Annotated in this window: 279 protein-coding genes, 1 other RNA gene and 1 pseudogene (1 of these 281 running past the window's edge); 163 read left to right on the forward strand and 118 right to left on the reverse strand. The window is 56.2% G+C overall.

The window, feature by feature from the left end; translation table 11 throughout:
- Nucleotides 1–1,236 carry the 3' portion of a glutamate--cysteine ligase gene (gshA, locus tag ACXADJ_RS15390; protein ID WP_475067517.1) on the forward strand. Its footprint begins 375 nt before the window's first position, so only the last 1,236 of its 1,611 coding nucleotides appear in the window; its start codon lies off the left edge, out of view; its stop codon occupies nucleotides 1,234–1,236.
- A gap of 77 nt (nucleotides 1,237–1,313) precedes the next feature.
- Here the strand turns inward: gshA and ACXADJ_RS15395 are convergent, their stop codons facing one another.
- A complete protein-coding gene (locus ACXADJ_RS15395) occupies nucleotides 1,314–1,721 on the reverse strand; it encodes a flagellar basal body-associated FliL family protein (protein ID WP_051218831.1) in 408 nt (135 codons plus the stop codon).
- A 156-nt stretch (nucleotides 1,722–1,877) separates the two neighbouring features.
- Between ACXADJ_RS15395 and ACXADJ_RS15400 the strand changes: the two genes are divergently transcribed.
- The 3 genes from ACXADJ_RS15400 to ACXADJ_RS15410 all read left to right on the forward strand — a co-directional run bounded on the left by ACXADJ_RS15400 (nucleotide 1,878) and on the right by ACXADJ_RS15410 (nucleotide 4,246).
- The gene (locus tag ACXADJ_RS15400; protein WP_475067519.1) at nucleotides 1,878–2,396 is read left to right on the forward strand and encodes a disulfide bond formation protein B; all 519 of its coding nucleotides are present in this window, start codon (nucleotides 1,878–1,880) and stop codon (nucleotides 2,394–2,396) included.
- A gap of 179 nt (nucleotides 2,397–2,575) precedes the next feature.
- Nucleotides 2,576–3,052, forward strand: a complete 477-nt coding sequence (locus ACXADJ_RS15405) for an Rsd/AlgQ family anti-sigma factor (RefSeq protein ID WP_028292177.1) — start codon at nucleotides 2,576–2,578, stop codon at nucleotides 3,050–3,052.
- Nucleotides 3,053–3,277: 225 nt separating this feature from the next.
- Nucleotides 3,278–4,246 (forward strand): WD40 repeat domain-containing protein, encoded by a 969-nt coding sequence (locus tag ACXADJ_RS15410; RefSeq protein WP_475067522.1) that lies wholly within the window; start codon nucleotides 3,278–3,280, stop codon nucleotides 4,244–4,246.
- 7 nt (nucleotides 4,247–4,253) lie between these two features.
- Here ACXADJ_RS15410 and ACXADJ_RS15415 read toward each other — a convergent pair whose 3' ends face one another.
- Together ACXADJ_RS15415 and ACXADJ_RS15420 are read right to left on the reverse strand one after the other, a co-directional pair.
- Complete coding sequence (locus ACXADJ_RS15415) at nucleotides 4,254–4,688, reverse strand: DUF4124 domain-containing protein (protein WP_475067524.1); 435 nt, start codon at nucleotides 4,686–4,688, stop codon at nucleotides 4,254–4,256.
- A 137-nt stretch (nucleotides 4,689–4,825) separates the two neighbouring features.
- Nucleotides 4,826–6,934: a TonB-dependent siderophore receptor gene (locus ACXADJ_RS15420; RefSeq protein WP_475067526.1), complete on the reverse strand. Its 2,109-nt coding sequence runs from the start codon at nucleotides 6,932–6,934 to the stop codon at nucleotides 4,826–4,828.
- 369 nt (nucleotides 6,935–7,303) lie between these two features.
- On the opposite strand from ACXADJ_RS15420, the gene ACXADJ_RS15425 reads away from it, so the two are divergent.
- The gene (locus ACXADJ_RS15425) at nucleotides 7,304–8,041 is read left to right on the forward strand and encodes a ParA family protein (RefSeq protein WP_051218829.1); all 738 of its coding nucleotides are present in this window, start codon (nucleotides 7,304–7,306) and stop codon (nucleotides 8,039–8,041) included.
- A 38-nt stretch (nucleotides 8,042–8,079) separates the two neighbouring features.
- On the opposite strand, the gene ACXADJ_RS15430 is transcribed toward ACXADJ_RS15425, so the two are convergent.
- Nucleotides 8,080–8,664: a TIGR02444 family protein gene (locus ACXADJ_RS15430; RefSeq protein WP_475067527.1), complete on the reverse strand. Its 585-nt coding sequence runs from the start codon at nucleotides 8,662–8,664 to the stop codon at nucleotides 8,080–8,082.
- Between the two features lie 27 nt (nucleotides 8,665–8,691).
- Between ACXADJ_RS15430 and ACXADJ_RS15435 the strand changes: the two genes are divergently transcribed.
- Together ACXADJ_RS15435 and ACXADJ_RS15440 are read left to right on the forward strand one after the other, a co-directional pair.
- Nucleotides 8,692–10,605 carry an ATP-binding cassette domain-containing protein gene (locus ACXADJ_RS15435; RefSeq protein WP_475067529.1) on the forward strand — a complete coding sequence of 638 codons (1,914 nt, stop codon included), beginning with the start codon at nucleotides 8,692–8,694 and terminating at the stop codon, nucleotides 10,603–10,605.
- A gap of 142 nt (nucleotides 10,606–10,747) precedes the next feature.
- Nucleotides 10,748–11,962, forward strand: a complete 1,215-nt coding sequence (locus ACXADJ_RS15440; protein WP_475067531.1) for a PepSY-associated TM helix domain-containing protein — start codon at nucleotides 10,748–10,750, stop codon at nucleotides 11,960–11,962.
- Between the two features lie 45 nt (nucleotides 11,963–12,007).
- Here the strand turns inward: ACXADJ_RS15440 and ACXADJ_RS15445 are convergent, their stop codons facing one another.
- The 4 genes from ACXADJ_RS15445 to ACXADJ_RS15460 all read right to left on the reverse strand — a co-directional run bounded on the left by ACXADJ_RS15445 (nucleotide 12,008) and on the right by ACXADJ_RS15460 (nucleotide 17,014).
- A complete protein-coding gene (locus ACXADJ_RS15445; protein ID WP_475067533.1) occupies nucleotides 12,008–12,799 on the reverse strand; it encodes a substrate-binding periplasmic protein in 792 nt (263 codons plus the stop codon).
- 88 nt (nucleotides 12,800–12,887) lie between these two features.
- The gene (locus tag ACXADJ_RS15450; RefSeq protein ID WP_475067535.1) at nucleotides 12,888–14,204 is read right to left on the reverse strand and encodes a Na+/H+ antiporter NhaC family protein; all 1,317 of its coding nucleotides are present in this window, start codon (nucleotides 14,202–14,204) and stop codon (nucleotides 12,888–12,890) included.
- Between the two features lie 151 nt (nucleotides 14,205–14,355).
- Complete coding sequence (gene glmU / locus ACXADJ_RS15455) at nucleotides 14,356–15,834, reverse strand: bifunctional UDP-N-acetylglucosamine diphosphorylase/glucosamine-1-phosphate N-acetyltransferase GlmU (RefSeq protein WP_475067538.1); 1,479 nt, start codon at nucleotides 15,832–15,834, stop codon at nucleotides 14,356–14,358.
- A 103-nt stretch (nucleotides 15,835–15,937) separates the two neighbouring features.
- On the reverse strand, nucleotides 15,938–17,014 hold the full coding sequence (locus tag ACXADJ_RS15460) for a zinc ABC transporter substrate-binding protein (protein WP_475067540.1): 1,077 nt from the start codon (nucleotides 17,012–17,014) through the stop codon (nucleotides 15,938–15,940).
- Nucleotides 17,015–17,072: 58 nt separating this feature from the next.
- Between ACXADJ_RS15460 and ACXADJ_RS15465 the strand changes: the two genes are divergently transcribed.
- Genes ACXADJ_RS15465 through znuB form a run of 3 tightly spaced genes read left to right on the forward strand, consistent with a single transcriptional unit; the run spans nucleotide 17,073 to nucleotide 19,167 of the window.
- Nucleotides 17,073–17,555: a Fur family transcriptional regulator gene (locus ACXADJ_RS15465; RefSeq protein ID WP_028292166.1), complete on the forward strand. Its 483-nt coding sequence runs from the start codon at nucleotides 17,073–17,075 to the stop codon at nucleotides 17,553–17,555.
- 2 nt (nucleotides 17,556–17,557) lie between these two features.
- Entirely contained in the window at nucleotides 17,558–18,373 is an 816-nt protein-coding gene (gene znuC / locus ACXADJ_RS15470) for a zinc ABC transporter ATP-binding protein ZnuC (RefSeq protein ID WP_475067542.1), read from the forward strand.
- Nucleotides 18,370–19,167 carry a zinc ABC transporter permease subunit ZnuB gene (gene znuB / locus ACXADJ_RS15475; RefSeq protein ID WP_475067544.1) on the forward strand — a complete coding sequence of 266 codons (798 nt, stop codon included), beginning with the start codon at nucleotides 18,370–18,372 and terminating at the stop codon, nucleotides 19,165–19,167. Before znuC ends, znuB begins: the two co-directional genes overlap by 4 nt.
- Nucleotides 19,168–19,187: 20 nt before the next feature.
- Here the strand turns inward: znuB and ACXADJ_RS15480 are convergent, their stop codons facing one another.
- From ACXADJ_RS15480 to ACXADJ_RS15490, 3 genes are all read right to left on the reverse strand, one after another.
- Nucleotides 19,188–19,994, reverse strand: coding sequence for a hypothetical protein (locus tag ACXADJ_RS15480; RefSeq protein WP_475067545.1), 807 nt, complete (start codon nucleotides 19,992–19,994; stop codon nucleotides 19,188–19,190).
- The gene (locus ACXADJ_RS15485) at nucleotides 19,994–21,034 is read right to left on the reverse strand and encodes a hypothetical protein (protein WP_475067548.1); all 1,041 of its coding nucleotides are present in this window, start codon (nucleotides 21,032–21,034) and stop codon (nucleotides 19,994–19,996) included. The genes ACXADJ_RS15480 and ACXADJ_RS15485 overlap by 1 nt, the downstream gene beginning before the upstream one ends.
- Before the next feature lie 75 nt (nucleotides 21,035–21,109).
- Complete coding sequence (locus ACXADJ_RS15490) at nucleotides 21,110–21,733, reverse strand: SCO family protein (protein WP_051218824.1); 624 nt, start codon at nucleotides 21,731–21,733, stop codon at nucleotides 21,110–21,112.
- Between the two features lie 38 nt (nucleotides 21,734–21,771).
- On the opposite strand from ACXADJ_RS15490, the gene ACXADJ_RS15495 reads away from it, so the two are divergent.
- Together ACXADJ_RS15495 and ACXADJ_RS15500 are read left to right on the forward strand one after the other, a co-directional pair.
- A complete protein-coding gene (locus ACXADJ_RS15495) occupies nucleotides 21,772–23,205 on the forward strand; it encodes an MATE family efflux transporter (RefSeq protein WP_475067551.1) in 1,434 nt (477 codons plus the stop codon).
- A gap of 103 nt (nucleotides 23,206–23,308) precedes the next feature.
- Nucleotides 23,309–23,902 (forward strand): hypothetical protein, encoded by a 594-nt coding sequence (locus ACXADJ_RS15500; RefSeq protein WP_475067554.1) that lies wholly within the window; start codon nucleotides 23,309–23,311, stop codon nucleotides 23,900–23,902.
- A 60-nt stretch (nucleotides 23,903–23,962) separates the two neighbouring features.
- On the opposite strand, the gene ACXADJ_RS15505 is transcribed toward ACXADJ_RS15500, so the two are convergent.
- Nucleotides 23,963–24,892: a LysR family transcriptional regulator gene (locus tag ACXADJ_RS15505; protein ID WP_475067556.1), complete on the reverse strand. Its 930-nt coding sequence runs from the start codon at nucleotides 24,890–24,892 to the stop codon at nucleotides 23,963–23,965.
- A gap of 88 nt (nucleotides 24,893–24,980) precedes the next feature.
- Here ACXADJ_RS15505 and ACXADJ_RS15510 point away from each other — a divergent pair, with 88 nt between their 5' ends.
- Both ACXADJ_RS15510 and ACXADJ_RS15515 read left to right on the forward strand, forming a co-directional pair.
- On the forward strand, nucleotides 24,981–25,562 hold the full coding sequence (locus ACXADJ_RS15510) for a cytochrome b (RefSeq protein ID WP_475067559.1): 582 nt from the start codon (nucleotides 24,981–24,983) through the stop codon (nucleotides 25,560–25,562).
- 84 nt (nucleotides 25,563–25,646) lie between these two features.
- Nucleotides 25,647–26,216: a YceI family protein gene (locus ACXADJ_RS15515; protein ID WP_028292158.1), complete on the forward strand. Its 570-nt coding sequence runs from the start codon at nucleotides 25,647–25,649 to the stop codon at nucleotides 26,214–26,216.
- A 107-nt stretch (nucleotides 26,217–26,323) separates the two neighbouring features.
- Here the strand turns inward: ACXADJ_RS15515 and ACXADJ_RS15520 are convergent, their stop codons facing one another.
- From ACXADJ_RS15520 to ACXADJ_RS15545, 6 genes are all read right to left on the reverse strand, one after another.
- Nucleotides 26,324–27,382: a hypothetical protein gene (locus tag ACXADJ_RS15520; RefSeq protein ID WP_475067564.1), complete on the reverse strand. Its 1,059-nt coding sequence runs from the start codon at nucleotides 27,380–27,382 to the stop codon at nucleotides 26,324–26,326.
- Nucleotides 27,383–27,410: 28 nt separating this feature from the next.
- Nucleotides 27,411–28,028, reverse strand: a complete 618-nt coding sequence (locus tag ACXADJ_RS15525; RefSeq protein ID WP_475067566.1) for a penicillin-binding protein activator LpoB — start codon at nucleotides 28,026–28,028, stop codon at nucleotides 27,411–27,413.
- A 64-nt stretch (nucleotides 28,029–28,092) separates the two neighbouring features.
- The gene (locus tag ACXADJ_RS15530; RefSeq protein ID WP_475067568.1) at nucleotides 28,093–29,826 is read right to left on the reverse strand and encodes a COG3014 family protein; all 1,734 of its coding nucleotides are present in this window, start codon (nucleotides 29,824–29,826) and stop codon (nucleotides 28,093–28,095) included.
- Nucleotides 29,827–30,105: 279 nt separating this feature from the next.
- Nucleotides 30,106–30,381, reverse strand: a complete 276-nt coding sequence (locus ACXADJ_RS15535; protein ID WP_028292154.1) for a YheV family putative zinc ribbon protein — start codon at nucleotides 30,379–30,381, stop codon at nucleotides 30,106–30,108.
- A complete protein-coding gene (prlC, locus tag ACXADJ_RS15540; protein WP_475067571.1) occupies nucleotides 30,381–32,459 on the reverse strand; it encodes an oligopeptidase A in 2,079 nt (692 codons plus the stop codon). The genes ACXADJ_RS15535 and prlC overlap by 1 nt, the downstream gene beginning before the upstream one ends.
- 377 nt (nucleotides 32,460–32,836) lie before the next feature.
- Nucleotides 32,837–34,387: a hypothetical protein gene (locus ACXADJ_RS15545; protein WP_475067573.1), complete on the reverse strand. Its 1,551-nt coding sequence runs from the start codon at nucleotides 34,385–34,387 to the stop codon at nucleotides 32,837–32,839.
- 282 nt (nucleotides 34,388–34,669) lie between these two features.
- On the opposite strand from ACXADJ_RS15545, the gene ACXADJ_RS15550 reads away from it, so the two are divergent.
- Nucleotides 34,670–36,655, forward strand: a complete 1,986-nt coding sequence (locus ACXADJ_RS15550) for a monovalent cation:proton antiporter-2 (CPA2) family protein (RefSeq protein WP_475067575.1) — start codon at nucleotides 34,670–34,672, stop codon at nucleotides 36,653–36,655.
- A 294-nt stretch (nucleotides 36,656–36,949) separates the two neighbouring features.
- Here the strand turns inward: ACXADJ_RS15550 and ACXADJ_RS15555 are convergent, their stop codons facing one another.
- A complete protein-coding gene (locus ACXADJ_RS15555) occupies nucleotides 36,950–37,801 on the reverse strand; it encodes a pirin family protein (protein WP_475067577.1) in 852 nt (283 codons plus the stop codon).
- Between the two features lie 347 nt (nucleotides 37,802–38,148).
- Between ACXADJ_RS15555 and ACXADJ_RS15560 the strand changes: the two genes are divergently transcribed.
- The 6 genes from ACXADJ_RS15560 to ACXADJ_RS15585 are packed head-to-tail and all read left to right on the forward strand — an operon-like array spanning nucleotide 38,149 to nucleotide 45,438.
- Nucleotides 38,149–40,257, forward strand: coding sequence for a TonB-dependent receptor plug domain-containing protein (locus ACXADJ_RS15560; protein ID WP_475067579.1), 2,109 nt, complete (start codon nucleotides 38,149–38,151; stop codon nucleotides 40,255–40,257).
- Between the two features lie 54 nt (nucleotides 40,258–40,311).
- Nucleotides 40,312–41,463: an HmuY family protein gene (locus ACXADJ_RS15565; RefSeq protein ID WP_475067581.1), complete on the forward strand. Its 1,152-nt coding sequence runs from the start codon at nucleotides 40,312–40,314 to the stop codon at nucleotides 41,461–41,463.
- A gap of 2 nt (nucleotides 41,464–41,465) precedes the next feature.
- The gene (locus ACXADJ_RS15570) at nucleotides 41,466–42,578 is read left to right on the forward strand and encodes a hemin-degrading factor (protein ID WP_475067583.1); all 1,113 of its coding nucleotides are present in this window, start codon (nucleotides 41,466–41,468) and stop codon (nucleotides 42,576–42,578) included.
- A complete protein-coding gene (locus ACXADJ_RS15575; protein WP_475067584.1) occupies nucleotides 42,575–43,471 on the forward strand; it encodes a heme/hemin ABC transporter substrate-binding protein in 897 nt (298 codons plus the stop codon). Before ACXADJ_RS15570 ends, ACXADJ_RS15575 begins: the two co-directional genes overlap by 4 nt.
- 8 nt (nucleotides 43,472–43,479) lie before the next feature.
- The gene (locus tag ACXADJ_RS15580) at nucleotides 43,480–44,601 is read left to right on the forward strand and encodes a FecCD family ABC transporter permease (RefSeq protein WP_475067585.1); all 1,122 of its coding nucleotides are present in this window, start codon (nucleotides 43,480–43,482) and stop codon (nucleotides 44,599–44,601) included.
- Between the two features lie 12 nt (nucleotides 44,602–44,613).
- Entirely contained in the window at nucleotides 44,614–45,438 is an 825-nt protein-coding gene (locus tag ACXADJ_RS15585; RefSeq protein ID WP_475067589.1) for a heme ABC transporter ATP-binding protein, read from the forward strand.
- A gap of 84 nt (nucleotides 45,439–45,522) precedes the next feature.
- On the opposite strand, the gene ACXADJ_RS15590 is transcribed toward ACXADJ_RS15585, so the two are convergent.
- Complete coding sequence (locus tag ACXADJ_RS15590) at nucleotides 45,523–46,596, reverse strand: alkene reductase (protein ID WP_475067592.1); 1,074 nt, start codon at nucleotides 46,594–46,596, stop codon at nucleotides 45,523–45,525.
- Between the two features lie 203 nt (nucleotides 46,597–46,799).
- On the opposite strand from ACXADJ_RS15590, the gene ACXADJ_RS15595 reads away from it, so the two are divergent.
- Together ACXADJ_RS15595 and ACXADJ_RS15600 are read left to right on the forward strand one after the other, a co-directional pair.
- Entirely contained in the window at nucleotides 46,800–47,354 is a 555-nt protein-coding gene (locus ACXADJ_RS15595; RefSeq protein WP_475067594.1) for a gamma carbonic anhydrase family protein, read from the forward strand.
- Nucleotides 47,355–47,515: 161 nt separating this feature from the next.
- The gene (locus tag ACXADJ_RS15600; RefSeq protein ID WP_475067597.1) at nucleotides 47,516–48,160 is read left to right on the forward strand and encodes an LON peptidase substrate-binding domain-containing protein; all 645 of its coding nucleotides are present in this window, start codon (nucleotides 47,516–47,518) and stop codon (nucleotides 48,158–48,160) included.
- Nucleotides 48,161–48,257: 97 nt separating this feature from the next.
- Here the strand turns inward: ACXADJ_RS15600 and ACXADJ_RS15605 are convergent, their stop codons facing one another.
- Together ACXADJ_RS15605 and ACXADJ_RS15610 are read right to left on the reverse strand one after the other, a co-directional pair.
- Nucleotides 48,258–48,983: a cation efflux transmembrane domain-containing protein gene (locus tag ACXADJ_RS15605; protein ID WP_475067599.1), complete on the reverse strand. Its 726-nt coding sequence runs from the start codon at nucleotides 48,981–48,983 to the stop codon at nucleotides 48,258–48,260.
- Nucleotides 48,984–49,092: 109 nt separating this feature from the next.
- The gene (locus ACXADJ_RS15610; protein WP_475067600.1) at nucleotides 49,093–49,872 is read right to left on the reverse strand and encodes a type IV pili methyl-accepting chemotaxis transducer N-terminal domain-containing protein; all 780 of its coding nucleotides are present in this window, start codon (nucleotides 49,870–49,872) and stop codon (nucleotides 49,093–49,095) included.
- A 224-nt stretch (nucleotides 49,873–50,096) separates the two neighbouring features.
- Between ACXADJ_RS15610 and ACXADJ_RS15615 the strand changes: the two genes are divergently transcribed.
- A complete protein-coding gene (locus tag ACXADJ_RS15615) occupies nucleotides 50,097–50,498 on the forward strand; it encodes a Cd(II)/Pb(II)-responsive transcriptional regulator (protein ID WP_475067601.1) in 402 nt (133 codons plus the stop codon).
- Between the two features lie 104 nt (nucleotides 50,499–50,602).
- On the opposite strand, the gene ACXADJ_RS15620 is transcribed toward ACXADJ_RS15615, so the two are convergent.
- Entirely contained in the window at nucleotides 50,603–51,595 is a 993-nt protein-coding gene (locus ACXADJ_RS15620; protein ID WP_475067604.1) for a hypothetical protein, read from the reverse strand.
- Nucleotides 51,596–51,829: 234 nt separating this feature from the next.
- Here ACXADJ_RS15620 and ACXADJ_RS15625 point away from each other — a divergent pair, with 234 nt between their 5' ends.
- Together ACXADJ_RS15625 and ACXADJ_RS15630 are read left to right on the forward strand one after the other, a co-directional pair.
- Nucleotides 51,830–52,954 (forward strand): Fic family protein, encoded by a 1,125-nt coding sequence (locus ACXADJ_RS15625; protein WP_475067607.1) that lies wholly within the window; start codon nucleotides 51,830–51,832, stop codon nucleotides 52,952–52,954.
- Between the two features lie 131 nt (nucleotides 52,955–53,085).
- Nucleotides 53,086–54,471 carry a DNA cytosine methyltransferase gene (locus ACXADJ_RS15630; protein ID WP_475067610.1) on the forward strand — a complete coding sequence of 462 codons (1,386 nt, stop codon included), beginning with the start codon at nucleotides 53,086–53,088 and terminating at the stop codon, nucleotides 54,469–54,471.
- A gap of 33 nt (nucleotides 54,472–54,504) precedes the next feature.
- On the opposite strand, the gene ACXADJ_RS15635 is transcribed toward ACXADJ_RS15630, so the two are convergent.
- The 6 genes from ACXADJ_RS15635 to ACXADJ_RS15660 form a co-directional block, all read right to left on the reverse strand.
- On the reverse strand, nucleotides 54,505–56,133 hold the full coding sequence (locus ACXADJ_RS15635) for a nuclease-related domain-containing DEAD/DEAH box helicase (RefSeq protein WP_475067613.1): 1,629 nt from the start codon (nucleotides 56,131–56,133) through the stop codon (nucleotides 54,505–54,507).
- Nucleotides 56,126–62,539, reverse strand: a complete 6,414-nt coding sequence (locus ACXADJ_RS15640; protein ID WP_475067615.1) for a DEAD/DEAH box helicase — start codon at nucleotides 62,537–62,539, stop codon at nucleotides 56,126–56,128. Before ACXADJ_RS15640 ends, ACXADJ_RS15635 begins: the two co-directional genes overlap by 8 nt.
- A gap of 27 nt (nucleotides 62,540–62,566) precedes the next feature.
- Nucleotides 62,567–65,650, reverse strand: coding sequence for a hypothetical protein (locus ACXADJ_RS15645; RefSeq protein WP_475067617.1), 3,084 nt, complete (start codon nucleotides 65,648–65,650; stop codon nucleotides 62,567–62,569).
- Between the two features lie 137 nt (nucleotides 65,651–65,787).
- Nucleotides 65,788–66,564 (reverse strand): HNH endonuclease, encoded by a 777-nt coding sequence (locus tag ACXADJ_RS15650; RefSeq protein WP_475067619.1) that lies wholly within the window; start codon nucleotides 66,562–66,564, stop codon nucleotides 65,788–65,790.
- Nucleotides 66,565–66,628: 64 nt separating this feature from the next.
- Nucleotides 66,629–66,913: a hypothetical protein gene (locus ACXADJ_RS15655; RefSeq protein ID WP_475067621.1), complete on the reverse strand. Its 285-nt coding sequence runs from the start codon at nucleotides 66,911–66,913 to the stop codon at nucleotides 66,629–66,631.
- Between the two features lie 50 nt (nucleotides 66,914–66,963).
- A complete protein-coding gene (locus tag ACXADJ_RS15660; protein ID WP_028292137.1) occupies nucleotides 66,964–67,242 on the reverse strand; it encodes a hypothetical protein in 279 nt (92 codons plus the stop codon).
- 489 nt (nucleotides 67,243–67,731) lie between these two features.
- Between ACXADJ_RS15660 and ACXADJ_RS15665 the strand changes: the two genes are divergently transcribed.
- Nucleotides 67,732–68,973, forward strand: a complete 1,242-nt coding sequence (locus ACXADJ_RS15665) for a DUF917 domain-containing protein (RefSeq protein ID WP_475067624.1) — start codon at nucleotides 67,732–67,734, stop codon at nucleotides 68,971–68,973.
- A gap of 14 nt (nucleotides 68,974–68,987) precedes the next feature.
- A complete protein-coding gene (locus ACXADJ_RS15670; RefSeq protein ID WP_475067626.1) occupies nucleotides 68,988–70,559 on the forward strand; it encodes a response regulator in 1,572 nt (523 codons plus the stop codon).
- Here ACXADJ_RS15670 and ACXADJ_RS15675 read toward each other — a convergent pair.
- Complete coding sequence (locus ACXADJ_RS15675; protein WP_475067629.1) at nucleotides 70,556–71,875, reverse strand: S8 family peptidase; 1,320 nt, start codon at nucleotides 71,873–71,875, stop codon at nucleotides 70,556–70,558. The genes ACXADJ_RS15670 and ACXADJ_RS15675 overlap by 4 nt on opposite strands.
- A gap of 241 nt (nucleotides 71,876–72,116) precedes the next feature.
- On the opposite strand from ACXADJ_RS15675, the gene ACXADJ_RS15680 reads away from it, so the two are divergent.
- Complete coding sequence (locus ACXADJ_RS15680; protein ID WP_475067630.1) at nucleotides 72,117–72,824, forward strand: tRNA-uridine aminocarboxypropyltransferase; 708 nt, start codon at nucleotides 72,117–72,119, stop codon at nucleotides 72,822–72,824.
- 127 nt (nucleotides 72,825–72,951) lie between these two features.
- Nucleotides 72,952–73,674, forward strand: a complete 723-nt coding sequence (locus tag ACXADJ_RS15685) for a YebC/PmpR family DNA-binding transcriptional regulator (protein WP_475067632.1) — start codon at nucleotides 72,952–72,954, stop codon at nucleotides 73,672–73,674.
- A gap of 126 nt (nucleotides 73,675–73,800) precedes the next feature.
- Here ACXADJ_RS15685 and ACXADJ_RS15690 read toward each other — a convergent pair whose 3' ends face one another.
- The gene (locus tag ACXADJ_RS15690) at nucleotides 73,801–74,142 is read right to left on the reverse strand and encodes a J domain-containing protein (RefSeq protein WP_475067636.1); all 342 of its coding nucleotides are present in this window, start codon (nucleotides 74,140–74,142) and stop codon (nucleotides 73,801–73,803) included.
- Nucleotides 74,143–74,645: 503 nt separating this feature from the next.
- Between ACXADJ_RS15690 and ACXADJ_RS15695 the strand changes: the two genes are divergently transcribed.
- On the forward strand, nucleotides 74,646–76,424 hold the full coding sequence (locus ACXADJ_RS15695; RefSeq protein WP_475067638.1) for a choice-of-anchor I family protein: 1,779 nt from the start codon (nucleotides 74,646–74,648) through the stop codon (nucleotides 76,422–76,424).
- Nucleotides 76,425–76,527: 103 nt separating this feature from the next.
- Here ACXADJ_RS15695 and aroE read toward each other — a convergent pair whose 3' ends face one another.
- The 5 genes from aroE to ACXADJ_RS15720 form a co-directional block, all read right to left on the reverse strand.
- A complete protein-coding gene (gene aroE / locus ACXADJ_RS15700; protein ID WP_475067639.1) occupies nucleotides 76,528–77,352 on the reverse strand; it encodes a shikimate dehydrogenase in 825 nt (274 codons plus the stop codon).
- Between the two features lie 49 nt (nucleotides 77,353–77,401).
- Nucleotides 77,402–78,352, reverse strand: a complete 951-nt coding sequence (gene hemF, locus ACXADJ_RS15705; protein ID WP_475067642.1) for an oxygen-dependent coproporphyrinogen oxidase — start codon at nucleotides 78,350–78,352, stop codon at nucleotides 77,402–77,404.
- A gap of 21 nt (nucleotides 78,353–78,373) precedes the next feature.
- Nucleotides 78,374–78,931, reverse strand: a complete 558-nt coding sequence (gene tsaC / locus ACXADJ_RS15710) for an L-threonylcarbamoyladenylate synthase type 1 TsaC (protein WP_475067646.1) — start codon at nucleotides 78,929–78,931, stop codon at nucleotides 78,374–78,376.
- A 133-nt stretch (nucleotides 78,932–79,064) separates the two neighbouring features.
- A complete protein-coding gene (gene dprA / locus ACXADJ_RS15715; RefSeq protein ID WP_475067649.1) occupies nucleotides 79,065–80,207 on the reverse strand; it encodes a DNA-processing protein DprA in 1,143 nt (380 codons plus the stop codon).
- A 64-nt stretch (nucleotides 80,208–80,271) separates the two neighbouring features.
- Complete coding sequence (locus ACXADJ_RS15720; RefSeq protein ID WP_028292126.1) at nucleotides 80,272–81,306, reverse strand: LysM peptidoglycan-binding domain-containing protein; 1,035 nt, start codon at nucleotides 81,304–81,306, stop codon at nucleotides 80,272–80,274.
- 156 nt (nucleotides 81,307–81,462) lie between these two features.
- On the opposite strand from ACXADJ_RS15720, the gene def reads away from it, so the two are divergent.
- From def to ACXADJ_RS15745, 5 genes are read left to right on the forward strand one after another with little or no spacing between them, the layout of a single operon-like run.
- Nucleotides 81,463–81,981 (forward strand): peptide deformylase, encoded by a 519-nt coding sequence (def, locus tag ACXADJ_RS15725; RefSeq protein WP_028292125.1) that lies wholly within the window; start codon nucleotides 81,463–81,465, stop codon nucleotides 81,979–81,981.
- A gap of 24 nt (nucleotides 81,982–82,005) precedes the next feature.
- The gene (gene fmt / locus ACXADJ_RS15730; protein ID WP_475067654.1) at nucleotides 82,006–82,962 is read left to right on the forward strand and encodes a methionyl-tRNA formyltransferase; all 957 of its coding nucleotides are present in this window, start codon (nucleotides 82,006–82,008) and stop codon (nucleotides 82,960–82,962) included.
- On the forward strand, nucleotides 82,959–84,401 hold the full coding sequence (rsmB, locus tag ACXADJ_RS15735; RefSeq protein ID WP_475067657.1) for a 16S rRNA (cytosine(967)-C(5))-methyltransferase RsmB: 1,443 nt from the start codon (nucleotides 82,959–82,961) through the stop codon (nucleotides 84,399–84,401). The genes fmt and rsmB overlap by 4 nt, the downstream gene beginning before the upstream one ends.
- Nucleotides 84,398–85,771, forward strand: coding sequence for a Trk system potassium transporter TrkA (trkA, locus tag ACXADJ_RS15740; protein ID WP_028292123.1), 1,374 nt, complete (start codon nucleotides 84,398–84,400; stop codon nucleotides 85,769–85,771). Before rsmB ends, trkA begins: the two co-directional genes overlap by 4 nt.
- An 18-nt stretch (nucleotides 85,772–85,789) precedes the next feature.
- Nucleotides 85,790–87,238, forward strand: a complete 1,449-nt coding sequence (locus ACXADJ_RS15745; protein ID WP_475067661.1) for a TrkH family potassium uptake protein — start codon at nucleotides 85,790–85,792, stop codon at nucleotides 87,236–87,238.
- 80 nt (nucleotides 87,239–87,318) lie between these two features.
- On the opposite strand, the gene ACXADJ_RS15750 is transcribed toward ACXADJ_RS15745, so the two are convergent.
- A complete protein-coding gene (locus tag ACXADJ_RS15750; protein WP_475067664.1) occupies nucleotides 87,319–88,230 on the reverse strand; it encodes a lysophospholipid acyltransferase family protein in 912 nt (303 codons plus the stop codon).
- 161 nt (nucleotides 88,231–88,391) lie between these two features.
- Here ACXADJ_RS15750 and ACXADJ_RS15755 point away from each other — a divergent pair, with 161 nt between their 5' ends.
- Both ACXADJ_RS15755 and ACXADJ_RS15760 read left to right on the forward strand, forming a co-directional pair.
- Nucleotides 88,392–90,038, forward strand: coding sequence for a response regulator (locus ACXADJ_RS15755; protein WP_475067666.1), 1,647 nt, complete (start codon nucleotides 88,392–88,394; stop codon nucleotides 90,036–90,038).
- A complete protein-coding gene (locus ACXADJ_RS15760) occupies nucleotides 90,035–90,676 on the forward strand; it encodes a sensor histidine kinase (RefSeq protein WP_028292120.1) in 642 nt (213 codons plus the stop codon). The genes ACXADJ_RS15755 and ACXADJ_RS15760 overlap by 4 nt, the downstream gene beginning before the upstream one ends.
- 198 nt (nucleotides 90,677–90,874) lie before the next feature.
- Here ACXADJ_RS15760 and hmpA read toward each other — a convergent pair whose 3' ends face one another.
- Both hmpA and ACXADJ_RS15770 read right to left on the reverse strand, forming a co-directional pair.
- Nucleotides 90,875–92,062: an NO-inducible flavohemoprotein gene (gene hmpA / locus ACXADJ_RS15765; protein WP_475067669.1), complete on the reverse strand. Its 1,188-nt coding sequence runs from the start codon at nucleotides 92,060–92,062 to the stop codon at nucleotides 90,875–90,877.
- 81 nt (nucleotides 92,063–92,143) lie between these two features.
- Nucleotides 92,144–92,440: a hypothetical protein gene (locus tag ACXADJ_RS15770; protein WP_475067671.1), complete on the reverse strand. Its 297-nt coding sequence runs from the start codon at nucleotides 92,438–92,440 to the stop codon at nucleotides 92,144–92,146.
- A gap of 153 nt (nucleotides 92,441–92,593) precedes the next feature.
- Between ACXADJ_RS15770 and norR the strand changes: the two genes are divergently transcribed.
- From norR to ACXADJ_RS15795, 5 genes are all read left to right on the forward strand, one after another.
- Complete coding sequence (norR, locus tag ACXADJ_RS15775; protein ID WP_475067673.1) at nucleotides 92,594–94,246, forward strand: nitric oxide reductase transcriptional regulator NorR; 1,653 nt, start codon at nucleotides 92,594–92,596, stop codon at nucleotides 94,244–94,246.
- A 174-nt stretch (nucleotides 94,247–94,420) separates the two neighbouring features.
- Nucleotides 94,421–95,395 (forward strand): glycine--tRNA ligase subunit alpha, encoded by a 975-nt coding sequence (glyQ, locus tag ACXADJ_RS15780; protein WP_475068211.1) that lies wholly within the window; start codon nucleotides 94,421–94,423, stop codon nucleotides 95,393–95,395.
- Nucleotides 95,395–97,473, forward strand: coding sequence for a glycine--tRNA ligase subunit beta (gene glyS, locus ACXADJ_RS15785; RefSeq protein WP_475067675.1), 2,079 nt, complete (start codon nucleotides 95,395–95,397; stop codon nucleotides 97,471–97,473). The genes glyQ and glyS overlap by 1 nt, the downstream gene beginning before the upstream one ends.
- 72 nt (nucleotides 97,474–97,545) lie before the next feature.
- Nucleotides 97,546–98,100: a D-glycero-beta-D-manno-heptose 1,7-bisphosphate 7-phosphatase gene (gmhB, locus tag ACXADJ_RS15790; protein WP_475067677.1), complete on the forward strand. Its 555-nt coding sequence runs from the start codon at nucleotides 97,546–97,548 to the stop codon at nucleotides 98,098–98,100.
- A 156-nt stretch (nucleotides 98,101–98,256) separates the two neighbouring features.
- Nucleotides 98,257–99,078: a lysophospholipid acyltransferase family protein gene (locus ACXADJ_RS15795; protein ID WP_475067680.1), complete on the forward strand. Its 822-nt coding sequence runs from the start codon at nucleotides 98,257–98,259 to the stop codon at nucleotides 99,076–99,078.
- A gap of 77 nt (nucleotides 99,079–99,155) precedes the next feature.
- On the opposite strand, the gene ACXADJ_RS15800 is transcribed toward ACXADJ_RS15795, so the two are convergent.
- Nucleotides 99,156–99,437, reverse strand: a complete 282-nt coding sequence (locus ACXADJ_RS15800) for a hypothetical protein (RefSeq protein WP_475067683.1) — start codon at nucleotides 99,435–99,437, stop codon at nucleotides 99,156–99,158.
- Between the two features lie 305 nt (nucleotides 99,438–99,742).
- On the reverse strand, nucleotides 99,743–101,062 hold the full coding sequence (locus ACXADJ_RS15805; protein WP_028292097.1) for a Na+/H+ antiporter family protein: 1,320 nt from the start codon (nucleotides 101,060–101,062) through the stop codon (nucleotides 99,743–99,745).
- A 166-nt stretch (nucleotides 101,063–101,228) separates the two neighbouring features.
- Between ACXADJ_RS15805 and ACXADJ_RS15810 the strand changes: the two genes are divergently transcribed.
- Nucleotides 101,229–101,753 (forward strand): MOSC domain-containing protein, encoded by a 525-nt coding sequence (locus ACXADJ_RS15810; RefSeq protein ID WP_475067688.1) that lies wholly within the window; start codon nucleotides 101,229–101,231, stop codon nucleotides 101,751–101,753.
- 603 nt (nucleotides 101,754–102,356) lie between these two features.
- Here the strand turns inward: ACXADJ_RS15810 and fabV are convergent.
- From fabV to dnaA, 5 genes are all read right to left on the reverse strand, one after another.
- Nucleotides 102,357–103,547 (reverse strand): enoyl-ACP reductase FabV, encoded by a 1,191-nt coding sequence (fabV, locus tag ACXADJ_RS15815; protein ID WP_475067691.1) that lies wholly within the window; start codon nucleotides 103,545–103,547, stop codon nucleotides 102,357–102,359.
- A gap of 298 nt (nucleotides 103,548–103,845) precedes the next feature.
- On the reverse strand, nucleotides 103,846–106,263 hold the full coding sequence (gene gyrB / locus ACXADJ_RS15820) for a DNA topoisomerase (ATP-hydrolyzing) subunit B (protein ID WP_475067693.1): 2,418 nt from the start codon (nucleotides 106,261–106,263) through the stop codon (nucleotides 103,846–103,848).
- A gap of 74 nt (nucleotides 106,264–106,337) precedes the next feature.
- The gene (gene recF, locus ACXADJ_RS15825; RefSeq protein ID WP_475067696.1) at nucleotides 106,338–107,489 is read right to left on the reverse strand and encodes a DNA replication/repair protein RecF; all 1,152 of its coding nucleotides are present in this window, start codon (nucleotides 107,487–107,489) and stop codon (nucleotides 106,338–106,340) included.
- Nucleotides 107,490–107,506: 17 nt separating this feature from the next.
- The gene (dnaN, locus tag ACXADJ_RS15830; RefSeq protein ID WP_475067701.1) at nucleotides 107,507–108,607 is read right to left on the reverse strand and encodes a DNA polymerase III subunit beta; all 1,101 of its coding nucleotides are present in this window, start codon (nucleotides 108,605–108,607) and stop codon (nucleotides 107,507–107,509) included.
- Between the two features lie 17 nt (nucleotides 108,608–108,624).
- Nucleotides 108,625–110,136: a chromosomal replication initiator protein DnaA gene (gene dnaA / locus ACXADJ_RS15835; protein ID WP_475067702.1), complete on the reverse strand. Its 1,512-nt coding sequence runs from the start codon at nucleotides 110,134–110,136 to the stop codon at nucleotides 108,625–108,627.
- A gap of 521 nt (nucleotides 110,137–110,657) precedes the next feature.
- Between dnaA and rpmH the strand changes: the two genes are divergently transcribed.
- The 5 genes from rpmH to mnmE all read left to right on the forward strand — a co-directional run bounded on the left by rpmH (nucleotide 110,658) and on the right by mnmE (nucleotide 114,622).
- Complete coding sequence (rpmH, locus tag ACXADJ_RS15840) at nucleotides 110,658–110,792, forward strand: 50S ribosomal protein L34 (protein WP_028292091.1); 135 nt, start codon at nucleotides 110,658–110,660, stop codon at nucleotides 110,790–110,792.
- Between the two features lie 33 nt (nucleotides 110,793–110,825).
- Nucleotides 110,826–111,215 carry a ribonuclease P protein component gene (gene rnpA, locus ACXADJ_RS15845; protein ID WP_028292090.1) on the forward strand — a complete coding sequence of 130 codons (390 nt, stop codon included), beginning with the start codon at nucleotides 110,826–110,828 and terminating at the stop codon, nucleotides 111,213–111,215.
- A complete protein-coding gene (yidD, locus tag ACXADJ_RS15850; RefSeq protein ID WP_475067706.1) occupies nucleotides 111,178–111,471 on the forward strand; it encodes a membrane protein insertion efficiency factor YidD in 294 nt (97 codons plus the stop codon). The genes rnpA and yidD overlap by 38 nt, the downstream gene beginning before the upstream one ends.
- Nucleotides 111,472–111,473: 2 nt before the next feature.
- A complete protein-coding gene (gene yidC, locus ACXADJ_RS15855; RefSeq protein ID WP_475067708.1) occupies nucleotides 111,474–113,123 on the forward strand; it encodes a membrane protein insertase YidC in 1,650 nt (549 codons plus the stop codon).
- A 104-nt stretch (nucleotides 113,124–113,227) separates the two neighbouring features.
- The gene (mnmE, locus tag ACXADJ_RS15860) at nucleotides 113,228–114,622 is read left to right on the forward strand and encodes a tRNA uridine-5-carboxymethylaminomethyl(34) synthesis GTPase MnmE (protein ID WP_475067710.1); all 1,395 of its coding nucleotides are present in this window, start codon (nucleotides 113,228–113,230) and stop codon (nucleotides 114,620–114,622) included.
- 355 nt (nucleotides 114,623–114,977) lie between these two features.
- Here the strand turns inward: mnmE and ACXADJ_RS15865 are convergent, their stop codons facing one another.
- Nucleotides 114,978–115,514 carry a TetR/AcrR family transcriptional regulator gene (locus tag ACXADJ_RS15865; protein WP_475067712.1) on the reverse strand — a complete coding sequence of 179 codons (537 nt, stop codon included), beginning with the start codon at nucleotides 115,512–115,514 and terminating at the stop codon, nucleotides 114,978–114,980.
- A gap of 245 nt (nucleotides 115,515–115,759) precedes the next feature.
- On the opposite strand from ACXADJ_RS15865, the gene ACXADJ_RS15870 reads away from it, so the two are divergent.
- The 15 genes from ACXADJ_RS15870 to ACXADJ_RS15940 all read left to right on the forward strand — a co-directional run bounded on the left by ACXADJ_RS15870 (nucleotide 115,760) and on the right by ACXADJ_RS15940 (nucleotide 129,043).
- Nucleotides 115,760–116,551, forward strand: coding sequence for a hypothetical protein (locus tag ACXADJ_RS15870; RefSeq protein ID WP_475067714.1), 792 nt, complete (start codon nucleotides 115,760–115,762; stop codon nucleotides 116,549–116,551).
- A gap of 449 nt (nucleotides 116,552–117,000) precedes the next feature.
- Nucleotides 117,001–118,902: a tRNA uridine-5-carboxymethylaminomethyl(34) synthesis enzyme MnmG gene (gene mnmG / locus ACXADJ_RS15875; RefSeq protein ID WP_475067717.1), complete on the forward strand. Its 1,902-nt coding sequence runs from the start codon at nucleotides 117,001–117,003 to the stop codon at nucleotides 118,900–118,902.
- 234 nt (nucleotides 118,903–119,136) lie between these two features.
- A complete protein-coding gene (rsmG, locus tag ACXADJ_RS15880) occupies nucleotides 119,137–119,796 on the forward strand; it encodes a 16S rRNA (guanine(527)-N(7))-methyltransferase RsmG (protein ID WP_051218809.1) in 660 nt (219 codons plus the stop codon).
- A gap of 22 nt (nucleotides 119,797–119,818) precedes the next feature.
- On the forward strand, nucleotides 119,819–120,598 hold the full coding sequence (locus ACXADJ_RS15885; protein WP_036533744.1) for a ParA family protein: 780 nt from the start codon (nucleotides 119,819–119,821) through the stop codon (nucleotides 120,596–120,598).
- A 16-nt stretch (nucleotides 120,599–120,614) separates the two neighbouring features.
- The gene (locus ACXADJ_RS15890) at nucleotides 120,615–121,535 is read left to right on the forward strand and encodes a ParB/RepB/Spo0J family partition protein (protein WP_028292082.1); all 921 of its coding nucleotides are present in this window, start codon (nucleotides 120,615–120,617) and stop codon (nucleotides 121,533–121,535) included.
- A 279-nt stretch (nucleotides 121,536–121,814) separates the two neighbouring features.
- The gene (locus ACXADJ_RS15895) at nucleotides 121,815–122,174 is read left to right on the forward strand and encodes an ATP synthase subunit I (RefSeq protein WP_245582591.1); all 360 of its coding nucleotides are present in this window, start codon (nucleotides 121,815–121,817) and stop codon (nucleotides 122,172–122,174) included.
- A 22-nt stretch (nucleotides 122,175–122,196) separates the two neighbouring features.
- Nucleotides 122,197–123,060 carry a F0F1 ATP synthase subunit A gene (atpB, locus tag ACXADJ_RS15900; RefSeq protein ID WP_028292080.1) on the forward strand — a complete coding sequence of 288 codons (864 nt, stop codon included), beginning with the start codon at nucleotides 122,197–122,199 and terminating at the stop codon, nucleotides 123,058–123,060.
- A 63-nt stretch (nucleotides 123,061–123,123) separates the two neighbouring features.
- Nucleotides 123,124–123,351 carry a F0F1 ATP synthase subunit C gene (atpE, locus tag ACXADJ_RS15905; RefSeq protein ID WP_028292079.1) on the forward strand — a complete coding sequence of 76 codons (228 nt, stop codon included), beginning with the start codon at nucleotides 123,124–123,126 and terminating at the stop codon, nucleotides 123,349–123,351.
- Between the two features lie 71 nt (nucleotides 123,352–123,422).
- Nucleotides 123,423–123,893, forward strand: coding sequence for a F0F1 ATP synthase subunit B (locus tag ACXADJ_RS15910; RefSeq protein ID WP_028292078.1), 471 nt, complete (start codon nucleotides 123,423–123,425; stop codon nucleotides 123,891–123,893).
- 11 nt (nucleotides 123,894–123,904) lie between these two features.
- Entirely contained in the window at nucleotides 123,905–124,441 is a 537-nt protein-coding gene (locus ACXADJ_RS15915; RefSeq protein WP_028292077.1) for a F0F1 ATP synthase subunit delta, read from the forward strand.
- A 15-nt stretch (nucleotides 124,442–124,456) separates the two neighbouring features.
- A complete protein-coding gene (gene atpA / locus ACXADJ_RS15920) occupies nucleotides 124,457–125,995 on the forward strand; it encodes a F0F1 ATP synthase subunit alpha (protein ID WP_475067724.1) in 1,539 nt (512 codons plus the stop codon).
- A 67-nt stretch (nucleotides 125,996–126,062) separates the two neighbouring features.
- Nucleotides 126,063–126,923: a F0F1 ATP synthase subunit gamma gene (atpG, locus tag ACXADJ_RS15925; RefSeq protein WP_028292075.1), complete on the forward strand. Its 861-nt coding sequence runs from the start codon at nucleotides 126,063–126,065 to the stop codon at nucleotides 126,921–126,923.
- 37 nt (nucleotides 126,924–126,960) lie between these two features.
- Entirely contained in the window at nucleotides 126,961–128,355 is a 1,395-nt protein-coding gene (gene atpD, locus ACXADJ_RS15930; RefSeq protein WP_475067726.1) for a F0F1 ATP synthase subunit beta, read from the forward strand.
- 58 nt (nucleotides 128,356–128,413) lie between these two features.
- Nucleotides 128,414–128,842 (forward strand): F0F1 ATP synthase subunit epsilon, encoded by a 429-nt coding sequence (locus ACXADJ_RS15935; protein WP_475067728.1) that lies wholly within the window; start codon nucleotides 128,414–128,416, stop codon nucleotides 128,840–128,842.
- A gap of 66 nt (nucleotides 128,843–128,908) precedes the next feature.
- Entirely contained in the window at nucleotides 128,909–129,043 is a 135-nt protein-coding gene (locus ACXADJ_RS15940) for a hypothetical protein (RefSeq protein WP_475067730.1), read from the forward strand.
- A 27-nt stretch (nucleotides 129,044–129,070) separates the two neighbouring features.
- Here ACXADJ_RS15940 and ACXADJ_RS15945 read toward each other — a convergent pair whose 3' ends face one another.
- The 3 genes from ACXADJ_RS15945 to ACXADJ_RS15955 are packed head-to-tail and all read right to left on the reverse strand — an operon-like array spanning nucleotide 129,071 to nucleotide 133,415.
- On the reverse strand, nucleotides 129,071–130,003 hold the full coding sequence (locus tag ACXADJ_RS15945; RefSeq protein WP_475067732.1) for a histone deacetylase family protein: 933 nt from the start codon (nucleotides 130,001–130,003) through the stop codon (nucleotides 129,071–129,073).
- Nucleotides 130,000–132,456, reverse strand: a complete 2,457-nt coding sequence (locus tag ACXADJ_RS15950) for a putative bifunctional diguanylate cyclase/phosphodiesterase (protein WP_475067734.1) — start codon at nucleotides 132,454–132,456, stop codon at nucleotides 130,000–130,002. Before ACXADJ_RS15950 ends, ACXADJ_RS15945 begins: the two co-directional genes overlap by 4 nt.
- Nucleotides 132,453–133,415, reverse strand: coding sequence for an ABC transporter substrate-binding protein (locus ACXADJ_RS15955; RefSeq protein ID WP_475067737.1), 963 nt, complete (start codon nucleotides 133,413–133,415; stop codon nucleotides 132,453–132,455). Before ACXADJ_RS15955 ends, ACXADJ_RS15950 begins: the two co-directional genes overlap by 4 nt.
- A gap of 42 nt (nucleotides 133,416–133,457) precedes the next feature.
- Here ACXADJ_RS15955 and ACXADJ_RS15960 point away from each other — a divergent pair, with 42 nt between their 5' ends.
- Nucleotides 133,458–133,811 carry a hypothetical protein gene (locus ACXADJ_RS15960; protein ID WP_475067740.1) on the forward strand — a complete coding sequence of 118 codons (354 nt, stop codon included), beginning with the start codon at nucleotides 133,458–133,460 and terminating at the stop codon, nucleotides 133,809–133,811.
- 160 nt (nucleotides 133,812–133,971) lie between these two features.
- Here ACXADJ_RS15960 and argH read toward each other — a convergent pair whose 3' ends face one another.
- Nucleotides 133,972–135,366 (reverse strand): argininosuccinate lyase, encoded by a 1,395-nt coding sequence (gene argH, locus ACXADJ_RS15965; RefSeq protein WP_028292070.1) that lies wholly within the window; start codon nucleotides 135,364–135,366, stop codon nucleotides 133,972–133,974.
- A gap of 196 nt (nucleotides 135,367–135,562) precedes the next feature.
- On the opposite strand from argH, the gene ACXADJ_RS15970 reads away from it, so the two are divergent.
- Nucleotides 135,563–136,615 carry a sensor histidine kinase gene (locus tag ACXADJ_RS15970; protein WP_475067746.1) on the forward strand — a complete coding sequence of 351 codons (1,053 nt, stop codon included), beginning with the start codon at nucleotides 135,563–135,565 and terminating at the stop codon, nucleotides 136,613–136,615.
- 10 nt (nucleotides 136,616–136,625) lie between these two features.
- Nucleotides 136,626–137,396 (forward strand): LytR/AlgR family response regulator transcription factor, encoded by a 771-nt coding sequence (locus tag ACXADJ_RS15975; RefSeq protein ID WP_475067748.1) that lies wholly within the window; start codon nucleotides 136,626–136,628, stop codon nucleotides 137,394–137,396.
- A gap of 7 nt (nucleotides 137,397–137,403) precedes the next feature.
- Here ACXADJ_RS15975 and ACXADJ_RS15980 read toward each other — a convergent pair whose 3' ends face one another.
- Complete coding sequence (locus ACXADJ_RS15980) at nucleotides 137,404–138,276, reverse strand: sulfotransferase family protein (protein WP_475067750.1); 873 nt, start codon at nucleotides 138,274–138,276, stop codon at nucleotides 137,404–137,406.
- 165 nt (nucleotides 138,277–138,441) lie between these two features.
- Here ACXADJ_RS15980 and hemC point away from each other — a divergent pair, with 165 nt between their 5' ends.
- The 4 genes from hemC (at nucleotide 138,442) to ACXADJ_RS16000 (ending at nucleotide 142,751) form a co-directional block, all read left to right on the forward strand.
- Nucleotides 138,442–139,383, forward strand: coding sequence for a hydroxymethylbilane synthase (gene hemC, locus ACXADJ_RS15985; protein WP_475067752.1), 942 nt, complete (start codon nucleotides 138,442–138,444; stop codon nucleotides 139,381–139,383).
- A gap of 3 nt (nucleotides 139,384–139,386) precedes the next feature.
- Entirely contained in the window at nucleotides 139,387–140,142 is a 756-nt protein-coding gene (locus tag ACXADJ_RS15990; RefSeq protein WP_475067754.1) for a uroporphyrinogen-III synthase, read from the forward strand.
- Between the two features lie 129 nt (nucleotides 140,143–140,271).
- Nucleotides 140,272–141,561, forward strand: coding sequence for a uroporphyrinogen-III C-methyltransferase (locus ACXADJ_RS15995; RefSeq protein ID WP_475067756.1), 1,290 nt, complete (start codon nucleotides 140,272–140,274; stop codon nucleotides 141,559–141,561).
- On the forward strand, nucleotides 141,558–142,751 hold the full coding sequence (locus ACXADJ_RS16000) for a heme biosynthesis HemY N-terminal domain-containing protein (RefSeq protein ID WP_475067758.1): 1,194 nt from the start codon (nucleotides 141,558–141,560) through the stop codon (nucleotides 142,749–142,751). The genes ACXADJ_RS15995 and ACXADJ_RS16000 overlap by 4 nt, the downstream gene beginning before the upstream one ends.
- A 51-nt stretch (nucleotides 142,752–142,802) precedes the next feature.
- Here the strand turns inward: ACXADJ_RS16000 and ACXADJ_RS16005 are convergent.
- From ACXADJ_RS16005 to ACXADJ_RS16045, 9 genes and pseudogenes are all read right to left on the reverse strand, one after another.
- A pseudogene (locus tag ACXADJ_RS16005) lies at nucleotides 142,803–144,088 on the reverse strand (ABC transporter substrate-binding protein).
- Between the two features lie 201 nt (nucleotides 144,089–144,289).
- Nucleotides 144,290–145,135, reverse strand: coding sequence for a mechanosensitive ion channel family protein (locus tag ACXADJ_RS16010; RefSeq protein ID WP_475067760.1), 846 nt, complete (start codon nucleotides 145,133–145,135; stop codon nucleotides 144,290–144,292).
- A gap of 722 nt (nucleotides 145,136–145,857) precedes the next feature.
- Nucleotides 145,858–147,099 (reverse strand): ABC transporter substrate-binding protein, encoded by a 1,242-nt coding sequence (locus ACXADJ_RS16015; protein WP_475067762.1) that lies wholly within the window; start codon nucleotides 147,097–147,099, stop codon nucleotides 145,858–145,860.
- Nucleotides 147,100–147,455: 356 nt separating this feature from the next.
- A complete protein-coding gene (locus ACXADJ_RS16020; RefSeq protein ID WP_475067764.1) occupies nucleotides 147,456–148,496 on the reverse strand; it encodes a 2Fe-2S iron-sulfur cluster-binding protein in 1,041 nt (346 codons plus the stop codon).
- Between the two features lie 238 nt (nucleotides 148,497–148,734).
- Entirely contained in the window at nucleotides 148,735–150,240 is a 1,506-nt protein-coding gene (gene ubiD / locus ACXADJ_RS16025) for a 4-hydroxy-3-polyprenylbenzoate decarboxylase (protein ID WP_475067768.1), read from the reverse strand.
- A gap of 78 nt (nucleotides 150,241–150,318) precedes the next feature.
- A complete protein-coding gene (locus ACXADJ_RS16030; protein WP_475067772.1) occupies nucleotides 150,319–151,746 on the reverse strand; it encodes an ABC transporter ATP-binding protein in 1,428 nt (475 codons plus the stop codon).
- Nucleotides 151,743–152,537, reverse strand: a complete 795-nt coding sequence (locus tag ACXADJ_RS16035) for an ABC transporter permease (RefSeq protein ID WP_475067774.1) — start codon at nucleotides 152,535–152,537, stop codon at nucleotides 151,743–151,745. The genes ACXADJ_RS16030 and ACXADJ_RS16035 overlap by 4 nt, the downstream gene beginning before the upstream one ends.
- Entirely contained in the window at nucleotides 152,534–153,556 is a 1,023-nt protein-coding gene (locus ACXADJ_RS16040; protein WP_475067776.1) for an ABC transporter permease, read from the reverse strand. The genes ACXADJ_RS16035 and ACXADJ_RS16040 overlap by 4 nt, the downstream gene beginning before the upstream one ends.
- A complete protein-coding gene (locus ACXADJ_RS16045; RefSeq protein ID WP_475067778.1) occupies nucleotides 153,553–155,130 on the reverse strand; it encodes an ABC transporter substrate-binding protein in 1,578 nt (525 codons plus the stop codon). Before ACXADJ_RS16045 ends, ACXADJ_RS16040 begins: the two co-directional genes overlap by 4 nt.
- Nucleotides 155,131–155,277: 147 nt before the next feature.
- Here ACXADJ_RS16045 and ACXADJ_RS16050 point away from each other — a divergent pair, with 147 nt between their 5' ends.
- The 9 genes from ACXADJ_RS16050 to ACXADJ_RS16090 all read left to right on the forward strand — a co-directional run bounded on the left by ACXADJ_RS16050 (nucleotide 155,278) and on the right by ACXADJ_RS16090 (nucleotide 159,583).
- Nucleotides 155,278–155,679 (forward strand): DUF423 domain-containing protein, encoded by a 402-nt coding sequence (locus ACXADJ_RS16050; protein ID WP_475067779.1) that lies wholly within the window; start codon nucleotides 155,278–155,280, stop codon nucleotides 155,677–155,679.
- A gap of 89 nt (nucleotides 155,680–155,768) precedes the next feature.
- The gene (trmB, locus tag ACXADJ_RS16055) at nucleotides 155,769–156,491 is read left to right on the forward strand and encodes a tRNA (guanosine(46)-N7)-methyltransferase TrmB (protein ID WP_475068214.1); all 723 of its coding nucleotides are present in this window, start codon (nucleotides 155,769–155,771) and stop codon (nucleotides 156,489–156,491) included.
- 61 nt (nucleotides 156,492–156,552) lie between these two features.
- The gene (locus tag ACXADJ_RS16060; RefSeq protein WP_475067782.1) at nucleotides 156,553–156,849 is read left to right on the forward strand and encodes a PA4642 family protein; all 297 of its coding nucleotides are present in this window, start codon (nucleotides 156,553–156,555) and stop codon (nucleotides 156,847–156,849) included.
- 86 nt (nucleotides 156,850–156,935) lie between these two features.
- Nucleotides 156,936–157,187 (forward strand): DUF2164 domain-containing protein, encoded by a 252-nt coding sequence (locus tag ACXADJ_RS16065; protein WP_028292052.1) that lies wholly within the window; start codon nucleotides 156,936–156,938, stop codon nucleotides 157,185–157,187.
- A 24-nt stretch (nucleotides 157,188–157,211) separates the two neighbouring features.
- Complete coding sequence (locus ACXADJ_RS16070) at nucleotides 157,212–158,174, forward strand: DUF1444 domain-containing protein (RefSeq protein ID WP_475067784.1); 963 nt, start codon at nucleotides 157,212–157,214, stop codon at nucleotides 158,172–158,174.
- 142 nt (nucleotides 158,175–158,316) lie between these two features.
- Nucleotides 158,317–158,583 (forward strand): hypothetical protein, encoded by a 267-nt coding sequence (locus tag ACXADJ_RS16075; protein WP_475067788.1) that lies wholly within the window; start codon nucleotides 158,317–158,319, stop codon nucleotides 158,581–158,583.
- A complete protein-coding gene (locus tag ACXADJ_RS16080; protein WP_036533733.1) occupies nucleotides 158,583–158,777 on the forward strand; it encodes a hypothetical protein in 195 nt (64 codons plus the stop codon). Before ACXADJ_RS16075 ends, ACXADJ_RS16080 begins: the two co-directional genes overlap by 1 nt.
- A gap of 3 nt (nucleotides 158,778–158,780) precedes the next feature.
- Entirely contained in the window at nucleotides 158,781–159,287 is a 507-nt protein-coding gene (gene sodN / locus ACXADJ_RS16085) for a superoxide dismutase, Ni (protein WP_475067792.1), read from the forward strand.
- A complete protein-coding gene (locus ACXADJ_RS16090) occupies nucleotides 159,287–159,583 on the forward strand; it encodes a S24/S26 family peptidase (protein ID WP_475067794.1) in 297 nt (98 codons plus the stop codon). Before sodN ends, ACXADJ_RS16090 begins: the two co-directional genes overlap by 1 nt.
- A 62-nt stretch (nucleotides 159,584–159,645) precedes the next feature.
- Here the strand turns inward: ACXADJ_RS16090 and ACXADJ_RS16095 are convergent, their stop codons facing one another.
- The 5 genes from ACXADJ_RS16095 to typA all read right to left on the reverse strand — a co-directional run bounded on the left by ACXADJ_RS16095 (nucleotide 159,646) and on the right by typA (nucleotide 164,065).
- The gene (locus tag ACXADJ_RS16095) at nucleotides 159,646–160,005 is read right to left on the reverse strand and encodes a roadblock/LC7 domain-containing protein (protein ID WP_028292046.1); all 360 of its coding nucleotides are present in this window, start codon (nucleotides 160,003–160,005) and stop codon (nucleotides 159,646–159,648) included.
- A gap of 20 nt (nucleotides 160,006–160,025) precedes the next feature.
- Nucleotides 160,026–160,448, reverse strand: coding sequence for a roadblock/LC7 domain-containing protein (locus ACXADJ_RS16100; protein WP_028292045.1), 423 nt, complete (start codon nucleotides 160,446–160,448; stop codon nucleotides 160,026–160,028).
- The gene (locus ACXADJ_RS16105) at nucleotides 160,441–160,977 is read right to left on the reverse strand and encodes a GTP-binding protein (RefSeq protein ID WP_028292044.1); all 537 of its coding nucleotides are present in this window, start codon (nucleotides 160,975–160,977) and stop codon (nucleotides 160,441–160,443) included. Before ACXADJ_RS16105 ends, ACXADJ_RS16100 begins: the two co-directional genes overlap by 8 nt.
- Nucleotides 160,977–161,918, reverse strand: a complete 942-nt coding sequence (locus tag ACXADJ_RS16110) for a hypothetical protein (RefSeq protein WP_028292043.1) — start codon at nucleotides 161,916–161,918, stop codon at nucleotides 160,977–160,979. Before ACXADJ_RS16110 ends, ACXADJ_RS16105 begins: the two co-directional genes overlap by 1 nt.
- A gap of 332 nt (nucleotides 161,919–162,250) precedes the next feature.
- A complete protein-coding gene (gene typA, locus ACXADJ_RS16115) occupies nucleotides 162,251–164,065 on the reverse strand; it encodes a translational GTPase TypA (protein WP_475067800.1) in 1,815 nt (604 codons plus the stop codon).
- Nucleotides 164,066–164,444: 379 nt separating this feature from the next.
- On the opposite strand from typA, the gene glnA reads away from it, so the two are divergent.
- From glnA to ACXADJ_RS16130, 3 genes are all read left to right on the forward strand, one after another.
- Entirely contained in the window at nucleotides 164,445–165,851 is a 1,407-nt protein-coding gene (gene glnA / locus ACXADJ_RS16120) for a glutamate--ammonia ligase (protein ID WP_028292041.1), read from the forward strand.
- Between the two features lie 239 nt (nucleotides 165,852–166,090).
- Entirely contained in the window at nucleotides 166,091–167,056 is a 966-nt protein-coding gene (locus tag ACXADJ_RS16125; RefSeq protein WP_475067802.1) for an alpha/beta hydrolase, read from the forward strand.
- Nucleotides 167,057–167,544: 488 nt separating this feature from the next.
- Nucleotides 167,545–167,673, forward strand: coding sequence for a hypothetical protein (locus ACXADJ_RS16130; protein WP_281168000.1), 129 nt, complete (start codon nucleotides 167,545–167,547; stop codon nucleotides 167,671–167,673).
- Nucleotides 167,674–167,680: 7 nt separating this feature from the next.
- Here ACXADJ_RS16130 and ACXADJ_RS16135 read toward each other — a convergent pair whose 3' ends face one another.
- From ACXADJ_RS16135 to ACXADJ_RS16150, 4 genes are all read right to left on the reverse strand, one after another.
- Complete coding sequence (locus ACXADJ_RS16135; protein ID WP_475067805.1) at nucleotides 167,681–168,274, reverse strand: 5-formyltetrahydrofolate cyclo-ligase; 594 nt, start codon at nucleotides 168,272–168,274, stop codon at nucleotides 167,681–167,683.
- 30 nt (nucleotides 168,275–168,304) lie between these two features.
- A non-coding RNA gene (gene ssrS, locus ACXADJ_RS16140) (6S RNA) lies at nucleotides 168,305–168,483 on the reverse strand.
- Nucleotides 168,484–168,521: 38 nt separating this feature from the next.
- Nucleotides 168,522–168,836 (reverse strand): cell division protein ZapA, encoded by a 315-nt coding sequence (locus tag ACXADJ_RS16145; protein WP_036533726.1) that lies wholly within the window; start codon nucleotides 168,834–168,836, stop codon nucleotides 168,522–168,524.
- Nucleotides 168,826–169,059, reverse strand: coding sequence for a DUF904 domain-containing protein (locus ACXADJ_RS16150; RefSeq protein WP_156878911.1), 234 nt, complete (start codon nucleotides 169,057–169,059; stop codon nucleotides 168,826–168,828). Before ACXADJ_RS16150 ends, ACXADJ_RS16145 begins: the two co-directional genes overlap by 11 nt.
- 154 nt (nucleotides 169,060–169,213) lie before the next feature.
- Here ACXADJ_RS16150 and ACXADJ_RS16155 point away from each other — a divergent pair, with 154 nt between their 5' ends.
- From ACXADJ_RS16155 to ACXADJ_RS16170, 4 genes are all read left to right on the forward strand, one after another.
- Nucleotides 169,214–169,768 (forward strand): UPF0149 family protein, encoded by a 555-nt coding sequence (locus ACXADJ_RS16155; RefSeq protein ID WP_028292038.1) that lies wholly within the window; start codon nucleotides 169,214–169,216, stop codon nucleotides 169,766–169,768.
- 22 nt (nucleotides 169,769–169,790) lie between these two features.
- Nucleotides 169,791–171,113, forward strand: coding sequence for a Xaa-Pro aminopeptidase (gene pepP, locus ACXADJ_RS16160; protein ID WP_475067808.1), 1,323 nt, complete (start codon nucleotides 169,791–169,793; stop codon nucleotides 171,111–171,113).
- A gap of 110 nt (nucleotides 171,114–171,223) precedes the next feature.
- Nucleotides 171,224–172,513, forward strand: a complete 1,290-nt coding sequence (gene ubiH / locus ACXADJ_RS16165; RefSeq protein WP_475067810.1) for a 2-octaprenyl-6-methoxyphenyl hydroxylase — start codon at nucleotides 171,224–171,226, stop codon at nucleotides 172,511–172,513.
- Nucleotides 172,504–173,712: a UbiH/UbiF/VisC/COQ6 family ubiquinone biosynthesis hydroxylase gene (locus ACXADJ_RS16170; RefSeq protein ID WP_475067812.1), complete on the forward strand. Its 1,209-nt coding sequence runs from the start codon at nucleotides 172,504–172,506 to the stop codon at nucleotides 173,710–173,712. The genes ubiH and ACXADJ_RS16170 overlap by 10 nt, the downstream gene beginning before the upstream one ends.
- Before the next feature lie 20 nt (nucleotides 173,713–173,732).
- Here the strand turns inward: ACXADJ_RS16170 and ACXADJ_RS16175 are convergent, their stop codons facing one another.
- Complete coding sequence (locus tag ACXADJ_RS16175) at nucleotides 173,733–174,611, reverse strand: HDOD domain-containing protein (RefSeq protein WP_475067814.1); 879 nt, start codon at nucleotides 174,609–174,611, stop codon at nucleotides 173,733–173,735.
- Between the two features lie 167 nt (nucleotides 174,612–174,778).
- On the opposite strand from ACXADJ_RS16175, the gene ACXADJ_RS16180 reads away from it, so the two are divergent.
- Nucleotides 174,779–175,984 carry a class I SAM-dependent rRNA methyltransferase gene (locus ACXADJ_RS16180; RefSeq protein ID WP_475067817.1) on the forward strand — a complete coding sequence of 402 codons (1,206 nt, stop codon included), beginning with the start codon at nucleotides 174,779–174,781 and terminating at the stop codon, nucleotides 175,982–175,984.
- A 59-nt stretch (nucleotides 175,985–176,043) separates the two neighbouring features.
- On the opposite strand, the gene ACXADJ_RS16185 is transcribed toward ACXADJ_RS16180, so the two are convergent.
- Nucleotides 176,044–177,207, reverse strand: coding sequence for an imelysin family protein (locus tag ACXADJ_RS16185; protein WP_475067821.1), 1,164 nt, complete (start codon nucleotides 177,205–177,207; stop codon nucleotides 176,044–176,046).
- 26 nt (nucleotides 177,208–177,233) lie between these two features.
- On the reverse strand, nucleotides 177,234–177,890 hold the full coding sequence (locus ACXADJ_RS16190; protein ID WP_475067824.1) for a histidinol-phosphatase: 657 nt from the start codon (nucleotides 177,888–177,890) through the stop codon (nucleotides 177,234–177,236).
- 212 nt (nucleotides 177,891–178,102) lie between these two features.
- On the opposite strand from ACXADJ_RS16190, the gene rppH reads away from it, so the two are divergent.
- A complete protein-coding gene (gene rppH, locus ACXADJ_RS16195; RefSeq protein WP_028292031.1) occupies nucleotides 178,103–178,597 on the forward strand; it encodes an RNA pyrophosphohydrolase in 495 nt (164 codons plus the stop codon).
- 6 nt (nucleotides 178,598–178,603) lie between these two features.
- Nucleotides 178,604–180,889, forward strand: a complete 2,286-nt coding sequence (ptsP, locus tag ACXADJ_RS16200) for a phosphoenolpyruvate--protein phosphotransferase (protein WP_475067827.1) — start codon at nucleotides 178,604–178,606, stop codon at nucleotides 180,887–180,889.
- 87 nt (nucleotides 180,890–180,976) lie between these two features.
- Here the strand turns inward: ptsP and mepK are convergent, their stop codons facing one another.
- The 3 genes from mepK to ACXADJ_RS16215 all read right to left on the reverse strand — a co-directional run bounded on the left by mepK (nucleotide 180,977) and on the right by ACXADJ_RS16215 (nucleotide 184,881).
- Nucleotides 180,977–181,528 (reverse strand): peptidoglycan L,D-endopeptidase MepK, encoded by a 552-nt coding sequence (mepK, locus tag ACXADJ_RS16205; RefSeq protein WP_028292029.1) that lies wholly within the window; start codon nucleotides 181,526–181,528, stop codon nucleotides 180,977–180,979.
- A gap of 491 nt (nucleotides 181,529–182,019) precedes the next feature.
- On the reverse strand, nucleotides 182,020–183,849 hold the full coding sequence (locus ACXADJ_RS16210) for a L,D-transpeptidase family protein (protein WP_475067830.1): 1,830 nt from the start codon (nucleotides 183,847–183,849) through the stop codon (nucleotides 182,020–182,022).
- A gap of 207 nt (nucleotides 183,850–184,056) precedes the next feature.
- Nucleotides 184,057–184,881, reverse strand: coding sequence for an NRDE family protein (locus ACXADJ_RS16215; protein ID WP_475067832.1), 825 nt, complete (start codon nucleotides 184,879–184,881; stop codon nucleotides 184,057–184,059).
- A gap of 217 nt (nucleotides 184,882–185,098) precedes the next feature.
- Here ACXADJ_RS16215 and ACXADJ_RS16220 point away from each other — a divergent pair, with 217 nt between their 5' ends.
- The 7 genes from ACXADJ_RS16220 (at nucleotide 185,099) to chrA (ending at nucleotide 192,935) form a co-directional block, all read left to right on the forward strand.
- Nucleotides 185,099–185,887: a sulfite exporter TauE/SafE family protein gene (locus ACXADJ_RS16220; protein WP_475067836.1), complete on the forward strand. Its 789-nt coding sequence runs from the start codon at nucleotides 185,099–185,101 to the stop codon at nucleotides 185,885–185,887.
- Nucleotides 185,888–186,053: 166 nt separating this feature from the next.
- On the forward strand, nucleotides 186,054–186,869 hold the full coding sequence (gene lgt, locus ACXADJ_RS16225) for a prolipoprotein diacylglyceryl transferase (protein ID WP_028292027.1): 816 nt from the start codon (nucleotides 186,054–186,056) through the stop codon (nucleotides 186,867–186,869).
- Between the two features lie 41 nt (nucleotides 186,870–186,910).
- A complete protein-coding gene (gene thyA, locus ACXADJ_RS16230) occupies nucleotides 186,911–187,705 on the forward strand; it encodes a thymidylate synthase (protein ID WP_475067841.1) in 795 nt (264 codons plus the stop codon).
- A 343-nt stretch (nucleotides 187,706–188,048) separates the two neighbouring features.
- On the forward strand, nucleotides 188,049–189,728 hold the full coding sequence (locus tag ACXADJ_RS16235; RefSeq protein ID WP_475067843.1) for a putative bifunctional diguanylate cyclase/phosphodiesterase: 1,680 nt from the start codon (nucleotides 188,049–188,051) through the stop codon (nucleotides 189,726–189,728).
- Nucleotides 189,729–189,815: 87 nt separating this feature from the next.
- Complete coding sequence (locus ACXADJ_RS16240) at nucleotides 189,816–190,325, forward strand: dihydrofolate reductase (RefSeq protein ID WP_475067845.1); 510 nt, start codon at nucleotides 189,816–189,818, stop codon at nucleotides 190,323–190,325.
- Between the two features lie 129 nt (nucleotides 190,326–190,454).
- On the forward strand, nucleotides 190,455–191,525 hold the full coding sequence (locus ACXADJ_RS16245; RefSeq protein ID WP_475067847.1) for a patatin-like phospholipase family protein: 1,071 nt from the start codon (nucleotides 190,455–190,457) through the stop codon (nucleotides 191,523–191,525).
- A 216-nt stretch (nucleotides 191,526–191,741) separates the two neighbouring features.
- Nucleotides 191,742–192,935 (forward strand): chromate efflux transporter, encoded by a 1,194-nt coding sequence (gene chrA / locus ACXADJ_RS16250; protein ID WP_475067848.1) that lies wholly within the window; start codon nucleotides 191,742–191,744, stop codon nucleotides 192,933–192,935.
- Between the two features lie 297 nt (nucleotides 192,936–193,232).
- Here chrA and ACXADJ_RS16255 read toward each other — a convergent pair whose 3' ends face one another.
- The 7 genes from ACXADJ_RS16255 to argE form a co-directional block, all read right to left on the reverse strand.
- A complete protein-coding gene (locus ACXADJ_RS16255; RefSeq protein WP_475067850.1) occupies nucleotides 193,233–194,693 on the reverse strand; it encodes an efflux transporter outer membrane subunit in 1,461 nt (486 codons plus the stop codon).
- Nucleotides 194,690–194,914: a hypothetical protein gene (locus tag ACXADJ_RS16260; RefSeq protein WP_475067853.1), complete on the reverse strand. Its 225-nt coding sequence runs from the start codon at nucleotides 194,912–194,914 to the stop codon at nucleotides 194,690–194,692. The genes ACXADJ_RS16255 and ACXADJ_RS16260 overlap by 4 nt, the downstream gene beginning before the upstream one ends.
- Nucleotides 194,915–194,931: 17 nt before the next feature.
- The gene (locus ACXADJ_RS16265; protein WP_475067856.1) at nucleotides 194,932–198,093 is read right to left on the reverse strand and encodes an efflux RND transporter permease subunit; all 3,162 of its coding nucleotides are present in this window, start codon (nucleotides 198,091–198,093) and stop codon (nucleotides 194,932–194,934) included.
- Between the two features lie 3 nt (nucleotides 198,094–198,096).
- Entirely contained in the window at nucleotides 198,097–199,335 is a 1,239-nt protein-coding gene (locus ACXADJ_RS16270; RefSeq protein WP_475067858.1) for an efflux RND transporter periplasmic adaptor subunit, read from the reverse strand.
- A 369-nt stretch (nucleotides 199,336–199,704) separates the two neighbouring features.
- Complete coding sequence (locus ACXADJ_RS16275; protein WP_475067860.1) at nucleotides 199,705–200,523, reverse strand: spermidine synthase; 819 nt, start codon at nucleotides 200,521–200,523, stop codon at nucleotides 199,705–199,707.
- Nucleotides 200,524–200,802: 279 nt separating this feature from the next.
- Entirely contained in the window at nucleotides 200,803–202,107 is a 1,305-nt protein-coding gene (gene argA / locus ACXADJ_RS16280) for an amino-acid N-acetyltransferase (RefSeq protein WP_475067862.1), read from the reverse strand.
- 118 nt (nucleotides 202,108–202,225) lie between these two features.
- Nucleotides 202,226–203,395 carry an acetylornithine deacetylase gene (gene argE / locus ACXADJ_RS16285; protein WP_475067864.1) on the reverse strand — a complete coding sequence of 390 codons (1,170 nt, stop codon included), beginning with the start codon at nucleotides 203,393–203,395 and terminating at the stop codon, nucleotides 202,226–202,228.
- Between the two features lie 53 nt (nucleotides 203,396–203,448).
- Between argE and ACXADJ_RS16290 the strand changes: the two genes are divergently transcribed.
- From ACXADJ_RS16290 to ACXADJ_RS16305, 4 genes are all read left to right on the forward strand, one after another.
- Nucleotides 203,449–204,708 (forward strand): CYTH domain-containing protein, encoded by a 1,260-nt coding sequence (locus ACXADJ_RS16290; protein WP_475067866.1) that lies wholly within the window; start codon nucleotides 203,449–203,451, stop codon nucleotides 204,706–204,708.
- Nucleotides 204,709–204,751: 43 nt separating this feature from the next.
- Nucleotides 204,752–206,524, forward strand: a complete 1,773-nt coding sequence (gene tfpB / locus ACXADJ_RS16295) for a type IV pilus assembly ATPase TfpB (protein ID WP_475067868.1) — start codon at nucleotides 204,752–204,754, stop codon at nucleotides 206,522–206,524.
- 116 nt (nucleotides 206,525–206,640) lie between these two features.
- Nucleotides 206,641–207,156: a hypothetical protein gene (locus ACXADJ_RS16300; RefSeq protein WP_051218794.1), complete on the forward strand. Its 516-nt coding sequence runs from the start codon at nucleotides 206,641–206,643 to the stop codon at nucleotides 207,154–207,156.
- Nucleotides 207,157–207,357: 201 nt separating this feature from the next.
- A complete protein-coding gene (locus ACXADJ_RS16305; RefSeq protein WP_475067870.1) occupies nucleotides 207,358–209,004 on the forward strand; it encodes a hypothetical protein in 1,647 nt (548 codons plus the stop codon).
- A gap of 491 nt (nucleotides 209,005–209,495) precedes the next feature.
- On the opposite strand, the gene lpxL is transcribed toward ACXADJ_RS16305, so the two are convergent.
- Genes lpxL through hldE form a run of 3 tightly spaced genes read right to left on the reverse strand, consistent with a single transcriptional unit; the run spans nucleotide 209,496 to nucleotide 212,868 of the window.
- Nucleotides 209,496–210,425 (reverse strand): LpxL/LpxP family Kdo(2)-lipid IV(A) lauroyl/palmitoleoyl acyltransferase, encoded by a 930-nt coding sequence (gene lpxL, locus ACXADJ_RS16310; protein ID WP_475067872.1) that lies wholly within the window; start codon nucleotides 210,423–210,425, stop codon nucleotides 209,496–209,498.
- Nucleotides 210,426–210,465: 40 nt separating this feature from the next.
- Complete coding sequence (gene rfaD / locus ACXADJ_RS16315; protein ID WP_475067874.1) at nucleotides 210,466–211,434, reverse strand: ADP-glyceromanno-heptose 6-epimerase; 969 nt, start codon at nucleotides 211,432–211,434, stop codon at nucleotides 210,466–210,468.
- A gap of 3 nt (nucleotides 211,435–211,437) precedes the next feature.
- On the reverse strand, nucleotides 211,438–212,868 hold the full coding sequence (gene hldE / locus ACXADJ_RS16320) for a bifunctional D-glycero-beta-D-manno-heptose-7-phosphate kinase/D-glycero-beta-D-manno-heptose 1-phosphate adenylyltransferase HldE (protein WP_475067875.1): 1,431 nt from the start codon (nucleotides 212,866–212,868) through the stop codon (nucleotides 211,438–211,440).
- Nucleotides 212,869–212,960: 92 nt separating this feature from the next.
- Here hldE and waaA point away from each other — a divergent pair, with 92 nt between their 5' ends.
- A complete protein-coding gene (gene waaA, locus ACXADJ_RS16325) occupies nucleotides 212,961–214,244 on the forward strand; it encodes a lipid IV(A) 3-deoxy-D-manno-octulosonic acid transferase (RefSeq protein ID WP_475067877.1) in 1,284 nt (427 codons plus the stop codon).
- Between the two features lie 89 nt (nucleotides 214,245–214,333).
- On the opposite strand, the gene ACXADJ_RS16330 is transcribed toward waaA, so the two are convergent.
- Nucleotides 214,334–215,680, reverse strand: a complete 1,347-nt coding sequence (locus tag ACXADJ_RS16330; protein ID WP_036533716.1) for a TolC family outer membrane protein — start codon at nucleotides 215,678–215,680, stop codon at nucleotides 214,334–214,336.
- A 153-nt stretch (nucleotides 215,681–215,833) separates the two neighbouring features.
- Here ACXADJ_RS16330 and ACXADJ_RS16335 point away from each other — a divergent pair, with 153 nt between their 5' ends.
- The 6 genes from ACXADJ_RS16335 (at nucleotide 215,834) to parC (ending at nucleotide 223,347) form a co-directional block, all read left to right on the forward strand.
- Complete coding sequence (locus ACXADJ_RS16335) at nucleotides 215,834–216,457, forward strand: NUDIX domain-containing protein (protein ID WP_475067880.1); 624 nt, start codon at nucleotides 215,834–215,836, stop codon at nucleotides 216,455–216,457.
- Between the two features lie 29 nt (nucleotides 216,458–216,486).
- Nucleotides 216,487–216,978, forward strand: a complete 492-nt coding sequence (locus ACXADJ_RS16340) for a DUF1249 domain-containing protein (protein ID WP_051218793.1) — start codon at nucleotides 216,487–216,489, stop codon at nucleotides 216,976–216,978.
- 70 nt (nucleotides 216,979–217,048) lie between these two features.
- Nucleotides 217,049–217,855, forward strand: a complete 807-nt coding sequence (cpdA, locus tag ACXADJ_RS16345; RefSeq protein ID WP_475067884.1) for a 3',5'-cyclic-AMP phosphodiesterase — start codon at nucleotides 217,049–217,051, stop codon at nucleotides 217,853–217,855.
- 24 nt (nucleotides 217,856–217,879) lie between these two features.
- Nucleotides 217,880–218,506 carry a YqiA/YcfP family alpha/beta fold hydrolase gene (locus ACXADJ_RS16350; protein WP_475067887.1) on the forward strand — a complete coding sequence of 209 codons (627 nt, stop codon included), beginning with the start codon at nucleotides 217,880–217,882 and terminating at the stop codon, nucleotides 218,504–218,506.
- A gap of 441 nt (nucleotides 218,507–218,947) precedes the next feature.
- Complete coding sequence (gene parE, locus ACXADJ_RS16355; protein WP_475067890.1) at nucleotides 218,948–220,957, forward strand: DNA topoisomerase IV subunit B; 2,010 nt, start codon at nucleotides 218,948–218,950, stop codon at nucleotides 220,955–220,957.
- A 110-nt stretch (nucleotides 220,958–221,067) separates the two neighbouring features.
- Nucleotides 221,068–223,347, forward strand: coding sequence for a DNA topoisomerase IV subunit A (gene parC, locus ACXADJ_RS16360; RefSeq protein WP_475067893.1), 2,280 nt, complete (start codon nucleotides 221,068–221,070; stop codon nucleotides 223,345–223,347).
- Here the strand turns inward: parC and ACXADJ_RS16365 are convergent.
- Nucleotides 223,341–225,272 (reverse strand): sensor domain-containing diguanylate cyclase, encoded by a 1,932-nt coding sequence (locus ACXADJ_RS16365; protein ID WP_475067898.1) that lies wholly within the window; start codon nucleotides 225,270–225,272, stop codon nucleotides 223,341–223,343. The two genes, parC and ACXADJ_RS16365, sit on opposite strands and share 7 nt — an antisense overlap.
- 124 nt (nucleotides 225,273–225,396) lie before the next feature.
- Nucleotides 225,397–225,960, reverse strand: a complete 564-nt coding sequence (rsmD, locus tag ACXADJ_RS16370) for a 16S rRNA (guanine(966)-N(2))-methyltransferase RsmD (protein WP_028291997.1) — start codon at nucleotides 225,958–225,960, stop codon at nucleotides 225,397–225,399.
- Between the two features lie 162 nt (nucleotides 225,961–226,122).
- Between rsmD and ftsY the strand changes: the two genes are divergently transcribed.
- The 4 genes from ftsY to rpoH all read left to right on the forward strand — a co-directional run bounded on the left by ftsY (nucleotide 226,123) and on the right by rpoH (nucleotide 230,389).
- Nucleotides 226,123–227,586, forward strand: coding sequence for a signal recognition particle-docking protein FtsY (gene ftsY / locus ACXADJ_RS16375; protein WP_475067902.1), 1,464 nt, complete (start codon nucleotides 226,123–226,125; stop codon nucleotides 227,584–227,586).
- Nucleotides 227,587–227,605: 19 nt separating this feature from the next.
- Nucleotides 227,606–228,280 carry a cell division ATP-binding protein FtsE gene (ftsE, locus tag ACXADJ_RS16380; RefSeq protein ID WP_475068216.1) on the forward strand — a complete coding sequence of 225 codons (675 nt, stop codon included), beginning with the start codon at nucleotides 227,606–227,608 and terminating at the stop codon, nucleotides 228,278–228,280.
- On the forward strand, nucleotides 228,267–229,307 hold the full coding sequence (ftsX, locus tag ACXADJ_RS16385; protein WP_475067904.1) for a permease-like cell division protein FtsX: 1,041 nt from the start codon (nucleotides 228,267–228,269) through the stop codon (nucleotides 229,305–229,307). Before ftsE ends, ftsX begins: the two co-directional genes overlap by 14 nt.
- Before the next feature lie 212 nt (nucleotides 229,308–229,519).
- The gene (rpoH, locus tag ACXADJ_RS16390; protein WP_028291993.1) at nucleotides 229,520–230,389 is read left to right on the forward strand and encodes an RNA polymerase sigma factor RpoH; all 870 of its coding nucleotides are present in this window, start codon (nucleotides 229,520–229,522) and stop codon (nucleotides 230,387–230,389) included.
- Nucleotides 230,390–230,638: 249 nt separating this feature from the next.
- Here the strand turns inward: rpoH and rho are convergent, their stop codons facing one another.
- Both rho and trxA read right to left on the reverse strand, forming a co-directional pair.
- Nucleotides 230,639–231,901, reverse strand: a complete 1,263-nt coding sequence (gene rho, locus ACXADJ_RS16395) for a transcription termination factor Rho (RefSeq protein ID WP_475067906.1) — start codon at nucleotides 231,899–231,901, stop codon at nucleotides 230,639–230,641.
- A gap of 182 nt (nucleotides 231,902–232,083) precedes the next feature.
- Nucleotides 232,084–232,410: a thioredoxin TrxA gene (gene trxA / locus ACXADJ_RS16400; protein WP_028291991.1), complete on the reverse strand. Its 327-nt coding sequence runs from the start codon at nucleotides 232,408–232,410 to the stop codon at nucleotides 232,084–232,086.
- A 157-nt stretch (nucleotides 232,411–232,567) separates the two neighbouring features.
- Between trxA and ppx the strand changes: the two genes are divergently transcribed.
- Entirely contained in the window at nucleotides 232,568–234,070 is a 1,503-nt protein-coding gene (gene ppx, locus ACXADJ_RS16405; protein WP_475067908.1) for an exopolyphosphatase, read from the forward strand.
- Between the two features lie 75 nt (nucleotides 234,071–234,145).
- On the opposite strand, the gene ppk1 is transcribed toward ppx, so the two are convergent.
- The 4 genes from ppk1 to rpiA form a co-directional block, all read right to left on the reverse strand.
- Entirely contained in the window at nucleotides 234,146–236,245 is a 2,100-nt protein-coding gene (ppk1, locus tag ACXADJ_RS16410; RefSeq protein WP_475067910.1) for a polyphosphate kinase 1, read from the reverse strand.
- A gap of 14 nt (nucleotides 236,246–236,259) precedes the next feature.
- A complete protein-coding gene (hemB, locus tag ACXADJ_RS16415) occupies nucleotides 236,260–237,273 on the reverse strand; it encodes a porphobilinogen synthase (protein WP_475067913.1) in 1,014 nt (337 codons plus the stop codon).
- 189 nt (nucleotides 237,274–237,462) lie between these two features.
- Nucleotides 237,463–240,501: an intermembrane phospholipid transport protein YdbH family protein gene (locus ACXADJ_RS16420; protein WP_475067916.1), complete on the reverse strand. Its 3,039-nt coding sequence runs from the start codon at nucleotides 240,499–240,501 to the stop codon at nucleotides 237,463–237,465.
- A 54-nt stretch (nucleotides 240,502–240,555) separates the two neighbouring features.
- The gene (gene rpiA / locus ACXADJ_RS16425; RefSeq protein ID WP_028291986.1) at nucleotides 240,556–241,230 is read right to left on the reverse strand and encodes a ribose-5-phosphate isomerase RpiA; all 675 of its coding nucleotides are present in this window, start codon (nucleotides 241,228–241,230) and stop codon (nucleotides 240,556–240,558) included.
- Nucleotides 241,231–241,411: 181 nt separating this feature from the next.
- Between rpiA and ilvA the strand changes: the two genes are divergently transcribed.
- Nucleotides 241,412–242,929: a threonine ammonia-lyase, biosynthetic gene (ilvA, locus tag ACXADJ_RS16430; RefSeq protein WP_475067919.1), complete on the forward strand. Its 1,518-nt coding sequence runs from the start codon at nucleotides 241,412–241,414 to the stop codon at nucleotides 242,927–242,929.
- Nucleotides 242,930–243,025: 96 nt separating this feature from the next.
- Here ilvA and smrA read toward each other — a convergent pair whose 3' ends face one another.
- Nucleotides 243,026–243,610: a DNA endonuclease SmrA gene (smrA, locus tag ACXADJ_RS16435; RefSeq protein ID WP_475067921.1), complete on the reverse strand. Its 585-nt coding sequence runs from the start codon at nucleotides 243,608–243,610 to the stop codon at nucleotides 243,026–243,028.
- Nucleotides 243,611–243,916: 306 nt separating this feature from the next.
- Here smrA and ACXADJ_RS16440 point away from each other — a divergent pair, with 306 nt between their 5' ends.
- Nucleotides 243,917–244,978, forward strand: coding sequence for a hypothetical protein (locus ACXADJ_RS16440; protein ID WP_475067923.1), 1,062 nt, complete (start codon nucleotides 243,917–243,919; stop codon nucleotides 244,976–244,978).
- A gap of 71 nt (nucleotides 244,979–245,049) precedes the next feature.
- Here ACXADJ_RS16440 and ACXADJ_RS16445 read toward each other — a convergent pair whose 3' ends face one another.
- Both ACXADJ_RS16445 and ACXADJ_RS16450 read right to left on the reverse strand, forming a co-directional pair.
- Nucleotides 245,050–245,769, reverse strand: a complete 720-nt coding sequence (locus ACXADJ_RS16445) for a DUF481 domain-containing protein (RefSeq protein ID WP_475067925.1) — start codon at nucleotides 245,767–245,769, stop codon at nucleotides 245,050–245,052.
- A gap of 135 nt (nucleotides 245,770–245,904) precedes the next feature.
- Nucleotides 245,905–246,162 (reverse strand): DUF2798 domain-containing protein, encoded by a 258-nt coding sequence (locus ACXADJ_RS16450; RefSeq protein ID WP_475067927.1) that lies wholly within the window; start codon nucleotides 246,160–246,162, stop codon nucleotides 245,905–245,907.
- A 250-nt stretch (nucleotides 246,163–246,412) separates the two neighbouring features.
- Here ACXADJ_RS16450 and ACXADJ_RS16455 point away from each other — a divergent pair, with 250 nt between their 5' ends.
- A complete protein-coding gene (locus tag ACXADJ_RS16455) occupies nucleotides 246,413–248,050 on the forward strand; it encodes a polyhydroxyalkanoate depolymerase (RefSeq protein WP_475067929.1) in 1,638 nt (545 codons plus the stop codon).
- Between the two features lie 117 nt (nucleotides 248,051–248,167).
- The gene (locus tag ACXADJ_RS16460; protein ID WP_475067931.1) at nucleotides 248,168–249,496 is read left to right on the forward strand and encodes an MFS transporter; all 1,329 of its coding nucleotides are present in this window, start codon (nucleotides 248,168–248,170) and stop codon (nucleotides 249,494–249,496) included.
- Nucleotides 249,497–249,589: 93 nt separating this feature from the next.
- Here the strand turns inward: ACXADJ_RS16460 and ACXADJ_RS16465 are convergent, their stop codons facing one another.
- Both ACXADJ_RS16465 and ACXADJ_RS16470 read right to left on the reverse strand, forming a co-directional pair.
- Entirely contained in the window at nucleotides 249,590–250,771 is a 1,182-nt protein-coding gene (locus ACXADJ_RS16465) for an acetyl-CoA C-acetyltransferase (RefSeq protein WP_475067934.1), read from the reverse strand.
- 214 nt (nucleotides 250,772–250,985) lie between these two features.
- The gene (locus ACXADJ_RS16470; RefSeq protein WP_036533708.1) at nucleotides 250,986–251,495 is read right to left on the reverse strand and encodes a MarR family winged helix-turn-helix transcriptional regulator; all 510 of its coding nucleotides are present in this window, start codon (nucleotides 251,493–251,495) and stop codon (nucleotides 250,986–250,988) included.
- A gap of 310 nt (nucleotides 251,496–251,805) precedes the next feature.
- Between ACXADJ_RS16470 and ectA the strand changes: the two genes are divergently transcribed.
- The 7 genes from ectA to ACXADJ_RS16505 all read left to right on the forward strand — a co-directional run bounded on the left by ectA (nucleotide 251,806) and on the right by ACXADJ_RS16505 (nucleotide 261,858).
- Nucleotides 251,806–252,360, forward strand: a complete 555-nt coding sequence (gene ectA, locus ACXADJ_RS16475; RefSeq protein WP_475067936.1) for a diaminobutyrate acetyltransferase — start codon at nucleotides 251,806–251,808, stop codon at nucleotides 252,358–252,360.
- 89 nt (nucleotides 252,361–252,449) lie between these two features.
- On the forward strand, nucleotides 252,450–253,715 hold the full coding sequence (gene ectB, locus ACXADJ_RS16480; protein ID WP_475067939.1) for a diaminobutyrate--2-oxoglutarate transaminase: 1,266 nt from the start codon (nucleotides 252,450–252,452) through the stop codon (nucleotides 253,713–253,715).
- Between the two features lie 153 nt (nucleotides 253,716–253,868).
- On the forward strand, nucleotides 253,869–254,267 hold the full coding sequence (locus ACXADJ_RS16485) for an ectoine synthase (protein WP_475067941.1): 399 nt from the start codon (nucleotides 253,869–253,871) through the stop codon (nucleotides 254,265–254,267).
- A gap of 61 nt (nucleotides 254,268–254,328) precedes the next feature.
- On the forward strand, nucleotides 254,329–255,786 hold the full coding sequence (locus ACXADJ_RS16490) for an aspartate kinase (RefSeq protein WP_475067943.1): 1,458 nt from the start codon (nucleotides 254,329–254,331) through the stop codon (nucleotides 255,784–255,786).
- Nucleotides 255,765–256,709 (forward strand): tetratricopeptide repeat protein, encoded by a 945-nt coding sequence (locus tag ACXADJ_RS16495; protein WP_475067945.1) that lies wholly within the window; start codon nucleotides 255,765–255,767, stop codon nucleotides 256,707–256,709. Before ACXADJ_RS16490 ends, ACXADJ_RS16495 begins: the two co-directional genes overlap by 22 nt.
- A 433-nt stretch (nucleotides 256,710–257,142) precedes the next feature.
- Nucleotides 257,143–260,649, forward strand: a complete 3,507-nt coding sequence (locus tag ACXADJ_RS16500; RefSeq protein WP_475067947.1) for a hypothetical protein — start codon at nucleotides 257,143–257,145, stop codon at nucleotides 260,647–260,649.
- A gap of 93 nt (nucleotides 260,650–260,742) precedes the next feature.
- Nucleotides 260,743–261,858 carry a hypothetical protein gene (locus ACXADJ_RS16505; protein ID WP_475067949.1) on the forward strand — a complete coding sequence of 372 codons (1,116 nt, stop codon included), beginning with the start codon at nucleotides 260,743–260,745 and terminating at the stop codon, nucleotides 261,856–261,858.
- A gap of 77 nt (nucleotides 261,859–261,935) precedes the next feature.
- Here the strand turns inward: ACXADJ_RS16505 and ACXADJ_RS16510 are convergent, their stop codons facing one another.
- Nucleotides 261,936–262,925, reverse strand: a complete 990-nt coding sequence (locus ACXADJ_RS16510; RefSeq protein ID WP_475067951.1) for a carbohydrate kinase family protein — start codon at nucleotides 262,923–262,925, stop codon at nucleotides 261,936–261,938.
- A 310-nt stretch (nucleotides 262,926–263,235) separates the two neighbouring features.
- Between ACXADJ_RS16510 and ACXADJ_RS16515 the strand changes: the two genes are divergently transcribed.
- The 3 genes from ACXADJ_RS16515 (at nucleotide 263,236) to ACXADJ_RS16525 (ending at nucleotide 266,265) form a co-directional block, all read left to right on the forward strand.
- Nucleotides 263,236–264,258 carry a substrate-binding domain-containing protein gene (locus tag ACXADJ_RS16515; RefSeq protein ID WP_475067953.1) on the forward strand — a complete coding sequence of 341 codons (1,023 nt, stop codon included), beginning with the start codon at nucleotides 263,236–263,238 and terminating at the stop codon, nucleotides 264,256–264,258.
- A gap of 124 nt (nucleotides 264,259–264,382) precedes the next feature.
- The gene (locus ACXADJ_RS16520) at nucleotides 264,383–265,459 is read left to right on the forward strand and encodes an ABC transporter permease (protein ID WP_475067955.1); all 1,077 of its coding nucleotides are present in this window, start codon (nucleotides 264,383–264,385) and stop codon (nucleotides 265,457–265,459) included.
- Between the two features lie 11 nt (nucleotides 265,460–265,470).
- Nucleotides 265,471–266,265, forward strand: coding sequence for an ATP-binding cassette domain-containing protein (locus ACXADJ_RS16525; protein WP_028291967.1), 795 nt, complete (start codon nucleotides 265,471–265,473; stop codon nucleotides 266,263–266,265).
- A 300-nt stretch (nucleotides 266,266–266,565) separates the two neighbouring features.
- On the opposite strand, the gene ACXADJ_RS16530 is transcribed toward ACXADJ_RS16525, so the two are convergent.
- From ACXADJ_RS16530 to xylB, 5 genes are all read right to left on the reverse strand, one after another.
- Entirely contained in the window at nucleotides 266,566–267,528 is a 963-nt protein-coding gene (locus tag ACXADJ_RS16530; RefSeq protein WP_475067958.1) for a substrate-binding domain-containing protein, read from the reverse strand.
- Nucleotides 267,529–267,538: 10 nt separating this feature from the next.
- Entirely contained in the window at nucleotides 267,539–270,346 is a 2,808-nt protein-coding gene (locus tag ACXADJ_RS16535) for a PAS-domain containing protein (RefSeq protein ID WP_475067960.1), read from the reverse strand.
- Complete coding sequence (locus tag ACXADJ_RS16540) at nucleotides 270,340–271,074, reverse strand: response regulator (RefSeq protein ID WP_028291965.1); 735 nt, start codon at nucleotides 271,072–271,074, stop codon at nucleotides 270,340–270,342. The genes ACXADJ_RS16535 and ACXADJ_RS16540 overlap by 7 nt, the downstream gene beginning before the upstream one ends.
- Nucleotides 271,075–271,454: 380 nt before the next feature.
- Nucleotides 271,455–272,051 carry an acetate uptake transporter gene (locus ACXADJ_RS16545; protein WP_475067962.1) on the reverse strand — a complete coding sequence of 199 codons (597 nt, stop codon included), beginning with the start codon at nucleotides 272,049–272,051 and terminating at the stop codon, nucleotides 271,455–271,457.
- 400 nt (nucleotides 272,052–272,451) lie between these two features.
- Nucleotides 272,452–273,924 carry a xylulokinase gene (gene xylB / locus ACXADJ_RS16550; protein ID WP_475067964.1) on the reverse strand — a complete coding sequence of 491 codons (1,473 nt, stop codon included), beginning with the start codon at nucleotides 273,922–273,924 and terminating at the stop codon, nucleotides 272,452–272,454.
- Nucleotides 273,925–274,286: 362 nt separating this feature from the next.
- Between xylB and ACXADJ_RS16555 the strand changes: the two genes are divergently transcribed.
- From ACXADJ_RS16555 to ACXADJ_RS16605, 11 genes are all read left to right on the forward strand, one after another.
- On the forward strand, nucleotides 274,287–275,594 hold the full coding sequence (locus ACXADJ_RS16555) for an ABC transporter substrate-binding protein (protein ID WP_475067966.1): 1,308 nt from the start codon (nucleotides 274,287–274,289) through the stop codon (nucleotides 275,592–275,594).
- 290 nt (nucleotides 275,595–275,884) lie between these two features.
- Nucleotides 275,885–276,763 carry a carbohydrate ABC transporter permease gene (locus ACXADJ_RS16560; RefSeq protein ID WP_475067968.1) on the forward strand — a complete coding sequence of 293 codons (879 nt, stop codon included), beginning with the start codon at nucleotides 275,885–275,887 and terminating at the stop codon, nucleotides 276,761–276,763.
- Nucleotide 276,764: 1 nt separating this feature from the next.
- The gene (locus tag ACXADJ_RS16565; protein ID WP_475067970.1) at nucleotides 276,765–277,598 is read left to right on the forward strand and encodes a carbohydrate ABC transporter permease; all 834 of its coding nucleotides are present in this window, start codon (nucleotides 276,765–276,767) and stop codon (nucleotides 277,596–277,598) included.
- A 105-nt stretch (nucleotides 277,599–277,703) separates the two neighbouring features.
- Entirely contained in the window at nucleotides 277,704–278,726 is a 1,023-nt protein-coding gene (locus ACXADJ_RS16570) for an ABC transporter ATP-binding protein (protein WP_475067972.1), read from the forward strand.
- Nucleotides 278,727–280,103 carry a D-arabinitol 4-dehydrogenase gene (dalD, locus tag ACXADJ_RS16575; RefSeq protein WP_475067974.1) on the forward strand — a complete coding sequence of 459 codons (1,377 nt, stop codon included), beginning with the start codon at nucleotides 278,727–278,729 and terminating at the stop codon, nucleotides 280,101–280,103. It begins immediately after the preceding gene.
- Between the two features lie 209 nt (nucleotides 280,104–280,312).
- Entirely contained in the window at nucleotides 280,313–281,227 is a 915-nt protein-coding gene (locus ACXADJ_RS16580; protein WP_475067976.1) for an AraC family transcriptional regulator, read from the forward strand.
- 172 nt (nucleotides 281,228–281,399) lie between these two features.
- On the forward strand, nucleotides 281,400–282,350 hold the full coding sequence (tal, locus tag ACXADJ_RS16585) for a transaldolase (protein WP_475067977.1): 951 nt from the start codon (nucleotides 281,400–281,402) through the stop codon (nucleotides 282,348–282,350).
- Between the two features lie 73 nt (nucleotides 282,351–282,423).
- Complete coding sequence (locus ACXADJ_RS16590; RefSeq protein WP_475067979.1) at nucleotides 282,424–282,735, forward strand: hypothetical protein; 312 nt, start codon at nucleotides 282,424–282,426, stop codon at nucleotides 282,733–282,735.
- Nucleotides 282,736–282,852: 117 nt separating this feature from the next.
- Nucleotides 282,853–284,202 carry an omega-aminotransferase AptA gene (aptA, locus tag ACXADJ_RS16595; protein WP_475067981.1) on the forward strand — a complete coding sequence of 450 codons (1,350 nt, stop codon included), beginning with the start codon at nucleotides 282,853–282,855 and terminating at the stop codon, nucleotides 284,200–284,202.
- 98 nt (nucleotides 284,203–284,300) lie between these two features.
- Complete coding sequence (locus ACXADJ_RS16600) at nucleotides 284,301–285,791, forward strand: CoA-acylating methylmalonate-semialdehyde dehydrogenase (protein ID WP_475067984.1); 1,491 nt, start codon at nucleotides 284,301–284,303, stop codon at nucleotides 285,789–285,791.
- Nucleotides 285,792–285,944: 153 nt separating this feature from the next.
- The gene (locus ACXADJ_RS16605; RefSeq protein ID WP_475067986.1) at nucleotides 285,945–286,418 is read left to right on the forward strand and encodes a transposase; all 474 of its coding nucleotides are present in this window, start codon (nucleotides 285,945–285,947) and stop codon (nucleotides 286,416–286,418) included.
- Nucleotides 286,419–286,766: 348 nt separating this feature from the next.
- On the opposite strand, the gene ACXADJ_RS16610 is transcribed toward ACXADJ_RS16605, so the two are convergent.
- On the reverse strand, nucleotides 286,767–287,480 hold the full coding sequence (locus ACXADJ_RS16610) for an SDR family oxidoreductase (protein ID WP_475067988.1): 714 nt from the start codon (nucleotides 287,478–287,480) through the stop codon (nucleotides 286,767–286,769).
- 162 nt (nucleotides 287,481–287,642) lie between these two features.
- On the opposite strand from ACXADJ_RS16610, the gene ACXADJ_RS16615 reads away from it, so the two are divergent.
- The 15 genes from ACXADJ_RS16615 (at nucleotide 287,643) to ACXADJ_RS16685 (ending at nucleotide 301,500) form a co-directional block, all read left to right on the forward strand.
- A complete protein-coding gene (locus ACXADJ_RS16615) occupies nucleotides 287,643–288,542 on the forward strand; it encodes a LysR family transcriptional regulator (RefSeq protein ID WP_475067990.1) in 900 nt (299 codons plus the stop codon).
- A 256-nt stretch (nucleotides 288,543–288,798) separates the two neighbouring features.
- Complete coding sequence (locus ACXADJ_RS16620) at nucleotides 288,799–289,641, forward strand: transporter substrate-binding domain-containing protein (RefSeq protein ID WP_475067993.1); 843 nt, start codon at nucleotides 288,799–288,801, stop codon at nucleotides 289,639–289,641.
- A gap of 129 nt (nucleotides 289,642–289,770) precedes the next feature.
- The gene (locus ACXADJ_RS16625) at nucleotides 289,771–290,580 is read left to right on the forward strand and encodes an amino acid ABC transporter ATP-binding protein (protein WP_475067995.1); all 810 of its coding nucleotides are present in this window, start codon (nucleotides 289,771–289,773) and stop codon (nucleotides 290,578–290,580) included.
- Between the two features lie 10 nt (nucleotides 290,581–290,590).
- Entirely contained in the window at nucleotides 290,591–291,262 is a 672-nt protein-coding gene (locus tag ACXADJ_RS16630) for an amino acid ABC transporter permease (RefSeq protein WP_475067997.1), read from the forward strand.
- 13 nt (nucleotides 291,263–291,275) lie between these two features.
- Entirely contained in the window at nucleotides 291,276–291,941 is a 666-nt protein-coding gene (locus ACXADJ_RS16635) for an amino acid ABC transporter permease (RefSeq protein ID WP_475067999.1), read from the forward strand.
- Nucleotides 291,942–292,028: 87 nt separating this feature from the next.
- Entirely contained in the window at nucleotides 292,029–292,907 is an 879-nt protein-coding gene (locus tag ACXADJ_RS16640) for a dihydrodipicolinate synthase family protein (protein WP_475068001.1), read from the forward strand.
- Nucleotides 292,908–292,973: 66 nt separating this feature from the next.
- A complete protein-coding gene (locus ACXADJ_RS16645; RefSeq protein ID WP_475068003.1) occupies nucleotides 292,974–294,230 on the forward strand; it encodes an NAD(P)/FAD-dependent oxidoreductase in 1,257 nt (418 codons plus the stop codon).
- A gap of 27 nt (nucleotides 294,231–294,257) precedes the next feature.
- A complete protein-coding gene (locus ACXADJ_RS16650; protein WP_475068005.1) occupies nucleotides 294,258–295,739 on the forward strand; it encodes an aldehyde dehydrogenase family protein in 1,482 nt (493 codons plus the stop codon).
- 186 nt (nucleotides 295,740–295,925) lie between these two features.
- Nucleotides 295,926–296,945 (forward strand): proline racemase family protein, encoded by a 1,020-nt coding sequence (locus ACXADJ_RS16655; protein WP_475068008.1) that lies wholly within the window; start codon nucleotides 295,926–295,928, stop codon nucleotides 296,943–296,945.
- Between the two features lie 38 nt (nucleotides 296,946–296,983).
- Entirely contained in the window at nucleotides 296,984–298,033 is a 1,050-nt protein-coding gene (locus ACXADJ_RS16660; protein WP_475068011.1) for a proline racemase family protein, read from the forward strand.
- 52 nt (nucleotides 298,034–298,085) lie between these two features.
- The gene (locus tag ACXADJ_RS16665; protein ID WP_475068013.1) at nucleotides 298,086–298,781 is read left to right on the forward strand and encodes a GntR family transcriptional regulator; all 696 of its coding nucleotides are present in this window, start codon (nucleotides 298,086–298,088) and stop codon (nucleotides 298,779–298,781) included.
- Nucleotides 298,782–298,819: 38 nt separating this feature from the next.
- Entirely contained in the window at nucleotides 298,820–299,722 is a 903-nt protein-coding gene (locus ACXADJ_RS16670; RefSeq protein ID WP_475068016.1) for a DMT family transporter, read from the forward strand.
- Nucleotides 299,719–299,862 carry a hypothetical protein gene (locus ACXADJ_RS16675; protein WP_475068019.1) on the forward strand — a complete coding sequence of 48 codons (144 nt, stop codon included), beginning with the start codon at nucleotides 299,719–299,721 and terminating at the stop codon, nucleotides 299,860–299,862. Before ACXADJ_RS16670 ends, ACXADJ_RS16675 begins: the two co-directional genes overlap by 4 nt.
- A 36-nt stretch (nucleotides 299,863–299,898) precedes the next feature.
- Entirely contained in the window at nucleotides 299,899–300,516 is a 618-nt protein-coding gene (locus ACXADJ_RS16680; RefSeq protein WP_475068022.1) for a LysE family translocator, read from the forward strand.
- A 234-nt stretch (nucleotides 300,517–300,750) separates the two neighbouring features.
- Nucleotides 300,751–301,500, forward strand: a complete 750-nt coding sequence (locus tag ACXADJ_RS16685; protein ID WP_475068024.1) for a substrate-binding periplasmic protein — start codon at nucleotides 300,751–300,753, stop codon at nucleotides 301,498–301,500.
- 47 nt (nucleotides 301,501–301,547) lie between these two features.
- Here ACXADJ_RS16685 and ACXADJ_RS16690 read toward each other — a convergent pair whose 3' ends face one another.
- The gene (locus ACXADJ_RS16690; protein WP_475068026.1) at nucleotides 301,548–302,357 is read right to left on the reverse strand and encodes a class II glutamine amidotransferase; all 810 of its coding nucleotides are present in this window, start codon (nucleotides 302,355–302,357) and stop codon (nucleotides 301,548–301,550) included.
- A 198-nt stretch (nucleotides 302,358–302,555) separates the two neighbouring features.
- Here ACXADJ_RS16690 and sbmA point away from each other — a divergent pair, with 198 nt between their 5' ends.
- Nucleotides 302,556–303,785, forward strand: a complete 1,230-nt coding sequence (gene sbmA, locus ACXADJ_RS16695) for a peptide antibiotic transporter SbmA (RefSeq protein WP_475068028.1) — start codon at nucleotides 302,556–302,558, stop codon at nucleotides 303,783–303,785.
- 57 nt (nucleotides 303,786–303,842) lie between these two features.
- Here the strand turns inward: sbmA and ACXADJ_RS16700 are convergent, their stop codons facing one another.
- A complete protein-coding gene (locus tag ACXADJ_RS16700) occupies nucleotides 303,843–304,727 on the reverse strand; it encodes a LysR family transcriptional regulator (protein WP_475068030.1) in 885 nt (294 codons plus the stop codon).
- Between the two features lie 96 nt (nucleotides 304,728–304,823).
- Here ACXADJ_RS16700 and ACXADJ_RS16705 point away from each other — a divergent pair, with 96 nt between their 5' ends.
- Entirely contained in the window at nucleotides 304,824–305,759 is a 936-nt protein-coding gene (locus tag ACXADJ_RS16705) for a DMT family transporter (protein WP_475068032.1), read from the forward strand.
- Nucleotides 305,760–306,057: 298 nt separating this feature from the next.
- Nucleotides 306,058–307,386, forward strand: a complete 1,329-nt coding sequence (locus ACXADJ_RS16710) for a peptidoglycan DD-metalloendopeptidase family protein (protein WP_475068034.1) — start codon at nucleotides 306,058–306,060, stop codon at nucleotides 307,384–307,386.
- 25 nt (nucleotides 307,387–307,411) lie between these two features.
- On the opposite strand, the gene glnE is transcribed toward ACXADJ_RS16710, so the two are convergent.
- Nucleotides 307,412–310,357, reverse strand: coding sequence for a bifunctional [glutamate--ammonia ligase]-adenylyl-L-tyrosine phosphorylase/[glutamate--ammonia-ligase] adenylyltransferase (gene glnE / locus ACXADJ_RS16715; RefSeq protein WP_475068037.1), 2,946 nt, complete (start codon nucleotides 310,355–310,357; stop codon nucleotides 307,412–307,414).
- A 155-nt stretch (nucleotides 310,358–310,512) separates the two neighbouring features.
- Nucleotides 310,513–311,088, reverse strand: coding sequence for a hypothetical protein (locus tag ACXADJ_RS16720; protein ID WP_475068222.1), 576 nt, complete (start codon nucleotides 311,086–311,088; stop codon nucleotides 310,513–310,515).
- 73 nt (nucleotides 311,089–311,161) lie between these two features.
- Here ACXADJ_RS16720 and mrcB point away from each other — a divergent pair, with 73 nt between their 5' ends.
- Both mrcB and ACXADJ_RS16730 read left to right on the forward strand, forming a co-directional pair.
- Nucleotides 311,162–313,381 carry a penicillin-binding protein 1B gene (mrcB, locus tag ACXADJ_RS16725; protein WP_475068218.1) on the forward strand — a complete coding sequence of 740 codons (2,220 nt, stop codon included), beginning with the start codon at nucleotides 311,162–311,164 and terminating at the stop codon, nucleotides 313,379–313,381.
- On the forward strand, nucleotides 313,369–313,842 hold the full coding sequence (locus ACXADJ_RS16730) for a tetratricopeptide repeat protein (protein ID WP_475068039.1): 474 nt from the start codon (nucleotides 313,369–313,371) through the stop codon (nucleotides 313,840–313,842). Before mrcB ends, ACXADJ_RS16730 begins: the two co-directional genes overlap by 13 nt.
- 11 nt (nucleotides 313,843–313,853) lie before the next feature.
- Here ACXADJ_RS16730 and ACXADJ_RS16735 read toward each other — a convergent pair whose 3' ends face one another.
- From ACXADJ_RS16735 to ACXADJ_RS16755, 5 genes are all read right to left on the reverse strand, one after another.
- Complete coding sequence (locus ACXADJ_RS16735) at nucleotides 313,854–315,359, reverse strand: methyl-accepting chemotaxis protein (RefSeq protein ID WP_475068041.1); 1,506 nt, start codon at nucleotides 315,357–315,359, stop codon at nucleotides 313,854–313,856.
- A 45-nt stretch (nucleotides 315,360–315,404) separates the two neighbouring features.
- Nucleotides 315,405–316,028 (reverse strand): hypothetical protein, encoded by a 624-nt coding sequence (locus ACXADJ_RS16740; RefSeq protein ID WP_475068044.1) that lies wholly within the window; start codon nucleotides 316,026–316,028, stop codon nucleotides 315,405–315,407.
- A 28-nt stretch (nucleotides 316,029–316,056) separates the two neighbouring features.
- Nucleotides 316,057–317,352 (reverse strand): glutamate-1-semialdehyde 2,1-aminomutase, encoded by a 1,296-nt coding sequence (gene hemL / locus ACXADJ_RS16745; RefSeq protein WP_475068046.1) that lies wholly within the window; start codon nucleotides 317,350–317,352, stop codon nucleotides 316,057–316,059.
- An 88-nt stretch (nucleotides 317,353–317,440) separates the two neighbouring features.
- Nucleotides 317,441–317,866, reverse strand: a complete 426-nt coding sequence (gene hemJ / locus ACXADJ_RS16750; RefSeq protein WP_475068049.1) for a protoporphyrinogen oxidase HemJ — start codon at nucleotides 317,864–317,866, stop codon at nucleotides 317,441–317,443.
- A gap of 362 nt (nucleotides 317,867–318,228) precedes the next feature.
- Nucleotides 318,229–319,959: a chloride channel protein gene (locus ACXADJ_RS16755; RefSeq protein ID WP_475068220.1), complete on the reverse strand. Its 1,731-nt coding sequence runs from the start codon at nucleotides 319,957–319,959 to the stop codon at nucleotides 318,229–318,231.
- Between the two features lie 294 nt (nucleotides 319,960–320,253).
- Here ACXADJ_RS16755 and argC point away from each other — a divergent pair, with 294 nt between their 5' ends.
- Genes argC through ACXADJ_RS16780 form a run of 5 tightly spaced genes read left to right on the forward strand, consistent with a single transcriptional unit; the run spans nucleotide 320,254 to nucleotide 323,434 of the window.
- Nucleotides 320,254–321,291, forward strand: a complete 1,038-nt coding sequence (gene argC, locus ACXADJ_RS16760) for an N-acetyl-gamma-glutamyl-phosphate reductase (protein ID WP_475068053.1) — start codon at nucleotides 320,254–320,256, stop codon at nucleotides 321,289–321,291.
- Nucleotides 321,292–321,318: 27 nt separating this feature from the next.
- Nucleotides 321,319–322,065 (forward strand): DUF6776 family protein, encoded by a 747-nt coding sequence (locus ACXADJ_RS16765; protein ID WP_475068054.1) that lies wholly within the window; start codon nucleotides 321,319–321,321, stop codon nucleotides 322,063–322,065.
- 9 nt (nucleotides 322,066–322,074) lie between these two features.
- On the forward strand, nucleotides 322,075–322,491 hold the full coding sequence (locus tag ACXADJ_RS16770) for a bactofilin family protein (RefSeq protein WP_036533676.1): 417 nt from the start codon (nucleotides 322,075–322,077) through the stop codon (nucleotides 322,489–322,491).
- Nucleotides 322,492–322,546: 55 nt separating this feature from the next.
- A complete protein-coding gene (erpA, locus tag ACXADJ_RS16775) occupies nucleotides 322,547–322,891 on the forward strand; it encodes an iron-sulfur cluster insertion protein ErpA (protein ID WP_475068056.1) in 345 nt (114 codons plus the stop codon).
- Between the two features lie 18 nt (nucleotides 322,892–322,909).
- Nucleotides 322,910–323,434, forward strand: a complete 525-nt coding sequence (locus ACXADJ_RS16780; RefSeq protein ID WP_475068060.1) for a DsrE family protein — start codon at nucleotides 322,910–322,912, stop codon at nucleotides 323,432–323,434.
- A gap of 60 nt (nucleotides 323,435–323,494) precedes the next feature.
- Here ACXADJ_RS16780 and ACXADJ_RS16785 read toward each other — a convergent pair whose 3' ends face one another.
- Together ACXADJ_RS16785 and ACXADJ_RS16790 are read right to left on the reverse strand one after the other, a co-directional pair.
- A complete protein-coding gene (locus ACXADJ_RS16785; protein ID WP_475068064.1) occupies nucleotides 323,495–324,607 on the reverse strand; it encodes an anhydro-N-acetylmuramic acid kinase in 1,113 nt (370 codons plus the stop codon).
- The gene (locus ACXADJ_RS16790; RefSeq protein ID WP_475068067.1) at nucleotides 324,604–325,869 is read right to left on the reverse strand and encodes a peptidoglycan DD-metalloendopeptidase family protein; all 1,266 of its coding nucleotides are present in this window, start codon (nucleotides 325,867–325,869) and stop codon (nucleotides 324,604–324,606) included. Before ACXADJ_RS16790 ends, ACXADJ_RS16785 begins: the two co-directional genes overlap by 4 nt.
- Nucleotides 325,870–325,890 lie beyond the last annotated feature (21 nt).

Here is a 325,890-nt window from a genome sequence, read left to right on the forward strand (position 1 = left end):
GTTCCTATTGCCGACTATGGCAGCAGCAATATTGGTCGTCTGAAGCACGTTTACCGTCATGGTTTGTGGCACCGTTATGGCCGCATCATGCAGTGCATTGCCGGTATTCATTACAACTTCTCGGTGCCGGATAGCCTGTGGGAGGCGTTGAAGCAGCAGGATGACGTGGCTGGCGAATCCATGCAGGATTTTGTCTCGCGCCGTTATTTTGGTCTGGTCCGTAACTTCCGCCGTTATTCCTGGCTGTTGTTGTACCTGTTTGGTGCTTCCCCAGCGGTGTGTCGCACCTTCCTCGAAGGCAAACAGCACAACCTCGATACCCTGCACAAACACACCTTGTACGCCCCATACGCCACCTCCCTGCGTATGAGTGATCTGGGTTATACCAACAACGCCCAAGCCGGTTTAAGAGTGTGTTACAACAGCGTTGATGACTATGTCCGCACCCTTGGTGCCGCCATGGAAATCAAGGAGCCGCGTTATCAGGAGATGGGGGTTCAGAACGACGCTGGCGACTACATGCAGCTGAACACCAACCTGCTGCAAATTGAAAACGAGTTCTACAGCGACATTCGCCCTAAACGGGTGGCCAAACACGGCGAAAAACCGTTGCAGTCGCTGGACCGCTACGGCGTTGAATACATCGAAGTGCGCTGTACCGACCTGAACCCGTATCTGCCTGTTGGCATCGACGTACCGCAAGCAGCCTTTATGGATACCTTCCTGATGTACTGTCTGCTGAAAGACAGTGCGCCGATTGACGATGTTGAGTTCAACTGTCTGCGTCAGAACCTGGAAAAAACCGTGATGCGCGGCCGTGAGCCGGGACTGATGCTGAGCCGCTGCCGCGAATGTGGCGGCGACGATATTTCCCTGCAAGACTGGGGACTGGAGTTGCTCGACGACATGGCCGATCTGGCCCAACGCATGGACCAGGCCAACCACCACAGCTTCCATCAGGACTCACTCCAGCAGCAGCGCCTGAAGGTGATCGATGCCAACCTGACGCCGTCTGCCATGGTACTGAATACGCTGAAAGAAACCGGTATGGAATTCGCTGAATTTACACTGGATCAGGCCCGCCAACACCGCAAGGCAATGTCCGAGCCTCTGACTGGCGCCACCGCCCAGCACTGGAAAGACAAGGCCAAACGGTCGCTCGAAGAGCAGGCCGCACTGGAAGCCGGCGACAACATGCCCTTCGAGCAGTTTCTGCATCAATACCTGAATCGCTGAGCGGCAGTATCAGCGCCCGTCAGTCAAACTAAAACAGGCCAGCATTGCTGGCCTGTTCAGGTTTGACACCAGGGTCCCTAGTTCTGTACCACAAAGGTATTGAAGAACAGGTCATCCACGTAGGGCATGCCTTCCAGCCGTTGCATGGTGCGACGCATCTCTTCCAGCGCCAGCCCGCGTATCGACTCCCGTCCCTGCGAGGAATTGATCACCTTGGGTTCCTGGGCACTCAACAGGAACACCAGCGCGTTGCGCAACGACGGCTTGTGCTGGGTGACCTTACCCGCCGCTTCCGAGGACGATACCTTGAGGGCAATCTCCGTACGCAAGTAACGCATGCGGCCAGTGCTGCCAAAGTTGATCACCAGCGCGGGCTCAAAATAGATGTACTGCACGCTGGAAACGCCCCCGGCTTCCTCCTCGGCACGCGCCTCTGTGCCCAGCAGTGCCAGCAGCACCACAAAAACTCCCATGAAGCGGAACATAATCAACTCCCGATGGCCTTACTTTGCTGATTTACCATCAAGCTTAGCAGGGGATCGGCGCTTGTCCGGTCACTGCGCAAAAGGAATGACACAGGGCCGTGATATATTCAGGCCACTGTCGATATCAACCGAACCATTTGACTTCAGGGAAGCACAATGAGCCCCACCCCTCTTCGTTTTCTGTACCTCGCCGGATTCTTTATTTGCGCCGCCTTGCTGGGCACCGCCTACTACTTCGAAATTGTCGAGTTTATGGAGCCCTGTCCGCTGTGTATGGCCCAGCGTTTCTTTGTGCTGATGGTGGGTATTTTCTGTTTGCTGGCATTCCTGTTGGATAACTTCCGGATTCCCTCGCGGCTGTCGCTGGGGCTTGGCAGCGCCTTTGCCATTGGTGGTGCCTTCGTCGCCGACCACCACGTCTATATCCAGAATCTGCCACCGGAAGATGTACCGGCCTGTGGCCCCAGCTTTGAGTACCTGATGGACACCCTGCCACTGGATGCCTTGCTGAACATCATGCTGGAAGGCAACGGCAACTGTGCCGATATTTCGTGGATGTACATGGACATGAGCATGCCGGAATGGATGCGTTTGATTTTCATCGTGTTTGCAGTGGTTGGTGTGATCAGCCTGATCATCAGCTGGCGTCGTGGCAACCATCTGCAAGCGGCCTGAACAAGCACAGACACCCGAAAACGCAAGCGCAAAAAGGCAAAAAAGCTGCTTGATTGCGCCTCTGGCCCGGGCCTATATTGGTCGACAGGGCCGGAAGAACTACCGTAAGAATCACTCCAGGCCTATGGCAAACCCTTGCGACACAGCAAGGTTTCCAGAGACCGCAACAGGAGCCCGCTATGCTCGAAAAAGTCAACAATGCCAAGGAACGCTGGGGTGGAGTACACACCGTCGTTGATACCTGGCTGAACAGCCGCCAGGCGCTGATCGTTCAATTTTATAATCTGTCTGCCGCCAAGCCGCTGTGCCCGGAACAGCCGCCGTTGGCTGAATTGGTTCAAGGCTTCTGCCAAACCATGATGGACTACTGCTCGGCAGGCCATTTCGATATTTACGAACGCCTGATGACGGAAGCTCGTGAGTTTGACGATGGCGGTGTCGAGTTTGCCGAAACCATCGTGCCACGTCTGGATGAACTGACTGGCGTGTGCGTCGATTTCAACGACAACTACGACCGCTACTGCGATATGGAACAACTGGGCAAGCTGCCTGCGGCGCTGTCGCTGTTGGGTGAAGTGCTGGAAGAGCGCTTTGCACTGGAAGACCAGCTGATCGAGCGTTTGCACACTGCCCACGCCGAAGCCGTTGCCGACTGATCCATCGGCCTGATCTCCGTTGGTCTGTCACTCGACAGACCAACACTATTATTTCCAACGTTATCCCTCGCTTGCCCTTCTCGCTTTATCCTTTTTGCTTTCTCTTTCTTGCTTATTCACTGTTACCAGCGATTTGCCCGACACTGCCCGCAACATGCCCTCTGGTGGTCTAGACTTAATGGACTTATCCATCCGTCGTGTCTGAACAGACAGGAGAGTCCCACGATGACGAAAGGCATCGTCAGCCAGCTACTGGGCCTGATTCTGGCTATTGCCGCACTCAGCGGCTGTATGCCACAGGGTGAAAGCCCACAGGATCAACGTGAAGTCGCCCGTCAGGGGCTCTACTCTGCCCGCTTCAGCCACGACGGCAGCTGGCTGTTTGTGGGCAGCTTGCATCATGGCGGCAGCCTTTGGTCCAGCTGGCCACCAGAGCGGCACTTCGACTGGAATCACGCCGAAGGCGCGCAAACCGAAATTCTGGCCAGCGCCTTTTCCAACGACAAACGCTTCGTCGCCACCGCTTCCAATCGCACCATTGTGCTGTGGATTCGCCAAACCGGCGAAGCCTTCAGCTTCTGGAACGCCCCCGGCGATATTCTCGACATTGCCCTGACAGGCACTGGCCGTTACGCCGCGCTGGCCATGCAGGATTATTCCGCCACCATTTTTGATATTCAGAACGGCGGTATTTATCACCGTTTGCAGCATCAGGGGACGGTCTTTGATGTCTCGATTGATGGCAGCGATCGTCTGATCGCCAGTGGCAGCGACGACCTCACGGCACGGGTCTGGCAGCTGGAAAGTGGCAAGGAGTTACTGCGGCTGCAGCACGGTAATCAGGTCAGAACAGTGGAGTTAAGCCGCGATGGCCGATGGCTGTTTACCTCGGCCATGCGGGAACCCGGCGTCATCTGGGACAGCGGCAGCGGCCGCAAACTGGTCGAAATTGCCAAACCCGCGGGTCACTATTCCGCCGTGAAGTTTTCCCACGATGGCCGTTATCTGCTGACGGGCAGCAGCGATGGCCTGGTCGCCGTCTGGAAAACCAGCGATGGCAGTCTGGTAAAACAATGGAAGCTGGGCAGCACGTTCAGCTGGAACCAACCCCGGGTACTGGTGGAAGACGTGGCCTTTGCGGGCTCGTATTACTACGCGGTGACCACCGACGGCCAGCTATTCCGAATGAAATAGCGTTGGATCAGTTCTGCATCAGCGCGTCCATGTCCTTGGTGCGCTGGTTCAGCATCTCTTGCAGTTGCTTGGCATCTTCCATCGCCTGCTTGGCCGCAGCAGGGTTCATAAAGGCGTCTTGCGGGGCGATTTTGTCTTCCTTGGGCTCGGCCTTGGCCAGCGTTGCCTTCGGTTCCGGGGCTTTGACCGGAGCCAGAATATTAGCCGCGGTATCAATGCTGACGGCAATCGCATTGGCACCCGCCGGTGGCTTTTCACCAAAGTGCCAGCTGCCATTGGCATCCTGCCATTTGTAGTAGGTTTGGCGGGTTTGCTCCGTCGACAGCGTGGTGTCGATCATGGCTTCCATCTGCTCGCCCATCTGGCTCTTCATCACATAAGGGAAGGCAAAGGCACCTCCCACAACAATTGCCAGTACGATCCATGTTTTTGTCGATAACATCGGCCTGTTCCCTTGGGCATGTATTTGAGATGGCGTTTTACAGTTCTATACACGCACCAGTGTATCCCAAACCTCAAATACGACAAAGCAGAGCGGCTGCTCTGCTTTGTTGTTCAGGCCAACGTACAACCTGGATATCAGAAGTCGAACTGAGCCGACAGGGTGACCTTGGTCGGCGCACCCGGCCACAGTTTCAGGGCATTACGGCCACCGCTGTAGTACACCTCGTTGGTCAGGTTGGCGACGGTCAGCGAGTACTTGCTGCTCATGCGTTCGTAATACAACGCCATGTCCATCACTGTGTAGCCCGGCAAGCGTACGCGACTGCCGGATGCCGTACCCGTGTATCGCTCAGACTGGTATTTGGCACCGAAGCTGCCACCAACGAAGCCGCCAGCCACCATCTGCGGGTAGTTGTAACGGGTCCATACCGAGCCAGAATGTACCGGTGCAAAGGCCGGTGCGTTGTAGCGGGTGTCAGCGTCGGTGGTATCGGTGATGCGAGCATTGACCCAGGCGTAGTTGGCTTGCAGCTGCCACACGTCCGACAGCTGGTACTGACCGTTGAACTCGGCACCACGGCTGTGCACGCTGCCCAGCAGCTCGTTGTCACCGGCTTCGTTTTCTTCAACGATGTTGTGTTTGTTGATATCAAAGTACGCCAGTTGCAGGTTCAGGCGCTGATCTTCAGAGGCGTACTTGGCACCCACTTCGTATTGCTCGGCCTGCTCCGGGTCCAGCTGCTCGCCATCGGCGTCCAGCGTGCCGACGGTTTGTGGATCGAAGGACTCAGCGTAGCTGGCGTATACAGAGGTCGTCAGGGTTGGCTGATACACCACACCGGCGTTGTAGTTGGTGCTGCTGGTGCGAGTAGCGTCACCGCTGTCGTTATCGATACGGCGGTAATCACCCTGCTGCTGGTCGTAGCGGGCACCGGCGACCAGCGTCCAGGCGTCGCTCAGGTATACACGGTCAAAGGCGTACACACCGGCGTTGTAGAGCTTCCAACGACGCATGCTGCCCGGAACATCCGCAATCGACTCGTCTTCCTGATAATAAACCGGGTCGGCAATGGATATCGGAGTGCTCGACGTACGCCAGTCCAGACGGTCGTACTGACGGTATTCGTAACCGCCGTTAATGCCCACCAGCAAATCGTGACGCACGGCGCCATCGAACGACCAGACCACGCTGGTATCGAGGAAGTGGTAGGCACGACGGTTGAGCTGATGACGGTCACGACGACGCAGGGTGCCATCGCTGTTGACCCGGTTGTTCTCGTAGCGCTGGTTTTCGTCTTCATGCAGCACGCTGCGCCATTTCATATTCAGGGTGGCGTCACGGTTCAGCTGTTGAACGTAGGAAACGCCCAGTGCGTAGCCTTCATCGCGTTCAAAGTCGCCCGGTTCCTGATAGTAGGTTTCGATCGATTCAACCGAATCCAGGTCCGTGCCGTCGGCCAATGCCAGCCCTTGGTCTGCACCGCGTTTCTCGTAGGTGTATTCCAGTTGCACGTCCAGACGGCTGTCGGCCCATACCCGAGAGAAACTCGGGTACAGGTAACGGGTGTTGGTGTCGACGTAGTCGCGGAAGCTGTTGCTGTGCTCGGCACCACCGATCAGGCGATAGAGGTATTCGCTGTCGTCATCCATGGCACCCGTAACGTCAAACGAGCCGTTGTAACCGCCCTTGTTCTGATTGACGTAGTTCTGGTACGAGACATCCGCTTGTCCGTGAAATTCTGCTTCCGGCTTTTTGGTCACCATGTTGACCATACCGCCTGGCTCCATCAGGCCGTACAGCACCGATGCCGGGCCTTTCAGCACATCGACACGTTCCAGGTTGGCCGTTACCGGCGCGCCAAAGCGAGACACCAGACCCGGCAAACCATCCACCTGCACATTCTGCAAGTCGGCCGACATGCCACGAATGGTGAAGGAGTTGGCTGCCTCACCCGAGCGCGATACCCCGGCCAGATAGCCGTAGGCCGCTTCCAGCGTACTGGCTTTCAGGTCTTCCAGCATGGCGTCGTTGATGGTGTTCTGGCTGAACGGCGTCTCCAGCTGGGCAGCTTCCATCTTCAAGGCGGTGCTGGACGATTGTTCGAACCAGGATTGCTGCTTGGCAGTCACCACCAGGGTGTCGACCACGGCGTCAGAATCCGCAGTGGCAGCGTTGTCATCGGCATACGCCAACGATACAGAAGCACTGGCAACAGCCAGCACCAGAAGATGTTTTGAAGTCATAGATACAACCAGAGGAGCAAAAGCGAGCGGGCAGACGCCCTTGAAAACGCGGCAGTTTATACAAATGACAATAATTATCAATTATGTATGGGATTTGATCTTTTTGTCTTGTTTTGAAACATTTGAACAGCGTGCTTGCTTCATGCTCATCGCTCACTGCCGTTCAATCTTGCCGATTCCAACAGAATGTCGGTATTTCCAGGGGCCAGAGGGCAATTTAACGGGAATTTCTCGCGTCAACTTCTAGACTGTTAAAGAGATTCCGGATGCAGGTGGTTGCAATACAAGGCCATTACTGGTTAAAACATAGCCAGTAGAGCACTCGCCATCGCTCATTTTGATCCGGAACGGAACCATCGGTAGACGAGCATGTTGCAAACAGCGGAAGCACAACCAGACGTGCGTGTGATTCAGCACGAACAACCCTTTCGGGTGTTGGTTGCCAACGCCAAGGGTGGCTGTGGCAAAACCACCCTGGCCACCAATCTTGCCAGCCTGTACGCCAGTCAACACCTCAATACGGCGTTGATCGACTACGACCCACAGTCATCCGCCACCGAATGGCTGCAAGCCCGCGACCACCTGCTGCCCGCCATTCACGGTGTGGTGGCCTGCAAGGCGGCACCGGGGCAGGTTACCCGCTCGTTTGATGTGCGAGTGCCCAGTGATACCCAGCGCATCATTATTGATACTCCGGCAGGTCTTACCGGCAACGCCCTCAGCGACCGTATTCGCCAGTGCGATGCCGTGATTATCCCGGTGCTGCCTTCAGCCATTGATATTCGTGCTGCCACAACCTTTATTCGCGACATTATGCTGAGCCACAGTTTTCGCCAAACCAGCCGCTCCATTGCCGTTGTTGCCAACCGCACCCGCAAAAACACCCTGGTGTACAACAAGCTGGCGCTGTTTCTGCGCAGTCTGAAGATTCCCTTTATTACGTCGCTACGTGATACCCAAGGCTATGTTCGCACCAGTGAGTTGGGACAAGGCATGATTGATGATCCCGGCCGGGACCCAAAAGACGAGGCCCACTGGGAGCCTCTGCTGGAATGGCTGGACGATGTCCACGCCAGTATTGAATTCAAGCGCAAGCTTGGGCGTTAATTGCCTTCAGCAGACCGCGATGCATCGTCCTCGTCGTCTTACTCAACGGCGTCGTCAATAATGTCGTCAGCAGCCTCAAGCTCATCGTGATGATCAGCGGCCTTCGCCACCACAAACGCCAGCAAGTTATCCACAAGGGCGTTCATGCACGCCGGTGACACATCGGCACCGTCCAGCTTCAGCACCTGACGCAGGTTTTCCGTCACACTGTCGCGCAACGGCTCGTCTTCCGGGCATTCATCGGCAAATTCATCCAGCACCACATGTAGCCCGGCCATCGCCAGATGCTCGGCTTCCAACTCAAGGTCCTTGATGCGTTCACGGAACTGGCCACGGACGTCGTCCCGACCGGCCTTCGGCAGGGTTTGTCGTACTCCGCGCAATGGCTCCACCACCGAGCTGCGCCAGCTCAAATAGCCTTCCAGCGCCAGATCGAAATCCTCGTCATCCGGCCAGGCACCGTTGTCGGTGGCCAGCCACAAGGCACCCAGCAGCAACAGCACGTCGGCACCCTGCTGTTGGCATTCCAACAGAATGGTTTCGGCGTCCTCAAACGGGTAGAAATCCAATGCGAACTGCCACAGTGGGTTGTCCAATGATTCTGTGGCACACTGCGCCGCCATTGCCGCTTCCTTTTGTCGTCGTAAAAAATGATCGAATTTAATCAGGTTTCCCTGCAAAGGGGTACGCAAACCCTACTGAAAAACGCCAGTCTTCGCATTCATGATGGCCAAAAGCTCGCTTTGATCGGCCCCAATGGGGCCGGCAAGTCGAGTCTGTTCGCCCTTTTGAACGGTGAACTGAGTGTAGACGGTGGCGAGCTGGCCTTGCCAGCAAAATGGCGCAAGGCGCACATGGCGCAGGAAGTGGTCGCCACCGACCGCACCGCGCTGGACTATGCCATCGACGGCGACAAGACCTACCGCGAAATTGAAGCCGGTATCGCCAACGCCAAAGACGATAACGAACTGACCCGCTGGCTTGACCAGATGGATCAGCACAAAGGCTACGAAGTGCCGGTCAAGGCCGAACAGCTGTTGCACGGTCTGGGCTTTTCACAAGCCGACCTCAAGCGTTCGGTAAAAGACTTCTCCGGTGGCTGGCGTATTCGTCTGAATCTGGCTCAGGCACTGATGATGCCGTCCGACCTGTTGCTGCTGGACGAACCCACCAACCACCTGGATCTGGAAGCGACCCTGTGGCTGGAAGGCTACCTGCGCAAATACCCGGGCACCCTGCTGTTTATTTCCCACGACCGCGACTTCATCGACGGCGTAGCCGATCACATTGTCCACCTGCACGACCAACAGCTGACTGTTTACCCGGGCAACTACAGCGCTTACGAACGCATTCGTGCTGAAAAACTGGCCCAGCAGCAAGTGCTGTTCGAGAAGCAGCAAACCCGCGTTGCCGAAATTGAAAAGTTTGTTACCCGCTTCAAAGCCAAGGCCTCCAAGGCCAAACAGGCCCAGAGCCGTCTGAAAGAACTCGAGCGTATGGAGCTGATTGCCCCGGCCCACGTCGACTCGCCGTTCCGCTTTGAATTCCCCTGCTACGAGAAAATGTCGACGCCGTTGCTGACGCTGGATCAGGCCGATCTTGGCTATCAGCTGCCAGACAGTACCACCAAAACCCTGCTGCCCAACGTTGGCCTGTCGATCGTACCGGGTCATCGCATCGGCTTGCTGGGCCCCAACGGCGCCGGTAAATCCACGCTGCTGAAAACCCTTTGCGAAGAAATCCCGCTGTTAACCGGCAAGCGTACCCACGGCGAGCACATTCGCATTGGTTACTTCGCCCAGCACCAGCTGGAGTCACTGGATACCTCGGCCTCCGGAATGCTGATTCTGCAACGCCTGAAGCCCAAGGCCAGCGAACAGGAAATCCGTAACTTCCTCGGTGGTTTTGGCTTCCACGGCGACCGTGCGCTGGAAGTGATCGAGCCATTCTCTGGCGGCGAAAAAGCCCGTATGGCACTGGCTTGCGTTGCCTGGATGAAACCCAACCTGCTGATTCTCGACGAACCAACCAACCACCTCGACATCGAGATGCGCGAAGCGCTGACGCTGGCGCTGCAGAACTTCCCCGGTGCCATCCTGATCGTCAGCCACGACCGTCACCTGCTGAAAGCCTCGGTGGATGAATACTGGCTGGTCGATCACGGCAAGGTACAGCCATTCGATGGCGACCTCGACGACTACCACCAGTATCTGAACCAGCGTGAGGATATGGCGGTTACCGACGCATCAGACTCAGGCACGGCCACCGCTCCGAAAGCGGCCCCAACCGTCGACCGCAAGGAACAGAAACGGCTGGAAGCCGAGCGCCGTCAGCGTCTGGCACCACTGCGCAAGAAGCAGCAGGCCGCTGAAAAGCTGGTCGAAAAGCTGCAAGGCCAGCTCGACAAAGTGGAAGAGCAACTTGGTGACGCCAGCATCTATGACGACGGCCGCAAGGACGATCTGCGCAAGGCGCTGGAACAGCAAGGCTCCATCAAGAGCCAGCTGGAAGACGCCGAAATGGAATGGATGGAACTGACCGAGCAACTGGAAGACGCCGACTGAGGCGCCGCTCTGCTCTATACAGCTACTTTTATACAGCTGCTTTGCACCTGCGACAATTGGTCTCACCCCGGTCGCAAGTGCTGACAGTCAGGCTGCTTTACACTGGCGCCTTTAATTTACCGCCACCCAGCCTGCTGTTGTTATGTCCTCCCCCTCACACCGAAACCGCCGTTCTGGCAAACGCCAATCCCGCCAGCTGTGGCTGACAGTACACCTGTGGCTTGGGCTAAGCGCCGGGCTGTTGTTTGCGCTGATTGGTCTGACCGGAAGCGCGCTGGTGTTTTACCCGGAAATCGACGAGTGGCTGAACCCTCACATTGTGGTGGCTGATGACTGTCAGCCGCAGTCCCTCGACGTGATTTATCAGAGCCTGTTGGCAGCCCATCCCGAACGCTCGTCCGATTGGCGACTGGAGATGCCATCGGCGCAGCAGTCAGCCCTGACCGCCCGTTATATGAAACCGGCAGAAACTGCGGGCGAGACTTTTGCCCCCTTGCTGGTATCCATTAATCCCTGCACGCTTGAGCAAACCCCGAGGTTTTGGGGCCAGACCCTGATGACCTGGATCTACCAGCTGCACTTTGAGCTGCTGGTCGACCTGCCCGGCCGTTTGATCGTTGCCTTGGTGGGCGTTCTGGCGCTGATCTCAACCCTGTCGGGCTTGTATCTGTGGTGGCCCAGCCATTGGCGCAAATGGCCGCAGGCTCTGCGTTGGCGGCCTTCCAACCATCCGGTTCGCAACAACCTGCAACTGCACAATCTGGCAGCGCTCTACAGTTTGCCGGTGGTACTGGGGCTGATTGTAACCGGCGTGATTCTGGCGCAACCGGGTTGGTTCAAACCGGCCACCGATGCGCTGTTACCGAGCCGTGCCGCACCGGATCTGACGGCAGCACTCGCACAAACATCACCATCACCATCAACAACAACAACAACAACAACAACAGCAACAGAAGCACCCGGCCAACCGCCGATCAGCCTGGAACAGATACTGACAACCACCCGCCAGACGCTACCCGGCGGTGATATCCGCTGGCTCTACCTGCCAGCAGATCCGGCCGGCGTTGTGATGGTACGGGTGTATATGGATCAGTTCAGCCAAGGAGAAGCCAGCTACCGGTTCGCCAATAACAAGCTCTGGATCGATCGCAGCAGCGGCGAGGTGATCGCACAACGCAGCGTTGCCAACGCCCGTGCTGGCGACCTGTTCTGGCAATGGCTGCACCCGCTCCACAACGGTGAAGTGTTTGGCCTGTTGGGCCGTATTCTGGTGTTTGTTAGCGGTTTGGTGCCCGCGCTGTTGTGCTGGACTGGCTGGGTTCGCTGGCGGCAAAAACGCCGTGCTCGGCTTCAATAAGTCCAATAACACCAGCTCAAGTGGTCCCTCTCCAATCGCTCCCGCTCAGAACTCCAGTCGTCCCTCATGGTAACGGCTCTGGATACCGTAATCCTGCTGGATACGCTCGGCCCACTGGGTGGCAATGGCTTCAAAGATGCCCTGCTGACGCAGCTGCTCAGCGGCATCCTGCCAGGCTTTGGCGGTAGCCTCGGAGGTGCCCGAGCGTGACATCATCAGGTAAACGTCATTCGAGCGCCGACGGTACAGTTCCTCGAATTGCTGGCAATCAACGGCCAGCCGCTGGCATTCATGGGCCATGCCCAATGGCTCGAAGAACAAGGCTGAAATACGCTGGCTTTGCAGCTTGCGCACATTAAGACCATGACGCGCCACTGCCACCAAATTGTCGAAGCCGTTCTGGTGGAGGAATTTTTCTCGCACATCGCCGCGTACCACGCCAATGGTATCGAGCTGACGGGCGTCGTCGACATTGCCAAACGGCATCAACCGGCCCTTGAGGCCGTACAGCACCCAGGGCTTGTTCAGCACCGGCGTGATCATATGGTACTTCTGCTCGCGTTCGGGAGTACGGGTAAAGCCCAGCAGCACTACATTGGGCTGGGTATCGGCCATCTCTAACGCCCGTTGTTCGGGCATCATCACAATGTGGTCGCGGTTGCCCAGCTGGGTTTGCATGGCCCGCACCAGATCAATCACATAGCCATCCAACGTGCCAACGTCGTTGCGAAAGCTGGCCGGTGGCTCGTCCACCGCAATGATGGTCACTGGCGCTGCCAAAACCGGCAACGCCAGACAGCACAGCAGAATCAGGCTGTAACGGACGCGAGAGAACATACAGGCACACTCCACCCTAAACGAAAAGCTAATGATCAAAAGCTTTAGCCTAGTCGCAAATGTGCCCGTGTGCCTTGCAGGAAGGGAATCAGGCCTGTTTAGCCGGTCGTGGCCAACCCAGAATGACTGACAGCAGCAACATCAGTCCCAAGGCCCAGCAATAGCCGACTGAACCAACCAGCATCAGTGGTGACAAGCCAGCAATCGACGCCGCCAACAGCATCTGCGCGCCGTAAGGCAGAATGCCCTGAATCACACAGGAAGCGATGTCCATCAAACTGGCGCTGCGACGCGGATCAACCTGATAGCGCTCGGCAATGTCCCTGGCCAGACTGCCGGAAATCAGAATCGCCACGGTGTTGTTGGCCGTACAGGCGTTCGACAACAGCACGCTGGCCACAATACTGGTTTCGCCCAGACGACGGTTGCCACTGTTGGCGGCCACCCGGCTGAAGCGATCAATCTGGTTGGCAATCCAGTTAAGGCCGCCCTCCGACTTCATCAGCGCCCCCAAACCACCAATCAACAGCGACAGAATCAGGATTTCCTGCATGCCGGTGTAACCGGCGTAAATATCGGCCGACCACTGCTGTACGGTGTAATCCGGTACATTGATTAAACCAATCAGACCCGACAGGAAAATACCCGTTAGCAGCACCACCAGCACATTCAGGCCGGACACCGCCAGAATCAGCACCACAGCATAGGGCAATACACTGATCAGGCTGCTGGTCATCGGCTCTACCGGCACCTCGCCGCTGCCCTGGAAAAACAGCCAGACCAGCGTCAGCAGCGCCGCAGGCAAGGCAATACGGAAGTTAAGACGGAATTTGTCTTTCATGCTGCAACCCTGGGTACGAGTCGCGGCAATGGTGGTATCGGAGATGATCGACAGGTTGTCACCGAACATGGCGCCGCCCATCACAGTACCCACGGTCAGTGGCAAGGCCATGCCAGTGGCATCACTCAAGCCCACTGCAATGGGAGCCACCGCCGCAATGGTGCCCATCGAGGTACCCATCGCCGTCGCCATTAACGCCGTGACAACAAACAAACCCGGCAGCACCAGCATGGATGGCACCAGCTCAAGGCTCCAGTGCACCGCCGCTTCGACACCACCAATGGCCTTGCCCATGCTGGCAAAACCACCCGCCAGCAGGAAGATCAGCAGCATGGTGACGATGGTCTGGTCACCACAGCCTTTGATAAAGGTTTCGACACGTTCGTTGATGGAGCCCCGGGCCAGCATCAGTGCCAGCACAATGGCAGGCAGAATGGCGACTGGTGCGGAGATTTTATAGAAAGCAAAGTCGACACCTTGCAGTTGGTAGTACACACCACTACCAATAAACAGAGCCAGGAACAGCAGCATGGGCAGCAGTGCCCAGGGAGAAGATCGGGTCATGGAATCGCTCGCTTATTAACTATTGGCGGCGATTCTACGGATTAAAAAACAGAAGAATAATATCTTTTGGTTATGAGTAAATAGCAGTCGAATCGCCCTTTAAAGTCAAACCTAAAGGGCGGATTCCACGCCTGATACGCCGAATAAGGTGTTACGACTTTTTGGTTGGACGCTGCCAGCCATCAATGTTGCGTTGCTTGCCTCGCGCCACGGCCAGTTGGTTGTCATCCACCTTGCTGGTAATGACTGAACCGGCGGCAATGGTGGCACCAGCGCCTACTTCCACCGGAGCGACCAGCGCCGAATTGGAACCGATAAAGGCGTTGTCGCCAATGCGAGTCAGCGACTTGTTCACGCCGTCGTAGTTGCAGGTGATGGTACCAGCACCGACGTTAACGCCTTCGCCGACGTCGGCATCGCCAATGTAGCTCAGGTGATTGACCTTGGAACCGGCACCAATGCGGGCTTTTTTCACTTCGCAGAAGTTACCTACGCGGGCACCGGTATCAAGATCGGCGCCCGGACGCAGGCGGGCGTAAGGGCCAATGTTGCAGCCTTCGGCGAGGCTGGCATTGTCGATGTGGCTGTAGGCTTCGATACGGCTACCAGCGGAGATTTCGCTATCGCGTACCACACAGTACGGGCCGATATGAACACCGTTGCCGAGAATCACATGGCCTTCGAACACACAGCCAACGTCGATAAACACATCCGAGCCAACCACCAGTGAGCCGCGCACATCCAGCCGCGCCGGATCGGCCAGGGCAACGCCCAGTCGCATCAGGTCGTCCGCCTGGGTCGCCTGATACACACGCTCCAGAGTTGCCAGTTGCAGGCGGTCGTTAACCCCTTGCACTTCAAACTCACTGGACGGGTGTTCGGCCACCACTTCAACGCCTTCTGCCACCGCCAGAGCCACAATGTCAGTCAAATAGTATTCGCCCTGGGCATTGTTGGACGACAGTTGCGGCAACCAGCGCTTCAGGTGCCTGGCTGATACCGCCAAAATACCAGTGTTGACTTCGCGAATCTGGCGCTCGGCTTCGCTGGCGTCTTTCTGCTCGACAATGGCCTGCACTTCTCCGGCGCCATTACGCACGATACGGCCGTAACCGGTCGGGTTATCCAGTTCAATGGTCAGCAGCACCAGCGCCCCGCCGTTGTTCGCGCTTTCGTTGTCCTCAGAAACAGCCGTTTTCGCCAGCAAACCGGCCAGGGTTTGTGGCGCGATCAAGGGCACATCGCCGTACAACACCAACACCACAGCGTCGTCAGCAACGTTGGGCATGGCCTGCGCCACCGCGTGGCCGGTGCCTTTTTGTTCCGCCTGTACTGCCCACTGCACCGGGTAATCACCGGCCTTGCCAATGACGTCGCGGACGCTGTCAGCACCGTGACCAATCACCACATGCTGCTCCGCCCCCTGTAACTGCCCGGCGCTGTCGAGCACATGCTGCAGCATGGGCTTGCCGGCCAGTGTGTGCAGCACTTTTGGCAGTTCGGACTTCATCCGCGAGCCCTTGCCCGCAGCCAGCGTCACCACCGCCAGCTTCTCTGGCAGTACGGCACGTTCAAGGCTGGCGTGAATCGTCGGCGATGGCACTCGGTTGGCAGAGGAAATGTTGGACATGTTGAAACTCGCGGTGGCAAATGAAATGGAAAGTCACGACTACAGATAACAAACAGGCCGCATTTTAGCGGCCTGTGCAGGAAGATCCAAAGTGCTGGGTCAGTTATTTCAGCAGGCGGGAGAAGAAACCGCCTTCGTCCTGCTCGTCAGCGTGATCGTCATGCTCCTGATTATGGTCATGGTCGCTGTGCTCGTCGTCACTGTGTTCTTCATGAGCATGTTCTTCCGCAGCGTGGCCATGGTGGTGGTGGTGGCCGTCATCGCCGCCCTCATACACGGTGTTGTCCAGCGCCGTTGCGGCCTTGTTATCCACCGCCGACAAGCAGCGGTAAGCGCGCTCAGCCATGTCTTTCAGCAAGTTGGGGTAGCCATCTGCCGACAATGGAATCTGCATCGCCATCGGGTCCAACTCGCCGCGGCCAACCTGCACGCCTTCAACCAGGCGATCAACCATGGCCGGTGAGAACTCCGGCTCAGAGAACACACACACCACGTCGCCACGCTGCAATTGCTGACGCATTTCCTGCAAGGTGCGCAGGCCCGGCTTTTGTTCCGGGCTTAGGGTAAAGGCACCCTTCATGTTCAGGCCCATGTTGTAAACCCAGTGGTCGTAGGCACGGTGGAAGACAAAGAAACCGCGGTCGCGCACCGGTGCCAGCATCTCGCGGGCGTCACGCACGGCCTGATCGAGGCTTTGGTCAAACGCAGCCGGGTCAACGTCCAACTGCTCGGCAAGACGGTGCTGCAGCTGGCGGGCAACGGCAACTGAAAACCACCAGTGGGGGTCATTGCGGGCCTCATCACCAATCAAAGCCGGATCTTGCTGGTACAATCGCTCGCCTTCTTTGGCGGCGTTGATCCACACCTTGTCGGGCCAGCGTTTGGCAAAACCGGCCAGGTACGGCTCGCTCTCGGGTCCTGCCCAGACAATGATGTCGGCGTTCTGGATCACATCGATATCCGATGGACGCAAGGAAAAGTCGTGTGGGGTCATGCCCGCTGGCACCAGCACCTCAATATTTTGGGGTGCGACAACCGACGCCGCAATCAGCGCCAACGGATGCACACTGGCCAGCACACGCGGAGTGTGATTGCCGCTTTCAGCAGCTTGAGTTGCCAATGAGCAGCTGGCGGACAGTGCGACCAGGAAAGAAAGTGTAAAAGAAATCAGAATGTTCATTGTGTCTCGCGTCGACTGTCGTAAAATTGCAATGTTATAACTCAAGGTTGGTAAAGTCATGAGCGCAAACGTTTATTTACCCCACAATCATTCTCATTGTGTCGAAAATGCCATCGACCGCGCTCGCGCGATCTGTGAAGAACGCGGTGCTCGCCTCACCAAGGTACGGCTACGCGTGCTGGAACTGATCTGGCAAAGCCACAAGCCAATGGGGGCCTACGACCTGCTGGGCATTCTCGCCAGTGAGGGCTTCAATCCGGCGCCGCCAACCGTGTACCGGGCGCTCGACTTCCTGCTCGATCTGGGACTGATCCACCGTCTGCACTCGCTCAATGCGTTCACCGGCTGTGACCATCCGACCACAGAACACCCATCCTGTTTCTTTGTTTGCGAACAATGTGGTCAGGCACAGGAACTGGCCGACGAAAAGCTGCAAGCGCTGACCGCTCAGGTTGAAACCCTGCTGGGCGTCAAGGTTAACCACCAACTCACCGAACTGTCCGGCCTGTGCCCGGCCTGTAAGCCGGAGGCAGCTGCCTGAGCATGGCCGACAACCTTCTGATCCGTGCCGACCAGCTCAACCTCGCCCGTCGCCACAAACAGGTGTTGCAAGACATCTCGTTGCAAATCAACGCTGGCCAAATCGTTACCCTGATTGGCCCCAACGGCTGCGGTAAATCAACACTGGTACGGGTTCTGCTGGGTCTGGAAGGGGTCGATTCCGGCACCATTCAGCGCCGTAAGAACCTCAAGGTGGGCTACATGCCCCAGCAACTGCGACTGGAGCCACGGCTACCCATCACAGTAGACGGTTTTCTGAAATTGTCCCGTGGTGCCACCCGCAAAAGCATTGATGACTGGCTGCAGCGACTGGGCATTACCGGCTTGCAGAATCAGGATATTCAGGATCTGTCCGGTGGCGAGTGGCAGCGAGTGCTGCTGGCCCGGGCCCTGCTGTTGAAGCCTCAGTTGCTGGTACTGGACGAGCCGGTACAGGGGGTTGATGTACAAGGCCAACACGAACTCTACCGGCTGATTCCGCAACTGCGTGATGAGCTCGGCTGTGGCGTATTGATGGTGTCCCACGACCTCCATCTGGTGATGGCCGCTACCGACGAAGTGATTTGCATGAACGGCCATATCTGCTGTTCAGGCCACCCGGAACACGTTTCCAATTCGCAGGAATACATCGAGCTGTTTGGCCAGCATTCCGCACCAGTGGCTGCCTACACCCACCACCACGACCACCATCATTGCCTCGATGGCCACGTCGAGGACGAACCGGTATGCCACGACCCGGCACACCTGCATGACCACAGCCACACCTCCGCCAAGGCCCCTTCAAGCGAGCAACCATGAACGACTGGATGATGAATTACTGGTGGCTGATGCCGCTGCTCAGTGGTGTATTGCTGGCCTGTGTGACCGGCCCGCTGGGCAGTTTTGTGGTGTGGCGACGGATGGCATTTTTTGGCGACACATTGGCCCACGGCGCCTTGTTGGGCATTACCCTCGGGGTACTGTCGGACCTTAATCCGACGCTGGCACTGGTACTCAGCTCCGCCTTACTGGCACTAGTGCTGTATCCGATGCAACGCATCGAAACCCTCAGTTCCGACACCTTGCTGGCGATCATCTCCCACAGCATGCTGGCGGTGGGACTGGTGGTGCTGAGTCTGGCTCAAGGCGTACGGGTCGACCTGATGGGTTATCTGTTTGGCGACCTGCTGGCCGTAACCGGCGACGATGCCTTGATGGTGGCTGCCGCCGCAATCGTTTGTCTGGGGCTGATTGCCTGGCAATGGCGTGGCTTGCTGGCGACCACCATCAGTCAGGAACTGGCCAGTATTGATGGCTACCCGGTGGCTCGTCTGAATCTGATGCTGGTGTTGATGCTGGCGCTGGTGATTGCACTGGCGATGAAAATCGTCGGCATTCTGTTGGTCAGCGCCATGCTGATTATCCCACCGGCTGCTGCTCGTAGCCTGTCTCGCACGCCGGAACAAATGGTGGTGATCGCCGCGCTGGTCGGGGTATTGGCCGTGATTTCCGGTATGTCGGCATCGTTCTACTGGGACACTCCGGCGGGCCCCAGCATTGTGGTTGCTGCCACCTTGATGTTTGTTGCCAGTCTGGCGGTCAAACGACGTTGATTATTCCTGATCAACGAGGGCTAATCTCCCTCGTTGATCAGCGCCAATTCCAGCGGATACTCGCCCGAAATATCGATCAGGGTGACCCCACTGCCCCACGTCAGATAGGCCAGTTGCTGGTCAATAATCAGGTCATCACAAGGCAGCCAGCCGTAGTTATTGCGCTCTTCCACTGCGCCGCTTTCCAGCACATCAAAACGCCATAAGCCGGATTCGGTACATACCCACAGCTGCTCATCGGCCAGCGCCAGCCCTTGTGGCTGATTGAGTTGAATCTCATCGATCAGCAGCGGATTGGTAATGTCTGAAATATCGTAAGCCAGCAAATGGTTGTTGTATATGCTGCCACCACAGAAGCCACTGCCGTCATTCGACAAGGTGACGTACATGCGGTTACCACTGGCAATCACCGGGTCGCAACTGCGGGCGTGCTCAACCACTGTTTCCAGCGCTAACTGTCCCTCATCATCGACCGTAGCGATCAAAGTGCCCGTGGTGGTGCCAAACATGACGCGTTCATCACCATAGGCGAAGGCCGTTTCCAGCGTTCGATTTACATACACGCTGTGCGCGAGTTGCAGTACCCCGGCAGGGCTGGTGTCGGCCTCTGGATCGTGAATGGCATAGCTGTTGATCTTGCTCCGATCAGAGACCACCAGATAGTCATTTTGTATGGTGAAGCGGGACGTCGAGCCGGACTGGCCACTCTGCTGGCCAGAGGAAGAACCACTGTCGCTGCCCGTCTGGCAGCCGCTGAGCCCGATTGCCGTAACTAATACCGTAACTAATGCCGTGAGCTGTGCTGTAGCGCGTTTGATCGGTTTCATCACGGTTGCTCCTGCCATTGGCCATAGAGGCGAAGCCGCCCCTTGTCGGTTTGGTAACCAATCACAACGCCTTCGTCCGGTAGCGTCGATACACCCCAGACGTATTCCCCAATATCCAGGTCAGCGTCATCGGTGAATTCGTCCGGCGCAACATAGGTGAACACGTTGAAGTAGCGGGTCTCGCTGCCCGGCTCATAAAGGCCTTGTTGCAGGCTGGCCAGATCAATGGCAACCAGATCGGTGAAGGCATTCACGTACATCACATCATCCTTGATACTGATGTCGGTAACGCCCGGCACCGGCAAATACACCTGCCGGGTCGGGTTCTGCGGGTCGCTGACATCAAAAATATGAATACCGCGCCAGCGGTCGACCACCGCCAGCCAGCCGTCCAGCACATACAATTTTCCAGTCAGTTGCAGCGTGGCGGTGTTGCCGTATTCCGGGCTGATGTCCGCACGGATCTCACTGCTGCTGAGATAAACCAGCGTGTCGCAGTCACCTTCATCGCCACAATAGCAATCGACGCACTGTGTACAGGCCAGCTGCAACGCAAACAGGGGAAAAAGAGATAACCGGGCAACCGGTGTATGAAAGTGCGCTTTGGGCAGCGCATTGAAAGCGTGGGCCAGCAACAACGGTGGCATTGCGGCCACCAGCGCCAGCACATCAAAAACATCGAACGTGGCTGCCGGAGATAGCGATTCTGACAGCCATTCCAGCACCACGCTGACCGCCAGCAGGGCAAACCACATCGGTGGCCGATAACGCTCGGGAACCCAGATGGCAGCCAGCGTACCGGCGGCCAGCATCCACACAAACGAGGGCAGAGAGCCCGTAACGACGGTGCTGGCGCCAAGCCAGCCATCGTGGCGACCCCATTCAACAACAGCCGCTGCCAGCAGTACCCATGCTGTCCACAACCATGCCGTAGAAAACCATGCCGTAGAAAACCATGCCGTAGAAAACCACGGCAGCTGCAACGAGCACCTGACCGAATTAATTGCTGAAGTGATCATCGACTTGATCATCCATTTCATCCCTGAAATCTGATGTTGTACCAAGCCTACCATGCACGCCATGACGTGAGAATGACACTTCCTTGCAATTGGATCTTACTGCACCAGCTCAGTCAGCAAGGTCGTCATTTTGCCGGGCCAGAACGGCGGCTCAATGTAGCCACGGTAGTGCCAGTCCGGGCTGACCACCGCGAGGTTGGCCGAATGATCCATCAGGTAAGCCATACCGTCACCCCGTTCCACCCGAGCATAAAAGCCATTCAACTCGCCCGCCACCGAGCGCAGGGAATCCGGGTTGCCCGTCAGCGCCACAAATTCCGGATTGAAGTAGGTCATGTACGGCTCCAGTGCAGCGGGGGTATCACGGGCCGGATCGATCGAAACAAACACCACCTGCCACTGTGCTCTTACCCCTTCCGGCAGCTGCTTCCAGACCCGGTTCAGCTCCGCCAATGTGGTCGGGCAAATATCCGGACAGAAGGTGTAGCCAAAGAACACCAGCTTCCAGCGCTTTTCAAAACTGGCCTGATTGCGGGGCACTGCGTACTGATCAACAAACTCAAAATCCGACACCTGCCGGCTACTGCCAAACAACACCGCACCGTCCTGCTGCCAGGCCGGATAGCGTTCCGGTTGATGGCTAGAACAGGCAATCCCGAATGCCAAAGCCGCCAACAGGGCTGCAAACAGGGCCGAGGCCAGTACAATCGCACCTTTCATTGTTTCTCTCCTGACTATCTGACCTGAGTATATCAGCCATGACCCGCACGGATTCTGCTTCACCTGACACCGCCCTTGCGACACAAGGTCGCATCTGGGCGATCGCCTGGCCGGTAATGCTCAGCAACATCACCGTGCCCTTGCTGGGCCTGGTCGACAGCGCAATTCTGGGACACTTGCCCAACGCCGCCTACCTGGGCGCTGTGGCCATCGGTGCCCAGCTGTTTACCATGCTGTGCTGGAGCTTCGGCTTTCTGCGTATGGGCACCACCGCACTGTCTGCCCGCAGCCATCAGGCCGCTGCCCAGCATCAGGTTTTAGTCAACGCCATCTGGCTGGCGCTGCCGTTGAGTCTGACCGTGTGGCTGCTGGGCACCTTGTTGTATCCCCTGGTGCTGCCCTTGATGGACGCATCAAACGAAGTCGAAGCCGGCGCTGCGACCTATCTGGCCATCCGGCTGTTTTCCGTGCCCGCGGTGCTGTTGCAATACTGCTTGCTGGGTTGGTTTATTGGCCGTGGCCAAACCCGCGTGCCACTGGTGATCATGACCGTCACCAACCTGATCAACGGCGGCCTGGATGCGCTGTTTGTTTACGGTTTGGGCATGACCACCGACGGTGTCGCCCTTGGCAGTGTGATCGCCGACTGGAGCGGACTGGCCGTTGGCCTCTACTACGCCCACCGCAGCAGTGCCTTTCAGCCGCTGTTGAACCAGCTGGACAAGGGACTGGCGGGACTGTGGCGCAGCCGCCCCGACTGGCCAACCCTCAAACCCGTGGTACAGGTGAACCACCAGCTGTTTGTGCGCACCCTCACCCTGTTGCTGGTGTTTGCCTTTTTTAATGCCCAGGGCGCCCAGCAAGGGGAACTGGTGCTGGCCACCAACAGCCTGATCATTACCCTGCTGCTGCTGATTTCCAACGCTCTGGATGGCATTGCCCACGCAGCTGAAAGCCTCACCGGACAAGCGCTGGCACGGTTTGCAGGCAATCGTTCGCAAACCACCAACCAGGGCGCTGTGGATTCTGAAGATAATGTGGCGCATACCGCTCGACAGGTACGAATCACCTTCCTGCTCACCGGTGTCAATTCTCTGGCACTGGGAATATTGATGACGCTGTTGTTTGCGTTTGGCTCTCACTGGATTTGGCCAATGTTGACCAACAACCAGGACTTGCTGGCGGTTTTGGACCAATATCAACACTGGTTGATCTGGCTGCCAATGGTGGGCTGGTGGAGCTACTGGCTCGACGGTTTATGCATTGGCGCGGGAGCAACGGCGACCATGCGAAACGCCATGCTGGCGGCGGCACTGCTGGTGTTTGTGCCGTTGTGGTGGCTGCTGGATGGCCAGGGCAACAGCGGCCTGTGGATCAGTTTTTATGCCTTTTTACTGGCACGGGCGGTATTTGTGATCCAGTTCTCAGTCTCTTTGTACAGACAACCTGTCAATTATGCACCGCGTTCCTGACGTCACTGGCGAGGGCGTCAAGTTTTACTATACTTTTACTACAAGGAACGAAAAGCAAACCTAACTAATTGATTTTATTAGTATTTTTAAGAACGAGGCCACAATGTCAGATTCGGCAGTTTCCATCCTCAGTGTGCAACCCTCGCTGGCTGGCCAAAAAGCCGGGCTGGAAAAACGCATCACCGCACGGCTGAACCAGCTCAGCCGGGTTGTGCAAACCGCAGAGTCCAAGGCTGTCGCCCAGCTGAGTCAGTTTGTAATGGACTACTGCATGTACTTTCTGGAGTTGGAAAACACCCTCGCCGATAACGCGCCCAAATTGCTGCAACGCATTCATTCGGCCATGCCGCTGTTGGAAATGTGCGCGCCAGTGAACAGCTGTGGCAGCGTGATGCTGATGCGCCGTGCCTGGTTTGCCCTGCGGGTTGCAGAAGAGATGAATGACCTGTGGCTCAGCCGCACCGGCGAAACCCTCACCAACCACGATCTGGCCACCGCCAACATCGTGGTGCAGGCACTGCTGGACGAGGACGACGCCGACATGATCGACAGCCTGGTCAGCAACAGCTGTCGTCATCCGGAACGGCTGTTTTACAACACCCACGCAGTGGACCAGCAGACGGGCAAGGTCTCCCGCATTTGCCAGCACTGGCCTTGTCTGGCCGATGCCTTCGGCCTGCCAAGCGCTATCGTCTGACGGAGCCCTTATTTACTCGCTTAACTACGCCCTTAGCTACGTTCTTAACTATGCCCTTAACTATGAACTATGCCCTGCCGGTGCGCCATCCAGTGCCGGTAGCATGTCTGGCACCCGTTCAACCATAAAATCCAGCAACGCCCGTACCCGGGCGCTGCTGCGCATGTCCTTGTGGTACACAAACCACATAAACGACGGATCTTCCTTAACGCCAAAGTTCACCGGCACCAGCTCGTGGTGAATGTTGCTGGCCCGTTGCAGAAACCCCACCGGGCCGATGCCCATGCCTTCCGACACCGCCGAGAAAATATCGGTAAAGCTGTTGCTCTCGAAGACAATCTGGTCGGGATTAATATTGGCCATCAACTCACGAATACCCGACATCTGGCGCTTGCGCCCGGATGGCAGCACCCACTGGTGGTGTTTGACCTCGACCAGATTGGTCGGCACGCCATAACGGCGAATATAGGACGGCGACGCGTAGTATTGCATCGACGCCGGAATCAGCTTGCGGGCAATCAAATCCGGCTCGGTTGGCTGAGCGCCCATCCGAATCGCCACATGCACATCGCCGCTCACCAACGACGCCCGCTCGTCGGTGGCCATCACCTGCACCCGAATTTGCGGATATTGCTCACGGAAGGCATGCAGCATGGGGGCAAAAAACAGCGAAAAGTCCGACACCGTGGAAATACGCAGCGTTCCGGATGGCGAACTTTCCTGAGTCGCCAGGCCGCTGTACAAACGCAGCATGTCATCGGCGATGGGGCGCATCCGCGCCAGCATGAATTGCCCGGCATCCGTAAGCTGGTAACCGCGCTGGTGACGAATGAACAAACGTACGCCCAACTGCTGCTCAAGCCGCGTGATACGGCGCAATACGGTGGAATGGTTCAGCCCCAACCGCTCGGCAGCACGGCTCAGGGTGCCCAGTTCAGCCACCCGGTAGGCGACGTGCAAATCGTCCCAGTTGAAGTCTTCAGCTTGCATGTTTGCAATCTCACCGAAAAGTTTTGTGCATTTTTGCACAATTATTGTCGATCTTTCGCTATTTTTCTCAGAACCGGATTTGCGTACCGTGAGTCATTATCAAATACCGGAACCACAACCAACCATGATGAAAAATACCCAAACCGGCTACGGCCTGGTGGCCATTCTGTTGCACTGGATCATGGTGCTGGCCATTTTTGGCATGTTCGGCCTTGGCTTGTACATGGTTGAACTGACTTACTACGACAGCTGGTATCACGGCTCGCTGGAAACCCATAAAGCCATTGGTGTGCTGGTTGCACTGGTGTTTGTGGTGCGCTTTGGCTGGCGTCAGCTGAATCCGTCACCGGCCGGTCTGTCGACCAAAAAGCTGGAAAACACCGCCGCCCATTTCGCTCACTTGGGTTTGTACCTGGTGATGGCCGTGCTGCTGGTCAGCGGCTATCTGATTTCTACCGCCGACGGCCGGGCCGTCGACGTGTTTGGCCTGTTTTCCGTACCGGCGACCCTGACCGAGCGCGGCTCGCAGGAAGAAATTGCCGGTGAAGTACACGAAATTCTGGCCTGGCTGTTGATGGCCATGGTGGCTGTGCATGCACTGGCGGCACTGAAGCACCACATCATCAACAAGGACAACACTTTAAAACGCATGCTGAAGCCGGGCTTGTGAAGCCGGTCGCAGCGTCACCCTTAACCGTACGAAATACTGAATCTCTCCCGACTTGAATCAGGGAAGACCAAAAGGAGTCCGACCATGAAAAAACTGCTGATTGCCCTGTCCGTATCCGCGGCAGCCATGACCGCTACCGTTGCCAACGCCGCTGATTACGTGATTGACACCAAAGGTGCCCACGCGTCCATCAACTTCAAGGTGAAGCACCTGGGTTACAGCTGGCTGACCGGCCGTTTCAACAGCTTCGAAGGCGATTTCGAGTGGGACAAGGCCAAGCCTGCCGACTCCGAAATTGAAGTGACCATCGACGTGGCGTCCATTGACTCCAACCACGCCGAGCGTGACAAGCACCTGCGCAGCAAGGACTTCCTGTACGTTGACGAATACCCAACCGCTACCTTCAAGAGCACTGGCTACAAAGCCACTGGCGAAGGCAAAGGCGAACTGACTGGCGAATTCACCCTGCGTGGCGTCACCAAGACCCTGACCTTCCCGGTTTCCCAGCTGGGTGAAGGCAAAGACCCATGGGGTGGCTACCGCACCGGTTTCACCGGCACTACCCAGATCATGCTGGGCGACTTCAACATGGACGGCTACCTGGGCAACGTACCGGTAGAACTGGAACTGAACGTCGAAGGCATCCGCAAGTAAGCCTGACGCTTTTCCAGCACCTTCAAAAAAGCCCTGTCAGAGTCATCTGACAGGGCTTTTTGCTGATTGGCGGTTTATCCTGCTTTCGAACGGTTGAACGCTGGTGCTTACATCAGCCGTTCAGCAAGGGTATTGGCCAGCTCGGTTTGCAGCTTTTCTGCCACCGCCTCAGAGGCTTTTTGCCAGGCTACCGTTTCCAGCCCGGAAATGCCGCGAGCGGTATCACTGAACGACGACAGCACCCGCTGATCGGCGTCCTGAATCTGTACCCGTGCTTTAACAAACGCGTAGTAGCGATTGTCCTGGGTGCGATTGGAGCGCTCAGCCGAAACATCAAACAGTAAGTCGTAGCTGCCAGCCTGCTGAACCTTCAGCCCTTGCGACGTTAGCGCCTGCAGCAATTCCCCCGACATGGAACGGGCGGTGGCATTGCTGAAGTTCACTTTCACCACCAGCGTTTCCAGCAAGTCCAGCACCCGCTGCTGCAACTGACGATGGTTTGCCAGCAACGGCGCAGCCTTGTTGTCCATGGCCACCAGCGCCAGCTTGTCGGCGTAGGCCTGACGTTCTGCCAGCAAGTTGAGCACTGGCAGCATCACCCGCAGTTGTTGCAGGGTGTCGCCTTCGGGCTGTACCTGAGCGTACTGGTCCAGCTGCTGTTCCACTTCGGTAATCTGCTGCCGCAAACGCGCAGCGGCAGCATTGCGATCCAGCTCGGCCAGTGCATAGGCGGTGCCATTGGCCACCGAGGCCTCCTTGATAATCACCTCATCGAGGGTCACTTCAGCCACCTGACTGCGCACTTTTTGCTGCACCCGACGCTGCACTGAGGTTTCTTGCCCAGAAGCTTTGGTTTCGGTAGTGATGGACGAGAAATCCCCTGAAATCGTCACCCGCAGCTGGCTGACCAGATCAATACGGGCCAACTCCCCGGCCCGTCGTACCGCTGAGGCGGCATCACCAATCACTTCAATGCTGCCAACACCGTAGGCCATGCCACTGCGGTGCGGTGGATTCACCGACCATTCCGGAGCACCGTTCAGTGCCGCCAGCGAAGCAGCCTCAGCGCGCTGCGCGGCCGTCTGGTCGGTATCGGTCGATGGCATACCGGCACACGCCGCCAGCATTGCGGTAGACGCCAGCAGCGCCAATGACTTGATCACCATACGAAAGTGCTCCTTGTATCAGATCGGCTTACAAGCTGTAGGACGACTTGTTCTGGTACTTCTGGATTTTCTTCTGGCCGTTCCACACTTCGATGTTGCTTTCCATGTCGATCAGCTTCAGGTCCACCTGATAGAAGGTCACGCGCTCATCGTCGACCTGATCGACAATCGAATTGATGGTGCCAGACAATGCAAAATCAGCCGCTTGCTCCTGCCCCTGCTGCTTGGCTTGGGCCGCATTCAATTCCTGATCTGCACGTTCTTCACGAATCGCCGCACGCTCGTCGCCGCCAGCAACAAAGTTGGCCTTGCCGGAGCGGATGATGCTGCGCTTGATGTCGTTGATGAAAGTGTCCACCGCGATGTGCTCGTGGGACTTGTTGCTGATGCGCTGAATGATCACCGTTGGCTTGCGGTTGTTGTTCATTTCAAACTCGGTGGCCCACGGGAACGACACCATGTCGGTAATCATTTCCTCGGCGACCAAACGCGAGTCGGTGGCATTCCAGCGGTCTGACAGGGCAATCTCTTCCTTGGCATCCACCCGCTTCACCTCGGTTGAGGTACAGCCGGACAGGGCGGCCAATGCCACGCCGCCAACCAGAGCGGTTTTCAGGATGCTGTTCAGGGTGCGTGAAAGTGTCATTCTTTGCGTCCTCTGCCTGTGTGGACTGGCCGTCAGACCAGCAATATCAGTAATCGGTTATTAATCAGTAATCGGTTGTTGGCGTGTTGCCCATCGAGCGCACTTGCCACAGGCCGATCTGACCCGGTTTGAGTGTCATTCGGGTATTGTGGTTCTCACGGATACCGGTTTCCAGCTCGGATGTCAGTGTCAGGTCGTACTCCCCTGCCGCCAGCGTCATGCGCCGAATGCGAATATCCTGTGGCAACAGCTGCCAGCTGCGGGTTTCCGACGCCTCGGTCAGCTGGGTCAGCAAGCCACCGGCAAAGGCCAACAGCCCGGAAGAATCCACCGAGCTGCCAATGCTCTTCACCGACAGCGCCTTGATGGCCGAGCGCGCCAGCGCCTGTTGAATTTCCGAAGAGGACGTCAGCAACTTTTGCTGCAAGCCCATTTGCGCCGGGCTGGCGGCCTTTTCCAGTGTCAGTCGCTGTGTCTGCTGTAAGGTGCGGGAATTGGCTTGGCTGCTGGTTTGGGTGTTATTCGCGATATTAACCGGAGCAATCTGCAAATTGCTGCTGCCCAGTACCGGCAAGGGCTTGTAGTACGGCACCGTGACGCGCAAGAAGCCACTGATCGCCGTATCCAGATTCAGGTCTTCCAGCGTGCTCCACAGCGGCCCCAGATAAATGGTTTTCACAAACGGGGTGATGGGGAAATTACCGGCCTTGGCATCCAGGTACGCCGTAATGATGTTGTAGACGCCCTTGTCGGCGTAGAGCATGTAGAACCAGGTCCAGGCGTCACGGCCACCGGAGATCGGCCGGATTTTCAGCGAACGGGTGTTGGGATCGGCCCACATTTGCAGGTTCATTTCTTCCAGCGGCGGCGCAAAGCCCTTGTGCTCGACCACCATCAGCTGGGCATCGCTGGGACTGGCCTGTTGCAACGCGTCGCGTTGTTCGGCGGTCAGTTTGTGTTCGGCAATGTCCTTGACCTCGTCGTCAAAGCCACCGCTGAAACGCATCATCCGAGCGGTATCCAGCCACGCCTGACGGGTCATGTCGGTGCCCAGACGAAACTGCTCGGCGTAGCCCTGCTCGTAGCTTTCCGCCGCCTTGCGGTAACTGATGCGGGCATCGTCGTACTCGCCGTTCATTTCAAAGCTGAGGCCGGTGAGGTAATGAGCCAGGGCATCGTCGCGGTAAATCAGGGTGTTCTTGTCAAACTGCTCGCCGTTAAGCGCACTGAGCAGCTGCATGATTTTATTGAACGAGCTGTCGGAATCGGCCTTGGCCTCCTCGTAATCCCCCAACTGGTCGTTGAGGTCATTGAGTTTGATGATCATGCGGCGGGCTTCTACACGCGCGCCGTCCAGTGCATCCAGCTTCTGGTTACGGCTGCTGGCCTGACTGGCCAAACCGAGGTAGTTGAGTGCCTTGTAGTAATTGATCAGCAGTTTTTCATGCATCTGACCGGCGTAATCCGCCTGACGGGCATTGGAAAACATCGCCAGGGTCTGATTCATGATGCTGGTGGTTTCCAGCTGTTCGGAAACCCGTTCGGCCTGTTCGAAAGATTGGTTACTGGCGGCGTAGTCGCCATCCAGATGCTGGATGACGCCCAGCTCCAGAAAGTACAGCAAGCGGTCGGCGCCATTGGGCGACAGGGCTTGTTTGAGCTTGTCCTCCGACGCCTGAAAGTTACCTTGCTTGAGATCGTTGTACATGGACTGCAGGCCCGCGCTGTAGGTCGCACAGCCGTTCAGCCACAACAGTAAGCAGGTAATGGTCAGGAATCTTGTGCAGTGTGACAGCACGCGATTTCTCTCCTTGAAAACGATGCGTTCAGTCTAGCGGAGAGTGGTCAGCCGACCAATGGGTTTGTGGAAATCGCGGGTCTGGGTCTGGGGTCTGACCATGATTGTGGGAGAGAGCTTGCTCTCGATAAGCCATCGGCAGCAAGCGACCTCCTACAAAACAACAGCTCGTAGGCTGGGCCATGCCCAGCAATTGTTGGGTGGGGCCCAACCTACAAAAACAGATCGTAGGGTGTATTAGCTGAAGGCGTAATACACCACAACCGCCCGGCCGAAAAATTACTCCTTCGGCTCCAACCCCATGATTTTCAAAGGCTTTTCTTCGTCATCGTAGAGCGCCTTGCCGTCCATCGGGGTCACCCGGGTGGTCAGCTCGGTGGCCAGCGCGTCTTCCTGCGCCTGTTCGGTCGAGGTTTGAACAAAGCCGCAGGCAATGCATTCGCGCACTTCCTCACCGGCGTCGTTGGAGAACATCACCGTTTTGTCCATTTCGGCGCACCGTGGGCATACCACGCCAGCGATAAAGCGGCGTGGGCGTTGAATGGCTTCGGACATCAGGCAGGTTCTCCTTCAGTAACGTCAATTCCGCAGTGACGCAGCAGCGGTTCCACCGATGGCGCGCGGCCACGGAAGTTTTCAAACAGCACTCCGGCTTCGCGGGAGCCGCCCTGGCTGAGGATTTCATCCAGGAAGCTCTGGCCGGTGGCCTTGTTGAAGATGCCTTCTTCTTCAAAACGGGAGAAGGCATCAGCACTCAGTACTTCGGCCCACTTGTAGCTGTAGTAACCGGCGGCGTAACCACCCGCGAAGATGTGGGTAAAGCTGTGCTGGAAGCGGCTGAAGTCGACAGTAGGAACCACGGTCACTTTCGAGCGCACGTCGTCCAGCAGTGCTTGTACATCGGCCCCCTGATCGCGGAATTCGTGATGCAGGCGGAAATCGAACAGCGCAAATTCGAGCTGGCGCACGGTCGCCATGGCGGACTGGAAGTTCTTCGCCGCCAGCAGTTTATCGAGCAGCTCCTGTGGCAGTGGCTCGCCGGTTTCCCCGTCTTTATGTAGATAGTGGCCAGAAATAAACGCCAGCGCTTCCGGCTCGTAGCACCAGTTTTCAAGGAACTGGCTTGGCAGCTCCACCGCATCCCAGGCCACACCCGAGATACCGCTCACGGCGGCAACGTCCATGCGGGTCAGCATGTGATGCAAGCCATGGCCAAACTCGTGGAACAGCGTGGTCAGCTCATCATGGGTCAGCAGCGCAGGCTGGTCGCCCACTGGCGGAGTGAAGTTACACACCAGATAGGCCACCGGCAGCTGCAGGCCAGATTCGGTGTTGCGACGGGTACGGCAAACGTCCATCCAGGCACCGCCACGCTTTTTCTCGCGGGCGTACAGATCCAGATAGAAAGACGCCAGCTGCTGGCCGTCTTTATGAATTTCAAAGAAACGGGCGTCCGGGTGATACGTGTCGAAATCGGTTTTTTCAACGAATTCCAGATCGAACAGGTTCGATACCGTCTTGAACATGCCCTTGATCACGGTATCCACCGGCAGGTACGGACGGATATCTTCCTGCGAAATGGCGTAACGCTGCTGACGCAGTTTTTCAGCGTAGTAACCCACGTCCCATGGTTGCAGGTCGTCGGCACCAAATTCTTCTTTGGCGAAGGCTTTCAGCTCGGCCATTTCACGCTCGGCCTGAGGCTTGGCCTTAACCGCCAGATCGTCGAGGAAATCGAGCACCTGTTCGGCAGACTCGGCCATCTTGCTGGCCACCGACAGCTCGGCGTAGCTGGCGTAACCCAGCAGCTGGGCTTTTTCGTAGCGCAGCTCGAGGATTTCCTTCATCAGTTCGCTGTTATCAAACTGACCGGCGTTAGGGCCAACTTCAGACGCCTTGGTGACGTTGGCGCGGTATACCTCTTCGCGCAGTTCGCGGTTGTCGGCGTAGGTCAGAATCGGATAGAAGGCCGGGAAGTCCAGCGTTACCACATAGCCACTCAGCTCTTTCTGCTGTGCCAGCTGACCTAACAGCTGTTTGGCGCTGTCTGGCAGACCGTCCAGCATGGATTCATCGGTGATGTGCTTGTGCCAGGCGTGGGTGGCGTCCAGTACGTTTTCGCTGAACTTGCTGGTCAGCTCGGACAAACGCTGGCTGATGTCGCCAAAGCGCTTCTTCTTGTCTTCCGGCAAATCCACACCGGCCAGATGGAAGTCACGCAGTTCGTTGTTGATGGTGGTTTGCTGTTGCACGCTTAGCTGGTCGAATTCCGGCGAGGCTTTCAGAGCCTTGTAGGCATTGCACAGCTCGGTGTTCTGGCCAATTTCAGTACTGTACTGGCTCAGCAGCGGCAGGCAGGCATTATAGGCTTCGCGCAGTTCTTCGGAGTTTTTCACGCCGTTGAGGTGGCCCACTGGCGACCATGCCTTGCTCAGTTCGTCATCCCACTGTTCGATTGGAGCCGCAAAGTTATCCCAGCTCGGCGTTTCGCCAGAAGCTTTGAGGTCTGCCAGCAGTTTGGCCAGACGCTCGCGATTGCGGTTCAGCAGGGATTCAATCGCTGGTTTGACGTGGGCAGGTTCAATCGCCGAGAAGGCTGGCAGAACCTGATTTTCGAGCAATGGATTCGACATAAGTGCGTTCCGATAATCACTGGGTCATGAGGGGACATCTATTTAATCCGGTGCTCACTCTGGGCTGCCGGATGGTTTCGAATCACGAAGCCGAGTTGCAGGCCTGACGGGTCAAGTCAAAAGTCGGCGACACAGAGTCGAGATCATCCGGCAGCCCCCGCAGGGCGCGGGTTACCGCCGTCCATTGCTGTGTTGACGAATTTGGTAAGGACACGTCATTCCGCTGCATTCGTCGCCTTGCACTGAACAACGGCAACACTCGCGCAGAGCCGTACAGGATCAAATAGTTGTCCCCTACAGTATTTGGGCCGAATCGCGGGTTTTCAAGTAGCGCGGCGGTTTTCACCGCCGCAATGGTCAGCAAACTATGACCATGATTAAGCCGCTGAATCAGCACGGCGACGACGACCTCGCATCCCCAACAGCGAGATGGGCAGTAACAGCGGCAACAACAACCAGCCGCTGCCACCGGATGAACCGCCGGATTCCGAACCTGGCTCTGGCTCGGGTTCAGGCTCGGGCCAGCTGAGATCCAGCGCCGGCCACACATCCGTAACGCCGTCGCCATCGCGGTCACCTACTTCGTGCCCGGCCACCGTCATCGCAGGCGCTTCGCTGTCGCTGCCAAAATTCCAGTAGCCGCTGGCACCAGATGTCGCAAACCCCGTGAATACCAGCCCGTTGCAACCATCTTGCTGGTTATCTGCGCACTGGATATCCGCCAGACTGGCGGTCGAGGCAACCTCGCGGTAACCCGCCTGTTCGTTGCCGATGGCATAGCGGTTACTGAAATCATAAGGCCAGTAGGCTTCCGACAGATTCAAATAAATGCCCTCGCCGACCAGCGCACCAGTGAAGTTATTGCTGTGCTCGTCGTTCACGCGCACCAGGCTGATGACCCGCTCAAGCTGCGTTCCGTAGTTCAGTACCGGGTCACTGTCCTGACCCAACACCCCGCCAATGCGAGCGTAGTGATCAACCGCCGGGGCGGCCGCCACCGTTCCGGTGAGCAGCACATCACGGATGCTGTCGTAGCTGCTGTTGCCAATCAGACCACCTAGGGTGCCGCCAATGTTACCGTCCACCCATGCTGGCGCGGCGGTCATATCGACTTCGGCGTAGGCCCACTGCAACTGGCTGTTGTTGCTGTAGCCAACCACACCGCCGGCCTGGGTAACGTTTTGAGCTGTAGTACGCACCGCCACCGCGGTAATGGCGCTGGCGGTTCCCATGCCACCGGCCACCGCGCCGGTGTAGGTACCATTGCGAATATCGGCATCCACTATCAGATTGCTGATGGCCGGGCTGTCATCCATAAAGCCCAACAAACCGCCCAGATATCGGCTGTCGTCGCCATCCATGGTGACTTGCGCCTGAATATTGCTCACCTGGGTACGCCAGCCGTAGCCCAGCAAAGCCCCGCTGTTGTCGCCCCCTTGAATTGAAGCGTGCAGGATCAGGTCGTGAAGGTTGGCTTCTTCGGCGTAGGAAAACAGGCCAGTGAAGGATTCACCCGGGCGGTTGATGGTCAAATTCAGAATCCGGTGGCCGTTGCCGTTAAATTCAGCCGCCAGCTTCATGGCAAAGCCGTCGCCAATGGGCGCAAACCCCAACCCTTCGTTCCAGTAGGCATCGTCGGCATCAAATTCGCCGTTGAGGTTGGTGTCGAAGTTGAGGTCGTTGGCCAATTCATAACCATGACAGCCTGCTTCCGGGCAGCCGTCGGAAGCGCCGTAAAGGGTTTGGCCGTAAAGCATTTGCCAGCCGCTGCTGTCGTCGTATTCGTGGCGAATCTGATCGAGGTCGGCGAGGTCGTTGATTTCAATAAGGCCGTCGTTATCAAGGTCGTAATCGTCGCGCTCTGCTGTGTTGCCAGGCTGGCTGGCGGCAAACAATAACGCACTCAGCAAGATGTGATGAGGGTTCATGCGAGCTCCTTTCGCGGTGCTTCTGTGTTGTGTTTTTTATTTATCTTATTGTTAATTACAACGATATTATCACCGCTGAAAAAATCGAAAACCCACGGCGATAAAATGACCTCGCCGAGGCGGCAAAAATGCCAATTCGTTCTCATCCGCCAGCGGCCTTGTGACACCCTCCCGACCTTTAACAAACTCGCGATGCATTGTTCCGCTGTTCTCCCTTTGCGGCGCACGTTTGCAGTGAAATACTGTCTCCCTGCTGTTGCTACCTGCCACTCTGGACCTTCCATGACCGAATACTTTATTCAGGCGTTTATTTATCTGGCCGCTGCCGTGGTGCTGGTGCCACTGGCCAAGCAACTTGGGCTTGGCTCGGTGCTGGGCTATCTGATTGCCGGGGTACTGATCGGTCCGGTACTGGGACTGGTAGGCAGTGAAACCACCACCATTCAGCACTTTGCCGAATTTGGTGTGGTGATGATGCTGTTTCTGGTGGGGCTGGAGTTGCAGCCCAAAGCCTTGTGGGGCATTCGCGATCGGCTGTTCGGCCTCGGTGGCCTGCAAGTGGTGCTGACCAGTGCACTGGTTGCCGTGGCAGCCCATTGGCTGGGGCTGCAATGGCCCACCGCCGTTGCGGTGGGAATGATTTTGTCGCTGTCTTCGACCGCCATCGTGTTGCAGACCCTCAACGAGAAGAACCTCAACAAAACCGATGGCGGCACCAGCGCGTTTTCGGTGTTGTTGTTTCAGGACATCGCCGTCATCCCGATGCTGGCGCTGTTCCCATTACTGGCGCTACCCGAACTGCAACAGGCAGGCTCTGCCGCCGCCAGCCACGGTGACGACCTCAGTCTGGTGGCGCATCTGCCGATGTGGGGCAAAACCCTCGCGGTACTGGCCTCGGTAGCTGCGGTGGTGCTGGGTGGCCATTTTCTCAGTCGGCCGCTGTTTCGATACGTGGCCAAGTCCCATGCCCGCGAGATTTTTACCGCCACCGCGCTGATGTTGGTGGTCGGCATTGCAGCACTGATGCATCTGGTAGGACTGTCACCGGCACTGGGGGCCTTTTTGGCCGGCGTGGTGCTGGCCAGCAGTGAGTTTCGCCATGAAATTGAAAGCGATATGGAGCCGTTCAAGGGGCTGCTGCTGGGGCTGTTTTTTATCACCGTAGGGGCCGGTGTCGACTTTGCATTGCTGGCCTCGCAGCTGCTGACCATTGTTGGGCTGACGCTGGCACTGATGCTGGCCAAAGGTCTGGTACTGGCGGCGCTGGCACGCTTGTTCAAGCTGAAAACCGGCGACCGCTGGCAGTTTGCCATGAGCCTCGCCCAAGCCGGTGAATTCGGCTTTGTACTGCTGACTTATGCCTACAGTGTGCACGTGTTGTCGGCCGAGCAGTCGCAGCTGCTGTCGTTGGTGGTGGCGTTGTCGATGTTCCTGACCCCGGCTCTGTTTATCCTGCTGGAAAAGGTGGTGTTTCCCAATCTGAGCCGCAGCGGAGATCAGCGCGACGCCGATGCCATTGAACATCATGGTCCGGTGATCATTGCCGGGGTTGGCCGCTTCGGCCAGGTGGTGAATCGTCTGCTGGTGTCCAATGGTTTTGATACCGTCTTGCTGGACCACAAGATCAGCCAGATTGAGCTGATGCGCCGCATCAACGTCAAAGGCTATTACGGCGACGCCACCCGCCCCGACCTGCTGGAAACCGCCGGTATTGCCGAAGCCAGCCTGCTGGTGATTGCCATCGACGAGAAGAAGCACGTGCTCAATCTGGTGCGTTTTGTGAAGCGCCGTTACCCCCATGTCAAAATCATCGCCCGGGCGTTCGACCGGGGTCATCACTACAAACTGCAGGACGCAGGTGCCGACTTTGTGATCACCGAAACCTACTATTCGGCACTGGAAGCCGGTAGCCAGGCGCTACGCATGTTGGGTTACAGCGATATCGTCGCCGAACAACGCAAGGCGGTGTTCAACAAAACCGAAGCCCGTTTCCGCGAAAAACTGTACCTCAGCTGGCGCGATCAGGGCGGTGAAAAAGGCTTTAACGATCATTACCGGGGCCTGGTGATCAACCTGCAGGAAGCACTCTACAAGGCGATGCAGAAAGCCGATGAACTCGATACCGACGAAGCATTTGAAGACGACACACGCACCGTGATGCCGGTGGCCGAGTATGTATCGAGCAAGGCGGTGTCGGAGGTTGTGAAAGAGCGCAAGCGTCGGCAGCAAGAAGAAAACAGCGACGAAGACGATAATTTGCCTGCCTAGGGACCCTCTGAATAACTCTGCACAGCTCTGCGCGAGTCCTGCAGGTTGTCAGAACAAGGCGGCGAATGCAGCGGAATGACCAGTCCTTTCCAAATTCGACAACACCGTTCTGGCAGCCTGCAGGCCGCGCCCTACGGGAATAACGCTGTAGGAGGGAATTGATTCCCGATACAAGGGCTGCCTGTGCTCTGGGCTTGCATGGCTAGATAGTTTCGAGAGCAAGCTCTCTCCCACAACTATTTCACACCGCTTTTTACCGCCGATCTCGCCCACAGCTCTTTCACACAAATAGGCTCAGAGCAGCGGCGTGTATTCCTGATCATCGCCCGGAATGGAGGCAAAACGCTGTTGCTGCCAATCATCCCGGGCCTGTTCGATGCGACTCCAATCGAACGAGACAAAATTCCAGTTAATCCGTGGAATCGTTGGCCAGTGGTCGCCGCCGAGCATCAGTAGTCGGCTGTGTTGCAGCGCGGTCACCGTTTCATCGGTATCCAGTAGCACAAAATCGCCATCGCAAAACAGTTCGTCGGCCACCATGATCTGGCCTTCGAGCACATACACCGCGCACTCTTGCGCTTCTGGCGGGGCTTGCAACAGAGCGCCTGTTTGCAGGCTCAGATCGAGGTAACACATCGGGCTGTGGGTTTTCACCGGTGAGCTCTGGCCATAAGCAGTGCCAGCAATCAGGATGCCGTTGGCCCCGTCCTGCACCACAGCTGGCAGTTGCTCACGGCGGTAGTGGTCAAAGGCGGGCTCGCAGTCGGCCTGTTCTGCCGGTAGCGCCACCCAGGCCTGAATGCCATTCAACAGGTGCCTGACACCACGCACCGCTTCGGTTTCGCGCTCGGAATGCACAATGCCCTTGCCGGCCACCATCCAGTTCACTTCTCCCGGCAGGATTTCCAGTTCATTGCCCAAGCTGTCGCGATGAAGAATCGAGCCTTGCAGCAGGTAGGTGATGGTCGATAAGCCAATGTGCGGGTGTGGTTTCACGTTCAGGCCAGTACCCGCTTCAAAGGTCACCGGGCCCATGCGGTCGAAGAAGACAAACGGGCCAACCATGCGTTTTTGCCCATGCGGCAAAATGCGCGTCACGCTGATGCCATCCAGATCCCGTGTTTTGCCTGTTAACAAACGCGCCATGGTGCCCTCCCAAATCCCGTTTTACATCATGATTCCGAAGCCTCGTCAGGCGGTCAACCAGAGGATGGCAAGACACTATGTTGTGGTTGTTTCTTTGGTTGTTTCTTTGGTTATTCAAAGGGTTGCTTGAGGGGTATCTGGATGGTTGTTTCGATGACAGAACGATCTGTCTCCATAATGTAAATACGAATAATTATCGTTGACGAATCACTAAAAAACACTTCAAATAATAACGATTCTCGTTATTGTCGGAGTATGCTGTGCGGTACTGGCGTCATTTGGTTCTTTTGTCATCCATCACCGGTTTAAGCTGTGCTGTCGGGGCACCATCTGCCCTTGCTGCCGCGGTGTCTGCCTCACAAACCGCTGATTACAGCAGCGACGAGAACGACGACAGCCCGATGATGCTGCAACCCATGGTCATCACCGCCAGCCGCACGCTGGAACCACTGGCCAACACCACCATGCGTACCCAGGTGCTGGAAGGCGAAGACATCGAGCGTCTGCAAAGCCGCGATCTGGCTGACGCCCTGCGACTGGTGCCGGGCATTCAGCTGCGAGAAATTCACGGTCGCACCGGCAAGGAAGTGCATTTGCAGGGCTTCAATGGCGACCGCGTGCTGGTGTTGGTCAACGGCCAGCCGGTATCGGCGACCACCGGCTCTACCGTCGACGTTACCCAGCTAACCGCACTGGACGTTGAACGCATTGAGGTGGTGCCCGGCGCTGCCTCCTCGCTGTATGGCAGTGCCGCCATGGGCGGTGTGGTCAACGTAATCACCCGCCAGCAGCCCAGTCAGCTGCGCTTGCTGAGCGAAGCTGGCAGCTACGGCGACGACGAACTCAGCGATAGCCTGGCACCGCAACGCCACTATCTGGTCAGCGCCGGACTCAATTCAGAGGTCTGGAGTGGTCAGGTAAGCATCGACCGTCGGGATTCTTCAGAAGTTGACCTCAACCCCGACAGCTATGCCTCCAATGGCTTCGACGGCAGTAAGACCAATTCCAACGCACAGCTGGGCTACCACTGGAATACCAGCGAAGCCAACAATGGCGGTATCAACGTCGGCGTCAGTCACTATCTGGAAGACCTGCAACAACGTCTGAGCGAAACCACCAACAAATACGAAGATCTGGTACGCCGCGGCATCAACCTGTCGGCTTACCAGAACAGCGCCAATGGCCGCTTTGGCCTGACGGCCATGGCCCAGCAGCAGTACGACGCCACCCTGCAAGAAAACACCGACAGCAATATCGACGCCGGTCGCTTACAACGCAAGGCCCACTATCGCCAGCAAAAAGTCAGTGCCGAGTGGTCTTCCGCCGGCGATCTGCTGTCACTGGCGAACGGGCCAACGCTGCAACTGGTGGCAGGCATCGAGCACTTTCGTGAAGACATCAAACAGCACAAACGCCAGTTGAAGCTGGGCGACCTGCAGGACTATGAAACCGATACCGACGATGCCTCCGACGGCGTTGTCGTGACCGACAGCATTACTTACACCGACATTGGCGATGGGCTGCTGGAAATGCGCTCGGTCGAAGTCGGTGGCAAACGCAACAGCACCGATGTGTTCAGCCAGGCGACGCTCGGCCTGGGGCCCAAAAATCCGGATTCCGGCGCCGCTGACTTCACCGTCGGAGTGGGCCTGCGTGCGCAATACGACAGCGACTTTGGCAGCCATCTGGCCCCGACACTGAGTGCCCGTCAAAACTGGTCCATGGGCGGCGACTGGCAGCTGCAAACCCGCCAGAGCTGGGGAGCGGGTTACCGAGTCGGCAACCTCAAGGAACGCCACTACACCTTTGATCACAGCATTTATGGCTACATCGTCGAAGGCAACCCGGATCTGGAGCCAGAGCGTTCTGTCAGCACCCAGGCATCGGTACTGGTCACCAACAAGTACAGCTGGCATGTCGAAATGTCGGTATTCCAAAACCGCATCGGCGACCTGATTGAGACCGAGAACACCGGCACCATCGATCCCTCAACCGGCGCCACCATCTACAGCTACGGCAACATCGAAGAGGCCCGCACCCGCGGCTATGAGCTGTCGAGCCAATGGCAAATCAACCGCGAATTACAGCAGCGGGTGTCCTTCAGCTACCTCGACGCCCGCAACCTCGGCAGTGATTTACCGCTGCCGAACCGCGCCAAACATCACGCCAAGCTGATCTGGCTGTGGGACGCCAGCGACAACATCAACCTCAACCTGATGGGTGAATACGAAGGTAGCTTCTACTCATCCGTCACCGAGACGGCGCTGGAAACCTCACCGGCCTACTGGCGCTGGGACCTCACCGCCAGCCTCAGCAGCGACTGGTACGGCTTTGACCAACGCTGGTTCGGCGGCATCAAGAACCTCACGGATAGCGTCCGCAGCGGCGATGACAACTACGACCGTCGACCCACCGAAGGCCGTTACATCTACGCCGGTTTCGACTTCCGATTCTAAAAAAAAGCAGCACACAACAACGAATTACCTATACAGAGAACAGGAGCCCAAGCAATGAACATCACCTCCAAACCCAACGCATTACTGATGGCCATGATGGCCGCCGTGGCCCTGACTGGCTGTGGTTCCGACAGCGATTCAGACGACAGCAGCGATTCAGACAGTGACGTTGCCGCCTACACCACGTTGCAAGTGAATGCCGCCAGCTACACCGACTGGCAGTACGTTGACCTGGAATCTGGCGCCGTGCTGACACTGACCGCTGAAGAAGCGGCAGCATCAACAGAGTGGGATATCGCCCTGCGTCGTACCGCCATCATGCTGAACGGTGGTGATTCTGGCCCGGGCTCCGTACAAGCAGCCGTTGCTGACGCCCAGGACGAGTTCTATGACGACGAAGGTAACGCCAACGCGTCCGTGTTCCTGAATGCCGATGCCGATATCGAAGCCGAAGCCCTGAGCGTTGCCTACGACACCAGCACCCTGACCTACCAGGCTGACGCCAACGAACCCGCCACCACCGACTGGTACAGCTACGACTTCACCACCCACACCATCAGCGCCGATACCAGCGTTGGCTACCTGCTGCGTCATGCCGATGCGGCAACCTACAGCAAGGTGTTCATTACCGAAGTCAGCTCTTCCGGCATCAGCCTGAGCTACGTCACCCAGGCCGCTGACACCGTTCAGTTCGCAGACACCGAATACACGTTCAGCGCCACCTTTGCCGACGACGCCAGCAGCTCCGACGCTACCCTGATCTGTCTGGATCTGGATACCGCAGCCGCTGTCGACTGCGACAGCAGTGACGATTGGGAATGGATGTACCAGTACGACGCCGCCAACCGCGCCGTGAACATCTGGACCAACGGCGGCGTATACGGCTCTGGCAGTGCGGCCGTGTTTGGCCCTCAATCCACCGATACCCTGGCCAGCTACACCAGTGCAACCAACGTTAATGGCTACGACATTTCCAGCCACTACAGCACCGACAGCAGCACAGGCCTGTTTGCCGAACAAAGCTGGTACGCCTACAACCTGGAAGGCGCACACAAGCTGTGGCCAAACTTCCGTACCTATCTGATCGACCTTGACAGCAGCGACGAAAGCAGCGCCCAAATTGCCCTGCAAGTGTCTGACTACTACAGCCTGGGCGACTCCGGCAGCCCGGAAATCCGCTTCCGCCCCCTGGCCACCGAGGAATAAGCATGACCACGCCACTCGATTTCAAATCACTGCCGTTGGCAGAAGCCTGGCAGCGGCTGGTCGAAGACCAGCCGAAACTGCGCATTCGTGATGCCGCCGAATTGCTGGACACCAGCGAAGCCGAACTGCTGGCCAGCCAACTCAATGGTGGCGAGTTCCAGCAGCAAACCGTGCGTCGTCTGCAAGGGCCGTTTGGCCCCTTGCTGAAGCAACTGGAGCAGGTTGGCGAAGTCATGGTGCTGACCCGCAACGCCGCCATGGTTCACGAGAAAACCGGTCAATTCAAAGACCTGACCCTGCACGGCCCGGCCGAGCGCCAAATGGGCCTGGCACTGGGCACCATCGACCTGCGCCTGTTTCTGAACCACTTCGTGTTTGGTTTTGAAGTGGAAAACCAGACGCCTCATGGCCTGCGTCGCAGCCTGCAATTCTTTGACGCCAGCGGCACCGCCGTTCACAAGGTTTATGCCCGCGACGGCAGCGACCTGAACGTATGGCAGCAACTGGTGAGCGAGTTCCTCGCCGCCGACCAAAGCGCCGAGCTGAACACCACCGCTGTGGTGGAAGAATCGCTACTGGGCGCGCCGGTAGAGCTGGACGCCGATGCCCTCAATCAGGACTGGAAAGCACTCAAGGACGTGCACCACTTCCAGGCCATGCTGAAAAAGCACAACCTCAATCGCGTACCGGCCTACGAGGCCATCGGCAACGAATTTGCCATGCCACTGGCCACGGAAGCCTTTGAGCAGGCGCTGGAAAGCGCCCGCGAAACCCAAATGCCAATCATGGTGTTTGTTGGCAACAAGGGCTGTATTCAGATCCACACCGGCCCGGTTCACAACCTCAAGCGCTTGGGCCCGTGGTTCAACGTACTGGATGACGGTTTCAACCTGCACGCCAGCACCGACCAGATTGGCTCTGCCTGGCTGGTACGCAAACCCACCAGCGACGGCATCATCAGCTCGGTGGAAGTGTTCGACCGTAATGGCCAACAACTGGCCATGCTGTTTGGTCAGCGCGAAAACGGCCAGCCGGAACGCAGTGAATGGCGCACTTTGCTGCAAAGCATTGCCAGCCTGCACAAGCTGGACATCCCGCAGGAGCAAACCGCGTGAGTGCCGACACCATGAATCTGAAAAAACTGCTGGGAGCAGCCATCTTGCTGTTGGGGTTGGCCGTACTGCTGGCCGCCCCCAAAGCCGATGCTGCCACCCCGGAGCAGGGCCAACGGGTCGTCAGCATTGACGGCTCGATCACCGAAATCGTTTATGCACTGGGCCAGCAACAACAGCTGGTGGGCGTTGATACCACCAGCCGTTACCCGGCCGAAGCGCAACAACTGCCGCAGGTAGGCTACATGCGTCAGCTGTCGGTAGAGGGCATCCTGTCGCTGCAACCGGATCTGATTCTGACCACCGAAGACGCCGGCCCGGCCAGCGTGTTTGAACAGCTGCAAGCCGCCGGTGTAACCATTGTGCGCACCCGCAAGGACTACAGTCTGGAAGGTGTTCTGAACAAGGTCGATGTAGTCGCCAAAGCTCTGGGCCAACCCGCCACTGGCAATGCCCTGAAACAGCAAATTGAACAGCAAGCCCGCAAGGCACTGGCCCGCATTCCGGACCAACCAGCACCGGCGACCCTGTTCCTGCTGGGCGCTGGCAACCGGGGGTTGATGGCCGCCGGTCACGGCACCCAGGCCGAAGCCATGCTACAACTGCTGAATACCCGTAACGCGGTAGATTACCCGGGCTACAAGCCCATCAGCCCGGAAGGCGCGATTCAGGCGGCACCGGAGGTGGTGATTGTTGGCCATACCCAGCCGGGCGCAGCGGATCAGGTCAATGAAACGCTGGCGATGACACCGGCGATGCAGCAACAGCGCATACACGCGGTGGACGTCAGTCTGACGCTGGGCTTTGGCCCACGCCTGCCGCAAGCGATAGACCAGCTGGTGGATCTGATCTGGTATCCACAGCCCCTGCCATCTGAAACGGCCACCGCCGAGTAATCTGTGCCATGACTACCGCCTCAGCCGATTCTGTTCGTAGCAGCGCCAAAGACAGCAGCGACAACATCAGTACCGCAGACAGCAATACACCCATCGTGAACCGCCAGCGGCTATTGTGGTTGCTGTTGCTGAGTGGCCTTGGCGCAGGCGTCGTGGTTGCGCTGTGCTGGGGGCCGGTAGCGATCAGCCCCTCACAGGTGTTCGATTCGTTGTGGTCGTTGCTGCACGGTGATGCCATTGCCGGCTCCAACGACTGGGTTGTGCGCGAGCTGCGTTTACCCAGAGTGTTGCTGGCGCTGTTGGTCGGTGCCGGTTTGGCGGTGGCGGGTGTGGTCACTCAGGGCGTGTTTCGCAACCCATTGGCTGACCCCGGCCTGATTGGGGTTGCCAGCGGTGCCGCACTGGCTGCGGTGGCGGTGATTGTGCTGTCGGATTCGATGCTGTTTTTCTGGGCCGATCTGACCGGCCCATTGGCGCTGCCGTTGGCCGCTTTTGGTGGCGGCTTGCTGGTCACCTGGGTGATGTATCGACTCGGTACCTGGCGCGGTGAAACCCAGGTCGCCATGCTGTTGCTGGCCGGGGTCGCCATCAACGTATTAACCGGAGCCGCGACCGGCGTACTGACCTACCTGGCCGACGACCAACAACTGCGCAGCATGACCTTCTGGTCGATGGGCAGTCTGGCTTACGGCCGTTGGCCGGAAGTGATGGCCATGAGCCTGTTTATTCTGTTGCCCGTGTTGCTGTGCCTGCGTTACGGCCGCGCCCTCAACGCCATGCTGCTGGGCGAACAAGTGGCTGGTCATCTGGGCCTCGACGTACAACGCTGCAAACGCTGGCTGCTGGCCGCCGCGGCACTGATGGTTGGTGCCGGTGTGGCGGTGGCAGGCATTATTGGTTTTATCGGTCTGGTCGTACCGCACTTGCTACGCCTGATCATTGGCCCGGATCATCGCCTGTTGCTACCAATGTCGGCGCTGGCGGGCGGTTTGCTGCTGCTGGTGGCCGATACCCTGGCCCGCAACGTCATTGCCCCGCAAGACCTGCCTGTCGGCCTGTTGATGGCCTTGATTGGCGGCCCACTCTTCCTGTCGATGCTGCTGCATCAAGTCCGTGGCCGTATGGGCTAATAGAGAGTCATCATGTCTGACGTTATCCAAACCGAACCTGTGTCCCGCCCGGTAAAACAAGCCGAGCTGCTGACGCTCGACGGCGTGGCAGTAGAACGCCATGGCAAACAACTGCTGCACCCTACCCGGCTGACGCTGGGCTGTGGCGAGAAGCTGGCTATTCTTGGCCCTAACGGCGCGGGCAAATCGACCCTGCTGAAATGTCTGGCCGGTGATATCCGCGACTACGCTGGCCACATTCATTTCGACCAGCAACCGCTGGCAGCGCTGAACGGCAATCATCGCGCCCGTCGCATTGCGGTGATGCCACAACATGCTGAAATGATGTTCCCGTTCCGGGTCAGCGAAGTGGTGGCCCTTGGCCGCACACCCTTTACCGATGAAATCGTCACCCGCCACTGGCAGGAACGGGCCATGCAACTGACCGAATGCTGGCACCTGCGCGACCGTCGCTACCCCAGCCTGTCCGGTGGTGAACAACAACGCGCGCAACTGGCCCGGGTACTGGTGCAAATCTGGCAAGCGCTGGAAAACGCTACCGACAACCACCTGTTACTGCTGGACGAGTGCACCTCGGCCCTCGACCCGGCCCACCAGCACAGCATCATGGACGCGGTAAACCGCTTCGCCACATCCGGTGTTGGCGTGATCGCCGTGATGCACGACGTCGCCCTCGCCGCCAGCTGGGCCGACACCGTTGTGCTGCTGAAAAACGGCGCTGTGATGTACCACGGTGACAGTCGGGGACTCACCGACGCCCAACTACTGGCAGAATGCTACGACCTGCCCATTGAGCTGGCCAAACGCCACGCCGCCAGCAACGCCCTCTGGATGTGACTTTACCAAGTCCATAAAAAACCGGATGTTCCACATGGAACATCCGGTTTTTTAAAACGATTCTGGCACTACCGTGCCAGTAAATCAGGCGCCCATAAACGGATAATCGGTATAACCCTCGGCACCATCGGTGTAGAAGGTGTTCTGATCAGGCTCGTTCAACGCCGCACCGGCTTTCACGCGCTCGGGGAAATCCGGGTTGGCCAGAATAGGCACACCAAACGCCACCGAGTCGGCCTTGTTATCAGCAATCACCTGAGCCGCTTCTTCGGCGCTATAACCCATGTTTACCATCAGGTGGCCATTGAAGTGTTCACGGGCAGGCGCCAGTACATCAGCTTGCTGCACACCAAAGAAGTCGGCACGCATCACATGCAAATAGGCCAGATTGAACTGGTTCAGCTGCTCGGACAACCAGCTGATCCAGCTTGCCGGATCTTCGGTTTTCATGTCCTGGAAGCTGTTCAATGGCGACAAGCGCAAACCAACTTTGTCAGCGCCAATCTCTTCAGTAACGGCCGTTAGTACCTCGAACAGGAAGCGAGCCCGATTCTCGATTGGACCACCGTACTCGTCTGTACGGGTGTTAGCGCTCTCGCGCAGGAACTGGTCAATCAGATAGCCGTTGGCACCGTGGACTTCCACACCATCAAACCCGGCCTTGATGGCATTCGCAGCGCCCTTGCGGAAGTCTTCCACAATCGCCTTGATCTCTTCAGTCGTCAGCGCGCGCGGCTGGCTGTAAGGCTTTTTGCCTTCTGGCGTATGGGTTTCGTCGTTGATAGCAATGGCAGAAGCCGATACCGCTTCCTCGCCGTCGTTGAGCAATGGATGCGCAGCACGACCGGCGTGCCAGATTTGCATCACGATCTTGCCGCCTTTGGCGTGTACTGCCTCGGTGACCTTTTTCCAGGCTTCCACCTGTTCGTCGGAGTAGATACCCGGGTCATTGCCGAACGCTGAGGTTTGCGGTGTCACCATGGTGCACTCGGTGATCACCAGGCCGGTGCTGGCACGCTGGCTGTAGTATTCCGCCATCAATTCATTGGGCATATGACCAACAGCGCGGGCGCGGGTTAGTGGTGCCATAGCAAAACGGTTGGCCATGCTGATAGAACCAGCGTTAACGGCAGTAAAAAGAGATTCGGTGTTCGACATAAAAAGTCTCCAAGCAATGCTGGTGAATGAACTTGCTTCACTATATGGGCACTGCGACTGCATATTTCAGCGGGTGTTTAAGTAACAGACCGTTGCACTGGCATATATTGCTGAACGGCTATTCTCCAAATACCACTGACTTGCAGGCATTCTGTAAAGACCGCAGAGTAACGGCTTTATTCAAACCATGGAGCCGCCACCAAATGAGCAAGAGTGTCAGAAGCTATCAGAACCACACCCCAACACTCGGCCAACGTACCTTTGTGGACTGCAGCGCCGTTGTGATTGGCGACGTAGAACTGGGAGACGACAGCTCGGTGTGGCCGCTGGCCGTGATTCGCGGTGACATGCACCACATTCGCATTGGCGCCCGTACCAGCGTGCAAGACGGTGCCGTACTGCACATTACCCACGCCTCCGACTACAACCCCGGCGGCTACCCGCTGATCATCGGTGACGACGTCACCATTGGCCATCAGGCCATGCTACACGGCTGTACCATTGGCAGCCGGGTACTGATCGGCATGAAATCCATGATCATGGACGGTGCCGTGGTTGAAGACGAAGTCATCGTTGGTGCCGGTGCCACCGTAACACCGGGCAAGGTTCTGAAAAGCGGCTGGGTCTACATGGGTACCCCCGCCAAGCCGATTCGGGAGATTACCGAGAAAGAACGCAGCTTCTTTACCTACGGTGCCGGTAACTACGTGAAGTTAAAAGACAAGCACCTGGCCGAAGGTTACGACAAGGACGACTGAGTCGTTACCAAGCCTGTTACCACCACCCTGACCGCCCGTTTTACCGCAAGTCTGACAGCAACGCACTGGCAGGCGGGATTTGTCGGCAGCCCAGCCGCTGTCTATAGTGATGAGTCCCGTGCTGCCAGCGATTCATCTGTTTTCATTCGCCGAGGTTCCCCATGACTGACATCTGCATGTTCCCGATTCCGGACTGCGTGACCTTCCCCGGCACCGTATTCCCGCTGCACGTGTTTGAGCCACGCTACCGTCAGATGATTCAACACTGCCTCGACAACGACGCACTGGTCGCCATTTGCCACACCGAAAAACTGGTCAGCCTTGGCAAACCCAACAACGACCTGAAAGCCGCGCTGCGCTCCAATCAGGCCACCTACAAGCCCTACCCGGTGTTTTCTGCTGGCCGCTGTGAGCTGCTGGAAACCACCGACGACGGCCGCCTGTACCTCAACGTGCACATAGAACAACGCTTCAAGGCCATCGCCGAAAAACAGACCCTGCCGTTTATGGTGTTTGAGTGCGAACCCTTTGAAGACCGGGTACTGGACGACGAAGAACAGCAACTGGCGGAACAGCTGCACGAGAAAATTGTGAAACGACTGCAGGCACTGGCGCAAAACGAACCGGCACTGCAAGAAGCCATGCCGATTGAACTGTGGGCCACTAAAACCCCGATGGAATTCAGCTTCGAGCTGTTTGGCGTGCTGTCGTTTGGTGCCGAAACCCAACAACAGATTCTGGAAATGGATTGCGTCACCGAGCGGCTGGCGTACGCGCTGGAAATGCTCAATCAGGCCAGTGAATAAACGCTAGGTTCCCTATCCCGTAGGGTCGAGGCATGCCTCGACCTCTGGGCATTGCAGCAACACTGCAAACGACACACAGGATGGGCACGGGTGCCCATCAAGCCGACTTGCCACCACAGCAAGTACTCTCTGCCTTCGCCACAGGCCCGGCTGGCGCACTGCATGAAGAGCCAGCAGCCGACGGCGCACAGCAGCTGCTGCTGACTTCCATACCACAGGCCTCTGTACCGCTTACCAGGCTGGCCCGCGCATCACGCAAAATGCCCCAGGCAGAATGGATAATAATCAGCGCCACCAGCGTGGCAATCAGCCAGTCCGGCCATGGCGATTCAAACCACACCACCAGCCCGGCCGCCACCAGCACACCGACATTGGCGATCATATCGTTACGGGAACAAATCCAACTGGCACGCAGATTAATATCGCCAGAACGGCGGCTAAACAACAAAGCAAAACACGCTGCATTCACCACCAGCGCCAGCGCTGCAATCCAGCCCATGGTATCGGCTTCCGGTGTACTGCCCTGACGGATTCGCCAGCCCACATGCAGCAACACCCCCACACCCAGAATCATCTGCAACGAACCGTTTAATAGCGCCGCGCGGGCCTTTTCAGTCACGCCGCGCCCCACTGCATACAGACTCAAGCCGTACACCAGCGCATCGGCCAGCATATCGAGCGAATCGGCCATCAGGCCACTCGAGCGGGCCACCCAGCCAGCGCCAAACTCGACCACAAACATGGCCGCATTCAGCACCAGCACCGTCCATAACAAGGTTCTTTGGCTTTGGTCTTCGGCCGACGGCCCACAGCAACCGGACATAACACACTCCTTCGGGGATTCCCGATCATTGACAGGAGTATGCTAAACCTTCAAGTCACTATAAGGTCAATCACCATAAGCCGACGGGCTTAACCCCGCCGTCAACGCCTTAATCCGCCACGCTGGTGTACATGCCGGTGATGCTGTCCATCTTCTTCAGAATGCTTTCCATGGTGGTATTGATGTTGGCCGGCACCGGCTCCTTACCTGCACTCAGGTCCAGACCCGGAGACGCAAAACGCCAGTACACCGACACCGAGTCCAGCTCCTTGCTGATCTCTGCGGTGTTCAATGGCGACGCCTTCAGCTCATCCAGCGCTTTAAGAAACTCTTCCGCCGCCTGCTGCAATTCTGCCGCCTGATTATCGCGGTCAACACCCCAATAGATGGCGCTGTAAGCCTTGGCGATACGCTGCGACAACATGCTCTGGCGACCCGACAAGTTAACGATATCGGCGACGTGATGACCCGACTCCTTCTCAATCGCCTGCGCCAACGCATGAGACGCCGTCAGTAGCTGCTGGCTAAGCGGTAACAGCTCCGCAGCGGCCTCCCGCGACGTCATTGCCGACATGGCCTCCGGCTGAAACGCCATCCAGACATCGTCCACGGCCAGCCAGTCGGACTCCAGCGAATGCGATTCGGCGTAATCCTTCAGCTCCTTCAACTGCTTCTGAAACAGCTCGACCGACTCCATCCGCTCGGCATTGGCCTTGTCTTCCCGCACACCAGCGCCATACAAGAGATAATTCTTCATCATACGCTGGCTCAACATGCGCTGACTGGCAGCCATATCCATCGCTTCAAACTCGCTCAGGGCATGAGCGCCAAGCGGCAATAAACCGGCCAGCACAGTGCTGATCAGCAGACCAATACGTAGAGATTTCATCGCGACAACTCCGTAAACACGAATCCAGAACTGAGAACGACCACACACAGTGGCTCGGGTAAGGGACATTAAACCGAAAAAGGGGGGAATTCATCCCAAATGAGAGTATTTTTCAATCAATCCTTGGCATGGATCGGGTCGGCCTCGCATTTTCCTGACCGCCAGCGGGATTTATTTCCAGCGGCCTGAATCACACAGCACAGAACCAAGCCCACGAGAGCGATATGAAAATCCAGCAACTCGCCAAACAAACCGGCATCAGCAGCCAAACCATCCGCTACTACGAACAGATCGGCCTGCTGCCCGAGGCCAAACGCGGAGAAAACGGCTACCGCAGCTACGGCGACAGCGATATTGAACGACTGGTATTTATCCGACGCTGCAAAGCCCTGCACATACCACTGGCCGACATGAAACGCCTGGTGCAACTGAAATCGGATGCCGCTGCACCCTGTGAAGAAGTTGACCGCATCATCCGCAACCAACTGGTGGAAGTGCAGCATCGGCTGGAAGAACTGCAACAGCTGGAAACCACCCTCAAAGCGTTATCCACAGGCTGCCACAACGACACCGTATCGAACTGCGAAATCATGAAAAAGCTGGCCACCAGCGAACAAGCGGAATAACCATCGACAGCAAGCTGCCTCCCACAGCCATGCAGCATCGTAGGATGTAATAGCGGAACGCGTATTACATCAACGCCACGGCACACCGGCTCATCTCCTCTCAATTAAGGCAAACGAGCCTGCACATGCCCGGGCAACCACTGCAACGACCAGCGACGCGCCACCTGCCACCACGCCGACAGCAACAACAACGCCGAGCCCAGTAGCAACCCCACCACCGCATAGCCCGCCTCGCTGGACTGGTACACCCCTTCAAACAAGGTGTAAAACGCAAAGATTACATACGCCAACGACGACACCATAAAGGCCCGGCGATCAATCACCAGCGACAGCCACACCAGCAGCAAATAAATACCCACCACCAGCCAGGACGCCAAACTGTCTGCGCTCTCACCAACTATCTGCACGCCCATAAACAACGGGTGAACAATCAAAGGAGCCGACAGCAAATGCAGCCAGAAAGCCACATCCGAGCGATAACTCAAACGCTGGCGATCCGACAGATCCCACCACATCGCAAACGCAAAGGTCGCGACACCCGCCAGCAAGAACAAACTCCACAGCCAGGACTCCGGCCAATACTCCACCACCAGACTCAGCAAAAACCCCATCACCGTCGCGGTTAACGCCGCAATGGTCACCGGCACCCGGAAACGCCACCAATGCAGTCCCACCAACAGCGCCATCAGCAACAGCCCGGCACTGCCATACAAATCGGACTCACGGACTTCCGCCGCAGTCAAAGCGCCGAACACCAGAACATGCCCCAGCCCCGCCACATAGCTGATCAACAAAGCCACCGCTGGCAACGCCATACGACGGCGACGCACAAAATACTCCGACAGCCCCCACGACGCCGCCGCCACCGCCAAACCAGGAACAATGCCCCCAGGCATCAGCATCCACAGCGACACCAACACCACCGTGCAGGCAATCACCACAAAAATATCGTTAAAGCCCGTCAGTAGACGAAAGCTCTCCTCATCCACATGCGGCGTCGCCCGCCGCTGCTCCACCATGCCGCGAAAACGCTCAACCGCCTGACGGTTAAACACCCCCTGCTGAACCGCCGACTCCAGATCTTCATCCGTGTACATAACATTCTCCTCAATAGACCACTGCGATCATAAAGGCTGACAGAACCCCGTAACCAATCTCAAACACAGAAATGCAAAATACGTAACGGGATTCGAAGAAAAGAAGAGGGAAGCAAAGAGAGAGAAAGAAAGGCAGATGAGTGAGTATGAGCCGAATAGCCACTCTATTCGGCTTGATTAATGAGCCGAATAACCACATTATTCGGCTCATCGTTCAAAAAACACTCGATTCTCATGCAAACACACTGGATCTGGCAACACAGCAACTGGCCCGACTTCCACTGGGATGAACAGCAAGTTCAGCCCCTGCTTAGAAGCGTGCGCATGAGCATCGGCGTCCTGATTGGCAAAACCGGCGAGCAAACCAACCCGGATCAATCGCTGGATACCTTACTAGCCAGCGTGCTGTCGTCATCCGCAATTGAAGGTGAAAAGCTCGACGCACGTTCCGTACGGTCATCACTGGCCCGCCGCATTGGCGTGGATGAACAGCAGCCCTACCCGGTAAGCGACCAATCCGAAGGCATTGCCCAGATCATGGTCGACGCCATTCATCAGGCACACACACCACTGACCCTTGAACGCCTGTTCCAATGGCACCACTGGCTGTTTCCAGCCCCGGAAACCATGATCCTCAGCCGCCCTGAACACATCGGCGAATGGCGTGGTGATAGCCCAATGCAGGTGGTGTCAGGCCGCGAGGACAATCCCACCGTCCATTTTGAAGCACCGCCCCGTGATGCACTGACAAACGAAGTCGAACGTTTTATCGACTGGTTCAACAGCAGCAGCGCAGATGCCCTGCTTGACCCGCTACTGCGCGCTGCATTAGTACACCTGTGGTTTGTCACCTTACACCCGTTTGACGATGGCAACGGTCGTATCACTCGCGCACTGACCGATATGGCACTGGCTCAGGCCGACGAGCAAGGCATCCGCCTGTACGCCATGTCTGTTGCGATACTGGAACGCCGCGCCAGCTACTACGAGATACTGGAAAGCACCCAGCGTGGCGACCTGGATATAACGGAGTGGATACTCTGGTTCCTGCAAACCCTCGACCACACCATTAGCCAGGCACAACAACACATCGACCGCACACTGGCCAAAACCCGCTTCTGGCAGCGGTTCCACGATGCCGGGTTAAGCAAGGAACAGATCAAGGTACTCAACCGCCTGTTAGACGGTGGCGAAAACGGCTTTGAGGATGGAATCAGTGCAGGCCAATACCAAAAGGTCGCCAAGGTGAGTAAAGCCACCGCCACCCGACACCTTGCTGATTTGCTCGACAAGGGTTGTATAGAAAAACTGCCGGGTGGGGGGAGGAGCACGAGATACAGGATTCTTTCTCAACTTTGACCAACGGAGACTTTGAGAGCCATTAGGTGCGACAATGCGCTTATTTTTGCTTCGGCTTCCCTATGCACCCCTTCTGATCATATGCAGAAGATGCTGCAGCCGAAGCTCGCGTGGTGATGCTGAGCTGAGTAATGAAGTTTATTGATCTTTTTTCTGGTTGCGGGGGCTTGTCTCTTGGATTCCTCAACGCAGGTTTCACAGGGATACTAGCTGTTGAAAAAAATTCTGATGCCTTTGCGACACTTGATACGAACCTCATAGCCGAGGTTAACAACCCTGGACTTGCAGGGAGATATCAGTGGAAAGAATCGATTCCCAAAGCTGCTATCGGCATTGACGATCTATTGAAGGAACATGACGATGTTCTTTGCTCTATTGGAGCGTCTCAAGAAGTAGACATAATCATCGGCGGTCCTCCTTGCCAGGGATTCTCCATGGCTGGTCGTCGTATTGAAGATGATCCTAGAAATTTCTTAGCCTTCAGCTACATCAAAGTAGTAGAAAAAACTCGGCCCAAGTTTCTGTTAATGGAAAACGTTCGAGGCTTCACTATGAAGTTTAAAGAGGGAAAAGTAGCAACATCGGATTTGGTCGCTTCGAAGCTGGCTGAAGTCGGGTATCTGCCTATTAGCTTCTTGGAGAGAAGTGATACGTGGGGAGTTCCCCAAAGCAGAACTCGTTTTATGCTCATTGGTGTAAGGAAGGACTTACCAGAGTTTGAAGGTAAGTTTTCACACCTCCAATCAGAAGACTTAATAAAAGCAGGCCAAGCTATCAGTGGAGTCATCAGGGAAAAAATAGAAGTATTTGCACAAGACTTTCGTCAAGAAAAAGGACTTAAATCTTCTGTATCCGCACGTGATGCAATTAATGACCTAAAGATCTACGACTCTAGTACAGAGGCACTCCGCTCTCTCATTCCAGCCGAGGACTACATTCCGAAAGGTAGGTTTGGGCAAATATCCGACCGCTTAGAGAATCAAGATAATCCATATATTCAGTTAATGCGCAAAGGCTGGAAAAGAGACCTACCAAATGGTGGCTTGCGTATAGCGAACCATACAGATGCCGTACTGCAGAGGTTCCGTAAGGTATTAGATGACTATACACGTGGAGAAGTAGATGGAATCAAACTAGAACGCGGAAAAACGCTTCCTAAGGCATATCGTGATAGGCTTGGGTCTAACAAGCACGCTCATACAGTCCTCGCCCCTGATAAGCCATCTGTGACACTAACGACACTCCCTGATGACATGCTGCATTACGACGAGCCCAGGATTCTGACAGTTAGAGAGTGCGCACGGCTTCAGTCGTTTCCTGACTGGTACAAGTTTGAAGGCCCATATACATCGGGTGGACAACAGCGTAAGAAGAGCTGCCCAAAGTACACACAGGTGGGTAACGCCGTTCCTCCATTAATGGCAGAGGGGGTTGCTCAGTTCATCAAATCTAGCTTGGTCAACGAGATTGTCCGAAGCGAGACTGCTATCAAATCAACACAGGAAGCCCTTTTCTAGGGCTTCCTGTTCCTATCAGATATACGTAAGCCGCTACTCTAGATTCAGCTGCTCATAATATTGTGCAGCAGCTCTGTTGCCGGTAATCAGAGCTAGTCGAGTAGAAGCGCGAGTAGAAGCAACATACAAGTCTTCTCGGGAGAAGGCGCGATTTTGATCTGGAATATCGACGTCAACAACGATCACACAAGATGCTTCCAGTCCTTTGAATGATTTGATCGTGGAAAATACAACAGTGTTTGCTTTACCTAAGTCTTGAACATTCTGGCTCAGAATTAGCCCATACCCCTTTACCTGGCCACGCATCGATGACTTTTCGTAGGTATAAGGGCTTAAGATGGCTATAGCTCCCTCTCCAGCCCATTGTTTTGCGAGTTCCCAAGCTGTGGTTACCTGACTTCCAGAATATTGGATAACAGGTACTTCTCCCTCTGGCATACCTGGCATTGACTCAACGCTTGAATCTAGAAAGTTGTTAGAAGTGTCGTTGATTTTTATGGTATTTCGGCAGTTGTGGTAAAGATGAAAAATAACCTCAGCCCCGATCGGGTTGCCGCTTCCAGCACCGTACAAATCTTGTTTCCAATCCGCAAAAAATGCCCATACAGCATCCGTTTTAAGAAGATCGTGCAGCGCTATGATTTGTGATTCAGAGAGATCCTGACCCTCATCGATAATGATGGCATCGAAGTGTTCTAAAGAGTCTGCTCTGTCCATGACGAAGCCTGGCAAAGTCTCTCGATAATACTCATTTAGCTCTTGGGTAGGACGCTGTTCCGGACAAAATTGACTGAAGAGACGATCCACGTTCCAGATGTGCTCTCGATAATCAGGATTACGTAAACGTAGAACGTCAGCCAAAGCGCGGTTATAACAGACATAAACCGCATTCTGGCCAGCATCGACTAAAGCTTTCAGCCGCCACATTGCAAGGATCGTTTTACCCGATCCTGCAGGACCGATCACAGCAGCATTTGGAAGTTGGAATAATCCTTTGAGACTTGCAAATTGCTGGCGCGTTAACACCTCAATTTTCTCTAAATCATCCGCAACATCTTGTTCTGTATCGACTTTTTGAACTTGAAAGGCCCTGTTCTTGAGTTGATCAATGATGGTTTCAACGACATCCTTAGTTAGCTTTTCACCCAAGTAACCATGCCCACGCTTTTCTAAAGCATGTACCAATCGAGAGTGGAGCTGATTCATGTGCTGATGCGTTGCAATGGTCGACTCATCAAACATTTCGGGCAGCCGATTGGCTTTACCTTGTGGATAAATCACTAGGTATGCATATCGTCCAGGAAAGTTTGCCCAGCGCTGTTGATTATTTAAAGCAACGGCGAGCTCATGCATATTCCGAGTCGCCTGTTCCGGTGGTGCTTCTTTTAAAGAGAACCAGCTACCATCAGGCAGCTTTCTCTGCCATACACCATCATCACCGACCCTAAACTCCCGAGAGCCTTTCACTTCAACAATCACCATGCCAAAGCTGGGAGCTAGTACGACAAAATCCGCTTCACCATCACGTACGTATTCGCCTTTGCCTAGCGTCCACTTCACGCTAGGCATAACAATCCAATCATTTGGGAGCTGCTGCTTGAAGGCTTTCAAGACAACCATTTCCCAACGATCCGCTGGAAGGCTTCCGATGACTTTAGGCATCAGCTACCTCCAGCCTTTTGGCAACGAATCGAAACTCTTTCAACTCATAGCCTTTGATAGAACGAACACCGGCTATACGAAGTAATGGTTCGTTTTGGTTAGATTTGAATTTGACTTGCCCGATATAGGTCTGTCCGCTTGGGTCAATCACTATCCAAGTATCTTTATCACTGAGACGGCGTAGCGTTACGTTTAATTCTTTAACCCAAATATTGCCGTCATACTCAAAGCGTTTACCTGCTTCCATTTCATCAAAATCTAGCGTGTCAGTGCCTCCGCCTGGTGATGAATGCTCTTCAGTAATTTGGATTTGATGGTGTTTTTCAGAATCACTCGTTGCGGTTGCTAACAAATGAATTGGAGCAGCAGTGACAGGGTTACCCTTTACAGCTTCGACTGGGAATAGCTCTTCATTATTGAGGTTAGAAAGTACCCAGATCATTCGCCGCGAAAGGTTGAAAGAGTCAATGCGACGGATCCATTTGTATCCATACTTCGCTGCCGTTTTGTGAGCATTACCAATCGCATTACGCTCATGGGCCAGTTCAGCCCACAAGGGGTGGACCACTACATTGAAGATGCAGTCATCGCCCCAGCCATGGATAAATCCTTCGTGAATGCCCCGTTGATCATCTGAATCAAACCCATTAGCCACCCACTCTTCAGCAAGTGATGCGGCTAAATCAGACCAACAACCATCCTTACCAATTGGGAGTTGCTGTCCGCCGATAGCTATATCCAGACCTGGCTTGTAGTTGCTGTCGAGCATCGATGCCAGTAACTCAATACCGAGCTGCCAGTCCAATAGTCCATGAAGTTGTCTATTTCTGAATCCCTTCAAGAGAAGGTCAGGGCTTCTCCATTTATCTTTTTTGGAGCGCTCAATTTCTTGACGAATAAACTCACCCATTTGAGAGTGCTGCCCTGTCCCGAAAATACAGCCCTGCAAAATTGACAACCAATTCTGATGAGCAGAGTCGACCAGCCCTGCACCATTTGGATGAGCATCAGCAAGGTACAACTCGCCACCACGTTGCCCATTTTCATTCATACAGGCATGTACAGAGGCGATTTCAATATCAAGAGAGTCAACGTCGAGTTCGAGAGATATTGCTCTTTGTAGAATTGTCGCTGCTGAATACCAAGCAGCACGACGCCGGGCAAGCTTGCCTTCTCCTTTTGTTTCGAAGTATCGAAGACCATGTCCATCCAGCATACGTATAGCAAAGATATCTGTGGTTTTTGACGATGTAAGAGAAACATTCATCTTTGGATTTTTATCTGTATGTACCCAGATTGGTACGTTGCTTTTTACATTGATCCACCCTTCGTTATCATCAGGTTTATTTATTTCATCAGTTTCAGAAAATGAAAAACCTTTGTTACCATTAGTGTTTGTCCTGAAAACAAGTGCTTGCCTACCGATATCAATCAATGAATTTGCACTGACCTGATAATTCGTGCTTTCAAGAATCGGGCTCCAAATGTCAGTCGATCCAGATATCCCTTTTCTTTCCCCTGAACCCTGAGCTGATTTAGATATGTTCATATCTGTGGCAAAGGCTCGGGGGAATACCGTCAAATACGACCTGGCCGATTCTGATTGACAGTTCGAACAGGTTAATACCTCACTTCCTTGTTCTAACCACTCCGGCTTCCATACAGGACTACTATGAGTTTTTAGCTTCCCATTAGGCACCCGCTCTACTTTAAGCTGACGGCAGTTTGAACATCTTGTTTGGATAAATGCTGCCCCAACAGGTGATCCTTCGGAAACCCAATTTCTCCCATTAGAATATATAGGCCCAGTAAGATATTTCGGCGTCAGTCTACGCTTATCCCAAGTCCGCTCTGATTCAGGAGCAAAGTCAGCGATAGCCTGGTCCGAAGGACGATCTAAGGTTTTAGGTTTAATATATTCATTCCGTTTCACTCTTGGAAGGTGAAAATATAAATCCCTAATGCTGGTTGGCATTCCAAACATCGGAAATATTCCAGATTCAGCCATTCGTTCTGCAAAGGTATCTGAAACGTATTCGCTACTTTGGATAGCACTTTCTATAGCGCTAGGCAGACGATCAACATACTGAATTAAATCCGACACTCGACCATTCATGGGATGTGAGATCATTTGAACAATATGCTTAATCATTGAAGGGTTTTGTCTGATCCAATCTCGGATCATAGAAACCTTATGAGAGCCACCTTCAAGCCCTCCCATCTCTCCATGAGTGTCAGGCGAGTCGACAGTATCAAGCCAAGTGACTCCAGCATCTAAAAAGGCTCGTCTCAGTATTTCTTTTGCAACTAACCTCTGAGCCAGTATTTTCTGATCTTCTCCCATTGACAGACTTGGCTGTGGAGGAGTGCTTCCTGTCATTTCTTCTGGATGTTCGAAATGAATCCTATCGTGGGTTTGGCCTCGGCAAAAAGTGAATGCCGCCGAAAAGGCCTGCCCTTGACGACCAGCTCGACCAACCCGCTGCTGATAGTTAAATCGTTCTGGAGGCATATTGGCTTGAAGAACCGCCTGCAATGAACCGATATCAACACCCACTTCCATGGTTGTTGTTACTGACAAAAAGTCGATGGCATCGACATTCTTAAGTACTGGCCGAGTCCCAATATCCTCTATGAGTTCATTTTCAAAGAATATCCCTCGGAAATGCCGCTGACGCTGAGCTTGGTTTTGAGTTTGACCAGTCAGTTCTTCCGTATGAATTCGAAACAAGGAATCCTTGTCTTTTGACTCATAAGCGTAGTAGTGACTCTGGACTAACTTCCCTGAGGTAATGTTTTGAACCGGGTTTGTATCTAGGGGGCTACAGCAGCGAGAACAAATACCTGCAGACGCATGCCAGTGTGTTCTTCCACAATTCGAACATTTCCAAGGTGAATCATTGGGTTCGACCACCCTCACCCATAAGTTGCGAAGCGATACAATCGCCCATTCATCTTCCCCGCGCTTATGCCCTGCATTTATAAAACTTTCGACTACCTTATCTAACAGTACGTCGTAACTAATTTTATAAAAATCGGATACGGATTTTAGATAATTATATACCCGTTTCTTCGCAACTCCCTGTCTTTCATCATTAGTAGGTTTATTCTTTTTCCAACCATCTTTTATTTTTTCAAAAGGAGTAGGATCTAAATTATTCTCCTCAGTAAGGATTCTAACAACACTAGCACATACTTGTTGGAAAACATGTTTATGGAATGCCGTAGGGTAGCTCTTTATCTGATTAGGATGGAGAGACAAATGGCCTACTCCTTGCTCCTCCAAATCGTACAGTAATCTGCCTGCTATAGCCCTCCAAGAGTTCTTTCGGAGCTTATTTCCTATTTCTTTAATGTGTTCATGATCTGCAGCAGGATTCCATTCTTGATTTAGTATCCCACCTGAAGATGTAAAGATAGATGTCCAATCTCTATCATTTGGTAATTTTCGATTTTCAATTTCCACTCCCCCAGGATTAAACCCAACAGATATAAAATCTCTCCATAATGGCGTTAGCTTTTCCGTTTCAGAGTCCCGATGCTTAAGGATATTTTCCAGCTGAACATAACCATTGGGGCTATTTTTAACATCCTGTATTTTTTTGATGTCATCGGCGTCTGCATCATCAGGATCATCGAGGACAGCTTGAGCAGTTTTGAAAAAGCCATTTAATTCTTTCCACTCAGATGATCCTGCACCCGAAAGAGACTTGAATTTATTTTTTACATTCTTTGCTTCTGAATAATCTCCAGACTCAAGCAAAGATAGTATCTTCTGCATTGAGGACATCAGACCGCTACCAGCTCTATTTATAAGCTCGTAATTAATAAAAGCTCTTAGTAATAGCTTCCACTGTTCTTCTTCAACGCCAACAGCAAGATTCGCAGCAGCTTCACGGCTATCAGAGAACGCCACTAGTTTTCTTGAGTGGCCTTTAGGTAAAACCGCCATCAAATGCTTCGAGAACAAATGAGACATCCTGGCCAAACCAGTAACAAAAGATCTTATAGGGCTAATCGTTGCGCCGCGTCGTTCCGAGTAGTCAATCAAACAAGAAGGGCACCGCTGCGGCATGGCAGAGTAGGTATATTCTTGCTCATCCTCAACGCCCGTTGCTTGAAAAACATAACAAGGAAGGCCTGTCGTAAAGGCACCAATGGTTACTAGTCCTGTCTTGGGGTGAATGCTTCCAGCTTTCCATTCAGCTGGAACTCTCCTTATTCCAGAGCCCTGATTTTGGCGAGCCTCTTTGCCGAGGGATTCATTCGTACGATGCTGCCAAGACAACTCTTCTGTGCTTCTCGCAGCATCATGTTCATTCCGCAGCCATACGACGCCAACATTTTGATAAAGCTGTGCATCCGTTCGGGATTCAATCGTTGTCTCTGGAAGCCCATCAATTTGTGCTTCCAGCGATGTTAATTGAAATCTTTCTTGTGGTTGTGATTGAGGCGCATCAGGTTCTGAAAATTCATCATACTCCTCAACCTTTACGGTAAGGTCTTTTGTTTCCTTAGGCACGGCTATTCGATTACCGCATAGAAGCTGCGTACCACAACACTCGCAGTACAAGACTTCAAGTACGCGATTGCCCTCTAGAGTTAGTTTCTTTTCTGGCAGCAACTCACCAGTACGCCTTTTTATATCCCCCTCTTTTGGCTCAATAGTTGACCAAAGACCGTCAATATTTTTAGCCATCCAATGGAAACGAAGGCGAGGTAGATCGATTTCTATTTTCTTTGCGCGATCAGATCCCATCGCTCTGAATAGACCAACCGTTGCGATGTGCTGCTGATTGCTGCTGATTCCGGGAAACCACTGCTTTTGTATCCCGTCCAGTGCTTTGGCCCTTACCTTCTCACCATCAGCAAAAGCAGCAAGAATGCGTTGATGGTTTACATCAGAGTTTTCTTTTAATACGTCAGCTAATTCGATGATCTCAGGTGTGTCTTTCTCATCGTGATGGTTAGCCTGGCCAGCCTTAATACATAGATCTGCAATACGACGATTAAACGCAGGGTCAACATTAGCTAATGGATACTTAGGATCACCCGCTTCGATATGAAAGCTTGCTTTGGCATCGTCAACAGAAAAACCAAAAAACTGGCCGAGGTATTCATAAGCCTGCTCTCCATCCAGAGAGGCACTGGAAGCCAGAATTCGTAACTGCTTGCTATTTGGGCTTAACCCCAGGCGATCAAGCAGTAAGCGCAGCAAGTACGCTACTTCAGTACCAGCTGAACTGCGATGTAGATGCAACTCATCGATCACAAGTTGGAAAATATTATTTTCTCGGTCTTTCGCTAGCCATTCCTTTGTTTTCTCGAAGATCTCGGCATCTGCACGATCATTATTCAGGTCGGGAGCTTTGTTTCGCATCAACATTATCGAAAGCATGCTGATATTCGTGACCAAAATATCGGGTGGAGTTGCCTGCATTTCCCATCGGTGAAACATCTCAGCTGCATCAGGCGTCATTCGTTGAATGAAGCTAACTTGCTCACGAACTCTAGAGAGCTCTTCTTCCGCGTGCTTTATGAGCTCTTTGTCACCGGTAGAACTTACTCTCTCCAGCTCTTCCTTGCGTGTTTTTAGCTCTTGCTGAATCGAGCAGTATTCGTTAATTGCTTGCTCTAGGGACTTTCTAAGCTCGGTGCGCTTAGGTGCATTTGCGCTCCCTTTTTCATCAGCTTTAACAGGATGACCCGCAACAGGAGTAGAGCCATTAAAGCGTCCGAAACGGATTCGGTTTTTACCAAGGTACTGATCAAATGCTTGCAGTGCCTCATCAGAATCAAGGGCTACTCGTAAACGAGAAACTTGGTCTTCGACCAGTGCATTCATTGGGTATAGGATCAGCGTGCGAACAGCGGCTTCGCGGTTTTCACCCCTCAGTTCTTTCCTCGATGTATTCCATTCAGGAGGATTTGCCTCAGTCCACTCTTCACGGGTTCCTGCTGGCTCACCCCAGTGACAGTCAGGAGTCGTTGCTTCTCGGATAATATTGGCAATTACAGGGAGCAAAAAGGACTCTGTTTTCCCTGAGCCTGTACCAGTAACAACAACGCAATGCTTTCCACTCAATGATTCTTTGAGCATGTTTTGCTGGTGTGTATACAGTGGATAACCGCCATTAAAAAGGCCTGCACCAACAACATGCTGGAACGCTTGGATTCCCTCTTGGTTGAGGCCAGGGAGATCTCCAGCCGTCAGCTGATCTAGGTTTTTGCCTGATTTGTATGATGGAATTGGCTCGACATAAGGAGTTTGAAACAACACACCAGACTTATCTAATAATGCCTTTCGCTCCTTTTCAAAAGATTCTGAGTTTGTTCCAAAGGCGGAAGTGATGTATCGCTTGATTCCATCTTGAAGCGTTTCGAAAGCGTTGATTGGATCTTTCATGTTGTTTCCTTACTACTTATCAAGCGATTAAAAGATGTCGAGTACAGCGCCAAGCTTTTTAGCAACAGCCTGGGCGACTTGCTCTGGGACATTGTGGAAGGCCAACCAGTTACCTTCTCCCATACCTGTGTAAAACAGGTTGGCTAGCAATAAAGGAGGTTGATCAGTGGAACGGCTTAGTGGAATGCGCTTTTCTGTTGAAACCTGTTCACTTCGTTTAAGAGAGATAACCCCTGGAGATGTGCCGTTACACATAACCAAAGACCGCTCTAAAATGACCGGTAGCCCTATACGAGCAGGGACCCAAAAGGTTCCATTAGCGCGATTGTAATTAATGGGTGCAGAATGAAGGTCCTCGATACTATATTCATTAGCAAACCACCGGACGCATTCATCGGTCGCAATCCATTTTGCCCAGCTGGCATCACGTACAAAGGCGTATTCAGAGGAGCCACTAGAAGCGCTCTTATTAGCCAGCACATAAAGCTGGTCCATGCGTGTATCAAGGTCTTGTACCTTCCAGAGCTGCCAAGCCTCTATATTGCATTCGCTGCGAAACACGCCCATTGAGGCATTAAACTTCAATGAGTTTTCCGCGGCTGAGCCTATCGACTCCATCGTGTTGTGTTTTATTTGCGTTTTAATGCTTTGAAAGCCAGCGGCCCAATTTGCAACTGCCAAAGCAGAAGTCTCCACTAACTCAAATTGCCAAAACTGCTTTTGGGTCTTTTTTAGATCGGAGACGAGCAAACGCCATGACGGCATCATGTCTGGTGCACTTTCAGAGGAATACGCCTGAAACGATCTGTCGTTAGCCGCTAACGCTTTCCAATGGCCGAGATTGAGCGTTCCTGATACGCCGTAAATTTTCTTTCCTGCATGTACTAGAGGCAACTTGTAAAGTCTTGGCTTTACCGCATGGACTCTTGTGATATGGCCTTTGGAGGAAGTTGAGAGCTCCAGGTGCCCCAAACGCCTGAGTTCCAAAAGAACAAAAACAGGTTCAAGTTTCAAATTGCTCTCTTGAATCTTTCGGCTGAGAAAGTCCCTCGCAGCCCCCAGGCTTAAACTCTTTGATTCTGACAAACGAGCTAAAAACTTTTGATGGACTGAAGCGTCTGTTGCCGAAAAATCAACCTTTGAACCTAGCTCGTGAGTATTGATACTGAGAGTTTCACAGCTCGTTAGGGTATCTATTTGGCAGCTATCTGGCAGGTAAGAACCTGATAGGCCATCAAGGCTATTTTGGGGTCTGCCGAGAGGGTCGAGGCTAAAGTCTTCTAGCTCAATGGCATCACTATCAATCCCAGCAATACGCAACCTGGCCGTCCCTAATAACTTGCCTGATTTGTCTACTGCTTGTAGTTCATACAGAGCGCTATTCCAATCGGGTAAGACCACTTCGAAACGTTCTCTGGATTTAAAATCGTCATCACGTTCTAGAGGAAAGCCCTGCTCTGCTGGCTTAATGACAATGTCACTAGAGCTGGTGATTTTTGTTCCATCGGGGGCATCGAGTTCTATCGTTGGGAGGTCATAGGGTAAGAACATACGGCGATACCCCCTACGAATTGAACGCCCTCCCGTGAAGCGGATCGGGAGAGGCTTTGGGTGGGCATGTGGTCGACCATCTGGAAGCAGTCGCTGCTCTTCCGTTAAGGCTGAACAGTCAGGTAAGCGAACCAATAGCCAGTCATTTGGAATACCGCCTGCTTCGGTTATTGCACCTGAACGCCGCTGTTCCAAGTAATGCTTTAGAGCCGTGGTGTTATGAGGAGGTGCCAGAAGATAAGCCACTCCGGTGGCTGGCAAAGCGCCTTCTACCAATTCAAATTGGCGAGAGAATGGGTTTCTACGTGGCGTTAGAACCCACAAATCTCTGTGGGGTAAATCTAACCGTATGAGTGAAGGATCGGAATTCTCTTGATCATAGTGTCTGAGCTCAAATGTGTTTTTTGAAGAGCTGTTTTGGCCAGCTAGATTCCAGAGCTCCCCAATTAAGCTCGTATCATTTTGTGAGCAGACCCCCTCTGTCCCTGAAAATGAGCCAAACCATTTACTTTCATGCAAGCTGAGTTCAAAGGAGCCACTGTCTTCTAATGCTGGAACATACCAGCGAGGGGAAAAAACCAACGGTTTTTTTGATTCCAGAGCAAGGGCCAAGCTTAACTCGGGTGCAGATGCTAGAGAGCTAGATAATGAATTCTTGGTAGTTGAGTTCTCAGATGAATTAGTGGGAAGAGTTCCATCCCAATCGTCATAACTTGAGCTGATTATATCTCTTAGAGGCTCAATAAATTCGCTGTCCTTCAAAGCCTCATTAAACCCTTTCGAGTAATACCAATAGCTATTTTTTGATTCATTAAGAACTCGAACAACATCTTCATGATTCAGTTCTTGGCCCGGTGAAACGTTAGCCTGAGCAAAAGCTATTGGAATATTTTCGATATCTCTTGGCTTAGCAACACATTGAGATAGGGCAGCCCCAATGCGCTTATAACCGCCCAGTCTTCTAAGGTGAAAGTATCCAAACTCTCCGTTGCATTGCCCCGTCCAGTTTTCAAGGTCTGACCAGACTCGTTCAAGCGCTTCCATATCCGGTGAATTGAAAGAAGAGAGTTCGAAGTCTTGCCGAAATCTTTTATAGAAACCCTGAGTTGTTTCAGATGAAGTTCTAACAAGAGCTGCCAAGTAGGGCAAATACGATGGAGCTCTTCGCCCTTCATAAGCAGGGCATAAGCGACCAGGGTCTACATAGCTCTTTGGATTAAACTGGCGTTGCCTTGAAAGCTCTAACGCTCTCTCAGTTAAGCTAGCTCCTGCCCTTGCCCAGCCAGGCCCTTGGATAACCGCTTTCCGAAAACCCTCATCACCGCCAAGGTCAGGGCCAACCTGATCTAGAAAGTGCCTGTCAATACGCAGAAATACTTCTTCACTTGAGGATGTCTCGGAGAAGAAGCTCTGCAATAAACGCAGATTCCATTCTACAAATCTGTCTTCTGTTTTGGAGTAAAGAATCTGTTCTCCACTCGTACTGAGTACATAGGCTTCAGACAACTCCAAGACCCCTTGGGAGCGCTCTGATTGCTTGCGATCATCCTGACTTTTCATTCCAATTAGCTCTTATGTGACCCATTTCTCACGAATGCCAGGCTAACATTTTCGATAGCAACATCAATGAACAGCCATCAAAGCTAAAAGAAAAAGTCCATTACAAAATCGAGAAGCAAATATTCGATGAGTACATTTCAACCAACAAAGATACGTTCTCGGTGATATTCAAGAAACTCTTCACTTGGCCAAAACTTCTCTGGGTGTGAGATCGGTTGACCTTCAAGACCAGCTAGGGTCTGTTGAATGAATGGGTTTTGATCACTACGAAGAGCCTGAGAAACTCGAACAGTTAGATCGTCGTTCAATGAAATCAAACCACGGTCAAAGGCTTTGTCGTGCCAAACAGACAAACATAGTCCATTGCGGGGGTTCTTTCGGTTGGTCGCTTCGGCTTCCCAAGGAACTATGTGACTTGCAACAAGTAGCTGAGGCAACTCAACGCCACTGATACAACATTTACCAGAGTATGCACTCAATACTGCACGCCGGAATGCTTGCTGACCGACTCTAGTCTTGGCCGTCGTCGTCTTGTAACCACCTGAGTAATCGAGAGTATCCTCGACGTCATTAATTGGGTTAACTTTTTGAGACTCGTAATCACTGTTAAAAAACCGATGCGCTTGTTTTACCGCAACAGAGAAAGAGTCCCAATCACCTTCCATTTCATCCCACATCGCTCGGTCACTTTTCGAAGCGCTGGATAAACCACTCCGACCAGAAGCAATAAAGGCAGGATCGATACTGGCAATGTTAGATAACTTCATTGCCAAAGCAGAGGTTGTGCGGCCGATCAGTTGACCAAAGTGCTGCAGCTCTGGGTTACTACTGTGAAATTTTCCAAAAGGAATCCGACAATAAAGATCGAACGCGATCAGCAATTGCTCTCTCGTCCATCCGTTGGGATGAGCCATATTCAGTATCCATTGCTTGAAATATGGCTCAATACTAAGTCAAAACCAAAGCTGGATTAAACGCTCAGTCCTCATCCACCACTTCAACAAACCCGTCCGCAGCAACTTCCGTGATGACATAACCCAGCCGGTTTACAACGCTGAACCCACTACAGAGCGTCGGCCATTCCTCACCACCGTCCAAGTAAGTCCATACACAATGCGGATCGGCTTCTAACGCTTGTTTTACCAATTCAAATTCTTTACCTGCAATGCCAAGCAAACAGCCTCCATAGGCTGCGTTGCCATCCAGAGGGTTCGTTATTGGCCGGTATTGTTCGAAGAATTCGCGGTCGTTGATCGTTTTCATAGCGGTGCCTTTAATAGAGGGAATACTCCTGGTCTAGCAGCACCTGCCGTTTAATCAACCACCTCCACCACTCCCTCCGGCTCCAGTTGCGTTACCACGTAGCCTATCGCCCGTACGGTGGTAAAGCCGCAGCTGAGTACGCGGCTGCCGTCTTTCTTTTCAATCAGCGTCCATACCTGTTCGGGGGTTTCTTGCATAAAGGTCATCACACGGTGGTAGTCGGGGTTTTCCTTGCCCAGTAGCCAGCCGTGGTAGTCGGCGTTGTTGTTGAAGGGGTTGGGCATGGGGCGGTAGTCCTGTTGGAACTGTGCCTGGCTGATGGTGCGCATGGTGTGGCCTTTGGTTTGTGGTCGATGGCGTGGTGCTTGTTGGTGGGGGCAGACACTACAGGAGTTTTGTCTTGAAGGCAGGTTATCAGGGGTTCTTGCTTTGATAAGGGGGACATCTATTTAATCCTGCACGGCTCTGCGCGAGCGTTGCCGTTGTTCAGTGCAAGGCGACGAATGCAGCGGAATGACGAACCTGTCCGACCGAGTCTTTTCAAGTTCGTCAACACAGCACTGGGCAGCGGCAACCCGCGCCCTTCGGGGGCTGCCGGATGATCTCGACTCTGTGTCGCCGACTTTTGACTTGACCCGTCAGGCCTACAAGTCGGCTTCGTGATTCGAAACCATCCGGCAGCCCAGAGTGAGCACCGGATTAAATAGATGTCCCCTAAGGCTTGGGTATGGATTTGATATGTCTTTGGTCGCCATGACACTCCGCCGGAAAGCGACTACTCTTTAACCATCGTATTCATACAGAACCAGGGAGAGGTTATGAAGCAGGTAGACGCGACTCTTTTAACCATCGAGGATCTCAAGGCGCTGGTGTACGGCGCTTGTTTCTGCGCTTCCGGCGGTGGTGGCCCTATCAGCATGGCGCTGACGTTTTTGCAGAAGATGCAGCAGCCTGTGCCGCTGGTGTCTTTGGAGCAGCTGGATCACAGCCAACTGGCGTTGGTGCCTGCCGATATGGGTTCCCCCGATGCGGCGTTGAAAGGGCTGGGCTATACCGCGCCGGTGAATGCCTGCAAAACCCTGCGGGCGTATTTGCAGCAGCAACATCAGTCGGTCGGCTATCTGATGCCGATCGAAATTGGTGCGGTGAACAGTCTGATTCCGTTTTATCTGGCGGAACAGCTGGGTTCGGGGCTGGCGGTGATTGATGCCGACCCGTCTGGCCGTTCGGTGCCGCAATTAAACGAAACCCTGCTGGATTTATCCCAGCAGGCCATTTGCCCGGCGGCGGTGGCGTCTGATACGCACACCAGCTCAGACAACAGTACGCCCTCTGCCCTTTGCCGTTATTCCGGCGAACCCTATCACTCCGAGCTGATTACCGAACCACTGTCGGCCACCGAGCTGGAAGACAAGGCCCGCCAGATTGTGTCCGGGCCAGAGTATCAGCAGGTGGGCGGGCTCAGTTGTTATCCTTTGTCGGCGGAGTGGCTGGCCACGGCCCAGTCATCGTTGGTGACGGGTTCGTTGCACAAGGCGGTGAAAATTGGCTACCAGCTGTTGAAAAACACCGATGCCAGCCAGCTTTCCGCAACGCTGAGCGCCAATCAGGTAGAGCATTATTTGTTGTTCCGCGGCACGCTGACAGACATTCAGAACCATACGGTGGGCGGTTTTGATATGGGTAAGTTGGTGTTTGAAGGTGTCGCACCAGCGGGCGGCACAGCCAAGCCGGCGTTCTGGGTCTACTATAAAAACGAGAGTCTGATCGCCTGGGACGTCCAGCAGCAACAGCCGCGGGTGTTGGCACCGGATTGCATCAATCTGCGGCTGGTAGAAACCCATGGCGACAAAACCGCCGGCTCCCCCCTGTCGACCGCTGATATTGCCACTGGACAGCTGTGCGAAATCTGGGGAACGGCGTGCGCACCGGCGATGCGCAACAGCCAGTTGGTGGCGCGTTTTCAGCAGGACATCGCCCAGCTCAGCAGCCAGTTCCCTGAGCTTCAGTCTTACGACCTTGGCTATCGGACACTCAGTGACCTGAACGCAACGTCTTGATAACAGCGGTGATTATGGAACCTACACAGCTCGATCTGGAGTCCAGCCTGTTCTGGGGGCTTTGGCACAACTCCCCCGACAATATGTTCATTCTGAAGGTGCAGCCCGACGACTACTACATCATGAGCACCAATCAGGCGCTGGCCTCCACCGTTGATCAGTCCATCATCGACATGAACGGCAAGCCGTTGCGCAGTATTTTGCCGCCGGAATTCTGGAGCTTCGTCACTCCCAACTACCAGCGCTGCGTCGACGAGCGCAAACCCATCCAGTACGAAGAAGAAGACACATTCACTGCCGATACCATCACCTACTGGAGCACTTTGCTGTCGCCGGTGTTTGGCAGCGACGGCAAGGTGGAATACATTTTTGGTATTTCCCGCAACATCACCGACCTCAAACACGCCGAACAGCGGGCCCAGCAGGCGGCCGAAGAAGCCGAGCGTGCCAACCGGGTAAAAACCGCATTCCTGGCCAACATGAGCCACGAGCTGCGCACGCCGCTGAACGGTATTCGCTCGGCCACTGAATTGATGGCTGAAGCCGACTCCCGCAATGAACAGTCGGAACTGTGTGGGCTGATTTCTTCCGCCACCGATGCCATGACACGCCTGACCAGCGATATTCTGGATTATGCCCGCATCGATTCCGGCCATCTGCGGATGGAATCCCGGCCGTTTTCCCTGCGCGCCTTGTGTAGCGACGTCAGCCAGCTGCTGCACGTCAGTGCTCATAACAAAGGGCTGGTGATGAGCTGTCACCTGGACCCATTAATACCCGACGCTCTGGTTGGTGATGCCGGGCGTATCAAGCAGGTGCTGCTGAATCTGGCAGGCAACGCCATCAAATTTACCGATGTTGGCCATGTGGATATTGCGCTGCGATTGGCACAGCAAGGCGATGGCACCATCCGGGTACAGGGCGAGGTATCGGATACCGGCATCGGCATTCGTCAGCAAGACATTGGCCGGCTGTTTCAGGCTTTCAGCCAGGTTGACGATTCCACCACCCGGCAATATCAGGGCACCGGTTTGGGACTGGTCATCTGCAAGGATTTGCTGGAACGGATGGAGGGCCGGATCGAGGTCGACAGCGAGTTCGGCAAAGGCTCTACCTTCCGCTTTGAGTTTCAGCTCGACGTGGCAGAACAGCAGCCAGACACATCCAGCACCGCGGCCAACCAATTGGCCGAACACAGCGACAGCCTGGCCGGGGTCAAGGTGCTGTTGGTGGAAGACAACATCATTAACCAGACCGTCGCCACCAAGCTGCTGGAAAAAGAGTCGATGGAGGTCACCACCGCCCACCACGGCAAAGCGGCACTGGAGCTGTGCGAACAGCGCACTTTTGATGTTGTATTGATGGACTGGCACATGCCCGTGATGGACGGTCTGGAAGCCACGCGGGCGATTCGCCAGCTGTCGTGGCAGTGGCAAACCATTCCCATCATCGCCTTAACAGCCAATGCGTTGGAATCCGACCAGCTCACTTGTCTGGCAGCGGGCATGAACGCCGTGATCACCAAACCCATGAACCGCGACTCGCTGTTTGCCACCATTCGCAAGCTGCTGGCTGGCCAGGGCTAAGGCTGGTTGTTGGACTCGGCCCGGTTTGGTTGGATCGGATTTGGCTGAACTGGATGTGGTTGGATCGGATTTGTTTGAAGAGAAATAGGCGGAACCGGCTTGGGCAGAATATCGCTCAAATGCAGCTCTATTTCCTGCAAGGTGATGTTGGCGTCGGTCGACATCAACAAGGCGATGGTGCCCGTCACCACCGCTGCGGCCAGCGAAGTGCCATCCAACAAGCGGTAATCATTCTGGTTGGCGGTACTGGCAATGGCCTGACCAATGGCGTGGTAATCGATGCTGGGGCCATGATTGCTGCTGTCCAGCTGCACGTAACTCTCGTTGTAGGCACCCACCACAATGGCGTTGGCCAGCGCCGCTTCAGTGCTGCCTGAACGTATCAAACGCCCCTCATTGCCAGCCGAGAATACAATCGGCAAACCACGCCCTGCCCGACCGTGCAAGGCCAGTTCGTTAATCACCTCGGCCACCGGCTGCATCAGCATGGGTGAAGTCCAGCTGCAATTCACCACATCGGCTCCGGCCAGCGCCGCCAAGTGAAAAGAGAGGATGGTGTCCGAGGTCCAGCTGTCCGGCTGTCGAATGGCAATCAGGGCGGCGTTGGGGGCAATGCCTTCCGGTGCCCGTTGGTCTTGTCGACCAAACAGAATGCCCGCCACCCGGGTGCCGTGGGATTCTTGCAGCGAAGTCGGTATGGCCGACATGCGGCGGTTTTCGGCATCAAATTCAAACCGCAGGGGCACGTGCTGAAGCTGGGAGTGCTGTAAATCGAAGCCGTCGTCGATCACGGCAATGGTGACCCCTTCACCGTGCGTGCGTTGCCACAGAAACGGCAGCGCCCGAATGCGATAAGGGTTACTGCTGTCGCGCTTGGCCAGCTCTTCTTCGTCGACTTCCTGAGGCAATGCATGAAATCGTGTGCCCAGCGGCATGATGTCGGGTTGTACCAGTTGCACACCCGGCAGCTGTTGAAGTTTTGGCAGCCATTCGTGAAGGCTGTCGAACTCATGGAACTCCAGCCGCCAGAATTGCTTGCGGCCTTTGAAAATCGGCTTCAGACTTTTAATGACGGAGTCGTGGGACAGCAGATGCTCGGGATCAAAATCCGTACCCGTGCTGAGCACAGCACGATTGGACACCCGCACCCGCACCCGCTGCTTGCTGCTGCGCACGCGATAAACCCCCGGGCTTTCCTGACGCAACACCAGAGTCTGACCGAAGTTGGTCAGTTCAATGTCCGTCGGGTCTGCCTGAACAGACGGTATACCGGCAACCAGAATCCATGCGATGACATAAGCGAAAACGCTTTTCATCGACACCCCTCACAAAATTAAAAATCTGAATGTAATTTTTTGTAGCGTGAAGTGTAATTATTAACCGCTCAACAACACAACTCCCTAACCGCCCAAGACCCATCACAGGTCTCTTTCCAAGCTATCCAAACGTCGGTTTTCACTTCAAAATAGCGAATCTGTACTGATTCAATATAGCCCCGATATACCGCAGCGCCATCGCACACCAGCCCTGTACGTTTTTTAGACAGACACTATCACCATGCCTGATAACCTTGTAAAAAGCACGGCCGTTAACCGATTGCGGCAGCAAGAAAAAGCCCAGTCCCGACGGCCGTTCATTACCCGTGGCTCACGGCTGCAGCGCTGCGATCACTGCTTGCTGGCGGAAACCTTGTGTATCTGTTCAGAAACGCCAGATACGTGTGGCCAAACCGCCGTGTGCTTGTTGTATTTCAAGGGCGAAGTGTTCAAGCCCAGCAACAGCGGCCGCCTGATTGCTGACGTACTGGCCGACAACCACGCCTACCTTTGGAGCCGCACCGAGCCAGACCCGGCGTTGTTGGCCTTGCTGAGTAATCCGAACTACGCACCGGTGATTGTTTTCCCCAGCCAGTACGCCGAGGCTGAGCGCAGCCTGAGTGACCAGTCAGCCATCGACGGCTTTCAGCAACAGGCACAGCAAGACGGCAAAACCGTGTTATTGGTGTTTTTGGACGGCACCTGGCGTGAGGCCCGCAAGATGTTCCGCAGCCAGTGGCTGAGCCAACTGCCCGTGCTCGGCATTCAGCCACAGCAAAGCAGCGGCTATGCCTTGCGCGAAGCTTTCCATGAACATCAGCTGGGCACCGCTGAAGTGGCGGTCGAGGTGTTACGAGCATTGCATGACAACAGCGCCGCGGATGCCCTGCAGGCGTACTTCCGTTTGTTCCGCCAACGCTATCTGGAAGGCAAGCCGGGGCACGACTGATGGCGTCAGGGACCCTGAATTGGCTTTAATTCACGCTTGCTCTGACTTGGGTTGTACAGAGTGAAGCCTCGGGATGTACAATTCCGACCGATTATTTTCCCAACCGCATTAAAAAAGACAGATTCCCATGGGCAGAGCGTTTCAAAACCGTAAAGAATCCATGGCCAAAACGGCCGCGGCAAAAACCAAGGTCTACTCCAAGTACGGCCGTGAAATCTACGTAACCGCCAAAGCAGGCGGTACCGATCCGTCTGGTAACCTGGCACTGCGCTCCCTGATCGATCGCGCCAAGAAGGACCAGGTTCCTACTCACGTAATCGAAAAAGCCATCGACAAGGCTTCTGGTACCGGCGGTGAAGATTACCAACCAGCGTTGTACGAAGGCATTGCACCGGGCGGCGCCATGGTGCTGATCAGCGCTCTGACCGACAACCCGAACCGTACCTTCGGTGAAATCCGTGGTGTGTTCTCCAAGTGCAAGGCGAAACTGGGCTCCCAGGGTTCTGTTTCCCACATGTTCGATCACCGCGCCATGTTCGTATTTGCTGACGAAAGCGAAGACGAATCCATGGAAGTGCTGCTGGAAGCCGATGTTGACGTAGCCGACATCGAATGCGAAGACGGCATGGTGACGGTACTGGTGCCACCCACTGAATTCTTCAAAACCAAGACTGCACTGACCGAATGGCGTGAAGGCATTGATTTTGAAGTGGAGGAAATCACCTACCTGCCACAGATGCCACATCCGATCAGCGGTGACGATATTGACCAGTTCGAGCGTTTCGCCGGCCTGATCAACGATCTGGAAGACGTGCAGGAAATCTACCACAACGGTGAATTTGAGAGCTGAGTTCGGCTTTGCTTTCGATACAAAAAACGGCGCCTTGAGCGCCGTTTTTTGTGGCTGCCAGGTTATCAGTTCAGGTACTGATTGCTGGCGGCTTGTCTGAGATCAGGTCTGAGATCAGGCCTGTGATCAGGCATCCGTGCGGATGTTCACGCCCTTGTATTGGTCTTCCATGATGGTTTCAAACCGGCGGTTGCCCGGTGTACCCCGGCGGCGGTTACGACGGTTGGGCAAGGCTGCCTGTGGTTGCTCGACAACCGGCGTGGCGGTTTCTGGCTGCGCTCCGGCGGCGGCCATCAAACGCGTGTAGGCGTCCTGGATTTTACTGAAGCCATCCGTGCTCATTTGCGGGTTGTGGTCAGGATGAAACGCCCGTACGAGACGCCGATACGCCTGTCGCACTTGTTCTGCGTTCGCTCCATCTTCCAGGCCCAGCGTGTGATAACAATGTTTGAGATTGGATGCAGTCACAGCAAGAGACCATTCGATTACAACTGATTACAAACACTAACCAGATACCCACGCACAAACAATCGGTAAGACCGAATTGTCAGGTTGTTTTTTAATCAACCTATAAAATTATCACTAAAGCCTACCCGATAGCTGTCGAGACGCTGAAACAGCGCGCGAATTCGTCATTGGATTGTCATGCAGGTGTCAATGACCAGTCACTGAACGGTCATACGATATTTCGCGAAACAGTTGGGGACAGCTATTTAATCCTGCACGGCTCTGCGCGAGTGTTGCCGTTGTTCAGTGCAAGGCGACGAATGCAGCGAAATGACGAACCTGTCCGGTCGAGTCTTTTCAAGTTCGTCAACACAGCACTGGGCGGCGGCAACCCGCGCCCTGCGGGGGCTGCCGGATGATCTCGACTCTGTGTCGCCGACTTTTGACTTGACCCGTCAGGCCTGCAACTCGGCTTCGTGATTCGAAACCACCCGGTAGCCCAGAGTGAGCACCGGATTAAATAGATGTCCCCAGTTAATAAAACACCTGCCAGACAGGTGAAAGACAAAGATTGCGAGGGTATTCGGATGACGCTGGACATGATGAAGAAAACCGCCTTGGCCGTTGCCATGGCGTCTGTATTGGCTGCCTGTGGCTCGGATGGTGATGACGGTGCGCAAGGCGCTACCGGTGCAACAGGCGCAACTGGTGCCGCGGGAGCGACAGGCTCAACCGGAGCAACAGGTGCCGCGGGCGAAAACGGCTTCAGCGGCCAGCTGGTTCAGGTTGGCCGTTACGAGTCCGGTATCTATGATGATGGCGGCGCTGAAATCGTCGCCTTTGACGCCACCACCAACAAGCTGTTTGTAGTGAACTCCGGCGACGCCGTTGTTGATGTGCTGGACCTGAACGATCCAGCCGCACCAACCAAGCTGGCCAGTATCACTGCTGCGGATGCCGGTGTGGCCGACTTCACCGTTGGCGGTGCCAATAGCGTTGCCGTCAGCAATGGCATTCTGGCTGTTGCGGTAGAAGCCGATACCAAGCAAGACAACGGCCGTGCCTACTTCTACAACGCCGACACCCTGGCCTTCATCACTTCTGTGGAAGTGGGTGCCCTGCCGGACATGATCACCTTCAGCCACGATGGTGCCTATGCACTGGTTGCCAACGAAGGTGAGCCAAACGACGACTACAGCGTCGATCCGGAAGGCTCGGTTTCCATCATTGCCATCACCAACGGTGTACCAGCCGCTACGGCCACCACCGCCGATTTCAGCGCTTTTAATGCCAGCGAAGCCGACCTGAAAGCCAACGGCGTTCGCATCTTTGGCCCGGGTGCCACCGTTGCTCAGGATCTGGAACCGGAATACATCACCGTGTCTGCGGACAACAGCACCGCGTTTGTGGCGCTGCAGGAAAACAACGCGCTGGCGATTATCGACATCGCTGCTGGCAGCGTCACCGACGTGGTTGCACTGGGCTACAAGGATCACAGCCTGCAAGGCAATGGTCTGGATGCCAACAAGGAAGACAAGGTCGCCAACATTCAGCCACAGCCGCTGATGGGCATGTACATGCCAGACTCCATCGCGTCCTACAGCTTCAACGGCAACACCTATATTGTGACCGCCAATGAAGGCGACGCCCGAGACTACGACGGCTTCAGCGAAGAGTCCGATCTGGCCGACCTGACCCTCGACACCACGGCTTTCAGCAGCGACCAGATTGCGACCCTGCAGGATTCTGATGCTGGTTTGGGCGGCCTGACCGTTTCCGCGGTTGACGGTGATACCGATGGCGACGGCGATACCGACGTTATCTACAGCTACGGCGGCCGTTCGTTCTCAATCTGGAACGCCGCAGGCGAACTGGTGTTCGATTCCGGTGATCAAATCGAGCAAATCGTTGCCGATACCACGCCGTACTACTTCAATGCCTCCAACACCAACAACAAGATCGACAACCGTTCCGATAACAAGGGCCCTGAGCCTGAAGGTCTGGCCATTGGCGAAGTAAACGGCAGCACCTATGCCTTTGTGGGTCTGGAGCGCCAGGGCGGCATCATGGTGTTCAACATCACCAACCCATTTGCCCCGCAGTTTGTCAGCTACGAGCTGAACCGCGACTTCTCGGTCGACATTGGTGAGATCGAAGACGGCAACCTGACCGCTGCCGCTGCTGGTGATCTGGCGCCGGAAGGTCTGGCCTTTGTGTCTGCCGAAAACAGCCCAAGCGGTAACGCGCTGCTGATTGTGGGTAACGAAGTGTCCGGTACCACCACGGTGTACGAGTTCAAGTAACCGCTGTTTGGGCGTTGCTTGCAACGCCCATAAAAAAAACCGGCTTTTGAGTCATCAAAAGCCGGTTTTTTTGTTTTTCAGACGTGTCAGGCCTCAGCGGCGATTAACGACGACGATCACCACGCAGCATGGCCAACACGGGCTCAACGTCCGGGCGTTTGCCACGCCACACATGAAACGCTTCTGCAGCCTGCCCCACCAACATGCCAAGGCCGTCAATGGTACGTGCCACACCGCGCTCGACCGCCCAGGCGTTAAAGACGGTCAAATCGGCGCTGTACATCATGTCGTAGGTAACGGTATCGGCGTTTACCAGCGCGTCTTTCAACGGTGGCAGTTCGCCGCCCAGACTGGCCGATGTGCCGTTGATGATCAGATCGAATGTGCCTTCCAGCTCATCAAAGCCACAGCCCTTGAGAGTACCCAGGTCGGCAAAGTCATCGGCCAGCGCCTGCGCCTTGCTGACGGTGCGGTTGGCAATCACCAGCTCTGCCGGTTGTTCGGCCAGAATCGGCTGCAACACCCCGCGCACGGCACCACCAGCACCCAGAATCAGAATGCGGCGATTTTTCATCGAGACGCTGTAACGATGCAGGTCGGCAACCAGTCCGGCACCGTCGGTGTTGTCACCCACAATGGTGCCATCGTCCAGCAGCTTGAGGGTATTCACAGCCCCGGCGCGGCTGGCCCGCTCGGTGTGACTGTCGGCAAAGCGGAACGCCTCTTCCTTGAACGGCACCGTGACGTTCATGCCCTTGCCACCGCCGTGCTCAAAGAACATGCGGGCTTCGCGTTCAAAGCCATCAACCGGGAACAGCAGCGCGGTGTAGAGGATGTCTTCGCCAGTTTCAGCGGCAAACGCCATCTGGATTTGCGGCGATTTACTGTGGCCGATCGGATTTCCGACGACAGCGTAACGGTCAGTCATCTTTCTGGTTCCTTAGCTGGGGCCACGGTCACACCGCCGCCCGTCATCATCAAACCCACTCTTTGTGGGGCAAAAAGTCGCTGTACAAGCGCGCTTCCGGTGAACCCGGCTCCGGGTTCCAGTCGTAGTCCCAATGCACCACCGGTGGCATCGACATCAGAATCGACTCGGTACGACCGCCGGTCTGCAAACCAAAAATGGTGCCGCGGTCGAATACCAGATTGAACTCAACGTAGCGGCCGCGACGGTAACACTGGAACTTGCGCTCCCGCTCACCCCAGGTTTCATGCTTACGGCGTGCCAGAATCGGTACATAGGCATCAATAAAGCCGTTGCCCACCGCCTGCATAAAGTCGAAGCTTTTGGCGAAGTTCAGCTCGCCATCCCAGCGGTTCAGATCGTCGAAGAACAGCCCGCCAACACCGCGGCTTTCGTTGCGGTGCTTGAGGTAAAAGTAGTCGTCGCACCACTTTTTGTATTCAGCAAAGACGCCGTCGCCGAAGGGCTCACAGAGGTCCTTGGCGGTTTGGTGCCAATGCACCACATCGTCTTCGTAAGGATAGAATGGGGTCAGATCGAAGCCACCACCAAACCACCAGACTGGCGCTTCGCCTTCTTTTTCGGCCACAAACAAGCGTACGTTGGCGTGGGATGTTGGCACGTACGGGTTTTGCGGGTGGATCACCAGCGACACACCCAGCGCCTGGAAACTGCGACCGGCCAGCTCAGGGCGGTTAGCGGTTGCCGATGCAGGCAACTGAGCGCCTTTCACATGGGAAAAGTTAACCCCGCCTTTTTCAATCACGGCACCGTTGGCCATTACCCGGGTGCGACCACCGCCGGTCAGTTGCAGAGCACCTTCCGACTCGCCCCGCTCCCAGGCGTCTTCCTCGAAGCGGGCCTTGCCGTCTTCGGCTTCAATGGCGGCACAGATGCGGTCCTGCAAATCCAGCAGAAAGGCTTTGACGGCCTGAACATCACATTGGCTGCTGTCAGTCATAGCAAATCCTTGTGGTTTGGCTCAGCGCAAACGAGCGCCGTCCAGTGTACGAATTTCAGAAGGTTGGGCGCGGCCACCCAGATCACCCGGCAGAATGTAATCCAGCTGGCTGCCGAAGTACGAGCGCAGCTTCAGCGGCGTGCGAGCAGGCTCGGCACCGGCCGGGTTAGCCGAAGTCGACACCAGCGGCCCCACTTCCAGACACAAGGCCCTTACCAGCGGGTGGTCAGGAATTCGAACCGCCAGCGACGAGTGGGTTCCGCGCAGCATCGGGCTAACCTCTGGCTTGCACGGCAGCACCCAGGAAACCGGCCCCGGCCAGCTGGCCTGTACCAGTTCAAGGTCGGCATCAGACAGTGGCTCCAGCCAATCTTCCAGCTGCGACAACGACGCTGCCACGACCACTAGCCCTTTGTGCCAGGGGCGCTGTTTCAGATCGAGGATACGCTGGATGGCGTCGTCATCGTCGGGCAGACAACCCAGTCCCCAAACGGCTTCGGTGGGATAACCAATGACACCACCATGGGCCAGCGCAGACGCGGCCTGACGGAGGTGCCAGGAATTGATGAATCTGGCCAAAAGGAAATTTCCTGCTTGGATAACGGCTTTATTTTGGCGTTACTTTAAACCTGAACGGGCAATAAGTCAGCCGCGCGTCCATGCCACACAGCGTTTACGGCAGCCATCGAAAGCCCCTGAAAGAGCGCACGGGTCAACGCAAACGGCGATAGCCGCCCGCCTCCTGCCGCAGCCAACCGTCCAGTTCCAGCTCCAGTAACTCGGCCAGCAGCACCGACACAGCAGCCCCTGTGCGAATGGCCAGCACATCCAGGCTGGTGGTGTTGGCAAAATCCAGTTGCTGCACCAGCGCAGGCACCTGGGCTGCGTCCGACGCTGGGGTTGAATCCACGGCAAGCTCGCTAATGGCCGACGGGCTGGTGAGGTTGAATAGCCCCAGCTCTTCCAGTACATCACCGGCATCCCGCACCAGTGTGGCACCGTCGCGTAATAACTGATGACAGCCCGCTGCCAGAGGGTTGGTGACGGCACCCGGCAAGGCCATCACATCGCGCCCCTGACTGGCGGCCAATCGGGCAGTAATCAGAGAGCCGGATTTCTCCGCCGCTTCGGCCACCACCACAATCTGGCTCAAGCCACTGACGATACGGTTTCTACCGGGAAAGAAGGCTGGTAAAGGCGCCGTGCCCGGCGGCAGCTCGGACAGAATCAGCCCGGATTCAGCGATGCGCTGGTACAAACGACGATGGCGCTTGGGGTACACCACATCAATGCCACAGCCCAGTACCGCCACCGTCGAGCCACCGGCCGCCAGTGCGCCGTCGTGAGCGGCACCGTCAATGCCCAGTGCCAGACCGCTGACCACACAGACACCGGCCTTGGCCAGATCATGGGCACACTGCCAGGTCCATTCGCGGGCATAGGGTGTCGGGTTGCGGCTGCCAACCAAAGCCACCATGGGCTGTTTCAGTACCTGCGGATTGCCGTACCAGTTCATCCACAGAGGCGCATCCGGCAGGCTGGCCAAGGCTTCGGGGTAACTACTGCAATCGCTGCCCATGATGCCCTTGTGGAAGCCGTCGGGCCATTCCAGCAGAGCGTGGAAGTCGCCATGATCCAGCGGTTGCTGCAAGGCTGCCAGGGCGTCTGGGGCAAGCCCCATGGCCTGTAATTCGGCGTCGCTGGCATTGGCCAACGGAGCCAAACCACCCAGCTGTTCGCGGAGGGCATACAACGACTGGCGACCGATTCCCTTAACCCGGGAGAGCTGCCACCAGCGTCCTAGAAGATGCTCTATCGCCGCTACTCGCGCCGACAGGCCTGTTGTCTCGTCCATAAGTCAGTCCGGAGTTGAAGTGTGCCGGAACGGGCCATCCGTGCCCGTTGGGTATTATCCGTTATTACGGATTTTCAAAGCCATCGCCCACCCGCAGTGGGCGGGTGGCTTTCATCACCAGCGCGTAAGACAGTTTGTCGAACGTACGGAATACCATCATGGTGCCGGCACGTTCCGCTGGCAAGCGTACTTTCTCTTTGGCAACACGGTCATATACCACCGCACCGGCCTTGTGGATCACCAGAATATCGCCCGGCTCCAAGTAGTCACGTTCACCGCGGTTGATAACAACCACATCATATTGACCCACCTGGGATACCCCGCCGGATACCGCCATGATCTGGCCGGTGACGTCGTGTTTAGGGCTTTTCGGGAAAAACTGGGTCACCAGCTCACGGTCTTCGGTTGGCAGCAGCAAATCGCCAATGGAAGCTTGCTGGGTGGTGCGGTCCAGTTCCAGCGTGGCAATGTCGTCGTCGCGGGCCCGCACTCGGGCCAGGCCCACATCCACCGCTTCCAGACCCAGCTGTTCGCCGGTTTCCGGATCAACGTACATCTGGCTGCGACGGAACACGCCGTAGGCTTCGGCGTTGTGGGTGTCGAAGTCGCCACGGGCGTAAATCTTGCTGCCAGCGCCCATCAGCAGGTGATCGTCTTCGCCGGCAATGATGCGTGGTGCGTTCTGCAACTCTGCTTCGTCGACCACCCGGTGTTCGGTCAGATAGCCACGAATGGCGCTCATCGGAATCGCCGGAATCGCTGATTCAATGGATTCAATACGAGCGGTGGCGGTCAGTTTCACGGTGCGGCTGGCCTGACCACGGGAGATCACACCCACGCGGGTTTCACCGTTTACCTGAATCAGACCGATCACATCACCCGGAAAAATCAGGTGCGGATTTTCAATTTGGCTATTCTGATACCAGATTTCCGGCCACTGCCAAGGGTCGTTGGTGAACTTGCCAGAGATGTCCCAGAGGGTATCTCCCTTCACTACAACGTACTGACTGGGCGCGTTCGGAAGCAATTGCAATGCCGATGCACTGAGGGAAAACCCAATCAGCCCGATAGCCAGCAAACGCTTGAAGGTTTTGCTCATCCTCTATTCCCTTTATCATCCACAACTGAAATAAACTGAATTCACCGGGTTGGTGGCACAGCGTGCTGACGCATTGGCAATTGATAGCCAGTAGCTGCATGCAAGCCCAAGTGTAACAAGCCATCAGCACCAAGTTCTATAAAAGTACCCTGAGCCATGGCACTACTACCCATACTTGAATTTCCAGACCAGCGTCTGCGTACTGTAGCGAAACCTGTCGAACAAGTAGATGACCGAATTCGCAAGATCATCGACGACATGTTCGAAACCATGTACGACGCCCCGGGCATCGGCCTTGCCGCCACCCAGGTCAACATCCACGAACGCATCATTACCATTGATGTCAGCGAAGACAACAGCGAGCCGCTGGTTTTCATCAACCCCGAGATTACGGTACTTGAGGGTGATGAGGAAACCATGCAGGAAGGCTGTTTGTCGGTGCCGGGCTTCTACGAGGAAGTGACCCGCATCGAACATTGTCTGGTGAAGGCCATCGACAAGGACGGCAAGCCGTTCGAGCTGGAATGCACCGGCCTGCTGGCAGTGTGCATCCAGCATGAGGTGGATCACCTCGAAGGCAAGCTGATGGTGGATTATATCTCGCCGCTGAAGCGCAACCGCATCAAGGACAAGCTGGAAAAGAAACACAAGCGCGAAGCGCGGTCGGGTAAATAACCCGACTTTTACAAGGCACCGTGAATGGCTTTGAACATTATTTTCGCCGGCACCCCGGATTTTGCCGCCGAGCACCTGCAAGCACTGGTCGCCAGTGAGCACAATGTGATTGCTGTCTACAGCCAACCGGATCGCCCGGCTGGCCGTGGCAAGAAGCTGCAACCCAGCCCGGTTAAAAAAGTCGCGCTGGAACACGACTTGCCGGTCTACCAGCCGCTGAACTTCAAGCAGGCTGAAGACGTTGAACAGCTGCAAGCGCTTAACGCCGATATCATGATTGTGGTGGCCTACGGCCTGATTTTGCCGAAGGTGATTCTGGATGCGCCGAAACACGGCTGTCTCAACGTCCACGCGTCTATTTTGCCGCGCTGGCGCGGTGCGGCTCCAATCCAGCGTTGCATCGAAGCCGGTGACAAGATGACCGGCATCACCATCATGCAGATGGACGTTGGCCTCGATACCGGCGACATGCTCAGCAAGGTGACCACCGGCATCAACGCCGACGACACCGGCGGCAGCCTGCACGATCGTCTGGCCGACATGGGCCCAGCGGCGCTGCTGCAAACCCTGAAGCAGGTCGAAGCGGGCGAACTGAAGCCGGAAGTGCAAAACGACGCGCTGGCCAACTACGCCCACAAGCTGACCAAGGAAGAAGCGCTGATTCACTGGGACGACAACGCCGAAGACATCGCCCTGCGAGTGCGCGCCTTCAACCCGTTCCCGATGACCTACACCGTACTGGGCAACGACCGCATCAAGGTATTACAGGCCGAGGTTCTGGCCGATGCCAAAGCCACGGTGCAAACCCCGGGTACGATTCTGGCTATCAGCAAGCAAGGCATCGACGTTGCCTGCAACGACGGTGTGCTGCGTCTGACCAAAATCCAGTTGGCTGGCAAAAAGCCGATGAACGTCGCCGACGTCATCAATGGCCAGCCGACTCTCTTCCAACCTAACTACGTGCTGGCCAGTCAACTTTGAGCGATTCCAACTCCCCTGCTTCCCCACAAGGTCATGGCCAACCCGGCAATGACCCGTGGGCGAAAGCCAAACGCCTGCAATCCCACAATGTGCGGGCGCTGGCCGCCATCGCCCTGCAACGGGTGGTAGAAGGCGCATCGCTCAACACCGTGATGCCAGACATCGAGCGTCAATGCCCCGATGAAGACCGTGGTTTTCTGCGCGACCTGATTCTGGGCAGCTGTCGCTACCATCACAGGCTCAACGCGCTGGCCAAGATGCTGCTGAACAACTCCTTCAATAACGAGCAGGCGATCCTGCACCAGTTGTTGATTGTTGGTCTATACCAGCTGGATGTTCAGCAAAAAGAAGCCCACGCGGCGGTGCACACCACCGTTGAAGCCGTGTCCGAGCTGGGTCACGAGCAGGCCCGCGGGGTGATGAACGCTTGCCTGCGCCGCTATTTGCGCGAACAGGAAGAGCTCACCAAAGCCATCGCCAATAATCCGGTAACCACCACCAGCCACCCGAAATGGCTGGTGAAAATGCTCACCAAGGGCTGGCCCGAGCAGTGGCCTGAGATTCTGACTAACAACAACGAACTGCCGCCCCTGTGCCTGCGCGTCAACGAACGCGAATACAGCCGCGACGAGTATTTGGCCAAACTGTTCGAAGCCAACATTGATGCGCGTTTGGCGCACCACAGCGACAACGGCATTTATCTGGCCGAACGCTGTGACATTACCAAACTGCCGGGCTTTGCCGACGGTGCCTTCAGCGTGCAGGACGAAGCCGCCCAGTTGGCCGCCGAGCTGCTGAACCCGCAAGACGGTGAAAAAGTCCTCGATGCCTGCTGTGCGCCGGGTGGCAAAAGCTGTCATTTGCTGGAGCTGGCCGACATCGACCTGACGGCAGTCGACCTCGAAGCCTCACGCATGACCCGCGTTGAAGAAAACCTCGCACGGCTGAAGCTGAACGCCAAACTGATCAGCGCCGATGTAATCGACAGCGCCAGCTGGTGGGACGGAGAACCGTTCGACGCCATTTTGCTGGATGCGCCGTGCTCGGCCACCGGCGTGATTCGTCGTCACCCGGACATCAAGCTGCTGCGCCGTCGTGAAGACATTGAGCAGCTGGCCGAGGTACAAGCGGCCATTCTGGATGCCTGCTGGGCGATGCTGAAGCCTGGCGGCCGTTTGCTGTACGCCACCTGCTCGGTATTGCCGCAGGAAAACAGCGAGCAAATCGAAGCCTTTTTGAGTCGTCATGCCGATCTGGTAAACAAACCAGCGCTTTTGTCACTGGACAAGCCGTGGGGAAGCGCCTGTAATGCCGGTCGTCAACTTTTCCCGACGCCCGATGGCACCGACGGCTTCTACTACGCCCTGTTGCAGAAGCCCGTTGCTGACACGGACGCCGTACCTCCAGCCCAGTCTCAGGGAGAGGCGGAGCACGTATGAAGATCATTATTCTGGGTGCCGGCCAGGTAGGCGGCACACTGGCCGAGAACCTGGCCGTTGAGCAGAACGACATCACTGTGGTCGACACCGACCAGAGCCGTCTGCGCGAGCTGCAAGACCGCATCGACATCAAAACCGTTTCCGGCCATGGCTCGTTTCCCTACGTGCTGCGCGAAGCCGGTGCCGACGATGCCGACATGCTGGTGGCCGTCACCAACTCTGACGAAACCAATATGGTGGCCTGTCAGGTGGCGTACTCCTTGTTCCGCACCCCGACCAAGATCAGCCGTATTCGCTCCAGCGCGTATCTGAAACAAAAAGACCTGTTCCGGATCGATGCCTTTCCGATCGACGTATTGATCTCGCCTGAGCAGGTAGTAACCACTTACATACGCCGTCTGCTTGAATATCCGGGGGCCTTGCAGGTACTCGACTTCGCTGACGAGCGCGTACAGCTGGTGGCGGTGAAAGCCTATTACGGCGGTCCGCTTGTGGGACAGGCGATCCACCAGCTTAAGAGCCACCTGCCCGATGTTGATACCCGAGTGGCGGCGGTGTTCCGTCGCAACAAGGCGATTGAGCCGACCGGCGACACCGTGATTGAAGCCGATGACGAAGTGTTCTTCGTAGCGGCCAAGGCCCACATCAAAAAGGTGATGTCGGAGCTGCGTCGGGCCGAAGATTCCTACAAGCGCATCTTTATTGCCGGTGGCGGTAACATTGGTTACCGCCTTGCCAAGGCGTTGGAAAAAGACTTCAACATCAAGATTCTGGAACGCCACCCGGAACGGGCTCGCTACCTCAGCGAGAACCTCGACCGTGCGGTGGTGTTGCGCGGCACGGCCACCGACAAGGCCTTGCTGGAAGAAGAAAACATCGAAAACACCGACGTGTTCTGCGCGCTGACCAACGACGACGAGGTCAACATCATGTCGTCGTTGCTGGCCAAGCGTTCCGGTGCCCGCAAGGTGATGACCCTGATCAACAAGGCCGCCTATGTCGACCTGGTGCAAGGTGGCGCGATTGATATCGCTATTTCACCGCAAACCGCCACCATTGGCTCGCTGCTGACCCACGTTCGTCGTGGCGACGTGGTAAACGTGCATTCCCTGCGTCGCGGCGCGGCTGAGGCCATTGAGGCCGTTGCCCACGGCGATGCCATGTCGTCGAAAGTGGTTGGTCGTGCCATCAAGGACATTCAGCTGCCACCGGGCACCACCATTGGTGCCATTGTGCGTGGTGACGAAGTAATCATGGCCACCGGCGACGTAGTCGTCGAATCCGACGACCACGTGATTCTGTTCGTGGTCGACAAACGCCACATCGCCGATGTGGAGAAACTCTTCCAGGTCGGTCTGGGCTTCTTCTGACGGGCTGGGAGGCCACTCATGCATTTATCAGTTATTGCCCGGGTACTGGGTATATTCCTGATGCTGTTCAGCCTGACCATGTTGCCACCCATACTGGTGTCGATGTGGTTCAACGACGGCGCGCTGATGGCCTTCGCCAGCGCCCTGCTGATTACCTTCGGTTTTGGTTTTGTCTGCTGGCTGCCGGTACGTTCGGCCCATCACGACCTGCGTACTCGCGACGGTTTTGTCATCACGGTGCTGTTCTGGATGGTACTGGCGCTGTCGGGGTCGATTCCGTTTATGCTGTCCGAAAGCCCGGGACTGAGCTTTACCGACGCCTTTTTTGAGTCACTGTCGGGCTGGACCACCACCGGTGCCACCATCATGACCGGCCTCGATAGCCTGCCAGAAAGCATTCTCTGGTATCGCCAGCAGCTGCAATGGCTGGGCGGTATGGGGATTATCGTATTGGCGGTGGCGGTATTGCCGATGCTGGGCATTGGCGGCATGCAGCTGTTCCGCGCCGAAACCCCGGGGCCGCTGAAAGATTCCAAGCTGACCCCACGCATCACCGAGACCGCCAAGGCGCTGTGGTACATCTACCTGAGCCTGACGATATCCTGCGCGCTGGCCTACTGGTTTGCCGGCATGAGCGCCTTTGATGCCATCGGCCACAGCTTTGCCACCGTGGCGATTGGCGGCTTCTCGACCCACGATGCCTCCATCGGCTATTTCGACAGCGCCACCATCGAGATGATTGCGGTGGTGTTTATGCTGATTTCATCGCTCAACTTTGCGCTGCATTTCTTCGCCCTGCGCTACCACTCGTTCCTGCATTATTTCCGCGATGCCGAGCTGAAATTCTTCCTCACCGTGATGGGCGGCGGCATTGCCCTGACCATTCCGGCACTGTGGCTGACCGACACCTACGGGCTGGCGGAATCCGTTCGCTACGGCATTTTTGAAACCGTATCGGTGGCCACCACCACCGGCTTTGGTACTGCCGACTTCTCTACCTGGCCCATCTTCCTGCCAGTGCTGCTGTTTATGATGGCCTTTATTGGTGGCTGCGCCAGCTCCACTGGCGGCGGCATGAAGGTGATCCGGGTGCTGCTGATCTTCAAGCAGGGTTCCCGTGAGATCAAACGCCTGATTCACCCCAATGCGGTAATTCCGGTGAAGATTGGTCGTGACCCGGTATCAGAGCGGGTACTGGAAGCCGTCTGGGGGTTCTTCGCCCTCTATGTGATTACCTACATGGTGATGATGATTGCCTTGCTGGCCACCGGTCTGGATCACGTAACGGCGTTCTCCGCAGTGGGTGCCTGCCTCAACAACCTTGGCCCAGGCCTGGGCGAAGTGGCGGCCAACTACGGCAGCATCAGCGACGCCGCCAAGTGGATTTGTGCGCTTACCATGCTGCTGGGACGACTGGAGATTTTCACCTTGCTGGTACTGATCACGCCAGCGTTCTGGCGCGGTTGATTTGCTCCTTGCTCGCGCTAGAGCGAAGCCAATAAAAAAGCAGCCAATCGGCTGCTTTTTTGTGCTTGAAGGCCCGAGCGTTACGGCACACCCGCAGCTTTGTAGGGGTTCTTGCCGCCGTCAGGCTGACGCTTGAAGCGCTTGTAGGTCCACTGATATTGCTCTGGTGCCGCGGCGGCTACCGCCGCCACCGAGCGGTTCATGGCCGCGCAGGCCTCGTCGGCGTTATCGCTGTAAATACCGTCATCCGGCTTCATAAAGTACAGGTCAAAACCATCGGCGTTCGGACGTCGTACGGTGTAGGCAAACAGCGCCTGAGCCTTGGTGCGCTGCAATAATTCAAACGGCATCCGTGGAGTCAGAGTGGAGACGCCCATAAAAGGAACAAACACCCCACTGCGTACTTCCGGCTCCTGATCGGGCAGGAATCCCGCCACACCGCCTTTTTGCAGGGTACGAAACAGCGCTTTGACGCCGGCCGGCGTGGTCGGAACCAGCTTTGCACCGGAGGATTCACGACGATCGCGCATCCACTGATCGAACACCGGGTTCTTGGCCGGTTTGAACATCACCGTCAGTTCCAACAGCGAACTCAGGTAGTAGTTGATCAGCTCCCAGTTGCCCTGGTGCGGTGCCAAAATCAGCAAACCACGCTCATCGGCCATCGCTTCGTCCAGCAGCTCCTTGTTGTGCACCTGCTTGATGTACTTCAACGCTGCCTGCTGCCCCTTGCCCCAGAAACCGCCCATTTCAGCCCCCACAATGCCACTGTGAAGGCACACCTGCTTCAGCCGCTGTTCGCGCTCGGCGTCGGTCAGGTCGGGATAGCACAAGCCAAGGTTTACCCGCGCCACTTCGCGGGCCCGGGTCCGACGCCAGTACATGCCATGGCCAATCAAACGGCCCAGCCCTTGCGCCGCAGCAAGCGGTAGCAAGCCCATGGCCTTGATCAGGCCGATGGTCAGTTTTCCGGAAATCGCTTCCACGTTCATATCTCGGTGTTGGTCCAGCAGGCTCGGAAGTGTACGGCTTCGACAGCGCCTGACAAGTCTGCGTTCACCTATGCTGGCCGGGCGCCTGCATGGGGCTGCGGTTTTTCAGAGCAGCTGGCGTGGCTGGTCTACACTGAATGGCAGTAAACGCAGGGGTTTCCATGACAACAGCAGCTCAACAACTGGGCCAGAAGCAGATTCTGGTCATCGATGACATGGTGGAATCGCGCAGTGCCATCAAGCGCATGCTGGTGCAATTGGGCGGCGAAAAGATCGACACCGCCACCGACGGCGATGATGCTATAGCCAGAATACAGGCCAGGGATTACGATCTGGTGATCTCGGACTACAACCTCGGCAAGGGCAAGGACGGCCAGCAGATTCTGGAAGAGGCCCGTTACACCAAACGCCTGAAAGCCACCTCTATTTTCATTATGGTTACCGGCGAAAACGCCTCGGACATGGTGATGGGGGCGCTGGAATACGAGCCCGATGCCTACCTGACCAAACCCATTACGCCACAGATTCTGGCCCAGCGACTGAAACGCATCATCAACACCAAGAACATCATGCAGGATATGCTGCAAGCCATTGATGGCGACCGCACCATGAAGGCCATTGAGCTGGGCAACAAGCTGATTGAACGCCAGCCGCAATTCATGCCCGCCATCATTCGCCATATCGGCCCGCTGTACATATTGCACAAGGAATACAACAACGCCATCCGGGTGTATTCGATGGTGCTGAACGACCATTACCGCTCATGGGCACGACTGGGACAGGCTATTTGCATGCACCGGCTGGGCGATTCGCTCAGTGCCTTGGCGTTGCTGAAAGAAACCCTCCGCCGCCAACCCCGCTACGTGCAATGCTACGACTGGATGGCACGCATTTACCTCAGCATGGAAGATCGCCAGAAGGCCCAACAGCTGCTGGAGCAAGCGGTCAGTATTTCGCCCAAGGCGGTGTTGCGACAGCGCGAGCTGGGCCAACTGGCGATGCAAAACGAAGACTGGGAAGTAGCCGCCAATGCCTTTGACCAGGCCGTGCGACTGGGGCGTAACTCGTGCCATAAGAACATCGACGCCTACCTGAATCTGGCCGACTGTGCCCACCCGCTGCTGATGGATGATTCCGTCGCTCATCGCCGCCTGGGTCAAAAAGTTCAGCGTGCTTTGGCGGAATTGCAGACGGACTTCAACAACAAAAGCGCGATACAATATGCCGGTCTTCTCGCTGAAGCCCGCATCTGCCATGCCATGAAGCAGCCGGAGAAATCCAATCACGCGCTGAACATGGCCGAGCTGATGTTCAAGGAAATGGAAGCTGCACCGGTTGAGGATGCGCTGTCACTGACGTCCACCATGATCCAGTGTGGCCAGCACGTCAAAGCCAACGACTTGCTGCGCACCATCGACGGCATGCAACTGACCCCGGCCCAGCGCCAGCGCATGGAAGAGCAAATGAGTTTGCTCGACGAAGCCGAGATTCGCCAAAACAGCGACCGCATCAATGCCGAAGGCATTGGCTTTTACGAGCGTGGCGAACTGGAAAGCGCCCGGCAGTCATTTGACATGGCCTGCGCCTACCCCGAAGCCGGCATCAGTGTGATACTGAATGCCATTCAGGTACGCGTCAGCATGATCAAGCAGCCCGGTTGCAGCAGCGAACAACGCCAGCAACTGCTGCGCGAATGCCGCCCGCTGTTCAAGCGCATCGGCATGCTTGGCGAGAACGACGACCGCTACCAGCGGCTCGAAACACTCAAAGCCAACTTCACACGCTTGCTCCAGGAGCCAGCAACATGAAATTTGATTACATGGTCGGGGCTGTTATCCACGACCTGAAAAACCAGCTCAGTACCCTGCTGGCCTGCGAACAGGAGGCCCTCAGCCAGATTCCTGAACGCTATCATCACGTGCTCAAACCGGTGCTGCAAAACACCAACCGCCTGCAAAACGACACCTTGCAGATGATGACCCTGTTCCGTATGGAAAAGGAACGCGACTACCCGCTGGACGACGCCTGGCCCCACGACACCGTGCTGGACGCCATCGCCTCCATCCAGATCCAGTTTCCGAACATCAAGTTCACCAACGACATCAGCGAAGAACTGCAAGGCTTCTACAACGACGACCTGCTGCACATGGCGTTGATCACCCTGATGACCAACAGCGCCCAGGCCGGAGCCACCGCCCTGCGCCTGACCGCCACCATCGACAACGCCTGGCTGATCATCCGGGTGGAAGACAACGGCCACGGCTTCGACCAAAGCGTGCTGAATGGCGACACCATCACCACCAAAGTGGGTGGTAGTGGATTGGGGCTGTATCTGGTTGGCGAGATTGCCCGCCACCATAAATTTGGCGAACAAGTCGGCAAAATCAGCTGCAGCAATCTGCCTAAAGGCGGAGCTGAAGTAAGTATTCACATACCTCACTACTGAGATAAATCAGGCGTCGCAATTATCCCGAGTGCCAAGGGCACCCGGGTTCAAAGCGATGAGTTTGTGGGGATGTAGAAATATGAGCTTATGGCATTGAGGGAGTGTGGTGTTGTGATCCGCTGCATACCGTAATTCGACAATAACAGCACACAACAGACACGCCATCCTCAAACCTCTCTCACACCACTCGTACGTCGGTCACAGATCCGCGTGAGGCCCAAACACCTCGTAGTGAATACGCTGTGGACTCACTCCCAACGCCAACAACTGGCGCTTGATCGCCGCCATAAAACCGACCGGACCACAGAGATAAAAATCACCATCGGCCAGCGGTAACTGTTCCGCCTCCCCTGCCAGCGCCATGGTGCCGCTGCGCAGCTGCTCTGCGACTTCATCCCCTTCCCGATACCAACTGATTTGAGTAAACGGCCGCTGCTCATTCAACTGCACCAACCGCTCACGAAAGCTGTGTTGCTGCTGCCGCTCACAGGCATGCAGCCAGACCACTTCACGCCGGGATTGCTCAGCGTAGAGGGTTTCCAGCATTGCCATCATCGGGGTTACCCCAACACCAGCAGAGACCAGTACCACCGGGTTATCAGCAGGCTGCAGCCAGAAATCTCCCACTGGGGCAAACAGCTCAACCTCGTCACCCACTTGTAGCTGATCATGCAGGTAGTGCGACACCATTCCAGGCTGGTCAGTCCCTTCGCGTTTCACCGAAATGCGGTAGCTATCGACCCCCCAGGCATCTGATAGTGAGTACTGACGAATCTCCTTGTAACCATTTTCATTGGGCTGAACTTCAATACCCAGATACTGGCCGGGCTGATAACGCGCCACCGGGCCACCATCCACCGGCACAAACCGAAAGCTGCAAACCAACTCTGATTCCGGTGTTTTCTCGGCCAGTCGAAAGCGACGACGTCCCCGCCAGCCGCCCTCAGCTGCTTCATTGGACTGATAGATTTGCGCTTCGCGCTCAATAAAGATGCTCGCCAGCACACCGTATGCCGCCGTCCAGGCATCCTCAACCTCTGGGGTGAAGGCTTCTCCCGCCAGTTCGCGCAAGGTTTCGATCAGATGGCCCCCGACAATGGCGTACTGCGACGGTTGAATGTTGAGGCTGGCGTGTTTGTTGGCAATGCGCTCAACCAGAGCAACCAGCTGGCTCGGCTCCTCGATGTATGTGGCATAGGCCGCTATCGAAGAAAACAGCGCCATGGCCTGACGCCCACTGTGCTGGTTCGACATATTGAAAATGTCTTGCAGTTCGGGGTTATGGCGAAACATACGCTGATAAAAGTGCTCGGTAATCGCCGTTCCGGCCGACTGCAGCAGTGGAATGGTACTTTTAACCACATCAATTTGACGTTGGGACAACATGGAAGTAACTCCTTCAGAGAGAAGATCCCGGCCAGCAACATGCCAGCCAGAGACCCCGGGATTCAAAAGCGGGATACCGGCTCAGGCTTGCTGACGCAGCCACTGGTTACGTTTGTTTTCGGCAACAAAACGCATGATGAAGCCGAACTTGATCAGCGTGGCCCACAGCAAGGTACTGATGTGAAACAGCCCTTGCAGCAGCAACGAAAACTGCTCCGCCAGGGTGTAGCTGAACACGACCGATAGCAGTGTCATCAGCAGCCCCAGCAACATCGCCCAGTTGCCCGCAACGAACAGCTGCTGGTACCCAATCAGCTCTGCAGGCAGCGCCTGCGAGGAGGAGGGGTGAAGAGATGAGAAATGAAGAGAAGACCACATAACACGCTCCTGGCTCAGTATCTTCTCTGGCTTTAGCGACTTCCGTGCCAGCCAACAAAATCCAATAAAAACAATAAGTTAGAATCACACCGAGCCAAATAGAGTCATTTGGACTACACTGACAAAATGTTAAAACGACTTCAGGGTGTCAAATTGACTCACATATCCATCAATGCGCTGATCGAACTGGCACTGGACCTGAGCCGTAGCTTATCGAGCAACGATCGTTTCGAACGCCTGCTGGCAACAGTACGGCAAGCCATTCCCTGTGACGCGGTGGTGTTACTGGCCAAACAAGGGGACCTGCTGAAAGCACTGGCACAGCAAGGCCTGACTCCCGACAGCTTGGGTCGCCGCTTCGAGATCGACAGCCACCCACGTTTTCAGCACATCTGTCGTAGCCACAACGCCCTGCGTTTTGCCGCCGACTGCGAGCTGCCGGACCCCTATGACGGCTTACTGCTAACCGACGATCAAGACCTGCCCATTCATGCCTGCATGGGGCTGCCGCTGATGTTTGAAGACACCCTTATCGGTGTTCTTACACTCGATAGCCTGACTCCCGGGGAATTTGACGACATCCCTGAACGTACTCTGGAAATCATTGCCGCCATGGCAGCCGCCAGTCTCAACACGGCGCTGACCCTGGCACTGCTGGAACGCAATTCCGCCCGTGCCGAAGCATTAGTGAACGAACTGACGCGCCCTCTGCCTCACCAGCAACAGGTCGACATCATTGGCCAGAGCCTGCCGATTCAGCAGCTGAAAACCGACATCCAGACCGTAGCGCAATCCGACCTCACAGTGCTGATCCTGGGCGAAACCGGCACCGGCAAGGAACTGGTCGCCCAGTCCATCCACCAGCAATCCCGTCGCCACGAGGGTCCGCTGGTGTACATCAACTGCGCCGCCTTGCCCGAAAACCTGATCGAAAGCGAATTGTTCGGCCACGTGCGCGGCGCATTCACCGGAGCCACCCAGAACCGCACCGGCAAATTCCTGCTGGCCGATGGTGGCACACTGTTTCTGGATGAAATTGGTGAACTGCCTCTGGCGCTGCAAAGCAAGCTGCTGAGAGCCCTGCAAAGCGGTGAAATCCAGACGCTGGGAGAAGACACGCCAAGAACCGTCGATGTACGCGTGATTGCCGCCACCAATCGCAATCTGGCCGATGAAGTGCGCGACAATCGTTTCAGGGCCGACCTGTATCACCGCCTGAGCGTGTACCCGATTCAGGTTCCCCCTCTGCGAGAGCGCGGCAGTGACATCGCCCTGCTGGCCGGTTTTTTCACCGAACGCAGTCGCCGCAAGCTGGGAATTCGCAACCTCCGCATACAGCCCGATGCCATTCAAGCCATGCTGCACTACAACTGGCCGGGCAATGTACGCGAGCTGGAGCACCTCATTGACCGCGCATCCCTGCGTGCCCGCAGCCGCTCGCAGCGCAATGGCAGCAACGGCGTAATCGACATCGAACGTACAGACCTTGGCACTCTTCTGGATGAGCCCGCTGTGCCAGTAAGCGCGTCTTTTACTACTATAACGACAGCTACAACGACCGCTACAAGTGCAGTTGCAACCACAGCCAATACTCCCTATATGGCTGAAGCAAACGCAACAATGAGCCTGCGTGATGCCACCGAACAACTGCAACGACGGTTGATTATGGAAGCGTTGGAACAGCATCAGGGCAACTGGGCGGCGGCGGCCCGTCAGCTACAACTGGACCGCGCCAACCTCAGCAGACTGGCCAAACGCTTGGGCATTCATGTCCAACGCTCGGTGCAGGCACAGCCACCGGAATAAACAAACCGCCTGACGAACCACAGAGCCCCAGCCAATTGCCCCTGTGAACCCGCGCCTGCCCTGCTATAATCGCCGCCTTTGTTTTTTCGCGGTTATTACGGACAACCGCCATTCCAAACCCCAGGGGTAGAAGCTGTGAGCCAGAGTCGCCATAACGTCAAAACCTTTCAGGGCATGATTGCCGCCCTGCAAGAGTACTGGTCCGATCAGGGCTGTGTGATTAACCAACCACTCGATCTTGAAGTCGGCGCCGGTACGTTCCATGTACACACCTTCCTGCGCGCGGTTGGCCCGGAGACCTGGAACTCTGCCTACGTTCAGCCAAGCCGTCGCCCAACCGACGGTCGTTACGGCGAAAACCCCAACCGTTTGCAGCATTACTACCAGTTTCAGGTAGTGATGAAGCCGTCGCCATCCAACTTTCAGGAGCTGTACCTTGGCTCGCTGAATGCGTTGGGCGTCGACACTCTGGTGCACGACATCCGCTTCGTAGAAGACAACTGGGAATCCCCGACACTGGGTGCCTGGGGTCTGGGTTGGGAAGTGTGGCTGAACGGTATGGAAGTGACCCAGTTCACCTACTTCCAGCAAGCTGGCGGCCTGGAATGCTTCCCTGTCATGGGTGAAATCACCTACGGTCTGGAACGTATTGCCATGTACCTGCAGGAAGTAGACTCCGTTTACGACCTGGTCTGGACCTACGGCCCGGATGGCAAGCCGGTCACCTACGGCGACGTGTTCCACCAGAACGAAGTGGAGCAGTCCACCTACAACTTCGAATACGCTGATGTCGATTTCCTGTTCCAGGCCTTCGACCAGTACGAAAAAGACTGCAACAAGCTGGTTGAAGCCAATCTGCCGCTGCCAGCCTACGAACAGACCCTGAAAGCCTCTCATACCTTTAACCTGCTGGATGCTCGCGGTGCTATCTCGGTTACCGAGCGTCAGGGTTACATCCTGCGTGTGCGCACCCTGGCTCGTGCGGTAGCGCATTGCTACTACGACAGCCGTGCCGAGAAGGGCTTCCCACTGGCCGAAGAAGGCATCCGTGAGGAAATCCTTGCCAAGTGGCAGGCCGACAAAGAGAAGGAAGCCGAAAAAGCGCGCAAGAAGGCCGAGAAAGAAGCGGCCAAGCAGGAGGGTAAATAATGGCAACTCAAGATTTTCTGGTTGAACTGGGTACTGAAGAACTGCCACCAATGGCACTGAAGTCCCTCACCAACGCCTTTGCTGGCGGTATCGAAAACGGTCTGAAAGACGCTGGCCTGAGCTTCGGCAACATCGAAGTATTTGCTGCGCCACGCCGCATGGCCGTGCGCATTGCCGATCTGGCCGACAAGCAAGCCGATCAGGAAGAGACCCTGTTTGGCCCACCAGCCAAGATCGCCTACGACGCCGATGGCAACCTGACCAAAGCCGCTCTGGGCTTTGCCCAGCGCGCTGGCGTTGAAGCCGCCGACCTGCAAGAAGCACCCGCTTCCGAAGGCAAGAACGCTGGCAAGCTGATGATTCAGCGCACTATCGCCGGCAAGAACACCGTTGAGCTGCTGGCCGACATGGTTCAGAACAGCCTCGACAAACTGCCAATTCCAAAGCGCATGCGCTGGGGTGCTTCCCGCGTTGAATTCGTGCGTCCGGTACAGTGGCTGGTGATGCTGTTTGGCAACGACGTTGTCGACGCCGAAGTGATGGGCCTGAAAGCCGGTCGTCAGTCCCGTGGTCACCGCTTCCACGCGCCAGCCGAAGTGAGCATTGACTCACCGGCCAGCTACCGTGAAACCATGCGTTCCGTGTACGTGATGGCCAGCTTCGAAGAACGTTCCGAGCTGATCGCCAAGCAGGTGGCTGCCGAAGGTGAAAAGCTGGGTGGCGAAGCCATCGTCGGCGACGACTTACTGGAAGAAGTAACCGCGCTGAACGAATGGCCGGTAGCACTGGCAGGTTCCTTCGAAGAAGAATTCCTGACGGTTCCTGCGGAAGCGCTGGTGTCTTCCATGAAAGAACACCAGAAATACTTCCACGTGATGAAAGACGGCACCCTGCTGAACAACTTCATTACCGTCTCCAACATCGAGTCGAAAGATCCGGCTCAGGTGATTGCCGGTAACGAAAAGGTGATTCGCCCTCGTCTGGCTGACGCCAAGTTCTTCTGGGATACCGACCGCAAGCAGACTCTGGAAAGCCGCTTCGAGAAACTCGAAAACGTCGTTTGGGTGAACGCGCTGGGCTCTATTGCCGACAAGGCTCGTCGTATCTCTACCCTGGGTCAGAAAATCGCTACCGCCACCGGTGGTGACGCTGCACTGGTAGAACGCGCCGCCAAGCTGTGCAAGAACGATCTGGTTTCCCAGATGGTGTTCGAATTTACCGACCTGCAAGGTCTGGCCGGTAAGTACTACGCCGAAAACGACGGTGAAAACGCCGAAGTCGCCCAGTCCATTATTGAACAGTACATGCCAGCCTTCGCTGGTGACGAACTGCCAGCCAGCGCCACCGGTACCGCCATTGCACTGGCCGACCGTCTGGATTCCCTGGCAGGTCTGTTTGGTATTGGCCAGATTCCTACCGGCTCCAAAGACCCGTACGCCCTGCGTCGTGCCTCTTTGGGTGTGCTGCGTATTCTGGTTGAAAAGCAGATTGATCTGGACCTGAACGAACTGATCGACTGGGCGCTGGACAACAACTGGTCTGCTGAACTGAAAGCTGAAACCAAAGCCACGCTGGTTGAGTACATGCTGGATCGCTTCCAGGCCTGGTACAGCGACGAAAACATCCCGGCCGAGGTCTTCCAGTCCGTACGCGCACTGGGTGTTACCAAGCCACTGGATATCGACCGTCGTGTGAAAGCCGTACACGCCTTCTACCAGCTGGAATCTGCTCAGGCATTGGCTGCCGCTAACAAGCGTGTATCCAACATTCTGGCCAAGAATGAGGGTGACAAGGTAACCGCAGCCGTTGACGCAGCCCTGTTCCAGCAAGCCGAAGAAAAAGCGCTGTTCGAACAAATGACCGGCCTCGCCGACCTGACTGGCCCACTGCTGATCAAAGGCGACTACCAGGGCGCTCTGAACGCACTGGCCCAGCTGCGCAACGTGGTTGACGCCTTCTTCGACAACGTCATGGTGATGGCCGACGACGAAGCCGTGAAAACCAACCGTCTGGCACTGCTGAAGCAGCTGCGCAGCATGTTTGTTGGTATTGCCGACATCGGTTTGCTGCAGGGCTAACGCACCTGCCAGCCGACAGATCAAAGGGAAGCTCTGCTTCCCTTTTTTACGTTTTTCATACGAGAAAATCTGATGAACAAACTCATCATCCTCGACCGCGACGGCGTTCTTAATGAAGACTCCGATGCCTATGTAAAATCCGTTGATGAGTGGATTGCGCTGGCAGGCAGTGCCGCTGCGGTCGGCAAGCTCTGCAAAGCCGGTTTTCAGGTAGCGATTGCGACCAACCAGAGTGGTCTGGCACGTGGCTATTTTCAGCCGTCTGACCTCGAGGCCATGCATACGAAAATGACCACGCTGGCCGCTGCCGAAGGTGGCGAATTTGCTCATATTGCGTTTTGCCCACACGGTCCGGATGATCACTGCGATTGCCGCAAGCCGTTGCCGGGTCTGATTCACCAGATTGAGCAGGCGTTAGACACTTCCGCCGAAGGCGCGTGGATGATTGGCGACTCGATTCGTGATCTGGAAGCAGGTGCAGCGGCCGGTTGTAAGGTCGCACTGGTGCGAACCGGTAAAGGTGCCAAGTCCGAGCCCAAGCTGGCCGCTCACGAACAGCTGTTCGAAACGCCGGTATTCGACGATCTGGCGGCGTTCACCCGCTTCCTGCTGGACGGTGCTCACTAAGTGCTATTGGAAGCCAAAGGGCTTTCGGGTACTGTCATAACTGGCGTTCCGGTTCCCTGCCGGAAACAGTCATAGGAAATGACGTAACAATCAAAACTTTCAGGCAATGGTATAAACGCACCTGAACGTTTCATCACACAGGCCTGTGCAGGATTTATGAGCAATACCAGCCAAACGGCGATTGAAAACGCGGCATCCCAACCGTTCAGCCACAAGCTGAGAAGCGTGCTGTTCTACATCTGGCTGGCGCTGGTTACCATCTTCTGGTTTGTCCCTTCCATGCTGATTGGCATGCTGCTGCCACTGAAGGCCCGTAACTTCTGGATCATGGGCATCTACTGCCGCATGTGCATGTTCGGCCTGCGTTGGATTGCAGGCATTCGCTGCGAAGTGGAAGGTGCCGAGAACATTCCTCGCGATGGTCGTGGCCACGTGATTCTGAGCAAGCACCAGAGCACCTGGGAAACCTTTATGCTGCCCACCCTCATCTACCCGCACGTGCAGGTGGTGAAGAAAGAGCTGGCGTATTTGCCACTGTTTGGCTGGGCGCTGTGGATGATCCGACCGATCTTTATCGACCGCTCGAAGAAAGCCAACGCCCTCAAACAGGTAGTGCAGCAAGGCTCTGAGCGGCTCAACGCCGGTGTGCATGTATTGGTGTTCCCGGAAGGCTCCAGAATCCCGTCAGGCAAGCGCAAGGTGTTTTCCAAAGGCGGTGCCATGCTGGCCAGCAAAAGCGGCGCTCCGGTGGTTATGGTGGCCCACAACAGCGGTGATCACTGGCCTAACACCCATTGGGTGAAGTCCCCCGGTGTTATCAAAGTGGTGTTCAGCGAACCGTTTGAATCCGCCGGCATGACCACCGCCGAACTGAACGCCAAAAACGAAGCCTGGATCAACGAAACCGTTGAGCGTATTTCCGAAGTGCCATTCACCGGCGAATACGTTGAAGCAGCAACCAGCGGCAAGCGTTTCTGATTCAGCCGCCCCTTCAACAGAAACGAAAAAACCTCCGCTTCGTTAGAAGTGGAGGTTTTTTTGTAACTCTATTTTGCTTAAGGCTGAGTACGCTTTTCCGATCCCAAATCGCTCTCCATATCGTGCGGCGCTTCCTCCAGCAAAAACGTATCCGGCACCGCAAACGCCTCGTTATTGTCACTCTTGTGGCAGGTTGCATAGATCTGGCGGTTGGTCGCTACAGTACAGCTCTTCGCAGACCCCATGCCATAAACCGAACAGGCATCATCAGCCGCCGCCCATTGGGCGGCAGTACAATCTTTTTCGGCCATGGCAGGCATCGCCAGTATCAGACCAGTGAAGCAAAGTAACTTTTTCATATCAATATCCCTTTGTGTCTTATGGAATGTGACGGCCAAACGCCGCCCACAACCACAGTAAAAACAAAGCGAAGAATTGAAACTTCACCCATTTGGGTGACTGCTGCCGTGATGGGCTCTGGATCACAGTTTTGCCGTAATCACGGCAGTAATGGTCCCGACAATAACGGAGCTCCCTCAAAAATGAAAAAACCTCCCCTTCGTTAGAAGAGGAGGTTTTTTGTGTCCGTAGACAAAAAGCAACGGAGAAAGAACAACGGAGGCAGCCATATTGTTGCCTCACATTTTCTGGTTACAGCACCCGATTACAACACCATAGTCGCCAGCCAGCCAGCGGCCAGCAACGGCAGGTTGAAGTGCAGGAAGGTCGGGATCACGGTGTCACGCATGTGGTTGTGCTGGCCGTCGGCGTTCAGACCCGCGGTTGGGCCGAGGGTGGAATCCGAGGCCGGAGAACCGGCATCGCCCAGCGCACCGGCGGTGCCAATCAGGGCCACAATCGCCAACGGGCTGAAGCCCATGGCCATGCACAGCGGCACGTAGATGGCGGCAATGATCGGAATGGTCGAGAACGACGAACCGATGCCCATGGTCAGCAACAAGCCCACCAGCAACAGCAAGAAGGACGTCAGCGCCTTGTTGTCGCCCAGGAAGTCCGCAGCTCCGTTCACCAGCAGGTCGATGTGGCCAGTGGTTTTCAGCACTTCAGAGAAACCGTTAGCGGCAATCATGATGAAACCAATCGAAGCCATCATCTTGATGCCGTCCAGAATCACCCCTTCGGACTCGTTCCAGCGGATCACACCAGTGGCCGAGAACAACAGGAAACCGGCCATCGCGCCCAGCACCATGGAATCGGTAATCAGCTGAATGGCAAACGCCGCAACGATAGCAACACCCGCAACCCATAAGGACTTTGCGTTGTACTCGCGCTGGCCATTTTCGGCCGCGTCGATTTTTTCCAGGCTGTATTCACGTGGCTTGCGGTAGCTGACAAAGCCCGCCACCAGCAAACCGAACAACATGCCTGCTGCTGGCAAGGCCATGGCTTCCACTACCGATACACCTTCAACGTCCAGGCCTGCCGCAGCCACCTGACCCAACAGGATCTTGTCCAGGTAAATGGCACCAAAGCCCACGGGCAGGAACATATACGGGGTGATCAGACCGAAGGTCAGCACACAGGCAATCAAACGGCGATCCAGCTTCAACTTGGCCATCACCATCAGCAGTGGCGGCACCAAAATCGGAATAAAGGCGATATGAATTGGTACCAGGTTCTGCGAACACACCGCTGCAACCAGCAACATCGCCAGCAGGCCTTGAGCCAGCCACTGGCTACCGCTTTCGTTCTGCACACCGACTTTTTTCAGCATCGAATCCGCCAGCAATTGCGGCAAGCCCGACAGCGAAATCGCGACGGCAAATACACCCAGCATGGCGTAGCTCAGGGCAATGCCTGCACCGCCACCAATGCCATCGTTAAAGGCATTAAGGGTATCGTTGATCGACAGGCCGCCAACCAGACCGCCCACAAAGGCGGCTACAATCATCGACAGCATTACATGCATTCGGGCCAGGCTCAGTACCAGCATCAGTACCACGGCCACGACAACAGCGTTCATTCAGCAGAGTCTCCAGACGTTAATGGGTTCAGACAGCAGGGCGCTGCCCGGAAGAGGAATTAAGAAAAGGCGCGGAAGTTAACACAACTGAAACTTGCTAACATCCGACTGTCGCAATCTTCACGTTGTTCTTTGGCTACGCCACTGCAAAACAGGAAAATCGCCCATGAGCGCTACCCAAAAACTGTTTTCCCGCTACCTGCCCACCATCCAGCCCGGGCGGCTGCAATGGATAGGTTTACGCACCGAACGTCGTGGTGCTGTACAGGTGGTAGAGCACACCCGCGCAGTGAAAGAACTGGGCCTAACGGGCGACAGACGCTGCGAAGGCACACCGGGCTCCGCCCGTCAGGTAACACTGATCATGGCCGAGCACATCGACGTGATTGCCCACCTGCTGCAACGGGACCACATCGATCCGGCGCTGCTACGTCGCAATCTGGTGGTCAGCGGTATCAACCTGCAAGCCCTGCGACACCAGAAGATTCAAATCGGCGACGCCCTCTTTGAACTCACCGCCCAATGCCATCCATGCAGCCGTATGGAAGAAGCCCTCGGCCCCGGCGGTACCGTCGCCATGCTGATGCACGGCGGACTCTGCGCCAAGGTAATTCAAAGCGGTGATATTCAGGTTGGAGATGCGGTGGTCCCAGTACTGGAGAAGCCAGAGGAACAGCTGGGGTTGTTTTAGAGGGCTGGATGCTGTGGTGGCTAGACGTCGGAAGCCGGACGCTGTAGGAGCGAATCGGGACGCGCAGTCTTATTCGCGATGTCGGATGTCGGCCGTTGGATGTATTAGCCGAAGGCGTAATGTATCAACAACTGCCCTGCTGGTTTCCTTGTTCCACGTGGAACACCTAAATCTCTATTCGCGAATGAATTCGCTCCTACAAACAGTCAATGCCGAAGGTGGTACTCCTAAGCAGCAACTGTCTGATGGCAGCTGCTTCGCGTCTTTATCAGACCGACAAATCTTACTCACGCGGCGCCATATGATGGATTCAGAGATGTTCCACGTGGAACGTGGCTGTTTGTTCGCAAATAAAACTGCACGTCCCGGTTCGCTCATACAGCAAACGCTCTCGCTCTCCTCCCACGACGAACCCAAACCCGGAAACAAAAACGCCAGCTTAATGAGCTGGCATTTAAGTGGTATCGATGTGTTCCACGTGGAACTGGAAGTTTCTCACTCGATAATAGGCTTCGGGAATAAATTCCCTCCTACCCAATAACGCACAACCGAGATCTAAAACGTTCCACGTGAAACACTCAAGCAGGTATCAAAGCGGTGGTATTAGTCCACCAGGCCTTTGATTTCAACTACCGGGTTCACGTCGGCATCGTAGTCTACGCCGTCAATACCAAAGCCGAACAGGCGCAGGAATTCTGCTTTGTAGCCTGCAAAGTCGGTGTCGGTGCTGATGGTGTCAGTGGTGATTTTGTCCCACGCAGCTTCCACGGCTTTCTGTACTTCTGGCTTCAGTTCCAGTTCGTCAACACGGGCACGCCCTTCTTCGTCCAGGCGTGGGCTGTCACTGTACAGGCATTCGCTGTACAGACGGTACAGCTGTTCGATACAGCCTTCGTGTGTGCCTTCTTCCTTCATCACCTTGAACAGCAGGGACAGGTACAGCGGCATGATTGGAATAGCGGAGGACGCTTGGGTCACAACGGCTTTCAGTACGGCGACGCGTGCGTCACCGCCCTTCTCGGCCAGCTTGGAACGGATGTCCAGAACCTTCTTGTCCAGATCCTGTTTGGCCTGACCAATGGTGCCACCCCAGTAGATGTCGCGAGTCACGTCATCGCCCAGGTAGGTGAAGGCAGAGGTCTTGGCGCCGTCAGCCAATACACCGGCTTCGTCCAGAGCGTCCATCCACATCTGCCAGTCTTCGCCACCCATAACGGCAACGGTGTTGCTGATGTCTTCGTCAGACGCCGCAGTCAGGGTGAATTCCTGAATTTCTTCCTTATCGGTATTGATGCCCAGCAGGGTCACGTCTTTGCCGATTGGCTTCAGGGTGCTGTTGTATACCACGCCGGTTTTAGGGTGAGTACGACGAGGAGCCGCCAGAGAGTAGATCACCAGATCCACCTGACCCATGTCTTCCTTGATGGTGTCGATGGCTTTTTGCTTCAGCTCGTCGGTGAAGGCATCGCCGTTGATGCTCTTGGCGTACAGGCCTTCAGCTTCAGCGAACTTGTGGAAGGCAGCGCTGTTGTACCAGCCAGCCGTGCCCGGCTTTTTCTCAGTGCCTTCTTTTTCGAAGAACACGCCCAGGGTGGATGCACCCGCACCGAACGCAGCAGCGATACGAGCAGCCAGACCGTAGCCAGTGGAGGAACCGATCACCAGCACACGCTTTGGCATGTCGATGCTGCCCTGTGCTTTGATGAAGTCGATTTGCTCTTTGACGTTGGCTTCACAACCCGTTGGGTGTGTGGTTACGCACATAAAACCGCGAACGCGTGGTTTGATAATCATGGATCATTCCTGTCGGCATGTATTCGGTAACAGCACGTCGCAGCGGGTTTCCATACACGACGGCCAATGTTTAGTGGCGGTTATTGTAACTGCCCAGCCCTTGCTTGCCAGCCCATCTTGAGGACATGGACTGTTGAACGGACTTGAGGTGTTTCACGTGGAACACCATGCTGTTTTGTTCTGTGTTTTGTGCACCCATCAGAGCAGGAACAGAGCCCATTCCAGGAGTGAACAACAGACACAAAAAAGCCCTTGGCGGTTCAACCGGCAAGGGCTTTTCAATACAGCTATAAGCGGATCAGAAATCCAGGTTCGCTACGTTCAACGCGTTGGACTCAATGAAGGCACGACGCGGCTCTACTTCGTCGCCCATCAGTGTGGTGAACATCTTGTCGGCACCAATGGCGTCTTCGATACCTACTTGCAGCATGCGACGAGTGTTCGGGTCCATGGTGGTTTCCCACAACTGTTCCGGGTTCATCTCGCCCAGACCTTTGTAGCGCTGAATAGTAAAGCCGCGCTTGGCTTCGCCCAGCAACCACTGCACGGCATCCCAGAAGTCCTTGATCGGGAAGACGCGTTCGCCACGCTGGATGTAGGCATCTTCTTCCAGCGTGTCAGACAGCTTCTTGCTCATGGCGGCCAGCTTGCGGTAGCCAGAGCCTTCGAAGAATTCCTTGTCAAGAATGTACTCACGGGCCAGACCGTGGGTCACCACTTCGATCTTGACGTTGTAAACGTCACGCTCGCCGTCTTGCTGATGCTTGACGTTGAAGTGGCTGCCGCTGCGGCCTGCATCTGGCAGAGCTTCGTCCAGGCGCTTGGCCCAGGCTTCCATAGCACTTTCATCAGACAGCTGGCTGGATTCCACCACAGGCAGGCTCAGCATTTCGTGCAAAGCGGCTACCGGGTACAGGTTCGCCAGACGCTGAATGGTTTCCTGTGCGGAGCGGTAATCGGCCACCAACTCGGCAAAGGCCTGATCGGTAATGGCTGGCACGTCGGCAGATGGGTACAGAGCAGCTTTTTCCAGTGCCACGTGAGTCAGGTACTCTTCAAGGGCGTTCTCGTCCTTGATGTACTGCTCCTGCTTGCCACGCTTGATTTTGTACAGCGGAGGCTGGGCAATGAACACGTGACCACGCTCGATGATTTCCGGCATTTGACGGAAGAAGAAGGTCAACAGCAGCGTACGAATGTGCGCACCGTCGACGTCCGCATCGGTCATGATGATGATGCTGTGGTAGCGCAGTTTGTCCGGGTTGAACTCTTCACGACCAATACCACAGCCCAGCGCGGTAATCAGGGTGCCAACTTCCGCAGAGGACAGCATCTTGTCGAAGCGGGCTTTTTCAACGTTAAGGATCTTACCTTTCAATGGCAGGATCGCCTGGGTACGGCGGTCTCGGCCCTGTTTGGCGGAACCGCCGGCCGAGTCACCCTCCACCAGGTACACTTCGGAAAGTGCCGGATCTTTTTCCTGACAGTCAGCCAGCTTGCCTGGCAAACCGGCGATGTCCAACGCGCCTTTACGACGGGTCATTTCACGGGCTTTACGGGCTGCTTCACGGGCACGGGCGGCGTCGATCATCTTGCCGACCAGGTCCTTGGCAGTCTGTGGGTTTTCCAGCAGGTATTCCTGGAACAAGCGCCCCATTTCCTGCTCAACCGCTGGCTTCACTTCGGAAGATACCAGCTTGTCTTTGGTCTGGGAGCTGAACTTCGGATCAGGTACTTTCACAGAGATAATGGCGGTCAGGCCTTCACGGGCGTCGTCACCGGTGGTGGATACCTTGTTCTTCTTGTCCAGACCTTCCTGGGTGATATAAGTGTTCAGGGAGCGAGTCAGCGCCGCACGGAAACCAGCCAGGTGGGTACCACCGTCACGCTGTGGAATGTTATTGGTGTAGCAATGAATGCTTTCCTGGAAGGTGTCGTTCCACTGCATCGCCACCTCAACAGAAATACCGTCTTCACGTTCAGCGTTGAAGTGGAAGACGTCGTTCAGCGCTGTTTTACCCTCGTTCAGGTAATTAACAAACGACGCCAAACCACCTTCAAATTCAAACAGGTCTTCCTTGTCGGCCACACGCTCGTCTTTCAGGTGAATGCGCACACCGGAGTTCAGGAACGACAGCTCACGCAGACGCTTGGCCAGGTAGTCATAAGAGAATTCGGTTTTGGTGAAGGTCTCTTTCGACGGCAGGAAGGTCACAGCGGTACCGGAGGTTTCAGATACGCCGACTTCTTTCAGCGGGTAATCCGGTACACCGTGGGTGTATTCCTGCTCGTACAGCTTGCCACCACGACGAATGGTCAGCTTCAGTTTTTCAGACAGGGCGTTTACCACAGAAACACCCACGCCGTGCAGACCACCGGACACCTTGTAGCTGTTATCGTCGAACTTACCACCGGCGTGCAGGACGGTCAGAATCACCTCAGCGGCAGATACGCCCTCTTCCGGGTGCAGTTCGGTTGGAATACCACGGCCGTTATCGGATACCGATACCGAGTTGTCCTGATGGATCACCACGTCCACCTGATCACAGTGGCCAGCCAGTGCTTCGTCGATGGAGTTGTCGACCACCTCGAACACCATGTGGTGCAGACCGGTGCCATCGTCAGTATCACCAATGTACATACCTGGACGTTTGCGCACGGCGTCCAGACCTTTCAGTACCTTAATACTGGACGAATCGTAACTCTGCTCACTCATTCGGTGTTCCTCTTAAACGTAACTGCCAGCCGCGCCTGAATGGGGCGCGTCTGGCTGGCAATTGAATGCGGGTATCAGCCCTGCGGCTCTTCTGCGTTTGCTTGATCAAGCCGGGATTCTTCCCGGACCTCGCCGCGTTCCACGTGGAACACTTTGTAGTCAGACGGGCTCCAGCTTTCCATTAGCTGCCGCTTTTCAATACTGGTGATAAAGACCTGACATTTTAAATCTTCCAGCAGCTGGCATAAAGCCAAACGATGGCCAGAATCCAGCTCTGACGCCAGGTCATCGACCAGATAAATGGGCGCAGTACCACAGTGCTGTTTGAATAGAATGCCTTGTGTCAGCTTCAGTGCCGCCACAACGGTTTTTTGTTGGCCACGTGACAGCACATCCGCTGCCGCCAGCTTGTCGACCTTGATGCGCAGCTCGGCACGGTGTGGCCCGGATTGGGTATAACCGACCTGCAAATCACGCTCTCGCTGACGGTTTAATACGTCAGCCAGATTGGAATCTTTTTCCCAGCCCGGGTAGTAGGCCAGTCGCACCTGAATATTGGGATCGAGCGCCTTGAGGGTTTCTTCAAACCGCGGCACAAACTGCTCGATGTAATGAATCCGGTGCTGGTGAATTTTTTCGCTGGCTTCTACAAAGCCACCATCCCAGGCGTCCAGCCAACTCTCTTCTTTTTGCTTCAGCACGCTGTTGCGTTGCTTCAGCACCTTGCGGAAGACCCGCCACTGTTCGATAAATTCCGGCACCACATGGAACACACCCCAGTCGAGAAACTGGCGGCGGTCTTCCGGTGAACCAACTAACAGGCGGAAGGTATTGGGCTCTATCACCTGTACAGGCAAATGCGTCGCCACATCCGCTTGTGAGGTCAGCACCGAGCCGTCAAAGCGGAACAGCACGTCGCCGTTACGCAAGCGCAGGCTGTAAAGCTCCTTGAGTCCTTCATCTTCCATATCCACAGCGCTGTTTTCGTCAGCGGCTTCCGTCGACAGACCACAGCGCAGCTCCAGCCGGTCGGCTTCATGCTTGATCAGCTGTTTGATCTGGTTGGAACGGAAAGACTTGCCAGTCGACAGCAAGGCGATGGATTCCAGCAAGGAGCTTTTGCCACTGCCGTTATCGCCGTAGATAAAGTTCACCCGCGGGTGAGGCTTAAGGTCGAGTGGCGCAAGGTTCCTTACGCCACTGACAGAGAGTTGCCGAATCGGCATAGAAAGAGGTCCTGAGACTACAGACGCATTGGCATCACAACGTACAGGGAATCACCAGACTCCGGCTCTTCCAGCAGCGCGCTGCTGTTAGCGTCGGACAGGGTCATTTTCACCTGTTCGGTGTTCAGTACCGACATCACGTCCTGCAAGTAGGATACGTTGAAGCCCATTTCCAGGCCGCTGCCGTCATAGGCAACCGCGAGGGACTCTTCTGCCTCTTCCTGTTCCGGATTGTTGGCGAACACTTTCAGCAGATCCGGGCCCAGCACCAAACGTACGCCGCGGTACTTCTCGTTGGACAGAATCGCGGTGCGCTGAAACACCTGACGCAGTTCCTGACGGTCGGCCAACAGCACGTTGGAGCCGTTCTTCGGAATCACGCGGGTGTAGTCCGGGAACTTGCCATCCACCAGCTTGCTGGTGAAGGTGAAGTTTTCAGTCTGGGCACGCAGGTGGTTGTTGCTGATCGACAGCGTGACGCTGTTCTCACCTTCGGTCAGCAGCTTCGCCAGTTCCAGTACGCCCTTACGCGGTACGATGATCTGGGAGTGCTCGTCCGGGCCAGCCACATCCACACAGCAGGTCGCCAGACGGTGGCCGTCAGTGGCTACCGTGCGCAGGGATTCAGCACCCACTTCAAACAGCATGCCGTTGAGGTAGTAACGAACGTCCTGTTGCGCCATGGCAAAGCTTGAGCGGTCGATGGCACGACGCAGCACTTGCTGTTGCATGGTGAACTGTTGTTCTTCGCCAACAGATTCAATGTTCGGGAATTCGGTAGCCGGCAGCGTCGACAAGGTAAAACGTGAACGACCAGAGCGTACATTCACACGCTGATCTTCCAGCGCGATTTCAATCTGGGAGCCATCCTGCAAGGAACGGCAGATGTCCATCAGCTTCTTGCCGGGTACGGTAACTTCACCTTCAACCCCAACCTCGTCCAGGGTAACGCGACCGATCAGTTCCACCTCAAGGTCGGTACCTGTCAGAGACAGCTGTTGTCCACGCACTTCCAACAGTACGTTGGATAGCACCGGCAGGGTCTGTCGTTTTTCAACAACACCCGCTACCAGTTGCAGGGGGCGTAACAAAGCTTCCCTAGAGATTACGAATTTCATGGTTCTCCACTCAGGTCCTAGGTTGTCAGTGAACGCAGCAGATTCTTGTAGTCCTCAAGCACGTCTGCGTTGGTCTGTTGCAGCTCTTTTACTTTACGGCAGGCATGCAACACCGTGGTGTGGTCCCGACCACCAAAGGCTTCGCCAATTTCCGGCAAGCTGTGGTTGGTCAATTCCTTGCTCAAGGCCATCGCCACCTGGCGTGGACGAGCAATGGATCGGGTCCGGCGCTTAGATGATAAATCAGAGATCTTGATTTTGTAATACTCAGCCACGGTACGCTGAATATTATCAATGCTTACCTGGCGCTCTTGCAAAGCCAGCAAGTCTTTCAACGATTCCTTGATAAAAGGAAGGTCGATCTTGCTGCCGGTGAACTGGGCGCTGGCGATCACACGTTTCAGGGCACCTTCCAGCTCACGTACGTTCGAGCGAATGCGCTGGGCCACAAAAAAGGCGGCATCATCCGGCAAGTCTACACCGCTTTGCTCGGCCTTTTTCATCAGAATGGCCACTCGGGTTTCCAGCTCTGGCGGTTCAACGCCGACCGTCAGCCCCCAGCCGAAACGGCTCTTCAAACGTTCTTCCAGACCGTTGATCTCTTTTGGATAGCGGTCACAGGTCAGAATCATCTGCTGGCCGCCTTCCAACAAGGCGTTAAAGGTATGAAAAAATTCTTCCTGGGAACGTTCCTTGCCCGCAAAAAACTGAATGTCGTCAATCAGCAAGGCATCCAGACCCCGGTAAAACCGCTTGAACTCGTTAATGGCGTTCAATTGCAGCGCTTTTACCATGTCCTGCACAAAACGCTCGGAGTGAACGTAGAGCACTTTGGCATTGGGATTCTTGGTTTGCAGGAAATTCCCCACGGCGTGCATCAAGTGGGTCTTACCCAGACCAACACCACCATATATAAAGAGGGGGTTATAGGAACCGCCGGCATTTTCTGCCACCTGGCGAGCCGCCGCCTGAGCCAACTGGTTCGACTTACCTTCAACAAAGGTTTTGAAGGTGAAGGAAGGGTTCAGGAACGAACGGTGCTTCAAACCACCTTCTACCTGCACTTCGCGACGCGGCGCCGGTTGCTTGGGCGCGGCCATCGCCGGCGTAACCGGTGCAGGTGCTTCTTCTATCGTGTTGTTGCCGTGACCAATGAAGTCATCCTGGATCGGCTCATCATCTTCCGCCCGCGCGCGGGTTTCAGCAAAGCTTGGCGCTTGTGGCGCAGCCGGGGCTGGCGGAGGGGGTGGCGGCGCGGTGCTGGCTTGTGGCGCACGGAACATCGGCTGGGACTCCCCTACCGTCAGATCCACGTGCGTCAGGCGGCCGCCATTCAGCTCGGAAAGAATTTCCTGAATGCGAGTCAGGTACTTGTCCTTGACCCAGTCCTTCACAAACCGGTTGGGTGCACTCAGCACCATGCGCTGGTTCTGCTCGGAAGCAATCAAGGGCCGAATCCAGGTGTTGTACTGCTGGGTTGGCAATTCATGTTCCAGATACCGCAAACACTCTTCCCACAGAGCCGTCACATACACCTCTTTTCACGACATAGCTTAAACGAGGCGCTAGTCTATCCAATGACTCCCACGTTATCCACAAGTTAAACAGAGATTTAATCAAAACCCAGTAGAAATGCGTATTCCAGAGCTGTTAATCTGTGGAAAACCGGAGCACAAATGGAATTTTCATCCACAAAAAACCGTGACGGGAAATGACCAGCTTACCAAAGCGCACTTTTTTCCACCCCTTCCGGTCAGCTTAATCCCATTCTCATCACCGTAAACTGACAAGGTTTTTAAGAGAAAAAACTCTTTTAAATCATGGCGTTAAATGACTTATTCACAGTCTTGCCCCGACATAACAACAGCAACATCAACAATCACTCTTTTTTCTCACCATCAAACATTGTTCATCAGTACTGAAAACTGTTCGAAAACCGCCAAATCGGTCACCAAAATTGGTTATAAATCCGCCATTGCCATTGGGGTCGCTTTCTCATACAATTGCCGCCCTTAAAAATTGACCCCAAAACTCAACCGGGTATCCGATTATGAAACGTACATTTCAACCAAGCGTTCTGAAGCGCAAGCGTAACCACGGTTTCCGTGCACGTATGGCTACCAAGAATGGCCGTCAGGTTCTGGCACGTCGTCGTGCTAAAGGCCGTAAGAGCCTGTCTGCCTAAGCGAGCTAAATGCTCCCGACCAACGGGTTATCAATGACTGAATTTGGCTTTGGCCGTGATGCCAGACTTCTGAAACCGGCTGAGTTCAAACGGGTTTTTGATAACACCGGGTGGCGCGGGAGTACTCCCCACTTGCTTGTCCTGGCTTCTTCAAACCAGCAACAGAATGCTCGTCTGGGCTTTGTGCTGGCAAAGAAGCAAATCAGACATGCGGTTGACAGGAATCGTGTCAAACGTCTGATTCGCGAATCCTTTCGACATCACCAGCATGAGCTTGAGTCCCGTGACTACGTGATTCTGGCACGCTCCGGTGTGACGAAACTGGACAACCGTGAGTTACGTGAGATGATTGACGCCCTCTGGTTTCGACTGAAGCGACCCAATCATGGCAAGTCCGGTAACAAACACAAAAAGCGACGTTAAGCTTTCCGCCAAAGTACTTTTGTGGCTGATTGGCTTTTATCGATACGCCATCAGTCCGTTATTGCCCTCCCGCTGTCGTTTTTATCCGACCTGTTCTGCCTATGCGGTAGAAGCTATCCAGAAACACGGTGCACTCAAAGGCAGTCAGCTGACCGCCCGGCGTTTGTGCAAGTGTCACCCATGGGGCTCCCATGGCGTTGATCTGGTTCCTGAACCGAATTCTTCCCCTTCCAACTGTTGTCAACGGAAACCCTGAACATGGATATCCGCCGTACGGTTATTTACGCTGGCTTGGCGATCACAAGCTACATGCTCTTCATCAACTGGAATAACGACTACGGTCACCATTCCACCGTTGATACTCCCATTGCGATTGAGTCTGAAGTCAGCTCTGATGCTCCGGTAACTGCCTCTTCTGCGGACACCGAGCTGCCTGCTGTTGCCAGCGATGCCGTGGCTCCGACCACCACCGCCAAGGCACCGAGTGGTGAGCTGATCACTGTCGATACCGACGTGTTGAAAGTCACCATCAACCCGAACGGTGGCGAAATCACCGAGGTGTTGCTGCCACAATTCCCGGTTTCCATCGACAAGCCAGACGTACCGTTTGTGCTGATGGAAAACAACCAGCGTCGTACCTACGTGGCCCAGAGTGGTCTGATTGGTCGTGATGGTGTGGATACCGATGGCGCCGCGCTTTACCACGCTGAAACCAACCGTTACAGCCTGGAAGACGGCTCTGACGCGGTGGAAGTGGTGTTGTCGACGGAAACCGACAAGGCTCTGATCGAGAAAGTGTTCACCTTCAAGCGCGGCGAATACCTGATTGACGTGCAGTACCGCATCCACAACCGTTCCAACAACGACTGGCGCGGTATTTTCTACGCCCAACTGAAGCGTGACGGCTCTGCCGATCCATCCCAGAGCGGTGGTATGGGCATGCAGTCCTACCTGGGTGCGGCGCTGACAACCAGCGAAAACCGTTACGAGAAAGTGACGTTCGACGACCTTGAAGACGACAGTTTCAAAGCCGTTGAAGAAGGTGGTTGGGCGGCCATGCTGCAACACTACTTCCTGTCTGCCTGGGTACCGGCGCAGGATCAGCAGCACACCTACAACGGTCGTTATGTGCGTGGTAACTACATCTTTGGTTTCTACGACCAGCCACTGAACGTGGAAGCCGGTGAAACCGCGACCACAGGCGCCAAGCTGTACGTGGGTCCTAAAGATCAGGACAGCCTTGAGAACATTGCCGAGAACCTGAACCTGACCGTCGACTACGGCTGGTTGTGGTTCATCGCCCAGCCGCTGTTCCACGTGCTGACCTTCTTCCACAGCCTGATCGGCAACTGGGGTGTAGCGATTATCCTGCTGACCCTGTGTGTGAAGCTGCTGTTCTTCTACCCGTCTGCGATGAGCTACCGCTCCATGGCCAACATGCGTAAGGTTGCGCCGGAAATGCAGGCACTGAAAGAGAAGTACGCCGATAACCGCGAGAAGCTGGGTCAGGAAATGATGAAGCTGTACCGCGACAAGAAGATCAATCCGCTGGGTGGCTGTCTGCCGATTCTGATCCAGATGCCGGTGTTCATCTCACTGTATTGGGTACTGATGGAGTCCGTTGAACTGCGTCAGGCGCCGTTTGCACTGTGGATTCAGGACATGTCCGTAATGGACCCATACTTCATCCTGCCGCTGATCATGGGTGCTTCCATGTTTATCCAGATGAAGCTGAACCCGACTCCGCCAGACCCGATGCAGGCTCGTGTGATGCAATTCATGCCAATTGTGTTCACCATCTTCTTCCTGTGGTTCCCGGCTGGTCTGGTACTGTACTGGGTAGTGAATAACATTCTGTCGATTGCCCAGCAGTACTACATCACCCGTCAGATCGAGCGCGAAGCCTGATTTCGCTTGCTGGATTGACCTGAAAACGGGAGCTTCGGCTCCCGTTTTTCGTGGTAAAACTGCGTTATTTGTTCCGCCATGCCGCAACGTCATTGAGGATTGCCATGATTGAGTTCATTCATCAGGACACCATCGTCGCCATTGCGACCGCTACCGGTCGTGGTGGTGTCGGTATCATTCGTCTCTCAGGGCCGCAGGCGCGTGAAATAGGTCAAGCGGTTACCCGTATTGAGGCAAAGCCCCGATATGCTCACTACGGGCCATTCACGAGCTCTGATGGTGTGGTTCTGGACGAGGGCATTGCACTGTTCTTCCCTGGACCAAATTCCTTTACCGGAGAAGACGTGTTTGAACTGCAAGGCCATGGTGGTCCGGTGGTGCTCGATTTGTTGCTGAACGACTGCGTCGCTCGCGGTGCCCGTCTGGCACGACCGGGCGAGTTCTCTGAGCGTGCATTCCTCAACGACAAAATGGATCTGACCCAGGCGGAAGCCATTGCCGACCTGATTGACTCTGCATCCGAGCAGGCGGCTCGCTGCGCCCTGCGTTCGCTGCAGGGGGAGTTCTCAGCCCGTATTCAGACCTTGCTGGATACACTGGTACAGCTGCGTATTTATGTCGAAGCCGCGATTGACTTTCCGGAGGAAGAAATCGACTTTCTCTCGGATGGCAAGGTTGAAGCCATGCTGCGTGATGCCCGTGCCGCCCTGGCCGATGTGATTCAGGCGGCGAATCAGGGAACAATATTGCGCGAAGGAATGAACGTCGTGATTGCCGGGCGTCCCAACGCAGGTAAGTCCTCACTTCTGAACGCTCTTGCCGGTCAGGAACGGGCCATTGTAACCGACATTGCCGGGACCACCCGCGACGTTCTGCGCGAGCACATTCACATTGATGGCATGCCGCTGCACATCATCGATACCGCGGGCTTGCGTGATGCGCCGGATGAAGTCGAGCGTATTGGTATCCAGCGCGCCTGGGACGAAATTCGCCAGTCCGATCGGGTACTGCTGATGATCGACAGCACCAGTGCTGAAACCGATCCACAACAGCTGCTGCATGCGCTGTACGACGAAAGCGGCCTCCAGCAGCAAACCGATGCCTTGCTGAACAGTGGCCGGATTACCGTGGTGCGCAACAAGGCTGATGTATCAGGCGAGCAGGTCGGCTTTGGCGACCGCGATGGCTTCCCAACCCTGACCCTGTCCGCGCGCTCCCAGCAAGGGGTTCAGCTGCTGCGTGAGCATCTCAAGGACGTGATGGGCTACGACAGTGCGTCGGAAGGTGGCTTCCTCGCCCGCCGTCGTCACGTCGACGCTCTGAACCGGGCGGCAGAGGCGCTTGATAACGGCATGCACCAGTTGTTAGGCATGGGCGCGGGGGAGCTGCTGGCTGAAGACTTGCGGGCGGCGCAGAAAGCGCTGGGAGAAATTACCGGGGAATTCAGTGCCGATGATTTGCTGGGTGAAATCTTCGGGTCGTTTTGTATTGGTAAGTAAGTACCCGCTTACCTTGGGAAAGCTATTTTCAGGTACAAAAAAGGCTCCTCATGGGAGCCTTTTTTCTATTCCGGATCAGTTCAGTTGCCTGACCTCACAAAACACAATTCTTCCTCACGATCGTGATCGGCAGGAATAGAGGACGGAATGCTAACGGTGTCAGTGATTTGTTGGTCGGTTTCCATAGTGGCTGAATCTCGGGATCTGGTTGTTTTGGTGTCGAAAATTTTACCCAAAGTCTGGTTAAATTATCGTCCTGAAGTTCCAGAGAAATCAGGAATATTTCCTGATTTCTGCCACTTTTTAAGTATTCCTGTCGCCTGTGATGCCACTTCAAAAGTCTATGTGATTTTGATCACAGACTGATGATCAGATCCTGTACGGCTGCCAGATTGACTGCATCGTTGCGAACCCGGTCGGCGACCAAGGCGCCCTGCAGGGACGACACCACCACCCGTGCCAGGGCTTCGCGGCCCAACGACATAAAGCGCACGTTAGCCAGCGACTCCAGCACCCATTCATACAAGGCATCGTAGAACTCATTGGTGGCAGCAAAACTGTCGGCCGTCAGCTCGTGGGTACCGGCGGAATAGGCGCTCGCCATGCACTGGCGGTCTTTGGTGAAGTATTCGGTAAAGACATCGCACAGCACCTGCAGCCGTTGCTTGCCGCTGGTGCCTTCGGTGCGCTCTTCCAGCAGCTCGAAAAAGGCCTTCTGATAGTCCTTGATCAGCTCCAGCAACAAGGCGTCGCGGCTCTTGAAGTGGTAATGCACAGAGCTGGATTTAATGCCTGCTGCCTTGCCCATTTCGCGGAAACTCGCGGCAGCCAGGTTTTTGGTACAGATCTGGTCGGTCGCAATCGATTTCAGATGTTCTCTGGTGTCACTCATGGCCCTTCTCCCTGTGCAGAATATGATCAAAAGTCTATCGGTTGTTAGGAATTATGAGAACGCCCGGAAGTGGATTTTGTTCAAAAAATTAACAATTACCGACTAAAGTCCGAGCCAAAGCGGCCGTTGCTGTCTTTATGCCCTTAATAACGCCCTTGTCAGTGTCTGCCCGAAATCGTTGCAGTGCCGCTGCTGGCGGTGAATTTCTTGACTATGGTTAAGGGACTGAAACGGGAGCTTTACCTATGCGCTTGATCGTCTCCACTGCCCTGTCCCTGCTATTGGCCGGCTGTATATCGGTCGACAACGACGACGATGTCACCAACGAGCTGGGCAACGAAGTCAGCCGTGAAACCCTGACTCTGAACGGCTTCTGGGATGGCCAGTTCGACCAGGACGGCGACCTGCGGGTGCTTATCTATCAAGGAACTGTGTACGCATTGGATGCCACACAGGGTTACTACGGCACCATTTCGCTGGATGAAACCACCCAGATCGCGGTGATGGAGCTGACTTCCTACCTGATCACCGCCAGCGACGAAACGGCCTTGCACTACCTCGCCGATGGCACCACCCAAAGCTATGTGATGGAAGGCCTGGCCTACTCGACGACCACCAATGCCGACACCCTGGTGGGCGACTACGAGAACGACACCAGCGCGGGCAATTTCCTGCTGTCGGACGACGGCACCTGGGACAACAACGCCAGTATTTCCCAGGTGGTTGGTCAATGGAGTGCCGGGGATTACTCCCTGTACATCGAGCCGCTGGCCGGTACGGCGAGCTTGCGAGCGATTACCTCGGTTACCGGTGGTTGCACCTTTGATGGCTACATCACTCCGGTCGACAGCGACTTTAACCTTTACAGCGTGTCGATTACTGAGCGTAAAAACTGTGACGACTACAACGCCAAGGATGTGCGCGGTTACGCGACCCTGACTGCCAACGGTGAGCTGGAGTTTTTCATCCGTGGTTCTGAGCTTGTTTACTACATGATTTTCTCTGCCGTGGCGGCAGATGACGAAACCGATGCCTGAGCGTAAACCCCTCCTCCCCTTCTTTCTCGAACCCATTGCCAGCGAAGCTCCGTTTTAACTGCGGCTCGCTGGCCTCTTTTTTGGGCGAATCTTACTTTTTCTTATTGACTGTTTGGTCAAAAATCCTATTTTGGCTGTAGATAAGTCTGTTGAAAGATGTGGCAAACCCTTGTTATTGAGCGGTAAATTCTGGTGAAAACCTGCTTTTTGAAATTTCCGCTATTTTTGAAATTGGCTCTTCATTCTTGAGTTATAAACAGCCAAACTCCTTGAAATAACTGGGAAAATTGAAGTTATTCAATGGTTGTGGAAAAGGTTATTTACAGCTTGATTCAGTGAATATCTGGTGTGGATAGTTGCTTTGTTCAAGAATTGCACAGCAAGCTATCTGTGCGCGGGGGAAGTTGGTATACTCCGCGCCCTTTTCCCCTTGAGTATGTGAGGTTGCAGTGGAATATCCCGTTCGATATGACGTGATTGTGGTTGGCGGTGGTCATGCTGGTACGGAGGCGGCCCTTGCGGCAGCCCGTGCCGGAAGCAAGACCCTGTTGTTGACCCACAACACCGACACCGTCGGCGTGATGTCCTGCAACCCGGCAATTGGTGGTATCGGCAAGAGCCATCTGGTGAAGGAGATTGATGCCTTGGGGGGTGCCATGGCGATCGCCACCGATCTCGGCGGCATTCAGTTCCGTACCCTTAACAGCCGCAAAGGTCCGGCGGTTCGTGCTACGCGTGCCCAGGCTGACCGTCAGCTGTATCGGGCGGCAATTCGCAACATCGTCGAGAACCAGCCCAATCTGGAAATCTTCCAGGCGGGCTGTGATGACCTGATCATGGATGGCGACGGTGTGGGTGCGACGGTGTGCGGTGTGGTGACTGACAGCCGGGTGCGCATTCACTCAAAAACCGTGGTGCTGACTGCCGGTACCTTCCTCGGTGGCAAGATTCACATTGGTCTGGAAAACCATGCCGGTGGCCGTGCCGGGGATATCCCATCAATTGCACTGGCCCAACGCCTGCGTGAGATGCCATTTGATGTGGGTCGTTTGAAAACCGGTACGCCGGCGCGAATCGACCGTCGCAGCGTCGACTTTTCCGTAATGCAGGAGCAATGGGGCGATACCCCGCTGCCAGTGATGTCGTTTATGGGTTCGGTAGACCAGCACCCGGAGCAGGTGTGCTGCTACATCACTCATACCAATGAAAAGACCCACGAGATCATTCGCAACAATTTGCACCGCTCGGCCATGTACTCCGGCAACATCGACGGTGTCGGTCCGCGTTACTGCCCTTCTATTGAAGACAAGGTGACCCGCTTCGCCGACAAGGGCAGCCACCAGGTATTTGTGGAGCCGGAAGGCCTTAACAGCAACGAGTTGTACCCCAATGGTATTTCCACCAGTCTGCCGTTTGATGTACAGATTGATTACATCCAGTCGATGCGTGGTTTCGAGAGCGCCCACATTACCCGTCCGGGTTACGCCATTGAATACGATTACTTCAACCCTCAGCAGTTGAAGCACTCGCTGGAAACCCGCTGCATCAATAACCTGTTCTTCGCCGGTCAGATCAACGGCACCACTGGCTATGAAGAAGCCGGTGCCCAGGGTTTGCTGGCCGGTACCAACGCCGCCTTGCGGGCGATGGAAAAAGACCTGTGGGTGCCGCGCCGTGACCAGTCCTATATTGGTGTATTGGTCGACGACCTGATCACCATGGGGACCAAGGAGCCGTACCGCATGTTCACCAGCCGGGCGGAATACCGTCTGGTACTGCGCGAAGACAACGCTGACCTCCGCCTGACCGAGATCGGCCGTGAGCTGGGTATCGTTGATGACGTACGTTGGGCCGCCTTCTGTGAAAAGCGCGAAGCGATTGAACTGGAATCCCAGCGCCTGAAAACCACCTGGGTGCAGCCAAAAACTGCCGAAGCCGAGGCGCTGGAAGGTCTGGGTGAAGCGGCGATTACCCGCGAGTACAACCTCCACGACCTGCTCAAACGTCCGGGTCTGACCTACGACCAGATCGCGACACTTAAGGGTGAGCCGGCATCCGCTGATGACCGGGTTGCCGAGCAGGTGGAAATTCAGGCCAAGTACGACGGCTACATTGCCCGTCAGCTGGAAGAGATTGAGCAGCTGCGTCGCTACGAAAACACTCGTCTGCCGGAAGATCTGGATTACTCGGCCATTGGTGGCCTGTCCAACGAAGTAAAGCAAAAGCTGCAAGACCTGCAGCCGGAAACCCTCGGTGTGGCCTCTCGCATTCAGGGCATTACCCCGGCGGCCATCAGCCAGATTCTGATTCATCTGAAAAAACGCAATCTGGCTAACAAAACCGTCGCCTGAACCGTCACCTTAACGGCCACCTGAACCCCTGACGGCATCGGGTGGCCTGTCTGAGTCGACGGGATTGCAAGAATTCCGTCACAGTTCATGACGGCGGGTATGCCCTTTGTGCTAGTATCCGCCCCCTTTCGCGAATGGGTCGCAGCCAGCGATCCATTGTCCGACATTGGCAGTCTGTTGTTGTCGGTATTTCGCGCTAGAATCGAGTCTCTCCCCGAACCGGATAAAAGATATATGTCGCTGCTGGCTGGTATTTCTGAATCCATGCGTCGCCGCCTGATGGCCGGTTTGCAACGCATGCAGCTGGAACCCACCGAACAACAGGTTGAATTGCTGCTGGGCTACTTGTCCCTGCTGATCAAATGGAACAAGGCCTATAACCTGACCTCGATCCGTGACCCTGAAAAAATGGTCGATCTGCATTTGCTCGACAGTCTGGCGGTGGTGTCCTTCTTTGCCGAAGGCGAAAACATCATTGATGTGGGTACCGGTCCGGGCCTGCCAGGCATGATTCTGGCCATCATGTACCCGAACAAACGCCTGACCCTGCTCGACAGCAATGGCAAAAAGACCCGTTTCATGTTCCAGGCCAAAACCGAACTGGGTTTGACCAACGTGACCATCGTGAACGACCGGGTTGAGGCGTATCATCCACCAGAACCCTTCGATATGATTGCCAGCCGGGCGTTTGCCTCCTTGCAGGACATGGTCAGCTGGTGTCAGCACCTGCGCGCTGACAATGGCCGCTTCCTGGCCATGAAAGGCCAGTTTCCGCAGCAAGAGCTGGATGCACTGCCAGCGGGATATGAACTGGAAGCCTCGTATCCTATCGAAGTGCCGGGTGTCGAAGGACAGCGCCATATGTTGCGTCTGAAAGCCGTTGATCAACACTGATATTTCTCCAGAGTGGCAAACTATGATTTTGGCGATCACAAACCAGAAAGGTGGGGTCGGAAAAACCACCACAGCCATTAACCTGTCGGCATCGCTGGCGGCGACCAAGCGCCGGGTGCTGCTGCTCGATCTGGACCCGCAGGGCAACGCCACCATGGGCAGTGGGGTTGATAAGTACTCGCTGGAAAACTCCCTCTACGAAGTGCTGACCAAGCGTTGTGAGATTGAAGACGCCATCGTGCCGGCGGCCGATGCCGGTTATGACCTGTTGCCATCGAACGCCGACCTGACGGCCGCGGAAGTGGAACTGATCAACGTGATTGGTCGCGAACAGCGCCTCAGCAAGGCACTCGACCGGGTACGTGACCGTTACGACTACATCCTGATCGACTGTCCGCCGTCGCTGAACATGCTGACAATCAACGCGCTGGTGGCGTCCAGCGGTGTGGTGATTCCAATGCAATGTGAGTATTACGCCCTGGAAGGTCTCAGCGCGCTGATGGAAACCATTGATTCCATCAAGGACGCCTACAACCCGGAACTCAAAATTGAAGGCCTGCTGCGGACCATGTACGACCCGCGCAACGGCCTCACCAATGAAGTATCGGCTCAGCTACAACAGCACTTTGGCGACCGTGTCTACGACACCGTGATTCCGCGCAACGTGCGACTGGCCGAAGCCCCCAGCCACGGTATTCCGGTGTTGATGTACGACCGTAATTCCCGTGGTGCCATCGCCTATCTGGCGCTGGCGGGTGAAATGAATCGTCGCCATCGTGCAGTGGCCGCCACTGCCCAGTAAGACTACGGAACTAGATATGACCAAACGCAAACGTGGCCTTGGCCGAGGCCTCGATGCCCTGTTGGCAGGCAGCCAGGCGGTAGCAGACGAACCCGCTGTCGAGGTGGCCGAAGCCGCTGCGGCACCGGTAGCAGAACCCGAAGTCCGCAAGGACGGTGAACTGACCGAGCTGGCACTGGATGTGTTGCAGCCGGGCCAGTACCAGCCTCGTCGTGATATGGAGCCTGAAGCCCTCGAGGAGCTGGCAGCCTCGATCAAGGCCCAGGGGCTGATGCAGCCGATTGTGGTGCGTCGCCTGGCCGCAGATGACCAGCGCTTTGAAATCATTGCAGGTGAGCGTCGCTGGCGTGCCAGTCGACTGGCCGGACTGGACGTGATTCCGGTGCTGATTCGTGATGTGCCGGATGAAGCCGCCATTGCCATGGCGCTGATCGAAAACATCCAGCGCGAAAACCTCAATCCAATGGAAGAGGCTATTGCCCTGCACCGCTTGCAGCAGGAATTTGAGCTGACCCAGCAGGAAGTGGCCAAGGCCGTGGGTAAAAACCGCACCACCATCGCCAACCTGTTGCGTCTGATGAAGCTCAACCCGGACGTCAAGACGTTGCTGGAAAACGGCGACATCGAAATGGGCCACGCCCGTGCGCTTTTGGGGTTGGAAGGTCAGGCCCAGAGTGATGCCGCGGCACAGGTGGTCGCCAAGGCCTTGACTGTGCGTCAAACCGAGACCCTGGTGCGTGCCCATGAGCAGAAACAGCAGCAGGAACAAGCGCCGAAAGCCCGCCCGGATGCCGATGTCGAGCGACTGGAACGCGTGTTGGGTGAGCGTCTGGGGGCCAATGTCTCCATCAGCCACAACGCCAAAGGCAAGGGCAAGCTGGTGATCAATTACAGCAGCCTGGATGAGCTGGACGGCATTTTGGGCCACATTCAATAAGCTGGCATTGCAGGGTATGAGACCAAAGTGTCATGCCCTGCAGGCACATTTGTCCTTTTTTACCCCTTTCCCTGTCCGTAAAGCCCTGTAACCACGGCGCTGGCGCCGGATACCCCCTCCTTTTGTTGATCTGTCTCCCTGTCCAAAGCACTACGACCAAATAATCAACGTCAAGAACCGTAACTGGTTGAAGGGCAAAGGGGTTGCCCATATAATCACCGCGCTTTTGCATCGGCCTAAGCAGAAATCCAACAATGAAACGAGGTCGGTTTGTCTACTGTGCCGCGCCCGCCAGCGTATCGAATCGTCATCTTGCAACTGACGCTGGCCCTGATTTCTGCTTGTGTTGCCTGGATACATAGCGATGTAGCCGCCAGGTCGGCGTTAATGGGAGGACTCACCTGTGCAGTCCCCAACGCTTACTTCATCTGGCGCGCGTTCCGCTATAGCGGTGCCCGGTCGGCACCGAAAATCGTGCAATCGCTTTACCAGGGCGAAACCTGGAAATTTGTTCTAACGGCGCTGTTTTTTTCTGTCATCTTCATCCGCGTCGAAGACCTGAATGCACTTGCACTGTTTGCAGGATTTATGACGGTGCAGCTGGGCCATCTGGCCTCAGCAAAAGTCTCAAATTTTTAAACATCTGGATTGAGAGTGTACGATGGCTGGAAACTCCCAAGAGTATATTGCGCACCATTTAACCAACCTTACATTTGGCAAATTGCCTGAAGGTTATGTTCGTCAAGACCACGACGGTAACGAAACGGTACTGACAGAATCCACTTGGACCATGGCTCACAATGGTCAGGAAGCAGCGGATATGGGCTTTATGGCCTTCCACGTTGACTCCCTGGGCTGGTCCCTGGCAATGGGTATTCTGTTCTGCTGGTTGTTCCGCAAGGTCGCCAAGTCTGCAACGTCTGATCAACCAGGCAAGCTGCAAAACTTCGTTGAGTCTGTTGTGGGCTTCGTTGACGGCACTGTGAAAGAAACTTTCCACGGTCGTAACCCGCTGGTTGCACCGTTGGCCCTGACTATTTTTGTCTGGGTTTTCCTGATGAACTCCCTCAAGTGGCTGCCGGTTGATCTGGTACCGAGCATCGCTCACGCCATGGGTCTGGAATACTTCAAGATCGTACCAACAGCTGATCCTAACGGTACGCTGGGTCTGTCGCTGGGTGTCTTCCTGCTGATTATCTACTACAGCATCAAGGTCAAAGGCATCGGTGGTTTCACCAAGGAACTGACGTTGACCCCGTTCAACCACCCGATTGCAATCCCGTTCAACCTGTTCCTGGAAGTACTGGGCCTGCTGACCAAACCACTGTCTCTGGCACTGCGTTTGTTCGGTAACATGTACGCCGGTGAAGTTGTATTTATCCTGATTGCATTGCTGCCGTTCTACATCCAATGGGGTCTGAACGTGCCGTGGGCTATTTTCCACATCCTGGTGATTCCGCTGCAGGCGTTCATCTTCATGGTTCTGACTATCGTATATCTGAGTCAGGCCCACGAAGACCACTAAGGCGAATCGACAGTTAAATTTAACCTGTAACAAACTTACTTAATCAAACTTTAGGAGTCTCAAATGGAACTCGTATACATTGCTGCAGCAATCATGATTGGTCTGGGTGCCCTGGGTACTGGTATTGGCTTCGCCCTGCTGGGTGGCAAGCTGATCGAAGGTACTGCACGTCAGCCTGAACTGGGTCCACAGCTGCAAACCAAAACCTTCCTGATGGCAGGTCTGCTGGATGCTGTTCCAATGATCGGTGTTGGTATCGCGATGTACCTGATCTTCGTTGTAGCAGGCTAATCACCCGAGCGATCCAGTGATGGATCGTCTTGATGAAACCTGACCAACGAATTCGTAAGAGGTAAATCGCCGTGAACATGAATCTGACCATCCTGGGTCAATTGATTGCCTTCGCGATTTTCGTCTGGTTCTGCATGAAGTACGTCTGGCCACCAATTACCAGCGCCATGCAGGAACGTGAAAAGAAAATTGCCGATGGTCTGGACGCAGCAAACCGTGCAGAACGCGACCTGGAACTGGCCCAAGAAAAAGCCGCTTCCCAACTGCGTGAAAGCAAGGAAAAAGCGGCCGAAATCATCGAACAGGCTAACAAGCGTGCTAACCAAATCGTCGACGAAGCCAAAGATACGGCCCGCGCCGAAGGTGACCGCATTGTTGCCGCTGCTCAAGCTGAAGTTGAGCAAGAGGTAAACCGCGCGAAAGAAGCTCTGCGCAAGCAGGTATCTGAACTGGCCGTTGTCGGCGCAGCCAAGATCCTGGGCAAGTCAGTCGACGCATCTGCTCACGCTGATGTACTGAACCAACTGACTGAAGAGCTTTAAGCGAGGTTGCCATGGCTGAATTAACTACTCTCGCTCGGCCATACGCCAAAGCCGTGTTTGCTGAAGCACAAGAGAAGAATGCATTGGACGCCTGGTCTGACGATCTGGCCGTTCTTGCCGCCTACACTGCAGACGCAGATATGGCCAAGGTGCTTGAGCACCCTTCTCTGACTGCCAGCCAGCAAACACAGGCTCTGGTAGACGTATGTGGCGACAAGCTTAATGGCGCAGCCAAAAACCTGGTAAACGTTCTGGCCGAAAACAAGCGCCTGCCGTTGCTGACCACCATCGCTGCCATGTACGAAGAGTACAAGGCAGACCTGCAGAACTCGATCGATGTTGTTGTGACATCCGCGTTCGCACTGAGCGATGAACAGTCAGACAAACTGGCCCAGGCACTGAAAGCCAAACTGCAACGCGATGTACACATGTCCAGCGAAGTTGATGAGTCTCTCATCGGTGGCGCTGTGATCCGTGCAGGCGACCTGGTTATTGACGGCTCAATCAAAGGCAAGCTGTCAAAGTTGGCCGAAGCGATGAACTCCTAATTGAGGGACGATTGCATGCAGCAACTGAATCCATCTGAGATCAGTGAAGTCATTAAAAAGCGCATCGAAAGTCTCGATGTGACTTCACAAGCCCAGAACGAGGGCACCGTCGTATCTGTATCCGACGGTATCGTTCGTATTCACGGTCTGGCTGACGCCATGTACGGTGAAATGATTGAATTTGAAGGCAACGTATACGGTCTGGCACTGAACCTGGAACGCGACTCTGTTGGCGCGGTTATCCTGGGTGATTACCAGAATCTGGCTGAAGGTCAGACTGCCAAGTGTACTGGTCGTATTCTGGAAGTACCTACTGGCAAGGCTCTGCTGGGTCGTGTTGTAGATACTCTGGGTAACCCAATCGACGGCAAAGGCCCAATCGAAGCCGCAGAAATGCGTCCGGTTGAGCGTGTTGCACCAGGCGTTATCGCCCGTCAGGGTGTAGACCAGCCACTGGAGACCGGCTACAAGGCCGTTGACTCCATGGTACCGGTAGGCCGTGGCCAGCGTGAGCTGGTGATTGGTGACCGTCAGACTGGTAAGACTGCGATGGCTATCGACGCCATCATCAACCAGAAAGGTACCGGCGTTAAGTGTATCTACGTTGCCGTAGGTCAGAAGCAGTCTTCCATTGCTAACGTTGTACGTAAGCTGGAAGAGCACGGCGCTCTGGAACACACCATCATCGTTGCCGCTGGTGCAGCCGATCCTGCAGCAATGCAGTTCCTGGCTCCATACTCCGGTTGTGCGATGGGTGAATACTTCCTGGACAACGGTGAAGATGCTCTGATCGTATATGACGATTTGACCAAGCAAGCCTGGGCATACCGTCAGATCTCCCTGTTGCTGAAGCGCCCACCAGGCCGTGAAGCATACCCGGGTGACGTTTTCTACCTGCACTCCCGTCTGCTGGAACGTGCATGTCGCGTAAACGCTGACTACGTGAAGTCTGTAAGCGGTGTTGAAGGCAAGACCGGTTCCCTGACCGCTCTGCCAATCATCGAAACCCAGGGTGGCGACGTTTCTGCGTTCGTACCGACCAACGTAATTTCCATTACTGACGGTCAGATCTTCCTGGAAACCAACCTGTTCAACTCCGGCGTACGTCCGGCGATGAACGCGGGTATCTCTGTATCCCGTGTAGGTGGTGCTGCACAGACCAAGATCATCAAGAAGCTGGGTGGCGGTATTCGTCTGGCTCTGGCTCAGTACCGTGAACTGGCGGCATTTGCCCAGTTTGCTTCTGACCTGGACGAAGCTACCCGTAAGCAGCTGGAACATGGTAAGGCCGTAACCGAGCTGATGAAGCAAGGTCAGTACGCCCCTATGTCTACTGCTGAAATGGGTCTGGTGATTTTCGCTGCTACTGAAGGCTTCCTGGAAGACGTTGATGTAGCCAAGATCAAGTCCTTTGAAGCTGCTCTGCTGAGCTACGCCAACAGCGAATTTGCTGAACTGATGGCGAAGATCAACGTTAAGGGCGACTACAACGACGAGATTAAGGCTGGCCTGATTGAGTGTATTGAAACCTTCAAGAACTCACAGTCCTGGTAAGTCCTGTGCTGGCGGCCCCTCGGGTGCTGCCAGCTGGATTCAACCTTCAACGTAAGGCAGCTTAATTATGGCAGTCGGTAAAGAAATTAAAGAGCAGATTACGAGCGTAAAAAGCACGCAGAAAATTACTTCAGCAATGGAAAAAGTTGCTGTAAGTAAAATGCGTCGCGCTCAGCTGCGTATGGAAAAAAGCCGCCCCTACGCGGAAAAAATCCGTAACGTAATTGGCCATCTGGCTAACGCGACTTCTGAATACCGCCATCGTTATCTGCAAGATCGCGACGTGAAACGCGTTGGTTACATTGTGGTTTCCTCCGACCGTGGCCTGTGTGGCGGTTTGAACAACAACCTGTTCAAGCGTGTTGCCCAACAGTCCAAAGAATGGAAAGACCAGGGTGTTGATGTGGACTTCTGCTCCATCGGTGCAAAAGCTTCCCTGTTTTTCAACAACTTTGGTGGCAACGTTCTGGCTTCTTCTGCCCACCTGGGTGATGCGCCTGAACTGTCCAGTCTGATCGGTGCGGTGAAAGTGATGTTGGATGCGTACGATGAAGGCAAGATTGATCGCCTCTACATCGTCCACAACCGCTTTGTGAACACCATGACCCAACAGCCGGTTGCGGAACAAATTCTGCCGCTGAAAGCAGATGAAGAGTTCACCCGTGATCACTCATGGGACTACATCTACGAGCCTGGTGCTGAAGAAATCATCGACAGCCTGCTGGTTCGCTTCATTGAGTCTCAAGTGTATCAGGGTGTGGTTGAGAACAACGCCTGTGAACAGGCTGCACGTATGCTGGCGATGAAAAACGCCACCGATAACGCGGGCAGCATGATCAACGACCTGAACCTGTTGTACAACAAGGCTCGTCAGGCGGCGATCACCCAGGAAATCTCTGAAATCGTTGGCGGCGCCGCGGCTGTATAAGCCGGGCACATAGGTTTTAAGTTAAGAGGAACCGAAAATGAGCGGATCTATCGTACAGATCATCGGTGCCGTAATCGACGTGGAATTCCCACGCGACACAGTACCAAAGGTCTACGACGCCCTGACCGTTGATGGTACCGAAACCACCCTGGAAGTTCAGCAGCAGCTGGGCGACGGCGTAGTTCGTACTATTGCAATGGGCTCCACTGAAGGCCTGAAGCGTGGCCTGAACGTGACTAACACTGGTGCTCCAATCTCCGTGCCTGTTGGTACCGAGACTCTGGGTCGCATCATGGACGTATTGGGTCGTCCGATCGACGAATGTGGCCCTATCGGTGAGAAAGAGACCTACTCTATCCACCGTAAAGCGCCAAGCTTCGACGAGCAATCAAACTCCACTGACCTGCTGGAAACCGGTATCAAGGTAATTGACCTGGTTTGCCCATTCGCCAAGGGTGGTAAAGTTGGTCTGTTCGGTGGTGCCGGTGTAGGTAAAACCGTAAACATGATGGAGCTGATCAACAACATTGCGAAGGCACACTCCGGTCTGTCCGTATTCGCTGGTGTTGGTGAGCGTACTCGTGAAGGTAACGACTTCTACTACGAAATGGCTGAATCCGGTGTTGTAAACCTGGACGACAAAGCCGCTTCCAAGGTAGCAATGGTTTACGGTCAGATGAACGAGCCGCCGGGTAACCGTCTGCGTGTTGCACTGACTGGTCTGACCATGGCCGAGAAGTTCCGTGACGAAGGTAAAGACGTACTGTTGTTCGTTGACAACATCTACCGTTACACCCTGGCGGGAACCGAGGTTTCTGCACTGCTGGGTCGTATGCCTTCTGCGGTAGGTTACCAGCCTACTCTGGCTGAAGAGATGGGTGTTCTGCAGGAGCGTATTACCTCCACCAAGAACGGTTCCATTACTTCTATCCAGGCGGTATACGTACCTGCGGATGACTTGACTGACCCATCCCCAGCGACCACCTTTGCTCACCTGGACTCCACAGTAGTACTGTCCCGTGACATCGCGTCCAAAGGTATTTACCCGGCGATCGACCCACTGGATTCCACCTCTCGTCAGTTGGACCCACTGGTAATCGGTAACGAACACTACGACGTAGCTCGTGGCGTTCAGAATGTTCTGCAGCGCTACAAAGAGCTGAAAGACATCATCGCGATTCTGGGTATGGACGAACTGTCCGACGAAGACAAGCAGCTGGTAGCCCGTGCTCGTAAGATTGAGCGCTTCCTGTCTCAGCCATTCCACGTGGCCGAGATCTTCACCGGCGCTCCTGGTAAGTACGTTTCACTGAAAGAAACCATCCGTGGTTTCCAGGGCATCCTGAACGGTGAATTCGACGAACTGCCAGAGCAGGCCTTCTACATGGTTGGCACCATCGACGAAGCGATCGAGAAAGCCAAAAACATGTAATCCGGGCTGGCGGAATTAACCCCGGTTGATTCCGCCTCCTCAACCTGAGGACAACGTTATGGCGATGACCGTACACTGCGATATCGTCAGTGCAGAAGAAAGCCTCTTTGGTGGTCTGGTTGAGCGAGTAATCGCTTCCGGCCAGATGGGTGAATTGGGTATTGAGCCGGGCCACGCTGCCCTGCTGACTCCCCTGAAGCCTGGCCCAGTCCGTGTCGTCAAACAAGGTGGCACGGAAGAGGTTATCTACGTTTCAGGTGGATTCCTGGAAGTTCAGCCGAATGTCGTAACCATTCTGGCTGACACCGCAATTCGCGCTGATGACGTTGATGAAGCCGCTGCACTGGAAGCCAAGAAGCACGCCGAGCAAGCGCTGGAAAATCAGAGTTCCGACCTTGATTACTCCCGCGCCCTGACTCAGCTGGCTGAAGCCGCAGCCCAGCTGCGTACCATTCAGCAGCTTCGCGAGAAACTGGGCAAGCACTAAGCTTTACCTGTTTCAGAAAGAACCCGTCCGATGTAAATCTGGCGGGTTTTTTTGTGTCTGTGATTTGTGCTGCTGAAACGCAGCCAGCTGCGGCAAGGTATGCTGGCGTCTGGCGTCTGGCGTCTGGCGTCTGGCGTCTGGCGTCTGGCGTCTGGCGTCTGGCGTCTGGCGTCTGGCGTCTGGCGTCTGGCGTGGATATAGCCATGTAGGGTGCGCATGGCGCACCGTCTAATGGCTTTGGAATAAGGCCTGACGCTCGCTGAACACCTGCCAGGCACTCTCCACCACCGAAGCATGCCGTCTGGCCAGTCGTGCGTGGTCGCTGTCGTAACCGCCTCCGATGACGGTCACAACCGGGATACCGGCTTGTTGGCAACGTCGTAACACCCACTCATCCCGCGCTTGTATGCCTTCCAGTGACACGTTCAGGTGGCCGAGGGCGTCATGCTCCCAAACGTCGACACCGGCGTCGTAGATCACCAGATCGGGCTGTTGTTGCTCTAACAGCTGATCGAAGGTTTCCCTGACGACCTGTAGGTAGGCGTCGTCATCCAGATAACGCTCAAGGCCAATATCAAGGTCGCTCTGGCTCTTGCGGAAGGGAAAGTTCTTCTCGCAGTGGATCGAGCAGGTGAAGGCTCTGGGTTCGTTGGCCAACAGGGCTGCCGTGCCGTCGCCCTGGTGCACGTCGAGATCAAAGATCAATACCGAGTTAACTTCGCCCCGGCTGAGCAGGGTTTTGGCTGTGTAGGCGAGGTCGTTGACCAGACAAAAGCCGGAGCCAAAGTCATAGTGGGCGTGGTGGGTACCTCCGGCAAGATGACTGGCCATGCCATGTTGCAGTGCCAGTCGGGCGGCCAGCAGGGTGCCGTTGGGGGCGGTAAACGTCCGGTCGACCAGTCCCTGGCTCCAGGGAAGGCCAAGCCGACGCCAGGCTTTGGGTTCGATGCTGTCGTCCTGCAAGCCCATCAGGTACACCGGGCTGTGGGTAATGGCCAGATCGCTGATGCTCGCTTCCGCTGGCTGGTAGAGGTTGTCTGCTGTGGCAATGCCCTTGGCCACCAGATGGTCGTACAGGCGTACGAACTTCGACATCACAAAGCGGTGCTCAGCAGGAAACGGGCACGAATAGTTGGGGTGGTAAACCAGCGGCAATCTCATGTTTCTACAGGTGACAGGTAGTCGATAAAGTCCTTGGGGTTCAGCGGTGCGCTGAACAGGTAGCCCTGGAATTTACCGCATCCGTGCTTCAGCAGGTAGTCATGCTGTTCACGGGTTTCGACCCCTTCGGCGATGATCTCCAGTTTCAGATTACGGCCCAACTGGATGATGTAGTCGATGATATTGGCGTTGGCCTTGTCGGCGTTGTGAATGTGGTTCACAAAGCTGCGATCGATCTTGAGGGTCTGGATCGGCAGGCTTTGCAGGTAGCTGAGCGACGAGTAGCCGGTACCGAAGTCATCCAGCGAGACGGCGTAGCCGAGCTTCACCAGTCGGTGAATCAGCTCTCGTACCAGGCTCTTGTCGCGTACAAAGACGCCTTCGGTGATTTCCAGTTCGATCATTTCCGGCGTCAGGTTGGCAACCTTGGTGTGGTGCAGCAAACGGTCGAGGAATTCCGGGTCAAGGAATTGCGCCGGGCTGATGTTGATCGCCAGACGTTCGAATTCGGCGGGCAGGAAACCTTGCTGAATCCACTGCTGCAACAGGCTGCAGGATTCCGACAAGATCCAGTCACCGAGGTCGACAATCAGGTTGGCTTCCTCGGCAGCGGCGATAAAGATATCCGGCCGTACCGGCTTGCCGTGGTTCATCCAGCGGCACAGCACTTCTGCGCCGGTAACGCAGTTGTTTTCATCCACCTGAGGCTGGAATACCAGCGAGAACAGCTGGGCCTTGATGGCGTCGTGAAGGTCGTTGACCAGATTAAGCTTGTCCTGTGTTTCCCGCTGCATGTGTTCGTTGAACAGGCTCCAGGCGTTCCGGCCATTGGCCTTGGCGTAGTACATGGCGGTGTCGGCCTGACGAATCAGGTCGGCTGCGGTGGTTTGCTGAAACGGGAATACCGAGATACCAATACTGGCCGAAAGGTGGAAGGTATGGCGTTCATACACAAAAGGTTGTCGGAACTGCTCCAGCAGCTGGGAGGCCAGTGTGGTCGCGCGGTCGATGGAGACGTTGGCGTCGGCCACCAGTTCCCCCTGTACCACCAGAAACTCATCACCGCCAATGCGGGCACAGAGGTCATCGTCATTGCTGGAGTGCTTCAGCCTTGAGGCGGCCTCCCGCAGAATGGCATCGCCTACCGGGTGTCCAAGTGAGTCGTTGATATTCTTGAAATGGTCGAGGTCAATAAACAGTAAGGCGCCGAACAAACCGACGTCGCGCGCAGTATCGAGCTGTTGCTGGGCCACGCTGAGGGCCATTTCGCGGTTGCCGAGGTTGGTGAGGTTGTCGTAGTGGGCGCGGTATTCAATTTCGACCTGCTTTCGGTGCAGCTCGGTGACGTCGCGGATCACCCATAGCACGTGTTGTTGGTCGTTGCCTGAGTCAGCCTGTTGGAACGGCGACATGCGCGATTCCAGATGCATGCCGGCATGGTAGAGCGACTCAATGATCAACTGGCCCTGCTCCAGCGCTGACTGCCAGCAATGACGCACCTTGTCCTGCTGGCTTTTGTCGATCCATTGCCACATCAGGGTGCCGGTGACACTCTCGTCCAGCTCCGGGATGTCGGTATTGCGAGAGCCAAACCGTTCGCAGATGCAGCCATGGCTGTCGATCACCAGCGCCAGGTCGGGGAAGGTCTGGGAGAACGCCCGCTCCAGCGCATGCTGGTGTTTGACCCGTCGGATGGAGTCGCGCAAATGATGGTGCAGCTGCTCAAAGGCGATGCCCAGCTGCTGGAATTCGCGGCTGCCGGATATCGCCAGCGTGGTGCCGGAATCGTTGCGGGTTTGGGAGTCGATGTACTGGCGCAGCTGTCGCATCGGGGTCAGTACCTGACCGCGGATCAGACGGGCCATGCCGTAGAAAAACAGCAATAAAATCCCCAGCACCAGCGCCAGCTTGTTGGAAAACTCCGACATCATGGCCTGATATTCGCCACTCAGGTCGTAGCTGGCGTAGATCGCTGCCCGCTCCATCTGGCGGCTACCTTCCGGGTAATAATGAATCGGCAGGACAATGTGCAGCAGGTTGCTGTCCGGCTTCATCGACAACGACTCGAAGGGTTCGACCCCAATGGCCGTGGCCTGGTTGGTCGCCCCCGGATAGCGTCGGCCGATATCCGCCCGGCGGGTGGAAAACAGGTAACGGTTGTTTTTGATCAGGTCGATGCGTTGCACGGTCGGGTGCGTGGCCATCATGGCGACAGTGCGGTCAGCCAATTCAAAATCGTCATTGGTCAGCGCATGCTGCACCTGTTGTTTCAGCACCGACAGCTCGTAGCGGATTTTGGTGTTCCAGTCGGAGGTGAAATTCTTTTCCGATAAATCGAACAGAAAGTAGCCGACCGATACACTGACGGCAATCACCGCCAGTACCGTCCATGACAACAGCACTTCCCGGATGGAGTAGTGCTTGATCGGTTTTCCCTCGGGCTGCTGTTTCACTGCATCGCTCCCAACACAACGGCATCGGTGACATGTAGGGGGGCATACTCGCCCGAGGCGAGCAGGTCCTGATTGTTGAGAATTCGATGCAACTGTATGGCGGTTTGTTGCACCGGTGCTGCCCGACTTTCTTCAGGCGGCTGCAAAAAGGCGAGGTTCTGGGTCAGGCTGGGAATATGAATACCCTCCCAGGCACTGCTGATGTCGTCCAGTCCAAGGCGCTGGTTGGCGTAGCGGAGGGCTTCTGGCTGTTGCTGCTCCAGCTGCTGCCAGGCTTGATGAAAACCGCGTACCAGCGTAATCAGGGCACCCTTGTGGCGATTTACCAGATCACTGTGAACCACCATGACATCAACGATCTGGCCGGGAATATCGGCGCTGGTAAACAGCGTGTGAGCGCCCAGCTCTTGCAAGTCATTGAGCACCGGTGTGAAGGTCACCACGGCATCAACGTCGCCGGCCAGATAGGCCTCCAGCTGCTGGTTAACGTTCATAGGAATGATGGTGACGTCTTCGCGCGACAGACCCGCCTGTTGCAGCAGCTGGGTGGTCATCAAGGCCCCGAGGGCACTGGTTTCAGCAGCAATGCGCTGGCCTTTCAGACCCGCCAGGCTGAGAATGCCTGGCTTGGCGACCACCGCATCGGCGCCCTGGGACTGGTCGCAGATCATGATGATGGTCAGGTCCATGCCTTCGGAAGCCAGTAACAGGGCCTCATCAAGGGTCAGGGCACCGCCTTCCAGCACGCCCTGACGCAGGCCATCCATCACCGCCGAAGCATCCGGCATTTCCACCAGACGAATATTGGCGTGCTCCAGCAGATCCAGCTCACGGGCAACGTACATCGGCTCGTAGCCTGGCCAGGTGTTGGAGCCGATGCGCAACAAGGAGGTCTCCTGCTGACAGCCGCCTAACAGCGAAAACAGGGCAAGGGTGAGCAGGAGTCGTACAGCAGCCACGAGGCCTCCGGGATAAAAAACTACGTGAAGTGTAGCAGTGGATTGGTTGCTTATCAGACCAATGGCGAGTGTTTTGGCGGGTGGCTTTGTGTACCCTGTTTCAGAGGCTCCCTAATCCGTTTCCGTTTCGGGCAGGTCATTATGAAAAAACACAATAAAAAAAATAAAGCCGAAAATCAGGCCATTTCCCGCTTTGAAAATTTCTTCTATCGCTTTGTGGCGTGGTTTCCGATCCTGACGTTGCCGTCAATCGTCTGGGAAATGTTTGCTGCGGAAGACTATGCGCCTGCGTCACTGATTGCGGTGATGCACGCCGTGCTGGTGTTCCGCTTTGTCACCGTGGCCCAACAGCAGGGCTGGTTTAAGCGTTTTTTCGGTAAGAAAGCAGCAGGATAAGACTGTCTGGGGTCTGGCCAATATTGTGGGAGAGAGCTTGCTCTCGATAAACCATCGGCAGCAAGCTGCCTCCCACATAAAAACAGGATGGGCACTCGTGCCCATCCTAAGCTCAGCGCCGACGCCCGACGCCCGACGCCCGACGCCCGACGCCCGACGCTTAACGCTGTGCCAGCAACGCCTTGGCACGACCAGCCGCAGCACGTACCTGATTCGGTGCGGTGCCACCAATGTGGTCACGGGCAGCCACAGAACCTTCCAGTGTCAGCACGTCGAATACGTCTTCAGTGATTTCAGTGGAGAACTGTTGCAGTTCTTCCAGCGTCATTTCGCTCAGGTCCTTGCCGGTTTCTACGCCGTAACCCACCGCTTTACCCACGATTTCGTGTGCATCACGGAATGGAATGCCCTTGCGAACCACGTAGTCGGCCAAATCGGTCGCGGTAGAGAAGCCACGCTTGGCGGCTTCGTACATGCTTTCCTTGTTGGCTTGCAGGTGCGGAGCCATGTCAGCGAAGGCACGCAGGGAATCACGCAGGGTGTCGACGGTGTCGAACAGTGGCTCTTTATCTTCCTGATTGTCCTTGTTGTAGGCCAATGGCTGGGACTTCATCAGGGTCAGCAGGGAGATCATGTGGCCATAAACGCGGCCGGTCTTGCCACGCACCAGCTCTGGCACGTCCGGGTTTTTCTTCTGCGGCATGATGGAAGAACCGGTGCAGAAGCGGTCTGGCAGGTCGACAAACTGGAATTGGGCGGAAGCCCACAGCACCAGCTCTTCCGAGAAGCGGGACATGTGCATCATGATCAGCGACGCCGCGCTGGTGAATTCGATGGCGAAGTCACGATCGGAAACGGAATCCAGGCTGTTTTCGGTCGGTGCATCAAAGCCCAGCAGTTCGCAGGTGTAAGCGCGGTCGATCGGGTAAGTAGTACCGGCCAGTGCTGCAGCGCCCAGTGGCATCTGGTTAACGCGCTTGCGGCAGTCCTGCAGGCGAGCGTAGTCGCGGGTCAGCATTTCGTTCCAGGCCAACAGGTGATGGCCAAAGGTCACGGGCTGGGCGGTTTGCAGGTGAGTGAAGCCCGGCATGATGGTGTCGGCTTCTTTTTCGGCCAGTTCTACCAGACCCTGTTGCAGGCGAGTCAACTCAGCGGAGATCACGTCGATCTCGTCACGCATGTACAGACGAATATCGGTGGCCACCTGGTCGTTACGGGAACGGCCAGTGTGCAGCTTCTTGCCAGTGATGCCGATTTTCTTGGTCAGACCGGCTTCGATGTTCATGTGCACGTCTTCCAGTGCCACAGACCATTCGAATTCACCGCGCTCGATTTCGATACGGACTTCTTCCAGACCACGAATGATGTCGTCACGCTCGGCGTCGGTCAGTACGCCAACTTTGCACAGCATTTTGGCGTGGGCGATGGAGCCCTGGATGTCCTGACGGTACATACGCTGGTCAAAGTCCACAGACGCCGTGTAACGAGCGACAAAGGCATCGGTTGGTTCGGAAAAACGGCCGCCCCAGGAGGCATTGGTGGCTTGATCAGTCATGGGTATCCCTCAGAAAACGCAGTTTGGCTGCATCGGTCAATTCAAAGCGCAACAGTATACCTGCGCAGCGGTGGCGGGTTAACCCGAATACACCGCTGACCGCGGGTCAAATCACGGTGGTGTGGAACAGGCACTTGTCGGGATCGCAGGCGGACGCCACACTGGGCGCTTTGTGACCCTCACTGGTACTGCCCGGATGTCGATGCCCGCAAGGGCGGCCGAACACAGCCGCAAACAACAATTACTGGAAGCCTTCTTCCTGCCCGACCTTTGTAATACCCGCGCAATCCTCTATTTGCTGGCGGTCAGTGAAGGTCTGGTGATGATTCTGACCCTGATGGAATCCACTCTGGAAGCCTTCTCGATGCAGCGCTTTGGGTTGGTGTCGCTTTTTGTGCAGTGGGTGGCGCTGATATCGGTGGCCTTGCTGTGTCAGTTACGGCGGCTGTTGGTTGGTTTGCAGGTGCTAACCGCCTCACTGTTGGCGTTGCTGCTGGTGCAGCTGGTGACGTTGGCGGTTGGTCTGATGGCCGATTGGCTCTGGCCCAGCCTGGCCTACGATACCGACTGGCTCTGGCTCGGGCGTAATGCTCTGGTCAGTGCCTTGGTGACGGCGCTGGCGCTGCGCTACTTCTATGTGCAAAGCCAATGGCGTATGCAGGCGCAAGCGGAGCTGCGGGCGCGCCTGGCGGCCTTGCAGGCCAATATTCGGCCGCATTTCTTTTTTAATACGCTCAATACCGTGGCGGCGCTGATTGTGACCGACCCCGATAAGGCTGAAACCATGTTGCTGGATTTGGCCCAACTGTTCCGGGTGGTGTTGAAAGGCGACGACCAGCCATCCACGCTGGCGCAGGAAGTCGAGCTTGGTCAGCGTTATCTCGATATTGAACGCACGCGTCTGGGTGAGCGGTTGAGCGTTGAGTGGCAACTGCCTGAGCCAATGCCTGATGTGGTGTTGCCGTCGTTGGTGTTGCAGCCATTGCTGGAAAACGCCATTTACCATGGGGTGCAGCCCATGCGGCAGGGCGGTTGGGTGCGAGTGCATGCCCGTCAGCTGTCGCCCCGGCAGTTGTGCATTGAAGTAACTAACGCCCGTCCGGAAAAACCGACCGCTCGTGGGAATGGCATTGCCCAGCAGAACATCGGTGCCAGACTGGCGGCCATGTTTGGCGATGACGCCCGGCTACAGATTCATGAAACACCCGAGCAGTATCAGGTTCGGCTATTGGTGCCGGTAGCCGCATGAGGAGTTGATGATGGGATATCGAACCTTGCTGGTGGACGACGAGCCATTGGCCCGCGAACGGTTGGCCCGCCTGTTGGAGGCCCACCCACAATTTGAACTGGCAGCGGCCCTCGACAGTGGCGATGCGATGCTGGAATGGCTGCAACAGCACAGTGCCGAGCTGGTGCTGCTGGATATTCAGATGCCCGGCCGCACGGGGCTCGAAGCCGCTGCTGAGCTGACCTCGATGGCTCAGCCACCGCTGGTGGTGTTCTGCACCGCCTACGATGAGCACGCTCTCGAAGCCTTCGGCGTAGATGCCATCGACTACCTGTTAAAACCGATTCGACGGGACGACCTGAGCCGGGCGTTAGGCCGTGCCGAGCAACGGCTGGCGCTGCGTCAGCCTGCTACTGAGTTGGCGAGTGGGTTGGCTCAAGAACCGGTGGTCGATGCCTCTGGCGCAGACGCCCGCTCTCACTTGTCTGCCCGTACTCACAATGGTCTTGAGCTGATCCCGATCGACGATGTGCTGTATTTCTCTGCCGACCAGAAATACGTCAATGCCGTTCATGAGCAGGGGCAAACCCTGATCGACGACAGCCTCAAGCAACTGGAAGAAGAGTTTGGCGAACGCTTTGTGCGGGTGCATCGCAGCGCATTGGTGGCTCGCGATCGCATGATCCGGCTGGAAGCCCAAACCGGCGGCGGTCATCGCTTGTATCTGCGCGGTCAGGAAGAAGGCATCAGCGTCAGCCGCCGCCATCTGGCCGATGTAAGACGGCTGATGAAGCGGCTGTAGGGAGCCGTCAGACCTTCAAATCAGCTTCGCCCTGCCATCCAGAGCGGGCACCGGGTGTTTCGCAGGGTACCTGGATCAGCAAATTTTCAGGCGGCTCGGTCGAATAGCCGTAGCGCTGGAAATCCTCGCGGTAGAGTGCCTGTATCAACTCGACATCCTTGGTGCTCAGGGTTGGGTTAGCCACCGCCTTGCGAGGCTGGTTGCTGTTATTGCGACTGTCGCGGTCGGTGGCATTGAGGCGGGTGGCCAATTGCTGCTGCATTTGCTGGTTGTTGCGCCCTAGCCGCTCAAACACCGGCGTCATATCCGACTCAAACGTTTCCATTTTGCCTAACCAGTGGTAGTCAATCAGCTCATGCATCAGCAGCAACTGTTGCGGCCGCCAGTGCCAGTCCATCTGCTGTGGTGGCTGATCGGCAATGCGGCGGAGGAATTCGCTGAACGATGGTGGTCGCGCGGCAGGGCCGTAGCCAATTTTTTCCAGAAAACGGCCATCCAGATCACGACCAAAAATCTTGTCCTTATAAGCCGACACAATTCGTGAGTAGGGGTTACGTACGAAACTGAAGCGGAACCAGTCATCGCCGTTTAGCATGGTGTCGATGGCCCGGTCGGGCAATTCCTTGAGGCTGCGTTCCGGGTGATGACCATGGAGCGATGGCAGCTGGTCCAGCGCCGGATGGTCGGCCCAGATGATCCGTTTGATGCTGGTATTGGCGACTTTCGGGTTGACGATATACAGCAGCTTCTGCTGTTCGTTAATGGCCGCAATACGGCTGATGGAGCCCGGCCGATGGGCTTTGATACGGGCTTTGGCGCCCTGACCCTTATTGCCGGATACGGCGTAGACAAGTTTTTCGAGCAGTAGCGACGGCTGCAACGTAAGGTCTCCCGGTTCTTTGGGTTACAGATCCTTTTAACGTGGTTACTGTGGATTGGTTGACTTGCGCCCAAAGCACCATGGCGGGGTCAATACCAGTGACTGCCTGCGGCTGGTATGATGGCGACCAAATACGAACTGACTCCTCTGACCTCAGGGACCGCCATGTCTGCTATCAAAACCCTTCGAATTGCTACCCGTAAAAGCCCGCTTGCTCTGTGGCAGGCCGAACACATCAAGGCGCGGCTGGAAGCCATGCACGACGGTTTGCAGGTAGAGTTGGTGACCTTCTCGACCCAGGGCGACAAGATTCTCGATACCCCGCTGGCCAAGATCGGTGGCAAGGGCCTGTTCGTCAAAGAGCTGGAAAACGCCATGTTGGACGGTCGCGCGGATATTGCCGTGCATTCCATGAAAGACGTGCCGATGGAGTTTCCGGAAGGTCTGGAGTTGGGGGTGATCTGCGAGCGCGAAAACCCGCTCGATGCCTTTGTCTCCAACCAGTACAAGAGCCTTGATGAGCTGCCGCAAGGAGCCGTGTTGGGTACTTCCAGCCTGCGTCGTCAGTGTCAGGCTCAGCAACTGCGTCCGGATCTGGTGGTGAAATCCCTGCGTGGCAACGTCCAGACCCGTCTGGGCAAACTGGATGCCGGTGAGTTCGATGCCATCATTCTGGCTTCTGCCGGTTTGCTGCGGATGGAAATGGACGATCGCATTGCCTCTTTTATTCCGGCAGAACAGTCGCTGCCAGCTGGTGGTCAGGGTGCTCTGGGCATTGAATGGCGTACCGGCGATACGGATATTCAGGAGCTGATTCGCCCGCTGGGCCATGCCGAAACCACCGCCTGTGTATTGGCCGAACGGGCCTTGAACCGTCGCCTGCAAGGTGGCTGTCAGGTGCCGATTGCGGCGTATGCCGAATTGGATGGCGACCACCTCAGCCTGCGTGGTCTGGTCGGTGCGGTGGATGGCAGCAAGATGCTGACCACGGCGCAGGCGGGTTTGTCTGCGGATGCCGAAGCCATTGGTATTCGTGCCGCAGAACATCTGCTGGAGCAAGGTGCCGGTGAAATCCTGAAAGACGTATACGGCCACGAGGTCAAGTAAACCGTGGCCCATGTGATTGTCACTCGCCCGGCGGGACAGGGCGAGGCACTGGTGCAGCAGCTGCAAGCCAACGGCCATTCGGTGGCGTCGATGCCCTTGATGGCCATCAGCGCCGTTGCCGACAGCAGCGCCGAAGCGCGCTTGTGCCGCACTCGCATGCTCGACCTCGATCTCTATCAGCACGTCGTTGCCATCAGTGCCAATGCGGCTCGCCATGGCCTCGACCTGCTCGACGAACTGTGGCCTCAGCCTCCTATTGGTGTGCATTGGTATGGTGTTGGTCCGGCCAGTGCCGAACCCATGCGTGAGGCGGGTTTGACCGTGCAATTGCCGCACTCCCGATACGACAGTGAAGGCCTGCTGGCGCTGCCAGACTTGCAGGCGGTGGCGGAACAACGCATCCTCATCTGGCGGGGTGTCGGCGGTCGCGAGACGCTGGCCACCGTGCTGCGTGAGCGGGGTGCGACGGTGGATTACGCCGAGTTGTACGAGCGCGTCGAACAGCAATACAGTCCGGCTCAATGGCAACAAGCGCTGGGACACCTGGGCGATAGCTGGTTGCTGCTCAGCAGTGGTCAGGCCCTCGACATCGTGATGGCGCAATTGCCAGACTTGCCACAGCGGCTGGCCGGCATTGTGTTGCCAAGTGAGCGAGTGGCCGATCAAGCCCGTGAGCTTGGCTTTCGGCAGGTGCTGGTGCCCGCCAGTGCGCGCGATGACGATATGCTGGCTTGCCTTGCAAGCCACTTTAACGGATAACTGAACCAGCCCGTTTTGCGGGCTGTGCCGGGTGGTTCTCCCCGGTTTTTTCAAACGGATCACAGGAAGTTAATCGTGGACGATAACGGCAAGCCAAATTCAAACCGGAAGTCAGACCCGAAGACAACCGTGAGTACTCCTTCATCGAACTCTACACCAGGCTCGTCTTCGAAAAAGGCCGACAAGGCTCCAGACGAACTGGAAAGCGTTTCCCTGTCGCTCAGTATTGAATCGGCCGACGTCGAGGACGTCGCCGCCAGCAAACCGGATACGGCTGACAGCTCCCCTGCGGATAACAAGGCGACTGCTGATGCTCCCAAAGCCGCGGCGAAAAAGCGTCAGGCTGCCGATAAGGCAGTGTCTGAACCGGCCTCTGAAACAGCGCCATCGAAAGGCCGCGGTTTCTTGGTGCTGTTGGCACTGTTGCTGGCTTTGGTCGCCTTGTTGGTTGCCGGATACAGCGTCTGGATGAATCAGCAGCAGCTGGCGCAGGTGAATGCTGGCCAGCAGCGACTTGAAGGTATCCAGCGCCAGCTGGACGGTGCCTTGTCAGCCCAGCAGCAAGCCAGTAGCCGTGCCCAGGCGTTGGCTGCCGATAACCGTCGCTTGCTCGACGAGCTGGAAGCCCTGTCTCGCCAGACCCGCCACAATGACGCCCGCCTGGCCGAGCTGGCTGGTTCCGACCGTCAGGATTGGCTGGTGGCGGAAGTCGAATACCTGCTGCGGTTGGGCAATCAGCGCCTGAATCTGGAGCGCGATGTCAGCGGTGCGCTGGCAATGCTGGAAGCTGCCGACAAGGTGCTGGCTGAAACCCGTAACCCGGGCTTTGATGGCGTGCGGATGGAAATCGCCCGCGAAATCCAGTCCTTGCGTCTGGTGCCGGGCGTTGATCGGGTGGGTGCTGTGAGCCGCTTGCAGGCCATGCAGGACACCCTTGGCGAGATTAACTGGATGCCGGATGTTCGTTTCGAGACCACCATGCCAGAGGACACGACCAGCAATGAAGAGCGCAGCTGGTACGCCCAGTTGTGGTTTGAAGTACGCGAGGGGTTGGGTCAGGCGATCCGGATTCGTCGCACAGACACGCCGGTCGATATCCCGCTGTCTCCCGAGCAATCCTACTACCTGCAACAGAACGCCCGTTTGATGCTGGAACAGGCCCAGCTGGCGATGTTGCGCCGTGATCAGAACCTGTACGACCGCAGCCTGAAACGGGTGTCCGAATGGATCGGCCGCGCCTTGCCGCAGGACGATGCTGCCACCGTCACCTTGCAGCAGCTGGTGACCGAATTGCAGGGCTGGAAAGTCAGCCCGGCAGTACCGGACATCAGCGGTTCCTTGCGCCTGTTGCGCCAGCGTCTGGCCCAGACCGAAGTGGTGCTGCCGGCGGCTGAGCAGGATGCAGGAGGTCAGCCATGAAGCGTTGGCTGCTGTTCTTTGTTGTCACCATGGTGGTGGGCCTGACGCTCGGCTCGCTGAGTGGTGAGGATTCCGGCTACGTACTGCTGAGCTGGGGGCCGTATCGGGTTGAAACCAGCCTGTGGGTGTTCCTGCTGCTGCTGACGGCGTTTGTACTGGTGATGTACTTCCTGTTCCGCTTCAGTCTGGTGATGCTGGGGTCGGATTGGCGCTTTAACGAATGGCGTCGCAATCGCAAAACCAGCCGTGCTCGCAAGCAGACCACTCGTGGTCTGCTGTCGCTGGCCCAAGGCCAGTGGGCACGAGCTGAACGCTTGCTGACCCGCAGTGCGGCCAATACCGACATGCCGCTGATCAACTATCTGGCTGCCGCCCGGGCAGCCTACGAGCAAGGCAAGCACGAAGCCACTGACGAGCTGCTGAACTCGGCCAACAAGAGCACCCGTGGGGCAGAGCTGGCGGTGGGGATTTCCCATGCCCAGTTGCTGATTTCCCGTGGCCAACGCGAACAGGCGCTGGCGGTGCTGGTGAACCTGCGTGACAAATACCCTCGTCACACCTATTTGCTGAAGCTGCTGGTGCGCTTGTATCAGGACCTCGAAGATTGGGTTGCGCTGCACGAATTGCTGCCGGTGATTGGCAAAGCGGGCAAGGTACCGCAAGACAAGCTGCGTGAGCTGGAGCAGAAAGTGTATCTGCAACTGATCGACCGCACCGCCCGCAGCAGCCAGTCGAAACAACCGGCGGCGGCGATCCAGAAGCTGTACAAGGGCATGCCTCGTCACTGCCGTTACAACGCCGATATTCTGATGCGCTACGTTACTGCGCTGCACGATCTTGGTGAGGATGAAATGGCCGAAGCCGACCTGCGTCACGCGCTGACGCACGTTTGGCGCGATGACCTGGTACAGGCCTATGGCAACCTCCACGGTGCCGATGTCAGCCGTCGTTTTCTGTTTGCCGAAAAACAGCTTACCGGGCGTCCGAATGACCCGGTGCTGTTGTTGGTGCTGGCTCGTCTGGCCAACAAACAGGAACAACCGGAGCGTGCGCGGGAATTCCTGCAAACCGGTTTGCGTCTGAAAAGTCTGCCGGAGCTGAACGCCGAGATGGGCAAGTTGCTGGTGCAGGAGCAGGATCATGTTGGTGCCAGCCGTTACTTCCAGCAGGCATTGGCGACTCTCGACTGAGGGCCGGTGAAGCGCCGCCGTCAGTGACGGTTTTCGGCGGCGCTGGTGGTTTTATTGCAATACCAATGGCTTGCCCGCAGCCTTGCGGGTTTGCTCCCACTCGGCGCGGGTCTTCACCGCCACCGAGCCGGGAATATTCAGCAGGATTTCGAAAAAATCTTCCTTGAAGGTGTCTTTCAGCACCTCGTTTCTCGCTTTACCCCGCACCACATACACCGATTGCACGTTCTGGTGATCAAAGTCGCGCCAGGTTTGTGGGTCTTTCAGGGCGGTGTAACTGTGGTTTTCCAACGCCGCAATCAGCTTGTTGGTATCGAGGCTGCCGGCTCGCTCTGCGGCATCACGGAACTGATAGACGATGCTGTAGGCCGATGCGGCCGAACTGGACGGGTAGGTGCGGTAGCGGGTGCTGAAGTTTTTGACGAACTCCTGACCCTTGGAATAACCGTAAACAAACGGTACCTGCCAGCTCCAGGGCACCGCCCCGACCACACCTTCCATCACCCCGGCACCGGCGGATTGCGCCATGCCGAGCGTGAGGTTGGGCACCACAATTTGCATGCGGTCTTTCAGGCCCATGCGGTAGGCCAGCTTCAGCGCGGTCGCCATATCGTCACCAAACTGGATCAGCATCAGCACATCGGCGCCAGAACGCTCGGCGGCTTCCAGTGCGGCTTCAATATCGGCCTGACGTGGCCGTGGGAAAGGCACCGTCATGGCTGGATGGGCCTGGGTATCTGCGGTATTGGTAAAGGTGCGCAGCGACGACTCCACCGAGTGACCCCAGCTGTAGTCGGCCGTCATATAAAAGACCTTTTTATCGGCCAGGCTCGGCGTTAAATAAAACGCCAGTGCCTTGGCTGCCATCCAGGCGTTGTAGGTTTCCCGGAACATGTGCCGGTGACCTTCTTCGTCGGTGGTTTCGTTAGCGTAGGTTAAAGTGCCAAAGTAAATCAGCTTTTGTTTGGCTGCTTCCTTGCCAGCGGCAATGGCCACCGCACTGGAAGCACCGCCAAACAGCATGGCCGCGCCCTTGGAAGCAAGATCACGGACGTTGTCGACGGCCTTGTCCGGTTTGGACGCGGTGTTGGCGGTCAGCAAGTCCAGGGCCGTCCCAGCACTCCGCCGGCGGCGTTGATCTCTTCAATGGCCATCAAGGCACCGCGAGCCTGGGCAATGCCCTGCTCTTTGTAGCGCCCTGTGGAAGGGTAATTAAGGCCCAGCTTGATGGGCTCGACGGCCTCTGCAATCAGGCTCAGGGCCAGCAGCGGCAGCAGCAGGAATCCAGATGGTTTCAGCATATCGATTTCCTTTCTTGTTATTTTTATATAAGACATGATCTGCCGATTTTGCGACCAATGCAGTGGGGCTTTGGTCTGATACGCTGGTTGCGTTTGGGGAATATTGGCTACTGTCCGCCAGCAGTCGCTCGTGTTGGCGCAAAACGCGGCGTGATGACGCCGCAACAAAAACGGGCACTCGCAGGTGCCCGTTTTCTTATGATGCAGTGACCGCTCGGCGGCAGAAGAGAGTCGCTGTTATGCCTTGTCTTCGGCTTCCTTGTGCAGGTGCACATCCATTTGTGGGAACGGAATTTCGATGCCTTCTTCGTCGAACTTCAGTTTCACTTTCTCGGTCAGGTCCCACTTCAGGGCCCAGTAGTCGGAGGCTTTTACCCACGGACGAACAATAAAGTTCACCGAGGAATCGGCCAGCTCGTTTACGGCAACGCGGTACTCCGGGTCTTTCAGTACGCGCTCGTCGGTGGCCAGCATTTCCTGCAGCAAGCGCTTGGCCTTGAGCAGGTCGGAACCGTAGGAAATACCCACCACCAGGTCGAGACGACGGGTCGCTTCTTCCGAGTAGTTGGTCATGGTGTTACCAAACACGTTGGAGTTTGGCACGGTCACCACGCGGTTATCCGGGGTTTTCAGACGGGTGCTGAAAATGGTGATCTTGTCGACGGAGCCGGCAACGCCATCCACTTCAACGTAGTCACCGACCTTGAATGGGCGGAACAGAATCAACATTACGCCAGCAGCGAAGTGCGACAGTGAATCCTTCAGTGCCAGACCAACGGCCAGACCGGCGGCACCCAGCAATGTAATCAGCGACGCGGTTTCGAGGCCCAGCTGTGACAGCGAGATAACAATGACCAGAACCAGCAACAGCGAACCCAGTACGGTGCTGATGAAGTTGGTCAGGATCGGGTCTACCTTGGCGCGCCCCATGGCGCCGGTCACACCTTTCAGGATCAGTTTGGCCAGCAGGCGGCCAACGAAGAACACCACCAGAGCCATGACAATCTGGGTGCCCCACGGCAGCAGATAGTTCGCCCAGATTTCCTCGGTCGAAAGCGAGGTCATTTCTTTAAGCCAATCCACAGAAACTCCTTGGTATTGAATTGATAGTATTAAAAGCAGCAGAAACGTGTTGTATCACAGCCTGTGACCACGGATATGACAAAAGTTTGCAGAAATCGCTGTGGCACTGCGGCTGGTGTCTGTATTCAACTACTGGACTGAGCTGTTTTTGGCCAGTGATCAGGGCTGGTTTTTGAGTACAGACGCAAGCCACCCTTGCAGGGAGGCAGATACAGGGATGGCGACAGTGTGTCAGTAGAGTTGGCTGGATATCAACCATTTGTGGCTGTTTGGCCGGGAATATTGAGTCATTGCTCAGGGGAGTGCGGCAGAAACATTAAAGGCCGCTCACCAGCAGGCGAACGGCCTTTAATGTTAAGGGGACATCTATTTAATCCGGTGCTCACTCTGGGCTGCCGGATGGTTTCGAATCACGAAGCCGACTTGTAGGCCTGACGGGTCACGTCAAAAGTCGGCGACACAGAGTCGAGATCAACCGGAAGCCCCCGCAGGGCGCGGGTTGCCGTCGCCCAGTGCGGTGTTGACGAACTTGGAAAGACTCGGCCGGACAGGTTCGTCATTCCGCTGCATTCGTCGCCTTGCCCTGAACAATGGCAACGCTCGCGCACGACTGCATGGATGCAGGAGGTAGGGCGAAGCAGGAAGCCCGAGCCGAGAGCCGTGCAGGATTAAATAGATGTCCCCTTAAGGACCCTCTGAATAACCAGAGGCTTGCTGAATAGTTACAGGCGGGTTGGTTGGCCTGCTTCCATACGGTCGGTTTTCCACTCGTCTTCGGTGCGGGCACTGATGCTGCCGGGCAGGCTCAGAACCACATCAAAGTAGTTGGAACGTAATGGTGATTTCATCACCTCATCCCATGGCTTGCAGCGAACGACGTACACAGACTGGATGTTCTGGTGATCGAACGCACGCCATTTTTGCGGTTCCTTAAGAGCCGAGTAGCTATGATCTTCCAAAGCGCGGATCAGCTGTTCTGTATCCAGGTTGCCGGCTTTCTCGGCAGCTTCCTTGATTTGGTAGACGATGCCGTAGGCAGATGCAGCAGGGCTGTCCGGGTACTGTTCAAAGCGTGCAACGTAGTTTTCAACGAAGTCCTGGCCGCGCTTGTAGCCGAATTCGAACGGGATTTCCCATGCCCAGGGTACGGTACCCACAATGCCTTCCATCAAACCGGCACCAGCGCTGGCAGCCATGTTCATTGTCAGGTTGGGTACCACGATTTCCATGCGTTCTTTCAGGCCCATCTCTGCAGCGATTTGCAGCGCAGTAACCATGTCTTCGCCGAACTGGGTCAGCATCAGTACATCGGCACCGGACTCATCTGCCTGGATCAGGGCATTTTCAATCTCGGCATGGCGTGGACGCGGGTAAGGAACGGAAGCAAATGGATGAGTTTGTTTGTCCGTCGTATCGGTAAAGCGACGGATAGACTCTTCCATTGAATGACCCCAGCTGTAATCCGCAGTCAGATAGAAAATGCGCTGATTCTTGAGGTTTTGATTGAGGTAAAAAGACAGCGCGCGGGCGGTCATCCAGGCACTGGCTGGCTCGCGGAAAATGTGACGATGTCCAGCGCTGCCGGTGGTTTCGTTGGCGTAGCTGAGGGCGGCGAAGAATAACTTGTCGTTGCGGGCAGCAGTGCGACCTGCAGCAATGGCAACGTCGCTTGAAGCGGCACCAAACAGTACATCGGCTTGCTGATCAATCAGTGCCTGAACGGCCTCGGCACCCTGATCCACTTTAGTGGCGGTATTTTCAGTCAACAGTTCGACCGGACGACCAAGTATACCGCCTTCGGCATTGATCTCCTCGATAGCAAGAATGGCACCCTGTGCCATATCAAAGCCTTGTTGCTGGTAGCGACCTGTAGTCGGATGAATAAGACCGAGTTTTACGGTATCGGCAAGAACCATTTGGCTGCCCAGTACTGCACAAGTGATGAGCGGAAGCTTTTTCATCATCGACCTGACGTACTGCATACAAAGACGACCGAACTGTTGCATGGAGAGACCCCTTAATCTGGTTTAAATGATAATAATTCTTATTTTCTATGTATAATATTGTAATTAACCAAGGGTGCCAACACCACATTTCGGCGGGATTATGATTGATGAATAAAATGCATTAATTAGTATGAGGTGGTTATCAATTTACGGATATTAATGACGGGGAAACGATTTTTGGGTTAATCCCTGAGCAGATTTGTCAGGCTTAAAGAGGGGAGAGGTGAAAGTTTACATAAAAGAAGTGGCGCTGAAGATCTTCAGAGCCACTGGAGGTTATAATTATTTACTAACAGGAATCAATGGTTGAGTCATCAGCCTTTGGTTGGACGAGTTGCCCAGGCAAATACGTCGGAGTGCAGGTTGGCCTCGGACAAGCCCAGTGGCTCCAGCTGGTCGAGGGTGCCGAACACCATGTTGGGAGAACCACAGGCGTAAGCGTGAATGCCGGACAGGTCACTGAAGTCGCTTTGGATAACTTCGTAAATCCATCCCGCACGGCCATCCCAGTCTTCCACTGCTTGCTCCAGAATCGGGTGGAAGTGCACATTGCTGTGCTGCTTTACCCATTCAAACGGCAGCTGGTTCAGGTAGAAACCACCGCCATGACGGTTGGACCAGTACAGATGCAACTCCTGTTCTGGCTTCAGTGCCAGAATCCCTTCTGCCAACGCCTTGATCTGGGCAAAGCCGGTGCCTGCACAAATCAGCAGTAATGGCTTGTCGCCGAATTCTTCCAGTTTTGTGGCTGATACAAAGCAATCGCCCATTGGCAGTGTGGCGGTGACCACTGGTTGGCTTTGCAGGAATTCGATGACCTTGGCGGCAGTGTCACTGGCGTTGGCAATGTGCAGTTGCAGCGCACGCTCGTCGCCACCGGTCAGGCTGCCTGGGGCGCTGGCGATAGAATACGGCAGCTGTTTGGCTTCGCCATCCAGCTCGACGTGCAACATCAGGTATTGGCCTGGCAGGAAATCCAGCGACTTGCCAGCGGGTGCCAGCAGATCAACGATGACGACTTCTTCATTGGCCTGGGTAACGGACTGAATCTGAAAGCCCAGCTCTACCTGTGGCTTGTCGTCCGGGTGTTTGACGTTCGACATAAAAATTTCGGTATCCGTGGTCGGTATGGCTACGCAACATAGTACCTGATTCTTTTTCTCAAGTACGTGCTCGCCGATGGGATTGCTGAAACGGACGGTTCCTTGTCGCAAATCCGCTTTGCAGACCTCACAAATGCCGTTTTTGCAGGCCACTTTCATCTTGATACCTGCGGCTTTGGCTGCTGCCATGATGGTTTGGTCTGGCTCGCAGGGGATGGTGATATCGGCGGGGAGGAAATGGATTTGGGGCATGGTGGTTTCCGGAGTTGGTCGTGCCAGTCGGACGTCTGAAGTCAGATGCCTGATGCGGCGTGGTCCGATTGCAGGTTGGGCCACGCCCAACAAAGCTGTGGGGGGAGGTTTGCTGTCGGTGGTTTATCGAGAGCAAGCCCCTTCCACAATATTGGCCAGACCTCAGACCTCAGACCTCAGACCTCAGACCTCAGACCTCAGACCTCAGACCTCAGACCTCAGAGGCTGCGCGCCCCGCTTAAATATTGCCGCCGTTTTCCGGCAGTTGAATACCCAGCTGGTCCCAGATCTCGTCAACATGGCTGACCACGCCTTCATCTTTCACGATCGGCGTGCCCCATTCGCGAGTGGTTTCCCCCGGCCACTTGTTGGTGGCGTCCATCCCCATCTTCGAGCCAAGGCCGGAAACCGGCGAGGCAAAGTCGAGGTAGTCGATCGGGGTGTTTTCAACCAGCGTGGTGTCGCGGGCCGGGTCCATACGGGTGGTGATGGCCCAGATCACGTCTTTCCAGTCGCGGGTGTTTACATCGTCGTCGACGACGATCACGAACTTGGTGTACATAAACTGACGCAGGAATGACCACACGCCCATCATCACGCGCTTGGCGTGACCGGCGTATTGCTTCTTCATGCTGACAATCGCCAAACGATAGGAGCAGCCTTCCGGCGGCAGGTAGAAGTCGACGATTTCCGGAAACTGCTTCTGCAGAATCGGCACAAACACTTCGTTCAGTGCCACGCCCAGTACCGCTGGCTCATCGGGTGGACGGCCGGTGTAGGTGCTGTGGTAAATCGGGTCCTTGCGGTGGGTAATACGTTCCACCGTGAACACCGGGAAGTTGTCGATTTCGTTGTAGTAACCGGTATGGTCGCCGTACGGCCCTTCCGGTGCCATGTCGTCCGGGTGAATCACCCCTTCCAGTACGATCTCAGCGGAAGCCGGAACCAGCAGGTCGTTGCCGATGCTTTTCACCAGCTCGGTTTTGCTGTCGCGCAGCAGGCCTGCGAAAGCGTATTCGCTGAGCGTATCCGGCACCGGCGTTACTGCGCCCAGAATGGTCGCCGGGTCGGCACCCAGTGCCACGGTTACCGGGAATGGCTTGCCCGGATTGGCTTTCTGCCATTCCAGAAAATCAATCGCGCCGCCACGGTGGCTGAGCCAGCGCATGATGATGCGGTTCTTGCCGATCACCTGCTGACGGTAAATACCAAGATTATGACGTTCTTTGTGAGGCCCCTTGGTGATCACCAAAGGCCAGGTGATCAGTGGTGCGGCGTCTCCCGGCCAGCAGTGCATCACCGGAATTTTGCCCAGATCGACATCGTCGCCTTCAATTACCACCTGCTGGCACGGCGCCTTGCGGACTTCTTTGGGCCCCATGGTCAGCACTTTCTTGAAGATCGGCAGCTGATTCCAGGCGTCTTTCATGCCCTTTGGTGGCTCCGGCTCTTTCAGAAAGGCCAGCAGCTTGCCGACTTCTCGCAGCGCCTCGACCGAGTCTTCGCCCATGCCCAGTGCCACGCGCTTGGGGGTGCCGAACAGGTTAGCCAGTACCGGCATGTCATAGCGCTGGCCGTCTTTGGTTACCGGGTTTTCAAATAGCAGCGCCGGGCCGCCAGCACGCAGGGTGCGGTCGGCTATTTCGGTCATTTCCAGATGCGGATCAACCGGATGGCTGACGCGAACCAGTTCGCCTTGCTTCTCCAGCTGGTCGATAAAGTCACGCAGGTCGTTGTATTTCACTTGGGTGCCTCATTTTCAGGTCGCCGCATGATAACAAGCAGCGGGAATTCTCTGCCAGTTCGTGATCCTGGCCAGGCGCTAGCCAACCGGGTGTAGCTGGCCTTCGCTCAGTTGCAATACCCGGTCGCAGCTGTGGCGCAGCTGGTCGAGGTCGTGGCTGATAAAGACCGCACTGCAATGGGCGGCGCGTAGGGCGCGGGTCATCAGTACGGTGACGTCGCGGGCGGTGACGGGGTCGAGTCTGGAGGTCGGCTCGTCGGCAATCAGCAGCTTGGGGCGCATCAACAGTGCGCGTAGCAGTGCGATGCGTTGCAGCTCGCCGCCACTGACTTCGTTTGACGGCCGTTCAAGCAGGCTGGCGTCCAGCGACAGCGCTTCAAGCAATGGATCGACCTGCTGGTGCTCGAGGCCATGCAGTTGAATCACGTCGTCGATCAGCTGACCCAGCGCCAAACCATCGGCGAACGCCGCTGGTGGTTGCTGATACAGCTTCAGCTTTTGCCAGCGTTTGACTCGGGTGTGCCAGTGAATGTCGCCCGCATCGGCACTGACCAGCCCCAACAGCACATCGCCAAGGGTGCTTTTGCCGCTGCCACTGTCGCCACACAAACCGAGGATTTCACCTTCGGCGAGTTGCAGGTTCAGGCTCTCGAACAGCTGACGGCCGCCCCGTTGCTTGCCCAGCCCTCGGGTTTTAAACAACAGCTTCGAAGGGGCTGGCACTGGTTGTTCAAACAAGCCGGTGGGCCAGTTCGACGGTGCGGCGGCAATCAACTGGCGGGCGTAGTCCGAGGTTGGATTGATCAGCACCTGCTCGGCGCTGCCGCGTTCCAGAATCTCACCCTTGCGCATCACGATGATGTCGCCGCCAAGCTGACGGGCAACGTCGACATCGTGGGTAATGGTCAGCAGGCCGTGGCGCTCTGGCGACTGTTCGATGTGTTGGCGCAGCAGTCGGCAAACATCGTTACGGCGGCTGGCATCGAGCCCTTTGGTGGGTTCGTCGGCCAGCACAATCTGTGCTCCAGCGGCGGTCGCAGCGGCGAACGCCAACCGTTGCGCCATACCACCGGACAGCTGTGAGGGAATCTTGTTGCCGTCATCGGCCAGCCCTAACGACTGTAAGCTTTCAGCACTGTGCTGTTGGCTTTGCTCTGGCGTGTGGTGCAGCACCAGTTGGTGTACTTCGCTGACTTGCTGTTGTGACACCATGGTGGGGTCCAGCGCACGGGCGGGCTCCTGCGGCAGCATCGCCAGCTGCTTGCCCCACAGTGCCTGCCGTTCACTGGTGTTCAGGCGCTGGCCCTGGATACAAACGTCGCCATCGCTGTGCAAACCATCGGGCAGCAGTCCCATGATGGCTTGCGCCAGCAGGCTTTTGCCGGAGCCGGTTTCTCCCAGAATAGTTAACGGACGACCTGTGTGCAGCGTCAGTTCGAGCGGTTGCATCAGAGTTTGATCAGCCGCTCGAATGGTGAGGCCAGAAACATCGATCAATGGGGTCATGACGGCTTACTCGCCAGCAGGTTGCAGCCCAGAATCAGCAGAAACAGGGCAACAAGCGGTTGTGCCAGCACCCAAGGGGCTTCGGCGTAATAGGGGAACAGTTCAACGATCATCAGCCCCAGTTCCGCTGTCGGTGGTTTTAGACCAACATAAACAAAGCCGGTGGCGGCCATTGCCAGCACCGCAGAGGCAGCACCAAAGGCCATCAGGGTGAACACCTGACTGGCCAGTCCCGGCCAGATATGGCGTTTGAACAGATACCAGCGGCCAAAGCCAAGCATACTGGAGGCCTGCAATTGCGGGCTTTGCATGCGCTGTTGGGTAATGGCCCGCACCAGTCGGAAATACTCCACCCACAAGGTGATGGCGATGCCGACGTACAGCATTACAAACGAGCCCGGCACGATGGCGGCAAACAGCAGCACCAGCACCAGCCCCGGCAGTGCCAGTACGGTGGTGACCAGAAAATTCAGTGCCTTGTCGGTCCAGCCGCCGCGCCAGCCCGCAACAACCCCGAGGCCAATGCCCAGACTGGCGGCGGTGACCACACACATAACGGCCAGCAGCAGCGACAGCCGCACCGCTTCGCCCATGCGGGCCAGATTACTGCGGCCAAACTGATCGGTGCCTAACCAGTGTTCGTCCGAGGGCGCGAGAAAGCGGTTCATCAACTGTTGGCGGGCCGGGTCGGCACTGCCAAACAGGCCCTCCAGCACGGCAAACAGTACCAGCGTCAGCAGAATGGCTGCGCCGAGCCATTGGCGGCGAGTGAGCGTGTTGATAAGCTTCACAAGCTGGCCTCCTGTGCCGTTTTTTTGCTGGTGGAGTTGATGGGCGAAGTGCTGCTGGATGTGCTGGCAGAAAGTTGCAAACGTGGGTCCAGCCACAGGCAAATGGCATCGACCAGTGCATTGATCGCCACAAACAGCATGCCCATCAGCAGCGCGGCCCCCTGAATCATGGGCACGTCACGAGAGAAAATGGCGTGTGACAGCGCGTGGCCAATGCCGGGCCAGGCGAACAGGCTTTCGATCATGATCACGCCTTCGATCAGCATCACGGTCTGAATTCCCAGATAGGCCACCACCGGCATCGAAATATTGCGCACGCCGTGTTGCACAAAAGTGTGCCAGCGGCTCAGCCCCTTGACCTGGGCAAACTGGTAATAGGCCGAGCGGGTGACGTCGACGGTGCTGTTACGAATGATGCGGCTGGATACTGCGGCCATGCAGATGCCCAACGTCAGGGCGGGCAATATCAGGTGCTTCAGTTCCCCAAAGCCCGCCACCGGCAGCCATTGGATGTTCATGGCTAGCAGGAAAATCAGCAGCAGGCCGACGCTGAACACCGGCTGCGCCCGGATCAGGGTCGAGGCCAGCAAGCTCAGATGGTCAGCGCCGCGGTTGGCCTTGAAGCCCGCCAACAAGCCAATCGGAATGGCCAGCAGCAGCGAGACCAATAGCCCGGCAAACACCAGTGCAAGGGTGTAGCTGAGTTGGTGTTGCAGGTTGTGAATCACCGGATCACCACTGACCAGACTGTTACCCAGATTCAGTTGCACCAGTTCCAGCAGCCAGTTCAGATAGTGCTGCCAGGCCGGTACATCCAGCCCCAGCTCCTGTCGCACCGAGGCTGCAGCGGCGGTGGTAATGGCGTCGTCGCCGTAGCGTTCGGCGGCAATCCGGTAAGCCATATCGCCGGGCAGGCTGCGCACCAGCACAAAGGTAATGGTGCCAATGGCCCAGGCCATCAACAGCAGTTGCAGCAAACGACGCAGCAGCAGGTTACGGATGGCGGCTGCGGGCATCATGGCTGCGGCTCGGCTTGCAGCTGCATGTCGCTGATATGGAATGAGCGTTCGTAAGGATCAAAGCGGAAGCCTTGCACCCGGTCGCTGATGCCGGTTTGCTGCTGATAGAAGGTCACCGGGATCATGGGCAGTTGCGTCGCCAGCATGGCCGCAGCCTGTTGCGCTTGCTGGTGGAACGGGCTCGGGTCTTGTTCGGTCTTCATCTGTTGCAGCAGCGCAAACAGCGGTGGGTAATCCCAGTTCATTGGCCCCCAGTCGCCGCCATTGGCATCGGCAAAGTCTTTTAACATCACACTGAGTGTGTCCGGCACCGAGGCAAAGTTGCGCGCCATCAGCGCGGTTTGCAGCTCGCCACTGTGATGACCGGCAGGAATTGCACTGGAGTTATCGACCAGCACGTTCACTTGCACGCCAATATCGGCCCACTGGGCCTGAATGGCGGTGGCAATGGTGATCAGCTCCGGGCGGTTGGCGTATGTCACCATGTCCAGTTGCAGCGGTTTGCCTTCAAACAGGCGGAATTGGCTGCCCGCAGGCCAGCTGAAACCAAGCTGGTCGAGCAGCTGGTTGGCGGTGGTCAGATCGCGTTGTGGCTGCGGCAGGTTAGGGTTGTACCAGTCGCCCATGGCCGGGCCGAACAGTTGGTTGGCGGCACTGCCGGGTACCCGCAAGATGCCCATGGCGATGCCCTCTCGGTCGATCGCCAGACTCAGTGCCCGGCGACCTTCAACGTGGGTCAGTAACGGCAAGGCGGTGTTCAGTTTGATGGCAATGGTGCGTGGAATCGCCACGCTGCTGACGTGTACGCCTTCGCTATGGCTGAGCATGTCCATGCTGGCCGGGTCGAGGTTGTAGACGATGTCGGCCTGGCCGTTTTGCAGCATCAGGGCACGGGTTTCCGAGCGGTGGCCGGTGATGTAGTCGGCGCTGGCAATGGCTGGTTTTGCACCCCAGTAGCCATCAAAGCGCCGGGTTTGCAGCCGGTGCGGCAAGCTCAGTTCAGCAACCTGATAAGGACCGGTGGCAATCACCTGTTCGACGTGGTGGTCGTCGCCCTGATAGGACGCTGGTGCCAGAATGGCGGTGGAGTAATTGGCCAGCACGGCGGCCATTGGCCGATAAGGCTCGCTGAGCGTGATCACCAGCTCATTGGTCGCCGCCGAGGCATTGATGGACTCAATCGGCAAACCATTCAATGGCCCGGGTTTCTGGTGGGCAATGCGCAGACTGTTAACCACGCTTGCCAGCGTCATCGGTGTGCCGTCATGAAAGCGGACGTTCGGGCGAATCTGAAAGCGCCACTCGGTGAGGTCGTCGGAGTACTGCCAATCGGTCGCCAGTCCGGATTGCAGTTCGCCATGGCTGGAAACGTCCACCAAGGTTTCCAGCACCTGCATACGGGTGAACACATAACCCGCTTCGGACGGGTCCTGACTGACCATTTCAAACGGCCCGCTGATCACCAGTTCGGCATCCGATGAGGGAATGTCTTCGCCATCGCTGTCTAGCCAGTTAGCTAGCAGAGCGGTTGTGGTGAGAGTGGCGAGGGCGGCCACCAATAGGGATGTTTTCATGGTAAATAGTAACGATTATTAACAAAGGCTCACTTTACTGCAATGGGCCGAATTTGGGCAGTGTCATCAGAGCAAGGGTCTGTTCCTGACAGGTGACTGCTTTATAATGCGTCGCTTGTGTCCGACATATTCGCCACGGAATTTTCTATGCACGCCCGTACCACTCTGATGATCGCTGCCATTGCTGGCTTTCTTGCCGTTGCACTGGGGGCTTTTGGTGCCCATGGGCTGAAGAATCTGGTATCGGCGGATATGCTCAAGGTCTATCAGACCGGAGTGCAGTACCATTTGGTGCATGCGACGGTATTACTGGGGCTGGGTGTCTGGCAGGCGGTTAACCGTCAGGCCGCAGTGGCAACCTGGTTAAGCCGTGCGAGCTGGCTGATGATCATTGGCTTGCTGCTGTTCAGCGGCAGTTTGTATCTGCTGACCATAACCGGTATTCGCCCACTGGGCATCATTACGCCGTTTGGTGGCACCAGCTGGTTGGCTGGCTGGGTATGTGTGCTGCTGGCTGCGCGCCAACTGCCTCGGCAACAGAATTCTTAAACAAGTTATTTGGGTCAAAACACGTGACAGAACACGAATCCGCGAAGGATCAACAAGACATCACCACGGACGATCAAAACACCGAACAGCTGTCCGATACGGTGCCTGCCGATCAGGCCAGCGCCGCCGACAAGCCGGTATACCGTCGTGGTATCAAGAGCTTTGTGATTCGTGCCGGTCGTCTGACCAAGGGCCAGGAACTGGCGTTGGAGCGCAAGTGGGATGAATGGGGCGTGGAACTGACCGACGGTGCCATCGTGCCAACCGAGCTGTTTGGTCGTGATGCTCACACGGTGCTGGAAATCGGCTTCGGCATGGGTCAGTCGCTGGTGAAAATGGCTGAAACTGCCCCCGAGAAAAACTACTTCGGCGTTGAAGTACATCTGCCGGGCGTGGGCTCGGCGCTGAATCTGGCGGACGAAGCGGGCATTGAAAACCTGCGCGTCTCCAAAGACGATGCCATCGAAGTGCTGAAGCGTATTCCGGATGCAAGCATCGACACTGTGCAGTTGTTCTTCCCGGACCCATGGCACAAGAAGAAGCACCACAAGCGTCGTATTGTTCAGTCTGAATTTGCCCAGACTCTGCGTCGTATCCTCAAGCCGGGCGGCATTTTCCATATGGCCACCGACTGGGAAAACTACATGGAGCATATGCTCGAAGTGATGGACGCGGAAGAAGGCTACGAAAACATCGCAGGTCCGGGCCAGTGCGTTGAACGCCCGTCCGACCGTCCTTACACCAAGTTTGAAAAGCGTGGTGAAAACAAGGGTCACGGTGTTTGGGATATGAAGTACCGTAAGGTTTCCTGAGCAGAACTATCTGATTAACCCCACGACGCTGCCAACGCAGCGTCCGGCAAGGAGAGAGTCCATGCAAAAGAAAGACAAAGAAAAAGTATTTGGTGGCGACTGGACGGAAGCGCAGTTGAGCATGTTCCTGAACGTCAACAGCTACGATGGCGACTCAGCGGATTACGTGTCTGTGATCCGTGCTTACCGTCATATGGTGCCGGCGACCTTTGCCGATTACGTTGAGCTGTTCAAGACCAAGGGCCACGATCTGAACGCCACCAACCGCAACGGTGAGACCATTCTGGCTACCGTTAGCCAGCATGCCAAAGGCGCGGATTACGCCGCCATTCTGAAGGATGCTGGCGCTGCTGCCTGAGCTGTCAGACCCAGCTGACCCCCAAACGGCCAGTAGCAACTGGCCGTTTTTGTTTCAGCCAGGACGTTTTGTAAGGAAACGACTTCATGACCATTCAATTGAGCACTGCCGACCGGGCGGAGCTGATTCAGCGACTGAAACGCTATTTCAGCGATGAGTTGGACCGCGATCTCGGTAGCTTTGAAGCGGAGTTTTTACTCGACTTTATTGGCCGGGATATCGCGACGGCTTTTTATAATCAGGGCTTGCGCGATGCCGAAGCGGTGCTGCAAAGCAAGCTGATGGATATCTCTGACGAGTTGGCCGAGCTGGAGCAGTATCCGGCCAAACGTATCTGATCGGCCCCCATTCGGAACACCTTCATGTCTCATCGAAAATGCCCCCAATGTGGCACACCGCTGGATTTCCAGACCATGGTGATGGCGCTTAATCCTTTCTCCATGCCTTGTGGCGGTTGCCCGCAGAAAATTCATCCCAACCGTGCGGTGATGGCCGCTGTGTGTCTGGTGTTGCTGTTGGCGGTGTACGCCGTCTGGACCGGACTGGAGCAGTTGGGACTGAAATTCAGCCACATTGCGGTGCTGGTCTTCGCCGGCTTTCTGGGGCTGGAATATGTGCTGTATCTGGCGCTCGACCGTGGTTGGCTGGGCAGCAACCTGATTGCGGCCGAGCAGCCCGCTTTTGCCAAGAGTGTTGCCGACACCATGGCCGCACAGACTCGCTCTGAAACGGCTGCTGGTACGGAACCCACCGCTGAACAGCCCGCGCTATCGCCAGAGAGTGTGCTGCCGGTGATCAAAACCACCGCCTATCAGCAGTCCTTGCTGCAAGAGTTGGGTGCGTCGTCGGAGTCGTTGCCATGGTCGCAGCCTCTGGTAGGCGACCTGATTCTGACCTGGGCGATGGACCGCGACAGCGATCGCATTGCCGTTAGTCCGGCCAGCTTGTGCCAGTTTGGTCTCGATCGTCAGCTGACGCAGGCGTCTTTGGCAACGCAGGCGGAACGTAACGCGCTGGCGGCATTGCGGACCATTCGTCAGGGCCAGCATGGCGCCATCACGGCGCTGAGCTGTGACAACCATTTGATGGCATCGGCGTTGCTGTATCCGGAGTTATGGAACCAGCTTGAACAGCAAGCAGGAGACGAACTGGTGGTCGCGGTGCCACACCGTGATGAACTCTGGTACGTGGCGGCCAGTGATCATGATGCAGTGGATGCCTTGCGGGCAGAGCTGGCGGGCTATAGCGCCCCGGACAACCATGGTTTGTCCGGTTTGCTGTTTGTCCGGGAGGAAGGCGAGTGGGAGGTTTATAACGATCGTTAGAGGCTTTGCTTTTATCCCCCCTCTTCGGGTCATCCCTCTTTTGGGTCATGGAAGCACGTCGCGTTAATGACTGACAAAAGAAGCTTAACTCTTGCAGGTCTTAATGATAATGTTTCGCATTATGCTTTGTTGAGGTGCCAGTATGGATTGGAAAGCCGCAGCCGGACAAGGACGACGGGCGTTTCTGGAGCATCAGTATTTGCAGGCGTTGGGTCATCACCGCCAGGCGTTGCAGTTGGCTCTGGAAGGGGTTGAGGCGCTGATGCTGCGACAGGAAACGCTGGCGCTGTTGCGTCAGTTTGAAGACTTGCCTGCCGACGCGGCACTGTCGCCGTCAGCAGCAGCTTCGCTCAGCGGTGGTGCCGACAAAACACGATCGACTTCACCTTCACCCAAAGGATTTCACTGATGAAAAACGCATTGCTTGCAGGTTCTGCGCTGCTGCCATCCCTGGCACTGGCTCACCCTGGTCACGACCACGGTCACTGGATGAGCGGTTCCGTTCACGCCATCACCGCGGTTGCCATCGTTGCCGTTCTGGCCACTGGTGCCTGGTTCGTTCGTTCCCGTCTGGCCAGCCGTAAATCCAACGAGGAGAAATAAGTCATGCTGCACACGCTGATGTCAAAACTGGATACCTCGCTGGGCTTTGAAGAAGCTGCTGCTCACTGCGACATTCCTTGCAAAATCTACGATCCGTCCACTGCCCAGATCGCGGCATTGACTGTGATCCGTATGGTCGACCTGCTGGAAGAGCTGAAGTCTGCCGAGCTGAACGTCAACACCATCGCCAAGGTCAGCCGCCTGGTGAAGGAAAAAGAAGCTCACGGTCTGGTTGTGAAAGAAGAGATTCGTGTGATCTGGGGCGACTACATCAAGCAGCCGCAACTGGATCAATTCCCGCAACTGCATGAGCTGACGCATAAAATCATGCTGGCAGCGTCCAAGGCCAAGCAGGAAATCAACCGCGACGACGCCATGAAATTGTTGGAGCTGGTGAACGAGTTTGCCGAAATCTTCTGGGCCACCAAAGGTGTTTCTACCTTCCGTGCCAAGTGCCCGTATCTGCCAGAAGAGGTTGTGGTTTACCCACAGCTGACGCCGGAAGCCTGATGCTGAAGGTCGCCAGAGTCTCCGGACTCAGCATGTCGCCGGGCTTGATGCCCGGCGATTTTGTTTGGGCGCTACGCTGGCCGGTACGAGGCTATCGGCCGGGTCAGTGTGTGCTGGTTCGACATGCCGAGCTGGGATTGATTGTAAAGCGGATACAGGCGTGTGAGCCGGACGGGGTCTGGCTGCGGGGGGATTCGAGTATGAGCGACTCGCCACAGGCGATGGGTTTGCAAAGCTATGATCGTTTGCTGGGCAGGGTTATCTGGACGGTGAAAAAGTCGTCAGCGGCGCCCTGACGGCGGTTAACGACGCGGCATCAGGCCGCGCCGTCCCCGTAACGGTGTATGGCCGTTGGCGATCAGATGCTGAGGTTTTCTTCCGCAGACTTCAGTGCGCGACGGGCCAGAGCCAGGTTCGCCTTGCTGTTGGACAGCACGTAGTAAATGAACAGGCTACGGTCGGTGCTCATTGGGCGAATCAGGTGGTAGTGGTCGGTCAGGGTGATCAGGATATCGTCGATGTCCTGGTTCAGGCCCAGCATATCGATGGTTTTCAGCTTGGAACGAACCACTTCGGTGTTACCTGCTGCAGCAATTTCCATGTCCATGCCGCTACCGGCAGAACCCAGCAACATGCCGCTGCTGTGGTCAACCACGGCGGCGGCTTCGGCGCCGTCGATTTCCAGCAGTTTGCTCAGGGTTTCATTGATGTTTGCCATGTGTGTTTACCTCACGGGATTTAATTGTAGTTTTCGAGGATCGCCAGCACGTCGCTGACCACCTTGTTGAGTGACCACAGCGCAATGCCGTGGTTGGTTGATTGTTCAAAAGCACCCAGTAATACCACTTCATGGCGATTGCTCTTGAGTTGTTTGCACACCAGCAAACCCGCATTGGTTTCAATGATGCTGCCATTGGCAGCGGGTTTGTTGGATTGGCTGGCCAGACCATCGCTGATGCCGGCAAACGAGGCGGCCATGGCAGCCAGGCTGTCACGGTTGATGTTGCTGCCATCGCTGATGGTGTCGCACAGGGCATAGCCGTCGGATGTGGCCATCAGCAGAAACTCCATGCCGCTGCTGCCCTTGGTGGCTGATTTCAACGCCTCGCGGAATGCTGCCTTGAGGGTGTTGGAGTTCAACGGGTTGGATGAATCAGTCATCGATGGATATCTCAATTTCCAGATTGGCGATCAGAATGTTAAGGGCCAGTACCAGCTCGTCGTGAAAGCGTGGATCGGTGGTCAGTAGTGGCAAGCAGTAACCTTGCTGGTCGAGCAGCTCGGCCAGTTCGTCATGTTGTTCATCGGTGATGCGATTGGCAGCCACCAGAATGCTGTTGCTTTTGGCCAGCATGTCGAACGCCTTGATGAAGTACAGGGTGTCCTGCTGCCAGTTGGGTTGTGATGCGTTGACCAGCAGGATCGCACCAATGGCCCCTTTGGCCACCACAGGCCAGACAGGTTCAAAGTGTTTCTGGCCGGGGATTCCGTACAAATGAATGCGCTGGTTGTCGTCCAACTGAATGGCACCGTAGTCCATGGCAACGGTGGTGGTTTCCTTGTTGAACATTTCCTTGTTGGAGTTCTGTACCTCGGTGCTGGCAGCAACATCGTCGCTGAGCGTCTGGATTGCGGTGGTTTTACCCGCACCCATAGGACCGATGAAGAGCACCTTGTTTTGTATCTGCATTATGAGAACGCCATCTTGAGTCGTTTGCGAAGGCTCGACAGCAACGAAAGCTGTTTACCTTGCTGTTCATTAGGGCTGGCCGCCAAACGCGCCTGTGCGCCGCGTATGCGGGTGTCCGTGATACGCAGCCCAACGGTGGTGCAGGCTTTCAGAAACCGGATAACAGCACCGGGTTCAATCTTTAACAGCGTAGCCGCTTCCTGAATGGACAGTGGGCGTTTGGTAAAGGCAGCACTCAGGCGCAGTACATTATCACCGGTGCGCAACCACTTGAAATCCGGCCACTGACCAAGGCTGTAACGGCGCTGCTCCCACTGAGACAGGTCACTGGCGGGCAAGTCGGCTTCCAGCTCCAGATCCCACAGCAAAGCGATCAGCGGGTACTTGTGTGGCAGCTGGGTAGCGTTGTCGACAGCGTTGCCGATTTCAATGTGTTTGTTCTTACGCAGGGCATCACCAAGGGCGCTGACCGGCAAGCGCGAATATATAAAGGTGCGTCGGTTTTCTTCTGTCAGGGCTGCCAGCAGTTGGTTGTTTAACTGGTATATGGCGTTGCCGGATTTGAGTGCCGTCAGCTTTTTAATCAGGGCTGCGGTCTCATTGGTGGTGGCCGTGCCGGACTGGGCAGCAGAATTATTATTAATAATCTTTTCGGTTTGCTGAACGATATCCAATAAGCCGAATATCCGCAGTGGCCATTCTGCGTCTATATAGTGTGTTTGGCGCGATTCGGAATTCTTGTCGACCGGTTTATATAAACGAACCTGAACCGCCTGGGTGCCTTTGTGACACGGCTTCTTTGCCAACAGCAAGGCAGCCTCCGTCGTCTCGCCAGCGTACATCCACTGGCAAGCCACTTTGGAATCAATAACCTTGAGCTGTTCTTGTATCAGTTTTCGCTCATACGGACTAAAACCGTATGTACCCAGAATAAGTGCCATCAGTCGTCCCATTGAATCTGCAAGTTGATATTAGGAGAACATCGCCGTATTGGCAAATATATTGTTTTTTAGTGTAAATATAAGTTGGACTTTCGATAATATGAACAGAGGTTCTTGTATATTGTGTGAATGTTTATATTTGGATTGTCATACAATATGTAAATGACAATTATATTTATTAAAGGTTCGTTTCATTAATTTATGAGGTGGTATATCTATTAATTGGATTTTTCCACTATTGATGATTTTCGGGCAATAAAAAACCACCGCCCGGAACTCCGGAGCGGCGGTTTAACGGTTTCATCCAGTGCGCCATATTGGCGCGGATGTCATCAGGATTTTTTCGGCTTGGAACGCTTACGCTCGGTCTCAGTCAGCAGCTTCTTGCGCAGACGGATGCTTTCCGGCGTTACTTCCACCAATTCATCGTCTTCGATGAATTCCAGAGCCTGTTCCAGCGTGTGACGGGTTGGTGGCGTCAGGGTCAGGGCTTCGTCGGTGCCGGAAGCACGGACGTTGGTCAGCTGCTTGGCCTTGGTCGGGTTAACCACCAGGTCGTTATCACGGCTGTGCAGGCCGACGATCATGCCTTCGTAGACTTCGGTCTGAGGACCGATGAACAGACGACCACGATCCTGCAAGGTGAACAGGGCGTATGCCAGTGCCTTACCTGGAGTCATGGAAACCAGTACGCCGTTGTGACGGGTAGAACCCAGGCTGGCTTGTACCGGACCGTAGTGATCGAACACGCTGGTCAGAATACCGGAGCCTGAGGTCAGGGTCAGGAACAGGCCACGGAAGCCAATCAGACCACGGGCAGGTGCCATGAATTCCAGACGAATACGGCCTTTGCCATCCGGGATCATGTTGGTCATTTCAGCACGACGGTTGCCCATCTCTTCCATGATCGAACCCTGATGTTCTTCTTCAACGTCGATCATGACCTGCTCGTATGGCTCTTGCAGTTCACCGTCGACTTCTTTCTGAACCACTTCAGGCTTACCGATGGCCATTTCGAAGCCTTCACGGCGCATGGTCTCGATCAGTACCGACAGGTGAAGTTCACCACGGCCGGATACCTTGAATTTCTCAGGGGTTTCGCCTTGCTCAACACGCAGGGCCACGTTGTGGATCAGTTCCTGATCCAGACGGTCCTTGATGTTGCGGGAAGTAACGAACTTGCCTTCTTTACCAGCGAACGGAGAGTCGTTCACCTGGAAGGTCATGGAAACGGTTGGCTCGTCCACGCTCAGAGCTGGCAGGGCTTCAACACTGCCCACGGCACACAGGGTGTCGGAGATGTTCAGGCCGTCGATACCGGAGATACAAACGATGTCACCAGCGGTCGCTTCAGCAACATCAACACGGTTCAGGCCGTGGAAACCTTTCACCTGCTGGATACGGCCCTTACGAACATTGCCTTCGCGGGTGATCAGCTGGATGTCAGTGCCTGGTTTCAGCTTGCCGCGGGTAATACGGCCAACACCAATAACGCCAACGAAGCTGTCGTAGTCCAGTGCAGATACCTGCATCTGGAAAGGACCGTCGATTTCAACGGCAGGCGCTTCAACGTGGTCAACGATCATCTGGAACAGTGGAGACATATCGTCAGCCATGTTCTCTGGGTCGTCGCCGGCAATACCGTTCAGAGCGGAGGCGTAGATAACCGGGAAGTCGAGCTGTTCTTCGGTGGCGCCAAGGCGGTCGAACAGATCGAAGATTTCATCCATAACCCAATCAGGGCGAGCACCCGGGCGGTCGATCTTGTTGATAACAACGATCGGCTTCAGGCCACGCTCAAATGCTTTCTGGGTTACGAAACGGGTCTGCGGCATTGGGCCGTCAACGGCATCAACCAGCAGACACACGGAATCAACCATGGACATAACACGTTCAACTTCGCCACCAAAGTCGGCGTGCCCAGGGGTGTCGACAATATTGATACGGTAGTCATTCCATTTGATGGCGGTGTTCTTCGCCAGAATGGTAATACCACGTTCTTTTTCCTGGTCGTTCGAGTCCATGACTCGCTCGCCACCCTGATTGCGATCCAGCGTACCGGACTGTTCCAGCAGCTTGTCGACCAGTGTGGTTTTACCATGGTCAACGTGGGCAATGATGGCGATGTTTCTTAAATTGTCGATCACACTGATATGCCTTGGTTAAAGTTTGTACAAATTGGCGGGCGATTATACCCGAAGTCGCGGCTCACTACATGACAATTTGAATTTGTTCTGGAGCGCCATTTTTGTGCCTTACCATTCCTGAAATGAGGCGCTTGAACCTATAATGGGCACGCTGCCTAAGAGCAGTCAGATATCTGAAAAATAGAGCACCAATATGGTGCATAAAAGGTAATCTGGCACCCATATAGTGCAAAATGATAATGGTGGGCTGCCGAATAGCCTGAATTTCCGCGGATGCAAGGCGGATATGGAGTGGCACGGCTCTTGCTCTATCGTTGGGCAAGGTAAACCGGGGTAGGACCCCTTTATCGGAATTGAACCTGCATCTGGAGATAACAAAATGTCAGAGAACACTCTGAATCTGATCAAAGAGAACGACGTTAAGTGGGTTGACTTGCGTTTCACCGACACCAAAGGTAAGGAACAGCACGTTTCCATCCCTGCTTCTTACGTTGATGAAGAGTTCTTCGAAACCGGCCAAATGTTCGATGGTTCTTCTATCGCTGGTTGGAAAGGTATCAACGAGTCTGACATGATCCTGATGCCGGACGATTCCACTCCGTTCCTGGACCCGTTCACTGAAGACGCTACTCTGGTTCTGCGTTGTGACATCATCGAGCCAAGCACCATGCAAGGTTACGAGCGTGACCCACGTTCCGTTGCCAAGCGCGCTGAAGCCTTCCTGCAGTCCACTGGTCTGGGCGACACTGCTTTCTTCGGTCCTGAGCCAGAATTCTTCATGTTCGACGACGTACGTTGGGGTCAGGACATGCAGGGTTCTTTCAGCAAGATCAACTCTGACGAAGGTGCATGGGCCACTGCTTCCAAAGTAGAAGGCGGCAACCTGGGTCACCGTCCACGCGTTAAAGGCGGTTACTTCCCGGTTCCACCAGTTGACTCTCACCACGACATCCGTGCTGCCATGTGTAACACCATGGAAGCGATTGGTCTGGACGTAGAAGTCCACCACCACGAAGTGGCTAACGCTGGTCAGAACGAAATCGGCGTTAAGTTCAACACTCTGGTTAAGAAAGCTGACGAAGTGCAGATGCTGAAGTACGTTGTTCACAACGTTGCTGCTGCATACGGCAAGACTGCTACCTTCATGCCTAAGCCAATCGTTGGCGACAACGGTTCCGGTATGCACGTTCACCAGTCCTTCTGGAAAGACGGCGAAAACCAGTTCGCTGGCGACGGCTACGCTGGCCTGTCTGAAACTGCCCTGTACTACATCGGCGGTATCATCAAGCACGCTAAAGCCCTGAACGCGTTCACCAACCCATCCACTAACAGCTACAAGCGTCTGATCCCAGGCTTTGAAGCTCCAGTGATGCTGGCATACTCTGCCCGTAACCGTTCCGCTTCTATCCGTATTCCTTACGTTGCTTCCCCTAAAGGCAAGCGTATCGAAGCACGTTTCCCTGACCCAATGGCGAACCCATACCTGTGCTTCGCTGCCATGCTGATGGCTGGTCTGGACGGCGTTAAGAACAAGATCCACCCTGGCGATGCGGCTGACAAAGACCTGTACGACCTGCCAGCTGAAGAAGCTGCTCAGATCCCTCAGGTTTGTGGCTCCCTGCGTGAAGCGCTGGAAAGCCTGAAAGCCGACATGGGCTTCCTGACTGAAGGTGGCGTGTTCACTGAAGACATGATCGAAGCTTACATCGACCTGAAGATGGAAGATGTGTACCGTCTGGAACACACTACCTCTCCAGTAGAGTTCGACATGTACTACTCCCTGTAATCTTCGGATTACTTCAGAGTATGGAAAAGGGCGCTTCGGCGCCCTTTTTTGTATCTACGAAATTTGAAATCTGGCTGGGCAGTTATGCAGGTTGGGCTGAGCCCAATGATTGCTGGGCGGGGCCCAGCCTACGATCGTGTGCCGACACCCGATCGTTCCACGCCGGACCCGACAGCACTTGCTGTTTACGCTGACCACCTCCAAACTAACGGTCATTCACCCGATGTTCGGAGCTTGTCTTGAAACCTCAGTACCGCTGGGACCCTTGGCCTCTTAAACGCAGCCTGTTGGAGTTGTCTGACGATGTTGCTGCGGATGCTGGCCCGCTTTTGGCCGATTACCGCGCCTATTACGGTTTGCCGGAACCGGCAGGGACGCATCGTATGTACAAGATGATGCTGGAAGGGTTCGAGCTGGCGGTGCAGCAGTGGCGGACGCCCAACGCCCGCGGCAATTTGCTGATGGTGCATGGCTACTACGATCACGTGGGCTTGTACGGCAACCTGATTGAGTTTGCCCAACAGCAGCAATTGAACATCCTCACATTCGACTTGCCGGGCCACGGCCTGTCGTCTGGCGAGCCTGCCACCATTGATGACTTTGATACCTACCAGCGGGTGTTTGACGCCTTGTTGCAGCACGGTCAGGGCATCTGGGCCGACTTACCCTGGATTGTTGCCGGTCAGAGCACGGGTGGTGCCACGCTGACCACCTGGCTGATGACTCATCGGCCTGAGGTCGACCATTCCATCGTCAAGGATGTCTGGCTGCTGGCACCGTTGCTGCGACCGACGGGTTGGAACAGTGGACGCTGGGTGCATTCGGTTGCCCGTTTCTTTATCAAGCGCCTCAGACGACGTTTTACGCTGGATGGGAATAACCGTCCGTTCTTTGAATTTGTCGCCCGTCACGACCCGTTACAGGCCTCTCATTTGAGTGTGCAATGGGTGACGGCGTTGAAGCGCTGGATTGGCTGGATGGAACACCAGCCTGCGTTGGAATTCCCGATGCTGATGATTCAGGGCACGGCCGATAACACCGTCGAGGGACGTCACAACCTGCGTGAATATCAGCGTCTGTTTCCGTCCATGGCGGTCGAAATCATCATCGATGGCCAGCACCATCTGGTGAACGAAACCCCAGAACGGCTGGATCATATCTTCAGGGTGCTGCAACGGCGCCTGAAGGGCATTCTGACGTCTTGAGGGTGATACCTGCCCCACTCTGGCTATCTGTTCTTTCTGTTGTTTCTCCCAATCGACATCGGTGTGAGGCCCTTAAGCCTCGCACCAGTTCGGCGCAAGTCGTTGTCCCTGATTGTTCTGTGAAGGTGCTTTGTAAAGTTTTTTGCTCAAAGCACCAAAAGTGAACTTTTTGCTTGGATTTTATCTATAGCTGACCTGAAATTGCCCTTGTTCCAATGGCTTGCGAGGCATAATCTATTTTGCGTCAAAAACACCACGGGCTTTCTGTGTGTTTTTTGTACGCAAATAATAAGAAAAATTGATCCGGATTAACGCCGAATCGTGGCCATCGTGACCTAATATTGTGCATTCGTTGCCGAGTCATTTGAAAGTCACAAAATGTGACTAAAGTGGCAGAAAAATTGCTGCTGGTAACAGCAAAATATAACAGGTTGTAGGTTTTGTCGGACAACCGGACAAAGTAGAGCTTAAGCTGGAGTCACTTTACGATGAAAAAGCCAGATTTACTGGTGTTCGTTGGCATGATCGTTCTTTTGGGGGCCGCGTTAACCGGCATGACGATCGATGAAGAGCAACGTCCATCACAGGCACTGGCTTCCGAGAGCACCATTCGCTGAACCCCGGTCACACTGGTGACTGGTTGAACGTTCGCAAGGTTACATCGGTAGCAATTGCGGATAATGGAATATCCCAGGCTTCTGCAGGAATCGCAGAAAGACATTGAAACTCGTGGGCGCAACCGATCAACCTGGGCTTTTTGCCCGGCTTGCGGGTGAACGCCAACGTGCGGTCGTAAAAGCCACCCCCCATTCCCAGACGGTTACCCTGTTGGTCGAAGGCCACCAGGGGCATAAACACCGTATCCAAAAAGCGTGGATGAATGCGCTTGCCATAGCGGAAATCCGGTTCGGGAATACCGAAGCGGTTTTTGATCATGCGTGTCTGGCGGTTATACGACACAAAGGCCAGTGCGCCTTTTCTGAGCGGGTGCAGGGTTGGCAGATACACCGTCTTACCCATCCGCTGGAGCTGGTCGATCAGTTGCCGGGGATCAATCTCGCCATCATTGACCAGATACAGCGCCAGTCGCTGGCTATTCAGTAATACACCGGAGGTCAGCGCGCTGCGTTTCAGTCCACGGCCTGCCTGAACGCGTTGGGTTGGTGTCAGGGCACGACGCATCTTGCGCATCTGTTTGCGAATACGGGTCTTGTCCATAAGGGCTCGGGAATCGGCAGAAAATAAGGTAGGAACCCCACTGCACCGCTGTCGGAAAAAGCCCTTGAACCCAATGGTTCAAGGTGGAGCGCCCATCACTGAATAAGGCTTTCCGACAAGCGGACATGCACACAACAGCGAGTGAAGCACCCCTGGGTAATGGACATCGGCTCGAGGTCTTTATCGACTGGCGGATGCAGCAGGGAGTTTTTAGAGTATAACAAAGATGGCAAAGAGATGTGAAATTTCACAATTCCCGCTGAGAAGATTCATTCAGTGCATCTTCCAGAGCCTGGTTGATTTCACTGATTAATTGTTCTTGCTCGTGCTGTTCTGTCTGAATTTCGAGCAATTGATGGGCGATATTAAGGGCCGCAATCACCGCAATTCGGTCGATGCCGGGCACCTTGCCGGACGCCGTGCTGGCGGCCTTGATTTCTGACATCTTGCTGTCGAGCAAGTGTGCGGCATTGCGTAGCTGCTGCTCGGCACCGGCCGGGCAGTTGATACGATAGTCGCGCTCGAGAATCGTCAGATTGATGGTATTTACTTCACTGCCCACAGTTGCGCTCCAGGACCTGCAATTTCTGGATCATTTCATGAACCTTGCGCTTGGCCAGCTCGTTCTGCTGGACCAGCATGGCACGTTCGGTATGCCACTGGGCTTCTTCAGCACGCATGCGCTGGTTTTCCTCCTTGAGTTCCTGTTGGACCTCAAGCAGTTTCAGAATGCGCTTTTGTAGAGTCAGCAGTTCGTTGGCGGCCATGGCAGGATTATCTGACATATCTCCTTTAAGGGACGCCTACTATAAAAGTCTGTGCTTAACATGGTCAATCGGCCTGCACGCTTTTCCGTGCAACACACGGATGTCAGAGGAAACGCAGTCAGCGGCTGGTGATGGGTGTTAGAATGGTCGCAGAGAATAGTTTGAGGTTGTTATGAAGATCGATTTCGCCAATACCGCCGACCTGTGGCTGGAGTCACGTTGTTACCAGTCACCGTCTGCCTTGCATGGCTGGCTGAGTGGCTATCTGGCCTCCGGTGCCCGGCTGACGCCGCAGCAATGGATGGCGGAGGCGCTGGACTATCTGGAGCTGGACGAGACGCCGGCGGATAACCTCACCGCCACCTTGCGCCAGTTCTACGATGCCGTGCTGAACAGCATTTCGGCTGAGGAAATGGCTTATGAGCCATTGTTGCCAAAAGACGAAGACGCCGACGTGCTGGAGCAGGTCGAGTGTCTGGCTGAGTGGAGCAAAGGGTTTCTGGACGGCTTCGGAGCTTCCGAGCAATCCGGTGGTCAATTGCCTAAAGACGTACTGGAAGTGCTGAACGATCTGGACGCCTTTTCCCAGGCTCGTATCGAAGACGACAAGGACCCGGACAACGAAGCCATGTATCTGGAACTGGCCGAGCACGCCCGGGTTGCTGCCCTGACCGTGTTCTACACCATGAACCGCTCCAGTGGCGGTGCCAGCACCACACTGCATTGATTTGTACCCAACAGGAGGCCGCATGAAACTGGATGCCACTGAATACCCGCGCCGTCGCGGACAACTGATGTCGCAGCTGTGCGAGAACAGCATTGCCATTATTCCTGCGGCAGCCAGCCACGTGCGTAACCGCGATGTGGAATACCTGTACCGTCAGGACAGCGATTTTTACTACCTCACCGGCTTCGACGAGGAAGAAGGCGTACTGGTGCTGATCCCTGGCCGTGAGCACGGCGAGTACGTGCTGTTCTGTCAGGAAAAAGACAAGCAAATGGAAACCTGGACCGGCCGTCGGGTTGGTCCGGACGCCGCGCCTGAGGTGCTGGGCTGTGATGATGCTTTTCCGGTGTCCGACATCGACGACATCCTGCCGGGTCTGATCGAAGGCCGTGATCGTATCTACGCCAACCTTGGTGTGTCGCCGGAGTTCGACCAGCGTCTGATGGGCTGGGTAAACCACATCAAGTCGCAGGTGCGTAACGGCTCGCGTCCACCGCGCGAATTCTGCGGTCTGGATCATATCCTTCACGAAATGCGCTTGATCAAATCCGATGCTGAGGTCGACGTGATGCAACGGGCGGCGGAGATCAGCGCCGAGGCCCATTGTCGTGCCATGCAAATGGTGAAACCGGGCATGTACGAATACCAGCTGGATGCCGAAATCACCCGCACCTTTATGGCGGCGGGCAGCCGTTGGCCGGCTTACCCGTCGATTGTTGGCGCTGGGGAAAATGCCTGCATCCTGCACTACACCCGCAACGATATGGAAATCAGGGACGGCGATCTGGTGCTGATCGACGCCGGTTGTGAACTGGATTATTACGCCTCTGACATTACCCGTACCTTCCCGGCCAATGGCAAATTCTCGCCAGAACAAAAGGCGCTGTACGAGTTGGTGCTGCAAGCCCAGTACGCTGCCATTGACGAAGTGAAAGCCGGCAAGCACTGGAACGACCCGCACGACGCTGCGGTGAATGTGCTGGTCAGTGGTCTGATTGAGCTGGGGCTGCTTGAGGGCACGCTGGAAGCCAATCTGGAGTCCGGTGACTACCGTCGTTTCTACATGCACAAGACTGGCCACTGGCTGGGCATGGATGTCCACGATGTTGGTGAATACCGCGTCGACGGTCAGCCTCGCATGTTGTTGAACGGCATGGTGCTGACGGTCGAGCCGGGCCTGTACGTGGCTCCGGACGATGACTCGGTTGAAGCTCGCTGGCGTGGCATTGGCATCCGTATCGAAGACGATGTGGTGGTGCGCGAGGACGGCTGTGAAATCCTTACCCGTGCGGTACCGAAGACCGTTGAGGAAGTGGAAGCCCTGTGCCAGCAAGGTCTGGACTGAAACGCCTCAACCTTGATAGTGCGCAGTGGATCGCCGCTTTCCGGACGGGAAGCCTTGACCGCGACTGTGTGGCCGGTCACATTGGCCACACCTGAAAGCATGAGCAGAACATGACCCAACTGACCGATTCTGAAACCCTCTACGACGTGCTGATTCTGGGCGCCGGTATGGCCGGTGCCAGTCTGGTACACATGCTGTCACCGGCCCTGCAAAGCGGCATGAACGTCGGCCTGATTGATCGCCAGTCGATCCAGTGGGACGACGACATCCTGTCGCGGCCACCCAGCTTTGATGGCCGTGCCACCGCCCTTGCCTGGGGATCGCGCCTGCTGTTGCAACAGATGGGCTGCTGGGACGCGATTGCCTCCCGTGCCTGTGCCATTGAGCACATTCAGGTGTCGGATCGCGGCCGTTTTGGCCAAACCCACCTGCACCACACCGAACAGAACGTTGAAGCATTGGGCTACATTGTCGAAAACGCCGTGCTGGGGCGAGCGCTGCTGAAGGGGCTCTCCGAGCTACAAGCGCCGCAAGACGGCGGTGGCCTGACGCTGTTGCCACATACCCAGGTCGACGCTGTGACCATGCGAGGCGAAGGCGCGCAGCTGAGTCTGTCGGACGGTCGTCAGTTAACCACCCGTTTGCTGGTGATGGCCGACGGTGCCCGCTCCGGTCTGTCAGCGCAGCTGGGCATTCAGCACCAGCGCAAGGAATACGGCAGCCACGCGATTGTGACTCAGGTCGAAATGGATCGGGATCACGGTCATTGGGCTTACGAACGTTTCAGTGACCACGGCCCGGTGGCGTTTTTGCCGCTGCACAAACACCACTTTGCGGTGGTCTGGACGCTGGAACCGGAGCAGGCCGAACAGGTGTTAGCTGCCCCGGACGATGAATTTATTCGCCAGTTGCAGGCGCAAATTGGCTATCGCTGTGGCCGCATTCTGGCACTGGGTCAGCGTCAGAGTTATCCGCTGGCGCTGGTGCGCAGTACCGAACAGGTACGTCAGGGATTGGTCTTGCTGGGCAATGCGGCCCATAGCTTGCACCCGGTGGCCGGCCAGGGTTTTAACCTTGCTTTGCGTGACACCGCGGCCTTGGCCGAAAGGCTGTTGCAGCAATGGCAGCATGGACAGCCGTTAGGTGATATCGGCATGCTGACGGACTACGTCCAGCAGCAACAGCAGGATCAGGCCAATACGGTGATGGCCAGTGACTTGCTGCCACGCGTGTTTGCCAGCCGCGGCAGGGCAATGGCGATTGGTCGCGGGCTGGGACTGATGGCGTTAGCCTGTATGGATATTCCACGACGCCTGCTGACCTTGCATGCGATGGGTGTTGGCCAGCAGGCAGCCCGAATTCGAACCCCGGAATCGATTGGAGAATCCCCATGCGCGTAGATGTTGCAATTGTTGGTGCGGGCATGGTGGGACAGGCGCTGGCAGCAACGCTGGCGGCGGCGTCATCCGGCTTGCGTATCGCCCTTGTGGACCCGGCGCTGGCGCGTCCGGTTGAGCTACCAGAATCAAGCCAGACGGACGTTGATCAATGGGATCTGCGCGTCAGTGCCCTGACCGCGCGCAGTCAGAGCATGTTGGAAGCCTGTGGTGCCTGGCAACATCTACGTCCGGCACGACGCAAACCCTACCGCCATATGACGGTGTGGGACGCCGACGGTACCGGCCAGGTGGAGTTTGACTGCACCGACCTGCACGCCCCGTGTCTGGGTCATATTGTTGAAAACCGCGAAACCCTGGCGGCGTTGGATACGGTGGTGCGCGAGCAAACCGACATCCAACGCATCGCCCAGCCTGTCAACGCCATCGATAACCAGACACCAGAGGGTTACACCCCGGTGCTGCTGGTCGATGGTACTCGTCTGGAGGCCAAACTGGTGGTGGGCGCTGACGGCGCGCATTCCCGCGTGCGCCAGTGGGCAGGTATTGCCACTCGTGAATGGAATTACGATCACCACGCCATCGTTGCCACGGTGAAAACCGAACACTCAATGCAGCAAACCGCCTGGCAGCGTTTTCGACCGCAAGGCCCACTGGCCTTGTTGCCTTTGGCGGGCAGCGATCAGCTGGCATCAATCGTTTGGTCAACGGTGCCTGAAGAAGCCGAGCAACTGATGCAGTTGGACGATGACGGCTTCTGTGAGGCGCTGACGGCGGCTTTTGAAGGTCGTGTGGGCACGATTGAAGCCGTGTCCGAACGGCAATCCATCCCGCTGCGTCAGCGTCACGCCAAACACTATTCCTTGCCGGGTGTGGCGCTGGTTGGCGACGCTGCTCATACCATTCATCCGCTGGCAGGGCAGGGGGTTAACCTCGGCTTCAAGGATGTAGAGGTGCTGGCGGAAGAGATTCTGGCGGCTCACAAGCGTGGCGTATCGCCGGGCCATGAGCTGGTGCTGGCGCGTTACCAGCGCCGTCGTCAGGCCGACAACCTGACTACCATGGCGGCCATGGAAGGGTTCAAGCGCTTGTTTGCGGCAGAGGCCCCCGCCATTCGGCTGTTGCGTAATATCGGTTTGAAGCAGTTCGATCGGCTGGTGCCGGTTAAACAGCATGTGATGATGGCGGCGATGGGGTTGTAACGGCTTGCTACAGGGCCGCACTACCAGCTGTAGCTGCGCAAACCGATGCCCAGCTCTTCAAAGTTCGCCTCCATCTGCTCCATGTCATAGGCCCCCAAGCCCAGGTACGTCAGTACTTCGTCCTTGATCAGCTCCCACTCCTGATCGACCTCTTGCTTACCCAGAATGCGATAGTTACCGCACACGTGTTCGGCCATTTTCAGGATCGCCAGCAAGGTTTTACCCTCTGAGTCCTTTTGGTGGTTGGCATTGAATACGCGGGTGGCGCTGTGGTGTTCGGCAATCACATCACAGAGGATTTTCGGCAGGTGCCAGGATTTGGCGGTGTAATAGCCAATCACTGCATGGTTGGTGCTGAGCTCGGCATTTTCGACATCCACCACGCGTTTTTCCGGGTGTGCATAGGAACGCTCCATCACATCGAGATAATTGTCGTAGCGGCTCATTAACAGTGGAATACCGGCGTTGTGAAACAGCCCCAGCAGATAGGCCATGTCGGGGTTGGGGTAACCCACTTGTTTGGCAATCTGGGTGGCGACCTGGGCTATGTCAGTGGCAGTGTCCCAGAAACGGTTCATGGTGACGATGGTTTCATCACTCATCTGGCTCTTGATCGACAGGCCGTTGACCAGATTGATGACGCTGGCAATGCCGATCAGATTGACCGCCTGATTGATCGAGGTGATGCGGTTTTTGAGGCCAAAAAACGACGAATTCACCACTTTCAGAATGGTGCCCGCCAGTCCAACGTCTTGCTGTATCAATTCAGAAATGCGCCCTATATCCGGCTCGGGCATGACCTGTTCCATCTGCAGATCGACCAGAATCTGGGGCTGCGGTGGAATCTTGATGCCTTGCAGGATGCACTGGATTTGCTCGTCGGTTAACGTTTGGGTCATGAAAACGTTCACTCCGCTGCGTTCTCGGGGATTCTGGTCAGTTTAGGCAAAAAATCCGCCTCCAGAGCAGCAGCAACGAAACGTCACAGAGGATTCGGCGTTTGACGGCTTCGTCCGATATAATGCGCCGCTTTTTGCACCATCAACCTGACCGCGGAATCACTGCCATGTCTTCAGCTCTCCCTGTTTTGCGACTCAAGCCCAAGGCCGAGCGCCGTCTGAAATCCGGCCACCTGTGGGTATACAGCAACGAAGTGGATATTGCCGCCACGCCGCTGAAAGGCATGCAGCCAGGCACGCAGGTGGTGATCGAAGCCGCCAATGGCAAGGCACTGGGCAGTGCTGTGGTGAGCCCGGAGCAACTGATCTGCGCCCGTCTGATCAGTCGCGACAGCCGTCAGCAGCTGGACAGCTCGCTGATTGTGCACCGTCTGAAAATTGCGCTCAGCAGCCGTGAGCTGTGGTACCCGGGTGGTTGTTACCGTTGGGTGTATGGCGACAGCGACGGTTTGCCAGGTCTGGTCATCGACCGTTTTGGTGACGTGGTGGTGGCGCAGATTTCCAGCCCCTTGATGGAAGCCATGAAGCAGGACATCGTCGATGCCATCATGAAAGTGGTGTCGCCTGAATGCGTGGTGCTGAAAAATGACGGCAAATTGCGCGCGGTGGAAGGCCTGCCTGAGTATGTGGAAGTGGTTCACGGGGCACTGGAAGATGGTTGTGCGCCGTTAATTGAAAACGGTACCCGCTTTATGGCACCGGTGCTGGAAGGTCAGAAAACCGGTTGGTTCTACGACCATCGTGAAAACCGCGCCGTGGTTAACCGTCTGGTGGGCGGCAAGCGTGTGCTGGACGTGTTCAGCTATGTCGGTGGTTGGGGCGTACAGGCGGCTAATCACGGCGCCAGCGAAGTACACTGTGTTGATGCCTCTGGCTTCGCGTTGGACTGGGTTGAGCAGAACGCCACCCTGAACGGCGTTGAAGAAAAAATGCACTGCTGGGAAGGCGATGCCTTTCAGGCGCTGCGTAACCTCAAGGAGCAGGGCGAGAAGTTCGACGTTATCATCGTTGATCCGCCAGCCTTTATTCCACGTCGCAAGGACATCAAGGCCGGCGAGCAGGCTTACCACCGCCTGAATCAGCTGGCGATGCGGTTGTTGAACCGTGATGGCGTGCTGGTGGCGGGTTCCTGCTCCATGCACCTGGCGGAAGGTCGTCTGCCGGAAATCCTCCGTACCCTCGGTCGAGAGCTGGACCGCGATGTACTGATTCAACACGTTGGCGGCCAGGGTGCTGACCATCCGGTGGTACCGGCCATCCCGGAAACCCGCTATCTGAAAGCAGTATTTGCGCGGGTTCTGCCAACCCGCTGATTTATCAGCGATGAGGCGGTTCTGCCAACCCGCTGATCGGTTAAGCGATCAGCGGCTGTTTAATAACCGTGGATGCGGATGTTCAACGCTGTAGCGGTTTCATCCAGCAGCCCTTGCAGGTAATCCAGTTTGGCAGCCGTCAGCGGTTCGGGGATGTTATCTGGGGCCGATTCTGAAGCACCAGCCGTCGCCAGTATGGCCTGCCAGCGATCCAGCAAATCCGGTTCGTCTGTCAACACGATGGGCAGGGCGCCGGGGTCGCTGTTCGTTCCTTGCAGCCAATTCCTCAATCCTTGCAGCAGGGCCTGATCTTCCAGAGCCTGTTGTTCAGCGTGCTGTTGGGCGCTGAACTCACTGCGCACATCCTCGTTTTGCTGATGCTGACGGGCAGCGTCCAGCCAGTGCTGGGTCGCGATCAGGGCTGCGGTTAACGCGGCGCTTGGCAGGCTGTCGTTCATCAAACGGGCGTAGTAGCCGGTTTGAGGCTCCCAGCGTTGTTGCAGTTGGCTGGCATGTTCCCGCAGCAGTTGGCTGGCGAGAGTCAGGTAAGTGCGGCGACGGTCACGATGGCGATGGCCCGGTGCCTCATTGTTCGGGGCCGACTCAGCGGCCAGAAAATCGCTGGCCGGGCGCTGACCATCACTGCCCCACAACAGAAACTCGACCACATGAAAACCGACACTGGCCGACCAGGGGTCAATCGAACGATGTTGTTGCAACAGCGCTTCGGTGGTCAGTGGCAGGGCCAGATCGTTGACGATACCAGTGTGCGGGTAGCCGGGCAGGTAGTCCAGATAGCCCCCTTCAATCGGCCAGCTGTCCAGCTGTTGCATCAAATCCCGGTAACCACTGCGCTGACGCTGCCATTCAACCGGATCGGTGATCGGCAGATAGCCAAACAGGCGCACCCGCAACAGGGCGTTGTAGGCTTCCTGCCATTGGCGGCGGGTGTATTGCAGCCCGGCGTCGTCGGGTGCTGCCAGAAACTGCTGAATGGCGTCATCGAGGGCGTTGGCACTGGCGGCCAGTTGCACGTGGCCGTCGTTGGCCAGATGCAGCAGGTGCTGGTTAAAGGCTTCCTGCTCATTATTATGGCTCAGTATGGTGTCCGGCCCCGCTGGGGTTTGCAGGCGGTTCGGCTCGGGCGCATCGCCGCAGGCGGTCAATAACAGAGTCATGGCAATGGCGGTTATGCCGCTACTGCGATGGATGGGCCAGTGCATATCGGACTCCTTGTCGGCGGGTGGAATCAGTCTCTCAGTGAGATGATTGGCCAGCCCAGACGTTCCGCTTCCGCGTTCAGGGTTGGGTCAGGATCGACCGCTACCGGGTTGCTGACCAGTCGTAGCAGCGGCAGATCGTTGCGGGAATCGCTGTAGAACCAGGCGTCTTTCATGCTCATGGCATGCTGTTCCAGCCACTCGATCAGACGGGTCACCTTGCCTTCCTGAAAACTCGGAATGCCTTCGATGGCGCCGGTGTATTGGCCATCTTTCATTTCCGGGTGTGGCGCGATGATGTGCTCAACGCCCAGCTCTTCCGCAATCGGGTAGGTAACAAAGCCATTGGTGGCGGTGATGATCAGGATGGTATCGCCCTGAGCGCGGTGTTTTTGCAGGATGTCGCGGGCTTTTTGGGGAATCAGCGGCTTGATGCGTTGTTCCAGAAAGGCGTCGCGCTCGGCCAGCATCTGCTCCAGTGGGTAGGTGGTCAGTGGCTTGAGGGCAAAGTCGAGGTATTCGTGAATGTTCAGTGTGCCCGCTTTGTACTGTTCGTAAAACACATCATTACGATATTTGTGAACTTCCGGGTCGACCAGACCACGGTCCACCAGATATTGTCCAAAAGCGTGGTCGCTGTCTGCCGACAGCAGCGTGTGATCGAGGTCGAAGATTGCCAGAGCCAAGAGATTCTCCCGCGCAGGTTACACAAAAGAACAGTATTCTATGCCGAATAAACGCGCCTTTCCTTATAATTCTTTGGGCGTAACAGAGGGCTCCAACAATAATAATGAGTGCCCGGCAGTGGGCCTGACCTGTGGCAAATAGCGGTTGCGTCTTGACCTTTTGAGCGAAATGGGCAAGTTTTGCAGGTCTGTAATATTTCTCGGATGGCATTGTGATTGATGATCAGGGTTACCGCCCGAATGTAGGCATCATTATCTGCAACGATGTTGGCCAGGTTCTGTGGGCCAAGCGCATCGGACAGGATGCCTGGCAGTTCCCTCAAGGTGGTATCAAGCAGGGGGAGTCTCCCGAACATGCGTTGTACCGGGAGCTGCAAGAAGAAGTCGGGCTGGCAAAAAGTGACGTACAGATTCTGGGCTGCACCCGCGGCTGGTTGAGGTATCGCCTTCCCAAACGAATGATTCGTCAGGGCAAGCAGCCGGTGTGTGTGGGCCAGAAGCAAAAATGGTATTTGCTGAAGTTGGTGTCCGGTGACGCCAGCATCAAGGTGGATGCCAATGAAAAACCGGAATTTGATGGTTGGAATTGGGTCAGCTACTGGTTTCCGCTGGGCGAGGTCGTTGCGTTCAAACGTGACGTTTACCGCAGGGCCATGACCGAACTGTCACCCAAGATTGCTCGTTTGCAACGCAAACTCAACACCTGAGGTTATATGCTCGACATACTGCGCCGCATTGTACAGGAAGTCAGTACAGCCACCGATCTGTCGGATGCGCTGCGCGTCGTAGTAGCAAGAATTCGGGAAGCCATGAACACCGAAGTGTGTTCGGTTTACCTGCTCGACAACGACACCAAACGCTATGTGTTGATGGCCACCGAAGGCCTCAAGCAGGAAGCGGTGGGTCGCGTCAGTCTGACCTCGTCACAGGGCCTGGTGGGTCTGGTTGGCGCCCGGGCTGAACCTATCAACATTGACGACGCGCCGTCGCATCCCAAATTTCACTTCCTGTCGGAAACCGGCGAAGACCCGTTCAACTCTTTCCTGGGTGTACCCATTATTCACAACAAGCGCCTGATGGGCGTGTTGGTGGTGCAGCAGCGCGAGAGCCGCCAGTTCGACGAAGGGGAAGAAGCGTTTCTGGTCACCATGTCGGCCCAGTTGGCCGGGGTGATTGCTCACGCCGAAGCCACCGGCAACATTCTTGAGTTGTCGCACAAGCATAAGCGTAAAGAGCGCAAGACTGCGCGCTTCAACGGCGCTCCGGGTTCTGCTGGCGTAGGTTTGGGGCAAGGCTATGTGCTGATGCCAGCGGCCGATCTGTCGACGGTGGCGGACAAACAAATTGACGATGTAGATGCCGAGGTTGAACGCTTTGAACAGGCGTTGGAATCGGCTCGCAAGGAAGTCCGTCATCTTGGTTCCCAGCTCAGTGATGAGCTGCGGCCGGAAGAGATGGCGCTGTTCGACGTCTATATCAACATGCTCGATGACAACGCCCTGGGGGCGGAAGTCAACGCTCGCATCCGTGAAGGCCAGTGGGCACCGGGTGCCCTGCGTCAGGTGGTGATGCAGTACGTCGGCCACTTCAAGATGATGGAAGATGTCTACCTGCGCGAGCGGGCAACCGACATCATGGACCTCGGAGTTCGCATTCTGGCGCATCTGGAAGGTCCAACCGAGCGTCGTGAAGACAGCTTCCCGGATGATTGTATTCTGGTCAGCGAAGAGCTGACACCGGGCATGCTGGGCGAAGTACCGCCGTCGAAGCTGCGTGGTCTGGTGTCGGTGAAAGGCTCGTCCAACTCCCACGTTGCGATTCTGGCTCGCGCCATGGGTATTCCAACGGTGATGGGGGTGGTGGATCTGCCCTACGCCAAACTGCACGGTAAGGACCTGATCGTTGATGGTTATCGGGGCATCCTGATTTCCAACCCGGACAAGGACATTCGCCAGCAGTATCAGGAAATTTTTGAAGAAGAGCAGGCACTGCAGGAAGACCTCGAAGTGCTGCGCGATGAACCGGCTGAAACAAAAGACGGCCATCGCATTCCGCTGTGGGTAAACACCGGTCTGTTGACCGATGCCTTGCGCAGCCTTGATCGCGGTGCCGAGGGCGTGGGCCTGTACCGCACCGAAGTGCCGTTCATGATGAAAGATCGTTTCCCGTCGGAAAGCGAACAGCAAAAAATTTACCGCGAGCAGCTGGAAATGTTTGCGCCGGCGCCGGTGACCATGCGGACGCTGGATGTTGGCGGCGACAAGGCCCTGACCTACTTCCCGATCAACGAAGCCAACCCGTTTTTGGGCTGGCGCGGGGTGCGCGTTACCCTCGACCACCCGGAAATCTTTCTGGTGCAGATCCGGGCGATGCTGAAGGCCAGCGCCGGGCTGGATAACTTGCGCATCATGCTGCCGATGATCAGCAGCGTTAGTGAGGTCGATGAAGCCCTGCACCTGATCTACCGCGCCCACGCGGAGGTGATAGAAGAAGGCTTCGACGTGGTGATGCCACAAGTCGGCGTCATGATCGAAGTGCCGTCGGCGGTGTTCCAGATTCGTGATCTGGGACTGCGGGTCGATTTTCTATCGGTCGGTAGTAACGACCTGACCCAATACCTGTTGGCAGTTGACCGTAACAACCCGCGTGTCGCCGATCTCTATCAGGCGTTTCATCCGGCGGTGTTGAATGCTCTCAAGCTGATCGCCGACGGCGCCCATGAAGTGGGCAAGCCCGTCAGTGTGTGTGGCGAGTTGGCCGGTAACCCGTTAGGCAGTGTGCTGTTGATGGCGATGGGCTACGACATGCTGTCGATGAACTCGACCAATTTGCCGAAAGTGAAGTCGGTGATTCGCGGCATCAGCCACGAATGGGCCAAGCGCTTGCTGGATCAGGTGATGCAGATTGAAAGCGCCCATGTGATTGCGGCCATGGTGCAGCTGGCGCTGGAAAAAGAAGGCTTTGGCCGAATCATTGGCCCGGCGTCCGGGCGCGGCTAACGTCAGTACTTAGCATCAAAAAAAGCGTTGCCGGCTAACCGGCAACGCTTTTTTTGTGGCTGTTTATCGCCCGCAGTCGGGCTGGACTCAGGCGGTCCAGCGACGGGTACGGCCGGTATCGATGTGAATAAAACCACTGCGCGGGTAGTAGCCAACGCCGCCTTCACCGAGGCCAACGGCCGCCTTGTGGAGGGAGCGATGGGAAACGCCCGGAATGCGGATATCCACAGCGCGGCCCTGCATGTGCAAACTGCCTTCAGCCACCCCGGAGGTGGTTTTGCGCAGGGAGCTGTTGCTTTTCGGCGAGCGGTAGCCGGAAATGATGTACACCGGCTCGCGTGAGGCAAAGGTTTGTTGCAGGTAATGAATGCGATCGTACAGGCCTCGCTGAATCGCATTGACGCCGCCAGAACGGTGGTCACGCAGCAGGTAGTCCAGCTGCTGAAGCTCATCCTTGATGTAATGACCATCGGCCCAGTAGGTCGATTTGATGGTTTCACCGGTATGGATGTTATAGAGCTTCAGTGTGCGCTCTCCTTGTGCCACTTGCTGTCCTGCCAGAAGCTCATGACTGGCGCCCGCCAGCCACAATCCGGAAGTTAACTGTACTGCTGAACGCAGAAAACCCCGACGCTGCATTTGTTAAACCTTGTGACGAAATGTGTGTGGTTAGTATGCGTACATCTGGGCAGAAGTTAAGGAACCAGTACATCAGAAAGGCGGGTGTGACAGGCACGACAGGAAACCGTGATTTCTGACCCCAATTAGGCGTCGGAAATGTGTCATGGATAAGGACCCTCTGAATAACTCGGTGCCCGCTCTGGATGACAGGGCGCAGCTGAATCACGAAGCTGATTTGTAGGCCTGACGGGTCAAGTCAAAAATCAGCGACACAGAGTCAGCAATGCCCTGTCATCCCCTTTGGGCGCGGCCTGCAGGCCGCCAGAACGGTGTTGGCGAATTTGGAAAGGGCCAGCCATTCCGCTGCATTCGCCGCCTTGTTCTGACAACCTGCAGGACTCGCGCAGAGCTGTGCAGAGTTATCAAGAGGGTCCTTAACGCCGGAATGTCGTCGAATACGGGGATTTTGGGTCAGTTGCAGTTTGGGATATCAGAAGCTGTTCGGGATATCAGAAGCTGATATCCCGTGGTCCGGTGGCAATACCGGCGATGATGTCGCGGCGATAAACGTCGTCGCGGATTTGCAGCTGGCCATCCTGATTCACCCAGGCGGTCCAGTACATCAGGTGCACGGGCACCGGATTGCTGAGGCGCAGGCGAGTAGTGCGATTCTGGGCGATGGTTTCTTCCACTCGCTGGCGGCTCCAGCCCAGTTGGCCTTTCAGTAATACCTCGGCCAGCTCCATCGGTTTTTCGACTCTTACACAGCCGGAGCTGAGCGCACGGCCATCCAGACTGAACAGTTCTGGCTGTGAGGTATCGTGCAGATAAATGGACTGCGGGTTCGGGAACAGGAATTTCACCGAGCCCAGCGCGTTGGCGCCACCGGCTTTCTGAATAATCCGGTAGGGGAAATTACGACGGGACACCTGATGCCAGTCGATGTCATCCGGGTTCACAAATTGATCCTGGCCGTCAACACGCTCAACAATCTGGAAGCCCTTGTCACGAATGTACTCTGGCTTGCGGCGGAATTTCGGCAGCAGATACTGGGTGGCAATACGGTATGGCACCACCCAGGTCGGTGCCAGCTCCATCTGGCTGATCTTGTGGGTCATAACCGGTGTGCGGCGGCTGAGTTTGCCAATGATCACCTTCATTTCCAGTTCAACATCACCGTCTTCAACGTACTGCAATTTGTAGTCGGCCATGTTGACCATGACGTGGCGCTGACCCAAATCAGCGGGTAGATGGCGCCAGCGTTTCATATTAAGAGCGATTTTCTGCGCCACCTGATAGGGCGTCAGGTTTAGCCAGCTGAGGGTTTCGGCGTCTACCCGGCCGCTGGGCTCGAGGCCATAGCGTTGCTGGAAATGCACCAGCGCCCGGGACAGCGGTTCGTCGAACAGCAGTTCTTCGTCAGCAGGGGTGCTGGCTGCCGGAATATCGTTGCTGGAATCTGTATTGGTTTCGCTACGACTGTCGATCAACCACTGGAACGCAGAGGATTCGAGGTCACCGTATTGCACCAGCATGTTGCGCAATACCGGTACCGCCGGATGACGATCACCGGGTTTCAGTTCCAGAGGTACGGGCAGTGGCTGCCAGTCGCCACGATTGGCCAGTTCCAGATACCGGTTCAGTTCCTTGCGCAGTGCCATGTAGCCGCGATGCTGCGGCACCAGTTCTTCCATCAGCACCGGCAGTTCACGCTGCTGCAAGGCGTCGTTCAGCAGGTTCAATACCGATTCGTCGGTGATGCGAGGGTCGCTGTCGCTGCTGGATACCCGTCGTACCGGGTGGTCGTTTTCGTTGGTGTCCGGCACCAGCTGCTGATTCAGTACCTGTTTGGTGTAGGTCATCCAGGCGTCTGTTAACAGCACATCGATAGCAGTGGCGCGTTCGGGGGTGTTGCTCAACTGGTGGACTTCACGCAGCAGCACGTGCAGTGCGTAGTCGTAGCGTTGCCAGTCGTCGGCGGAGGTTTCCTTGAGGGCCTGAATCAGCTCACGCGCGGCTGGGGTCAACTCGTAGTTGTCGAGCCATACCGGCTGATAGTCGCGGGCCAGGTAAAAAGGTTCCAGCGCACGGATGTGCTTGAGGCGCACTTCGCCTGCAACCCGACGGGCGTCTTCGATCAGCCAGCGTTCCATGTGTTCGCGGGCGACGGAAGGTGGCATGACCGGCTTGGTATTGATGCTGGCTGACAGGGCGCCAAACAGCAATACAAAGCAGGCCCCGGCGATCATCGCTGTGATCATCAGCGGGCGGCGTCGCTTCAGTTTCAGCAGTCGCTCGCGCTCGATGGCGCGCTGTAGGGAATGTGATGTTCTTCGCATAACCTGAGTATGGACAAGGATCAGGCCTGCAATCGGGCTGTTTTTTGCTAACGCAGGGTGCGTTTTGTAACCCCCTGTCGGGCTACCCGGGTGTCAGAAATCTTTTCTGTGATTTTTCACCGGGTTGCGTCGTTATTTTGTAACTGCCGGTAGATCGACACCTGCTGCTGCCCGGCGTTTTAGCAACTGACTTTTGTGACAGCCTGACTACTCGAGAGATACCAGCCCCTCGAAGACGCCATTGCGCAGTTGCCAATGGCCGTTTTGCTGTGCACTGCCATCGCGTGTCCAGCTCTGTTCAAAGAGGCGAAAACAGCGGGCAGTTTGGTCATTGGCAGACGCTTCGTCGAAGCCACGCAAAACCGTGCTGCAACGGGTGCCGTATTCCGGGCTGATGATCTTCTGGGCCGACAGCAACCGCTCCCACGCCAGTGGTACGCCGGTATCCGGCAAGTGCGAATCCGGCCAGCGGCGCGGATCGCTGAGGACGTGGTTCAGTAATTGTGACGGTGAACGGGTGCCTTGTTGACGTTGTTGCCACAGTTGATTCAAGGCCTGACGGGCTTTTGGCCAGTCGCTGTTCAGGTGGGCGTTGCTTAGCACCTGCAACCCTGCTGCGAGCGGCCGAGCAGTAAAATGGGGCCAATTACAGATGTACCAGAGCGTATGGCGATTCCCTACCAGCAGGTTAAAGCGGCCATAGCGGTCGGCGCTGGCATGCAGCTGCTGGGCAAACTGCTGTGGTGTGGCGTCGCTGTTGAGATAGTCGCAGATCAACTCGCCCCGTGAGCATTTATCCACTTCCGGACCTGCGTGGCCGTCCCGGACATTGGTCAGTGCGGCGAAGCGCTCACTGCGGTTGATTCCGAGCCAGCTGCCGCCCTGTTGCAGGTCGCGGCCCGCCAGAATGTGGGGTTGGTCGGGCCAGGGTGCCATGGCCGCCGTCGGACGGGCGTGAAATTCATCGCGGTTGGCAACCAGCAGCAGCCAGTCGGCTTGCGTCGGTTGCCAATCCAGTACGATCAGGCACATAGCAATGACTCCCGGTGTCTCTGTGATGAGACCGAGGTTAGCATGCTGTTCGCTATCACAGGACCGCTGGTTCATAATGCGGCGCCGGTTTTCGGGGTTTCTCTTTTGAGTTTCTTTGTTTGAGTGTCGTTGACCGTTTCGTTTTATCTGCTTACCTGCCATGACTGCGGTATGGATGGCGTGGTAGTAAACGGATAACGGTGACAGGAGGGGCGTTGTGACCTCATTGATTATGTATCTGTTGGTAGGCGCGGTGGCTGGCACGCTGGCGGGCCTGTTTGGCATTGGTGGCGGCACCGTGATTGTTCCGGCCGTGTTGTTCGGGCTGGCGGCTCAGGGTGTGGCACCGGAAATTGCCCCCCATATTGCGGTAGCCACCTCGCTGGCAACCATTGTGTTTACCTCGCTCAGCTCCATTCGTTCCCACCATTTGCTGGGGGCGATTCAATGGCCGGTGGTGAAGTTGATGGCGGCGGGCATCGTGCTGGGGACTGCTTTGGGGGTGCTGGTCAGCGTCAAAATTCCCGGTGATGTGCTGTTGCTGCTGATCGGCAGTTTTATGGTGCTGGTCAGTATCCAGATGTTTTTTGGCCTGCAACCGAAATCCACCGGCAAGGCTCCGGGTAGTAAAGAGCTGGTGGGTGCTGGCGCTGTGATCGGTTTTGGCTCGTCCTGGTTTGGTATTGGTGGCGGTATCTTTGCGGTGCCGTACCTGACCTGGCGGTCGTTTCAGATGCGCAGTGCCGTGGCGGCATCGGCGGGTTGTGGTTTGCCCATTGCGGTTACCGGGGCGCTGACCTACATCGTCTCCGGTTGGCAGGCGGCGGGTTTGCCAGCCTGGAGTAGTGGCTATGTGTACTGGCCTGCGGTGGCTGGCATCGTTGTAACCAGTGTGCCATTTGCCAAGGTGGGTGCGCGACTGGCCCACTCCCTCGACCAGAAAAAGCTCAAACGCGGCTTTGCGTTGTTGCTGCTGCTGGTGGGCATCAAGTTCCTGTTTTTCTGACGGCCTTGGCATTTTCCTGTTTTAACGGTCTCGTAGAGCATGGCAACGTCATATGGCTGTCGAACAGTCATGGTATGTTGGCCGTCTTGTTAAATAGATGAATTAATCCGCACGGCGACGGTCAGACCTCGCCGTTGCAAGGTGAAGATTACGCAAGGAAGTCTGCATGTTGACCTATCCTCAGATTGACCCGGTCGCTATATCCCTCGGTCCATTACAGGTGCACTGGTATGGCCTGATGTATTTGCTGGCGTTTGGTACCGCCTACGCGCTGGCGACCTACCGTGCCCGCAAGCCCAACTCCGGCTGGACCGACCAGATGGTCTCGGATCTGGTGTTCTACGGTGCCATGGGGGTCATTCTGGGTGGCCGTATGGGCTATGTGCTGTTTTATAATTTTGGCCAGTTCCTGCAAGACCCGCTGTGGCTGTTCCGGGTGTGGGAAGGCGGTATGTCGTTCCACGGCGGGCTGCTGGGCGTGCTGATGGCCATGCTCTGGTTCGCGCGGAAGTACAAGCAGAACTTCTTCGATATTGGTGATTTTGTTGCGCCACTGGTGCCGGTGGGGTTGATGTTCGGCCGCATTGGTAACTTTATTGGCGGTGAACTGTGGGGCCGTGTGGCCGACCCGGCGGTGGTGCCGTGGGCAATGGTGTTTCCGCGTGCCGACGACTTGCCGCGTCACCCGTCACAGCTGTATCAGGCGGGTCTGGAAGGGCTGCTGCTGTTTGTGGTGCTGTGGTATTACTCCAGCAAGCCAAGGCCGCGCATGGCCGTGGGTGCGGCGTTCCTGATGGGCTATGGCATCCTGCGTTCGTTCGCCGAGTTCTTCCGCGAACCGGACGCCCAGATTGGCTTTGACCTGTTCGGCTGGCTGACCCGTGGGCAGCTGTTGAGCTTCCCGATGATCCTCGCCGGACTGATATTGCTGGTGTTTGCCTATCAGCGCAATAAAATGGCCCCCCACAGCGTCCAGCGTTAAACGCCGGAGCGGATTTTGATTACGATTTTTGAAGGTAGGTTATGAAACAGTACTTGGATCTGATGCGTCATGTACGCGAAAACGGTGTTTTCAAGGAAGACCGCACAGGCACAGGTACCTACAGCTGTTTTGGTTACCAGATGCGGTTTGACCTCAGTGAAGGCTTCCCGCTGGTCACCACCAAAAAGCTGCACCTGCGTTCCATCATCCACGAACTGCTGTGGTTCCTCAGTGGCGATACCAACATCTCCTACCTGAAGGAAAACGGTGTCTCCATCTGGGATGAGTGGGCCGACGAAGAAGGCAATCTGGGCCCGGTGTACGGTTCCCAGTGGCGCTCCTGGCCAACCGCCAGCGGCGAACACGTTGACCAGATTACCCAGCTGGTGGAGCAGATCAAAAACAACCCGGACTCCCGTCGCCTGATCGTCAGCGCCTGGAACGTGGGCGAAATCCAGAACATGGCGTTGCCACCGTGCCACGCGTTTTTCCAGTTCTACGTTGTCGACGGCAAGCTGTCCTGTCAGCTGTATCAGCGCAGTGCCGATATCTTCCTTGGTGTGCCGTTTAACATTGCCAGCTACGCCTTGCTGGTGCACATGATGGCGCAGCAATGTGATCTGGAAGTGGGTGACTTTGTCTGGACCGGTGGCGATGTGCACCTGTACGCCAACCACCTTGAGCAAACCGATGAGCAGCTGTCGCGCGAGCCGCTGCCGTTGCCGAAGCTTTTGATCAAGCGCAAGCCGGAAAGCATTTTCGACTACCGCTTTGAAGACTTCGAAATCGAAGGCTACCAGAGCCACCCGCACATCAAGGCGCCCGTCGCTATCTGATCCGCTGCCCTCGGCACCGTATCGTCATCAAAGCCCTGCACCGCAGGGCTTTTTTGTGTCTGGCGTTTTCAGTAGGCGTTCTTCAGAGACATTTGTTTTGTGGTGTTTGTGGAGCAACTGGCTCAAACGGTTGTATCTGAGCGACTGAACTGACTCTTACTGATAATTTTCACGGCCGTCCGGTGAAATGCAAACTGCTGTCTATACTTCGGGAGTCGTTCTGAATAATTCTGCGCCGCTCTGTGCGAGTTATGCCGGTTGTTCAGAACAGGCGGTGAATACAACGAAATGGCCAGCCCTTTCCGAATTGACCCTATTTATGATGTATCTGAAGCCGAGAGTTATGGATTCAAGCGCGCCGTATCCACATTGCACGACGTTGCTGGTGTTCCCGGTATCCGAGCTGAAACCGAGGGTAAACAGCAGTATTGCCCAGGAGCCCATGCTGCAGATTGAGCAAATCTGCGACCGCTGGCGGCAGCCGGAGGAAGTGGTGTGCCTGATCGCCAGCCAATGCGACGATGCGCTGGTGACGCTGGTGGAAAAGATTCGCCTGAAACTACCGTCAGCCCCCTTGATGGTGGCGCTGGTCGATATGCTGAACGAACAACGGCTGATTGCTCTGGGCGTACAGGAAGTGTTTCCGCTGCAACGGACGCCGCAGCAGGAGCTGGATCGGCTGGTCGACCGTGCCATTGCCCGCATGGAGCACGAATTGCGGCTTCGTCAGTTATCCCATTTTGACCCGCTGACCGGGCTGGCCAATCGGGTGCTGTTTCAGGATCGACTGGAACAGAGCCTGATGGGTGCCCGCCGCAATGGCACCGACGTTGGCCTGCTGTTTATCGACATCGACCGCTTCCGGGTGGTGAACGACATCTATGGTCATGCCTTGGGCGACGAACTGCTGCAAGCCTGCTCGGCGCGTTTGAAAGACAAATTGCGCCGTTCGGACACCGTCGCTCGTCTGGGTGGCAACAGCTTTGCCGTAATTCTCGATGCGGTGCGCAACATCGCGGTACTGACGTCGGTTGCCAGCAAGCTGTCGGAAGCATTGCGAGCGCCGTTCAAAATCGGCGATCACGAAATTTTTGTCACCATCAGCGTCGGCATCGATATTTCCAGCGAAGCCAACTACGACCCGGCACAAATGGTTCGCCGCACCGAGCTGGCGCTGCATCAGGCCAAAAGCGATGGCCGTAATGCCTGTCAGGTGTTTACCCAGCAGTCGGCACCGATGGACAAGATTCGGGTTGGTTTGGAAGCCGCATTGCACCATGCCATGGAGCGCGATGAGCTGCGGCTGGCCTATCAGCCGCAAGTATCCGTGTGTGGGCAGCAATTTGTTGGCGTTGAGGTACTGCTGCGTTGGGAGCATCCGGTACTCGGTATGGTGGCGCCCAATGTGTTTATTCCGGTACTGGAAGACACCGGCCTGATCGAGCCGTTTGGTGAATGGGTGCTGCGCAGCGCCTGTCAGCAATATAAGCAATGGCTGGATGAAGGTCTGGTAGGCAACGCCAGCAAAATTTCGGTGAACCTGTCGCCCCGTCAGTTCCGCCAGCGTGATCTTGGTGAACGTATCCAGCAGGCGCTGTACGACACCGGCTTGCCGCCGGAAAACCTGACGCTGGAAGTGACCGAAAGCACTCTGATGTACAACCTCGAGCAAGGGGCATCGATGCTCAGCGAAATGCGCTCGCTGGGGGTCAAGGTGGCCATTGATGACTTCGGTACTGGTTACTCATCGTTGTCGTACCTGAAAGACCTGCCGATTGATTTTCTCAAGATCGACCGTAGTTTCGTCAAGGACATCGTTGACGACAAAAACGACGCCGCGATTGCCAACTCCATCATCGCTCTGGCCCACAATCTGGGTCTCAAAGTGGTGGCAGAAGGGGTTGAGAGTCAGGACATCCTGGATGCGCTGGCGTTTTTTGGCTGCGACCAGTATCAGGGTTACTTCTTTGCCAAACCGGTGTTTGCCGGCGACATTCCTGAGCTGGTTAGCCAGTGTGGCTGAGCCGAGGGTGAGCAGGCTCAGGGTTTCTGGAGCATTGCGCCGTTGACGGTTATCATCCGGTGTTTCCCAGCTCATGATGCTCGCACTATGAAACTTGCCCTGATCGTCGCCATGTCGCGCAACCACACCATTGGAATCAACAACCAGCTGCCGTGGCATCTGCCAGGTGATCTGAAGTTCTTCAAGAACACCACCATGAGCAAGCCGATTGTGATGGGCCGCAAGACCTTCGAGAGCATCGGCCGCCCACTGCCGGGCCGTCCCAACATCGTGATTACCCGCAACAGCGACTTCGAAGCCGAAGGCGTTGCCGTGGTGGCCAGTCTGGAAGAAGCCATCGAGCAAGCAGCCCGTTTGACCGTGCAGGCGGATGTGGAAGAAGCCATGATCATTGGCGGTGCTGAAATCTACCGTCAGGTACTGCCGCTGGTGGATCGCATGTACATCACCGAAGTGGATGCCGAGATCGAAGGCGATGCTTTTTTCCCTGAATTTGATGTCAGCCGGTGGCGTCAGGTAGAGCGTGAATCCCATGCGCCGTGTGAGAAAAACCCGTACCCGTACAGCTTTGTAACCTACGAACGCATTCGCGACTGAGGCAACGGCACCCGCGCTCAGCCACTCGGCAACAGTGTTTGTCAGCACAGGTCATCGCATCTGTGCCCGAGTGGCGTTAGCCTGACGCACATTCCCCAACGGTTTAGCTTTCTCCCCACGGTTTCCCTTATGGCCAATCTGCCCCTCAAAATATTCGCTGGCAAAGATGCGTTGCAGCACATTCGTGAACACGGTCTCAAGCCTGACGATATCAAGATGATTCTGGGCGCATCCGGTGGCCCCAAGTGGCTGTCGCTGGCGGCGATGGACAAATACCTGCTGAGCGAATGGTTTGCCGACCGTCGCGAGCCGCTGCACCTTCTGGGTACCTCGGCCGGAGGCTGGCGCATGGCGTGTTACGCCCAGAACGATGCGCTGGCGGCGCATGCCCGTTTATTGGATGCCTATGTTGAGCAGCGCTATTCGGCCAAACCGACACCGGGAGAAGTGGCGGCGGAATGCCGCCGCATGCTGGACATCTTGCTGGGTGACCACGGCCTGGAAGAAATCCTTAATCACCCGGTGATGCGCTACAACACCATGGCGGCGCGTTGCCGCGGCCTTACCGGCAGCGACACCAAGTGGCTGCAAACCGCGGGCTGGATCGGTGCGATTGGGGCCAATCTGGTATCGCGCAGCGCCATGCGGCCGTGGGTAGACCGGGTGTTGTTTCATCATCCGGATAAACCACCGATTGACCATTTCCCGCACCTGCCTGCCCAGCAAGTAGCGCTGACGGCCGACAATCTGCACAAGGCGATTCTGGCCACCGGCGCAATTCCGTTGGTGATTTCCGGCATTCGCGACATTCAGGGCGCACCGCAGGGCACCTACCGCGACGGCGGTATTACCGACTACCAGTTCGATCTGCCAGTGCTGCCAGAAGACGGCTTTGTGCTGTATCCGCACTATTTTGCCCAAGCTCCGAAAGGCGGCTGGTTTGATAAAAAGCTGCGCTGGCGCACGGTATCGCGGGAGCACTACCGCAAGACCATCATCATTGCGCCGTCGTGGGAATTTGCCGCGACCTTGCCCGGCGGCCACATCCCCGATCTGGAAGACTTCTACGACTTCGACAACGAACCGCGCATTCAACGCTGGCGAAAAGTGCTTGGCCAATGCGAAGTGTTAGGCGACGCTCTGGATCATATCCACAGCCAGAACCGCTGGGCCGAGGTGGCCGAACCCTTGCCGTGGTGAGTTAGTCGGGCGTTTGGCCCGGATGGCTTTGTGTGCCGTGCGCAGGATGGATTTGTGCGCAGGATGGTGCGCGGTGCACACCCTACAAAATATCCTCCGACACCCGACACCCGACACCCGACACCCGACGTCTGGCGTCGCAGACTGGCCTTCCTGATCACACGCCGTACAATCCTGCTGGCAGAATTTCAGCTGATAATAAAACGGATAGTGATCATGAAAACCGTGTTGGAAGTCTTCAAAGCCTTCTGGGTACTTGGGCTGACGTCGTTTGGTGGCCCGGTCGCCCACCTTGGTTATTTTCGAACCGAATTTGTGGAAAAACGGCGCTGGTTGTCGGATCAGGCCTATGCCGATCTAGTGACCTTGTGTCAGTTCTTACCCGGCCCGGCCAGCTCGCAGGTGGGCTTTGGCTTGGGGTTAATGCGCGGTGGTTTCGCTGGGGCGATAGCGGCCTGGTTGGCGTTTACGCTGCCGTCAGCGTTGGTACTGGTGCTGTTGGCCAGCTGGGCTGGGGTCAGTGACTCACCACTGTTGATCAGCATGCTGCATGGCCTGAAAGTGGTGGCAGTCGCCATTGTTGCTCACGCTGTGCTTGGCATGGCCAAAAGCCTTTGCCCTGATCGTCAACGGGCGTCGTTGGCAGTCATTGCGGTGGCCTTTGTATTGCTGCTGGGCGGTATTGAAGGCCAGCTGGCGGCTATTTTTGTGGGCGCGCTGGGCGGCTGCTGGCTGTGTCAAAATGCTGTTTCCGGTAGCGGCGCCAACCTGTCGATCAAAATCTCCCGTACTGCTGCCTGGTTCAGCCTGCTGTTGTTTGCTGCGCTGCTTTTGATCATTCCTCTGCTGGCTTCTGGATCTTCCTCGTCTCTCTTGCAGGCGTTCGACAGCTTCTATCGCGCCGGTGCTCTGGTGTTCGGCGGTGGCCATGTTGTGCTGCCGTTGCTGGATGCTGAAACCGTGCAGCTGGGGCGTGTAGCCGCGGATGATTTTCTGGCCGGTTACGGTGCCACTCAGGCCATGCCCGGTCCGGTGTTTACCTTTGCAGGTTTCCTCGGTGCTGAATGGGCACAGGCCCTTGGCGGCTCAACCGCTGAGATTCTGACACTGGCTGGTATTGCACTGGTCGCTGTGTTCTTGCCGGGGTTCCTGCTGTTGATCGGCGTGCTGCCATTCTGGTCGGCGTTGGGCCAGCGTACTGGTATTCGGGCGGCCATGGCCGGTGCCAATGCGGCAGTGGTAGGTGTGCTGGGTGCAGCGCTGTATCAGCCAGTGTTCACCAGTGCGGTAACGTCCTCGGCGGAGCTGGTGCTGGCGTTGTTGTGCTTTGTGCTGCTGACCAGCTGGAAAGCGCCTTCGTGGGCGGTGGTGATTGTCGGGGCGCTGGGTGGTTTGGTGATTGGGTTTTAGCTGTGACGGTTCGAGTGAACCAGGTTCGAGGGAATCTAAGCTGTTTCCATACGTCGTGGCGGTTCACACCACTCGCGCCTTGAGATGAGCCAATTTGAATAAAAGCGAATAGAACATCCGGCCATGGATGGCCGGATAGCTCTGTTGAGGCATGGATGCCGAATCAGAGCGTGTTCGTTATGAGCTTGAAAGGCAAATTGACCAGCGAATCGGAAGCGCGATAGAGGTGTGCCGCCATGGCGAGATGGCGGCGCTGGCAATGCCTTCCCAAGGGGCGCTTACCCCACTGCTGATCGCTTATTGCTGATCGTCAGCAGGCTCTTCAATCGACTGTTCAGTCTGATACTCCGGCTCTGCCAAGCCACCACCTAACACCCGATACAGGGTGATGCGGTTTTGCAGCTCTTCCAGTTGCGCACTGATCAGGCTTTGCTGGGCCGAGTAGAAGGTGCGTTCGCTGGTCAGTGTGTCCTGAAAGCTGTCGACACCGGCTTCGTAGCGTTTCATCGACAGTTCATAGCTACGACCGGCAGCGTCGGCGTAATCCACCTGGGCGTTGAGCTGGTCCTGCATGGTTGCCCGACGGGACAGTGCATCCGCCGCTTCCTGAAAAGCGGTCTGAATGGTGTATTCGTAGGTCGCCAGATACGACTGCTGGGTGGCCTTGGCGGCATCCAGATCGGCGTCCTTACCGCCCCAGTCGAAGATATTCATGCTCAGGCTCGGTGCCACCGTCCAGATGGTGGATGCGCCACCAGAAAACAGGTTCGACAGCGCGCTGCTGGCAATACCACCGGTGGTGGTCAGGGTCAGCGACGGGAAGTAGGCCGCACGAGCCACACCAATATTGGCATTGGCAGACTTCAGATCATGCTCGGCAGACAGTACGTCCGGGCGCAGCAACAAGACATCAGACGTCAAACCCACCGGAATCTCGGCAACCAGCTGTTCAGTAGTAGGCAGAGTGCTTGGCAGCAGTGATTCATCCAGCGTCGAGCCTACCAGCAACCAGAGCGCATTTTTGTCCTGCGCTACCTGATTGGTGTAGCTGGCAATGTCTGCCCGGGCACTGTGGTACGTGGTTTCCGCAGACACCAGATCAACGCGGGAGTCGACCCCCAGATCCAGCCGCTTGGCGGTGATGTCCATCGCCCGCTTGGCGTTCTCGGCGGTTTCTTGTGCCAGTTTCAGCAGGTTCTGGTCGGACGCCAGAGTCAGCCAGGCGTTGGCGGTTTCGGCTATCAGGCTGATGCGTGCCGCTCGGGCGGTTTCGGCGCTGGCATAGTAGCTTTCCAGCTCGGCCTCGGTGAGGTCGCGATTCTTGCCGAACAGGTCGATCTCGTAGGAGCTGAGGCCACCACTGGCTTCCCAGCTGCTGCTGACGCTGCCGTTGGAACGCGAGCGGGAACCACTGATACCGGCATCGATGGCTGGAAACTGATCAGCAGATTGCACCCGGTAGGCAGCGCGGGCGGCTGCGACATCGGCGATGGTGGCGCGCAGGTCGCGGTTATTGGCCAACGCCAGCGCAATGACCTGCTCCAGTCGCTCATCCTTGATGAAATCCTGCCATGGCAATTCGCGGGCGGATTTGAGGTTATCCACAGAGTTCTGGCCGTCGATGTCTGCACTTGGCAGGTTATCGGGTACTGGTGCATCCGGGCGTTGGTAGTCCGGTGCCATGCTGGCGCAACCGGCAAACAGCAGTGACAGGCTCAATGTGGCAATACGGAGACCCGGTAATACAATCTGGCTCATGGGCGCGGCTCCTGATGTTGACCGTTGCCACCATCGTGACCACCGCCATGACCTGAATTACCGCCGTGATTGCCAGAAGCATCACCACCATGACCGCTGTGGCCTGCACCACCGCCGTGTGGACCATGGCCAAACGGGAAGAAGGCACAGCCTGCGGAAGTGGCGGTTGCAGCGACCAGCATCAGGCTCAGAAACAAACGTTTGGTGTTGGAAATATTCATCAAATTGCTCCTTCGTCTCAGGCCTGTTGAACCGGATCAGTGGTGGTTGTGTTGTCGTCGTCGTCTTCATCATGGCGCTTGCGGGCCGGGAACAGGCCGCGCACCAGAACGAAGAACAGCGGTACAAAGAAGATCGCCAGTACGGTGGCAGTGAAGGTACCACCGACGATACCGGTACCAATCGAGATACGGCTGTTAGCGCCAGCGCCGCTCGACAGCGCCAGTGGCAAGGTACCGAAGATAAACGCCAGCGAGGTCATCAGAATCGGGCGTAAGCGCATAAAGGCTGCTTCTACCGCTGATTCAATCAGGCCTTTGCCTTTCATGTAGAAGTCTTCTGCGAATTCCACAATCAGAATGGCGTTCTTGGAAGCCAGACCAATGGTGGTCAACAGTGCTACCTGAAAGTAGATGTCGTTTTCCAGACCTCGGAACGTGGCTGCCAGCACCGCACCCAGTACGCCCAGAGGCACCACCAGAATCACCGCAAACGGTACCGACCAGCTTTCATACAGGGCGGCCAACGCCAGGAACACCACCAGAATCGAAATACCGTACAGCATGGTGGATTGACCACCGGCCAGGCGTTCCTGATAGGACAAGCCGCTCCAGGAGCCGGTGACACCTTCACCAAGGTCATTGGTGAGTGCTTCCATCTCATCCATAGCGTCGCCGGAACTCATGCCGTTGGCGGCCGAACCCTGAATTTCATAAGACGCCAGACCGTTGTAGCGGCTGAGGGTCTGTGGGCCGGAATCCCAGCTGACAGAGGCGAAGGAAGAGAACGGCGTCATTTCGTTATCACCACCACGAACGAACCAGTACTGCAGGTCGTCTGGCTTGGAGCGATATTCACCGGCACCTTGCACGTACACCTTCTTGACCCGGCCGTTGTCGATAAAGTCATTCACATAGCTGCCTGCCCAGGCGGTCGACAGGGTGCTGGAAACATCCGACAGACCAACATCCAGTGATACTGCCTTGGCTTGATCAATGTTGACGCGCAACTGCGGCGTATCGCTCAGTGAGCCCATGCGCATGCCGGTGACCTTGTCGCTTTGCTGAGCGTTTTGCATCAGCTGATTCTTGAACTGCAGCAGTTCGTCACGGCTGGTGCCGGCGGTGGCTTGCAGCTCGTAGGTGAAGCCGTTGCTCTGGCCCATGCCATGAATCGCGGGTGGCGACATGGCGAAGAAGCTGGCGTCACGAATCGACGACAGGTTCATGGTGGCGCGGTTGGAAATGGCGCTGGCAGAGTCTTCTTCGGCGGTACGCTCATCCCAGTCTTTCAGGGAAACGAACGCCATACCGGTATTCTGGCCGGTACCCGAGAAGCTGAAACCGGAAATGGTGAAAACGTTGTTGACGTTGTCTTTCTCGTTGTTGAGGTAGTAATCCTCGATCTCGCGGGCAACGTCGGAGGTACGTTTCAGAGAGGCACCGGTTGGCAGGTTGAACATCGCCATGGTTTCGGCCTGGTCTTCAGAAGGCAGGAAGCCGGTTGGCAGCTGCACCAGTGAGTAACCCAGAACACCAACAATGGCGCCGTAGACGATCATCCAGCGCAGTGGCTTGCGCACAAAGCTGGCCACACCGCCCTGATACTTGTTGGTCATGGCGTCGAACTTGCGGTTGAACCAGCCAAAGAAGCCACGCTGTTGGCCGTGTTCACCGGAACCTGCTTTAAGCAGCGTGGCACACAGGGTCGGCGTCAGTGTCAGGGCCACAATCACCGACAGGATCATCGACGACACGATGGTCACCGAGAACTGACGATAGATCACCCCGGTAGAACCACCGAAGAAAGCCATCGGCAGGAATACCGCCGACAGTACCACGGCGATACCAACCAGTGCCGAGCTGATTTCCTTCATTGATTCGATGGTTGCCTTACGGGCCGACAAGCCTTTCTCGGCCATCACCCGCTCGACGTTTTCGACCACCACGATGGCGTCGTCCACCAACAAACCAATCGACAGCACCAGTGCCAGCATGGTCAGGGTGTTGATGGAGTAGTCGAAGATTTCCAGTACCCCGAAGGTGCCCAGCAATACCACGGGTACGGCGACGGCAGGTACCAGCGTGGCGCGCCAGCTACCGAGGAACAGGTAGATCACCGCGATCACCAGAATGATGGCTTCAAACAGGGTGTGTTCCACTTCTTCAATGGAGATCTTGATGAAGTCGGTGGAGTCTTTCGGGTAAGCGATATCCCAGCCGTCAGGCAGGTTCTTCTTGATGTCGGCGAACGCTTCTTTCACTGCGGTGGCGGTATCCAGTGCATTGGCACCGGGAGCCAGCATCACTGCCATACCGGAAGCCGGGTGGCCATTGAGGCGGGCTTCGTAGCTGTAGCTTTCACTGCCGCGTTCGACTTCAGCCACATCGCCCAGGGTTACCAGCGCGCCGCTGCTGTCGCTTTTCAGAATGATGTCGCGGAATTGATCGGCGGTTTGCAGCATCGATTGCGCAGTGACGGTGGCGTTCAGTTCCTGCCAGTCCGGTGCTGGCTGGGCGCCGATATTACCGGCAGCAATCTGGGTGTTCTGGGCTTGAATGGCGGAGGTGACATCGGAGGTCATCAGGTCGTAGTTGGCCAATTTGACCGGGTCGAGCCAGATACGCATGGCATATTCGGCACCAAACACCTGAGTACTGCCGACACCGGTAATACGAGCAATGCTGTCCTGCAGGTTGGAGGCGATGTAGTCGGAGATGTCGTAGCCTTCGGCCTGATCGTTCTTGTCATAGATGGAAGCGATTAGCAGGAACGAGGTTTGGGAGGACTCAACGGTGACGCCGTTATCCTGCACTGCGTCGGGCAGGCGCGAGGTAATCTGCGAGACCTTGTTCTGTACCTGAACCTGGGCAATGTCCGGGTCGGTACCTTGCTCAAAGGTCACATTGATGCTGGCAGAACCTGAGGACGAGCTGGAGGAGCTGAAGTACAACAGGCCATCGAGGCCGGTCAGCTGCTGTTCAATGATCTGGGTAACGCTGTTTTCAACGGTTTCTGCCGAGGCACCGGTGTAGGTGGCACTGATGCGTACGGTCGGCGGCGCAACGTCCGGATACTGGGCGATCGGCAGCGACAGGATCGACTGCAAACCAAACAGCATGATGATGATCGAGATCACCCATGCAAAGACGGGTCGATTGATAAAGAAATTGGCGATCATGACTTAGCCTTCTCCCGCAACCTGATTAACGGAAGACTCGTCACTTGCCAGTGAGGGGGCCTGATCGTCGTTTTGACCCGTAATCCCGAGTTTGATCGAGCCATCTTTCTGCACGCTCACTTTTACAGGCTTCACTTCGGCGCCTTCGGATACCTTGCTGGTACCTTCCACAATCAGCTTGTCACCGGATTCAAGGCCCGAGGAAATCAACCACTGATTCTTGATGGCGCGGTCGGTTTTGACGGTACGTTTCTCAACCTTGTTGTTGGCGTCTACCACCAGTGCGGTGGCGTTGCCCATGGAGTCGTGGGCGATGCCCTGCTGCGGTACCAGAATAGCGTTCTGGTTGACGGCGTCTTCCACCACGGCACGCACAAACATGCCCGGCAGTAGCACGCCATCCGGGTTCGGGAATTCAGCGCGCAGGGTAACGGAGCCGGTGTCTTCATCGACGGCCACTTCGCGGACTTTCATCTTGCCCTGATAGTCGTAGGTCGAACCGTCTTCCAATACCAGGCTGACGTCGGCGTTGCCGCCTTCAATACCGGACTGCTTCAGCAGCTTACGCAGTTTCAGCTGGTCGCTGGAGGACTGGGTCATATCGACGTACATAGGGTCCATGGTGCTGATGGTGGCCAGCGCGGTATCTTGCGAGGCGGAGACCAATGCTCCCGGCGTTACGGAAGACAAACCAATGCGGCCGGAAATCGGTGCGCTGACCTTGGTGTAACCAAGATTGATTTGAGCGGTTTGCAGCGCCGCCTTGGCGCTTTCGAGGTCGGCTTGGGCTTCCAGCCAGCTGGCGTGGGCGTCATCGGCTTCCTGTTGCGAGATGCCCTGAATCTTTACCAGCCCCGCATAACGTTCGTCAGTCAGACGGGCCGACTCCAGCGAAGCCTCGGCACTTTTCAGGGTCGCTTTGGCGGTTTGCAGGTCAGCCTGATAGGTGGCCGGATCAATCTGATACAACACATCACCGGCTTGCACTTCGCTGCCTTCTTCAAACAGTCGCTGCTTGACGATGCCACCGACCTGAGGGCGAATTTCGGAACTTTTCGACGCTACCGTGCGGCCTTTCAGCTCACTGGTAAGACTGACGCTTTGGGGCTGGATTTCAACGTAGCTGACTTCGGTAGCCGGGCGCGCCTGTTGGGCGGCGGCGGAATCCGCAGATTCCGATTGGCAGCCCGCCAGCGCTGTGACAACAGCAAGACCGGCGATGGAACGGATGAGGGCTTTCATTGGGCAGGTCCTCTGTCGATGGGGGCAAAAATTGGGTGGTACAAATAACCGGGATTGGTTTCTTTTTTGAAACAAATTGTCATCAAAAATGGGTTATTTGCCGATATTATGGTTTGATTGTTGCTGTTTTGTGGTTAAAAACGGGTTAACGCGATGTTAACTCTGGTTGCCTCTGCGTTTGCAACGGACGGCCATTGGGGAAGAGGAAATCCGCGATCCGTCGCCGCTGAAACGCCCTCTGGCAGGGCGTTTGCGCCTGATTTTCAAGTGTACTCAGAGTGTTCTACAGACCCGTTGCAAAGGCAAAAATACGACAGCAATTTGTCAGTGATTGTCAGTTTCCGAGATGGAAACCAGCAGCGCCGATGATCAAAGCGATTTCGGCCGTTTCTGGCGGTGCTTGAAGAACGGCCGAGCGCTTTGCCAGAGATTAAAGCCGACGCTGGCAGACCAATGTTTGGCTTGCTGTTTTGCGTCGGACTCCGTCAGCGTGGCAGATGTTCCATCGGCATGGTCGACACTGTCGGCTTTGCGGGCCCAGACGATCCAGTTGCCGTCTTTGGTGGTGGCGTGCAGTACCTGATCGAATTGGCGCTTCAGGTGATTCAGCCAGTCGGCCTGATCACGGTGTTCGCGCCACAGGTTCAGCACCAGCCAGCCCGCTGGCTTGAGGTGGCGATGACAGCGATCGAGAAAGTGCGTTTGCAGTTGCTGCTGGTCGAGTCCGTCGGACAAAAACAGGTCCGACATCAGCCAGTCGCACTGGTCTGCTTCGGCGTCGTCGAGCCAAGCACCGGCATCGCCGCTATGGATGTGCAGCCGCGGACTGCGTGGCAGCTGAAAATACTGCCGTGCCACCTGCACCACGGCGGGTCGCAGTTCAGCGACGTTGATATGACAGTCGGGCAGTAGTTCATGCACGGTGTGGGGCAAAGAGCCGCCGCCCAACCCGAGCATGGTCATGCGGCGGGGCGCTTGCTCGCCAAACATCAGCAGGCTGGCCAGCATGGCGCGGCTGTAGTCGTGTTGCAGTTGCAGCGGGTTGTGTTTCAGCTGGCAGCTTTGTTCGTCGGCAGTACCAAAGCTGAGGTAGCGTTTGTTACCGTCGTCGAATACCTGGATCATGCCCCATGCGTCGGAGCGGCGGTGGATTTCAAAATGCAGCAGAAACCATTCACTGGCTTTCATGGATAGCTAACCGTTTTATTGAAAGCACAGGCGTCAATGGTTGCCTCTTGGGGAGAACTTCTCTCCCCGGCGGCCGCCAACCCCTCTGCTTTGCGCTTCCGATTCGCTGATCAATCTTCACTTCGAACGTCTTGCGGGCCGGCCAGATTCGGCATCCATGCCTCAACTGGCCTGAGCGGCCATCCATGGCCTATCGCCCGATGCGTTCTTGTTCAGATTGGCTCATCTTGAGGCGCGTTATGTAATTCCGAAACGCTGATACAGGAATGAAGCAGCCGTTCAGGAAAGGTTTTTCAAAAACACCTTGGAGTTACGCTGGAAGTTGTAGAGCTTCTGGCGTTCTTCCGGCAGGTCAGTCACTGCACCCGCAACAAAGCCCTGTTCTATGAACCAGTGGGCGGTGCGGGTGGTGAGGATAAACAGCTGTTTGTACTGACGGCGACGGGCTTCCTGCTCGACCAGCTCCAGCAACTGACGGCCGCGACTGCCACCCCGATAGCTCGGGTGAACAGCGACACAAGCCAATTCAGCACGGTCTTCGGAGTATGGGTACAGGGCCGCACAGGCGGTGATCATGCCGTCGCGTTCAATCACGTGGAAGCGGCTGATTTCGGTTTCCAGCAGCTCGCGCGAGCGGCGCACCAGAATGCCGGCGTCTTCCAATGGTTTCAGCAGTTCCAGAATGCCACCGACGTCTTCAATGCGGGCAGAGCGCAGCTGGTCGTAGGGGTCCTGGGTCACCATGGTGCCCTTGCCTTCACGGGTGAACAGCTCTTCCAGCATGGCGCCGTCGTTGAGGTAGCTGACCAGGTGGGCACGGGGCACTCCGGCAAGAACGGCTTTCAGCGCCGCTTCGGCATGGTGACGGGCTTCGCCGTCGAATTGGCCGAGGTACTGTTGCAGTTCGCCACAGGTGACTTCATGCAGGGTTTCGCCGTTGTCTGCGAGGCCGTCATGACCGCCCATCAAAATCAGTTTGTCGGCCCGCAGGCTGATTGCTGCTTGCTGGGCAACGTCTTCCACCGCGAGGTTGAACACCTCGCCGGATGGCGAATAGCCCAAACAGGACAGCAGCACCACGTTACCGGCACTGAGCAGGTCCGTAATGGCAGCATGATCAATACGGCGTACTTCGCCGGTGTGCTGGAAGTCGACGCCGTCAATCACGCCCAGAGGCCGTGCAGTCACAAAATTACCACTCACCACCCGCATGCGGGCACCGTGCATCGGCGTATTGGGCAAACCGACCGACATGTGCGATTCAACGTCGGCTTTGACATACCCCACCGCCGCTTTCACGGCCGTCAGCGCCTGGGCATCGGTAATGCGCAGGTCGTTGTGAAACGCGCTTTTGGCTCCCAGTCGTCGCAATGCGGTGTTGATCTGTGGACGGGCGCCATGGATCAGTACCAGACGCACGCCAAGGCTGTTCAGCAGGGCGATGTCTTGTACCACATTGGTGAAATTGGGATGTGCGATGGCGTCGCCTTCAAACATCACCACAAACGTCTTGCCCCGGTGGGCATTGATGTAAGGGGATGACTGGCGAAACCACTGCACATACGCGGTGGTGTCAGTGCTCAACTCGGGTTCTCATGTTGGTGTGGGTTAAAAACTGGCCTGAATTTAATCACGCAGCGTGGTTCGTCACCAGTGTTTGCCACACCGACCGCAAGCCCAGCGGTCGGTGTGATGTGGTTACTCAGCTGGCGTCAACGCAGAAACGCTGAATCAGCGAGCGCAGCAGCTCGACGCAAGGTTCGATCTGGTCGATGGCAATGAACTCATCCACCTGATGGGCCTGATCAATACTGCCCGGCCCCAGCACGATGGTTTCAAAGCCCAGTGCCTGCAAAAACGGCGCTTCGGTGGCAAAGGCGACGGCTTCGCTCTGGTAGCCGGTGAGGCGTTCGGCGGCTTCGACCAACGCGCTGGTTTTGGCGGTTTCGAATGGTTCTACGCCCGGGAACAGGGTTTCCAGTTCAAACTCGACCTTGTTTTGCTCGGCGATCGGGTTCAGTCGCTGACGGATTTGTTCACGTAGATCGTCGTTGCTCATGCCGGGCAGGGCGCGTAAGTCGAACGCCAGTTCGCAGCTGCCACAAATACGGTTGGGGTTATCGCCACCGTGAATACAGCCGAGGTTCAGGGTTGGCACCGACACAGCAAAGTGGGCGTTGCTGTAGTTGCGCTGCAGCTCGCCGCGCAGACTGCGCAATTCGCCAATCACATCGTGCATGGCATCAATACTGTTAATGCCCAGATCCGGGTTGGACGAGTGCCCGGCCTTACCGGTCAGGCGCACGGTTTCCATGATGATGCCCTTGTGCATGCGGATTGGGCGCAAGCTGGTCGGCTCGCCGACGACGGCGTAGCGGCCTTTGACCTTGCCCTGTTCCGCCAGCGCCCGCGCACCGGTCATGGAGCTTTCTTCATCGGCGGTGGCCAGCACCATCAATGGTTGTTTGAAGTCGCCGGCCTTGAACGCCTGTACGGCTTCGATTACCAGCGAGAAAAAGCCCTTCATGTCGCAGGTGCCCAGGCCGTAATACTTGCCATCTCGCTCGGTCAGGGTAAACGGATCGGAGGTCCATTTTTCCGGGTTGCAAGGCACGGTATCGGTGTGGCCGCTAAGCACCAGACCGCCATCGCCCTTACCCATGGTCGCCAGCAGGTTGGCTTTGCCCGGCTCACCGGCAATGGGCAGCACGTCGACCTCGAAGCCGAGGGCCTCAAACCATTGCGCCAGACTGTGGATAACGTCCATATTGCTGCGATCGTACTGCGGCAAGACCGAGCTGATGCTGTTCTGGCTGATCAGGGTGGACATGGATTCGACGATGGAAGGAAGTTTTTTGACAGAAGTCGACATGCGGCACGGACCTTGAGCTTGCGCTCTATGTATGGGGTCACGACAATAGCGCCATGACCTACGAAATCGAACTCAAATTGCGCTTCGAGCCACAACAGGCTGACCTGCTGTGCCAGGCGCTGGATCAGCTGGCTGGCAGCAGCCAGCAATTCACGTTGAATAACAGCTACTATGACACGCCGGATGCGCGACTGTCGCGTGCTGCCTGCGCCCTGCGTATTCGCCAGAAAGGCGACTCGTTTGAGCAAACCCTGAAGACCCGTGGCGACAGCCAGGGCGGCCTTACCCGTCGCCGTGAATGGAACTGGCCGCTGGCTTCGGCGCAGCTCGACGAACAGCGGTTAGGCTCGGACGAGGTGCAGGCCTGCTGGCCACAGGACGTTGCCGTTGCCGATCTGATTCCGCTGTTTGCAACTAACTTCGAGCGTCGTCGTTGGCTGTGGCAGCAAGGTGATCATCGGGTTGAACTGGTGATGGATCGCGGAGCGGTGCTGGCTGCGGAACAGCAGCAACCGTTGTGCGAACTGGAGCTGGAATTGTTGCAGGGCGATGCCGCGTGCCTGTGGCCACTGGCGCAGTCGCTGTGTCAGACGTTGCCGCTGTGGCTCAGTGATATCAGCAAGGCCGAACGTGGCTTTGCGCTGGTTGGCATGGGGCGGGACTGGCAACCCAAAGCCGATGCTGAGTTGCTGGCCGACGCGTGCGATAGCGCCGGGCTACTAACGGCGTTGCAGCACAATTTTGAGCACATTAAACGGGCGCTTGAGCAGAGTCTCTGGCTCGAGCAACCGGCCGTAGCGCATGAAGCCGCACCGGAAACAACACAAGAAGCAGCGGTGAATACCGCAACCGACTCGCTGGCGCTGGCGGCGCTGAAGTTACTGCCACTGAGCCAGCGATTACAGACCCAGCTGGCCAGCGATGGTGCCGTTTCACTGACCAAATTGGGACAGGCGTTGGTTTCTGAACTGCTGGTCATTGCATTGACCGTCAGGTCAGCCGCATCATCTGCTGCGGTTTCCGACACTATGGCCAAAAATGGTGCAGAAAAATTACTGCAGTGGGGAGAATTGTTATTCAATCTTCACACTCAGCCAGCAGAATCCGCTGCCCCGGGGCTGACAGCCGCTGCTCCGACCCTTGATCCCGCGCTGGATCAGTTGGTGCAACAGCTGGCTGCGCTAACATTGGCACAGAATCCGCTGGAAAGCTCAGCCGTTATAGACACTGATACAGAAGCGGATACCGATCGGTTGCCATGGTCGTCAATACAGCAATGGTATGTTGGTATTCAGGCCGCGAACACACCATGATGCCGCCGCTTGACGGCCCGCTTGCAGTCACAGGAGAACATTCATGCAGTCCAGCTCAGATCGACGCCTGACCCTGTCGGGGTTATTGGAGGATATGCGCCGGTCTGCCCTGCTGACGCCGGAAGATTACGAGCAGGCTCTTGGCACCCGTCGACAGGACGGTGAAGCCGACCTGCACCCGCTGACCTTCATTGCCCGCCAGAATCTGGCCGACGCCCGTCAGCCCGGCAAACAGCTGACGGAAGACCGTTTGTGTGAATGGCTGGCAGAGCAACATCAGCAAACGTTTTTTGCCATCGATCCGCTCGAAATTGACGTCAGTGCGGTTACCGACGTGATGTCCTACGCGTTTTCGGAACGCCACCGGATTCTGGCGGTCAAGGTCACCGCCGACGAAGTGTGGGTGGCTTCTGCCGAGCCGCAGGTCAGTGGCTGGATTTCCGACGTTGAGCACGTCTCGCGGCGGATGGTGAAACGGGTGATCAGTTCGCCCAGCGCCATCGAACGCTACCGGGTTGAGTTCTACCAGCTGGCCAATTCGGTCAGTCGGGCCCGTGGAGACCATCAGGGCAGCAGTGCGGTCCAGAATCTGGAATCCATGCTCGACCTTGGCAAGGCGCGGGCGCCGGACGCCAACGACGAGCACATCGTCAACATCGTTGACTGGTTGCTGCAATACGCCTTCGACCAGCGTGCCAGTGATATTCACCTGGAGCCGCGCCGGGACGTTGCCCATGTGCGCTTTCGGATCGACGGGGTACTGCACAATGTGTACGAGTTGCCTGCTCAGGTGGGCAATGCGGTGGTGGCGCGATTGAAGTCGCTGGGACGCATGAACATCGCTGAAAAGCGCAAGCCCCAGGACAGCCGCCTGAAAACCCGCACGCCTGCGGGCGAGGAAGTGGAACTGCGTTTGTCGACCTTGCCGACCGCCTTTGGCGAGAAGATGGTGATGCGTATTTTCGACCCGTCGGTACTGGTGCGCAGCTTTAACGAACTGGGTTTTGGCAAGGAAGACCAGCGCCGCTGGCAGCAAATGGTGGGCAATAACCATGGCATCGTGTTTGTCACCGGTCCAACCGGTTCCGGTAAAACGACCACGCTGTATTCCACTCTCAAGCAGCTGGCAACGCCACAGGTGAACGTCTGCACCATTGAAGATCCGATTGAAATGGTCGAACCGTCGTTTAACCAGATGCAGGTGCAAAGTGGCATCGACCTGACCTTTGCCAGTGGGGTGCGGGCATTACTGCGTCAGGACCCGGATATCATCATGGTGGGTGAGGTACGAGATCTGGAAACGGCCGAAATTGCCGTACAGGCAGCCTTGACCGGCCACCTGGTTTTGTCGACCCTGCACACCAATGATGCGCCGTCGGCGTTTACCCGTTTGCAGGAACTGGGATTGCCCGCCTACCTGATTCGCTCCAGCGTGTTGGGGGTGATGGCGCAGCGTCTGGTGCGGACCCTGTGTCCACATTGCAAACAGAAACAGAAAACCGATGAAAAGGTCTGGAAACAACTGACTGCGCCCTGGTTGGTGAAAACCCCCGAATACGTTTACGTTGCCGGCGGCTGTCTGGAGTGTCGTAACACCGGTTATATGGGCCGTATGGGCATCTACGAAGTGATGCCGATGTCGGAAAGTCTGGAGCCTTTGGTGAACGAAGCGACCGACCAGATCAAGCTGCGTCAGGCAGCAATGAAAGAGGGCATGCACAGTCTGCGACTGAGCGGAGCCCATAAGGTGGCGGCCGGGATGACCACCATCGAAGAAGTCATGCGAGTTGCGCCACTTGGGCGCGGCCATGGCTGAACAACAATGCAAAACGATCATGGTGCCGAGGGCGGTTGTGACTGGCAATTTGTCAATCATGTCGCCTTGGGTACATAGCCACGCTGAAAAGTGGCTACACTTTGAACAATGAGAAAATGACTGAACAGGTAAACACGGTGCAGGCACAGGTTCCCGCCATTATTGATCTCGAAGCGTCCGGCTTTGGTTCTGGCAGCTATCCGATTGAAATCGGCTATGCGCTGGAGGATCGCGTGGTGCACAGCTGTCTGGTGCGCCCGGCACCGGATTGGGTTCACTGGAGCGACGACGCCGAGGCCATGCACGGCATTTCCCGTGAACTGCTGGAACGCGATGGCCTCAGTGCCCGTGAAACCGCACTCAAACTGAACGAAGCCCTGCGTGGCAAAACCCTCTACACCGATGCCTGGAGTTTCGACAGCAGCTGGCTTGGACGGCTGTTTGAAGAAGCCGAGCTGGTGCAGCGGTTCCGGCTTGAAACCATCAACCGGTTGCTGACGCCGGAGCAAATGGAAGCCTGGCACGACACCAAAAAGTCGCTCTGGGACGAAATGAACATTGGCCGTCACCGGGCTGCCAACGACGTTCAGGTACTGCAGGAAACCTTCCTGCGTGTGACCCGTCCGGCCTGATTGGCCCGTCTGGCTCAGCGGGCCGGACAGAGACACCTTTTTTCTCCCTAATACGTCCAATTGTTGTCCATGTCGCTGGTGTTCCAGCGGCAACAGGACTACATTATTTCTCCTGTCCGATTGACGATTCCATGCTGGCCGGGACGCCAAAATTCGCCGCGACAAACCGGTTGGCAGTGACTGCAATTTGTGGAGACAAGCATGGACATCAGCCAGTTACTTCCTCTGGCCCTGCAAGGCGCGACCCTGCTGTGCGTGGTGGTGTTGCTGATTCTGACCAATGCCCGGGTGGGCAAGCTGCAACGCCGTCTGGATGAGCTGTCCAAGGCTCAGCATCAGCATGACAACGAAAGCCGCGACAGCCTTGAAAACATGGTCAGTGAAGTGAAGGATCACTTTGAAGTTAACCTCTCGAACCTCGCCCGTGACAGCGAAGAGATCCGCACCAGCGTACAAGTGAATGGCAACCTGTCCCAGCGTGCGCTGGAATTGCAGGAGCTGGCCTTCAGCGAAGCCACAACCGGCAACACCCGTATCCAGGACTTGTTGTCGGATAATCACCGTCGTCAGCAAAAACTGATCGAAGCCCTCACCCGCGACTCGGTGGCGGCGTTTCGTGAAACCTCCGACAAGGTACGCGACAGCATTCAGGGCAACCTCGCCCATCACAACGACGCACTGATGAAGATGAGCGAATCGGCCCAGCGTATGCTGTCGAACATGAGCGCCCACTTTCATCAGCTCGACAGTGAAGTCGGGGTGCTGAAAAAAGCCATTGCCACGGTGATCAATGGTCAGCGACAAGCCGACCAGATGCTGCCGGACCGGCTCACCGAGGCGCTGGCCCCGGTGGGTGAACAGCAGCTGGTGGCACTGCGCGAGCTTAAGGTGATTTACGAAAAAGCCTTTGAAAACCACACCCTGCTGGACGATGCCGCATTGGTGCTGAACGACCTGCAGCGCTCGTTGCAGTCCCAGCGTCATCAGTTGATGGACATTAACGACAGCACTGGTAAAACCCAGCAGTTGGTCAGCACACTGGAACGCCAGCAGCTGGATATTGATACCTTCCAGCGCCGCCATGAGTCGCTCAGTCAGGAACTGGCTGAGCTGTCCGTGCTGATGCAGCCAATGCTCGATATCACCAGCGAACTGGCGCAGCAGGCCAACCAGCCGGTGGCGGAAACGCCGGTGGCTCCCGTGGTGATGGTGGATGAAGAGCTGAATGCCAGCGTTGATGACCTCAAGGCCACCACACTGGCGATGTCGGACGACTGGCAGAAAGCGTTGGATCATATGTCGGCGCTAATGAAACGCCGTCACGGCGAGCTGAGCCAGCATCTGGATCAGGTACAGGCCAATGTGTCGTCGGAACTGGATTCGCTGCGCCATAACCAGCGTCAGGTGTCCGATGACATGAAAGAACTGCAACGGGTATTGAAGCTGCTGCGAGTGCAGAAAATGGTGGCTGGCGGGGTGCCAGGCCATGTTCAGAGCGTCAGCAAAACCGACGAGGGGCTGCGCATTGAAACCCCGGATTCGGTGCACTATTTGTCCGCTGCCCGGGTGTCGAAAGTGGAAGACAAGGTCAGCGGCCAAACCACGGTGTTTGCCTATGACGACTCCGACGAAAAGCTCAGCTCGGAAACCTTCGAGAATGGGTTGCTGAAGTACCGGGTGCACTACGACATGCAGGGCGCACCGTGCCGCTCATCGGAGTTTGATGCGCGTGGCCGGGAAGTGTTTTTGTTTGAATACAACCCGTTCGGTGAACTGGTCAGTAAGCAGGAAGTGCTGTACGACGCCGCGGGCAAACGCAGTGGCGTCGCTGACGCGGTGCTGGAGTAAGTGCTTTTTATCCACGTGGTTATCTGGCGTGCGGTGTTTTTACCTCTTGGGGAGAGCTTCTCTCCCCGGCGGTAGGCCATCCCCTCCGCTTTGCGCTACCGATTCGCTAATCGTTTGTTGTTTTTGCTCACAACGAACTCGCCCGGATGTGGCATCCATGCCTTAACCGGGCTATCCGGCCATCCATGGCCGTGATGTTCTATTCGCTTTCACAAAAAAACGGCTCATCTTGATGCGCGTTTTTTTGTAGCCGACACGCGGTTTTTCATGGTTCACAGGCTGGTCTTCATTGAGCGCGTAGGTCAGATAAAGACGCGAAGCGGCTGCCATCTGACACAAGCTGATGGGCACGAGTGCCCATCCTATTCTGTGGGAGGCAGCTTGCTGCCGATGGTTTATCGAGAGCAAGCTCTCTCCCTCAATCTTGCCAGACCTCAGAGGCTGCGCGCCCCGCCTAGACCTCGGACTCCAGACTCCAGACTCCAGCCTAATCACTTCTTCTTGTAAAACGACTCGCCTTTTTCAGGTCGCGTCTTGAAGCGGCGGTGCAGCCACAGGTATTGGCTCGGGTGCTGGCGCAGCTGGTTTTCAATAAACTGGTTGGCCAGTTCGGCATCAGCCACTTCGTCGCCACTCGGGATCGGCAACGGGTCGTGGATGGTGACGTCGTAGCTGTTGTCTTCAGCGCGGAAGTAGGTCATCGGCATCACATAGGCCTGACCGGCTTTGGCGATGCGTGAGGTGGCGGTGATGGTCGCCGTTGGAATGCCAAAGAAATCCACAAAGATGCTGTTCTTGCGGCCAAAGTCCTGATCCTGTGCGTACCACAGAATCTGGCCTTTTTTCAGGCAGCGAATAAAGCCACGGATGTCCTTGCGGGTGAAGCAGTCGATGTACAGTCGCGCCCGGCGACGCTCCATCAACCAGTTCATCACCGGGTTATCCTGCGGCCGATAGCTGATGTTGGCAGGCAGCTGGGTAATAAACAGCGCTCCGGCCAAATCCAGCATCGAATAGTGGGCACCCAGCAACAACACGCCTTTGCCTTCTTCCTGGGCCTTGCGCAGTTTGTCGAAGCCGTGAAAGCGGGTGCGGCCAGCCAGATGATCCGGTGCCCGGAACCAGCCAATCAGGGTTTCCATCATGCCCTTGCCGTTGTCGATAAAAATCTGCCGCACCAGCGCAGCGCGCTCGGCGGCGGATTTTTCCGGGAAACACAGATCCATGTTCACTTCGGCAATATGACGGCGGCTGCGCGCCACCTTGTGCAGGATCAGGCCAAGGGTTTTACCAATGGCCATTTGCAGGGCGTACGGCAGGTAGGTGGTGGCGACCAGCAGGCCGACACCAATCCAGTTGGGCCAGTAGCGCGGATGCAGCAGTTGTTTGGGCGGCATTCGGCCTTGTGAGGAGTCTGACATGCGATGGTTTCGTCTGAATGCTCGGGTTGGATGGACTCTCTTACTTGTTCAGCCAGTCCATGTACTGGTACACGCCGGCTTTCACATCGGCAAACTCATCGCTGTAACCGGCTTCGCGCAGGGCCGAGATGTCGGCTTCGGTGAAGCTCTGGTAAGCGCCCTTGAGCTTGTCGGGGAATTCAACGTATTCCTTCGAGGCTTGTGTGCCCTGTTCGCCGTGCCAGCTGATGACGGCATCGGCAACGTCGTTGAAGCTCTGGCAGCGACCGGTGCCAAGGTTGAAAATGCCGGACTTGTCCGGGTTGTTCCAGAACCACAGGTTGACCTTCACCACGTCGCCAACAAAGACGAAGTCGCGGCGTTGTTCACCGGCTTCATAGCCGTCGTAGCCGCCAAACAGCTTGCAGATGCCGTTGTCGTTGATCTGGTTGTTGAAGTGGAACGCCACCGACGCCATGCCGCCTTTGTGCTGTTCACGCGGGCCGTAGACATTGAAGTAGCGGAAACCCACCACCTGGCTCTGGAACAGCTCAGGCTTGCGGGCTTGCAGCTGACGCACGTACTGGTCGAATTGCCACTTGGAGTAGCCGTAGACGTTCAGTGGGTGCTCGTGTTCGCGCTCTTCCTTGAACACCGCGCTGCCACCGTATACCGCCGCGCTGGAGGCGTACAGGTAAGGGATTTTCTTGGCCAGACAGGCGTGCAGCAGGGTTTTGGAGTATTCGTAGTTGTTTTCCATCATGTACTTGCCGTCCCACTCGGTGGTGTCGGAGCAAGCGCCTTCGTGGAAAATCACTTCGACGTCGTCGAGGATGCCGTCGTTGTTGGCGACGCGCTGGATGAAGTCATCCTTGTCGAGGTAGTCGAAAATATCGCAGTCGTTGAGGTTGTAGAACTGGCGACCATTGCTCAGATCGTCGACCACGATGATGTCGGTACGGCCCATGCCGTTCAGGGTTTTGACAATGTTTGCGCCAATAAAGCCTGCGGCACCGGTAACAATGATCATGGATTAATCCTCAGCGTTCTGAATTCGTTTGACGATGGCGGTGGTGGAACAGTTGTCCTTGAAGCTTAATACGATGACGTCGCCGCCATTTTGTTGCACACACTTGCCGCCAGCGATTTGTTCAATGGTGTAGTCGCCGCCTTTGACCAATACGTCAGGCAGCAAGCGGCAGATCAGGCGCTCCGGGGTGTCTTCGCCAAAAGGAACCACCCAGTCGACGCTCTCCAGCCCAGCCAGTACCGCCATGCGGTGATCGAGCGGGTTGATCGGCCGTGTTGGCCCTTTCAGGCGGGCGACGGATTCGTCAGTGTTCACTGCCACCAACAGCCGGTCACCCAGTGCCTTGGCTTCTTTCAGGTACTGCACATGGCCCGGGTGAATGATGTCGAAACAGCCGTTGGTCATCACCAGTTTTTCACCGCGACGACGGGCCTCTTCCACCAGTTGGGCGAGGGCGTCTTCGGCAAAAACGCCGGCCCCCTGATGGCTTTCGCTGCGCAGTTCCGAGCGCAGTTCTTCCGTGGTGACGGTGGCGGTCCCCAGTTTACCAACCACGACACCTGCACCGGTATTGGCCAGTGCCGTGGCGTGTTCCATGGAGGCTCCGGCTGCCAATGACGCCGCCAGTACCGAAATCACGGTATCGCCAGCACCGGTAACGTCGTAGACCTCACGAGCGCGGGTTGGCAGGTGGAACGGTGTCTGGTCCTTGCGAATCAGGGTCATGCCTTTTTCGCTGCGCGTCACCAGCACGGCTTCGAGGTCGTAGTCCTGCAACAGCGCCTGGCCCTTGGTGACCAGCGTATCGTCATCCGGACAGCTGCCGACCACGGCTTCAAATTCGCTCAGGTTCGGTGTGATCAGCGTGGCGCCACGGTAGCGTTCAAAGTCGGTGCCTTTCGGGTCGACCAGCACCGGTACACCGGCGCGGCGGGCGGATTCGATCAGTCGCTGCGGGTTGCTCAGTGAGCCCTTGCCGTAGTCAGACAAAATCACCACACCGGCGTTGGCGACTTGCTGGTCGAAGTCGTTGTACAGGCTGGTCAGGTCGGTGGCGTGGAAGGCTTCTTCAAAATCCAGTCGAATCAACTGCTGCTGACGGCTGATGATGCGCAGCTTGGTGATGGTTGGATGATGCGGATGTTGCAGGAAGTGGCATTCAACACCGGCTTGTTGCAGCAAGGATTGCAGCTGTTGGCCGTTGTCGTCCTTACCGGTAATGCCCAGCAACTGGGTTGAAGCGCCCAGACAGGCGATGTTCAGCGCCACGTTGCCAGCACCACCGGCGCGGTTTTCACTGTCGTGAATTTTTACCACGGGTACCGGAGCTTCCGGCGAAATTCGGGAGGTTGGACCGTGCCAATAACGATCCAGCATCACATCACCACACACCAGCACTCGGGCAGTGTGGAAATCCGGGACCTGTACTTCCATCGATGTTTGCAGCCTTGAAAATGAAGGCGGCAGTCTAGCATAGCGCGCCTGTGTGCTACCATTTTGGCCCACTCAAACGACGGATCTTTACTGTGGCCAGATTTGCCTATTCGCTGCTCCTTACCCTGCTACTGCCTATCTTGCTTGGCAGGCTGTGGTGGCGCGGTCGCAAGAACCCGGGATATCGGGCGCGAGTGAGTGAGCGACTGGGGTTCGTCAAACGTATGGAGCAGCCCGGTACGGTGTGGGTTCATGCGGTCTCGGTGGGGGAAACCCTGGCGGCCAAACCCCTGATCGAAGCCTTGATCGAGCGTTACCCGGATCGCGTTGTGTGGGTCACCAGCACCACCCCGACCGGCGCGGAACAGGTTCAGCGCCTGTTTGGTGATCGGGTGGAACACAGTTTTATGCCGTACGACCTGTCGTGGATCTGGTGGCTGTTCGGAAGACGGGTCAAACCGGCCTGTCTGGTGGTGATGGAAACCGAGCTATGGCCCAACCTGATTCGCTGGTGTGCCCGCCACAAGGTGCCCAGCCTGCTCGCCAACGCTCGGCTGTCGGCCCGTTCGGCCAAGGGCTATCGCAAATTCTCGGCCATTACCCGGCCCATGCTGCAGCGGCTCAGCTGCGTGGCCTGCCAGAATCCGGTCGATGGTGACCGCTTTTTGCAGCTGGGACTGCCCACCGAGCAACTGAAAATCACCGGCAGCATCAAGTTTGACGTCAACGTCGATCAGGCGTCGCTGGAGCTGGCGCAGCAGTGGCGTCGTCATTGGGGAGTGGATCGCAAGGTGCTGATTCTGGCTTCCAGCCATGAAGGTGAAGACAGTCTGTTGCTGGATTGCCTGGCTCGTATGCAGAGCCGTATTCCCGGTTTGTTGTTACTGCTGGTGCCGCGTCACCCCGAGCGCTTTGACAGTGTTTACCAACAGGCCATGGACGATGGCTTTGTGGTTGAACGCCGTTCTGAATTTAACCTCGACACCCCCGTCAACGAGCTGGTACAGGTGGTGATTGGCGATTCCATGGGGGAGATGATGGCGTATCTGGCGGCATCGGACGTGGTGCTGATGGGCGGCTCGCTGGTGGAGCGCGGCGGCCATAACCCGATTGAACCGGCAGCACTGGGCAAACCGGTACTGATGGGGCCGCACTACTTCAACTTCCAGCAAATCGTCGAACAGTTGGCTGACGCCCGCGCCCTGACGCTCACCAGTGTCGAAGAACTGGAACTGGATCTGGCTAACCTGCTGGCCAACGACAGCGCCTGTGAAAACATGGGCAAGGCCGGTTTGAAGCAAGTGGAGCGCAGCCGTGGGGCGGTGGCCCGCCAGGCCGATCTGCTGGCCATGCTGGTACAGGCTAACGAGCGCTAGCTGCGGCAAATAACAGACACAAAAAAGCGCCATCAATCGGCGCTTTTTTGTGTCTTGCAGCAGGGGCTGGTCGGTAGACCAGACCGGGCTCAGGACGGCTGCAACCAGCTGTTCAGCACCATGATGTCGTTTTCATTCAGGGTGCCAGCGTAGAACTTCAGGTTCAGCAGGTTGATGATGTAGTCAAAGCGGGCGTTGGCGTAGAGGCTTTGGGCCGAGAACAGCTGACGCTGGGCATCCAGAACTTCAACAATGTTACGGGTACCCACTTCGTAGCCGGTCTGGGTCGCTTTCAGTGCGGTTTCTGCCGAGGTGATCGACTGACGACGGGCGTCAATGTTCTGCACCGCAGTTTGAAGCTGGCGATAGAGGCTGCGAACGTTCTGCTTCACCGTCCGGCGCTGGCTTTCCAGCTGGTAATCAGCCACCGCCAGATTGCTGGCAGACTGCATGCTCTGGGCGTACATGGAACCACCGGCCAGCAGTGGCACGGAAATATTCAGGCCAATGGTGCGGGAGTTGGCGTCGGTCGGGTAGCTGGTGTAGCTCGGCGCGCTGTCACCCAGGGTGTAGCTGGCTTGCAGGCTGACGGTCGGCAAGTGATTGGCACGGGTGGCGTTGCGTTGCAGGCGTGCAGACTCTTTCGCAGACTGCGCCATCACAATACCGGCATACTTGTTAAGACCGGAGTCGACCCACTCGCTGACCGCTGCCGGTACCGGCATGGCCATGGTGACGTCGCTCTTGAGCGGCGAAATATCGTCGTAACGTTGGCCGGTGAGGGCTTCGAGGGCTTCGTAGCTGACGTCCAGATTGGCCTGCATGGTCAACAGGTTAACGTTGGTCAGATCGTAGGTCGCCTGGGCTTCCTGCACGTCGGTAATCGCAATCAGGCCGACTTCATAACGTTGCTGGGTTTGTTCCAGTGAGCGTTTGACGGCTTTTTCTTCGGCTTCGGCAGTGGCCAGGTTCTCGGCCGCTCGCAGTACATCAAAGTAGGCCTGGGCAGTGCGTAGCAGCAGTTCCTGTTCGGACAGTTGCAGCTGGGCCGCGTAGCCGCTATCGGCAGACCTGGCGGCCTGATAGGTGTACCAGCTGTTGAGGTTGAACAGGGTCTGGGAAGCGGTGATCTGGAACTGCTGGCCAGTGTACTCGCTGTCGTAGGAGCGTGGGGTGGCGCTACCAGTATTGATAAACTCCACCACACTGGCGCTTTCGCCGTCGGCCTTGTATTTGGTGGTGCTGTAGCTGGCCTGGGCCTGCGGCAGGATGGCACCGCGGGCAATGGCAACATTGTAGCCGTTGGCTTCGCGGGTGGCGCGGGCGGCAGCAATCTGGGCGTCGTTGCTGGCTGCCTGTTCGTAAATGGTGCTAAGGTCCGTCGCGTTGGCGCCACTGGCGGTCATCACCAGCAGTGCAGGTAACAGTTTTTTCATTACAAACCCGTGCTGAAAGCGGTTGAATAGAATCGAAATCGAGTCTATCAGAAAAAATCCCCGGGCCAGTTGCGCCATTGTTTCGATGGCCCGAACAGTGAATGCAACAAATGCATTCAAGTATTCTTATTTAGATATATGGATTCATCAAGTATGAGTATTGATCAGCCGGTGTTTGGTGCCGACGACTGGCAACTGGAAAGTCGCGAAGTCGGCTTTCAGGGCTTCTTCCGGGTCGACCGTTTGCGGTTGCGCCACAAAACCTACGAAGGCGGCTGGACGCCGGTTTTTACCCGCGAGTTGTTTGAGCGTAGCGAAGCCGTGTGCGTACTGTTGCTGGACCCCAAACGCAACGAGCTGATCTTTACCGAGCAGTTTCGTATTGGTGCGTTGGCCGACCAGCGCTCGCCCTGGTTGATCGAGCTGGTGGCTGGCATGGTCGAGGAAGGAGAAACCCTCGAAAGCGTCGCCGAGCGGGAAACCCGCGAAGAAGCGGGCTGCGAATTTTACAAGCTGCTTCCAATTCACCATTATTGGGCCTCTCCCGGTGGCTGTAGTGAGAAGATTCATCTTTACTGCGGTTTGTTGGACAGCGCCGGGGTGGCGGGCATTCATGGTCTGGAACACGAACATGAGGATATCCGCCTGATACGCATGGGAGTTGAAGACGCCTGGAAGGCGATGGAACAGGGAATCATCAACAATGCGGCCAGCATCATTGCGCTGCAATGGTTGAAAATTCACCACAGCGAGTTGATCGCCGAATACGGCGGATGACTGGCTGTCCAGTCTGAAAGAGTGGAGTCATGACCCGTAAGCCAAAACGTTACGTGCCAGACCTGACCGTTTTGTCCGCATTGGGACAAGCGAATTACGCCAGATTGCAAAAGTTGGTGAAAGACGACGAGGTTGGCACCAACCTGACCTACAGGGTGAGCAGTGGCTCCCATTCTGGCCAGCGTTTATCCGTTAAAATAGAAGAGATACATCGCTATACCACCATGGTACGGGTTGCCCAGGGCGACCAGGCCGGACGTTGGTTGGCGCCGCCGGTGATGCAGGTACGCATGTACCATGATGCTCGAATGGCAGAAGTGGTCGGTTTCCAGAACGAAACCGTGCGCGAAGGGCGCTATGATTACCCTAATGACAAAATGCATCAGCCGGATGAAAAGACCCAGCTGAACCGCTTTCTGGCCGATTGGCTGGAACATTGCCTGAAATTCGGGCATCTGGAAAACGCCGTATTCGCGGATGGTCGCGAAGCAGGTGCGGAAAACAGGCCGCAAGGATGGTAACTGGCCGGTAAGAACAAGAGATTTGACCCGCGGATGATGCTGTGGCGAGGCAAATCCAAAAGGAGTGGTTTTGTTGAATTTGGACAACGACGATCATTTAAAGGTGCTGCAGCTGACGGATACCCATCTGACCGCCAGTAAAGACGGCCACCTGCTGGGAATGCAAACCAGCCACAGCCTCAATTGCGTGCTCGATCTGGTAACGTCACGTCATACCGATATGGATCTGGTATTGATCACCGGTGACCTGTCCCAGGATGGCACCGCAGCCTCCTATGAACTGCTGGGTCAGCACCTGCAGCGCCTTGATGCGCCCAGTTGCTGGCTGCCGGGCAATCACGACGATGCCGCCAACATGGACTCGGTGGATGCTCCAGGCCGCGAAAAAGCGCGGGTGGTGAAGGGTAAGCACTGGCAAATCGTCCTCCTCAATAGTCAGGTACCGGGTAAGGTTTACGGTGAACTGGCCGCTGATCAGTTGCAATTGCTTGAGCAAAGCCTGCAACAGTCCCCGCAACTGCATACCCTGATCACTTTCCACCACCACCCCAAGCCGATGGGAAGCCGCTGGATCGATAACATCGGTATTCGCAACTGCGACGAGCTGCTGGCGATTGTCGAGCGCTACGACAATGCCAAATGTCTGCTGTGGGGCCATGTTCACCAGAGCAGTGATGAAGTGATCAATGGCGTGCGTTATTTATCGTCGCCGTCCACCTGTGTGCAGTTTGAGCCGAACAGCGAAGATTTTTCGGTTGACCGTAAGGGGCCGGGCTACCGCTGGTTGGTGCTGAACCCGGACGGCAGCATTGATACCGAAGTGCAGCGGGTCGAAAACGTCGAGTTTGAAGTTGATTATTCGGTTAAGGGATACTGAGCCTCTGATTCACGGAGGTATCCCTTGTCCAATCCAGCCTCGCTGAACCAAGACGGTTCGCATCCTCAGCCTATTGGCTGCCTGTATCTGCACGGCTTTCTCAGTTCTCCCCAGTCGGCCAAGGCCGAGGAAACCCGCATCTGGTTCGAGCAGCACGAGCCTCAGTCGCGCCTGTTGATCCCGACCTTGCCGTTTGAATTTACCGATGCCATTGCCATGGCCCGCCAGCAGCTGCGTCAGCTGCAACAGTCGTTCGACAAGGTGATGGTGATTGGTAGCTCGCTGGGCGGCTTTTACGCCACTCGTCTGGCGCAGGACTTTGATGTGCCAGCGGTACTGATCAACCCGGCAGTGCGCCCCCATGAGCTGTTTCGTAACTATCTGGGCCCGGTAATCCATTACCACACCGGGGTTGAATACCAGCTCACCGAGCGTCACCTGAATGACGTCGCTGCCATTGCCGTTCAAAGGGTGCGCCATCCCGACAAGCTGCTGGTGTTGCTGCAAACCGGTGACGAAACCCTCGATTATCGGCATGCCGCCGAGTTGTATCAGGATTGTCAGCTCGATATCGCCGAAGGCGGCGACCATGCCTATCAGGGCTACCGTGAGCAACTGCCCCGAATGATCGAGTTTGGCCGTTTGGCTTGAGGGGACATCTATTTAATCCGGTGCTAACTCTGGGCTACAGGATGGTTTCGAATCACGAAGCCGACTTGCAGGCCTGATGGGTCAAGTCAAAAGTCGGCGACACAGAGTCGAGATCATCCGGCAGCCCCCGTAGGGCGCGGGTTGCCACCAACCGGTACTGTGTAGACGAACCTGGAAAGGACATGGCACTCCACTGCATTCGTCGCCTTGCTCTGGACAGCGGCAACACTCGCGCACGACTGCATGGATGCAGGAGGTAGGGCGAAGCAGGAGGCCAGAGCCGAGAACCGTACAGGATTGAACAGATGTCCCCTTGATACTGTTAATATAACCAGTCATTCGTGATATAAGCGTGCTTGACGATGGTGATGCTCTAAAGCAGTCTGCATTAGCTGCCATCTTCAGGCACCAAGACAGTAGACGTTCATTTCAGAGGTAAGCATGTCCGATAGTCGCAAGGCCACCGCCAAGGGTGAATACAACGCGTCGTCGATTGAGGTACTCAGTGGTCTGGACCCGGTACGCAAACGCCCGGGCATGTACACCGACACCACTCGTCCTAATCACCTTGCCCAGGAAGTGATCGATAACTCTGTCGACGAAGCATTGGCCGGTCATGCATCGCGCATTGACGTTGTGCTGAACGACGATGGTTCGATGACCGTGACCGACGACGGCCGTGGCATGCCAACGGACATTCACCCGGAGCATGGGGTGTCCGGGGTTGAGCTGATCCTGACCCGCTTGCACGCCGGTGGTAAGTTCTCCAACGACAACTACCAGTTCTCGGGCGGTTTGCACGGCGTCGGTGTGTCGGTAGTGAATGCGCTGTCGTCGGCGCTGGAAGTGACTATCTGGCGCGCAGGCGAAGTGCAACGCATTGGCTTCCGCGATGGCGAAAAGGCGATGGAACTGCAGGTGGTCGACACCTGTGGCAAAAAGCGCACCGGCACCAGCGTCCGTTTCCTGCCAGACCCAAAATACTTCGACAGCTCAAAATTCTCGGTGGTGCGCCTCAAGCACATTCTGCGCGCCAAGGCGGTGTTATGCCCGGGCCTGAAAATCACCTTCAAGGGGCTGGACGCTGCCGATAACGAAGAGTGGTTCTACGAAGATGGCCTGAAAGATTATCTGGAAGCCGCTACCCGCGGCTACGAAGTGCTGCCTGCGACGCCATTCACCGGTGCCATTGCCGGTACCACCGAAGCGGCCGAATGGGCGGTGCACTGGCTACCGGAAGGTGGCGAACTGCTGCAGGAAAGCTACGTTAACCTGATTCCGACGGCACAAGGCGGTACCCATGTGAACGGCTTCCGTTCCGGTTTGCTGGACGCCCTGCGCGAGTTCTGTGAATACCGCAACCTGCTGCCACGTGGCGTCAAGCTGACCCCGGACGACATCTGGGAACGCTGCGCCTACGTACTGTCGGCCAAGCTGGCTGACCCGCAGTTTGCCGGTCAGACCAAGGAGCGTCTGTCCTCCCGTGAGGCATCGGCGTTTATATCTGGCATCGTCAAGGACGCCTTTGCGCTGTGGCTGAACGATCACACGGCTGAGGCGGAAAAATTGGCTGAAATGGCCATTGCCAGCGCCCAAAGCCGTCTCCGCAAAGCCAAGAAAGTCGCCCGCAAGAAGATTACCCAGGGTCCGGCGCTGCCGGGCAAACTGGCCGACTGTACTGGTCAGGACTCCGGCAACGCCGAGCTGTTTCTGGTGGAAGGTGATTCCGCCGGTGGTTCTGCCAAGCAGGCCCGTGACCGCGAATTCCAGGCCATCATGCCGCTGCGCGGTAAGATCCTGAATACCTGGGAGGTCGACTCCGACCAGATTCTGGCCTCTCAGGAAGTCCACGACATTGCCGTGGCACTGGGCATCGACCCCGGTTCTGAAGACCTGTCGGCACTGCGTTACAGCAAGGTCTGTATTCTGGCCGATGCTGACTCCGACGGTCTGCACATTGCCACGCTGCTGTGCGCCTTGTTTGTCCGCCACTTCCCGGCGCTGGTGGCCGGTGGTCATGTTTACGTGGCGATGCCGCCGCTGTACCGCATCGATATTGGCAAAGAGGTGTACTACGCCCTCGACGAAAGCGAGCGAGTTGGCATTCTTGAGCGTATCGAAGCCGAGAAAAAGCGTGGCAAGGTCAACGTTCAGCGCTTCAAGGGTCTGGGCGAGATGAACCCGATGCAGCTGCGTGAAACCACCATGGACCCGAACACCCGTCGACTGGTACAGCTGGTACTGGAAGATGAGTTGGACGGCACGTCTGCGGTATACGAGGAAGACGGCATTGCAGCAGCGGCCGAGCTGGACGAGCAAGGCACTGCCGCCGAATCCGTCAGCAAGCATGCTGAAACCATGGAGTTGATGGATATGCTGCTGGCCAAGAAACGCTCCGGCGACCGCAAGAACTGGCTTGAACAGCGCGGTAACGAAGCCGAACTGGCCTGAACCGGCCCCAGGCTAATAACCGCAACCAAAGCCAGACTAATAACCGCCACCGGGCAGGCTTGCCCAGTGGCCAAAACTGATAGCAACGTGCACGGACAGATCGAATCTCCATGACGCAAATCAGCTATACCGACGACGGCGTAGAACGTCAGACGCTTCGCCAGTACACCGAAAACGCCTACCTGAATTACTCCATGTACGTGATTCTGGACCGTGCCCTGCCGCATGTTGGCGACGGTCTGAAACCCGTACAACGGCGCATCATCTACGCCATGAGCGAGCTGGGCCTGAAGGCATCGGCCAAGTACAAGAAATCGGCCCGTACCGTCGGTGACGTACTCGGTAAGTACCATCCCCACGGTGACAGCGCCTGCTACGAAGCCATGGTGTTGATGGCGCAGCCGTTCTCCTATCGTTACCCGCTGGTCGATGGTCAGGGCAACTGGGGTGCGCCGGACGATCCGAAATCCTTCGCCGCCATGCGTTACACCGAAGCCAAGCTGTCGGTGTTCTCGGAAGTGCTGTTGTCGGAACTGGGCCAGGGCACGGTAGAGTGGCAGCCTAACTTTGACGGCACCATGGACGAACCGGCCACCCTGCCGGCGCGTTTGCCTCATGTGATGCTGAACGGCACCACCGGTATTGCCGTGGGTATGGCGACGGATATTCCGCCGCACAACGTCCGTGAAGTGGCCAGCGCCTGCATTCATTTGCTGGATAACCCCAATGCCGGTGTCGACGATCTGGTCGAGCTGGTGCCGGGTCCGGATTTCCCCACCGACGCCGAAATCATTACCCCCCGCGAAGACCTCCGCAAGATTTACCAGAGCGGCAAGGGCACCTTCAAAATGCGTGCGGTGTTCCACATTGAAGATGGCGACATCGTCATTACTGCGCTGCCACACCAGAGCTCCGGTTCCAAGGTGATGGAACAGATTGCCGCCCAGATGCAGGCCAAAAAGCTGCCGCTGGTAAGTGACCTGCGTGACGAATCAGACCACGAGAACCCGACCCGTCTGGTGATTGTGCCGCGTACCCGCAAGGTCGATGTGGAAGCGGTGATGGCGCACCTGTTCGCCACCACCGACCTGGAACGCAACTACCGCGTTAATATGAACGTGATTGGCCTCGACGGCCGCCCGCAGGTGAAAAACCTCGTCACCATGTTGTCGGAGTGGTTGCAGTACCGTACCGCTACCGTCCGTCGTCGTTTGCAGTACCGCCTCGACAAGGTGCTGGCGCGCCTGCACATTCTCGAAGGTTTGTTGGTGGCGTTCCTTAACATCGACGAAGTGATCGACATCATCCGTACCGAAGAGCATCCAAAAGCCGTGCTGATGGAGCGCTTTGGCATCACGGATACCCAGGCCGAAGCCATTCTGGAGCTGAAACTGCGTCATCTGGCCAAGCTGGAAGAGATGAAGATTCGTGGTGAGCAGGATGAGCTGGAAAAAGAGCGCGACTATTTGGAGAAAACCCTCGGTTCCGAGCGCCGCCTGAAAACCCTGATCAAGAAAGAAATCACCGCCGACGCTGAAAAATACGGCGACGACCGTCGTTCGCCGCTGGTGCAGCGTGGCGAAGCCAAGGCGCTGTCGGAAACCGAACTGATGACCTCCGACCCGGTTACTGTCGTACTGTCGGAAAAAGGCTGGATACGGGCCGCCAAAGGCCACGATATTGACGCCACCAAGCTCAGCTACAAATCCGGCGACCAGTTCCTGACTCTGGCCACAGGCCGCAGCAATGAGCCGGTTATTCTGCTGGATGACACCGGCCGCAGTTACAGCATTGCCGCCCATACCTTGCCAAGTGCCCGTGGTCAGGGCGAGCCGCTAACCGGCCGCTTGAACCCACCGTCTGGTGCCAGTTTCAAACATCTGTTGATGGGCAATGACAAGCAGGAGCTGCTGCTGTGCAGTGACGCTGGCTACGGTTTTATCACCACGCTGGCCGACATGCAGAGCAAGAACAAGGCGGGCAAGGCGCTGATCAGTTTGCCGCAGGGTGCCGAGGCACTGACGCCATCGCTGATTCAGGATGTGGATAACAGCTGGATTGCGGCTGTTACCAACGAAGGCCGTTTGCTGGTGTTCCCGGTGGCGGACGTTCCGAAACTGGCCAAAGGCAAGGGCAACAAGCTGATCAACATCAGCGCCGCTCGCGCCAGCAGCCGCGAAGAGCTGATGATTGCGGTGTGTGCTTTCACCCCGGCCGATGTGCTGGTGGTCCACAGCGGCAAGCGCCATATGAAGCTGAAATTCAGCGATCTGGAACACTATCAGGGGGAGCGTGGCCGCCGTGGTAACAAGCTGCCACGAGGCTTCCAGAACGTTGATTCACTGGCCGTTGCCAGTTCTGATAGCGGAGCCACTGACGGCGATCAGTGACCTTTCACCACTACCCGGTTACGACCGCTGCCTTTGGCCTCGTAAAGAGCTTCGTCAGCGTCGTTGAGCAGATGGCTGTCTTCCGTATGCTGATCCGGGTAACCGCCGGAGATACCGATACTGACCGTCAGGCGGAGGTCTCCGGCGTCGGTTTGTATCGGACTTTCCTGCATGATCAAACGCAACTGCTCGGCCATGTCTGCCGCATCTTCCAATGGTGTATTGGGTAAAATCACCGCAAATTCCTCACCGCCATAGCGTGCTACGCAGTCTCCCGGCCGTGAAAACGTTGCTTCGATGCGGCTGGCCATGGTGCGCAGGCAAGCATCGCCGACCGGATGACCGTGCTGGTCGTTGACCTGCTTGAAGTGGTCGGCATCCAGCATCAGAATCGACAGAGGCTCGTGCACGCGGCTGCAACGCCGTACTTCCTTGCTGATCTGGGTGTCGAAATAACGCCGGTTCATCACCCCGGTGAGAGCATCCGTCACCGACAAACGGGTCAGCTCCTGATTGGCAGATTCCAGATGGGTGGTCAGGTTTTCCAGTTCGCGGGTGCGGTCGGCGACCATTTTCTCCAGCTGGCGGTTGGTTTGTTTCTCTATCGTCAGCAACTCCTCCTTGGCCTTGAGGTTGGACTCCCGCTCCTTGTTGATCGCCAATTGCAATTCGTAGGCGCGTTGCTGGGCCTTGGCGCGCAACGAGCGCTCCCAGTTCATGCGGTCGGCCAGAGCAATGGCCAGCAGAATAACCTCCAGAATGACGCCGCCGACCTGAAAATACTGACCTGTGTATGAGTAGGGCAGCAAGCCCTTGATCATCAGCACGTTGACCATGGTCGACAGGATCATGCCGAACCAGGCCACGGTGAACATACGAGCGCCCTGATGGTTGCGTTGCCATAGAGTGACGCCGTACACCATCGACAACACCATGGTGGCCATGGCAAACAGATCGGTGGCAAAGCCACGCGACGCGATACCGCTACCGACCAGAATCAGCGATGACGTCCAGTAGGCAATGGTGAGGTTGTTGATCCAGATGTACCAACCGCCGACGCTGTTAAGCCTAAGAAAGTGGCGCACAAACAAGGCCCCGAAGATCATGCTGCAATAGATCGACAACGGATAAATCTTGCGGCTGATCAGGTCGTGATGGCCCCACAGCAAATAATGTCCCCAGCCGGTAGCGGCCATGATGTAAATGATCATGCTGGCCAGGTACATCACGTAATACACGTAGCTGATGTCCCGGGTAACCCCGGCAATGGCAATGTTGTAAAGGAACAGCGCCAGTAGCATCCCCAGTAGCAAGGCGTGAATGCCCAGATCGCGATGTTTGAAGTCGTCGTGGTCTTCGCGTGGCCAGATCACCATGGGGGCCATGATCAGAAAGTCCGATTCGATCTTGATCAGAACCTCAATGCTGCTCAGACCACTGATCTGCAACGGGAAAATATGATGACGATCGCGTTCGTAATAACGATCAGGAGACACCGTAAAGCCGGACTCGTAAAAACGTGCCTCGCTCCAGAGTGGGCCGTCGTCGTTGACATCGACCTCGTAGACGCCAATGTACTGCATGGTGGCCCAGCCCACCTCAAGAATGCGGTTAATCGGGTCGGGGGAGTGATTTTCCAGCCGCAGCCGCAGCCATACCGGATCGTCCTGACGGCCAAAGGTGATGGAGTCGGTGGCGGGTTTTGTCCAGTCGAGACCGGGAGCGCGGTAAACATCGGCCGCAGTCATCTCCTCAGGTGCTCTGGCAAAGCGCACCTGATTGGCCCGGATTCGTAATACCGGTGGCTCGTTGAGAGCAAAGCGATCGCTATTGAGCTGAATCGGCTCCGGTAGCGAACCGGCCAGCAATGAGGACGGCAAGCCCAGAAACAGGGATATCAGCAAGCAGCGCAGATACCACTCCATTGGCACCCCTTGCGGTGAACATGATGGAAGAAGACTGATGACAGCTGATTTCAGTATGGCACAGGGTCTGGGAGTGTGCGTTGCCGCCGCTGTGCACAAGGTCTCAGCGGCAGCAATTGTGGCGTCAGGCCGTTGCAGCGCTGCCTACCCGGAACAGGCGGAAACAGAATTCCTTGGTTTGCTTGCTCTTGATCTCGACCCAATGGGCCGGAATGGACGGCGTCAAGGTGGCTTCGTGCTCGACATACACCAGCGCACCGTCGAGCAACGACAGCGAGTCCAGTGCCGGTTGCAGCAAGTTAAGGCCAAACGGCGGGTCGAGGAACACCAGATCGTAGGGTTCCGGATTTTGCGACAACCAGTGCAAGGCATCGCCGGCCCACACCTGGGCATTGCGGGCGTTCAGCGTCGACAGGTTTTCTTTCAGTTGCAGCGCCGCCTTGGGATTCTTTTCCAGAAAAATCACCTCTTTGGCACCGCGCGACAAGGCTTCAAAGCCCAACGCACCGCTGCCGGCAAAGGCGTCCAGCACCCGTGCACCCTCGACTTCAAATTGCAGCCAGTTGAACAGGGTTTCGCGGACACGATCCAGGGTTGGGCGCAAGCCATCGATGGCCGGGAAGCGCAAACGGCGGGAACGCCATTCGCCGCCAATGATTCTGAGTTGCTGTGAAGTGGGCTTAGCCAAGAGAACTCTCTGCCTTCAATAAAAACAAAGCTGAATGTTAGCAATCGGACCACTGGTATCAAAAGGTGTTCATCGCGATTGGGACATAAAAAACGGCCGGTTTAGTGGTAGCATAGGCGCAATTCATACCGCCTGATTATCCAGCGAGTAAACAGATTCATCATGTTCAGTTTTTTTAAGCGCAAGAAAAAGGACCAGCAGCCTGCCGAACAGGACGTGGCCGTTGAGGAAACCCTTGAAACCAGCACCGCTGACGCAGCGGAAAGCGACAGTGCCGCGGACACAGCTGACACCAGTTCCGACGTTGCTCCAGAAGCCGTTGAGCCTGTAGAAGCTTCCGCGCCGGTAGAAAAAGCGGTCGAAGAGGTTACTGAAGAGGCTGCTGAAGAGTCCCAGCCAGAACCTCAGTCCGATGACACCGAAGTAAGCGACACCACAGCAAGCGACGTCGTTGGGGAAGCGGCGGAGCCAGCGGCAGACGTCACCACTGACGTCGAGGCAGCGGTTGACGTGGCTGCTGAGGCTGATGTCGAGCGTTCTGTCGAAAGTGACCAGGCGCTGGCCACAGCGGTTTCCGCCGATGCGTTTGACGCCGCAGCGGAAACCACCGAAGAAACCGTTGAAGAAGCCTCAGAAGAAACTGTCGAAGAAGTGGCTGTCGAGCCGGAAGCCGTGCCACAACCGGCCAAAAAAGGCTTCTTTGCTCGCATCAAGGACGGCCTGTCGCGCACCCGCAGCAGCCTGACCGACGGTCTGGCGACCTTGCTGCTGGGCAAGAAGGAAATCGACGAAGACCTGCTGGAAGAGCTCGAAACCCAGCTGATCATGGCCGATGTCGGCGTTGAAGCCACGGCCGACATCATGGGCCGTTTGACCGAGCGGGTATCCCGCAAGGAACTGAAAGACTCCGACGCCCTCTACAACGCCCTGATTGAAGAACTGAAGCAGACCCTCGCCGACGTTGAAGCACCGCTGCAACTGCACAAAGAGAAAAAGCCGTTCGTGATTCTGATGGTTGGCATCAACGGTGTGGGTAAAACCACCACCATTGGCAAGCTGGCCCGTCAGTACCAGAACGAAGGCAAGAGTGTGATGCTGGCCGCCGGTGACACCTTCCGTGCTGCCGCTGTTGAACAGCTGCAAGTGTGGGGTGAACGTAACCAGGTGCCTGTGGTTGCCCAGCATACCGGTGCCGACTCTGCTTCTGTGATCTTTGACGCAGTACAAGCGGCCCAAAGCCGTAACATCGATGTCCTGATTGCCGACACCGCCGGTCGTCTGCATAACAAGGACAACCTGATGCAGGAACTGGAAAAAGTGGTTCGGGTAATGAAAAAGCTCGATCCCGAAGCACCGCACGAAGTCATGCTGGTGCTGGACGCCGGTACTGGCCAGAACGCCATTAACCAGACCAAGCAATTCTTGCAAGCGGTCGGCGTCACCGGCCTGACCCTGACCAAGCTGGATGGCACCGCCAAGGGTGGTGTGATCTTCGCACTGGCCAAGCAGTTCGGCATCCCGGTGCGCTTTATCGGTGTCGGGGAAGGCATTGAAGACCTGCGCCCATTCCAGGCCAGCCAATTTATTGATGCTCTGTTCCAGCGGGAAAACCAGTCTGGGCAGTAATGGAGCCTGAACCATGAGCATGGTGCGGTTTGATCAGGTCAGCAAGCGTTATGGCGCGGCTGGCAAGGATGCGCTCAATGGCGTTAACTTTGAACTGCAACGCGGTGAGCTGGCCTTTCTGACCGGCCACAGCGGGGCAGGCAAAAGCACCCTGCTGAAGTTGATGATGATGATGGAACGGCCCACTCGGGGCCAGATTCACATTGACGACCAGCTGATCAACACCCTCAAGCCCGCGCAGGTTCCTTACCATCGCCGCAAGGTAGGGGTGGTATTCCAGAACCACCAGTTGCTGTTTGATCGCAGCGTTTACGACAACGTCGCCCTGCCGTTGCAAATTGCCGGTTACTCACCGGTCGACTGTGCCCGCCGGGTGCGTGCGGCGCTGGACTCCGTTGGCTTGCTGCAATACGAACAGCGCAACCCGATTGAGCTGTCTGGCGGTGAACAGCAGCGCGTTGGCATCGCCCGTGCGGTGGTCAACAAACCCGCCCTGCTGCTGGCCGACGAACCGACCGGCAACCTCGACCCCGAACTCTCTGCGGAAATCATGGATCTGTTTGTGCGTTTTCAGCAGGTCGGTGTGACCGTACTGATTGCCACCCACGACATCGCCCTGATTGAGCGAATGGGCAAACGCCGTTTGATTCTTGATCACGGCCGTATGCTGGGAGACACCCATGTCGTCGCCTGAACCTCGTTCCGCTGGCCGCCGTTCCAGCTCGTCCCGTAAACGCGGACCTCAGCGTACTGAACCCCAGCGTAAGGGCTCACAAGGGGCCTCTGCCCAAAGCATTGGTGTGCTGGGCCGTGCCAGCGCCTGGCTGGGGCATCATCAGCTGGTGGCGGTAGAAACCCTGCTGAAACTGCTGGCCCAGCCGTTGGCAAGTTTGCTTACCTGGCTGGTGATTGCCATTGCGTTGACCCTGCCGGGGGCGCTCTGGATGGCTGTGAACAACTTGCAGCAGCTCAGCGACACCGTGCAGCAGTCGGGTCGCATCAGTGTCTATCTGCAAACCTCGGTATCCGATGCCGATGCGCGCGCCTTGCAACAACAGGTGAATCAACTGAATCACGTCGAACGCACCGAGTTGATTGGTGCGGACGATGCCTTGCAGCAGTTTGCCGCCAACAGCGGCTTTGACGACGCACTGGCACTGCTGGGGGAAAACCCGCTGCCTGCCGTGCTGCTGGTGGAGCCGCCGCTGGGCACTTCCAGCAGTGACCTGTCGGTGTTGCGACTGGCACTGGAGAACATGGCGGGCGTCGAAGAAGCGGTGCTCGACCTGGCCTGGCTGGAACGACTGAAATCCTTGTTGGCACTGGGTCAGAGGGTGATTCTGGTGCTGGGTGGACTGCTGGCGCTGGCCATTCTGCTGGTGGTGGGCAATACCATCCGGCTGGCCATTGCCGCCCGGGTGGACGAAATTCGGGTGGTGAAGCTGGTTGGCGGTACCAACGCCTGGGTACGTCGTCCCTTCCTTTATACCGGCCTCTGGTATGGCATGGTGGGCGGCCTGATGAGCTGGTTGCTGCTACTGCTGTGCTGGCTGATTCTGCAAGGGCCGGTGAGCGAACTGGCGGGCCTGTATGGCTCAGGCTTTGAACTGCAGCCACTTTCCGGCGGTGCATCGCTGCTATTGTTACTGGCGGCCATGCTGTTGGGCTGGCTGGGTGCCTGGTGGTCGGTTAGCCGTCATCTGGACGACATCGAACCCTGATACCCTTGGCTGTCTGCGCCAATCGTGCAGAATGTAGCAGATGTTTCCTATCGCAAGAAAATACGACTTATTGTTCCGATAATGGAACCAGTGAAGGACTTGGATGTCTGTAAATTCAGGTGCTACACTGCATGGCGTACTAAACAGATGCAGTACAGAATGAATGCCATTGGCACTGATGATTCTCTACTTTGTCTTTACTGGAGTGTTCAATGAACAAAGGTTTGCAAGCCGTTGATGCCTTGTCCCCGGGAGCCAATCTCGAGGCGTATCTTTCTACGGTCAATGCGATTCCTGTCTTAAGCGTAGAAGAAGAACGTGAGCTGGCCGAGCGCCTGCATTATCACGAAGACCTGGAGGCTGCACGCCGTCTGGTTATGTCTCATCTTCGCTTTGTTGTGCACATTGCCCGCAGCTATTCCGGTTACGGTCTGAACCAGTCCGACCTGATTCAGGAAGGCAACGTTGGCCTGATGAAAGCCGTCAAACGCTTCAACCCGGAAGTGGGTGTGCGTCTGGTGTCCTTTGCCGTGCATTGGATCAAGGCTGAGATTCACGAATTTATCCTGCGTAACTGGCGCATCGTTAAAGTGGCCACCACCAAGGCCCAGCGTAAGCTGTTCTTTAACCTGCGCAGCCAGAAAAAACGCATGGGTTGGCTGACCAACGACGAAGCCAACTCCATTGCCGACGATCTGGGCGTGGAAACCAAAACAGTATTCGAGATGGAAGGCCGTCTGAACGCCTACGATGCTGCTTTTGATGCAGGCGTCGACGACGATGAAGAATCGTCCTATCAGGCGCCGGCGTACTATCTGGAAGACAAGAGCGCCGACCCGGCGACACTGGTGGAAGCTGAAAACTTCGAGCAAGACGCCAACGACCGTCTGGTGTCAGCCTTGGGCGACCTCGACGACCGCAGCCGCACCATCCTGCAGCAGCGCTGGTTGAACGAAGAGAAGGCAACCCTGCACGAGCTGGCCGCCATGTACGAAGTGTCGGCAGAGCGTATTCGACAGCTGGAAAAAAACGCACTGAAGAAACTGAAAAACGCCATGGGCGGTGCTTTGGTACCAGCCTGATCGGCAACGCCTTTGTATATTATCAAAGCCACCCTCGCGGTGGCTTTTTTGTGGCTGGCGTTTATAGGCTGAGCGCCAGACGCCAGATGAGCTGGCTTGCCTATGAATACCCTACCAACATCAGCACCGAACGTAGGTCAGATAAAGACGCGCAGCGGCTGCCATCTGACACCGCACCACTGAATCGCAGCCACAAAAAAGCCGCTCGAGTTGAGCGGCTTCTTCAGAGTCTGAATCGCTTGCGGGGGCTTATTTGCCGCCACGCATGGAATCAAAGAACTCGTCGTTGGTCTTGGTCTGACCCAGTTTGCCCAGCATGAATTCGATTGCTGGTACGTCTTCCATTTCGCTCATCAGCTTGCGCAGAATCCACAGGCGCTGCAGGTCAGCTTCAGGGAACATCATGTCTTCACGACGGGTGCCGGAACGACGGATGTTGATGGCCGGGTAGATGCGTTTTTCCGCAATCTTACGATCCAGGTGCAGTTCCTGGTTACCGGTACCCTTGAATTCTTCGTAGATCACTTCGTCCATCTTCGAACCGGTATCAACCAGCGCGGTGGCGATGATGGTCAGCGAGCCGCCTTCTTCAACGTTACGGGCAGCACCAAAGAAGCGCTTTGGTTTTTCCAGGGCGTTGGCGTCAACACCACCGGTCAGAACCTTACCAGAGGAAGGAATCACGGTGTTGTAGGCACGGGCCAGACGGGTAATGGAATCCAGCAGGATCACTACATCACGCTTGTGTTCAACCAGACGCTTGGCTTTTTCGATCACCATTTCAGCAACCTGTACGTGGCGGGCTGGTGGCTCATCGAAGGTAGAGGCAACCACTTCGCCGCGCACGGAGCGCTTCATTTCGGTTACTTCTTCCGGACGTTCATCGATCAGCAGAACGATCACGTCACAATCCGGGTTGTTGTGGGTAATGGACTGCGCAATGGTTTGCAGCAGCATGGTCTTACCGGCTTTTGGTGGTGCTACGATCAGGCCACGCTGGCCTTTACCGATCGGAGCAATCAGATCCAGTACGCGGGAAGACAAATCTTCAGTGGAACCGTTACCGCGTTCCAGTACGAAGCGTTCGTCCGGGAACAGTGGGGTCAGGTTTTCGAACAGTACCTTGTTCTTGGCATTTTCTGGCTTGTCGTCGTTGATCTCAGCGACTTTCAGCATCGCAAAGTAACGTTCGCCGTCTTTGGGCGGACGAATCTTGCCAGCAATCTTGTCACCCTTACGCAGGTTGAAACGGCGAATCTGGCTTGGCGATACGTAAATATCGTCCGGGCCGGCCAGGTAAGAGCTGTTTGCACTTCTCAGGAAGCCGAAGCCATCCTGCAGAATTTCCAATACCCCATCACCATAAATATCTTCACCGCTTTTGGCGTGATGCTTGAGGATCGCAAAAATAATGTCCTGTTTACGCGTACGGCTGACGTTTTCCAGGTTCATTTCCCGGGCGATTTCAAGCAGCTCAGGAACGGACTTCAATTTAAGATCGGAAAGGTTCATAGGGAAGAATGTGATTTGCAGTTATTGGAAATAAGGAGTGCTTGATTTGAATATCAAGGAGAGGCGTGCTCTGGAGGACCCAAAGCTTGATTTGAACTATAGACCCTATATTTCAGGGTGTCCAGACCAAAAGGCGAATAGCCGCCTTTTGGTTGGATTGATCACAGATCAGCTGATCTGAATCAGATTGCCTGCTGGATGAAGGCAGTCAGTTCAGACTTGCTCATGGCACCAATCTTGGTGGCTTCGACGTTGCCGTTCTTGAACAGGATCAGGGTAGGAATGCTGCGGATGCCGTATTTAGGCGCAGTCGCTTCATTCTGGTCGATGTTCAGCTTGGCGATTTTCAGCTTGCCTTCGAACTCTTCGGCAATCTCTTCCAGAACCGGAGCGATCATCTTGCACGGGCCGCACCACTCTGCCCAGAAATCTACCAGTACTGGCAGGTCGTTGCCCAAAACGTCGGCTTCAAAAGTATCGTCACTGGTGGTGATGATGAGATCGCTCATGGTTTCCCCTTGCGTGTTGAGGTCATAATTGCCTGTATTGTACGCCGGACTTGAATGGAATCAATCACAACCATTGCCCAAATATGGGATGGACAAGCCCATTTCGCAGTTGCATATTCGGTGTTTTGCAGCAGAAAAAGCGTCAGGATAACGAGTTATGTCTGATACACCTGCCCAGCCTGGCGAGCTGATTGCCGCGGTAGATCTGGGTTCCAACAGTTTTCATATGGTGGTGGCCCGTGAGTTTCACGGCGAGTTCCGGACGCTGGAACGACGGGGTCAGAAAGTGCAATTGGCCGCGGGTTTGGACGATCAGTTCCAACTGTCGGAAGAAGCCCAGCAGCGTGGTCTGGAGTGCTTGCGCGAGTTTGCCCAGCGTTTGCAGGGCATGGACCCGGCCAAGGTCAGCGTACTGGCCACCAACGCCCTGCGGGCGGCGCGTAACCGGCAGGAATTTATTGACCGTGCCGAGGCGGTACTGGGCTATCCCATTGAAGTGATTGCCGGTCGTGAAGAGGCCCGCCTGATCTATCTGGGCGTATCCCACACGCTGGCCGACGATGCCGGTAACCGTCTGGTGGTCGACATCGGCGGCGGTAGCACCGAATTCATTATTGGTGAGCGCTTTGAACCGAAAGCGCTGGAAAGCCTGCACATGGGCTGTGTTTCCTTTACCAAACGCTTCTTTGCTGATGGCAAGATCAACGAAGCCAACTTCGACAAGGCCGTGGCGGCTGCCCGTCAGGAACTACTCAACATTGAAGGCCAGTACACCCGGCTGGGTTGGGACAGTGCGGTGGGCTCATCCGGCACCATTCGGGCGGTGGAACAAACCGTGGTGGAGTTTGGCTGGTCGTCGGAAGGTATTACCAAACAGGCCCTGAAGAAGCTGCGCAAGCAGGCGATGCAGTTCGACACCATCGATGATGTCGCGCTGCCGGGGGTCAAGGTAGAACGCCGTCAGGTGTTTATTGGCGGGCTGGCGATTTTGACCGCGGTGTTCGACACCTTTGGCATCGAGCACATGGTCTACAGCGATGGCGCCCTGCGTGAAGGGGCCTTGTGGGATCTGTTCGGTCGCTCTGACCATGAAGATGTGCGGCGTCGGACGGTGCAGTCGTTGAAGGAACGCTTCTTTGTCGAAGACGATCAGGCCGAGCGGGTACGTGATACTGCACTGGCGCTGTTCGCTCAGGTGAAAGATGCCTGGGGAATGGACGACAGCATGGCGAACTGGCTGGTGTGGGGTGCAGAGCTGCATGAAATTGGCTTGAGCCTGTCTCACAGCGGTTTCCACAAACACGGTGCCTATTTACTGCAACATGCCGACATGCTGGGCTTCACTCGTCAGGGACAGGCCAAACTGGCGGCGTTGGTGCGCTGTCATCGACGCAAGTTTGCGGTGGCCGAGTTCGATACCATCTCAAAATCCCGCCGTAGCCAGATGATTCAGCTGGCCCGCTTGTTACGGCTGGCGGTGATTCTGAATCACGGCCGTGGCGTGCATCCGGTGCCGGTGCCGCAACTGGACGCTGAGGATGATTGCCTCAAGGTGGTGTTGCCAGAATCCTGGCTTGATGAACATCCACTGACGGCCGGAGATCTGGCGGCGGAAGTGGATTATCAGAAGGCGGTGGGCATGGCGCTGGAGGTTCGCTGAGGCGACGTTTGGTCGCTATTCGGCATCAGCCACAGAAGAAAGCCCTGGCTTCGCAAGAAGGCAGGGCTTTTTGTATCAGCTGGAGGCAGCGGCCAGGTTGTCGATGAGGATATTCTGGGCGCGGATGATCTCTTCTCCTTCGGCCGGTTGGCGACGAATGTAGGAACCGTCGGATTGCAGAATCCAGGCCTGACTGTTGTCGTCCATATAGGCTTGCAGCTCGGATTTCACACGTTCCTTGAGCTTGTTAGACTCAATCGGGAAGGCGGTCTCCACCCGGTTCAGCAGGTTACGTTCCATCAGATCAGCGGAGCCTGCGTAGACTTCGTCCTTGCCGTCATTGAGGAAGTAGTATACCCGGGTGTGCTCAAGGAAGCGGCCAATGATGGAGCGCACTTCAATGTTCTCTGACACACCGGCAATGCCCGGCCGCAGGCAGCACATGCCGCGAATGATCAGTTCTACTTTCACACCCGCTTGGGACGCCTTGTAGAGCGCCTTGATCAACTTGGGCTCGGTGAGGCCGTTGGCTTTCATACGAATCAGCGCCGGTTTGCCAGCTTCCGCATGGGCGCGTTCGCGGTCGACCATGGCGATCAGGTTCTTGTGCAGGGTGAACGGCGCGTGGAACAGCTTCTTGATCTTCAGTGCCGCACCCATGCCAGTCAGTTGCTGGAACACCGCGGCCACGTCTTCACCAATCAGGTCGTTGCTGGTGAGGAAACTGTAGTCGGTGTAGGCGCGGGCGTTGCCGGCGTGGTAGTTACCGGTGCCCAGGTGCACGTAGCGTTTGTAGCGGTCGCCTTCCTTGCGCACGATCAGCATCATCTTGGCGTGGGTTTTATAGCCCACCACGCCATACACCACGACAGCGCCGGCTTCTTGCAGACGGTTGGCCAGATAGAGGTTTTCTTCCTCGTCAAAGCGGGCTCGCAGCTCGATAACGACGGTCACTTCCTTGCCGTTACGGGCGGCATCCACCAGTGCGGTGACGATCTCGGATTTGGCGCCGGTGCGATACAGGGTTTGCTTGATGGCCTTGACGTTGGGGTCCTTGGCCGCTTCGCGCAACAGGTCGACCACCGGAGTGAAGGATTCGAACGGATGCAGCAGCAAGGTGTCCTTTTCGCGCATGCTTTCGAAGATCGACTTCTTGAACTTGATGTTCTTCGGCAGGCCCGGTGTGAACGGGGTGTACTTCAGGTCCGGGCGGTTGATCTGGCCAATCACTTCCATCAGGCGGCCGAGGTTCACCGGGCCGTTGACCTTGTAGAGGTCGTTCATGTCGAGGCTGAACTTGTGCAGCAGGAAATCGACCAGCTCGTCCGGGCAGTTGTCGGCCACTTCCAGACGCATTTCCTCACCGAAGTTACGGGAATGCAGTTCGTCTTCCAGGGCCGAGGCGAGGTCGTTGGTGCCGTCTTCGTCGATTTCGAGGTCGGCGTTACGGGTCACCCGGAACTGGTAGCAACCTTTTACGTCCATGCCCGGGAACAGCTCGTCGGCGTGTTCGTGAATCACCGAGGACAAGAAAATAAAGTGGTCGCCGCCGTCGGTCAGGTGATCCGGCAGGCGAATAATGCGTGGCAGCGAGCGTGGTGCCGGAATAATGGCGAGGCCGGTTTCACGGCCAAAGGCATCTTTGCCGTCCAGCTCAACAATGAAGTTGAGCGACTTGTTCACCAGACGTGGGAACGGATGGGACGGGTCGAGACCAATCGGACTGATCACCGGCTGAACGCTGTCGCGGAAGTACTCTTCGACCCACAGGCGTTGCTCTTCGGTCCAGTCACGACGACGCTGGAAGTGAATGTTCTCGGCTTCCAGTGCTGGCAATACAGTGTCGTTGAGGATGCGGTACTGACGCTCAACCGTGACGCTGCAAAGGTCGTGAATTTCACTCAATACCTGCTGCGGGTGCTTGCCATCGGCACCGGCACGTTCACGGGCAAAGGTCAGCTGTTGGGTCAGGTTGGCGACCCGCACCTCGTAAAACTCGTCGAGGTTCTTGCTGAAAATGCAGAGGAAGAACAGCCGATCCAGCAGCGGATGGCTTTCATCCAGTGCTTGTTCCAGAACCCGAATATTGAACTGCAAATGGCTCAGTTCGCGGTTGATGTAGTACTCGGTGTTGTTCAGGTCGATCGGGGTATCGATGTTCTGTTCTTCGCTCATTCTTGTTCCTGTTATCAGCCTTTGTTGATCCACTCGGCGTATTGTTTGGCGTAGTAGGTCAGGATGCCATCGGCACCGGCGCGTTTCATGGCGGTGAGGGATTCCACCATTACGGCGTGGTCGTCGAGCCAGCCGTTGGCCGCGGCGGCCTTGTGCATGGCGTATTCACCACTGACCTGATAAACAAATGTTGGTGCCTGGAATTCGTCTTTGACGCGACGAACAATGTCCAGATACGGCATGCCTGGCTTGACCATCACCATGTCTGCACCTTCGGACAAATCCAGTGCCACTTCGTGCAGGGCTTCGTTGGAGTTGGCCGGGTCCATCTGGTAGGTCTTCTTGTCGGCCTTGCCCAGATTACCAGCGGAACCGACGGCATCACGGAATGGGCCGTAATAAGCCGAAGCGTACTTGGCGGAGTAAGCCATGATGCGGGTGTTAACGAATTTTTCTTCTTCCAGTGCGGCGCGGATGTCGCCAATACGGCCATCCATCATATCCGACGGTGCGACCACATCGGCACCAGCTTCGGCGTGTGACAGTGCCTGTTTTACCAGGGTTTCAACGGTGATGTCGTTGAGGACGTAGCCGTCCTTGTCGATGATGCCATCCTGACCGTGGGTGGTGAACGGGTCCAGTGCCACGTCGGTCATGATGCCCAATTCCGGCACGGCTTCCTTGATGGCGCGAATAGCGCGCTGCGCCAGACCGTTGGGATTGAAGGCTTCTTCAGCCATTTCCGACTTGGCGCTGTCCGGAGTTACCGGGAACAGGGCCAGCATTGGAATGCCCAGGTCGAACAGGTATTTGGCTTCTTCAACCAGCAGGTCGATGGACAGGCGTTCGACACCCGGCATGGAGGCGACTTGCTCGCGTTCCTGATGGCCTTCCAGCACAAACATCGGGTAGATCAGGTCGTCGGTGGTGACGGTGTTTTCGCGCATCAGGCGACGGCTGAAGTTGTCCCGACGCATGCGGCGCATGCGAGTTTCCGGAAACATTCGCTGAGAATCGTTAAAGGCCATGATGTGCTCCTGTATACCCGTAAAATCGTGCGGGGATTGTAGCGCCCTTTGGCCCGCAACGGTTGACTTTATACCGCATGAAACAGTGATTTGAGCCAGTCGTAGGGCGGTTTTGGGGTCATCCGGGCGGATGCTAGCGCCGGATTGTTACGATTGGGTGCCTGTTGCAGCAGATTGTTTGGACAGCCGTTACTGATAGCGGCTTTCAAGATCGCTGATCAGATCGTCGGCTACCCGCAGGCTTTCCAGCAGGTCGAGCAGGTTGTAATCCAGATTGACGTTCAGGTGGGTGGCCTGACCATCGAAGAAATCCGGATTATGGCCTTCAAACTTCAGGCCCAGATTCAGCGCCCCATCGGGCTGATAGCGGATGTCGGTTTCCAGCTGATTGAACTGGAAGTTTTCCAGCGCCTGCATGGCCAGTCCGACCGCCGGGTCGGTATTGGCGAGGGCGGCACTGGTTTCGGTCTGGTAGCGAATCACGCCGCCCGGAGAGCGAGCATAGAGGGTGCCGCGAGGAATCATCGGCCCGTCCTTGGTCAGCAGGATCGGCAGCGCGCCGTCGAGTGAACCTTCGGCCTTGACCTCTGCTGAGGGTTCCAACTGCGCCAGCTGGGCCAGTTGCAGGTTATCCACCGCCACACCGAGGGTATTGGTGTCCTGACGGCTGTCGTAGTGCATCGCCGGAATGTAGATCTGGCCACCCAGAAGGCGGGTGGATAGCTCGCGAATATCGGCGCTGACCCAGTCCTGCTGGCGGCCGATGTTCATGCTGATACGCGCCATGGTGTTGCTGAGGGAAATACCGGTGTTGATGCTATTGGCATCCAATTGGGCGGTGACTTCATAGCTGTCCGGCTGTGGGCGAACGGCCATCAGCAGGTTGGTATTTTCGGTGGTGATGCGGTTGTCGTACACCATGCTGAGCTGGTCAATACGCAGCATCAGGTTGGGCTGCAGAATCACTGTGCTGTTGTGTTCTGCACTGCTATTACCAGTAGGGCTGGCGTAGCCTGGTAACTGCCAGTTGATCCAGCCCTGACCGGACAGGCGGCCAGCCAGAATCTGGGTGCCGGTGAGATCGGCCAGTGATTGCAGGCCAGCCTCGCTGAACGACAGCTGACTGTCTTCGATGTGGAATTGAGCATCGCCCTGACCATCGTCCAGCTGATGCTGCAAGCGGAATTCGCTTTTGAGCTGATTGTTAGCCGCAGCCAGCTGGCCACTGGCGCTGACGCCGTTGCCGGGCAGGTCTAGGTTGATTTCACTGCGGAGACGCACGTCGGGCACCGGCCATTGTTGCCAGCGGGAGCTGCGCAGACGCAGTGAGACATGGCAGCGTGGTGTTTGCAGCGATGGCTGACACTCCAGCGTCGAGGCGCCAAGATTGAGTCGGGTGGGTTTGTGGGCCGGGGTCGTCTTGATGGTGCTGGCATCCGGGCTCAGGGTCAGCGGGTCCAGCATCAGCGCCAGTGACGTACTGGATGTCAGCTGTGGGCTGCTGCCGCTGAGGTTCCATTGCTGCTGCAATGGCTGGCGCTGTTGAAGGCTAACGGTAGGGACATTCCAGCCCGGCAGTTGTTGGGCGTTGAGGCGAAGTTGGGTGTCGCGGATATCCACAGCAAGGGGTGTACTGGCGTTGCTTGGCAGGCTGACGGCAAGTTGGCTGTTCAGTTCAACGTCAGCAGTAACAGCATTCATGGCCAGGCTGTGTTGGCTGTTCAGTGTTGCCTGAAGGCGGCTTTCGAGCGGCGTGATGTCAGCATTCAGATCCCAGTGCAGTTTGCCGGACGCGGTCAGTGCGGCAGGCTCGTTGAACTGATAATCCAGCTCCGGGCTCAGTCGGCTCTGGCAGTGGCCAAAGTCGTCGCTGCAGCGCAGGGTGATGCCATCCGCCAGTTGGGCCAGTGACAGTTCGGTGTTGCTGTTGCCGTTAGCCGTGGTTTGCTCAAGCTGTAATTGCAGAGCGCCGAATCGGCTCTGAATACGCCATGGCTGGCTGCTGTGAGCGCCGCTGCTGTGCGATACATCCAGTGTCAGCAGCTGACGGCTGCTGGCCAGTGGCTGCAATTGCAGCTGTGCCTGACTAGACCGTGTTTGGATGGGCAGTGTCTCGCTGGATTTGGAGGCTGCTGGCGCTTGCGACTCGGGAAGCGAGCTCGTATTGGCCGACAGCAGTGTCGATAAGTCCAGGCTGAACGGACGGTCCTGGCTGCTTTCCAGCGTGGTGAGGCTGTTCAGTTCGGCGTCCTGAGGCCAGCGGAAGCGGTTTGGGAAAGAGGCATTGAATTGGCTATCGACTTTTTGCAGTTGCGCCAATACCGTCAGCCACAGGGCCTGATCGTCGGCCTGCCATTGCGGTAAATCCAATGCCGTGGCAATCGCCTCGCGTGCCGGTGCGGGCAGCTGCGCCAGTTGCTGCTGCAACGCTGGTACCACTAACACCTGACGGCCATTCACTCTGGTAACACTGCTTTGGGTGCTGGTCTGGTCATTGGCTTGGGTTGTTGTTTGGTCAGCTGTTTGAGTCTGTTCTACCGCAGCAAACCAGTGGGCCAGCAGGCTTTGCTGGTCGCGCAATTGCCCCAGTATCTGGCTTTGGTCGGTGCCATCAATTAACTGGAATTCCAGCACCCACGATAGGTCGGTTTGTGCGGGCAAAGGCTTCAGGTCACCGGCGATGCGCCACTGCTTGGCGTTCATCTGAACCAGCAACTCGGCATCCAGTAACGGATGGTGCAAGGCGAGGGTATCAATGGTGATCTGATCAATCGGCAGCTGCATCAGGCTATGCAGCTGAGGTATCTCAATCCACGGTTGTTGCAGTTGGGCGGCGACTTGTTGCTGGCGCTGTTGGGCGCTGGCTTCGACCAATGTGTCGCCGGTGCTGCCGAGGATGATGTCCAGCCGTTCAGCGTGCAGGTTTTGCAGTTGGCCGCTGAGTACCCCGCTGGCATCGTAGTGCAGTTGCAGCTGTTGAACATCGATGGCGGTGCCGTCGGCGAGGGCCGTGCGGGCGTATTGCAGGGTCAGTTGGCGGCTGTCGAGCTGGCTGATGTGCCAGTTGACTTCAACACCGGTGACGGATGTCACCAGCGGCGGCAGCTGGTTCAGTCCTCGCTGCAACAGCGATGGAAACAGCCAGATACCGGTGGCGACCAGACCAAGGGTCAGCAAGCCCAGCAGGGCCAGGAGCATCACCGTGCCTTTCAGCATACTGACAAGCACAGTGACTCCTCTGCGTTGCCGTCCTGGCGAGCTTGCTTCCGTCATGGGGAGGGATTACTCCGCGGTGAGGGTTTTCACGCCTTCGCTGGTGCCCAGCAACAGGGTGTTGGCCGGACGCAGGGCGAATAGACCGTTGGTTACTACACCAGTGACCATGTTGAGTTTCTTTTCCAGGTCCATGGCGGCGTTAATGGACAGGTTGTAGACGTCCAGAATCTGGCAGCCATTGTCGGTGATCACGCCTTCGCGGTAGACCGGGTCACCGCCCAGCTTGACGATTTCACGGGCCACGTAGGAACGTGCCATCGGAATCACTTCAACCGGCAGCGGGAAAGTCCCCATGGTGTCGACCAGTTTGCTTTCATCGGCAATGCACACAAAGTGCTTGGCGGTGGCTGCAACGATCTTTTCGCGGGTCAGGGCAGCACCGCCACCTTTGATCATTTCCAGTTTGTGGTTAACTTCGTCAGCACCATCGATGTAAAACTCGAGGCCACCGACGTTGTTGAGGTCGTACACTTCGATGCCATGATCGCGCAGACGCTGGGCGGTGCCTTCGGAGCTGGCGACAGCGCCATCGAAGTCGTGTTTGTACTTGGCCAATGCGTCGATAAAGCAGTTGGCGGTGGAGCCGGTGCCGACACCAATGATGGAGTCTTTATCCAGTTTTGGCAGGATCAGTTGCACCGCGGCTTCGCCAACGGCTTGCTTGAGTTCGTCTTGAGTCATGGTTGCTTCACTGTCAGGGTACGGATTCCCGCACATTATAGGGTGACGTGCGGTACAATGTACCAAAATCTATGCTGAAATCTGGTTCAGAAAACGGTACAGCCCCATTCGCTAACCCCTCTCTTTGCCTGACCCATTCACAAGCCCGGAGTTCATCCGGTTTTTGCAAGGTAGTCCTTTCATGCTTAACGAGTATCTGAGAAAAATCCTCACCTCACGAGTGTACGACGTTGCCGTTGAAACGCCGTTGCACGTTGCGTCGTTCCTGTCCGAGCGTTTGGGGAATCAGATTTGGATCAAGCGTGAAGACGAACAGCCGGTGTATTCCTTCAAGATTCGTGGCGCCTACAACAAGGTGGCCCAGCTGACCGAAGAAGAAAAAGCCCTTGGCGTGGTGGCTGCGTCTGCTGGTAACCATGCTCAGGGTCTGGCTCTGGCGGCCAAGGAACTGGGTATCAAGGCGGTGATTGTGATGCCGCGTACCACACCGGACATTAAAGTGCGTTCGGTTAAAGCCCGTGGTGCCCGGGTGGTACTGCATGGTGATGCTTTCGACGATGCCTATGCCTACTCGCAGAAGCTGGTGGAAGAAAAGGGCATGACCTACATCCACCCGTACGATGACCCGGAAGTGATTGCCGGTCAGGGCACCATTGGCATGGAAATCCTGCGCCAGATGAAACAGCCGGTCGATGCCATTTTTATTCCGGTCGGTGGCGGCGGTCTGATCGCCGGTGTTGCTGCCTATGTGAAGGCGCTGAAGCCGGAAGTGAAGATCATTGGTGTGGAAAGCACCGAGTCGGCCTCCATGGCGGCGGCGCTGGAAGCCGGTGAGCGGGTTACCCTCAGCGAAGTGGGGATCTTTGCCGATGGTGTTGCCGTGGCCACCGCTGGTGAACATACCTGGCAGGTAGCGAAAGAATGCGTTGATGAAGTGATCACCGTCACCCCGGATGAAATCTGTGCGGCGGTGAAAGATATTTTTGATGACACCCGTGCAGTGGCGGAACCGGCTGGTGCGCTGGCGGTAGCCGGGGTGAAGAAGTACGTCGACCAGAACGGCTGCGAAAACCAGAATCTGGTGACCATTCTGAGCGGTGCCAATGTGAATTTCGACCGTCTGCGCTACGTGTCAGAAGTGGCTGAAATTGGTGAAGGCCGTGAAATCATTCTGGCCGTGACCATTGCGGAAGAGCCGGGCAGCTTCCAGCGTTTCTGTGCTCTGCTGGGCAAGCGTCCGATCACCGAATTCAACTACCGCTTTGGCGATGCCAACAAGGCGCAAATTTACGTTGGTGTGAAAGTGGGTGCCGAACCGGGCGCTCGTGATGAACTGCTGGCCGAGCTGCGCGCCGACAACTACCCGGTGGTGGATTTGACCGACAACGAAGCCGCCAAGTACCACATTCGCCACATGGTGGGTGGTCTGGCACCGGAGTCTGTTACCGACGAACGCCTGTACCGATTTGAATTCCCGGAACGCCCGGGGGCGCTGCTGAAGTTCCTGCGCACGCTGGGCAAGCGCTTTAACATCTCGCTGTTCCACTACCGCAACCACGGTGCTGCCAGTGGCCGTACGCTGGTGGGCTTGCAGGTGTCTGAAGACAAACTAGAGCAACTGCACGGTTACCTGGATGATCTGGGTTACCCGTATTGGGACGAAACCGACAACACGGCGTATCAGCTGTTTTTGCGCTGACAATCGCGGTTTCTGAAACCAAAAACGCCCGACATTGATCGGGCGTTTTTGTATATATCACAGACTTAACCGCTGATTCTGCGTCAGCTGTATGGCTTACAAGCGGCCTTTGCTGAACTGCTCGCGTGCCAGCTGTTTCTTGCGGTCGCTTTTGCGCAGCAATACATAGAAAGCACCGGCGCCGCCGTGATGCGGTTGGGCCGTGTGGAAGGCCTGAACGTCGTCGAGATCTTCCAGCCATTGCGCCAGATAGCTTTTCAGTACCGCCGGGTCGCCTTCATTGCGATCGCCTTTGCCCGGCAGGATCAATACGTTGCGAATATCGTGGCTGATGCAGTCGCCAACAAAGCGGAATACCTGCCGACGGGCTTCTTCCACGGTACGACGGTGGAGGTCGAGGCGCGCTTCAATTTCGTATTTGCCCAAACGCAGTTTGCGGAATACGCCATCCTGAATGCCCGGGCGTTTGTAACCCACCACGTCGTGGGGGCCAATGCGTTTTACTTCCGTGGTTTGCAGGTGGTTGGGCTCTTTTTTAGGTTGATCGTCCACGGCGGCCAGACGGCGGGCTTGCTGCGAGGCAAGTTGGATATCCCCTTTCCGAATGGCGACTTTTGGCTGATTTTGCAGTGGTTTTACGTCCTGCATTTCCTGCAAGAAATCGTCGTCGATATCGGTCATGGTCTGTCTCTCCTGCGCTGGTGAGCCGCATTGCCAGCCGTTATTTTGGGCGATAGCGATCGGCTCCGTTGTCGGTTATATGATAACCGTGTATGACCACCAAGGGGTACTGTCGGCAGGATTGACCGTTGCAGCGGCTGCAGACCCTACGTTGCCGGGGGCCTGAATTCAGCAGAGGGGCCGGAATTCAGCAGAATTGGCGGGCCGTGAGGGTGACACTTCTTTGCTGACGCTCACTTCCCGATCACGGCGGTGGGCCCTAGACTGGGCCATCGTATCGATATTCACTGGCTTCGGACGGGGATTATGCCGCGTTTGCTTGTTTCAACATTGCTGACTTTTTTGCTGCTGCTTTCCGGTGCTGCACAGGCGCTGGAGGGCAGTCGTCGGGTGATGAACTGGGCCGATCTGTTGGGCCTGGACACGACCCAGCAAGAGCAGATCAAGAACATCGAAAAAACCTACCAGAGCCGCTTTTCGGACATACGTGAGAACCTTGGGCCTTCCTGGGGAGAGCACTTTGACGAACAACAATGGCTTCAGGAACGGTTGGCGGCGCGGGATTTGTTCGCTGCCATGCGGATTGAGTTGCAGTCAGTTCTCACCAGCGAACAGCGCCAGCGGGCCGACGACATTGTGCGCAAGTTTCACAGCCGTGCCACTCGCGGCATTCTGGCACGCATGGCGCGTGGCATTGATCTGACCGAAAACCAGCTGGCCGACATGGATATTCTTGCCAATCAGGTGATTGATCAGTTTTCGTGGCCAGTGGATCACAGCCAGATCGAAGCCGGTCGTGTAGGCATAGAGCGGATTTTCAGCGAAGTACTGTCGCCCACGCAGCTGATGGAATTGCAGCAGCGCGAGCGCGACGACAAACGCAGCTGGCCGACTCTGGATAACCTGTCGGGCTCGCCGTTCCGGGAGCCAGATGATGGCCGTAACAGGGATCGTCGGGACTCAGACAAGAGCATGCGTAGTGATCCGTCGGAGCCCGGAGAACGTCGTTCATCCGACGGCATGGCCGACAGAGGCTCTGATCGAATGTCTGATGGCCGCACAAGCCGAAGAGCCGAACCCGACCGCCGCCAGCCGCCACCGGAGGGTAGCGATCGACCGCCGATGGATACCGGCGCCATGCTGGGTGTAATGCCCGGCTTTGCCCCTGTACCGCCACCACCGCCGGGCGGATCGGACGGTAGGCATTTTGATCTGGACGAACTTTGCATGCGGCTAGACCCGGGTACCGGACTGGAAATGCCGCAACGGCCAAAGTCAGGTTCACGCTGTGGCTTCGAGCTGCAACCACCCGAGCCTGCCGCCGGGTTTGATGACCTGATGACACCGGAGATCAGTGAGCGCGATTAATGCTGCTAACGAGCGTCCCTGACAGCCATAAAAAAACGCCCTTGAATCGGGCGTTTTTTTGTGGGATCGGATTAGTAGCTGTAAACCAGCGTGACGCCGAATTCGGTATCGGTGTTTTCGGTATCGGCCGGTACATTGTCGGTGTAGCTGACGGTGTAGGTGATTTTGGTGGCCAGTGAGCCATTCAGCTGGCTTTTGAGGCCGGTTTCACTTTCATAGCTGCTGGATTCCTGTCCCAGTTCTGCCACCAGATGCTGCATAAACTGGGTGCCTTCGTTGATCTGCCAGCTGTAGTCGGCAACCAGCCGAGCGATGGCTTCTTCTTCCAGTTCGCTGGAGTCTTCCAGTTTCTTGCGCGAATAACCCGGGCCAACTTCAACGTCGAGGTTGTTGATGTCGTCGTCCAGTACCCGGTAACCGTAACCAACGGAGGCGGTGGTTTCGTAGGTGTAACCAGAGAAGCGGGCACGTTCATGATCGACATGAATGGCCAGGTAAGAGCGCTCGGTGAAGTTACGGTCGAACTGGGCAGCACCGTAGTAGGTTTCCTTCGAGACATCACCGTCTTCACGGCTGGTCAGCGCTTGCAGTTTGTAGCTGGAATCCCACTGGATGCCTTTGCGCTTGGCGCCAAATTTGGCATTCAGGCTGCTGGTGTCGGTGTTACCTGTGGTGATAATGCTGCCGAGTTCAGCAAAGCCGCCCCAGTACGGTGGTTGCTTCTTCTCTTCTTCTGCGTGAACGACGCCGCTGGCAGCGATCATTGACACGAGCAGTGCCTGGTACTTCATATAATTCTCCATCATTCGCCGAATAGGTCGTGGTCAGTGTACTGGCATCAGTACGCTGTTGCACCGCAGGCGGTGCCCGACTATTGGTTGTCGGTGCTGGTCTAAAGTTCGCCTGTAAGTGTCAGCAAAGGGTCTCTAGTTCTGACGGGCGAAGCGATGAGACAGCTTCAGAATGGCCGGACCAAAGGCAAAGGAAATAACAAAAGCCGGTGGCCAGGCCAATAACCAGGCTTTCATCCAGAAGCCGAAGTAGCCATTTACGGCACCCAGGTTGATGTAGGTGATCCAGCAGGTCATCAGGAAGCTGAGCACCATCGACATCAGCGCGCTGTGGATAACTCGGAGTTTCAGATTCATGGCAAAACGCTCGCTCAGGAACAAACGCGGCAGCATAAAGGACTGATTGAAGACGATAAGGCTGTCGCTAACAACAGTGTGTTGTTCTGTGAGTTGAATGTCGATCAGAGGATTTTACGACGGTTATTGGGATCAATTGGCCGTTTTTGCATCAAACGGTATGTGTGGCTGTTTTTTATACGATTTTGGCCTAAGGGCCGACCATGCAGCCACGGGTTAATCTGTTAGGCTTTTATTCATATTCGATCCAAAACTACCCGATCGCCCAGTCTGGAGGGGGACCCTCATGCTGTACAACATGAATGCTCATTTTATGGATGCCATGCGCCCGGTGCATGTAATGGCACGCATGACCCGGCAGTTTCTTTATCAGCCACTCAACCCGCTCAACTACTCCGTTACCTTTCGCACCCTGCGGGCTGGCATGGAGCTGACTGAACGCCTGACAGACTGCTACGAAGCGCCGGCATGGGGACTGGATTCGACCGAAATCAACGGTAAGGATGTGGGTATTTCCTACGAGGTGGTGCAAAGCAAGCCATACTGCAACCTGCTGCATTTCAAACGCGAAGCCGAGCTGGAGCCACAGCCCAAGGTGCTGATGGTCGCGCCTTTGTCTGGCCATTATGCAACGCTGTTGCGGGGTACGGTGAAAGCCTTTTTGCCGGATCACGAGGTGTACATTACTGAGTGGAAGAACGCCCGTGACGTGCCAATGGCCGATGGCACCTTTCACTTTGACGACTATGTCGATTATTTGATCGATTTCCTCCACACCCTCGGCCCGGACGTTCATGTCATGGCCGTTTGTCAGCCGTGTGTGCCTGCGTTGGTAGCGGCAGGTCTGATGGCGATGGACGATGACCCGGCCCTGCCTGCCAGCATGACCCTGATGGGGGGCCCGGTGGACGTGCGTATCAGCCCTACCGAGGTGAACGACTATGCCTCCGGCAAGGATCTGGAATGGTTCGAGGATAACGTCATTATGCGGGTGTCCCGCGGTTTTGCCGGTCGCGGTCAGCTGGTGTATCCGGGCTTTATCCAGTTGTCCGGTTTTATGTCGATGAACTGGGATACCCATATCAGCAAGCACTTCAAATTCTTTACGGATCTGGTGCGTGGGGATGGCGATAGCGCCGAAGGTCACCGCCTGTTCTACAACGAATACCTGGCGGTGATGGATATGCCCGCGCATTACTATCTGGACACCATTCGCAAGGTGTTCCTCGATCAGGACCTGCCCAGCGGCACTATGGAACACCGCGGCCGACTGGTCGACATGAAAGCCATCAAAAACATGTCGATGATGACCATCGAAGGTGAACTGGATGATATTACCGGCCGTGGGCAAACCGCCTGTGCGCTGGATTTGTGTGAGTCGATTCCGAACTCCCGCAAGCTGCATCTGGAGGCAGAGGGTGTGGGCCACTACGGGATTTTCAACGGTCGCCGCTACCGCGAGATGATTGCCCCCAAGATCAAGGCCTTTATGGCCAAGGCCCCACTGAGCGGCAAGGCCGTGCCTGCCAGTGAAGCCAAGGCAGTTGCCGCAACAACCGCTGCCAAACGCAGTGCGCGTGCGGTTGCGCCAGAACCGGCTTCGGCATTGGCCAAGCCCAAAGCGGCTCGCAGTCGCAAGCCTGCGGCTGCCAAGGCGACTGAAGCCAAAACTTCCGCAACCAAAGTTTCCGAAGCGAAAGTGCCTGACGTTACAACTCAGGAAGTAAAAGCTCAGGAAGTGAAATCTACAGAGAGCAAACCTGCGGCAAAAACGACAACGGCCAAATCTTCCACACCTAAAACGCCTGCTGCGAAGACCCCAGCCACGAAAGCTGCTGCTCCCAAGCCAGCTGCTGCTGAAAAAGCGACAGCAAAGAAGACCGCCGCCCGCACGACCCGAAGCACCAAAAAAACCGACTCCTGATCGTCTGCGGTGAGCCTCCAATGGGCTCACCGTGTCTTTTCCTTACCCATGTCCTTACCCCCGCCTGTCAACGACGCTACCATGGTGCCTTTGTACCTCTGACAACGGACCCTGTTTATGCCGCAGCCTGATTCTGCCCCCGGTTGGCTGGAACGACTGTACCTGCGCCTCAGTGGCCAATCCTCTACCGAGTATGAGTCTGGCGACTCACAGCAGCGCGCTACTGCCAAAGCGTTTGTGCAGTTGCTGACGGCCCAGTGGCTGACCAAGATTGGCGATGCATTGGTGAATCCGAAAATTACCCTGCCGTGGATTCTGTCGGTGCTGGGCGCACCTGCGGCGTTCACGGGTTGGTTGGTGCCGCTGCGGGAGTCCGGTTCGTTACTGCCCCAGTTGTTCATCGCGGCCTGGGTTAAACGGGTGGCACAGCGAAAATGGCTCTGGTGTTTGGGGAGCGTGCTGCAAGCCCTGTCGGTGGCGGCCTTGGTGCTGGTGGTGCTGTTGCTGGAGGGTGCTGCTGCGGGTTGGGCGGTGCTGTTGCTGTTGGCGGCATTCAGTCTGGCGCGGGGGCTGTGCTCGGTGTCGTCGAAGGATGTGATGGGCAAGGTCATTGCCAAGCCTCAACGTGGCTCCCTGACCGGGGTGTCGGCATCGCTGGCAGGGCTGGTCACCCTGGCGGTCGCGGCGGCACTCTGGTGGCTGCCGGAAAGCACGCTGATTTACACCATGGGGTTTGGGCTGGCTGCGGCCTTGTGGTTGCTGGCAGCACTGGTTTACAGCCGTATCCATGAGCCTGCCAGCGAGCGTGAAGCCGAAGATCTGGCCCCTGCGTCGGTATTTCAGCCCTTGCAGGCGATCTGGCAAGACCGCTTGCTGATGCGGTTTGTTATAGCCCGTACGTTGATGTTGTGTTCGGCGCTGTCGGCACCGTTTTACGTCGTGTTGGCCCAGCAAAGTGACGACAGTGGGTTGGGTTTGCTGGCCCTGCTGATGGCTGCCAGCGGGCTGGCCAGCCTGGTGTCGGGCAGTGTCTGGGGGCGTTTGGCAGATCGCTCCAGTCGCCACGTATTGTTGCTGGCGTCGGCGTTGGTTGCCGTATGTGGTGTGGTGGTCGTTGCAGTTGACTGGACGGATGCCGGGCTGGTGGCGCTGCCCTGGTTTATTCCCTTGATGTACTTTCTCTTGAGCATTGCCCATGAGGGCGTTCGCACCGGCCGCAAGACCTATCTGGTGAATATGGCCGATGGCAATCAACGTACTGATTATGTGTCAGCCAGTAATACCTGGATTGGTCTGATGCTGTTGTTGCTGGGCGGTGTGGGTAGCTTGAGTGGTTTGATCTCGGTAGCCGGGGTGATTTTGCTGTTGGCGTTGCTGGGGTTGGCTGGAGTGGCGATGGCGTGGACGCTACCGGAAGTGGAAGAGCCGGAAGACGAGGACGACTGAATAACCTGGCCCCGGCCTGAAAATGACAAAAGCCAGCGCAACAGCGCTGGCTTTTGCTTTAGCCTTTGGATTTAGCCTTTGCTAATCAGGCGCTCAGGAACGCTCGATGGCGAGGGAAACCCCCATACCACCACCGATACACAGAGTCGCCAGGCCTTTCTTGGCGTCTTCACGAATCATGTTATGCAGCAGGGTAACCAGAATACGGGCACCGGACGCACCAATCGGGTGACCCAGCGCAATGGCACCGCCATTGATGTTGATTTTGGATTCATCCCAGCCCAGTCCCTTATTGACCGACAGCGCCTGTACCGCGAAGGCTTCGTTGGCTTCAATCAGATCCAGATCAGAGATATCCCAGCCGGCTTTTTCCAGGCATTTTTTGGTCGCTGGAATTGGGCCTGTGCCCATGATGGTTGGGCTGACACCGGCGTTGGCGTAGGCCTTGATGGTTGCCAGTACCGGCAGACCCAGAGCATCGGCCTTGGCGCGGCTGGCCAGCATTACCGCGGCGGCACCGTCGTTCAGGGAGGAGGCGTTGCCGGCCGTGACGGAACCATCACGTTTAAACGCCGCACGCATGCCCGCCAGTTTTTCTACGGTGATGCCCGCACGCGGGTTTTCATCGGTGTCGAAAATGATCGGGTCGCCTTTACGCTGCGGGATTTCAACCGCAGTGATTTCGTCCTTGAACTTGCCAGACTCAATGGCCGCCAGTGCCTTGGCCTGGGATGCGGCAGCAAACGCATCTTGCTCTTCACGAGCGATGCCATATTCATCGGCGATGTTTTCGGCGGTGATGCCCATGTGGTAGTCGTTGAAAGCGTCCCACAGACCATCCTTGATCATGGTGTCGACCATATTCCAGTCGCCCATACGCTGGCCGTTACGGGAATTTGGCAGTGTGTGTGGCGCGTTGGACATGGATTCCTGACCACCGGCGATGATCAGGTCGGCATCGCCACACAGAATGGCTTGAGCCGCCAGATGCAGGGCCTTGAGGCCGGAGCCGCAAACCTTGTTGATGGTCATGGCGGGGGTAGTGTCTGCCAGGCCAGCCTTGATGGCGGCTTGTCGTGCGGGGTTCTGACCAGCACCTGCTGTCAAAACCTGACCCATCAACACCTCGTCTACCTGATCGGCGGCAACGCCGGTCTTTTCCATTACTGACTTGATGACGCGGGCGCCCAGATCTACTGCCTGGATGCCGGCCAATGAGCCGCCAAAACTGCCGATAGCGGTACGAGTTGCTGCAACGATGACTACTTCGGTCATGGAATCTCTCCGTCCTGGGTTGGTTGTTCCGAATTAACGACCGGCTGACAAGCTGAGCAGAGGCGTCAGACTCATCAGGGGACCGCTAACAGGATTAGCACAGACGGAGTGACAAGTGTATGACCGCGATTAAGAAATGCGGCTTCGGTCGGACAATCCGATCAGTGCTGGCCTGATCGGACACCGCTATATATCGGCTGTTCGAGAGGATTTGTCAGAGAGGGTCACTGGTTTGTTGGACATTGGTCGCAGTGGCGCGATCCAGTGCGCCAAGGTCGAGCACCGGAGAAGCGTCAATGTGCTGGGCGTCCATCATCTGTGCCACCCGTTCGAGAGAACTGAGGATCATGGTTTGCTCCCAGTCCTGCAAATCCTGGAATTGGCGGATAAAGCTTTCCTGCAAGGGGCGCGGTGCATCCAGCAGGGCTTTGTGGGCGTCTTCGGTCAGGCGCAGGTAAACCTTGCGTTTGTCCTGGGTGCCGCGCTCACGCAGCACGAAGTTCCGCTTTTCCAACCGGTCGATGATGGTGGTGACGGTGGCCTGCGACAGGCTGATGCGTTTGGCCAGTTCGCCGACCGTCATTTCATCGCTGTTGCGCAGGGTTTGCAAAATCAGCAGCTGCGGTGATGTCAGGCCTGAGGTCTTGCTCAGTCGTTTGGAATGCAGGTCGGTCGCCCGAATGATGCGGCGCAGTGCCACCAGGACTTCATCGTAACGTTTCATGTTTATCGGCGGTGTTGTGTGTATGACGCCCATTTTACCTTGCTCCCGAAGATTAGAGTACAAACAAATTCCAAAAGCCGCAGATGCCTCATAACTGCGCGTGGCGTCTGAGCTGGTGCGGGTTGGCTGGGTTTTCTCCTGTGGTCCGATGATCCGAGAGTGTTAACGGATTCAAATATTTAGTGTTGTAATTAAATTTACTCGATGCTAGTTTATTTAGTGTCCTAAGTAAATAACTGAGCCGTAATGGCGGGTTTGTTGATATCCAATGCCAACAGAGTCCAGCCGGTACGCGGTTCTTTAGAAAAAGATGGCAAATTCAGAAACGAGTTTGTTTGACAAAAATATTACAGAACAAAGTGAGTTTGTTTTTAGAAAGCCGGAATCAACGGATGGTTCTGCAGTCTTTGGGTTGGTGGATAACTGCAAGCCTTTAGATGTCAATTCAATGTACTGCAACCTGTTGCAGTGCTCCCATTTCCGGGATACCGCAGTGCTGGCTGAGCGTGATGGCCAGATTGCCGGTTTTATCTCCGGATACCGTTTACCTGAGCGTCCGGAAGTTTTGTTCGTCTGGCAGGTTGCTGTCGCTCCGTCTGCTCGGGGAAAGGGTCTCGCAACCCGAATGCTGAAAGCGTTGCTGACGCGTCTGGAAGGTGAGGTGAGCTATGTGCATACCACCATCACACCGTCCAACGAAGCGTCATGGAACACTTTCCGTAAGTTGGCGCGGGACCTTGATACGGAACTGACCAGTACGGTGTTTTTTGAGCGTGATAGCCACTTTGGCGGCGCGCACGACACCGAGGAATTACTGGAGATCGGTCCGTTTTCTGTTGCCGCCACGTTGCAAGACGCTGGCTGATTAAAACGACTCAAGCAGATTTTTCGCCGCGCGGTGACCTTGTGCGCTGCCGCGGCCAAGCGATTTTTATTACCTTCAGGAGCAATATCATGGGCATTTTTAAAGAGATCGAATCCAACGTACGTGGTTACTGTCGTGCATTTCCGGTGACTTTCCGCGAAGCACACAACGCCACCCTGATTGACGAAGACGGTCAGGAATACATCGACTTTCTCGGCGGTGCTGGCACGCTGAACTATGGCCACAACAACCCTGCATTCAAGGATGCTCTGATTGAGTACATCCAGAATGACGGCGTGACTCATGGTCTGGATATGCATACCGAAGCCAAGCGCGATTTTCTGAAAAGCTTCCAGAAAAATATCCTTGAGCCACGCGGTATGAAGTACAAGGTGCAGTTTACTGGTCCGACCGGTACTAACGCGGTGGAAGCGGCTCTGAAAATTGCCCGTAAAAACACCGGCCGTCAGAACATTGTTTCGTTCACTAATGGTTTTCACGGTTGCACCATGGGCGCTGCCTCTGTGACTGCCAACGGTTACTATAAAGAAGCCATTGGCATGCCTCTGCCGGGCGTTCATTTCATGCCTTACGACGGCTACCTGGGTGACTTCAATACCCTGCAGTATTTTGAGAAGGCTCTGGAAGACGGTTCCTCTGGTCTGGGTCACCCGGCCGCTGTGATTGTTGAATGTATTCAGGGCGAAGGCGGTTTGAACGCCGCATCCAAAGAGTGGATGCAGGGTTTGCAGAAGATTTGTCGCAAGCACGACATGCTGCTGATCGTTGATGATATTCAGGCTGGCTGTGGCCGTTCCGGTACTTTCTTCAGCTTTGAAGAATTTGATATCCAGCCGGATATTGTCACCCTGTCCAAGTCACTGGGTGGCTACGGTTTGCCAATGGCCGTGGTGCTGATGAAAGAAAAGCTGGACACCTGGAAGCCGGGTGAACACAACGGCACCTTCCGTGGTAACAACCATGCGTTCGTAACTGCTCGCATGGCGCTGGAAACCTATTGGACCGATGACCAGTTCTCCAAGCAGGTGAAGCAGAAAGCCTCACTGCTGAAGTCACGTCTGAAAACCATTCAGGCGGGTTTTGCCGGGGACATCAAACACAAGGGTCGCGGCATTATGCAGGGCATTGAGTTTGCCAACGGTGACATTGCCGGTGACATTACCGAACTGGCATTCAAGCGTGGTCTGATTATTGAAACCAGTGGTTCTGATGATCAGGTAGTGAAAATCCTGACCCCTCTGACGATTGAAGAGTCCACCCTTAACAAGGGCCTGGATATTCTAGAGTCCTGCGTCGAAGACGTCATGGCCAAACGTCTGGCCAAAGCTTCCTGATTGGCGGGGCGCTCGCCCCGCCTGCATTGAGCTGCTGGTGATCTGCCAGCAGCTGCGCTTGCTTGCGTTTTGCCGGGCTTGAGCCTCAACGGTTCGCCTCGGGCGATCGCGATTCAGCAAAAATTCAAAATTCATTCGAATCTGGTGACAAAAATGATTGTTCGTACTCTCAAAGATTGTGAAAATTCAAACCGTAATATTGATGGTGGTACCTGGAAGAGCGTTCGTATGCTGTTGGCTGACGACAACATGGGCTTCTCGTTTCACATCACCACCATCTTCAAGGGGACGGAAACCCCAATCTGGTACAAAAACCACCTTGAGTCCGTGTACTGCATGAGCGGTTATGGCGAGATCGAGACCTGCGATGACGGTAAGGTTTATCCGATTGAGCCAGGTACCCTGTACATTCTGGACAAGAACGACAAACACCTGTTGCGTGCCACCACTGAAGACATGGAAATGGCTTGCGTATTCAACCCTCCGTTGAACGGCAAGGAAATCCATGACGAAGATGGCGCCTACAAGCTGAACGACGACACCTTGGCCTGATTACCAAATCAGTCACCCAAACGACCGTTTCAGCAACCCGATGATCAGGAGCAAGAAAGTCATGGCACACAGTGTCGAAAAAATTGGCGGTACGTCGATGAGCCAGCACCAGATGGTGTTGGACAACATCTGGATGCGTCCACGTGCGGTGGGCGATCAGCAAGAGAGCCTGTACAACCGCATTTTTGTGGTTTCTGCATACAGTGGTATGACCAACGGGTTGCTGGAGCACAAGAAAACCGGTGAGGCCGGTGTTTACGCATTATTCGCAGAGATGGATGAAGCGCGCCCATGGCAGGGCAAGCTGGAAGAAGTCCTGCAAATGATGAAAGGCAAGAACGCCGAAATGTTTGGCCCGGAAGGCCTCAATAATGAAATGGTGCGCAAGCGTGCAGACCAGTTCATTGAAGAGCGTATGGACGATGTTCGTGAATGCCTGGAGCACCTTGAGGCTGTCTGCAGCTTCGGTCATTTCCAGCTCGACGACCACCTGCACCGTGTGCGCGAGATGCTCAGTGCGATGGGCGAAGCCCACAGTGCCTACAACTCTGTGCTGTTGCTGCGTCAGCATGATGTGAACGCTCGTTTCATTGATTTGACCAACTGGCGCTCGGACACCCAGATGAGCTTCGATGACCACATCCTGAAAGCATTCCAGGGCGTTGATCTGGAAACAGAAATGCCGATCGTGACGGGTTATACCCAGTGTCGCGAAGGCCTTATGCGCACCTACGACCGTGGCTATTCTGAAATGACCTTCAGCAAGATCGCCACCACTACGAATGCGTTGGAAGCGGTTATCCACAAGGAATACCACCTCAGCACGGCCGATCCTATGCTGGTCGGTGCCGAGAACGTCAAGCCAATCGGTATGACCAACTTCGACGTTGCCGACCAACTGGCCAACCTGGGTATGGAAGCCATTCACCCGAAAGCCGCCGCTGGTCTGCGTAAGCAGGACATTCGCCTGATCGTCCGTAATACTTTCGAGCCAGAGCACAACGGTACTGAAATTCGTCGTGAGTACTGCAGCTCGACGCCCAAGGTGGAGATCATCGCCGGTACCCGCAATGTCTGGGCTCTGGAAGTTTTCGACCAGGAAATGGTCGGTGATGCGACTCATGGCCAGAAAATGGCCAACCTGGTGTTTGAAGCCGGTCTGAATGTGCTGACCAAGGATTTCAACGCCAATACCGTGACTTTCTACATCGCGGGTAACAAGCGTCGTATCAGCACCCTGATGGAGAAACTGCGTCAGGCTTATGACACCGCCGAGGTTCGCCTTGAGAAGCTGGCATTGGTGAGTGCGATTGGCTCCGACATGAAGGTGCCGGGCTTGCTGCAGTCTGCAGCGGGTGCGCTGTCTGATGCAGGCGTGAACATTCACGCGGTCCACCAGGCCATGCGTCAGGTAGATATGATGTTCCTCGTCAGCGATTCTGACTATAGTGTGGCAGTCAAAGCACTTCACTCACGACTGGTCGAACAGGCAGACGTATGGAAGCAACAAACCGCTTGATCCCCTTTCGGGGCCTGCGGCTGACAACCATATTCGCAGTAATCAGCCTTTGGCTGGTTGCTGCGTTTTGCGTTGCAGCTGAAAACACCAAGGAAGCCGCGGAAAAATCGGCTGACGGAGACGCCAAGGCCGAGCAGACCATCAACAATCTGCAAACGCCCTTGTACACCGCCTTTACCGAGCGCTACATCCTCGACGAAGTGAAAAACCTGCGGCAGATGCTGGCCGATACCCGCATCGAGTTCACTGAAAAGATCGTCGACCGTGAAGTGCAGGTGGCAGACCGGGCGTTAACCTACGCCACCGATACCGTGACCTACTTTTTCTACCTCATTGCCGGTGCCTCGACCCTGCTGGTACTGGTGGGCTGGAACTCGCTGCGTGACATCAAGGAGCGGGTAGGCTCGTACGCCAACGAGGAGATCAAGCGGATCACAGGCACCTATGAACAGCGCCTGGAAGCATTGGAGCGTGAACTGCAATCCAAGTCTCGCCATATTGCAGCGGCACAGGAAGAGATTACGCTGACCAACGAAATCCACTCGTTGTGGCTGAAGGCGTCGCAGGAAAACAGCCCGCAGAGCAAGATCAACATCTACGATCAGATCCTCTCCTTGCGTCCGGACGACGTCGAAGCATTAACCTACAAGGCCGACTCTGCCTTGCTGCTGGGGCAGGCTCAATGGGCTTCCAGCCTGGCCAACAAGGCGCTGGATATCGACCCGGAAAACAGCCACGCCTTGTTCCAGCGTGCCTGTGCCCATGCCGAATCTGGCTTCCCTGACGAAGCCTTGCGAGACCTGGAAGAAGCCATTCTGAAATCCGAAACCCTGCGGCTACAGGCCAAGGACGATCCAAGTTTTAACTCGTTACAAGACAACGAGCAGTTCATTGCGCTGGTTACACCCGTCGCCACGACCTGACCTAAGCCACGACCTGATCCAAGCCGCGTCTGCTATCCGGCAGGCGCGATGCTTTTTCTCTTTGCTTTACCTTCTTCGCTCTTCTGTCTTTCTTCTTTTCTTCCTGCTCTCCTCCGGTTGTCCTTTGGAGCCTCTGAACAACCCGGTGCCGAGTTGTGTGTTGATGGCTCTGTCCTCAATTCCTGCCATAAGCCATTACCAGACCTGATTGCCAGTCCTCATTGCAGGCAGCCACCATCGTCATCATGTGCATTTGGGGTTACATCTGAGCCTCAAGATTCCTACGGCTGACTTTTCCCGATTTATTGCCCGAATAGTTCCACTGACCGCTTGTTTTTAAACAGGGTTTGGCCATTATTTAGCTGACGATTTGATGAGACTTTTCTTAACAACATTACACTCGATCAAAATTTGGCCAACAAGGGATATGACGATGGACAAGTTCAAGGCAAGCCCGCTGGTGCTGGCAATCGCATTGGGGTTAACGGCCTGTGGCGGCGGTTCCAGCAACTCCAGCAGCGACTCTGGAGATGGCGGAGGCGGTGATACCACCCAGGTCAGCCTTACGGGGCTAGCGGTAAAAGGTATTTTGATGAATGCCACCGTGCGGGCGACCAGTCTGGATGGCAGCATCGAGTACGGCACCACCACGACGAACGCCACCGGCCAATACAGCCTTGAAGGCATGACCAATATCCCGGCCAATGCGCCCGTCAAGGTCACCATGACCACCAACGACGCCACCCAATTGAAGTGTGACTCGGCAACGGGTTGTAACTGGAACGGCAACAGCTACACCTTTGGCCAGTTTTACCCGTACAACAACACCGACTTTGAGCTTACTGCGGTACTGCCATCATTTGGTTCTGATACCGCCAAAAGCCTGATGGTAACGCCGGTAACGCACCTGGCGGCCAAGCGTATAGAAAGCGCGGGCTACACGTCCTCCAGTCAGGTGGCCTCTGCCAACAACGCCACTGCGACCTTGCTGGGTCTGGACAACATCGATATCACCAATTCGGTGCCAGCCGATATCACCGAGTCCACAGCGGGTGCAGCGAGCGCAGAAGAACAGCTTTACGGCGCCATTGTGGCCTCCATTGCGACCATCGCCAGTGGCCGTGGTCAGGACGTTGCAACGGTGATTGAAGCCCTGGCAGATGACTACGCCAATGACGGCGGTTTGACCGCCAACTCTTCCAGCGACGACGTGATCGACCTCGAGGAAATCTTTGAAAGTGCCGAAGAGACCGTCGAGGTTGCTGAAACCACCACCGGTTCAGACCTCGGTGCTACCCAGGCGGTACTGGAGCAGGAAGCAACCGAAGCAGAAGCTGAAGAAGCAGATACTGAAACCGTCGTTGTGGTAGACGAAGACGAAAACGATGAAGAAATGACTCAGGCGCTGGCAGCGGAACAGGCCATCGACCTGTTGCTGGAGCTGAACGAATGGGAAGCTGCGCTGAACAACGACAGTGTTCAAACCCTCGGCGATGCGTTTGTGGATCAGGCCGAGGCACTGGAGGTACTGGCACCAACGTTTGAAGAGCAGTCGGATCTGATTCGTGGTTTCAATGAGCTGGTGATCAGCAGCGAGGTTGAAACGGAATGCTGGACCACTGAAGAATACAACGACACCACGGGATCGTTTGAGACGGTCGAATACTGTGAAGAGTACGAAGAAACCCGTCAGGGCATTCTGTTCGACGCCACCAACCTGATGCTTGAAAGTGTTGCACTGGCCTCTCAGGTACAGAACAACCACGACGAGTTGGTTAACAACCAGCTGGTGACCCTGAACGACGACGGCGCCTACGAATTCTACGTTACCAGCGTATGGGACATGAATGGCGACGGCTACATTGATGAGGGCACCACTACCGAAGGCTCCATCAAGGACATGATCACTGCCGATGATGGCACTGAAGAAATTCTCGGTGATTTCATGATCACCTACACGGTGGACGATAGCGGTCTGATTGATTCTGCCAACTTCATGGGCACCTCCAATGTGGACTCTGAAGAGCCTGACTTGCAGATTAGCGGTGGCGACCTGCTGCTGACACTGACGTCCGATGATGGCGGCGAGACGGCGATCGACTATGCACTGACCAGTTACCAAATCAGCAGCAGCGATGGCCTCAGCTTCTCCGGTGGTGCGTCTGCCAACATGGCGTTCACCGATCAGGCGGCCCGTGATGTCTTCCTGAGCAATATGGCGGGTGATGTCAGCCTGGCCGATACTGTATCGATCAGCGCTGGCCTGAACGGCACCCTGACCGGGGTTGCATCTGATACCACTGATGCCGACTTCTCTCAGGCCACTGCCATGATTGATTCGGAGCTGCTGGTCACTCGCGTGGCAGATAGCGGTGCGACCAGCATCACCATGGCGGTGAATGTGGACGTTACCAACAGCACCGAAGACTACATCAAGGGTGAATTTGCAGCGGAACTGACTGGAACACATTCGGAAGACACTGACACGGCCGGTTACTACATTCAGACACTGGAACCGATATCCTTGATGATGAGCTTCAGTGGTGAAACCAAACTGACCAACGACGCTGGTGCAACTGTAGTGTTTGACGGTCAGCTTTCCCAGACCACAACCGCATTTGAAGGCGAAGATAGCGAACCGGCCAACCCGACCATCGCTTTCTACGGCAACCTGACGGTGACGGAAGCCGACAGCAGCGCCATCGGCTTCGAAGGCAGCGCCAGCTTGCAAATGGGGGTTCTGAAAGACGCCGATGGCATGCCGGTTTACTTCGAGGACGAGCTGTATCTGGTTACCGAAATGGTGAAACTGGAAGACGGCACCTTGAATGTGTCGACCGCAGACGTTGCTGACGCTGGCACCGTGGCTCTGAGCGCAACGCTGACCATGGACTATGGTTTGCTGGCTGAACAGATCAACGGCAACTATCAGTCGCTGCCGGATAATGACGACATCGCCTCGCTTGGATTGATGGCCCACTCTTTCAGTAAAGACTACACCATCACTGACGTGTCCGATGGTTCTTACAATGTACGCTTTCCCGGTAGCCTTGCCAGTGAAATTGCGTTGCTAGATGATCTCTTGACTGAAGCAGGTTACAGCGGTGTGTCTTACGACTTTTCGCTGGGATCAGTGGTCGAAAATAGCGCCGTTAACTACTTGTTTGGAGATTGCTTCAGTGAAGGTAGCGATGATCCGGAGCTAGCGCCATGGGTTTGCTATCTCACCATCAATGGAGATGAGGGTTACACTCTTTACCCCGAGAGCACAGATCTGACAACGGAAGAGTGGGTCGCATTGGCACTGGAAACATATCCACTGAATATTGAAGCCTACTCAATGATCCAGGTAACTACTGACCAAGGCTCTTTTACTTTGGGCTCTAGTTTGTACCTGACTTCTGAAGAAGTTTTGGCAAGTGAAAGTGATATTTTGGCGGAAGTATGGGTTTACGATCAAACTCCTGCAGATAGCCCACTCGACAGCATCGAGCAAACCGAAGATAGCTACCTGAAAATGTCAGCGGTACTGAACATCGAATCCAGTGTTGTCACGCTGGACGATGCCCGTATCCGTCTGGTGGTGAATCGTCTGGGTCTGGAGGATGCCTCTGGCAGCCTGTTGCTGGAATACGGTGAGCGTTCCGTTACCTTGCGCATGAACAGCCTCAATGGCTTCACCAGCACCACCGGTAACAAGCTGACGATCAGCAACGGCACCACCACCATGAACATCACCGCCAGCTGTGAATCCGGTGATACCGAAACTGCACTGGCCGAGTGTGAGTCCGGGGTGGAGCTGGGCGGCACCATCAAGTCCAGTGGCTTCGAAGTAGGCACTCTGGAAGTCCGTGATGGCATTCCGGTATTCGTGTTCGATGACGGCAGTGAATACAATCTGGTGGTAACACCAGAGTTCCTGGTATCGGCAGCGAATTAAGGCTCGCTGACGTTATCCAACGGGGAGCTTCGGCTCCCCGTTTTTGTAGATTTTAAGGGGCTTGTTAGCCCGCTTGGTTGAGGAATTCCCTTGATGTCATGGAAGAAACACTCGTACGGGCGCTGGCATTGCAGCCCGGCGGCGGCGGTGTTGTTGGCGGCCAGTTCAGCCTTGGGGCAACCCGCTGCTGCAACGGCATTACCTGTGTGGGAAGCCGGAGTCGAGCGTGATATCTACGCCTGGGCAGGGCCGATGGCGGTGGCCGGTCTGGTGGACAACTGGAGCGGCACGCTGGAGCAGGACGACGACGGTTTGCTGTGGTTTCAGGACGCCGTCACCCTTGGCTATGGGCCATTGCAACTGCAATACCTGTATCGCCATCACGCCGAATACGAAATGTCCAATCAGCTGGCCGAGGGTTTTTACTACGAAGCCAACGGCATTGAACTGGCCAACAATTACTCGGTAACCGACACTGTGCGGGCCCGTCACTATGAAGGCGAAGGCGTGTCGTTGGGCTGGCAGCTGGGGGCTGGTCGCTCCTGGCAGCTGCGACCGTCGGTGACCTGGCTGCGGCTCTATCGGCTGCTGTGGGGCAGTGTTTCTGGCACTTTGAATTACACCGACGCCGACAACTGGGGCGGAGATCTGGACGTCGATTACGCCTACACCGAAGACAAGATTCCTCCGGCCCGACAACTGGATCAACGCTCTTACGGCGACCTGTACAGTCTTGACCTGATGTTTGACTGGCAGTGGCAGGGCTATCGTATGCACTATCAGGGTTGGAACCTGCTGGCGCGGATCGACTGGCAAGAGACGCCCGTCACCATAGGCACCAAAAACTGGCAGTTTGTTGATGGCGAGATCACCGCAAACGGCGATTTCCCGGTTTACCAGCGCGAAGGCGAGGTGTTCAGAACGATGCGGCCGCCGCGTTTCCAGCGTTTGCAACAGGCGCTGGCGTTATCAGAAACATGGGATCTGACCTTGCTCAGCACCTTTAACGGTATTCGCAACGGCCATGAGCTCGGGCTTGCCTGGCAACCGGGCAGCGTGATCTGGCAGGCAGGCTTTGATGTTGAACAGCAGGCGGTTCGATTGGGGCTGGACCATCGTTGGGGCAAGCTGTCGGTGCTGAGTGATTCGTTGAATATCAACCACAGCCAGCTGGTGGCGATTCAGGGCGGGGTGAATCTTAAATTTTGACCAGTGAGCTGCTACGAATGAGTATACGCAGGCAAGCCCACTGGTTGCTGATGCTGGATGGCAATGGAATCTCAGCCTCAGGCGCTGTGAAAACTCTCCAGCTGCTCGCGGTTTGGCAATGCCACAAAGGCGCCGTAATGGGCTGCTGCATAGCCACCGCAACGGGCGGCATACGCCAATGCCTGCTCCAGTTTGGCGGTGTCTGAGCAGAACGTCAGCAGCTGGTCGGCGCTGATTTCCTGCTCGGCCAGTTGCACCATCAAACCACCGACAAAAGCATCCCCAGCGGCGGTGCTGTCGACCATCTTCACCGCAGGTGGAGTAATCTGACCTTGCTGCAGGCCACTGGTGGTTTTGAAGAAGTAGCGCAGCGGGTTACCACCATCGGTGATCAGCAGCAGTTTGGCGCTGCCTTTGAACAGCTGTTCGATGGCGTTTTGCTCGGACTGGTCGCCACGCAAGTAGTCCATTTCTTCAATGCTCATTTTCACCAGATGGGCATCCGCCGCCAACTTCCATACCAGGGCTGAATCGGCACTGCCACTGGCCCAAAGGTTATGGCGCAGGTTCACATCAAAGCTTACCAACCAACCGGCGTCGGCGGCCATTTGGGCACCGGCTGCGGTTGCCGCGGCAATGTCGCTGGCAGTCAGGGTGTTGGAGCAAAAATGGAACAGGCCGGGTTTGGCAAACCATTCGGTCTTGAACTCATCGGCGCGGAACAGCATGTCGGCGGACGGATTGCGGTAAAACGTGAACGAACGCTCGCCGCTGTCGTCCAGCGACACAAACGCCAGTGCGGTATTGGCTTCGCGGGTGCCCAGCAGGTAGTCGGTATTCACACCGGCTTCATGGAGGGAATCACGCAGGAAGTCGCCAAACATGTCTTCACCAATTTTGCCTGCCATGCGGCTGTCGCCGCCCAGTTTGGCAACCGCAACGGCAACGTTGGCCGGCGCGCCACCGGCAAATTTGGTAAAGGTTTCCTGTTCGCTGTCGGCGTTACCGCCAACCTTGTTGGACAGCATGTCGATCAGAACTTCGCCAAAGGAAATGGTTGTTAGCATTGTTGTTTCCTGCCTGATTACTGCATGCATCGGCGCATCCGGGGTGGCCATGCTGCCACTCGTTGCGCCAATACGATGAATTCAAAGTCGAAATTGTTGCACGCTCGCAAGGGTACGCAAGTAGCCTGACAACATAACCCAATACGTAACCGCCAAAATGTCAGTGCCGGTTTGAAATATTTCAATTGTTAACAGCCGCCGCTGATTACGAAATGCCCGATTAATGTCGTCTGAGTTAACTGCTCCTGACGACGCCGAGTCGTTATGACAAGCATGTCACCCAAACAACAAAAATAATCGGGAGTCTCGAATGAAACTCAAAGCTCTGGCCGCTGCGGCCATGTTCTCTGCTGCTGCCCTGTCTTCCTCCGCTTTTGCGGCAGACAAGCCAGTGGTTGGTCTGATTACCAAAACCAACACCAATCCGTTCTTCGTCAAAATGCGCGAAGGCGCCAAGGAAATGGCCGATGATATGGGTGTTGAGCTGCGCACCTTTGCGGGCAAGTTCGACGGTGATAACCAATCCCAGGTGCAAGCGGTAGAAAACCTGATTGCCTCCGGTGCCAAGGGCATCCTGATTACCCCATCCGACCCGGAAGCCATTGTTCCTGCGATTGATCGCGCCCGCGCTGCCGGCCTGCTGGTGATTGCACTGGATACACCTCTGAGCCCGGCCGATGCCGCCGACGCGACCTTTGCCACTGATAACTTCAAGGCCGGTGAAATGATTGGCCAATGGGCCAAGGCCCAGCTGGGTGACAAGGCAGCCTCTGCGAAAATCGCCATGCTGGACCTGAACACCAGCCAGATCACCGTCGACGTGGCACGTGACCAGGGCTTCCTCCAGGGCTTTGGCATCGACATCAAGAATCCAAACCGCATTGGCGATGAAAACGATCCACGCATCGTTGGCCATGACGTGACCCAGGGCGCTGAAGAAGGCGGCCGTCGGGCGATGGAAAACCTGCTGCAACGCGATCACGAAATCAACGTGGTGTACACCATCAACGAACCGGCCGCTGCCGGTGCCTATGAAGCCCTGCGCGCCGTTGGCCGTCAGAACGACGTGCTGGTGGTGTCTGTGGATGGTGGTTGCCCGGGTGTTGAAAACATCGCCGACGGCGTGATTGGCGCGACCTCCATGCAGTTCCCGCTGCGGATGGCATCCATGGGCGTTGAAGCCATTGTGGAATACGCCAAAACCGGCAAAAAACCGCAGGCCAGCGAAGGCCTCGACTTCGTCAACACCGGTGTTGAGTTGATTACCGACAGCCCGGTAGACGGTATTGAGTCGAAAACCTCCAAGCAGGGCCTCAACAGCTGCTGGGGTTAATCCCGGCCTGACGCCCGTTCGGTTGCGCTGGAATTGGCACAGCGCAGCCGGATTCTGATTACCCGATTTTCGTTTTTTAGAGTCTTTGCCCGGTCGGGATGGCCGGGCTCAGCTGGAGTCCATCATGAGTAACGCTTCTACTGCCAACAACAATATGGCAGAGCACGAACGCGTGGCAGACAGCGCCGGTGGCGCGGTTGCCAACTTCGCTACCGAGCAGCTGTCGCTGGTTGAACGTGCCCATCGCTTTTTCCACAGTAACCCGGTGGCGGCCCCTGCGATTGTGCTGCTGATGGCCGTGTTGGTCTTCAGCATGGTGATTGGAGAACGTTTCCTGTCGCCATTTAACCTGTCATTGATTCTGCAACAGGTGACCATTATTGGCATTCTGGGCATCGCCCAAACGCTGATTATTCTGACCGCCGGTATCGATCTGTCGGTGGGTGCCATCATGGTACTGACCTCGGTGATCATGGGCAAAACCGCCGTCATGCTGGGTTTCCCGCCAGTGATTGCCTTTATGGCCGGTATGGCCGCCGGTGCCTTCTGCGGCTGGATCAACGGCATTCTGGTTACCGTACTGCGACTGCCACCTTTCATTGTGACGCTGGGTACCTGGAACATCTTTTTTGCCCTCAACCTGTGGTACTCGCAGTCTGAAACCATTCGCTACAAAGCCATTGCCGAAGCCGCGCCATTGCTGCATTGGACTGGCCAGAGCATCGACATTCTGGGTGCCAGGCTGACCTACGGTTCGTTGTTGATGATCGGCCTGTTTGCGCTGGTCTGGTATGCGCTGAACTGGACCCCATGGGGCCGCCATGTGTACGCCACCGGTGATGACCCGGCCGCAGCCAAGCTGGCTGGTATTCGTACCGAGCGCGTACTGATGTCGGTGTATGTGGTGGCGGGTGTGATCTGTGCCATCGGTGCCTGGGCCTTGATTGGCCGTATCGGCTCCGTTAGCCCACAGGCGGGCATGATGGCCAACCTCGATTCTATTACTGCGGTTGTTATTGGTGGTTGCTCTCTGTTTGGTGGTCGCGGGGCTATATGGGGCACCCTGGTGGGGGCGCTGGTAGTCGGCGTGTTCCGCAATGGTCTGGCGTTGGCAGGGGTTGATGTGTTGTGGCAGGAATTCACCGTTGGTTTGCTGATCATCGTGGCGGTGGCCATGGATCAGTGGATTCGTAAGGCCTGAGGAGACAGAACATGAGTACACACGATCTGGTAATGAAAGCCTCTGGCCTGGTGAAACGCTACGGCCATGTAACGGCGATTGACGGAGCCGACTTCGAGCTGCGCCGTGGCGAAATTCTCGCGGTCATCGGCGACAACGGTGCCGGTAAATCCTCGCTGATCAAAGCCTTGTCCGGCGCACTGGTACCGGACTCCGGTGAGGTGCTGCTGGATGGCAAGAAAATGAAATTCAAAAGTCCGATGGATGCCCGTAAGGCAGGCATCGAGACTGTGTATCAGAACCTCGCGGTGGCACCGTCACTGGATATCGCCGACAACCTGTATCTGGGCCGTGAACGTCTCAAGCCCGGCATTCTGGGCAAGGTGTTCCGCATGCTCGACAAGAAAGCCATGCACGACCACGCTCGTGAAAAGCTGTCCGAGTTGGGCCTGCTGACCATTCAGAATATTCATCAGGCGGTAGAAACCCTGTCCGGTGGTCAGCGTCAGGGCGTGGCCGTTGCCCGTTCAGCGGCGTTCGCCCGTAACGTGGTGATTATGGATGAGCCGACCGCAGCTCTGGGTGTGAAAGAGTCCCGCAAGGTACTGAACCTGATCAAGGACGTACGCGACCGTGGTCTGTCGGTGATTCTGATCAGCCACAACATGCCGCACGTATTTGAAGTGGCCGACCGTATTCACATTCACCGACTTGGCAAACGCTGTGCGGTGGTGAAACCGGATACCCACACCATGGCCGAAGCGGTGGCCATTATGACGGGGGCGATGGACCCTCACGAACACCCGGCGGGAGCGTTTGCTGAATAACGCTGTCCGTTCTTTTTACGCTGGACTGTTTTAACGCTCGGTTGTTTCAACGCTCGACTGCTGGTGCTTGCCAGCCCTGATTGTTTTTCTCGGGGGCTTCGTTGTTTAGGTGCTCAGGTACTTGAGTAGCTTCCCTTGGATGCATTGTGGTGACCAGCTCGCTGGTCTTTTCTTATGCCGGTTCAGGTTTTCTGAACCGGTTTTTTTGTGCCCGCTTTTTGCACTTGGTTCGCGCCTGATTCGCACTGGGTTCGTAGGCTGTGCTCGTTGTCGATAGCTGCAAGCCTGATGCGGGGAGCGTCACTCCGGCAAGTTGCCCCTGTGGATAACATAAGACGGAATCTGTACTTCGGCCGTTTCCGGGGTTTTGCCTTGCAGTAATTCGTAGCCCATCCGAATCGCCATGCGGGCCATTTGTTCGGGCAGTTGGGCGGCGCTGCCGATGATCAGGGAATCGTCGTGACGCATGCGTTCAATTGCCAGCGGTGCGCCGTCGATGGAGGTGATCAGCAGCGGTCGGCCGGCCATTTGAGCGGCTTGTTCGGCGCCCACTGCGCTGGGGTCGTTGATGGCGAATACGCCGTCAATGTGGGGAAATTCGGCCAGTAGGTGGGTCATCACTTCAAGTCCGCCCAGCCGACTGGCACCGGCGTTGTTGTTGCTGTCGAGCACGGTGATGCCCGGGTATTGCTCTAACTGGCTCAGGCAGCCATCGACGCGGGCTTCAATCGACGATACCGGCGGTCCGTTCACAATCACAATATTGCCTTTTTGCCCCAGTGCAGCTGCCAGAAAACCACAGGCAATTTCACCCGCCTGACGGTTGTTGGTGGTGACGGTAATGTCGGCGCCGCGGGCTTTAACATCGACCGCCAGCACCGGAATACCGGCAGCCTGGGCCTGTTGGATGGCCGGCTCGATGCCGTTGTAGTTGGCGGCAATCAGCAGGATCAGGTCGACGTTTCGGGCGATGAAGCCTTCCATTTGTCTTACCTGACGGGGCAGGTCGTAAGCGCTGGATTTCAGAATAAAGCGTACGTCATCCCCGGCCAGCTGGCGCGCTTCGGCTTCCGCCCCTTCGGCGATCTGGACGAAGTAGGGGTTACCAAGGTCCGACACCGATACCCCAACGGTCAGTTCTGCCTGACAGCTGGCCACCGTGAGCCAGCCCGTAAGGCCCAGCAATGCGTTGGTAGCAGCACGAAGCGTGGCACGAGGAGAGCGTGTGGCGCAGGGGATCGACGTCGTGGTTGGTATCGTCATGGCAGGTATCTCATGGGCGGATTCCCATTGGCACATTTTCAGTGGCTGCAGGCTGGGCAAGGCTTCGACGCAGGGCGCTGGCCAGTTGCTGGCGGTTCCAGGGTTTGTTCAACAATAGCTCCGGTGAGTCGGGCTGCTGGAAAACGTTCTCTGCCAGTGCATAGCGGCTGACCAGTTGCTGCTGGTTGAGGCCGGAAGACAGCAACACCGGCAGCTGTGGCCATTGTTGCATCACCTGTTGGCGCAGTTGCAGGCCGTTCATGCCTGCGCCCAGATTAACGTCAGTCAGTAGCAGGGCCGGTGGCTGTGTTTGTTGTTGCAGCCACTCGATCGCTTGTTCGGCGTTGGGCAAATCAACACACTGGCAGCCAAGGGCTTCCAGTTGTTCCCGGGTGGCGCTGGCAACCTGCGGGTCGTCTTCAACCAGCAATACGGATTCGGGCAGTGGCAGGTGCTGGGGCGACAGCCCGGTGTGTCCTTCTGGCTGGCTGATCAGTGGCCGTTGGTCAGCAGGCAGCAGGGATGCCACCGGCGGCAGGCGGCGACTTTGCTCACTGACCGGCAGTTGAATGGTCACTTCGGTGCCAGCTCCCGGCTGGCTTTGGATCTCGATATCCCCGGCCGATTGTTTGACGAAGCCGTACACCATGCTGAGCCCAAGGCCGCTGCCTTCACCAATGTCCTTGGTGGTGAAAAACGGCTCGAACACCCGTTCAAGGTGGGCCTGCTCAATGCCACAGCCGGTGTCGTTCATAACGATTTCCAGCCACGGCGGTGCTTCTGGTGTTGCTGCTGGCTGCGGCTTGCGGGAATCGGAACCTGGCGCCGTTCGGTAGCGGGTAGTCAGGGTCAGGGTGCCGCCATCGGGCATCGCGGCGTTGGCATTGATGGCCAGGTTTAACAAGGCATTTTCCAGTTGGGCGGCGTCCACCAGCACCACGGCGTCGGCGCAATCCAACCGCAATTGCAGCTGGATATTGGGTGACAGGCTGTATTCGAACAGGTCTTCCATATCCAGAATCAGGGCGTCGACGTGGGTTGGGCTGGGGCTCAGTTGTTGTTTGCGTGAGAACGCCAGCAAACGGCGAGTGAGTTGATTGCCTCGTTCGGCAGTGGCCATCGCCCGGCGCAGGCGTTTGAGGGCTTTTTCACTGGCCAGTGCGGCGTCGCCGTTGGCGGCACTGCGGACCTGTTCAATCAGGCCGTCTTCCAGCAATTGCAGATTGCCGAACATAGCGGCCAGCAGGTTGTTGAAGTCGTGGGCGACTCCGCCAGTCAGTTGCCCCAGTACTTCCATTTTCTGGGCTTGTTGCAGCTGGGCTTCGATGGCTTTGCGTTCGGTCAGGTCACTGTAGAGGGTGACAAAACCGCCACCGGGCATGGGGCTGCTGCGGAATTCGACCTGACGGCCATCCGAGAAATGTCGCTCGAAGCGTTGGTAGGTATTCTGGCGGGCGGCGTTGATCTGATCCTTATCGAGCAGTGTCCCCATTTGCGACCAGCTGTCGCGGGCTTCGGCAGGCAGCAAATCGTGAATTTGGGCCAGTGTCATGCCTTTGCGGATGTCCGCCTTGGGCAGCTTCAGCACGGTCAGGTAGCCGGGGTTCCAGGCGACTAATTTACCGTCGGCATCAAACACACTGAGGCCGTCGTTCATGTTGATAAACACGGTTTCCAGCAGCCGGGTCTGGGAGCTGAGGTCATCACTGATGCGCTGCATTGCCAGCGCGTTATCGCGGAATACCTGAAACGCCCGCGCCAGCTCGCCAATTTCATCGTGGCGCTGTGCCGCGGGCAACGGCTGTTGGTCGGTTTGCAGTTGGCTGGCGCTGTCGCCACTGGCCAGCCGACTGATGCGCTGGGTGATCTGGCTGAGGCCCAAACCCAGTTCCCGCACCACCCAGATACCGGCAGCGACGGCCGCCAGACACAGCAGGCTGATGATCAGAATGCCGGTTTGGCCGGAAGCCACCACCACCGATACTTTCTGGCTGCGTTGGGCAATGCTGGCGCGGGTCTGGTCGACAAAGTGGGTCACTGAGTCGGACAGCTGTTCGGATATGGCGCGGGTCGAGGCCAGTAAAAACGCGCTTTCTTCCTGCATTTGCAGCTGTTGCTGACGCAGCGGGAATACCCCTTCGTTACTGTTGCTGAAACCTTGCAGCTCGGTCAGCCAGTGCTCGGCGGGGTGGCCGGGCCAGGCCTGCTGGTTGAGGCGGCTGAGGCTGTTGTTCACATCCTGTTGCAGCAGTGCCAGTTCGGTGGCATCGGGAGAGCGGGCCGCCATTAACAGCCAGTCGGTGATTTGCAGGCACTGGTCGGCGATTTGCTCGGAATGGGGCGGTTGGCGCAGTTCACGGGCCAGTTGATGCAGGTTGTAGGTGGTTTGGCGCAGGTCTTCGCGGGCAAACAGATGACTGCGGGTGACTTCAATCAGCCGCTTGGCGGTGTGCTCCAGCCGCAGTAGCAGCGGTTGCAGGTTGGGGGTGGCGGCATCCAATTGTGGCAAGGATTCGGCCAGTGCCAACAGGTGGTTGATCTTGTCTTCCAAGGTCAGGCTCAGGCCTTGCAGCATGAAGGGGCTGTTAACTCCGGCAACGTAGGGCGCCACGGCGGCGAGGTTGGCGGTACGTTCGGCCAGCTCCAGCGAGCGGGAAATTTCCGGCAACGACTGCTGTTCAAACTCTGTCACCGAGGTGGCGGTGTTGTTGAGGCCAATCCAGCCCATCAGCGCCAGCCCCAATGTGCTGGCGGCCAGAATGGAAAAGGCCAGTAGCAACCGGGTGCCGGCTTGCAGTCGACGGACGCTGGTCAGCACTGGGTAACCGCAGCACAAAAGCTGTAGCCAACACCGCGTTCGGTGCGAATGTAACGCGGTTGTTTCGGGTTCGGTTCGATTTTGCGGCGCAGTCGCAGGGTCAGAACATCAATGGTACGGTCGAACACATCGACATTGAGGCCACGGGTGGCTTCCAGCAGCTGGTCGCGGCTGAAGACCCGATTAGGTGCTTTGATCAGGGTTTCCAGCAGGCCGTATTCGGCGTACGTCAAAGGAATCGGGTTGCCATTCGGATGGGTCAGCTCACGGCTGGTGAGGTCGAGTACCCAGCCATCAAAGGTCAGCCGCTGGTGGCTATAGCTGTCTTGCTGGCGTTGCACTGGAATGCTCAGCTCGGTGGAGCGGCGCAGCAGCGCCCGCACCCGCGCCAATAGCTCGCGGTTGTTGAATGGCTTCATCAGGAAGTCGTCGGCGGCCAGTTCGAGGCCAATGATGCGGTCGGTTTCATCGCCCTTGCCGGTCAACATCATGATCGGAATGCCCGACTGGCTGCGCAGCTGGCGGGCCAGGTCCATGCCGTCTTCGCCTTTCAGGCGTAAATCCAGAATCACCAGCGAATGGGCGTGTTGATCCAGCGCCTGCTGCATTTGCTGACCATTGGCGGCAAGACTCACCAGATAACCTACGTCTTCCAGTAAATCGCCCAGCAGTTCGCGCATATCGGCTTCGTCATCGACGATTAGAATCCGTTGTCGAGTCTCGGTCATTGTGTGTGCCGTTTGGTTGAGCGTGTGTTTTGGGGTGGTCGGCTCGCTGTTACCAGCGGGCAGCTTCGGCTGCTGACGTCGGGTGTGTGTCACCCTGTTATTGTGACAGCAGTTTTAGCACAGCTCAGTCTTGCAATTGTTTCAAATGTTACAAGGCGCAGGGCTTGGCCTGAAAAGTGTCGGCTGCGGGAGTGGAAAGGAGCTCAGTGGTTCCGGAGAGAGTTCTGGGAGAGAGTTGTGGGAGAGAGTTCTGGGAGAGAGTTGTGGGAGAGAGTTGTGGGAGAGAGTTGTGGGAGAGAGCTTGCTCTCGATCCGTCGCCCAAAAACAACAAAGCCAGCGCAAGGCTGGCTTTGTAAACGCTTGGTGTTGCCTGTGTTTATCAGGCAGCGACGGCGGCGGTCGATGCGGCTGGCGCGGCTTTTTTGCTGCCGATAGGCAGAATTTCACGGCCGTATTCGGCATTCAGCACCTGGGCTACGCCGAAGTAGATGGCGCTCAGGCCACAGAAGATGCCTTCGAAGCCGGCAATGCGGCCCAGCAGTTCGTTGCCGGTGAAGTGTTGGATCGACAGCAGCGCGAACAGGATGGTCAGCGAGCCAAACACCACCTGTTTGGCCAGCGGGTAGCACAAGGAGCCAATGAACATAAAGCCGGTGAACAGCCCCCACAGCGCCAGATACCAACCCATGAAAGCTGCCGGGCTGGCGGCCAGTCCCATTTTTGGCATCACAATCAGACCGACCAGCGTCAGCCAGAACAGGCCGTAGGAGGTGAATGCGGTGGTGCCGAAGGTATCACCACGCTTGAAGCACATCATGCCGACCAGAATCTGGCCCAGGCCACCGTAGAAAATCCCCATCGCCAGAATCATGGAGTCCAGTGGGAAGAAACCAGCGTTATGGATGTTCAGCAGAACCGTGGTCATACCGAAGCCCAACAGGCCCAGTGGCGCCGGGTTGGCCAGTTTTGTGCTCATTAATACTACCTTGCAGAGAAATGACGGAAGTTGAAAGACGGACGACGCGAAAGCGCGACGTCAACGCGCTGTAAGACGCCGCGGATTGTAATGGCGCTTTTCAGAAAAGAAAGGTTGTGGAAGTAAATAATCCATTAGTCTAATGCCCCTGCTGTGGGGGCGGGCTTCAGACGTCGGGTATCGGATGTCGGGCAAATCATTGTTTTTGTGGGAGGCAGCTTGCTGCCGATGGTTTATCGAGAGCAAGCTCTCTCCCACACTATTGGCCAGACGCCAGACGCCAGACGCCAGACGCCAGACGCCAGACGCCAGACGCCAGACGCCAGACGCCAGACGCCAGACGCCAGACGCCAGACGCCAGACGCCAGACGCCAGACGCCAGACCTCAGGCCAATTTGCCTTACAGTTGTTTGATCAACGGGTAGGCGCTGCGGTAACGCTGGTAGCCGTCTTCATAACGGGCAGCCAGTGAATGATTTGGCTCGATGGTGTGTTGTACCGCGGGTGCTGCACATACCTCAAACGGGTCACCGCCGTCGGCGGCCAGAAGCGCCAGTCGGGCGGCACCAAAGGCGCCGCCGAAGTCGCCATCGGCGGGGATATCCACAGGCAGGTTGAGCACATTGGCAATCACATTGAGCCAGTAACGTGAACGTGAGCCGCCACCCACCACTTTAATACGCTGTAGTTCGGTGCCCGCCTGACGCAGGGCCTCAAGGTTGTCGCGCATGGCATAGGCAACGCCTTCCAGCACCGCTTGAGTCAGCTGGTTTTGATCGCTGTTGTGGCTGAGGCCAAGGAAGCTGCCGCGAATACGGGCGTCGTTGTGCGGGGTGCGTTCGCCGGCCAGATACGGCAGGAAGGTCACCTCTGCTGGGCTGGTCGGACGATTTCCCTGGGCAGCTTGCAGCTGGGTATCCAGCTCGGCGGCGCTTTTACCGGCGATGCCTGCATACCAGTTCAAGGCGTCGGCGGCAGACAGTATCACGCCCATCTGGTGCCAGCTGTTGGGAATGGCATGGCAGAAGGCGTGCACAGCACTTTCAGGGTTGGGTTTGAAGCACTCGTTGGCTGCAAACAATACGCCGGAGGTGCCCAACGACAGAAAGGCTTCACCGGGTTTCACCACGCCCATACCACAGGCTGAAGCGGCGTTGTCGCCAGCACCGCCACCCACAATCACGTTTTGGGCTTGTGCCTTGCCGATGCCCCAGCGTTGCGCCAGCTCTGTCCTTAATTCGCCGCTGGCTTGCGAGCCTTCGACCAGTTCCGGCATCTGTTCGCGGCACATGCCGGAAGCGTCCAGCAGTGTGTCCGACCAGCAACGGTTGGCAACGTCCAGCCAGGCGGTACCGGCGGCGTCAGACATGTCCGAAACATACTCGCCGGTGAGCCAGTAACGCAGATAATCCTTCGGCAGTAGTACTTTGCTGACCTTGCTGAAGATATCTGGCTCGTGGCGGGCCACCCACATCAGCTTGGGCGCGGTAAAGCCGGGGAAGACGATATTGCCTGATAACTCGCGCACGCCTGCCATGGCATCCAGCTCGGCGGCTTCAACATGGCTGCGGGTGTCGTTCCACAAAATACAGGGCCGCAACGGCGTGCCTGAGTTGTCCAGCAAAGTAGCACCGTGCATTTGCCCTGACAGCGAAATACCACGCAGTTGGGCCAGTGCTTCAGGATGACTTTGCTTCAGTTGGTCGAACACCTGTTCACAGGCGCTGATCCAGTCGGCGGGATGCTGTTCCGACCAGCCGGGGTGGGGCCGTTGGGCGCTGAGGGCGGCGTGGGCAGAGCCAATGATGTGCTGCTGTGCATCGATGATCAGAGCTTTCAGGCCAGAGGTGCCGAGGTCGAGTCCCAGATACATAAGAATTCCTGCGCTGTGCGGCACCGCAGCGGCCTGTGAATGCAAGACCGCCGGTCAGGCGGTCCAGCTAAAGCCGTCATTTGGTTGATATACGGGCCGTTTATCGTTTGTTGTTGTTTTAATCAGTATAGGCTGCGTCGCGGTTGCTGTTGACCGGGGTTGATCACGCTTTGAACGCTGCGTTCCTGTTCTAACACTTTCATGCGCGTATATGGAGGTAAATGAGAAATGGATGCATAAAAGTATAAGATGTTGCTGGAGGCGTACCAGCGCCCGAAATAAAAGATGTTAGCCTGACTGTGTCTGAAGGGGATGATCTCTTCTAGACTTCATAAGAATAAAAAACTCGTCAGGAGTCTGTTATGCAATTCAAGCCTGGAGCGGCCGTCCTCGGTGCCGTGCTCGCCATGTCTTCCGCAGTACAGGCGGCCACCGAACTGGTGATCGCTACCGTGAACAACGGTCACATGATCGAGATGCAAAAGCTCACCCCGCATTTTGAAAAAGCCAATCCCGACATCAAGCTCAAGTGGGTCACCCTGGAAGAGGGTGTTCTGCGTCAGCGCGTAACCACCGACATCGCGACCAAGGGTGGTCAATTCGACATCATGACCATCGGTATGTACGAAGCGCCGATCTGGGGTGAACGCGGCTGGCTGAAAGAGCTGGAGTTCAGCGCTGAATACGATCAGGAAGATATTCTTCCAGCGATTCGTAGCGGTCTGTCTGCCAACGGCAAAATGGTCGCGGCACCTTTCTACGGCGAAAGCTCAATGCTGATGTACCGCAAGGATCTGGTTGAGAAAGCCGGTCTGAGCATGCCAAACAAGCCAACCTGGGATCATGTCGCCAAGGTGGCTGCCGCCATCCACGACAAGGATGAAGGCGTTTACGGTATTTGTCTGCGTGGTAAGCCAGGCTGGGGCGACAACATGGCGTTTCTGTCGACGCTGGTAAACACCTACGGTGGCCAGTGGTTCGATATGGACTGGAAACCTCAGGTGGATTCCAAACCATGGGAAGAAGCGATCAGCTTCTACGTCGATCTGCTGGGCAAGTACGGTCCTCCGGGTTCTTCCGCCAACAGCTTCAATGAAATCCTGGCGCTGTACAACGAAGGCAAGTGCGGCATGTGGATTGACGCCACCATTGCGGCTTCTTTCGTATCCGATCCTTCCCAATCCAAAGTCGCCGACAAGGTTGATTTCGCCCAGGCACCAACCAAGGTAACCCCGAAAGGCGCTAACTGGTTGTGGGCATGGTCGCTGGCAGTACCCGCGTCTTCCAAGCACTCCGACGAAGCCATGCGTTTTGTTGAGTGGGCCACCTCAAAGGAATACGTTGAGCTGGTGGGTGAAGAAGCTGGCTGGGCGCGCGTTCCAACCGGTACCCGTTTCTCTACCTACGAAAACGATAACTTCATGGCCGCTGCCCGTTTTGCTCCGGCTGAACTGGCTGCGCTGGACAGTGCCGACCCAGAAGACAGCACCTTGAACGAAGCGCCTTACACCGGTGTTCAGTTCGCTGCTATTCCTGAGTTCCAGGCGATTGGTATTGCTGTGGGCCAGCAGATCAGCGCTGCACTGGCAGGCAAGCGCAGTGTGAAAGATGCCTTGAAAGCCGGTCAGCGTGCCGCTGATCGTGAAATGCGCAAGGCACGTTATTACTGATTCATAACGAATCGGTGTGATCCCGCCAGCTCTCCGTTGCTGGCCGGGATATCAGATTGGCCTGATCCGGTTTGCTCTCTTCAGGTTGAGGGGGGCAGCCGGATTGGCTCTGAAACGGAATCAAGCCGGGTTTTTCAATTCAGGAATCCAGCTATTCCATAACCAGAGAGGCTCCCTGTTTGCTGCGGAGAAAGCCTCCATGTTCCCTGCTGAGAGAGTCTTCTCTGTGGTTCTGCACCAGAACAACACGGAAGGGTATCGCTTGGCCGTTTGAAAGGGTGTCAGACGTTATGTCATCACAAGCTCGCGGTAATCGGACCACGTCACGATTGCTAATGTCTCCGGCGGTTATTTCGCTGTTGCTGTGGATGCTGGTGCCGCTGGGCATGACCATCTACTTCTCGCTGATTTACTACAACCTGATGAATCCTTTCCAGGAAGGATGGGCCGGGTTATCCAACTACGAATTCTTTATCACCAATCCGGCGTTTGGTGATGCGGTGTGGAATACCCTGCTGCTGCTGGGCAGCACGGTAGTGATTACCGTAGGCATGGGTCTGGCCATCGCGCTGCTGATTAACGATCCGTTCCCGGGCCGTGGGCTGGTGCGCATCCTGTTGATTTCACCCTTCTTCGTGATGCCAACCGTGAATGCGCTGCTGTGGAAGCACATGATGATGAACCCGATTTACGGCTTTCTGGCGCAGGTTTGGGTGTTCTTCGGTGCCGAGCCGGTCGACTGGCTGACCGACATGCCACTGTTCTCTGTGATCATCATGGTGAGCTGGCAGTGGATGCCGTTCGCGTGCCTGATTTTCATCACCTCGTTGCAGTCGATGGACCGCGAACAGCTGGAAGCTGCCCGCATGGACGGCGCCAATTTCTTCCAGCAATTCCGTTACCTGTACGTGCCGCACCTGGCCCGTTCGATCTCGGTGGTGATCATGATCGAAGTGATCTTCCTGCTGAGTATTTTTGCTGAAATCTACACCACTACCGCCGGTGGCCCGGGTACCGAAAGCACCAACTTCGCGTTCCTGATCTTCACCGAAGCGCTGTTGAACTTCGATGTGGGTGTGGCTTCTGCGGGTGCCCTGTTCGCCATCATTCTGGCCAACATTGTGGCGATTTTCCTGATCCGCATGATCGGCAAGAATCTGGAGAAATAACATGAGCAACAAGAAATCTGTCTGGACTCCAGCCTACATCACCCGAACGCTGGCCTCATGGGCGGTCGCTTTTGTGGTGTTCTTTCCGCTGCTGTTTCTGGTGGTGACGTCGTTCAAGACCGAACTGCAGGCCATTGCGGTGCCATCGCTGTGGGTGTTCGAACCAACGTTAGAGAACTACACCGAAGTGCAGGAGCGCAGTGACTATCTGCACTATGCCTGGAACTCGGTGGTCACCAGTGTGATGTCGACCGTGCTGGGTCTGGCGATTGCCACCCCGGCGGCCTACGCCATGGCGTTCAACCCGACCAAACACACCAAAGACGTACTGATGTGGATGCTGTCGACCAAGATGATGCCTGCGGTGGGCGCGCTGATGCCAATTTACGTACTGGCTCAGTACAGCGGTCTGCTGGATACCAAATTCGCGCTGATCATCATCTTCACCCTCAGCAATCTGCCGATCATGGTGTGGATGCTGTACAGCTACTTCAAGGACATTCCTCATGAAATCCTCGAAGCCGCCCGTATGGACGGTGCCTCTGTAGGGCAGGAATTCATGCATGTATTGCTGCCGCTGAGCATGGGGGGGCTGGCTTCGACCGGTCTGTTGTGTCTGGTGCTGTCTTGGAACGAGGCTTTCTGGTCATTGGTTCTGACTTCTGCCGATGCCGGTACGCTGGCCACTCTGGTGGCGTCCTACTCAAGCCCTGAAGGCTTGTTCTGGGCCAAGCTGTCGGCGGTATCGGTACTGGCTATTGCGCCGATCGTCGTGTTCGGCTGGTTCTCACAAAAACAACTGGTACAGGGCCTGACATTTGGCGCTGTGAAGTAAGAGTTGACGCGCAGGGCCGCCGGGTTCGGGTTTAACCTGATAAGGGCGAGTCATGCGCTGTCCTCTGCTGACAACAAGAAATATAAAGAATTACCGGAGACACTCATGTCGTATCTTGATCTGCAAGGCGTCGAAAAATACTACGGCGACTTCTACGCCATTAAAGGCATCGACCTCGCCATCGAAAAAGGCGAATTCATTGTATTCGTTGGTCCATCCGGCTGTGGTAAATCCACCCTGCTGCGCATGATCGCCGGTCTGGAAGACATCGATGGTGGTCAGCTGGTACTGGACGGTCGTGAGATTACCCACGCCGAGCCATCCGAGCGTGACCTTGCCATGGTGTTCCAGAGCTACGCTCTGTACCCGCACATGACGGTTGAAGAAAACATGTCGTTTGCGCTCAAGCTGGCCAAGGTCGACCCGGCGGAAATCAAGGACAAGGTGGCCAAGGCCGCCGAGAAACTGAACCTGACCCAGTACCTGCACCGCACCCCGAAAGAATTGTCCGGTGGTCAGCGTCAGCGTGTGGCTATCGGTCGTTCGATTGTACGTTCACCGAAGGTCTTCCTGTTCGACGAACCGCTGTCCAACCTGGATGCCGCGCTGCGTGGCCAGACCCGGGTGGAAATTGCTCACCTGCACCGTGAACTGGGTGCGACCACTATTTACGTTACCCACGATCAGGTCGAAGCAATGACGCTGGCTGACCGCGTGGTGGTGCTGCAAGGCGGCATCATCGAGCAGGTTGGTTCGCCACTGGAACTGTACGACACCCCGGCCAACAAGTTTGTGGCCCAGTTTATTGGTATGCCACAAATGAACATCCTGCCGTCCGAGCTGTTCCGCAGTAAACGGGACGGCGCGGTAGAAACCGGCGTACGTCCGGAACATATGTCGTTGGTGGCGTATGGCGAAGGTGAGCTGAACGGCGACGTTGAAATGGTTGAGTCACTGGGTAACGAAACCCTGATTCACGTGAACGTTAACGGCAATATCGAGCAGCAGATCATCGTTCGTCTGTACGAGCGTCCGAACCTGCGCGCCGGTGACATGGTTGGTGTTGATGCCGATGGCGAACGTCTGCATTTCTTCTGTGCCGATGGCCATGCGATTCGCGGAGAATAAATGATGAGTGCTCAACGTCTTACCCAGCTGCATCTGGGGCTGGGATCATTCCACCGTGCCCATCAGGCCGTTTATCTGCAAACCCTGATCGAACAGGGTGACGATAGCTGGCAGATCGTCGGCGGCAACATCCGTCCGGACATGGCCGAAACCCTGCAGGCGATCAAGCAACAGGCTGGTTACACGCTGGAGACGGTTAACTCCAAGGGGGCTCGCAACTATCAATGGATTGAATCCATTCGTGATGTGATTGTGTTCGACAGCGAACTGGCCGGTCTGGCGGCTGTGGCGGCAGATCCTGACACTCGTATCATCTCGTTCACCGTGACCGAAGCGGGGTATTACCTCGACCTCCACGATGATCTGGATACCACGCTGGACGACATCGCGTCCGACCTGGCCGGTATTACTCGCTGCACTATTTATGGTGCGTTGGCGTACCTGCTGGACCAGCGTCGGCTGGCCAATGCCGGTGCAGTTACCTTGCTGAACTGCGACAACCTGCGCTCCAACGGCAAGCGTTTCTACGCCGGTTTCAAACAGTTCCTGCAACATCTGGGCAACACCGAACTGGTGGCCTGGGTTGAGCAGAACACCTGCGCACCGGACAGCATGGTTGACCGCATTACCCCTCGTCCAACTGCGGAAGTGGCTGAGCGTGTTAAAGCCGCAACGGGTCGTGAAGATGGCGCAGCGCTGATGGGTGAGACCTTTATTCAGTGGGTGGTTGAAGATCACTTCATCAACGGCCGCCCTGCGTGGGAGAAAGCTGGCGCTGAAATGGTGTCTGACGTGATGCCGTACGAAGAAGCCAAAATTCGTTTGCTCAATGCCACCCACAGCTGTATCGCCTGGGCCGGTACTCTGAAAGGCTTCAGTTATATCCACGAAGGTTCATTGGATGGCGATGTGTGTCAGTTGGCTCACGACTATGTGACTGCCTGCGCCATCCCATGCCTTACCCCAAGCCCGCTGAAGCTGGATGACTACCGCGATGTGGTGTTGGATCGTTTCTCCAACCCGAATATTCAGGACACCAACCAGCGCGTGGCAATGGACGGTTACTCGAAGATTCCGGGTTTTATTTTGCCGACCATTCGTGAGTGTATTGAAAACGGCCATAACCCGGACGCGGTGGCACTGGTCGTCGCGCTGTTCCTGCGCTTCCTGCAGTACCGTGACGAAGGCCAGCTGAGCTACGAATATCAGGATCAGGCGATGGACCCGGAAAGCCTCGAGCGTATTCTTAACGCCGACGATCCGGTCGCGCAGTTCTGCGCTGAAGAATTGTTATTTGAAGACGTTGCTGGCAATCCGGTGTTGGTTGAGTCCGTACGTCGCGGCTACCAACAGGTGTGTCAGTTGTTCTTCAGCTGAAAATATTAGCGTTGGACTGGTCATGAGAGAGTGACCTTTTTGTATCGGTGTGCTGTTGCTGACTGGCAGCACACCGACTTTTTACGTTAATAACAAAAGAAATACTGTATCTAATAACCCTTTGCTCAACAAAAATGGAATGAAATAAACGCAAGGGTGATACTATTCTGTCATCAAAAACAATAATTTAAATACGGCAGGTTCCGCGTATGTCAGCACTCGCCAAAGCAGCACAAGTCCCTGAACAGGAATGCGAATTTCAACGAGACCCTGGTTTGGGGTACGAACCGGACGGCTCTTTCGGGCTGGTCCGTTGCCTCTCCCATGGTGCGCCCAACCCCCTGATTCGCTGGCACTTCCACGAAGAATACGAACTGCACCTGATACTGGAAACTTCCGGACGGGTATTCGTTGGCGATTACATTGGTCAGTTTGAACCCGGCCATCTGGTGCTTACCGGCCCGCGCTTGCCCCACAACTGGATCAGTCAGGACTTGCCGGAAGAAGGCGTTCACGAGCGCGATCTGGTGATTCAGTTCAGTGGCGAAAAGCTTGAGCAGGTGATGGAGCTGATGCCGGAATTCAAGGAAATCAGCAGCCTACTGGAGCGCGCCAAACATGGCGTTGAGTTTGTTGGTAACAGCGACCGCGCCCGCGAGCGTATGATGCGCATTCGCGAGTGCCACGGCCTCAGCCGTATGATCGAATTTTGTCACCTGATGCAGGAACTGACATATCACGATAACTATCGACTGTTATCCTCAGTGCAGTTGCAGAGCTTTGACGACGACCGCTCGCTGCAGAAAATCAGTGAAGTGGTGGATTACCTTTCAAAATCCTACGAATCAAAACTGGCATTGGCCGAAGTAGCCGCCAAATTCGGTATGAGCGAAAGCCGCTTTTCACGCTATTTCCGGCGCATGACGGGCAACACATTTACGAACTTTGTCAGTCAGCTGCGGGTCAACAAAGCCTGCCAGATGTTGCTGGAAACCGAACAGTACATCAGCACCATTTGCTACAACGTTGGCTTTAACAACGTTGCCAATTTCAATCGTCGGTTTATGGAAATCAAGGGCATGACCCCGAGTGATTTCCGCCGTCTGGGCCGCGCCCGCTACTGATCACGGCAGCCAGACCCGGCCCAGACCCGGCAATGAACAGCAATGACCCGTACAGCAACGTCCAATGACAACAGTTGCACTGCTGGCACCGGCACCACACTATAGGTAAGAAGCGGCAGTGTTCAGCGCCGCTTTGCACCGGGAACGAATTAATAAAATATAAGGAATCGACATGGCAAGCCTGCTCGACCAACTGAAACAACACAGCACCATCGTTGCCGACACCGGCGACCTGACCGCCATCCAGAAACTGCAGCCGCAGGACGCCACCACCAACCCTTCGCTGGTACTGAAAGCCGTTCAATCCGGCCAGTACGACGCCATTGTGGATGCCTCCCTGCAAGCTGCTGAAGGCGACAGCCTTGAAGTCAAAATCGACGACGCTTGTGACCGCCTGTCGGTGGCCATGGGCGCCACCATTGTTAAGCACATCCCGGGCCGCATCTCCACCGAAGTGAACGCCCGCCTGTCGTTCAATACCGACGCCAGCATCGAAAAAGCCCGTCGTCTGGTAGCCCTGTACGAAGAACAAGGTGTTGGTCGCGATCGCATCCTGATCAAACTGGCCGCCACCTGGGAAGGCATTCGCGCCGCCGAAGTGCTGGAAAAAGAAGGCATCCAGTGCAACCTGACACTGATCTTCAGCTTTGCCCAGGCCCGTGCCTGTGCCGAAGCCGGTGTGTTCCTGATCTCGCCATTCGTTGGCCGTATTCTCGACTGGTTCAAGAAAGCCAATCCGGGTACCGACTACGCACCAGCCGAAGAACCGGGTGTTGAATCCGTTTCCGGTATCTACCAGTACTACAAGCAGCACGGCTACAACACCGTGGTGATGGGCGCCAGCTTCCGTAACAGCGGTGAAATCGTCGCCCTGGCCGGTTGCGACCGCCTGACCATCAGCCCGGCACTGATCACCGAACTGGCCGAAACCGAAGGCGAACTGAGCCGCGCACTAAGCTACGAAGGTGCCGTCAGCGAGCGCCCGGCCGCCATGACCGAAGCCGAATTCCGCTGGGACCTGAACATGGACGCCATGGCGACTGAAAAGCTGGCCGAAGGTATTCGTGGCTTTGAGAAAGACCAGAAGATTCTGGAAGGGCTGTTGGCTGAGAAGTTGGGCTGATAACCTGGCTTGAAGCTCTATCGGAGCCGCCGTTCTGGTGGCTCTGGAATTTTCGTGTGTCGGATAGATCTCTATGGGACAGAGTCGTTTTGATGTTTTTACCAGTGCGCTGGAAGCTGTTCTGAACGAACCTGTCGAACGTATCTGCTGGTGGCAAATAACCTCAGCAACACTTTTTTGTACATCCACTTATCAGGGACGCAAGGTTGGGTTATGTAGCACCCGTAAAGGCGTATGGCTGGCCGTTAAACGGACTGACCCGCTTTGGACTCGATTTCTGAAAGGTCATTGGGATACCTATCCGCTGTCCGTTCGGTTTCCAGATCAGACTCTGATTGAGGCTGAGATTCGCAGTAAGCTCGATCAGCTATTTAAAGTTAAATAAACCTTCAACAAAACATAAGCACTTTCAAATTTATTCAACTATTCCTCGCTGACATGATCACTCTCAACGTTGCGGCAGTTCGTCGCCTTTTGACTACGAGTGAACACGAGGTGTGTTATGTCAGACCATTCATCTACCGGCGCTTCCCACGGTCTGTCTGCTGAGCAGCTGGACGCTCACTGGATGCCGTTCACGGCCAACCGCAGTTTCAAGAAAGACCCGCGCATTATTAAAGGTGCCGAAGGTCGTTATTACATCGATGCTGATGGCCGCAAGATTTTTGATGGTCTGTCTGGCTTGTGGACTTGTGGCGCTGGTCACAACCGCCCTGAAATTGCTGAAGCCGTGTACAAGCAGCTGCAAACGCTGGATTACTCGCCAGCATTCCAGTTTGGTCACCCCACCTCGTTTGAATTGGCGCACCGTATTCGCGGTTTGATGCCGGATGGTCTGGACTACGTGTTCTTTACCGGTTCCGGCTCAGAGAGCGCCGACACCTCGCTGAAAATTGCCCAGGGTTACTGGAAGAAAAAAGGTCAGGCCAGCAAGCGTTTGCTGATTGGCCGTTCCAAGGGTTATCACGGTGTGAACTACGGCGGTATTTCCGTCGGTGGTATTGGCGGCAACCGTGCCCTGTATGGTCAGGGTGTGCCGGTCGATCATCTGTCGCACACCTTGCGCAAGGACTTTGCCTTCACTCAGGGCATGCCTGAACAGGGTGCCGAGATGGCAGACGAACTGCTGGAGCTGATTGCCCTGCACGATGCCTCCAACATTGCTGCGGTGATTGTTGAGCCGGTGGCCGGTTCGGCCGGTGTGATTCCACCACCAGTGGGTTACCTCAAGCGTCTGCGCGAAATCTGTACTGCCAACAACATCTTGCTGATCTTCGATGAAGTGATCACCGGTTTTGGCCGCATGGGGGCCATGACGGCCGCTGAACGCTTTGGCGTGACTCCCGACATTCTGAATACCGCCAAGCAGATCACCAACGGCGCGGTGCCGCTGGGTGCGGTGATTACGACCGGCGAAATCTACCAGACCTATATGGACAACGGCGGCCCGGAATACATGGTCGAGCTGCCACACGGCTACACCTATTCCGCCCACCCGGTGGCCTGTGCAGCAGGTCTGGCCACGCTCGACCTGCTCGAAAACGACAAGCTGATCGACCGCTCTCGCGAGATGGCCCCGGTATTCGAACGGGCGATTCATAGCCTTAAGGGCAGCAAATACATCACTGATATCCGCAACTACGGTTTGGCCGGTGCGCTGCAAATTGAAGCCTATCCGGGTGAACCGGCTCGTCGCCCATTCGAGATAGCCATGAAAGCCTGGCAGAAAGGTTTTTACGTGCGTTACGGCGGCGACACCATTCAGCTGGGTCTGCCGTTCACCGTTGAAGCGGCCGAGATTGATCGTCTGGTGAATGCGCTGGGTGATTCCATCGCTGAGCTGGACGCCTAACACAACCGAATTTTACCGGCGGGACGCAGAGCGTTGTATGCCCTCCCCGTCGGTCAACCACATACGAAAGCAACAGAATTAAAATTGAGGATGAAGTCATGAGCGTAATTGGTCATCTGATCGACGGCGAAATCATTACCGACGGCAGCCGTACCCAAGATGTTTACAACCCGTCTACCGGCGCGGTCAGCAAGCAAGTTGAACTGGCGACGGTTGCTACCGTAGAAGCCGCGATTGCTTCGGCCCAGGCGGCGTTCCCGGAATGGCGCAACACCCCGCCAATCAAGCGTGCCCGGGTGATGTTCCGCTTCAAGGAACTGCTGGAGCAGAACGCCGAAAAGATCTGCGAAATGATCGGTGAAGAACACGGCAAGATTTCCCACGACGCCATGGGCGAACTGCAACGCGGCATCGAAAACGTTGAATACGCCTGTGGTGTACCGGAACTGCTGAAAGGCGAGTTCAGCCGCAACGCTGGCCCTGGCATCGACAGCTGGAGCGACTTCCAGCCGTTAGGTGTGGTCGCCGGTATTACCCCGTTTAACTTCCCAGCGATGGTGCCAATGTGGATGTTCCCGCTGGCCATCGCCTGCGGCAATACCTTTGTACTGAAGCCATCCGAGCGTGATCCGTCCTCTACTTTGTACATTGCTCAGCTGCTGCTGGAAGCCGGTTTGCCAAAAGGCGTTCTGAACGTCGTCAACGGCGACAAGGAAGCGGTAGATACCCTGCTGAACGACAGTCGCATCAAGGCTGTCAGCTTTGTCGGTTCCACGCCGATTGCCGAATACATCTACAAAACCGCCAATGCCAATGGCAAGCGTTGTCAGGCACTGGGTGGTGCCAAAAACCACGCCATCGTGATGCCAGACGCCGACATGGACAACACCGTGAACCAGCTGTTAGGTGCAGCCTTTGGTTCCTCCGGCGAGCGTTGCATGGCCTTGTCTGTGGCTGTTGCTGTGGGTGACGAAGCCGCCGATGCGCTTGTGTCCAAGCTTCAGGAAGCCATGAAAGGCCTGAAAGTCGGTGCCTTCTGTGATGCCAGCAACGACTTCGGCCCGGTGATTACCCGTGCCCACGAGCAGAAAGTGTCCGGCTTCATCAGCAGCGCTGAAAAAGACGGTGCCGTGGTGGTGGTTGATGGCCGTAATCCACAGGTGGAAGGCTATGCCGAAGGTTTCTTTGTTGGCGCGACCCTGATCGACCGTGTAACCCCAGCGATGGAAAGCTACCAGGCCGAGATCTTTGGCCCGGTGCTGCAAGTGGTGCGTGCCAGCAGCATGGAAGAGGCGATGAAGCTGATCGACGATCACGAATACGGTAATGGTACTTGTATCTTCACCCGCGACGGTGAAGCGGCCCGTTACTTCAGCGACAACATTCAGGTGGGCATGGTGGGTATTAACGTACCGCTGCCAGTGCCGGTGGCCTATCACTCGTTCGGTGGCTGGAAGCGTTCGTTGTTTGGTGATCTGCATGCCTACGGCCCGGACGGTGTGCGCTTCTACACCAAGCGCAAGACCATCACCCAGCGTTGGCCTTCCAGCGGTGTGCGTGAAGGCGTGAGCTTCTCGTTCCCGTCGTGAGGCGAGTCGCTTTTCCCCTATTTTAGTCTCTGTGGTGATTGTGCCCTCGGGAAAGTGATTTCCCGGGGGCTTTTTTGTATCTGAACGTCAGGCTCTGGTGCTGTCAGCGCCAGCGGTACCGGCGTTTTCTGGCTGTTTTAAAAAGGAATCTGTATGTCCGCCATTCACTCTGGCGTCTCTGTGGCGCAACGCATCGAATTATCAGATGAGGTTTGGCAGCCTCTGGAACAGCGGCTGAGCCGTCGCAGTGTTCCCGGAGGCGTTCGTCCTGAAGAAGACCGACGCTTTATCACGGCGGTGTTGTGGGTGCTGAAGCAACGCTGCCGCTGGCAGGAACTACCGGCTGAGCTGGGTGGCTGGCGTAACACCCAGCGCCGCTTTGAACGCTGGCGAGACCGTGGGATGTGGGAATGGGTGCTGGAAGCCTTGCTACCGCAGTCGGAGTTCCAGTGGCTGCTGGAGGCCGGTTCTGTGCCGTTGCTGGCCACCGAAGGCAGCCGGGTCGCCTGGTTGTGTGCAGGCGGACAGGGGCTGCCAGACGACGTCCGTTATATGCCGCCCTGGTTCAGAATGGTCTGCCGCTCAGATAAGTTGATTATGGCGCTGGCAGCGTCGCAGCGTGCGTGATCGGCCGTTCTTGGGCTTTCGGAATGTACTGTAGGAGGGAATTTATTCCCGAGAGAGCCCATGCCAGTGTCTGGAATGTGGTGAATTGGGTTTTGTAGGAGGGAATTTATTCCCGAGAGCGTGAGCATGGATGTCACGCTGTTATACCGAGGTAAATAGAAGCAAGAGTAGAAATAAAAAAGGCCCGCCACACCGCCGTGATGGTGTTTTGGGCCGAGGGAGCTGTCCAAGGGGTGACTAATCCCGGACTGGTGAGAACAGCCAGAGCAAACATCTCTGACAAAGGGGTTCCCCGTGGTGCGCGGGGAGATGAGTACGAAAACAGCCGAGCAGCTGATGTGGCTCGAATCAGATAGAGCGGGTCAGGCCGCCATCCACACAAATATTCTGGCCGGTGATGTAACCGCCTTCGTCCGACGCCAGATAGCCAATCAGACCAGCGACTTCGCGCATTTTGCCGTAGCGCTCCATCGGAATACGGTTCAGGCGCTCTTCTTTCACCGGCAAGCTGTCGATAAAGCCGGGCAGTATGTTGTTCATGCGAATGTTGGCGGCGGCGTAGCGATCGGCAAACAGCTTCGAGAAGCTGGCCAGCCCGGCACGCATCACACTGGAAGTCGGAAACAGCGGGTCAGGTTCAAACACGGCGTAGGTCGAAATATTCAGGAAGGTTCCGCCACCTTGCTGCTCCATGATGGGGGTTACCAAACGGGCTACGCGCACAACGTTCAGCAGGTAGTAGTCCATTGCCAGACTCCAATCTTCATCGGCAATATCCAGCAGGTCGCCTTTGGGGCCATGCCCCGAGCTGCTGACCACCACATCAATGCGTCCCCACGCCGACATCACCTTATCCACAAAGGCGCTCAGGCCCTGGTTGTCCAGGTTGGAGCCTGTGAAGCCGATGCCATCGTAAGACCTCGCCAGTGCTTCGCCCTTGCCGGACGACGACAGAATCGCAATGCGAAAACCGCGCTGGTGTAATTCCTGTGCAGCTGCGGCACCCAGGCCACTGCCACCGGCAACGATCAAGGCCACTTTCTGGGTGTTCGGGTTGGTCATGGTGATCTCCATTCCTGATCCATCGGCAAGGTATTCGCTGCTGACACCGTTAAGGCCTGACGCCATTGGTTTCAGCAATTGCTATGTTTGCCAGCTTGCAGGAAGGCATAAGGTTAGATAAATATCTATTTAATAACGTTAAGTTGAGTTGGTATTAAACAAATGAAAACCAAGCAGGTGTTGGGCCAGGTCACCGATTTCGATCTCAAGCTGATACGGCTGTTCAAGACCGTGTCAGAGTCTGGCGGATTTTCCGCCGCCGAGAGTGTGCTGGGCATCAGTCGCTCGGCCATCAGCATTCACATGAGCGATCTGGAGAAGCGTCTGGGCATGCGTTTGTGCCAGCGCGGCCGCGGTGGTTTTTCGCTGACTGACGAAGGTGCCCAGGTGTTGCAGGCTACCGAAGCGATGCTGATGGCGATTGAGGACTTCCGCAGCGAGGTCAATGAAATCAACAGCGAGCTGCGGGGTGAGCTGAATATCGGCCTTATGAACAGCCTGGTGACCCAGCCTCAGATGCGCATCACCAACGCCCTCAAGGCACTCAAGAATCAGGGCCCCGGGGTCAGCATTAACATCAGCATGAGCACCCCCAGCGAGATCGAGCGCGGGGTCATTGATGGCCGCCTCCACATCGGCGTAGTGCCCATGAACACTCAGGTTTCCGGGCTTGAGTACGACTTGCTGTACGAAGAAAAATCGAACCTGTATTGCAGTGTGGAGCACCCGTTTTTTGAGCACAGTGATGCCATTGAGCGGGACCAGCTGCATACCGTCGACGCGGTGATTCCCAGCTATCGCATGACCGCAGAGGCCATTGGTTTGCACCAGTTGTTGCGTTGTGGGGCGACCGCTTCCGATCGTGAGGGCTTGGCATTTTTGGTGCTGACAGGCAAGTATCTTGGCTTCCTTCCTGACCATTTTGCGGACAAATGGGTCAATTCGGGCCAGATGAGAAAAATTAATCCCGATGAGCTCTTTTTCCACACGCGCTTGGCCACCATCACCCGCAAGGGCCGTCGTCCCAACCTGATTCTGGAAACCTTCCTCGCAGCACTCTAGGCCCAGCGGGCGCTGGTGGGCCATCACCTTTGTACTGAAAGCGTCGAATTTACAGTCGCAAATTGTCAAAAAAACCTCCTTCGGGAGGTTTTTTTGTGCCTGTCGTTTAGTGGACGGGTGGCTTTTTTTGGCGCCTTTGTCCTGTTGACAAGAAAATTTCCTGAGCTTTATTCTGGATACATCGTTGGATACAGCGATACGCAAAACCGGTTGCTGCACATTGCTCAAAACATAAAAACCATCAAGAGAGGTCAGTATGGCTCGGTATAACTTCCTGTCCCGTGGACTCAAAACACTGGTAGCTGGTGCTGCCATCTGCACCAGCTTGCTGTCGGCCACTGCCGCACAGGCTGCAAACTACGACATCTGGAAAGAAGTTCAGGAACGCGGCACCTTGCGTTGCGGCGCGGCGGTTGCGGCCCCGTACGTGATGAAAGACGTGATTTCCGGTGACTACAGCGGTTTCTTCGTGGAGCTGTGCAAGGATTTCGGTGAAAAAGTGCTCAACGTTGAGGTTGAGTTTGTCGACACCAGCTGGGAAAACCTGGTGGCCGGTATCCAGAGCAAGAAGTGGGATCTCGGCATGGCATTGAACCAGACGCCTAGCCGCGCGCTGGCGGTTGCCTTCTCGACCTCGGCCATGGATTACCAGATTTCATTCGTGACCAACGCCAAGAACCCGAAAGTGAATGGTCTGGGTAACAACCTGGCCGACTACGACCGGAAGGACATCTCGATGGCGGTGATGTCGGGCAGTGCCGCTGAAAAAGCCATTACCAAAGCGATGAAGAACGCCAAAATCATCCGCTTGCCGGGCATGGATGAAATGCGTCTGGCGCTGATGTCCAACCGTGCTGATGTGATGGTGGATGCCAGCGACAGTAACCACCTGTTCGCGCTGTCGAACGAAAAGTGGGCCCGCGAAGTGTTCCCTGAGCCAATGTTGGCGAACCAGGGCGTATCGTTCGGTATGAACCGCGATATCAGCTACCAGGACAAGAGCGTACTGGATATCTACCTGACCGAACTGCGTGACACCGGCGTGGTGCAGCAACTGATCGACGATGCCTCCCGTGAGGTTTTGGCGAAACAAAAATAAGCAATAACGTTCTGAATCCGGATATCAATATTCTCCAATTGGCCGATATCCGGATTTATTCAGCAGTACCAATTACCTATTTGATATGCGGTTATAAACCTCTTATTGGCCGCAGCAGGAGTAACGCACATGAATACAGCAGAAATCGTGGTTAACATGCCACCGGCAAACGCCATGGAAGCTGGTCAATTTATTCAACTGGATAACGTATTCAAGGCCTATAACAACGAACTGGTTGTTATGGATGGAATGAACCTGGATATGCGTGCCGATGATCGTTTGGTGATTATTGGCCCCAGTGGTAGCGGTAAAAGCTCATTGCTGCGTGTATTAATGGGATTGGAAGGTATTCAGGGCGGAGATATCAATTTTCATGGCCAGCCTTATATCAAAAGTGAAAACAACGACAGCAAGGTTGTCAGTGATGAGTTGCACTCCCGCGTTGGCATGGTGTTCCAGCATTACACCCTGTTCCCGCATCTGACGGTGATGGGCAACCTGATCCTGGCGCCGATGAAAGTACACGGCAAGGACAAGCAATCCTGCATTGAAAAAGGCCGCGAGCTACTGGCGCGGCTGGGTCTGGAAGACAAGGTGGATTATTACCCGAGCCAGCTGTCTGGCGGTCAGAAGCAGCGGGTAGCCATTGCCCGGGCACTGATGCTGGAGCCGGAGCTGATGTTGTTCGACGAAGTGACTTCTGCCCTCGACCCGGAAATGGTCACCGAGGTACAGAACGTCATGATGCAGCTGGCTGAGCAGAAAATGGCCATGATCATTGTCACGCACGACATGCATTTTGCTCGCGAAATCGCCACTCGGGTGGTGTTCTGCGCCGGTGGAAAAATCGTTGAGCAAGGCACTCCGGACGAAGTGTTCGGCAACCCTAAAGAAGCCCGTACCCGCGAGTTTCTTGACAAAGTTCTGCACCTGAACTGAGGCCGTGGCGATGGATTACCAATTTGATTTTCACTTTCTCTCCGGCAAGGCCGACATGCTGCTGGAGGGCCTTTGGGTCACCCTGCAGCTGACTCTCTATGCCAACGCCATGGGCGTGGTATTGGGGTTTGTGCTGTGTCTGATGGCGATGAGCAAGTTCCGCATGCTGCGCTGGCCATGCCAGCTGTTTATTGAATTTTTCCGCTGTACCCCGGTGTTGCTGCAGATCGTGTGGTTCTTCTACTGCATTCCGATTCTGTTCCAGGTGTACATCGACCCAATCACCATGGGCGTGCTGGCACTGGGCCTGAACCTGACTGCGTTTAACGCCGAAGCCTACCGTGCCGGTATCCAGTCGGTGCCGAAGGCACACTTTGATGCCTGTGTGGCGTTGGGGCTGAAGTCCTGGCAGCAGACGCTGTACGTGGTGTTGCCGCAGTCGCTGCGCACCGCCATGCCGGTATTGCTGACCAACGGTATTTCGCTGATGCAGCAGAGCGCACTGGTGGCCATCGTGGCGGTGTCCGACCTGATGTACATGGGCAAAAGCATTGCCGTGGACGCCTACCGTCCACTGGAAACCTACTCGTTGATCGCGCTGATCTATTTCCTGATGGCGCTGCCGATTTCGCATCTGGTTAATGTATTTGAACGTCGGCAAGACGCCGCCATGCAGCGTTGAGTGAGGATTGAAGATGGAAATCGATTTTTCAATTATCTGGCCTTACATGCCGGTACTGATGCAGGGCCTGTGGGTCACGGTTGCCATTACGCTGGGCTGTGCCATTGCCGGTAGCCTGCTGGGCTTTGTGGTTAGCCTGGGCCGTATGGTGAACAACGTGCTGGTAAGTGGCGCACTGAAACTGTACGTCGAGTTTTTCCGCGGTACGCCGCTGCTGATCCAGCTGTTCTGGATCTTCTTCTGTTTCCCGGTGGTATTGGGTATTTCCATTCCGCCGTACGTGTCGGTAATTATCTCGCTGACCCTGTACATGGGTGCGATCACCAGTGAGACCTTCCGTGGTTCGCTGAAGTCGATCGAACAGGAGCAGCATGATGCCTGTACCGCGCTGGGTCTGAAGCACAGCACCAAGGTGGTTTATATTATTTTTCCACAGGCGTTGTTGCGCGCTATTCCGCCGCTGCTGTCGAATATCGTCAGCCTGTTTAAAGAGTCTGCGCTTATTTCATCCGTCGGTATTGCCGATCTGATGTTTATTGGCCAAAACATTTCCAATAGTACGGCGCACCCGGTCGAATTCCTGACCACCGTGGCCATTATCTATTTTGTTGTGGCTTTCCCGCTCACCCGTTTGGTGGGTTATGTCGAATCGCGAATGCTAACGCGTTACGCAATATAAAAACCCGGAGCCTTTAAACCAGCTGATATCTCAAAAGGATATTGGCGGGTTTGCCGCGGCTTCAAACTTTAAATCGGAGTTATAAATATGAAACTGCAAGGTGTACTTCCTGCGCTGGTAACGCCATTCGATGCATCAAATAACATCAATTTTGATGCTATGGCCGATATTATTGAACACCAACTGAAAGCCGGTGTATCCGGTTTTGTGGGCATGGGTACCACAGGCGAAAACTACGCCCTCAGCGACGACGAGCGTTTGCAGGTACTGGGCTTTCTGCGTGAAACCGTAGGCGATCGTGGCACCTTGATTGCCGGTGCCAACGGCGGTTGCACCAGCGAAGTGATCGACCGCATCAAGGCCGTTCGTGACACCGGTTACACCAACATTCTGGTGGCTCCACCGTACTACGCGCTTCCTTCCCAGGAAGAGCTGATCAACCACTACGAGCAAATTCTGGAAGCCGTTCAGGACATCAACGTTGTACTGTACAACTACCCGGTTCGCACCAACGTAGAAGTGGGTTACGACGTGCTGGATACCTTCAAGGATCACGAGCGCGTGATTGGCATCAAGGAAAGCTCCGGCGACCTGCTGCGCGGTATTCGCATTGGTACCGACTACAAGGACAACTACCAGCTGTCCTGTGGTTCTGATGATCAGGCGTTCGACTTCTTTATCTGGGGCGCGACTTCCTGGATCTGTGGCCCGGCTAACTGCTTCCCGGATCAGATCTGTGAGTTCTACCGTCGTTTCACCGCCGGTGACCGCGACGGTGCACAGGCCATCATGCAGTCGCTGTTCCCGGTGATTGCCCAGATGGAAGAAGGCAAGTTCATCCAGAAAGTGAAGTACGGCTGTGAACTGGCTGGCTTCAACCCGGGTGGCTGCCGTGCACCACTGCTGCCACTGACCGACGACGAGAAGCGTCGTTTCCGTGCCGCATTTGAAGCCATCAACGGCTAACAAAACCACCGGCCCTGCGGCAAGCGGGGCCGTTTCGCAAGCCTGTTGTGTCAGGAGTAAACACGCATGCAACAGCTCAAACCCAAGCAGCACGCCGTCGTCATTGGTGGTGGCATTGTCGGCGTATGTTGCGCCTTGTATCTGCAACGCGAAGGCCATCAGGTGAGTCTGGTGGACCTGGCGGTTGCTGGCGACAGCACCGCCAAATGGAGCTGTGGCCAGATGGCCATTGGCGAAGTGGTGCCCTTGTCGAAACCCGGCATTCTGAAAAAGATTCCGGGCTGGTTGATGGATCAAAAGGGGCCGTTGGCGCTTCGTCCTGGTGCACTGCCGACCTTGCTGCCCTGGTTTGTGCGTTTCCTGATGAACGCCCGTCACAGCAACATTTTGCAAATTGCCGATGAGCTGAGCGATTTGACCCAACAGGTGTATCAGGACTATCAGGTGTTACTCGATGCCTGTGACGATAAACAATTGCTGATCAACCGCCCGGTACTTGAGGTGTTTGATCATGCCGACGGCATTGAAGAAGAGTCCGGGTGGCTGGCGCTGCGAGAGCAGCTGGGATTCAACGCCGAACGCCTGAACGGTGACGACATTGCTGATCTGGAGCCTGCGCTGGCGGGTAAATTCCAGCATGGTTTGCGCTTTGGTGACTGGCGTTTTGTACGCGATACCGAGGGCTTTATTCAGGCCCTGACGGCGCAATTTCTAGCCAACGGCGGCCAGCGCATTCAGGTGGCTGCTGACGCCATCACCGAACAGCAAGGCCGTGCCACTGGCGTGCGCCTGAGCGATGGCCAAACCCTGGCGGCCGACCACGTGGTGGTGGCGGCGGGCAATGGTTCGCGCCGTTTCTTCAAACAATTGGGCGTCAACATCCCGCTGCAAGGCATTGCCGGATATCAGGTGGTATTGCCACAAGCGGGGGTGGAATTTAACCATTCCGTGATTTACGCCGACGGTGGCTTTGTATTTGCACCTATGGATCGCGGTTTGCAAATTGGCGGCACTATTGAGTTTTCCGGTGCCGACGCCGAACCCAACTTCAAACGCAGCGACATCATTCTGGAAAAAGCGCGCAGGATTCTGCCACAACTGGATGTCACCAATAAGGAATACGGTATTGGTATTCGTCCGTTCCTGCCCGACACCAAACCCGTGATTGATGTGTCGCCGCGATTGTCCAACGTCGCCATTTGCTGTGGCCACGGCCAGCTTGGCCTGACGCTGGGCGCAACATCCGGTCGACTGGTTGCCGACCTACTGCACAAACGAACCCCTGCCCAGTCGGTCGTGCCGTTCCGCGCCAACCGATTCTGAGCCAAGACACGATTTCAGGAGAACCCTATGGATTCCTACAACAAGCTTTACATCAATGGCGACTGGATCACTCCGGCCAAGGGCGGCACTTTCGAGACCATCGACCCGAGTGACGAAAGCGTGATTACCCGCGTGGCTGCGGCCACCGCCGAAGACGTCGATCTGGCGGTCAAATCCGCCCGTACTGCCTTCGATGACGGCAGCTGGTCTGGCCTGAGCGGCAAGGAGCGCGCGGTGTACCTGCGTAAAATCGCCGAGGGCATTCGTGAACGCATTGATCATCTGGCGGCACTGGAAGTAAAAGACAACGGCAAACCACTGCCAGAAGCCGTGTGGGACATCGAAGATTCCGCCGGTACCTTTGATATGTACGCCGACCTCGCCGAAGAGCTGGACGACAACAACAGCACCGCTGTGGCACTGGGCGACGACCGTTTCAGCTGCGAAGTGATCAAGGAACCTGCGGGTGTAGCCGCGGCCATTATTCCGTGGAATTTCCCGGTGCTGATGGCGTCGTGGAAAGTGGCTCCGGCACTGGCAGCAGGTTGCACCATTGTGTTGAAACCTTCTGAAGTCACGCCACTGACCGCTATGGAACTGGCCGACATCATCGACAAGGCCGGTGTGCCTGCCGGTGTCTTCAATCTGGTCACCGGCATGGGCCCGGACGCCGGTGCGCCATTGAGCGAACACCCGTTAGCCGACAAGATTGCCTTCACCGGCAGTGTGCCAACTGGTAGCCGCATCATGCAGGCCGCGGCCCGCGATCTGAAAAACGTATCGCTGGAGCTGGGTGGTAAGTCGCCGTTCATTATTTTCGACGATGCCAACATCGACGAAGCGGTGGAGTGGATTCTGTTCGGTATCTTCTGGAACAAGGGCGAAGTGTGCTCGGCAACTTCTCGCGTGCTGATTCAGGATGGCATTTACGACCAGCTGATGGCGCGTCTGGAAGAAGAAACCCGCAAGATCACCATTGGCAACGGCATGCAGGATGGCGTGCTGATGGGGCCACTGGTGAATGCCAGCCAGTATGAAAAAGTCACCGCCATGATTGCCCAGGGCGTACAGGAAGGTGCGACGCTGCTGTGCGGTGGCCAGCGCCCGGACGGTTTCGACAAGGGTTACTACCTGCAGCCAACCATTTTTGTGGATGTGCCAGACGACAGCACCGTATGGACCGAAGAAATCTTTGGACCAGTGGTATGCATACGCAAGTTCAGCGACGAAGCCGAAGCGGTGCAGATGTCGAACGACAGCCGTTTTGGTCTGGCCGGGGCGGTGATGTCGAAGGACATCGACCGTTGCAACCGCGTAGCGCGCAAACTGCGGGCGGGCATTATCTGGATCAACTGCTCCCAGCCGACCTTCAGCGAAGCCCCTTGGGGTGGCTACAAGCACAGTGGCATCGGCCGCGAGCTGGGTGTTTGGGGCTTGAACAACTACCTTGAAACCAAGCAGATCACCGCCTTCAACAGTGACGAGCCTTGGGGCTGGTACATCAAGTAAGCGATTGACCTCTTGGCAATAGGTCGTCAAGAGGTCGTCAAAAAGGTGGGGCAGAGCTGTCCCGCCAATGACACAGAAACCCGTCCGTCTGAGGTTTTGTTGCCAGGGAAACACCCTTAAACAGACCTCAACGGGCGGGTTTTGTGGCTCTATATAACAAGCGTAAGAATAAAAGAGTCCATTGATATGTTGTGGAACAAAACCCTGCAATTGGCAGAAGTACACTGCGAAGGCGAAATCGGCAAGGTGATCACCTCCGGGGTGCTGAACATTCCCGGCGCTACCATGCTCGACAAGATGAACTACATCAACGAGGTCGACGACAGCCTGCGTCGCTGGGTGATGATGGAGCCGCGAGGGTGCCTGCAGCAGTCGGTTAACCTGCTTCTGCCGCCGTGCAACCCACAAGCGGATGCCGGATTTATTGTGTTGCAGGCCGACAAGGCTCATGCCATGTCAGGCAGTAACTGCATTTGTGTGACCACCGCCTTGCTGGAACTGGGCATTTTGCCGATGCAGGAGCCGTTTACCCGCGTCACGCTGGACACTCCGGCCGGACTGATCACTGCGGTGGCGGAATGCCGCAACGGCCGCTGCGAACGGGTCACGCTGGATAACGTCGCCAGTTTTGTACATGCCCTCGATGTCGAGGTTCAGACCCCTGAGTTCGGGGCGATTAAGGCCGATATCGCCTTTGGGGGCGTGTTCTATGGGCTGGTGGATGTTGAGCAAGTGGGGCTGGATATTGCCCCGGAATGCGCCCGGGATCTGGCCGAAACCGGGGTGCAGTTGCGCAAACGGATGAACGAGCAGTTTCAGGTGCAACACCCGGAAATCGCCGACCTCAACGGCATCGCCTACGTGATGTTCCGCAACCGCCTTGACGGCGGTGTCTGGCAAACCTGCACCACCTTGCCACCGGGTAGGGTCGACCGCTCTCCATGTGGCACTGGCAGTTCGGCTAACCTGGCCTGTCAGCATGCCCGCGGCACAGTGCAAGTGGGCGACCGACTGACCTCACGCTCGACCATTAACGGCGAATTTCAGATTGAAATGATTGGCGAAGCACTGGTGGCGGGCAAACCTGCGGTGCTACCCCGCATCAGCGGCCGCGCCTGGTTATACGGCATTCAGCAATTGGGCATCGACCCCAGCGACCCGATGATCGACGGCTTTATGCTGAGCGATACCTGGGGCAAGGGCTGACACCAGGATAGGCAAGCGTACGGGCAAAAGGAGCTGATATGCGTTGGAATAAATGTTGGAATCTGGTCGACGCCCACTGCGAAGGTGAGAGCGGCCGGGTCGTTACAGGTGGTGTCGGGCAGATTCCGGGACAGACCATGTTCGACAAAAAGTTGTGGCTTGAGCGCAATGCCGACCAGATTCGACAGATTCTGTTGTTCGAGCCACGCGGCGCCGTATGGCACAACGTCAATATCCTGCTGCCTTCCAATCACCCGGAAGCACAAATGGGCTATGTGATTCTGGAGTCGACCGAATACCCGGCGATGTCCGGCAGTAATACCATTTGCGTGGCGACGGTGTTGCTGGAGACCGGCATCATTCCAATGCAGGAACCGGTCACTGAGCTGGTTCTCGAAGCGCCTGTTGGTCTGATTCGGGTTCGCTGCGAATGTCGTGATGGCAAGGTCATTCAGGCGCGGTTGGTGAATCAGCCATCGTTTGTCTATCACCAGCAGGCGCCCGTGGAGGTGGCTGGCGTTGGTACGGTGACAATGGATGTGGCCTTTGGCGGTATGACCTACGCCATGGTCGACGCCGAGGCACTGGGTTTTGCATTGGTGCCGGACGAAGCCCGTGATCTGGTGGCGTTGGGGCAAAAAATCAAACAGGCGGCGGTTGAACAACTACCGGTGGCCTATCCCGGTAAGCCCGATATGCCGGGCATTACCAACACCGAATTTATGGGGCCGCTGCGGCGTGAGGGCGACCATTGGTTGGCCCGTAATACCGTGGTGGTATCGCCGGGGCGGTGTGATCGTTCGCCCTGCGGCACTGGCAGCTCGGCGCGTCTGGCACTGATGCATGCCAAAGGACAAATCAGGGAAGGAGAGACCCTGATCCATGAGTCCATTATTGGCAGCCGTTTTGCGTGTAAAGTGGAGTCCACTACCCGCGTTGGCCAGTATGACGCCGTGGTAACCTCCGTGGCCGGACAAGCCTGGATCACTGGCTTGTACCAGGTTGGCATGGAACCGACCGACCCGTATCAGAACGGCTACACCTTGACCGATACCTGGTTCGAACCATTCAAACAGCAATTGGAGTAGGCAGAGGGCAGTCGCCTATGCCTGTCACCAATGCAAAAGAAGAACACATAATATGTCAGCAACCAGCACCAAATCCGGCCGCCAGCATAGCGGCCAATTTATTTATGAGGAATTGCGTCAGCAGATTCTGACCCTCAAGCTCAAACCCGGTGAACCACTGGATGAAGTATCGCTGGCCAACCAGTTCGGCTTGTCCCGCTCGCCCGTGCGTAACGCCCTGGCGCGACTGGTCAGCGAAGGGCTGGTCACCATTTTGCCGAACCGCACCACGTTGGTAACGCCGTTCGAGATTGCCGAGTTTCCGAATTACGTCGCGGCACTGGATCTGGTGCAGCGGGCGGTCAGTCGGCTGGCGGCGATGAACCGCACCGACGAGGAAATGCAGCAGATTCGTGAGATCGACGATGCCTATCTGGACTCCATCACCAAGGCGGATTTCCAGCGCATGACTGAGCTGAACAAAGAACTGCATATGGCCATCGCCAAAGCCGGGCATAACCCATATTTCACCAACTACTACGAACGACTGTTAGGTGAGGGGCAGCGGCTGCTGCATCTGCATTACGACCACGTAGTACATTCGGCCAGCAATCACCGTCTGGGGCGCGACCACGACGAGCTGGTGAACGCGATTGATCGCCGGGATGCCGATGCCGCAGACCGTGCTGCACACGAACATACCATGCTGTTCCAGACCCGCTTTCTTGATTACATGCAGCTGAATCTGACCAAAGGCATGACGCTGTGATGGGATGTGCCCGGCCCCGGTTTGCAGGAGACTTTTGAATGCAAGCGCAACGACGAGGTGAACTCTACATGGCTGGCGCCGCTGGCTTGTGGGGGTTGCTCCCGGTGGTATCGAAACAGGCCTACGAGCATATTCCAGTGATGGTGTGTGCAGCCCTCAGCGCGCTGTCGGCAGCACTGTTTTTTGCCTTTCTTACGACCGTTCGAGATGAGTGGCGTGATGTTCTGTGTCGCGAAGCATTGGCCAGTTCACTGATATCGGCAGTAGGCATTGGTGTGGTGTTTTATGGCCTGGTGTTCTGGGGCCAATCGATGGTACCTGCCAGCAGTACCAGCGTGCTGCTGCTGATGGAAGTGTTTTTCTCCATGCTGCTACTCAGGTTGTTTGGTAACGAACAGCTGACCCGCCGACAAGTAATGGGGGCGCTGGTGATGGTGGTCGGGGCGATTCTGGTACTGGCACCGGATTCCATCGACGACTTTGGTCTGGGCGAGCTGATCATCCTGCTGGCTGCTGCGGTGCCGCCGCTGGCCAACCGTCAGATGCAGAAAGCCCGCCAGCTGGTGGGGGTTTCCAGCATCATGTTTGTGCGTAGCACCATCAGCTTCCTGATGCTGTTGGCCGTCGCCGTGTCGCTGGAGTCCATGCCTTCCTCCGAGTCGCTGTGGTCGGCCATGCCGTGGGTGCTTATCAATGGCGTGCTGCTGTTTGGCGTGTCCAAGGTGCTGTTTATTGAATCGGTGCGCTTTATTCCCATTTCTAAAGCCGTGGCCATGAACTCACTGGCACCACTGGTGACGCTGGCCACCGCCTGGTGGCTGCTGAGCGAACCTGCGGCCTGGTATCAGTGGTTGGGCTGTGTGCCGTTAAGCTGGGGCTGCTGGTTGTTGGTATCCAGCCGTCGGACAGAGCCCGTCGCTGCGGACGGGCTTGTTCGTTGAGCAGAGGCCTGTCAAACAAGCCATCACGCCTGGAGTTGGTCTGGTCAGCGGTATTGTGGGTGTCTTTCGTGCCACTGGTACTGGCGTTGTTTGCGTTTCTGGTGATTCGCAGTCAACAGGCCAAAGCCGCTGCCATATAATCCGTCTCCCGATTAATTTGTACTGGAATTCCGGAAATGTTCGATCCCGTTTTGTTTGCCTCATTTGCCATAGCGGCAACGTTATTGGCGATGACGCCTGGTCTGGACACTGTGATGGTATTGCGAGCGTCTATTACCAATGGCTCGGCGCCTGCCTTGTACGCAGCGCTGGGTATCCTGCTGGGCTGTATTGCCTGGGGCGCCGCAGTGTCCCTGGGCCTGGGTGCGGTGTTGCAGGCTTCTGAGCTGATGTACATGGCCATCAAATTGGCCGGTGCCGGTTACCTGATGTGGCTGGGGATTAATCTGATTCTGAAGCCGCGCAAGGCGCTGGACAGTGAGCAAGCTGAGCCTGCCGGTACTGGTATGCAGGCGTTCTGGCAAGGTTTGGTGACCAACCTGCTGAACCCGAAAATCGGTATTTTCTACGTATCGTTTTTACCGCAGTTTATTCCCACTGGAGCCGATGTGGCGGTGTACTCTTTCATGCTGGCGTGTGTTCACACACTGATTTCGGCACTGTGGTTTGGCGCCCTGATTGTATTGAGCAAGCAATTACGCAAGGTGCTGTTCAAACCAACGGTGGTGTCGATGATGGACCGGGTAACTGGCGGTCTGTTTATTACATTGGGCTACAAGTTGGCGAAATCCTGAATAGCATCTGAATAATTTTGTGTGAGCCCTGCAGGTTGCACTCGAATTGAAAGGGTTCGCAGGTCCGGGAAAGGTATACAACAAATAGCGCCAATGCGTGATGTTCTGTTTTGTATTTCATTACCTCGGCTCCACGTTTTATAAAACCAAGGAAAGAATGGCGTCGATATAATCAGTGGGAGTTATTTAATTCCCAACCCAGCCCAATGCTGGCGTTCCTTGTCGAGGCTGCTTATGAAAACACTCTCTGCGGTATTACTCTCTGCACTTGTATCAACCGTTTTGTCGGCAGCTGCGGCGGCGGAGTCGATCAGCCTGTTCACAACCCAATATCCACCCTACACCATGACCACCAGTGGCGAGCCGTTTGCCCATAAGGCCAACGATATCGACGGCTTGTGTACGGCCATCGTCAAGCACCTGTTTGCCGAGGCCGATGTTGACTACACCATGCGGCTACGCAACTGGTCATACGGCATGCAGCGGGTGCAAAGGCGCGCCAACCACGGTTTGTTCTGCACCGTCAGAACAGCAGAGCGCGAGAAGTTGTTTCAGTGGGTAGGCCCGATTACCGAAATGAAGGGGGCGTTGTTTGCTGCCAGTGGCAGCAGTATTGATATCGATAAGCTGGAAGATGCCCGGCAATATCGTATTGGCGGTTTTCGTGGGGATTTCTTTTCGGAGTATCTGATTGCCAAGGGCTTTGATATTGATACGCCACCCTCTGATGCACAAAACCCGAAGCGTTTGAAAATTGGTGCGATCGACCTGTGGATATCCGATGCCATTGTGGGGCCGTATATGGCATCCGATATGCCCGATATGCCCGATATTGAAAACAAGTTCATGTTTACCAATAACGCTGTCTATCTTGCTATCAGCATTGATACACCCAAAGAGATCGTCAGAAAGCTACAGTCGACGCTGGATAGCTTGCGGAAGTCCGGCGATCTGGTGGCGTTGGAACAAAGTTACGGGCTGTGATCGCGGATCTCTAACGAGTCACTCCGGCTGAGCCTTGTGTTTGGGGCTCAGCCCACCCGCTGGCCGTTTTCATAAACGGGCACGTCGACTTTTCCACAGGCAATCACTTCCCCCTGTTGCCACAGTTTCCATTCACCGCGCTGGTATATGTCCCAGGCTTCGTCGCTGGTCAGTGGTTCGGTGGCAATCACACTGACGATGTCGTTGGGGGTGGTTTCAGCGGCAAAATCGATCTCGACTTCCGCGTCCTTCAGAACGGCTGGGCCAAACGGTGCCCGGCGGGTAATGCTGGCCATTTTGGTGGTGCAGAAAGTGAACAGCCAGTCACCATTACCAAGCAGGCAGTTGAATACCCCTTGTTGGGCGTACTCTTCAGCCAGTGCTACCAGCGTGCGGGCCAGCTGTTCCGGCATGGCATCGCGGGGCAGGTTCTGACGAATCCGATTCATGATGTCGCAGAAGATGGCTTCGCTGTCGGTGTCACCAATCGCTTCGTACATGCCTGTGTGGGCAGTGAAACCGGGAATCTGGCCATTGTGGGCGTAGACCCAGTTGCGGCCCCACAATTCGCGTACAAACGGATGGGTGTTCGACAGTTTGATGCTGCCGACGTTGGCCTGACGGATATGGCAAATAGCGGTTTTGCTTTTGATAGGCAGCCGCGAGACAAATTCGGCAATTTTCGATGTCGCACAAGGTTCCGGATCGTGGAACAGCCTGACGCCTTTATCCTCGTAGAAGGCGACGCCCCAGCCATCCTTGTGTGGTCCGGTTTCACCACCGCGGCGGGTCAGGCCGGTAAAGCTGAAACACAGATCGGTTGGGGTGTTGGCACTCATGCCAAGCAATTCGCACATGGGAGACTCCGGCGGGGCTGATAATCTTACAGGTGTCCAGTTGTCGTATTTTGTCAGCCTGTGAAACCAATACGCATTTAAATCAGTCTGGAACTGTTGAATTATAACCCCTGATTTCTGTCGCGGCTGTAGCTGTCGGGTATACCGGCATGCGTCAGCGTATTTCGATTCCTGTCTGATCCTGTAGAGAGCCAAATCGTGTTCGAATCGTTTTTCGTCAAACCCAAGTGGTTTTTTCTGAGTTTTGCTGGCTGGGCACTGGTGTGTGTGTTGGGCTGGTATTTCGTATTTACCGATCTCGGCAGCAGCCTGAGCTTGCTGGGTGGCTTCCCGGATGCCTTGCCAGAAGGGGCCGATGAAGCTGCACAGGCCGTATTTGCCGCTGCACAGCAGTCGGCGCAGGATCTCTGGTTCTATCAGTACATGGCGCTGTCTTATGGGTTATTTATCGGTGCATGGATGTATCTTGGCCGCGATCACAAGTGGGCCAAGTGGTCGGTACTGGGCTCGGCGCTGATTGTGTTTATTACCTGGTTTCAGGTGCAGGTCAGCGTGATGCTGAACGAATGGTACGGCACCTTTTACGACCTGATTCAAAGCACTCTGGGCAATCCCGGCAGTATCAAGATTGAAGAGTATTACGCTCAGCTGTTTTCGGTCGGCGTGATCATTATGGTGGCGGTGGCCGTGGCGGTGTTTAATCGCTTTTTTGTCAGTCACTACGTGTTCCGTTGGCGCACCGCCATGAACGAGCATTACACCGCGCGTTGGGCGCAGGTACGCAGCATCGAAGGGGCGTCGCAGCGTATTCAGGAAGACACCATGCGCTTTGCGTCCATTATGGAGGGGTTGGGTGTGAGCTTGCTGGAATCGGTGATGACGCTGATCGCCTTTCTGCCGATCCTGTGGGGCTTGTCGCAATTTGTCACCACGCTGCCATTGATTGGCGAAGTGCCGCAGGCGCTGGTGTTTGTGGCTATCATCTGGTCGATTTTTGGTACCGCCTTGCTGGCAATTGCTGGTATCAAGCTGCCGGGGCTGGAGTTCAACAACCAGAAGGTGGAAGCCGCTTATCGCAAGGAGCTGGTATTTGGTGAAGACCATCATGACCGCGCGCATCCGGCGACGCTGGCGGAATTGTTCACTAACGTGCGTCAGAACTACTTCCGCCTGTACAAGAACTACCTCTACTTCAACGTGGTGCGTTACGGTTATTTGAACATCGGCCAGTTCGTCCCCCTGATTGCTCTGGCGCCTTCCATTATTGCCGGTGCCTTTACGCTGGGTGTGATGCAACGAATTCTTAACGCCTTTAATCAGGTTGAAGGCTCGTTCCAATATCTGGTGAACTCCTGGACTACCATTGTCGAGCTTCAGTCTATCTACAAGCGTCTGCGGGCGTTCGAAAAATCCGCCGCAGTGGAATAACCCCTCCAGCCTTTCCTGCTCGCTTTGCCTGAACGGACTGACGCTCGGGCAAAGTGCTCAGGCAAAGCGTTCCAGCATAAAATCAATCAGCAAACGCACCCGGTGCGGCATGTTCTGGCGGTCGCGGTAGAGCATCTGGCACCCCCGTTGCTGGTTACCCCAGTCGGGCAGTATCTGCTTGATGACGCCACGTTCAATCAAGGGCTGGGCGTGGTAGTCGGGAATCATGCCGATGCCTATCTCGTCTTTGATGGCGCGGGTGAGCACCGAAATATCGTCCACTTCCAGCCGCGGCTGCTGAGGTACGTGCGTAAAGGTATCGCCGCTCTTGAGGTTGATCATGGCCCAGCGGGATATGGGCTGGCAGATAATCTGCGGTAACTGACCCAGCTCAGAGGGGTGCCTGATATCGTCGGTATTGAGGCTGACTGGAGCGCACACCAGAAAGCGGATATCGACCAGTTGCCTGCCGACCCAATGTTCTGCGGTATGGTCTCCGACCCGAAACGCCACATCGATGGCGGCTTCTTCAATATCTATCTGACGGTTGTCCAGCCGCATATCCAGCTGAATGTCGGGGTATTGGCGCAAAAATGCGTTGAAGTGGCTGGCCAGTACATGGCTGCCAAAATTCACCGGCGCAGCCACCCGGATACGGCCTTTGGCGTGGTGGTTGTCTGCGTGCAGGCTGGTGGCGATGTCGTCGAGTTCATCAAACAGGTGATGGCATCGGTCGAAGTACAGCTGTCCGGTTGATGTCAGCTGGACCCGGTGGGCGTCGCGGTTCAGCAACCGCAACTTCAGGTCCTGTTCCAGTTTGGCAATGCGACGGCTGAGGGTGGAGTGAGGCACGCTGAGCCAGTCGGAAGCCAGTTTGTAGCTGCCCAGGCGGGCCACCGCGCAAAAGCAGCGCATGTCGTCCAACGAGTAAGTTGGTTTCATTTTTGAAATCTGATGTTTTGAAGTTGTCTATTTATTCCGAATTTGAAATTAATACACTGGCCTCCTTGAACATTCAATGAATTACTGGAGGTCAGAATGAGCCGATCACCCAATATCACGGCGGTTTGGTTACTGTTGCTGTGTGCGTTTTTGTGGGGAGCCAGCTTTCCGGTGGGCAAGCACGCGTTGGGTGAAATACATGCCCTGACGCTGGTGCTCTGTCGCTTCGGTTTGGCGTCACTGTGTTTGTTGGCTTTGATGCGTTTGAAGCGCATCGCCATGCCGTGTCTATCGCTGCGTCAGTGGATCTGGGTGCTGGCGGTATCACTGGTGGGCGTGGGTGGTTTGAACCTGGGCCTGTTTACCGGTCTGGCGCAAACCGAAGCGAATAATGGAGCGCTGATTATGGCGCTGAGCCCGTTGGTCACCATGCTGATCGCCAGTGTGGCCCAGCGTCGTTGGTTGACTGGCTCGCAAGGGTTCAGCTTGCTGGTGTGCCTGGCGGGTGTGCTACTGGTGCTGACCAAAGGCGACTGGCAGCGGTTGATGGGTTTTGAGTTCAATCATGGCGACAAGATGATCCTTGCCGGTATGTTGTGCTGGAGCTTTTATACCTACCAGAGTCAGGCCATTGGCCGTTGGATGCCGATGATTCCCTACACCATGGTCGGCATGCTGGCGGGCGTTGCTGTGATTGGCACCGCCACCCTGTTCAGCGCCGAGGTTCACCCGCTGCAAGAGCTGCAAGCCGCGTCCGGACTGGTACTGGCCGACGTGGCCTTTATTGGCATGATGGCGACGGTTGGCGGCTATCTGTTGTGGATCGCCGGGGTCAAAAAGCTGGGGGCTGCCAACGCCTCGTTGTTTTTCAACTTTGTGCCGGTATTTTCGGCACTGACGGCGCTGGTGTTTGGTCAGACGGTGACGGCCTTGCAGGTGTTAGGCATTGCCATTGTGATTGCCGGATTGCTACTGCCGCGCTTGTACGCCAGTGTGGTACGGCCGCGCAGCGCTGAAACTGTGCTGCAATAACGGGATCTTGTCTGGTCGTTACGGTAAGGTGCGTCTAACGGGTTATTCACGGACGCTCGTTGCTTGCTGGCCAGACACTCTTTAAAGGAAAGTAAGTAAAGGAACTCCTGATAGTAAAGATTCACTAACCGGGCTGTGTTGTTACGACGCAGACCGGGTTGGTGAATCTGATGCGCCCGGCAATGGTTTTACATGTTGTCTCTTTTGCCGAAGTTGTTGTTGTGCTGTTGTGAAAAAAATTGCTACTGACGGCGTTGTGTTCTCAGGGAGCCGTCCCCTGCCTGGAGTCTCGCGCTGGTTGCTGGGACTGGTTTGTTCAGCCTGTTGTGTGTTGGCGGTGCAGGCCGCGGAGCCTGCTTCAGCCGACATAGAACAGTCCGGTGCTGATCCGTCTGTTGTTGATCCGTCTGTCGTAGAACAGGCATCTGCCCCACTGGTATTGCAACTGGCGGTTCTGAACCCCCGTCCCAACCCGGCCTGGCCGCTGTTGGACGATGCCAAGCTGGAGCCGTTGCGGCCGCCTCCTCCGCCACCGCCGCCGGTGATCATCAAAAAACACCTGATTGAGTCCGGCGATACGCTGGAGAAAATCTTTCGCCAGTTCGATATCTCATATAACGACCTTCATGCTGTGATGCAGGCTGATGTTCCCTATCTGGTGCTGGACGTGATTCGCCCGGGCAGCGAGCTGATTTTTGAGTTCTCGCCGGAAGGCGCTTTTCAGGCGATGTCCTTACGGCCTGAAATCAACCGGCTGGTGACTTACCGACGGCAGGACGATGGTTTTGTATACAACGAAACCATCACTCCTACCGAGTGGAAACAGCACGTGGTGCGAGCGGATGTGAAACACAGCCTTTACGCCACCATTCTGGAAACCGGCCTGTCGGACCGCGATGCGATGGAAATCACCAACCTGTTGGGCAACAAGGTGAATTTCAAACGCGAACTACGCCAGGGTGACATGTTTGACGCGGTGATCAGCGACGAATACATGGGCGATCAGGCCACGGGCAGCCGCCGTCTGGACGCCATCAAACTGACCGTGCGCGGTAAAGACCACGTTGCCATCCTGTTTGACGACGGTAACTATTACGATGATGAGGGCAACAGCCTGACGCCAGCGCTGATGCGCTACCCGACCAAGCGTCGTTGGCGCATCAGCTCGTCGTTTAACCCGTTCCGCCACCATCCTATTACCAAGCGGATTTCACCCCACAACGGTACCGACTTTGCCGCGCCGATTGGCACGCCGGTACTGGCAACCGGCGACGGCATTGTGACCCGGGTGGTGAAACACGCCTACGCCGGTTTGTACGTGGTGATTGATAACGACGGCCCGTTCAGCACCCGTTTTCTACACCTCAGCAAGGCGCTGGTGAAACGGGGACAGCGCGTCAGCCGTGGCCAGAAAATTGCCCTGTCGGGTAACAGCGGCCGTTCGACCGGTGCCCACCTGCATTACGAACTGCACATCAACGGCAAACCGGTAAACCCGATGACAGCGGAAATTCCGACGCTGGTCACCGTCGCCAAGAAAGACCGCGATGACTTTGAACAGCTGGTGGCCAATTACATGCCACAGTTGCAGCGTCAGGCGGGTTTGATGGACTCTGGCGAGGGCTGATTTTCCCTCGCTGTACCGGCGGCGCTTAATCGGCTGCCAGCCACTTATCCCACAGTGCCATCACTTGCTGGCGGCGCTGGTCGAAGCGCAGCCGTTCTACGGTGGTCTGATCGAGTACCAGATTCTGGTTTTGCAGCGCCCGGCGGTGGGTTTCGGCGCGGTAGGCCAGATAGATTTCCTGCAGGGTTTTGCGGGCTTTGGTGGCCAGCAATCCGGCTTCTTCAAAGGCATCCAGCAGGCGCATGTTGTCGGTAACTTGCAGCAGTTCCGGGTGCTGGTGGGCCCAGTTCAGTACGCCGTATTGCACCAGAAATTCAATATCGACGATGCCGCCAGCGTCCTGCTTCAGGTGAAACTGGTCGGCGGCTTTTTCGCCCAGATTGTCGCGCATTTTCTGGCGCATCTCGCGCACCTCCCCTCGCAAGGTGTCGCTGTCCCGGCTGCGGGTCAGGTTGTCGGCGCGGATGGCGAGGTATTCATTGGCCAGCTGGGCATCGCCACAGAGTACCCGGGCACGCACCAGTGCCTGATGTTCCCAGGTCCAGGCGTGTTCTTGCTGATACACCTCGAAGGCCTTCATGGTGGCGACGATCATGCCGGAGTTACCGGATGGCCGCAGTCGCATGTCCACTTCGTACAGTTCACCGTTACGGGTGGTGGTGCTGAGGATGTGGATCATCCGTTGACCCATGCGGGTATAGAAAACGTTGTTGTCGATGCTGCGCTGGCCAGCGTTTTTATCCGCCAGCGTTGAGCCCATGGCGTAGCCGCCGTTAAGGAACACCAGATCGAGGTCGGAGCTGTAGCTCAGCTCCAGACCGCCGACCTTGCCATAGCCAACCACCAGAAATTCCGGCTGGGTAACGGCTTCTTGTTGCTGATTGGCGGGGTAGCCGTATTTCGCCACCATTTGCTGCCACGCCAGTTGCATCACACACTCCAGCGACACTTCGGCCAGCCAGGTGAGGTAGTCGGAGATTTTCATCAACGACAGCGCACCGACCACTTCCGAGGCCGCCGCGTGCAGCTTGTGGGCGTGATTGAATTGGCGCAGCTGTTCCATTTGCTGTTCGAGGTCGTCTTCGGGAATGCGCAGCAGGGCCAGCCGCAGTTCTTCTTCCAGCTCCTGTCGGCTGGGCAGACGATAGAGGTTGGCGGGGTTAAGCAGTTCATCCAGCAGCAGCGGCATGGCGGTGATGTACTGGGCGACCCACTCAGAGGCGCAGCAGAGTTTCACCAGCTGGGTGCGCGCAGTAGGGTTTTCTTTCAGCAGCACCAGATAGGAGGTTCGGCGCAGCACGGCTTCCAGCAGTGGAATCACCCGTTTTAGGGTGGAAACCGGCGCCGGACAGCTGCTGAGTTCTTCCAGCAGCAACGGCATAAAGGCTTCCAGCCGGTCGTGGCCGATGGCCTGCATGCTGAGTACCGCGCGGGAGTCGCGGAACTGGTCGATCAGTTCGGCAAATTCGTCGCTGAGCATTTCCGGGTAGCGGTCTTGCAGCCGCTCTCGAACGTCGGCAGCGAGGTCGCCATGCCAGAGGTCGACCCAGGTGTGGTCGATTTCCTGTTGGTCAGGATCACTGTCTTCGCCACGAACGATTTCGGCAAAGTGGCTTTTGACGGCGGCCCGGTGCTGATCGAGGGCGGTCATAAAGCTGGTCCAGTCATCAAAGCCCATGGCCAGCACCAGCCGCGCCTGTTCCAACTCATCGGCTGGCAGCATTTGGGTTTGTTCGTCGTTGAGGGCTTGCAGAGCATGTTCAACGTCGCGCAGGAAGAGGTAGCCGGACTTCAGCTCGGCGACCGCTGCGGCAGGCAGATAGGCGGACTGGTGCAGAATATCCAGCATTGGCACCAGCTCGCGGTTTTGCAGTTCTTTCTCCTGACCGCCCCGAATCAGCTGAAACGCCTGTACGGTAAATTCGACTTCACGAATGCCGCCAGGGCCCAGTTTGATGTTGTTGTCGAGGCCGCGACGGCGCACTTCAGCGTTGATCATGGCTTTCATGGAGCGCAGCGATTCAAAGGCGCTGTAGTCGATGTACACCCGATAGGTAAAGGGTCGCAGGATCGACAGCAGCTCCTTGGCGGCGGCGGTTTTCTCGCCGGTCATGATGCGGGCTTTCACCATCGCATAGCGTTCCCAGTCACGGCCCTGACTCTGGTAGTACTCTTCCATGGAGTCAAAGTTCATCACCAACGGACCACTTTGGCCGTAGGGCCGCAGGCGCATGTCGGTGCGGAATACAAAGCCATCAATGGTTTGGTTATCGAGCGCGGCGATCAGCTTTTGCCCCAGCTTGATAAAGAACTCCTGATTGCTGAGGTCGCGTCTGCCATTGGCATCACCGGTGGTGGCACCGGATTCGGGGTAGCAAAAAATCAGGTCGATGTCGGAACTGAGGTTGAGTTCGTAGGCGCCGAGCTTGCCCATGCCCAACACCAGCAGGCGTTGTTCGGTTTTGCTGTGTTTGCCAATCGGTTGGCCGTGGCGGTTGGCCAGTTGCTGGTGGAAATAGTTGATCGACTGGCAGACGGTTTCATCGGCCAGGTCGGACACTGTGCGGGTGGTGGTCAGGGTGTCGGCAATGCGCAGCAGGTCACGCCAGATGGTTTGCACCATCACCCGTCGACGCAGTAACCGCAGGGCTTTCAGCCAGTGATCTTCGGCTGGCAGGGTATCGGGCAGGTTGGCCGTGTCGCTGAAATCCGCTGCTGTCAGGTGGTTCAGCTGCTGGCGGATGGCAAGGCGATCCAACGGCGCACTGATGGTGTCGGTTTGAATGGCCTGGCTAAACCAGTCAGCGTCACGAGGCAGGGCATCGACGACGTATTGGCTGACCAACAACACAGTTTGCAGGCGCTGTTGTTGCGATTCCTCTAACGACTGCCAGAATACCGGCCAGTCGAGATTGAAGCGTGCGCCGGTGTCGGTCAGTTGCTGCTGTATCTGTTGCCAGCGGTCAGTCATCAGGGGCTGCATAACGGGATCACTTTGTTCATCTGCGGTCAGGTTAGTGTAAACCTCCGGGCTTGCGGCTGCATGATCTGTAAAACCATTGTCTGCACTTGTTGGCGTGCTTGCTGTCACAGCCTCGACGATTCATGTTCAGCTTTAGGGGACATCTATTTAATCCTGCACGGCTCTGCGCGAGTGTTGCCGTTGTTCAGTGCAAGGCGACGAATGCAGCGGAATGACGAACCTGTCCGGTCGAGTCTTTTCAAGTTCGTCAACACCGCACTGGGCGACGGCAACCCGCGCCCTGCGGGGGCTTCCGGATGATCTCGACTCTGTGTCGCCGACTTTTGACTTGACCCGTCAGGCCTACAAGTCGGCTTCGTGATTCGAAACCATCCGGCAGCCCAGAGTGAGCACCGGATTAAATAGATGTCCCCTTTATGTTTGTTCTTTTTATTCACCAGTACACGGGCACAGCGAAGCATCACCATGGCAGGTAAATCCAAATCCGACGGGCCTTCCTCAACCGGCAAAAAGGCGCCTGCCAAGGCAACGGGCGCTGGCTCTAAAGCCACTGGGGCCAAAAAAACAGCGGTATCCAAATCGACCAGCGCCCAAAAGCCGGCGTCTGCGAAGCCGTCCAAATCATCGACAGCTTCCAAGCCCTCAAAAGGACGCGGTTCGTCCAAGCCGCCGACATCGTCCAAACCTGCAAAGCCGTCCAGCCCGGCAAAACCGTCCAAACCAGCGAAGCCATCCAAATCAGCAAAAGGTAAAGCCGGTTGGCTGCGGCGTATCTGGTCGATCGGCTGGAAGCTGGGGCTGGTGGGTGCTCTGGTGTTGGGTGTCTGGATGGTCTTTCTGGATGCCCAGGTACAAAAGCAATTCGACGGCAACAAGTGGACACTGCCCGCCCGGGTGTATGCCCGTCCGTTGCTGTTGTATCCGGGCAAGCTGCTGCCGCCGGAACAGCTGCAGGCCGAGCTACAATGGTCAGACTACAAACCACGTAACTCACTGGCCAAGCCGGGCAGCTACCAGCGCAGTGGTCATCGCTGGCGTATTCACCGTCGGTCGGTGAATTTCTGGGATGGCCGCGAAGCTGATGTCCTGATTGAGCTGACGCTCAGCAATGGCCGGGTCGACCGCCTGTTTGTGAATGGCTCGGAAGAGCCCCTGGTGCGGTTGGAGCCTCAGTACGTTGGCGGTATTTTCCCGGCTCATCATGAAGACCGTGAGCTGGTGACGCTGGCGCAGGTACCACAAACCCTGACCGATGCACTGGTCGCCACCGAAGACAAAGCCTTTTACGACCATTTTGGTATCTCTATTCGCGGTATTGCCCGCGCCATGGTGGCCAACGTTCAGGCGGGACGTTTTGTGCAAGGCGGTTCAACCCTGACGCAGCAGCTGGTGAAAAACTTCTTCCTGACCCAGGACCGCACGCTGGCCCGTAAGGCACAGGAAGCCCTGATGGCGATCCTGCTGGAGCTGCACTACAGCAAAGAGCAGATTTTGCAGGCCTATCTGAACGAGGTGTATCTGGGGCAAGCCGGTCGCCGCGCCATTCATGGGGTGGGACTGGCGGCACGCTTCTATTTTGGCAAGTCGGTGGAAGAGCTGAATCTGGCCGAGGTCGCCACCTTGGTGGGGCTGGTGAAAGGGGCGTCTTACTACAACCCGAAACGTCACCCACAGCGGGCATTGGAACGCCGCAATCTGGTGCTGGAGTTGATGCGTGATCAGGGCGTGATTACCGATGCCCAGTACGTTCAGGCCTCCAACATGCCGATGCAAACGGCGGACAGCACTCGCGCCAGCCAGCGAGAGTATCCGGCGTTTCTGGAGCTGGTACGGCAGCAGTTACAGCAAGATTACCGTCAGGAAGACCTTGAAACCGAAGGCCTGAATATTTTCACCACCCTCGACCCCTGGTTGCAGCATGCGTTGGAAACCAGTGCCGAGCAAAACCTCAATACCATTGAAGCCCAGCGTCCGACTCTGAAAGGCAAGCTGGAAACCGCCGGGGTGTTCACCAGTGTGGATGGCGGCGAAGTGCGCGCCATGATTGGTGGTCGGGATGTGGATTTCTTTGGTTACAACCGTGCGCTGGATGCCCGCCGCTCGATTGGTTCGCTGGCCAAACCGGTGGTGTATCTGTCGGCCTTGCGGAGCGGCCGTTATCACTGGGGCACGCTGGTGGACGACAGCCCGGTGACGGTGGCCGGACAGGACGGTCAGCTGTGGCAGCCGAAAAACTACTCGGGTCAAAGCCACGGCATACTGCCGATGGTCGACGCTTTCAGCCATTCCTACAACCACGCGACGGCCCGACTGGGCATGCAGGTGGGATTGGAGCCGGTGGCCAAAACCTTCGGATTGCTGGGTCTGAAGCGCAAGGTGCCACCGTATCCGTCGGTGCTTTTGGGGTCGATTGAGTTATCACCGTTTGACGTTGCCGGGGTGTACCAGACCATTGCGGCCCGTGGTTTCCAGATGCCGTTGCGGGCGGTCGAAGCGGTAACCACCAACAGCGGCGAGACCTTGTCGTCCTACGCCATTGATGGCAAGCAAACCCTGCCAGCAGAACAGCTCGACTGGCTGCGATATGGCATGGAACAAGTGGTGGAACAGGGCACCGCCCGACGTTTGAAAAACACATTCAATGGCCCGCTGGCGGGCAAAACTGGCACCAGTGACGACCAGCGTGATGCCTGGTTTGCCGGTTTCGACGACCGCTATCTGGGCGTGGTGTGGGTTGGCCGTGATGACAACCAGTCGATGCCGCTGGCCGGTAGCTCTGGTGCCTTGCCAATCTGGCGTTCGGTAATGCAGCAGGCGGGCGTCGAGCCGCTGCAACCCACTGGTCTGCCACAAGTGCCGGTGGATGATGCTGGCGAAATCCTTCAGGATGGCTGCGCCGGGCGCATGATGCCGATGCCTGAGTCTGCCATTCCCGCAGAGCGGTTGGCGTGTGGTGATAGCGGCGGTAGCAAAAACAGCAAACGCGGAGGATGGTTCGATTGGTTGTTCTGACACACACAGCAGGGAAAACCCGCATTACAGGCACCGGGTCACTGCCCCGGGCCACAGCTTTGGCCGCCTTGTTGCTATTGGCAGGTTGCAGCTCGGTGCCAATGGACGATGGCAGCAAGGGTAGCCACAGCAGCGTGGATGACTTGCCTGCCTGGCAGTACGGTGAACTGGCCCGGCTGGACGAAGGCAATCACCATCCGGCCATCAAGGCGCTGTTAACCCGCGCCCAGCAAGCCCGCGAAGCTGGCCAGTGGTCAAAAGTGATGAGTTATCTGGATCAGGCCCGCCAGATTGAACCGCGCAACGCTGCGATTTATTACCGTCAGGGCTGGACCAGCTTGCAAATGGGCCAGCCTGCGCAAGCCGAACAACTGCTGCGTCGCGGCTTGCTGTTCACCAGCGACACTGCGCTGCAACAGCGTATTAACCGTTTGCTGGCGCAGGCGCTGGATCAGCAGTAGCGATACCGATCTCAGGTATCAAACCGTGTCAGTAGGTTGTGCAGGGTGTCGGAGTCCTGGCTGAGTTTGTCGGCGTGGCGTTTGGAGTCGCTGCTTTGGCTGGCGGCGTCCTGACTGATGGCGCGGATGGTTTCGAGGTTTTGGCTGACTTCGTTGACCGCGCCGGACTGTTCCTTGATGGAAGCGGCAATCTGTTGGCTCATTCCGTGAATGGCACTGACCCGTGAGCAGACGTATTGCAGTTTTTCTCGGGTTTGTTCGATCTGCTCCACGCTCGATTGCACGCCTTTCTGACTGGTTTCCATCGAGCTTACGGCTTGTGCTGAGCCTTTCTGCAAACGCTCGATCATGCGTTGAATTTCTTCAGTGCTCTCGTGAGTACGCGACGCCAGTGTTCTTACTTCATCGGCCACAACGGCAAAACCACGACCTTGCTCGCCAGCCCGGGCGGCCTCAATGGCGGCGTTGAGGGCCAGCAGGTTGGTCTGCTCGGCAATTTCCTGAATCACCGACAGTACCGAGCCAATATTGGTGGTTTCGGCGTCGAGGTCCTGAATCACCGTGTTGGCAGCCGCCATGTTGTTGGCCAGCTGGCCGATGGTGGTGGTGGCCTGCTGAATGGACGATGCGCCTTGATTGGCACTGCTTTCGGCTTCCTGAGAGGCGTTGGCAGCTTCGCGTGAATAATCGGTAATCTGATCCATCGATGCTGTCATCTGGGTGGTAGCGGTGGCGATCATGTCAGTTTGTTGCTGTTGTTCGCGGGTGCCATCGGCCAGATTACTGGACAGGCGGGCAAAGTTATAGCCGGATTGCGCCATGGAGCTTGCCAGGGCATCAGCCTGACGGACCAGGGTTTTGACGCTGTCGAAAAACTTCAGGTATTCGCGGGTAATGTCGCCTTTGGGGTCGTCGATATGAACACTGAGGTTGATGCGGCCACCGGCGGTCAGTTGCTCGCCAAGTTCGCGCAGTTCCATGCCTTGTAAAAACGAGGCTTTGTTTTTTTCGGTCAGGTACACCAGGCAGCCGGTTTCAATCACCACATAAAGGGCATGGATCAGCACCAGCTCCAGTGCTGATATGCCGAGGTCGGCGTGGCTTTCAAACACGTAGACGGACGAGCCGCTGTCCTGCCACAAGCCAAAGGCCAGATGGTGAACGGCGATGGTGCCAGCAGCGACCAGAATCGGCAGGCTGTCGCGGTAGGCCATTAACACCGCCAGCAGCACAAAAATGCCGAAGTGCAGTTCAATCAGGCCATGGCCTTGGTGAATGTGCAGCGCCGCAAACACCATCAGGGCGGCAGCAAAGGTCATGCGGGTGAGGCGAGCACCGGGCATGGCGCGCCATACCAGAATCGGGACAACCGCGCTGGGCAGACCGATCACTAACGCTTCGGTCCAGGTGTTGTGCCAGCTTGCCAGCAGCAATGAAACAACAAACAGCACCGAGCAGCAGACAGCAAAGAAACTGTCGATCTGGCGGTAGTATTGGAGAGTTGTGCCTGGAGTCATGGTCCTGCCCTTAAAGCGAATACATAACCCCAGTGTAGACAGCTCCTAGCGCTTTGCCTGTGCCATTCGGTAGGACTCAGGCTGAGCCAGCACCAGCGCTGACAGCGCCAGTGGCAACATCAGACTCTGGTGATCGCCGTACAGGTAAGCCAGTATCGCAGCCGCCCATAGCAACAGCGGCAAGTAGCTGCTGGCCGCCGATGGAACTGGCTGATCAGAGGATGCGGTTATCAGGCGAGCCGGTGCCCAGCACAGCAGCAGGGTAGCGGCGCCGCCAATCAGGGTAACCAGTGCCACACTGTCGAGCACGTCGCCACGACGACCCAGTTCAAACACCACGCACCAGCCCAGGAAAATCCGGCCCCAGGTCTGACGGGTCCAATGTTGACGCAGGCGTTCAGCCAGATGGGTTGATACCAGCAATGGCAGGGCGGCATACAGCCCCAGTTGGCTCATCAGCAGCTGGGTACGGCCAAGGCCGCCGTTAGCATCGGTGCCAATCAGCAGCGCCAGTACATCGACCACGCCCAGCCCGAATAACATCAGCGCCGCAGCAAAGCGTCCGGCGGCAGAGCCGGGCCATTCATTGCCTTTGGTCGCAGGGCGGTTTTGCCAGCTAGCCACCGCGGCGACTACCAATAGCGCAAGGCTACTTACTACTTCAATCAAGCGACTTCCTCCCGGGGCTGGGCAGGCATCACAGGGATGCCATAACCTTGTCGGCGGCGGCGATGGTGAACTCGATGTCTTCTTCGGTGTGAGCCAGAGACATGAAGCCAGCTTCAAACGCGGACGGTGCCAGATACACACCTTGTTCCAGCATGCCATGGAAGAACTTGCCGAAGCGGTCGGCGTCGCACTGGTCAGCGACCTGACGGAAGTTTTCAACCTTCTCCAGTTCGGTGAAGAATAGGCCGAACATGGAACCAGCGCGGTTGAAGGTGAACGGGATGCCGTGCTTGTCGGCCACGGCCTTGAAGCCGTCGGTCATTTGTTCAACACGGGCAGTCAGTTGCTCGTACACGCCATCGCGTTGAATTTCCTTCAGCATTGCCAGACCAGCCGCCATCGCCAGCGGGTTACCGGACAGGGTACCGGCCTGATACACAGGACCCAGCGGTGACAGGTGCTCCATGATTTCGCGCTTGCCACCGAAGGCACCAACAGGCAGACCGCCGCCGATTACCTTACCCAGACAGGTCATGTCCGGAACGATGTCGTAGTAAGCCTGGGCGCCACCCAGTGCGACACGGAAGCCACTCATTACTTCGTCAAAGATCAGCACGATGCCATGTACGGTACACAGCTCACGCAGACCTTGCAGGAAGGACTTGCTTGGTGGAATGCAGTTCATGTTGCCAGCCACTGGCTCAACGATGACGCAGGCAATCTGGTCGCCCATTTGCGCGAAGCACTCACGCACGTTGTCGAGGTCGTTGAAGGTCAGGGTAATGGTATGTTCGGCAACACTGGCAGGTACGCCCGGAGAGGTTGGCACACCCAGCGTCATCATGCCGGAACCGGCTTTTACCAGCAGTGAGTCGGAATGACCGTGGTAGCAGCCTTCGAATTTCACCATCTTGTCGCGGCCGGTATAGCCACGAGCCAGACGAATGGCGCTCATGGTGGCTTCGGTACCGGAGTTCACCATACGAACCATGTCCATGGATGGCAGCAGTTTGCACACTTCATCGGCCATGTCGCCTTCGATGGAGGTTGGTGCACCAAAGCTCAGGCCCAGTTCCATACGGTCGCGGATGGCGTCCAGAATCTGCGGCGCGCTGTGGCCCAGAATCATCGGACCCCAGGAGCCAACGTAGTCAACGTAGCGGTTGTTATCCACATCGTAGACGTGAGCACCCTTGGCGCGGTCGAAGAAGATCGGTGTGCCGCCAACGCCCTTGAACGCACGAACCGGCGAGTTAACACCGCCTGGAATGTGTTTCTGGGCAGTTTCAAACAGCGACTGGGACTTGGAGATGTTGTAGCTCATGAAGGTCTCTCTTGCGTCAGGCCAGCGGCGGCTGGCGTGGTCAAATGTATAACGGCGGTCCGGCGTCACGGTGGACGCCGGACTCAAATCAGAACGGTCTTACCACCACCAGAATGACAATGGCGATCAGCAGCAGCACCGGCACTTCGTTGAACCAACGAAACCAGACGTGGCTGCGGGTGTTGCGGTCGTCACGGAAGACTTTTACCAGATGGCCGCAGTAATGGTGGTAGCCAATCAGCAGCGCGACCAGGGTCAATTTGGCGTGCATCCAGTGGGTTGATACCAGGTAGTACTCCATGTTGAAGCTGATCAGCCATAAGCCAAGGGCGATCACAACCAACATCGATGGCACCATGATGCCGCGGTATAACTTGCGCTCCATCACCTTGAAACGCTCACAGGAAACGTCGTCTTCTGCCATAGCATGGTAAACGAACAGTCGTGGCAGATAGAAGATGCCTGCAAACCAGGTGATTACGGCAATGATATGAAAGGCTTTGATCCACAGCATAGTGTTGGTTTCCGTCGCTCATCGTTATGGGACATCTATTTAATCCGGTGCTCACTCTGGGCTGCCGGATGGTTTCGAATCACGAAGCCGACTTGTAGGCCTGACGGGTCAAGTCAAAAGTCGGCGACACAGAGTCGAGATCATCCGGCAGCCCCCGCAGGGCGCGGGTTGCCGCCGCCCAGTGCGGTGTTGACGAACTTGGAAAGACTCGGCCGGACAGGTTCGTCATTTCGCTGCATTCGTCGCCTTGCACTGAACAACGGCAACACTCGCGCAGAGCCGTGCAGGATTAAATAGATGTCCCCGTTAGGTTGCCTGACAGCAGCTTGCAGCCACTGCCGGTTGCCGACGATACATGGTCGTCAGCGTATGGTTTGGGGCCGGTAGCGGTAATGACGTTCGATCATTTCCCTTGATACCAGGCCAACGCAAGGGCCTGCGCCCTTGCGTGAATCCGGGTCGCGACGATACACCGCCAGCCAGTTCAAGTCATGGCTTTGCATCAGGTCGAGGGCATCCTGCAAATTGTACTTCAAGGAGATGGATTCCACCGTGTGGCGTTCGCCGGGAATGGCCAGCAGGTCGATGTCGTCAGAGGTTCTGTCCTGTGCCATGGCATCGGCGATGGCAGCAGTGGAAAGGATCACGTTGTCTTCTTCCAGCAGCACCCAGTCGGTACCCGATTGCAGCAGTTGGCTGGCACCTTGCGAACTGATTTTGCGGTCGCTGACCGCGACGGAGCGGGACAGGGCCTCGGCGACCCAGGTGCTGTACAGCATTTGCTGAACCGGGTGCGGTACCTGATAGAGGTCGTTCTGCCCCAGCTGGGCGCGAAAAATAGAAGGCTGTTTGAAAATTTCACTGGCTACCAGAGTGGCGATCACAATGGCCAGCATGCCGGGCATGATGATGTGCGGGTTGGCGGTCAGCTCCAGTAAGGCGACTAGCGCAGCCAGTGGTGCCCGTAACACGGCCCCCATCATGGCCCCCATGCCCAACATCACATAAAAGCCGATCTCGGCTGGATAACCGGGTACCACCAACAGCGAAAATTGCCCCATGACACCGCCAACCAGGGCACCGATAAACAGAGTCGGGCCAATCAAGCCGGCGGGAAAACCGACGCCTGCCGCCCAAGCTGCCAGCACCAGCTTGCCCAGCAGCAAGCCGATAAACAGCCCCATGCTGACGTCCCCTGCAAGGGCGTGGTTTACGGTGTCGTAGCCGATGCCCATGATGCCTGGCAGCCACCAGGCAACCGCTGCGGTGGCCAGCGTCAGGCTGCCCCATTTGATCAGCAGTGGCTGTGGTGCCAGCCGCTGGAAGCGCTTCATCAGGACGATAAACGCCGCTGACAACAGACCGCAAATCAGTCCCAGGGCGATAACGTAAGGCAGCTCCAGCAGTGAGTGCATGGCTAGTGGCGGCACATCAAAGGCGGTGTTGCTGCCAAACACCAACTGACTGATTACCGCACCGGCCACCGACGCCAGAATGATCGGTATAAATCCGCGCAGGTTGTATTCCAGCAACACCACCTCCATGGCAAAGATGACCCCGGCCATAGGGGTGTTGAACGATGCGGCAATGGCGCTGGCAACCCCGGCGCCAGCCAGAATGCGCAAGCGGTGGTGAGCAACCCCGGCGCTGGCCCCCAGCTGGCTGGCAGCGCCCGCCCCCAAATGAATGGCCGGGCCTTCACGGCCAACGCTGTGGCCACTCAATAGCGCAATCGCCGCCGCTAGCCATTGCAGCAGTAAATTGGTTTTCGGCATGTAGCCCTGATGGCGTTCCATCCGAATCAGCACGTGGGTCACACCAACACTGCGTTGTTCCGGCTTCAAGGGCTGAAAAATGGCAACCAGCAGTAGTCCGCCGGTAACCAGTAGACCGATTCGGGTCAGTTGCGCGAGGGCTTCGTAATCGTCTTCGCTGCTCATTGGCAGGAATATTTCCAACGGCCATTCAATCGCCAGTCGGAACAGGGTGATGACCAGTGCCGCCGCAATACCCGCCGCCAGTGCCAGAATCGACAGCCCCAGCTGGTTGTCCGACATGGTCAATTGGTTGAGCCAGTGCTGGCATTTCTGCATCAGAGCCAAGGCAATTCCCTGCTGGTGGCGACGTTCGGGTAACACGGCCAGGCGTTGTCATCGGAACGGGCGATTTGGTATTGGAGTGATCAGCCGTCTATGGTGACAGGCATCGTTAAAAATCAAAAGGGTCCCTGATCAATCCCGCGGGCCATTAGTACAGCATCGGTTTGGCACAGTCGGGTTGGCAAGTTGCTCTATAAATAGCCGAAAGAAGCGGTATGATAAGCGGTTTGAATACAGGGCTTACTGCCGCCCCATTTTGCAGGCAGACAAGGCATAAGAGGTGATGAAGTGATCAAGGTAGGTATTGTTGGCGGCACCGGATACACAGGCGTAGAGCTGCTGCGTATTCTGGTAAACCATCCGGAAGCGCAACTGCACGTGATCACCTCCCGAAGCGAAGCTGGTGTACCGGTAGCCGACATGTACCCGAACCTGCGCGGCCACACCGATATTTGCTTCAGTGTACCCGACACCAACACCCTCGGTGAGTGTGATGTGGTGTTCTTTGCCACCCCGCACGGTGTAGCGCATTCACTGGCCGAAGAAATTCTGGCCACCGGTACTCGCGTGATCGACCTGTCTGCCGACTTCCGTATTCAGGATGCGGATGAATGGGAAAAATGGTACGGCCAGCCGCACGGTGCCCGTGGTTTGCTGCCGGAAGCCGTTTACGGTTTGCCGGAACTGAAGCGTGACGACATTCGCAACGCACGCCTGATTGCGGTTCCGGGCTGTTACCCAACGTCTGTCCAGCTGGGCCTGATGCCTCTGCTGGAAAACAAGCTGCTGCCAGAGCAAACCATCATTGCTGACTGTAAATCCGGTGTGTCCGGTGCCGGTCGTGGTGCCAAAGTGGGCTCATTGCTGTGTGAGACCAGTGAATCCGTGATGGCATATGCAGTGAAGGGTCATCGTCACCTGCCGGAAATCAAGCAGGGTCTGGGTTGGATGGCTGGCAAACCGGTGGGCCTGACGTTTGTCCCGCACTTGATGCCAATGATCCGTGGTATTCACTCCACCATGTACGTGACTGCTCCGGACCTGCCTGCCGACTTCGATCTGCAAGGCTTGTTCGAGCAACGTTACGCCAACGAGCCATTCGTCGATGTGATGCCAGCAGGTAGCCACCCGGCGACTCGTTCCGTGAAGGGCAGTAACATGTGTCGTATTGCCGTGCATCGTCATGTTGAAACCGGCCAGATTGTGGTGCTGTCGGTGATCGACAACCTGGTGAAAGGTGCGTCGGGTCAGGCGGTTCAGAACATGAACCTGATGTTCGGTCTGGACGAATTGACCGGTTTGAACCACGTGGCCTTGATGCCGTAAGCCGCCTGTCGGGTAAGGACTGCTGTCATGACGCTGAGGAAAGGTTCGGTTGTACAAGGTAGCCAGCAAGACGAGCTGGTGATTGTTCGCCATCGCCCGGGACATGCCCGCAGGGCGTTGTTCTGGCGTTTGGTGAGCCTGGTGGTGGTTGCTGCAGCGGCATTTGCCGCCGCCTGGTTCTACAACATTGATACCGTCAAACGTCTGCGTGCCGAGCGTGACACCTTGCAGTCGTCGTTACAGAACAATCAGGCCAGTATCGATATGCTGAGCCAGCAGGTGGGCATCCTTGAAAAAGGTGGCCAGGTGGATCGTCAGGCGGCCGACAGCGTGCGGGAGTCCATTCGTTCACTGGAAGATCAGGTTGATGGTCTGGAAGAAGAGCTGGCGTTTTACAAAAGCATCATGGACCCGGCAGCCGTCACCAAGGGCTTGAAGATTCACAGCCTGAGCATTCAACCGGGGGGTGGCCAGCAGGCTGGTTATCGCCTGATGCTGACCCAGGTTAGTGACAACGGCACCGTGGTGGAAGGGTATGCCAGCGTGACGCTGCAAGGCAGTCAGGGCGATCAGACGGTCAGCTATGCGCTGTCTGATCTCAGCGACTCGGTGCCGTCCAAAGGCATTTTATTCCGCTTCCGCTACTTCCAGGAAGCGACTGGAACCATCGCCTTGCCGGAAGGCTTTACACCATCGAAGGTGCTGGTGGTAGCTGAGTCGACCGGCCGTAAGGCACGTAAAATTGAAGCAACATTTGATTGGCCAACCCAGTAAGGTAACACCATGTTCAGTGCTAAAGAAAAGAGTTCGAATGTGCAGTACGACACCGTTATTTCTGCCAAAACTGAAATTACCGGCGACGTTCGTTTTTCGGGTGGGGTCAATATCGATGGCGTGATCAAGGGCAACCTGACCGCTGACGGTTCTGGCAGTGCGGTACTGCGCGTCAGCAACAAGGGCCGTGTTGAAGGCGACATTCATGCGCCGAACATCATCATCAATGGTGAGATCAACGGCAATATTTACGCATCGGAATACATTGAATTGGCCAAAGATGCCCGCATCACAGGTGATGTGCACTACAAGGCCATGGAGATGGTGATGGGCGCGTCGGTGAATGGCCAGCTCAAGCATCAGGCCGACGGCAAAGCCGCCAAAGGCAAGCCGGTACAGACTGTCTCTGAAAGTAAAGTTGACTGATTTGCTCAGGTAAACGCATAATTTAACCACTCTGAACAGGACCCGAAAGCCCAATATGACCGTATTGAACGCCGAACCCATAGAACTCTCCAGCAACGCCGAAGCCAAGGTGCGTGATCTGTTGCTTGAAGAAGCAGACGATGAGCTGTGTTTGCGGGTATTTGTAACCGGCGGCGGTTGTTCCGGCTTCCAGTATGGCTTTACCTTCGACGACGAGCGCGCCGAAGACGATAGCCTGATCAGTCGTGATGGCGTTCGGGTGCTGGTGGACTCACTCAGTTACAGCTACCTGGTGGGTTCTGTGATTGACTACCAGGAGGGTCTGGAAGGCTCACGTTTTCTGGTTAATAACCCATCCGCAACCTCAACGTGTGGTTGCGGTTCCTCTTTCTCTGTCTGATTAACAGTGGGGTGCAAGATGCACCAACGTTTTTCCCTCAGTGCAAGAATTCTGCGAGGAATTCGATTTTCTCTTCTGACGCTGTGTGCCAGTGCCCTGTGCGCCACGGTACCGGCTTATGCCAATGATGTTCAGCACGCAGAACCTGCCAGTGCGACGGTGTTGGAGCCCGTGGTTAATAACAACGCCCGTTTTATGGCCGCCATTCAGCTGCATTCCGCCGACGAATTACGCGACCTGATGTTTCGGGCCGAGAAAATGGTAACCAACTACGACGGCTACGCCAGCCGCGAGCCGATTGCGTTTGTCTTGCGGGGGGAAGAGCTGCGTCTGTTCACCCGTGATAACTACGAAGCCAATCGGGATCTGATTGATACCGCCGCTCGTTTGGAGGCCTTTGGAGTGGTCGACTTCAAGGCTTGCGAGGGTTGGATGGTGCAGAACCATCTGGATCGTGATGAGCTGCCTGCCTTTATCGACTACGTCGAAAATGGCGAGCAGGAAGTTCAGCGCCTGCAAACCTCCGGCTACGCCTGGTTCTGAGGCAAGCGTCTGGCTGTCCAAAGAACTTTTGGGTAAACGGCGCAGATCAGACTGGTTAGATCAGGCTGGGTATACAGCCCCCAGAATCCGATCACCGCGGGCACCTGTAACCGCGGGTAAATTCCCTGCCATGCCGTTCAGTGTCTGAGCTGCCAGCCAGGCGAACGCGGCCCCTTCCACCCATAGCGGATGAATGCCTCGTTGTTCGGTGTCCATGACCTGATGATGCGGCAACAAGGCGGCCAGTCGATCCATCAAGTGCTGATTAAACGCCCCACCACCGCATACCAGTAGTTCGCCTTGCGAATGGCCATAGCGGTTTACCGCGTCTGCAATACTGCGGGCGGTGAACTCGGTCAGAGTCGCCAGTGCATCGGCGGCGGACAGTGTTTGCAGGTCATCCTCAAAGGCCGACAGTCGAAATAGTTCTCGCCCGGTGCTCTTCGGCGGCGTATGGTGCAGGAAGTCGAGCATCAGCCACTGCCGTAGTACCTTATCTGCAACCTTCCCTTTCGCCGCCATTTGGCCGCCCAAATCGCACGGCTGCTGCAAGCGCGTCTGACAGTACTCGTCCATTAAGGCGTTGCCCGGCCCGGTATCAAAGCCGAGGGTCGCAGAGCCTTTCAGTACACTGATGTTGGCGATGCCGCCGATATTTAACGCCATGGTGTCGATGTCTGATCCATCGAACACTTGCTGGTGAAACGCAGGAACCAGCGGTGCACCCTGGCCGCCGGCAGCAACGTCCCGTCTACGGAAGTCAGCAACGCAACAAATGCTGGTGTGCTCAGCAATCCATGATGGGTCGCCAATCTGCCAGGTAACGCCGTCAGGTTGGCTTTGATGACGCAGGGTATGGCCGTGACTGCCAACAGCGCAAATGCGGTTGGGTTTGAGCTGTGTTTGCTCCAGCAGACTTTGCACCAGCTCAACCGAACGCTCAGCAATAAACCGGTCCATCAACATGATCTCGCTGACCGCTAATGTCGGTGCCAGCGCCGCGTCGCGCAGCCAACGTGTTTCCGATGGTGAATAGTCCAACGACTCACAGGCCAAAGTGCGGAAGGCGGTGCCTGTGTACTCGCACAACACGGCATCCATGCCATCGGCACTGGTACCGGACATCAAACCAATATAGAGCCCGTGTTTATTCTGATTCGGCATGTTGGTCATGGCAGGGTACTGACCTGATAGCCATCCAGCCACATCAGCATGGCATTGGCTTTCTTGAAGAAGTCGTCTTTCTCGCTGGAGGCAATGGACTTGGCCTTGGGAAATTTGAAGGTCAGTGAGTCGCGGAATACGCCATCGACACGGAATTCATAATGCAGGTGCGGGCCGGTGGCAGCGCCGGTCGAGCCAACATAGCCAATCACCTGTCCCTGCTTCACGTAGCGGCCAACCTTGGTTGAGCGATGAAAGCTGTTTAAATGGGCATAGCGGGTTTCATAGCGATTATTGTGTTTGATGATGATCAGGTTGCCGTAGGTGCCCTTGCGGCTCGCCCAGGTAATGCGGCCATCACCCACGGCTTTGACCGGTGTCCCGGTGGGGGCTGCGTAATCCGTACCCTTGTGGGCGCGGATGGTATTGTAGATAGGATGCTTGCGTCGCAGGTTAAAGCGCGAACTGATGCGAAAGAAGTCGATCGGGTTACGCAGAAATTCCTTCCGCATGCTCAGGCCTTTCGGGGTGTAGTAGTTGGCATTACCCTGATCGTCTTCGTAGCGCACTGCGGTAATCTCACGGCCCTGATTCACAAAGCGGGCGATCTTGATGTCGCCGTTGCCAATCTTTTCGCCATCAAGATAGATCTCGTCGTAAATCAGACTGAAAGAATCGCCCTTGCGAATGTCCATGGCGAAGTCGATGTCCCAGCCGAAGATGGCAGCCAGTTCAATCAATACCTGTTCCGGTACGCCAGCACGGTCACCATCCAGAAACAGCGAGTTATTGATCTCGGCGCTGGCAAAGCGAGGCACATGATCCGCTTCGCGCTCGGCCAGTTGATAATCGAAAGTACCTTCTTCAGAGCGCGACAGTACATGCTTCGCCAGTGGCGAGATCGGAATCTCAAGGGTCTGAATACGGTTATCCCAGTTGGTGGTCCAACGCAGCTCCTGACCCGGGTACAAGCGAATGGCTTCCTTCGGGGCTTGTGATGCCAGTTCAATCACATCAACCGCCGACAGCGAATTCCGTGAGAACAGGGTCGACAGACTGTCGCCGGATTGCACCTTGTCGCTGTGCCACTGCACTGTCTCTTCTTTTGTTACTGCTTCTGCGTTGTCCGGGATTGCCACGGTCAATGTTGTGGTCAGGCGGTCATCCGGGGTGGGCCATAACAACGCCACCAGAATCAGAATAAGGGTAACAGAGGCGCCAAGAAAGTGGGTGGCGGGGAAGTACTGAAGGGGACTGCTTGTCTGTGCCATGAGGGGCAGGAATTCCTGAAC

This window comes from Oceanobacter sp. ABM4_470, from assembly GCF_056158645.1.

Coding starts and splice junctions, on each gene's coding strand:
- ACXADJ_RS15395 (WP_051218831.1), bottom strand. CDS start 1,721: ATGTTCCGCTTCATGGGAGTTTTTGTGGTGCTGCTGGCACTGCTGGGC.
- ACXADJ_RS15400 (WP_475067519.1), top strand. CDS start 1,878: ATGAGCCCCACCCCTCTTCGTTTTCTGTACCTCGCCGGATTCTTTATT.
- ACXADJ_RS15405 (WP_028292177.1), top strand. CDS start 2,576: ATGCTCGAAAAAGTCAACAATGCCAAGGAACGCTGGGGTGGAGTACAC.
- ACXADJ_RS15410 (WP_475067522.1), top strand. CDS start 3,278: ATGACGAAAGGCATCGTCAGCCAGCTACTGGGCCTGATTCTGGCTATT.
- ACXADJ_RS15415 (WP_475067524.1), bottom strand. CDS start 4,688: ATGTTATCGACAAAAACATGGATCGTACTGGCAATTGTTGTGGGAGGT.
- ACXADJ_RS15420 (WP_475067526.1), bottom strand. CDS start 6,934: ATGACTTCAAAACATCTTCTGGTGCTGGCTGTTGCCAGTGCTTCTGTA.
- ACXADJ_RS15425 (WP_051218829.1), top strand. CDS start 7,304: ATGTTGCAAACAGCGGAAGCACAACCAGACGTGCGTGTGATTCAGCAC.
- ACXADJ_RS15430 (WP_475067527.1), bottom strand. CDS start 8,664: ATGGCGGCGCAGTGTGCCACAGAATCATTGGACAACCCACTGTGGCAG.
- ACXADJ_RS15435 (WP_475067529.1), top strand. CDS start 8,692: ATGATCGAATTTAATCAGGTTTCCCTGCAAAGGGGTACGCAAACCCTA.
- ACXADJ_RS15440 (WP_475067531.1), top strand. CDS start 10,748: ATGTCCTCCCCCTCACACCGAAACCGCCGTTCTGGCAAACGCCAATCC.
- ACXADJ_RS15445 (WP_475067533.1), bottom strand. CDS start 12,799: ATGTTCTCTCGCGTCCGTTACAGCCTGATTCTGCTGTGCTGTCTGGCG.
- ACXADJ_RS15450 (WP_475067535.1), bottom strand. CDS start 14,204: ATGACCCGATCTTCTCCCTGGGCACTGCTGCCCATGCTGCTGTTCCTG.
- glmU (WP_475067538.1), bottom strand. CDS start 15,834: ATGTCCAACATTTCCTCTGCCAACCGAGTGCCATCGCCGACGATTCAC.
- ACXADJ_RS15460 (WP_475067540.1), bottom strand. CDS start 17,014: ATGAACATTCTGATTTCTTTTACACTTTCTTTCCTGGTCGCACTGTCC.
- ACXADJ_RS15465 (WP_028292166.1), top strand. CDS start 17,073: ATGAGCGCAAACGTTTATTTACCCCACAATCATTCTCATTGTGTCGAA.
- znuC (WP_475067542.1), top strand. CDS start 17,558: ATGGCCGACAACCTTCTGATCCGTGCCGACCAGCTCAACCTCGCCCGT.
- znuB (WP_475067544.1), top strand. CDS start 18,370: ATGAACGACTGGATGATGAATTACTGGTGGCTGATGCCGCTGCTCAGT.
- ACXADJ_RS15480 (WP_475067545.1), bottom strand. CDS start 19,994: ATGAAACCGATCAAACGCGCTACAGCACAGCTCACGGCATTAGTTACG.
- ACXADJ_RS15485 (WP_475067548.1), bottom strand. CDS start 21,034: ATGAAATGGATGATCAAGTCGATGATCACTTCAGCAATTAATTCGGTC.
- ACXADJ_RS15490 (WP_051218824.1), bottom strand. CDS start 21,733: ATGAAAGGTGCGATTGTACTGGCCTCGGCCCTGTTTGCAGCCCTGTTG.
- ACXADJ_RS15495 (WP_475067551.1), top strand. CDS start 21,772: ATGACCCGCACGGATTCTGCTTCACCTGACACCGCCCTTGCGACACAA.
- ACXADJ_RS15500 (WP_475067554.1), top strand. CDS start 23,309: ATGTCAGATTCGGCAGTTTCCATCCTCAGTGTGCAACCCTCGCTGGCT.
- ACXADJ_RS15505 (WP_475067556.1), bottom strand. CDS start 24,892: ATGCAAGCTGAAGACTTCAACTGGGACGATTTGCACGTCGCCTACCGG.
- ACXADJ_RS15515 (WP_028292158.1), top strand. CDS start 25,647: ATGAAAAAACTGCTGATTGCCCTGTCCGTATCCGCGGCAGCCATGACC.
- ACXADJ_RS15520 (WP_475067564.1), bottom strand. CDS start 27,382: ATGGTGATCAAGTCATTGGCGCTGCTGGCGTCTACCGCAATGCTGGCG.
- ACXADJ_RS15525 (WP_475067566.1), bottom strand. CDS start 28,028: ATGACACTTTCACGCACCCTGAACAGCATCCTGAAAACCGCTCTGGTT.
- ACXADJ_RS15535 (WP_028292154.1), bottom strand. CDS start 30,381: ATGTCCGAAGCCATTCAACGCCCACGCCGCTTTATCGCTGGCGTGGTA.
- prlC (WP_475067571.1), bottom strand. CDS start 32,459: ATGTCGAATCCATTGCTCGAAAATCAGGTTCTGCCAGCCTTCTCGGCG.
- ACXADJ_RS15545 (WP_475067573.1), bottom strand. CDS start 34,387: ATGAACCCTCATCACATCTTGCTGAGTGCGTTATTGTTTGCCGCCAGC.
- ACXADJ_RS15550 (WP_475067575.1), top strand. CDS start 34,670: ATGACCGAATACTTTATTCAGGCGTTTATTTATCTGGCCGCTGCCGTG.
- ACXADJ_RS15555 (WP_475067577.1), bottom strand. CDS start 37,801: ATGGCGCGTTTGTTAACAGGCAAAACACGGGATCTGGATGGCATCAGC.
- ACXADJ_RS15565 (WP_475067581.1), top strand. CDS start 40,312: ATGAACATCACCTCCAAACCCAACGCATTACTGATGGCCATGATGGCC.
- ACXADJ_RS15570 (WP_475067583.1), top strand. CDS start 41,466: ATGACCACGCCACTCGATTTCAAATCACTGCCGTTGGCAGAAGCCTGG.
- ACXADJ_RS15580 (WP_475067585.1), top strand. CDS start 43,480: ATGACTACCGCCTCAGCCGATTCTGTTCGTAGCAGCGCCAAAGACAGC.
- ACXADJ_RS15585 (WP_475067589.1), top strand. CDS start 44,614: ATGTCTGACGTTATCCAAACCGAACCTGTGTCCCGCCCGGTAAAACAA.
- ACXADJ_RS15590 (WP_475067592.1), bottom strand. CDS start 46,596: ATGTCGAACACCGAATCTCTTTTTACTGCCGTTAACGCTGGTTCTATC.
- ACXADJ_RS15595 (WP_475067594.1), top strand. CDS start 46,800: ATGAGCAAGAGTGTCAGAAGCTATCAGAACCACACCCCAACACTCGGC.
- ACXADJ_RS15600 (WP_475067597.1), top strand. CDS start 47,516: ATGACTGACATCTGCATGTTCCCGATTCCGGACTGCGTGACCTTCCCC.
- ACXADJ_RS15605 (WP_475067599.1), bottom strand. CDS start 48,983: ATGTCCGGTTGCTGTGGGCCGTCGGCCGAAGACCAAAGCCAAAGAACC.
- ACXADJ_RS15610 (WP_475067600.1), bottom strand. CDS start 49,872: ATGAAATCTCTACGTATTGGTCTGCTGATCAGCACTGTGCTGGCCGGT.
- ACXADJ_RS15615 (WP_475067601.1), top strand. CDS start 50,097: ATGAAAATCCAGCAACTCGCCAAACAAACCGGCATCAGCAGCCAAACC.
- ACXADJ_RS15620 (WP_475067604.1), bottom strand. CDS start 51,595: ATGTACACGGATGAAGATCTGGAGTCGGCGGTTCAGCAGGGGGTGTTT.
- ACXADJ_RS15625 (WP_475067607.1), top strand. CDS start 51,830: ATGCAAACACACTGGATCTGGCAACACAGCAACTGGCCCGACTTCCAC.
- ACXADJ_RS15630 (WP_475067610.1), top strand. CDS start 53,086: ATGAAGTTTATTGATCTTTTTTCTGGTTGCGGGGGCTTGTCTCTTGGA.
- ACXADJ_RS15635 (WP_475067613.1), bottom strand. CDS start 56,133: ATGCCTAAAGTCATCGGAAGCCTTCCAGCGGATCGTTGGGAAATGGTT.
- ACXADJ_RS15640 (WP_475067615.1), bottom strand. CDS start 62,539: ATGAAAGATCCAATCAACGCTTTCGAAACGCTTCAAGATGGAATCAAG.
- ACXADJ_RS15645 (WP_475067617.1), bottom strand. CDS start 65,650: ATGAAAAGTCAGGATGATCGCAAGCAATCAGAGCGCTCCCAAGGGGTC.
- ACXADJ_RS15650 (WP_475067619.1), bottom strand. CDS start 66,564: ATGGCTCATCCCAACGGATGGACGAGAGAGCAATTGCTGATCGCGTTC.
- ACXADJ_RS15655 (WP_475067621.1), bottom strand. CDS start 66,913: ATGAAAACGATCAACGACCGCGAATTCTTCGAACAATACCGGCCAATA.
- ACXADJ_RS15660 (WP_028292137.1), bottom strand. CDS start 67,242: ATGCGCACCATCAGCCAGGCACAGTTCCAACAGGACTACCGCCCCATG.
- ACXADJ_RS15665 (WP_475067624.1), top strand. CDS start 67,732: ATGAAGCAGGTAGACGCGACTCTTTTAACCATCGAGGATCTCAAGGCG.
- ACXADJ_RS15670 (WP_475067626.1), top strand. CDS start 68,988: ATGGAACCTACACAGCTCGATCTGGAGTCCAGCCTGTTCTGGGGGCTT.
- ACXADJ_RS15675 (WP_475067629.1), bottom strand. CDS start 71,875: ATGAAAAGCGTTTTCGCTTATGTCATCGCATGGATTCTGGTTGCCGGT.
- ACXADJ_RS15680 (WP_475067630.1), top strand. CDS start 72,117: ATGCCTGATAACCTTGTAAAAAGCACGGCCGTTAACCGATTGCGGCAG.
- ACXADJ_RS15685 (WP_475067632.1), top strand. CDS start 72,952: ATGGGCAGAGCGTTTCAAAACCGTAAAGAATCCATGGCCAAAACGGCC.
- ACXADJ_RS15695 (WP_475067638.1), top strand. CDS start 74,646: ATGTCCCCAGTTAATAAAACACCTGCCAGACAGGTGAAAGACAAAGAT.
- aroE (WP_475067639.1), bottom strand. CDS start 77,352: ATGACTGACCGTTACGCTGTCGTCGGAAATCCGATCGGCCACAGTAAA.
- hemF (WP_475067642.1), bottom strand. CDS start 78,352: ATGACTGACAGCAGCCAATGTGATGTTCAGGCCGTCAAAGCCTTTCTG.
- dprA (WP_475067649.1), bottom strand. CDS start 80,207: ATGGACGAGACAACAGGCCTGTCGGCGCGAGTAGCGGCGATAGAGCAT.
- ACXADJ_RS15720 (WP_028292126.1), bottom strand. CDS start 81,306: ATGAGCAAAACCTTCAAGCGTTTGCTGGCTATCGGGCTGATTGGGTTT.
- def (WP_028292125.1), top strand. CDS start 81,463: ATGGCACTACTACCCATACTTGAATTTCCAGACCAGCGTCTGCGTACT.
- fmt (WP_475067654.1), top strand. CDS start 82,006: ATGGCTTTGAACATTATTTTCGCCGGCACCCCGGATTTTGCCGCCGAG.
- trkA (WP_028292123.1), top strand. CDS start 84,398: ATGAAGATCATTATTCTGGGTGCCGGCCAGGTAGGCGGCACACTGGCC.
- ACXADJ_RS15745 (WP_475067661.1), top strand. CDS start 85,790: ATGCATTTATCAGTTATTGCCCGGGTACTGGGTATATTCCTGATGCTG.
- ACXADJ_RS15750 (WP_475067664.1), bottom strand. CDS start 88,230: ATGAACGTGGAAGCGATTTCCGGAAAACTGACCATCGGCCTGATCAAG.
- ACXADJ_RS15755 (WP_475067666.1), top strand. CDS start 88,392: ATGACAACAGCAGCTCAACAACTGGGCCAGAAGCAGATTCTGGTCATC.
- ACXADJ_RS15760 (WP_028292120.1), top strand. CDS start 90,035: ATGAAATTTGATTACATGGTCGGGGCTGTTATCCACGACCTGAAAAAC.
- hmpA (WP_475067669.1), bottom strand. CDS start 92,062: ATGTTGTCCCAACGTCAAATTGATGTGGTTAAAAGTACCATTCCACTG.
- ACXADJ_RS15770 (WP_475067671.1), bottom strand. CDS start 92,440: ATGTGGTCTTCTCTTCATTTCTCATCTCTTCACCCCTCCTCCTCGCAG.
- glyQ (WP_475068211.1), top strand. CDS start 94,421: ATGATTGCCGCCCTGCAAGAGTACTGGTCCGATCAGGGCTGTGTGATT.
- glyS (WP_475067675.1), top strand. CDS start 95,395: ATGGCAACTCAAGATTTTCTGGTTGAACTGGGTACTGAAGAACTGCCA.
- gmhB (WP_475067677.1), top strand. CDS start 97,546: ATGAACAAACTCATCATCCTCGACCGCGACGGCGTTCTTAATGAAGAC.
- ACXADJ_RS15795 (WP_475067680.1), top strand. CDS start 98,257: ATGAGCAATACCAGCCAAACGGCGATTGAAAACGCGGCATCCCAACCG.
- ACXADJ_RS15800 (WP_475067683.1), bottom strand. CDS start 99,437: ATGAAAAAGTTACTTTGCTTCACTGGTCTGATACTGGCGATGCCTGCC.
- ACXADJ_RS15805 (WP_028292097.1), bottom strand. CDS start 101,062: ATGAACGCTGTTGTCGTGGCCGTGGTACTGATGCTGGTACTGAGCCTG.
- ACXADJ_RS15810 (WP_475067688.1), top strand. CDS start 101,229: ATGAGCGCTACCCAAAAACTGTTTTCCCGCTACCTGCCCACCATCCAG.
- fabV (WP_475067691.1), bottom strand. CDS start 103,547: ATGATTATCAAACCACGCGTTCGCGGTTTTATGTGCGTAACCACACAC.
- gyrB (WP_475067693.1), bottom strand. CDS start 106,263: ATGAGTGAGCAGAGTTACGATTCGTCCAGTATTAAGGTACTGAAAGGT.
- recF (WP_475067696.1), bottom strand. CDS start 107,489: ATGCCGATTCGGCAACTCTCTGTCAGTGGCGTAAGGAACCTTGCGCCA.
- dnaN (WP_475067701.1), bottom strand. CDS start 108,607: ATGAAATTCGTAATCTCTAGGGAAGCTTTGTTACGCCCCCTGCAACTG.
- rpmH (WP_028292091.1), top strand. CDS start 110,658: ATGAAACGTACATTTCAACCAAGCGTTCTGAAGCGCAAGCGTAACCAC.
- rnpA (WP_028292090.1), top strand. CDS start 110,826: ATGACTGAATTTGGCTTTGGCCGTGATGCCAGACTTCTGAAACCGGCT.
- yidD (WP_475067706.1), top strand. CDS start 111,178: ATGGCAAGTCCGGTAACAAACACAAAAAGCGACGTTAAGCTTTCCGCC.
- yidC (WP_475067708.1), top strand. CDS start 111,474: ATGGATATCCGCCGTACGGTTATTTACGCTGGCTTGGCGATCACAAGC.
- mnmE (WP_475067710.1), top strand. CDS start 113,228: ATGATTGAGTTCATTCATCAGGACACCATCGTCGCCATTGCGACCGCT.
- ACXADJ_RS15865 (WP_475067712.1), bottom strand. CDS start 115,514: ATGAGTGACACCAGAGAACATCTGAAATCGATTGCGACCGACCAGATC.
- ACXADJ_RS15870 (WP_475067714.1), top strand. CDS start 115,760: ATGCGCTTGATCGTCTCCACTGCCCTGTCCCTGCTATTGGCCGGCTGT.
- rsmG (WP_051218809.1), top strand. CDS start 119,137: ATGTCGCTGCTGGCTGGTATTTCTGAATCCATGCGTCGCCGCCTGATG.
- ACXADJ_RS15885 (WP_036533744.1), top strand. CDS start 119,819: ATGATTTTGGCGATCACAAACCAGAAAGGTGGGGTCGGAAAAACCACC.
- ACXADJ_RS15890 (WP_028292082.1), top strand. CDS start 120,615: ATGACCAAACGCAAACGTGGCCTTGGCCGAGGCCTCGATGCCCTGTTG.
- atpB (WP_028292080.1), top strand. CDS start 122,197: ATGGCTGGAAACTCCCAAGAGTATATTGCGCACCATTTAACCAACCTT.
- atpE (WP_028292079.1), top strand. CDS start 123,124: ATGGAACTCGTATACATTGCTGCAGCAATCATGATTGGTCTGGGTGCC.
- ACXADJ_RS15915 (WP_028292077.1), top strand. CDS start 123,905: ATGGCTGAATTAACTACTCTCGCTCGGCCATACGCCAAAGCCGTGTTT.
- atpA (WP_475067724.1), top strand. CDS start 124,457: ATGCAGCAACTGAATCCATCTGAGATCAGTGAAGTCATTAAAAAGCGC.
- atpG (WP_028292075.1), top strand. CDS start 126,063: ATGGCAGTCGGTAAAGAAATTAAAGAGCAGATTACGAGCGTAAAAAGC.
- atpD (WP_475067726.1), top strand. CDS start 126,961: ATGAGCGGATCTATCGTACAGATCATCGGTGCCGTAATCGACGTGGAA.
- ACXADJ_RS15935 (WP_475067728.1), top strand. CDS start 128,414: ATGGCGATGACCGTACACTGCGATATCGTCAGTGCAGAAGAAAGCCTC.
- ACXADJ_RS15945 (WP_475067732.1), bottom strand. CDS start 130,003: ATGAGATTGCCGCTGGTTTACCACCCCAACTATTCGTGCCCGTTTCCT.
- argH (WP_028292070.1), bottom strand. CDS start 135,366: ATGACTGATCAAGCCACCAATGCCTCCTGGGGCGGCCGTTTTTCCGAA.
- ACXADJ_RS15970 (WP_475067746.1), top strand. CDS start 135,563: ATGTCGATGCCCGCAAGGGCGGCCGAACACAGCCGCAAACAACAATTA.
- ACXADJ_RS15975 (WP_475067748.1), top strand. CDS start 136,626: ATGGGATATCGAACCTTGCTGGTGGACGACGAGCCATTGGCCCGCGAA.
- hemC (WP_475067752.1), top strand. CDS start 138,442: ATGTCTGCTATCAAAACCCTTCGAATTGCTACCCGTAAAAGCCCGCTT.
- ACXADJ_RS16000 (WP_475067758.1), top strand. CDS start 141,558: ATGAAGCGTTGGCTGCTGTTCTTTGTTGTCACCATGGTGGTGGGCCTG.
- ACXADJ_RS16015 (WP_475067762.1), bottom strand. CDS start 147,099: ATGATGAAAAAGCTTCCGCTCATCACTTGTGCAGTACTGGGCAGCCAA.
- ACXADJ_RS16020 (WP_475067764.1), bottom strand. CDS start 148,496: ATGCCCCAAATCCATTTCCTCCCCGCCGATATCACCATCCCCTGCGAG.
- ACXADJ_RS16030 (WP_475067772.1), bottom strand. CDS start 151,746: ATGACCCCATTGATCGATGTTTCTGGCCTCACCATTCGAGCGGCTGAT.
- ACXADJ_RS16040 (WP_475067776.1), bottom strand. CDS start 153,556: ATGATGCCCGCAGCCGCCATCCGTAACCTGCTGCTGCGTCGTTTGCTG.
- ACXADJ_RS16045 (WP_475067778.1), bottom strand. CDS start 155,130: ATGAAAACATCCCTATTGGTGGCCGCCCTCGCCACTCTCACCACAACC.
- ACXADJ_RS16050 (WP_475067779.1), top strand. CDS start 155,278: ATGCACGCCCGTACCACTCTGATGATCGCTGCCATTGCTGGCTTTCTT.
- ACXADJ_RS16060 (WP_475067782.1), top strand. CDS start 156,553: ATGCAAAAGAAAGACAAAGAAAAAGTATTTGGTGGCGACTGGACGGAA.
- ACXADJ_RS16065 (WP_028292052.1), top strand. CDS start 156,936: ATGACCATTCAATTGAGCACTGCCGACCGGGCGGAGCTGATTCAGCGA.
- ACXADJ_RS16070 (WP_475067784.1), top strand. CDS start 157,212: ATGTCTCATCGAAAATGCCCCCAATGTGGCACACCGCTGGATTTCCAG.
- ACXADJ_RS16075 (WP_475067788.1), top strand. CDS start 158,317: ATGGATTGGAAAGCCGCAGCCGGACAAGGACGACGGGCGTTTCTGGAG.
- ACXADJ_RS16080 (WP_036533733.1), top strand. CDS start 158,583: ATGAAAAACGCATTGCTTGCAGGTTCTGCGCTGCTGCCATCCCTGGCA.
- sodN (WP_475067792.1), top strand. CDS start 158,781: ATGCTGCACACGCTGATGTCAAAACTGGATACCTCGCTGGGCTTTGAA.
- ACXADJ_RS16090 (WP_475067794.1), top strand. CDS start 159,287: ATGCTGAAGGTCGCCAGAGTCTCCGGACTCAGCATGTCGCCGGGCTTG.
- ACXADJ_RS16095 (WP_028292046.1), bottom strand. CDS start 160,005: ATGGCAAACATCAATGAAACCCTGAGCAAACTGCTGGAAATCGACGGC.
- ACXADJ_RS16100 (WP_028292045.1), bottom strand. CDS start 160,448: ATGACTGATTCATCCAACCCGTTGAACTCCAACACCCTCAAGGCAGCA.
- ACXADJ_RS16105 (WP_028292044.1), bottom strand. CDS start 160,977: ATGCAGATACAAAACAAGGTGCTCTTCATCGGTCCTATGGGTGCGGGT.
- ACXADJ_RS16110 (WP_028292043.1), bottom strand. CDS start 161,918: ATGGCACTTATTCTGGGTACATACGGTTTTAGTCCGTATGAGCGAAAA.
- glnA (WP_028292041.1), top strand. CDS start 164,445: ATGTCAGAGAACACTCTGAATCTGATCAAAGAGAACGACGTTAAGTGG.
- ACXADJ_RS16130 (WP_281168000.1), top strand. CDS start 167,545: ATGAAAAAGCCAGATTTACTGGTGTTCGTTGGCATGATCGTTCTTTTG.
- ACXADJ_RS16135 (WP_475067805.1), bottom strand. CDS start 168,274: ATGGACAAGACCCGTATTCGCAAACAGATGCGCAAGATGCGTCGTGCC.
- ACXADJ_RS16150 (WP_156878911.1), bottom strand. CDS start 169,059: ATGTCAGATAATCCTGCCATGGCCGCCAACGAACTGCTGACTCTACAA.
- ACXADJ_RS16155 (WP_028292038.1), top strand. CDS start 169,214: ATGAAGATCGATTTCGCCAATACCGCCGACCTGTGGCTGGAGTCACGT.
- pepP (WP_475067808.1), top strand. CDS start 169,791: ATGAAACTGGATGCCACTGAATACCCGCGCCGTCGCGGACAACTGATG.
- ubiH (WP_475067810.1), top strand. CDS start 171,224: ATGACCCAACTGACCGATTCTGAAACCCTCTACGACGTGCTGATTCTG.
- ACXADJ_RS16170 (WP_475067812.1), top strand. CDS start 172,504: ATGCGCGTAGATGTTGCAATTGTTGGTGCGGGCATGGTGGGACAGGCG.
- ACXADJ_RS16175 (WP_475067814.1), bottom strand. CDS start 174,611: ATGACCCAAACGTTAACCGACGAGCAAATCCAGTGCATCCTGCAAGGC.
- ACXADJ_RS16180 (WP_475067817.1), top strand. CDS start 174,779: ATGTCTTCAGCTCTCCCTGTTTTGCGACTCAAGCCCAAGGCCGAGCGC.
- ACXADJ_RS16185 (WP_475067821.1), bottom strand. CDS start 177,207: ATGCACTGGCCCATCCATCGCAGTAGCGGCATAACCGCCATTGCCATG.
- ptsP (WP_475067827.1), top strand. CDS start 178,604: ATGCTCGACATACTGCGCCGCATTGTACAGGAAGTCAGTACAGCCACC.
- mepK (WP_028292029.1), bottom strand. CDS start 181,528: ATGCAGCGTCGGGGTTTTCTGCGTTCAGCAGTACAGTTAACTTCCGGA.
- ACXADJ_RS16210 (WP_475067830.1), bottom strand. CDS start 183,849: ATGCGAAGAACATCACATTCCCTACAGCGCGCCATCGAGCGCGAGCGA.
- ACXADJ_RS16215 (WP_475067832.1), bottom strand. CDS start 184,881: ATGTGCCTGATCGTACTGGATTGGCAACCGACGCAAGCCGACTGGCTG.
- lgt (WP_028292027.1), top strand. CDS start 186,054: ATGTTGACCTATCCTCAGATTGACCCGGTCGCTATATCCCTCGGTCCA.
- thyA (WP_475067841.1), top strand. CDS start 186,911: ATGAAACAGTACTTGGATCTGATGCGTCATGTACGCGAAAACGGTGTT.
- ACXADJ_RS16235 (WP_475067843.1), top strand. CDS start 188,049: ATGGATTCAAGCGCGCCGTATCCACATTGCACGACGTTGCTGGTGTTC.
- ACXADJ_RS16240 (WP_475067845.1), top strand. CDS start 189,816: ATGAAACTTGCCCTGATCGTCGCCATGTCGCGCAACCACACCATTGGA.
- ACXADJ_RS16245 (WP_475067847.1), top strand. CDS start 190,455: ATGGCCAATCTGCCCCTCAAAATATTCGCTGGCAAAGATGCGTTGCAG.
- chrA (WP_475067848.1), top strand. CDS start 191,742: ATGAAAACCGTGTTGGAAGTCTTCAAAGCCTTCTGGGTACTTGGGCTG.
- ACXADJ_RS16255 (WP_475067850.1), bottom strand. CDS start 194,693: ATGAGCCAGATTGTATTACCGGGTCTCCGTATTGCCACATTGAGCCTG.
- ACXADJ_RS16260 (WP_475067853.1), bottom strand. CDS start 194,914: ATGAATATTTCCAACACCAAACGTTTGTTTCTGAGCCTGATGCTGGTC.
- ACXADJ_RS16265 (WP_475067856.1), bottom strand. CDS start 198,093: ATGATCGCCAATTTCTTTATCAATCGACCCGTCTTTGCATGGGTGATC.
- ACXADJ_RS16270 (WP_475067858.1), bottom strand. CDS start 199,335: ATGAAAGCCCTCATCCGTTCCATCGCCGGTCTTGCTGTTGTCACAGCG.
- ACXADJ_RS16275 (WP_475067860.1), bottom strand. CDS start 200,523: ATGAAAGCCAGTGAATGGTTTCTGCTGCATTTTGAAATCCACCGCCGC.
- argE (WP_475067864.1), bottom strand. CDS start 203,395: ATGTCGACTTCTGTCAAAAAACTTCCTTCCATCGTCGAATCCATGTCC.
- ACXADJ_RS16290 (WP_475067866.1), top strand. CDS start 203,449: ATGACCTACGAAATCGAACTCAAATTGCGCTTCGAGCCACAACAGGCT.
- tfpB (WP_475067868.1), top strand. CDS start 204,752: ATGCAGTCCAGCTCAGATCGACGCCTGACCCTGTCGGGGTTATTGGAG.
- ACXADJ_RS16300 (WP_051218794.1), top strand. CDS start 206,641: ATGACTGAACAGGTAAACACGGTGCAGGCACAGGTTCCCGCCATTATT.
- ACXADJ_RS16305 (WP_475067870.1), top strand. CDS start 207,358: ATGGACATCAGCCAGTTACTTCCTCTGGCCCTGCAAGGCGCGACCCTG.
- lpxL (WP_475067872.1), bottom strand. CDS start 210,425: ATGTCAGACTCCTCACAAGGCCGAATGCCGCCCAAACAACTGCTGCAT.
- rfaD (WP_475067874.1), bottom strand. CDS start 211,434: ATGATCATTGTTACCGGTGCCGCAGGCTTTATTGGCGCAAACATTGTC.
- hldE (WP_475067875.1), bottom strand. CDS start 212,868: ATGGAAGTACAGGTCCCGGATTTCCACACTGCCCGAGTGCTGGTGTGT.
- ACXADJ_RS16330 (WP_036533716.1), bottom strand. CDS start 215,680: ATGAAAAAACTGTTACCTGCACTGCTGGTGATGACCGCCAGTGGCGCC.
- ACXADJ_RS16335 (WP_475067880.1), top strand. CDS start 215,834: ATGAGTATTGATCAGCCGGTGTTTGGTGCCGACGACTGGCAACTGGAA.
- ACXADJ_RS16340 (WP_051218793.1), top strand. CDS start 216,487: ATGACCCGTAAGCCAAAACGTTACGTGCCAGACCTGACCGTTTTGTCC.
- parE (WP_475067890.1), top strand. CDS start 218,948: ATGTCCGATAGTCGCAAGGCCACCGCCAAGGGTGAATACAACGCGTCG.
- parC (WP_475067893.1), top strand. CDS start 221,068: ATGACGCAAATCAGCTATACCGACGACGGCGTAGAACGTCAGACGCTT.
- ACXADJ_RS16365 (WP_475067898.1), bottom strand. CDS start 225,272: ATGGAGTGGTATCTGCGCTGCTTGCTGATATCCCTGTTTCTGGGCTTG.
- ftsY (WP_475067902.1), top strand. CDS start 226,123: ATGTTCAGTTTTTTTAAGCGCAAGAAAAAGGACCAGCAGCCTGCCGAA.
- ftsE (WP_475068216.1), top strand. CDS start 227,606: ATGGTGCGGTTTGATCAGGTCAGCAAGCGTTATGGCGCGGCTGGCAAG.
- ftsX (WP_475067904.1), top strand. CDS start 228,267: ATGTCGTCGCCTGAACCTCGTTCCGCTGGCCGCCGTTCCAGCTCGTCC.
- rpoH (WP_028291993.1), top strand. CDS start 229,520: ATGAACAAAGGTTTGCAAGCCGTTGATGCCTTGTCCCCGGGAGCCAAT.
- rho (WP_475067906.1), bottom strand. CDS start 231,901: ATGAACCTTTCCGATCTTAAATTGAAGTCCGTTCCTGAGCTGCTTGAA.
- trxA (WP_028291991.1), bottom strand. CDS start 232,410: ATGAGCGATCTCATCATCACCACCAGTGACGATACTTTTGAAGCCGAC.
- ppx (WP_475067908.1), top strand. CDS start 232,568: ATGTCTGATACACCTGCCCAGCCTGGCGAGCTGATTGCCGCGGTAGAT.
- ppk1 (WP_475067910.1), bottom strand. CDS start 236,245: ATGAGCGAAGAACAGAACATCGATACCCCGATCGACCTGAACAACACC.
- hemB (WP_475067913.1), bottom strand. CDS start 237,273: ATGGCCTTTAACGATTCTCAGCGAATGTTTCCGGAAACTCGCATGCGC.
- rpiA (WP_028291986.1), bottom strand. CDS start 241,230: ATGACTCAAGACGAACTCAAGCAAGCCGTTGGCGAAGCCGCGGTGCAA.
- ilvA (WP_475067919.1), top strand. CDS start 241,412: ATGCTTAACGAGTATCTGAGAAAAATCCTCACCTCACGAGTGTACGAC.
- smrA (WP_475067921.1), bottom strand. CDS start 243,610: ATGACCGATATCGACGACGATTTCTTGCAGGAAATGCAGGACGTAAAA.
- ACXADJ_RS16440 (WP_475067923.1), top strand. CDS start 243,917: ATGCCGCGTTTGCTTGTTTCAACATTGCTGACTTTTTTGCTGCTGCTT.
- ACXADJ_RS16445 (WP_475067925.1), bottom strand. CDS start 245,769: ATGAAGTACCAGGCACTGCTCGTGTCAATGATCGCTGCCAGCGGCGTC.
- ACXADJ_RS16450 (WP_475067927.1), bottom strand. CDS start 246,162: ATGCTGCCGCGTTTGTTCCTGAGCGAGCGTTTTGCCATGAATCTGAAA.
- ACXADJ_RS16455 (WP_475067929.1), top strand. CDS start 246,413: ATGCTGTACAACATGAATGCTCATTTTATGGATGCCATGCGCCCGGTG.
- ACXADJ_RS16460 (WP_475067931.1), top strand. CDS start 248,168: ATGCCGCAGCCTGATTCTGCCCCCGGTTGGCTGGAACGACTGTACCTG.
- ACXADJ_RS16465 (WP_475067934.1), bottom strand. CDS start 250,771: ATGACCGAAGTAGTCATCGTTGCAGCAACTCGTACCGCTATCGGCAGT.
- ACXADJ_RS16470 (WP_036533708.1), bottom strand. CDS start 251,495: ATGAAACGTTACGATGAAGTCCTGGTGGCACTGCGCCGCATCATTCGG.
- ectA (WP_475067936.1), top strand. CDS start 251,806: ATGGCAAATTCAGAAACGAGTTTGTTTGACAAAAATATTACAGAACAA.
- ectB (WP_475067939.1), top strand. CDS start 252,450: ATGGGCATTTTTAAAGAGATCGAATCCAACGTACGTGGTTACTGTCGT.
- ACXADJ_RS16485 (WP_475067941.1), top strand. CDS start 253,869: ATGATTGTTCGTACTCTCAAAGATTGTGAAAATTCAAACCGTAATATT.
- ACXADJ_RS16490 (WP_475067943.1), top strand. CDS start 254,329: ATGGCACACAGTGTCGAAAAAATTGGCGGTACGTCGATGAGCCAGCAC.
- ACXADJ_RS16495 (WP_475067945.1), top strand. CDS start 255,765: ATGGAAGCAACAAACCGCTTGATCCCCTTTCGGGGCCTGCGGCTGACA.
- ACXADJ_RS16500 (WP_475067947.1), top strand. CDS start 257,143: ATGGACAAGTTCAAGGCAAGCCCGCTGGTGCTGGCAATCGCATTGGGG.
- ACXADJ_RS16505 (WP_475067949.1), top strand. CDS start 260,743: ATGTCATGGAAGAAACACTCGTACGGGCGCTGGCATTGCAGCCCGGCG.
- ACXADJ_RS16510 (WP_475067951.1), bottom strand. CDS start 262,925: ATGCTAACAACCATTTCCTTTGGCGAAGTTCTGATCGACATGCTGTCC.
- ACXADJ_RS16515 (WP_475067953.1), top strand. CDS start 263,236: ATGAAACTCAAAGCTCTGGCCGCTGCGGCCATGTTCTCTGCTGCTGCC.
- ACXADJ_RS16520 (WP_475067955.1), top strand. CDS start 264,383: ATGAGTAACGCTTCTACTGCCAACAACAATATGGCAGAGCACGAACGC.
- ACXADJ_RS16525 (WP_028291967.1), top strand. CDS start 265,471: ATGAGTACACACGATCTGGTAATGAAAGCCTCTGGCCTGGTGAAACGC.
- ACXADJ_RS16530 (WP_475067958.1), bottom strand. CDS start 267,528: ATGACGATACCAACCACGACGTCGATCCCCTGCGCCACACGCTCTCCT.
- ACXADJ_RS16540 (WP_028291965.1), bottom strand. CDS start 271,074: ATGACCGAGACTCGACAACGGATTCTAATCGTCGATGACGAAGCCGAT.
- ACXADJ_RS16545 (WP_475067962.1), bottom strand. CDS start 272,051: ATGAGCACAAAACTGGCCAACCCGGCGCCACTGGGCCTGTTGGGCTTC.
- xylB (WP_475067964.1), bottom strand. CDS start 273,924: ATGTATCTGGGACTCGACCTCGGCACCTCTGGCCTGAAAGCTCTGATC.
- ACXADJ_RS16555 (WP_475067966.1), top strand. CDS start 274,287: ATGCAATTCAAGCCTGGAGCGGCCGTCCTCGGTGCCGTGCTCGCCATG.
- ACXADJ_RS16560 (WP_475067968.1), top strand. CDS start 275,885: ATGTCATCACAAGCTCGCGGTAATCGGACCACGTCACGATTGCTAATG.
- ACXADJ_RS16565 (WP_475067970.1), top strand. CDS start 276,765: ATGAGCAACAAGAAATCTGTCTGGACTCCAGCCTACATCACCCGAACG.
- ACXADJ_RS16570 (WP_475067972.1), top strand. CDS start 277,704: ATGTCGTATCTTGATCTGCAAGGCGTCGAAAAATACTACGGCGACTTC.
- dalD (WP_475067974.1), top strand. CDS start 278,727: ATGATGAGTGCTCAACGTCTTACCCAGCTGCATCTGGGGCTGGGATCA.
- ACXADJ_RS16580 (WP_475067976.1), top strand. CDS start 280,313: ATGTCAGCACTCGCCAAAGCAGCACAAGTCCCTGAACAGGAATGCGAA.
- tal (WP_475067977.1), top strand. CDS start 281,400: ATGGCAAGCCTGCTCGACCAACTGAAACAACACAGCACCATCGTTGCC.
- ACXADJ_RS16590 (WP_475067979.1), top strand. CDS start 282,424: ATGGGACAGAGTCGTTTTGATGTTTTTACCAGTGCGCTGGAAGCTGTT.
- aptA (WP_475067981.1), top strand. CDS start 282,853: ATGTCAGACCATTCATCTACCGGCGCTTCCCACGGTCTGTCTGCTGAG.
- ACXADJ_RS16600 (WP_475067984.1), top strand. CDS start 284,301: ATGAGCGTAATTGGTCATCTGATCGACGGCGAAATCATTACCGACGGC.
- ACXADJ_RS16605 (WP_475067986.1), top strand. CDS start 285,945: ATGTCCGCCATTCACTCTGGCGTCTCTGTGGCGCAACGCATCGAATTA.
- ACXADJ_RS16610 (WP_475067988.1), bottom strand. CDS start 287,480: ATGACCAACCCGAACACCCAGAAAGTGGCCTTGATCGTTGCCGGTGGC.
- ACXADJ_RS16615 (WP_475067990.1), top strand. CDS start 287,643: ATGAAAACCAAGCAGGTGTTGGGCCAGGTCACCGATTTCGATCTCAAG.
- ACXADJ_RS16620 (WP_475067993.1), top strand. CDS start 288,799: ATGGCTCGGTATAACTTCCTGTCCCGTGGACTCAAAACACTGGTAGCT.
- ACXADJ_RS16625 (WP_475067995.1), top strand. CDS start 289,771: ATGAATACAGCAGAAATCGTGGTTAACATGCCACCGGCAAACGCCATG.
- ACXADJ_RS16630 (WP_475067997.1), top strand. CDS start 290,591: ATGGATTACCAATTTGATTTTCACTTTCTCTCCGGCAAGGCCGACATG.
- ACXADJ_RS16635 (WP_475067999.1), top strand. CDS start 291,276: ATGGAAATCGATTTTTCAATTATCTGGCCTTACATGCCGGTACTGATG.
- ACXADJ_RS16640 (WP_475068001.1), top strand. CDS start 292,029: ATGAAACTGCAAGGTGTACTTCCTGCGCTGGTAACGCCATTCGATGCA.
- ACXADJ_RS16645 (WP_475068003.1), top strand. CDS start 292,974: ATGCAACAGCTCAAACCCAAGCAGCACGCCGTCGTCATTGGTGGTGGC.
- ACXADJ_RS16650 (WP_475068005.1), top strand. CDS start 294,258: ATGGATTCCTACAACAAGCTTTACATCAATGGCGACTGGATCACTCCG.
- ACXADJ_RS16655 (WP_475068008.1), top strand. CDS start 295,926: ATGTTGTGGAACAAAACCCTGCAATTGGCAGAAGTACACTGCGAAGGC.
- ACXADJ_RS16660 (WP_475068011.1), top strand. CDS start 296,984: ATGCGTTGGAATAAATGTTGGAATCTGGTCGACGCCCACTGCGAAGGT.
- ACXADJ_RS16665 (WP_475068013.1), top strand. CDS start 298,086: ATGTCAGCAACCAGCACCAAATCCGGCCGCCAGCATAGCGGCCAATTT.
- ACXADJ_RS16670 (WP_475068016.1), top strand. CDS start 298,820: ATGCAAGCGCAACGACGAGGTGAACTCTACATGGCTGGCGCCGCTGGC.
- ACXADJ_RS16680 (WP_475068022.1), top strand. CDS start 299,899: ATGTTCGATCCCGTTTTGTTTGCCTCATTTGCCATAGCGGCAACGTTA.
- ACXADJ_RS16685 (WP_475068024.1), top strand. CDS start 300,751: ATGAAAACACTCTCTGCGGTATTACTCTCTGCACTTGTATCAACCGTT.
- ACXADJ_RS16690 (WP_475068026.1), bottom strand. CDS start 302,357: ATGTGCGAATTGCTTGGCATGAGTGCCAACACCCCAACCGATCTGTGT.
- ACXADJ_RS16700 (WP_475068030.1), bottom strand. CDS start 304,727: ATGAAACCAACTTACTCGTTGGACGACATGCGCTGCTTTTGCGCGGTG.
- ACXADJ_RS16705 (WP_475068032.1), top strand. CDS start 304,824: ATGAGCCGATCACCCAATATCACGGCGGTTTGGTTACTGTTGCTGTGT.
- glnE (WP_475068037.1), bottom strand. CDS start 310,357: ATGACTGACCGCTGGCAACAGATACAGCAGCAACTGACCGACACCGGC.
- ACXADJ_RS16735 (WP_475068041.1), bottom strand. CDS start 315,359: ATGACTCCAGGCACAACTCTCCAATACTACCGCCAGATCGACAGTTTC.
- hemL (WP_475068046.1), bottom strand. CDS start 317,352: ATGAGCTACAACATCTCCAAGTCCCAGTCGCTGTTTGAAACTGCCCAG.
- hemJ (WP_475068049.1), bottom strand. CDS start 317,866: ATGCTGTGGATCAAAGCCTTTCATATCATTGCCGTAATCACCTGGTTT.
- ACXADJ_RS16755 (WP_475068220.1), bottom strand. CDS start 319,959: ATGCAGAAATGCCAGCACTGGCTCAACCAATTGACCATGTCGGACAAC.
- ACXADJ_RS16765 (WP_475068054.1), top strand. CDS start 321,319: ATGACGCTGAGGAAAGGTTCGGTTGTACAAGGTAGCCAGCAAGACGAG.
- ACXADJ_RS16770 (WP_036533676.1), top strand. CDS start 322,075: ATGTTCAGTGCTAAAGAAAAGAGTTCGAATGTGCAGTACGACACCGTT.
- erpA (WP_475068056.1), top strand. CDS start 322,547: ATGACCGTATTGAACGCCGAACCCATAGAACTCTCCAGCAACGCCGAA.
- ACXADJ_RS16780 (WP_475068060.1), top strand. CDS start 322,910: ATGCACCAACGTTTTTCCCTCAGTGCAAGAATTCTGCGAGGAATTCGA.
- ACXADJ_RS16785 (WP_475068064.1), bottom strand. CDS start 324,607: ATGACCAACATGCCGAATCAGAATAAACACGGGCTCTATATTGGTTTG.
- ACXADJ_RS16790 (WP_475068067.1), bottom strand. CDS start 325,869: ATGGCACAGACAAGCAGTCCCCTTCAGTACTTCCCCGCCACCCACTTT.